Here is a 371766-nt window from a genome sequence, read left to right as displayed (position 1 = left end):
CAACAAGGACGAGGAGGCGCCGATCTTCCAGGTCGCCGACTACGGCCTCGTCGCCGATCTGTTCGAAGCCCTGCCGGAACTGGAAAAGGCGCTCTAATGCAGGTCGCGCAAAGACCGAAAGCGCGAGAAGCGAATCCGAAAGATCACGACGCGCTTCAAACGCCTCAAATGCTTTTCTTTCGCACTTGCGAATGACTGGAAAATTATCTTTTATCGGGCTACTACTGCTGCCGGGCGATCCTTCGTCCGGCAGCATTGCTAAAAAATGCGGCAGCGCGGGGGCAGATGCCGTGCGGGGGTTTGGAGATGAATGCGGTGTTGAAGAATATTGGTATTATCGGTGCCGGCCAGATGGGCTGCGGCATCGCGCATGTTTCGGCCGCCGCAGGTTACAGGGTTCACATCTACGATCTCTCACAGGATCGCATCGAGTCTGGCCTTGCCACCATCAACGGCAACCTGGCTCGTCTGGTGACGAACAGCAAGATGACCGAAGAGGAGCGCAAGTCGACCCTGTCGCTCATCACGGGCTCGTCCGATGTCAATGATCTCGCACCCTCCGATCTCGTCATCGAGGCCGCCACCGAGGATGAAACGGTCAAGCGCAAGATCTATGCGCAGGTTTGTCCAGTCCTGAAGCCGGAAGCGCTGCTTGCCACCAACACCTCTTCCCTTTCAATCACCCGGCTTGCTGCCGCCACCGACCGCCCCGAACGCTTCATGGGCATTCATTTCATGAACCCGGTGCCGGTGATGAAGCTGGTCGAACTGGTGCGCGGCATCGCCACCGATGAGAAGACCTTCTCGGCCGCCAAGGAATTCGTCGGCACGCTGGAAAAGACCATCACTGTCGCCGAGGATTTCCCGGCCTTCATCGTCAACCGCATCCTGCTGCCGATGATCAACGAGGCGATCTACACGCTCTATGAAGGCGTCGGCACGGTCGACGCCATCGACACGGCGATGAAACTCGGCGCCAACCATCCGATGGGACCGCTGCAGCTTGCCGATTTCATCGGCCTCGACACCTGCCTTTCGATTATGCAGGTGCTGCATGACGGCCTGGCGGACTCGAAATACCGCCCCTGCCCGCTACTGGTGAAATATGTCGAGGCCGGCTGGCTCGGGCGCAAGTCCGGCCGCGGCTTCTACGACTATCGCGGCGAAGTGCCGGTCCCGACACGGTAAGTAAGCAGGCATTATCAGAACGGGCGAATAGACCGGACGCCCGTGAAATGCTTTCCTTGCCGTGAATGGGAGGAAACGCCATGTCGACCGAAACACCGATGTTCCTGCTGCAATGCTGCGTCCTTATCGGAATTGCCGGCGTTTTCCTGATCAGAGGCGATGGCGACTCCTGACTGATATCCTTACGATCCGATCGCACCCTTGATGAGAGTCTTGGCGTCCTCGCTGTCCCAGGCGGCGGGTCCGTTCATGGCGGAGATCAGGCAGCCCTTGTCGTCGATCAGCAGCGTCACCGGCAGCCCCATGGCGAGCCCCTCTTTCTTCAGGCTGTTGAACACCGCAATCGTTTTGTCGCGATAGAGCTGCAGCGCATCGACGCCGGTCTCGGCCAGGAAGGTCTTCGGCTTGTCGTCGTCGCCGCTGTCGATATTGACGGGCACGACCTGGAACTTGTCGCTGCCCATCTCCTTTTCGAGCGCGTTCAGCGCCGGCATCTCCTCGCGGCAGGGAACGCACCATGTCGCCCAGAGATTGAGGAGCACGGTCTTGCCGGCAAAATGATCGAGCGTCAGCGGCTTGCCGTCCGGCCCGTTGAAGGAGACCGCCGTCAGCTTGCGCGGCTCATAGGCGGCGACCATGGCGGCCACCTGCCCCTTCATCAGCGGTGTAACGCTGGCGATGCGATCCCGGGCCAGCTTGCATTCGACAGACGCCGTCTCACCGCCGCCATTGCCAATCCCCGTCTCCTTCACGTATACCGCAGCCGCACCGGCAACGACGCCCGCGACGGCGGCTATCGCGATCCATTTCACGGATGGCAGCCCGAGGGATTTCTTTGTCGTCATTTCATTCTCCAGGACATGCATTCAAGGCGGGCACCTTCATGGCCGACACCACGGATACCAAATCTTCAAACCAGATGTGGGGCGGGCGTTTCGCCTCCGGCCCGGACGCGATCATGGAGGAGATAAATGCCTCGATCGGTTTCGACAAGAAGCTTTTCGCGCAGGACATCCGCGGTTCGATCGCCCACGCGACCATGCTCGCCCATCAGGGGATCATATCGGCCGAGGATAAGGACAAGATCGTTCACGGGCTAAACACGATCCTGTCAGAAATCGAGAGCGGCAATTTCGAATTTTCGCGCCGGCTCGAAGACATCCATATGAATATCGAAGCGCGTCTGGCGACGCTGATCGGACCGCCAGCCGGCCGGCTGCATACCGCCCGCTCGCGCAACGACCAGGTCGCGCTCGACTTCCGCCTCTGGGTGAAGGAAGAACTCGAGAAGACCGAGAAGATGCTGACCGGCCTGATCGCCGCCTTTCTCGACCGCGCCGAAGAGCATGCCGAAAGCGTCATGCCGGGCTTCACCCATCTGCAGGCCGCCCAGCCCGTGACCTTCGGCCATCACTGCATGGCCTACGTCGAAATGTTCGGCCGCGACCGCTCACGCGTGCGCCACGCCATCGAGCATCTGGACGAAAGCCCGATCGGCGCGGCGGCCCTTGCAGGCACCGGTTATCCGATCGACCGCCATATGACTGCCAAGGCGCTGGGCTTCCGCGAGCCGACCCGCAACTCCATCGATACGGTCTCCGACCGCGACTTCGCCATCGAGTTCCTGTCGATCGCCGCGATATCCGGCATGCACCTGTCGCGTCTCGCCGAAGAGATCGTCATCTGGTCGACCCCGCAATTCGGTTTCGTGCGCCTCTCCGATGCCTTCTCGACTGGCTCCTCGATCATGCCGCAGAAGAAGAACCCGGATGCGGCTGAGCTGGTGCGCGCCAAGACCGGCCGCATCAACGGTTCGCTGGTGGCGCTGCTGACGATCATGAAGGGCCTGCCGCTCGCCTATTCCAAGGACATGCAGGAAGACAAGGAACAGGTCTTCGACGCGGCCGAGAGCTTGGAACTGGCGATCGCCGCCATGACCGGTATGGTGCGCGACATGACCGTCAACACCGCGCGCATGAAGGCTGCGGCCGGCTCAGGCTTCTCGACGGCAACCGACCTTGCCGACTGGCTGGTGCGCGAAGCGGGCCTACCCTTCCGCGATGCCCATCACGTCACCGGCCGGGCCGTGGCGCTTGCCGAAAGCAAGGGCTGCGATCTTGCCGAACTGCCGCTCGCCGACCTGCAGGCGATCCATTCCGCGATCACCGACAAGGTCTACGACGTGCTGACTGTCGAAGCCTCGGTCGCCAGCCGCAAGAGCTTCGGCGGTACCGCACCCTCTGAGGTGCGCAAGCAGATCGCTTTCTGGCGCGCCCGCAACTGAGGAATATCACGCGGCGCAAGCCGCCGCGGCCTTGGCGCACAGGCGGAAAGACCGTCCAACAATCAGGGTGCACAAGGCGGATAAACTTCGCTATGACAATGTCCATCAGAATGCCGCCGAAGAGGATATCCATGCAGAAGAGCTTGCCGCATCTCATCCGCCTGACGGCGGTTCTCGCCGTCATCGGCCTTGCCGTTGCCGGATGCGGGCGCAAGGGCGATCTCGATCCGCCGAGTGCTGCGGCAACCAAGGAAGGTGACGTTTCCAAGCCGACAAAACAGCCGGGAACCGTCGATAAGCCCTTCCTTCTCGATCCCCTTCTTTAAGGCATAAGCCCGTGAACCATTTCGAGTACCGCGACGGCGTCCTGCATGCCGAAAACGTCCCCGTTCCCGAGATCGCCAAGGCGGTCGGCACGCCCTTCTACGTCTATTCCACCGCGACGCTGGAGCGCCATTACCGGGTCTTCTCCGAGGCCTTCGCCGATATGGACTCCATGGTCTGTTACGCGATGAAGGCGAATTCGAACCAGGCCGTGCTGAAGACACTTGGCCGCCTCGGCGCCGGCATCGACGTCGTCTCCGAAGGCGAGCTGCGCCGCGCGCTCGCCGCCGGCATCTCGGCCAGCCGCATCATGTTTTCAGGTGTCGGCAAGACGCCGCAGGAAATGGATTTCGCTCTCGAGGCAGGCATCTACTGCTTCAATGTCGAATCCGAGCCTGAGCTCGAAATCCTCAACCAGCGTGCCGTCAGCGCGGGCAAGAAAGCGCCGGTCTCCTTCCGCATCAATCCCGATGTCGATGCAAAAACACATTCGAAGATCTCGACCGGCAAGAAGGAAAACAAGTTCGGCATCTCCTGGGAGCGTGCCCGCGCCATCTATGCCCATGCCGCCAAGCTGCCGGGCATCGAGGTCACCGGCATCGACATGCATATCGGCAGCCAGATCACCGAGCTGCAGCCCTTCGACGACGCCTTCAAGCTGCTGCACGACCTTGTCGCGACGCTGCGCGCCGACGGCCACACGATCGACCATGTCGATATCGGCGGCGGCCTCGGAATTCCCTATAAGGACGACAACAATCCGCCGCCGCTGCCGGACGCTTATGCGGCGATCGTCAAGAACCAGCTGCGCGGCCTCAACTGCAAGATCATCACCGAGCCCGGCCGCCTGATCGTCGGCAATGCCGGCATCCTGGTGACCGAAGTCCTCTATGTGAAGGATGGCGGCGAGAAGACCTTCGTCATCGTCGACGGCGCGATGAACGATCTGATCCGCCCGACCCTCTACGAGGCCTATCATGAGATCCGCCCGGTGACGATTTCGGCGGCGAACGCCCCGCGCATCCGCGCCGACGTGGTCGGCCCCGTCTGCGAGACCGGCGATTACCTGGCACTCGACCGCGAGATGGCGACGCCGAAGCCCGGCGACCTGATCGCCGTCAGCACGGCCGGCGCCTATGGCGCGGTGCAGGCCGGCACCTATAACAGCCGGCTGCTGGTGCCCGAGGTTCTGGTCAAAGGCAGCGATTTCCATACGATTCGCCCGCGCAGAACCTATGCCGAACTGATCGGCCTCGACTCCGTTCCTGCCTGGCTCGACTGAAGCAGCCATCACTTTTTGGCGAATAAACGTGAAAAGCCGGTATTGCCGGCCGCTCGCCCTCGCCTTCGCCACAAAGAGTGTTATCCTTGTCAGTCATGAGCGTATTGCCCTGCAATCGCCGGAAGCGCCCTCTGTTCCAGAACGCCAGATCGCGGAGACCGGACCGATGACAAGCCCCTCAAGGCAGAGGAAAGGTGCGTTTGCGCTCCGCCCCTCGCTTGCCCGGCTGGTGACGACAAAACGCCTGCTGGCGCGCGTGGTGCTGTTTTTCGAGCAGTTGCTTCCGCCCTTGATGTCGGTCCTGGCAGTCATCGCCTTTTACCTCGCAGCCTCTTGGTTCGGCCTCTTCCGCAGTGTGCCGGACTGGCTGCGCATCCTGCTGCTGATCGCCTTTGCCGCTGCTTTTCTCGTCTCACTGCTGCCCTTGCGCAATCTGCGCTGGCCGGGGGTCGCCGAAGCCGACCGCATGCTGGAAGAGCGCAACGGCCTGCCGCACCAGCCGGTGACCGTCCAGGAAGACGAGCCGGCCTTCGATACGCCCTTCGCCCGCGCGCTCTGGCGCGAGCACCAGACCCGCATGGCCGAAAAGATCGCAGCCCTCGATGCTGGACTGCCGCGGCCGGATATCGCCGCGCATGACCGTTTTGCCCTGCGCGCCGTGCCTGCGCTGCTGCTGGTCACCGCTTTCGCCTATTCGCTGTCGATCAACGGCGGCTCGCTCGGCGACGCGTTTCAGGCCGCGCCCGAACAGGTGGTCGTCGATCCGGCGGTGCGCATCGACGCCTGGGTGACCCCGCCCTCCTATACCGGCCGCGCCCCGGTCTACTTGACCGCTGACGGCAGCGAGCAGGCGCCGATTGGCATTCCGCAGTTCTCAGGCCTCACCGTTCGTGTCAGCGGCGGAAAGACCACCGAAAAGGTCGTGTTCCGCAAGGCGAACGGCCAGGCGCAGGATATCGCCGTGCAGGCGGATACCAAGCCGCGGCAGGCGGCGGCAGGCAGCGAACCGCCGAAGACGACGCCGGCCGGTGAAGCGCCCACCAGCCAGGCACTGGTCGCTCAGACGCATGTGATGAAGCTGGAAGAAAATGGCGCCCTCGAAGTCAACGGCCGCCGCTGGAGCTTCGATGTCCTCCCCGACAAGGCGCCGGAGATCGCCTTCGACGGGCTGCCGAAGCCCAGCGTCAACGGCGCGCTTGAAATCGGCTTTACCGTCAAGGACGATTACGGCGTTCAGGAAGCGCATGCGGAGATCGTCCCGGTCGACACCGATCCGACTGCGACGCCGCTCTATCCTTTGCCGGAATACCGGCTGGATATTCCCCGCCGCAACGCCCGCGACGCCAAGGGCGTGACCAGCCGCAACCTGACCGAACATCCGCTCGCCGGCAAGCGCGTGCGCGTGACGCTCGTCGCCAAGGATGGCGCCGGTCAGACCGGCCGCAGCCCGCCGCATGAGATGGTCCTGCCGTCGCGGCCCTTCAACGAGCCGCTTGCTGCGGCCGTCGCCGAGGAGCGGCAGGTTTTCGCGCTCGACACCCGCAAGATGCCGCAGGCAATCGCGCTGAACGAGGCGCTGACCATCCGTCCCGAGGAGACCATCCCCAAGCTCACCAATTATCTGCTGCTGGAATCCGCCTTGACGCGCATGAAGCTTGCAAGGGGCGAGGAGGCGCTGAAGGATACGGCTCAGTATCTCTGGGAGATCGCTCTCGGCATGGAGGACGGCGATCTTTCGCTTGCCGAGCGCAAGCTGCGCGAGGCCCAACAGAAACTTGCCGACGCATTGGACCGCAACGCGCCGGACGAGGAAATCAAGAAGCTGATGGATGAGCTGCGCAAGGCAATGCAGGACTACATGACCGAGCTTGCCCAACGCATGCAGAACGCGCCGATGCAGCCGAACCAGAACGCCCAGAACATCCTGCGCCAGCAGGATCTGGAACGGATGATGGACCAGATCGAAAATCTCGCCCGCTCCGGCAATCGCGACGCAGCCCAGCAGATGCTGTCGGAATTGCAGCGCATGATGAACAATCTGCAGGCCGGCAGGCCGCAGCGCGGCCAGCCGAGCCAGGAAAACAGCGAAGCCCGCAAGCAGATCGACAAGCTCGGCGAGATCCTGCGCGACCAGCAGAAGCTGATGGAACAGACCTTCCGTCTCGATCAGCAGCTCCGGGACCGCATGCAGCGCGGCGAACCCGACATGGGCGAAAACGATCCGCTGCTCGATGAGATGAACCCTGGCGAGAACGGCGAGCCGCAGGATCAGCAACAGGGCCAGCAAGGCAAGGACGGCCAGCAGCCCTCCGACCAGATGACCGCCGAGCAGTTGCGTGAGGCGCTGAAACAGCTGCGCGCCCAGCAGGATGCGCTCGGCAAGCAGCTCGGCGAATTGCAGAAGAGCCTCGGCGAGTTGGGCATGAAGCCCGGCCCCGGTTTCGGCCAGGCGCAACGCGAGATGGAGGGTGCAGGCCGTGAGCTTGGCCAGGGCCGCGGCCAGCCGGCCATCGAGGGCCAGGGCCGCGCGCTCGAAGCGCTTCGCCAGGGCGCCCGCGACATGATGAACCAGATGATGCAGGCCCAGCAGGGCCAGCAGGGCCAAGGTCCGAACGGTCAGGTCGGTCAGGGGGATCAGAACGGCCGTGATCCGCTCGGCCGTCCGCGCCGCGTCCAGGGGCCGGATTTCGGCGACGACGTGAAGGTGCCAGACGAGATCGACGTTCAGCGAGCCCGGGAAATCCTCGACGCGATCCGCGAAAAGCTCGGCAACAATCCGCCGCAGGAAATGGAACGGCGGTATCTCGAACGGTTGCTGGATATTCAGTAGGCTTTGCGCCGCCGTATAATCGATCGGCGGCGTGTTAAACCTGTGCACGTAAAAAATATGCATGAACGTCGCCCGAAACCCAGTCAGGCGTTTCGGCAGTATGCTTCTCAGGCGACGAGCGCCCGGGCGACTGCTTTGCGAATATCGGGAAGTGCGAAAGGTTTCGCGACGACGTCGATGATCTTTTCGGCAAGATCGTCGGCCCGTTCGCGCTGCTCGGCATAGCCGGTCATCAACAGGATCTTCAGGCCGGGAAAGGCGTCTTTTGCCTGGTGGGCGAGTTCGATGCCGTCCATTACGGGCATGCGGATATCTGAAAGCAGCAGATCGTAGGCCCCGTCCCTCAGCTTCTCCAGTCCCTCGGCGCCATCAGCCGCTTCATCGGTCTCGTGACCGTCGAGCCTGAGCGCTCGGGCTACGAAAGACCGCAGGGAGTCCTCGTCTTCCGTAATCAGAATTCTTGCCATATGTGCATTGCTCCGTCTTCAGCCCACGACGGAAATCACCAGACTTTCCTTTTCGATCGGTAAAGATGTCGAAGCGATGGATGGAATGGTTAACAACCCGTCTCGACAGCGCCAGCTCAGGCGTCGCCGGTGACCACGCCGACGAAGGGCAGTTCGCGAAAGGCGTAAGCCACATCCATGCCGTAGCCGACGACGAAATAGTCGGGGCATTCGAAACCGACATAATCGGCCTCCAGCTTTTCCTTGCGCTTGACACGCTTGTCGAGCAGCACGGCAATGGTGACGTTGCGCGCACCGCGCTCGAACAGCAGTTCCTTGGCAAAAAGTAGGGTGCGGCCGGATTCGAGGATATCGTCGATCAGCAGGACGTCGCGGCCATGGACGTCGCTGTCGATATCCTTGACGATGCGCACGCCCTGCGAGACCGTGCCAATGCCATAGCTCGACAGGGTGATGAACTCGACCTCCGGGGCAAGCCCGCTATCATGCAGGGCGCGGATCAGGTCGGCGGCGAAGATGAACGAACCCTTGAGCACGGCGATGACGAGCAGGTCCTTGGTCGGCCCGTTGGCGATCTCCCGCGCCATCGAATGATTGCGCTCGGCGATCTGCTCGGCAGTGAAGAGCGGCTCGATATTTTTTCCGCGCACGACAGGCATAAGGGCTTGCTCCATGAAAGAAGGGTAAGCCGTTAGCACATATGCGAGCTTGAAACAGCCTCGTCAGCCATGAAATTAACGGTATTGGCGTGACTTGCGGGGGAAAGCCAGCCATTCCGTGTCAAGTCGCTCTCTACGGCAGGAACGACAGCCTGACTTCCGGCAGTTTTCCACCGGCATGCTGGACGCGTGCCGAGAAGCCCCGGCTCTGGCCGCCATAGATGACATCGGAGGGCGGATTGATGACAATGCTTGCGGTCAGTCGCTCGTCGGTCACAAGATCGGCGCGGATCGGATGCACCGTCTGCGTCGTGCCGCTGTCGTTTTCGATGATGCCGTTGATCACGAGCACCCGCATGCCGTTCGCGTCACGCGGCGCCACCGTCACATGGGTGAAGTGTAGCGGCGCTCCGGAATAGGCCGGCTCGGCGGAAAAGCCGGAGAAGCCGCCCGCAAGCCCGAAGACGAGTACGGCGAGCGCCAGCACCAAGCCTGCGAAGCTCCGAATCGACGCCCGCTGCAGGAAAACTTCCACGTCGCGCAGAACAGTTGCCATCGCCGGTGTCTGCGGCGGCTGTGCTGCCTGTGCTTGCGCCGCGCGCCGGCGGTTGTCGTTATAGGTCCTCGCAGTGAATTCCTTCGGGCGGACTTTGCCGAGCGTGACGAATTCCGCGTCGGAAATATCGGCGGGACGCGCGGCCCGGTACTTTCGGGCTGCAGGTTCCGGCGGCAGGAAATCATAGGCCTGGCCTGGCGCCCGGCGGCTGAAGGAGGATGCTTCCATGGTGGCTGCCTCGCAGATGTCCACATGGTTTCGCTGCCGGGGACAATCTTGGCATTGAAACGAATCCTGCTCAGTCGTAAATTTTAATGGTTAATGCTTCGCAAAGATCGCCATCAAACGGGCGTCTTTCCGGCAAAATTTACCGGCTGTTAACGGTGTTGGTTAACAAGTCACGCGGTGAAACCCACAACAGACTGAGCTGCCCGTTGATCCACTTCGAGAATGTCGGTTTGCGCTATGGCATGGGCCCGGAAATCCTCCGGGACCTGACCTTCGACATTCCGAAGAAATCCTTTCAGTTCCTGACGGGCCCATCGGGCGCCGGCAAGACGTCGCTGCTGCGGCTGCTCTTCATGTCGCTGCAGCCGACGCGCGGCCTGATCCGCATGTTCGGGCGCGACATTTCCGAAATCCCCCGCCCCGAACTGCCACTGCTGCGCCGCCGCGTCGGCATCGTCTTCCAGGATTTCCGTCTGCTCGATCATCTCACCACCTATGAGAATGTGGCTTTGCCCTTACGGGTGCGCGGCAAGGATGAGAGTTCCTACAAGACCGACGTCCTGGAACTGTTGAAATGGGTGGGCCTCGGCGAACGCATCAACGTGCTGCCGCCGGTGCTCTCCGGCGGCGAGAAACAGCGCGCCGCAATCGCCCGGGCGCTGATGGACCGGCCGGAAGTGCTGCTTGCCGACGAACCCACAGGCAATGTCGACCCGCCGATGGCCAAGCGCCTGCTCAATCTTTTCCTTGAGCTGAACCGCCTCGGCACAGCCGTTGTGATCGCCACGCATGACCTGGCGCTGATGGAACAGGTGGAAGCCCGCCGTATGATCCTCTCGGGGGGGCATCTCGATATCTATGACTGAGCCTCCATCCAGAAACCCGGACAAGGCGCCGGCCAAGACTGAGCAGAAGCGGCCGGAAATGCGCGTGCGCCCGACGGCGCCGATCCTGCCGCCGTCCAACATCCAGGGCAGCGCCTTGATGGTGGTGATATCGATCATGGCCTTTCTCGCCTGCCTGACGCTCGGCGGCGTCAGCATGGTCCGCTCGACGGCGGCGAGCTGGGAGAGCCAGATCTCCCGCGAGATCACCATCCAGATCAAGCCGGACGACAATCTCGACATGGAAAAGGCGCTGACTCAGGCGCGTGACCTGGCGCTGACCTTCGTCGGCACCAAGAGCGGCCAGATCGTCGACGAGGCGGCCACCGCCCGCCTGCTCGAACCCTGGCTCGGCCCCGGTCTCGATCTCAAGGACCTGCCCGTTCCCCGCCTCGTCATCATCACCATCGACGAGAGCAATCCGCCGGATTTCGATTCCATGCGGGCGCTGCTGAAAGACAGTATTCCGCAGGCCACCCTCGACGATCACCGCACCTGGGTCGACCGGCTGGTGTCCATGGCCCATACGACCGTGATGATCGGCACCGGCATCCTGCTCCTGGTCTTCTCGGCGATGGTGCTGACCGTCGTCTTCGCCACGCGCGGCGCGCTGTCGGGCAACCGCCACATCGTCGAAGTTCTGCACTTCGTCGGCGCCGAAAGCTCCTTCGTCGCCACCGAATTTCAGAAGCATTTCCTGAAGATCAGCCTCAAGGGCTCGGCGATCGGCAGCGCCCTTGCCGCTCTCTTCTTCGCCACCGCCGGCTTTTGGCAGAGCCGCACGCTGGCCACCCCGGAAACCGATCAGGCGACGGCACTGTTCGGCACCTTCTCCGTCGGCGTGCTCGGTTATGCCGGCATCTTCGCAACGATGATCGTCATTGCCCTTCTGACGACCTTCACCGCGCGCCTGACCGTCATGCGGACGATCTATGAAATCGATACATTGCGCTCGGACCCGACACGCACCGACGGCATTGCGAGTTGATCGTGACCATGCCGTTTTGTGATGAAAGCGTCTGTTCCGCGCCGCAATCAGCGTATAGTCACGATTCATGACGATGGGAGATACGACACCCAACCCGATTCATCAGGACCCGGGGCTTGACCGCCCGGTGGCGTTGCCGCCGCGGCGCGGGCTGATCCGGCGCCTGTTGCGCTGGGGCGGTTTTGCCTGCGTGCTGGCGATCGCGCTGGTGTTCGGCGGTTTCCTGCGTTTTGCCGATTCGGTCACGACGCTGAAGCCGCCGGCCGAGCCGAAGGCCGATGCGATCGTCGTGCTGACGGGCGGCTACCAGCGCATCGACCAGGCCGTGGAACTGCTGCAGAAAGGCGCCGGCAAGCGCTTGCTCATCTCCGGCGTCCACCCGACGACGACCCCGGCGCAAATCCGCAGGATGACGCAGGGTTCGGCCGATCTTTTCTCCTGCTGTGTCGATATCGGCTACGATGCGATCGACACGATTGGCAATGCCGAAGAAGCTTCGAACTGGATCCACGCCAAGGGATATCGCAGCGTTCTGATCGTCACCAACAACTACCACATGCCGCGCAGCCTTGCCGAACTCTCCTATGTCGACCCCGATATCGAGTTCATCGCTTACCCTGTGGTCAATTCGGATTTGAAGAGCCGAAACTGGTTCACCGACCCGAATGCAATGCGCGTTATGCTGGCCGAATATGCCAAAGTGCTGTTGACCGGCGCCCGCAACATCACCGGCTTCGGCCGCCACACCGGATTACGCTCGGCCAGCGCGTCGGGCGAGAATTGACGCGTTTGCTGGAGCATGATGCCGAAAAGCATGAGCGGTTTTCTCGTGACGTCATACTCTAACTCTTTAATCCAGAACAGGATTCAGATTTCAGGCCGGGCTTAAAATCTGAATCCTGATCTGCAGCATCATCAAACGCTTTTTATGACGGGCAATATCGTGTAGGCCGGTCGCGTGAGCATGCCTCGGGAAAGTTTCATGATCGCCCTGCGTTCCGTCCTCTTCAACACGATCTTCTACGCCAACCTCATCATCAGGATGATCGTGCTCTCGCCCTATTATTTCCTGGCGCCGCGCCTGACCGCCTATGCGATCCCGAAAAACTGGGCGCGCTCCAACCATTGGCTGATGCGGGTGATCGTCGGCACCACCTTCGAGATCGAAGGCTTGGAGAACCTGCCGGAAGGCAGCTATATCCTGGCGCCGAAGCACCAGTCCTTCTGGGATACCTATGCCCTGCTGCCCTGGCTCAAAGACCCGGTCTACATTCTCAAGCGCGAACTGATGTGGATTCCGCTGTTCGGCTGGTATGCCAAGAAGCAGCGGGTAATCCCGGTCGATCGCGGAGCCCGCGGCAAGGTGATGGTGGAGGTGCTGAAGCGCACGAAGGAAGAGCTTTCGACCGGCCGCCAGCTGATCATCTATCCCGAGGGCACCCGCCGTCCGCCGGGCGCCGAGCCGGTCTATAAATACGGCATCGCTCGCATGTATCGCGATCTCGCCATCCCCGTGGTGCCGATCGTCATGCATCCCGGTCTGTTCTGGCCGCGCCGGAGCATTCGTCGTTATCCCGGCCATTTCAAGGTGAGAATCCTGCCGCCGATCATGCCGGGAATGGATCCGGACGCGTTTTTCGCCCATCTGATCGAGGTATCGGAGCTGGCAAGCGACGAGCTTCTGCTCGAAACCGTCGAGGCTAACCCGCATGTGCCGCTGCCGCCGACTGCGGTCGAAAGGGTAGCGGAGCTTCGTAAGCTGAAGGCGGCGACCGCCTGAAGTCACACGGCGCGCAGCCGTTCCACTTCGCCGACGACCTGTTCAAGCCAATGGTCGCGAATGCCCATCTGCCGCAGATGCGCCAGCGTGTTGAAGACATAGGCGTCGTTGGGGCCTGACTGACCCTTGGCCTCGTTCACCACCCGCGCCGCCGCAAGCGCGTCGAGCGTGCCGGCATATTGCTCGTGGTCGCGATCAGCGATGTAAGTCACCGCCTCCATCCGGCGCCGGCCGGCAAGCTGCAGCTGCACCCGGCGCTCCAGGTAGACATTGGTCACCAGCTCGCGGGCGCGGAGATAATCGATCACCTCATCCCATTTTTCCGGGGAAATGCGGAACGCCATGCCGCGGCAGGCGCCGCCCCTGTCGAGGCCGAGAACCAAGCCCGGATTGTCGCGCGTGCCGCGATGGACGAAGGAGCGGACGCAGAGCGAGCGCCTGTAGCCGTAGATCAGAGCCTCTGCCCGCTCCATGAATTCGAAGCCCGGATTCCACATCAGCGAACCGTAGCCAAATACCCAAAATTCGTCCATATCGCACGCCAGACCGGAATCACATTTGCGATTCACCATTGGAGAACATCATGGCAGCGTCAAGCCAATCCGGTAGCAGCCAATCCGGCATCGGTAAGAAATTCTGGCTGCTGGGCGGCGGCATCCTCCTGGTGATCGCGCTTTATACCGGCGGCTGGTTCTATGCGGCCTCGGCGTTGAAGACCACTGTGCTGAAGGCGATCGCGCCGCGCGATCAGGCAGGCGTCAGCGGCGAATGCTCCGATATCGAATTCCGCGGCTATCCTTTCCGTATCGGGCTGTTCTGCTCGAAGATCGATGTCGACGACACTGCCAACGGCGTCTCCGCCACCTTTGGCGCGTTGCGTTCGGCAGCCCAGGTCTATGCGCCCGGCAATATCGTCTGGGAGCTCGATTCGCCGGCTGAAATCCGCACCAGCAACGGCCTTTCGATCTCGGCCCAATGGGCAAATCTGCAGGCGAGTCTGGCGACCAAACTGCAGGGCATCAATCGCAGCTCGACCGTGATCGAGGGCCTGAAGGCGACCGCGGTTTCCTCCTATACCGGCCAGACCATCAGCTTCGATGCGGCTCGCACCGAGATCCATCTGCGCCAGAACGGGGCCGATCTGGACGGCGCAATCTCCGTGCAGGATGCGAATACGGCGATGAAGGACTGGCCGCAGATCTTTCCGAAATTCTCTGCCAGCGTCGATCTGACCATCGCCGGCAAGGCCGGCCTGATCGACGGCAGCGACCCGAGCGGCCTCAATGGTGCCGCCGGCGAACTGCGCCGCATCGTCGCCGACATCGGCGACGGCAAGGTGATGACGCTTACCGGTCCCTTCTCCGTCGACGAGCACGGTCTCCTCTCGGGAAAATTCAAGCTGGAGATCGAACAGCTCGGCCCCTGGGGCGACAGCCTGAAACAGGCCTTCCCGGATATCGCCCCGACCGTCAAGACGGCGACGAAGCTACTGCAGTCGCTGGCCGGCGGCAAGGACAAGGTCTCCGTCGATCTCGTTGTCGATCGCGGCAACGCCACCGTCAGCGGCTTCATCCCGCTCGGCCGGATTCCGCCGATCTAATGCATGTCGCCCGGAAGCGTGCAGCGGTTCCGGGACAACGACATGCAATACAAAGGGCTAAAGCGCATCGCATGAATCAAATTTGATGCGACGCGCTTTAGTCAAGTTTCTTGAGGAAGAAGATTTCCGGCACCGTCTGGATGCCGGGCAGCTCGATCGATCCGGTTTCGAAAAACCGTTGCGGCGATGCCAGTCCTGTGGACGGCTTTCGTCGCATTCACTCGATGTCATCAGCAGACGCGCGCCGCTCTCACGCATCTCACCTTCCCAGGCGCGATAAAGCGCCGTACCGACACCGGACCGGCGATGGCCTTCCTGCACACGGATCATTTCCAGATAGGGAATCCTGCCCCAGAAGCGGGAAAACCGCAGGAAGCCGACAATCTCACCTTGTTCGCGGGCGACGAAGTATTCGCCGAGATCGATACAGCGCAAGACCCACTGTTTGCCCACATGATTGTCCTCGCGAAACAGCCAGTCCTTGTCGGTCAGGCCGGGCTTCGCGATTTCCACCATCGCTATTTCTTTTCCAGTGGATGCGGCCGGCCGAAATCGGGTGCATCCACATCCTGGCCTGCCTGAACGATCGAGCGACGGATGGCGCGGGTACGGGTGAAGAGTTCGAAAATCTTGTCGCCTTCGCCCCAGCGGATCGCGCGCTGCAAATAGGCGAGATCTTCCGAGAAACGCGCCAGCATTTCCAGGATCGCATCGCGATTGTGCAGGCAGACATCGCGCCACATGGTCGGGTCGGAGGCCGCAAGGCGGGTGAAATCGCGAAATCCGGACGCAGAATACTTGATGACTTCCGATTCCGTCACGGTCTCCAGATCGTCGGCCGTGCCGACGATATTGTAGGCTATCAGATGCGGCAGATGAGAGACGATCGCCAGCACCTTGTCGTGATGCTGCGCATCCATTTCATCGACTTTGGAGCCGAGCGTCTCCCAGAAGCCACGCAGCCGTTTCAGTGCTGTTTCATCGGTGCCTGCGACCGGCGTGAAGATGCACCAGCGGCTTTCGAAAAGACCGGGAAAGCCGGCATCCGGGCCGGATTTTTCGGTGCCGGCCAGTGGATGGCCGGGAATGAAATGCACACCGGCCGGAATATGCGGCTGCATCTGCGCGATGACCGAGGCCTTGGTGGAGCCGACATCGGTGACGATCGCTCCGGGCTTCAAGCTTGCCGCGATCTCTTTCGCCACACTTTCCGAAGCGCCGACCGGCACCGAGACAATCACCAGATCGGCACCCTCGACCGCATCCGCCGAAGAGGTCGTGTAGCGGTCACCGAGGCCAAGCTCTTCGGCACGCTTCAGCGTTTCGGGGCTGCGAGTGGCGACGACGATCTCTCTGGCGAGGCCGAGCCGCCGGATATCGTGGGCGAGCGAAGAGCCGATCAGGCCGATGCCGATCAGCGCGATACGATCGAACTGCACGTTCATGCCTTGTGTCCCATGAATTCGGTGAGTGCGGCGATGACGCCGCGGTTGGCCTCTTCGGGGCCGATGCTCATGCGCAGCGCATTGGAAAAGCCGTAGCTGCGCACGGCGCGCAGAATGTAACCGCGGCTAGTCAGCAGATCGTCGGCATCGGCGGCGCGCTTGCCTTCGATCTCGGGGAAATGAATGAGGACGAAATTGGCGACCGACGGCGTCACCTTCAGACCCATCTTTTCGAGTGCCTGGGTAAGCGTTTCCACCCACATCTGGTTGAAAGAGATGGCCTGCTGGACGAAGGCCTGGTCGCGGATGGCCGCGGCCCCGGCGGCGATTGCCGGCGCGTTCAGATTGAAGGGCCCGCGCACGCGGTTCACCGCGTCGACGATCTCGGCCGGCGCATACATCCAGCCGACGCGCAACGCCGCCAGTCCGTAGACCTTCGAGAAGGTGCGGGTCATCACCACGTTGGCATTGGAAGACACGACCTCGATGCCGGCTTCATAATCGTTGCGGCGCACATATTCGGCGTAAGCCGCATCGAGCACCAGGACGACATGTTTCGGCAGCCCGGCCTGCAGGCGGCGGATCTCGCTGACCGGAACATAGGTGCCTGTCGGATTGCCGGGATTGGCGATGAAGACGATCTTCGTCTTCCCCGTCACCGCGGCAAGGATCGCATCGACATCGACGGTGTGATCCTTTTCCCTGACGACGACAGGCGTGGCCCCGGCGCCCTGGATCTGGATCTTGTAGACGAGGAAACCGTGCTCGGTAATGATGCCCTCGTCGCCAGCGCCGAGATAGACATGGCAGAGCAGGCCGAGCAGCTCGTCGGAACCGTTGCCGCAGAGGATGTTTGCCGGGTTGAGACCGTGCACAGCGGCGATCGCCTCGCGCAATTCCACCGCCTGCCCGTCGGGATAACGCCCCAGATGGTTGGCAGCCGCCTTGCAGGCTTCGATCGCCTTCGGGCTGGCGCCGAGCGGCGTTTCGTTGGACGAAAGCTTGTAGACCCGGGCAACTCCCGGCGCATGTTCCTTGCCCGGCACATAGGATGCGATATCGAGAATACCGGGACGCGGAACGGGCTTGTTCATCTCAACGCTCATGGGTCGACCTTGGAATTGCCGGAAATGACCACGTGGCATTAAAGCGGAATGCCGTTCTTGTCGAGAGCCGGGAGGGCGTCAGCGGTTGCGCGTGGTCGGCACGCCATGGGGCGCCAAAACCGGCACGAAGACGCGGCGGGAGGCGCGTGCGGCGACCGGCAGCCCCTGATAGAGCCGCTTCTGCGCCTCGACGATGATGACGCCTGAAAAAGCTGGCCAGAGCGTTCGGCCGATGCGCTCGAAGGCGCGGCGAAGCCGCAGGATGGTCCTGAGCTTCGAGGGCGGGAAGAACAGCGCTTCGGCCGTCGCGCCGGGGGTGAAATTCGTCTCGCGCAGCAGAGCCGTCAGCTGCCCGCGGGAATAGGGCCGGCCCGAGCCGAACGGCGTATGTTCCATCCGCGCCCAGACGCCGCGCCGGTTCGGCACGACGATGACAAGCCGTCCGCCTGGCGCCAGCACCCGCCAGAGTTCCTTCAGCGTCTCGCGCGGGCTTTCGGCAAATTCCAGCGAATGCACCATCAGCACCCGGTCGATCGAGGAATCCGGCAGCGGCAATTCCTCGTCGAAGACCAGTGTTGTCGACGAGAGCGAGCCCATCGGCCAGTTTACCGCGCCCTGCCCGGCCGGCATGAAGGCGAAGGTCCGCTCGGTGTCGGCCTGGAAGCGGTCGAGGAAGGGCACGGCGTAGCCGAGGCCGACCAGCCGCTCCTGCGGCAGCCGCACCCAGAGCGACGACAACGCCATGGCGATCGACTGCTCGGCAAGACGCCCGAGCTCGGAGTGGTAGAACTGGCGTAGGTCGACGATATCGGCGTGCATTGCGACAAATGTTATCAGCGGGCGGTTGGACTTCAAGGCCGGACCCTCTACATTTCCGCGAGACTCGCATGACAAGGGACTATTGCACGATGAAACCTTTGGAATTGGACGTTTTTCTCTGCCGCACCGACAATTTCGGCGTTCTCGTCCACGACCCGGAAACAGGATTTACCGCAGCGATCGACGCGCCGGAGGAGGCGCCGATCCTGGAAGCGGCGACACGCCGCGGCTGGAAGATTACCCATATCTTCACCACCCACCACCACACCGACCATGTCGCCGCCAATCTGGCGCTGAAGGAGCAGTTCGGCTGCGAGATCATTGGCCCGATCAACGAGGCCGTTGCCATTCCGGGCCTCGATCGGACGATGGCCGATGGCGACAGCTTCCTTTTCGGGGATCACACGATCAACGTCATCGAGACACCTGGCCACACCGCCGGCCACATCTGCTATCACTTCGTCGACGACAAACTGCTCTTTGCCGCCGACACGCTGTTTGCCCTCGGCTGCGGCCGGCTGTTCGAACGTCCGGCCGCCGACATGTGGCACTCGCTGCAGAAGCTTGCCGTGCTGCCCGATGAGACCGCCATCTATTTCGGTCACGAATATACGCTCTCCAACGCCCGTTTCGCACTGACGGTCGATCCCGGCAACGAACGGCTGAAGGGCCGTGCCGCCGAGATCGAGGCCTTGCGCGCCGACGGCAAATTCACCATTCCGACGACGCTGGGGTTGGAAAAGGAAACCAACCCGTTCCTGCGCGCCGCCGATCCGGCGATCCGCCGCAATCTGCTGATGGAAGGCAAGACCAATGAGGAAGTCTTTGCCGAAATTCGCAAGCGCAAGGACAATTTCTGATGTCGCCTGACGACATCATCCGCGAACTCGGCATGCAGCCGCATCCGGAAGGCGGCTGGTACGCTGAGACCTTCCGCGATACGGCGGGCGGAGAACGCGGCCATTCGACGGCGATCTATTACCTCCTGACCGAAGGGCAGCGCTCGCACTGGCATCGCGTCCACGACGCGGTGGAGGTCTGGCATTATTACGCCGGCGCGCCGCTCTCGCTGCACCGCTCTGCAGACGGAACGACAAGCGAGACCCTGACGCTCGGAACCGACCTGGCGGCCGGCGAACGGCCGCAGGCGATCGTTCCCGCTAATTGGTGGCAAGCGGCCGAAAGCCTCGGCGATTTTACCCTGGTGGGATGCACCGTCTCACCCGGCTTCGAATTTTCGAGCTTCGAGATGGCGCCAGCAGGCTGGACGCCCGGCGGCTGAGCTCATTCCGCCGCAACGGGCGGCTGGATCCTGCGGCGGAACATGTCGCGAGCAGCCAGCGCCGCGCCGCCGGTGACGAGCAGGCAGGCAAGCGCGATGCGCCAGCTCGGCTCGGCAAAGCCGAACAGCGTCAGGACCAGCGTCGACAGAAGCGGTGCGGCATAACTGGCCGCGCCGAGGATCTGGATATCGCCGTTCTTGACGCCGTGGTCCCAGGCGTAGAAGGCGGCACCGACCGGTAGGAGCCCGAGCCCGGCGACGGCGAGCCATTCAAAAGGCGTGGCCGGCCAGACGGTCGTCTCCAGGCCGAGATGGCAGATGAGCGACAGGATCGAGGTTGCCAGGCAGAAGCCGGTGACGACATCGGTGGAGACGGCGTCGAAGCGCCGGGTCAGCAGCGAATAACCGGACCAGGTGAAGGCGCAGAGGAAAGCGGCGGCGTAACCGACGAAATAGGCGCCGTTGAAATCGATGCCGTTGCGGCCGACGATCAGGAAGGTGCCGCAAAGTCCGGCAAGGGCGCCGGCTACATGATACCAGCGCAGCCGCTCGCCCGGCAGCAGCGCCGAGCCGACGACGATCAGCAGCGGCCAGAGATAGGCGATCAGCCCCGCCTCCACCGCCGGTGCGTTCCTGAGCGCGGTAAAATAGAGGAAATGATAGCCGAACAACCCTGAGATGCCGACGATCCAGACCTTGGCCGGCTGCTTCAGCAGTGCCAGCCGCGCCGGGTTGGCGACAAGCACGGCGAGGCCGGGAAGGCTGCCGATCGCAAAGCAGACGGCCGAAAGCTGGAACGGCGGCATCTTACCGGAAGCGGCCGTAAACAGCGCCAGGAACGACCACATCAGGATCGCGGTAAAACCGATCAATGTCGCGCGAAGTTTCACCCGTCCCCCTTTGACGGAGGCATGAACTCCGTCAGCTGCTGCCGTATTTGACGGCCGTGATCGTCACCATCCCATATTCGGTGGGAATGCGCACATAGACGGGAGCGTATACATTTGCCGCGTCCGACTTGGCAAACCAGATTTCCATCCGGTCGCTCTTGCTGAGATAGACGATGTCCTTGCGGCCTTTCTTGTAGCCCGAGCGCGGCACGAAGCGTACGCCGCAGACGACCGCCTTGCCCTTGAAGCCGTTGGTCGAAAAGTCCTCGTCGCCCTTCGGCGACAGCACCAGATCCATGCGCGTCTCGCCGTCGAAGATCGGCAGCGTCTGCGAGCAGACCTTGGTGTCGCCGGTGAAGACCAGGCCGGAGATCGGATCGAGCACCGAGCGCATATCGCGCGGCGTCACGTCGATCCAGTTCTTCGGACGCTTCGGCGGCGGTGTCGTCGTCGCCGAGACGATGTTGCCGTCGCGGTAGCTGACCTCGTAGACGCGGGCTTTTTTACCGCTCTTGTAGTAGAGCGAATAATTTTGCGCCTGCAGCCTGTCGTTGCGCACGACGCCGGTGACGCTGGTTTTGGCCGAAATCGTCGTTACCAGATCGGCAAGACCGGCCGAGTTGATGCTGCCGGCGATGTTATAGCTGTGATCGTCCTCGATCTTCGTCAGAAACGCGGCGCGCGCGATCGGCAGGCCGGCAAGCGTCACCCGGTATTCCGTCCGATGCTGGATTTCGGCCGCCGATGCCGGTATGGCAAGCAGCGCTGCGATGGCCGAAATGAAAATCCGTCTGCCCGAATGAGCCATGAGTGAAGCCTTGTCTTGCCGCGCGCCAGCAGCCTTTGCCAGAGCGCTCTATACTCCTGCCTTGATGGGAAGAAAACAGCAGCTTTTTGACAGAATTGCGGGAAAGCCCAAGGTTTGGCTTGACGCGGCCAGCCTGTCTGACTATAGAACCGCAACTTTCCAATCATGCCCGTTGGATTGCGCGCCTGGTTTTGCCGGGAATGGCAATTCGATGGCCCGAGAAAAACAAGAATAGGTGTTCCATGTCCCGCGTGTGCGAATTGACCGGCAAGGCCGTCCTGACTGGTAACAATGTCAGCCATGCCAACAACAAGACCAAGCGCCGGTTCCTGCCGAACCTGTGCCAGGTCACGCTGATTTCCGACGCTCTCAACCAGCGTTACCGTCTTCGCGTTTCGGCTGCTGCCCTTCGTTCGGTCGAGCATCGTGGCGGCCTCGATGCCTTCCTGCTGAAGGCCAGCGAAACCGAGCTGTCGATGCGCGCACGCCTGCTGCGCCGCCAGATCGTCAAGAAGACCGCCGAAGCGGCTGTTGCTGCCTAAGCTTCCGCCTTCTTTCATACGGCTTCGAAAGGCTTGCACGGATGACCTCCGCTCAAGCCTTTTGTTTTGCTGGTCCATCTCTCCAACTGGTGGCATCACCCAGGATAAAAAAATGCTGAAGACCCGCTATACCATCGCCTATGTCGCGCTGATGACGCTCGTCGTCGTCGCCTCCAACTTCCTCGTCCAGTTTCCGCTGAACGCCGAAGTCGCCGGCATCAACCTTGCCGATATCCTGACCTGGGGCGCCTTTTCCTATCCGGTCGCCTTCCTGATCACCGATCTGACCAACCGCCAGTTCGGCCCGCAAGCAGCCCGCAAGGTCGTCTTTGCCGGCTTCGTCGTCGGCGTGACGCTGTCCTTCTTCACCTCGGCGCCGCGTATCGCCATTGCCTCCGGTTCGGCCTATCTCGCCGGCCAGCTACTCGATATCGCCGTCTTCAACCGCCTCCGCCGCCAAGCCTGGTGGCGCGCGCCGCTCGTCGGCTCGCTGATCGGTTCGGCGCTCGATACGGTGATGTTCTTCTCGCTGTCCTTCGCCGCGTTTTTCGTCTTCCTCGGCCCGAACGAGCCCTTCGCGCTTGAGGCAGCTCCCGTCCTCGGCGTCTTCGCCACCGAAGCGCCGCGCTGGATCTCCTGGGCGATCGGCGATTTCGCCGTCAAGATGATCGTCGGCCTCGTCATGCTCCTGCCCTATGGCGCGCTGATGAACGTGCTGCGGCCGATGCAGGCTGCCCGCGCCAGCTGATTCAACTCACGAACGCCGCCGGACCGCTCCGGCGGCGATGGCCGGATGCAGAAGAACCTGCGCAGCCAGGTTGTCGACCTCATGCGATGAATCGAGCCGCAGCACCGGCGCCGTCTGCGTTTCCAGCCATTGCTCATGCGCGCAAAGACTGCGGCGTTCGGGCCCGGCCGTGTCGTAACTTGCCGCCCATTCGAGGAATTGCCCGCTTTTTACCTCCATGTCGCCGCCCGGCCCGATTCTGTCTCCGTACCGGGCGACCTCCCGGGCGCGAATCCGCGCCATCCGAAGCTCCGGCGCGATCCTGAGGAAGACGATCAGATCGTAGAGCGGCTCGAGCGGCACGCCCCATTTCAGCGCCGATCCGGAAAGCACCCAGCCACCCGGCCGGCCCGTCTCCTCAAGCAGCAGCCGGATGCGCTGGTCGGCATCCCTCGGCGTCGTGAACGGCGGATCGGTCGGCAGCCAGAAGAAATCGTCGGTGTCGAGATGGGCGATATCGAGCCTCTCGGCGAGCACAAGGCCGAGCGATGTCGTGCCGGAACCGGACGCGCCCATGACGTGAATATGCACCATGATTTCCTCCGCAAGCCAGCTCCGATGCCGCGGGCGGAATAGCCGAGACCTGTGACATCAGTTTGACGCTTTGTGTTCGGCCGGTTCGGAAAGCCGGAACTCCAGCATCAGATTGCGCTGCAGGATCGAATGATTGTCGTCCGACACCAGGATGATATGGGTCGTGCCGTCGGCGGCCTGGAAGGCGTCGAGCCCTTCCATATTGTCGATCTGCGAGTTGAAATTGCCTTCGAGCAAAAGTTCGCCGTCGACGACGGCCCCGGGCTTGATATCGGCGCCCTTGACGCGTCGAAGGCGCATGCCGATGCCTTCGGCCATGTTGAAGCGGCGCTCCAGCAGCAACAGGTCGCCGTTCGGCAGGAAGACACCATCGGTGACGTCGAAGCTGCCGTCGCGCGCGACCGCAAACCGCCCCTTCAGCGGCCCGCTCAGAATGGCCGCCAGCCGGTTGCCGTCGCTGTCGAGACCACGTTCGGAGACGATGACCACGCCGCCCTTGAGCGGGCTCGATGCCGGCGCTACCGTGATGGTCTCGATACCGCGGTTGTCGCTCAGCATCTTGCGCGGAATGAGAATCGGCAAAGTGGCGATTGCGCCGGATTGGGCAAAACCCGGATCGGGATAGACATCGACGCGGTGATCCTGTTCGAAGGAGACCAGGACCCTGCCGCCATCAAAGGCCAGGCCCTCGGCATCCATATGTCCCTTGCCCTCGAAGCTGCGCCCGGCGCTGTTTTTCATCGCGGTGATCTCGACATCGGCAAGGCCGGAAAGCCTGCCCTTGATGTCGCGCTCGATGCTGCCCGTCAGCCATTGGCCGGTATCGAGGACCACGACGAAATGTTTCTGGTCCGGCCGGAAGCGGATGGAGGAGAGCGAGCCGAACAGCGCTTTGCTGGACACCATCTCCAGCCCGCCGAGAAATTCCAGCGGACCGAAGCGCGTCTCCGAAGAGCCGATCCTGAAATCGGAGATTTGCCGGCTAATGACCGGCACGTCACCCGCCCATGCGGGGTAAGCGCCTGCGGCGGCGATGCTGAGGACGATCGCCGCCAGGCGGCCGAGGCGCCTGGCGGTCATTCCGGGCGATTCCTTCCAGCGGCGTCAGCCGGCACGACGGAGCCGGCCGCCACGCGGCTGGGTGGATTGATCTTCGAACAGCGAGGCGAGCTGTTCGGTCATCGCGCCGGCAAGTTCGTCGGCATCGACGATCGTCACGGCGCGGCGATAGTAGCGCGTCACGTCGTGACCGATGCCGATGGCCAGCAATTCTACCGGCGAGCGTGTCTCGATCTGTTCGATGACGGCGCGCAGGTGCCGCTCAAGATAATTGCCCGGATTGACCGACAGCGTCGAATCGTCGACCGGCGCCCCGTCCGAGATCATCATCAGGATGCGGCGCTGTTCGCGGCGTGCGAGCAGGCGGTTATGCGCCCAGATCAACGCTTCACCGTCGATATTTTCCTTGAGCAGCCCCTCGCGCATCATCAGCCCGAGATTGGCGCGTGCCCGCCGCCACGGCGCATCGGCCGATTTGTAGATGATGTGGCGCAGGTCGTTGAGACGGCCTGGCGTCTGGGGTTTGCCGCCGGCAAGCCAGCTTTCCCGCGCCTGCCCGCCCTTCCAGGCCTTGGTGGTGAAGCCGAGGATCTCGACCTTGACGCCGCAGCGCTCCAGCGTGCGGGCGAGAATGTCGGCGCAGGTGGCGGCAACCGTGATCGGCCGGCCGCGCATCGAGCCGGAATTGTCGATCAGCAGGGTGACGACCGTGTCACGGAACTGGGTGTCGCGCTCCATCTTGAAGGACAGCGCCTGCATCGGATCGATGATGATGCGCTGCAGCCGGGCCGGATCGAGATAACCCTCTTCCAGGTCGAAATCCCAGGAGCGGTTCTGCTGCGCCATCAGGCGGCGCTGCAGCCGGTTGGCGAGACGGCCGACCGCGCCTTGCAGATGCGCCAGTTGCTTGTCGAGGAAGGCGCGCAGGCGCTCGAGTTCGGCGGCGTCGCAGAGTTCCTCGGCGGTGATGATCTCGTCGAACTCTTCGGTAAAGACGTGATAATCGACCTTCTCGTTGAAATCGGCAAAGGGCGTGTTCGGACGGCGGGTCTCGCCCGGCGTTTCCGAATCGTCCTCGCCCTCTTCCATCATGTCGTCGTCGGAGATTTCGGCGCCTTCGGTCTCGCCGTCTTCCATCTGCTCGTCGGCGACTTCGCTGTCTTCGACCGGGGCGGCATCGGTGCCGGCATCCTCGTCGACCTCGTCCTGATCCTGCTCGTCGCCGCTCGGCTGGTCTTCCTGATCCGACTGGTCGTCATTGTCGGCGTCTTTGTCATCGTCGCCGTATTCCTCGGCCATTTCCATGGCCGACAGCATGTTGCGGATGACCTTGGCGAAGGCCTGCTGGTCATTGATCGCGCCCGACAGATTGTCGAGTTCGGCCCCCGCCTTTTCCTCGATGAAGCCGCGCCAGAGGTCGAGCACCTTGCCGGCGGAGGCCGGCGGACGCTGGCCGGTCAGCTTCTCGCGCACCATCATCGCAACAGCTTCGCCGACCGGTGCGTCTTCCTGACGCTCGATGCCGGTGAAGTTCGCCTTGGAATATTTCTCTTCGGTCATGGAGCGCAGGTTGGTCGCCATGCCCTCCATGCGCAGCGCGCCGATCGATTCGACGCGCGCCTGCTCGACGACATCGAAGATCGCCCGGGCATCCGAGCCCTGCGGCGCCATCGTCGCATGCATCTTCTCGTCATGGCAGGCAAGGCGGAGCGCCATGGAATCGCCGAGCCCGCGGGTGACCGCCAGCTCATGCGCCGTCGGCCGCTTGGAAAGCTCCGGCAGCCGGATGCGCTCGCCGGTCATTCCAGGCCGTTCGTTGGCGAAGGTCACCTCGACATCGCCGTCGCCGGCGACCGAGCGCACGCAGCCGGATATCGCCCGGCGCAATGGCTCGACGTCGACGGGCGCGCCGGGCTTTGCTTTCGAATTGTCACCGCGAGCTGCCATGATCGGTCGGTCTCAGGCTCCGAGAACGATATTGGCGGCACTTTCCTTCAGCTCGACGCCGAAGGCCCGCTGATAGTGCTCGGCGACCAGAGGGCGCTCCAATTCGTCGCACTTGTTGAGGAAGGTGACGCGGAAGGCGAAGGCGAGATCGCCGAAGATCTCGGCATTCTCGGCCCAGGTGATGACGGTACGCGGGCTCATGACGGTGGAGAGATCACCGTTCATGAAGGCAGCGCGCGTCAGATCGGCGACACGAACCATCTTCGAAACGGTGTCGCGGCCTTCCCTGTCCTTGCCGAAGCTCTTCACCTTGGCGGCGACGATATTCACTTCGTGATCATGCGGCAGATAGTTCAGCGTCGTCACGATCGACCAGCGGTCCATCTGCGCCTGGTTGATCTGCTGCGTGCCGTGATAGAGGCCCGTGGTGTCGCCGAGACCGATCGTATTGGCGGTCGCAAACAGGCGGAAGGCCGGGTGCGGCCGGATGACGCGGCTCTGGTCGAGCAATGTCAGGCGGCCGGAGGATTCCAGCACGCGCTGGATAACGAACATCACATCGGGGCGGCCGGCATCATATTCGTCGAAGACCAGCGCCACATTGTGCTGATAGGCCCAAGGCAGGATGCCGTCCTTGAATTCGGTGACCTGCAGCCCATCCTTGACGACGATGGCATCCTTGCCGACGAGATCGATACGGCTGACATGGCTATCGAGGTTGATGCGCACGCAGGGCCAGTTGAGCCGCGCCGCGACCTGCTCGATATGCGAGGACTTGCCGGTGCCGTGATAGCCGGAGATCATCACGCGGCGGTTATGGGCGAAGCCTGCAAGAATGGCGAGCGTCGTGTCGCGGTCGAAGAGGTAATCGGTGTCGAGGTCCGGCACATAGGCGTCGCCCTTGCTGTAGGCGGGAACGCGGATGTCGGAATCGATGCCGAAGGCCTCGCGGACCGAAACGGTGGTATCGGGCAGTTCAGATATATCGAGGTCGATCTTGCTCATCATGTCTCCAAGGCGGGTGATGCCACCCGGCCATACTGTCTCAGGCCATGTCGCAACCGTGACGCCGCGATTTTATTCCGCGCCCGTCCAGGTCGGAACGTCGGCGATGCTTCTCCGGGACTGAAACGAAACCTCGGCGGGATAATGACCGCGTGCGAGCATTCTTGAAAGAGTCCCGGACAAGAAACGCCGCGTCCGGAAGGTCGGCGGAGGCGATGTCGGGAAAACGCACAAATATGAGCCGCGTTTGCCTGCGGCCTCAGCCGATTTGGACCATACCCGATTGAAGCCCAAGAGCAAGGACGGGAACTAACAAAAACCGTTCTGCTTCAACAATTGATAGGCCTGGATGACGGCGCGGAAACGCTCCTCCGAGCCGCGGTCGCCGCCATTGGCGTCAGGATGGTGCTTCTTGACCAGCTCCTTGTAGCGGCTCTTGATCTCCGCCGAGGTCGCATTGCCATCGAGACCCATCGTATCGAAGGCCTTGGTTTCCAGCGATTTCAGCTTGCGCGCCTGGGGAAACCGCGGCCCGCTGCCCTTGCCGCCTTCCTTGACGAAGCCGAAGGGATCGCGAACGCGGCTATAGGCGCCGGAGCGGACCTCCGAATGCAGCGGACTGTCCTTCGCCGACTTGTTGACGCCGACGGTCCAGGTCGGCCGGTGGCCGGTGATCGCTTCTTTCTGGTAGCGGGCGATCTCGCCGTCCGACAGACCGGAGAAATAATTGTAGCCCTTGTTGTAGTCCTTGACGTGCTCGAAGCAGAACAAAAAGAACTGGCCTTCCGCATTGCGTCCGACAGGAGCGCGATGCGAGCCTTTTTTGTCGCAGCCATCCCATTGACAGGTAGGCGGCGCCTGCTCTGTCTCCTGCTCGCGTTTGCGGCGTGTCCGGATGCGATCGAAATATTTGGAATCAAGTCTCATGGTGGTGCTAATTATGAGGCTGTCGCGAGGCGACAACAAGAATTGACAAACGGGTTTGTTGCTGGCTTGGTGGGAACCTTTTTCGCGAAGCAAGACCGGACGATGACCCTGCGAACCCGCATCGAAGAAAAACTAGTCGAAGCCTTCGCGCCGGAGCGCCTGAGCGTCGTCGACGAAAGCCATCTGCATGCCGGCCATCAGCCCGACATCACCGGCACCGGCGAAACCCATATGCGGGTGAGGATCGTCTCTGCCAAATTCGCCGGCATGTCGCGACTGGCGCGTCACCGGGCGATCACCGACCTCTTGAAACCGGAACTCGATGCCGGCCTGCATGCGCTGGCCGTCGAACCGGCAGCACCGAATGAGCCGACCCGCTGGTAACAAAGCCTATATGGAGACTGATCGCCGATAGTCCAAGCCGGGTCAGACCGGTTTTGCGCCGTCTTCCCCGGCGGGGCGGATGCGCAGCTTGGTGATGCGGTTCTTCTCACGCTTCATGACGATGAAACGCTTGCCGTAAAAGGTGAAGGCCTGGCGCTCTTCCGGAATGGTCATCGATTCATGGATGACCAGGCCGGCAATCGTCGTCGCCTCCTCGTCGGGCAGGTTCCAGTCGAGCGCGCGGTTCAAGTCGCGGATCGGCACGCCGCCGTCGACGACGACCGAACCGTCGGCCTCCTGGCGCACACCCTGGATCTCGATATCGTGCTCGTCGGAAATGTCACCGACGATTTCCTCGAGAATATCCTCGAGCGTGACGATGCCCTGCACCTCGCCATATTCGTCGACGACGACGGCGAAATGCTGCTTGCGGCGCAGGAAAGCGTTGAGCTGGTCTTCGAGGTTGGTGCTGTCGGGCACGAACCATGGCTTCTGCGCGATCTTCACGATATCGAGGTTCTGCGGTTCCATGTTCGGTTCGGCCAGCGCCCGCAGCAGATCCTTGGCATGAACGACGCCGATGATGTTGTCGATCGTGCCCCGCCACAAAGGCATGCGCGTATAGGGACTTTCGAGAATGGCGCGCACCACCGCCTCAGGCGGATCGTCGGCGTTGATCGCCCGCATCGCCGTGCGGTGGACCATGATGTCGGAGAGTTCGAGCTCGCCGAGATCGAGCACGCCGCCCAGCCGGTCGCGGTCGGCCTTCACCACCGATCCCTCGCGGTGCAGGAGGTCGACGGCACCGCGCAGCTCCTCATGCGCCGTCAGCATCGATACCTCCCGCGAGAGGTTGATGCCGAACAGCGCCAGGATCCGCCGGACGATCGCATTGACGAAGGAAGAGATCGGACCGACGACGAGAACGAAGAGCCTGGCCGGTACGGCGATGGCAAGCGCGAAACGGTCGGGTGTCGAAATCGCCCAGCTCTTCGGCAGCACTTCGGCGAAGATGACCAGGATGACGGTCATGGCGAGCGTCGCCAGCGCCACGCCGGAACTGCCGAACAGCCCGAGGAACAGGCTGGTGGCAATCGAGGAGGAGAGGATATTGGCGAGATTGTTGCCGATCAGCAGCGCGCCGATCAGCCGGTCGCGCCGCTCGATCAGCTGCCGGACGATGCCGGCGCGTTCGTCGCCGTTGACTTCAAGCGTATGGATACGGCTGCGCGAAACCGCGGTCAGCGCGGTTTCCGAGCCGGAAAAGAAGGCGGACATCAGCACGAGCGCCGTGATCGAAAGGATCTCCGGCCAATATGTCGCAAGAAATGCCAGAGCGCCTTCGACGGTCATTAGGGGTGTTTTTCCCTGAGAAAGCTGATCACCTCGGAGGCGGGAACGTCGTCGGCAACGAAGGATTGGCCGATGCCGCGCGTCAGGATGAAGGTGAGCCTGCCGCTCTTGACCTTCTTGTCCTGGGCGATTGCATCCATCAGCGTTTCAGCCGGCGGCAGCGCGCCCGGAATGTCGGACATCCGGGTCGGAAGGCCGACCTCTTGCAGATGCCGCTCGACGCGACGCGCATCGTCGGGGCTTGCAAGGTTCATCCGCGCGGAGAATTCATGCGCCAGCACCATGCCGATCGAGACGCCCTCGCCATGCACGAGACGGGAGCTGTCATAGGCGGTCGCCGCCTCCAGCGCATGGCCGAACGTATGGCCGAGATTGAGCAGCGCCCGCTGGCCGTTCTCGCGCTCGTCGGCAACGACGACATCGGCCTTCGCCTGGCAGCTGGCGGCAATCGCCTCGATGCGGGCGGAGCCGCCTGCAAAAACCGCCTTCCAGTTGGCTTCCAGCCAGGCGAAGAAATCCGGCTTGTCGATCAGCCCGTATTTGGCAACCTCGGCGTAACCGGCGCGGAATTCGCGCTCGCTCAGCGTATTCAGCACATCGGTATCGGCCAGAACCAGATCCGGCTGATGGAAGACGCCGATCAGGTTCTTGCCGTGGCGGGAATTGATGCCGGTCTTGCCGCCGACGGAGGAATCGACCTGCGCCAGAAGCGAGGTCGGCAGCTGCACGAAGCGCACGCCGCGCCGCACGATGCCGGCCGCAAATCCCGAGAGATCGCCGATGACGCCGCCACCGAGCGCGATGACGCAATCGTTACGCTCGACGCGGGCTTCGAGCACCTTGTCGCAGGCGGTCATCAAATGCTCGAAGCTTTTGGTCTTCTCGCCGGCCGGCAGGACGACCGCAGCCGAGGCGATGCCCGCTTCATCGAGACTGGCGACGAGCGCCTTGAGATAGAGCGGTGCGACATTTTCGTCGGTGACGACAGCCGCCTTGCGGCCCTTGAGGCGAGAGGCGATCTCGGCGCCGGCCCGCGCGATCAGCCCCGGCCCGATCAGGATGTCGTAGGCGCGCTCGCCGAGCGGCACGTGCACCGTCTGGATGGCGGAGGCGGAGGGTATCGCATTCATGACGCTGCATTTTCCTTTTGAGCTTCGATCATCGCCTTCAGCACCTCGTCGGCCATGATTTCCTTGCGCACGTCGCGCGAGAGCACGGTGAGGTCGGCCTGCGCATAGATCGGGTAGCGCGCATTCATCAGGCCTTCGAGCGTCTGCTTGGGGTTTTCGGTCTTGAGCAGGGGACGGTTGTCGCGTTTATTGACCCGCTCCCAGAGCACGTCGAGATCGGCCTTCAGCCAGACGGAGACGCCACCTTTCATGATATGCCTGCGCGTCCGCTCGTTGATGAAGGCGCCGCCGCCGGTGGAGACGACCCGCGGCCCGCCCTTTAACAGCCGCTTCATCACCCGCGTTTCCAGCGCCCGGAATTCATCCTCGCCATAGGCTGCGAAAAGTTCGGGGATCGTCATGCGCGACACGCGCTCTATTTCGTGGTCGCTGTCGATGAAGGGAATGCCGAGCTGGCTGGCGACGATGCGGCCGACGGCGGATTTCCCCGCACCCATCAGCCCGACGAGGATCAGATTGCGTGAACCGAGCGCGGCGCGAGCTCTGCCTTTCAAGCTGTCAGCAACGGTCAGCAGTGGTTCACTCATCGGTCCATTCACACTTTGTTTGCAAACCGTATCGACAAATGCAGCTGGAGCGTCAAGTCGCGGACAAGGGAATCATGGCTTGAATAGCGCTTCTTGCACTTGCAGATACGCTTCTTATAACAGAAGCAGAGCATGAAGGAGTTGCCGGATGCCGACCCTGTTCCGTTTTCTGTTCGTCTGCGCGATCCTCGCCGGGACGGTCTACGGAGCGATGTGGGCGCTTGTGACCTTTGTCGAGCCCGAGCCGCGCGACGTGACCATCCGTATTCCGTCCGAGCGGGTCAATCCGCCAGCGACGGGCACGATCAACACGACCAGGAAGTGACCGGCATATGGTGGATCTGAGCCGCGTCCATGTGGAATCCTTCCTGGAGATGATGAGCGCCGAGCGCGGTGCGGCCGTCAACACGCTGCAATCCTATGAGCGCGACCTCGACGACGTCCACGCCTTCTTGAACGGCCGCAGCGTGCGGCTGACCGAAGCCGCTTCCGCCGATCTGGCCGCCTATCTCGCCTCGCTCGCCCGAAAGGGCTTCAAAGCCTCTTCCCAGGCGCGCCGGCTTGCCGCCATGCGGCAGTTCTACAAGTTCCTTTATGCCGAGGGGCTGAGGACCGACGACCCCACCGGCATTCTCGACGCGCCGAAGAAAGGCCGTCCGCTGCCGAAGACGATGGGTGTCGAGGAGGTCGGCAAGCTGCTTTCCCAAGCCGAGGCCGAGGCAGGCGATGCAGCGCCTGGCCAGTTGCAGCGGCTGCGCATGCTGGCGCTGCTGGAGCTGCTCTATGCCACCGGCATGCGCGTCAGCGAACTGGTTTCGCTTCCCGCCCGCGTGCTCGATCAGGAAGGGCGTTTCCTGATGATCCGCGGCAAGGGCAACAAGGAACGGCTGGTGCCGCTGTCGCAATCGGCGATATCGGCGCTGAAATCCTACGGCCGCCTGCTGGCGGCGGAAAATGCCGCGGCCAAGGATCCGCAGGAAAGCCCCTGGCTGTTTCCCGCCGCCTCGAAGGAGGGTTTTCTGCCCCGCCAGGTTTTCGCCCGCGACCTGAAAAACCTGGCGATCCGCGCCGGGCTGACACCGTCGATGATCTCGCCGCATGTGATGCGCCACGCCTTTGCCAGCCACCTGCTTGCCAACGGCGCCGACCTGCGCGTCGTGCAGGAACTCCTCGGCCATTCGGACATTTCGACCACACAGATTTACACGCATGTCCTCGAAGAGAGGCTGCAGCAGCTCGTCCAGACGCATCACCCCCTTGCCAAACAGGCGAAAAAGCACGAATAGGACCGGCGACAAGGGGCGGAGCCAGGAAAACGCCCCGGGCACAAGGAACGGAAACGCACCTCATGCACAATTATCTCGACTTCGAAAAGCCGATCTCCGACCTCGAAGGCAAGATCATCGAGCTGAAGAAGCTCGCAACGGAAGACGAGAGCATCGACACCACCGATGAAATCGGCAGGCTGGAGGTTCGCGTCCGCGAGGCGATCGTCGAAATCTATTCCAAGCTCAATCCCTGGCAGAAGACCCAGGTCGCCCGCCATCCGCAACGCCCGCATTTCGTCGACTACGCCAAGACGCTGTTCCAGGAATTCACGCCGCTCGCCGGGGACCGCAAATTTTCCGAGGATGCCGCGATCCAGGCGGGTCTTGCCCGCTTCCGCGGCCAGCCGGTCGCCGTCGTCGGCCAGGAAAAGGGCAACGACACCAAGACCCGCCTGAAGCATAATTTCGGCAGCCCGCGGCCGGAAGGCTACCGCAAGGCGATCCGCATCCTCGAAATGGCCGATCGTTTCGGCCTGCCGGTGATTTCGCTGGTGGATACGGCAGGCGCCTATCCCGGCGTCGGCGCCGAAGAGCGCGGCCAGGCCGAGGCGATCGCCCGCTCGACGGAAATGTGTCTCGGCGTCAAGGTTCCGCTCGTTTCCGTCGTCATCGGCGAAGGCGGCTCGGGCGGCGCCATCGCGATTGCCACCGGCAACAAGGTCTATATGCTAGAGCATTCGATCTACAGCGTCATCTCGCCGGAAGGCGCCGCCTCCATCCTCTGGCGCGATTCCACCCGCGCCCGGGAAGCGGCAACCAATATGAAGATTACCGCCGAAGACCTGAAATCGCTCGGCGTCATCGACGGCATCATTTCCGAGCCGCTCGGCGGCGCGCATCGCGATCCCGACAGCGTCATCGCCGCAACCGGCGACATGATCGCCAATGCGCTCGGCGAAATGGCGTCCCGTTCCGGCGAACAGCTGCGCAACGAGCGCCGCCAGAAATTCCTCAATATCGGCCGCAATCTCTAAAGCCTGTCGCGCAAAAGTGTGCAGCGGTTTTGCGGCAACGACATGCGCAAAAACAAAGAGCTAAAGCGCGGGGAGCGAATCTGAAAGATCGCGACGCGCTTTCGGAAATCGCTGAGACTTTTCGGCATCATGTCCGAGACAAGTTTTGTTTTCACCGATTGGGGCCAAATCTTGGCCACATTGATATTATCTGTAGCAATCGCGCTTGCGGGGATGTTCAGGGCACGTCATAGGCTGGTAAGGATTTGTAAAGTATAAGCCGCCTATGATTCCGTCTGATGCCCGAACTCCATAGGCGGACCGGGTCGCATTATCTTTATGGGCTAGTTTGGATGCGCATACGTTATTTTGCCTATGTTTCCCTCATGGCGCTGGCTCTGACCGGCTGCAATGACGCGTTGGAAACCGCGCAGGTCGATCTCTCCAAGGTCAAGAACAAGGTCGAGCAGCCGCTTCCGCCACATATCCTTGCCGCCATGTCGGCCAAGGGCATGGACCGCAATTCGCCGATCATGATTCGCATCTTCAAGGAAGAAGGTGCCATGGAGATCTGGAAGGCGAAGACCGACAACCGTTTCGACAAGATCGCCGACTACAAGATCTGCGCCTGGTCGGGCCGTCTCGGCCCGAAGGTAAAGACCGGCGACCGGCAGGCGCCGGAAGGTTTTTACGATCTGACGCGCGCCAACCTGAACCCCAACTCGAAATATTATCTGGCGATCAACACCGGCTTCCCGAACCGCTACGACGCGGCGAACGGCCGCACCGGCTCCGATCTGATGATCCATGGCGCCTGCTCGTCCTCCGGCTGCTATTCGATGACCGACCAGCAGGTGCTGGAAATTTACGCCTTTGCCCGCGACGCCTTCAAGGGCGGCCAGGCGACCGTACAACTGCAGGCCTTCCCCTTCCGCATGACGGCGGAAAACATGGTCAAGCATCGCCTCGACCCAAGCTACGACTTCTGGAAGATGCTGAAGGTCGGCTACGACAATTTCGAAGTGACGAAGCGCCCGCCCGAGGTGGCCGTCTGCGAGAAGAAATATGTCTTCAACCAGCAGGCAACCGATGGCGGCGCCTTCAATGCCTCAGGCAAATGCCCTGCCATGTCGACGCCGCCGGCCTTGACGGCCGCCCTTGCCTCCTACGGCAAGACCTATGATGCCGATTATGCCAAGGCGATGAGCAAATTCGACGGCATGGCCTGGTACGACCCCTCCGAAGCCGAGCGCAAAGCCGTGGTCGCCAAGACACGCAAAGGCCGCGAACTCGCTTATGCCCCGACCGGCACCTCGCTGGAAGCCGGCCGCATGGTCAAGGTCGCCGAACTCGAAGACATGATGGCCAAGCGCACCGCGCAGGGCATTGCTGCCAAGACCGCGACAGGCGCTACGCCAGTTGCAGCCCCTGCTCAGCCGCAGCCGATGGCCGTCGCTGCCGCGACACCGGCGGTCGTGCCGGTGCCGACGCAGAACCCGCTGGCCTTTGCGGCGCCCGAGCCGCAGGAAACGGCTGAGGCCGCGGCAAAGAAGCCGTTCTGGAAATTCTGGGCGCGGAACTGAACGGCTTGAACCCCGTTCTCTACGATCTCCGCGGCCTGAAATGCCCCTTCCCCGTGATCAAGACACGCAAGAAGCTTGCCGCCATGGCAAGCGGCACGCTCATCCGCGTCGACACCACCGATCCGCTGGCGGTGATCGACATGCCGCATTTCTGCAATGAGGACGGCCACGAGCTGGTCGAGACCGAAAAGACCGAAACCGGCCACCGCTTCCTGATCCGAAAGGGCTAGATTCGCATGCCGGGAATGGCGAGCGGATTGTCGGACAGCGCCGCCCGATCCGGCATGTCGATGCGCGGCTTGCCGAGGAAGGCGTCGAACAGATCCTTGACGAAGGCCTCGGGCAGATCCTTGGTGATCAGAACCATGCGCGTGCGCCGGTCGCCGGGATCCGGCCAGGCGGCAAGCCGCACCGGCGGATGGAAGATGCTCTGCACGCCGTGCAGCACCAATGGCCGTCCCGGCCGGTCGGAGACGGAAACGATCGCCTTCATTCTGAGCAGCTTCTCGCCATGGGCCGAGCGCAGCAGATCGATGAACATGTCGAGCGCCATCGGATCGATCGGCTTTTCCTCGATGATCGAGAAAGAGCGGATCGAAGCATCGTGACGGTTGACGTCATGCGGGTCCTGATGCGCGTGATCGCCATCATGATCATGATGGTGGTGGCCGTGATGATCCGCATGATGATGATCGTGAGCGTGATTGTGGTGCGCCTCGTGCGCATCCTCGTCCTGCAGCCAGCGGCCGACATCGGCGATCTTCGTCGCCGGATCGTAGAGCCCGTTGACGAGCACTGCGGCGCTGCCGGCCTCAGTGCTGTCGGCATCCATCATCGCGGCGCGCGGATTGAGCGCGCGCAGGCGCTGTTCCAGCTCGTCCGTTGCCTCAGCCATCGCCTTCTTCGAGACGATCAGCCGGTCGGCGACCGCCGCCTGCTTGCGTGCTTCCTCGTGATTGTCGAGCGTCTGCAGCCCGTTCACTGCATCCACCACGGTCACGACGCCGTCGAGTTCGAAATTTTGGGCGATGACCGGATTGCCCATGATCGCCTGCATGACCGGAGCGGGATCGGCAAGGCCCGTCGTCTCGATGACGACACGCTTCACCGGCTTGACCCGGCCCGTCTGCACGGCATCCATCAAGTTTGCCAGCGTGTCGACCAACTCGCCGCGCACGGTGCAGCAGAGGCAGCCGTCTGACAGTTCGATGATCGAATCGCCGGAGCTTTCGACCAGGAGATGATCGATCCCGACATCGCCGAATTCATTGATGATGACGGCCGCATCCTTCATCGCGGGATCTTTGAGGATGCGGTTGAGCAGCGTCGATTTGCCGGCACCGAGAAAGCCGGTCAGGATGGTGACCGGAATCCTGTCGTTGAGCGCGCTCATGTCGTTTGACCCTAGAAGCTGATCTTAGAAAGATGTCGGGCGCGGCATCGGCACCGGCACGTTGGCGATGCCGCCAGCCGTATCGCCGGTCGCAACCTTTTCCGGCTGTGCCGCCGGCTGCGGGTCCTGACCGGGAATGAGGCCGGCAAAGACGAAGCGCGGATCGTGGTCCATTTCCAGGATATAGGGTGACTGCACCCGCATGCGGCCGACCTCGTCGCGCGTTTCGCTGCGTATCTTGGCGCCCTTGGCGCTGCAGATATCGGCGGAGATATCGGTCACCTGGTCCTGTCCCTGCCCGTAGGGCCGCAGCGAACCGAGCGTTTCATTGCCGGGAAACTGCGCGGTGAAGCCCTTCTGCAGAAGGTTCGCCGTCGCATCGGCGCGCGCCGCCAGGCTGTCGGTGCCGAGCACGACCGAGACGATGGTGCGGCCGTTGCGGGTCGCCGAACCGATCTGGTTGAAGCCTGAGGCGCAGATGAAGCCGGTCTTCATGCCGTCGGCGCCGGCGAAGCGGCCGATCAGCATGTTGAGGCTCGGCACGTTCTGCTGGCCGTTGGTGAAACCTTCCAGCGCAAAATAAGAGGCATATTGCGGAAAATCGCGGCGCAGCGCCACGGTCAGCACCGCAAGATCGCGCGCCGTCGTATATTGCCCCTTACCCGGCAGGCCGTTCGGATTGACGAAATGCGAATCCGTCATGCCGAGCTTCAGCGCCTCGCCGTTCATCCGCGTCACGAAGCCTTCCTGCGTGCCGCCGATGGCTTCGGCGACCGCAACGGCGATGTCGTTGGCCGATTTCACCATCAGGATCTTCAGCGCGCTGTCGAGCGTCAGCTTCTGGCCCGGCTTGAAATACATCTTGGCGGCCGGTTGCGCGGCGGCGCGCTTGCTCATGACGACAGGCGTATCGAGGCTGATCTGCCCGGCCCGGATCGCATCGAACACGGTATAGACGGTCATCAGCTTGGTGAGCGAGGCCGGATACCATTTGCGGAAAGCTTCTTCATGCTCGAGCACGCGGCCGGTCTGCACATCGACGAGAATATGCGGATTGGCCGCAGCGAGCGGAACGGAGGCAAGAAAACCAGCCGTCGCGGCGACCGCGAAACTCAGCGGCCGCAAGGCGGCAAACAAACGGAAGTGGCTCGTCGACACGCTTTGTCCTTCGGATATCAGGAAAATCTCGAAACCTTCCCCTATTTAGCCTATATGGCTATGACATGGCAAAGGTCATTGACTAAGTAATTTCCACAGGCTCACGCCTCAGCCGCCTCACGCCCCCCGCCTCACGTCCTTGTGATGCGATGAACGATTGCCGGGATTTCATAACAGGAACGCCAACATGCCGATTTTGAACAGAGCCGCCGAATTGCAGGACGAGGTCGCCGAATGGCGCCGTCATATTCACGCCCGGCCCGAGCTGCTCTTCGCGGTTGAGAATACGGCCGCCTTCGTCGCTGAAAAGCTCAAGGAATTCGGCGTCGACGAGATTGTCACCGGCATCGGCCGCACCGGCGTCGTCGGCCTGATCAAGGGCAAGGGCGAGGGCCGGCGCACCGTTGGCCTGCGCGCCGACATGGACGCCCTGCCGCTGACCGAAATATCAGGCAAGCCCTGGGCCTCGAAGACGCCGGGCAAGATGCATGCCTGCGGCCATGACGGCCACACCGCCATGCTGCTCGGCGCTGCGAAATACCTGGCCGAAACCCGCAATTTCAACGGCAACATCGCCGTCATCTTCCAGCCCGCCGAAGAAGGCGGCGGCGGCGGCAATTTGATGGTCAAGGACGGCATGATGGAGCGCTTCGGCATCGAAGAGGTCTACGGCATGCACAATCTGCCGGGCCTGCCGGTGGGACAGTTCGCCACCCGCAAGGGCGCGATCATGGCGGCGACCGACGAATTCACCGTCACCATCAAGGGCCGCGGCGGCCACGCCGCCCAGCCGCACCGGACGATCGACCCGATCGCCATCGGCGCCCAGATCGTCGCCAACCTGCAGATGATCGCCTCGCGCACCGCCGATCCGATCAGCTCGGTCGTCGTCTCGGTGACCAAGTTCAATGCCGGTTTCGCCCATAACGTCATTCCGAACGACGCGACCTTCGCCGGCACGGTGCGCACCCTCGACCCCGAGGTGCGCACGCTGGCCGAGACGCGGTTCCGCCAGATCGTCGAGGGCATCTCCGCCGCCCATGGCGCCGAGGCCGAGATCGGCTTCAACCGCAATTACCCGGTCACCATCAACCATCCAGATGAAACCGAGCATGCGGTCGCCACCGCCAGCGCCATTGCCGGTGAGGGCAATGTCAATGCCGAGATCGACCCGATGATGGGTGGCGAGGATTTCTCCTACATGCTGAACGCCCGCCCCGGCGCCTTCATCTTCATCGGCAACGGCGACAGCGCCGGCCTGCACAACCCGGCCTACGACTTCAACGACGACGCCATCGCCCACGGCATCTCCTACTGGGTCCGCCTCGCCGAAGAACGCTTGGGCGCCTGACAACAATTAAGGCTTGGCTTCGCGCCAAGCCTTTTGTATGCATGGCTTCAAGTGGTCCCGTAGCTCAGCAGGATAGAGCACCAGATTCCTAATCTGGGGGTCACGCGTTCGAATCGCGTCGGGATCACCATTTAGAGCTTGTCTGCGCTGTTTCCGTGTTGCGGACGTGTTGCATTCAGCTTCTTTGATTTCCAACCATTTCAACCCGGTATCCGCTAATCCATGCAACATGGGCGCGACATAGAGTGAGTCGAGCAGCTTTTCATCAAGCCGAGATCGAGCGAATTTTGCGGGCTGCGCGTAAAACGAACTGCACCGTGCAAATCGACTTGAAAACAATCGTCGTAACGATCACCCCGCAGGCCGCCACCTCGCGAGATCCCGCGCCGGGAATTTATGCTCCCGATGGAAAAGAAATTTGGGATGACTGAGGAAAAGACCTCCAGGCAAAAGCGCGCCGAGATCCTGCCGTACAATCTTCCGCCTCGCGGGCTGGATCGCCTGCGGGCATCAGCCTAAATCGGCGTGTCCGCCAGCCTCTTTGACAGCATTGTGAAAGATGGCCGGATGCCTAAGCCAAAGAGGATCAATGTCCGCACTATCTGGGATCGTCACGCGGTCGATCGCGCGTTCGACAAGCTGCCTGGCGGCTCGGACGATGATGGTGACGAGTGGGAAACGCCCGTTTGAGATAAGACGACAAAATAGAGTCGCCAAGTTGGCGACTCTATTTTCCAGCAAAACGACAACTTGTCGCTTTGTGCGTGTCGCCAAGTCGGCGAAACGGGGATTTCAGCAAAGGGCACCTTGTCGCTTGCTTTAGGCTTCGCCAGTTGGCGCAGCCTTATCGAACGCCACGCGATTCGCACACCATCGCGCATTTTTCGAATCGTTTCGACACTAAAGACCGTTCGCAAACGTCAAGTCGAAGCTGGAAACATACAGAAAAGCTGATCAGCAGCGCGAAGCTCACAGGAAAAATATAGTATTAACAAGCTGTTACCAGATTCACTGTAACAGACTGATTCAAAATGGAATTCTCGTGCAGGATATCCATAAAAAACAGCTGGTTAGCGCAATTTGAAACTCAATTTGTTCCGGGTTGCGTTTCCGTATCCATTGACGTTTTTGGAAGTTTACATTCTTATTTTCGTCGTGCCTGTTGCCGCAGGCCGATAAGAGAAAGGCCGGGGTTGCCGCCCCGGCCTCGTATTGAATGCACCGAATGCCTCGATCGGCAAAACGGATCACCCCTTAACAACCCCAAGGATACTTGGGGAGGCTGGTCTGTCAAGACGATCGAGGTTCCCTAACCAACAAGGAACCTCAAAAATGAAACATTCAAACTACCGTCTCACCCTCGACGATGCCGTGCAGGTCTGGCTCCACAGCTGGAACGGCGAGTATCAGCACGAGATCGCCTTCCGCTTCGGCGTCAACCAAGGACGCGTCAATGAAGTGCTGAAGGGCAAGCGCCACGCCGGCAGCGAGCAGCTCGCTCGGGAAACGCGCGATCTGCACTGAGTGTGAAAACTGAGATGCGGGCGAGGTCCCAGGCCTCGCCCAATTTCCATGGGGTGCGCTCTTTTTACGATCGTAAAATTTGGCTTGTTTTTACGATTGTAAAATGAGAGGCTTCGAGTCGCTGGCAGCAAAACAAGTAAGACCAGCATCAACGAAAGGCACCATCATCATGATTAACTTCAAAGAGGTGAAAGGCCGTCAGTCCGTGAAGCTGACGACCGGAGGATGTCACCTTGATCAACCAGGGATGACTACTGAAACCAGGCATGCGCTCGAAGTGAATGTTGAGCGCTCTATGAACGCAATGCTCAATCTGTTGACGCCCGCGATCCACAGCGACGAGCACGATATTGCGATGATACAGCTCGGCGCATCTGCGGCCGTTTTCGTCGAGCCGCTTACCAAACACGAGGTGCAGACCCTAGCCTGCGCTTTGTACATGGAGAATGAGAGCCAGACGCTCTCGTACTACGATGTGCTGCGATTGACCGAAAAATTTTCGGGCAAGGCTATGAATATCACCATGGTCTATAAGACTATCGAACGTCTGATCGATCGTGGGTTCCTCGTTCAGATCGACGACGAGACCGAGCGCAGCCGGCGATACCAAATTCACGGGCAAGGTCGAGAGGCATTCAGGATGGCCGTCCTGAACTCGCAGTTCCTTGCCACTACGCCCAGTCCGGCCGCCGCCTGAAGCGGCGTTCAGACACTTCGCATCCATCAAACCGGAGATGAGAAATGATGGCCCTGAACATCATAGCAACCCGGCGGAGTTCGCCGGCAATAGGAAAGGACCCCCCTTTGTCTAACGTACCGAAAGACCTTCGCGCACTTATCCGGATGGCGATCCCCGATCCCCAGAAGGCCCTGGATTTCCATGTCGCCCTTGATCGTCACCTCGGCGATTTGGTGAGGCAGGGCAAGATCCCGGAGTGCGAGGAGCACATCGCTGAGACGCGTTCGCATCTAGCCGAGATGGTCGCCGAGCAGCAAAAGCAAAAAAGCCGGGCGCGATTTTCGGTGGTGGCCACCTATATCGCCCCGGCTTTTGTTACGATTGTGGCACGTATCATCACTGATCACCTGCCGTTCGGATAAGATTTCGACCTCAGATCCGAACCAGGCGGCGGCTTTCGAGCCGTCGCTTTTTTTACGCCATTCTCGTAAACATAATCCTAAGATTAAGTTCCCGACAGACGTACCACGTCCACCTTATCTCAAACATGTGCGTCAAATTCAAGACATTCAATAGGCGTAGCCTGCGGAAAGTCGCACCGGCCCTTAGGCGGCGGCGGGGGCTTCTGACATCAGCATATCAAAGGCGAGGTTATCGCCCAGGCTGATACCGGCGCCAATCAAGCCCGTTGCGACCATGCCTGCACTCGTGCCGGCAAGAGCCCGGGGATCAGCATCGCGGGGTTCCCTACGATTCCCGATGATTCCCTGAGTTGCCCGCGAATCCGTGCGACACGCCACGCGACATGTTGCGACTCACTCTACGCTCTGGCAGCTTGCGACTCCGACGCGCACCACTTGGGGGAGACAACGCTATGTCGATTGATGGATACCATCGAGAAAAATTCGCTTCCGCCGTCAGCAATCTTGTCGGACTTGGAGAAATACGTGATCGTGTCGAGAGAGCCTTCGTTTCCCTCATAACCGTCAACCCGGAAAAGATGACCGGCGAGGCAGGACGAAAATACCAAGCTCTCCACGCAAAGGTGACATCCCAGGAGGAAGTAACCGAAGGAGAAGGGAAAATCCGTTCGACCCTACGCCAGATGAGTGACGAAGACGTGAGCGATGTCGCTGAAGAACTCCTTGAGATACACAACCAACTGCTTCGGGACTTCTCAGCTGAATAGCTCCTATGAGGAATCGGAATGGCGGACGCCGTGCATGAAACCATCTGGGAGCAGAAACGGAGTTGGAAATTCGTCAGAGAGAAGGCTCCTAGCGACTGGCCGGACGGAGTGAAGCCCATATCCATGCAGGGCATTAGCCTGCTCGGCATTGACGCGGACAACAATCTCTATTGGGACGGTCGACGACTGCAGCACATCACGAGGCTTGGCAGGACGCGTCCCAATTCTCGTCTGTCACTTCAGCATCCGCCAGACGATGGAAATCCTTGATGCCCGCTACATGCTCTCGGATCGTTTCGAGCAGCGCATCTTCCTGACGTATCTAAAGCAGGCCGGCCTATCTGACGGACGCTGGGATGGGCCGTTTAGCATTCAGCATTTTGGTTTCTATCACGATACGATCACGGGCTCGCTGGCGCACGGGGTCCTTCGAGACGGCCGGCAGTAACGAGAATAACCGTTATCGCTACCTAAGGCATGACCCTCATGGCCATCCGCTGACAGCCAAAAGCGCCGTCCGCTCCAGGAAAGCTAGGGACTGTTCCTTGTCAAGGCGAAATCCAAAATTTGACAGCTTGTACCGTTGAGGATCGCCGGCCGTGGAATGCCCTCTCCGGCTACCTACTCTGCAATCGTCAACGCTCCGGCTTACGGCACCTGACGATAGGCTCGTCGCCTGCCGACAACGCGCCGCGTTCCCAATCCCAGCAACGTAGCCACGACCCAGCCACCGACAAACCCAATCACACCCCAGACAAGACCCGCAAAACTGACGGGCACACCCGGCACAAAATCGCGCCAGGTATTGGCGAACACGACATCATCCGGCTCCCCCATCAACACGAATGGCTTGGTGACCGGGGCGGCGGTGGCGAGTTTCAGCTGCTGCGACTGCAGCGTTTCATAGCGCGTGATCGTGCTTTGCATGGAGACGCCGCGGTCGCGCAGGAAATCGTCGGAGGATTGCGCATAGGTGTTCAGCGCCTGCTGGCGATCGAGGTGGTGGTCGGCTGCCTGCCTGTTGAAATCCTCGACAATGACCCGCAATTCGTCGATCGCGCCGCCGATCCGCTGGCGGTATTGCTGGGCAAATTCCGGCGCCTGTGAAAAGACCGTGCCGCCAGCGAGCCCGGCGACGATGGCGATGATCCTTGCAATCGGTCCCATTCTCGATGCCTCCGGCGCTCTCTAGCAGTAACGATCCGCGGCCGCAAAGGTTGCGGATGACACAATCGGTAACGCTATGTGATTGAACCGACAGCGCTTCCGGCGAGTTGCTCCCCTGACCAATGAGTTGCTCCTACGAGCAACTGAGAAAGAGAGGCTTGTCATGAAACAGATTATCCTTGCCTGCACACTCGCTGCCGCATCCATCTTTTCCGCAATGCCGTCGCAGGCGGCCAGTGTGACGATCACCACGGGTGATGAGCGCCCCTACTACCGTGATTCGGAACGTCCCTATTACCGCCATCACAGCCCCTATTACCGCCACGACATGCGTCGGCGTTACGTTTCCCGCGACTGCTTTACCAAGACGGAAAAAATCCGCCGCCATGGCCATACGGTCATCAAGGAAACCAGGGTCTGCCGATAGGCGATCCACGCACGAAGCCCGGCTGATCGGCCGGGCTTTTCATCCGATTTCGTCACGCGGAACTTCGCCATATCGGCCGCGTTATTCGCGAAAGGAGTAAGCGTCATGCGTATCAAGATGACTCTTCTGGCAATCGCTTATGTCGCCGTCAGCGCCGTGCTGCTTGCCATCGCCTATCAGCCGCACGGGCCGGTGGCCCTGCAGAAGACGGATCGCATGGCCGGTTCGTCCTTCCTCGTCGAGCGCTTCGCCGGTTGATCGGCTGAGCGCTGAGTGAGAGACGACGACGCATCAATGCCGCTCATTGATCGGAGGCCCGCCGAGCAGGATCCGGTTCTGCACCGCATGCACGCCTTCGACGGCCCTGGCAACCGCGGTCGCCCGTTCGATCTCGCCGACGGTGCCGACCGTACCGGTCAGCACGATGTGCTCGTTTTCCATCGTCACTTCGACATCTGATGCATCGATGCCGCCGGCAATCGCCAGCGCGTTGGCGACGGCGGCTTCGACCGATGCGCGATTGGCAATTTCCGCTTCCATCTCGGGCTCGAGCCCGTGGAATGTCTGCTCCTTGAAAACCATGATCCGTTTCTCCTCAATATCCGAGCGTCAAACCTGCGGAGGAAACGCCCGTCGGCCGGTTTTGGTTGCAGGGCGGCTACCAGTTGAGGCGATAGCGCAGATTGACGCTGCCGGCCTCATCTGCCGAAAACGGATTGCTGACCGATGCATCGAGATTGAGGTTGGGCAGGATTGCCTGGTTGACGGCAACCGAACTCGAAAAATCGCCGCTGGCATTGCTGATGCCGGCGCCTGCCGAAAGGGAAGTGCCTGTCCAGGGATGGATCAGCTTCAGCGCCTGCGACGCCGTCACCGAGGCCTGTTTGATATCGACCGCGTCGTATTGGACGCTGATGGACCGGCTCGACTGCATATCGAGCGAATCCGACAGGATCCAGCTGCGGGAGCGGCTGAGCGTCAGCGCGCCGCTGCCGCGCAGCGTATCGACACTGATCCTTGCGCCCCGCTGCGATTGGCCTGATGGCGTGACGTTTGTCCTGACGATCCTGCCCCAGAGCATTGCCTGCTCGGAATCGGGCAGCGGCGCCCCGCCTTTGGTCGAGGCGAGCGCGATATCGGCGCCGGCGCTGGTTTCCCATTCCGCCGGCAGGCGGAAACCCATCGTCGCCTTGTAGGACCGGTCGGAGAGTTTGGCCGGCGCCCAGATCAGCAGGTCATCGGCCCTCGCCACCGAGGCGAGCGAGAAGAGGATGGCGAAGAGAAGGCAGGCTGTTTTGAATATCGTCATGAAATCCAACATTTCCACGGACACAGGGCTGCAGCGCACATGAATGCGCCCGCAGCGACGCGATGAGGGATTGCGGCCAAGCCGCCCATCCCGGTTCATCCTCGATTTGTTTGCCGGAAAGCTAACGGCACTTCAGTGCCCGTTTCCGAAGGACGCCGCGGCGTCCTGAATTGCCATGCGACCGTGAACGGCGCGACGAATTTCGAATCCGCCAGCAACGGTGCAAGGATCACATCCAACCGTCGCACTGTAAACCCCTTCAAGGTCGAAATCTGCTGCACCGCACACTTGCCGCCCCCTGCAAAGCCTAGTAGAGCCTGAGCCTACGAGAGAAATTTTCGCGAAATTGCAGATAATGACCGGCAAAACCGCGCCGCGGCGCCTCAGCATCTTCGGCTCGACCGGCTCGATCGGCCAGAACACCCTCAATGTCGTCGATCATCTGGGCGGACGGGAGAATTTCGAAATCTCCGTGCTGACCGGCAACGGCAATGTCGAATTGCTGGCCCGGCAGGCGAAAGCCTCAGGCGCTGGGATGGCGGTGACGGCAAGCGACCGGCATTACGAAGCGCTGAAAAGCGCGCTTTCCGGCAGCGGCATCGAAGTCGCATCCGGAAAATCCGGCCTGATGGAAGCGGCCGACCGCGAGGCCGACTGGGTGATGGCGGCAATCGTCGGCACCGCCGGCCTGGCGCCGACGCTGGCCGCAGCAAAGCGCGGCGCCGATATCGCCCTTGCCAACAAGGAATGCCTGGTCTCGGCCGGCGATCTGTTCATCGGCGCCATCCGCAAGGGCGGCGGCAGGCTGCTTCCCGTCGACAGCGAGCACAATGCGATTTTCCAGGTGCTTGAGGAAAACCAGCGCCATGCCATCGAACGGGTCGTGCTGACGGCTTCGGGCGGCCCCTTCCGCACCGCCTCGCTGAAGGAGATGGCCGGTGTGACGGCGGAAACCGCACGCGCCCACCCGAACTGGTCGATGGGCCTGAAGATCTCGATCGACAGCGCCTCGATGTTCAACAAGGCGCTTGAAATGATCGAAGCCCGCCATCTGTTCGGCCTGACGCCCGAACAGATCGAGGTCATCATCCATCCGCAATCGATCATCCATTCGATGGTCGGCTATACCGACGGTTCGGTGCTGGCCCAGCTCGGCGCCCCCGATATGCGCACCGCCATCGGTTATGCGCTGTCTTTTCCGCTCCGGCCGAACCTGCCGATCGAGCGGCTGGATTTCGCCAAACTCGCCCGGCTGGATTTCGAGGCGCCGGACGAGCTGCGGTTTCCAGCCTTGCGGCTGGCGCGCCTGGCGATGACGCGCGGCGGTGTGCAGGGCGCGGTGCTGAACGGCGCCAAGGAAGTGGCGCTCGAAGCCTTCATCGAAGGGCGGCTGCCCTTCCTCGCCATGGCCGAGATCACCGAGAGGGTCATGGACGATCTGGCCGGCCTGCCGCCAGCCGCCGAGATGGACGATGTCTTCGCCGCCGACCGGCAGGCCCGGCAGAGGGCTGCAGACCTTATGAAACTGGAGATCGCCGGCTGAAAGTTACCGCAGCCGGTTGCCTGCCTCGTCGAACAAGCGGCAATCCGACGGTTCGAACAGCAGGCCGACCTGCTCGCCTGCCGCGATGCTGATCGGTGAGCGGTGCTCGACGGTCAGCGACTGGCCGTCGGCAAGCTGGCAGTAGAGATATTGCGTTCCCCCGAGATATTCCGAGAAATCGACGGTGGCCGTCAGCTTGCCCGACCGATCGGGCGCCACCTTCAAATGCTCCGGCCGCAGACCGAGCGTCACCGCGCCTCCGGCCGGCCGGCCCGTGCCGACCAAGGCGGTTTCGATGCGGGAGCCGGCGACTTCGACCAGTCCCGCCTCGCCCCAGCGGGCAATCAAGAGGTTCATCCTCGGCGAGCCGATAAAGCCCGCCACGAAGGTATTGGCGGGGTCTTCGTAGATCTGCCTTGGCGTTCCGGCCTGCTCGACACGGCCGTCGCGCAGCACGACGATCTTGTCGGCGAGCGTCATCGCCTCGGTCTGGTCGTGGGTGACGTAGATCATCGTGTTGCCGAGTTCGCGGTGCAGGCGGGCGATCTCGATGCGCATCGACACCCTGAGTTCCGCATCGAGATTGGACAGCGGCTCGTCGAACAGGAAGACATCGGGCTTGCGCACGATCGCCCGGCCGATCGCCACACGCTGGCGCTGGCCGCCCGAAAGCTGCCCCGGCCGCCGGTCGAGAAGATGATCGATCTTCAGGATGGCGGAGGCGGCCTTCACCCGCGTCTCGATCTCGGCGGCATGGGTGCGCGCCATCTTCAGCCCGAAGGCCAGATTGTCACGCACGCTCATATGCGGATAGAGCGCATAGGACTGGAAGACCATGGCGATGCCGCGCTCGGAGGGATCGAGATCGGTGACCATGCGTCCCTTAATCTCGACCTCGCCGTCGGTCACATCCTCGAGGCCGGCGATCATGCGAAGCAGCGTCGACTTTCCGCAGCCGGACGGGCCGACGAAGACGACGAATTCACCCTCTTCGATCGTCAGGTCGATCCCGTGGACCACCTGCAGATTGCCATAGCTTTTGCGCACGTCCTGGAGCACGACGCTCTTGTTAGCCATACCGTTCGTCATCCCCAAACGACCTACTTGTCCGACTGGACCCAGACGAGCATCTCTCCGGGCGCGCGGTTGTCCCAGAGATGATAGGGCACGAAACGCGCGGTGGCGACCTGCCTTTCGGCCGGCGCATTGCGGTAGAGCGGTGTTCCCCAGTTCGACGTCTCCTCGCGCTCGACCTTGAGATCGAGGGCGACGGCATCGTTGAGATCCTTCAGCACGACGGTTTCGGCGGCCGGAAGTTTACGGGGCAGGACGATGGCGTTGAGATCCTCGCCATTGTCGGTCGTCTCGACGCAATAGACCAGCGGGCCGCGCATCAGTGCGACACGGCCGGCATCCTGGCGCACCTTCGGATTGGCATATTGCGGGCGCAGCGAAAGCGGCAGGGAAAGGGCGACACGATCGCCGTCGGCCCATTGGCGATCGATCCTGGCATATCCGTCGCGGATATTGGCAGCGAGATCGAGCATTTCCCCATTGACGCTGAGGGTGGCGCCCTCGGCCCAATCGGGAATGCGCAGCGACAGCGCGAATTTGGCCGGCGTCTTGAGCCTGGTGGTAAAGGCGACCGCGCCATCCCACGGGTAGTTGGTGGTCTGCTCGAGTTCGACTTCGGCGCCGTTGGCGAGCTTCAGCCGGGCGGTGCTTTCGCCGTAGAGATGCACGGCGATCTCATCGTCGGCAACGGCATACATATAGGAGCCGATCGAGGTCACCAGCCGGGCGATGTTGGGCGGACAGCAGGGGCAATGATGCCATTTCCAGCGATGATGCTTGCCCGCACTTTCGAGCGGATTGTCGTAGAAGAAGGTCTTGCCGTCGGTGGAAAGGCCGGGCAGCGCGCCGTTATAAAGCGCCTGCTCCATGATGTCGGCATAACGCCGGTCCGGGCCGCGCCCGAGCATGCGGCTTGCCCAGAAGACCAGGCCGACCGACGCGCAGGTCTCGGCGTAGGCCGTGGCATTGGGCAGGTCGTAATAATCGGTGAAGCCCTCGTTGGAGGCGGCCGGGCCGATGCCGCCGGTGATGTACATCTGCTTGGTGGTCAGATCGTCCCATAGCGTTTCCAGCGCCGCCGTCAGGCTGTCGTCCTTATATTCGGTAGCGATATCGGCCATGCCGGAATAGAGATACATGGCGCGCACGGCATGGCCGACGACCTTGGTCTGCTCGCGCACCGGCTGGTGGGCCTGGCCATACTCATAGGTCTTCTGATGGAAGTCAGCGGCGCTCCGGCCGTCGCGAGCGGCTTCCGCCGTGAAGAAGTGCGGCTCGGTGCCGCGCTCGTCGATGAAGAATTTCGACAGTTCGAGATATTTCTTTTCGCCGGTGACGCGGGCGAGCTTGACCAGCGCCAGCTCGACCTCCTCATGACCGCAATAGCCCGGAAGCTGGCCCTCGCCATGGCCGAACATGGTGATCATGTAATCGGCAAAGCGGCACATGATATCGAGCAACTTGCGCTTGCCGGTCGCCTGGTAATAGGCGACGGCGGCTTCCATCAGATGGCCGGCGCAATAGAGCTCGTGATGGTCGCGCAGGTTGGTCCAGCGGCGGGCGGGCTCGACGCGCTGGAACCAGGCGTTGAGATAGCCGTCCTTATCCTGCAGTCTCTCATACATGTCGATGATTTCATCGGCGCGCGCCTCCAGCTTCGGGTTCGGCCGGCGATAGAGCGAATAGGCGATGGTCTCGATCGATTTGCCGAGATCGGAATCCCAGAACATCTGCGTCGTCCCGCCCCATGGCTGAATGGGAATGACGACGCCGGGGCTCGGCTGGGAAACATCGATCGCCTTCAGCATGCCGGCCTCGACGCAGCGGTCGAGCAGGGTCTCGGCGGTGGAATTGCAGACGGCGTCCTGCCATTTGCCCCAGAAGCCGCCGAGCTCCACATCGGGAACGGCGACGGGACGAAACTGGCGGTCGTTGCTTGATTTGGTCATGGGTTCGACTTCCCTGTGGTTATTTCACCGCGCCGGCCATCAGCCCGCGCATGTAGTAGCGTTGCAGGAGCAGGAAGACGATCAGGCAAGGGATCGTCATGACGACAACACCGGCCTGCACCGCTCCCCAGTTGATGGCGCCGAGCCGACCGGCGCGAACCGCCGTCATCAGCACCGGCAGAGTGTATTTCTCATTGCTGGAGAGCAGTACCAGGGCGGCGAGAAACTCGTTCCAGGCATTGAGGAAGGCAAAGATCGCGACCGTCGCCACGCCCGGCAGCACCAGCGGCAGCAGAACGCGGGCGAGAAGCCTGAGATCGCGGGCGCCGTCGATGCGAGCGGCCTCCTCGATTTCCTTCGGCACCGCATCGAAGGCGTTGCGCATCATGAAGACGGAGAAGGGCAGCTGCAGCGTCACATAGACGAGCGTCAGCCCGATGAGCGAATTGTTGAGGCCGAGCTTTGCCAGGATGATGAAGAGCGGCGTCAGGATCGACTGGAACGGGATCATCAGCGTGGCGATAATCAGCACGAAGAGCGCATTCTTCATCGGGAAGCGATAGCGCGAGAAGCCGTAGCCGGCGAGCAGGCTGACGCCGACGGTCAGCACCACGGTGGCGACCGAGACGAACAGCGAATTGATCATGTGCCGCCAGATGCCGGCGCCGAACGTATCGAGCAGCGCATAGGCATCGAAGCTGACGCCCGATGTCGGCCATGGCGGCAGCGGCGGCAGGCTGGCTTCGGTCCCCTGGCGGAAGGAGGCGAGCAGCGTGATTGCAAACGGCGCCAGGAAGAAGATCGAGATGGCGATGCCGGTGAGATGACAGGCCGATTTCACGCGGAAGGCCTTGCGGGCACGGCGTTCCCTCGAGGTGCTCATGGACGCTCCTCCCCGACCCGCAGCAGCCAGAGCTGCACGATGCTGATCGCCACCAGGATGGCGAGCAGCACGATCGACAGTGCCGCGCCATAACCGAGATTAAACGACACGAAGGACTGGTTGAAGATGTAGTAGACCACCGAGATCATCTTGTTCTGCGGCCCGCCCGAGGTCATGATGTAGAACTGGTCGAAGGCAAGGATCGAGCCGGTGACGGAGACGATCAGTGCCAGCGCGATCGTCTTGCGCATCAGCGGCAGCGTCAGATGCCGGAAACGCTGCCAGCGGCCGGCGCCATCGATGCGGGCCGCCTCCGTCAGTTCGGAGGGAATGGCCTGCAGGCCGGTGAGAAGAATGATCATGGTGAAACCGGCGATCTTCCAGACGACCATCACCACAACAGTCAGGAAGGCGGTGTCGAAAGTCGCCAGCAGATTGGGGCTCTTTTCGACAAGACCGAGCGCCTTCAGGGCCGGGCCGATGAAGCCGCTATCGACATTGGCAAGCCAGACCCAGAGCAGCGAGGCGGTGGCGAGGCCGACGACGACGGGCAGAAAGATGACGGTGCGATAGGCGCTGACGAACTGCCGTTCCTTCTCGACGAAGATGGCGAGCGGAAAGGCGACGGCGAAGATCGCGATGGTGACGATCACCGTGTAATAGGCGGTGAAATTCAGCGCCGTCACGAAGCGCGTGTCGTTGACCATGCGGTAATAATTGTTGAAGCCGATCCAGCGCGACGCCCCCATCAGCGGCCAGTTGTGCAGGCTCATCCATCCGGTGAACAGAACCGGCATGATGAAGAAGACGATGACCAGCGCCATGGCCGGCGCGATATAGGCAAGGCCGCGCCAGTTCGATTGGCGCCGTCGCCTGCGCCGAGGCAATAGGGTCTCTGAGCCGGAACCGGTCATCGAAACGCTCCGCATCTGTCGGTTGGGATTGGCCGGGAAGCTGCCACCGCTCCCCGGCCGCGGCCGGGGGAGAGTTACTGGCCGCTATCGATGATCGATTGCATTTCCGACTGGGCGCTCGAAAACGCGCCGTCGACATCGTCGCCGAAGATCGCAGCGTTGGTGAAGCTTGCCCACGGGCCGTTGGCGCTGTTGATCAGGTCGTTGAACTGCAGCGTATAGGGCGTCTTGGCGACACTGATCGCCTTGAGGCCGACCTGCATGCGCGGATCGAGACCTTCGAGCACCTTGTCGGCAATATCGCCGCGCGTCGGCAGGCTGCCGTATTTCGCCATGATCTTCTGGCCGTCTTCCGAATAGACATATTCGAGGAAGCCCTTCACCGCGTCGATCTTCTTCGTGCCCTTGGTGATGACAAAATTATCGCCGCCGGCAAAGGACGACGGCTTGCCGTCGACGCCCGGAATGAGGGTCACGCCGAAATTGATGTCGGGATGCTCGGTCACCAGCGTGCCGATGGCAAAGGCGCCGAGGCTCTGCTGGCCGATCTTGCCATTGGTGAAGGTCAGGAAGTTGGCGCCGGTATCGCTGGCCGCACCCGCCGGCACCAGGTCCTTCTTGACCATGTTGCGGTAGATGTCGACGGCCTTGCGCATCTCAGGCGTATCGAGCGTCGCCTTTTTGCTGTCGGCCGACAGGATATCGGCGCCGGCACCCCAGGTGAGCGGCGTGAAGGTGAAGATCATGCAGCCGCCACAGCCGCCGCCGGAGAAATAAAAGCCGTAGGTATCGTCACCCAGCGCCCGGATCTTCTCGGCATTGGCAGTAATTTCGTCCCAATTCGCCGGTGCCTTTTCCGGGTCGAGCCCGGCCTTCTTGTAGAGATCCTTGTTCCAGGCGAAGACCGATGTCTCCACCGACAGCGGCAGGCCGTAAATCTTGTCCTGATAGGTGCCGAGACGGACATGCGAAGGCGACAGCGAGTTGAAATAGGGCAGCGATTTCGCCCAGTCCGTCAGATCCTCAAGCTGGCCGGCCGCGGCAAAGGCGGGGTTATAGATCAGATCCATCGACAAGGCGTCGGGCGCCTGTCCGCCGGCGATCGCCGTTGCATATTTCTGCACCAGCTCGGAGAACGGCACCTCGGTCATCACGACCTTGTTCTCATGGCCGGCATTATAGGCTTCGACGACCTTCTTGAAGGCGTCGCCGATGCCCGAGCGAACCCACATTTCGACATTTTCAGCCGCCGACGCAGCCGAAAACAGGCATAAGGTAGCGATGCTGGTGGCCGCCAAAAGACGCTTGATCATGACACTCCTCCCGATATGGCGCATCTCCCTGCGCCTTTGCTCATTCCCTAGATCTCATTCCCTTGATCATCCGAGGTTCTGCCCCCGCATGACTGCCGGACGATCAGCCGGCACGGCAATTTCCTCACTCCCGGCTCGACGGGCCGTCCTTCCGCAAGCGCCAGCACCGTCAATCCGGCCTGCCGCCCGAGCTCCTTCAACTCCATATCCACCGTCGTCAGCGGCGGCCGCGTCTGGGCCGCGACAATCTCCCAATTATCGAAGCCAATCAGCGAGACATCCTGCGGCACCTTGACGCCGCGCTCGCGCAAGGCATCCGCGGCACCGCGGGCGATCTGGTCGTTGCCGCAGAACAGCGCGTCGGGCTTTTCTCCCGGCCTCTTCCAAAGCTTCTCGACCGCCTCATGGCCCCAGCTTTCCGACCAGACGCCGTAAAGCACCGGCTCGCGATGACCTGCCACCTCGTGATAGGCGCCGGCGCGTTCCCGCACCGAGAAGAAATCCTCCGGCCCGGTGATATGGGCAATCCGCCGCCGTCCGATCTTGGCGAGCCACTCCACCGCCAGCCTCGCACCCTGCTCGTCGTCCGAACGGAAGGTAACGCTGTTCTGCGTCCCCTCGGTGAAGGCGTAGACGACAGGCACATGCAAATTCGACAGATCGACGGGCAGGCGCCGGTCCAGCCGCTTTCCCGTGGCGATGATGCCGTCGACCTGCTTGTCGAGCATCGCATCGACATGGATCTGGGCGAGCGCCGGATCGTCTTCGATGGCGCAGAGGAAGACCGAAACCCCATGGTCGACCAGCGCGTCCGAGATACCCGCCATCACCGGCAGGGTGAAACGGCCGTAAGTGTCGTTGGTCAAGAGCCCGATGGTGAAGCTGCGCTTGCTGAGAAGACCTCTCGCCAGCGCATTCGGCCGATATCCGATTTCGCCGGCGATGCGCTTCACCCGCTCGCGCGTTTCCGCGCCCATCCGGCCGGTGTCGTTGAGCGCCTTCGACGCGGTCGATATGCTCACCGCGGCAGCCGCCGCCACCTCATGGATGGTGATCCTGCCTCTTTTTCCTCCCGATATGTTCAGACTGTCCTCCTTCTGAAGTGGCTTGAGAAAAGCTTTTACCAACCGCTGTGTCAAGTGAGAAAAGGTTTTCTCATGTAGTTCAGGCGTTGTCAGCGGGAGGACGGTCGGCGGCAAGGCGTAAATGCAGCGGAAGGAGCCACGCGCATCGGCGGCATCGAGGCGGCGCCGAGCGGATGATCGGAGTCAGGGCAAAGAAGATTGGCCGGCGGCAGAGGCGCACGGCTGATCACCGCCAGGACCTCCGATGGAGGTCCTGAATGGCGCGGTCATCGAAAAATCAGGCGACGTGCCTGGCCAGCGCGCAGCGCGACCAGAGCGAATGGAGCGCCTCGACCAGATGGGCGATATCGGCATCGGAATGCAGCGGCGTCGGCGTGATGCGCAGCCGCTCGGTCTTCTTCGGCACGGTGGGATAGTTGATCGGCTGGACATAGACGCCGCAATTGTCGAGCAGCAGATCGGAGATCCACTTGCATTTGGCGGCATCGCCGACCAGCACCGGCACGATATGGCTTGGATTGGGCACATGCGGAATGCCGCTCTGATCGAGCAGCATCCGGAGCTTGCGCACCCGGTCCTGATGGCGGGCGCGCTCGAACTGGCTGACCTTCAGGTGCTGGATCGAGGCGACGGCGCCGGCGGCAAGCGCCGGCGGCAGCGCCGTGGTGAAGATGAAGCCGGAGGCGAAGGAACGGATGAAATCGCAAAGCGCTGCCGAAGCGGCGATATAGCCGCCCATCACCCCGAAGGCCTTGCCGAGCGTGCCTTCGATGACGGTCAGCCGGTCCATCAGCCCTTCGCGCTCGGCAATGCCGCCGCCGCGCGGGCCGTACATGCCCACCGCATGCACTTCGTCGAGATAGGTCATCGCGCCGTATTTGTCGGCGAGGTCGCAGATTTCCTTGATCGGGGCGATATCGCCGTCCATCGAATAGACGCTCTCGAAGGCGATCAGCTTCGGCGCCTTCGGATCGGCGGCTTTGAGCTTGGCTTCGAGATCGGCGACGTCATTGTGCTTCCAGATCACCTTGTCGCACTTGGCATGACGGATGCCTTCGATCATCGAGGCATGGTTCAGCGCGTCGGAGAAGATGACCAGGCCTGGGATCCTGGCGCCGAGCGTGCCGAGGGCTGCCCAGTTGGAGACATAGCCCGAGGTGAAGATCAGCGCTGATTCCTTGGCGTGCAGATCGGCAAGCTCACGCTCGAGCATGACGTGGTAGTGGTTGGTGCCAGAAATATTCCGGGTGCCTCCCGCACCCGCGCCACAGTGGTCGATGGCGTTTTTCATCGCCTCGATCACCTTCGGGTTCTGGCCCATGCCGAGATAGTCGTTGGAGCACCAGACCGTGACTTCCTTTTCGCCATCGGCGGTATGGCGCGTTGCGCGCGGAAAATTGCCGCGGTGACGCTCGAGATCGGCAAAAACGCGGTAACGGCCCTCGGCATGAAGCCCGTCCAACTCGTTTTTGAAAAACGCTTCGAAATCCATCATCTGCTCCAGTATCGCGCGGCCGTTCTTGCCGACCGGACGTCCGCGCGTCAATACTTACCCTTTGCTTTAACATCAACTGCGGCAAAAGGCCCAGTTTTTTGAATGATTCCAGATAAAAAATCCGCACGCCGCGATCAATGAAATTGATGCCGCGAAACGCAGCCTGGTTTGCGATCCCTGCATAGGACGACGACAGCCGACTAGCAAAAAAATCAACGCAACGGTGGACAACCCTTTCTTCCGACATAGTTTTCGCTCTAGTCTGACGAAAAATAAAAAGGGACGGCCTTCGCCCGCTGGGCAACAACCTCGGAGAGAAAAGATGAAAAAAGCTGTCATACTCGCATTGATCGGCCTGTCGATCGCAAGCTGTACGCCGACTCAACAGGGCGCCGGCATCGGCGCTGCATCAGGTGCGGTCATCGGCGGCGCAGTCACCGGCAACGTCCGCGGCGCAGCCGTTGGCGCCGCGATCGGCGGTGTGTCCGGCGCCCTCATCGGCAGCGTCGCCGAACAGCCCGGCCAGTGCTACTATCGCGACCGCTACGGCCGCCGCTATATCGATACCTGCCCGCGATGATACCGCTGGCAAACCGGTACACTCAGGAAATCCCGGACACACCTCCGGGATTTTTTGTGCTAAATTAGCGCGCTGGCAATTTAAAATGGTACACCCCGCGCGATTTTGCCGCTAAGCTGTTCACGGCTGGGCAACGAAGCTTCATTGAAGACCTAACCAAAAGCAGCGTATGCGGACTAGAGGGACAGGCCCGAAAACAGGTACTGCGTATCGGCGAACAGGCACCATGATGGTGGTCGCAGCAGCAGCTGCGTTCTCACCGGTCCTGATCGGCGACGCTTACGCCTTCAAGCTTTTCGGCATCACCATTTTCGGCAAGGACGATGACGAAGCTCAGCAGGTGCCCGATCCGGTGCGCTATAACGTCGATCTCAAAGCCGACACTGCCGATCCCGACCTGAAAGAAGCGCTGCAAAACAGCTCCCGCCTCCTCAGTGACCAGAAGCTGCCGGTTTCCGGCGATCTCGGCGTCGTCGTCAAGGCGCGCGACGACCGTGAGCGGTTGATCGCAGCTCTCTATGAAAAGGCCCGTTACGGCGGCGTGGTGACGATCACCATCGACGGCAAGAATATCGACGACCTGCCGCCCAATCCGACATTCGATCGGTCCGGGCCGGTCCCGGTCACCGTCGACATAACGCCCGGCCCGATCTTCAAGGTCAGGGAAGTCCAGTTCGGCGGCGATGCCGCAAACCACAATCCCGCCGATTACGATCTGGCGCCGGGCGCCCAGGCCGGCTCGCTTGCCATCATCAAGGCCGGCGACAAGATCGTCGAGCAGTTGAAGAGCGAGGGACGGCCCTTCGCCAAGCTGACCGAACGCAAGGTCGTCGCCGACCATAGGAGCGACACCGTCGATATCGTCCTTGCGGCCGAAGGCGGCCCGGTCGCCCCGATCGGCGATGTCGGCGTCACCGGCGAAAAAACCGTCAAGCCGGGGTTCATCCAGCGTTATTCCCGGCTCGACAAGGGCGAAGCCTATTCCCCGGAGGCGCTGAAAAAGGCCGGCGAGCGGCTTCGCGCCCTCGGCGTCTTCTCAAGCGTCACCATCCACGAAGGCGATGCGCTGGCGCCGGACGGTACGCTGCCGATGACGATCGAGGTTTCCGAAGGCAAGCAGCGCTATTTTGGCGTCGGCGCCCAATATTCCACCACCGACGGCTTCGGCGTCCAAGGCTATTGGGGCCACCGCAACCTGTTCGGCGAAGCCGAAACGCTGCGCATCGAGGGATCGGTGTCGCGGCTCGGTGAAACCACCGATGTCGGCAGCCTCGACTATTCCGCCGGTATTTTGTTTACCAAGCCCGGCGCCTTCTTCCCCGCCGCCACGCTGAAGGCCGGCATCGTCGCCAAGACCGAAAATCCGGATGCCTATAATGCGACGCTCGTCACCGCCTCGCTCGGCCTCTCCTACGAGCTGACCGACCGGGACACCGTCTCGGCAAGCGGCGAGGTCAGCTGGGAGCGCGACGACGATGCCTTCGGCACCAACGACTATCTAACCTTCACCCTGCCGCTGCAATATGACCGCGATGCCCGCGACGACAAGTTCAACCCGACGGAAGGCTATCGCGCGACATTTTCGGCAAAGCCCGGTTACGAGATCTTCAACGCCACGCCCTATGCGGCATTCCAGGGCTCGATCTCCGGCTATCTGCCCTTCGGCGCCGAGGATGGCGTGGTGCTGGCCGGCAAGGTCGCCGCCGGCGTCTTGATTGGCGGCGGCGGCATCGAGAATATTCCCGCCACGCAGCGCTTCTTTGCCGGCGGCGGCGGCTCCGTGCGCGGATACAGCTACCAGGAAATCTCGCCCTATAACGACAATGGCGACCCCACCGGCGGCCGCTCCTATGTCACCGGTTCGCTGGAAGCCCGCATCGCGATCACCGATACGATCGGCATCGTGCCCTTCATCGATGTCGGCACCGTATCGGACAGCACCTTTCCTGGTTTTTCCGATATCCGCGCCGGCGCCGGCGCCGGAATACGATATGCCACACCTTTCGGCCCGCTGCGGCTTGATTTTGCCATGCCGCTGAACAAGTACGAAGGTGGCACAGATTATGGAATCTACGCCGGCATCGGCCAATCCTTCTAGAAGGGCCGATATCGATTTGTGAACCATCGTGAAAACGGGGTAGTGTCCGCGCCAATGCAAATGCTGGCAAAAATCGTCAACTGGTTCCTGCGGCTCACCGCCTACGGCGTGGGCGCCATCTTGATTCTTGCCGTCCTGGCACTGGCGATCTTCGGCTTCACCGCCTTTGGCGCCCGCATCGTTACCGAAAAGATCGCCTCGACGCTGTCCAACCGCGACATGACGATTACGGTGCGTGAGCCGCAAGGTCTTTTGACCGGCGGGCTTCGCGCCGCCGAGATCACCGTCTCCGATACCAGGGGCGTCTTTGCGGAAATTCACGGCATCGCCATCGACTGGAACCCGCTGGCACTTCTGACCGGAACCTTCCATGCCAAACGCTTCGAGATCGAAGCGATCGACGTGCTGCGCAAGCCGGTGCGCACCCTGCCCTCGCGGCCCGCAGCGGAAAATGCCGGCGGTTTCAGCCTTCCGATCAAGGTTGATATAGACCGCGTCGCGCTGCCCGATATCAAACTGGCCGAACCGTTTGCGGGACGCGCCTTCGCGCTCGCTGCCGAAGGCAGCCTGTCGGCAAACCGCGATGGCGGCGAGGCGATTGTCAATGTCCGCCGTCATGCCGTCCTGGATGCACGGCTGGTCGCCGATATCGCCTATGCGCCAGCGGAAAACCGGCTGCGGCTGAAAGCGCAGCTTGCCGAACCGAAGGGTGGACTGCTGGCAGGTTTTCTCGGCCTGCCCGACAATCCCGCGGTCAACATCGATCTCGACGGCCAGGGACCGATATCCGACTGGAGGGGTAAAGTGCAGGCCGCTCTCGACGGACAGCAGCGCGCCGCGATCGAGGCTCGGCATCAGATCAGTGCGGACGGACTGCACCACCTCGACCTCAAGGGCGGCGGCGACCTGAGCTCGCTGCTTCCAGCTGCGTTCCGGCCGCTTTTCGCCGGCCAGACCAATATCGATCTTGCCACCACCTTCAACGACCACGGCAAGATCGATATCCAGACCGGCAATATCGCCACCGGCAGCGTCGTCATCGCTGCCTCGGGCACGCTCGATCCGGCCGGCAACAACAGCCTGAATGCCAATCTGCTCGGCACATCGGGGCCGGTCGATTTCCGCTGGCCGCTCGCCGAAGGCGAAGCACGCTTCCTGATCTCAGGCCTCAACCTGGCCCTGACGGGCGATGCGCAGGCGGCCCGACTGAATGTCAGCGGCTCGCTCGATACCGCGACCCTGCCGCAAGCCGTTATCGGCAATGTCAAGCTGACGGCAAAGAGCGACTCCTTCAATCTCGCCGCCCGATCCGGCAGCGTCCAGCTGCGTCTCGTTGCCGGCGACATGACCTTTGCGGAGCCGAACCTCAATCGTGCCGTCCAGGGCCCGGTCACGATCGCCTCGCCCCTGCAGATAACGCCCGGCAGCATCGGCTTCAACGGCACCACCCTCGAAAGCGCCAACATCATCGGCGGCCTCAACGGCTCGTACCGGTTGGCAGACCAGGCGCTGACCGGCAACGTCAAGCTTACCATCGCCCCGGCAGCCTTGCCGGCTGCGGTCTCGGGCAGGTTCGACGGGCCGATCTCGCTGGAAAGCCAAGTGACCGGCACCATCCCGTCGAAATTCGCGCTGTCCAACCTCGTCGTGACCTCCGGCACGCTTGAGGCCGCCGGCAATGTCGCGCTCGACGGCTCGAAGGTGAATGCCGATCTTTCCGGCCGGCTGCCCGACATCGGCAAACTCATCACCGGCGCCAACGGCGGGGCCGGATATGCGGTAAGAGTGGGCGGCGAGCTGCCAGCCATCTCGGTGACGGCCAATCTCAAGTCCCCCAGCCTTGAAATGGCCGACCGGACGCTGGGCAACCTCAATATCGACCTGTCGGGTCTTGCCGATCCCAAGGCGCCGCAGGGCAAAATTGCCGCCACCGGCACGATCGACGGCCAGCCGATCGCCATCAACGGCGACATCAGCTCCGCGGACGGCCGGATGCGTATTCCGGCACTGACCGCCGATATTGGCGGCAACCGGCTGACCGCCAATCTAGAATTCTCGCCCGCCCTGCAGCCGACCGGCGCCCTGACCTTCGACTTCCCCAATATCGGCCTGCTCGCGGCACTCGGCGGGCAGAAGGCCGAAGGCGATCTCAAGGGATCGCTCGGCGTCGCCAGCGACAATGGCAAGATCGCGCTGAAGCTGCGTGCAACAGGCGCCTCGATCCGCCGTGATACGCTTGCGATCGTCAAGCCGGATATCGATGTCACGGTCAGCGATCTCTCCACTTTTGCGGCAAACGGCACGGTCAAGGCCGAGGAACTGAATGCTGGAGCAAACAGGCTTGCCGGCCTTGCGCTCGGTTTTACCAGGCAGCAGAACCAGACCGTTTTCGATCTCAATGCCGCCTATGACGGCAACCCAGTGCTGGCCGCCGGCAATATCGAGATGGCCGATGGGGCGATCGACCTTAACCTTGACCGCTTTTCGGCAAGCCCCCGCAATATCCCGGTCGAACTTGCGGCACCGACGCAGGTCGCAATCACCGGCGGCACCGCCAGCCTGACCGGCCTGACGCTGAAAACAGGCACCGGCTCGGTAAGCGTCACCGGTTCGGCAGGCGAGACGCTGAAGCTCGATGCCGATATTCACGACCTGCCGGCCGCTCTCGCCAACGGTTTCGTACCGAACCTTTCGGCCGGCGGCACGATCTCCGGAAAGATTGCCGTGACCGGAACGCCGGCCGCACCCGTCGCCGACTTCAAGCTCGACTGGAAGGATGCGACGACTGGCCAGACCAAGGGAGCCGGGCTGGCGCCGCTCGGCATCACCGCCGGCGGCAAATTCGCCGACAATAAGCTCGATTTCGACACGACGATCGGCAGCGGTGACGGCTTGTCGCTTAAGGCCGCCGGCAATGTTGCACTCGCCGACCCGAAGGCGCCGGTGCTTAATATCGACGCCGATATTCTCAACCTGCCCGCCCGCATCGCCAATGGTTTCGTTCCTGATCTTGCCGCAGCAGGCGTGATCACCGGGAAGGTCTCGGCGACCGGACCGCTGTCCGCGCCGACCGCCAATTTCGATCTCGATTGGAAAGATGCTGCGACCAGCCACACCAAGCGCGCCGGTCTTGGCGACCTCGCGGTGAAGGCATCCGGTAAATTCGCCGACAACAAGCTTGATTTCGACACAGCGATTGCGGGCGCCGACAGCCTCTCGCTGAAGTCAAACGGCAATGTCGCCGTCACAGGCACGACGATCGGCAACGTCGAGGTCGATGCAACGCTCAAAAATATCCCGGCGGGCATCGCAAACAGCTTCGTCGCCGATCTTGCCGCCAAAGGCGCGATCTCCGGAACGGTTTCGGCGGCAGGCTCGCTTGCTGCTCCCACCGCCAATTTCGACCTTAGCTGGAAAGATGCTGGGACGAGCCACACCAAGCGTGCCGGTCTTGGCGACCTCGCGGTGAAGGCATCCGGTAAATTCGCCGACAACAAGCTTGATTTCGACACAGCGATAGCGGGCGCCGACAGCCTCTCGCTGAAGTCAAACGGCAATGTCGCCGTCACAGGCACGACGATCGGCAACGTCGAGGTCGATGCAACGCTCAAAAATATCCCGGCGGGCATCGCAAACAGCTTCGTCGCCGATCTTGCCGCCAAAGGCGCGATCTCCGGAACGGTTTCGGCGGCAGGCTCGCTTGCTGCTCCCACCGCCAATTTCGACCTTAGCTGGAAAGATGCTGGGACGAGCCACACCAAGCGTGCCGGCCTTGCGGACCTCGCGGTGAAGGCATCCGGTAAATTCGCCGACAACAAGCTTGATTTCGACACAGCGATAGCGGGCGCCGACAGCGTCTCGCTGACGGCGAACGGCAATGTCGCCGTCACAGGCACGATGATCGACAACATCAAGGTCGATGCAACGCTTAAAAATATCCCGGCGGGCATCGCAAACAGCTTCGTCGCCGACCTCGCCGCCGAAGGCGCGATCTCCGGAACGGTTTCGGCCGCAGGCTCGCTTGCCGCTCCCACTGCCAATTTCGACCTTGATTGGAAAGATGCCGCGACCAGCCACACGAAGCGTGCCGGCCTTGCCGCTCTCGGCCTGACCGCAGCGGGAAAATTCGCCGATAACAAGCTTGATTTCAACGCCGCGGCCAGTGGCGCCGAAGGCCTCTCGCTGAAGAGCACCGGTAATGTCGCCCTCGTCGGCACGACGGTCGAAAACATCAAGGTCGATGCCGAGATCGCCAAGATTCCGGCCAGTCTCGCAAATGCCTTCGTTCCGGACCTGGCGGCCGGCGGCACGATATCGGGCACCCTGTCCGCCGCCGGGACCCCCGCCGCACCGAATGCCGACTTCAAGCTCGCCTGGACCGATGCCGCGACCAGCCACACCAGAAGCGCTCATCTATCGGGACTGGCGCTTGCCGCCTCCGGCCATTTCGCCGACAACCGGCTCGATTTCGATGCCGATCTCGGCGGCAAGGACGGCCTCTCGCTAAAAGCCAAGGGCAATGTTGCAACGGCAGGCACCTCGGTCCGCAATCTTGACGTCAAGGCCGATCTCGCCAATCTGCCGGCAGCGCTCGCCAACGGCTTCATCCCCGGTCTTGCCGCCGAGGGCACGGTGTCGGGAACCGCATCCGTCTCCGGCGCTCTGCCCAAACCCGCCGTCGATTTCAAGCTCGACTGGAAGAACGCCGCAACCGCTCAGACCAAAAACAGCGGCCTTTCCGGCCTGAGCGCGGCGGCATCCGGAAAATACGCCGATGACAGGGTCGACTTCGATGCCAACCTTGCCGGCAAGGACGGGGTGCTGGCCAAGGCCACCGGCGGCGTCACCATCGCCGGAACGGCCATCCGCGATCTTTCGATCAATGCCGATATTCCCGCACTTCCGGCCAATATCGCCAATGCCTTCGTTCCCGGCCTCGGTGCCGAAGGCACACTTTCGGCTAACGCCGTCACGTCGGGAACGCCTGAAAATCCGATCGTCGATTTCAAGCTCGACTGGAAGGATGCGGCCACCAGCCACACCAAGGCTGCCGGCCTCTCCCGCCTGGCGCTGGCGGCGACGGGAAAATACGCCGGTGACCGGCTCGATTTCGATGCCAATCTCAGCGGCAGCGGCGGCGTTGCGCTGAAAGCCGCCGGTAATCTTTCGCTCGCCGGCACCTCTATCCGCGCGGTCGATGCCACCGTGAATGCCTCCAATGTTCCGGCTGCGATCGCCAACAGCTTTGTTCCGGGCCTTGGAGCCGAAGGCGCGGTCTCGGCAACCGCAAAGGCCACCGGCGCGCTATCGGCGCCCTCGGTCGATTTCAAGGTCGACTGGAAGAACGCCGCAACCAGCCAGACAAAAGGCGCCGGCCTTTCGCCGTTCACCATCGGCGCATCAGGCAAACTTGCCGGAAACAGGCTGACGGTCGACACCAGTCTTGTCGGTGATGCCGGCATGTCGCTGAAGGGCGGCGGCAGCGTCGTGATCACCGGCAATCGCGCCCTCGATATGCGCTTCAACGGCAATCTTCCCTTCGCCGTGCTTGGCGCGCCACTCGCGCAACAGGGCCTCGTCGCCGACGGCGTCGCCACCCTCAACTTGCAGGTTGGCGGAACCGCGGCGGCACCTGTCATCAACGGCACCGTCTCGACCAATGGCGCCAAGCTCGTCGATGTCCGGCGCAATCTCGCCGTCAACAATCTCGCGGCGACGGTCACCTTCAACGGCAGCCAGGCAGTGATATCGCGCCTCAGCGGCAGCCTCGGCGGCGGCGGCACGATTTCGGCAAGCGGCACCATCGGCATCCAGCCGGCCGGCGGCTTTCCCGCCGATATTTCGATCAAACTCGACCAAGCGGTCTATGTCGATGGAACGCTTGTTGTCTCCACGGTCAACGGCACGCTCGGCCTGCGCGGGCCGATCATGAATTCGACGTTGAGCGGCAAGCTTCGGCTGGACAAGACCTCGATCACCGTCCCGGAAAAATTGCCGACCTCGCTCAGGGAAATCGACATCCGCCACAAGAATGCGCCGCGAGCGGTGCTTGCCCAGTTGCGCGACGATGGCGAACGGAAACCCACCGAGAAATCCTCCACGATCACCCTCGATCTCGAAATCGACGCGCCTTCGCATATCTTCGCACGTGGCCGCGGCATCGATGCCGAGCTCGGCGGCAAGGTGACGATCCGCGGAACGGCGGCAGCGCCGATCGTAACCGGCGGATTCACCATGCGCCGCGGCCGCATGACCATTCTCAACCGCCGTCTGGATTTCACCGACAAAAGCAGGATCACATTCGCCGGCGACCTGACGCCGGCGCTCGATATGGAAGCGACCTCGACCTCCGGCTCGACGACGCTGACCGTCGACGTCGCCGGACTTGCCACCGACCCGGCAATCACCTTTTCCTCCTCGCCGCAGCTGCCGCAGGACGAGGTGCTGGCGCAGCTGATCTTCGGCCAGTCGATGTCCAAACTCTCGCCGGTGCAGATCGCCCAGCTCGCCGACGCCGTCAGCCAGCTGGCCGGCAACCGCTCGACCTCGCTTTTTGAAGGCCTGCGCAATCAGCTCGGCGTCGACGATCTCGATATCAGCACCGATTCCAAGGGCCAGACGAGCGTCAGCGTCGGCCGTTATCTCAACGACCGCACCTATTTCGAATTGCAGCAGGGCGGCGCAGCCGGCGCCAAGGCAATCATCAACCTCGACGTCGGCCGCGGCGTCAAGCTGCGGGGTGCCGCCGGCGGTAATGGTGCCGGCGAAGCGGGTGTCGTCTACGAACGGGAATATTGAGCCGGCTTAGCGTCTGCGGCTGCCCCTCACCCTAACCCTCTCCCCGTAAACGGGGCGAGGGGACGTGCCCTGCGCGAGAGGTGGGAGAGGAACGGAGAGGTCGCGGCATATCGCCTTCGCCCCGCGGGTGGGGAGAAGGTGCCGGCAGGCGGATGAGGGGCTGGTTCGCCGATTCCTCAGCCGGCGTCTCGCACGACAATGTCCTAAAACCCCGTCTTGCTCGTCTTCAGTAGAATATTGCTCTCGGTCGAGTTGATGCCGTTGATCAGCCGAATACGGCGTAGCGTCTCATCGAAAGAGGCAAGGTCGCGATCCTCGAGTTCGGCGACGAAATCCCATTTGCCATTGGTGCTGTGCAGGGCGCGGACCTGCGGCAGGCCGCGCAGCTGATCGGCCACCCTGTCGGCGAGTTTGCCGAGCACCTCGATCATGACGATGGCACGCACCCCGGCGGACCGCGTCTCATGACCGGTGCGGATGGTGAAGCCGACGATGGTGCCGCCGGCGACCAACCGGTCGATTCGGGCGGCAACCGTTGCCCGCGAAGCGCCCGTCATCGCCGCAAGCGAGGAGACGGAAATCCGGGCATTGTGGCGAAGCGCACTCAGGAGCTCGGTATCGAGATCGTCCACGCTGATCACTTTGTCAAAATAGGTTTATCATATTGCGCAATCATAATCCATTTCTGACACTTTTCCATCTTTTTGCCGTCAGCCCTTTATCCCACTATCGGCCAAAACGGCCTCACCACGGAGCCCTCGAATGAATGCCCAACCGCAATCTGTCACACTTATCGGCGCGCCGCTGGAAGAAGGTTCCGGCCGCAGGGGCGCCGCCATGGGCCCGGCGGCCCTGCGCATCGCCGGCGTCGATCAGACGCTGATCGAGCTTGGCCACGACGTCGCCGATCTCGGCGATCTCAGGATCGTACCGGCGATGGATCTGCCGAATCATCCGAAGGCCCATAATCTGAGAATCGTCGGCGCCTTCACGCGGGCGCTCGAAAGCAGCGTCCATGATGTCGCCGCCTCGGGTCGCTTTCCGCTGATCCTCGGCGGCGACCACAGCCTCTCCATGGGCAGCGTCTCCGGCATGGCGCGTTACGCCGCCGGCAAAGGCCGCCCGCTTTTCGTGCTCTGGCTCGATGCACATGCCGATTTCAACTCTCCCGCCACCTCGCCATCCGGCAACATTCACGGCATGCCCGTCGCCTTCTTCTGTGGCGAGGCGGAGTTCGCCGAGATCCTGCCGAGGGATCGTGCCTTCGTCGACCCGAAGAATGTCTTCCAGGTCGGCATCCGTTCGGTCGATGCGCGTGAGCGCGAGGAAATCCACGAACACGGCGTTAACGTCTTCGATATGCGCGCGATCGACGAGCAGGGCATCGGCGCCATCATGCGTGAGATCCTCGATGTGGTCGCCAAGGCGAACGGCCTGCTGCATGTCAGCCTCGACCTCGATTTCCTTGATCCCGAAATTGCCCCCGGCGTCGGCACGACGGTGCCCGGCGGCGCGACCTTCCGCGAAGCGCATCTGGTGATGGAAATGCTGTCCGACAGCGGCCTCGTCTCGTCGCTCGATCTCGTCGAACTCAATCCGTTTCTCGACGATCGCGGCAAGAGCGCCCGCGTCCTAGTGGAGCTGACGGCAAGCCTCTTCGGCCGCCGCATCTTCGATCGCCCAACCCGTGCCGCGTAGAAGGCACGCGCCGCCTGGAACTCACTTATCGGCATCATGATCTAGAGGGGAAAGAACCATGAACACTTCGGAAAAACTGATCGCCACCGAACAACGTCTCGGCGCCCACAACTACAAGCCGCTCGACGTGGTGCTGACGCGCGGCGAAGGTGTTCATGTCTGGGATACCGACGGCAATCGTTATCTCGATTGCCTCTCGGCCTATTCCGCCGTCAACCAGGGCCATTGTCACCCGAAAATCCTTGCCGCCATGGTCGAGCAGGCGGGCAGATTGACGCTCACCTCCCGCGCCTTCCGCAACGATCAGCTCGCCTATCTCTATGAAGAGCTCGCCGCGCTCACCGGATCGCACAAGATCCTGCCGATGAATTCCGGCGCCGAAGCGGTGGAGACCGCCATCAAGGCGGTGCGCAAATGGGGATACGAGGTCAAGGGTGTACCGGAAGGCCAGGCCGAGATCATCGTCTGCGCCGATAATTTCCATGGCCGGACGCTGAGCATCATCAGTTTCTCCACCGATCCCGACGCCCGCACCGGTTTCGGCCCCTACACCTCGGGATTCCGCACCATTCCCTTCGGCGATGCCGAAGCCTTCGAGGCCGCCATCAACAGCAATACGGTCGCCGCCCTGATCGAGCCGATCCAGGGGGAAGCAGGAGTCATCATCCCGCCGGCAGGATATTTCACCCGCATCCGCGAGCTCTGCACGGATAACAACGTCACCCTCATACTCGACGAAATCCAGACCGGCCTCGGCCGCACCGGCAAGCTGCTGGCGGAGGAACATGAAGGCATCGAGGCCGATGTGACGCTGATCGGCAAGGCGCTGTCCGGCGGCTTCTATCCCGTCTCTGCGGTGCTTTCCAATTCCGCGGTACTGGGGGTGCTGAAGCCCGGCCAGCATGGCTCCACTTTCGGCGGCAACCCGCTCGCCTGCGCGGTGGCGCGCGCGGCGCTGAAGGTGCTGACGGAAGAGGGTATGATCGAGAACGCCGCTGATATGGGCGACTATTTCCTCGAAGGCCTCAGGTCGATCCGCTCGAACATCGTCCGGGAGGTGCGCGGCCGCGGCCTGATGATGGCTGTCGAACTGGAACCCGAAGCCGGCGGCGCGCGGCAATATTGTCATGCGCTGAAGGAACGCGGCCTGCTCGCCAAGGACACGCACGACCATACGATTCGCCTCGCTCCGCCGCTGGTTATCACGAGGGAGCAGGTCGATTGGGCGGTCTCGCAGATCGAAAAGACCATAAGCTGAGGTGAATCGAGCACGAAACCTCCGCAAATCCGGTTCCCGATTTAGATTTGGGCAACACTCTTCCGCTAATGTCGTCGATAACCGTAACGATGCTTGGCCGAGCGCAAAGCCATCGCGTGGTGTGAAGGCAAAGCTCGTCCGCGCCAATGGTGGCGCGCCCGCTTCTGCCCTGGCTTACGACAGTTGGGAAGAATTCTATGACCACGATCAATTCCACTAGCTTCAGCGGCGATACGCTCGAAATCATTGCCTTCCGCCTGCATGATCAGGAATTCTGCGTCAAGACCACGACCATTCGCGAAATTCGCGGCTGGGCGCCGTCGACGCCGATCCCGCATGCGCCGGCCGATGTCATCGGCGTCATGAACCTGCGCGGCTCGGTCATCCCGATTATCGATCTTGCCTATAAGCTCGGCATGAAGAGCACCGTCGCCAACGAACGCAGCGCCATTGTCGTCGCCGAAGTTCACAGCATGGTCATCGGCATGCTCGTCGACCGCGTCTCGGATATTCTCACCATCTCCTCCAGCCAGGTCCAACCGGTGCCCGAAGTGACAGCCTCCTTCGACCGCGCCTATTGCGAAGGCATCATCGCCTCGGAAAATGGCATGATCTGCTTCCTGAACCTTGCCAAGATGTTCAAGGAAAACGAGACGGATGAACTAGCGGCCTGATCGCCATCAAGCAATTCGAAGAGTTGAAAACCGCCCGTCCCGGGCGGTTTTTTGCGCGTCTGAGGTAAATCGCCGCGTTCATCCGTATCACATCATATTATTAGCAATAGCTTTTATACGCTAAATTAACCACGCTCCCTCAGTATGGTCGTGAAGCATACGGATGATAAGTCTCCGGTATAGAGGAGTGATAACCGGAGACCGGTTGTCCCCTGCACCGGCATACCTCGCCAGCCCCTTCGCTTCTCCAGCCGAACAGCGCAAGCTGTGCATCTCAAAGGGACAAGAATGTTTGGTCTAGCCTCCGATTCGAAATACATTCTTGACGCCATCTCCAAGTCGCAGGCGATCATCGAATTCGATCTCAACGGCAATATTCTCACGGCGAACGAGAATTTCTGCAAAGCGCTTGGTTATCGCCTCAACGAGATCGTCGGCAAGCACCACAGCATGTTCTGCGAGCCGGCCTATGCGGCGACGCCCGAATATCGCGCCTTCTGGGCGCGGCTCGGACGCGGCGAATATGACGCCGGCGCCTATAAGCGCTTCGCCAAAGGCAATAGGGAAATATGGATCCAGGCGTCCTATAATCCCGTTTCCAAAGGCGGAAAGCCGTTCAAGGTGGTGAAATTCGCCGCCGATATCACAGCCGCGAAGAAGCAGGCGGTCGAGGATTCCGGTAAGCTTGAGGCGATCTCGCGCTCGCAGGCGGTAATCGAATTTACCCCAAAGGGCGAGATCCTGACCGCGAACGAGAATTTCTGCCAGGCCATGGGATATTCGCTGGCCGAAATCGCCGGCAAACATCACAGCATGTTCTGCGACCCGGCCCACACCCGCACGGAGGAATACAGCAGCTTCTGGCAGCGTCTTGGCAATGGCGAATTCATTGCCAACGAATTCGTCCGCTTCGGCAAAGGCGGCCGCGAAATCTGGATCCAGGCAGCTTATAACCCGATCGTCGATGCCAACGGCAAAGTCTACAAAGTCGTGAAGTTCGCAACCGACGTCACCCAGCGAATGAGCGCGATCTCCCTGCTCGGCGGCGCGCTGCGCCAGCTTTCCGAAGGTGATCTGACGAAGACGGTGGATACGCCCTTCGTCCCCTCGATGGAGCAGTTGCGGCACGACTTCAACACCGCGGTCAAAGGTCTTGCCGATACGATGAAGACCATCGGCGAGAATGCCATTGCGATCGCCGCCGGGTCGAGCGAGATCGGTACATCGGCGGACTCCTTTTCCAAGCGTACGGAACAGCAAGCCGCGTCGATCGAAGAGACCGCTGCCGCGCTGGAGGAGATCACCACCACCGTTAACGATTCCAGCCGCCGCGCCGATGAGGCGGGCCGCCTTGTCGCTGTGACAAAGCAGGGCGCCGAGCAGTCGGGCGTCGTGGTCCGCAACGCCGTCGCCGCCATGGACCAGATCGAGCAGTCCTCGCGCGAAATCACCAATATCATCGGTGTCATCGACGATATTGCCTTCCAGACCAATCTCCTGGCGCTGAATGCCGGCGTCGAAGCCGCCCGCGCCGGCGAAGCCGGCAAGGGTTTTGCAGTGGTGGCCCAGGAAGTCCGCGAGCTCGCCCAGCGCTCCGCCAAGGCCGCCAAGGAGATCAAGGCGCTGATCAATACGTCGAGCGACCTCGTCAAGAACGGCGTCGGCCTCGTCGGCCAGACAGGTAAGGCGCTCGAGGAGATCGTCACCCAGGTCGGCGATATCAACGGCAATGTCGTCGCCATCGTCGAAGCCTCACGGGAACAGGCAACCGGTCTCAAGGAAATCAACCAGGCGGTCAATTCGCTCGACCAGGCAACCCAGCAGAATGCCGCCATGGTCGAGGAGAGCACCGCCGCCAGCCACAGCCTGGCAACGGAAGCCGAAACGCTGCGGGTCCTGCTGGCACGATTCCGACTGCCCGGTCAGACCCGCACCCAGGCCGGGCCTCAAACCGCCGGCAGGCTGGAAGCGAGACAGGCAGGCTCGCCGGCGCTGCATCTCGTTTCGCGTGTCGGCAAGGCGCACGGCGCTGCCGCTGCAACCGCGCGGAGCTGGGAAGAGTTCTGAGCCACACCCCATAGCTCGCGATTATTTCTGCGTAGCGAGGAAGAAGCGCGCCGCATGAGGCCCATGCGGCGCGCTTTGATATCTTTACCCGAACAGCGCGAAGGTCGCCTTCAGCGTTACCCAGACACCCCAGAGCAGCGGAATGCCGACGACGGCCCAGGCAAGCATCGCCTTGGCGTCCAGCCCACCCGTGCCGATGCCGAAGGAGCCGGTCGGCCCGGCATTGACGGCCGCCGACTTCGCCTGCAGCGCAGCGACCTCACCATCGGACATGAACCATTTGTCCGAAAGCGGCCTGATCAGTGAATTGGCAACAAGGCCGAGGGCCAGCATGCCGGCGAGGATGTACATCGTGCCGGTATAGAGGCTCGGACCGGGAGCAACGCCGGCGGCGATCTGCGCTTCGCGGATATAGTTGACGACGACGGGACCGACGATGCCAGCCGTTGCCCAGGCCGTCAGTAGCCGCCCGTGGATGGCGCCGACGAATTGCGTGCCGAAAATATCGGCGAGATAGGCCGGGATGGTCGAAAAACCACCGCCATACATCGACAGAATGACGCCGAAGGCGAGAACGAACAGCGCCTTGTTGCCCATACCGGCGAGGCTAGGCGCCAGCGCATAAAGCGCGATGCCGATGATGAAGAAGCAGTAATAGGTGTTCTTGCGGCCGATCTTGTCGGAGAGCGACGCCCAGAAGAACCGCCCGCCGATATTGAAGAGCGACAGCAGGCCGGCAAAACCCGCGGCGATCGTGGCGATCGACGCCTTCTGGCCGGCGTCGAGCTGCGCGAAACCGACATCCGGCAGGCCGATCAGCGAGCCGGCGAAGATTTCCTGCAGCATCGGCGACGCCATGCCGAGAACCCCGATGCCGGCCGAAACGTTGAGGCAGAGCACCGCCCAGATCAGCCAGAACTGCTTTGTCTTGTGAGCATCGCGCAGATGCACATGTCTGGTCGTGATCATCGTGCTCTTGGCCGCGGGCGGCGTCCAGCCTTCCGGCCGCCAGCCGGCCGGCGGAATGCGATAGCCGAAGGCGCCGCCCATCATGAAGACGAAATAGATGACCGCCATGACGATGAAGGTCTGCCAGACCCCGACCGAGGTATCGGTCTTGAAGGCATTCATCAGCAAGTTGGCAAGCGGAGCGCCGATCATCGCGCCGCCGCCGAAGCCCATGATCGCCATGCCGGTCGCCATGCCGCGCCGGTCGGGAAACCATTTGATCAGCGTCGAGACCGGCGAGATGTAGCCGAGCCCGAGACCGATGCCGCCGATGACACCGGCGCCGAGCCACATGAGCCAGAGCTGATGGGTGATGACACCGACAGCGGCAAGCACGATGCCGCCGCACCAGCAGCAGGCGGAAACGACGCCCGCCTTGCGCGGACCGGCCCGCTCCAGCCAGCCGCCCCAGATGGCGGCCGACGAGCCCAGCAGAACGAAGAACAGCGTATAGATCCAGCCGAGGTCGGCAACGCGCCAGTCGCAGGTGGTGGTAAACAGCGCCGAGGCGAGTGTCAGATCGGGGCAAGCGGTCGGGGCGGTCATCCCGAGCGACTTCGACAGCGGCAACCAGAAGACGCTGAAACCATAAGCCATGCCGATGCAGAGATGGATGGCGAGCGCGGCCGGCGGCACCAGCCACCTGTTAAAACCGGGTTTCGAGACGATCCTTTCACGATCGAGCAGGCCCGAGCCTGCCACCGCTCCGTCCGTACGTGTTTCCGCTGCAGTCATGAACAACTCCTCCTTGTTTCAGACCTTGCTGTGATTGGAGCGCTGCCGTCTTTTCAGGAGCGCAAAGGACGCTGTACCACTTTAAATTCCATTTTTTCTATTTTAAATCGATTTAAATTCTATCGCTGGCATAGCCGTAGGCAGCAAGCTGCTGCCCTTTCCGGCATGCGCCAACTTCGGATTACCGGATCTGTTGTGCTTCCGGCTCAGGTTTGCGGATCAAGGGAGCGGCCTGCAGCACGAGGGCATCCAGGCCGTTTTCCTCCTTGTTGAGAATTTCGAACAATTGCCGCCGCATACGCGGCTCCCAGAATTTGTTGATATGATTGGCGACCCCTTCCACGGCCTCGCTTGCCGGCTGGCTCTTGAAGAAGGTGGCAATCTGGTTTGCCATATAGACAAGCTTGGTCTTGGTATCATGCGACATCGGCGATGCTTCCAGGCGAGATGCGGTGCGGGTGGGTGAAAATCTCGAAATCCTCGCCGCGCACCAGGGCGACGAGCGTCATGCCGGCCTCTTCGGCCGTTCGGATGGCAAGAGCCGTCGGCGCTGAAATGGCGATGAGCACGGGTGAACCGAGGATCGCCGCCTTCTGCACCATCTCGACCGAGAGCCGGCTGGTCACGGCGACGGCGCCGTTCCGGCCGTTTTCGCCAGCGTCGATGACGGCGCCGCAGAGCTTGTCGAGCGCATTGTGCCGTCCGACATCTTCGCGCACGGCAAGCAATCCCTTGGCCGGAAGATAGAAGCCGGCGCCGTGCACCGCTCGCGTCTCGCGATGCAGCGGCTGCGCTTCGTTCAGCAGCGAAACGGCGCGTACGATATCGGCATGCGACAGCGTCAGCGGCGATGCCGAGACATCCGGCACCGGCCGCACCGCCTGCTCGATCGATTCGATGCCGCAGAGCCCGCAGCCGACCGGCCCCGCCATGCTGCGGCGTCGTGCCCGCAGCCGATCAGCGACGTCGTCGACAAGGCTCACCTGCACATCGATCCCCTGCTCGCCTTCGACGATCTCGATGGCCGCTATCTCGGTGCGTTCGGTGATAATCCCTTCGGTCAGGCTGAAACCGACGGCGAAATCCTCGAGATCATCGGGCGTCGCCATCATCACCGCATGCGAGCTGCCGCCATAGGAAAAGGCGATCGGCACTTCTTCCGGCACGATGCGCGAGCCGGAATGCATGAGGCCGTTGTGGCGGGCGGTTTCGGGAGCACGGGCGGTAGTCTGGAAGGTCATGATGCAAATCCCTTCTTGCCAAACCACCCCCGCATTTTCACTCCGCTGCCTCGAGCTTGCCGGCGATGCGGCGCGATTGCCGTGCCTGCTCGTCATATTCCATCTGCCAGTTGCTCGGCCCGTTGGAGGGCGAAACCTGCACCGCCGTCACCTTATACTCAGGGCAATTCGTCGCCCAGTCGGAAAAGTCGGTGGTGATGACGTTCGCCTGCGTATTAGGATGATGGAAGGTCGTATAGACGACGCCCGGTGCAACACGATCGGTAATCAGCGATCTCAGCGTGGTGTCGCCGGAGCGGCTGACGAGCTTCACCCAGTCGCCATCGCGAATGCCGCGCTGCTCGGCATCATGCGGATGGATTTCCAGCCTGTCTTCCGCATGCCAGACGACATTCTCGGTCCGCCGCGTCTGCGCCCCGACATTGTACTGGCTGAGGATGCGGCCGGTGGTGAGCAGCAGTGGGAAGCGCGGCCCGGTACGCTCGTCGGTCGCCACATATTCGGTGCGGATGAACTTGCCCTTGCCGCGCACGAAGCCGTTGACATGCATGATCGGCGAGCCGAGCGGGTTCTTCTCGTTGCATGGCCACTGCACCGAGCCCATCTTCTCGAGGTAATCGTAGGACACCAGGGCGAAACTCGGCGTCGTTGCGGCAATTTCGTCCATGATTTCAGACGGATGGGCGTAATTCCAGTCGAGCCCCATGGCCTGAGCAAGCTTCTGGGTCACCTCCCAGTCGCCATAGCCGTTGCGCGGCGTCATCACCTTGCGCACCCGGTTGATGCGGCGCTCGGCATTGGTGAAGGTGCCGTCCTTCTCGAGAAAGGTCGAGCCTGGCAGGAAGACATGAGCGTAATTGGCGGTCTCGTTGAGGAACAGATCCTGCACGACGACGCATTCCATCGCCGCAAGGCCGGCCGCGACATGCTTCGTATCGGGATCGGATTGGAGAATATCCTCGCCCTGGACGTAGAGGCCCTTGAAGGAGCCGTCGACCGCCGCGTCCAGCATGTTCGGAATGCGCAGGCCGGGCTCGTTATTGATCTTCACGCCCCAGAGCTTTTCGAAGATATCCCGTGTCGCATCGTCGGAAATGTGCCGGTAGCCCGGCAGTTCGTGCGGGAAGGAACCCATGTCGCAGGAGCCCTGCACGTTGTTCTGGCCGCGCAGCGGATTCACGCCGACGCCGGGACGGCCGATATTGCCGGTCGCCATCGCCAGATTGGCGATGGCGATAACCGTGGTCGAACCCTGGCTGTGTTCGGTAACGCCGAGACCGTAATAGATCGCGCCGTTGCCGCCCTTGGCATAGAGCCTTGCCGCGCCGCGCAGATCCGCTGCCGGCACGCCGGTGAAGATCTCGGTCTGCTCGGGGCTGTGCGCCGGTTCGGCGACGAAGGCGGCCCAGTCCTCGAATTCCGACCAGTCGCAGCGCTCGCGGATGAAGGTCTCGTCATAGAGCCCTTCGGTGACGATCACATGCGCCAGTGCGGTCATGACGGCGACATTGGTGCCGGGCTTCAGCGGCAGATGGTAGGACGCCTCGACATGCGGCGACCGGACGATATCAGTGCGGCGCGGATCGATGACGATGAGCTTGGCCCCCTGGCGCAGCCGCTTCTTCAACCGCGAGGCGAATACCGGATGGCCGTCGGTCGGGTTGGCGCCGATGATGACGACGACATCGGACTGTTCGACGCTGTCGAAATTCTGGGTGCCCGCCGAGGTGCCGAAAGCCTGGCCTAGGCCATAGCCGGTCGGCGAGTGGCAGACGCGGGCGCAGGTATCGACATTGTTGTTGCCGAAACCGGCCCGCACCAGCTTCTGCACCAGATAGGTTTCCTCGTTGGTGCAGCGCGAGGAAGTGATGCCGCCGATCGCGTCGCGACCGTATTGATACTGGATGCGGCGGAACTCCGACGCCACATGCGCGAAGGCCTCGTCCCAGCTTACCTCCCGCCAGGGATCGCCGACCTTTTCGCGGATCATCGGGTTGAGGATCCGGTCCTTGTGGGTGGAATAGCCGTAAGCGAAACGGCCCTTGACGCAGGAATGGCCGCGATTGGCCTGGCCGTCCTTCCACGGCACCATGCGCACCAGTTCCTCGCCGCGCATTTCCGCCTTGAAGGAACAGCCGACGCCACAATAGGCGCAGGTGGTGATGGCCGAATGTTCGGGCTGGCCGATCTCGATCACCGACTTTTCCGTCAGCGTCGCCGTCGGGCAGGCCTGTACGCAGGCCCCGCAGGAGACGCATTCGGAATCGATGAAGGCTTCATGCGCACCCGAGGAAACCTTGGAGCCGAAACCACGCCCCTCGATCGTCAGCGCGAAGGTGCCCTGCACCTCTTCGCAGGCGCGCACGCAGCGCGAACAGACGATGCATTTGGAGGGGTCAAAGGTGAAATAGGGATTGGTTTCGTCCTTCGGCGTCCATTTCAGATTGATCTCGCCATGGTTGCGCGCCCTGACGTGGTTGTCGCCGTCATAGCCATAGCGCACGTCGCGCAGCCCGACGGCGCCCGCCATATCCTGCAATTCGCAATCACCGTTGGCTGCACAGGTCAGACAGTCGAGCGGATGGTCGGAGATATAGAGTTCCATCACGCCACGGCGGATATCCTTCAGCCGTCCTGTCTGCGTGTGCACCACCATATTGGCCGCCACCGGCGTCGTGCAGGAGGCCGGCGTACCGTTGCGGCCCTCGATCTCGACGAGACAGAGCCGGCAGGAACCGAAGGCATCGATCATGTCGGTGGCGCAGAGCTTCGGCACCTCGATGCCGGCCTCCATCGAAGCGCGCATGATCGAGGTGCCCTCCGGCACGCTGATCTGCTGCCCATCGATGGTGAGCGTCACCATCACCTCGGATGTCGAAGCGGGAGTGCCGTAGTCGATTTCATGGATGAGAGACATGGTCGGCCTCCTGTACGGAAATGGAATTGAGCAGGTCACGGCATGGGGCTTGGAAGATCATCACTCAGCTGCCTCCACCATGGGCGCCGGCGAAAAATCCTCCGGGAAATGCGTCATGGCGCTCATGACGGGATAGGGGGTGAAGCCGCCGAGCGCACAGAGCGAGCCGAATTTCATCGTGTTGCAGAGATCGGCGAGCAGCGCCCGGTTTTTCTCCGGCTCGATACCATGGGCGATCTTGTCGGCCGTCTCGACGCCGCGCGTCGAGCCGATGCGGCAGGGCGTGCACTTGCCGCAGCTTTCGACGGCGCAGAATTCCATGGCGAAGCGCGCCTGCTTCAGCATATCGGCGCTGTCGTCGAAGACGACGAGGCCGGCATGGCCGATCAGCCCGTCCTTGGCGGCGAAAGCTTCGTAGTCGAACGGCGTGTCGAACAATGCCCGCGGGAAATAGGCCCCAAGCGGTCCGCCGACCTGCACGGCCTTGATCGGCCGCCCCGTCGCGGTGCCACCGCCGATTCGGTCGACGATGTCTCCGAGCGAAAGACCGAAGGCCGTTTCGTAAAGACCGGCATATCTGACATTGCCGGCGATCTGCAGCGGAATGGTGCCACGCGAGCGGCCCATGCCGAAATCGCGATAGAAGGCGGCGCCCTTCTCCAGGATCACCGGCACGGAGGCGAGCGAGATCACATTGTTGATGACGGTCGGACAGTTGAACAGCCCCTGATGCGCCGGCAGCGGCGGCTTGGCGCGCACGACGCCGCGCTTGCCTTCGAGGCTGTTCAAAAGGGCCGTCTCCTCGCCGCAGACATAGGCACCGGCGCCGGTGCGCACCTCGATATCGAAGGCGTGACCCGAGCCGAGCACCGACGGGCCGAGTATCCCGGCCTGACGCGCGATGCCGACGGCTTCGGTCATCACGGCGATGGCATGCGGATATTCAGAACGGGTGTAGACGTAGCCTTTGGTCGCTCCGGTGGCGAGGCCGGCTATCGCCATGCCCTCGATCAGCACGAAGGGATCACCCTCCATGATCATCCGGTCGGCAAAGGTGCCGCTGTCACCCTCATCGGCATTGCAGACGATATATTTGCGGTCCCCCGGGGCATCGAGAACAGTCTTCCACTTGATCCCAGTGGGAAAGCCGGCGCCGCCGCGTCCGCGCAGGCCGGAATCGGTGACTTCCTTGACGACTTCGGCGGATGTCATCGAAACGGCCCGGCGAAGGCCGGCCAGGCCGCCATGCGATTCGTAGTCGGCCAGCGACAGTGGATCGGTGATGCCGCAGCGGGCGAAGGTCAGGCGGGTCTGTTCTTTCAGGAACGGGAGGTCTTCAACCTCCCCGAGACAGAGCGGGTGATCGCCGCCGGTCATCATCCCGGCGTCGAACAATGCAGGCACATCCTTTGCTTTCACCGGTCCGTAACCGATGCGTTTGCCGGCGACCTCGACCTCGACAAGCGGTTCCAGCCAGAACATTCCGCGCGAGCCGTTGCGCACGATCTCGGCATCGAGGCCGCGGGCGGCGATCTCCTGGGCAATCGCCTTTGCCACCTTTTCGGCCCCGAGCGCCAGCGCGGCGGCATCTCGCGGAACATAAATCTTGAAGCTCATCGGCGTGCCTCCGCAACGAGTTCCGCCGCCAGCTGATCGTCAACCCGGCCATAGACCTCGCCATCGAGCATCGCCGATGGCGCGCAGGCGCAGAGCCCGAGACAGTAGACCGGCTCCAGCGTCACGCTGCCGTCGAGCATCGTTTGATGAAAATCGATGCCAAGCAGCGTCTTGACGCGCTCGGCCAGCGCATCGCCGCCCATCGACTGACAGGCCTCGGCGCGACAGAGCTTCAGCACATGCCGGCCGGCGGGGTGGTCGCGGTAATCATGATAGAAAGTCACGACGCCATGCACCTCGGCACGGGAGAGGTTCAGTTCCTCCGCGATCACGGGCACGGCTTCCTGCGGGATATAACCGAATTCGTCCTGAACTTCGTGTAGAATGGGAAGCAGCGGCCCTTCGAGGAAGCGAAGATCGGCAATGATCGCACGAGTGCGCGCGGCAATATCGCCTTCGGCGATATAAATGGTCATAAGGCAGCCCTCCCGACGGCTTGCTCGTTGCGGAATGGCGGCCCCTCCAGCCGAGCACCATCCGCCGCAAGCATCTCAGGGAAGCCGCCAGGGATCAATAAAGCTATCCTGTGGAACGATAGTTTTTTTCTATCAGAGTTCTTCATCTCGCACGAGCACCCGCGCTTCATGCAGCAAGGCAGAGACCAGCGGCGTGAAGGGCTCGCGATAGGGCGCGACAAGGCCGACGAGATGATGGGCCTCCGGCTCGACGATCGGAATCATCCGGATTTCCACCGGAAAACCAAAAGACTTGGCGACATTGCGCGGCATGATGCTCGCCCAGCGGCCGGTTCGAACATGCGAGAACAGCACGATCATCGAGTTGGATTCGAGCGTCGGATGCACCGTGGCACCGGCTTCCGTCAGATGCCGATTGATGATTCGGCGGTTCTGCATGTCGGCGGTCAATAGACAAAGCCGAAGATCGCCGACCTCTTTCCATGTCACATTGTCGCGATCGGAGAGCGGGCTGCCCGCAGCCGTGATCAGGTGATAGCGCTCGGCATAGAGCGGAACGCTGGTGACACGGCCGAGCGGCTCGTTTTCGAGATAGGTGATGCCCGCATCGATTTCGAGGTTTTCGAGCATGCTCAGCACCTGCAGAGAATTGCGCGAGACGATCGAGAAGGTGACGCCGGGATGCCGTTCCTGAAAAGGCGTGGTAATGCGCGAAAGCATGGCGAGCGCCGTCGGAATGGCGGCAAGGCGAATATGGCCGGAAAGGCCGCGGCGGGCGGCGCGCATTTCCTCGCGCATGGTGCGGGCGTCGCCGACGATGCGCCGGGCCCATTCCAGCACGCGCTGCCCCTCCGGCGTCAGCCCTTGAAAACGCGAACCGCGCTGCACCAGCATGACCCCGAGCTGATCCTCGAGCTGCCGGATCGCGGCCGATAGCGTCGGCTGCGAAATCCCGCACTCCTCCGCAGCGCGGCCGAAATGCTTTTCATTGGCTAGGGCGATGAAGAATTCCAGCTTGTCGATCATCCGGGCTCCCGCGACATTTCGCGTCTGGCCTCATCTTCGACACAGCAACCGTGCTCCGCAAGGGAATGAATCAAGTTAAGGCGACGCGCCTTAACAGTTTTCCGCAGCGGGAAAAAGATCGAACAGAGATTCGAGGAAGGCAAGCACGCTGACATTGCCGATACTGTAATAAACCAGCCTGCCTTGGCGGCGCGTATTGACTAGGCCTTCGAGCCTCAAACGCGCAAGCTGCTGCGAAACCATCGCCTGCTGAATGCCGAGAATATTCTCGATTTCACCGACCGTCCGCTCCTCTTTTGCCAGGATGCAGAGGATCAGCAATCGGGTGTGATGCGCCAAAGCCTTCAGCAGATCGCTCGCTTCATGGGCTTTTCCGGCGAGTATGTGCAAGTCCTGGCCGGTCATCCCCGGCTCCGGTTTAGGCAACGGCATTCGATATCTCGGAAGGGAGGCGATTTGGTAGATCAGAACAATAGCATATTCGTACAAACGAATTGGTCAATAGTGATGAAATGCCAAAAAAGGTCCAAGTAAATCAGCAGATAAGCTGTCCGCCGTTGATCTCGATCACCTGGCCGGTAATGTATCCCGAGAGTAAGGGAGCCGCCAGGAACAGATAGGCGGGAGCGCAATCCTCTGCCGTGCCAAGCCGCTGCAGGGGGATGGATTTCCGGGTCTGCTCCAGCTTTTCTCTGGAGGAATAGCGCTCGTGGAAATCCGTCTCGATCGTTCCCGGCGAGACGCAGTTGACGCGGATGCCATCCGGGGCAAGCTCGCGGGCAAGCGCCTTGGAATAGGTCGCAACGAAGGCTTTCGAGGCCGAATAGATCGACGAGCCGGGGCTGCCACCGGTGAGCGCCGAGATCGAAACGGTGTTGACGACGGCAGCACCCTCGGCCGCCTTCAATGCCGGCAGCAATGCGCGCGTCAGCGCCACTACCGAGGTCTGGTTCAGCCGTATGACCGCTTCATATTCGGCATCGGTCAGCGTCGCAGCGGGAAAACGGCCGAGCATGGTGCCGGCATTGTTGACGAGCACATGCACCCTGTCGAAGAAAGCCAGAACATCGTCGGCAAATTGCACCGCACCGCCGGCGGCAGAGAAATCGGCATGCAGCAGCAGCGCCCGTCTTTCCGATTCAGCCGTCAGCAGGAAATCCGGCAGGTCCCGCCCCGGCTTGCGCCCGGTATGGACGATCACTTTCGCGCCGCAATCCAGAAACTGCCGAGCGACTTCGAGGCCGATGCCGCGGCCGGCGCCGGTGACGACGACATTACGATTTTCAAACAGTCTGGGATGAAACACGAAGCCGTCCTCCTCGGATGCGTCACCTGCCCTTAACATATGAGCACACCGACCGAAAGAAAGGCAGGCATCGATCTTTCCGGGGAGATCCAGGACTAAACAACGAGCTCGTTTTCGGTCTCCAGAAGCCGCGCACCCGGCCCTTCCCTGCCGAGCCGGTCACAGGGATTGCGCAACGGACAGCTTTCGATCGACAGGCAGCCGCAGCCGATGCAGCCGGTCAGGCGGTCGCGCAGCAGACTGAGCCGATTGATTCGTGCGTCGAGATCGTCCTTCCATCGCGCCGACAGCGTCTGCCAATCGGCGACGGTCGGCGTGCGCCCCTGCGGCAGGGACTGGAACGCCGCCTGGATTTCCGAAAGCGGAATGCCGACACGCTGTGCCACCTTGATGATGCCGAGGCGGCGAAGCACATCGCGCCCGTAGCGGCGCTGATTGCCGCGGGAGCGGATGCTCGAGATCAAACCCTTGGTCTCGTAAAAATGCAGCGCCGAGACGGCAAGGCCGCTGCGTTCCGCCACTTCGCCGACAGTCAGGAGCTTTCCGAGCGGCGCTGCCGAAATACCATCCATCGCCTCTTGACCTCAATATTGGTTGAGGTCTTATACCCTTTGCTTCTGCGATCGTAAAGCCCGATCGGGCGCTCCCGCTCTTACTCCGATAAGGGCGCTGGCACCCCTTACGCCGATATTGCCGCCAGAGGCAGCAAGCTGCGGTCCCGTTCCCGGCAGGTACGGGCCCACCGAGGAACACCCGAGCGGGATCCCGCTCGGGTGTTTCCCTCACAACAGAGCTTTTCCGACCGTGCGGACGGGTTCCCAAATTTGCGGTTGCGGGAAGAAAACACGGGTGATAGTTTCCGACGAAATAACAGGGGAGCTCCGTATTGCCGGGGCTGAGATATGAGGCGCTAGCCTCTGGACCCTTTAAAGCTGATCTGGGTAATGCCAGCGGAGCGAGGTTCAGATGTTCTCAGGCGCAGAAGTGTCACTTTATCCGATGTCCGGCAATGTCGTCGGCATCATTCGCGATGCCGTCAAGACGCTCGATCCCTATCGCGGCCGGCTAGGCATCGAGACCGAAATCAAACGCTGATGACATCGCCGCAACCATCGGATTCGCACCTTTCCGCGCTCCGCGCCGCTCTCTATCGGGGGTTCCCCGCCTTGCTCGCGGGCTGCGCCTTTTTGGCGGCATGGGAACTCTATGTCGATCTTTCCGGCATCAAGCCTTCCATTCTGCCGGCGCCTTCGCGCATCGTTATCCAGGGCTGGCTGAACCGTGAGGCGCTGATATCAAACACCTGGCCGACGCTTGGTGCGACGCTCGGCGGTTTCGCGCTGTCGCTTGCCTTCACCTTCACCTCTTCGATCCTCATGGATTTCATGCCATTCATGCGCCGGGCATTGCTGCCGATCTTCATCGCCAGCCAGACCCTGCCGCTGGTGGCGATTGCGCCGCTCGTCGTCTTATGGTTCGGTTTCGGCCTTTTGCCGAAGATCCTGCTGGTGGCGCTCGTCACCTTCTTTCCGCTGCTCGTCGCCCTGCTGCAAGGCTATGAATCGACCGACCGCGACATCGCCGAATTGCTGCATTCGATGAAGGCGAGCCGCTGGCGCGTTTTCCGCCTGGCACGGCTTCCCTCGGCGCTGCCCTATTTCTTCGCCGGCCTGAGGATCTCGATCACCTATGCCGTCGTCGGCGCGATCTTTGCCGAATATGCCGGCGCCGCAAGCGGCCTCGGCATCTATATCCTCAACGCCAAGAACAATTTCCGTCCCGATCTCGTGCTCGCCGCCGTCGTCGTCAGCGCCGTGCTGACCCTTTGCCTGTTCGGCCTAACACTCTTGATAGAGCGCCTCCTTATGCCCTGGCAGCCATCCGGGGAGCGGCGCCGATGAGCGACAAAATGGTCGAACTGCGCAATATCGCGAAATCTTTCGACGGCATGCAGGTACTGGGCGATATTTCGCTCGGCGTCGGGAACGGCGAGTTCGTTTCGATCGTCGGCCCGTCCGGCTCCGGAAAATCGACGGTGCTGCGATTGCTGACGCAGTCGCTTCGACCCGATTCCGGCTCGGTGCTTTTCAATGGCGCGCCGCTTGAGGAAGCGCCGCATTCCTTCGCCTTCATGCCGCAGCGTGATGCGCTGATGCCCTGGCGCCGGATCATCGACAATGCGGCCCTCGGCCTCGAGGTAAAAGGCAAGAGCCGCCGCGCGGCCCGCGCCGCTGTGGCGCCTTTGTTCCAGCGCTTCGGCCTTGCCGGCTTCGAACACCATTATCCGTCCGAACTATCGGGCGGCATGCGCCAGCGCGCCGCTCTGCTGCGCACCGTCGTCCAGACCCAGGACATGCTGCTGCTCGACGAGCCTTTCGGCGCGCTCGACGCGCTGACGCGCACGCAGATCCAGGAGTGGCTGCAGGGCATGTGGACCGAACACCGCTGGACGGCGCTGCTGATCACCCATGATGTCCGCGAGGCGGTGTTCCTCTCCGACCGCATCTATGTGCTTTCGGCCCGCCCGGCGCGCATCATTCGAGAATTCCGCGTTCCCCTGCCCCGCCCCAGAAGCCTTGCCGATCTCGGCTCGCCGGCGGCCCAGGCGATCGAAACCGAAATCCTGCAGACCCTGCTTCATCCGCTGGAACAGGATGATCTTAGGCCGGTCGGCCTAAAATCTGCATCCTGTTCTGAACTAAAGAGTTAGATCATGACGCCGAAAACCGCGCACACTTTCGGCACCATGCTCTAGAGACCTGAGGAGGTCATCATGCTGCTTCTCACCCGTCGCCAGACGATTTTCGCCGCCATCGCGGCAGGCCTTGTCGGCCGCCCGGCCTTCGCCCAGTCGGCGCCCGCAAAGGCTCGCATCGCACTCGACTGGACGCCCAACACCAACCATATCGGCATCTATGTCGCCAAGGCGAAGGGTTTTTATGCCGCCGCGGGCCTCGATGTCGACATTCTACCCTATGCCGATACGAGTGCCGGAACGCTGGTATCGAACGGCGTCGCCGACTTCGGGATCAGCAGCGAGATCGAGGCCATCACGCAGCGCGCCGCCGGCGGTGACGTGAAGATGGTCTACGGCGTCGTCCAGACTGAAACAGCACGCCTGATCTTCAAGGGCGGACGCGACGACATCAAGAGCCCAAGGGATCTCGACGGCAAGACCTATGGCGGATTCGGCGGCACCTGGGAGAGCGCGCTGATCTCCGCGATGATCCGCAACGATGGCGGCAAAGGCGAGGTCAAGACCGTCACGCTCGGCACCTCCGCCTATGAAGCGCTGGACAATGGCTCGATCGATTTCACCCTGGAGATCTATACCTGGGAAGGCGTCGCCGCCGAACTGGAAAACCGGAAGATCGCCCGCTTCCACTATTCCGACTACGGCATTCCCGACGAGCAAACCACGGTCATCGTCTCCAGCGACACCTATCTTTCGGCCAATCGGGAAAATGCCCGCGCTTTCATTCAGGCGACGCGAAAGGGTTATGCCTATTCCGTTGATCATCCCGACGAAGCCTGCGCGCTGCTGATAGCGGAGAGCAACGGCGCGCTGATGAACGCCGAATTGGTGAAAGCTTCGCAAAAGGCATTGATCGAAGGACACTTCCTGAAATCCCAGGCCGGTGTGATCGGCACCCTCGATCCGGCCAAGGCCGATGCTATCGGCGGCTTCATGGTCGAGAACGGCATTCTGGTCGATGCGAATGGCGCCGCACTCAAGGAGAAGCCGGACTTTTCCACCTATTATACCAACGACCTGCTGGCCTGAGTCCAGCCCTGGCCTTGCCCGCCGCGGCGTTCCGCGGCAAAGTCTTGAGCTATAAGGCGAGGGACAGATGCGACAACAGGAGAGATTGGCCGGAGCGGACTTTCTGCGCGCGACGGCTTGTCTGCTGGTGCTTGCCCACCATCTCGCGCTCCGGCTGGATATGCGCAGAATTCCCGACGAACTGGCAACGACTGCGCAGATCCTCCGCTTCGGCAATTTCGGCGTTGCCATCTTCTTCGTGCTCAGCGGCTTTCTTCTTGCTCATCCCTTCTGGCGCGCGCTCGACGGCGGCGGCGAGATGCCGAGCCTCCGCCATTACACGATCCGCAGGGCGGCGCGTATCGCGCCGGGCTTCTGGGTGGCAGCAACCGTCAGCTTCGTCCTCAGCCTGACACTGCTTGCCCTGCCGCTGACGCCGGAACTCACGCTTCGCTACGTCTCCGGGCTGCTGTTCATGAGCCAGTGGCATTGGCGCACGTTTTTTCCGGTCGAAGCCGACGGCCCGCTCTGGTCCATTCCCTTCGAGGTCACCAGCTATGTGCTCCTGCCGGTCTGCTTTCTCCTGCTGTTTCGTTTGCCTCTCCTCAGGCAGCGTCCGCTGCTTGCCCGCTTGGCCTGGCTTTGCGTCGTCGCAGGCGTCGTCCTCGCCCATCTGCTGATCCTCACCATCTTTCCGCTCGACGACATCGGACGCGGCTGGCAGTACGGCCTGCAGGGTGGGGCGAAAGAGTGGATGCCGAGATATAATCCGATCGGCTTCTTCGCCGTCTTCGCCCTCGGCGCGCTGGCCGCCGGCATCGAGATCATGCTGAGAAGGCGGTCCTCCTTCTGGTTCGATGCCGCAGCGCTGCTCACCCTCGCCGTTGCCGGCTACCGCCTCGTCATATCGCCGGGCGGCACCCCTGAAGCTTACGGCTGGCTCGATATCCCCTATGGCTTCCCGGTCTTTCCGCTGGCAATCGCAACGGCGCTCGTTTCGCTCTGCCATTCGCAACGTCTGGGCAGGCTACTCGACAATGCGCCCGTCCGCTACATCGCAAAGATCTCCTTCGGCATCTATGTCTGGCAGGAGATCATCCTGATATCGATCCAAAGGCTCGACCCTGGTTCGTTCGGCGTCTCCTCGGAAAATGTCGTCACGGGCTGGCTGCAGTCCTGCGGACTGGCGGCAGCGCTCGTCCTTCTCGTCGCCAGCCTCAGCTACCACCTGCTGGAGAAACCGGCGATCGACCTCGGCAACCGACTGACATCATGCCCATCCGATCGGGCTACTCCTTTCAAAGTATAAGCTTTCATTCAACGCAACTACAGGCGTTAAGGTTAACGCGAAATACTCCCATTTTTGGCTTCTTTAGGGTTACGAAATTCTTTTTTATACCGATGACAAACGTTACGTGACGATGTATCTGTCTCCCGGTAGTTCAGTATCGCATCTAAACTTGTGGACCTTGCGTAATGAATGCTTTTACTTCGAAGACGAATTCACGCTTCGATCCGTCTCAGCGTCAGGACAAAACCAAGACCCTGGTTATCGCGAACTCCAACATTCGCCAGCCGGATAGCTTTTCGCCTGTCGAAAGAAAGATGGCTGTACGGCTGGGCGTGAAGCGGCTGTTCGACATTGTCGCCTCAGGCAGCGCCCTCATCGTGCTCGCGCCGTTTTTTCTGGCGATTGCTCTCTTCATCAAACTCGACGATGGCGGCCCGATATTCTTCCGGCAGATCCGCTGGGGACTGAACGGACGGAAGATCACGGTCTTCAAATTCCGCTCGATGCGCACCGACGATTGTGATCCGAGCGGCATTCAGCAGACCGTCAAGGGCGATAGCCGGATGACCGGCATTGGCGCGGTCCTCAGACGGACGAATATCGACGAGCTGCCGCAGCTTTTCAATGTCCTCATGGGCGATATGTCGCTGGTCGGTCCGCGATGCCATGCGATCAACATGCGCGCAGCCGGCAGGCTCTACGAAGAGCTGGTGCCGCACTACCACCAGCGCCACATCATGCGCCCCGGCATCACCGGCCTAGCGCAGACACGCGGCTGGCGGGGCCCGACGGCGCGACCGTTGCAAGCTCGCGCCCGCATTGCCTGCGATATCTATTATGTCAAGAATTTCAGTCTGTTGCTCGACCTGAAGATTCTGCTGAAGACGCTCGTCATCGAGCTGCGTGGCGGCACCGGCTTCTGAGACGATCCGGCGTGGCGGCGAAGGCCGCTTGTTCGTTTGAACCCGCCGTCAGACATTGTCCGCCGGATCCCTGGAGACGAGCAGACACAAAAAAGGCGGCTGTTGAGCCGCCTTTTCACTATCGAAAAATCGATTGCGATCAATCCTGCTGGACGACGCCATTCAGATGCGTCAGTTCCATGATGAAGTGCTCGAGTTTCGACTTGCGTTCGTGCAGCTCGGTATCTTCGAGCTCCTTGCGAGCGGCCTCGATGCGGCGGGTCAGTTCGTCTTTGTGGAGTTCCTCGACCGGAACCGCTGATTCGGCAAGCAATGTGCAGCCGGTCGGCAGGATATCGGCAAAACCGCCGAACACGACATAGTCCTGCTTCTTGCCGGAGGCCGAACGCACGCTCACGACACCCGGCTTGATCGTCGTCATCGTCGGCGCATGGTGCGCCATGACGGTCATTTCGCCTTCAGTCGCAGGAATGACGACTTCAGTCACCATCTCCGACAGCAGCAGACGCTCCGGCGAAACGAGCTCAAAGTTGAAATTGTCAGCCATCAGTGACTTACCTTCTCGGCTATGGCTTTCGCATCTTGCAATTGGGTCCCGCAGAACGGGCAGTGCATTATCGCCCGATCGAGATAGCCGAGGCCTTCCTCGCTCTGAACCAGACCGACCACCATCATCAGCACGCCGTTATCGGCGCGATAGATGGTCGGCGCGGCTGGTTCCGGAAGATCCGCCACGACCCCCTTCAGAGGATCGCAGCAGAATATCTCGTCCAGCGCGTCGCTCATCAAGCAGCTGCGAGCTTCTTGGCCTTTTCGACCGCTTCTTCCATCGAGCCGACCATGTAGAAGGCAGCCTCCGGCAGGTGATCGTATTCGCCGTTGACGAGGCCCTTGAAGCCCTTGATCGTGTCTTCCAGAGCAACCAGCTTGCCCGGCGAGCCGGTGAAGACTTCGGCGACGAAGAACGGCTGCGACAGGAAACGCTCGATCTTGCGGGCGCGGGCAACGGCAATCTTATCCTCTTCGGACAGTTCGTCCATGCCCAGAATGGCGATGATATCCTGCAGGGCCTTGTAGCGCTGCAGCGTCGACTGGACCTTACGGGCGACCTCGTAATGCTCTTCGCCGACGACCATCGGGTCGAGCATGCGCGAGGTGGAGTCGAGCGGATCGACGGCGGGGTAGATGCCCTTTTCGGCGATCGAGCGCGACAGAACCGTCGTCGCGTCAAGATGCGCGAACGAGGTTGCCGGCGCCGGGTCGGTCAAGTCGTCGGCCGGAACGTAAATGGCCTGGACCGAGGTGATCGAGCCGGTCGTCGTCGTGGTGATGCGTTCCTGCATCTGGCCCATGTCGGTTGCGAGCGTGGGCTGATAACCGACGGCCGACGGGATGCGGCCGAGCAGAGCCGACACTTCGGAACCTGCCTGGGTGAAGCGGAAGATGTTGTCGACGAAGAACAGAACGTCCTGACCCTGGTCGCGGAAATGTTCGGCAACCGTCAGGCCGGTCAGAGCGACGCGGGCGCGGGCGCCCGGCGGTTCGTTCATCTGGCCGTAAACCAGCGCGGCCTTCGAGCCTTCGCCGCCGCCATGCTTGTTGACGTTGGATTCGATCATTTCATGGTAGAGGTCGTTGCCTTCACGGGTACGTTCACCGACGCCCGCGAAAACCGAGTAACCACCATGCGCCTTGGCGACGTTGTTGATCAGTTCCATGATCAGGACGGTCTTGCCGACGCCGGCGCCGCCGAACAGACCGATCTTGCCGCCGCGCGCATAGGGCGCCAGAAGGTCGACGACCTTGATGCCGGTGACGAGGATCTGCGCTTCCGTCGACTGCTCGACATAGGACGGCGCATCCTGGTGGATGGCGCGCTTGTGCGCAGTGACGAGCGGGCCAGCTTCGTCGACCGGCTCGCCGATGACGTTCATGATACGGCCGAGCGTCTCGTTGCCGACCGGAACCATGATAGGAGCGCCGGTATCGCTGACTTCCTGGCCGCGCACGAGACCTTCGCTCGAGTCCATCGCAATCGTACGGACTTCATTCTCGCCAAGGTGCTGTGCAACTTCGAGAACCAGACGGACGCCATTGTTGGTGGTTTCCAGCGCGTTCAGGATCTTCGGCAGTTCGCCTTCGAAAGCAACGTCAACGACGGCGCCGATAACCTGTGTGACCCTGCCGACAGAGCCGATCTTGGGGGTAGCTGCCTCAGCCATTTTCTGACCCTCTTTTCCTAGCCTCAGAGCGCTTCCGCGCCCGAAATGATTTCAATGAGTTCCTTGGTGATCTGCGCCTGACGCTGGCGGTTGTAGCTCAGCGTCAGTTTGTTGATCATCTCACCGGCATTACGCGTCGCATTGTCCATGGCGCTCATCTTCGCGCCCATTTCGCCGGCGACGTTCTCAAGGAGCGCGCGGAAGATCTGGACGGAGATGTTGCGCGGGATCAGGTCTTCGAGGATCGAAGCCGGATCCGGCTCATATTCGTAGACCGCGCCGGCATGCGCCGCATCTTCGGCCTGCACTGCGCCCGTCGAAGCCGGGATGAGCTGCTGCGCCGTCGGAATCTGGCTGATCACCGACTTGAACTCGGAATAGAACAGCGTGCAGACGTCAAATTCGCCAGCCTCGTACATCTCGATGATGCGCTTGCCGATCTGGTCCGCATTCTCGAAGCCGATCTTCTTGACGTCGCGCAATTCCTTGCGCTCGATGATCAGCGAAGCATATTCGCGGCGAAGGATGTCGTAACCTTTCTTGCCGACGGTGAAGATCTTCACTGTCTTGCCCTCGGCAACCAGCTTGCGCACATGCTCGCGGGCGAATCGGGCGATCTGCGAGTTGAAGCCGCCGCAAAGACCGCGTTCGGCCGTGCAGACCACCAGCAGATGAACCTGGTCCTTGCCGGTCCCGGTCATCAGTGTCGGCGCGCCGTCCGCATCGGTAACGGCCTTGGCGATGTTCGCCAGCACCGCACCCATGCGCTGCGAATAAGGCCGGGCGGCCTCGGCCGCCTCCTGCGCACGCCGAAGCTTCGCCGCGGCGACCATTTTCATCGCCTTGGTGATCTTCTGCGTCGCCTTGACGGAGGCGATCCGGTTTTTCAGATCCTTAAGTGAAGGCATCCGTGATCCGTCCTAACTTAGGGCCTGATTACGCGAAAGACTTTGCGAAGCTATCGAGAGCAGCAGTGAGCTTGCCCCTGGTATCATCGCTGATTGCCTTTTCCGTGCGGATCGCGTCGAGGATGGCGGAGCCCTCCGAACGCAGATAAGAGAGGAAGCCCTGTTCGAACTTGCCGACCGAAGCAACCGGCAGCTTGTCGAGAAAGCCGTTGACGCCAGCGAAGATCACCGCGACCTGCTCTTCCGTCTTCAGCGGCGAGAACTGCGGCTGCTTGAGAAGTTCGGTCAGGCGTGCACCGCGGTTCAACAGGCGTTGTGTCGCAGCATCGAGGTCCGAACCGAACTGGGCGAAGGCGGCCATTTCGCGATACTGGGCGAGCTCGCCCTTGATCGAACCGGCAACCTGCTTCATCGCCTTGATCTGCGCCGACGAACCGACGCGGGAAACCGACAGACCGACGTTCACGGCCGGGCGGATACCCTGGTAGAACAGGTCGGTTTCAAGGAAGATCTGGCCGTCGGTGATCGAGATGACGTTGGTCGGAATGAAGGCCGACACGTCGTTGCCCTGCGTTTCGATGACCGGAAGAGCGGTCAGCGAACCGGCGCCCTGGTCGTCGTTCATTTTCGCAGCGCGCTCGAGCAGCCGCGAGTGGAGGTAGAAAACGTCGCCCGGATAGGCTTCGCGGCCCGGCGGGCGGCGCAGCAGCAGTGACATCTGGCGGTAGGAAACGGCCTGCTTCGACAGGTCGTCGTAACCGATCAGCGCATGCATGCCGTTGTCGCGGAAATATTCGCCCATCGCGCAGCCGGCAAACGGAGCCAGATACTGCATCGGCGCCGGATCGGAAGCGGTCGCCGCGACAATGATCGAATACTTCAGCGCGCCGCGCTCTTCGAGCACCTTGACGAACTGGGCAACGGTCGAGCGCTTCTGGCCGATGGCGACGTAGACGCAGTAAAGCTTCTCGCCTTCCGGGCCGTTGTCGTGAATGGCCTTCTGGTTGAGGAAGGCATCGAGAAGAATAGCGGTCTTGCCGGTCTGGCGGTCGCCGATGACCAGCTCGCGCTGGCCGCGGCCGACCGGGATCAGCGCGTCAATGGCCTTGAGGCCGGTCGACATCGGCTCATGAACCGACTTGCGCGGAATAATGCCGGGAGCCTTGACGTCGACGCGCGAACGGCGCGTCGCGTTGATCGGGCCCTTGCCGTCGATCGGGTTGCCGAGCGCGTCGACGACGCGGCCGAGCAGTTCCGGACCGACCGGGACGTCGACGATGGCGCCGGTCCGCTTGACGGTGTCGCCTTCCTTGATGTCGCGGTCGGAGCCGAAGATGACGACGCCGACATTATCGGATTCGAGATTCAGCGCCATGCCGCGGATGCCGCCCGGGAACTCGACCATTTCACCGGCCTGGACATTGTCCAGACCGTAGACGCGGGCGATACCGTCACCGACGGAGAGAACCTGGCCGACTTCCGAGACCTCTGCCTCTTTGCCGAAATTTTTGATCTGGTCTTTGAGAATTGCGGAAATTTCCGCGGCGCGGATATCCATCAGCCAACCTCTTTCAATGCGAGCTTAAGAGTGGAGAGTTTGGTACGAAGAGACGTATCAATCTGGCGGGACCCGACCTTTACGATCAGACCACCAAGAATTGACGGATCAACCGTGACGGCAATCGTCACGTCTTTGCCGGTAACGCTCTTGAGTGCCACCTTCAATTCGGTTTCCTGCGCTTGCGAAAGCGCATGCGCCGAGGTGACCTCGGCGGAGATTTCACCGCGATGGTTCGCGGCGATGATGCGGAAGGCCTTGATCATGCCCGGCAGGGCGAACAGGCGGCGGTTGCGCGCCACGACCTTCAGGAAATTGGCGAAGAAGCCGCTGATTCCGGCCTTCTCGCTGATGGCGACGATCGCCTTCAGCTGGTCCTCGGCGGAAAAAACCGGGCTTGCGACGAAGCGCTTCAGGTCAGCGCTCTCATCCAGCATTGCCTGGAAACGGTCAAGATCGGCGGTTACGCTGTCGACGGCGCCCTGCTCGAGCGCCAGTTCGAAAAGCGACGAGGCATAGCGCTCGGCAACACCAGATGTAAGCTGGGACGTGTCTGCCACTGGCACAAATTTCCCTGATTTCAACCCAAAATCCGGCTCTCGGCGGACGCCGAACCTATGATCTTGAATTCGTTTTGATTTCCCCCAGAAACCACAAGAGAAGCCTCTTGCTTCTTCCGAAATTCGGGGTCCGTCTAACATAGGATGTTCGGACTCGCAACACGCGTAATGCCCGAATACGCCTTTCACATGAATTTCTGTTCGCAAAATTGCGCAACGGCCTGGAAGCCGGCCGGGGAAGCCGTTAGCCGGTCGCGAGAGTCATGTCTGGGTGAAGCCGAATACATAAAGCAGCGGCAGCGCCGCCAAGGCAATTTGCACAACCAGGAGTAAATAGTTGACGAGACTACTCCCCTTATCGGACAGGATCGAGATAATACGGGCAAAGGCCGCCATCGCAAAGGAGGCGCCGAGCGCCATGTAAATCCAGTCCTGGGCGAGCATGATCGCCGACAAGCCAAAGCCGAGATAGAAACCGCCCATCGAGCGCCCCTCCCCATACCCCTCCGGCCGCCCCTCCTGCGCCTGCAGACCGAGAAGACGGAAGCTATGGCCCGGTGCAAACATCATGATGAAGCCGGCAAGCGCCGTGAAGGCGGCGGAGCAAAAGGCGAGTTGCTCGCCGAGCTCGGTCGGAAAATAAAACTCCATGCATTAGCCCCAAATCACCCGGAAGAATCAGTGTTTTATGACATGGGCCGGAAAGGGAGGAAATGGCGGCGTGGCGTTTTAGAGAAAACTCTGCGGATCGATATCGAGCTGCACCTGCACAGACCCGCGCTCCTTCGGCGATTGCGACAGCATTGCCCGCAAAAAGCCCTGCATGTCGGAGTTGCGCCGGCCGTGCACCAAAAGGCGGAAGCGGTGGCGCCCGCGCACCAGCGCCAGCGGGGCTTCCGCCGGACCGAGCACCGAGATGCCGGATACCTGCGGCGCTGCATTGCGCATGCCACGCGCATGGTTTTCCGCGTCATGGCGGGTTTCGGCCGAAACGATGATCGAGGCGAGCCTGCCGAAGGGCGGCAATATAGCGCGTTCGCGTTCGCTGATCTCGCGCTCGTAAAAGGCATCGGAATCGCCTGAGACAATCGCCTGCATGACGGGATGCTGCGGCTGGTAAGTCTGCAGCAGCCCATGGCTCTTGAGGCCGGTGCGCCCGGCCCGGCCCGTCACCTGCGACAGGAGCTGAAAGGTGCGCTCGGCCGCGCGCGGATCGCCATTGGCAAGGCCGAGGTCGGCGTCGACGATGCCGACCAGCGTCATCAGCGGAAAATTATGTCCCTTGGCGACGAGCTGGGTGCCGATAACGATATCGGCCTCGCCCTTGGCGATCGCCTCCAGCTCCAGCCGCAGCCGCTTCACCCCGCCCATGATATCGGAGGAGAGAACGATCGTCCGCGCCTCCGGAAAATGCCGCTCTACCTCCTCGGCGATACGCTCGACGCCCGGCCCGCAGGCAACGAGGTGGTCGAGCGTGCCGCATTCCGGGCATGCCTCCGGCGTGCGCTCGGCATGGCCGCATTGATGGCATTGCAGCTGCTTGCGGAAGCGATGCTCGACCAGCCAGCTCGAACATTGCGGGCATTGGAAGCGATGGCCGCAGACCCGGCAGAGCGTCAGCGGCGCATAACCGCGGCGGTTGAGAAAGAGCAGCGCCTGTTCGCGTTTCTCCACCGTCTTGCCGATCGCCCGGATCAAGACCGGCGACAGGAAGCCGCCGCGCTCAGGTGCGTGGCGGCGCATATCGATGAGGTGCAAGTCCGGCAGCGCCGCGTCGCCGAAACGCGTCGGCAGGTGGACGGTGCTGTAGCGCCCACTCTGTCCGTTGACCTGGCTTTCGACCGACGGCGTCGCCGACACCAGGACAACGGGAAAATCGCCGATCCGGCCGCGCACCACGGCCATGTCGCGGGCATTGTAGAAGACGCGGTCCTCCTGCTTGTAGGCGGGATCGTGCTCCTCGTCGACGATGATCAAGCCGAGTTCCTCGAAGGGCAGGAAGAGCGCCGAGCGGGCGCCGGCCACGACGCGGACCTCGCCGGTCACCGCCTGGCGCCAGACCTTTTCGCGCATGCGCGGTGCCAGATCGGAATGCCATTCGGCCGGCTTTGCCCCGAAGCGATCCTGGAAGCGCTCCATGAAACTGGCCGTCAGCGCGATCTCCGGCAGCAGGATCAGCACCTGCTTACCGCGTTTCAGCGTCTCGGCGATCGCCTCGAAATAGACCTCGGTCTTGCCCGATCCGGTCACTCCGTCGATCAGCGACACCGAAAATTCGCCCTTGCGGACATCGGAAACGATCTCCGCGGCCGCCTCTTTTTGCGGCCCTTCGAGGCGGGCGGCGGCAAATTCGGGATCCGGTATCGCCACGACCGGCGGCGGCGGCAGGAATATCGTCTCAAAAATGCCGAGCGTGATCAGCCCGTCGACGACGCTGGTCGAGACCCCCGCCGCATGCGCCAGGCCGCTGCGCGTCCAGGACAAACCGTCGGAAGCCGTGTCAAGCACGCGGGCGCGCGCCGGCGTCGTCCGCTCCGGTTCGCCGCCGACGAATTTCAGCCCCTCCACCATCGGCTCCGGCTCGAAGGCGTTGGGGGCTCTCAGCGCCATACGGGCGACGAGGCCGGGCGGCGAGAGCGTGTAGGCCGCAACCCAATCGATGAAATCGCGCATCTCCCGGGTAAGCGGCGGGCAGTCGAAGACATGGCTGATCGGCCGGAGCTTCTTCGGGTCCACTCCATCCTCGCCGCCGTCCCAGACGACGCCGATCACCTGCCGCGGCCCGAGCGGCACCTGCACGACCGAGCCGGGCTCGACCGCCATGCCCTCAGGCACCGAATAGGAATAGGGTTTGGGCGCCGGCATCGGCACCAGCACGGGAACCGTTCGGTTCGCGAGCGGTGCGTCAAAAAGCGCGCCAAAGAGGTCGGACGAATCTGTGCTCATCGGGCGAGACCATGCCCGCAAATCGATGCAATTGGAACCGCAAAGACACGGCTGAGCGTCGGCAAGGAGTGTGGCGTCGGAGATCGCCGGCACCCTTACGAAAAGCTTGCCGGGCGAGCGATTGGCCGCATAGATTGCCGGAAGGATTGTTCGAAATGCCGGGGCCTTTGTTCTTCGGCCGCTTGAATTGGAGAGCCTCGATGGCCAGACTGACCGAAGATGCCAAGGGCGTCTATGTGATCGCCGTAACCCCGTTCACCGATGACGGCGCGCTCGATCTCGGCAGCATCGACAGCATGGTCGATTTCTACGAGGGCGCCGGCGTCACTGGCCTGACGGTGCTTGGCCAGCTCGGCGAGGCCCCGAAGCTGACCGCCGAGGAATCGCGCACGGTGGTCGAGCGTGTGCTGAAGCGCCTCGACGGGCGGCTGCCCGTCGTTGTCGGCGTGTCGGCGCCGGGACTAGCTCCGATGCGCGAACTTGCCGAAGCCGTCATGGGCGAAGGTGCGGCCGGCGTCATGGTCGCGCCGCCCTGGACCGTCAAGACCGACGACCAGGCTTTCGCCTTTTACCAGTCGGTCGGCGAGGCCCTCGGCGAGACACCCTTCGTGCTCCAGGATTATCCGCTCACCACCAATGTGACGATTGCGCCCAAGGTGATCGAGCGCATCGTCAACGAGGTGCAAAATTGCGTCATGCTCAAGCACGAGGACTGGCCGGGCCTTTCAAAAATCACCGCGCTCCGCGCCGCCAGCGATAGCGGCGCCATGCGGCGCATCTCCATCCTCTGCGGCAATGGCGGGCTTTTTCTGCCTGAAGAGATGGGCCGGGGCGCCGATGGCGCCATGACCGGCTTCTGTTATCCTGAGATGATGGTCGGCGTCGTCGCGGCCTATGCAGCCGGAAATCCGGATCGCGCCCACGAGATCTTCGACGCCTATCTGCCGCTCGCCCGCTATGAGCAGCAGCAGGGCATCGGGCTTGCCTCCCGCAAATATGTGCTTGCCAAGCGCGGCGTCATCAAATCCGCCACTCTGCGCAAGCCGGGCGCCAAGCTCTCGGCACCCGATATTGCTGATGTCGAGCGGCTGCTGGCCCGTCAGGCCATTCGTCTCAAAGAGATCGGGGCCTGAAGCTTAAAACATGAAGAACGAGCCTGAAACATCCCGACCGGAGGGGATGCGGGCAATTTCGACATAAAGCATATCGCCATCAGGCGCGTGAGGTCGGAACCCGAGAGCCTCCCAGAATTTGGTTGCGCCGGGATTGCCCGGATGAACGGTGACAACACTGCAGAAATCCCGCGCATGATTGAGCAGCGCCAAGGCCAGCAGCCGGCCGATGCCGTGGCCGCGCATTTCGGGGCTGACGTAGAAACGCCGCATCCGCAACGCTTGCGATAGGGCGGGTTCGACGGTCACACCCCCGACGCCGGCAAGCGCCTCCCCGACATAGGCGCCAAGCAGCCTCTCGCCGCCACGCTCGAACCTGATGTCGCCGGCCGACCATTCGTCGATAAGGCGGGCGATATGGAGATGACCCTCCCGCCGGGCCTCGCTTTCGAGGTCGGCGATCTCCCGCGGCAATCGATCGCGGATCACGCGGATATCGACCGACATGGCAAAACCTATTAGACTGCGGGAACGGCAAGCTCGCGAGGCGTTGCCGCAGCCGGGAGGCTGACAGGCACGAAGGTCGCGTCGCCATCCGCCGCCATATCGTGCACCGTATGTTTCTCCAGCGCCTTGGTCACATCGTTGAGATCACCGTCCAGATGTTCGGCGGGAATAAGGTTGCCGATCACGAAATCGAAACGGTCGCCGCGCTTGTTCAACAGCTCGTGAAAGACCGTCATGTCGCGAAGCTCGGTCGACCACTTCGCCAGCCAGTAGAACAGGCCGGAATTGCGCGCGGTCATGTGGACGGGAAGGATCGGCAGATTGTATTTGCGCGCCAGCCCGACGGCCGAGGTTTTCCACGGGCGTTCGTTCAGCCGGCCGTTGGCCCAATAGGCGATGCGGCCTGATGGGAAGAGCACCGTCGCCTTGCCTTCCCTGACCGCGTGGTTGGTCAATTGCAGCGTCTCGCGCGCCTTGAGCTTGCTCTTGTGCTCCTCGCGCCATTCGACGGGAATGATCATCTCGGCAAACCGCGGATTGACGCGGATCGCATCGCGATTGGCGAAGAACATCATATCCCGCCGGCGCGTCTTCAGGAGATCGAACACGGCGACACCGTCGGCGATGCCGGTGGGGTGGTTACTGACGAGAATGAAGCCGCCGGCATCGGGAATGCGTTCGCCGTTGGTGACGCCGATATCGAGTTTCAGCACGTCGCTCAGATATTCGAACGACTGGAAACCCGGCATCTTGGCGACGGCATTGGCGAATTCGATCGCCTTGTTGTAGCGCAGCAGCGTGTAGAGGAACGGCCGCATGACCGGCCAGAGCGGATGTTTTACGATCCTCTGGCCACGTTCGGCAATCAGCGTATCGACGATATGACCGGGCTTTCCCTGTGAAACGAGAGCGATCGCTTCCGCGAGCTGTCCGAAAGCCGTCATGGAGTCGCGCCGTGCCATGAAAGATCCTGTCTATGGGCTATAAGCTATCGCAGTGGAATATGATCTAAGGATGACAAAGGCTTGGCGGGCATTAGCAATTCCATAACCGTTCCTGTTTCAAATTGGCGGACTTGAAGGCAAATTCAAGGCCAGCGACGTGAACGAACTACTTGTTATCGCCGATCCGCGCCTGATGGCGGAACGGGCCGCATGGCTCGAAAATCTCGCCCGCGAGCGTCGTCTTTCCGAGCATACACTCGATGCCTATGAGCGCGACACCCGCCAGTTCCTGACCTTCCTGACCGGCCATCTCGCCGGCCCGGCGACGCTTGGCGATATCAGGGAGCTGCGTCCCGCCGATTTCCGCGCCTTCCTGGCCGCACGGCGCAAGCAAGGCTCCGGCGCCCGCTCGCTCGGCCGCAATCTCGCCGGCCTTCGTTCGCTGCTGCGCCATTTGGAAAAAATGGGCTTGGTCAATGCCGCCGGCGCCGGCGCGATCCGTTCGCCGAAACAGCCGAAATCGCTGCCGAAACCGCTGTCGGACACGCAGGCGATCACCGTCGTCAGCAACGAAGCCCAGCTTCATGACGAACCCTGGATCGCCGCCCGCGATGCGGCTGTCATGACGCTGCTCTACGGCTGCGGCCTGCGCATCTCCGAAGCGCTCGATCTCATTCCCTCAGACCTGCAAAAGGGCGCCACAACGCTGCGCATCACCGGCAAGGGCAACAAGACGCGGCTGGTGCCGCTGCTGTCCGTGGTCTTCGACGCGGTCGAGAAATACCGCACGCTCTGCCCCTATCATCTCGAGCCCGGCGAGCCGCTGTTTCGCGGTGCCCGCGGCGGCAAGCTGCAGGCGGCGATCATCCAGCGCGCCATGCAGAAGCTGCGCAGCGCCTTCGGCTTGCCGGAGACGGCGACGCCCCATGCGCTGCGCCATTCCTTCGCCACCCACCTGCTTGCCGGCGGCGGCGATCTGCGCACCATCCAGGAACTGCTCGGCCATGCCAGCCTGTCGACGACACAGGTCTATACCGGCGTCGATGCATCGCGGCTGCTTGAGGTGTATGATCGCGCTCATCCGCGCGCGTAGAGCCTTTTCTGGTCGGATCGAAACATCCTGCCGGAGCAAGGAAGACTCTAAGCTTTCGTTAACGCATTCTCTTAAAGGATTATGCGCAAGCCGGGCGTAGAGCTTGAAACCACAAGGCATGTGACCGGAACATCATTATGACGACATCCATCGGCCGCCGGACTTTTCTCGCAGCATCCGGCAATCTGCTGCTCTGGCTGATTGCGGCCTTTCATATGCTGCTTCTTGCGGCCCTGTTTTTGGCCTTCCTGGCGGCAAGGCCGGCGGCGGCCGAAGACGCGGCCTGCACCGGCCGCAACCTGATGGTCGAGCTGCAGCAGAACGATCCCGCCCGCTACGCCGAGGCGCTGAAGGAAGCCGACGCGACGCCAAACGGCAAGGGCATCTTCTGGAAGATCGAAAAGGCAGGACTTCAGCCTTCATGGCTGCTTGGCAGCATGCATGTCACCGATCCGCGCGTGCTGGCCCTGCCGCCGCGAGCCCAGGCCGCCCACGACGCGGCCAATACGATCATCATCGAATCCGACGAGATCCTCGATGAGCGGAAGGCGACCGCCGCCCTGCTTGCAAAGCCGGAACTGACGATGTTCACCGACGGCACGACGATCGACAAGCTGCTCTCCCCCGAGGACTACAAGCGCCTCGAAGCCGGCCTGAAGCAGCGCGGCATTCCGCTCGGTGCCGTCTCCCGCATGCGGCCCTGGATGATCTCGAGCGCCGTCGCCCTGCCGGCCTGCGAAATCGCCCGAAAGGCCAAAGGCGTGCAGTTCCTCGACCAGAAAATCGCCGCTGATGCGGCTGCCGAGGGAAAACAGGTCAAGGGGCTGGAGACCCTTGCCGAGCAGATCCAGGCCATGGCCGACCTGCCGATCGAATTCCATCTGAAGTCGCTGATCGAGACGCTGGAGCTCGGCGACAAGATGAGCGACGTCGTCGAGACGATGACCGACCTCTATCTCTCCGGCGATATCGGCCTGACCATGCCGATGCTGAAGACCGTGACGCCGGAGACGGAAGGCGAAGACAGCAACTACGCCGCCTTCGAACAGCGCGTCATCCTCGACCGCAACAAGGTGATGGCCGAGCGCGCCGCCCCCATTCTCGACGGCGGCAACGTCTTCATGGCGGTCGGCGCCCTGCACCTGCCCGGCAAGGCCGGCGTCATCGAACTGCTGCGCCAGCAGGGGTTTACCGTGACTGCGGTGAACTAAAGCGCGCCGCGATCTTTCAGATCCGCTCCTTGCGCTTCGGCCTGGAAACGCCGGTCGAACAGCTTGAAGCCATGTCGGATGTCCCAGATAATCTCATGCTTCAAAACCTGAGGGAATTTCTGGCGCTTCCCAATGGTGTGGATGACATATCCGAGACGATGATCGACTTATACGATCACGGCGACGTCGGAATGATCTACTCATTGATGGAGTTCGTTTCGACAGATCAGACTGCTGCAAAAGCATTCGAAAACCGTGTGATAACGGATCGAAACAAGGTCATGGCTGAACGGGCAAAGCCCTATCTCGACAAAGGGCGCACCATGATCGCCGTCGGAGCGGCGCATCTGCCCGGCGACGACGGTTTGGTTGAACTGCTGCGCCGGCAGGGCTTCACCGTCACCGCCGTGAACTGAACCGACCAGGCGCTCAGCCGAGCGTCATCCGGCGCAACACATTGGTTTTCCAATAAAACTGATGGACAAGCGCGCCCGCGACATGGGCCGCGATCAGCGCCCAGAGAATGATCTTCAGAACGTCCGCGTGGAACGACCCGGCGGGATTGATGCCGAAATAGTAGGCGGCGATGCCCGTAAGCGGCATGGCGAAGATCAGGATATACAGACCAATATGGGTAAGCTTCGCCGCAAGGCGGAAGATCGCCGGCTCCTCCACCACCTCGGCCGGCGCGCCTCTGGTAAATCGCAGTCCGAGCCGTATGATCGCAAGCAGCAGGATGGCGATGCCGACATAGGCATGGATATTCGCCGACGCAACCTGCTCGGGTGTCGGCACCTCGCCCCTGCGCATCAGCCGATGCCAGACATTCATGCCGTCGGGAAACAGCAGATTGAAGAAGATCAAAAGCGCGATCGCCCAATGCAGGAAGCGTTGATTGAGACTGTAAGCCATGGTGGACGGCTGCTGCATTTTCTCGACCTTCGTCAAATGTTTACTCTGAGATTCAGAACACCAGACTAAGGGTAATTCATGGCTAAGTTGTTCCCAAGCGGTTTGTTTTGCGCCACTTCTCGTACTCTTCGCGGGCGTCGTCATGCAGCGGATAGTAGCGCTGCAACGACCCGCCTCCCATCAATTTCACTCGCGAGAACTCCTCCCAATCGTGATGCTTTTGCGATTCTTCGATAACCTTCGGCGCCATCGCGACTGGAAGCATCACCACCCCGTCATCGTCGGCGACAATGATGTCCCCGGGGATGACCGTCACACCGCCGCAGGCAATCGGAACGTTGACGGCGTTGGGATAGATGCCGGTCTGCACATGATAGTTGGGCGTCCAGCCGCGCAGCCATAGAGGAAGATCCAGCTTTTCGACATTCGGCCGATCCCGCATGCACCCATCGATCACGATGCCGGCACCGCCTCTGCCTTTGAAATAGGTCGACATCATATCGCCGAAGACGCCCGAGCTCATGTCGCCGCGCGCGTCGACCACGACCACATCGCCCTCCTGCACCTGATAAAGCACATGGCGGTGCAACTGCGTCTCCGGATCTGCATATTCTCCCTCGGTGAAGAGGTCCGGCCGCTGCGGCATGAATTGAAGGGTCAGGGCCGGCCCGACGATCGACTTCCCGCGATTCTGCGGCACGGGACCGACCATGTGCGGATTGCGGAAGCCCATGTGGCCGAGCGTGCCGGAGACCGTCGCGGCGCCGATTTCCTTCAGTGCGTCGATCAGCTCTCTGGGCGGTCGCGGAATGTCGTGCTTATGCGTCATCTTGGGCTCCGGTGGGTGAAACTACCAGTTTGTGACAGAACCATCGCGGCGCTTCAGATGCGGCGCTTCCCAGAACCGAAAGCTCTCCGCCCTGATCGCCTCTTCGTTGACCTCGACGCCGAGCCCCGGCAGATCGCTGACCGGATAGTCGGGACCGTCGAGCCGTGGCTGCACGGGGAAGAAGTCGGAATTATCGAAGCCGAGCTTTGCTTCGGGCGCCCTTGTCTCGAGCCATGCGAAATTCGGCACCGCGGCGGCGAGATGGATGGTTGCGGCCGTGCAGACCGGGCCGAGCGGATTGTGCGGCATCAGGTCCACATAGTGCGCCTCGCTCCAGCCTGCGACCTTCATCGCTTCGGTGAGCCCGCCGACATTGCAGACATCGAGCCGATTGAACTGATGGATGCCACGCTCGATGTAAGGCAGGAATTGCCACTTGCTGGCAAATTCTTCGCCGATGGCGAACGGGATGTCGGTCATCGTGCGCAGGGATTCGTAGGCCTCGGGTGCCTCGTCTCGTATCGGCTCCTCGAGGAAATCAAGCACGCCACGACCGAGCTTGTTACAGAAGCTCGCCGCCTCTGCCACCGACAGCCGATGATGATAATCGATGCCGAGGACGACGTCGTCGCCCAGCGCCTCCCGCGCCTTGTTCAGCATTGCTGCGGTCGCGCCGATCGACTCCCGCGGCTCGAAAATGTCCTTGCTGTTTTGCCCGATGGGGAAGAAACGGATCGCCTGCCACCCTTGTGCGCGTAGTTCGCGGGCTCGTTCGATGGCTACCTCGCCCTCGGCCTCGTCACCGGTCGAGGCGAAGGTAGGAATGCGGTCGCGCTGCTTGCCGCCCAGCAGTTCGTAGGCCGGCACCCCAAGCGCTTTGCCCTTGATGTCGTGAAGGGCAATGTCGATGGCTGAAATCGCTGCCTGCAGGACACGCCCGCCTTCGAAGTATTGGCTGCGATAAACCTCTTGCCAGATCCGACCGATCTGCATCGGATCGCGGCCGATGAGAAACTCGCGATAATGCTCGACGGCGCCGGTCACGGCCTTCTCGCGACCGCTCAAGCCGCTCTCGCCCCAGCCGAAGATGCCGCTGTCGGTCTCGACCTTGACCAGCATCTGGTTGCGCGTTCCGACCCATACCGGATAGGGCTTGATCGCCGTGATCTTAAGCTTCGTCGTCATCTACGCTCTCGTTTTTCACACGCATCCGCTGGGCCTCAGTTGGCCTTGAGGGCCATTTCTGTTTCGCCGTCGAACAGATGCATTCGCTCCTGATCGAACTCGAGCCAAATCTGTTCGTCGGGCGCGACGGCAACGGTTGGCGGCACGCTGACATTGACGATGGCGCCGGATAGGAACGCCTGTACGAAGGTGACGTCTCCGGTCGGCTCCACGGTGTAGGCTTTGGCGGGGATGCTTCCAGGCATCGCACTCTTGTGCAGTTTGATCGTCGAGTGACGTGCGCCGAGCACGACTTTCCTGGTTGTTGCCCTTTCGACCTTCCGGGCATTGGTTGGCGAGAGCTCGAGGCGCCAGCCCTCCGCGCTGGTCAACACGGTGTTGCCGCCTGCAGTCGATGCCTCGAGCGGAACAAGGCTCATCGCCGGGCTGCCGACGAAGCTGGCGACGAACATGTTCACCGGATGGGCAAAGACCTGCGCCGGCGAATCGTACTGCTGCAGGTAGCCGCCGTTCATCACCGCCATCCGGTCGGCCATGGTGACCGCTTCGAGCTGGTCGTGCGTCACGTAGATGATTGTCGCCTGGAGATCCTGGTGGAAACGCTTGATCTCCGACCGCATCTGCACGCGCAGCTTTGCATCGAGGTTGGAGAGTGGTTCATCCATCAGGAATACCGCCGGATCGCGAACGAGGGCCCGGCCGAGCGCCACACGCTGCTGTTGCCCGCCCGAAAGTTCGCGCGGCTTGCGCTCGAGCAGCTGCGTCATGTCGAGCACGCGTGCTGCTTCCTTGACCTTCTTGTCGATCTCGTCCCTTGGCAGTTTGCGCATCTGCAGCGGGAACGCCAGATTTTTGTAGACCGATTTCTGCGGATAGAGCGCGTAGTTCTGGAACACCATTGCGATGTCGCGGTCCTTGGGGTCGAGGTCGTTGACCACGCGGTCGCCGATGACGATGTCGCCGGATGTGATGGGGATCAGCCCGGCCACGAGATTGAGTGTGGTGGTCTTGCCGCAGCCTGAAGGGCCGACGAGCGCGACGAATTCGCCGTCGTTGACCGTCAGCGAAACATTGTTGACAGCTTTGAAGCTGCCATAGGTCTTGACCAGATCTTGAAGGACCACGTGGGCCACCGGCAACTCCCCTAGTGTTTGACAGCGCCTTCCGTAAGCGCCCGTACGAAATATCGTTGCAGGACGAGGAACAGGACCACCACGGGCACGCTCATCAAGAAGCTGGCCGCCATCAGGCCCGGAAAGTCCGTTGTATTTTCCGAGAAGAAGCGCTGGATGCCGACCGGCAGCGTCAACTGCTCGTTCTTGGAGAGGAAGGTGTAGGCGTAGATGTACTCGTTCCACGCGCCAATGAAGGAATAGATCGCCGTGGCGATGATTCCTGGCGCCGAGAGCGGCATGACGATCAGAAAAAACGCCTGGAACCGCGTTGCCCCGTCGATGCGTGCCGCCTGCTCGAGCTGCACCGGGATATTGTCGTAGAAGCCTTTGAGGAGCCAGATTGCCAGCGGCAGGCCGAATGTGAGGTAGGTGAGGACGAGCGACCCATGCGTGTTTACCAGCCCGATTGCGCGCATCAGGATGAAGAGCGGCACGAGAAAGATTACTGCCGGAAACATGTTGCGGAGCAAGACGGCGAAGAACAGAAAGTTCCGGCCAGGGAAGGTGAAACGAGAAAACGCGTAGGCCGCTGGAACCGCCACGATCACCGAAAGGATAGTCGTAGCTGTGGAGACGAAAAGGCTGTTCCAGAAGAAGCGCAGGAAGTCCTGGCCGACGCTGTTCTGCGGATCGAGCAGCTTCTGGTAGCTGGCGAGGGTGGGTTGGTCCGGCCACCACTGCGGCGGGAACTGCATGGCCGCGAAGCCGGATTTGATCGAGGTGATCAGCATCCAGATCATCGGCAATGCAGTGTAAAGCAGCATGAACACAAGGAAGATGCGTCCGCTCCACCGCCATCCATCGATGCGCATACCGCGACGCGTGTGGCCTCGATGAGCAGTCTCGACAATCGCGCTCATTCGCTTCCGCCCTTCTGCTCATTGCCGCTCAGCGCACGAACGTAGAAGTAGCCGAGCGACATCAGGATCAGGAACAGCAGCACCGAATAGGCCGATGCCACCCCCCAGCGCTGGCGGCCGAAGGCTAGTTCATAAATGTGGGTGATCCAGATATGCGATGCGTTCGACGGCCCGCCGCCGGTCATGATCCAGGGAATGATGAAAGAATTGAAGTTGGCCACTGCCAGCAGAAGGATCGTCACCGTCGAGACGTTTCTCAAGTGCGGAAAGGTGACATGCCAGAACCGCTGCCATGCATTGGCTCCGTCGACTTTCGCGGCGCGCAACAACTGGTCGGGAACCGTCTGCAGGCCAGCCATCATCATGATCATGGCAAACGGAAACTCTCGCCAGATATTGACGACGATCAGCGAGGGCAGCACCGTTCTTACGCTGTCGATGAAATTCGGCGGCCGGTCGGCCCATCCAAGACCGACCAGCACCGCGCCAATGATCCCGAAGTCAGAATGGTAGATCCACTTCCAGATATAGGACGCGGCGACCGCGCTGATGACCCAGGGAATGATCAGGACGGCGCGCAGAATGCCACGGCCGACAAAGTCACGATGGAGCGCCAGGGCGCAGCCAAACCCCAGGACAAATGAGATGAACGTCGATCCCACTGTCCAGATAAGCGTGTTCGAGGTGACCTTCCAGAACACCGGACTTGTGAGGATGGAAACGTAGTTGTCGAAGCCGATGAAAATCTTGTCCCGCAGCTGCAGGCCAGGCGGTGTGTTAAAGAACGACAGCTCGATCGTGTAATAGATAGGGTAGGCTATGACGATGAGCATCACCGCGATCGCAGGAAGCACATAGGCGTAGTCGGCCCGATGCTCCCAAATCTTTCGCAGCACGCCGGACCTATCGGGTTGCGGTCTTCGGAGAGCCTCGGCCTTGCCAGTCAAGATCGTCACTATGCCGCGCCCTTGTTCTTTGGAACAGACCGGCTGCGGTCGGCAGCCGGTCAGATCGCCTGGCTTCGACTAGAGTCCGCCGTCCATCAGGTCTTTTACCTTCTTGGCTGCGTCGTCGGCTGCTTGGTCGACGGTCATGGCCCCGGTCAGGGCATTCTGCAGCATATCCGGGACGATGATGTTCATGATCTCGGGGGACTGTGGCAGCGCCGGGAACGGAATGCCGTATGGCAGCATCGAGGTCGTGACATCGAGGAACTTGATATTATCCAGACGTTCCTTCATCCATTTGGTCTTGAAGCCGTTGAGGTTTCCCGGGTTCGAGCCGGCATAGGCCATCTTCAGCGACCATTCCGGGCTCGTCCACATGCAGATGATCGCCTTTGCAGCCGGCTCGTCTACCTTGCCGCCCTCGACATATTCGGGCTTCAGGATGTGAATGTTGGAGCCGCCGAACACGACCGCACGCTTGCCGTCGGGGCCAGTCGGAATCAGGCCGTAGCGCATATTGTCGATTACCGTCTGCGCCTTGTCCTTGTCGGTATCCGTCGCCTTTTTCTGCAGGTCGAGCATGACGTTGTAGTCGGACGGGTGCGAGATCATCATCCCGAGTTGGCCGGCGAGGAAAAGAGGCTGGTTGTCGGCCTGCTGGTTGGTGAGCGCCGAAACCGGAACCGACTTGTCGCGAACATACATATCGTAGGAGGCTTGCAATGCCGCCTTGCTCTGCGGACTGTTGAGCTCGACCTCCTTATAGGTCGGGTTGGCGGTCGCTTCGTCGAAGACGCCACCGCCATAGGCCCACAGCTGCGGCATAAAGCGGTACGGCGTATTGCCGGCATTCTTGCGAGCCACGAGGCCGTAACCGGCAATGCCGAGCTTGTCGTGGATCTGCTTGGAATCCTTGACGACGTCGTCCCAAGTTGCCGGAGCCTTGTCCGGATCGAGGCCTGCACGCTTGAAGATGTCGGCATTCCAAATGAACGCCATCGTCTCGTTATTGGTCGGGATGCCGTAGGTTACCCCATCCCAGGTTACAGCCTTCATTGCGCCGGGCCAGAAATCCTCGGTCGAATAGCCTACGTCCTCGGGTTTGAGCGGCTGCAAATAGCCCTTCGAGGCGAACTCGGTGCCACCCAGGATCTGCAGGCGGACCGCCATGGGCGCTGCATTGCCAAGGAGCGCGGTCCGGAACTTATCCAGCAGGTCGTTATAAGTGAGGGCTTGCTCCTCAAGCTGGATGTTCGGATAGGTTTTGCGGAAGGTCTCGAAGAACTCCTTGTAATACTGGCGCAGGAGATCGGGATCGCCCTCGAACACGCCCTGATACCAGAAAGTCAGTCGCCCCTTATAGTCGAGCGGGGTGACCTTGCCGCAATCGGCCGCCGTGTCAAAATCCTGCGTGCCGGCAATGGAGCGCACATATTCCGGCGACCACTTGCTCAGGTCGACCGGCGCTCCCAGCGCCGACGCGGACAGCAACGATACCATCAAAGCAGTGGAAACAGTGCCGCGCAGGATGGCACCACCGAGTGAAATCCTCGTCATAGGTATCCTCCAGGTTCTCCCCGTGCCGCTCTGCGTCGAGGCGAGCGGTCTTTGCTCATTGGCTGCGGGACGTTTTCGGCCAATGTATCTCTTTGGACAGATCATACGTTTTCAGATGATAGATTGCCTGTCAACTGGAGAAATCGTACATTGTTTGCATAAACCTTGCGTGATATCGAAGGAATACATGTATTGATTGGGGACAGCTTTGGCCGAAACAAGTGAATTTAGAGCGCAGCCACCCGAAGGGATCGACGCGATCGGGGCCTCCAGCGAAGGTGCCTCGCTCTATCAGCTGATCAGGGACGACATCATCGAAGGGCGGCTTGCTGCCAACGAACGGCTTGTGGTTACCGATCTCGCCCGGCGCCACGGCACCTCGACCAACCCCGTGCGCGAGGCGCTGCAACTGTTGCGCGGGGAGGGCTTTGTCACCTTCGTCCCCAACCGCGGAGCCCGCGTCCGGCCCATAGATCAGGATTTTGTTCGGGACATCTACGAGATAGGAGTCTTGATCGAGCCGGCACTGACGCGATGGTTCGTGAATATGGCCACCGTCGAGGACATTGCTGAACTCGAACGCATCCAAGACTTGATTGAAGAGAACGACTTCGCCGACACGTTCAGGCATAGCGAGCTGGACACCGCCTTTCACACCGTCATGTACCAAAGGCACTACAACCGCCATGCCGCCGAGCTCTGGTGGAAGCATCGCGAAGTGCTTCGAGCCGTGAGCCGGCGTTTCAACTTCACGCTCGCCCGTCGTGCCGCGATCCTGAGCGAGCATCGCGAGCTCATCGCGCATGTCAAAGCGGGAAATGCGAACGAGGCAGGCGAACTCATTGCACGCCATGTCGAAGGCTCCGGCCGGCACATCCTCGAACACATGCGTGCGCGGAACGCCGCTCGGGCAGGATAAAAAGATCGCCCGGAATATCGTTATCCCGACCACTTCAGACAAAGGCAGTTGAGATGAAAATCACCAACGTTCGGCCGTGGCTGATCAAGTCCGATGCTTCTTATTGGGGAGAGTTTCTGTTCGTCGAAGTGACGACCGATGAGGGGGTGAGCGGCTGGGGAGAAATCACCACCACGACTAGGCTCGCCAATCGCGCCCTCTGCACGATCCTGCGGCAGATCGGTGCTGCTGTGACAGGCGAGGATCCGGCGCGTATCGAGTATCTGTGGCACAAGATATTCCGCAGTTTCACCTACATGGGCAGTCGCGGCGCCGCGGTCGAATGCGTGAGCGCCATCGACATAGCCCTCTGGGACATCCGGGGCAAAGTCCTGGGTAAACCGATTTACGAGCTGTTGGGCGGGCCGGTACGCGATGAGATTACGCTCTACACCCACCCCAACCAGGCCAAATTTACCAGCAATGAGGCGGTGATCCGCGAAATTCGAGACATCGTCGAATCCGGCCACACGGCGCTCAAGTTCGATCCTTTCCCCCACCAAGGCCGCACTGCCGATGGACAGGCTCGCGAACAGCGGGACGGCTACCTCGATGGCAGCATGACCCGCAAGGATGAGCGCGAAGCCGCCGAACTGACGGCCCTCATCCGCGAAACGGCGGGGCCCGATGTCGACATCCTCATCGATGCGCATGGCCGGTTCGACGTTCCCACCGCCATTCGCCTTTGCCGGAGCCTAGAGGAAGCTGGTCAGATCGACTGGTTCGAAGAGCCTTGTCCACCGGAGAGCCTCAACGCTCTGAGGCAGGTTCGTGAGAAGGTCAGCGCCGCTATCTCGTGGGGCGAGCGCGGCCACACGAAGTGGGATTTCGTGCCGGTGCTCGAAAACAAGCTCGCTGACTACATCATGCCGGATGTCACCTGGACCGGTGGCATTACTGAGTTGAAGAAGATTTCCGCCCTATGCGAAGCCTACTACATCCCGGTCTCGCCGCATGACGCCGCAGGGCCGATCAACGTGGTTGCGGGAGCGCAGGTGATGATGACCGTTCCTAACTTCTACAAACTCGAAACGTCGGATTGGAACTTGGGCAAATACGATCACCTCATCGACAGACCGCTCGATGTTTCGAACGGCAGCCTCAAGCTTACGCCCAAGCCTGGTCTCGGCGTCGAAATGAACCGCGACTACCTTCAAAACCACGAGATAGAGCTGGACTAGCAACGCTATCCGCCGCCCAACTCGCGCGGCAGCGAGCCCGCCCGACCAAAACGAGGATAAATCATGCCAGAGGCAGATGGAGCCGACGAGGCGCTCAATCGGGTGAACACGCATTCCAAACCGTCCGACCTTCGCATCACCGACATGCGGGTCGCCGAAATCGTCGGCGCGCCGTTCACCTCGGTGCTGCTGAAGATTTACACCAACCAAGGCATCGTCGGGCTTGGCGAGGTGCGCGACGGCGCCAGCGCCACCTACGCGCTGATGCTGAAGAGCCGGTTGCTTGGCGAGAACCCATGCAACATCGACCGACTGTTTCGCCGGATCAAGCAGTTCGGCGGGCACGGCCGGCAAGGCGGCGGCGTATCGGCGATTGAAATCGCGTTGTGGGATCTTGCCGGCAAGGCATATGGCGTCCCGATCTATCAGATGCTCGGCGGCCGTTTTCGGGAGAAAGTGCGCGTCTACTGCGATACCGACGCCGCCGTACCGAGCGGCACCGAGACTGGTAAGCGCCTCAAGCAGCGCATGGAGCTCGGCTTCACCTTTCTCAAGATGGATTTGGGATTGATGCAGATCGCGGATGTGCCCGGGGCGGTCGTGTTTCCTGCCGGCTCATTGGAAGGATACCGCGATCCTCCCAATCGCGGGCCGCTGAAAACTATTGAAGAGCGGCGCGTCCGCAATGCTGCCTACGATTTGCATAACGTCCAGCACCCGTTTACCGGCCTTCACTTTTCCGACAAGGGCCTCGACCTGCTGGAACAATACATCGCCGAGGTTCGCGAGGTCATCGGCATGGATGTGCCGCTCGCGATCGACCATATCGGCCATATCTCGATGCAGAACGGCATTCGCCTTGCCAGGCGAATTGAAAAATACGTGCCGGCCTGGCTCGAGGATGTGATCCCATGGCAGTATACCGAGCAATACCGACAACTGCAGGACGCCACCACGGTGCCGATCTGCACCGGCGAGGACATCTACCTCAAGGAGGGCTTCGAGCCTCTTCTCAAGAGCGGCGGCGTCTCCGTTATCCACCCGGACCTGCTCACCAGCGGGGGGATCCTCGAGACCAAGAAAATCGGCGATATGGCGCAGGACCGCGGCGTCGCCATGGCCATCCATATGGCGGAAAGTCCGATCGCGGCAATGGCCGCGGCACATGTCGCGACCGCGACCGAAAATTTCATGGCGCTCGAATACCATTCCGCCGATGTCGACTGGTGGGACGATATCGTCACCGGCCTTCCGAAGCCGATGGTGCAAAACGGCTTCATCACAGTTCCGGACAAACCGGGCCTCGGGATTGACGACGTCGTCGACGAGGTGATCTCGCAGCATCTGCAGCCGGGTGTCGCCGCCATATGGCAGCCTACCGACCACTGGGACGATGAGTATTCCTGGGACCGCACCTGGAGCTGAGGCGAAAAGGAACCGAAGATGAAGATCACCGATCTCCGCTGTGCCGTCATCGGCAAACACCCGATCGTCCGCATCGTCACGGACGAGGGCCTCTACGGCTTGGGCGAAGTCGAATTCACCAAGTCCTATCTGAAGCCCTGGGTGCTGCATTTTCGCGACGCGCTGATCGGCGAGGACCCGACCGACGTCGAGCGAGTCATGCTGAAGATCCGCCAACGCGGCTCTTTCAAGCCCTATGGCGCGGCGGTGAGCGCGATTGAGCATGCGCTGTGGGATATTGCCGGCAAGGCCGCCGGTGTGCCCGTCTACAAACTGCTCGGCGGCAAGGTGCGGGACAAGGTGCGCGTCTATAACGGCTCTGTTCGCAGGAAACGCACGGGCGACCGGCCGGAGGATTACGCCGCCGACGTCAAGTGGATGATGGAGCAGCCGCAGAACTTCTTCATGATCAAGCAAGGAATCTCGTTCCACTCCAACATGAAGGACACCATCGAAGATTTCCACTACGGCGTAACGCAGAAGAAGGCCGGCTATCACGGCGCCATGGATCATGGCGTGATCAGCGAGCGCGGTTTCAATCACATGCTCGATTGCGTGATCGCCATGAAGGAAGTGCTCGGCGACAAAGTCAGCCTGGCGCTCGACTGCGGTCCCGGCTGGATGCTGCCCGACGCGATCAAATTCGCCCGCGCGGTCGAAAAGTACAATTTGATGTGGCTCGAGGACATGCTGACTGGCGACTACGTGCCGTGGGTCAATCCGCAGGCCTATCGGGAACTGACAACCTCCACCTCGACGCCCATCCACACTGGTGAGCAGATCTATCTGCGACACAATTTCAAGGAACTGATCGAGACGCAGGCGGTACGCGTCATCGGCCCCGATCCAGCCGATATTGGTGGCATTGCCGAGCTCAAATGGGTCGCCGAGCACGCCTATATGCACTCGATCCTGATGGCACCGCACGGCACTGCCAACGGCCTGCTGGGCCTCGGCGCGCTGATCAATGTCTGCGCCACGTTGCCGGCAAATTACGTCGCGTTCGAGTACCCGAGCGCCTCCGACCCCTGGTGGGAGGATCTGGTAATCGGATTGCCGCCGCAAATCGTGAAGGACAGCATGGTGGACCTCCTGGAAGCGCCAGGGCTGGGCCTCGACATCGACGCTGAAGGGGCCAGGAAATATCTGAGCGAAGAGGATGCGGGCTTTTTCGACTGAACCTCCCTGCGCCTGTCGCGGCCAGCTTGTCGGGCGGCAGGCAATAGAACCAAAACAGCCGCCTGCCTCGCGGCAAGCGGCTGTATGCTTTGTTACGATTATCTAATGCATGTCGCCCGGAAGCAGCGGTTGCGGGATAACGACATGCATCAAAACAAAGAGCTAAAGCGCGTCGCATGAATCAAGTTTGATGCGACGCGCTTTAAGATTACATATGGATCGGCTTGAAGAAGGTCGCGAGTGCGGCTTCCTTCACCGCTTCCGACATCGTCGGATGCGCATGGCAGGTGCGGCCGAGATCTTCCGAAGAGCCGCCGAACTCCATCAGCACGGTGATCTCGTGGATCATCTCGCCGGCACCGAAGCCGACGATATGGCCGCCGAGCACCCGGTCGGTTTCCTTATCGGCGAGGATCTTGACGAAACCGTCGGTCGCCAGCATCGCGCGCGCACGGCCGTTCGCGGTGAACGGGAACTTGCCGACCTTATAGGCGATACCCGCCGCTTTCAGCTCTTCCTCGGTCTTGCCGACCGAGGCGATCTCCGGCTGGGTGTAAACGACGCTCGGAATGACGTCATAATTGACGTGGCCATGCTGGCCGGCGAGGATTTCGGCCAGCGCCACCCCTTCGTCTTCCGCCTTGTGCGCCAGCATCGGGCCCTTGACCACGTCGCCGATCGCATAGATGCCGGCGACGTTGGTCTTGAAGTGGCCGTCGATCTCGACGCGGCCGCGATTGTCGAGCGCAACACCAGCCTCCTCAAGACCGAGCCCCGCCGTATAGGGCTTGCGGCCGGTGGCGATCAGCACGACTTCGGCATCGAGCGTCACCTTGTCGCCGCCTTTGACCGGCTCGAACGTGACCTTGGCGCCCTTGTCACCCTTTTCGACGCCGGTGACCTTGGCGCCGAGGTGGAAATCGATGCCCTGCTTGGCGAGCATGCGCTGGAACTGCTTGGAGACTTCGCCGTCCATGCCGCCGAGGATGGTGTCGAGAAATTCGACGACCGTGACCTTGGCGCCGAGGCGCGACCAGACCGAGCCGAGCTCGAGCCCGATGACGCCGCCGCCGACGACGATCAGCGTTTCCGGCACCTTCTCCAGCGCAATGCCGCCGGTGGAGGAGATGATGGTCTTTTCATCGATCTCGACCTGCACGCCGGGGATGCCGGCGACGTCGGAGCCCGTGGCGATGACGATGTTCTTGCCTTCGATCTCCTGCATCGTGCCGTCTTCGGCGGTGATGGCGACCTTGCCGGCCGAGACGATCTTGCCGCTGCCCTGGAAAGCATCGATCTTGTTCTTCTTGAAGAGGAAGGCGACGCCGTCGACATTCGACTTCACCGTGGCGTCCTTGTGAGCCATCATATTGCCGAGATTGAGCGTCGGCGCCGCAATGTCGATGCCGAGCGCGCTCATGCCGTGGCCGGCCTGATGGAACATTTCGGAGGCATGCAGCAGCGCCTTCGACGGAATGCAGCCGACGTTCAGGCAGGTGCCGCCATAGGTCGCGCGCTTTTCGACGACGGCGACCTTGAGGCCGAGCTGGGCTGCCTTGACGGCGCAGACATAGCCGCCCGGGCCGGTTCCGATAATGATCACATCGTAAGACATTGCTTCTTTCCCTTTGGATTTTTCAATTAGTCGGCCGCGCGCGACAGCGCGAGGCGGAAGCCGAAGCCGACGAGCGCCGCTCCGGTAACGCGGTTGAACCATTTGCCGCTGGCGATGAAGCGGTCACGGATCGCCTTGACCGTGAAGAAATAGGAGACACCGGCAAACCAGGCGACCAGCGCCGTCGCCATGCCGATGCCGTAGGAGAACTGGATCAGCGCCGGCGTGTCGTGATGCACCAGCGTCGAAAACAGCGACAGGAAGAACAGCACCGGCTTCGGGTTCAGTGCATTGGTGATGAAACCCATGCCGAGGCATTTCAGCATCGAGACCGGCTTGCGGTCCTCGGCCGTCACTTCGATCTCCTGCACCTTGAAGCCCGGCTCGCGGAACGACTTGATGCCGAGATAGACCAGATAGGCGACACCCGCCCATTTGATCATCGCAAACAGCATCAGCGATTTCGACACGATCAGGCCGAGGCCGAGGATGGTGTAGCTGATATGGAAGAGCAGCGAGAAGCCCATGCCGAGCCCGGTCATAACAGCGGCGCGGCGCCCATGCACGATGCTCTGGCGCAGGATGACGGCGAAATCGGCCCCCGGCACGACGATGAAGATCGAGAAAACCGCCATCAGGCCGAGAAATTCGAGAATATACTGCATGCTGTTTTATGCCCTGTCTTCTAGCGGCCGCCGCTCACATTGAGGATCGCGCCGGTTATATAGGAAGCCGAAGGGGAAAGAAGATAGAGGATCGCATCCGCCACCTCCTCGGCCGTGCCGGCCCGCTGCATCGGGACCGACGGCGCCATCTCGCGCGCCCGGTCCGGCAGCCCGCCCGAAGCATGGAGGTCGGTTTCGATGATGCCGGGCCTGACCGCATTCACGCGAATGCCCTCGGCAGCGAGCTCGCGCGAAAGCCCGACGGTGAACGTGTCGATCGCCGCCTTCGAGGCGGCATAATCGACATATTGCGTCGCCGCGCCGAGGATCGCCGCCATCGACGAGACGTTGACGATCGCCCCGCCCCGTCCGCCGTGCCGGCTCGACATCCGGCGTATGGCCGCTGCGGCGCAGAGCATCGAGCCGGTCACATTGACGCGCAGCATGCGCTCGATCCGCTCTGCCGACATCTCATCGATCCGCTGAGGATAGTCGACGATGCCGGCATTGTTGACGAGACCGTCCAGCCGGCCGAAATGGCCGTCGACCGCCGCAAACATCGCAGCGATATCCGCAGCCTTGCCGACATCGCCCTCGATCGCCACCGCCTCGCCGCCATTCTCGACGATCGACGCCACGACCACATCTGCGGCCTTGCGGTTGGACGCGTAATTCACCGCGACACGCCAGCCCTGGCGCGCAGCGAGACGGCAGACAGCGGCGCCAATGCCCCGGCTCCCACCGGTCACCAGAACAACAGGGGTATCGCTCATGTCGCACACTCCTTGAATGTCAGCACATCCCAGGGCGCCACCGACGCCTTGCCCTCGCCCCAGGCGCTGGATTCCCGGATGGCAGGGCCAAGGCCGGGCAGCACCAGCCTTTCGGCCGCCGCGGCCCCTTCCGGCTGCAGATTGTCCATCTCCCCCTTGGCATCCACGCCATAGACGGCGCCCTGCCAGACCGTGCAGGCATCGAGATCGGCGCCGGTCGCATCACCCTCGGGGCAATTGAACATCAGAATGCCGATGGCGCGCACCGGATCTTCGGATGGCATGACATAGCCTTCCATCACGACCGGCGTCTTGAGGGCATGGACTTTGAACTGGTTGCTGGCGGCAGCCGAGGCGGAATTCAGCGGTGCAAAGCGCAATTCATAGGCGCCATCGCGATCGACATAAACGGCCCGCTCCTGCTTGCATTCCGCCCCGAGCAAGGACACCGGAACGGCGCAAAACGCAGCGGCGGCGACTGTAGCCACGCCTTTCCGCCTCGCCGTGATCCCGACACTCCCGCTCATTGCAGCTTCGGTTCCTTCCGCCCGTCGGCATTCTCGACCACGTTGAAATCCGTCAGCAGCACCAGCGCCCGGCCATCCCGGTCGAGCCCCCAGAAAACCGGATAGAAACCGTCGCCCCAGCCGCTCCAGAACACCGCGACACTGCCCTTCTTGCCGGTAATCGGCCGGTGCAACGCATAACGGCCCTTGTTGGCATCAAGGTCCGCAGCCAGCACATCGTCGTAATAATTGACATCGGCGTCAGGTTTTTGCGCCTGCGCCTGCGCTTCACGCTCTCCGATCAGCTCAAGCGTATCGGCATCCATGTAACAGCCGAGGCCGGCATCGACCGGGTAGCCGAAAATCTCGCCGTCCTTCAGCGTCGCGACGTCCTGGCCGGGCAGGACGGCAAGCTCCCAATGATCAGGCTTGCCCTCGGCAAACCGCATGCTGGCGGCAGCGATGCGCCCGAAGGCCTGGTAGAGCGTCACCGGATATTCGCCCGGCGCAACCGTTCTTGCGAGCGCCGGACGATCGGGCTGGGCGAGCGGATCGGCCGCGACGATGCGCCCGGAGGTCAGCTCGACATTGCCCATATGGATCACGCCTATCGACCGTCCGGAAAGTTCGGCGTCGCTGAGCGCCACCAGCTCGAAATTGCTGCTTGCCTTGCCGATATCCAAGCCGGCCGCCGCCGCGGAGACCGGGACATGCGCGGCGGCAGCGCAGAGAAGAAGGCGCGCCGCTCGCATGATCCGGTTCCGCATCGAAAGCGCTCCCTTAGAGATCGAGAACCAGACGTTCCGGATCTTCCAGGCTCTCCTTGACGCGCACGAGGAAGGTGACCGCTTCCTTGCCGTCAACGATGCGGTGATCGTAGGACAGCGCCAGATACATCATCGGACGGATGACCACCTGGCCGCCGATCGCCACCGGCCGCTCCTGGATCTTGTGCATGCCGAGAATGCCGGACTGCGGCGCGTTGAGGATCGGCGACGACATCAGCGAGCCGTAAACGCCGCCATTGGTAATGGTGAAGGTGCCGCCCTGCATGTCGGCCATCGAGAGCGAGCCGTCACGGGCTGCCTTGGCAAGACGGCCGAGTTCCTTCTCGACTTCGGCGATCGACATCTGGTCGGCATCGCGGATGACGGGAACGACGAGACCCTTGTCGGTGCCGACGGCCATGCCGACATGGCAGTAGTTCTTGTAGATGACGTCGGTGCCGTCGATCTCGGCATTAACCGCCGGCAGTTCCTTCAGCGCATGCGTGACGGCCTTGGTGAAGAAGCCCATGAAGCCGAGCTTGACCCCGTGCTTCTTCTCGAAAATGTCCTTGTACTTGTTGCGCAGATCCATGACCGCCTTCATGTCCACCTCGTTATAGGTGGTGAGCATGGCGGCGGTGTTCTGCGCGTCCTTCAGGCGCTTGGCGATCGTCTGGCGCAGGCGCGTCATCTTCACGCGCTCTTCACGCGAGGCATCCTCGACCGTCGACGGGCCGCGTGCAGCGGCAGGAGCGGCGGCGGGTGCTGCAGCCGGAGCGGAAATGCCCTTGGCGACGGCAGCGATAACATCACCCTTCAGCACCTGGCCGCGCTTGCCGCTGCCGTCGACCTGATCGGCCGAAAGGTTGCTTTCGGCAAGCATCTTCGAAGCCGCCGGTGCCGGCGGCATGGTGGAGACGGAGGCGCTCGACGCCGATGCGGCAGCAGCGGCAACCGGCGCCGGCTGAGCGGGAGCAGCAGCGGCCGGCTGGGCAGGCGCGGCGGCCGGTGCAGCAGCAGCCGGTGCGGCCGCAGCGACCGCACCTTCGGCGATCTGGCCGAGCAGTGCGCCGAGGCCGACGGTCTCGCCGGCGGCGACAACGATTTCCGAAAGCGTGCCGGAAGCGGGTGCCGGAACTTCGATGGTCACCTTGTCGGTTTCAAGCTCGAGAATCGGCTCGTCGGCCTTGATGGCGTCGCCGACCTTCTTGAACCAGGTGCCGACGGTTGCCTCGCTGACGGATTCACCGAGAGTTGGAACGCGGATTTCTGTGGCCATTGTTCAGATCCTGATTTCGTGTGTGTTCGTTTTAAGCGTTTCAGACGGCGGGCGGCCGCAAGATGATCGAGGGCATCGGCAGGATATCGAAACGGAAACCGAAACCGGAAGCAATGACCGGGTCGCCGTCGGCAAGAGCCTGCGCCGCCGCCTGATCCTCGACTTCGACGATTGCCATGCCGAAGGCGCCTTCACCCTCGAAGACGGGGCCGACGACGATCGCCGATCCCGCAAGCGCGTGCCGGTGCCAGTATTCGACATGGCGCTTCATCGCCGCGATTTCCTCTCCGGTCCCGTCATGCGGGAAAGTGGGGCGCGGCGGCAGCAGTCTCAGAAAGAAATAAGCCATTTGCGCCCCCTTGTATTAGCCGCCCAATGCATCCTCGAGGAATGCGGCGAGCTGCGACAGATGCTTGGACATCAGGCCTGTCGCCGGCGAGGCGGCGGCCGGACGGCCGGTGTAGCGGACGCGCTGGTACTTTGCGTCGATGTGGGCGAGCACCCATTCGAGGAAGGGATCGATGAACGACCATGCGCCCATGTTCTTCGGCTCTTCCTGGCACCAGACCATCTCCGCATTGCGGAAGCGCGACAGCTCGTTGATCAGCGCCTTTGCCGGGAACGGATAGAGCTGCTCGACACGCAGGAGATAGATGTCGTCGATGCCGCGCTTTTCACGCTCTTCGAGAAGGTCGTAATAGACCTTGCCGGAGCACATGACGACACGGCGGATCTTGTTGTCCTTCTGCAGCTTGATCGGGCCGTCCTTGATCACCTCGGCATCGTCCCAGAGCAAGCGATGGAAGGCGGATTCACCGGCCATTTCGGCAAGCGTCGAGACCGCCCGCTTGTGGCGCAGCAGCGACTTCGGCGTCATCAGGATCAGCGGCTTGCGGAAGTCGCGCTTCAGCTGGCGGCGCAGGATGTGGAAGTAGTTCGCCGGCGTCGTGACGTTGGCGACCTGCATGTTGTCCTCAGCGCAAAGCTGCAGGAAACGCTCGAGGCGGGCCGAAGAGTGTTCCGGACCCTGGCCCTCATAGCCATGCGGCAGCAGGCAGACGAGGCCCGACATGCGCAGCCACTTGCGCTCGCCCGACGAGATGAACTGGTCGAAGACGACCTGCGCGCCGTTGGCGAAATCGCCGAACTGCGCTTCCCAGAGCGTCAGCGCATTCGGGCGGGCCAGCGAATAGCCATATTCGAAACCGAGCACGGCCTCTTCCGAAAGCATCGAATTGATGACTTCGTAGCGACCCTGCGTCGGCGAAAGATTGGCGAGCGGAATGTAGCGTTCCTCGGTTTCCTGATCGTAGAGAACCGAGTGGCGCTGCGAGAAGGTGCCGCGTTCGCAATCCTGGCCGGACAGGCGGATCTTGCTGCCTTCGACGCAGAGCGCGCCGAAGGAGAGCGCTTCGGCCATCGCCCAGTCGATGCCCTCGCCGGTGGCGATCATATTGGCGCGGTTTTCCATGAAGCGCTGGATCGTGCGGTGCGCATTGAAGCCCGCCGGGATCTCGGACAGCTTGCGGCCGATTTCCTTCAGCGTCTTCATCGGCACGGCGGTCTTGCCGCGGCGCTGCTCGTCGGCATTGTCAGCGGCGCGCAGGCCCGACCACTCACCATCAAGCCAGTCGGCCTTATTGGGCTTATAGTGCTGGCCGGCCTCGAACTCCTGTTCGAGATGAGCGCGCCAGTCGGCCTTCATCTTCTCGACTTCGCCTTCGGTCAGCAGGCCCTCGGCGACGAGGCGCGCCGCATAGAGCTGCAGCACGGTCTTGTGGCCGCGGATCACCTTGTACATCTTCGGCTGCGTGAAAGACGGCTCATCGCCTTCATTGTGGCCGTAGCGGCGGTAGCAGAACAGGTCGACCACGACGGGCTTATGGAACTTCATGCGGAATTCGGTCGCGACCTTGGCCGCATAGACCACCGCTTCCGGATCGTCGCCGTTGACGTGGAAGATCGGCGCCTCGATCATCTTGGCGACGTCGGACGGATAGGGCGACGAACGCGAGAAGGCCGGGTTCGTGGTGAAGCCTATCTGGTTGTTGATGATGACGTGCATGGTGCCGGCGACGCGGTGGCCGCGCAGGCCGGACAGGCCGAGGATTTCGGCAATGACACCCTGGCCGGCAAAAGCTGCGTCGCCATGGATCAGCAGCGGCAGAACCTTGGCGCGTTCGGAAAGCGGGATGATGTCGCCGTCCCAGACGGTAGCGCTCATATCCTGCTTGGCGCGAACCTTGCCCATGACGACCGGATCGACGATTTCCAGATGCGAGGGGTTTGCCGTCAGCGAGACATGCACCTTGTTGCCGTCGAATTCGCGGTCGGAAGAGGCGCCGAGATGGTACTTGACGTCGCCCGAACCTTCGACTTCGTCGGGTGCGTAGGAGCCGCCCTTGAACTCGTGGAAGATCGCCCGGTGCGGCTTGCCCATGACCTGGGACAACACGTTGAGGCGGCCGCGATGGGCCATGCCGAACACGGCTTCCTTGAGGCCGAGGTGGCCGCCGCGCTTGAGGATCTGCTCCAAAGCCGGGATCAGCGACTCGCCGCCGTCGAGGCCGAAGCGCTTGGTACCCTTGAACTTGACGTCGAGGAACTGTTCGTAGCCTTCAGCTTCGACCAGCTTGGCGAGGATCGCCTTCTTGCCTTCGGCCGAGAAGGCAACACCCTTGTCCGGGCCTTCGATGCGCTCCTGGATCCAGGCCTTCTCTTCCGGATTGGAGATGTGCATGAATTCGACGCCGAGCGTCGAGCAATAGGTGCGCTCGAGGATATCGATCATCTCGCGGATGGTCGCGTATTCCAGGCCGAGCACGTTGTCGATGAAGATCCTGCGGTCGTAATCGGCTGAGGTGAAGCCGTAATTCTCCGGCGACAGCTCGCGATAGTCGTCGACCGAAGCGGCGATGCCGAGAGGGTCGAGCTTGGCATGCAGGTGGCCGCGCATGCGGTAAGCGCGGATCATCATGATGGCGCGGACGGAATCGCGCGTCGCCTGCAGAACGTCGGCGCCGTCGGCGGGCTTGCCCTGCGCTTCGGCCTTGGCCTTCACCTTGGTTTCGATGACCTTCTCGACGATGCCCCAATCGCCATCGAGAGCCGACACCAGGTCGCCGCCAGCCTGAAGCGGCCAGTTCTTCTTGCGCCAGGAAGCGCCCTTGGCCGCCCTCTTCACATCGCTGGGATCTTCCTCCAGCGCCTTGAAGAAGGTGCGCCACTGATCGTCGACCGATGCCGGGTCCTCTTCGTACCGCGCATGAAGCTGCTCGATATAGGCAGCGTTGGCGCCATCCAGAAACGAGGTGATCTGAAACTGCTCGTTGGCTTCTTGCCGTGCCATGGTGATATGCGGACGCTTCCGTCCGCCTCCTGACTTTGATGAATTTGCCGGCTCGATCGCCGGCTGCCGCATTCCGATCGCCGCCTGTCCGCGGCGCATCTGCATGTCTCGTGCCGTCAAGACCGGGCGGAAGCGCAGATGCCGTCCTCCGCCCGGGTATTAAGTTGGTTTAGCCCTTGAGGACTTCAACCAGCGTCTTGCCGAGGCGGGCCGGAGACGGCGACACCTTGATGCCTGCCGATTCCATCGCCGCGATCTTCGATTCCGCGTCGCCCTTGCCGCCGGAGACCACAGCACCGGCATGGCCCATGGTGCGGCCCTTCGGTGCGGTGCGGCCGGCGATGAAGCCGGCCATCGGCTTCTTGCGGCCCTTCTTGGCCTCGTCCTTGAGGAACTGCGCGGCGTCTTCTTCTGCGGAGCCGCCGATTTCGCCGATCATGATGATGGAGGTCGTGGCTTCGTCGGCCAGGAACATTTCCAGCACGTCGATAAACTCGGTGCCCTTGACCGGGTCGCCGCCGATGCCGACGGCCGTCGTCTGGCCGAGGCCTTCGTTGGAGGTCTGGAAGACGGCTTCATAGGTCAGCGTGCCCGAGCGGGACACGATGCCGACCGAACCCTTGCGGAAGATCGAGCCCGGCATGATGCCGATTTTGCATTCTTCCGGCGTCAGGATGCCCGGGCAATTGGGGCCGAGCAGCCGCGACTTGGAGCGGTCGAGGCGAGCCTTGACGCGCACCATGTCCATGACCGGGATGCCTTCGGTGATGCAGGTGATGAACGGGATCTCGGCATCGATAGCCTCGATGATCGCGTCGGCGGCACCGGCCGGCGGAACATAGATGACGGTCGCGTCGGCGCCGGTCTTTTCCTTGCCCTCGGCAACGGTCGCGAAGATCGGCAGGCTTTCGCCCTTTGCGCCGGACCAGGTTTCGCCGCCCTTCTTCGGGTGGATACCGCCGACCATCTGCGTGCCGTAGTAGGCGAGCGCCTGTTCGGTGTGAAACGTGCCGGTCTTGCCGGTCAGACCCTGCACGAGGATCTTGGTGTCTTTATTGACGAGAATAGACATGCGAGGCCTTTGTCTAGGAGAGGTTGGAAGACGTGGGGGACGAACGACGATAGATGCCGCTGACGACCTCCTGCCAAGTATCGCTGCCTGCAGGCGAAAAGCTGACGCCCATCCGGTAGCAGTCTTCATTTTCAAATGCGAATACGGTGCGCTGTCTGCCGCGCGGCGAAGTCTTCATCAGCACGAGTTCATTGCCGGGCCACTCTCCGGAAGCCGGCGAAGGCGGCGCAAAACCCGCGGTGTCGAATTGGTAGAGCTTGTAGGCCTGGTCTGAGACATCGAAGCCGAAAACATTTCGGGCCTCGAACGAAACAGCACCATCGCGCGTCTGGCGGTAGCGCTGCTCGATGAAGAATCCACCGAACAGCGTCTCGCCGGAAAGCTCGGCGCTGGCCCTGCCTTCGCTCGTCCACGCCGACGCCGCGACATGCTCTTCCCCTTCCCAGGTGCCGGCGAAGGCATTGAGGCGGAGATGAGCAGCAGATGGCGTCGACTGGAAGGCCATGATCGCTCTCAGCCGTTGATCGCCGCGACGATCTTCTTGGCCGCATCGTCCAAGTCGTCAGCCGCCGTGATCGCCAGACCCGACTCGTTCAGGATCTTCTTGCCGAGCTCGACATTGGTGCCTTCAAGGCGCACGACCAGCGGAACCTTGAGGCCGACTTCCTTGACCGCGGCAATGACGCCCTCGGCGATGACATCGCACTTCATGATGCCGCCGAAGATGTTGACGAGAATGCCTTCGACCTTGGGGTCTGCAGTGATGATCTTGAAAGCCGCAGCAACCTTCTCCTTGCCGGCGCCGCCGCCGACGTCGCAGAAGTTGGCCGGCTCCTTGCCGTAAAGCTTGATGATATCCATCGTCGCCATGGCAAGGCCCGCGCCGTTGACCATGCAGCCGATATTGCCGTCGAGCGCGACATAAGCGAGGTCCCACTTCGAGGCCTCGATTTCCTTGGCGTCTTCTTCGGTTTCGTCGCGCAGCGTCTTGACGTCGTCGTGACGGAAGAGCGCATTGCCGTCGAAGGACATCTTCGCGTCGAGAACCCGCAGATGACCATCCTTCATGACGATCAGCGGATTGACCTCGAGCAGCGCCATGTCTTTCTCGTTGAAGGCCTTGTAGAGCGCCGGGAAGAGCGACTTCGCATCTTCGGCGGCCGCACCGTCGAGCTGCAGAGCCTTGGAAATCGCAGTAACGTCGGCAGCCGTCACGCCAGCTTCCGGATCGATGGCAATCGTCTGGATCTTCTCCGGCGTGTCATGGGCGACAGCCTCGATGTCCATGCCGCCCTCGGTGGAAACCACGAAAGCCACGCGGCCGACCGAACGGTCGACCAGCAGCGAGCAATAGAGCTCGCGAGCGATGTCGGCGCCGTCTTCGATATAGAGGCGGTTGACCTGCTTGCCGGCGTCGCCGGTCTGCGCCGTCACCAGCGTATGCCCGAACATTTCCTTGGCATGGGCAACCACTTCGTCGATCGACTTGGCGAGACGCACGCCACCCTTGGCCTCCGGCGACAGTTCCTTGAACTTGCCCTTGCCGCGGCCGCCGGCGTGGATCTGGCTCTTGACCACGTAAAGCGGGCCGGGAAGCGACTTGGCGGCAGCCTCAGCCTCTTCGACCTTAAGAATAGCCACACCCTCGGCGACTGGCGCGCCATAGCCCTTCAGCAGAGCCTTGGCTTGATATTCATGAATGTTCATGGGTCTATCCCTGTTTGGATTACGTCAGCGCCAATTACTTGAGGGCAGGCGCGATATTGATGCAGGCTTCGCAGAGACCGGCGACGGCGCCGACGGACTTGTCGAAGGCTTCCTTCTCGGTCTTGTTGAGATCGATCTCGATGATGCGCTCGACGCCGCCGGCGCCGATGACGGTGGGAACGCCGACATACATGTCCTTGACGCCGTACTGGCCGCTCAGGTGAGCCGCGCAGGGCAGAACGCGCTTCTTGTCCTTGAGGTAGGATTCGGCCATCTCGATCGCCGAGGCGGCCGGCGCGTAATAGGCCGAGCCGGTCTTCAGCAGGCCGACGATTTCGGCGCCGCCGTCACGGGTGCGCTGGATGATCTCTTCGAGGCGTTCCTTGGTGACCCAGCCCATCGTGACGAGGTCGGTGAGCGGAATGCCGCCGACCGTCGAGTAGCGGGCGAGCGGCACCATCGTGTCGCCGTGGCCGCCGAGCACGAAGGCGGTGACGTCCTGGACGGAGACGTTGAATTCCTTGGCGAGGAACAGACGGAAGCGCGAGGAGTCGAGAACGCCGGCCATGCCGACGACTTTGTTGGCCGGAAGGCCGGAAAACTTCTGCAGCGCCCAGACCATGGCGTCGAGCGGGTTGGTGATGCAGATTACGAAAGCGTTCGGGGCGTATTTTTTGATGCCGGCGCCGACCTGCTCCATGACCTTGAGATTGATGCCGAGAAGATCGTCGCGGCTCATGCCCGGCTTGCGGGCAACGCCGGCGGTGACGATGCAGACGTCAGCGCCTTCGATCGCGGAATAGTCGCTGGCGCCCGTCAGATTGACGTCGAAGCCTTCGACCGGCGAGGACTGAGAGATATCGAGACCCTTACCCTGAGGAATGCCGTCCGCAATGTCGAAGAGGACAATGTCGCCCAGTTCCTTCAGGCCGGCGAGGTGCGCCAGCGTGCCACCAATCATGCCAGAACCAATGAGTGCGATCTTGTTACGCGCCATTTCGCTGTTTCCTTTGCCATCAAATTCGGTGAACGACGCGTCAAGGCACCGCCCAATGACGCAATCGCATAGACCGAAAGCCCAAAAATGGCAATCCATTAATTTTGATGCAGCAATTTCAATCGTTTAGATACAAAAATTCTTACGTAAACGTAAGATATTATGTCACCAAATTGTTATTCGGCGGCGCGCTTCTCGTGGTGCAGCGCAAGATATTCGGCACTGCGCATCTCAAATAGCCGTGATGCCGTGCGGTCGAATTCAAACCCCTCCGTGCCCCGACGGTGCAGCAATAGTTCCTCCGGCATGGCCGCCGCGGAAATGTAGAGCCGCACGGCATGGTCGTAGAACGTATCGACCATAATGATGAAGCGTTTGATCTGGTTCCGTTTTTCCGGCCCCAGCAAGGGAACGTGATCGAGGAAGACCGTGTCGAAGCGCTCGGCGATCGCCAGAAAGTCGACCGCCCCGAGCGGCCTGTCGCACAGATCGATGAAGGAAAACCGCGCCATGCGCTCGGCGGCGAGCGGCACGTGGATGTGGCGCCCCTTCATCGGAATATCCAGCGGCTGCGCCTTGCGCCCGTGCAGCGCCTGCGTCCAGGACGCATCCATCGCCATGTCGTTATGATCGTTGATCGGCACCAGATAGACCGGCTGGCTGCTCAGCTTCTCCATCCGGTAATCGGTCGGCGAATCCAGGGTGACGACGTCGACGTGCTGCTTGAGAAGGGCGACGAAGGGCAGGAAGAGGCCGCGGTTGAGGCCATCCGGGTACAGATTGTCGGGCTCGACATTCGAGGTCGCGACCAGCACGCATCCGCGCGCGAAAAGCTCGGAGAACAGCCGCGACAGGATCATCGCATCGGCGATATCGGTGACCGTGAATTCGTCGAAGCAGAGCAGCTCCGCTTCCTCGTAGAGGGCGGCGGCAACCGGCGGCATCGGGTCGGCCTGCTTCGTCTCGCCGTTCTTGAGCTTCAGCCGGTGCGTTGCGATGCGGTTATGCACATCTGCCATGAATTCGTGGAAATGCGCCCGCCGCTTCTTTTTGCAGAGCGCCATCGAGAAGAACATGTCCATCAGCATGGTCTTGCCGCGTCCGACGCTGCCGTGGATATACAGTCCCTTGATGCCGGCGGCGGATTTCTTCTTGGCGGCAAACAGCCAGCCAAGCGCGCTCGATTTTGCCGCTGGCCGTTGCTGCTTCAGCCCGGCAAGCACCCGATCCAGGCTTTTGGCCACATCCATCTGGGCGGCATCGACCTGCAGCGCACCGGAAAGTGTCAGCGATTTAAGCTGTTCGCAGACGCTGAGCGCATAATCTGGCATTGGCTGCATGAGGGCATATCCGCCTGTCAGTCATCGGCGGGGCCGCCGGATCGTTACCGCGCCGGTATTTGTTACCGCGCCGGTATTTGTTACCGGCTGAGGCTGATCTGCTGGCCCGTGCTGGTCTGGCCCTCGAAGCGGTTGTCGGCCGTCTTGTAGACGCTGCCGAGCTGGTTGCCCGAACGGTCCTTGAGCAGCACCTGCTTGCCGGCAACCTCCCAGGAGCCCATCGCCGTCAGCTCGCCGACACAGCCGCGCGTGCCGCCGCGCGAACCACTGCCGAGATTGGTGAGCGTCAGGAACATGTCGCAGCTGCCATTGACACGCCAGCTTCCGACCATCGATTCCTTGGTGACATCGAGCGCATTCGCAGCCATTGCGCCGGACTGCGCGCCCGGCATCGGTGCCGTCGATGCCGGCGCCGCCGGGAATTGCGAATTGTTGACCGGCGGAAGCTGCCCACCCTGAACCGAGGGAACCGGCTGCGCCGTCAACGGCGCCGGCCCGGCATTCGGGCTGGAGTTGTAATCATATGCCGTACGCTGACAACCGGCTAGAGCGAGAGCCACCACCAGACCTGTCATCGCATATCGCAACTGCATCATCATACTCCTGATTTCGGCTAGCGCCGCAGAGAAACGGGCGTGAGACAAGTCCGATTATCGTAACTCGCTTTGGTTAATCAAGTCGGACGGCATAAATTGCCCGTGACAACAACTAACCGAAAAACGATACAGTTCAACTGTCCCGCTGCAAAACTTCCTGCACATAGAATTTGTCAGCAAGGTGTTGCGCGTGCTGATCTCTATCCGGATCCCGGTCGAACTCCCGCAATATCTCGGAATAACGCTCGAACGAGCTCTTCAGAAAGGATTGCACCAGCATCGGCGGCAGCCCCTCCCCCATTTCGCGCGTCTGTTTCTTGACATGCACGAGATCGAGTATCGCCGTTCGAAGGTCAGGAGCGATCGAGATCGCCTCGAGACATTCCAGCATATTCATCGGTGGCAGCACGCGAAACGAACGCTGGCGCATCCATTCGAGCGCGATGGCCGGACGCACGGCATAAAGAAACTTCTTCAGCTTGATCGCCCCCTCGCCCTGGCTCTGAAAATGCTGCCGCATGAGCCCGACATAATGAGCAGCGACCTTTTCCGGCACCATGATGAGATCGAGCAGCGCGGCGAGACGCGAGCGAAAACCCGATTCCTCTTCATAAGCGCTCGGCGATTTCAGCCATTCGACCACCACCGCGTTTCCCTTGAGCGCAAGCAGCAGCGCCTTTCGCAGATCCCAGCCGCCGGTATCGATATCGCCGATGATCGGAAATTCGATGACATCGCGCACGGAAGCAAGGGCGAGGTGGTGCTCGACGGGACGGATATAGACGAAGCGGCAGTCATAATCGCTGTCGGGCGACGGAAATCCCCAGGCGCGGCTGCCGCTTTCGATCGCAAAACCGATACGGATACCCTGCTCGCGCACCGAGGCGAGCCGTGACCTGATCTCTCTGACGGCTTCGGGATCGAAGCCGTCTATTCCGCCATTGGCATGCATACGTTGATCAGACCCGGCGCTCGACCATCATCTTCTTGATTTCGGCGATCGCCTTGGCCGGGTTGAGACCCTTCGGGCAGGTCTGCGCGCAATTCATGATCGTGTGGCAGCGATACAGGCGGAACGGATCCTCGAGGTTGTCGAGACGTTCGCCGGTCGCCTCGTCTCTGGAGTCGATCAGCCAGCGATAGGCCTGCAGCAGAACGGCCGGACCGAGATAGCGGTCGCCGTTCCACCAATAGCTCGGACAGGAGGTCGAGCAGCAGGCGCAGAGGATGCATTCATAAAGACCGTCGAGCTTCTGCCGGTCCTCATGGCTCTGCTTCCATTCCTTGGCGGGCGCCGGCGACACCGTCTTCAGCCAGGGCTCGATCGAACGATGCTGGGCGTAGAAGTTGGTGAGGTCAGGCACCAGATCCTTGACGACAGGCAAATGCGGCAGCGGATAGATCTTCACCGCGCCGGTGATATCGTCGAGGCCCTTGGTGCAGGCAAGCGTGTTCGTACCGTCGATATTCATCGCGCAGGAGCCGCAGATGCCCTCGCGACAGGACCGGCGCAGCGTCAGCGTCGGATCGATCTTGTTCTTGATGTACAGCAGGCCGTCGAGCACCATCGGGCCACAATCGTCGACATCGATGTAGAAGGTATCGATCGACGGGTTCTGCCCGTCATCCGGGCTCCAGCGGTAGACGCGGAATTCGCGGGTGTTCGTCGCACCCGCCGGCTTCGGCCAGACCTTGCCTTCGCGCATCTGAGAATTCTTGGGGAGAGCGAGTTCAACCATATCCGGTTCCTCTTGAGATCAGTACACGCGAGCCTTCGGCTCGATCTTGTACGGATCGATGCCTTCGGCGATCAGCTGGGTGTGAACCGGGCGGTAGTCGAGCTTGACGTCGCCTGCTTCGCCGACCCAGGCGAGCGTGTGCTTGCGCCAATTGACGTCGTCGCGGCCGGCAAATGCACCCTCGGTATAATCCTCGCGGGCATGCGAACCGCGGCTCTCCTTGCGGGCCTCGGCGCCGTAGATCGTCGTGATGGCGTTGGCCATGAGGTTCTGCAGCTCCAGCGTCTCCACAAGATCCGAGTTCCAGATCATCGAGCGGTCGGTAACCTTGATATCACGCATTTCCTGCCAGATCGCCGAGATGCGCCGGCAGCCGGATTCCAGCGATTCCTGGGTGCGGAAGACGGCCGCGTCTTCCTGCATGGCGCGCTGCATTTTCTCGCGCAGTTCCGCCGTTGGCGTGGCGCCGCTGGCGTGGCGCAGCCCGTCGAAACGGTCCATGATCTTGTCGCAGGCTGCGACATTGAGATGTGGGATCGGCGCGGCGCGGTCGATCACCTCGCCGGCGCGGATCGCCGCGGCGCGGCCGAAGACCACGAGGTCGATCAGCGAGTTGGAGCCGAGGCGGTTGGCGCCGTGCACTGAGGCGCAGCCGGCTTCACCGACGGCCATCAGCCCGGGGATGATCCGTTCCGGATTGGCGCCGTCGGCGTTCAGCACCTCGCCCCAATAATTGGTGGGAATGCCGCCCATATTGTAATGAACCGTCGGCAGGACCGGGATCGGCTCGCGGGTGACGTCGACGCCGGCAAAGATCTTGGCGCTCTCGGAGATCCCCGGCAGCCGCTCGTGCAGCACGGCCGGATCGAGATGGTCGAGATGCAGGAAGATGTGGTCCTTGTTCTTGCCGACGCCGCGGCCTTCGCGGATCTCCAGCGTCATGCAGCGCGAAACGACGTCACGCGAGGCAAGGTCCTTGGCCGACGGCGCGTAGCGCTCCATGAAGCGTTCGCCCTCGGAGTTGACCAGATAACCGCCTTCGCCGCGTGCGCCTTCGGTGATCAGACAGCCCGAACCGTAGATGCCGGTCGGGTGGAACTGCACGAATTCCATGTCCTGCAACGGCAGGCCCGCGCGCGCCACCATGCCGCCGCCGTCGCCGGTGCAGGTATGGGCTGAGGTCGCCGAGAAATAGGCGCGGCCGTAGCCGCCGGTCGCCAGCACCACCATCTTGGCAGCGAAGCGATGGATCGTGCCATCATCGAGGCACCAGGCGACAACGCCGGTGCAGCGGCTGCCGTCTTCCGACATGATCAGGTCGAGCGCGAAATACTCGATGAAGAATTCGGCGTTGTGGCGCAGCGACTGGCCGTAGAGCGTGTGCAGGATGGCGTGGCCGGTGCGGTCGGCAACGGCGCAGGTGCGCTGCACCGGCGGGCCTTCGCCGTAATTCTGCATATGGCCGCCAAACGGGCGCTGGTAGATCTTGCCTTCCTCGTTGCGCGAGAACGGCACGCCGTAATGCTCGAGCTCATAGACCGCCTTCGGCGCTTCCATGGTCAGATACTGCATGGCGTCGACGTCGCCGAGCCAGTCGGACCCCTTGACGGTGTCGTAGAGATGCCACTGCCAGCTGTCGGGCGTCATGTTGCGCAGCGAGGCGGCAATCCCGCCCTGCGCCGCGACCGTGTGCGAGCGGGTCGGGAACACCTTGGTGATGCAGGCCGTGCGGAAACCCTGCTCGGCCATCCCCAGCGTGGCGCGCAAGCCGGCGCCGCCGGCGCCGACGACGATCACGTCGTAGGAGTGATCGACATATTTGTAGGCCTTGCCGTTCTGGGCGGGTGAAGTCGGTGCCATATCGAGCTTATCCTACGAATGCGATTTTCAGAATGGCGAAGAGACAGAGGCCGGCGATCAGGATCGCAAAGAAGGTGTTCAGCATCAGAAGAGCGATCTTGCCGAACTCGCCGTGCACGTAATCCTCGATGATCACCTGCATGCCGAGCTTCATGTGGATGACGCCTGAAATCACCATAAGTCCCATGACGACCGCGACGAAGGGGTTCGACAAGGCGCGAACCACATCCGCATACGGCGCGCCGGCATAGGCGATCATGAAGAAGAGGAAGAAAAGGATGAGTGGAACATTGGCGACGGCCGTCAGACGCTGGCGCCAGAAATGGTCCGTGCCGTCCTTGGCGGAGCCGAGCCCGCGAACCTTGCCGAGGGGGGTGCGCATATCCATGAGAGGACCTTTAGAAGCGAATGAGGAAGCCGATCACCCAGACCAGCACGGTCAGACAGAGCGACCCGATGATGTTGGCAATGGCGAGCTTGGTCGAGAATTCCTTCCCGAAGCCGTAGCCGAGATCCCACATGAAGTGGCGGAAGCCGCCGAGCATGTGGTGCAGCAGCGCCCAGGTATAGCCGAGCAGCACGAGCTTGCCGAGAAGGCTGCCGAGCACCCAGTTGGCCCAGTCGTAGGAGCCCTGGCCGCTTGCCGCTGCGATCAGCCACCAGGCGACGAGCAGCGTCCCGACATACAGCGCGCCACCGGTAATGCGGTGGACGATGGACATGACCATGGTGGGAATAGGTTTGTAGATTTGCAAATGCGGCGACAGGGGCCGGTTATTTGTCACGTTCGCCATCAGAACCTCGCGGCGGCTTCTCTGCGCTCCCGGATTTCGGAGCATGCTCAGTCAACCACACGATGACGTATTCTCTGTGTGCGTTGCATCAATTGCGACGTTTAATCACCGGAAACGCCGACGACAAGCACAATCGCTGTCTTGCCTTAATTTAATCGATTGGGGTTACCACGAAATTTGCAGGCTAACGAAACTGGTGTTTCCGGCTCAATAATTGGGCCGTTCTCCCGAGCTGCATGGACAAGCTGCCGCTTTTGGCGCAATCTGGCGTTAACGATTTGTTAACGATCGGAATTCCGGAGGCCGGCGTCCATGTTTCGCAGTCTATGCGCAGTCACCCTGCTTGCACTCGCCGCGCTTGCCGCACTGCCCGCCGCTGCCGGCGAGCGCCGTGTTGATCATCGCTTCACCGACCGTCGCTTTCCCGATCAACGCTTCCTTGCCCATCGCCACGCCCTTCACAACGGATTGTTTCTCGGCGAACGGGCAAGCTGGCGCGATCGCGGCATCCGTTTCGACAACAGCTATGGCCGCCGGCACGGCAGAGAGCGGATGCCGTTCTTGAAGCAGTTTTCGTCGGCGGCAACAGATCGGGTGACCCGCGGCAGCCTCGTCGTCGTCTTGCCTCAGGCACGGGGTGAGGACGGCGGCGATAACTATGCCGGCTCTTCTTATGTCTATCAGGTCGATGGCGGAACCTATGTCGGCGGCGCCGGCTACGGTTTCTATCCCGCGCCGCGGCCCGAGCCGCTGGTCCCGAAGGCAAAGGTCATCGACGTCGCCGTCCAGGACGACCCTTGCACCTACGAGGCCAATGTCTGCGTCATCCGGCCTTAGAACAGGATGATTTTAGGCCCTGTCGGCTTAAAATCTGAATCCCGTTCAAAATCAAATGGTTAGAGCATGATATCGCCCGAAAACCGCTCACACTTTTCGGCATTATGCTCTGGATTCGGCTGAGCTGGGACCGAACCGCCACACCGTCGTCTTCTTGATTTCGCTGTCTTCGAGCGCCCGCGTCACCGGCACCTCGTAAACCGCGCAGAATTCCAGCCGATCCCGAGGCAGGTAGCTGCGGCCGGGATCGCCGACCAGAACCAGCTTGCCCTCCGCCAGCCGCGACAGCCAGGGAATGAGCGCATCGGCAAACGCGCGGTCGTAGAAGACGTCGCCGGCAAGCACGATATCCGCATCGACGGGTTTGCCGATCAGATCGGTGCCGTTAAACCCCAGCGCAACGCCATTGGTCTCGGCATTCAACCGGATCGCGCTCTCCGTCCAGGGATCGATATCGGCGGCCGTTACCTCCAGGGCACCGGCCATCGCAGCCGCAATGCCGACGAGGCCGGAACCGCTGGCGAAATCCAGCACGCGCTTGTCGCGCACCATCTCCGGATGATCGAGGACGTAGCGCGCCAGTCCCTGGCCGCCCGCCCAGGCAAAAGCCCAGAAGGGCGGCGGCAGCCCGATCTCCTCCAGCTCCTCCTCCGTTTTCAGCCAGAGCTCATGCGCTTCGCTGGCCAGATGCAGCGAGATCTCCGGCACATGCGGCGGCGCCATCACGCTGGTATTGGCGCGGATGAAGGCTTCCGGATCGGTCTTCAACGCGGCGGATTGTCCAGCCCGCCCATGCGGCAGACTTCGGCCCATTCGTCATCCGTCACCGGCTGCACGGAAAGCCGCATGGAGGTGACGAGCGACATCTTGGCAAGCTTCTCGCTCGCCTTGACGTCCTTCAGCGTTACCGGCTTCGGCATGTCCATGACGGCGCGAATGTGGACACAATCCCACTTCGGATCGCCCTTGGCGGTGGAATCGGGCTGCGACAGGGCTGAGACTTCGACGATCCCGACAATCTCCAGCCCGTCATTGGAGTGGTAGAAGAAGCCCTTGTCGCCGATCTGCATCGCCCGCATGTTGTTGCGCGCCAGATAGTTGCGAACGCCGGTCCATTCCGTGCCCTTTTCGCCGGCTGCCTTCTGCTGCTCCCAGGACCAGGAGGCAGGTTCTGATTTATAGAGCCAGTGCGCCATGCCTCACGCCTCCGGCTTGTTGAAGACCCAGTTGTAGGCCTTCACCTCGACGCTTTCGAACAAGCCGGCCTTGGCATAAGGGTCGGCATCGGCAAGCGCCCGCGCCGCCTCCTTTGTCTCAGCTTCGACGATAATCAGGCTGCCGCAGGCTTTACCCTCATCATCGAGAAACGGGCCGGCGATCTTCAGCGTGCCCTCGGCGTTCAGCCCGTTCAGATAGTCAAGATGAGGCGGCCGTGTTTCCATGCGCACATTCAGATGGCCCGGCTTGTCCTTGCAGAGAAGGGCGAAAAGCATGTCTGTCTCCTATTCGGTGGTAATGGGGCGCGTCATCAGCTGCTCGATCGCTTCTGCTATGTCGAGCCTGCCGTCGATGATGGCGGAAACGGCGTCGGTGATCGGCATGCTGACTGCAAGCTCCGCGGCAAGCCGCGAGGCGACGGAGGCGGCAAGCGCGCCTTCCACCAGCGCGCCCTGTAGCGGATCGACCTTTTCGCCGCGCCCGAGCGCGATGCCGAAGCGCAGGTTTCGCGATTGATGGCTGGTTGCCGTCAGCACCAGATCGCCGAGACCGGAAAGCCCGCGCACCGTATCGGCCTGCCCGCCCTTGGCGACGACGAAGCGCGACATTTCCGCAAGCCCACGCGCAATCAGCGCCGCACGGGCGGAATCGCCGATGCCGCCGCCTTCGACGATGCCGCAGGCGATCGCCAGCACATTCTTCAATGCGCCGCCGAGCTGCACGCCGATGCGGTCGCTGGAGGCATAAAGCCGGAAGGTCCGGCCTGATATCGCCTGGGCGAGCCGCTCGGCGATCTGCATATCCTCAGCCGCAATCGCCATCGCGGTCGGCAGGCCCTTGGCGATATCGGCGGCAAAACCCGGGCCGGAAAGCACGGCGACGGCATGGTCCGGCAGTTCCCGTTCCAGCATGTCGGTCAAAAGATTACCGGTCGCCCGCTCGATGCCCTTGGCGCAGGTGACGACGATGGCATCCTTGGCGAGATAGGGGCCGTATTGCCGGGCCGCATCGGCCTGCGCCTGCGACGGCATGGCAAAAAGCACGATGGAGGCGCCGGCGATCGCCTCCGGCTCGGCGGCAAATTCCAGCGTATCGGGAAGAGATATGCCGGGCAGCACCGCGTCATGCAGCCGTTCGGCCTTCAGATCTGAAATCAGCGACGGATTGCGCCCGACAAGCGTCACCGCGCTGCGGCCGGCAAGGGCGATGACGGCGGCGAGCGCCGTTCCGAAAGCTCCCGATCCGACGACGGCGATATTTTCGCTCATGCCTTGGCCCCTCTCTTGCCGAAACCGATCAGCGTTTCCGCATTGGAATCGAGCGGCCAGCGCGAACGCGGCTGGACGTCGAGCGAATCCGGCGCAACGCCCGTCGCCATGCGCTCCAGTCCCGCCCAGGCGATCATCACCGCATTGTCGGTGCAGAGGTGCAGCGGCGGCGCAATGAAGCGGAAGCCATTTTTATCACAGAGCGCCTGCAGCGTGCCGCGCAGTTCGAGATTGGCGGCGACACCGCCGGCAACGACGAGAGCGGGCTTCTCATCGATCGCAGCAAATTCCGTTTTGAACCGCTGCAGGCCGCGGCCGATGCGGTCCTTCAGCGTCCGCGAAATCGCTTTCTGGAACGAGGCGCAGATATCGGCCACATCCTGATCGCTGAGCGGCGCGATATCGTGTGCCGCCTGGCGCACCGCCGTCTTCAGTCCGGAGAAGGAGAAATCCAGCCGCGCCTCGCCGACCAGCGGCCGCGGAAAGGCGAAGCGGTCGGGATTGCCGTCCCGCGCCATCCGTTCCACCGCCGGACCGCCGGGATAGGGCAGACCGAGCAGCTTTGCCGTCTTGTCGAAGGCCTCGCCGAGCGCATCGTCGATCGTCGTGCCCCAGCGCTGATACTCGCCGACGCCGCGCACCAGGATAAGCTGGGTATGGCCGCCGGAGACGAGCAGCATCAGATAGGGAAAGGAAAGCCCGTCCGTCAGCCGCGCCGTCAGCGCATGGCCTTCGAGATGGTTGACCGCATAGAGCGGCTTGCCGGCGGCCCTCGCGATCGCCTTGCCGGTCATCAATCCGACCAGCAGCCCGCCGATCAGCCCCGGCCCGGACGTCGCCGCGATGGCGTCGATTTCATCAAGCGACACATTGGCGCGGTCCAGCGCCTCCTCGATCAGCTCGTCCAGCGCCTCGACATGGGCGCGCGCCGCAATCTCGGGCACAACGCCGCCATAAGCGCTATGCTCGTCGAGCTGGGACAGCACCACGTCGGAGAGCACGTTGGCATTTCCCTCCGCATCGCGCTCGACGACCGCCGCCGCGGTCTCGTCGCAGCTCGTTTCGATGCCAAGGATGCGCAGAAAGGGAACCATGAGGCCTGTTCGTTGATTGCGATGGAATGGAAACCCGTTTACGAGAACTCCGGTAACAACGGAACTGAGCGGATGCAAACAAAACCTTTCCGGATCGGCACGCGGGGCAGCCCGCTGGCGCTTGCCCAGGCGCATGAGGCCCGCGACAGGCTGATGGCGGCGCATCATCTGCCCGAGGAGATGTTCGAGATCGTCGTGCTGACGACCAAGGGCGACCGCATCACCGACCGGTCGCTGGCCGAGATCGGCGGCAAGGGCCTTTTCACCGAGGAGCTCGAACAGCAGCTTGTATCCGGCGAGCTGGATTTCGCCGTGCACTCCGCCAAGGACATGCCGACGACGCTGCCCGAAGGCCTCTATCTCTCTGCCTATCTGCCGCGCGAAGATATCCGCGACGCCGTCATCGGCCGCACCGCGCCCAAACTGATCGACCTGCCGCATGGCGCTACCGTCGGCTCGTCGTCGCTACGCCGCCAGGCGCTGATCCGCCGCATGCGGCCGGATATCAATGTCGTGACCTTCCGCGGCCTGGTGGAAACACGCCTGCGCAAGCTCGAAGAGGGCCAGGTCGACGCGACCTTGCTGGCGCTTGCTGGCCTGAAACGCCTGGGCAAGGTCGAGGTTCTCACAGATATTCTCGACCCCGACACCTTCCCGCCGGCGCCGGCGCAGGGGGCGATCTGCCTCGAAAGCCGTATCGGCGACACTCAGATCGACGATCTGTTGGCGCCGGTCAACGATGCCGCGACCTTCGACACCGTCTCCTGCGAACGCGCCTTCCTCGCCGCGCTCGACGGCTCCTGCCGCACGCCGATCGGCGGTTATGCCGTCTGCGAAGGCGATCTGATCCGCTTCTCCGGCCTCATCATCACCCCCGACGGCCGCAGCCAGCATGCGGTGACGACCGACGGCCACCGCCGCGATGCGGCAGCCCTCGGCACCCGCGCCGGCCAGGACGTGCGCGCAAGGGCCGGCAGCGCCTTTTTCGACGACTGGCACTGACGCGGCCATGCGCGTGCTCGTCACCCGCCCCGCGCATTCGGCTGAGAAAACCGCACAACGTCTGCGCGACATGGGCCACGAGCCGCTGCTGCTGCCAATACGCCAGCCGGCGCACGACAGCGCCGCAGCCGCAGCCGCGCTTGCAAGAACCAGCGGCGCGATCGCCGTGACCAGCGCCGAAGCCGTCAGGGTCATCTCCGTTCTCGGCGAACAACTCCGTCCGCATCTTGCCCGCCCGCTTTTCGCGGTTGGAAAGACAACGGCCAAGGCAGCGCGCGGCCTCGGCTTCCGATCGGTCGCGTCCTCTAGCGGCAACGGCCGCAATCTCGCTGAGCTCGTCGCCGCGCAGGCGGCAGACGGCCTGCTCTACCTTGCCGGCACGCCGCGTGCGGAAACGTTCGAAGCCGGATTGCGCCAGCTCGGCATCGGCTTTTCCGTCGCCGAATGTTACCGCATGCAGCCTGTCGCCCCTGGCCCGGCCGAGATCGAGGCTATCTTCGCAGGCACGCCGCCGCAGGCCGTTCTCTTCTATTCCCGGCAGACAGCTGACGATTTTTTTGGCGTGGCGGAACTTCGCTCGGCCCTGTCGGTAGGAAGCGGAATCCGCCTTCTCTGCCTCAGCGAGGCCGTCGCGCAGGCTGTCCCGGCGGCGCTGAAAAAAAATGCGGCGATTGCGCCGATGCCGGATGAGAAAAGTCTTTTGTCGCTGCTTTGAATGCTTTAGCCGCCCAAATTTGATCTAACCTCTTCCCTTAATTGGCATCACTGTCTAGTTTCGTTGCAATGCAGGATAAAGAGGACCTCATGGTATCGGGAAACCCGCCACGCCATTCGAAGAGCGCCGACGAGCCGGTCACGATCGACCTCGAAGCACAGGATTTCGCCTCTGCAGCCGATACCGAAAAGCCGGTTGAGAATGATGTCGGCAACGCCGACAACAGCTCCGCCGATGCCGGCGTGACGCCCGAAACCGAGGCTGCGCCGCAGTTCGAACAGGGACGGGCCGAGCAGGAGCAACCCGAACACGAACAAGCCGAACAAGAGGACCAGCCTGCAACGGACGTTCCGGAGGAGGAACCGGCAGCCCCGGAGCCTGCCTTCGCGCCTCCTCCCGAGCAGCCGCGCCGCGCCGCCACCTCCGGCCTGATCGCCGCCGGCATCTTCGGCGGCCTGGTGGCGCTGCTTGGCGCCGGCGCCATTCAATATGCCGGCTATCTCCCGGGTTCCTCCGAGCCGCAGGCGACATCGCCTGACATCGCCGATCTTTCCGGGGAGATCGATGGCTTGAAGCAGACGCTCGCGAATCTTGCCGCCAATCCAGCGAGTACAGATGACGGCGCGCTTGAAAAGCGCATCGCCGCGCTGGAAACGACTGCCAAGGCGCCCGCAGCCGCCGCACCGGCCGATTCGGCAAATGTCGAGGCACTCAACCAGAAGATTGCCGAGCTGACCGGCCAGGTCGACCAGCTGCGCGCCACGCTCGCCCAGTCTTCCGAGCAACAGACGACGAGCGGCGCCGATATCGCCAAGCGTCTCGACGAGGCTGAGAAGAAACTGAACGAGCCGCGCGAGGATGTTGCCGTCGCCCGGGCAATCGCGGCGGCCGCCCTCAAGGCGGCGATCGATCGCGGCGGGCCGTTCCTGGCCGAACTCGATACTTTCGCCGGCGTCGCCCCTGACGATCCCGCCGTTGCCGACCTCCGAGCCTTTGCCGAGACCGGCATTCCCTCGCGCGCGGAACTCATGCGTCAAGTTCCAGATGTTGCCACGGCGATCATAGAAGCCGTCAACCAGCCGGATCCGAACGAGAGCTGGTCGGACCGGTTGATGTCGAGCGCCAAGTCGCTGGTATCAGTCCGTCCCGTCGGCAATATCGAGGGCGACAGCGTCGAAGCCATCGCCGCCCGCATGGAGGACAAAGTGAAGAGCGGCGATCTGCCGGCTGCTTCCGCCGAATGGAACAATCTGCCGGCTCCCGGCAAGCAGGCGTCCGCCGCCTTCAAGCAATCGCTCGAGGCGCGTATCCGCGTCGAGGAACTGGTCGGCGGGGCGCTGTCGAAAGCCGTTTCTGGCACCGGCAAGGAGGGATGAGACCATGCTGATCCGCCTTGTCCTCTTTGCCCTCTTCGTGCTGCTTCTCGCCTATGGCTTCTCCTGGTTCGCCGATCGTCCAGGCGACCTCTCGCTGATCTGGGAGGGTCAGATCTACCAGACCAAGCTAATCGTCGCGGTTAGCGCGATCATCGCTCTTATCGCCGCCGTGATGATCGTCTGGTGGTTCATCCGCCTGGTCTGGACCTCGCCGCATTCGGTGACGCGGTATTTCCGTGCCCGCAAGCGCGACCGCGGTTATCAGGCGTTGTCGACCGGCCTGATCGCCGCCGGCGCCGGCAATGCGCTGCTCGCCCGCAAGATGGCCGCCCGCTCGCGCGGCCTTATCCGCGCCGATCAGGAGCCGCTGATCAACCTGCTCGAGGCCCAGGCGGCCCTGATCGAAGGCCGCCATGACGAGGCGCGCGCCAAATTCGAGGCGATGGCCAACGATCCCGAGACACGCGAACTCGGTCTGCGCGGCCTTTATCTGGAGGCCCGCCGCCTCGGCGCCAACGAGGCCGCCCGTCAATATGCCGAGAAGGCTGCAGACAATGCGCCTTATCTGCCCTGGGCCGCACAGGCGACGCTCGAATATCGCAGCCAGGCCGGCCGATGGGACGATGCGATCCGGCTGCTCGAACAGCAAAAGGCCGCCCGTGTCGTCGAAAAGGGCGACGCCAACCGTCTGCACGCGGTCCTCTTGACGGCGCGCGCCGGCGAAAAGCTGGAAGGCAACCCGACGGGTGCCCGCGACGACGCGCAACAGGCGCTGAAGCTCGCCGCCGATTTCATTCCGGCAGCCCTCATTGCCGCGAAGGCGTTGTTTCGCGAAGGCGGGGTGCGCAGGGCCGCCTCAATCCTCGAACAGGCATGGAAATCGACACCGCATCCCGAAATCGGCCAGGCCTATGTCAGGGCCCGCAGCGGCGATTCCACGCTCGACCGGCTGAAGCGCGCCGAACGGCTGGAGGCGCTGCGCCCGAACAACGTCGAATCCCTTCTCGTCGTCGCCCAGGCCGCACTCGACGCACAGGAATTCGCCAAGGCCCGCGCCAAGGCGGAAGCGGCAGCCCGCATGCAGCCGCGCGAAGCCGCCTTCCTGCTTTTGGCCGACATCGAAGAGGCCGAAACCGGAGACCAGGGCCGCGTGCGCCACTGGCTGGCCCAGGCACTCAAGGCACCGCGCGATCCGGCCTGGGTCGCTGATGGTTTCGTGTCGGACAAATGGCTGCCGGTATCGCCGGTGACCGGCCGCCTCGACGCCTTCGAATGGAAGGCGCCCTTCGGCCAGATCGAGGGACCGCTCGAAGACGGTTCGACGCCTGCCTCGATCGAAACCGCCCTGAAGACCTTGCCGCCGCTGCGCGACGTCAGGCCGGAAAGCCCGGTCAACGACCATCGGATCATCGAACTGGAACGCGCCGCGACGATCGCCGAGGCTGCGCGCCCGACGCCGGCACCGGCACCGGCGCCGGCAAAACCGAAGCCCGTCGAACCCGCCAGCGGCAAAGCGCCCGCACCGGGCGAAGCGAAACCTTTCTTTGGCGGCCTGCCGGATGATCCCGGCGTTCGCGACCCCAGGGTGGACCCGGAACCCAAGACACGGCTCCGCCTTTTCTGAAATGGAACGAAAACCGCATGTTCGAACGCTTTCAGGCCTTCTTCCAGAAGCTCACAGCCGACCATCCAAAGAAAGGTTTTGCCCCTGACGATCCGCGCATCGCAGTGGCCGCCCTCTGTATGCAGGTCATGGAAGCCGACGGTCAGATCAAAGCCAGCGAGAAGAAGCGGCTGCGCAAGCTGTTGAAGGAGCAATATGCGCTCGACGGCAAGCAGCTGGATGCCCTGATGGCGGCCGGCCTCGAGGCCGAAAGCACCGCCGTCGATTATTATCGCTTCACCGCCGACCTGAAACGCCACCTCAATACCGAGCAACGGCTGGAGCTGATCGGCATTCTCTGGGACATCGTCTATGCCGATGGCGAACGCAGCGAAATGGAGGACCATGTGATCTGGCGTATCGCCGATCTGCTCGGCGTCTCCTCCCGCGAGCGCATCCAGAAGCGGCAGGAAGCGGCCGCCAGGGTGACGGATGTCCGGGTAGCGCAAGATGATAGCGACTGAGCAAAAATCGGACCGCGACGGGCGTCCGATCCTCATCGTCCTGCATCAGGAGCGGTCGAGCCCCGGCCGTGTCGGCCAATTGCTCGTCGAAAAGGGCTATCGTCTCGATATCCGCCGCCCGGTTCTCGGCGAACCGCTGCCGACGACGCTTCAAGACCATGCCGGCGCCGTCGTCTTCGGCGGGCCGATGAGCGCCAATGATCCTGACGACTTCGTCAAGAAGGAGATCGGCTGGATCGACATTCCCTTGCGGGAAAAACGTCCCTATCTCGGTATCTGTCTCGGCGCGCAGATGCTGGTGCGTCATCTCGGCGGCAAGGTCCAGTCGAATGCCGACGGCTCGACGGAGATCGGCTGGTATCCGCTGCGCCCGACCGAGAAGGGCCGCCTGCTGATGCATTGGCCGAAGATGGTCTATCATTTCCACCGCGAAGGCTTCGAGCTGCCGCACGGCGCCGATCTTCTGGCTGAAGGCGACACCTATCCGAACCAGGCCTTCCGCTATGACGGCAACGCCTGGGGCCTGCAGTTCCACGCCGAACTGACTCGGGTGATGATGCATCGCTGGGTGGTGCACGGCGCGCACCGCTTCATCCTGCCGAACGCCCAGCAGGGCCGCGAACACCTCGAAGGCCGCATGCTGTTCGACGCGCCGCTGAAAGCCTGGTTGACCGAATTCCTCGATATCGTCTTCGAAGGCAAACCGGCAAAGGCCGCCTCTTCGATCACACTTCCCGCATAGAGGACTGCGTATCCGCCCTATCTCACGTGCTGGGGGCGTCGAGCGTATCGATCCGGCGCAATTTGGGGAAACTCGAAGCCCAGATCGCCGCCACCGCCAAAGTTCCGATTCCGCCGATAACGACCGCCGGCACCGCGCCGAAGATCGATGCCATCGTGCCCGCCCTGAATTCGCCGAGTTCGTTCGAACCGCCGACGAAGACCATGTTGACCGCATTGACGCGGCCGCGCAGCTGATCGGGCGTCCAGAGCGCAATCAGGCTCTCGCGCACATAGACCGATACCATGTCGGCCGCCCCCATCAGCGCCAGCGCCGCGATCGAGACTTCGGTGTTAGTCGAGATGCCGAAGACGATGGTTCCCAAACCGAACAGGGCAACACCGATGAACATGTAGATACCGGCGCGGTGTTTGAGCGGATAGGCGGCGAGGAAGATCGCCATGACGATGGCGCCGAGCCCCGGTGCCGCGCGCAGCAGGCCGAGCCCCCAGGGGCCGAGCGTCAGGATATCGCGGGCGAAGATCGGCATCAGTGCCGTCGCGCCGCCAAGCAGAACGGCGAAGAGATCGAGCGAGATCGCCCCGAGCACGACCTTTTCGGCACGGATGAAACTGAAACCGCCGAGGATCATCGCCCAGCTCTTGGCCTCGCCCGTCGTCTTCTGTTCAGGCTTCGGGATCATGTAGAGGAGAGCCGCCCCGAGGATGGAAAAGACCACCGCCACCGTATAGGCGGTCGTCGCGCTGACGCCGTAGAGCAGACCGCCGATCACCGGCCCGGTGATTGCCGCGAGCTGCCAGGACGACGAATTCCAGGCGATCGCATTGGAAAGGTCCTGCTCCGGCACCAGATTTGGAGCCAGCGACTGCACCGCCGGCGACATGAAGGCGCGTTCGATGCCGAAGATCAGAAGCACCGCGAAAACCGGCAGCGGCGTGAAAGTCCCCATTACAGTCATGATCAGCAGCGCCAGCGTGCAGAGCGCACTCACCAGCGAGCAGAGGGCGGCGATTGCCCGGCGATTGTACCGGTCGGCCACCGAGCCGGTGACGAGCATGAGCAGCAGCGACGGCAGGAATTGCACGAGACCGATCAGGCCGAGATAGATCGCCTTGCCCGTCTGGTCGTACATCTGCCAGCCGACGGCGACGCTGACGATCTGCTGTGAGAAGGACAGCAGGAAGCGCGCTAGGAAGAACCGCGTGTAGGACGAATGCCGGAACGCGGCAAAACGGTCTCCGGTGGGCGAAAACGACATGGATGTTTTCCGAGGAGACGGGCGCGGGAATAGCTGAAAGGCCGCCCGTTAAACATGATTCACCGCGCGTTCCCACACGGCACTTGCTCGTTTAGTCGCCAATGTCTACATGTCTGTCAACAACGAATTGGAGAAGACGATGTTTGCGCTGTTTCAAACCATTGATTTGGCTTTGAATATTTACACCTGGATCCTGATTGCCAGTGCCATTTTTTCCTGGCTCTATGCCTTTAACGTCATCAACTCCAGCAATCAGTTCGTCAATTCGGTCGGCACATTCCTGTATAACGTCACCGAACCGGTGCTGAAGCCGATCCGCAGCCGGTTGCCGAACCTTGGCGGCATCGACATTTCGCCGATCATCCTGCTGCTGATCATTTTCTTCCTGCGCACCTTGCTTTGGACAACGCTGTATCCGCTGGTCGCTTGAGTCGTCCCTGGAGCCTTTTCGATGATCATGTCCGCCTCGCCGTCCGGCTTACGCCGAATGGCGGGCGTGACGCGATCGATGGCATCGAGGCGGATGGCGAGGGCGAAACGCACCTGAAGGCGCGCGTCACATCCGTCCCGGAAAAGGGCAAGGCCAACAAGGCCCTGATCCTTCTGGTCGCCCAATCGTTGCGCATCCCCAAATCCAGCATCAGCCTCGTCTCCGGCGACACCGCGCGCAAAAAAATCCTCCGGATCGACGGCGACCCGGAGGATTTGGCAAAAAAGCTTGAAACGCTTTTAGGCTGAACAATCAGCCCTTCGTCTTCTTGGCGCGCTCGACGGCTTCGAGGATAAGCTGGCCGGCTTCCTTGGAATCGCCCCAGCCGAAGATCTTCACCCACTTGCCGGGTTCCAGATCCTTGTAGTGCTCGAAGAAGTGCTCGATCTGCTTCAGCGTGATCTCGGGAAGGTCGGTGTAGTCCTTGACCTTCTCATAGCGCAGCGTCAGCTTCGGCGACGGCACGGCGATGATCTTTTCGTCCTTGCCGGAATTGTCTTCCATCTTCAGGACGCCGATCGGGCGCACATTGATGACGCAGCCCGGAACCAGCGGACGGGTGCTGGCGATCAGCACGTCGATCGGGTCGCCGTCTTCAGACAGCGTGTGCGGCACGAAACCATAATTGCCCGGATAGGTCATCGGCGTATAGAGGAAACGATCGACGACCAGCGTGCCGGCTTCCTTGTCCATTTCATACTTGATGGGATGGCCGCCGACCGGAACCTCGACGATAACGTTGACGTCCTCAGGTGGATTATTACCGATGGAAATGGCGTCGATGCGCATAGGAACTCCCGCGGGGTTGAATTTCTCGCAGCCAGATAATCAGTTTCATCTCGCAACGCAACATTTGAGATCACCAATGCGTGATGGCATCGGCGCAAAGAACTCGAAACTTTCGCGAGGGGCAGGCGATTACCGACCTAGCCGGTCAGTTCCAGATGAAGCCGATCTTCTTCAGCTGCTTGTGGTCGAAATTTTCCATGCCTTCGCAGAAATCGACACCGCCGTGATGGCGGTAGAACCGGCCGGCGGTCTCGTTTTCCTCGAGGCACCAGACGACCAGCCCGTTGCAGCCGAGCGACTTCAGCAGCCGGCGCGCCTCGCCGAACAGCATTCGGCCGAGGCCGATGCCCTGATACTCCGGCCGAAGATAGAGCTCGTAGATTTCGCCTTCCTGCGGCAAAGCGCGGGCGCGGTTGAGACCGAGCGTCGCGTAGCCGGCAACCGTTCCGGCGACATCGAGAACCAGGAGCGTCGCCGGTCCACGCGTCGCCTTGCGCCACCAGTTTTCACCGCGGCGTTCAATCATCTGCGTCAGCGCCCGATGCGGGATAATGCCTGCGTATGTGTGCTGCCAGGCAAGCCTGTGCGTTTCCGATATGGCTCGGGCATCGTGTGGTTCGGCCCGCCGAACATCGATCGACAACGTCTTCATAACGTTTACTCTGGTCCCGCCGAAGGCAATTAACCATATGCAGCCAGCGCATCGTGATCGATTGCCCACAGACTTGATATGTGGACGACAGATAAAATTTAACGCTTTTTTAACGATTGTCACAAGTCGGAATCAGCGCGGCGCACAATAAAAAACCCCGGCACGAAGGCCGGGGTTTCAAAGGGTGCTTTGAAGCTCTCAGAGAGCCGCTTTCGACTTCTCGAAACGCTTGCGATCGTTTGCGTCGAGATACATCTTGCGCAGGCGAATATTCTTCGGCGTCACTTCCATCAGCTCATCTTCCTGGATCCAGGAAAGCGCACGATCGAGCGTCATGCGGATCGGCGGCGTCAGCTTGACGGCTTCGTCCTTGCCGGCGGCGCGGATATTGGTCAGCTGCTTGCCCTTCAGGACATTCACTTCAAGGTCGTTGTCGCGCGTATGGATGCCGATGATCATGCCGGCATAGACCTTTTCACCCGGCTCGATGATCATCGGGCCGCGGTCTTCCAGGTTGAACATCGCATAGGCGACGGCTTCGCCGGGAGCATTGGCGAGCAGCACGCCGTTGACGCGGCCACCGATCACGCCCTTGTAGGGCTGGTAGTCGTGGAACAGGCGGTTCATGATCGCCGTGCCGCGCGTATCCGTCAGCAGTTCCGACTGGTAGCCGATCAGGCCGCGGGTCGGTGCGTAGAAACGCAGGCGGAGGCGATTGCCGCCCGACGGACGCAGCTCGACCATTTCGGCCTTGCGCTCGGACATCTTCTGGACGACGACACCGGAATGTTCTTCATCGACGTCGACGACGACTTCTTCGATCGGCTCCAGAAGCTGTCCGCTTTCATCCTTGTGCATGACGACGCGCGGGCGCGACACGGCAAGCTCGAAGCCTTCGCGACGCATGGTTTCGATGAGAACGGCGAGCTGAAGTTCGCCGCGGCCGGACACGTAGAACGAATCCTTGCCTTCGGCTTCTTCGATCTTCAGGGCGACGTTGCCTTCGGCTTCCTTGAAGAGACGGTCGCGGATGACGCGTGAGGTCACCTTGTCGCCTTCGGTGCCCGCCAGCGGGCTGTCGTTGACGATGAAGGACATGGTGACCGTCGGTGGGTCGATCGGCTGGGCCTTCATGGCTTCCGAGACGGCCGGGTCGCAGAAAGTATCGGCGACAGTACCCTTGGAGAGGCCGGCGATCGCGACGATGTCGCCCGCATGGGCTTCGTCGATTGCCGTGCGCTCGATGCCGCGGAAGGCGAGGATCTTGGAGATGCGGCCGGTTTCGATCAGCTTGCCGTCCTGGCCGAGAACCTTGACGGCTTGGTTCGGCTTGATCGAGCCCGATGCGATGCGGCCGGTGATGATACGGCCGAGGAAGGGGTTGGCTTCGAGGATCGTGCCGATCATCCGGAACGGGCCTTCTTCGACCGTCGGCTCCGGAACATGCTTGAGCACCAGGTCGAGAAGCGGTGCAAGGCCCTCATCCTTCGGCCCTTCCGGATTGACGTTCATCCAGCCGTCGCGGCCCGAACCGTAGAGGATCGGAAAGTCGAGCTGCTCGTCGGTCGCGTCGAGATTGGCGAAAAGATCGAAGACTTCGTTGATGACTTCTTCGTGGCGGCCGTCCGGACGGTCGATCTTGTTGATCGCGACGATCGGGCGAAGGCCGACCTTCAGCGCCTTGCCGACGACGAACTTGGTCTGCGGCATCGGGCCTTCGGACGCATCGACGAGAACGATCGCGCCGTCCACCATCGAGAGAATGCGCTCGACCTCACCGCCGAAGTCGGCGTGGCCGGGCGTATCGACGATGTTGATACGCACACCTTTCCACTCGACCGAGGTTGCCTTGGCGAGAATGGTGATGCCGCGTTCTTTTTCGAGATCGTTCGAGTCCATCACGCGTTCAGCGACACGCTGATTTTCGCGGAACGAGCCGGACTGCTTGAGAAGCTCATCCACCAGGGTCGTCTTGCCATGGTCAACGTGCGCGATGATCGCGATATTGCGAAGTGCCATATGTGAAATCTCTGAGGCTGCGGCGCACGCTCTTGAGGACGCGCCTATTGGTTTGGGGCGTCCATACAGTTTTTTTTGCGTTTGCGAAAGAGGGGAACGCGCAAAAGCTGCGGCATGGCTGCCGCCATGCCGCATCGAAGCGTGTCATCAAATTGTCTTAGGCGTCGCTGCCTGTCAATTCCTCGAAGGTCGAAAGTCCCTTTTTGACCAGCATCGCATCCGGGCTCGGCAGCTTGCCGCGGAAAGCCTTGTAGGCGTCCTCCGGATCGACCGAGCCGCCCACGGAATAGATGTTTTCCTTGAGCTTGCGCGCCATCTCGCCGTTGAAGGCGTCGCCCGTCTCCTCGAAGGCGGCAAAGGCGTCGGCGTCGAGCACCTCCGACCACATGTAGGAGTAATAGCCGGCCGAATAACCGCCGGAGAAGATATGCTGGAAGTGCGGCGTCGCGTGGCGCATGACGATCGACTTCGGCATGCCGATCTCGGCCAGCACCTCGGCCTGCACCGCCATCGGGTCGGCGACCGCCTCTCGCGTGTGAAAGGCCATATCAACAAGCGCCGACGAGGTGAACTCGACGGTGTTGAAGCCGGCATTGAAAGTGCGCGCGGCCAACACCTTGTCGAGCAGCGCCTGCGGCATCGGCTCGCCGGTTTCGACATGCACGGCATAACGCTTCAAAATAGCGGGCACGGTCAGCCAGTGCTCGTAGAGCTGTGAGGGAAGCTCGACGAAATCGCGCGAAACGCCGGTGCCGGAGACCGAGGGGTAGGTGACATTCGACAGCATGCCGTGCAGCGCGTGGCCGAATTCGTGGAACAGCGTGCGCGCATCGTCGAGCGACAGCAGCGCCGGTTTGCCCTCGGCCGGCTTGGCGAAGTTGCAGACATTGTAGATGATTGGCAGCTCGCCGTGGCGGCCATTCTTCAGTTCGAGCCTGTGCTGCGATTGCAGCGAGCTCATCCAAGCGCCCGATCGTTTCGAGCCGCGGGCGAAATAATCGCCGAGGAAGAGGGCGACCAGCCGGTCTTCGCGGTCCCGGATCTCAAACACCCTGACATCCGGGTGATAGGCGGCCACGCCCTTCTTCTCGACGGCGCGGATACCGAACAGCCGTTGGGCCACGTCGAAGCAGGCCTCGATGATCTTCTCGAGTTGCAGATAGGGCTTGAGCTCGGCTTCGGAAAAATCGAATTTCCGCGCCCTGATCTTTTCGGCGTAATGGCGCCAGTCCCAGGGCATCACCTCGTGGTTACGCCCCTCCTCGGCGATCAGCGCCGCGATATCGGCCTCCTCCTCGCCGGCACGTTTCACCGCCCGCGCCCAGACGGCTTTGAGCAGGTCGTTCACCGCCTCCGCCGTCTTTGCCATCGTGTTGTCGAGCTTCAGCTCGGCGAAATTGCCGTAACCGAGCAGGCTCGCCACCCGATGGCGCAGCGCCAGCGTTTCCTTGATGACGCCGCGATTGTCCGTTTCGCCGTCATTTTCGCCGCGCGCCACCCAAGCCTTGAAAGCCTGCTCGCGCAGATCGCGGCGCTCCGAAAAGGTGAGGAACGGCTCGATGATCGAGCGCGACAGCGTCACCGCATATTTGCCCTCGTCGCCGCGTTCGCGCGCCGCCGCGGCCATCGCGTCGCGCAGAAATGCCGGCAGCCCGTCGAGTTCGGCCCCATCGGAAAGCACCAAGGCCCAGGCCTTCTCATCGGCAAGCACGTTCTGGCCGAATTGCGTGCCGAGACCGGCAAGCTGTTCATTCATCTCGGCGAGTTTCTCCTGCTCGGCCTTCTCGAGCTTGGCGCCCGATTTGACGAAGCCTTTCCAGTGGCGCTCCAGCACGCGTGTCTGTTCGAGCGTCAGGCCGAGGCTTTCGCGTTTTTCCCAGAGCGTGTCGATGCGGGCAAAGAGCGCGGCATTCATGCCGATCTTCGAATAGTGGCGCGACATCTTCGGCGAGATCTCCCGCTCCAGCGCCTGGATCACATCATTGGTATGCGCGCCCGCCTTGTTCCAGAACAGCGCCGAAACGCGCGACAGTGCATCGCCGGCGATCTCCAGCGCCGTGACCGTATTGTCGAATGTCGGCGCCTCGGCATTTTCGGCGATCTCGTCGATCTCCCGTTCATGGGCGGCAAGCGCCGCTTCGAAGGCGGCGGCGAAATCGCCGTCATCGACAGCATCGAAACGCGGCAGGCCGTGAAGGCCGTCCCAAGTCACCAGCGCCGGATTGAAATCATGGGGAGAAGGCATCGGAGAATTCCTTTTTGGCATGCACGGGTTCGTCAATATAGGAGAGCTGTCGTAGAATTGGTATGCGGCAAGGACCTTTTGCCTCGCCTGCAAAATCTGGTGGACAAAAATTGACGCGCGAAAATTAACCATTCTTTAACGATTGACGCGAATCACGGGCGGGCGCTAGTTTTCCCATGTTTCTTCCTGCACGGGGACATGCGCCATGGAAATTTTTTCTGTGCGGTCTTCTCAGAGTTTGCTATTTAAAAACAACCCTAATAACGCAAAAAGTTCGAAGACCTCTGATATTGAATTCGAGACCCGAGCTCCCGCCCCGGTCTCGTTCCAGATCGACGACAATAGTGATGAAAGTCCGGATTTCACTGCGGTCAGCCCTGGTGAACTGCGCAATTACGCGCGTCAGAGTTTCGACAGCGGCGTGATCGATCAGAACACCTACGCTGCGATCTCCGAGCCTCTGCCGATGCACGCGATCGATCCGCTCGGCAACGTCATCGATCTCTCCAGCGTCACCGACGGCACGAGCTTCAACTTTCTCGATTATTACAAAAGTCAGTTGCAGATCGCCACATCGATCGGCGATCCCGATGAAGTCCAGACGCTGAAATCGATCGTCGATTTCCTGGATAGTTGAATCAGGCCTTGCGCCAGCCGATGAGGCCGGGCGTTGCGTGCCAGAGTGCCTGTGCGGCAAACCCCATGAAGAGGACGCCGGAGCAGCGCACGATCAGCCGCTCATGGGCGCGATAGAAGCGGCGAACCGCGCCGGCGCCGATGATGCCGATCAGGATGATGTCGGCCGTCACGAAACCGACGAAGGACACGCAGAGAAGCATCGGCAAGGCCTCGAAATCAAGCGCCCCGGCAGAGCCCGCGACCAGTGCGGTGAAGGTGGCGAGCGCCACGGGATAGCCCTTTGGATTGGTGACGCCGAAGATCAGCCCGCGGCGAAACGGCCGCTCGACCACCACCAGAGCCTGTCCCTCGGCTTTCGGCTTGGCATTGACGGCGCTCCAGCCGATCCAGGCAAGGTAGAAGCCGCAGGCAAGGCCGAGCAGGTCGAAGACAAAGGTTCCGATCGTCTTGGCGCCGACGATCGCGATCAGCGCCAGTGACGACCAGATGAGATCCCCGACCAGATGCCCCATCATGAAAAAAGCGCCGGCCTTGCGGCCCTGCCCGGCACCGATGCCGAGCAGCTGCAGGAAGGCGGGTCCCGGAATGAGCACGTAGAAGAGCGCCGCCAGGAAGGCGCCGAAGACCAGGGACTGAGTCATGGAGATGCTCCGGAGGATGACCGCGGCAGAGTAAGCCATCCCGGGTATCCGTCAAGGGCGGTTAAATGGCGATGTAAAGCGGCATGGATGAGCATCGAGAGGGTGGTTCTCATTTTCGCTGGGTACCGGCCTGGGCTTTCGGCAAGTAAATTTCGCCCATTCGATCAAGGCTTTCCCTTGATTGCCAACCGACTGCCGGCATCACCGAGGTCGAAGGTTAAAGTGACGCAACTTCAAGAGGGTGAACATGATGGACAGACTCTTCTATATCGGCGTCTCAGCCGCTCTGTTTGCGGCCTTTGCCTTTTCGCTCAACTTTGTTGTGCCCTTCATCATCGGTGATTATTCCACCTTTGATTTCGCCCTCATCCGTCATGTTGTCTCGGGTCTGGTCGGGATATACATTCTGTTTTCGGAAAAGCGCGTCGTGCGCCATCTCACACTTCGGAACTGTTTACAGGCCATCTGGCTCGCCTTCATCGGATATGTCGGTTACTTCCTGACGGTGACGGGAGCAGCCGTCTTTGCCGGCCCCGTGATCGCTCCGGCCTTTCTCGGTCTGGTGCCGATCGTGTTGATGGTCATTGGCAATCAACGTCAGGGATCATTGCCGTGGCGATCCCTCATGGCGCCTTTGGCGCTTGTGCTGGCCGGCCTTATCCTCGTCAACGGCACGGCATTCACGGCTCAGGGATTGAACTCCGTCGAATCCTTGTGGGTTGGCGTGCCGCTGGCGCTCGCTGCCGTGGGACTTTGGGTCTGGTTCGCTCTCACCAATCAGGCTGCACTCGCCGCTCGCCCGGAAATGCCCTCCGGTGTGTGGTCGGCCCTGATATTGGTCGGAGGTGGCGTCTTGATGCTGGCCTTCTATCCCGTCGGTGCCGCAATGGACCTCTTCCAGCTTCCAGCACTGGGATTCGGCTGGAATGCCGCTGGCAACTTGTATGTTTGGGGTGCGTCTTTCGCGCTGCTGGCAACCGCAGGCGGCGTCTGGGCCTGGAACATTGCCTCACGCAGCCTGCCCGTTGCCCTGGCTGCGCAGCTGATCGTTTCGGAAACAGCCTTCGGTGTCATCGGCGGACTTATCGTGCACGCTCGTTGGCCAACACCGATCGAAGTCGCTGGGGTGGTAGTCCTGATCGCTGGCGTTGTTCTGTCAGTACGAATTTTCTATGCTCGCCAATTTGCCCCGGTAAGGACATTGCTTGCGCAGGAGTGATCTCTGGACGCTGGCCACTCAAATTCTTCGATCGAACACAGCGACCGGCGTCTTCAGCCTATAGAGCGTCGTCGGTCGCCGGGCCCGCTCGGTCTGTCGTTTTTCGCCCTCGACCACTTCGAGCAGATCAAGATCGTTGACCTTGCGGCGAAAGGCGCTTTGGTCCAACCGCTCGCCCATCACCGTCTCATAGATTGCCTGCAGTTCCGACATCGTGAAGACCTCGGGAAGCAGCCTTGCCGGAATGGTCGAGTAGGCGCCCTTGCCGCGCAGCCGCGCCAGCGCGGCGATGACGATCTCCTGATGGTCGAAGGGCAGTTCGCCTGCGGTCTCGACCGGCCGCAATTCCAGGGGGCTGGCGGCACCCTCCAACGCTCCCTGCGGGACCAGCGCAAAATAGGCGATCGATACCGACCAGTCGCGAGGATCTCGCCGCGCCGAAGCGAAGGTCGCCAGCTGTTCGAAGAAAATGCCCTCAAGCCCTGCCTTGGCCTTGAGGATGCGCCGCACCGCCGACTCCGCATCGGCATCCTCGTCAACGTGCAGATAGCCGCCGATCAGCGCCGGAACGCCGGCAAAGGGCTCGGCGGGCCGCGGCAGCAAGGCCACGCATAATCGTCCTTGGTGCAGCGTCAGCAAGACGATGTCGACCGTCACGATCGGCCGCGCGAATTCAGCTTCTGCCATTGGCATCTTTCTGGTGAGCGTTCCGGGCTTTCATAACGGCCAATCATAAAAATAACAATTTGCAAATAGCAACTTGCAAAATGCAATTTGCAAGTCTATATGATTGCTAACGAGGGCAGCGGGCAGAACCTGCAAGCCTGATCGCCAAGGCAACAGCAAAGGAGTGATGCCATGGGTATGGGACGTTTCAGCACAGCCGACTGGGCGGCCTACAACGCACGCCATGTGGATGGCCGCAGCCGATCCGAAGTATTCGGCGCCACCGGCATCGACCCCCGGTTCGATCCGGCGCGCTTTGCCACCCGCGAGAGCCGCGACAGCGGCTACAATCCGCAGTCGACTCCGATTATTCTCGCCTCGGATGTGACCGGCTCGATGGGCATGATCGCCCACGAGCTCATGCGCGGCGGGCTCATCACACTGACATCGGAGATCTATGACCGCCGGCCGGTATCCGATCCGCATATCATGGTGGCGGCGATCGGAGATGCGTATACCGATACCGCACCGCTGCAGGCCACCCAGTTCGAGGCCGACATCTCGCTTGCCAGCCAGATCCGCGCCCTGTGGCTCGAAGGCAATGGCGGCGGCAATGACGGCGAGAGCTACAGCGCCGCCCACCTTCTGGCAGCCCTCAAAACCTCGACCGATGCCTTCGAGAGGCGCGGCCGCAAAGGCTATCTTTTCACCATTGGCGACGAGCCGGTTCACAATGGCCTGACTGCCGACCAGATCGCTCGCATCTTCGGCATCGAACCGCCGCGCGGTCTGAGCGCCCGAGAATGCCTGGCGATGGCGCAGAGAGCCTATGAGGTCTTCCACATCGTCATCCGCGAGGGTTACGCAGCCGCGCGGCTCGATCGGGTGCTGGCGAGCTGGCAGCCCTTGCTGCCAGGCCGGACCTTCGTGCTCGATGACCACAGGCGCATCGCCGAACTGGTGGTGTCGATCATCGAGATCACCGAGGGCCGGGATGCCGGCGAGGTGGCCGCCAGCTGGCCGGGTGCGGCTGCCGCAGTCGTCGCCAAGGCCATCGGCGAACGCCCGAAGCGGCGCCTATTGCCGTTCTTCTAAGCCGGGAAAGTGCGAGACGCTTTCCGGGGGATTTAAAAACAAAAGGTTGGAGCGGTTCTGAGCACCCATAAAAAGCTGAACCGCTCTGGCCCCAAATCGTAGAGAAAAAAAGCCCGGCGCGCTCCGGGAACCATTTTGAGGAGCAGAAGATGAGCACTCGAGCACAGGCCGTGATCGGCGCGCTTTATGGCGACGAAGGCAAGGGGCTGATGGTCGATCGCCTTGCCGCGGCCACGCCGAGGGCCGTGGTAGTTCGCAGCAATGGCGGCGCTCAGGCCGGCCACACCGTGGTCGATCCCGCTGGCCGCCGCCATGTCTTCCATCACATCGGCTCGGGCAGCTTTGCCGGGGCCGCCACGCATTTCAGCCGCTTTTTCGTCGCCCATCCGATGCTGCTGCTCGGCGAGCTGGCGGATCTCAGCCAGCTCGGGGCGAGGCCTGAGATCAGCAGCGACCCGCGGGCACCGATCACCACGCCCTTCGACGTCATCATCAACCAGGCCTTGGAGCTGGCGCGCGGCACTGCCCGTCACGGCAGCTGCGGCCTCGGCTTCGGCGAGACCATCGAGCGCAATCTGCACCCGGATTTCGCCCTCTCGACCAAGGATCTGTTCCGCCCCGATCTGCACGCCCGCCTTGTTTCGATCCGCGATGCCTGGGTGCCTATCCGGCTGGCCGCGCTCGGCATCACCGCCCTGCCCGCAGAACTGGCCGCCGCGCTGGCCGACGACACCACCATCGCCCGCTTCGAGGCCGATTGCGCCGCCTATCTCGACTGCGTCACGCTCTGGCCCGACCGACGGCTGTGCGAACGCGGTGCCGTCATTTTCGAGGCGGCGCAGGGCCTCGGGCTCGATCAGGATTGTGGCGCCTTCCCCCACGTCACCCGCTCGAATACCGGGCTCGCCAATATGCTCGCTATTGCAGCCGAAGCCGGCATCACCGAACTCGAAGCAACATATGCGACACGCTGCTACACCACCCGGCACGGCGCAGGCCCCCTCAAGGGGGAAACTCCGACACTTCCTGGCGTCAATGTCGTCGACCCCACCAACGCGCCGAACGAGTGGCAAGGGTGCCTGAGGCTCGCCCCGCTTGATCTCGGCCTGTTGCGTGAGGCCATAACCCGCGATCTAACGGTGGACCGCAACGGTACCACGGTTAGAGCCGGACTGGCGGTGACCTGCCTCGATCAGGCGGAGGACGGGTTTGCCGTGACGGATTGCGAAGAGCTGATACGGCTTGATCCTGCGAAAGCCGCGTCTGAGATAGCCGGTCTTGTCGGCCTGCCGCTCTGGGCCGAAAGCTGGGGACCGAGTCGCGGTGACGTCAGGCCGTGCGTGGATGCGGCTGCCGCGTGAATCACCGGCAATAAATAGAGCCCGCGCGGCAATGCCGGCGGGCTCCAACCCGTTCGAAAGCGAACCCGGGATTTACTTCGCGAGGTTGCGCTTCCCGAGCGTGCGCAGGCGCAACGCGTTGAGCTTGATGAAGCCGGCTGCGTCCTTCTGGTCGTAGGCGCCCTGATCGTCCTCGAAGGTGACGAGCTTGTCGGAATAGAGCGACTTTTCGCTTTCGCGGCCAATGACCATGACATTGCCTTTGTAGAGCTTCAGCGTCACTTCGCCTTCGACATGCTCCTGGCTCTTGTCGATCAGTGCCTGCAGCATCTCGCGCTCCGGCGAGAACCAGAAGCCGTAATAGATCAGCTCGGCGTAACGCGGCATGATCTCGTCCTTGAGATGCGCAGCCCCGCGATCGAGCGTGATCGATTCGATGGCGCGATGCGCCGAGAGCAGGATCGTGCCGCCGGGCGTTTCGTAAACGCCGCGCGACTTCATGCCGACGAAACGGTTCTCGACGAGGTCGAGACGGCCGATGCCGTTGTCGCGGCCGTAATTGTTGAGCGTTGCCAGCAGCGTCGCCGGCGACATCTCGACGCCGTTGATCGAGACGGCATCGCCCTTGCGGAAGCCGACCTTTATCACCGTCGCCTTGTCGGGCGCGGCCTCAGGCGAGATCGTGCGCATATGCACATATTCCGGCGCCTCCTGGGCGGGGTCCTCGAGAACCTTGCCCTCGGAAGAGGAATGCAGAAGGTTGGCGTCGACGGAGAATGGCGCCTCGCCCTTCTTGTCCTTGGCGACGGGGATCTGATGCTGTTCGGCGAAGGCGAGCAGGTCGGTGCGGCTCTTGAAGGACCAATCGCGCCACGGCGCGATGATCTTGATGTCGGGGTTCAGGGCATAGGCTGAGAGTTCGAAACGAACCTGGTCGTTGCCCTTGCCGGTGGCGCCGTGGGCGATCGCATCCGCACCCGTCTTGCGGGCGATATCGATCAGATGTTTGGAAATCAGCGGCCGGGCGATCGAGGTGCCGAGCAGGTAGACGCCTTCGTAAACGGCATTGGCGCGGAACATCGGGAAGACGAAATCGCGCACGAATTCCTCGCGCACATCCTCGATGTAGATCTCCTTGATGCCGAGCATCTCGGCTTTCTTGCGCGCCGGCTCCAGCTCTTCGCCCTGGCCGAGATCGGCGGTGAAGGTGACGACTTCGGCGCCGAGTTCCGTCTGCAGCCACTTCAGGATGATCGAGGTGTCGAGGCCGCCGGAATAGGCGAGAACGACTTTCTTCACGTCTTTGTATGATGCCATGATGATGAGGTCCGTTGCATAAAAGGCCGGCGAAAACCCGGTGTCGCGGCACTTTTAGCGAGATTGGCGCGTGACGCAAGGGCAAGTGCCAAGCCGCCGGCGCGATAGCGTTGACAGCGCCAAAGCGGAGCCCATATTCGCCAACGTCCGAGCAATGATCGAGGAGGGGCTCCCCGTGACCAATATTCAAGACATTTTCAAGAAATCCAATGTTGCCGTCGTCACCGGAGGCGCGTCCGGCATCGGCCTGGCGGCGGCGAAATATTTCGCCGGGCGCGGCATGAGCGTCGCCATCGCCGATCTCGGCGGCGATCGGCTGGCCGAGGCCGCCGACCAACTCAAGGCCATTGCCGGCGAGGAAAATGTGATGGCGGTCGAAACCGACGTCGCATCCAGGGAGTCGCTGGAGGCGCTCGAACGTGCCGTGCTCCAGCGTTTCGGCCGTGTACACGTGCTGATGAACAATGCCGGCATCGGCCCGGAAACCTCGATCTTCAGCCCACAGGCCAACTGGGACCATATCTTCGCCGTCAACCTGATGGGCGTCATCAACGGCACGCGCACCTTCGGCCCGAAGATGCTGTCGCACGGCGAGCCCGGCCTGATCATCAACACCGGTTCGAAACAGGGCATCACCACGCCGCCCGGCAATCCCGCCTACAATATCTCCAAATCGGGCGTGAAGGTCTTTACCGAAGCGCTGGAGCATGAGCTTCGCAACATCGACGGCGGCAAGATCTCCGCCCATCTTCTGATCCCCGGCTTCGTCTTCACCGGCCTCACCAAGGGCGACCGCGCGGAAAAACCGGCCGGCGCCTGGACACCGGAGCAGACCGTCGACTTCATGGTCGAAAGCCTCGAGCGCGGCGATTTCTATATCCTCTGCCCCGACAACGATGTGGCCCGGCCGGTCGACGAACGCCGAATGGCCTGGGCGGCCGGTGACATCATCGAGAATCGCCCGCCGCTGTCGCGCTGGCACAAGGACTATGCCGATAAGTTCAAGGCCTTCCTCGAACAGAAGTGATCGGCGGCACTGCATATCATCAGGACGTGTGCAGCGGTTCCGGGAGAACGATATGCACAAAACAAACAGCGAATGCGCGTCGCATGAATCAAGTTTCGTGCGACGCGCATGAGAAGGTTTGATTGGTAATTTTCCGAAAGCCGGATAAGAGATCGTCAGGTCTTTCCGGCTTTCGGAGTGTGCCATGGATTTCCTGCCCAGCCTGCCGACGCTGCTCGGCTTTGCCGCCGCGACGCTGCTGCTCGCGGCGACCCCCGGCCCCGACATGACGCTGTCGATCAGTCGCGCGCTCGCCCAGGGCAAGTATGCAGCACTCTTCGTCGTCGTCGGCACCAGTCTCGGCATCGTCGTTCACACCATGCTGGTCGCCTTCGGCATTTCGGCGCTGATCACTGCCTCGCCGAGCGCCTTCCTGATCCTGAAAACCGGCGGCGCCGGCTATCTGCTCTGGCTGGCGGTGCAGGCGATCCGCTTCGGCTCGAAGCTCACCGTCGCCAAGGTCGAGGAACAGAAGGGCACAGTGCTTTCGAACATCTCGTCTGGCTTCTGGGTCAATCTTCTGAACCCCAAGGTCATTATTTTCTTCATGACCTTCCTGCCGCAATTCGTCAGCGCCGGCGATCCCGCCGTCACGCAGAAGCTGCTGTTCCTCGGGCTTTGCTTCATTCTGATCGGCATGCCCGTCAATGCCAGCGTGATCTTCGCCGCCGACTGGCTGGCTTCCTGGCTGCAGAACAACAGAAAGGTGCTGCGCGGCATGGACTATACTTTCGCCGGCGTCTTCTCGATCTTCGCCGCGAAAATCCTGCTCACGCAGGCCAGATGATCAGCACCATGTCAGGCCAATTAGCCGATCAGCACGCTGTCAGCGCTAGCCGATCAGCAAAGCATCGTCGTCGAGCGTCTGGCCGCGCATCTTGCGGAACATCGCGATCAGATCCTCGACCTGCAGGTTCTTTCTGTTGTCGCCCGCGACATCGAGAACGATCTCGCCGCCATGCAGCATGATCGTGCGGTGGCCATAGTCCAGCGCCTGGCGCATCGAATGCGTCACCATCATCGTCGTCAGCTTGCGCTCGGCCACGATCTTCTGCGTCAGGTTCATCACGAATTCCGCCATCCCAGGGTCGAGTGCGGCCGTATGTTCGTCGAGCAGCAGCACTTCCGAGCCGGCAAGTGTGGCCATGACGAGCGAAACCGCCTGACGCTGCCCGCCGGATAGCAGATCCATGCGGTCCTTCAGCCGGTTTTCCAGCCCGAGATTGAGTTCGGCGATCCGCTCGCGGAAATAGTCGCGCCTGCTGCCCCCGAGCGCCGGCGCAAGTCCGCGCTTCTCGCCGCGGCGGGCGGCCAGAGCAAGATTTTCCTCGATCGACAGCGAACCGCAGCTTCCCGTCAGCGGATCTTGGAAGACCCGCGCGACGAGACCGGCGCGTGATGCCGTCGACTTGCGCGTCACCTCGTTCTTACCGATCAGCACCTGCCCCTCGCTCGGCAGGACATCGCCGGCGAGCACGCCGAGCAGCGTCGATTTGCCGGCGCCGTTGGAGCCGATGACGGTAACGAAGGAGCCCTGCTCGATGGTCAGGCTGACACCGTTCAGCGCCTGCTTCTGCAGCGGCGTACCGCGCCCGAAAACGACCTTGATGTCCTTGACGCTGATCATGATGGAGCACCTCCGCGAAGACGGGGAAGGATGAGCGCCACGGTGACCAGCACTGCCGTCACGAAATTGAGATCGGAGGCCTGCAGGCCGATGACGTCGCTGGACAGCGCCAGCTGGATCGCAATGCGATAGAGGATCGAGCCGAGCACGCAGCCGATCAACGCGATCAACAGGCCGCGGCGACCAAGCAGCGTCTCGCCGATGATGACGGCGGCCAGACCGACGACGATCGTGCCGACACCCGAGGTGACGTCGGCAAAGCCGTTGGTCTGGGCAAACAGCGCACCGCCGAACGCCACCAGCGCATTCGAGATCGCCATGCCGAGATAGATCTGCCGGCTGGTATCGACACCCTGCGCCCGGGCCATCCGCGCATTGGCGCCGGTCGCCCGCATGGCAAGTCCGGCATCGCTTTCCAGGAAGCGCCAGACCAGGACGAGGGCGACGATCACGAGAACGCCGACGAAGAGCGGCCGCACGTAGAAATCGCGCAGGCCATGGCCGAAGAACGGGCTGATCATCGTATCGGCGTTGATGAGGGCGACGTTGGGTTTGCCCATCACGCGCAGATTGACGGAAAACAGCGCGATCATCGTCAGGATCGAGGCGAGCAGATTGAGGATCTTGAAGCGCACGTTGAGCAGCGCCGTCACCATGCCCGCGGCCGCACCCGCCGCCATCGCGACCACAGCCGCAAGCCAGGCATTGACGCCGGCAATGATCAGCACCGCGGTCACCGCTGCACCAAGCGGAAACGAGCCGTCGACAGTCAGATCGGGAAAGTCGAGAATGCGGAAGGCGAGATAGACGCCGAGAGCGACGAAGGAATAGACCAGACCGAGCTCGACGGCCCCCCAAAATGCGATTTGGCTCAAGGCTTTCAGCCCCTTTTGTTACCGTTCCGCCCGTCGCGAAACCGCAGCTTTTTAATACTTCAGCCGCCCCCGCGCAAACGGGAGCGGCTGAATGTGAATGGTCGATCGAACGACGGCCGATTATTCGATGACCTTGTTGGCGCGGGAAAGCACGCTCTCGGGCAGAGTGACGCCCATCTTGGCCGCCGCCGCCTTGTTGACGACGAGGTCGCTGCCGGCAGCGGTCTTGACCGCGATATCGCCCGGGTTTTCGCCTTTCAGCACCCGCACGACGATCTCGCCCGTCTGCTTCCCGACATCGTAATAGTTGAAGCCGAGGGCGGCGACCGAACCGCGCGAAACCGAATCCGTATCGGCGGTGAAGAGCGGCAGCTTGCTTTCTTCGGCAACCGCGACGGCGCCTTCGAGTGCGGAGATGATCGTGTTGTCGGTCGGGATGTAGATCGCATCGGCGCGGCCGACGAGGGCGCGGGCCGCGCCCTGGACCTCGGCCGACTTGGTGGCGGCTGATTCCACAACCTTCAGGCCCGCCTTTTCGGCTTCGGCCTTCAGCACGGCAAGCAGCGAAACGGAATTGGCCTCACCGGAATTGTAGAGGTAGCCGATGGTTTTCACATCGGGCAGGATTTCCTTGATCAGCGCCAGATGCTCGGCGACCGGCGACATGTCGGAAAGGCCGGTGACGTTGCCGCCTGGTTTGTCCATGTTCTTGACGAGCTGAGCGCCGAGCGGGTCGGAGACCGCGGTGAAGACGACCGGAATGTCGCGCGTCGAGGAGACGACCGCCTGAGCAGAGGGCGTGGAGATCGGCACGATGACATTCGGCTCGTCGCCGGCGAACTGGCGGGCGATCTGAGCTGCCGTCGCCGGATTGCCCTGCGCCGACTCGAACACGAATTTCAGGTTCTCGCCCTCCTTATAGCCGGCGGCCGTCAGCGCATCGAGAACGCCCTTGCGGGCCGCATCCAGCGCCGGATGCTCGACGATTGCCGTCACGGCGACCGTGACGTTGTCAGCCTTTGCGGGCAGGGAAAGGGCCAAACTGGCGGCAAGAGCGAGCAGAATCGGGCGCATTTGTATCCTCCTGATTGATTTTGGCGGCACTATTAGGAAAAGCGCATGCTTAAATCAATGCAGGAGAATTGTAGCGAGGATCAAACTTGCTGATCAGTCGTCGGCGCCGTGATTGGCGATCATCATCGCCTCGAAGGCCAGGCGCTCGGTCTTGCGCATGCGTTCGGACTCCGATTTCAGCTGGCCGCAGGCGGCAAGAATGTCGCGCCCGCGCGGCGTGCGGATCGGCGAGGCGTAACCGGCCGAATTGATGAAATCGGCGAACTTCTCGATCTGCTCCCAGTCGGAACACTGATAATTGGTGCCGGGCCAGGGATTGAACGGAATGAGATTGATCTTCGCCGGCACGCCTTTCAGCAGCTTGATCAGCCCCTTGGCGTCTTCGAGGCTGTCGTTGACATCCTTCAGCATCACATATTCGAAGGTGATGCGCCGCGCATTGGAAAGGCCGGGATAGGCTTTGCACGCCTCGATCAGCTCCTTCAGCGGATACTTCTTGTTGATCGGCACGAGAATGTCGCGCAGGTCGTCGCGCACCGCATGCAGCGAGATCGCCAGCATGACGCCGATCTCCTCGCCGGTGCGGAAGATTTCCGGCACGACGCCGGAGGTTGAAAGCGTCACGCGACGCCTGGAGAGCGACAGGCCGTCGCCATCCGTGGCGATCAGCAATGCCTGCTTGACGGCGTCAAAATTATAGAGCGGCTCGCCCATGCCCATCATCACGATATTGCTGACCTTGCGGCCCTCGGCAGGCATGATCGTGCCTTGCGGCGCTTCGCGATCGGGGAAGTCGCCAAGCCGGTCGCGGGCAAGCAGCAGCTGCGACAGAATTTCCTCCGCCGTCAGGTTGCGCACCAGGCGTTGCGTCCCGGTGTGACAGAAGGAGCAGGTGAGCGTGCAGCCGACCTGGCTGGAGATGCAGAGCGTGCCGCGGCCCTCTTCCGGGATATAGACGGCTTCGATTTCGACCGGGCGGCCGGCGCCGCGCGGGGGAAAACGCAGCAGCCATTTGCGCGTGCCGTCGTTCGAGACTTGCTCTTCGACGATTTCGGGACGCGCGATGGTGAAATGCTGCTTCAGCATTTCACGCATGTCCTTGGCGACATTCGTCATATGGTCGAAATCGGAAACCCCGCGCACATAGATCCAGTTCCACAGCTGCGCGACGCGCATCTTGATCTGCTTCTCGGCCACGCCCCTTTCCCGGAGTGCCGCCCCCATCTCCTCGCGCGACAGCCCGATCAGGGACGGCTTTTCGACGCTGGCAGACGTGTACGCCTGCGGCTTGGTGACAACGATCGCATCCGTGACGGACATAGTCTTTAGATCCCGAATTCAAACACGTAACCGCCCCGCAAGCCCGCGGACTTCAGGAGCAAACCGGAAGAGGTGAGGCGCATGACGGCACATTGGCAGAAAATGAATGGCGGAACGGCGACTGATATCGCGATCTGTCCGCTGTTGGCGCGCCCTTTAGCATCATTTTGTCCGCGCGTCACTATAGATGGAAAACAGCAAAGGCCGGCGCAAGGCCGGCCTCTTGAAACTCTGCGGCTGGAGACCGCTTACTTGCAGCTTTCAATCTGCTTCAGCGCAGCCGAGATGCCAGAAAGCGAATAGCTGTAGGAGGTGCCGGTGCCTTTGCGCGACACGGCATTCACCGTCATCGAATGACCGGTCTTCATCGCGGCGACCAGGGCGGGCTCCTGCGCCGCATTCTCGACCCAGCCGGCCTTGTCCTTGGTGAACATCACGAAGGTCTTATTGTCGATGACGACATTGATCTTCGAATTTTCCTTCACCGTGTAACCCATCATCGCCTGCGGTTCGTAGGAGATGTTCTGGCCCGGACGCTGCGAGACGATGAAGAAGTTGTCGCCGTGGTCGACGCTTGCCGGCTGCTTTGCCGTCGGAACCGACAACACGTAGCAGACGGTGCTGGCGCCCGACTTGTAGGAGTAGGCGCCCCATGCCTGGAACTGCTGGATGCGGTTCGGCGCGGCCTGCTGCGCTGCCGCAACTCCGGCCATGGCAAGGGTGAGTGCGAGAGCGGATACGATACTTTTTACAAACATGGATTCCTGCCGGTTCTTGCGATTCAAGGCCCGAAGCGATCATAGCGGGCGCCGCATAATCACGATCTGCTTTATTTTGACTTAATTCAGGTTACCAAATGGTCAACAATAGCTGCGATTTGTATCTGCCTGTGTCATTTCAGCTCGGGTACCAATTTTCGCCCCTTTGACGGTATCGGCCGCGACACGGTGCCCCGATGGCACTGGCCGTCCGTTCGGCTGAATTTAAGACACAAAGATTCAGGCAAGAGTTTGACCTTTCCCAAATCCGTTGTACCTCAGTAAGACTTGGAAATCCGATACGAAATTATTGCCGCAGGGGGCTCGTGAGGGGACATGGATGCCGAGCAAAGACAGCGTTTCGCTGCCCTCGCGAAGGCCGTCGCCAGGGATCGCGACCAGCAGGCCTTTTCCATCCTGTTCGACTATTTCGCACCGCGGCTGAAAGCCTGGCTGATGCGCCAGAAGATGACATCAGCCGAGGCCGAGGAACTGGTCCAGGAGATCATGATCGTGCTTTGGCATAAGGCGGATCTCTACGATGCCACGCGATCTTCCCTTTCGACCTGGCTTTTCCGCATTGCTCGGAACCGCCGCATCGACGTGCAGCGCCGCACCAATACCCGCATCTTCGACGAGACCGATCCGGCCCTGCAGCCGTCGGCCGAGATCGGCGCAGATGAAATCATCGACAATGATGATCGCGACGCCAGGATCCGCGCCGCCGTCGGCCAATTGCCGGAGGAGCAGCGCGACATGCTGCGTGCCGCCTTCTTCCTTGGTCAATCGCATTCGGAGATCGCCGAAGCGACCGGGCTGCCGCTCGGCACGGTGAAATCGCGTATCCGGCTCGCCTTCGGCAAGCTCCGCAAGGTGCTGGAGCGCGAAAACGCTTAAATAGTTTTCATCGTTTCCTCAGTCCGGTCGGCCAGAACGCGGTCGGCTGCCTCGTAGTGACCTGGGCGGATATGGCCGCGCACCATGGCGAAGGCGGCCGAGAGCACGGCGATGTCGTCGGAGAAGCCGATGACGGCGAAAACATCCGGGATCATGTCGACGGGCATGACGAAATAGGCGAGTGCTGCGAGCAGCACGCCGCGCACTTTCGTCGGCGTCTGCGGATCGAGCGCGCAGTAAAACCCGGCAATGACATCGCGTGAGAACGGAATCTGCCGCACGGCGCGGCGGAAGGTCGGCCAGAATTTTTGCCTGACCGTCTTCTCCCGCCGGCTCTGGGTGTCCTCGTCGCCTGGCAACAGAATTTCCCCGAACTTGACCTCGTCCATCCCTTCCATCCTTTCGTCCCTGCGAACATATGGTGATGGCGCGAACTCTTTCAATCGGCCCCGCTTTTAGACGCCGCGTCGGGTCGCGGCCTTGTCCATCGCCTTGGCGAGCTTGAAATCCAGCTCCGTCAGTCCGCCGGCATCATGCGTATTCAGCGTGACATCCACCCTGGAATAGACGTTGAACCATTCGGGATGGTGGTTGAGTTTTTCGGCGGTGATCGCCGCCTCGGTCATAAAGCCGAATGCCTCGATGAAATTCGAAAACTTGAAGGTCTTCGATATTGATGAAGCCGCCTCATTGAGTACCCAGCCCGCAAGCCCGGCCAGTTGCGCCTCGACCGCGGTCCGTTCCAGTCTTTCCATTTTCATGCCATGGTCCTCTCATCTGCCGACAGGTTTACCGATGAAACGCATCAGCATCCTCTTCGTTTGCATGGGCAATATATGCCGTTCTCCGCTCGCGGAAGGAATTTTCAGCCATCTGGTCGCCGAGGCGGGCCTGACCGGCCGTTTCACGGTCGATTCCGCCGGCACCGGCGGCTGGCATGAAGGCGCACCGCCCGACCAGCGGTCGATTGCCACCGCCAAAAGCCACGGCATCGATATCTTGAGGCAACGCGCCCGCCGAATCCGCTCCAGCGATTTCAGGGATTTCGATCTGATCCTGGCGATGGACCGCGACAATGTGGCGGCGCTCGAAACGATCGCGCCGCCTGAGGCGATCATCGGCCTCTTCGGCGATATCGCGCTTGGAACGGGAGAGGATATTCCCGATCCCTATTATGGCGGCCCGGCAGGTTTCGAGCTGGTCTATACCAGACTCTTGACCGGCTGCAGCAGCCTGCTCGAAGCGCTGGGCACCGAGCGCGCCTCGTGTAGCGGGAACACTTCCTCGGTGAGGTAGGGCCCGCCGCCGACCGATTCGCGCGACGACAGCAGCACGAAACGCGGCGCCGTGAAGGTTGACGTGTGGAAATTGCCGCGTCCGGCCAGATATTGCACGACATCGTCGAGCCGCGAGGATTTGAGCCGTGCCAGCGTCACATGCGGAGTGAATTTGCGGGGATCTGGCGGCAGCCCGATGCGCTGGCAGATCCGCTCGATCTCGCCCTGCAGGGCATACATCTCCGGCGATTGAGAAACGCCGGCCCAGACCGAATGCGGTTTCTTCGAGCCGAAGGAACCAATGCCTTCGAGCCGGAACTGGAATTCCGGCCGATCGATCCGGTCGAGGCGTTCTACGATTTCATCGGCCGTGCGGCCGTCGACATCACCGATAAAGCGCAGGGTGATGTGGTAATTTTCCACATCGATCCATCGTGCTCCGGGGAGGCCACCGCGCAGCAATGAAAGGCTCATCGCCGCATTGCGCGGAATTTCGAGGGCGGTAAACAGTCTCGGCATAACGAGCACTCCCCGAATCTTTTGCAGTGCTTACACGGAATCATGCAATCAATGACCGCGCAAGCCCCTATTTCTTCACAGAAGAAATCGTCCCGACGAAATTTGTGACATCGGCTTCCATCTTCTGAACCATGACATCGACGCCCTTCGCATTCGGATGCATGCCGTCGTCGAGTTTAAGCCCCGCATCGAGCGCCACGCCGTCGAGAAAGAAGGCATAGAGCTTAACTCCGTGTTTCTCCGAAAGTTTCCGATAAATCGGATTGAAGCGTGCAGCATAATCCGCCCCCATATTGGGCGGCGCCATCATGCCGACCAGCAGCACGGCAATGCCGCGCTCCTTCAGCCGCGTTATCATCTGGTCGAGATTTTTCTCGCTTTCTTCTGGCGGGATGCCGCGCAGCGCATCGTTGGCGCCGAGTTCGAGGATGACGCCGTCGGTGCCGTCGGGTATCGACCAGTCGATCCGCGCAAGCCCCCCTGTCGTCGTGTCGCCGGAGACCCCGGCATTGGCAATAGTGACGTCTAGCCCCTTCGCCTTCAGGGCCGCCTGCAGCTTTTCCGGAAAGCCGTCGCCGGGCGGCAATTGGTAGCCCGCCATCAAACTGTCCCCAAAACCGACGAGATTGATCGTCCGGGCATTGGCTGCGGCGGCAAAGATCAGTGAGACGGCAATGACGGTGAATTGAAGCGCGGCAACTTTAAATCTCATTCTGGCTTCCCTAGATTGGCGAAGTGCCGTCATGCGGCTGTTTCGTTATAGATTTATATAGGGCGATTTCTGTTGGCAAAAACCATCATCGAGTTGAAGGGCGCCGATCTGACGCTTGGCAGTGCGGCCGCTTCGGTGCATGTGCTGAAGGGCATCGACCTCGATATCGCATCAGGCGAATCCGTCGGCATCGTCGGCCCGTCCGGATCCGGCAAGTCGACCCTGCTGATGGTGCTTGCCGGGCTGGAGAAGCTCGACAGCGGCGAAATCAATATCAACAATACGCCGATCCACGCGCTGAGCGAGGATCAGGTCGCCGATTTCCGCGGCCGCAACATCGGCATCGTCTTCCAGTCCTTCCACTTGATCGCCAACATGACGGCGCTGGAAAACGTCGCCGTGCCGCTCGAACTTGCCAATGTCGGCAACGCCTTCGAGATCGCCCATCGCGAGCTGAAGTCGGTCGGCCTCGGTGAACGGCTGAACCACTATCCCGGCCAGCTTTCCGGCGGCGAACAGCAGCGCGTGGCGATCGCCAGGGCGCTCGCCCCCTCGCCCGCCCTGCTGATCGCCGATGAGCCCACAGGCAATCTCGACACCGAGACCGGCCGTCAGATCGCCGACTTGCTGTTTTCCAAACAGGCCGAACGCGGCATGACTTTGCTTCTCGTCACCCACGACGTCTCGCTTGCGAACCGCTGCTCGCGCCAGATCCGCGTCCGATCCGGCCGGATCGAAGGCGACAGCGCCACCCGCCGTAGCGAGGCGGCAATCGCATGAGCATCATCACGCCGCGCGTTTCGCTCGCTTTTCGCCTGGCGCTCCGCGAGCTGCGCGGCGGCATTCGCGGCTTTTACATCTTCCTCGCCTGCATCGCGCTCGGCACCGGGGCGATTGCCGCCGTCAATTCGGTCTCACAGTCGATCACCGATACGATCGCCTCGCAGGGACAGGAGCTCTTGGCCGGCGACGTCCGTTTCGAACTCAACAACCGCGAAGCCACGCCTGAGGAAATGGCTTTCCTCGACGGCCTCGGTACCGTTTCGGTGTCGACCGGCCTGCGCTCGATGGCCCGCAAGCCTGACGGTTCCGATCAGGCGCTGGTGGAGGTCAAGGCGGTCGACGACGCCTACCCGCTCTACGGCAGCTTCAAAGCCGAGCCGGACTATCCGCTCGCAGCTCTGCTTTCGGGCCAGGGCGGCACCTATGGCGCCGTGGCAGCGCCCCTCCTTCTCGATCGGCTGGGGCTTCCGGTCGGGGATGAATTGCTGCTTGGCAACGTCAAGCTCAGCATCACCGGCACCGTCAAAACCGAGCCGGATGCGCTGTCGGAAGGTTTCGGTTTTGCGCCGCGTCTGCTGGTCAGCCGCCGGGCGCTCGAAGCCTCCGGGCTGATCCAGACGGGAAGCCTGGTCGAACATGCCTATAAGATCCGGCTGGAAGACAAGGGCGCAATGTCGGGCATCCAGGCGCGCGCCGCCAAGGAATTCCCTTCTGCCGGCTGGGCCGTTCGGACCAGCGACCGCGCCGCGCCCTCGCTCACCGAAAACATCAACCGCTTCTCGCAGTTCCTGACGCTGGTCGGCCTCACCGCGCTGATCGTCGGGGGCGTCGGCGTCGCCAATGCCGTCCGCGCCTTCCTCGATTCCAAGCGCACCACCATCGCAACCTTCAAATGCCTCGGTGCGCCGGCGCAGGTCGTCGTTCTGATCTATCTTTTCCAGATCGCCATCATCGCCCTTGGCGGCATCACGATCGGCCTTCTCATCGGCGCCCTGTCGCCGATCTTCGCCGCCCAGTTTCTGGCGCAGTTCCTGCCGGTCTCGACGGCGCCGACGCTTTATCCCGGCGCCTTGCTGCTGGCGACGCTCTTCGGCATCCTGACGACGCTCGCCTTCGCCATCCTGCCGCTCGGCCATGCCCGCGAAGTGCCGGCGACCGCGCTCTTCCGCGAGCAGGGCTTCGAGGCCCGCCGCCTTCCCTCCTGGCCCTACATCCTGCTGGCCGCGCTGTTCATGGTCGCCCTTGCCGGCCTTGCCATCCTCACCGCCTATGACCGCTTCATTGCCGTCGTCTTCGTCGGCGCGATCGTCTTCGCCTTCGTCGTGCTGCGCCTGGTCGCAGCAGCGATCGCCTGGCTTGCGCGTCGCAGCCCGCGGGTCAACTCGCCGGCATTGCGGCTTGCGATCGGCAACATCCACCGCCCCGGCGCATTGACGCCCTCGGTCGTGCTCTCGCTCGGCCTCGGCCTGGCATTGCTGGTGACGCTGACCCTTATCGACGGAAACCTGCGCCAGCAGCTGACCGGCCGCATGAATGAGGGCGCGCCGAACTTCTTCTTCGTCGATATCCAGAGCGCCGAGGTCGATGCTTTCCGTGCTCTCGTCCAGGCACAGGCGCCGAAGGGCAAGCTGATGGAAGTGCCGATGCTGCGCGGCCGGATCATCGCCTTCAACGGCGAGGACGTCAGCAAGATGAACGTCCCGGCCGCCGGCCGCTGGGTGCTGAACGGCGATCGCGGCATCACCTACGCCGACACCCTGCCGGAAAATGCCGCGCTGACCGAAGGCAGCTGGTGGGACAAGGATTACAGCGGCGAGCCGCTCGTCTCCTTCTCCTCGGAAGAAGCCCATGAACTCGGCCTGAAGATCGGCGACAAGGTCACTGTCAACGTGCTCGGCCGCAACATCACCGCGAAGATCGCCAATCTGCGCCGCGTCCAATGGGAATCGCTATCGATCAATTTCGTCATGGTCTTCTCGCCGAATACCTTTCGCGGCGCCCCGCATGCGTGGCTGGCGACGCTGACCGATCCCGCCTCGACGCCGGCAGAAGATGCGGCGATCCTGAAATCCGTCACCAACACCTATCCGACGATCACCAGTGTGCGCGTCAAGGACGCGATCGATATCGTCAACCAGCTGGTGGCGCAGCTTGCAACCGCAATCCGCGCCGCAGCCTCGGTCGCCCTCATCGCCTCGATCCTCGTCCTTGCCGGGGCCCTTGCCGCCGGAAACCGGGCGCGCACGCACGACGCGGTGGTGCTGAAGACGCTCGGCGCCACCCGCGCCATGCTCATTCGCGCCTTCAGCTACGAATATCTGATCCTGGGGCTGGCAACCGCGATCTTCGCGCTGATGGCCGGCAGCGTTGCCGCCTGGTTCATCGTCGCCCGCATCATGCACCTGCCCTCGACCTTCCTGCCCGATGTGGCGGGGCTGACACTCGTCACCGCCCTCGTCCTGACGGTCGGCATCGGCCTGATCGGCACCTGGCGCATCCTCGGCCAGAAGGCCGCACCCGTCCTGCGCGAGCTTTGACCGGGCAGCGGCAGCCAAACCCTTCACCTTACGGCGATTTAACCGGCCGGGCTGTTGCAACCCTCTTGTTTGCGATGAACGAAAGCCTCATATTGTCGGCAGGCATGCTGGAGCTCCGCAGCGGCGCCCGGGTCGAAAACCCGACACCGTATCTCCATCGGAGCTTTTAAGAGGAAACTATGGCTGACCTTCGTAACTATCAAAGCCGCGCTCAGACCGGCGAGATGATTGATCAAGGCCTGCGCGCTTATATGCTCAAGGTTTACAACCTGATGGCGCTGGGTCTGGCGATCACCGGCGTGGCGGCATATCTCGGATTCAACTTCGCTGTTCAGGACGGACAACTCACCCAGTTCGGCGTGCTGCTGTTCCAGTCGCCCTTGCGCTGGGTCGTGATCCTCGCGCCTCTCGCGGCTGTCTTCTTCCTGAGCTTCCGCATCAATAGCATGAGCGTGGCCGCCGCACAGACGACCTTCTGGGTCTATGCCGGCCTGGTCGGCCTGTCGCTCTCGTCGATCTTCCTGGTCTACACGGGCCAGAGCGTCGTTCAGACCTTCTTCGTCACCGCCGCCTCCTTCGGCGCGCTGTCGCTTTACGGCTACACGACGAAGCGTGATCTGTCAGCGATGGGTTCGTTCCTGGTCATGGGTCTTTTCGGCCTGATCATCGCTTCGATCGTCAACGTCTTCTTGGCCTCGTCGGCCATGCAGTTTGCGATCTCGGTGATCGGCGTTCTGATCTTCGCCGGCCTCACCGCCTACGACACGCAGCGGATCAAGGAACTGTACCTAGAAGCCGATGACGTCGCCGTGGCCGGCCGCAAGGCGATCATGGGCGCGCTGACGCTCTATCTCGACTTCATCAACCTCTTCATGTTCCTGCTGCAGTTCATGGGCAACCGCAAATAAGCAAGCGGACAGAGATCGAAAAGGCGGCTTCGGCCGCTTTTTTGTTGCGCTGATTTTCCTGGGATGGTTTTAAAGCGTGTCGCGCAAAAGTGTGCTGCGGTTTTGCGGCAACGACACGCGCAAAAACAAAGACCTAAAGCGCTAGGAGCGAATCTGAAAGATCGCGACGCGCTTTAGGAAGGCCTGCCTTCCTGATGGACCAGCCGCCAATGTCATTCCTCCTGCGCGACGCGTCGCAAGCCGATATTCCCGCCATCACCGGTATCTACCGGGAATCCGTTCTGAACGGCACGTCGAGCTACGAGATCACCCCGCCATCCGAGGCGGAGATGGCGCAGCGTTTTGCGGCGATCGTCGGCCAGCAATATCCCTATATCGCCGCAGCCGGTGCGGATGGCGGCATGCTCGGTTATGCCTATGCCTCGGCCTTTCGCGTCCGCCCGGCCTATCGCTGGATGGTCGAGGATTCGATCTATCTGGCGCCCGAAGCCCGCGGCCTCGGCATCGGCAAAGCATTGATGGCCGAACTGATCGACCGCTGCACCAATCTCGGTTTTCGTCAGATGATCGCCGTCATCGGCGGCGCCAGCCCCGCCTCGATCGCGCTTCATCTCAAGACGGGCTTCGTGGAGGTCGGCCTGATGCGGGGCGCCGGCTACAAACACGGCCGCTGGCTGGATACGATGCTCATGCAGCGCGTCCTCGGCGAGGGCATGACGACCGATCCGGATCCCTCCGCCTATCCCGGCACGCTGTTTGCCGGCTGATGCATGTGCCCGGAAGCGTGAAGCGGTTCCGGGATAACGACATGCAGAAAAAAGCGTCCTACTTGTCGACGAGCTTCAGCGCCTTGTCGAACACCTTCAGCACCTGGTTCAACTCGTGACCGCGCTTCAGGATGGTGCCGTGGACGTTGATCACGGAATAGGCGCCCTGTTTGGCGGCGAGCTTGGGATTTTTCTCGATGCGGAAGAGCGGCATTTCGCCGGAGCGCTTGAAGACGGAGAACACCGCTTTGTCCTTCAGGTGATCGATGGCGTAATCGCGCCATTCGCCGTCACCGACCATACGACCGTAGATCCAGAGGATCGCGTCCAGTTCGCGCCGATGAAAGGTCACCGGAAGCGGGTCCTTGCTCTGCTTGTATTCCCTGAGATCGACGACGACTGAGGAACTATTGTCGACGGAACGGCTTTCGCCGTGTCGCAAATCCGGCTGATCTGTCATTCAGTCTCCAAGGCCTCTGCATGTGACAGGAGGGTGACAGTGTGCCCGAGCCGCCGCAAATTGCAAGAGCGCCGGCCGTCACATTCGGCCGCACTACAGCGCCGCGCGCAGCCCGCATGAACGCTGTAGCACTTTGAATCGGCGCATCGTCCGATGCGCGTGACAGCGCTGTCGCTTTCTCGGCAGCGCCGCATTTCAGTCAAAACAGCGCCTCATTTGCAGGAGATTTATGAATCCCGGTTTGGCGCCAGCGCGCCAAAGGGCCCGGCGGAGCGTATCGACCTTAACCCCAGCCCCGAATACGCTCAGCCGGGCCGCCCGGTACTTCACCCGCAAGCGGATGAAATCTCAGATATTTTTGCCAGCCATTACCACGGTCGCGCCAAGGATCGCCGCCGGATCGCCGTTGTCGTCCGCCGATTGCAGCAGGATCGCGCAGCCCTCGAGCTGCGGCCGCTGCAGGACGCTGGCCGGCAGCGTCAGACTGGTCGCGTTGCCGTCCCACATGCCGACCGTTTCGACATTGGTGACGCTGTGCAGATAGGACAGCTTCTTTCCGCTGTTCTCGCCTTTTTCGACCTCGATCGTCTTTTCCTTGTCGAAATAGACCATCACCACATTGGCTTTGCCCTGCCCCGCGCCGATCTTGATTTCCAGCTCGTCGCCGCGCATTGCCGCGCTGATGGGAACGGTCAGCCCGTTGCCTTCGCCGCTATAGGTGTCGATCTTGCTGTTGATGCCGTTGAGATCGGCGCCGGCCAGGTGGCCGCGCCCGTTGACGATCGCCTGCGGCGTATAGACGTTGCTGCGGCCCATTGTCCTCGCATAGCCATACTGCCGCTCGGTGTTTTCCTTGGAGCTCAGCGTATCGGCCCAGCCGAGATAATTCCAGTAATCGACATGATAGGCGAGCGCGATGACATCGCCCTGGCTCACCAGCTTGCGGAAAGCGGCGTCAGCAGGAGGACAGGAAGAGCAGCCCTGCGCCGTGAAAAGTTCGACGACACCTTTCGGCGTGCCGTCTTCGGCCTGCAGCGGGCCTGAGAGAACAACACCGGCGATCAGCGGAATCAAAAAACGGGGGGACATTCACCTGCACCTCTTTTTCAGCGCCGACGGCGTGATTGAACCGGAAGCACTGACATATGAACGTACGAATAATCCTTCCGGGTCCAAACGAAAAGTCACGAACGGGTGAGACGCAGCGCGACCGGAACCCGCATAAAACAAATCATCGTGAGCCCCCGCAAATCCCGTGGCCGCAAAGAAAGGCCGCCGGAAACTGCTCTCCGGCGGCCATTATCATGCGAGGCTATTAACAATCAGGCAGCGAGGTCGCGCAGAACCGTCTGCAGGATGCCGCCATTGTTGAGGTAGACCACCTCATCGAGCGTATCGACGCGCGACAGCAGCGGAACTTCCTTCACGGTGCCGTCGCCATAGGTGATCTTGGCGATCTTCTTCTCACGCGGCTTAATCTTGTCGAGGCCTTCGATGGTGACCAGCTCGTCGCCCTTCAGGCCGAGGCTCTGCCAGGTCGTGCCCTCTTCGAAGACGAAGGGGATGACGCCCATGCCGACCAGGTTCGAGCGATGGATACGCTCGAAGGACTGAGCGACGACAGCCTTGACGCCGAGGAGGTTGGTGCCCTTGGCAGCCCAGTCGCGCGAAGAGCCGTTGCCGTATTCGACACCGGCGAAGATGACGAGCGGCACGCCTTCGGCCTTGTACTGCATGGCGGCGTCGTAGATCGATGTCTCCTCCTTCGACGGATAGTGGATGGTGTAACCACCTTCCTTGCCGTTCGGGCCGAGCATGTGGTTGCGGATGCGGATATTGGCAAACGTGCCGCGCATCATCACTTCATGGTTGCCGCGGCGCGTGCCGTATTGGTTGAAGTCGGCAACGGCGACCTCGTGGTCGATGAGGTAAGCGCCGGCCGGCGACGCCGCCTTGATCGAACCGGCCGGCGAAATGTGGTCGGTGGTGATCTTGTCGCCGAACAGGCCGAGGACGCGTGCGCCCTTGATGTCGGAGACGCCGGTGCCCTTCTTGCCCATGCCGACGAAGTAAGGCGGGTTCTGGACATAGGTCGAATTGTCATCCCAGGCATAGGTCTGGCCCGGCGGAACCTGAACGGCCTGCCAGTTGACGTCGCCCTTGAAGACGTCGGCATACTTGCTTTCGTAGAGCTCGCGGGTCACGTATTTCAGGATGAATTCCTGGACTTCCTTCGAGGTCGGCCAGATGTCCTTGAGATAGACCGGGTTGCCGTTCTGGTCTTCGCCGATCGGCTCCTTGGTCAGGTCCTTCTGCACCGTGCCGGCGAGCGCATAGGCGACGACGAGCGGCGGCGAAGCCAGATAATTCGCCTGCACATCGGGCGAAATGCGTCCTTCGAAGTTACGGTTGCCGGAGAGAACGCCCGATACGATCAGGCCCTTGTCGTTGATCGTCTTCGAGATCGGCGCCGGCAGCGGGCCGGAATTGCCGATGCAGGTGGTGCAGCCGAAGCCGACGAGGTTGAAGCCGAGCTTATCGAGATCGGCCTGCAGGCCCGACTTGGCGAGATATTCACCGACGACCTGCGATCCCGGCGCCAGCGAGGTCTTGACCCACGGCTTGGTCTTCAATCCCTTGGCAACGGCGTTGCGGGCGAGAAGGCCGGCGGCGATCAGCACCGACGGGTTGGAGGTGTTGGTGCAGGAGGTGATGGCGGCAATCGCCACGTCGCCATGACCGAGATCGAAATCCGTGCCTTCGACCGCGTAGCGGTTGTCGAGCTGGCCGGGCTTCTTGTAGTCGGCATCCATCGAGCCGGCAAAACCGGAGGCAATGTTTTCGAGCGCGATGCGGCCTTCCGGACGCTTCGGGCCGGCCATCGACGGCACGACGTCGCCGAGGTCGAGTTCCAGCGTGTCGGTGAAGACGAGATCCGAACCGTCGCCGTCACGCCACATGCCCTGGGCCTTCGAATAGGCTTCGACAAGCGCGATCCGGTCATGCGTGCGGCCGGACATGGTGAGGTAGTTGATCGTTTCGCCGTCGACCGGGAAGAAGCCGCAGGTGGCGCCGTATTCCGGCCCCATGTTGCCGATCGTTGCGCGGTCGGCGAGCGGCATATTGTCCATGCCGGGACCGAAAAATTCGACGAACTTCGAAACGACGCCCTTCTTGCGCAGCATCTGCACGACGGTCAGAACGAGGTCGGTCGCGGTCACGCCTTCCTTGAGCTTGCCGGTCAGCTTGAAGCCGATGACTTCGGGAAGCAGCATCGAGACCGGCTGGCCGAGCATCGCCGCTTCAGCTTCGATACCGCCGACGCCCCAGCCGAGCACGCCGAGACCATTGATCATCGTCGTATGGCTGTCGGTGCCGACGCAGGTATCGGGATAGGCGACCGTCTCGCCGTCTTCTTCCTTGGTCCAGACGGTCTGGCCGAGATATTCGAGATTGACCTGGTGACAGATGCCGGTACCGGGGGGAACAACGCGGAAATTCTTGAAGGCCTGCTGCCCCCACTTCAGGAAGCGGTAGCGCTCGCCGTTGCGCTGGTATTCCAGCTCGACGTTACGGGCGAAGGCCTGCGGCGTACCGAACTCGTCGACGATGACCGAGTGGTCAATGACGAGATCGACGGGAACCAGCGGGTTGATCTTCTCGGGATCGCCGCCGAGGGACACCATCGCGTCGCGCATCGCGGCAAGATCGACAACGGCCGGAACGCCGGTAAAGTCCTGCATCAGCACGCGCGCCGGGCGATAGGCGATCTCGTTTTCGACTGCACCCTTATTGTTCAGCCATTCGGCAACGGCCAGGATGTGCTCCTTGGTGACCGACTGGCCGTCTTCGAAACGCAGCAGGTTTTCCAGCAACACCTTCATCGAATAGGGAAGCTTCGAGACGCCGGGCAGACCGTTTGCCTCAGCCTTGGGCAGGCTGTAATAGACATAGTCCTTTCCACCAACGGAAAGCGTGGAACGACAATTGAAACTGTCAAGAGATTTAGACACGAGAGACCCCGTTTCTGATAGCCAACACAGTCGTGCGAACGCCTATGCACTTAATGCACATCAGGATGCGGGTACGGCCATTTCCGCTGTCCGCACGTGGAACGGATGCTCCAAGTTCGGCGCAAGGATGAAATTCACGCCGACCGCTGGCGTGGTTGCCGGTCTTATAGATAATTTCCTAAAAACTTGCCATACCCGAGCAAGGTCAAAATCGGAGATTTTTTGACCACTCCGGAAGCCGAAACCAAGAAAGAGCCGACGCATGCATCTCACTGCCGAAAATCTGGCTGCAAAGCGCGGTGAGGACCTGATTTTCGTTAACATTTCCTTTCACTTGGCCGCCGGCGGGGCGCTCGTCCTGTCGGGCAGAAATGGATCGGGAAAGTCCACTTTACTGCGCGTCGTCGCCGGCCTCCTGAGGCCGGACAAGGGCACTGTCATCTTCCGCGACGGAGAGGTCCGGGAAGACAGGCATCCGGGCGAGGCCAGCCACTACCTCGGCCATCGGAATGCAATGAAGAATGAACTTACGGTTGCAGAAAATCTCGACTTCTGGCGCAGCTTTCTCGGAAGTACCGGCTCCTCCGTCGAGGATGCGGCTAGCGCCGTCGGCCTGTCGGGGATAACCCATCTTCCCTTCGGTTACCTCTCCGCCGGCCAGCAGCGCCGGATAGCTTTCGCCAAACTGCTCGTCGCCCACCGCCCCGTCTGGATCCTCGACGAACCCACGGCGGCCCTCGATGCCAGCGCCGACCGGCTGTTGGCCGGGTTGATCGAAGCGCATCTGGCAGAAGGCGGCATCGTGCTGGCAGCGACACATCAGCCGCTGGGATTGAAGAATACGCAGGAATTAAAGATGACGGGTTTTTCAGGTGTGGATGCGGGGGTATGGGGATGATGGTTTGCCGTGTCGCTACCCCCCTCTGCCCTGCCGGGCATCTCCCCCACAAGGGGGGAGATCGGCCAGGGGCACCCTCTTGCCCCAATGAAACGCCGCAGATAGCCGCGGCCGCTCGGCGCACGATTAAGGTTTCGCGAAGCCGGTGCATCTTGCCAATCTCCCCCCTTGTGGGGGAGATGCCCGGCAGGGCAGAGGGGGGTGCCGCCCCATCAACCGCACAGAGCCGCCCCGCATGACCGCCCTCTTCCTCCGCGATCTCAAACTCTCGATCCGCGCCGGCGGCGGCGCGCTGGTCGGGGTGCTGTTCTTTCTGACGGTCGTCGCCGTCATCCCCTTCGGCGTCGGTCCCGATCTCAAGCTGCTGTCGCGCATCGGCCCCGCCATCGTCTGGATCGGCGCGCTGCTGGCCGCACTTCTCGGCCTCGACCGGCTGTTCCAGGCCGAGCGCGACGACGGCTCGCTCGACCTGATGCTGATGCAGGATACGCCGCTCGTTCTCACCGTACTCGTCAAATGCTTCGCCCACTGGACGGCGACCAGCCTGCCGCTGGTCATCGCCTCGCCGCTGCTCGGCCTGTTCATGAACATGGACGAGGCGGCGATCGGCGCGACCGCGCTGACGCTTCTTGTCGGCTCGCCCGCCATCACCTTCATCGGCGCCGTCGGCGCCGCCGTCGCCGTGGCGCTGCCGCGCGGCGGCCTGCTGGTCTCGATCCTTGTGTTGCCGCTGACCATCCCGGTGCTGATCTTCGGCGTCAGCGCCGCCTATGCCGCGGTCGAGGATCCCGCCCCGTTCCTGCCGCCTTTCCTCATCCTCATCGCGCTGACGCTGTTCTTTGCCGTCATCGGCCCGGCTGCCGCCGCGCTGGCGCTGCGAAACACGGCGGATTGACCAGCCATTCGATTGCGGGAAAAGCCGGATCAAGGTAAGGAAGCGGACATGAGCCAAACGAGCCTTGCCATCAGCAAATTCAGCGATCTCGCCAACCCGACGCGGTTTCTGGCGCTGGCAGCACGCGTCATTCCGTGGCTGGCCGGAATCACCGCCCTCTGTTTTCTGATCGGCCTCTATCTCAGCTTCTCCACAGAGGGCGATTACCAGCAGGGCGAGACCGTGCGCATCATGTATGTCCACGTACCCGCGGCCTGGCTGTCGATGATGTGCTACACGATCATGAGCGTCTCGGCGATCGGCACGCTGGTCTGGCGCCATCCGCTCGCCGACGTATCCGCCAGGGCCGCAGCCCCGCTCGGCGCCGCCTTCACCCTGCTCGCCCTCGTCACCGGCTCGCTCTGGGGCAAGCCGATGTGGGGTACCTGGTGGGTCTGGGATGCGCGGCTGACCTCCGTTTTCGTTCTCTTCCTGATGTATCTCGGCCTGATTGCGCTCGGCCGCGCCATCGACGATCCGTCGAGGGCCGCGCGCGTTTCCGCCGTCCTCATCCTCGTCGGTTTCATCAACATCCCGATCATCAAATTCTCGGTCGAGTGGTGGAACACGCTGCATCAGTCGGCAAGCGTGATGCGCCTCGACGGCCCGGCGATCGATCCGGAATTCCTGCGGCCGCTCTTCGTCATGGCGATTGCCTTCACCCTGCTCTTCTTCACGCTGCATATCATGGCGATGCGCAACGAGATCTGGCGCCGCCGCATCGCCGCCCAGCGCCGTCTTGCCGCCCGCATGGCGAGCCGGGAGGAGTAGCTGGTGACGCATGCCTTCTACGTCTACGCCTCCTACGGCTTTGCAGCATTCATGACGGCCGCCGTCACGCTCTGGACCTGGGCCGACGGTCGGGCGCGCCGCCGGGAACTCGCAGCGCTTGAAGCCGCCGGCATCCGCCGCCGCTCGGCCCACAAAAGGGACAGCGAATGAGCGAGACGCCCGAAACCGGAATCACCAAGCCGCACGGCCTTGGCCGTTATGCGCTGGCGCTTCTGCCGCTGATCGTTTTCGGCGGCATTGCGGCAACGGCCGCAAAGATGCTCTACGACCAGGATTTCCACGGCAAGAACATCGCCGAAATCCCCTCCGCCCTGATCGGCACCAAGGCACCGACACTGGACCTGCCGCCGCTCGAGGGCACCAATCTGCCGGCGCTGACCGATACGGCCATCAAGGGCAAGCTGACCCTCGTCAACGTCTTCGCCTCCTGGTGCGTCCCCTGCCGCGACGAACATCCCGTGTTGAAAGAACTGGCGAAAGACGGCCGGCTGAACATCGTCGCCATCAACTACAAGGACCAGAACGACAACGCCCTGCGTTTCCTCGGCGAACTCGGCAATCCCTATCAGGCGATCGGCATCGACTCGAACGGCAAGGCGGCGATCGACTGGGGCGTCTACGGTATCCCGGAAAGCTATCTGGTCGCCCCGGACGGCACGATCCTCTACAAACGCGTCGGCCCCTTCGACGATATCAGCCTGAAGGAAGGGCTGTTTCCGGCGATGGAAAAAGCGTTGGGGAAGCCAGGTTCGTAAGAGCTTCTCCCAAGAAAACCCCTACCCAACCCCTCCTCACAAGGGGGAGGGACTACCTTGGCGCACTTATGGTGCCAAAGTAACCTCTGCGGATGAAACGGTGAAGTGGAAAACGTCGGGCGCGGCACTCAGGCCCCTCCCCCTTATGAAGAGGGTTGCGGAGGGGTCATAATCAAACGCGGTTTATTACCCGCCCTGCCAGACCTTGATCGCCTCCACCGGCCAGATCAGCATCACCACGTTCAACGTCAGATTATCGCGGATTACATAGCCGGTGAAAACTTCGAAGAAGATCGCGATCGCCACCGTCAGCGCCACCGGCGCCCGCGATGCGAAGAAGAAGCCGATGCACATGAAGACGGTGTCCATTGCCGAATTCAGGATGCTGTCGCCGTAATAGTCGAGTGCGATCGTCGCCGTGCGATAGCGGTCGATGATCAGCGGCGAATTTTCGAGCAGTTCCCAGCCGGATTCGATGACGAGCGCCAGCAACAGCTTTGCCGCCAGCGGCTTGCGGCGCAGGACGAGATGGCCGAGCCCGTAGAACAGGAAGCCGTGGATGATATGCGACGGCGTGTACCAATCCGACAGATGCTGCGAATTGCCGCTGGTATTGACCCCGCCCTCCCACAGCTTGACATAACCGCAGGAGCAGATCGGCACGCGGCCCATCAGATATTCGGCGACGATCTGAGCGACCAGCACCGCAAGGCAGGCGACGAACCAGAAACTCTGGTATCTCACACGATATTCGGCCTCTGTAGCGCTCATTTTTCGCCGTCCGTTTCCGGGTTGAGGCTATGCTTGAGCACCAGCGGCATCTGCGCCAGGGTGAAGATGATGGTGATCGGCATCGTGCCCCAGACCTTGAAGGCCACCCAGGTATCGTCCGAAAAATTGCGCCAGACGACTTCGTTCAGCACGGCAAGGAACAGAAAGAAGATGCCCCAGCGGATGGTGAGCTTGCGCCAGCCTTCGGCATCGAGCTGGAAGGCGGCGTTGAAGACATAGCCGAGCAGCGATCGGCCGAAAGCAAGCCCGCCGAGCAGCGCCACCCCGAAGAGCGCGTTGACGATGGTCGGCTTCATCTTGATGAAGGTCTCGTTCTGCAGCCAGATCGACAACGAGCCGAAGATGACGACGACGATGCCGGAGACGAAGGGCATGATCGGCAGATGGCCGAGCACGATCTTCGAGACGACAAGTGAAAGGATCGTCGCCGCCATGAAAAGCCCGGTTGCGACGAACAGCGGTCCACCAAGCTCGGAAAGAGCAGGAAATTTCTCCACCAGCCACGGACCGCGCAGATTGGCAAAGAAGAAGATCAACAGCGGCCCGAGTTCGAGCGCCAGCTTCAGCAGCGGGTGATGCCGGTCGGCCGCGGTCGGGGTGATATCGCTTTCGGTGCTCATGCGTTCGTCAAACCTGCTATTCCTGACAATCTGGTTGCCGGCCGTGCCTTGCAGGCTCTCGGCGGCATATCTGTGGCATCATTGCGGAAGTCCGGCAATGGCATGGGCGAAATCCTCGGCCTCGAACGGTTCCAGATCGTCGACGCCCTCGCCGATACCGATGAAGTAGACCGGCAGCTTGTGCTTGGCCGAAATGGCGACGAGGATGCCGCCGCGCGCCGTGCCGTCGAGCTTGGTCATGATCAGCCCGTTGACGCCGGCGACGTTGCGGAAGATCTCGACCTGGCTGAGCGCGTTCTGCCCCGTCGTGGCATCGAGCGTCTGCAGCACGGTGTGCGGCGCATCGGGATCGAGTTTGCCGAGCACGCGCACGACCTTCTCGAGTTCGGCCATCAGCTCGGCCTTGTTCTGCAGGCGGCCGGCGGTATCGACGATCAGCACATCGCATTTTTTCGCCTTCGCCTGTTCGAAGGCATCATAGGCAAGGCCGGCGGCATCTGCGCCAAGCTTGGTGCCGATGAATTCGGAGTTCGTCCGCTCGGCCCAGATCTTCAACTGCTCGATCGCGGCCGCACGGAACGTATCGCCGGCCGCCAGCATCACCTTCAGCCCGGCGCCGGAAAGTTTTGCTGCAAGCTTGCCGATCGTCGTCGTTTTGCCGGTGCCGTTGACGCCGACGACGAGGATGACATGCGGCTTGTGCGAGAGGTCGAGCTGCAGCGGCTTGGCGACCGGCTTCAGGACCTTGGCGATTTCAGACGCCATGATCCGGCTGACATCCTCGCCGGTGACATCCTTGCCGTAGCGCTCGGACGCCAGCGTGTCGGTGACGCGCAGCGCCGTCTCGACGCCGAGATCGGCCTGGATCAGCAGGTCTTCGAGATCCTGCAGCGTCTCGTCATCGAGCTTGCGCTTCGTGAAGAGCGCGGTGATCTGGCCGGTCAGCTGCGAGGAGGTGCGCGCAAGACCGTTGCGCAGACGCTGGAACCAGCTGAGCTTCGGCTGCAACATAACCGGCTCCGGCTCGACGACCTTCGGGCCGGTGGCGAAGCCTTTGGGGAGGATGGGAGAGCCAATCTCCGGTTCTGCCGGGGGGCTGCCCCCCTCTACCCTGCCGGGCATCTCCTCCACAGGTGGGGAGATTGGCTGGGAGGGCGAATCCAGTCCTGCATCATCCTGAGTCGGAATGTCTTCCGGTTCAGTTGGAATCTCTTCCGGAAGCTTTTCGACGATCTCTTCGAGGTCGGCCGGCTGTTCTAGTGCTCCGGTCTCCACATGATCTCCCGCCTGGTGGGCGAGATGTCCCAGAGGGACGGAAACGGGTATTTCCGCAAGGGTTTCGGCGACCGCCTGGATTTCAGTCTCCGCCTCCGCTGCTGCCTCGGCTTCCAGCAATGAAAGCGGCACGACACCCATGTCGCGCAATTGGTCGGCGGCGGGCAGGATTGCGGATTCGACATCATCTTCAGCAACCGACGTCTCGACCCCGCCCTCGTCAATATCTGAAGCGGGCCCGCCGGCGGTATCCATTTCCTCGGCCAGCACTGGATCGTCAGCAACCGGCAGATCTTCGACGCGCGAACGCGGCTCCAACTCCTTTTCCACGGCCGCAGGCACAGGTTCTTCAGCCGGCTTGCCGAAGGTGAAGACCTTTTTGATGAAACTGAGCGCCATGGGGATTCCGTGAAAGTCAGGCCGCGGCTGCGGCCGTCAATTGCATGTCGAGATGCTTGCCATTGTGGCCGGTGATCGTGACCGGCACAAGTTCGCCGGGACGAAGGCCGGGCGCGGCAACCAGCGTGAAATTCTCCGTATGCGCCAGGCCGTTGTTTTCAACAAGCAGCCATTGCCGGGTTCCGATCATCCCATCGAGATGGGATTGATGCAGCCTATGTCCAGTGGCGCGCAGCCTTGCGGCGCGATCCTTGACCAGCGACCGGTCGAGTTGCGGCATGCGCGCTGCCGGCGTGCCGGGACGCGGACTGTAGGGGAAGACATGCAGATGGGCGATACCAACCTCTTCGGCCAGCCGCACGGCATTGTCGAACATGTCTTCGGTTTCTGTGGGAAAGCCGGCGATCATATCGGCGCCGAAGCTCATCTCGGGGCGAAGGCGACGCGCATCCTCGATGAAACGCAGCGCATCGGCGCGCAAATGCCGGCGCTTCATGCGCTTCAGCATCATGTCGTCGCCGTGCTGCAGCGAGAGATGCAGATGCGGCATGAAGCGTGGCTCGTCGGCGATGAGATCCATCAGGTGGGCATCGGCTTCGATGCTGTCGATCGAGGAAAGCCGCAGGCGGCGGATATCGGGGATCTGCTTCAGAAGGGTCTTCGCCAAAAGCCCGAGCGTCGGGGCGCCCGGCAGATCGCCGCCGTAACTGGTGGCATCGACGCCGGTCAGTACGATTTCGCGGTAACCGCCGTCGACGAGATTGCGGGCCTGGTCGACGACAGCTCCCATCGGCACGGAGCGGGAATTGCCGCGGCCATAGGGAATGATGCAGAAGGTGCAGCGATGGTCGCAGCCATTCTGCACCTGGATGAAGGCGCGCACATGGCCGTCGATATGCCTGACCATCTGCGGAGCCGTCGCCTTGACGCTCATGATGTCGTTGACGCGAAGTTTCTCTTCGGCCGAAACGCCGAAATCCGGCAGGCTGCGATAGGAGGCGCTCGTCAGCTTCTCCTCGTTGCCGAGCACGGCATCGACCTCCGCCATCGCGGCGAAGGTCTGCTTTTCCGTCTGCGCGGCACAGCCGGTGACGATGATGCGGGCATGCGGATTGTCACGCCGGGCCCGGCGGATCGCCTGGCGGGCCTGGCGCACCGCTTCGCCGGTTACGGCGCAGGTATTGACCAGGACAGCATTGTTGAGCCCGGCCTTTTCAGCCTGCGCCTTCATCACTTCGGATTCATATGTGTTGAGGCGGCAGCCGAAGGTAATGACCTCGATGCCGCTCACTGCGCCTCCGCCTCTCGGGTACCATCGCGCGACCAGAGACCGGTCGAAGGATCGACCCTGCCCGACCATTCCCATTCGGCCGGGCCGGTCATGATCACATGATCGTCGCGCTCGCGCCATTCGATACAAAGCGTGGCCGGCGGCTTGGCGCTGGCCACATTGATCGTCACCTTGCGGCCGGTACGGCCGGTGCGCGCAGCACTGACGGCAGCAGAACAGGCAGCCGAGCCGCAGGCAAGCGTCAGCCCCGCGCCGCGCTCCCAGGTGCGCGTCGTCATCGATGTCGGCGACGTCACTTGCGCCAGCGTGATATTGGCGCGCTCGGGAAACATCGGATGGTTTTCGAGCAGCGGTCCGAAGCGCGCGAGATCATAGGACATCACGTCCCTGTCCACCCAGAAGATCGCATGCGGATTGCCCATCGACATGACGGACGGCGAATGCAGCACCGGCTTGTCGATCGGACCGATCTGCAGTTCGATGCGGCTGGTGTCGTGGAATTCTTCCGCCAGCGGGATCCTGTCCCAATCGAAGACCGGCCGGCCCATATCGACCGAAATCGTCCCGTCCTCGTGCTCGACGGCGTTGAGGATGCCGGCGACCGTCTGGAAGGTAAAGACCTTCCTGCCGGTCTCGGCGGCAAGTGCCTGCACGACGCAGCGTGTGCCGTTGCCGCAGGCCTGCGCCTTCGAGCCATCGGAATTCAGGATATCGATGAAGGCATCGGTGCCTTCGGCCTTCGGATCATGGATCGCCATGATCTGATCGAACTCAGTCTGCGGATCGGCATTGAGCGCGACCGCCGCCGCAGGCGTCACCTTGTCCGGCCGGCCGCGCATGTCGACGACCAGGATCTTGTTGCCAAGCCCGTTCATCCTCGCGAATTCGACCGTTGCGCTCATGATATCTTCCGTCCGTGTTTCCGCTGTATATGGCGGAAATGCGAAGGAATTACCAGTGGGCGAGTGCGGCGCAGCTATTGCCGCCGGTCGCCCTTTCGAGGCCGTCCGGTTTTACGGCTCAACACCGTCGGAAGCAAAAGACGCCGCATGCGCTTCGACGATGGCGGCGGTAATGACCTTTCTCAGCTCGTAGACCAGCGAGCGGGACCGTTTGCGATCCAGATCCTGTGCCGCTTTGGCAAGACTAAGGCCTTCGTTCAGAACAATATGATGGGCCCGTGCCAGTGCCCAGCTTTCAATATCAGGATTGATCATTCGTATCTCCGCCGGATCATCCGGCATCAAGGATATTCACGAATCATTTTTACAGGATGCACTTAAGTAGAAAGTAGAATCATAAGCAGAATATTTTGCAACTGGCCTCTATGGCGTTTGGACTGTCCGCGGGAAATTAAACCGGTCGTGCCCGGACCACGGAGGCTCTGGGAACGCCCGTTATGCGGTCTTCGGTCCGCATTCGCTTGACTTTCCCGCCGCTTTCCTGTTTATCGCGCCCAATCCGCGACGAGCCGCATGACTCCGAGCCGCCGACCGGGACCTGAGATCCCGGAGGTCAACACCCGACAGCGCGATGCGCCCTCGGGTGCTTTTTGGCTTTGCGTCTTGTTTTCGTCAAGGAAAAGCACGACGTTTCCGGGCAGATCGAACCCGCCCGAAACGTATCAAGGAAGAGCCGATGTTTGAAAACCTCCAGGACCGTCTTGGATCCATTCTGAATGGACTGACAGGCCGTGGCGCGCTTTCGGAAGCCGATGTTTCCGCAGCGCTGCGAGAGGTTCGCCGTGCGCTGCTCGAGGCCGACGTCGCGCTCGACGTCGTGCGTTCCTTCACCGACCGCGTGCGTGAAAAGGCCGTCGGCGCCGAGATTCTGAAGTCGATCAAACCCGGCCAGATGGTCGTCAAGATCGTGCATGACGAGCTGATCGAGATGCTGGGCGGCGAAGGGGTCGGCATCGACCTGCATGCGCCCGCCCCCGTCGTCGTCATGATGGTCGGCCTGCAGGGTTCCGGCAAGACGACGACGTCGGCGAAAATTGCCCATCGCCTGTCGACACGCGAGAAGAAGAAGGTGCTGATGGCGTCGCTCGACACGCGCCGTCCGGCAGCCCAGGAGCAGCTTCGCCAGCTTGGCGCGCAGGCCAATATCGACACGCTGCCCATCATATCAGGCCAGTCGCCGACGGATATCGCCGCCCGCGCCGTGCAGGCGGCAAGGCTCGGCGGCCACGACGTCGTCATCCTCGACACCGCCGGCCGCACCCATGTCGACGAGCCCTTGATGGTCGAGATGGCCGACATCAAGAAGCGCTCGAACCCGCATGAAATCCTGCTGGTCGCCGACTCACTCACCGGTCAGGACGCCGTCAACCTCGCCCGCAGTTTCGACGAACGCGTCGGCATCACCGGTCTGGTGCTGACCCGCATGGACGGCGATGGCCGCGGCGGTGCCGCCCTTTCCATGCGCGCCGTCACCGGCAAGCCGATCAAGCTGATCGGCGTCGGCGAGAAGATGAGCGAGCTCGAGGAGTTCCATCCCCGCCGTATCGCCGACCGCATCCTCGGCATGGGCGACATCGTCTCGCTCGTGGAGCGCGCGGCGGAGAACATCGACGCCGAGAAGGCGGCCGCCATGGCCGCCAAGATGGCCAAGGGCAAGTTCGACCTCGACGATCTCGCCGACCAGCTGCGCCAGATGCAGAAGATGGGCGGCATGGGCGGCATCATGGGGATGATGCCCGGCATGGCCGGTATGAAGGACAAGATGGCCGCAGCCGGCCTCGACGACAGACTTTTCGGTCGCCAGATCGCCATCATCCAGTCGATGACCAAGGCCGAGCGCGCCAATCCCGATCTGCTCAAGCATTCGCGCAAGAAGCGCATCGCCGCCGGCTCCGGCACCGATGCCGCCGCCATCAACAAGCTTCTGAAGATGCACCGCCAGATGGCCGACATGATGAAGATGATGGGCGGCAAGGGCAAAGGCGGCATGATGAAGCAGATGATGGGCGGCCTTGCCGGCAAGATGGGGCTTGGCGGCGGCCTGGGCGGTATGGGCGGTGGCATGCCCGATCTCTCGAATATCGATCCTCGGCAGCTCGAGGCCCTGCAGAAGCAGGCCGAAGCAGCGGGACTTGGAAAGCCGGGTGGGGGTATGCCCGGTCTCGGCGGTCTGCCGGGTGGTTTGCCTGGCCTCGGCGCCAAGCTGCCGGGCCTTGGCGGTGGTTTCCCGGGATTGCCCGGATTGCCGAAGAAGAAGTGAAAGGATCGCTTGCCCCATGATTGATCCAGACGTCAAAGCCCAGCTCGCGAGCTATCGTCAGTCGATCGACAATATCGATGCCGCTCTCGTGCATATGCTGGCCGAACGCTTCCGCTGCACCAAAGAGGTCGGCGTGCTGAAGGCCAAATACAATCTGCCGCCGGCCGATCCGGCGCGCGAGGAATACCAGATCGAACGCCTTCGCCAGCTGGCGAAAGCCGCCAATCTGGACCCGGATTTCGCCGAGAAGTTCCTGAACTTCGTCATCAAGGAAGTCATCCGGCATCATGAGCAGATCGCTGCGGATCACGCTGAACAAAGCGCCGCAGCCCGATAACCCGCCTGATCAGGCGATCAAGAAAAGCCTAAGGAGTAAAGAACATGGCACTGAAAATTCGTCTCGCCCGCGGTGGCTCCAAGAAGCGCCCGTATTACCACGTCGTTCTCGCCGACGCGCGCAGCCCGCGTGACGGCCGCTTCCTGGAAAACCTCGGTTCCTGGAACCCGATGCTCGCCAAGGACGACGAGAAGCGCGTTCAGCTGAACGCCGAGCGCATCAAGCACTGGATCGAAAACGGCGCCCAGCCGACCGACCGCGTTCTGCGCTTCCTCAATGAGGCCGGCGTTGCCAAGCGCGAAGCCAAGAACAACCCGGTCAAGGCAAAGCCGGGCAAGCGCGCCCAGGAACGCGCCGCCGAAAAGGCTCAGAAGGTGGCTGACGCCGCCGCTGCTGCTGCCGACGCCGCAGAATAATCGGGACAATCCCTTGTCTAACGGGCGGCATGGCGACATGCCGCCCGTTTTCGTTTCCAATTACCCGCACTTCGTTTATGAGAAACCTGTCTTTCGGCTTCACATGAAGGAACCCATGACAAAGCTTGAAAACCCCGTTCTGATGGCGACGATCGGCGGCGCGCAAGGCCTCCGGGGAGAGGTACGCGCCAAGGCCTACACGGCCGATCCGAGCGCCCTTGGCGACTACGGCCACCTGCACAGCATGGACGGCCGCAGCTTCGAAGTCCTCGAAATCCGCGAGACGAAGAATGTCGTCGTCGTCCGTTTCCGCGGCGTCAACGACCGCAATGCCGCCGAGGCGCTGAACGGCCTCGAGCTCTATATCGAGCGCGACAACCTGCCGGACGAGGAGCTTGAAGATGACGAGTTCTACTATGCTGATCTCGAAGGTCTCGAAGCACGCGACGACAAGGGTGCCAGCTATGGCACCGTCACCGGCGTCTTCGATTTCGGCGCCGGCGATTTGCTGGAGCTCAAAGGTCCGGGCAAGCGCCCGGTGCTGATCCCCTTCTCCGAAGCCTCGGTGCTGGAGATCGACCTCGAGGCCGGCACATTGCTGATCGACCCGCTGGCGGCAGGCTTGGTCGACGACCCCCAAGAGCTTTCGAAATTCACCGCGGACAAGCCGAAAAAGAAGAAGTGATGGCTTTCCGAGTGAGCGTGCTGACACTCTATCCGGAAATGTTTCCGGGGCATCTGGGCTTCTCGCTCGCCGGCAAGGCGATGGAGCGCGGGCAATGGTCGCTGGATGCGGTGCAGATCCGCGATTTCGCCACCGACAAGCACCGCACCGTCGACGACACCCCGGCCGGCGGCGGCGCCGGCATGGTGCTGAAACCCGACGTTCTCGCCCGCGCGATCGACAGCACCGCGGAAAACGACACCCGCCCGCGCCTGCTGATGAGCCCGCGCGGCCAGCCGCTGACACAGAAGCGCGTACGCGAGCTTGCGGCTGGCGACGGCGTCATCATCGTCTGCGGCCGCTTCGAGGGCGTCGATCAGCGAGTGATCGAGGCGCGCGGCCTGGAAGAGGTTTCGATCGGCGACTACGTGCTGTCGGGCGGCGAGCCGGCGGCGCTGATCGTGCTCGACGCGATCATCCGCATCCTGCCCGGTGTCATGGGCAACGATCTTTCCGGTCTGCACGAAAGCTTCGAAGGCGGCTTGCTGGAACATCCCCATTATACCAGGCCGCAGGCGTGGGAAGGCCGGGACATTCCCGCGATCCTGACGTCTGGCAATCACGGTGCCATCGAGAAATGGCGGCACCAGGAGGCGGTGCGGCTGACGCGGGAGCGGCGGCCAGATCTCTTGGAAAAGGCTGAACCTAAGAAAAACGGCTGATTCCAGCCTCCCCTTCACAAAAATGTCGTGCGAGGGATGACAAGCCCCGGCCTTTCGTGTATTGGCGCACGCGGAAATGGGGTTATCCCCGTCTGCCAGCAAACAAAGAATGGCGAACCCGCTCCCGTCCTGAAGGGCAAAGTCCTGAGGCCAGTTCCAAAGGATCAGTGTCGAGCGCTCTGGCTGTTTCAGAAGAACCAAAGGTTAAGACGATGAACATCATTCAGCAGCTTGAGGCCGAACAGGCCGCCAAGATCGAAGCCAAGCGCACGCTTCCCGAATTTTCCCCGGGCGACACTGTCCGCGTCAACGTGAAGGTCACGGAAGGCAACCGTACCCGCGTTCAGGCCTATGAAGGCGTCTGCATCGCCCGCTCCGGCGGCGGCCTGCAGGAAAACTTCACGGTCCGCAAGATCTCCTACGGCGAAGGCGTCGAGCGCGTATTCCCGGTCTACTCGCCGATGATCGAAAGCGTCGACGTCGTGCGCCGCGGTAAGGTCCGTCGCGCCAAGCTCTATTACCTCCGTGATCGTCGCGGCAAGTCTGCCCGTATCGTTGAAGACACCGGCGTCCGCGCCCGCAAGCTCAACGACGCCGAGCGCGCCGCCATTGCCGAGGAAAAGGCACGCATCGAAGCTGAAAAGGTTGCAGCCGCTCAGGCGCTCGCCGCCGAGAAGGCAGCAGCCGAAGCTGCCGAAGCCAAGGCAGCGGCCGAAAAGGCCGCCGCGGAAGCAGCAGCCGCAGCAGCGGAACCGGCTGCAGAATAAGATCTGCGTCAGGCAAAATTCTTCGCTTGAAAAGGCGGCCTTCGGGTCGCCTTTTCTATTTTTTGCTTGGGCACGCAGCCGGTGGCCTTGCCTTCGGTACGTTTTCCGTGACAATTTTCGCCGTTCACTCCCGGAGAGCCGTTCAATGTTGTTCCGTCGTACTGTCCTTGCGAGCTTCGCTGCCCTTGCTCTCGCACCCCTGGCCGCATCGGCAGCCGAGCTGCCCGATCTCGGCGGCAAGAGCGTCGTCGTCGTCACCGAGAATGCCTATCCGCCGCTGCAGTTCGTCGACCCGAAATCCGGCAAGGCGATCGGCTGGGAATATGATGCGATGAACGAGATCGCCAAACGGCTGAACTTCAAGGTCGAATATCAAAACACCAGCTGGGATGCGATGATCCAGGCGGTTTCCGACGGCCAGTACAACATCGGCATGACCGGCATCACCATCAAGGAAGACCGCAAGCAGAAGGTGGATTTCTCCGACCCTTACATGCGCTCACAGCAGTTCATGCTGGTGCGCGGCGACGAGAAGCGTTTCACCGACGCCAAGTCCTTCGGCGCGTTCAAGGATGGTCTGGTCGGCGCCCAGCCCGGCACCACGCCCTTCTATACCGCTGTCTATGAAGTGCTCGACGGCAACGAGCAGAACCCGCGCATCAAGCTCTTCGAAACCTTCGGCGCCACCGTCCAGGCTTTGAAGGCAGGCGACGTCGACGTCGTCCTGACCGACGGCACCGCCGGCAAGGGTTATGTCGACGCCTCGAATGGCGCGCTGAAGCTGATCGGCGAGCCGCTCGGCACCGAGGATTTCGGCTTCATCTTCCCGAAGAGCTCCGATCTCGTCGCGCCCGTCAACGCTGCCATTTCAGCCCTCAAGGCCGACGGCACGCTGGATGCGCTGAACAAGAAGTGGTTCCTCGACTACAAGATGGGCGAATGACGCCGAGCCATTGCTGATGGCTTTACGACCCTCTCCCGACAGACACGTCAAGGACGACTATCCCTGGTGGCTGGTCGCGCTCGTCGCGATCGGCGTCATCCTTGCCGCCGTCATCGTCACCAACGATATCTACGCCCAGGTTTTCCGCACCGTCGTCAACGGTGTCGGCATCACCGTCTTCGTCACGCTGGTCGCCTTCGTGCTCGCCACCGTGCTCGGCCTCGGCATTTGCCTGCTCGGCATGGCCGACAGCCAGATCGCGCGGCAGATCGCGCGTTTCTACATCGAGATTATCCGCGGCATCCCGATCCTCGTGCTCCTGTTCTACGTCGCCTTCGTCGGCGCCCCGGCCCTGGTTGCCGGTTATAATTTTCTGATTTCGCCGCTGGTAAACGCAGGCATGGCCGAACCCATCCTGGTGCGCGATCTCTCGCTGATGTGGCGGGCGATCATCGCGCTGACGATCGGTTACTCCTCCTTCATCGCCGAAATCTTCCGGGCCGGCTTCCAGTCGGTCGATCTCGGCCAGATCGAGGCTGCCAAGGCGCTCGGCCTTTCCCGCTACCGGCGCTTCCGCTCCGTCGTCTTCCCGCAGGCGATCCGGGTGATCTTCCCGCCGCTTTCCAACGATTTCGTTTCGATGGTAAAGGATTCATCGCTCGTCTCCGTGCTCGGCGTCGCCGACATCACCCAGATGGGCAAGGTCTATGCCGCCGGCTCCTTTCGCTTCTTCGAGACCTACTCGATCGTCACCTACATCTACCTGATCCTGACGATCGGCCTGTCGCTGGCGCTGCGGCGGACGGAGAAATGGATGAAATCACGCTAAAGCCGTCACAATGAGGAGGCCCCAGACGGGCTGTTGATGATTCAAATTGAAGCCGCCGCGAAAAATCGTTATATGCAGGCGATGGAATCCAAGTTCAGATGCACAGGCGCGCATATTTTCGTGCTGCAGGACCATTATCGCCTGCCGGCGCGGTTCTTTGCATGCGTATCCGGTGCGCTCAACAGCCGACTTCGTTGATCGAATGACGGCCGGCGGAGCTTGATCCGCTTTTTACTCGATTTCCCAAAAGCATCCAAAAACGGACTTAACGCCATGAGCGCACCGCGTACCCTCTACGACAAGATCTGGGACGATCATCTGGTCGACGAACAGGCAGACGGCACCTGTCTTCTCTACATCGACCGGCACCTGGTCCATGAAGTCACCTCGCCGCAGGCGTTCGAAGGCCTGCGGATGACCGGCCGCAAAGTTCGCGCCCCGGAAAAGACGCTCGCCGTCGTCGACCATAACGTTCCGACCTCGCCTGATCGCCATCTCGGCATCAAGAACGAGGAAAGCCGCATTCAGGTGGAAGCGCTGGCGACCAACGCCGCCGAATTCGGCGTCGAATATTATTCCGCAAGCGACAAGCGCCAGGGCATCGTTCACATCGTCGGTCCTGAACAGGGCTTCACCCTTCCTGGCATGACCATCGTCTGCGGCGACAGCCACACCTCGACGCACGGCGCCTTCGGCGCGCTGGCGCACGGCATCGGCACCTCTGAGGTCGAGCATGTGCTGGCGACCCAGACGCTGATCCAGAAGAAGGCGAAGAACATGCTGGTGCGGGTCGACGGCCTGCTGCCGCCGCACGTCACCGCCAAGGACATCATCCTCGCCATCATCGGCGAAATCGGCACTGCCGGCGGCACCGGCCATGTCATCGAATTTGCCGGCGAAGCGATCCGCTCGCTATCGATGGAAGGCCGCATGACCATCTGCAACATGACCATCGAAGGCGGCGCCCGCGCCGGCCTGATCGCCCCTGACGAAAAGACCTTCGAATACATAAAGGGCAAGCCGCGCGCGCCGAAGGGCGAGGCGCTGGAGCAGGCGATCGCCTACTGGAAGACGCTGCAGACCGACGAGGGCGCGCATTACGACCGCGTCGTCGTGCTCGATGCCGCCAGCCTGCCGCCGATCGTCTCCTGGGGCTCCTCGCCCGAGGACGTCATCTCCGTCCAGGGCATCGTCCCCAACCCCGACGATATCCAGGACGAGACCAAGCGCACCTCCAAATGGCGCGCCCTCGACTATATGGGCCTGAAGCCCGGCACCAAGATGACCGACATTACGCTCGACCGCGTCTTCATCGGCTCCTGCACCAACGGCCGCATCGAGGACCTGCGCGAAGTCGCCAAGGTGGTCGAAGGCAAGACGGTTGCTTCAACCGTCGATGCGATGATCGTCCCGGGCTCCGGCCTCGTCAAGGAACAGGCGGAAGCCGAAGGCCTCGACAAGATCTTCAAGGCCGCCGGTTTCGATTGGCGCGAGCCGGGCTGCTCCATGTGCCTTGCCATGAACGACGACCGCCTGAAGCCGGGCGAGCGCTGCGCGTCCACCTCGAACCGCAACTTCGAGGGCCGTCAGGGCTTCAAGGGTCGCACGCACCTCGTCTCGCCGGCAATGGCCGCGGCCGCAGCGATCGCCGGTCATTTCGTCGACATCCGCGAGTGGAACTGATCCGTCGTCCCACGGCAGAGAATGAAAACCGCCCGATGCGCTCTCATCGCATCGGGCGGTTTTGCTTTTCATGGCGGCTGTGCTTCCCTATCACGCTGTAATTCGGGTAAGCCCGATTGCGCATCGGCCGTCTTCCCAATTTCATCCGTTCGGGCAATCGACATCCAGGAGCGCCTGTGGCCTCATCGATATGGGGCGCGATACGCGACAGATACCGTTCCGGCTTCGGCAAACACGCGCCATCGAGGGAATGGCCATGAGGCAGAAAATCGTACGGAGTTTACTGCAAGCCAGCCTGATCGTCTTTGCATCTCTGACTTCGGTCGACGCCGCCGGCGCCGGGACGATCCATCCGGGGATGCCGGCCATGACCGCGTCCGGCCTGCTGCAGCAGGTCGCGCAAAACAAGATCCCATCGCTCAACGGCTATCGCGGCTATGGCAGCGCCCGGCCCGGCTATAGCAAGAGCTCGAACGGCTATTGGTATCCCGCGCGGGCTTTCAACGCTTCGGACGAATATACCGGCTCGATCGGACGGCCGCAGCGCATGCGCAATAGCTGCGACTTCGGCTTTGCCCCGACGAACGGATCGTCGAACTGCAATTACTGATCGAGGCTGCATTCACCGTCATGCGGCGGTCGCCCCGGGTAATTTACCCGGAAGACCGCCGCTGCGATTGCTTTAAGGCATGTCGCGCAAAAGTGTGCCGCGGTTTTGCGGCAACGACATGCGTGAAAACAAAGAGCTAAAGCGCGTCGCATGAATCAAGTTTGACGCGACGCGCTTTAGCCTGATCGCAACGGCGATCAGAAAGTTGCCGTCATCGGATCCGGTCCCATGCGGCCGCCGGCGCTGTCGAGCCTGGCGATCGCCGCCATATCGTCGGCATCGAGCTTGAAGTCGAACACCTGGAAATTTTCCTCGATGCGCGACGGCGTCACCGACTTCGGGATGACGACGAGGCCGGTATCCAGGTGCCAGCGGATGATGACCTGGGCCGGCGTCTTCCGATATTTCCCAGCGATCTCACCGATAACAGGGTTCGAGACGAATTTGCCCTGGCCGAGCGGGCTCCAGGATTCGGTAACGATACCAAGTTTCCTGTGCGCCTCCTGCGCCGCTTTCTGCTGAAAGTCGGGATGCAGCTCGATCTGGTTGATGACGGGAACGACACCGGTCTCGCCGATGATGCGCTCCAGATGTTCGGGGCAGAAATTCGACACGCCGATCGAGCGGGCGCGGCCCTCTTCGCGGATGCGCACGAAAGCCTTCCAGGTCTCGGTATAGAGGCCGCGATGCGGCGACGGCCAGTGAACGAGATAGAGGTCGACATAATCGGAACCGAGCTTCTTCAGGCTGCCGTCGAAGGCGCTGAGCGTATTGTCGTATCCCTGATCGGTGTTTCTGAGCTTGGTGGTGACGAAGATGTCCTTGCGGTCCAGACCGGAGGAGCGGATGCCTTCGCCGACACCCTCTTCATTGTCGTAGCCGGACGCCGTATCGATATGGCGATAGCCGGCGGCAATCGCCGCGCGCACCGTCGGAGCGGCAATTTCCTGCGGCGTCTGCCAGACGCCGAGCCCGACCTGGGGAATGGAATGTCCGTCATGGAAAGTGATGATGGGTTGAGCGATCACACTATATCTCCGGGAGTTTGAAAGAATGGGACGAGGCATGAATTGCGCCCACACTCTGGGGCGTCCCGGAGCGCATTTCAGCCTGAGCGCTCGGTCACCGGAAACATATAGGCGGCCGGATCCGGAAGACAATCAGAGGACCCGAACAATCGTGCCCTTCCGAAGATGCGGCAGAAGCCGGCGCATGTCGGCCAGGCTCACCGCCACGCAACCGGCCGTCGGCTCGTAGCCCGGTCGAATGAGATGGAAGAAGATCGCCGAGCCGCGATTGCGCGCCCGCGAGGAGATGTTCCAATCCATGACCAGGCAGACATCGTAGAGCCCGTCGCTACGCCGCATCTCCTCATGGCTTGCGCCGAACGGCGCCCGGACGAGGCGGTTGTAGCTGGCGTTGCCGGGCTGATCGCACCAGAGCATGTCAGCGCGGATCCGGCGGATGGGAAGCGGAGTGGCAAGCCGGCCGTTCCGCTCACCGCGCCGGAAGCCTGATATCAGCCGCATCGAGGCGATCGGTGTGGCGCCGTCGCCCTCGCGCTTGATCACGGTGCGGCCGGAGCGGCCGATCGCGGCGGGGACGGTGATCGCACCGAGCCGGATGATCGCCCGGCTTTTGCGCCCCGGCGCCGGCCGCACCACGATCGTCGACGGCTTCACCCATGGCTCCCGCCTTGTTTTTTCCATTTTTCTCGCATGTCTTGCATTGTCTGGGGCTCCGATTGAAATCATATCAAAACCTGCGCTGCAACGGCCCGCCGCGCGATCCTTGCCAAATGAGGAATTTGGCGTAGGACTAGGGGACTTAACATGAGGAAAGCAAGGGCATGACCGCACGCACCATTCTTCTGGTGGATGACGACGATGACCTTCGTCAGACGCTGACGGAGCAATTGTCGCTGTATGAGGAATTTTCGGTTCTGCAGGAAGCCAACGCCGGCAAGGGTGTCGCAACCGCCCGCTCGACACCGGTCGATCTGTTGATCATGGATGTCGGCCTGCCCGATATGGACGGCCGCGAAGCGGTGAAGCTGCTGCGCAAGGGCGGCTTCAAGGCGCCGATCATTATGCTGACCGGCCACGATACAGATTCGGATACGATCCTCGGCCTCGAAGCCGGCGCCAACGACTATGTCACCAAGCCTTTCCGCTTCGCCGTGCTGCTCGCGCGCATTCGCGTGCAGCTGCGCCAGCACGAGCAGAGCGAGGACGCCACCTTCACCGTCGGCCCTTACCTCTTCAAGCCGAGCCAGAAGCTGCTGACCACCGACAACGGCCAGAAGATCCGCCTGACGGAAAAGGAAGCGGCGATCATCCGCTACCTTTACCGCGCCGAACAGAAGGTCGTCACTCGCGACGTGCTCCTCGAAGAGGTCTGGGGCTATAACTCAGGCGTGACGACGCATACGCTGGAAACCCATGTCTACCGTCTGCGCCAGAAGATCGAACGCGATCCCTCCAATGCCGAAATCCTGGTTACGGAAAACGGCGGCTATAAGATCATACCCTAGAGCATTTCCGTTTTCTCAGAGTACGAAAATGCTCTATCTCTCTGTTTTCACGCAATTCCGGATGCAAGACCGCGACGCAGTTTTGCCGGGATTGCTCTAAGGCGAAAAGCCCGCATGGCGCTGACCGACGACATCCGCATGCTCGCGCAGCTTCCTCTGTTCAAGGACATGAACGAGGATCAGCTCCGGCTGATTGCCTTCGGCGCCGACCGGCGCATGATCGCCGCCGGCCAGATGCTGTTTCGCCAGGGCTCGCCCGCCGAGAGCGCCTATGTCGTCCTCAGCGGCAGCCTGGAGCTGAGCGCGACGAGCAGTGACGGCATACAGAGGACGGAGGGGGTCGTCGGCCCGGGAACGCTGGTTTCCGAGCTGGCGCTGGTCACGCTGGTGGAGCGCAAATTCACCGCGGTCGCGCGCGAGGACACCAGCATCATTCGCATCACCCGCGCCCTTTTCCACCGGCTGATCGAAGAATATCCGGACGCAGCCCGGCTGATCGAGAACCGCATCCGCGACAATCTCGCCGAACTTGCGGCAAAGGCCGCAAGCCAGTTCTACCGCTTCAGCTGACCGCCGTTGGAGCGGTTCTGCGCATCCGCAAAATACTAGAAATCGAAATGCGCCGTGACCGGCACATGGTCCGAGGGCCGGTCCCAGCCGCGCGCCTCTTTCAGGATCTCGATGCGCTTGAGATGCGGTCCGAGATCCGATGACGACCAGATATGGTCGAGACGGCGGCCGCGGTCGGCCGCCTCCCAGTCCTTGGCGCGGTAGCTCCACCAGGTATAGAGCTTCTCGCTTTCCGGCACATGCTGGCGCATGAGGTCGAGCCAGTTGCCGCGCTTCATCACCTCGAGCAGCCCGTCGGTTTCGACGGGCGTATGGCTGACGATCTTCAGCAGCTGCTTGTGCGACCAGACATCGTGCTCCAGCGGCGCGATGTTGAGGTCGCCGACCAGAATGGCCGAGGTGTTGGCTTCGCCGTTGGCTTTCAGGAGCTTCATCTCTTCGATGAAATCGAGCTTGTGACCGAATTTCGGATTGATCGTGCGATCCGGCTCGTCGCCGCCAGCCGGGACGTAGAAATTGTGCAGCCGGATACGGCGGTTGCCGTGCTCGAAGATCGCCGAGATGTGGCGGGCATCGCCGACTCCGCAATAATCCTGCCGGTGATCCTCCGTCAGCGGAATGCGCGAGGCGATCGCCACGCCGTGATAGCCTTTCTGGCCGTGGATGATGATGTGGTCGTAGCCCATCGCCCGCAGCGGTGCCGCCGGAAAGAGCTCGTTCGTCACCTTGGTTTCCTGAAGGCAGAGAATATCCGGCCGATGTTTGAGAACCAGTTGCTCGACGATTGGCATGCGCAGCCGCACCGAGTTGATGTTCCAGGTGGTGATCGAAAAGCCCATGCCCACGCCCTTTCCCGCACGCCGGGCGTTGAGACGGCGTGCTTTCATGAAAGGGCTTTAGAACAAAGGCGCACAGGAGGGAACCGGCCGCGTGCAAAAGGCTCGGGCGATCAACCGAAAACCCTTAGTCGCGTGAGGCTGCCGTGCCCGGAATGCTCTCGTAAGGCACGCGGAACACCCGATCGTCGAACTGCACGCCTGTTTTGACATTGAAGATCATCACCGACGTGTCCTTGCCCTGGTTGTCGGTGATCGTCCACTGGCGCAGGTCGTAGGTCTTCGGGTCGAACATCATGGTGATCGTCGAATTGCCGAACACGGTATTGTTGCCGAGCGCGATCGTCGTCAGATCAGACTCTTCCTTCACGCGCTTCACCATGCCGGCCGACAGGTCGATATGCTGCGCCAGCAGCAGGCTGAGCGGCGTCTTGGAGAGCGGATAGAGATCCCAGGTTTTCAGCTTGGTATTGCCGATGGCGACGTTCTTGCCGTCGGCGATCACCCGCATCGGCGACGGGTCGTCATAATTGAAGCGCAGTTTGCCGGGGCGCTGAATGAAGAACTTGCCGCCGGTCTGCTCGCCGCGCGGGCCGAACTGCACGAATTCGCCCTGCATCGTGGTGACGCCGGAGAAATGGTCGGCGATCGCCTGCGCCGTGCCGGAGGCGGGAGCCGCCGCCTGCGCATGCGCGCCGAAGGGAATGGCGCTTGCCATCGCAGCGACGGCAAAGGCGCCGAGAAGATCGCGGCGCGTTACCGTCAGGCCGGAGAGGAAGGTGTCGGAGTTACTCATCTAAATCTCCTTTATGCGATCTGCATGCTGCCGAAAGGCGGCGTCTTCAAGGCGTTGCGATCGGGCCCGCGTGAGGTAACGGCTTGGCTGCCGTCAGGTTTCCGCAAAAGCGGCCCCCATCGGAAATATATGCCGATTATTTCAGCGGTCGAGGATGTCGCCTTCTGTGGGAACGAGAATTTCGCGTTTGCCCGCATGGTTGGCTGGACCGATGATGCCTTCCTTCTCCATCCGCTCGATGAGAGAGGCGGCCCGGTTGTAGCCGATGCCCAGCCGGCGCTGGACGTAGGAGGTCGAGGCCTTGCCATCCCGCAGCACGATGGCGACGGCCTGATCGTAAGGATCTTCCGAATCCGAAAGGTTCGACGTACCGGCAGGGCCGCCGCCACCGCCGCCGTAATCGCCATCCTCGTCGTCATCGGCGGTGATCGCGTCGAGATATTGCGGCGAGCCTTGGGTCTTCAGGTAGGAGACGATCTCTTCCACCTCGACATCGGAGACGAACGGGCCATGCACACGCTGAATGCGTCCGCCGCCCGCCATGTAGAGCATGTCGCCCATGCCGAGCAGCTGCTCGGCGCCCTGTTCGCCGAGAATGGTGCGGCTGTCGATCTTCGAGGTGACCTGGAAGGAGATGCGGGTCGGGAAGTTCGCCTTGATCGTACCGGTGATGACGTCGACCGACGGGCGCTGCGTCGCCATGATCACGTGGATGCCGGCCGCGCGCGCCATCTGCGCCAGGCGCTGGACAGCGCCTTCGATATCCTTACCGGCGACCATCATCAGGTCGGCCATTTCGTCGATGATGACGACGATATAGGGCATCGGCTTGAGGTCGAATTCTTCGGTCTCGTACATTGCCTCGCCGGTGTGGCGGTCGAAGCCGGTCTGCACCGTGCGCGAGATCGCCTCGCCCTTCGACAAGGCCTGCTCGACGCGGGTGTTGAAGCCGTCGATGTTGCGGACACCGATCTTCGACATCTTCTTGTAGCGCTCTTCCATCTCGCGCACGGTCCATTTGAGCGCGACGACGGCCTTCTTCGGATCGGTGACCACGGGCGAAAGCAGATGCGGGATGCCGTCATAGACGGAAAGTTCGAGCATTTTCGGGTCGATCATGATCAGCCGGCACTGTTCCGGCGTCATGCGGTAGAGCAGCGACAGGATCATCGTGTTGATGGCGACCGACTTGCCCGAGCCGGTGGTGCCGGCGACGAGCAGATGCGGCATCTTGGCGAGGTCGGCTATGACGGCCTCGCCGCCGATCGTCTTGCCGAGCGCCATGGCGAGCTTGGCCTTGCTGCCGTCGAAATCGCGGGAAGCGATAAGTTCGCGCAGATAAACGGTCTCGCGCGTCTGGTTCGGCAATTCGATGCCGATCGCGTTGCGGCCGGGCACGACGGCGACGCGGGCGGCGATGGCGCTCATCGAGCGGGCGATATCGTCGGCAAGACCGATGACCCGCGACGACTTGATGCCGGGCGCCGGCTCCAGTTCATAGAGCGTGACGACCGGACCGGGGCGGACATGAATGATCTCGCCCTTGACGCCGAAATCTTCGAGCACGCCTTCGAGCATGCGGGCATTCTGCTCCAGCGCATCGGCAGAAAGCGTCGAATCGCGCACGACATTCTTCGGTTCGGCAAGCAGATGCATCGAAGGAAGCTGGAAACCTTCAGGACGAATGAACGAGCCCTGCGCCTCCCGCTCGACGCGGGCGCCGGGCTTCGGACGCGTAACGGCGGGAACGACGCGCGGCTCCGGCTTGCCGACGGCTTTCGCCGGCGCGCGGATCATCCAGTCGTCATCATCGTCGTCAGGCAGGATATCGGCCGGGCGCGGCGGCATGTCGGGGTCGAAAGGCAGGTCGTCGTCGTCATCCTCGTCATCGATGGAAAGCGACGGTGCCGCGACAATGCGGCGCGGCGAAGCCGCCCTTGCTCCCATCGATGGCTCCATCGACGGTTCCATCCGCTCGCCGCGCGCAGCCGGCGCCTTGGCGCGAACCGGTTCGTTCAGCGTGCCAAACTCATCATCGTTGAAATCATAGGGCGATTCGAAATCGCCCTGGCGGCGCTTGCGCGGTCCCATGCCGAGGAGGCGGCGCAGCCGTCCCTGGCTCATGTACCAGGCATGGGTCATCGCGCCGCTGAAAGCGACCCAGCGCGACTCGTCCTCCTCGTCCTCGTCGCCGACGACCCGCGCCTTGCTAGTCGTCTCGACGTAATCGTCCTCTATTTCGTCGTCCGCGTCGCTGCGGCCGACGAGGCCCGAGGCAAACAGCATCATCCAGGCGGTCGGCACCGCAAAGATGCAGCCGACAACCATGGCGAAGGTGCCGGTCGGATAGGCGCCGACGAAGAGCGCGGGAAAACGCAGGATCATATCACCGACGACGCCACCGATGCCGTTCGGGATCGGCCAGGTGAGCGGCGGCGGAAAGCAGCCGATCACGGCGCAGGACAGCACGGTACCGGCAAGCCAGGCGCCGGCACGGGCAGGAATGCGGCTGAAGCGGCGGCCCGAGATCAGCGTCAGCGCCCAGGCGACGATCGGCAGCATCGAAACGACGCTGGCAAGGCCGAGGAACTGCATGACGATATCAGCGAAGGCGGCGCCGCTGTAACCGAGGATATTCGTCGGCAGATTGGCCGTGGCATAGGAATAGCTCGGATCCGCGACGTTCCATGTCGCCAGCGCCGCGACGCAGAGCGCCAGCAGTAGAAAGATCGCAAAGCCGATGAGCGCCTGGATCTGCCGCAGCATGAATGCCGAGAAGGAGAACCGATCCGGACGGCCATCCATCGCCGGCGACGTGCTTCTTGCCATGTGTCTAACCCGTCCAATGCCTGAGGGCATGCGAATCACCGAAGCTTCGCCATGCCAAAATGCGTCCGCTCCACCTAATCAGAGCCGGGTTAAAGCGATGTTAACCATGCATGCCTGGACGGGCATTCCGGGCATGGAAATCAAAAAAAGCCCGAACCTGGAAAGGTTCGGGCCAAATGCGGTCTATGACAGCTTTTCCGGGTCTAAACCGGAAAAGCTCTAGATAGGCCGCGACGGGCCGTGAAGCGGCGCCCTTGTGCCGGGCGCCGCAAACGCTGCGATCAAGAGGCGTGGTAGGCGGCTTCGCCGTGGGTCGAAAGGTCGAGGCCTTCGCGCTCGGCTTCGACGCTCACGCGCAGGCCGATGACGACGTCGACGATCTTGTAGAGGATCGCCGAACCGATGCCCGACCACAGAAGCGTCGTCAGAACGCCCTTGGCCTGGGCCAAGACCTGGGTTGCCGTGCCGGCGTAGGAGGCAGCAAAATCGGCGGTGGAATAATCGACGATGCCTGCACCGCCGAGCGCCGGATTGACGAGGATACCGGTGCCGAGTGCGCCGATGATGCCGCCGACGCAATGCACGCCGAAGACGTCAAGGCTGTCATCGTAATTGAACTTGTTCTTCACGACGTCGACGAAGAAGTAGCAGACCGGTGAGACGATCAGGCCGAGAACGATCGAGCCCATCGGGCCGGCAAAACCGGCAGCCGGGGTGATGGCGACGAGACCGGCAACCGCACCGGAGGCGCCGCCGAGCATTGAAGCCTTGCCGCGGGTCAGGCTTTCGATGATGCACCAGGAGACGGCGGCAGCAGCCGTCGCGACGAAGGTGTTGATAAAGGCAAGCGAGGCGTAGCCATTGGCTTCGAGATTGGAGCCGGCATTGAAGCCGAACCAGCCAACCCAGAGCAGCGATGCGCCGACCATGGTCAGGGTCATCGAATGCGGAGCCATGATTTCCTTCTTATAGCCGGTGCGCTTGCCGAGCATGATGGCGCCGACGAGGCCGGCGATACCGGCATTGATGTGGACGACCGTGCCGCCGGCAAAGTCGATTGCGCCGTAGGAGAAGATCAGGCCGGCCGGCGAGGTGTAGGAGCTCGGACCGCCCCAGAACCAGACCATGTGCGCCATCGGGAAGTAGATGAAGGTGACCCAGAGCACGACGAAGAGCATCACGGCCGAGAACTTGATGCGCTCGGCGAATGCGCCGACGATCAGGCCGGGCGTGATGCAGGCGAAGGTCATCTGGAAGACGATGAAGGTGTATTCCGGAATGGCGACGCCCTTCGAGAAGGTTTCGGCGAGTGACGAGGTGTTGACGCCGGCGAGGAACGCCTTGGAGAAGCCGCCGACGAAGCTGTTCAGCGAGCCGCCGTCGGTGAAGGCGAGCGAATAGCCATAGGTGACCCAGAGCAGCGCCACGACGGCGGTGATCATGAACACCTGCATCAGTACGGAGAGCATGTTCTTGGCGCGCACGAGACCGCCGTAGAACAGCGCAAGGCCGGGGATGGTCATCAGCAGGACGAGTGCCGAGGAGATGAGCATCCAGGCATTGTCACCCTTGTCCATGGTGAAGGCAGGAGCGGCAGCAGCGGTGGTGGCAGCGGCGGGCGCAGCTTCCTGCGCGAAAGCGACAACCGGCGCCAGAAGCGCGGCCGACGTTGCGCAGATCAGCGCAAAGGGGGAAGAAAACTTCGAAATCGACATTGAAAAAAGCTCCTTGATCTGCCGCTTACAGCGCTTCTGAATCGGTTTCGCCCGTACGGATGCGCACGGCATGGTCGATCGAATAGACGAAAATCTTGCCGTCGCCGATCTGACCGGTCTTGGCCGACGCCGCGATGGCTTCTACCGCCCTGTCGACGAGTTCGGATGCAACGGCGATTTCGATCTTGAGCTTCGGCAGGAAGCTGACTGCATATTCGGTGCCGCGATAGATTTCGGTGTGCCCCTTCTGGCGCCCGTAGCCCTTCACCTCGGTCACGGTCAGCCCCTGAATGCCGATCGCCGTAAGAGCTTCGCGGACCTCATCGAGCTTGAACGGCTTGATAATAGCCATCACAATTTTCATCTGGTTTCCCATCCTTCGTTATCCTCGGCACGGAGCCGACTCTCCTTGCCGCTGACGTTCCTGAACAGCGACCGGCGATATACATTCAAAGGACGTGCCAGATTCGAAGCGAGATATAACTTATTGAAAAACAACAACTATAATATATGGCGCCAATAAACAGGCAAATGACCGGCAAATGACCGCCCAACAAGCGCACAAATAATGCGCAATTTTTCAAAGATGCATATTATTTATTCATTTGCCTTTTTCCGAATCAGACCTTCCTGTGCAACGGAAGCGATCAACTCACCCGATCGGGTAAAGAGGCTGCCCCGGGTCAGCCCTCTGGCGCCCGAAGCCGACGGGCTGTCCTGCGTATAGAGCAGCCAGTCGTCGAGCTTGCACGGTCTGTGGAACCACATGGAATGATCGAGGCTCGCCACCTGCAGGCTCTGGTCGAAGATGGACGTGCCGTGGGCATAGAGCGAGGTATCTAGCAGCGTCATGTCCGAAAGATAGGCAAGAACCGCCGCCTGATAGAGCCGGTCGTCGGGAACCGGGCCGGTGGCGCGCACCCAGACATCCTGTTTGGGGGCGAGCTTCTTGTCGGAAAAATAATGTGTCAGCGAGACGGGGCGGATCTCGATCGGCCGCTCGCGCTGCCAGTATTTTCGGATCGCCTCCGGCGCATGCGTCAGGTACTGGTCCTTGATCTGCTGTTCGCCGAGCAGCGCTTCCGGCATTTCGACCTCGGGCATGGCGATCTGGTGGTCGAAGCCCGGCTCCTCCACCTGGAAGGAAGCTGACAGCGTGAAGATCGCCTTGCCGTGCTGGATGGCGACGACGCGCCGGGTATTGAAACTTGATCCGTCGCGGATCCGCTCCGCCTGGTAGATGATCGGCACCGAGGGATCGCCGGGACGCATGAAATAAGCATGCAGCGAATGGACGAAACGCTCGCCCTCGATGGTGCGTTGCGCCGCCATCAACGCCTGGCCGATGACCTGGCCGCCGAAGACCCGCTGCCAACCGGCCTGCGGGCTGAGCCCGCGGAAGATATCGACCTCGATCGGCTCCAAGTCGAGCGTCGAAAGCAGCGTCTCCATCGCCGAAGGCCCTGATGTTTCGCGCATCATTTTGTATGCCTCCCGGCGGTAGGAAGTGAAGTTGCGATGATCTATATAGGTCACATCTGGGGCACAAGGTACGGGAGCGGCGCGATGCTTGATATGCTGGTTGTGGGCGGGGGTTATGTCGGCCTTTCCGCGGCCGTCGCGGTCAAGCAGGCGGCACCTCATCTGAACGTCGCGGTCGTCGAGGCGGCCCCCGAGCATGTCTGGAAAAACGACACGCGCGCTTCGGCCGTCATTGCGGCGGCAGCGAAGATGCTGGAAATCTTCGGTATCTGGAACGAGATCGAGCCGGCAGCGCAGCCGATCACCAAGATGATCGTCACCGATTCCAAAACCTCAGATCCGGTCCGCCCGGTTTTTCTCACCTTCGACGGCGAAGTGGCCGAGGGCCGGCCTTTCGCCCACATGATCCCGAATGTGACGATGGTCGCAGCCCTGCGCGGCCTCTGCGAGCGCCTCGGTATCGACATCCGCCATGGGCTCGGCGCCACCGAGCTGAAGACCGAAGACAGTCATGTCACCGTCACGCTTGCGGACGGCAGCACGTTGGAGAGCCGGCTGCTGGTGGCCTGCGACGGCGTGCGCTCGAAACTGCGCGACCTCGCCGGCATCAAGACCGTCACCTGGGACTACGGCCAGTCCGGCATCGTTGCGACGGTCGAACATGAGCGGCCGCATGAAGGCTGCGCCGAGGAGCATTTCCTGCCGGCCGGCCCCTTCGCCATCCTGCCGCTCCGCAACAACCGCTCCTCGCTGGTCTGGACTGAGCGGACGCATGACGCCGACCGATTGGTTGCCGCCGACGATCTCGTCTTCGAGGAGGAGCTCGAACGCCGCTTCGGCCACAAGCTCGGAGCGCTGAAGGTCATCGGCGACAAACGCGCCTTTCCGCTTGGCCTGACGCTCGCACGCGCCTTCGTCGCGCCGCGTTTTGCGCTGGCCGGCGACGCCGCCCACGGCATTCACCCGATTTCGGGACAGGGCCTGAACCTCGGCTTCAAGGATGTGGCGGCCCTTGCCGAAACGATCGTCGAGGCCGATCGCCTCGGCCTCGATATCGGCTCGATCAACATTCTCGAACGCTACCAGACCTGGCGGCGCTTCGACACCTTCCGCATGGGCATGACGACAGACGTGCTGAATCGGCTGTTCTCCAACGATGCAACACCGATCCGCATCGCCCGCGACATCGGCCTCGGCCTCGTCGACCGGCTGCCGCGCCTCAAATCCTTCTTCATCGGTCAGGCGGCTGGAACGACGGCAAAGGACAATCCGCGGCTGCTGGCCGGCCAAGCAATTTAAAGCCGATTTCCCGGGACGTTATTCGTCAAGGCGGCGAGCTTCGGAGACCAGCATGATCGGGATGCCGTCGCGGATCGGATAGGCAAGTCGTGCCTTTTCCGAGACAAGCTCATGGTGCTCGCGATCATAGGAAAGCCGGCCCTTGGAGAGCGGGCAGACCAGGAGATCGAGCAGCTTTGGATCGACGCGGCTGAGTTTTTCGTCCATGGCTGAAGTCTACTGCAGAACCGTGTCGGAGTCACCGAAGACGCGCGCCAGCACGATTTCGGTAATGGCGATCAGCGTTTCGGCCCGCGTCTTGAGATCGGGCGCCTCCAGGAGCGCCTGCTTTTCCGCCGGCCCGAACGGCGACATCATCGCCAGCGAATTGACGAGCGTCAGATTGCTCGCCCGCTCGACGCTCTCCCAGTCGGCTTCCAGCTTGTTGGCATCGAGATAGGCCTTGAAGGCGGTCAGAAGCGCCGCGCGGTCGACCGCCTCCTCCTCGTTCGCGGCCGAGAGATCGGCGATGAACGGAGCGATACGGAAGGTGCGGAAGGGATCGCTGGTGGTTTTCTCCTCCAGCAGCCGGAAACGGCAGACGCCGGTCAGCGAGACGATATAGCGCCCATCGCCGGTCTCGGCGAAGGAGGTGATGCGGCCGAGGCAACCCACAGCGGCAAGGTTGGGATCGCCGCCCTTGTCCTCGTGTTCGCCGAGCGCCGGCTGGACCATGCCGATCAGCCGGTTTCCCGTCAGTGCGGCATCCAGCATCGCCAGATAACGCGGCTCGAAAATGTTGAGCGGAAGCTGCCCGGCCGGCAGAAGAAGGGCACCGGTCAGGGGGAAGACGGCGATCGTATCAGGCAGATCGCCCGGCTTCAGGTATCTGGCATTCCCGACTTGCATGAAACCGTCCCGCATTCTTTTAACGGGCATGCCCGTCCTGACGAGAATGTGGTGCCCGCGCCCAAAAACGCAAGGGCAGATGCGCGAAACTTAGCGCATAACCCCGAAAATCGGAATCGACTTTCAACAGGATCGGACGCGGCTTCAAAGCGGTACAGCGCCTTGCCGCGCCCTATGGACGCCGCAGTTGCCCTAGGAGAACAGCATCGCCGAAAGCTTGCGCCGAGCCGAAACCGTCGCCGGATCCTTGAAACCCCAGACCTCGAAGAACTGAAGCAGCTGGCGGCGGGCGCCGTCATCGTCAAAGGCGCGATCCTTGCGCATGATCAGCAGCAGGTGCTCGGCCGCTTCGTCGCGCCGGCCTTCGACATTGAGGATCTTGGCAAGCTTCAGCCGCGCCTCGTGGTCGTCGGGATTGACGGCAAGATCACGTTCGAGCGCAACGGGATCGCCGAGCTTGCGGGCTTCCTCGATCTGTTCGAGCTTTTTCAGCACCGCCTGGATGCCGGGGTCTTTCGCCAGCTCTTCCGGCAGATCCGTCAGAGTTTGGCGCGCCCGCTCATGCTGGTTTGCGGCGATCATGCATTCGGCCATTCCGGCAACCGCCTTGGCATTTTCCGGATCGGCCTGCATCACCGCGGCGTAGAGCTGGGCTGCCTCATTGATATTGCCGGCGGCCAGCAATTCTGCGGCTTCGGTGAGCACGGCCTCGATCTCGGCCGCCTCGTCGGCGCCGGCCGGACCGGCGATACGGTCGATGAACTGCTGAATCTGGCTTTCCGGCACCGCGCCCATGAAGCCGTCGGCGGGGCGGCCGTTGACGAAGGCGATGACGGCGGGGATAGACTGGATGCCGAGCTGTCCGGCGATCGAGGGATGGTCGTCGATGTTCATCTTGACCAGCCGGACGCGGCCCTTGGCTTCGTTGACCACCTTCTCCAAAACAGGCGTCAGCTGTTTGCACGGCCCGCACCAGGGCGCCCAGAAATCGACCAGCACCGGCTGATTGCGCGATTCCTCGATGACGTCCTTACCGAAATTCGCGGTCGTCGTGTCGGTGATGTAGCCGCCTGCCGCAGCCGCGGTTGCCGGCTGAGCGCCGAAGCTTGTCGTCGCCGTCATCTGATTTCCGAAGGAACCGTTATAGGGGTTGTCACTGCCGCTCATAGGTATCTCCCGCCGCGCCGATCCAGCCGGCATCATTGTAGCGCTAAAATCGTATGTCAGGACGTCACTTTCAAGACAAGCGGCTTATGCCCGGTCGCTTCCATGAATCGGATAAGATCGCCGCTCGCAATCGATGTCGTCGCATCGTTGGAGAGCGGATGGCAGTTGACGATTTCCTCGCGCATCAGATCCGCATCGAGCACGAAAGTGACATTGCCCGCGGTATCGTTGATCGCCCCGAATGCCGTGACCGCGCCGGGGATGACGCCGAGATAGTCCATCAGCTTCTCCGCCCTGCCGAAGGAAACCCGGCCGGACCCGCCGATAAGAGTGTGAACCTGCTTCAGGTCGACCTCGGCATTTTCCTCCACGGTCAGCAGAAAATACCTGTCCTTCTTGTCTTTGATGAAAAGATTCTTGGTGTGGCCGCCGGGGATCTCGTCGCGCAGCGCAACCGATTCGGCCACGGTGAAAACCGGCGCGTGATCGACCGTCTTATGAGCAATGCCGAGCCCGTCGAGGAAAGCGAACAATTCTTCTCTGGTCCTGGGGGTATTTTCGGGCATCGGGCAATCCATTGCGCAGGAGGGACAAAGTCGAGGCATCTTGATTAAGTCCGTCCCCAGCATTTGGCAATCTTCGCCACCGACGCTCACCCCCCGCATTTGCGGCCTTTCCGCCGGCCTGATGCGACCTTGCGAATTTTTCTTCGCCCCTTCGTCATTTCCCTGTTGCATTTGAAAAGCCGTTAGGCCATATAGCGCCCGTCGCCACGAGGCGGCGCCCACGGTCCAACAACTACCCCGGACCGATGCGGATTGAGCGGGTGTAGCTCAGGGGTAGAGCACAACCTTGCCAAGGTTGGGGTCGAGGGTTCGAATCCCTTCGCCCGCTCCAGTATTCTCTCTTGTTCATACCGATGCCATGGGTACGGGAAGCAGCCGAGACAGGGTGACGGCGTCGTGTGCGCTGCCGCGGGCTTAGCTATCGTTTTGCAATCCCCGAGCAAATAAAATAGCCGACGGATTTACCGGTTGAAGCAATGTTCGCGATGCCATTGCAGAAAATGCACATGCGGTCGTTCGAATGCGCGCCGGGGCATTATCGCGCGGCCGGTGTTATTGCTCAGGCCCCGTAGCGCGTCGGGATCATTAACGTCTCGTGAGATGAGAATCTCCATATCATCAGCCAGACCGATCAATCCTCGATCGAACATCCAATGGGCCGTGCCGGATAGGGCAATTCCGTTGCTGACGATATCGGGACCGCTCGCCTCGACCGGTCGGATATGCGCTGCATCGATTGTAATTTATTTTGGTTGATTGCTTCGTCTGTAAACTTATTGTCGAGGCAAAGTGAACACGTCTTCGGATCGAGACCCTCATGTTCAGTTCAGCCCCTTCTGCCGCCGCCGCCCCCCAACCTGACGCATCGGCGCCGACATCACCTATAAAATCCGCTCCCAACATTATCTGAGGTTCTTCATGCGAATCGCCGTCGGTGGCATTCATATCGAGTGCAGCACATACAATCCCGTCCTGAACGAAGAGAAGGATTTTCGCGTTTTGCGCGGGGCAGGACTGCTGGAATCCTCTTACTTCGGCTTACTTAAGGATTACGACGCTGAATTCCTGCCGACGATCCATGCCCGCGCCATTGCCGGCGGTCCGGTATCGCGCGCCGCCTACGAGGCCTTCAAGAGCGAATTCCTCGAGCGACTCAAACCGCTGCTGCCGCTCGACGGTCTCTACCTCGCCATGCACGGCGCCATGTATGTCGAGGGCATGGAGGATGCCGAAGGCGACTGGATCGGTGCTGCCCGCGCGCTGGTCGGCGAAGATTGCACCGTTGCGACAAGCTACGACCTGCACGGCAACGTCACCCAGCGCATCATCGATGCGCTCGACATCTATTCCACCTACCGCACCGCGCCGCATATCGATGTCGAGGAGACGATGCGCCGTTCGGTCGCCATGCTGGTGAAGAGCCTGAAAACAGGCGTGAGGCCGGTCGTTCTCTGGGCGCCGATCCCGGTCGTGCTGCCCGGCGAGCGCACCAGCACAGTCGATGAGCCGGCTAAAAGCCTCTACGACATGCTGCCCGGGATCGACGCGATCGACGGCGTCTGGGACGCATCCTTGATGGTCGGCTATGTCTGGGCCGACGAACCGCGCGCCACGGCCGCCGCCATCATGACCGGCACCGATCGGGCCGTGCTGGAGCGTGAAGCCAGACGCCTCGCGAAGGCTTATTGGGAGGCACGAGGAGATTTCGTCTTCGGCTGCGAGACCGGCTCGGTCGAGGAATGTGTTGCGAAAGCCATCGCAAGCCCGACCGCTCCTGTCGTGCTCGCCGAATCCGGCGACAACCCCACAGGCGGTGGCGTCGGTGACCGGGCCGACGTGCTGGCCGAGCTGATCGCCAAGGGTGCGACGGGCGTTGTTTTCGCCGGCATTGCCGACAGGGCGGCGACCGAGGACTGTTATGCCGGCGGCATCGGCGCGGCGCTCGATCTCAGCGTCGGCGCCTCGCTCGACACCAAGGGCAGCCAGCCGGTCACGGCCCGCTTCACCGTGAAATTCCTGCACGAAACATCGGACCCGGCCGACCGCCAGGCAGTGGTTTCGATCGATGGCGTCGATCTTGTGCTCTCCGCAAAACGCCGGCCCTATCACAATATCGTCGATTTCACCCGGCTCGGACTTGATCCGCACGGCGCCAGGATAATCGTCGTCAAATCGGGATATCTCTCGCCCGAGCTGGCGCCGATCGCCAATCCGAACCTGATGGCGCTGTCGACAGGTGTCGTCGACCAGTTCGTCGAGCGCCTGCCACGGCTGCGCAAACAGCATCCGACCTACCCCTTCGATAAGGATTTTGTCTTCGAGCCGCAGGTCTTTCTCTCCGCGCGCTCGGCGCGCGCCTGAGCTTCGAACCATCCGACTTCCCAGGAAAGACATTCGGCCAGAAAAGACATCCGGCCAGAAGGGCGTCCCAAATGACCGAATTCACGACCCGTCCCGAAATCCTCGGCACCTTCGGTGTCGTTACCTCGACCCACTGGATCGGCTCGGCGGTCGGCATGAGCATTCTCGAAAAGGGCGGCAATGCCTTCGATGCCGCGGTGGCGACCGGATTCGTGCTGCAGATCGTCGAGCCGCATCTCTGCGGCCCGGGCGGCGACCTGCCCGCGGTGATTTATTCCAAGAAGAAGGACAAGGTCGAGGTCATCTCGGCCCAGGGGCCGGCACCCGCCGGCGCGACGATCGAGCATTATACCAGCGAAGGCCTGACGCTGATCCCCGGCGACGGCCTGCTTGCGACAGTCATCCCCGGCGCCTTCGACGGCTGGATGCTGATGCTGCGTGACTACGGCACGATGAGCGTGCGCGACGTTCTGGAACCGGCGATCTATTACGCCGAGCACGGCCATCCCCTGCTGTCGCGCGTCTCCGCGACCATCAAGGGGCTTGCGGCCTTCTTCGAAAAGGAATGGCCGACCTCCTACGCGATCTGGCTGCCCGGCGGCAGCGTCCCCGCAGCACAGGCGAATTTCAGGAATCCGGTGCTTGCCGAAACCTGGAAGCGCGTCATTGCCGAAGCCGAGGCAAAGAGCGGCCGGGAGGCACAGGTGGAGGCGGCACGCGACGCCTTCTACCGCGGCTTCATCGCCGAAAAGATCGATACCTATCTGAAGACCGCCGAAGTGATGGATGCGAGCGGCAGCCGCCACAAAGGCGTGCTGACCGCCAACGACATGGCGACCTGGTCGGCAACGATCGAGGAGCCGCTGACATATGACTATTACGGCTGGACGATCGCCAAGACCGGTCCCTGGGGCCAGGGTCCGGTCTTCCTGCAGGCCCTGTCGATCCTCAAAGGTTTCGATCTCACCGCGATGGACCCTGATGGCGCCGATTTCGTCCATACCGTTACCGAAGCGATGAAACTCGCCTTCGCCGATCGCGAGGTCTATTATGGCGATCCCGATTTTTCCGAGGTTCCCGTCACCCATCTGCTGTCGGATGCCTATGCGAGCGAGCGCCGCAAGCTGATCGGCGCGGACGCCTCCCTTGATCTTCGCCCCGGCATCGTTCCGGGTTTCGAAACGCAGCATGATCTGACGATGACGATGCTCGGCGCTGCGTCCAAGACGGGCGCCGTCTACGAACCGACCATGGCGCATCTGGAAAAACGCGGCGACACCGTGCATATCGACGTGATCGACCGCGACGGCAACATGGTCTCCGTCACGCCATCCGGCGGTTGGCTGCAGTCTTCACCAACCGTTCCCGGCCTCGGCTTCTGCCTCAATTCCCGCGCCCAGATGTTCTGGCTGAAGCCGGAACTGCCGACCTCGCTGGCGCCGGGAAAGCGTCCGCGCACGACACTGACGCCCTCGCTCGGCCTTTACGAGGGCCGCCCGACACTGGCCTTCGGCACGCCGGGCGGCGACCAGCAGGAACAATGGCAGCTCTCCTTCTTCCTGCGCCATGTCAATCACAAGCTGAACCTGCAGGCGGCGATCGACCGGCCGCTGTTTCACACAGCCCATTTTCCGAGTTCCTTCTATCCGCGCACCCGCGAGCCGGGCAGCCTGATGGCGAATTTCGGCCCCGATGTGCTTGATGCGCTCGCCCGCAAGGGCCATAGGCTGACGGTTACCGATCCGTGGACCATCGGCCGGCTGACCGCAGCGCGGCGCGATGCCGACGGGCTGCTGCGCGCGGCGGCCACCCCGCGTCTCATGCAAGCCTATGCGGTCGGACGATAGCCTGAGCGCGCGTCGTCGGCCGCTTCCCCGGAGGGTGGAGGCAACAAGTATTACGGGAAAATAACCCGGGCCGGTGGCGCACGGCCCACCCTTTTTGCTGCGCTGCTTATATGACTTCTGCTAGATATTATTTCACCAATAATTATTAACGACCACTTCCGCCTATTTGTGTTCTCTTATCCCTGCGAATCAAAAAGGTTTGATTTGCCCGGGGACGGTCGCCATGTTCAAGCATGGGGCGATGCAACAGTTGGGTAGGAGCCTATGCTGCAACGGATTGAAGACATTGATTCAGCGCTCGTCGACAGGCTGCAGCATTCGGCGTTCAAGTACTTCCTGAAATATACCAATCCCGAAAACGGCCTGGTGGCCGATACTTCGATCGGCGGCGTGCCGGCGAGCATCGCAGCCGTCGGCTTTGCCCTTTCCTCCTATCCTGTCGGTGTCGAACGTTGCTGGATCACCCGCAGGGAAGCTGCCGAACGGACGGTCAATACGCTGCGTTTCTTTGCCGAGGCGCGTCAGGGCGAGGAACGTCACGCAACGGGCCACCGCGGCTTCTTCTACCATTTCCTGCACATGGATACCGGCAATCGCGCCTGGAACAGTGAACTCTCGACCATCGACACGGCACTGCTTATCGCCGGCATCCTAACGGCAGCGCAGTATTTCGATCGCGAAGACGACGAGACGGAAACGGAAATCCGCGCGCTCGCGACCTTCATCTACGAGCGCGTCGACTGGCGCTGGGCCCTGAACAAGGGCGATACGATTGCCATGGGCTGGAAGCCCTCTTCCGGCTTCCTGCGCTGGCGCTATCACGGCTTCGACGAGGCGATCATCCTCTATGCGCTGGCGCTCGCTTCGCCGACGCACCCGATCCCGCAATCGAGCTACGACGCCTTCACGTCAAGCTATTCCTGGATGCTGCATGGCGAGCAGTCCTACCTCTATGCCGGGCCACTCTTCATCCACCTATTCTCGCATGCCTGGATCGATTTCCGCACCATTCAGGACAAGCCGATGGCGGAGCGGAACTGGGACTATTTCCGCAACACGCAGGTGATGATCAACGTCCAGCGTGACTATGCCGAACGCAATCCCGGCCAGTTCGTCGGCTACAACAGGAATATCTGGGGTTTCTCCGCCTGCGACGGTCCGCCGCCGACACGGCGCATGCGCGGCGGCCGCCAGCCGAAGGTTCTGGGTTACGCCGCCCGTGGCGCGCCACTCGGCCCGGACGACGGCACGATCGCGCCCTGGGCCGCGCTTGCCTGCCTGCCCTACGACCGGCAGGCGGCTCTCGACGGCACCAAGGCGCTGCTGACCAGCTATCCGAACCTGCTTCTGGAAGGCGGCTTTCCTGGTGGCTTCAACCCGACCGTCAAGACCAAGCGGCCGGAAGGCTGGGTCGATGACCGCACCGTCGGCATCGACCAGGGTCTCGTCGTCATGACCATCGAGAACGAGCGCTCCGACTTCATCTGGAAACTGATGCGGCAATCGCCGGCCATCCGCCTCGGGCTCGAGCGCGCCGGCTTTACCGGCGGCTGGCTCGAAGGCATCGAACCGGAAGAAGTGGTGCGCAAGTTCGGCTGAATTTAGTTTTCGAAGATATGCGCCTTGCCCGCGATATCCAAGCGAACGAGATCGCCTCGTGAGGGAAGCGCGACGCTTGAGGTCTTGATCAGGATCGGCGGCAGGGCGACACCGTCGAGCGAAACCGCAACGGTGCAGACCGCGCCGCCGAACTCCACCTCAACGACACGCCCGCCATAGCGGCGATCGCCTTCATCGGCAACGACGCGGATCTGCTCGGGCCGCAGCATGATCTCCGCCTTGCCCTGACGATTGCCTTCGACGGCGACGCGGCCGAGCGCACAGTCGGCGAGGCCGTTGCGGATGATGGCCGGAAGCAGCACGGCATCGCCGAGAAACAGCGCCGTCTCGCGATCCCGCGGATGCAGATACAATGATTGCGGCGACCCGGCCTGGATCAGCCGCCCCTCTCTCAGAACCGCAACCTGATCGGCAAAAGTCAGCGCCTCTTCCTGATCATGCGTGACGAGCACGGCGGTGATGCCGGCCGCCTGCAGCACGCGCGCCACTGCCTTGCGCATGTTCTCACGCAGGCCGGTATCGAGTGCCGAGAACGGTTCGTCGAGCAGCATCAGCCGCGGCTTGCGGCCGAGGGCACGCGCAAGCGCCACGCGCTGCTGCTGTCCGCCGGAAAGCTGGTGCGGACGCCGCACCAGCATGCCACGGTCGAGCTCGACCATATCGAGCAGCTCGACGATGCGCTTCTCGCGATCCGCTGCCCCCCGCTCGAAGCCGAAGCCGATATTTTCGGCGACGCTCAAGTGCGGAAACAGCGCGCCGTCTTGCGAAACGATGCCGATGCCACGCTTATGGGCCGGCACCGTCGCAGGCCCATCGGCAAGGACTTCGCCGTCGAGCGTTACCCTGCCGACATCGGGTTGCTCGAAGCCGGCAATAATGCGCAGCAGCGTCGTCTTGCCCGAACCGGACGGGCCGACGACGGCCGTGCGGCTGCCCGCCTGGACATCGAGCGAAATATCCTTCAGCGCCTGCACAGGCCCGTAGCGCTTGCTGATGTTTTCGATCGTAAGCAGCGTCATTGGCCGGCGGTCCGTTTCGATTGCGTATAGAGCATGAGGGTGAGCGGCAGCGACAGCACGACCATCATGAAGGCATAGGGTGCGGCCGAGACATAGTCGATCTCGCTGGTCAGCGACCAGAATTTGGTCGCCAGCGTATCGACGCCGTTGGGCGACAGCATCAGTGTCGCCGTCAGTTCGTTGGTGATGCCGAGCGCGGCTAGCGCCACGCTGGCGGCCGCGCCTGGTGCGGCAAGCCGCATGGTGATCTGCCGCACCGCTTGGCCCGGCGTGCGGCCCAGCCCCATCGCGGCGCGCTCCAGCTCCACCGGCGCCTGGGCGATGCTGGCGCGCAGCCCGACCATGGCGCGCGGCAGGAAAAGCATCACATAAGCGACGAGCAGCGTTGCGAAGGTCTGATAGAGTGGCAGCACGAGACGCACGGTGATCGTCACCAGCGCCAGCGCCACCACGACACCCGGCAGCGAGCCGACGTAATAGTGGCAGGCTTCGAGCAGGCGCTGGAAGCGGCCGGTCGCACGCACGGAAAGCCAGGCCATCGGGGCTGCGGCAATCGTCGCCAGCACGCCGCCGACAATGGCAAGCACGATCGTCTGCAGAAAGGCGCTGCCGACCTCGATGCGCCAGATCTCGGTACCGCCGAGATAGAGCCAGCGGCCAAGCGTCACCAGCGGCACGCCGAGCGTCAGCACCGCCAGGGCGATGGGCAGCAAGATGGCTGGCAGCATGAACCAGCCGAGCCGCCGGCGGTCCGTGGGACGCGGCGAGCCGGTGCCGACGCGGGCATAACGTTCGTTACCGCGCACCAGCACCTCGAAGCCGAGCAGAAAAAGACAGCAGGCGACGAGCACGCCGCCAAGCATGTTGGAGGCAGGGCTGTTGTAGGAAGACTGGAACTGGTCGACGATCGCCGTCGCGAACGTGTCGAAGCGGATCATCACGAACAGGCCGTATTCCGACAGCAGATGCAGCCCGATCAGCAGCGAGCCGCCGCAAATGGCGAGCCGGAGCTGCGGCAGAACCGCCCGGAAGAAGACCCGCCAGGGATTAAGGCCAAGCGAGGCCGCGGCATCCTCGATCGCCGGATCGAGGCGGCGCAGGGCTGCGGCGACCGGCAGGTAGAGGAAGGGATAATAGGCGATCACCGAGATGAAGACGCCGCTCTGCAGGCCGCGCATGCCGGGGAGGAGGCTGACCCAGGCATAGCTGTGCACAAAGGCGGGCACGGCGAGCGGGGCGATGGCAAGCCAGGCCCAGAGCCTGGCGAAAGGAATGTCGGTCCGCTCGGTCAGCCAGGCAAGCGTCACGGCAAGCGCGATCGACAGCGGAATGGTGATCGATTCCAGCAGGACCGTGTTGACGAGCAGTTCGCCGACGCGCGGCCGGAAAACCAGGGCCTTCACCGTTTCCCAGCCGACGTCGTAGGTGACCCAGCCGATGAAGCCGAGCGGCACCAGACTGAAGATCGCGACGATGGTGGCAAGCAGGAGCACGGAGGCGTGCGGCGCGCGCGCGCGCGGCAAACCCATACGCGTGGCCTTCGACGCGACCGGCGCCTTGTTGCCGGATGCGAGCAATCTGTTGTCCTGCAGCAAGGCCGATGCCTTCATACGCCGAAAAAGGAAGGCAACCGCTTTTGAGGAGCGGTTGCCGGATATCGTCATGCCCTAAGGTTTTCTTGAGCCAAAAGCAATAGTTTTGGCCATGGCAAGCCTGCGGCAGAAGCGTCAGATCAGCCCGGCAACCGTCATCAGCTCCACGACCTTCTTGCTGTCCAGCGTCGAAGCTTCGACTTTCGGCGCATTGAGATCGGCGAGCGGCGTCAGCTTGTCATTGGAAGCGGCATCCTTGCCGATGGCATATTCGTAGGACGTGCCGTCCTTCAGAACCGCCTGGCCGGCCTTGCTGGTGATGAACTTCAAGAAAGCCTGGGCGTCCTTCATATGCTGGGTCGACTTCAGGATGCCGCCGCCCGAAACACTGACGAAAGCGCCCGGATCCTGGTTCTTGAAGTAATGCAGGCCGACATTCTTGCTGTTTTCACCGGTTTTGGCCTGATCGCCGAACCAGTAATAGTGATAGATGATCGCGCCTTCGACTTCGCCTGCATTGACGGCCTTCATGGCGACGCTGTTGCCTTTGTAGGGTGTCGCGTTGTCCTTGAGGCCTTTCAGCCATGCCTTGGTGGCGTCTTCACCCTTGAGCTGCAGCAGCGAGGCGACGATGGCCTGGAAGTCTGCACCGGCAGGCGCTGCACCCCAGCGGCCCTTCCAGGCCGGATCGGCGAGGTCGAGCATCGACTTCGGCAGCTTGTCTTCGGTGAGCTTGGTCTTGTCATAGGCAAAAACGGTGGTGCGGGCGGCAATACCGGTCCACATGCCGTCGGCCGGGCGGTACTGATCCGGCACCTGGTCCAACGTGTCCTTTTCGATGGGGGCGAAGAGGCCTGCGCCGTCGACCAGCGTCATCGCCGGCGAATTCTCGGTGAGGAATACGTCAGCCGGTGAGGCATCGCCTTCCTGGATGATCTGGTTGGCGAATTGCATGTCGCTGCCCTGGCGCATGGTGACCTTGATGCCGGTCTCCTTGGTGAAGGCGTCGATCCATTCGCGGCCCAGGCTTTCATGCTGGGCATTGTAGACGACGAGACCTTCGTCCTGCGCATTGGCCCTGCCGGCGAGCGCAGTGGCGGAGAGAAACGAAGCGGCAAGCGCAAGCGCTTGGGAAAAACGGTTGAGAGCAAAGTTCATGATGGCCTCCGTGGCAATGCCGCCCGAGCTCCACAAGGGCGATGAGAGGCGTATATTTTTCCTGACTGCCTATTTCAAGTTTGGCCTGCAAGGAAAAGCCATCACAATATCTTGACTAAATATTTCATATTAAAAGGGAATAAATCTCGATCGGTCGAAAAAGCGGCATTCCGCGCATGTCGCCCGGAAGTGTGCAGCGGTTCCGGGACAACGACATGCGTCAAAAGAAGAGCTAAAGCGCGTCGCATGAATCGAATTGCGTGCGACGCGGTTTAGGGGGTGCAGCCCTCCTTTTTCGAGCCTTTCTGCAAGCCGGCTTATTCGACGTCGAACTTGACGCCTTGGGCGAGCGGCAGCGTTCTGCCGTAATTAATCGTATTCGTGGAGCGGCGCATATAGGCCTTCCAGGCATCCGAGCCGGATTCGCGGCCGCCGCCGGTTTCCTTCTCGCCACCGAAGGCGCCACCGATTTCGGCGCCCGACGGGCCGAGATTGACGTTGGCGATGCCGCAATCCGAGCCGCGGGCGGAGACGAAGGTTTCGGCCTCGCGCATGTCGTTGGTGAAGATCGACGACGACAGCCCCTGCGGCACCGCATTGTGCAGGGCCAGTACCGTATCGAAATCGCTGTATTTCATCACGTAGAGGATCGGCGCGAAGGTCTCGTGCTCGACCGGGCCGGTTTGCGCCGGCATTTCGACGAGCGCCGGGCGAACGTAGAAGGCATCGGTCAAACCGTTGCCGACGCGATCACCGCCGGTCACCTTGCCGCCGGCCGATGTCGCCTGGCTGAGTGCTGCCTGCATCTTCTCGAAAGCCTGGCCGTCGATCAGCGGTCCGACCAGCGTGCCTGTTTCGAGCGGATTGCCGATGGTGACGGAGCCATAGGCCTTCTGGAGCCGCGGCACCAGCTGGTCGTAGACGCTCTCATGCACGAAGAGACGGCGCAGCGTCGTGCAGCGCTGGCCGGCCGTGCCCATGGCGGAGAAGGCGACGCCGCGCAGCGTCAGGTCGAGATCGGCGCTCGGGCAGACGATCGCCGCATTGTTGCCGCCGAGTTCGAGAATGCCGCGGGCAAAACGCTGCGACAGGCGCGGACCGACGGCGCGGCCCATGGCCGTTGAACCGGTGGCGGAGACGAGCGGGATTTTCGGATGGTCGACGAGGACCTCGCCGACCTCACGGCCGCCGATGATCAAGGTCGACAGATTGGCCGGCGCCGTGCCGCCCTCGACGATGAAACGCTTCAGCGCCTTTTCGAACAGCGCCTGCACGGCAAGTGCGGTCAACGGCGTCTTTTCCGAGGGCTTCCAGACGGTGGAATTGCCGCAGACCATTGCAAGGGCTGCATTCCACGACCAGACGGCGACGGGGAAGTTGAAGGCGGAGATGATGCCGACCACGCCGAGCGGATGCCAGCTTTCCATCATCCGGTGCTCGGAGCGTTCGGTGGCGATCGTCAGGCCGTAGAGCTGGCGGGACAAGCCGACGGCGAAATCGCAGATATCGATCATCTCCTGCACTTCGCCGAGACCTTCCGAGGTGATCTTGCCGACCTCGATCGAGACGAGACGGCCGAGCGCCGTCTTTGCCGCACGCAGCTCCTCACCGAGCAGGCGGACCAGCTCGCCGCGCTTCGGCGCCGGGACGTCACGCCATTCGAGGAAGGCCTTGTGCGCCTCTTCGATCGCCGCCTTCGTCTCGGAGACGGTGTGCTCCCTGAGTTTGCCGATTTCCTTGCCCGTCACCGGCGAGGCGACGGAAAGCGTGCCGCCGTGATAGCGGCCGGCGTCAACGCCGAGTTCGGCAAGCAGCTTGGCGGTTTCGGTGGCGAGATCGAGGACGGCGATAGTCATTGTCGTGGTTCCAATCTTATTATTCTCAGAAGCGTTCATCGCTTCTCAGAAGCGAGCATCGGCGAAATGGGCGACCTGAGCGCCGGCTTCGTACCATAGTTCCTTGAGCGCACGGAAGCTCGGCTCGGTGGGTGATGTCAAAGGCAGCGGCAGAGCGTCTTCGGTCAGCCGGCCGAGAATATGCTCGGCCAGTGTCCGGCCGAACACCGTTCCGGGGGCAATGCCGCGGCCATTGTAACCCGAAAAGCCGATGACACCGGGCGCGAATTTATGAAAGCGCGGCAGCGCATTGTCGGTCATGCCGATCTGGCCGTACCATTCGCATTCGAATTCGACATCGCCGATAATCGGGAACAGCCGCTTCAAGGCGCGCTTAGCCCAGCCCTTGTGCACGGCTAGCCCGGTATTGCGCAGCGCCCCGACACTGCCGAAAACGAGACGCCCGGCCTGGTCCATGCGGAAGGAGGAGAGGATGTCCTTGGTGTCCCATGCGCCTTCCCGCCCCGGCAGGATCGACTGGCGCAGATTATGGCCGAGCGGCACGGTGGCGAAGTTGAAATAGGGCAGATAGACCTGCTCGTTGCGGACCTGCTCGAAGGGGCCGGTGCTGTAGGCATCGGTCGCGACGATGATCCAGTCGGCGCTGACCGCGCCGTTTGCCGTCTTCACGGTCCAGCGGCTGCCGTTGCGCTCCGTTGCGATGACGGGACTCGACGTGTGGATGGCAACGCCCGCCTTGACGGCGGCATGGGCAAGGCCGCGCGCATAGGCCAGCGGCTGCAGCGTGCCGGCGCGCATGTCGAGCAGCGAACCGGTATAGGCGTCGCTACCGATGCGTCTGGCTGTCTCCGCCGCATCGAGCAGCGTCACGGGCGCGCCGCGCGCGGACCATTGCGCCGCGCGCGCCTCGATCTCCTTCAGCCCGTCGGCGCCGACGGCGCAGTGCAGCGTGCCGTTGCGTTCGAGTTCGCAGGCGATCCGGTGCCTGTCGATCAGCTCCATGACGAGCTTCGGCGCATTGCCGAGCAGCTCGAGCAGGCGCTCGCCATGCACCGGGCCGAGCACACCGGGCAGATCGTCGGGCATCACCCACATGCCGGCATTGATCAGGCCGACATTGCGCCCCGCGCCGCCGAAACCGATTTCCTTCGCCTCCAAGAGCACCACCTTCGACCCAGCTTCGGCAAGATGCAGGGCGGAGGACAGACCGGTGTAGCCACCACCGACCACGACGACATCGGCAGACACCGCGCCTTCGAGAGGCAAGGTCGCCGGCGGCTCGGCTGCGGTCTTTTCCCAGAGGCCGTGGGAGCGCGGATCATTCAGCATGGTCTAGTCCGATCGGAACGAAATCGCGGTACTCTAACGCATATGATGAAGTGTTGAAGGCCATTTTACGCGACCGTCTTCAACTGCAGCGGCGCGAGCCCCAGCGCTTCCAGTGCCGCATCCAGCGAGGCGGCCTGGCGCTCGGCATAAAGCGCCAACTCGTCCTGAACGGTGGCGCCGAGCGCCGCCTCGAAGGCGTCGCGGTTCGAACGTGTCCCATAATTCTGCTGCTGATCGGTGCCGAGATTCGACTGGAAGATGCCGGCCGCGCTGACGGGCAGGAAATCTTCGTAGACGATCGGCGAGAAGGCAAGGTAACCCTTGGCGATCAGCGCTTCCGGATCGCCGGGGAGCGGGGCGCCTACGGCCGCAGCAATGCCCGCAGGCGTCGCGCAGTAACGGAAGAAGGCGAGACCTTGCCTGCGCAGCTCTTCCCAGCTGTCCGGCAGCGCCTTGAAACGCTCGGCAAGTTCCTGATCGTAGGCGCCGGCCTTGGCGCCGCCGGCGCCGACCTGCACTTCGCCGCGGACCGAGGCGAGCAGCCGGTCGTAGAGCGCCCGGCCCTTGGCCGTCAGTGCCACGCCGCGCTGTTCGATCTCGCCGAAACGGGCGGTATGCGTCCCTTGAACCGCTTCCACGTCACCGGCAAAGACGATCGTTTCTTCAAGCGCCTTGAAGCTCGTCTGCCGCAGCAGAATATCGCAATGGCGGCGCGGCGGTCCTTCGATGACGGCCTTCGGGGTGATGCCGCGTTCCGGCATGCGGGCCTGGACGGCATCGATATCGAGCGTGCGCGGCGTCAGGTGGTTGATATGCGGGCCCTTGAAGCTGACAACGTCGGCGATCAACCGGTGCGCATCATGCAGGCGCTTATAGGTTTCGGCGCTAACCGTCGCCTCGCCGTGCCAACGGAAGGTTTCAAGCGCCTCGGCGACGAACTCCGTCGCCTCCGCCTCCGTCAGGCCGCCATTCTGCTCGTGACGCTCGATCAGCGCGACGGCGCGCGGCGTATAGATGCACCGCTTTGCCAGAATGGCTTCGGCTTCGCTGCGCAGCCCTTCGTCCTCGATCAGCTCCAAGCGCAACAGCGAGGTGAAGACGCGGAACGGATTGATGTTGAGTGCGGCCTCGTCGATCGGCCGGAAGCAGGTAGAGTGAACAGGCACGCCGGCGACCGAGAGATCGTAATAGCCGACCGACTGCATGCCCATGACCGCAAACAGCCGGCGGATGGTGAAAAGCTCTTCCGCCGTGCCGAGCCGGATGGCGCCGTGGCGCTCGACATCAATGCGCTCCAGTTCGCCGGCGCCGGCCAGCCTTTCGCGCAGATCGGGATTGTTTTTGAGGCAGCCGGCATTCACATCCGCCACCAGTTCGATCAGCGTGCCATATTGCGGCACCTCGGCCCGATACATCTGCGACATCGCTTCGGTGAACAGCGAGCGGATACGGTCTGTGGAAACGAAGGCTTGCGGCATCTCGGAAACTCCGGCTCATTCCGTTTTTGCAGGATGAGCCTCTTTACAACGGCCATAAAGGCGGAAATATCGACATTTTGGAAATAGCTCATTCTGAAATGGAATGAACATGTTCGCTTCAAGACGTTTTCTGCCGTCGATTTCGCATCTCGCCGCTTTCGAAGCCGTTGCCCGCACCGGCAGCGTCACGGCCGCCGCCCGTGAACTCGATCTGACGCAGAGCGCCGTCAGCCGCCAGGTGAGCGCGCTGGAGGAGCAGCTTGGTGTCGAACTCTTCCTGCGCGAACGTCAGACCATGCGGCTGACGCCAGCCGGCGACAGTTATGCCCGCGAGATCCGCGAGGCGCTGCGGCGCATATCGAGCGCCTCGCTGAACCTGCGCGCCAATCCGCATGGCGGCACGCTCAACCTCGCCATCCTTCCGACCTTCGGCACGCGCTGGCTGGCGCCGCGCCTCGGGCGCTTCCTCGTTGCCAATCCCGGCGTGACGATCAATCTGGTGACCCGGCTTTCGCCTTTCGATTTCCGCCTCGATTCGATCGACGCCGCCATCCATTTCGGCCATCCGCACTGGCCGGGCGCCGAACTCGCCTTTCTGATGTCGGAGCGCACGGTGCCGGCCTGCAGCCCCGATTTTCTGAAGCGATACACGATCTCCGGGCCGCAGGATCTGCTGTCCGTTCCGCTGCTGCATCTGACGACCCGGCCCGACGCCTGGGAGCAATGGTTCGCCGGCAACGGCGTGTCTTTCGAAAGCGTGCACGGCATGCTCTTCGACCAGTTCGCCACCGCCGCGCAAGCGGCGATCGCCGGTCTCGGCATCGCTCTTTTGCCGAAATTTCTGATGCAGGAAGAGCTGCGGCGCGGCGATCTCGTCGCCGCCATCGACGGCGAAATGGAAAGCCGCGAGCGCTATTATCTCGCCTTTCCGCCCGAGCGTGCCCACTATGCGCCGCTTGCCGCCTTCCGCGACTGGATCGTCGCGGAAGCGGCCGCCGAGCCGGCAGCGTGACGAACGGCTTGCATCGGCATGGCGCTTTCGACCATTATATCAGCCAAACAACCCTTTTGCAGGAAATCCCCATGAAGCCGATCTTCGTCCAGCTCCAATGCGCCCCCGGCAAGACCTATGAGGTCGCCGACGCCATCTACCAGACCGAACTGGTCTCGGAGCTCTATTCCACAAGCGGCGACTACGACCTGCTGCTGAAGGTCTACATTGAGGAAGGCCAGGATATCGGCAAGTTCATCAACGACAACATCGCCAACATTCCCGGCATCGTCCGCTCGCTGACGACCCTGACTTTCAAGGCCTTCTAAAGCAATTCCAGCAAAAGTGTGCAGCGGTTTTGCCAGGCAAAGCGCGAAGCGCTTTTGCCGGGAATTGCGTAAAAACAAAAGACAGAGCATTTCCGTGATGCGAAGAAAAACGGAAATGCTCTGAACTCCGTCAGACGCGGTTAACCTTTTTACGAAGAATCGCCTCTCGGGATGCCGCTTAAACCACGGCTTAACGCCTGAGATATCTGGTCGTTGCTATAAGAGTCCCGTCTCGGCATGAGGCGGCGCGTGCAGCGATAGGTGGAAAATGGTGATCGTCGAGGCAGACAGGATGCGCGAGAGGCCGCAGCCGGAAACGGCGCCGCTGATCGTCCATGTCGTGCGCCAGTTCCTGCCCAACCGGGGCGGCCTGGAAGACGTTGTCGCCAATCTCGCCCGCCAGACCGTTCGCCGCGGTTATCGCGTCCGCGTCGTCACCCTCGATTCGCTGTTCACCGCACCTGATGACAAGCTGCCGCCGCGCGAAGATATCGACGGCATCGAGGTGGTGCGCATTCCCTGGTCCGGCAGCAGCCGTTATCCACTGGCGCCCAAAGTTTTCGGCCATCTCGCCGATGCCGATCTCGTCCACGTCCATGCCATCGATTTCTTCTTCGACGCGCTCGCCTGGGGCCGGCTGCTCCACCGCAAGCCGATGATCGTCACCACCCATGGAGGCTTCTTCCACACCAGGAAATACGCGGCGATCAAGAAGATCTGGTTCCGGACACTGACCCGCGCTTCGGCACTGGCCTATAGGCGCGTCGTCTGCTGCAGCGCCTCCGACCTCAAGCAGTTTTCCGAAATCGTGTCCGACAGCCTGCTGATCGAAAACGGCGCCGATATCGGCAAATTTGCCGACACTGCTTCGCGCCGGGCGCGGCGCCGCATCGTCACCATCGGCCGGTTCTCGGTCAACAAGCGGCTGGACCATTTGCTCGATGCGATGGCCGAACTGAAGACGCGCAATGCGGAATGGCATCTCGACATCGTCGGGGCCGAATCCGATCAGAACCGGGCCGACGTCGAAGCCGCGATCGAAGGCCGCGACCTGTCCGGCCGCGTCACCCTGCACGTCTCACCCGACAACGCCGCCATCCGGCGCATCATCGCCGACGCCTCGCTCTTCGCCTCCGCCTCGGAATATGAAGGTTTCGGCCTGGTGGCGCTGGAGGCGATGAGCGCCGGCCTGCTGCCGGTGCTGAACGCCAACGACGCCTTTACGACCCTTGCCCGCCGGCATCCCGTCATCACGCTTGCCGATTTCACCAATCCGGAGACCGCCGCGACCGGGATCGAAGCGGCCTATGAAACGCTCGCACGCCAACCGGACGCCGTTCGCGCCGGGCTTCTCGACGCCGCGCGCGGTTACTCCTGGGACATTGTTGCCGGGCGTTATATCGATCTCTATCGGTCGCTGAACGTCGCCACTGCAGACAGCATCTGAACTACCGGCCTGAAATTCCTCACGCCCTCGCCAGGCGGATGATCTCGTCGAGCACGAATTTGCGCGATTGCGGCGGCGTCAGATTATGGTCGGCATCCGGCAGCATCAGCAGCCGCACATTCGGATAGCGGGAAAGCTTGGCGCCGCGCGGTCCGAAATGGAAATAGACATGGTCGAGCCCGACATCGCCCTCGCTGTAAATCAGCGTCAGCGGCACCTTGCGCTTGCCGAACAGCGCGAAGGAATGCCGAACCTCGCGAGCAATATGGCGCCGGTCGGGAAGCAGTTCCAGCAGCGGCGCGATAAAGGGTGACAGACGCCGGCCGCCGGCGATGACGATATTCTGCAGCGCCGAAACCACGTCCACCTGACCGCTGAGCAGCCGCTTCAGCGTATCTACCCGCGCTAGGCGCTGACCATAGTCATCGAGGCTGCGCGGGACGGAAACGACATGCTCCCGGCGCACCGGCACCTCGGGATCCCAGTAATAGACGAAGGGATTGATCGAGACGACCGCCTTCAACCGCTCGTCGGCGACGCCGGCACGGAAGGCGACGTAGCCGCCGCTGCACCGGCCGGCCACCATGACCGGACCTGCAACGACGCGTTCGAGCAGATCGAGCGCGGCAACCGCATCCTCGGTCTGCGTGCTGGAATAAAGCACCTGTTCCGGCGCATCCGGCCGCGGCGGGCTGTCTCCGACATTGGCGGAATCGAAGCGCAGCGAAACGACGCCCTGACGTGCGAGCTCACGCGCCATATCCACCGTCGTCCGTCCCCAGCCGGCATGCCGGTCATAGGCCGTCGACAGGAAGAGAACCGCATTGCCCTTGATCTCGCCGAGCGGCCGGCTGACGACGCCGACCAGATGGTCGTGGCTGCCGAAACGCACCGGTGTTTCGACAAAACCCTCGCCGGCAAGCGGCGCATTTTCGATCGTCGCCGGCGAATGCGCGCCGGACGTCTCCGTCGTCATCCTCTCCAGCCACGTCTTCAGCAACTCGACGACCTCAGCCGGCGTCTTGGCAAACAGCGGATTGGTGGCGAGCTCGTCATAGCCTTCGAAAACCGTCTGTTCGACGTCGGCGCCGAGCGCCTTCAGCGCATCGGCAAAGCCGGTATCGTCGACCTTGGCGGGACGCTCGAGGATCAGATAACGCGACGCAGCAAGCCCCTGCGGCGCGGCGATGTTGAGCTTGCCGAGCTCGGCGGCGATCTCTTCGGGCATGACGAGCCCGGCGATCTGCACCTTCGCGGTCTGGACATGTTCCTTGCCGAGGCCGAGATCGGCATCGATGATCTTGGACCACATGTTGAGTTCGCGCAGATAGGCCCGGCCGCTCAGCACCGGCGCCAGCATGACGAGGCTGTCGACGCCGTCGATCGAGGCGCCGATGCGATGAGCAAGCGTTGCGCCGAGCCCCTGTCCGATGAGGATGATACGGTCGCAGCCGCTCAGCGATTTGAGCTTGGCGGCCGCCGCGCGGATCGAATTTTCCCAGGTTTCCAGCCTTGCCGGCAGCGCGCCGAAATCGAGCGCGTCGCCAGTGCCGCGATAGTCGAAACGCAGGCTCGCCACGCCGATATCCGAGAAATGCTCGGCGGCCACACGGAAGAATTTGCGGCTGCACATCTCCTCGAAACCCCAGGGGCTGACGAAGAGCACGGCGGCTGAACGCTTCTTCGCCAGAGGGTTTTCAGGCATGAACAGCCCGATCGTGCCGTCGAAGACGACAGGCAGGGCGGCGTTGCGCCCGGCACCCTCGGCCGGTTCGAGCGAAAATTCCCCGGGCGCGACCTTGGCGCGGTCGGGGTCGCCCGGAAGCCGCGGCGCAATGAAATTGATCGCGTAGCCTACAGGGCGCTGCAGCACCTGCGGCATCTTGGCGAGAATGGAGCGCATGACCTCGACATCTTCGGCCGGCATGACGCGCAGCAGGCGGAGTGCCACGAGATAGCAGAATGTGCCGGCAAGGATCGCGGCGACGAGACCGACCGGCCCCTGGATGAATTCCAGCACCGAGAGCGCCCCGCAAGCACAAAGCACGGCGGCAAGGGTCACCTTCGTCAGGCTTGTGTAGAGGCCTGAAAGCTGGGATCCGAATCCTGTCTGTCTGATCATCATCACCGACATCGCAACGAAGACGAGGATGCGCACGAGTGCGGCACCCTCGGCTGCAAGCCTAGGTATGATCAGTAAACAACCGACTACCATCAGAAGGCCACCTATCACACTGATGTTCAGGCGAGAGCGAACCCTGTCCATCGACAAGAGGTAGAGACTGAGGATCTGCATGAAGGTATAGGCGGGCGCGACCAGCGCAAGCAGCGCTACCACCGTTCCGCTGCGGCGGAACGCTTCGCCGAACACCACGAGCACCAATTCACTGGAGATCGCCGCCAGCCCGAGGCTCATCGGCAATACGATATAGGCCATGCTGCGGGTGACGGCGGCGAAGACCTCGACCGGCAAGGTCGAATCGTCGCTGTTGTGCCGCCGCTCGGAATAATAGGGCAGCAGGCTGCCGGTCATCTGGATCGGCAGCTGCAGCGCGATATTGGCGATCGACAGGCCGACGGCGTAGTAGCCGACCATCTCCACCGACCAGAACTGCTGCAGGAAGAGCAGCTCGAGCCGATTAAGGAAGATCGAATCGATAATAAACTGGATCGACAGGATGACCGAGGAGGAGGCGAGCGCTTTGAGAGAGACCCCGCACCAGTCGCGCCGCGCAAGAAGGATCGGCAGTGTGGCGAAGAAAAGCACGAGCTGGCCGAGCGCATAACCGACGAGCACGCCTTCCACCCCATAGAGCACAGCGCCGACGGCAACGCCGGCAAGCTGTACGATCGAGACGGCAACCGTCAGCCGGAAGAAGGCGCCCAGTTTCTTTTCGCCGATCAGGTAGAATTTGACGAAGGATCCAATTGCCTGGACGAAGAACAGCACGCCGGTGACAAGCGCGACGGACAGCGCGGTATCGGCCCAGTGCATCTCCTCCGACGTCAGGAAGAACAGCGCGTAGAGCGCCAGCAGCACGACGGTCGAAAACATCATGAAGCTGACGAGGATGGCGGCAAAACCCCGCCGACGGCGCATATCGTAACCTTCCGCCGAAAGCTGCGGCAGGGTCTTCAACAGCGTGATGCTGGAACCGAGTTCGGCGATCGAGGCGCCCGTGACCACCAGCCACAGCGAGAAGGCGACGATGCCGTTGGCCTCCGGCCCGAGCAGCCGCGCGGTTATGATCGACGAAACGAAACCCGTCAGCAGCAGCAGCATGCCTGCCGCCGCATTCATCACCGAATTTGCGATAATACCCTTCGACATCTGTCCATCCGCCGGCATCGGCCTAAAGCGCGCTGCGATCTTTCAGATTCGCTCCTCGCGCTTTAGCTCTCGTTTTTAAGCATGCCGTTATCGCAAAACCGCCGCACACTTTTGCGCGCCATGCTCTAAAGCCGCATACCCGTCATCTCTAATGCGAAAATGTTAAAATAAAGCGGAGTGACGACCTCACCTTAGCTGGATTGCATCGCCGCCAGCGTCTGGAGCGCCCTCTCATAGCTGTTGTCTGCGAGATGGTGCCGTAGGAACTCCCGCGCTTTCTCGGCCTTTCCTCGCGCGAGCTCGGGCGCGCGGAAGATGTCGCTCAAATGGGCGGCGGCGGCTTCGGGAGAGGGATCCGCCCAGACCGCACCCTCAAGCCCGGCAAATTCGGGATGGGTATCGACGACGGGGATCAGAGGAGAGGGGACCAGCCAGCTATTGCGGGGGTCGCAGAAATCCGCTGTGCCGGACCAGGCCGTGGAGACGACGGGCGTGCCCTGCATGATCGCCTCGGCGACCGTCAGCCCGAAACCCTCTGAACGATGCAGCGAAAGATAGGCGTCGGAAGAGCGGATGAGGCCGTTGATATCGGCGTTCGACAGCCTGTCGGTGACGATCCTGATCCGGGCGTCGCCCGCGACCGAAGCGACCAGCGCGCTGAGGGCTTCATCCTTGTTCACATCGCCGCTGGCCTTCATCAACAGGAAGGCGCTTGGGGCTTCGGCGGCAAATATCCTGAAAGCCTCGATGACGGCCTGCGGATTTTTCCGGTTGATCGACGAGCCGGCGCTGAAGATGAAGCTGACGAGAAAGGCGTCCTTCTCGATGCCGAACCTCTCCCGCATGCCTTCGGTCGCCGGCGCCTCGATCACCGGATGGGGAACGACGAGGACCGGTGCCTTGGTGAGCGGCGCAATCGCCCGCCGGGTGAATTCCGACGGCACGAAGACCGCGTTCATGTAGTGCATGGCATTGCGCCATTCCGCCGGCACCACTTCGAGCTCCCAGGCGAAGTAGCCGATATTGAAGGTGCGGGTGAAATTGCCGACACCCTTCATCAGGATGGCGCGCGGCAGCATCGGCGGATTGAGGTGCCAGATACGGCTTCCTGGCGGCTCGGTGGAAAGACGCGACGACGTCCATCCGGGGAAGGACTTCTCGTCGGGATGCGTGCTGACGTCGGAGAGCGAAATTGCCCTTCCGGCTTCGGAGAGCGCACCGGCGCAGAGCCTTGCCGATTCGCCGACGCCGACAGCCATCGAGAGATAGCCGACGATTTCCACCGGCCGGCGCGGATTGAAGGCAAGGCGCGACCGCGGGATCAGCCGCTGCAGGACATGGGCACGCAAAAAGCGGTATGTCGTTCTCAAATCAAGGTCTTTCCCAATGGATCGGCGTCATCCTTCGCAGGGGCGTCAGCCCTCGATTGCGACACGATGCGAACTGCCTAGACTTCTGATTTCACCCGCAGGCGGAGTATCGCTTTCCACGCCGGACAGCGCGTTGAGCTTCACGCGCCGCATCGCGCCGGGGGCAAGGTGGAACCAGTCGTCGTCGGCCCGATAGCCTTCGACGTCGATATGCACCGATTGCGCCAGCCGGTCGGTCTTGAGGTCAACGAACCAGTCGTCGCCGTCTCTGGTGAATGATGCTTCGATAGCTGCTTCATGCAACGCCTTCCCCCGTCCGCACGGGAAGTGGAAGCTCTCGGCGAGAATGGCGCCGTCCGCCAGCGAGCGCAGGCGCGCCACACTGGCATCATGCGCCGGCGGTCCGAAGCGGAAGGCATAGGTCGTATCGAAAAAGGCACCGAACAGCGCGGTCGCGGCAAGACGTTCCGTGTCCCTTGCCGCCAGTTTGAAGGCCCGGCTGCCGCTGACGACCTGCTGCTTTCCATCGCGCAGGCAGACGACTTCGAGCTCGACGTCGAGGTCTGCGTCCGTCTCGTTGACGACATGCACGTCGAGGCCGTTGGTTCCCTCGTCGGTGAACACCGTCTGCACCGGCCGAAAGGCGCGGCGCATCGCATACCAGACCGGCTTCGGCTCGCCGGTGGAATCGATCACCCCCCAGCCGGGACCGGGCAACAGGTCCTGCAGCGTCCAGACGAGCGCGCCGTTGCAAGCCGAACCCTTGCGCCGCCATTCGGCAAACGTCTCCTCAATCACCTCGCCAGTGACGGCGCGGGAGAAATCGAGATAAAGTTCCGGATCCTCGCGCCGCAGGCGGGCCGGATCGAAACCATAGAGAAGCTCCAGATAGAAATCGCGAACGTCCTCGAAATCCCAGGATGCGCTGCGGTCGCGCGGCACGCGGGCCTTCCAGAGCGGGCTGTGGACGGCCGGCACGTCGAGATGACGATGCAGCGTCCTTAGCTGCGGCACATGCGCAAACGCAAGGCTTTCTGAGGCAAAACGCACATCGGCGCGGCGCGCATCGGCAATCGGCCGCATATAGGCGCCGACGCCGTAATAATGGGCGATACCGGCATTCGGCGAAAACGGCATCGCCCCGCCATAAGGCGAATTCGGAACGTAGGGCACGTCGGGACGCATGCGCGTAACGATGGCCGGGATGATTTCATCGGTAACCGGTCCGCTCCAGAATTCCACGGGCAGACCGAGCATCGCCGCCTGCTGATGGATTTCGCTGCCGCCGCAGAGCACCGCCAACGATGGCGACGCCTGGACGCCGTGCAGGAATTCCTCGACCTCCGCATGCACGTGGCCGAGAAAAGCCTTGTCGTTGCGCGGATAATCGAAGTTGGCGAACATGAAATCCTGCCAGACCAGCAGGCCGAGTTCGTCGCAAAGCCCGAAGAAATCCGGTGTCTCGTAGGCCATGGTGCCGCCGATGCGGATCATGTTCATGCCGGCTTGCGCGGCAAGCCGCAGGAACGGCTCATAATCCGCCCGCGTGCCCGGCAGACGCGCGATATCGGCTGTCGTCCACACCGCGCCGCGGCAGAAGATGCGTTCGCCGTTAATAAGGAGCGCGAAGTCGTCGCCATCGGCGCCGCGCTCGACGTCGATCCGCCGGAAGCCGGTCGTGCCGAGCGGATAATCCACGCCGTCGGAAACGAGCGTCAGCTCATAGAGACGCGGAGCGCCGTGCGTATGCGGCCACCAGGGCTCGATGTCGGCAAGCTTGAGGATAGAAGAGTAATGACTGTCGCCGATCTTCTCGAAAGGCTGCTCCATGCCGCCGCAGCGCAGCAGCATTGCCGGATTCTCGGCATTGCTGTGCAGGGAAACGCTGAGACGGCCGACGCCGTTCTCGTCTAACACGGCGCGGACGGAGACATTGTCGATCGAGACGGGGTTGCGCCGCACCAGCGAGATCGGCCGCCATGGCCCGACCGCATGGATATCGGGGCACCAGCCCGGCATATGGCCGAGCAGCGTCGTGCGGAAATTTTTGAGACCCGCCGGCGTGATCATCTGCGGCCGCCAGCGCGCACGCGGGCCGGGCTCCGACAGGCGGGGGCCGAGCGCCCGGAAACACAGCGCCAGCTCGTCGCCACCCACCAGCGTCACCGGGATTTCATGGGCCGTGAACATGCTCTCGGAAAAAAGGATTTCCTGGCCGTTGAGGAAGACATGGCAAAGCGTGGCAAGTCCCGCGAAACGCAGGATCGCTTCACCCGGCTCGGCATCGAACAGCCGGCAGAGATACCAGGCATCCCGCGTGTTCAACGGCTCTGGATTTTCCCGGTCGAACAGTCCGGCCTTTTCGAGTGCTGCGGCAACGGTCCCGGGAACGGGGGCGGGAGTGAACTGCGCGGAGAGCGGAATATCATGCGGCACGGCGCAGGCGCCCGGCTCCGTCAGGATCAGGTTCCAGCCTTCGGAAAGCAGGCTTTCCTCGGCACCGATGCTTGCCAAACGCCCGCGCATGGTCAGATCTCCGGCCTCAGATTCGCTCCGCAAGCGATGTCATCATGGAATCCCATGCATCGGCGGCCGGATCAAGGGCTGCCTGCAGCGGCTCGAACTTCCGGCGGGCAATGGCGCGCGCAAGCTGGAACTGCACCGATTTCGCCACGTCCGAAATGCGCCGGGCATGCTCGGCGGCGGCGGCGAATTCATCTGCGGAAAGCCAGGCCAGATAATCGGCCGCCAGCTCGAAATTGGCGCCGACCTGGCGAAGCGTGTTGAAGGCATATTTGTGGAAGAATCCGAACGGCCGCTCGGCAACCGCTTCGACCTGCTGCGGAAAGACGGCTGCAAAGGCGCGGATCGGATTTTCGCTCGGGCGCCTGCTGAAATGAACGCCGGCAAGCCGCCGGGCAGTGGCGCTGAGATGCGCTTCGTCAGCGGGCTTTTCCGGGAACCGTGCAAATTCCGTATAGGGCAGGAACGGCGGCTCGTTCTCCGTCAGCTGCAGCTGGAACAGCCCATCGAAATCCTCGCCTTCGAGGCGGAAATAGCCGGCATTGTGGAAATAATCGACGCGCTTGGCCGCAACGTCCAGCCGGTTGATCGCAACCGTCGTCTTGCCGTGCTCCTGCCGGTAGGCGGTGCCGCGCGTATCCGGCATGTAGAAGGAATCCATCTCGATCAGGCAGAGACGGCCCCGCGCGATCTGGACTTCGACATGGCGTTCGACACGGTCGTAGATGGCAAGCTCGGTTGCGCGAATGCCATAGAGCGCGTCGAGATCCTCGAGCGGCACCTTAAAGAAGGTGAACTGATCGCCCTCGAAATCCTGCGTCAGGGTGAAACCGAGCATCGCCTCGGGCGCCACCCCCGAGGTCGCCAGCACTTCGATCCAGAGATCGACGTAGCAATTGGTTTCCGGCCAAGCGCGTTCGCTGGAATGCAGCGCGTGCTGACGGTAGGTTTCCGGGTCGATTCCCGAAAATACCGATGTCATCGACCGGCTCAGCCCCACAGCGCTTTCCGTACATTGGCCGGCCATTCCTTCACCTCGAGCCCGTGATGGTGGAAGAGGGCAAGCGCGATGCGCTCCAGCCCGAAGCCGACGCAGGCCGTATGCGCGACACTGCCGTCTTCGAGGTTCAGGCCCCACTTCGAGCCGAAGGCATCCTGATGATAGTTGAAGCTCATGCAGGCGGTCGGATTGGCGGCCGAGGTGATCGGGATCAGCAGTTCGAACTTCAGGTTCTGGTCGCGCTGATTGTTGGCGAGCATCTTGCCGGCGCGGCCGAAGAACGGATCGTTGGCGATATCGATCGTTACATCGAGGCCGACGGCGTTCATCATCTCGACGCCGCGATCCATCCAGCGTTGGCGGAAATCGGTGACATGCTCTTCGGTGCCCATGCAGACATATTCGCGCATGCGGAACAACTGCTGGCGGGCCGGATCTTTCGACGGCTCGTGGCGGAAGCAATAGGATTGCAGATCGAACAGGCCGCCCGTCTTCGGCAGATTGCCGCGCTTGGCAACCGTCGGATAGAGCGGATAGCAGGCAGCCGGGGTCAGCACGATATCGGTCGCCTCCTGACCCTTGGTCCAGTCCTCGCCGACTTCCATGCATTGCAGCAGGCTGACATGATCGAGTTCGCTGCCGCAGAAACTATGCACCGTTCCGGCAAGCTGCGGGAAGCTCTTCATATAGCCGCTCTTTTCGAAGAAGGCGCGATTCATGCCGGGCGGAAAGCGCATGGCCTCCGCACCGTCGCCGCCGCCAACCTTGTCGATGAGACGCTCGAAGGCAGCGATCACCTCCTCGAATTGGCCGCTGCGGCCATAGAGCCCATCGATGCCCGTATCGATCAGCAGGCCGGCTTCGAAAAGCCGGTCGAGAAACGAGGTCTGCATATCCATGACTGTCACCCCAGTAGGCTAGTGTCCTGCTTATGGACAAGAAGCATGCTCGACGTATTGCCGAGGATGCGGTCGTTCGAAATCATGAGCTGAGCCGAATGCGCGTCGCGCAGATGGCGTCCGAGACTGAAGGGCGTGCCGTTCTTGTAGCCCATGATGCCGCAGATCAGCATGGCATGGTTGACGATCTCCAGGATCGTCTCGGAAGAGGCGATCTTGACGTTGTTCATCGCCACGGCAAAGCCCATCGAGGACAGCCTGTCGACATCGGCCTTTGCATCCTCATAGGCCTTGAGTCCGGCAACCACGTTGGATTTGACCATCTGCAGCAGGTTCGAAACTTCGGCGAGGCGCAAGGCGCCCGGCGGCTGAGTATCCGGCGCCTTGCGCGCGGCAGCGCGCACGAAGGCCTGGGCGCGTGCGACGGCGTCGACCGCGATGCCGTACCAGACGCCGCTCCATAACAGGTGCGACGAAGCGAGCATGGATTGCGCCGCGATCTCGGCGAAAGGCTTCGGCAGGATCTGATGCGCCGGCGCTTCGCCTTTGAAGAGGAAGCCATCGGAGCAGGTGCCACGCATGCCGAGCGTATTCCAGGCGTGCGTCTTCTCGAGCGTGTACTGGTCCCTGAGAAAGGCCGTCAGCACCTGGTCTGAGGAAGCCGCCTGCGCATGGGCACGCGAGGTGATGAGGATGGCGTCGGCATGCGAACCGTAGGAAATGACGGTCGCATCCTTTTCGAGACGGCAGGTATCGCCGTCGACTTCGACAGCGCAGATACTGTTGCGCAGGTTTCCGCCGATACCGCCCTCGGTGGTGGCCGATGCGATCAGCAGCTGCTCGGCGGCAATGCGGCGCATGAAGTCGCCATGCCATTCGCTGTCGGCGCCATGTTCGACAAGGCTCGACAGCTTGATGTGATGCATGGCGAAGACCATGGCGCTTGCAGCGCAGGCCTGACCGAGCATCGAGCACAATTCGGCGATCTCAGTGATTGAGGCGGATTCGCCGCCGAATTGGCGCGGCACCTGGATGCCGAGCAGTCTTTCGGCCTTCATTGCATCCACGGCTTCCCTCGGGAAGCGGGCTTCGACATCGACGGCATCGGCGTGTTTCGCCGCGATTTCGGCGACTCGGGCGACCCGCGCGACAAGACCGTCCTGTATGATCTTGACGGGGAAATTCATCAGGCGACCTTCCGGCTGTCCCGAATGAGATCGACCGTCCTGGCGATCGCCGAGATGCTCGCGAAGGATTTACGGTTCAGGAGATTGTCGGGAAATTCGATGTCGAAGGCTTCTTCGATGCCAAGCATCAGCTGCACCGAAGCAAAGGACGTCAGACCTGCCGCATAAAGATCGGCATCGTCGGCGACCTGGTCGATCGACGCCGGAAGTTTGCCGAATTTGGCTACAAGGTCGCGGATTGTCTTATTCATCCCATCACTCCAAGATTCTCATGATCCCGAACCGGCGTTCATCGCCTTGTCATGAGCGTTCTTTTAGTGCGGAAAACAGAAAATTCCGCTAATTTATAGCGTTAAATATGACTAAGGCTCACAGTTAGAATTTTAGCGGTCGCCGTGGCGGGAGTTCCAATATCGATTTAAAATCAACGCATTACGTCTATTTCGTCGACGGCGCTCGACGCAATTTTCGCCGCGGCGAGTACAGAAATGACACGGAAAAGCCGTTTCACGTCATTCAGCGGGTGGGTAGGAATGCTCGTCACCGCGATAATCCGAGACGGAATAACATCCATCGCCCCTGGCCTGCACGGTGCTGCCGCTGACGACGGTTTTGCCGTAACCGCCCGGGATATCGAGGATGTAGGTCGGCTGGCAGAGCCCGGAAACCCGTCCGCGCAACGCCGAGACGATCCTTTGTCCCTCCTCGATCGTCAATCTGAAGTGGCCGGTGCCGGGCGCCAGATCCGGGTGATGCAGGTAATAAGGTTTGACGCGGATTTCGACGAAGGCCTTCATCAGCGCCGCAAGCACGTCGGGATCGTCGTTGACGCCTTTGAGCAGCACCGACTGGCTGACCATGGCAATGCCGGCATCGACCAGACGGGCGCAGGCGGCACGCGCTTCCGCCGTCAGTTCCCTGACGTGATTGGCGTGCAGCGCCACATAGACCGTCTTGCCGCTCGCCCTCAGCGCGGCGATCAGTGCGTCGTCGATCTTGTCGGGATCGACGACAGGAACACGCGTGTGGAAACGCACGATCTTCACATGCGCAATGTCCGCCAGCGCCTCCATGATCTCGCGAAGGCGGCGCGGGGACAGCACCAGCGGATCGCCACCTGTGAGGATGACCTCCCAGATCTCCTCGTGACCTCTGATATAGTCAAAGGCTGCCTGCATCGCCGCCGCATCGAGCGTGCCGAGACCCTGCGGCCCGACCATTTCGCGCCGGAAGCAGAAGCGGCAATAGACCGGGCAGACATGCACGGCCTTCAGCAGCACGCGATCGGGATAGCGGTGGACGATGCCTTCGACCGGGCTATGGGCGTGATCGCCGATCGGATCGGCGCGTTCTTCGGGCAAGACCGTGAGTTCGGCGGCATCGGGCACGAACTGCCGCGCGATCGGATCAGCGGGATCGGCGCGATCGATCAGCCTGGTCATAACAGGCGTCAAGGCAATTGCGTAACGCACGGCAACCTCCTCGAGCGCTCTGCGATCGGCGGAAGAGACCAGCCCCGCCATCACCAGATCGTCGACGCTCTTGACCGGTTTGACGGCATTCATCGTCCATACTCCGCGACCGGCGCCCAAAGCACCTGATCAATGCGCGACGCTCCCGTCGCCAGCATCACCAGCCGGTCAAAGCCGAGCGCGATGCCGCTTGCCTCGGGCATCAGCGACAGTGCGGCGAGGAAATCCTCGTCGAGCGGATAGGTCTCGCCATAAACACGCGCCTTCTCGGCCATCTCGATCTCGAACCGCCGCCGCTGCTCGGCAGCACTAGTGAGTTCGCCGAAGCCGTTGGCAAGTTCGACTCCGCAGGCATAGAGCTCGAAACGCTCGGCAACGCGTGGATCGCGGGCCGAAGGGCGCGCGAGCGCTGCTTCCGAGACCGGATATTCGTCGAGGATGGTGATGCGGCCGAAGCCGAGATGCGGCTCGATTTTTTCCACAAGCACCCGGCTGAACAGATCGGCCCAGCCGTCGTCATCGGCAACACGCATGCCGACACGCTTCATCTCGGCGGCCAGATGATCGCGATCGGTCGAACCGTCGGCGGCGACCGAGGCGAGAAGATCGATGCCGGCATGGCGCTCGAAGGCTTCGGCAACGCTGATCCGCTCCGGACCGGCGAAAGGATCGCTCTCGCCGCCGCGATAGGCAAGCTTTTCGGTGTTTGCCGTCTCGGTCGCAAGCGCCAGAATCCGCACGCAATCCATCATCAGGCTCTCATAGCTTTCGCCGGCCCGGTACCATTCGAGCATGGTGAATTCGGGATGGTGCAGCGGCCCGCGCTCGCGGTTGCGATAGACATGGGCAAAACACGAGATACGTTCCTCACCCGCCGCAAGCAGCTTCTTGCAAGCGAATTCCGGCGAGGTGTGCAGATAGAATGGCGCCTTTTGCCCGTCCGTCGTCAGCGCTTCCGTGGCGAAGGCATGCAGATGCGCCTCGTTGCCCGGCGAGATTTGCAGCACCGCCGTATCCACCTCGATGAAATCCTCGCGCGCAAAAAAGCCGCGCAGCGCCGCCTGGATCGCATTGCGCCCGATCAGGAACGGACGGCGATCGGCATGCACGGACGGGGTCCACCAGGGGGACGCTTTCGCCGAAGAGTTCATTCCAAGCTTTCTTCGCCGGAGAAGCCGGTATGGGGATGGCTATTTCCCGGATTTTAGGTTAGTTGCGCCCCAAAGAAAAATATTTGCGTCTCCGAGGCGTCTCGACAGTCATCTACGACGCCGAAAGCCGAGTTACAAGGAAGTCTTATGGTCAAGGTCATCGCCTCTTCGGTCCGCAAGGGCAACGTTCTCGATGTCGACGGCAAGCTCTACGTCGTTCTCACCGCTCAGAACTTTCACCCGGGCAAGGGCACGCCGGTCACCCAGGTCGACATGCGCCGCATCGTCGACGGCGTGAAGGTCTCCGAGCGCTGGCGCACCACCGAGCAGGTCGAGCGCGCCTTCGTCGAGGACGTCTCCTTCCAGTATCTCTATGAAGACGGCGAAGGCTTCCACTTCATGAACCCCGGCAACTACGATCAGGTCGTGGTCGATGTCGAAACCATGGGCGATCAGAAGGCCTATCTGCAGGAAGGCATGTCCTGCGTCCTGTCGATCCATGAAGGCATTCCGCTGGCGCTCGAACTGCCGCGCCACGTGACGCTCGAAATCACCGAGACCGAGCCGGTCGTCAAGGGTCAGACGGCATCGTCTTCCTACAAGCCGGCGATGCTGTCGAACGGCGTGCGCACCATGGTGCCGCCGCACATCAATGCCGGCACCCGCGTCGTCATCGCAACGGAAGACAATTCCTACGTCGAACGCGCCAAGGACTGATCCTGGTCATCATCGCATGCAAAAGGCCGGTTTCGACCGGCTTTTTTGTGTCCGCCGCCAACAGGGAATTTCCGGTCAATGCATGTCATCAGGAAGTGTGCAGCGGTTCCGGGATAACGACATGCATAAATTGCATGAATCAAATTCGATGCGATGCGCTTTAGAGATGCGGGTTGCGCGGCCGGTATTTCCGCACGAGCTTCTGATTGATCTCGGCGGCACCCGGCATATTGGCGCTGAGATAAACCGGCGCATCGCCGGATTTCGAAAGCTCCGAGGCGACTTCGGCGAAGATCGCATTGATGACCGTCACTCCGACCGCCGTCGAGACCGGCCCAACCCGAAGGCCCGTGCCTTCCAGATCGAGAACGGCGTCACCCGGCGGCAGCCCGTTGTCGAGCACCACATCGGCCGCGTCGGCAAGCCGCCGGCGGCCATTGGCGATCGCTGAGGAATAGGCGATCGACGTGATGGCGATCACCTTTGCGCCGATTTCGCGCGCATAGTCGGCAGCCTCGATCGGCGCGGCGTTCACGCCCGAATTGGAGGCGATGATGATGACATCGCCCGGCTGCATGCCGTATCGCTCCAACATCGGCCGCACCAGGCCCTGCGTGCGCTCATAGACCGAACTGATGACCGCACCCTCATGCAGCATGGCCGAGCCGACGAGCACCGGCACGGTGAAGGCGAGCCCGCCGGCCCGATAATGCACCTCTTCGGCCAGCATATGCGAATGGCCGGTGCCGAAGACATAGACGCGCTTGTCGCCGCGGGCAGCATCGAGAATGACGGCCGCCGCCTGCGCCATCGGCTCGGCAAGCGTCTGCTTCAATTCTTCCAGCCGGCCGATCAGGTTGGAGAAATAGGCATCGGTGATATCGGTCATCCCACGTCTCCTTGAGGTCACGCCGTTTCGCCGGCAAGCCAGGTGGCGATGACGGTAAGCGCATCGGTGAGATGCACGAGGTCGGCGCGCGCGCCCGGCGAGAGATGGCCGCGATCGGCAAGCCTGAGGAAACGGGCGGGGTAAAGCGTCGCCATGCGCAAGGCTTCGGCGAGCGTCAGGTCGAGATAGGTGACGCCGTAGCGGATCGTTGAGATCATGTCGACGTCGGAACCGGCCAGCGTGCCGTCGGACAGCACAAGCTTCGAGCAGAAGCCTCCCCTTTCGCGCCGGACGGTGCGCCCGTTCAACGTGAACGAGTCCTTCTCAGACCCGACGAGCGACATCGCGTCGGTGACGAAGAACAGCTTGCCTTCACCGCGCTTGGCGCGCAGCGCCGTGCGCAAGGCCTTCGGATCGACGTGATGACCGTCGGCGATGATGCCGCACCAGGTCGAGGGATGATCGATCGCCGCGCCGACGAGGCCGGGCGCTCGGTGCCCCAGCTGGCTCATGGCGTTGAAGAGATGCGTGACGCCGCGCGCCCCCGCGTCGAAACGTTCCGCCGCTGCCTCGCTCGAACAATCGGAGTGGCCGATGCTGACGGTCACGCCGGCTTCCGCAAGTTCGCGCACCTGGGCAACCGTCACCTGCTCGGCGGCCATGGTGACGAGCAGCGTGCCGATCGCCTCGCGCGCCTGGATGAACGCCTTGACGTCGCGGCCCTCGACCGGCCGCATCAGTTCGGCCAGATGCGCGCCCTTGCGTGCCGGTGCCAGATGCGGGCCTTCGAGATGCAGACCGGCGACGCCGCGGTTCGCCTTGACCGCTTCTGTCGCCGCCTCGATCGCGGCAATGGACGCTTCAGCCGTATCGGTGATCAGCGTCGGCAGCAGCGATGTCGTGCCATAGGGGCGGTGCCCGCCGGCGATGATCTCCATCGAGGCAACCGAAGGTTCGTCGTTCAGCATCCGTCCGGCGCCGCCATTGACTTGCGCATCGATGAAGCCGGCCGATAGCACGCCGCCGGAAAGCGTCACCGTCTCGCCATCCGGCAGATCGTTTCCAGCAGCAATCGCTTCGACCCGGCCATCGGCAACGATGAGCGCCTTGTCGTCATGGAAGCGCTCGCCATCGAAGATGCGCGCGCCGACAAAGATCTTGCGGGCCATCAGACCGTCTCCGTCACCTTGAGCAGGTTTGCCGGCCTGTCGGGATCGAAGCCCTTGCGCCGCGTCACCGACTCGATCAGCCGATAATAGACGAGCAGCGACACCAGCGGATCGACCAGGCCGTTGCCCGTCGTCGGCACGCGCAGATTGATGCCGGAAAGCGGCTGGGTGGAAAAACCGACAGTGGTGGCGCCGAGCTTCTGCAGACGCTCCAGCGCTAGGCCGTTATTGGCGAAGGCCGCATCGTCGGGCGCAAAGGCGACGATCGGAAAGCCCGGCTGCACCAGGCGCATCGGACCGTGCATCAGTTCCGCCAGCGAGAAGGCTTCGGCATGCAGGCCGGACGTTTCCTTGGCCTTCAGCGCCGCTTCGAGCGCGATCGCGAAGGCCGGGCCGCGGCCGGCCGTATAGAGCGAGGTCGCGTTGAAGAGCACCTCTTCGGCTGCCGCCGTGTCGATCCCGGCGGTGGCCGAAAGCGCCTCCGGCAGTTTGCCGAGTGCAGCCTGCAGCTCGGACGCGCCGCCGATCGCAGCCGTCACCCCGGAAAGGGCAGCGACCGAGGCGATGAAGGATTTCGTCGCCGCGACGCTCTTTTCCGCTCCGGCATTGAGGCCGAGAACGATATCGGCCTGTTTCGCCAGCGGGCTGTCGATGACGTTGACGACGGCGATCGTCGTCGCCCCGCCCTTCTTGGCCGCCTCCTGCAGCGCGACGATATCGGGGCTGGCGCCCGACTGCGAGACGGTGAAATGAACGCCACCCTTCAGATGGAGGGCAGCGCCGTAGACCGAAGCGATCGACGGGCCGACCGATGCGACCGGGACGCCGCAGGTGATCTCGAAAAGATATTTGAAGAAGGTGGCGGCATGGTCCGAGGAGCCGCGCGCCGCCGTCGTCACCACGCTCGGGCGGGCTGAGGAAAACAGCCGGGCGATCTCGGCAAAGACCGGTTTTTCCTTTTCGAGAAGCGTGGCCACCACCTCCGGCGATTGGCCCGCTTCTTGAAGCATCAGCGACTGGTTCTCACTCATAGGTCATCTCCGATTCTCAATTCGGCAACGAAATCATAGGCATCGCCGCGATAATGCGAGCGGGTGTATTCAACGACGCGCTGGTCTTCCAGGCGCGAGACGCGTTCGATCAGCAGCGCTGGCGCGCCGGCATCGACATTCAGGATCGCCGCAGAGGACGGGTCAAGCGTCACCGCGGTCAGCCGCTGCAGCGCCCGCACCGGCCTGTGGCCGTTGGCGGTCAGCGCATCATAGAGCGATCCCTCGCCGCCGGCATCGTCGCCTAAAAATTTGATCGGCACCACGGCACGTTCGATCGCCAGCGGCAGGCCGTCGGCGAGACGCAATCGGTCGAGCCTGAGCACCGGCTCGTCACCGCCAAGCCCGAGCAGGAAGGATTCGTCCGGCGACGGCGTATTGACCGTCCGTGACAATATCTTTGCGGCCGGTTGACGCCCGCGCGAGCGCATGTCGGCGGAGAAGGAGGACAGCCGCCAGAGCGACTGCTCCATGCGCTCGACCTTGCTCGATACGAAAGTACCGCTTCCGTGGCGCGATTCCAATGCGCCGGATGCCATCAGATCGCGATAGGCGGTGCGCACGGTGACGCGGCCGAGCTTCAAGGCCTCGGCAAGATCGCGCTCCCCCGGCAGCGCCGTGCCGGGTTTCAGCAATCCTTCCTGAATAAGGCCGGTCAGCGTCTGCGCCAGCCGCTTGTAGAGCGGCCCGGTCAGCGCCGCGTCACGCAGGCCGCGACTCTTTAGCTCCGCTATCAGACTGGTCCTATCCATGGGCAAGCAATAGAACCTATTTAGAACCAATCGGCAAGATATAATTACCGGCAAGCGAGAAAAAACCTCCCCGGCGCGGGCCGGAGAGGTTTTCATAGCGATAAAATTTGACAGCCGTACGTCCCGGCGCCGCGTCTCAAAAAGACGCTCAGTTCTTGGTGAAGATGTAATCCGTCTCCTGGCGCAGCACTTCGCCGGGGCGCAGCACCGCATTCGGGAAACCCTGGTGATTGATGGCATCCGGCCAGACCTGCGTCTCCAGGCAGAAGCCAGCGAAGGGGCCGTATTTGCGTCCGCCGAGGCCGGGAGCACCGGTATTGAGCTTGAAACCGGCATAGAACTGCACGCCCGGCTCGGTGCTGCGCACTTCAAGCGACACGCCGGAATAGAGACTGCGGGCGAGCGCGACGCTGCGCTTGGCGGTGCGTTCGCCGGACAGGCAGAAATTATGGTCGTACAGCACCTGCTCGCTGCCGGCGAAACGCTTCATCGGCGCCATCTCGCGGAAATCGAATTCCGTGCCGGCGACGGAACGGATCTCGCCGGTCGGCACCTGTTTCTCGTCGGTCGGCAGGTAGTGGTCGGCAGCGATCATGATGTCGTGGCCAAGCGCGTCCTCGCGACCGTCGAGATTGAAATAGGCATGCTGGCAGACATTGGCGAGCGTCGGCTGGTCGCTTGTGGATTCGTAGGTCACCGACAGTTCGCCGTTGCCGTGCACCCAGAAGGTTGCCTGGATGGTGCAATTGCCGGGATAGCCGGCGCGGCCATCGGGATCGACGATCTTCAGCACCACGCGGTCGACATCATGCTCGACGACCGTCCAGTTGCGTTTGGCAATATTGTCGCTGCCGCCATGCAGATGCGTCACGCCGTTTTCGTTCAGCTCGAGCTGGTGATCCTTGCCGTCGAGCATGAAGGCACCGCCGCCGACACGGTTGGCGCAGCGGCCGGGCGTCGCGCCGAAATAGGCTGAATGGAGCGGGTAGCTGTCGAATTCCTCAAAGCCGAGCTGCAGCGGCGCGTCATGCCCTTCCAGGCGCAGATCCTGGATGACCGCGCCCCAGCTGATGATCTTGGCGGTCAGCCCGCCGCCGCTGATGACGACGCGATAGACGGTCTCGCCCGCCTTCGTCTGCCCGAAAACTTCCCGCTCCAACTTATCCGACATGATCGACCGTCCATTTGATATCTAGCATTCCGACCGGAACCTGCCCGCATTTGTTCCAAACCGCAACCGGCCACGATGAGAAAGGGGTACGGCTCACAGATCCGTGCCGATCTCCTCCACATCGAACGGCGTCGTCTGGTAGATCTCGTTGATCCAGTTGCCGAACAAAAGATGCGCATGGCTGCGCCAGCGGTTCTGCGGCGCAAGCGCCGGATCATTATGCGGGAAATAGTTGTGCGGCATCTTGATCGGCACGCCAGCATTGACGTCGCGGAAATATTCGTCGGACAGCGAGGTGGAATCATATTCGACGTGGTTGAACATATAGAGCCGCCGGCCTCGCCTCTCGTGCACGAGGCAGACGCCCATCTCGCTGGATTCCATCAGGATCTCCAGCTTGTCCGATTTCTCGATATCGTCGCGGCGCACTTCGGTCCAGCGCGACACCGGCACCTCGAAATTGTCGGAAAAGCCGTTGAGATAGATCGACGCAGGCTTCAGGTTGCGGTGACGGTAGACGCCGAAGGCCTTCTCCTTCAGCTCGTATTTCGGAACGCCGTGGAAATGATAGATCGCCGCCATCGCGCCCCAGCAGACGTTCATCGTCGAATGCACATTCGTTTCCGTCCAGTCGAGAATCTCCTGCATCTCCGGCCAATAGGTAACGTCCTCATAGGGCAAAAGCTCGATCGGCGCCCCGGTGATGATGAAGCCGTCGAATTTGCGGTGCTTCACCTCCTCCCAGGTCTGGTAGAAGGCAAGCAGGTGATCTTCGGAGGTGTTCTTCGCCTTGTGGCCGCCGATGCGGATCAGCGACAGCTCGACCTGCAGCGGCGAGGCGCCGACAAGGCGGGCCATCTGCAATTCGGTCTTGATCTTGTTCGGCATCAAGTTGAGCAGCCCGATCTGCAGCGGACGAATATCCTGACGGATCGCCAGCGTCTCGGTCATCACCCGTACACCCTCTTGAACGAGGGTTTCAAAGGCGGGCAGCGTGTCGGGGATCTTGATGGGCATTGCGGTCACTCGATCAAAAAACAAAAAACCGGCGGCGAAAAAAATCGCTACCGGTCCGCACGCGGCCCTTTAGCGAATTTTTTAACGTGGCTGCAAGCCGGCCGGCCAAATCACCACGGAACGCTTAAATAGACCCAGTCGAGCCACGAATCAACTGTCGAATGCATGCGGGAGCGACTCATGCAAGCATCATCACAGTTTAATGACTGATAGAATCTGTTGATAGACCGGTAACGCCACCATGTTAATAATGGTAAGCATGGGCGATGTTGGAAAAGCGTGATGGCAGATAAGACCGAGGGGAGGCCGGGCATCCGAAGGCAGGATAGGGTAGGCTATGATCTCAGCCTGACTGACCGCCTCGGGGTGATGTTCTCAGCATTCTGGAATTCGCAAGTGCGTGGCAAGGTGCTGTTTCTGGCGACCGTGCTGATCCTCGTCATCCTGGCGACGTCCTACGGCCAGGTCATCCTCAACAAGTGGAATGCACCCTTCTACGATTCGCTGGAGCGCCGCGACCTCGGTGAATTCTTCCACCAGCTCGAAATCTTCGCGATGATCGCCGGCACGCTGCTCCTGCTCAACGTGCTGCAGGCATGGCTGAATCAGATGACCGCGCTCTATATGCGCGAGGGCCTGTCGCGCGACCTCGTCGACCAGTGGTTGAAGCGCAAGCGGGCGTTGCGGCTCGCCTCCAGCGGCCTGATCGGCGTCAATCCGGACCAGCGGCTGCACGAGGATTCCCGCAACCTCGCCGAGAGCACGACAGGGCTCGTTCTCGGCCTGCTGCAGTCGACCATTCTTCTCGTAAGCTTCATCGGCGTACTCTGGGAGCTTTCCAGCGGCTTCATCTTCCACATCAGCGGCCACAGCTTCTCCATTCCCGGCTATATGGTCTGGGCGGCGATTTTCTACGCCGCTTCCGCCTCGGTGCTGAGCCAGGTCGTCGGCCGCAAGCTGGTAAAGCTCAATGCCGACCGCTTCTCGAAGGAGGCCGAGCTTCGCTTCACGCTGATGCATGCCAACGAGAACATGCCGGCGATCACGGTTGCCCGCGGCGAGGAGAACGAACGCCGGCGCATCAACACCGACATCAGCTCGGTGCTAAGGGTGGTCAAGCGGCTCGCCATGGCCAATACCAACCTCACCTGGGTTTCGGCCGGCTACGGCTGGCTGGTCATCGTCATTCCGATCATCGTCGCCGCACCGGCCTATTTCTCCGGCGGCCTCACCCTCGGTCAGCTGATGATGTCGGTCGGCGCCTTCAACCAAGTCAACACGGCGCTGCGCTGGTATGTCGCGAATTTCGGTCCGATCGCCGAATGGCGCGCCACACTGATGCGCGTCACCGATTTCCGCCAGGCGCTGCTCGACATGGAAGAGGAATTCGCCCTGAAAGACGGCATCGCCTATGAAAACACCGCGCCCGACACGCTGACATTGAAGGACGTGGTGATCGTCGCCAAGATCGGTGAAGACATCGACGAATGCGGCGGCTTCCGCCTGCGCGAAACCGATGTCGTGATCAAGGTAGGCGAAAAGATCATGATCAACGGCGATCACAGCGTCAACCGCAAGCTGCTGTTCCAGGCGATGGCCGGCCTCTGGCCGTGCGGCAGCGGCACGATGGGCCTGCCGCCGGTCGACGACATGCTGTTCGTCCCGCAGATCGCCTATATTCCCGGCGGCACGCTGCGTGAGGCGCTGGCCTTCCCCGAAAGCCCCGATGCCTATGACAAAGCCGCCGTCGAGGCAGCCCTCGACAAGGCCGGCCTGCATTCGCTGATATCAAGGCTCGATACCCGCGCCCGCTGGGACAAACTGCTCGATAGCGACGAACAGAAGGCAATCGGCTTCGCCCGTCTGCTTCTCGCCCGTCCGCGCTGGATCATTTTCGACGAAGTGCTGGAGGGCATGGAGCCGGAATGGCAGGAAACGATGGCCGGGCTGCTCACTTCCATGCCAGAGAGCGGCATGATCTATATCGGCCGTTCCGAAGCCTATCTCGAGGCATTGAAGCCGCGCGTGCTGCATCTGCAGGCGCTGCCGGCAAAATCCGAGGAACAGCAGCAGCAACAGCAGCAAGTCACCCGTACCGGCGCCAGCGCCGCCACCGGTGCTGCCGCCATGCCCGCGCCGGCGCTGTAGAGCGCCGCGCCGACAGCCGCTACATACCTTTGAATTTCACGAATGGTCACATCGGCGGCGTGATACCGTTCAGGCCGACGGCCACCTGGCTGGCCGAAATGCTGCCGTCCGCCGCTTTCTCGCCGGTGACGATGACGCCGGCGCCGGCCTTCAGATCGTCCTTGTTCGCCGGCGCCAAGGTCACGATCGGTGTCGCATCGGCGATGGTGATCGTCTTTTCTTTGCCCTGATAGGTCAGCGTGATCGTATGGCCGTCGACGGATTTGACGGCATTGCTGACGGTCGCGTTGGTCATCTGGCTGTTCGGCTGCGCATCCCAGGGGCGGTTGCCCTCGCCGGTTCCCTTCATCGACGCCGGAAAGATCAGCACCTCGATCGCCCCATCCGGGCCGCTGCCTTTCGGGAGCGAGGCAACACCGACGAAATCGCCGGGCTTGATATCCTCGACCGACGCTTTTTTGATGCCACCGACTTTCCAACCGGCTTTCAGCGTGATCGTCTCATCGCCGCCTTCGCGCGTCTTGACGACGAGACTATCGCCGCTGAAGCTTTCAATGGCACCGCGAACGCGAATGCGGTTGCCATCCTGTGCCTGTGCGGCCTGCAAAGCGGCAAGCGCAGCGAGGCCGCCGGCCGCAAGTATCGTGAAAATTCTGGAATTAGGCTTGAGGGACATATGAGTTTTCCTTATCGCCATTGCGATCGGCATAGCCCAGCAGCGCCGCGCGTCTTTTCAACCGCACAGCAGACGCTGCAACACTTGGATTTTCTGCCGGACGGCACCTTATGCCGCGCAACGGCAGACTGGCCAATCAAGGAAAGGTGAGGCGGGTGGAGTTGGGAAGCCTCAGCCTTCCAGCTCTTCCCGCAGCATTTCGAGCTCCAGCCACTCCTCTTCCATCTTGGTGAGGCTGGCCCGCAGTTTCTCCATCTCGCTGGCAAGCCGGTTGAAGGCAGCGGCATCGCGCGTAAAGAGGTTGGGATCGGCCATCGCCTGTTCGCGTTTGGCGATCTCGGCTTCGGCTTTCGCCATCTCCTTCGGCAAATTGTCCAGCGCGAATTTCTGCTTGAAGGAGAGCTTGCTCTTCGAGCTTCCGCCGGAAGGTGCCGCCTCCTGGGGCTTCGGCTTCTCCGTCGCCTTCTCGGCCCGCTTGCGCTCGTCGATCGCGCCCTTGCGCTGCGCAAGCATGTCGGAATAGCCGCCGGCATATTCGATCCAGCGGCCATCAGGCGCATCCGGCACGGCGGGTGCAATCGTCGAGGTCACGGTGCGGTCGAGAAAATCGCGGTCGTGGCTGACGAGAATGACGGTGCCGGGAAAACCGGCGACGATCTCCTGCAGCAGATCGAGCGTTTCGATATCGAGATCGTTGGTCGGTTCGTCGAGGATCAACAGATTTGCAGGGCGCGAGAGAATACGCGCCAGCATCAGCCGGGCGCGCTCGCCGCCGGAGAGGCTTCTGATCGGCGTTCGCGCCTGCTCCGGCTGGAACAGGAACTCCTTCATATAGCCGGTGACATGGCGCTGTTCGCCGTTGACGAGCAGGTTTTCGCCGCGCCCATCCGTCAGGTAATTGGCGAGAGTATCCTCGGGATCGAGATCCTCGCGCTTCTGGTCGAGTGTCGCGATCTCCAGATTGGTGCCGAGCTTTATCGTGCCGCTATCCGGCGAAAGCTGCCCGGTCAGCATCTTCAACAGCGTCGTCTTGCCGGCGCCGTTCGGCCCGACCAGACCGATGCAATCGCCGCGATGCACGCGGATCGAGAAGGGCGTGACGATCGGCCGGTCGCCGAAGCTCTTGGTGATCTTGTCGGCCTCGATCACCAGCTTGCCGGATTCCTGCGCGTCCGAAGCCGTCGCCTGCACCGTTCCCTGCGGCCCCTTGTGGCCGCGATATTGCGAGCGCATCGTCTGCAACTCGCCGAGGCGGCGCATGTTGCGCTTGCGCCGCGCCGTGACGCCGTAACGCAGCCAGTGCTCCTCGCGCTCGATCGCCTTGCCGAGTTTATGCTGCTCCAGCTCTTCGGCTTCGAGCACCTGGTCGCGCCAGGCCTCGAAATGCGAAAATCCCCTGTCGAGCCGGCGCGAGGTGCCGCGGTCGAGCCAGACGGTTGCCGTCGAGACCTTTTCGAGGAAGCGCCGGTCGTGCGAGATCAGCACCAGGGCGCTGCGCGTCTTCTGCAGCTCGCCCTCCAGCCATTCGATTGTGGGAAGGTCGAGATGGTTGGTCGGCTCGTCGAGCAGGAGAATGTCGGGCTCCGGCGCCAGCACGCGGGCAAGTGCTGCGCGGCGCGATTCGCCGCCGGAAAGGGTGCTCGGATCTTCCTCGCCGGTCAGCCCGAGATGGGACAGCAGATAGGTGACGCGATATGGGTCGTCGCCCGGCCCGAGGCCGGCCTCGGCATAGGCCTGGACAGTGTTGAAACCAGCAAAATCGGGCGCCTGTTCGAGATAACGCACCGTCGAAGACGGATGACGGAAGACCTCGCCGGATTGCGCCTCGACCAGGCCGGCGGCGATCTTCAGAAGCGTCGATTTTCCCGAGCCGTTGCGCCCGACGAGACAGATTTTGTCGCCGGGCTCGATCTGCAGGCTGGCACCGGCCAGAAGCGGCGCGCCGCCGAAGCTCAGAAAGATATCGTCGAGTTTCAGAATGGGAGGGGCCAAAAATCAGACTCCGGAAAGATCATAGGGCCTGGCGAGCACAATCGCCCGGCCGCTGCGGAGCGAAAAGCAAACCTTGCCTTCCGCGACATTGGAAATGGTGCGCGACGAGCCGAAAGGCAGATGGAAATCGGCCAGCGGATAACGCGCATTGTCGATGCAAAGCCCGGTCAGCTCGCTGAACCCGAGCACGGAAAACAGGCTGGCCTTGGGAAGATGCAGCTCGATCGTTCCGGCAAGCAGCGGCACCGCCTCCTCCTTGCCCGAGGTCAGCAGCAGGTCGAAACCTTGTTCCGCCAGACTGACGGCCGACAGCAGATGCTGAAGCGCGTGGTCCGAGCGTTCGCCGCCAAGCGCACCGGCCAGGATCAGCCGCCGCGCACCCCGCGCGATTGCTTCCGACACGGCGATTTCGCCGTCCGTCGCCGCCTTTGCCGCGGGATAGGGCTGTTTCGGCACATCGGGAAAGGCGCCTTCGAGATCGGCCGGGGTCGAATCGAAATCGCCGACCCAGATCTCCGGCGTAATGCCAAGTGCCGCCGCATGCCGCATACCGCCATCGGCTGCGATGAAACGGCTGCCGCCGACGGCATGGCGCAGACGCTCCGTCAGGCTGAGTTCGCCGCCAAGGAGAATGGTAAAGGTGGATTGGCTCATGGGCATTGCCCTTAGCGCAAACGAGGGGTCGAGGGGAAGGGGCGCGGCTGGATCGGCCCCATTTGCCGTCTAGCGCCGCGCATCCAACAGGACGCGCCCGCGCTCATGTGAAAATGACGCTAGCCCGGCGTGTCCTTGTCGCGCGACTGGAAGACCGCCTCGTAGCCGCCGATGAAACGTTCGAACAATATGGCGAAGCGATCGACATCCTCCTCGGACCAGTCGGAGACGATCTCGGAGATGATCGCTAGTTTCTGCGCGACGATCTCGGCAAGCAGTTTCTGGCCGACCTCGGTCATGACGACGACAATCCGCCGGGCATCGGCCTGTGAAGCCTCGCGGCGCAGCACGTTACGCCCGACCATGTCGGCCACCACCCGGCTTGCCCGTGACGGATCGATGCGCAGCATCTCCGCGATCATGCCGACCGTGACTTCGCCGGCAGGCTGCGCCCTGCGCACAGCATCGAGCACATCGAGATGCGAAAGTTCGAGGCCCGGCGCGGCACTCTGGATCGCCAACCGGCCGATCAACCGCCGCCCGGTCATCAACCGCATGCGCCCCATGCTCCGGCCGATGCGTGGGACGTTTTTCTCATCCGGCGCAGCCGGTTCCGGGGAATTGGTTTTGGTCAGCACGTCATTCATAATCGGACCATATCAGAGCCGTTTCAGATTTTGAATATGCCGATGTCATTAATGTGCTATTGACAAATATATGCTGTCAGCACATAAAAGGCGGCCAACCCGGAACGACGCTCCCATGGACATGCAACTCGCGCCTCAGCCGCTCGTGACGGATCCTCGTCGCCGGCTTATCCTCTTCTTCTTCCTGATGACGGCCATGTTCATGGCGACGCTCGACAATCAGATCGTTTCGACGGCGCTGCCGACGATCGTCGGCGAATTCGGCCATCTCGAGCGTTTCGGCTGGATCGGCTCGGCCTATCTCCTGGCGCTCAGCGCCGTCATGCCGCTCTATGGCAAGCTCGGCGATCTCTTCGGCCGCAAATATGTGATGATGACGGCGATCATGATTTTCACCGTCGGCTCGGCGGTCTGCGGCCTCGCGGTCTCGATGAACACGCTAATCGCCGCCCGCGTGCTGCAGGGTCTCGGCGGCGGCGGCATCATGGTGTCGATCTTCGCGGTCAATGCCGATTTGTTCGAGCCGCGCGAGCGGGCGCGTTACCAGAGCTATTCCAGCCTCGTGCTGATGGCGTCCGGCGCGATCGGTCCGGTGCTCGGCGGCACGATGAGCGACCTTTTCGGCTGGCGTTCGATTTTCCTCGTCAACGTGCCGATCGGCCTGATCGCGCTCGCCGGACTTGCCATGATGTTACCCTATCGCAAGCCGCATCGCCGCCCGAGGATCGATTATGCCGGTGCGCTGCTGCTCGCCCTGACGACAACCAGTATCGTGCTTGCCACTGACAGCAGCGAACTGTTCGGCGCATTGGTCTCGCCGCAGAGTATCGCCATCGTCGCCTTCGGCGTCGTCTGCGCCGTCACTTGGGTATTCGTCGAACGCCGCGCGCCGGAGCCGATCGTGCCGCTGGAGCTCTTTCGTAATTCGACCTTCAACCTGCTCCTGGTGATCTCGATTATGGGCGGCGCCATCGCCATCGGCATGGTCAATTACCTCGCGCTCTTTCTCCAGACCACCACCGGCCTTTCGCCCTCTGCCGCCGGCCTTCTCTTCATCCTTCTGACGGGCGGCCTCGTCTGCGGATCGCTGTCCGCAGGCCGCATCATCTCAAAGACGGGGCGCTACAAGCCCTTCGCCATTGCAAGCCTGACCTGCAGCGCCATCGCCTTCGCACTGATGTCGCAGATCCATGCGGGAACGCCGATCGCTTTCATCGGCGCGATCATGATGCTGCATGGTATCGGCATCGGCCTTGCCCAGCAGGTTCCCGTCATCGGCGTGCAGAATGCAGCGCCCGCCCGCGACGTCGGCGCCGCCACCGGTTCGGTGACGCTGTCGCGCATGGGAGGTGCGTCGATCGCTATCTCCATCTATGGCGCCATCATCGCCTCTCAGCTTAACAAGGTCGGCGTGTCCATTCCCGGTGTCGCTGATATCGAGCAGCTGACGCCGAAGATGATGGCTTCCCTTCCCGAAGCAAGCCGCCAGTCTGTCGCCGACCTCTATGCCGCCGCCTTCTCGCCGCTCTTCCTGACGGCCTGCGCCTTTGCGGTGATCGGCCTTGTGGCCGCTCTCATGCTGAAGCCTGTGCAACTGCCCCGCGCCGGCGAGACGATAAGACCACAACCGACGACGGCCGAAGCCGCGGAATAACGAATCGGGGCGGATACCTCATCGGAAGGCGTTCTTCTGGGACAGGACCATCAAGGATTGTAATTTTCCCGGCTGACTGCCCCCATCAACTCGATTGCTTCAATCGGGCCGTTCTTTTTCCGCGCAGTCGACGAATCTCCGCTTTCTGACGGAACTTTCGCCATAATTTCATCCGAGCGAAGGGAGGCCTCAACGCCCGAGGCTTGCCAAAATGCAACGCCGCCACATTTAAGCAGAGTCTCGCTATGCAACCGATGCGTAAATCAGCTACAGCAAGGACTTGTATCGGCCGATTGTGCAGCGCGAGATCAGGGGTGGGCACCTGTTGAATTCCCCTTGCCACGGTCGGTGCCAATCTGCGGCGAACCGGCAAAATAGCGACATGATGCGGAGAACCAGACTGGAAAGCTTGACGACGTGGAAATCGCCCGCGCTTTCCAGTGATGCCATCATCTTCGCGCCCCGGCGCTTCGCGCGTCGCCTGATGCTGCTTTCGACCATCGCAATGGCGCTGAATGGCTGTCAAACGCTGATCGAGCAATCCTATCAGCCGAGCGTGTCGCCTTCTTCCAATCCGCAGATCGTCGACGAGGTGCAGAAGAACGACCCGCGCGCGGCAATGGGCGCCCGCGAACATCCGCGCATCGTCGCAAGCTACGGCGGCGAATACAAGGACGCCAAGACCGAGCGCCTCGTCGCCCGCATCGCCGGCGCGCTGACGGCGGTGTCGGAAAATCCGAGCCAGTCCTACCGCATCACCATCCTGAATTCACCGGCGATCAACGCCTTTGCGCTGCCGGGCGGCTATCTCTACGTCACCCGCGGCCTGCTCGCCCTTGCCAACGACGCCTCCGAGGTCGCCGCCGTGCTGTCGCACGAGATGGGCCATGTGACGGCGAACCACGGCATCGAGCGGCAGAAGCGCGAAGAGGCTGAGGTCATCGCCAGCCGCGTCGTCGCCGAGGTCCTTTCCAGCGATATCGCCGGCAAGCAGGCGCTAGCCCGCGGCAAACTGCGGCTCGCCGCCTTCTCCCGCCAGCAGGAATTGCAGGCCGATGTCATCGGCGTGCGCATGCTCGGCGAAGCCGGCTACGACCCCTATTCCGCTGCCCGCTTCCTCGATTCCATGGCGGCGTACAGCCGCTTCATGTCGGTCGATCCCGAAGCCGATCAAAGCCTCGACTTCCTGTCGAGCCATCCGAATTCCGCCCAGCGCATCGAGCTTGCCCGCACCCATGCGCGGGCCTTCGGCCAGGAAGGGTCGGTCGGCGACAAGGGCCGCGACTATTATCTCGACGGCATAGACGGCCTGCTCTACGGCGACAGCCCGGAGGAAGGCTATGTGCGCGGCCAGACCTTCCTGCATGGAGGCCTCGGCATCCGCTTTGACGTGCCACCGGATTTTCACATTGACAACAAGGTCGAAGCCGTGATGGCCACCGGCCCGAACGACATCGCTGTCCGCTTCGACGGCGTCGCCGACAATCAGAACCAGAGCCTCACCAACTATATCTCCAGCGGCTGGGTGACCGGCCTCGACCCGTCGACCATCCAGCCAGTCACCATCAACGGCATGGAAGCAGCCACAGCGCGTGCAAGCGCGGATCGCTGGGATTTCGACGTTACCGTGATCCGCAACAATTCGCAGATCTTCCGTTTCCTGACCGCCGTGCCGAAAGGCAGCGACGCCCTTGAGCCGACCGCCAATGTCCTGCGCGCAAGTTTCCGGCGCATGACGCCGGCGGAGGCAGCCTCGCTGAAGCCGCTGCGCATCCGTGTCGTCACCGTCCGACCGGGTGAAAACATCTCGACGCTCGCCGCCCGCATGATGGGCACCGATCGCAAACTCGATCTCTTCAAACTCATCAATGCCCTGCCCACGGGTGCAGCCGTTTCACCCGGCGATCGCGTCAAGATCATCGCCGAATAAAAAAACCCGGCTTACGCCGGGCGAGTCAGTGCTGCTGGAGGGGAACGAAGTTACGGCGCCGGGCGTCTTTCGACGCCCTCGGGACGCAGCAGAACTTTAAATCTAAGCATAGGCCGCCATGTGCGGATCGGCGTTGACCAGCGCGCTGCGGAGCTTCTCCATCGCCCGGCTTTCGATCTGCCGCACACGTTCCTTGGAAATACCGAGATCGGCGCCGAGTTCTTCGAGCGTGGCGCCGTCTTCCGCCAGACGCCGGGCGCTGATGATTTTCATCTCGCGTTCGTTGAGATGTTTCAGCGCCGAGGCGAGCCAGACGCGGCGGCGCTCGCCGTCGATCATGTTGGAAACCTGCTCATCCGGCAGGGGATCGTCGCTGACGAGGAAGTCCATCTTCTCTGCACTCTCGGCATCGCCGGAGACCGAAGGCGCCTGCAGCGAGGCGTCGTTGCCGGAAAGCCTGGCATCCATCGTCTGCACATCGGCGAGGCTGACGCCAAGCGCCGCGGCGATTTCCTGGTGAATGGATTGCAGCGTCAGCTGGGTGTCGCCCTTGGCGAGCTTGGCGCGCAGACGACGCAGATTGAAGAACAGCGCCTTCTGGGCCGAGCTCGTGCCGCCGCGCACGATCGACCAGTTGCGCAGGATATAATCCTGAATCGAAGCCCTGATCCACCAGCTTGCATAGGTCGAAAAACGCACATCGCGTTCCGGCTCGAAGCGGGCGGCCGCCTCGAGCAGGCCGACATAGCCCTCCTGCACAAGATCGCTCATTGGCAGGCCGAAATTGCGGAACTTGCCCGCCATCGATATGACGAGCCGCATATGGGCCATGGCGATCTGGTTGCGCGCGCCGCGGTCGTCGTGATCCTTCCAGCGGATGGCAAGATCGTGCTCTTCCTGACGGGCGAGGTAGGGGGCGGCCATCGCGATCTTGATCATGCGCCGGTCTGCAGACATGTTCTTCATTTCGATCTCCTGAAACAGGCCTCTCGCCCTAAATGAACAATAAAACGCACCTTCCGGAACATCGCGGTCCGGACTGAATGGGGGATCTGAATGCATAAAGGCCTCGCCCCTGGACTTTTCAGGGGGAGGCCCTATTTCTCATCATGGGCCGTTAAGACGGCCGGGCTGGACCTGTTTCTTCACCTTGCCGGATGGGCAATATTGAAAAGGCATGATCCGCTCCTCATCGAACATTGACGGAATAGCAGTTCGCCCGTCGAGGCACATTGCCCGGCGAGCAGTCCGCAATTACGTGTGTTAAACGCGGCAGCCGTGAAAAAGTTCCAATAAAAAACCCGGCTTGCGCCGGGTTTTTTGACAAAGAAAAACAGGGTCGCCTTAAGCGGCTTCGTCCTGCGAATCGTCTTCTTCGATCGCCTTGCCGCGCTTCGGACCCTTGTTGAGATTGGTCTCGACGAGGCGGACGGCTTCGGTTTCCGACATCTTGTTGACGGCGGCGATTTCGCGTGCCATGCGGTCGAGTGCAGCCTCATAAAGCTGGCGCTCGGAATAGGACTGTTCAGGTTGGTTTTCGGCACGATAGAGATCGCGCACGACTTCAGCGATGGAAATCAGGTCGCCGGAATTGATCTTGGCATCATATTCCTGGGCGCGGCGGGACCACATAGTGCGCTTGACGCGGGCCTTGCCCTGCACGACCTTCAATGCACGCTCGACGAAATCCGTTTCCGAAAGCTTGCGCATGCCGATGCTCATCGCCTTCGCGACCGGAACCTTCAGGCGCATCTTGTCCTTTTCGAAATCGATAACGAAAAGTTCGAGCTTCATGCCGGCAACTTCTTGCTCTTCAATAGCGGTGATGGTACCGACGCCGTGAGCGGGGTAGACGATCGATTCACCGGTCTTGAAGCCATGGCGTGCTGTGGAAGGCTTTTTCTGCTGAGTCGTCATTCTATTCAAAAACTCCCTGTTACGCTTCCGGCGGCGGCCGGAGCCGGGTCAGTCAGGCCCGGGTGAGACGGTAGAATCCGTCGGGTGACTTCACTCTGGTCCCATCGGGCAAAAGCAAAGAACTTCTTGCGCACGATCTTGGGACCCGGCGCTCAAAGCGTTGATATGTCACGGAAACCGCGTACGGATTTGGTTTTGCTTTCGTGATGGTTTTGGGCATGCGTCATGCCACAAATGGAACAGTAGACGAAACCTATCATAAAAATATGAGGAAATCAATAATTTGCTTCGCTTGAGTCATGCGGGCAACACATGTCACCCATATTCCTCACGCAGCTTTTAAAACGTTTTACCCCACAGCCGCCTCAATCCGGCGGCCTATTATGGCCGCCGTCTCAATCGCCGGAACCGGGTTTTTCCGAGAAATACTTCTCGAACTTTCCGGTCTCGCCATCCATCTCCTTGGCCTCCGGCAACGGCTCCTTCTTGACCGTGATATTCGGCCAGATGGTGGCATATTCGGTGTTGATCTTCAGCCATTTGTCGAGGCCCGGCTCGGTATCCGGCTTGATCGCCTCGGCGGGACATTCAGGTTCGCAGACGCCGCAATCGATGCATTCGTCGGGGTGGATGACGAGGAAATTCTCGCCCTCGTAGAAGCAGTCGACGGGGCAGACTTCCACGCAATCGGTGTATTTGCACTTGATGCAATTGTCGGTCACGACGTAGGTCATGAAGAACTCCAGGATTCCATGCTGATGGGGCCGGGCAACCTGGAACGTCGCGCCTATCCCCGTGCCGGAGGAAAAGCGTGGGCAGGCTTGGGAGGCAAGCACGCTTCCGGCAGGTTGTCAGTGACGTATCGGCTTTAACGCCGGATTTCAAGGATAAACGATCTGCAAAAGCCGCCACCGCGGGCAGAGTTTTCTAATCCTCGTCCGACATCAGCCTGTCGATTGCGCGTCGTTCCTTTTTGGTCGGCCGGCCGGTGCCGGTCGCCCGGATCGCCTGCTCGTAGGGGCTGAGGCGTTTTGCCTCATCCGGCGGCGGCGACAGGTCCTCGTAGAGCAGGCGGGCCTCCTCGTAAGGCCCCCGCCGCTCGCCGGCGAGTCGCATGACGAGAACGACGTCGCGCCGCTCCAGCGTCAGCTCGATACGGTCGCCCGGCTTGACCATCTGGCTCGGATGATTGCAGCGCTCGCCGTTGATACGCACATGGCCCGACTGGATATGGCTCTGCGCCAGCGAGCGCGACTTCACCATACGCGCGAAGAACAGCCACTTGTCGATGCGCTGGCGCGAACCGCTTGTCGGCTGTGTCTCCCCGCTCATGATTACTTCTTCATCTGCTCCTTGAGAGCCGCGAGCTTGGCGAAAGGCGAATCCGGATCGATCGGCTTCTCCTTGCGCGGCGGCTTGGCTTCGAAGCGCAGCGGCTGCGAACCGCCGCGGTTGTTGTTGCGATCGTTGCGGTCATTTCGCTCGCCGCGATCCTTGCGGTCCTGCCGGTCACCGCGTGGCTGGTCGCCCCGTGGCTGGTTGTTGCGGTCGCCTCTAGGCTGCTGCGGCCGGCCGCCATCGCGGTTGCCGCCGTCCTTGCCGCGGTTGTGACGATTATTGTCGCGGCCTTCGCCGCCGCGATTGCCATCGCCGCCTTCACCACCACCCGGCCGGCGATTGCGGTCGCCGCGTTCCTGGTTCTGGCCCCGCTCCTGGCCCTGGCCGCCACGGCGTTCGCCATGCCCGCCGCGCGCCTGGCGCTGATTGTCGTTGCGGCCGCCGAGACGCCACAGAAGAACCGGCTTCGGTTCCACCGGCTCGCCGGTTTCCTCGGAAGCGGACACCGCTTCCTCAGGCGCGGAAGCTTCATCAGGAGCAGATGTCTCGACCGCTTCATCAGGAGCCGCGGTTTTCACCGTTTCCGCCACCGGCGTGTCGACATCAGCAGAAGCTGCCTCGGCCACAGATGGCTCGGCGGCAGTTTCTTCCGTCGCGCCGTCGGCATCGTCGTGATCGGCCTTTTCAGCTGTATCGTCGGCAGGCGTTTCCGCGGCCGTTGCCGGCACTGAGGCCGCATCCTGCGTCGCAAGATGTGCCGATGCCTCTTCCGCCTTCACCGCATCGGCGCGATAGCCGAGACCCTTGAGGATTTCTTCCATGTCCTCGAGCGTCGCCCCGAGGATCGACAGCATCGCCGTCGTCGTCGTGAAGCGGCGGCCGTCATAGGCGCCCTCCGGCCGGTTGCTCTGACCGGGCTTCCACTGCAGCAGCGGCCGGATGATATCGGCAAGCCGCTCGAGGATGTCGATGCGCACGGCACGCTTGCCGAGGAAGCGGAAGCCGGCGAGCTTATAGAACATCCGCTCGAAACTTGGGTCGGTGACGACCGAGGTGCGGCCGGCGGCAAGCACCGGAATGAGATCGCCGTAGCCCGGCTTGTCCAAACCGTCGTTCTTCAGCGCCCAGAGCAGCGTGATGAGCTCGGCCGGCGCCGGCTTCAGAAGTGCCGGAACGAAAATATGGTAAGCGCCGAAACGCACGCCGTAGCGGCGCATCGAGGCGCGGGCCTCCTGATCGAGCGACTTGACCTCCTCGGTCACGTCACGGCGGAACAGCACGCCGAGGTTTTCGACGAGCTGGAACGCGAGCCCCTTTGCCAGACCCTGCAGGTCCTCGGCGCGCGACAGATCATCGAGCGGCTTCAGCACCGTGCTGATATGATGATTGACGAAGCGTTCGACACGGGCGGCGACATGATCGCGGGCATTGCCCGTCAACTGCTCGTCGGCCAGCAGAAGCACCCGCGGACGCATGATGTGATCGCTGCCCGAAAGCCGCGCCACCGGGTCGCCGATCCAACGGATCAGGCCATCCGAACCGATCGCCAGGTCACTGTTGCCAGCGGCATGGATTCGAGCCGCACGGGCCTCGAATTCGAGCGCGAGCGCTTTCTGCGACGCAGCCTGAACCGCCTTGGCATCCGGTCCGTCCGTTCCCGCCACCGGCGTGAAGCGGAATCCGCTCAATTGCCCTACATGATGTCCTTCAACGAAGACATCGCCATTCACACTGATTTCAGCTTCCAGCATCGCATTCTCTCTCAGGCGCTTCATGAGCACAGATGTCCTGCGATCAACAAAGCGTTTCGTCAACCTTTCATGTAACGCGTCGGACAATCGATCTTCGATTTCCCGCGTCTTTTCCTGCCAGTGTGTCGGATCGGCAAGCCAACCAGGCCGATTCGAAACATAGGTCCAGGTTCTTATCTGCGCGATTCGCGCCGAAAGCGTGTCAATTTCCCCATCTGTCCGATCGGAACGATGAACCTGTTCCGCGAGAAACTGCTCGTTCACCGTGCCATAGCGCACGAGATCGGAAAAGAGGGTCGAGATAAGATCGGCATGTTGTGCCGGGGTGATACGCCGATAGTCGGGAAGCGCGCAAGCCTCCCAGAGTTTTTCGACCCGGGCCGGCCTGTCGGCAAGGTTGATCACCTCGGGATAACGTGAAAGCTGTTCCAGCGCCTGCTGGTCGACCGCAGGCAGCGCCCGCGTCAACCCCGCTACGCGCGGTCCCGCCTCGAGGCTGGCGCGCAGCGCTTGGATCGAGGAGAAGTCCATCTCGGTGGTGCGCCACTGCAAAACCTTGACATTGTCGAATTCATGCCCTTCGATGCGCTGTACCAGCTCCTCGTCCAGGGGCGAAACCTGTCCGGTGACGCCGAAGGTACCGTCGCGAACGTGCCGCCCGGCGCGTCCGGCGATCTGGCCGAGTTCGCCCGGATTGAGATTGCGAAACTGGTAGCCGTCGAACTTCCGGTCCTGGGCGAAGGCGACGTGATCGACATCGAGGTTGAGGCCCATGCCGATCGCATCGGTCGCCACCAGATATTCGACATCGCCCGCCTGATAAAGCGCCACCTGCGCATTGCGGGTGCGCGGGCTGAGCGCGCCGAGCACGACAGCCGCGCCGCCGCGCTGCCGGCGGATGAGTTCGGCGATCGCATAGACCTCGTCGGCCGAGAAGGCGACGATGGCCGAGCGCTGCGGCAGCCGGGTGATCTTCTTCTGCCCGGCATAGAAAAGATGCGAAAGCCGCGGCCGCTCGACGATCGTGATGCCGGGCAGGAGCTGCTGCAGGATCGGCTGCATCGTTGCCGCGCCGAGCAGCAGCGTTTCCTCGCGGCCGCGAAGATGCAGGATGCGGTCGGTGAAGATATGGCCGCGCTCGAGATCGCCGGCGAGCTGCACCTCGTCGATTGCGACGAAGGCGGCCTTGGTCTCACGCGGCATCGCCTCGACGGTGCAGACCGAAAAGCGCGCATTGGGCGGCGAAATCTTTTCCTCGCCGGTGACCAGCGCCACATTCTGCGCGCCGACCTTCTCAACCACCCGCGTATAGACCTCACGCGCCAGCAGCCTGAGCGGCAGGCCGATCACGCCGGTCCCGTGAGCGACCATGCGCTCGATGGCATAATGGGTCTTACCGGTATTGGTCGGCCCAAGCACCGCGGTCACACCGCGCCCGCTCAGAATCATCGGCTGCGAAGTCAGAGTCATGGTCCATGCAAATGAGGCGGGCAGCCCCCAGGAAAACAGTGCTTCCGCGACGGAAGCCAGAGAACACATGGACAGCCGCCGCCGCAAACGCAAGGGCAGATTTTAAAATGCTGCCGGGATTACGACCTACGCGAGTCACGCGGACCGCCGGTATTTGCGATTCGGAACAGCGTGAGAACGAATCAGCGACGAATCGCTGACTCCCGATGATTCAGCTTTTGTTCACGGCTAAGTATTGATTTTGAATCACTTTTTCCCACTAGATGCTGAATCGTCTGACTCCCTCCGCTTGGCATTTTCGTCGCCGCAATCGGCGAATCCGGCCAGTGGCGAACAATCAAAAATTGCGCCTGAAATTAACCTCTCGACCAAAGCCGGAACGAATCGGCGACGAATCGCTGACCGCATCGTTTTCGCCTTTCGTTCACGGCCACATCTGGTGGCGAAACTCGGTCCATGCGCTATATGCGTATCGCCGATCGGCGTCCCCGTTCCGCCTTGTCCATCGGCATTAATCTTTCGGAAGCCGGATTCATATCCCGTTAAGCCGCGATGGTCGCCGGCGGCGCGCCGATCAAATACGGAACGAATCGCTGACGAATCGGCGACATCGGGACCTTCTCGCTTTGTTCACCGCAACATGTTGTATTTAAACGCCTTTTTAACCATGCTGGCAGGTTTTCGATAGGGCGGGGGTCCGAGCGCGTCACATTTCCTGGCTTAACCGGGAACAAAAATCGCCAATGCGTGTTTCTGGTCCATTCAAATTGCGGATGAAATGAAGGAAACACACCATGCTTGGCACAATACTTCTTGTTATCCTCATTCTGCTCTTGATCGGAGCCTTGCCGAATTGGGGTTATAGCCGTGGCTGGGGCTATGGACCTTCTGGCGGTTTGGGGCTAGTTCTCGTGATTATCATTATCCTTGTACTCATGGGCCGCATCTAAAGGCCAACAAACCTGGGGAGTTACGACATGATGAAGAAGATTGTTCTTATTGGTGCGCTCGTCGGCGCCCTGGCATCCTGCACAGCGACCGAGCAGGGAACGGCGATCGGCGCCGGCACCGGCGCGGTCATCGGCGGTGCCGTGACCAACAGCTGGGGTGGTGCCGCCGTCGGCGCCGTTGCCGGCGGTCTGACCGGCGCTCTCATCGGCCAGTCGGTCGAACGCCGCGGCTACTGCGTCTATCGCGACCGCTACGGCCGCCGCTACGAGGCCCGTTGCCGCTACTGATCGGCAAAAGCATATCGGACTTCCCAACGGGCGCTTCGGCGCCCGTTTTTCTTTGATGGCCGCCTCCGTCAACGCGGCGTTGACGATCGGTCGCCAAAGCCAAACCTACCGACCTCCATCAGGCAGGCGCACATTTCCTTCATGAGCGCAGTGGGCAGGCGAATCCGCCCGGCGCATCTGAAAGGAACGCTTCCATGGGTCAGATTTTCCTGAATTCCGCTGTCGCCATTCTCATCGCCTTGGCTTTCCTCACAAGCGCGATTTCAGCTCTTCGCGGCCAGGATCGCTCGCCGCAGCGCGTGCCGGTCAAGATTCCGCCACGGCGTCACCAAAACACCGGCGGCCGTTCCTGATGTCCGCACGGCGGGCATCCATACAAAGAGCGATAGCGCGTCCGGCAAGACGCGCTATCGCTTTCAAGTCGATTCCGATTTCCGGGGCCGGTTAGACGAAGAACTGCCCGCCATTGGCGGTCAGCGTCGAGCCGGTGATGAAGCCGGCATCGTCGGAGGCGAGGAAGGTAACGCAGCGCGCAATTTCCTCAGGCTCGCCGAGACGCCCGACGGGAATCTGCGGAATGATACGTTCGTTCAGCACCTTCTCCGGCACGGCGAGCACCATCTCGGTTCCGATGTAACCGGGGCAGATGGCATTGACGGTGATGTTCTTGGCCGCCCCTTCCTGGGCCAGCGCCTTGGTGAAGCCGAGATCGCCGGCTTTGGCCGCCGAATAGTTCGCCTGACCCATCTGCCCCTTCTGGCCGTTGATCGACGAAATATTGACGATGCGGCCGAAGCTGCGGTCACGCATGCCGGTCCAGACCTGATGCGTCATGTTGAACAGGCCGGTGAGGTTGGTATTGATCACCTCGTGCCACTGCTGCGGCGTCATCTTGTGGAACATCGCGTCGCGGGTGATGCCGGCATTGTTGACGAGCACTTCCACCGGCCCGATCTCGCTTTCGATCCGGGCGATCCCCTCGCCGCAGGCGGCGTAATCCGAAACATCCCATTTGAACACCGGCACGCCGGTGGCGTCGTGGAAGGCTTTGGCCTTCTCGTCGTTGCCGGCATAATTGGCGGCAACCCTGTATCCGGCGTTTTTCAGCGCCACGGATATGGCCGCACCAATGCCGCGCGTACCCCCGGTGACCACAGCCACTCTGCTCATGTTCCGCTCCCCTTTTGTTTTCGCCCCGCTCTGGCGGGATTTTTCAATCAATGACGGATCGTATGCTGTTTAAAGTGCTTCGAAGCACATGGCGACACCCATGCCGCCACCGATGCAAAGCGTGGCCAGCCCCTTCTTGGCGCCGCGGCGCTTCATTTCGAACAACAGCGTATTGAGAACGCGCGCGCCGGAAGCGCCGATCGGATGGCCGATCGCGATCGCCCCGCCGTTGACGTTGACGATCGCAGGATCCCATCCGAGATCCTTGGTGACGGCGCAGGCCTGCGCCGCGAAAGCCTCGTTGGCTTCGACGAGATCGAGATCGCCGACCGACCAGCCGGCCTTTTCGAGCGCCTTGCGCGACGCCGGGATCGGGCCGGTGCCCATGATCGAAGGATCGACGCCGGCGGTCGCCCAAGAGACGATGCGGGCGAGCGGCTGGATACCGCGACGGACCGCCTCCGCTTCGCTCATCAGCACCGCGGCAGCGGCGCCGTCGTTGAGGCCGGAAGCATTCGCTGCCGTCACCGTGCCCTCCTTGTCGAAGGCCGGGCGCAGCTTACCCATCGCCTCCAGCGTGGCGCCATGGCGGATATATTCGTCGGCATCGACCGTAACGTCGCCCTTACGCGTCTGAATGATGTAGGGGATGATCTCGTCGGCAAAGCGGCCGGCCTTCTGCGCCGCCTCCGCCTTGTTCTGCGAGGCGACGGCGAACTGATCCTGCTCGTCACGCGAAAGCTGCCACTGACGCGCGATATTCTCGGCGGTGATGCCCATGTGGTAGCCGTGGAACGCATCGGTCAGGCCGTCCTTGATCATGGTGTCGACCATCTTGGCGTCGCCCATCTTGACGCCGCCGCGCAAGTGCATGGCATGCGGTGCCATCGACATGGATTCCTGGCCGCCGGCAACGATGATCTTGGCGTCGCCGGTGGCGATCTGCTGCATGCCGAGCGCGACGGCGCGCAGACCCGAACCGCAGAGCTGGTTGACGCCCCAGGCTGTCGCCTCCTTCGGAATGCCGGCTTTGATCGCCGCCTGGCGCGCCGGGTTCTGGCCCTCGCCTGCAGCGAGCACCTGACCGAGGATCACCTCATCCACTTCGCCGGCATCGACGCCGGCGCGCGCGAGCGCACCCTTGATGACGGCCGCGCCGAGCTCATGCGCCGGAACCGTTGCGAAAGCGCCGTTGAACGAGCCGACGGCCGTTCGACCTGCACTGGCGATGACGATGGATGAATTGCTCATGGGGACGCTCCTCGTTTTCGTCTCACTTACATAAGAGGAAACTGGCAAAGCTTGGAGCGCAAGTCAAACGCGAAGACCGGCCGGGGTCATTTTTCGGCACGAACGCGAAAGCCCGAATTCATCTGCTCTGTGAAAGGTTTGCCGCATCGCACAAAGAGATTGTCACCGGCCTTCTTTTGCGTTTACAGTCTGAAGTGGAGGAATATCCATAATTCAGACGGGGGTCCAGGAGACTGATATGGCGAAGCATGAGGGTCAGATAGTCATCAAGAAATACGCCAATCGCCGCCTATACAATACAGGCACCAGCACCTACGTCACGCTGGAAGACCTGGCGGAGATGGTGAAGAAGGGCGAAGAATTTACCGTCCAGGATGCAAAAAGCGGAGATGACATCACTCATTCGGTGCTGACCCAGATCATCTTCGAGCAGGAATCGAAGACCGGCAACACGCTTCTCCCGATCTCCTTCCTGCGCCAGCTCATCACCTATTACGGAGACCAGATGCAGATGGTCGTGCCGAGCTTTCTCGAACATTCGATGCGCGCCTTCAGCGAACAGCAATCCCAGATGCGCGAGCAGGTAAACCGGGCCTTCGGTGAAACGCCGCTCGGCAAGAACCTGCAACTGCCGATGCAGATGGTCGAGGACCAGGTTCGCCGCAACACCGAGCTGTTTCAGCAGGCGATGCAGATGTTCTCGCCCTTCATGACGCCGCCGGCCAAGGAAAGCCGCAAGGCCGAGGCCAAGGATATCGATGAGCTGAAGGAACAGCTCCGCGCCCTTCAGAACAAACTCGACAACCTATAATCCGATCGAGACATCCCGTCCGGCGCTCCGGATCGACACGGCAAACCCGCCAATCACATCGATCAGAGCGATCGTCATCAAAATGAAGAAGACCTGCGTTGCAGCATCTCGGACGAGCAGAAACTCGACCAGGAAGGCGATGAAAACCAGCATCGACAATATGTGGTTGATGAGGTTGCCGGGACCCGTTCTGGTCGCTTTCAGGATTTCGAAGAACAGCACGACGAGCGCGATGACGATGAAAAGATCGCCGAGCGCCATGCTCCAGATCGCGCCTGATATCATCGACAACACGATGACGTCATGCTGCAGCGCCGGAATACCGCCCTCGCCCATCAGGCCGAGCATCGCCAGGTTGTAGAGAACGAACGGGATAATCATCAGCGGCATTGCAGCTATCATCGGCAATCTCCTTGGCGGCTGGAAGAATACTGCCGCAAAGCATTGCCCCACCGCAAGTCATTGCAAATATTATATCGCCGAATATGAAAAGGCCGGCGTGACGCCGGCCTTTAAGCGTTCGATTGGACGAGCCGAATCGGAAATTATGCGCTTTCCTTCGGCGTCAGAACCTGGCGGCCGCGATACATGCCGGTCTTCAGGTCGATGTGATGCGGACGGCGAAGTTCGCCGGAGTTCTTGTCTTCGACATAGGTCGGAGCCTTCAGCGCATCAGCCGAACGGCGCATACCGCGCTTGGACGGGCTTGTTTTTCTCTTCGGTACAGCCATTTCTCTTACTCCACTTGCGGGCAAAACATTCCCACGGCCAGACTGGCGGCCGAAACGGACATGTCGCGATTTCGGAATTTTGCGCGCTTATACATGCAAGGCGCGGCCTTGACCAGTCCCCATGCATATTTTTTGACACGCCGATGATTCCTACCTCAGACCTCGTCTTCCGGCACAACCCAAGGCTCGGCGCGCGCCGCCTCTTCCCATTTGCGCCAAGCCGGATGCGCCTTCATGGTCTGCATGTAGGCAAGTGTATCGCTTCGGTCGACCAGATCATAGATCTCGAACCGGTTGACGACGGGCGCAAACATCGCATCTACGCCCCCGAACGCGCCGAAGAGAAACGGCCCGCCGGATTGCTGCAAGAGATCCCGCCAGATCGTCTCGATTCGGCTGATATCGGTATCGACACCATCCGGCAGCGCGATCCTCGCCTTCGGCCGGCGGATATTCATCGGGCAGGCGCTGCGCAGAGCCCGGAAGCTCGAGAGCATCTCCATCGAAACCGACCGGGCGAGCGCCCGCTGGGCGCGATCGGCAGGCAGAAGACCGGCGTCCGGATACAGCTCGGCGGCATATTCGATGATCGCCAGCGATTCCCAGATCTTCAACGCGCCATGCTGCAGAAGCGGCACCCGCCCGGTCGGAGACACGGCCTTGATATTGGGATTGCCGGCTGCGTCGTCGAAGGGGATCAGGACCTCCTCGAAGTCGATACCGAGGCCCGTCAGTGCCATCCACGGCCGGAAAGACCAGGAGGAATAGTTCTTGTTGGCGATATAGAGCGTCGGTCTATCCATGGGCTTCTCCCGTTCAGGCGTCGAAATCGAAAATCAGCAATTCGTGGAAATGGTTCATGTCCTCGAAAACGCAGAATGCCGGTAGCGTCAGCTCGAAAACAGGGGCCTTGCGGCGGATGTCCTCGGCAACGTCATCGAGCATCGCCTGCCAGCGCGGCAAGGCTTCGTCCTCCAGCCGTTCGATCGCATAGGCGAAGGTCATGTGAAACTTGTAGTCTTCATGGTTCGGCTGGCGATAGCCGAGGAGATCGGCAAACGCGTGGCGCCAGGCGCGCATGACCTTGCGGTCGTTCTCCGTCGCTCCGTCGAGGAGCAGGCCCGACGGGCGCGCTTCGACCACGGCGACATTGAAGGGGTCGGCCATCGAAAAACCTTCGAGCCGCGCCGCCATCAGTTCGGTCATGTTGTCGATCGGCGTCTCGAGCGGAAGATCGCCCGGCCAGAAATCCTGCCGGCGCCTGGTCTCGATGACGCCTTCGAAAAGCGTCATGTGAAGGCTCGATATCGGCGTGAAGAGGAACTGCTGGGCCTCCGGCATCGCCAGATATTTCTCCCGCGCCTCGATTAGCACCGTCTGCGTCCGCGAGCCTTTCTCGGCATGGCAGACGATGGTGTTCCCGGCTTCAGGCAAAAAGCCGCCGACCTTGCGATAACGGCTGCCGAGATGGGCGGGCGGGTTCGGATTGTGCGTCTTCGAATAGAGGAGAAGCTCGGGAGAAAACATCGTAGCGGTCATGGGCGACTCGAAGGTTCTGTTTGGACTGCACCGCCCATATGGCAGAACCAAGAATGTCAGATGACGCTCGAGGCTACCAATGACAAGTTCTGCTCTCACTCATAGATGCATTTGATGTAATCGCCGGAACCCTGTGCGCGTCTCTCGATCACGCCGGCAAGCCGGCGAAGGCCGCGGCCTGGTTTGCCGGCATTGCGGTCGATCGGGTTCGGCAGCGAGACCGCAAGCAGCGATGCCTGGCGCCGTGTCAGCTTCGAGGCCGGCACCTTGAAATGATGCTGAGCCGCCGCCTCGATGCCGTAAATGCCCGGACCCCATTCGGCGATGTTGAGATAGATTTCCATCAGCCGCCGTTTCGACAGGACGAAATCCGTGGAGACGGCCAGCGGAAGCTCCATCGCCTTGCGCACGAAGGAGCGGCTGTTCCAGAGAAAGAGGTTCTTCGCCGTCTGCATCGGGATGGTGCTGCCGCCGCGCGTTGCCTGGCCCTTCAGCGTATCTTCGACCAGCATGCGCATTTCCGCCCAGTCGACACCGCCGTGAAAGCAATATTGCCCGTCTTCGGACATCATCACCGACTGCACCACAACCGGGGCGATCTCATCAAGCGACACCCATCTGCGGTCATAGCCGCGCAGCAGTACGAGATCGCGCAGCATCAGCGTCGAGACGGGGTGAATGAACGGCAGCACGTAGAAAAAGATCAGCGCGTAAGGAAGGATCACCAGCGCCAGTACGGCAAGCACGATGCGTTTCAACACGCGCCGGTCTCCGAACCATTGCCGGCGAGCCGGCATGTCGGCGATGTCCTCTCTCTCCGGCGCTATATCCAATGTCCCCAACCCGATTTCGCTCCTGTCGTTCTCATAACGCCTGTAGGCCGCTTATGCCAGAGTGCGTGGCGAATCTTGCCGCGCCATCGACAATTCCGTTGCAAGCCCGGGGGCGCTCATGCCAAACAGCGCCCATGGATGCGAACCGGGACACTTTCGAGACGAGGCTGAAGAACAACGCCCGCGAGATCGAGGCGCTGCTCGATGCATTGCTTTTACCGAACGCCCTTTCCGACGAAATCGCCAGGCCCGAGACGCTGCGCAGCGCCATGCACTATGCCGTGCTGAACGGCGGCAAGCGGCTGCGCCCGTTCCTGGTGGTCGAAAGCGCCGCCCTTCTTGGCGGTGATGCCGAGGCCGCACGCCGCGTCGGCGCCGCACTCGAATGCGTCCACTGTTATTCGCTGGTGCATGACGATCTGCCCGCCATGGACGATGATGATCTCCGCCGCGGCAAACCGACTGTTCATATTAAGTTCGATGAAGCCACCGCGATCCTCGCAGGCGACAGCCTGCTGACCTACGCCTTCGATATCATCGCCGCGCCGGAAACTACGCTTGCCGATACGAGCAAGGCCTCGCTGGTGCTGGCGCTTGCCCGCGCCGCCGGTCTCGGCGGCATGGCCGGCGGCCAGGCGCTCGATCTCGCGGCGGAAAAACAAGCCCCTGACGAGGCCGGCATCATCCGCCTGCAGGCGATGAAAACCGGCGCGCTGATCCGCTTCGCCTGCGAAGCCGGCGCCCTCATCGCGGCGAGTCCGCCGGAAGATCGTCGCCGCCTGCGTGCTTTCGGCGAAAAGATCGGCCTTGCCTTTCAGCTCGCCGACGACATTCTCGACCTGACCTCTGATGCCGCGACCATGGGCAAGGCGACCGGCAAGGATGCGGCCCGCGGCAAGGGAACGCTCGTGGCGCTGCATGGCATCGAATGGGCCGAGGAGCAGCTCCGCCAGCATGTCCGCGATGCCGAGGCGCTGCTTGCCCCCTACGGCGCCCGCGCCTCGACGCTGATCGCCGCGGCACATTTCATCGCCGACCGGAAGAGCTGAAGCGTCACTCAGGCTGCCAGTATTTCCTTGAGGGCGGAAACCAGACGCGCGCATTCCTCGTCCGTGCCGATGCTGATGCGCAGGAAATCCGAAATGCGCGGCTTGGCGAAATGCCGGACGAGAACGCCACGCTCCCGCAGAGCCGCTTGAAGCGCAGCACCCGACCGGCTTTCATGCCTTGCGAAAACGAAATTCGCCTGAGACGGCAGCACTTCGAATTCCAACGCTTCGAGGTCCCGGACGAGACCGTTCCGGCTGGCGATCAGCTTCCTCCGACATGTCTCGAACCACGCCTCGTCCTTGATCGCTGCCGTTGCGGCAACCTGCGCCAGGCGATCGAGCGGATAGGAATTGAAGCTGTCCTTGACGCGCACCAGCGCCTCGATCAGGTCCCGCTGTCCGAGCGCGAAGCCGACTCGCAGGCCCGCAAACGAGCGGGATTTCGACAGGGTCTGAACGACAAGCAGGTTGGGATATTTGGAAATGAGCGGAATGGCGCTGTCACCGCCGAAATCGACATAAGCCTCGTCGATCACCACGACCGCATCCGGATGGGCGGCGACAAGCGCCTCTATGTCGGCAAGCGGCAGGCCGATGCCGGTCGGCGCATTCGGATTGGGTATGATGATCGCACCGCACGGCCTGTCGTAATCCGCAAGCCGGACCTGGAACTTGTCATCGACCGGCACTTCGATCGCTTCGATGTCGTATAGCAGGCTATAAGTCGGATAGAAGCTGTAGCTCACATCGGGATAGAGAAGCGGCAGCTCATGTTTCAGCAGCGCCTGAAACGTATGCGCAAGGACCTCGTCGGAGCCGTTGCCGACGAAGACCTCATCCGCCGTCAGGCCGTGACGGGCAGCGATCGTCTCGCGCAATTCCGTCGCCGCCGGATCGGGATAGAGCCGCAAACGATCATCCGCCGCTTGGCCGATCGCTTCGATCGCCTTCGGGGACGGCCCGTAGGGGTTCTCGTTGGTGTTGAGCTTGACCAGACCGGGAATGCGGGGCTGCTCCCCGGCGACGTAGGGTCGGAGCGTGCTGACGATGGGCGACCAGTAGCGGCTCATGCGAATTCGCCGACCTTCATTCCGCCGCCGTCCGCTGGCCGAAACGCTTCTCGATATAGTCGACGACGAGCGCCTCGAAGTCGGCGGCGATATTGGGACCGCGCAACGTCAGCGCCTTCCGGCCGTCGATAAAGACGGGGGCTGCCGGAGTCTCGCCGGTGCCGGGAAGCGAAATGCCGATATCGGCATGTTTGCTTTCGCCCGGTCCGTTGACGATGCAGCCCATGACGGCAACGTTCAGCGCCTCGACGCCCGGATATTTCTCGCGCCAGACCGGCATGTTCTTGCGGATGTCGTTCTGGATGTTCTGAGCAAGCTCCTGGAACACCGTCGACGTCGTGCGTCCGCAGCCGGGACAGGCGGCAACGACGGGCACGAACTGGCGGAAGCCCATGACCTGCAGGATTTCCTGCGCCACCTGAACTTCGCGCGTGCGGTCGCCGTTCGGCTCCGGTGTCAGCGACACGCGGATCGTATCGCCGGTGCCCTGCTGCAGCACGAAGCCCATCGCCGCCGACGAAGCGACGATGCCCTTGGTGCCCATGCCGGCTTCGGTCAGGCCGAGATGCAGCGCGTGATTGGAACGCTCGGCGAGCATGGAATTGACGGCGATCAGGTCCTGGACCTGGCTGACCTTGGCCGACAGGATGATGCGGTTGCGCGGCAAGCCGATCTCTTCGGCAAGGGCCGCCGAAAGCAGCGCCGATTGCACGATCGCCTCGCGCGTCACCTGCCGGGCCGAAAACGGCGAGCCGGCTGCGGCATTCTCATCCATCAGCGCCGTCAGGAGATCCTGATCGAGCGAACCCCAGTTGACGCCGATGCGCACCGGCTTGTCATAGCGGATCGCCATCTCGATGATCTCGGCGAACTGCTTGTCCTTCTTGTCCTTGAAGCCGACATTGCCGGGGTTGATGCGGTATTTCGCCAGCGCTGCGGCACAATCAGGATGATCGGCAAGCAGTTTATGGCCGATATAGTGGAAGTCGCCGATCAATGGCACGTCCATGCCGAGCCGCAACAGCCGCTCGCGGATCTTCGGCACGGCGGCCGCACTTTCGTCTCGGTCGACGGTGATGCGCACCAGCTCCGAGCCAGCCCGGTGGAGTGCGGCGACCTGCGCGACGGTCGAATCGATATCGGCCGTATCGGTGTTCGTCATCGATTGCACGACGACCGGCGCCCCGCCGCCAACGATGACGCCGCCGACATCGACGGCAACGGATGCGCGGCGCGGTTTCGGATCAAAATCGGCAATTGGAGACATTAAGAGTTCCTGGACCCCTGAAAACAGTGCCTTTCAGGTGGATCATGACTGCTTTCTTGTCAACCGCTCCTGATATCACTTTTGTTGGGAGGCGGCTTAATGGCCGCCGCCGGAGACTCCGTCGGCATAACGGGCTAGTTTGGAGAACAGCAGAACGACGAGCAGGAGTACCGGCAGCGCCATGAAGACCGCCGCAAAGCCGACATGCTCGGCGACGAAGCCGATCAAGGACGGCGCAACCAGCATGCCGGAATAGCCCATGGTCGTGACGACCGAGATGCCGATGCCGGGCTTGAGGCCGGGAATGTTGCCCGCCGCCGAGAAGGCGATCGGCACCATGTTGGAGATGCCGATGCCGCAAAAGGCAAAGCCCAGAATGGCAATCTCCGCATTCGGCGCCAGACCTGCAAGCAGCATGCCGACGATGGCAAACACGGTGCAGATCCGCAGCGTTTTGACGCCGCCCAGACGGTCGCGCACCAGGTCGCCGGCAAAGCGCATGATTGCCATCGTCGCCGAAAAGGCTGCAAAACCAAGGCCGGAGAGCGCCACGGAGGCATCCATTTCCTGGCGGAGATAGAGCGCGCCCCAGTCCAGAACCGCGCCTTCCGGCACCATGGAGAACAAGGCCATCAATCCGAGCAGCCACGGCAGCGGCACCATCGGCAGCCTGGTCTTTTCCTTCTTGGCATCGGGATGCGGCGGATCGGCCAGGATCATTGGCCAGGCGATCGCGAGAAAGATCGCCGCCAGCACCGTCGCCAGTTCGGCATGGCCGAGAATGCCCATCTTGGAGATCACGATGCCGCCGAGACCCGAGCCGATCAGCCCGCCGAGGCTCCAGAAAGCGTGGCAGGACGACATGATGGAGCGACGCATGGATTTTTCGACCGACACGGCATTGGCATTCATCGCCACATCCATGGCGCCGATAAAACCGCCGAACAGGAAGAGCGAGATTGCCCCGGTGATCACATTCGGCGCGAGCGTCAATGCCAGGAGCAGCGGCAGCACGCAGACAGCCAGCAGCTGAACGACGATACGCGAGCCGTGTTTGGCAATCTGCGCCCCGGCGATCGGCATCATCACCAGCGAGCCGACGCCGAAGACAAGGATCATCAGCCCGAGTTCGAACTTGGAGAGCGCCAACCGCTCGGCAAAATCCGGGATCTTCGGCGCCCAGCAGCCGACGACGAAGCCGTTCATGAGAAAGAGCAGGGAAACCGCCGCCCTGCTTCTGGTGATGAAGCCGCTTCGAGCTGCCGGCGGCGCATTCACATGACTGTCCATTTCTCGGTCTTTCCTCATTGCCGGGCTTGCACGCCCGGTTTCCCTAAACTCGATGACGAGGGTCTCAGTTCGTTTTCTCGGCGACGACGGTCCTGCATCCGCGCGCGCGGTAATCGGCGAGAATGGCCGGATCGGCATCGTGCTCGACCACCAGGCATTCGCAATGGGCAACTGGCAGAATGCTATGGGGGGCGGCAGTGCCGAATTTCTCCGAGGTTGCCGCCACCAATACCTTTCTGCTTCGCGACGCCGCATAGCGCTTGAACTCGGCATCTTCGAAACCGAACACGGTGATGCCGGCCTCAAGATCGACGCCGCAGGCGCCGAGAATGCAGAGATCGGGCGAAATCTGCTCCATATCCCGCAAGGCTTTGGCACCGAGCGAACCGCCCGTCTGCCGGTCCACCATTCCGCCGATCAGAATGACGTTGACGGCAGGCTTGTCGATCAGCGCCGCGGCGATCGCCGGCGCATTCGTTGCAGCCGTCAGCGCAAGTTCAGCCGGCAGTGCGTTGGCAATCGCCAGATTGGTGCTGCCGGCATCGAAGAATACCGTCGAACCGGCGGCAATCTGCTGTGTCGCAGCGCGCGCCAGCGCCCGTTTCCGGTCAACGGCAAAACCGATCCGCTGTGTCAGACTTCCATGCGCCGGCGAGATCGGCAATGCGCCGCCATAGACCCGCTCGCAAAGCCCTGCCGCGGCCATTTCGCGCAGATCGCGCCGCACCGTATCTTCGGAGACGCCGAATTCGAGCGCAAGTTCCGTCGCCAGCACGCGGCCGTTCAGCCGCAGCCTCTCGGAAATCACGCCCTGGCGCTCGCGCAACAAAAAATCCTGCATGTTTTTACCGGATTGAAATCTGTGAAACTAGAAACGTGCATAAACGCTTATGATCCGGCACACAATATGCACAAACACACATTTCCTGACGTTGTGAAACAAAGCTCCACCATGCGAAAGATCGCCTATTGACCGGTCAAGAGGCCGGGAATATCGATCGACCGTTCCCCACTTCCCCGCCGGCATTCTGCCATCTGGTGCGCTCCCGTGAAAAACTCCGTCAGCCTGGGCATCCTGCTCACGAGCCTCGCCTATATGGCGTTCACATTCCATGATGCGATTATCAAGATCCTGACCTCAAGCATTCCGGTCTGGCAGATCCTGTTTTTCCGCAGTCTCACCATCCTTACCGGCTGTCTCGCCTTTGGCCGCGGCAAGCTCGTCCGCCAGACGATGCGATCGCCGATCATCAAGCCGATGATCGCCCGCAGCATCCTTCTTCTCTGTGCCTGGCTTTCCTATTATTCCGCGGCAAGCCGCCTGCAGCTGGCCGAAGTGACGACGCTCTATTACGCAGCACCCATCGTCGGCACCGTGCTTGTATGGCTCATCTTGAAAGAAGAGGTCACGCCTGCGCGCTGGCTTGCCGTCGGCGTCGGTTTCGTCGGCGTGCTAATTGCCTGCAACCCCATCGGTCTCACCATTTCCTGGCCGGTTTACCTGGCACTGCAGGCAGCCGTTCTCTGGGCCTCGGCCATGGTGCTGCTGCGCAAGACTTCGCTGCACGAGAAAACCATCGTCCAGCTTATCGTTTCCAACGTCTTTTTCCTTGTGATGACCGGTGTTGCCGTTCTCTGCACATGGAAGACCCCCGACATGGCACAGCTGCCGCTTCTCATTGCCACCGGCGTCGTCGCCGGATCCGCGCAGTTCGCTCTCTTCGAGGGCATGCGGCAGGCGCCGGTCTCCGTGCTCGCGCCGTTCGAATATACTTCCCTCGTCTGTGCCTTTCTATTGGGTCATCTGATATGGGCCGATATCCCCACGCCCAATGTCGTATTCGGCGCGGCCATGATCCTCGCCGCCGGACTGATTATCATCGTCAGCGAAAAGCTGCGCCGCCGCATCGCGGCGTGATGCCCGTTTCTGCAGGATTCACAGCTCAGACGGCCGCTTGAGAAAAATATTTGCAGTTGCTGCTTTTATTCGCAGTTTTTTACGCTTCCGGCGCCCTAAATTTCTGCGAACTATCCCTCATCCGATGACAACCTCCCAAGGATGGATAAAACAATGAACTGGTTGAAAACCGTCGCCGTAGCCGCCCTCATTCAGGCCGCCGCCCTCCTGCCCGCCCATGCCGGCGAAAACCTCGCCGCCATCAAATCGGCCGGCGTCTTCAAGATCGGTACCGAGGGCACCTATGCGCCCTTCACCTATCATGACGAAAGCGGCAAGCTCGTCGGCTTCGACGTCGAGATCGGCGAAGCGATCGCTGCCAAGCTCGGCGTCAAGGCCGAGTTCGTCGAAGGCAAGTGGGATGGCCTGATCGCCGGCCTCGATGCCAAGCGCTACGACACCGTCATCAACCAAGTCGGCATCACCGAAGCCCGCAAGCAGAAATATGATTTCTCCGAGCCCTATATCGCCTCCAAGGCCGTGCTGATCGTCCGCGACGGCGACGACAGCATCAAGACCTTCGCCGACCTGAAGGGCAAGAAATCCGCCCAGTCGCTGACCAGCAACTTCGGCAAGATCGCAACCGAAGCCGGCGCCGAACTCGTCGGCACCGATGGTTTCGACCAGTCGATCCAGCTCGTGCTGACCAAGCGCGCCGACGCGACGATCAACGACAGCCTCTCCTTCCTCGATTTCAAGAAGCACAAGCCGGACGCGCCGGTGAAGATCGCCGCCGAGCAGGAAAATGCCGATTATTCCGGCGTCATCATCCGCAAGAATGAGCCGGAGCTTCTGGCCGAAATCAACAAGGCGCTCGCCGACATCAAGGCCGACGGCACTTATAAGAAGATCGCCGACAAGTATTTCGGCCAGGACGTTTCGAAGTAAGTCCATTCAAGAAAGTCCCCTCCCCAACCCCTCCCCAAAAGGGAGGGATTTCGAAGGCGGACCGCCTCATCTCAAAATAACCGTTTCGGCCCGCAGTTCGGCTGCTATTTCGCGCGGCGAGAGACTTGGTAAGTCCCTCCCCCTTGTGGGGAGGGGTTGGGGAGGGGTACAGCTCGAACGCACCAATCCACGAGAGGGAGCACCCCTTTGCCCCACTGGCTTCAACTGATGGCGGAATCGCTCCCCTCGCTCCTCTGGGCGGGATTGATCTTTACCATTCCCCTCACGCTGCTGTCCTTCGTCTTCGGCCTGATCCTCGGCCTGATCACCGCGATTGCCCGGCTTTTCGGCCCGGGACCTGTCGCGGCCATCGCCCGTTTTTATGTCTGGGTCATCCGCGGCACGCCGCTGCTCGTGCAGCTCTTCGTGATTTTCTACGGCCTGCCGAGCATCGGCATTCTGCTCGATGCCTTTCCCGCCGCCCTGATCGGCTTTACCCTGAATATCGGCGCCTACAGCTCCGAGATCATTCGCGCCGTCATCTCCTCGGTGCCCAAGGGCCAGTGGGAGGCCGCCTATTCGATCGGCATGAGCTGGCGGCAGGCAATGAGCCGCACCATCCTGCCGCAGGCCGCCCGCGTCGCCGTGCCGCCGCTGTCGAACACCTTCATCTCGCTGGTCAAGGATACTTCGCTGGCCGCCGCCATCACCGTGCCGGAGCTTTTCCAGGCGGCGCAGCGCATCGTTGCCACCACTTATGAGCCGCTGATCCTCTATATCGAGGCGGCGCTGCTCTATCTCGTGCTGAGCTCCGTCCTTTCGCAGCTGCAGGTACGGCTGGAACGCCGCTTCGCACGGTATGGCGGCATGCTGGAGGCCAATGCATGATCGAGCTTTCCAACATCGAAAAGCGCTTCGGCGACGCCGTCATCCTCAAGGATATCAGCATCCGTATTCCCGAAGGCAGCGTCACCGCGCTGGTCGGCCCCTCAGGCGGCGGCAAAAGCACGCTGCTGCGCTGCATCAACCTGCTCGAAATCCCGACATCAGGCGCGATCCGACTCGGCGTAGAAACGCTGTCCTTTGCCCCGGGCAAACGAACGAGCTGGCAGGCGATCCAGAAGATCCGCCGCCAGACCGGCATGGTCTTCCAGAATTTTCAGCTTTTCCCGCATCAGACCGCGATCGAGAATGTCATGGAGGGCTTGGTGACAGTGCTGAAATGGCCGCGGGAAAAGGCGCGTGAACGCGCTATGGAGCTGTTGACCAAGGTCGGCATGACCCACAAGGCCGACGCCTGGCCGTCGACGCTCTCAGGCGGTCAGCAGCAGCGTGTGGCGATCGCACGCGCCTTGGCGCCGTCGCCGCGCGTACTTCTCTGCGACGAGCCGACCTCGGCGCTCGATCCGGAACTCTCGGCCGAAGTGGTCGACGTACTGGGTCAGCTTGCCCGCGAGGGCACGACGATGGTGATGGCGACCCACGATCTCCGGCTCGCCTCGAAGATCGCCAATGACGTCGTCTTCTTGGAAGCGGGCAGCGTCGTCGAGACGGGCAGCGCCAGGGCGATCTTTACTGCGCCGGAACGCGAACGCACCAAGCGCTTCATCTCGACGATCAACGCCGCCGCCCATACCTACGATATCTGAGGCAATGCCGGGATGCTGCCATCCCGGCATTGCCGGAATACCGGTCAGGAGGCCGTGACGACGGCGCGCGCGGCCTTCAGCGCATTGCCCCACCAGGTGATCTGGTCAAGCAGGTTCTTGGCGGCTTCGTTGAGATGCGGGTAGTCGCCAAGGCCCTTGCCCTCCTTGAGAACGGCAAGGTATTCGCTGAATGCGATGTGGACCCCGGTCTTGACGGAAGCAGCGCTCATTTCCACGAAGATCAGCCGCAGCTGCTCGACCGCCCGTGCGCCGCCGACGCCGCCGTAACCAACGAAACCGACCGGCTTCTGGATGAATTCGCCGAGATCGATCGCGTTTTTCAGAACCGCCGTCGGAGCATGGTTGTACTCGGCGACGGTGAAGATGAAGCCGTCGAATTCGCGCAGCTTCTTTTTCCAGCGCTCGGCGGATTCGCTTTCCGCCGTGGTGGCGCGCTCTTCGCCGAAGAAATGCATCGGATAGTCGAGAAGATCAAGAACCTCGACGTCCAGATCGGAACGCTGGCCGGTGAGGTCAGCGATCCACTTGGCCGGGTGCTGGGCGAAACGGCCGATACGCGTGCTGCCGACAATGACGGCAATCTTCAGCTTGCTCATGGGGATCTTTCCTGTTGAATGACGGGTTTGCTGGAACGTTACGGCCGATAGGACGCGCTACGAACGCTCCTCGCTTTCAATGGCGTATAATCCTTTAGGGTTATGCGCCCGCCATTTCTAGGAAATAAGCCCCATGCCCGGCAAGCCGGGGGCTGCAGGAAACGGTCAAAAGTTCCGCATTCCCGTCGGCCGAACGCACACAATCGGGTGATTGATCACGAATGATGCGCTGCCGGAGCGACGTCGAGCGCTCCGGCAGGCCGAATTGCTTAGCCGCCGTAGACGACGAGCAGGTCCTTGGCGTCGATCTGATCGCCCGCCTTGACCAGCACCTCGGCGATCGTGCCGTCCTTCTCGGCATGCAGCGCCGTTTCCATCTTCATCGCCTCGATCGAGACGAGCACGTCACCGGCGCTGACGGCCTGGCCTGAGGAGACGAAGACGCGCGAGATGACGCCCGGCATCGGCGCACCGACATGGACGGCATTGCCGGGTTCGGCCTTGCGGCGGACCGCTGCTCCCGTCGCCCCATGGGCGCGGTCCGGCACCTTGATGCGGCGCGGCTGGCCGTTGAGCTCGAAGAAGATGGTGACCATGCCCTGGCTGTCGGTGGCGCTCATCGCCTGGTTGACGATGACAAGAGTTTTGCCGCGTTCGATATCGGCAAACAGCTCCTCGCCATCACCGAGGCCGTAGAAGTAGGCAGGCGTCGGCAGCACCGAGACCGGGCCGTAGGTATCGGAAGCGAGCGCGAAATCGGTGAAGACCTTCGGATACATCAGATAGGAAGCGAATTCGAAGTCGCTGACCTCCCGCTCCAGCTTCGTCTCGATGACCTTACGCTCGGCATCGAGATCGGCCTCCTTCAGCAACGAGCCGGGACGCACTGTATAGGGTTTGTCGCCCTTCAGCGCCTTCTTCTGCAGCGCCTCCGGCCATCCCGACGGCGGCTGGCCGAGATCGCCTTTCAGCATCGAGACGACCGATTCCGGGAAGGAGACCTCGCGTTCGGGGCTGACGACGTCGGCAACCGTCAGGTCCTGGGACACCATCATCAGCGCCATGTCGCCGACCACCTTGGAAGACGGCGTCACCTTGACGATATCGCCGAACATCTGGTTGGCGTCGGCATAGGCCTGCGCCACCCGGTGCCAGCGGGTCTCCAGACCGAGCGAGCGGGCCTGCTCCTTGAGGTTGGTGAACTGGCCGCCCGGCATTTCATGCAGATAGACTTCCGAGGCCGGCCCCTTCAGATCGCTTTCGAAGGCGGCATACTGGTTGCGAACGGCCTCCCAATAGAAGGAGATGCGGCGGATCCATTCCGGATCGAGGCCCGGATCGCGCTCCGACCCGCGCAGCGCCTCGACGATCGAACCGAGACAGGGCTGCGAGGTATTGCCGGAGAGCGCATCCATCGCCGCATCGACGGCATCGACGCCGGCTTCGATCGCGGCAAGCACGGTTGCCGCCGCAATGCCCGACGTATCATGCGTATGGAAATGGATCGGCAAGCCGGTCGCCTCGCGCAGCGCCTTGAACAGCACCTTCGCCGCCGCGGGCTTGAGCAGGCCGGCCATGTCCTTGAGCGCGATGATATGGGCGCCGGCCTTTTCCAGCTCGACGGCAAGGTCGGTATAATATTTCAGATCGTATTTCGGGCGCGCGGAATTGAGAATATCGCCGGTATAGCAGATCGCCGCCTCGCAGAGCTTGTTCTCCTCGGCGATGGCATCCATCGACACCCGCATGTTCTCGACCCAGTTCAGGCAGTCGAAGACGCGGAAGAGATCGATGCCGCCGCGGGCCGCCTGGCGGACGAAGTATTTGACGACATTGTCTGGATAATTGGTGTAGCCGACGCCGTTGGCGCCGCGCAGCAGCATCTGCAAGAGCAGGTTCGGCGCGCCCTCGCGGATCAGCGCCAGCCGTTCCCACGGATCTTCGGTCAGGAAGCGCATCGAGACGTCGAAGGTGGCGCCGCCCCAGCATTCAAGCGAGAGTAGGTTCGGCAGCGCATGCGCATAGGTGCCGGCGATGCGGGCGATGTCATAGGTGCGCATGCGGGTGGCGAGCAGCGACTGGTGGCCGTCGCGCATCGTCGTGTCGGTCAGGAGCACGCGCTTCTCATTGCGCATCCATTCGCCGAACTTCTTCGGGCCGAGCGTGTCGAGCAGCTGCTTGGTGCCGTCCTTGACGCCATTGCCGTTGGCATAGGGAACGACCGGCTGGGCAGCATTTTCCAGCGGCCGCGGTCGGTCCTTGGCTTCGGGATGTCCGTTGACGGTGACGTCGGCGAGATAGGTGAGAAGCTTCGTTGCGCGGTCCTGGCGCTTGACCTGCTGGAAGAGCTCCGGCGTCGTGTCGATGAAGCGGGTGGTGTAGCTGTTGTCGCGGAATTTCGGATGGCCGATGATCGCTTCGAGGAAGGTCAGGTTGGTGGCCACGCCGCGAATACGGAATTCGCGCAGCGCCCGGTCCATGCGGGAAATCGCTTCGGAGGGGTTCGGCGCCCAGGCCGTGACCTTGACGAGCAGCGGATCGTAATAGCGGGTGATGATGGCGCCCGAATAGGAGGTGCCGCCATCAAGGCGGATACCGAAGCCGGAGGCCGAGCGATAGGCGGTGATGCGGCCATAATCCGGAATGAAGTTGTGCTCCGGATCTTCGGTGGTGATACGGCACTGCAGCGCATGGCCGTTGAGACGGATGTCGGCCTGAGCGGGAACGCCGGATTCCGGCGTACCGATCGCGGCGCCGTCAAGGATGTGGATCTGCGCCTTGACGATGTCGATGCCGGTGACGACTTCGGTCACCGTATGTTCGACCTGGATGCGCGGATTGACCTCGATGAAGTAGAATTTGCCGGTATCGGCATCCATCAGATATTCGACGGTACCGGCACCGACATAATTGGTCGCCGCGGCGATCTTCAGCGAATAGGCGGCAAGTTCCTGGCGCTGCGCCTCGGATAGATAAGGGGCCGGCGCCCGCTCGACGACCTTCTGGTTGCGGCGCTGGATGGAGCAGTCGCGCTCGAACAGATGCACGACATTGCCGTGCGTATCGCCGAGAACCTGGCTTTCGACATGGCGGGCGCGCTCGACGAGCTTTTCCAGATAGACCTCGTCCTTGCCGAAGGCGGCCATCGCCTCGCGCTTGGCCTCGGTCACCTCGCGGGCAAGATCCTTCGGGTCGCGGATGGCGCGCATGCCACGCCCGCCGCCGCCCCAAGAGGCCTTCAGCATCACGGGATAACCGATCTCTTTCGCCATCTTCGCCACCACGGCCATATCGTCGGGCAACGGCTCGGTCGCCGGCACGACAGGCACACCGACCGAGATCGCCAGATTGCGGGCGGCAACCTTGTTGCCGAGCTGGCGCATCGTATCGGCCCTCGGGCCGATGAAGATGATACCGGCCTTGTTGCAGGCATCGACGAATTCGGGGCTTTCCGACAGCAGGCCGTAACCCGGGTGAATGGCGTCGGCGCCCGAGAGCTTGGCGACGCGGATCACCTCGTCGATCGACAGATAGCTCTCGATCGGTCCTAGATCACGCGCCAGATGCGGGCCGCGGCCGACCTGATAGCTTTCGTCCGCTTTGAAGCGATGAAGCGCCAGCTTGTCCTCCTCAGCCCAGATCGCCACGGTTTTTATTCCAAGCTCGTTGGCCGCGCGGAACACGCGAATGGCAATTTCGGAGCGATTGGCAACGAGAATCTTGGAAATGGGCAAAACGGTCTCCTCAGACGTTCAGACGCGGGCATGCTGCACCCGCGAAGGAAATTCTTAACTTCTTGTCACAGGAAGTTCAATTTCTCTTGCGACTGCGAAATGCAATTTCTCGCCATTCTGGATGCGGATGCAGCCTCGCCGGATCGGCCCAGATCCGAATCCTGATCGAAATCAAAGAGGTAGTATGAAAATCGCTTATATTGTCAGCAGGCTGCTTTAGCTTATCAGCCGGTGACGAAAGGCAAGCGCCACCGCCTGTTGCCGGTTTTTCGCCTTCAGCTTGTTCTGCAAGCCGTTCATATACCAGTCCACGGTGTGGTTTGAGATCTTCAGCACCTTGCCGATTTCCATCGAGGTCATGCCTTCGGCGAGATAATGCAGGATCTCCATTTCACGTCGCGTCAGCGGCGTGTCGGCCGGCAGCACGGATTCCAGCGCCTGCGCCTCGTCCTTCAGTTCGAGCAATCGCCAGAAGCTCTTGCGCGCCACCGCTTCAAACAAGGCGATCTCCACCGGCGACAGCTCGACAGGTTTGCCGGCGAGACTGAGGCTGCCGAGAATGCCGTTCCGTCCGTGGACCGGAAAGATATAACCGTCTTCCAGTCCGTGACCGAAAGCATCGACCATCATCTGCTCCATGCGGCGCCGCTGCGCATCCTTGCCGAAGGCTGCCAAACTTTCCCGCCAGCGGAAAGGCCGCTGGGCATGGGCGAGATAGCGCACCATCGGATCGATCATGACATATTTTTTCGCGGAATAGATTTGCGGCCATTGTTCCGGCCAGCGATCGGCAAGCGCCGCCGCCCGAGGTTCCGGATTCCGCTGCACAGGATTTTGCGGCAAATAGCGCAGCAGGCCGTAATATTCGAAGCCGCTATCGTCGATCACCCGTTCGAGATCGGTCACCACAGCCCGAGAGTTCGGCGATTCTTCCAGAACTATAAGCAATTGAATTAACAAATTAATATTCACAAAATGCCCCTTGCCCGGACGTGACGCCCGCATCCGAGGCCGTCGGCGGCTTTCAAATGGGTCGCGAAACGGTCGTCTCAAAAAATGCAGTCTCTAATTTAATGCTGCGCTAAAAATTTATTAAAATGCAAGCGCAAATTGTTGCAGGGATATAGCCGAGTAACAATTTCAGCGCCATAGCCTATCTCGTCGCATCCTGCGATAGTACGATCGGGTGAATCGTCGCCTGGATTGAACCCTGAATACTCCGTTAATCGCCGGTTCAGGTAGCCTTTTGTAGCATGGCATCATCCCGTTTTCGCAGATGCACAAGAGGTTCGACGTGACGCTATTCAAGGTCTATGCAAGAGCTCTGCGCTATCTTGGCGCCTACAAGCTGCGCGTATCCCTGGTCGTGGTGGCAAACATCGTTCTGGCAACGATTACCATCGCGGAGCCGATCCTGTTCGGTCGCATTATCGATGCGATTTCCGGCAAGGGTGAGGTCAAGCCCATCCTTTTCATGTGGGCGACTTTCGCCGTCTTCAACACCGTCGCCTTTGTCCTGGTCGCCCGCGAGGCCGACCGGCTGGCCCATGGCCGGCGGGCGACGCTGCTGACGGAAGCCTTCGGCCGGATCATTTCCATGCCGCTCGGCTGGCACCATCAGCGCGGTACCTCCAACGCGCTGCATACATTGCTGCGCGCCTGCGAGACGCTGTTCGGCCTCTGGCTGGAATTCATGCGCAACCACCTGTCGACGGTCATCGCGCTTGCCCTTCTGATCCCGACCGCAATGTCGATGGACCTGCGCCTTTCCGCGGTGCTCATGGTGCTCGCCGTCGCCTACTGGCTGATCGGCCGCGTCGTCATGAGCCGCACCAAGGACGGTCAGGCTTCGGTCGAAAACCACTATCACACGGTCTTCTCGCATGTCAGCGACTCGATCAGCAACGTTTCGGTCCTGCACAGCTACAACCGCATCGAGGCTGAAACCCGGGCGCTGAAATCCTTTGCCGACCGCCTGCTCGAAGCCCAGTATCCGGTGCTCGACTGGTGGGCGATCGCCAGCGCGCTGAACCGCATGGCCTCGACCATTGCGATGATGGTGGTCCTGATCATCGGCACCATGCTCGTCCAGGCCGGCCAGCTGCGCGTCGGCGACGTCATTGCCTTCATCGGCTTTGCCAACTTGCTGATCGGCCGCCTCGACCTGATGCGCCAGTTCGCCACGCAGATTTTCGAAGCCCGTTCCAAGCTCGAGGAATTCTATGTGCTCGAAGACTCGGTGCGTGAACGCGAAGAACCGGCCGGCAATGGCGAGATCAAGGACGTCAAGGGCGCGATCGAATTCCGCGACGTCTCCTTCGGCTTCGGCAATAGCTCGCAGGGCCTGCACAATGTCTCCTTCTCGGTGAAGGCAGGCCAGACGGTTGCGATCGTCGGCCCGACCGGCGCCGGCAAGACGACGCTCGTCAATCTGCTGCAGCGCGTCTACGACGCCCAGGGCGGCCAGATCCTCGTCGACGGCACCGATATCACCAAGGTGACTCGCAAGTCGCTGCGTCGCCACATCGCTACCGTTTTCCAGGACGCAGGCCTGCTGAACCGCTCGATCAGCGAGAATATCCGCCTCGGCCGCGAAGGTGCGAGCGAAGAGGAAATGCGCCGTGCGGCCGAAGCCGCCGCCGCCGCCGACTTTATCGAGACCCGTGAGGATCGCTACGATACGCATGTCGGTGAACGCGGCAACAAGCTCTCCGGCGGCGAGCGCCAACGCATCGCGATTGCCCGCGCCATCCTCAAGGACGCGCCGATCCTGGTGCTCGACGAGGCGACCTCGGCGCTCGACGTCGAGACCGAAAACCGCGTCAAGGTCGCGATCGACAATCTGCGTGAGAATCGCACCACCTTCATCATCGCCCACCGCCTGTCGACGGTCCGCGAAGCCGATATGGTGCTCTTCCTGGATGACGGCCGCGTCGTCGAACAGGGCAGCTTCGATGAACTAAGCCACAGCAACGGCCGCTTCGCCGCCCTGCTGCGCGCCAGCGGCATCCTGACGGACGAAGAAGTCCGCAAGGCCCACGCAACCGAAGCCGCCTGATCGGTTCGGGGTTCAAGACAAAGGCCGGAAGGGTAGCTCCCTTCCGGCCTTTTTTGTTGGGCTGGGTTAGGCGCGCCTTCATATGCCACGCTTTAGGACTTTGCTTTCTCCCACTGCTGATATGGACGATAATGCATTGGCAGTTTGCCGTGTGGCTACCCCTCTGCCCTGCCGGGCATCTCCCCACAAGGCGGGAGATTGGCCAGTGGTTGACCCTCAATCCCTCTCTACTGCGGTGCGGAACATCACTTGGTCATTGCTTGGGGAAACCATCGCGCCCAGCCGATCTCCCTCCTTGTGGGGGAGATGCCCGGCAGGGCAGAGGGGGCCTACACTCCGCCGCGTCGCCATTCTAAGCCAAACCCCGATTGACCACCCTGCCGATCTTCCTACCTTCCGCCTTGTCAGCAAGCATCGGAAGGAAAGCCCATGAAGGTCTTGCGCATCGTCGCTAATATCCAGACACCCGACATCACGCCGGCCCGGCGCTTCTATCAGGATATCCTCGGTCTTGACGTCGTCATGGATCACGGCTGGATCACGACCTTCGGCGCCGCGAGACCGATGAACGTTCAGCTGAGCATCGCTACCGAGGGCGGTTCCGGAACGCCGGTGCCCGATCTATCGATCGAAGTTGATGAGCTCGATGCCGTGTTCGAGGCGATGTCGGCTGCCGGTTTTGCGATCGAGTATGGGCCGGCCGACGAACCTTGGGGCGTCAGGCGCTTTTATGTACGCGATCCCTTGGGCAAGCTGGTGAACATTCTCGTCCATAAAAATTGAGCCGGCGGCCATCGGCCACCGGCCCCTTCATCTGGCAGCCGCATCCGAGACCTATTTCCGTTCGTTGCGGCGATAGGCGTTGGCCGTTCCGCCGATACGGACGGGCACCGGGATGCTGGCGGGCTCGGTGACGAGTTTCCCCTTGACCTTGCCCTGCTGGCGCTTGCGTTCGAGATAATAGGCATAGGCGAATTGCGTCGCGACGCCCGCGATCACGAACAGCGGGCCGACCAGCGGGTCCTTGTTGGTGATATAGAGCACCACCTGACCGATCATGGCAAGGATCGTGCCGGCGACGAAAATGTTGAGCGAATGGCGGCCGAGGATGGTCAGCGGATGATCCGCAGGGCGGCGCAGAATGCGTGAGAACGCCGGAATGCTGATGACGAGATAGGTCAGCGCCAGCACATGCAGCAGCCGCGGCAGCGACAGGAAGGTCTTGTCGAAACCGGTGATGACAGGCGGCAGGCCAAGGGCTGCCAGCGAATTGCCGAAGGCCCAGAGATGGCCGGTCACCCAGACGAAGGATAGGGCGACGTAGCCGGCAGCGGCCGCAAACAGCAGCGGATGCCGCGGGATCGTGCCGCCCCGCTTGATATGCAGCATCGAAACGATGCCGATCGTAAACAGGAACTGCCAGGAAAGCGGATTGAGGAACCAATAGCTCTCGATCAGCATGTTGTGCGGCGCCACCTGATAAATGCCCGCAAGCAGCCAGACCGTGCCGGAAACGCCGAGCGCCAGCAACGGGCTGCGCGCATTCAAGAGCAGGATGATCGGCACCATCAGCATCAAGGCGCCGTACATCGGCAGGATATTGTTGTAGCCGATCTGATGGCCGAGCAGCAGCAGCGCCGGAATACCCTCCTTCAGGTTCATCAGCACCGCCAGAATGTTGATTTCGACCAGCAGGCCCGGCCGGTGAAACAGCCATGCGCCGCAGATGAACAGCGCCAGTGTCATGAAGGTGGTAATCATATGCGCGAGATAGAGCGTAAAGGCACGTTTTGCCGCCTTGACCGCCATCTTCAGCCGGTTGCCCGGCCGGAACCCGGAACCATAGGCAAGGCCGACGGCAATGCCCGAGATCAGCACGAAGGCCTCGGCAGCATCCGAGAAGCCGAAATTCTTCGTCGTCACATATTCGAAGATCTGTCCGGGAACATGATTGATGAAGATCATGATCAGCGCCACGCCGCGCAAGACGTCGAGCCTGGTGTCACGCATCGGCGCAGTTGCGGATAGGGAACTGCGCCCGGTGACAATGGCTTCGGTCGGCGTGCTAGCCATGGGTCTCTCCTTATTATCCGATTTGCAAACGCGACGACGGCCAAAAGGGTTCCGTTTTGGCCGTCGCGAATCGCCGTGTTTTTCAGCGTGGAGAACGCTGTTATCCGAGCGGATATCCCTCTTCGGGATCGGTGACTTCGCAGCCGTTGATAGACAGAGTGTAGCCGCTGTCATTGGACGCTTTTGAGACCGAAATGCGGTATTTGTCGCCGCCCTGTTCCACCTCTGCCGCAAAACCGTCCCATTCCGACGGGAGCGACGGCCGCACGTAGAGCCGGTCGCCCTTCAGCCGGATGCCGAGGATGCCCTCGACGGCGGCGCGGTAGAGCCAGCCGGCAGAGCCGGTATACCAGGTCCAGCCGCCGCGCGATGTATAGGGCTCATGACCATAAACGTCGGCCGCCACGACATAGGGTTCGACGCGGTATTGCTCCGCCGAAGCCTTGTCGAGCGCATGGGTGATCGGGTTGAGGATCTGGAAGCAGCGCAACGCGTCGTCGCCCCGCTTCAGTTCCGCCAGCGCCATCACCACCCAGGTAGCGGCATGGGTATATTGCCCGCCATTTTCGCGCACACCCGGCGGGTAGGCCTTGATATAGCCGGGATCCCTGGCGGAGTTGACGAAAGGCGGCGTGAACAGCCGGATGATGCGGGCATCCTCGTCGACCAGCTGATCGAGCACGGCATCCATCGCCTTTACGGCGCGGGCCGGATCCCCCTCTCCCGACAGCACGCTCCATGACTGCGCAATCGAATCGATCCGGCATTCCGGGCTTTCCCTGGAGCCGAGCAGCGCGCCGTCGTCGAACGTGCCGCGGCGATAGTAGCCGCCGTCCCAGGCCGCAGTTTCGAGCGCCTTCTTCAGCTCGGTCAGATGCGCCGACCAGCGCTCTGTGCGGGCCGTGTCGCCGCGTTCTTCGGCATAGGGAATGAAGGAGCGCAAGGCGCCTGCCAGGAACCAGCCGAGCCAGACGCTGGTGCCGCGCCCGCCGATGCCGACGCGGTTCATGCCGTCGTTCCAGTCGCCGCCAAGGAACAGCGGCAGGCCGTTTGCTCCCTTGCGGGCGATGGCGAGATCGAGCGCCAGCGCCGCGTGCTCGTAGACGCTCGCCTTATCCTCGGAAATCTCCGGCCGGTAGAAGGAGTCGTGCTGGCCTTCGAGCAGAGCCGGTCCCTCCAGGAAGGCGATCTCCTCGTCGAGCACGCTCTTATCGCCGGTAACGGTGCAATAATGATGGATCGCGTAAGCGAGCCAGACGACATCGTCCGAAATCAATGTGCGCACGCCGGCACCCGTTCCCGGCAGCCACCAATGCTGCACGTCGCCTTCGCGGAATTGGCGCGAAGCGGCATTCAGGATCTGCCCGCGGGCAAGCGAGGGTTCGTGCAGCACGAAGGCCAGCGTGTCCTGCAGCTGATCGCGGAAGCCGAAGGCGCCGCTTGCCTGGTAGAAGGCGGTGCGGGCCATGATCCGGCAGCCGAGGCTCTGATAGGGCAGCCAGGTGTTGACGAGATTGTTCATCCCGCGATCCGGCGTCGATATCTGCAGCCTGCCGGTAAAATCCCGCCAGAAGGCCCGGTTCGTCTCGACGGCATCGTCGAACGAAACTTTGCGGATATCGGCGATGATGCTGCGCGCTTCGTCCTCCGTCGGGGTATCGCCAAGGAAGAAAGTAAAGTCGCGCTCCTCGCCGGCGGCAAGCTGGACGTCGATCGCAAGGGCTGCGGCCGGATCGCCGTCGAGGTCGGCCGTGCCGGAAAGCGAGGCGGCAGAGATCACGGCCTGCGGCGCTTGGATCGTTCCCGCCTTGCCGACGAATTCGCGACGGCTTGCCGAGAAGCTCGAAAGCGCCTCGCTCGCCGCGAAGAAGGCGGTGCGGTTGGAATAATCGATGCTGTAGGGATTGCTGGCAAACAGCGCCCCCGTCTCCTCGTCGTGTTTCGACAGGATGAAGGGCGCGGTGCGTGCCGCATTGCTGCCGAGGATCCACTCGACGTAACCGTAGAGACGCAGCCTGCGGCTGGTCGAACCGGTGTTGCGCAGGCGCAGGCGCTGCAGTTTCACCGGCCTTTCGCGGTCGATCGTCTGCGTCAGCTCCAGCGCGATATCGTGCTGAACGCTGGAGAAAACGGAATAGCCGAGCCCGTGGCGGGCTTCGAAACGGATGTCCGGCCGGCGGGAAAGCGCTGCGAACGGTGTCATGACCGCACCGCTGTCGAGATCGGCGAGATAGAACGCCTCGCCCGACCGGTTGATCACCGCATCGTTCGACCAGGAGGTCAGCTGATAGTCGCGCGAATTGGCGCTCCAGGTGAAGCCCGCGCCCTCGGCCGAGACGTGGAAGCCGAACCTGTCATTGGAGATAACATTGATCCAGGGCTGCGGCGTCGCGTGGCCTCCGGGCAGACGAACGATATATTCGCGTCCGTCACGGGCAAAGCCGCCGATGCCGTTCCAGAAGTCGAGATCGCCCTCTTCCTCGATGACGACGGCGGGCACGGCGGGTGGCGGCACCGGCGCGACGCGCTTGACCGGGACCTTGTTGCGCTCGGCCCGTTCCATCTCCTGCAGTTCCTCCTTGGAGGGGGCAAACAGGGCGACGGCGCGGTTGATCTGGTCGACCACCTTGCCGTTCTTCGTATGCAGCGTGACGCGGGAAGCCGCGATCAGCGCGTGATAGGTGCTCTCCTCCATCAGGTCCTTGCGAACCGCAAAGATATGTTGGCGCAAGCCGTCGGCTTGGCCCATTCGGCGCACGTTTTCGCACATGGCGTCGAGCGCATGCTGCATGTCCTGCGCATAGGAAGAGGCGCGTTCGTTCATGATGACGAGATCGGCGGTGACGCCGCGCGAGCGCAGATATTCCTGCGCCAGCAGCGCCTCGCGGGCGATTTCGAGATCCATGTCGTCGTTGATGCGCAGCGTGAAGATCGGGAAGTCGCCGGAGATCGCCAGCGGCCACAGCGCCGATTGCGACTGCAGGCCGGCCTCGACGGTCGCTTCATCCTTGCGCAGCTGCATGTCGGGATAGACGAGGTAGCGGCCGAGATGCTGGAAGGCCGCCGCCTGCTGCGAGGTGACGCCGACGTGACGCATCTGCACCTGCGTGCGCGTCCAGGCCTGGACCAGTTCGTGGGTGAAGGCGTCGGGATGACGGTAGCGATTGACCGCCTTGTCCACTTCGTCGCGGCTCGGCGCTGCGATCGTCCAGAAGATGACACTGACTTTCTTGCCGGCCGGCACGCGGACGGTGCGGCGCAGCGACATCACCGCATCGAGCATGAAGCCGTCGCTGCCGGAAAGCGTCGCCCCCGGATCGAAGGCCGCCGCATTGGCAAGACTGCGGCCGCGGCCGATAAACTTGCGGCGGTCGGTCTCGAATTCCGTATGGCGGGTGTCGCCGGCATTGTCGACGATCAGATGGGCGATGCTGATGTTCGGCTCGTTCGGATCGCGCTTGTTGCGTTCGGCGCGGATGACGTCGCCGCGCTTGCCGATCTCGGTCTTGACGAACATGCGGGCGAACGCCGGATGCGCATTGTCGGTATCGTCGGAGGTGATCACCGGTTCGAGATAGGAGGTGACTTCGATGAAACGGTCTTCCGTACCCATGTTGAGCAGGGTGACGCGGCGGGCCTCGGCATCATGCTCGGTCGCGATGATGCATTCCACCTCGCTCGTCAGGTCGCCGACCGTCTTGGTGAACTGCGCCTTCTCGTCGGCGAATTCGACCTTGATCGCTTCGCCTTCGACACCCTTCGGCTCCGATGTCGTCGACCACCATTCGTTCGTGGCGGTATCGCGCAGGAAGATGAAGCTGCCCCAGCGGTCTTCGGTCGGATCGGCTTTCCAACGGGAAACGGAAAGGCCGTTCCAGCGGGAATAACCGGCGCCTGTCGCCGTCAACATCAGCGAATAATGGCCGTTCGACAGGAATACGAGTTCGCGGTCGCGTGACGCCGGATCGCTGATCTTCCTGATCTCCGGCCGCAGCAGATCCTCCTGGATGCTGGCCGGTGTGTCGGATTCATGCTTGCCGCTCATCACCGGAATGTCGCGCGGCGCCTTTTCCTGCAGCAGAAGCTCCGCCGCCTCGATGACCGGATCGGCGTGGAAGAGTTCGCGCAGATGGCCGTTGAAGGCGACGTTGGCGACGGCTGCGATCGACATGCCGTGATGGTGGGCATAATAATTATAGACCACGGCGCATTTCTTGCCTTCCGGCACGCGCGTCGGCGTAAAGTCGACGGCATCGTGGAAGCCGAATTTGCCGAGCGCACCGACCTTGCGCAGCCTCTGCAGATTTTCGAGCGCGCCCGGCGGGTCGTACTGGCTGGCGAGCAGCGAGGCGTAGGGCGCTATGACGGCATTGTGGCCGAGGCCACGCTTCAGGCCGAGTGTCGGGACGCCGAAATTCGTGTACTGATAGTTGAGGTTATGGTCGCGGGCATTGAAGGCCGCTTCCGAAATGCCCCACGGAATGCCGAGCTTGCGGGCGTAATTCATCTGTTCGACGACGACCAGATTGTTGGTCTGGTTGAGAATGCCTCCGCCGCGCTCCTGCATGACGAGCGGCGGCATCAGATATTCGAACATCGAGCCGGACCAGGAGACCAGCGCGCCGCGCGACCCCACAGGCACGACCTGGCGGCCGAGACGGTACCAGTGCTCCGTCGGCAGATCGCCCTTGGCGATGCCGAACAGGCTGGTCAGGCGGCATTCCGAGGCGAGAAGGTCGTAGCAAGCCTGGTCGAGTTCACCGCTTTCGACGCGGTAGCCGATCGACAACAGGCGCCGCTCCGGCCGGAACAGGAAGCCGAAATCCATTGAGAAAGCCAGATCGCGGGCCTTGTCGCGCAACGCCACCAAGCGCGGCCTCAACGCATCGACCTTGGAAAGGTCGAAAGTGCTGTCTGAAATATGCGCCTCGCAGACCTTCACCAGGGATGCCGCCCATTGGGTGACCTCTTCGCTCTGTTTCGACTTGACCTCATGGTCGAGATTGGCGGCGAGCTTCTCGATATCGCGGGCAAGAACGGCGAGGTTGATGATGCGGATCGAGGCGAATTCATGCTCGCGCTTGACGGCGGCAAGCGCGTTCTGGAAACCGACGATGCGCTCTTCCAGGCGCCGGCGCAGCGGCCGCACGGTCTTGCGGTCATCCGGCAGGTCCGCCAGCACTTCGCCGAGAATGCCGGCCGTGTCGCCGACGCCGTCGAGATTGCCCTGCATATGGGCGGAGGGCGCCTCGGCCCAGTTGCGGCAGGCCGACGAAATGGCGATCAGATGACCGGCGAGATTGCCGCTGTCGACGGCCGAGACATAACGCGGCCCGAGCGTCTGCAGCGTATCGGTGTGATACCAGTTGAACAGATGGCCGCGGAATTTCTCCATTCTGTCGATCGTCGAAATCGTCTGCTCCAGCCGATCGAGCGTCTCCTCGAAGGAGAACCAACCGAATTGCCGGCCGGAGACGACGGAGAGCAAATAGACGCCGATATTGGTTGGCGAGGTGCGCGCCGCGACGATCACATGCGGCGTTTCCTGGATATTGTCAGGCGGCAGATAGTTCTGCTCGGCGGTGGTGAAGGTCTCGAAATAACGCCAGGTGCGCCGGGCGATCTTGCGCAGTTCGCTCGACACCGAATCGGCGACCTCGAGCCGGTCCTCGGTCTCCGCCGACTGGCTGACATACCAGGCGACAACAGGCGACAGGATCCACAACAGCGCGAAGGGTATGCCGACGACGAAGGCGTTGTCGCCGGGCAGGGCGGCAAAACCAAGGGCCAGCAGCGCCAGCACCGGCGCATGCCACATCGCCTTGTAGTAGGAAATCAGTGTCCCCTGGCCGCCGGCCTGAACGCTGGCGGCGGTCCGCCATTGCAGCATCAGCTTGCGGCTGACGAACAGACGGTAGAGCGACCGGCCGATCGCATCGGCCATCATGGCGGCGGAATCGGCGATGAAGACGATCCGCAGAGCAACCTGGGCATTGGCGGCCGTGATATCGGACCAGACGGTATAGAGATGGGCGCGGGCGACGATATCGCTGGTGCGCGGAATGATACCGTTGATCAGCGACAGCGTCGGCGCGACGAAGAGGCAGAAGATCAGCAGAATCTGCCAGATAAGCGCGCCGAGCGGGCCCATAAAATACCAGCCGAGCACGGAGGCGAAGAACCAGGCGATCGGCGTCAGCGAGCGGCGCAGATTGTCGAACATCTTCCAGCGGCCGAGTGCTGTGACGCCGTATTTCGGATTGAACATATAAGGCAGCAGCTGCCAGTCGCCGCGCGCCCAGCGATGCTGGCGCGAGGTTTCGACCTCGTATCGGATCGGGAAATCCTCCACCAGTTCGAGATCGGTGACCAGCGCGCAGCGCGCCATCGAGCCTTCGAGAAGATCGTGGCTGAGCACGGAGTTTTCGTCGATCCGGCCCTTCAGCGAGGCTTCGAAGGCATCGACATGATAGAGGCCCTTGCCGGTGAAGGTGCCTTCGCCGGCGAGATCCTGATAGACGTCGGACACGGTGAAGACGTAAGGGTCGAGGCCGCGATTGATCGAAAAGACGCGCTGGAAGACCGACGCGTCCTTGCCCGTCGTCAGCGACGGGGTCACGCGCGGCTGCAGCACGCCGTAGCCGCTTTCGACACGGCCGGTTTTCGGGTTGATGACCGGGCGGTTGATCGGATGATAGAGCTTGCCGACGAGCTTGGTGACGGCATCGCGCATCAGGCGCGTATCGGCATCGAGCGTCATGACATATTGCACATTGGCCGGCACGGTGTTGGCGCCCGGCAGATAGGTCGTGTCGCGGTCGCCGCGCAGCAGCATGTTCAGCTCGTGCAGCTTGCCGCGTTTACGTTCCCAGCCCATCCACACACCTTCGGACGGATTGTACAGGCGGCGGCGATGCAGCAGATAGAAACGCGTCTTGCCATCATAGGCATAACGGGCGGAAAGATTGGCGATCTCGCGCCTGGCATAATCGAGAACCTCGAGATCGGCGGGCGTTTCCTCAGCCTCGCTGTCCGGCCAATCGCTGAGCAGCGCGAAATAGAGTTCGCCGCGCGGATTGGCGAGATAATGCACTTCGAGATTGCGCACGTGATCGTCAACGCTGTCGCGGTTCGAGATCAGGCAGGGAACGACGAGCAGTGTGCGGGCATCCTCCGGAATGCCTTCCTTGAACTCGTAGCCGACAAGGCGCGCGGGCGTCACGAAGAAGGAAAGCACGGTGTTGAAGAGGCCCGTCGCCCCCTCCGACGCGGGCAGTGAGAACATGATCAGCAGCAGGGCGATTTCGATCGGCCCCATGCCGGCATTGGCCATGAATCGGCCGACGACCGCCATGGCGATGATCGTCAAAAGCATGACGGGCACGGCAATTGCCAGCCAGTTGAACCGGCGCACCGCGCGCACGAAATGTTGGGTGACTGTCGGGCGATAGTTCGCCCGCGCCTCGAGCTTCGGCCGCTGGGCGCCGGACAGGAATCCGCCGACATTCGGTTCATGCGGCTGCGGCTCGTCGGAGGCCTTGGCGGCATCCGTCATGTCGAGCGCCAGCTGGGCAATTTCCATTTCCGTCAGCGGCGAGCGTTTGGCCAGCTTTTCGATCTGCTTGCGGTATTTATTGCGCGAGCCGGAATCGAGAATGCCGTAATCAGAATGCTCCCAGAGCAACTTGTCGACATGGCTGACCTGCTCGACCCAGACCGACCATTCGGCATCGTCGATCTCGCGAAGGCTGCGGATGATGTTGCCCATCGTCACGTTGCCGGAAGAGAGACGGCTGTGTTCGGCCGTCGTCGCCTCTTCGGTGTTGCGGCCAAGCTCTTCCAGCCGCTCGTCGAGCCAGGTGATCGCAAGGCTCGACGTCTGCGAGCCGTCACGCATGCGATAGAGGAACTGCGTCGAGAAGGTATTGTCCTCGGCAAGCGGTTCCAGCGTCTTCAGATAGGCGGCCGCCGCGGCCGGATCGGTCAGGCGCACCAATTCGTCGGCCGCCTCGTTGGCGCGGCGGCGCAGGCGGCGGCTGGCTTCGACACGGCTGGAAATGCGGCGAAGATTTTCCACGAGCACGTAACGCACAAGCGAAGGCAACGCCCACAGTTCGCCGATCCTCAGCGTCTCGCTGGCCTGAAAACCGTCGACCAGCGCCGTCAGGCTTTCCTGCGAGATCGTGCTGTGGGTGTGAGCGACATAGAGCCAGGCCAGCACGAGGGTGCGCGGCACCTCGACACCGCCGACCACCATAGTCGGCAATTCGCGATAGAAGCGGCGGGGGAAGTCGCGCCGCACCTCCTGGATCGCCTCTTCGACGATATAATGATTGTCCAGCAGCCATTCCGCCGCAGGTGTGATCGTCTCTCCTGCCTCTACGTCGGTCGCCGTGGTCCGGTAGACGCGCAGAATTTCCTTCTCGTTTTCCTTGTGACGCGCGAAGAAGTCGAAGGGAGCGAAAGCCGGCAGCCGGTCGACGCCGCCGCGGGCGACCGTATTGCCGATCGCCTTGATGTCCTCGATGGCAAGATAGGTCGAGCGGATCGAATCATTGTGATCGATCTGCTTCGTCTCGGGTTCGCGCGGAAGGCTCGGAGAAAGATTTGAAATAGACATGGGTTCGGTTCTGGATCCAAACGAAGTTATGGCTGTTTTGCTCAGCCTTTTGCACTGCTTATCATGACTGCTACATGAACGGAGCCCGTTTCTTCGAAGATCGATGAAGCCGGGATAAATGACGCTTGGGCCAAGCGATGCGAACGGGTTAAGCCCCGGTCCAGGGCGCGGCCCGACGGGTGATCAAGACCATCGATACCCTCTCCGCGAAAGCCATGTCGAAAATTGGACACTATCGGGATAATTCAAGTCAAGAGGCATGAGCGGCGCGCCCGGCGCGCTTGAGACGTGCATGAACGACACAATGCCCGCCCCGGTTCCGGCAATGCAAAAGCTCTTCGATTTTGGGAGAAGACGCGCGATCTCGGGTGGCATCATCGGTTCGAAAACGCCGACATGCAGACAAAAGATCAGAAATGCGTCCCACGAGTAAGTTCGATGCGGCCGCTCGTGATGAAATGAAGACCTACAGAAGAAAAAAGGGGATCGGATACCGATCAACCAGGCGAAAACCGCCGCAACGCCGGCATTCGCCGGCGTCTAACATTCGCCGATCAGCCGACGACGCCGCAAACCATGGCCACGACGAACAGGAATGCCGCGGTGAAGATGGCTCCATGGAGCATCGTTTGAAGCCTGTGGCGTGTGGTCAGCGGCTTCTTGGTCTCTACGGAACCGTATTGGTTCACGTGAGCATGCGAAATACCCAGATCTGCCATATGTCGCCTCCGTTGTTTTTAAGCGGCCGGTTGTGCGGCTCGCGTTGATATTCTTATATTCTCTATCAAGTAGGTAGAGATAAATTTCCGTCCAGAGCGAACGAAAGAGAAAATTCAACCAGCCCTTTCAGCAGCCTGTCTTTTTAGCAGTCCGCATTTTAGCAGACTGTGCGCCATGCCCAGATCCACGAACGCTCGACGCTGTCCTCGGTCTGAGACGGGTTGGCGGGGATCTCGATCAGCCGACGATCCTTTTCCGCAGGAATGGAGGCCGAAACCTGTTCCCGGCGATCGGCTTTCACGGGAGGATCGAGGTAGCCCATGGTCATCCCACCGAGAAAGAACATGCCTCAACCTCCATCGATCACGAAAGCTAACAATCGTTAACAGGATCATGACAGAAGCGGGGCAGCTGTCAATAGTCTAGTTGAATGGTCGTCTTTTAGGGAAATCTTATCCTTAACGCCGCCGCTGGTCTTTTCTTTTCAACGCGCTGAAAAGATTGGCTTTCAGGCTTTGACGAACCCCTTGCTGGCGATCATCAAATTTCTCGTGTAGTCCTCATGAACCGCACCCTCCGCCAGTTCCCGGGAGCTCAGCCGCTCGACGACGGCGCCGTTGCGCATCACCGCCAGCCTTTCGCACATATGGGTGACGACGCCGAGATCATGGCTCACCATCACGAAGGTGAGCTTGCGGTCGCGCCGGATCTGCTCCAGCAGGTTCAGCACCTCGGCCTGCACCGAGGCGTCGAGCGCCGAGGTCGGCTCGTCGAGCAGCAGGATCGACGGCTCGACGATCAATGCCCGGGCGATCGCCACGCGCTGCCGCTGGCCACCCGAGAGCTGGTGCGGATAGCGGAAACGGAAACCATTGCCGAGGCCGACCTCGTCGAGGGCGCGTTCGATGCGCCTCTCGCTGTCGTCAATATCATGGATTGCCAGCGGCTCGAGCAGAAGCCGGTCGATGGTCTGGCGCGGATGCAGCGAACCATAGGGATCCTGAAAGACCATCTGCACGCGGCGATAGAAGGTTTTACTGCGCTTCGAACCCCTCAGCGCTTCGCCATCGATGCGGATCGCCCCGCTGCTGATCGGTGCAAGGCCGGCGACAGCGCGCAGCAAGGTCGATTTTCCCGAACCGGATTCACCGACGAGGCCAAAGGATTCGCCGCGTTCGACCGCAAGGCTGACATCCTTCAGCGCATGAAATTCATCGTAGACGACGCTGAGATTGTCGATCTCCAGAGCTGCGATCATGCCGCCCACTCCGGCCTGCGGTCGAGCACCGACAGCGGATGACGGTTCGAGCCGATCTCGGGCATGCAGTTCAGCAGTCCTTGCGTATAGGGATGCTGCGCATGTTTGAGATCGGCGGCCGCGAGCTCCTCGACGATTTTTCCGGCATACATGACGATCACCCGGTCGCAGAAGGAGGAAACCAGCCTGAGATCATGGGAAACAAAGATCAGCCCCATGCCGCGCTCCGCCACCAGCCTGTCCATGATTCTGAGCACATCGAGCTGCACCGTCACGTCGAGCGCCGAGGTCGGCTCGTCGGCAATCAGCAGTTCGGGCCCGGCAATCAGCATCATGGCGATCATCGCCCGCTGCCCCATGCCGCCCGAAACCTCGTGCGGATGCAGGTCGAAGACCCGTTTCGGGTCGCGGATCTGCACCGCTTCCAGCATGGCGAGCGCCCGCTCGCGCGCCTCCGCCTTGCCGACTTTTTCATGCGTGCGCAAGGTTTCGCAGATCTGCCGCCCGATCGACATGACCGGGTCGAGCGAATATTTCGGATCCTGCAGGATCATGGCGATGCGCTTGCCGCGCAGCCTGCGCCTTTCGCCGGTGGAGGCTTTGATGAGGTCGATGCCGTTGAAGTCTAGCCTGTCGGCGGTGACAACGCCGTGTTTCGGCGTCAGGCCCATGATCGCCCGGCCGGTCTGCGACTTGCCGGAGCCGGATTCGCCGACGATGCCGAGCCTTTCCTTGCCGAGCGTGAAGGAGACGCCGCGCACGGCCTCGATCACCCCGGTGCGCGTGGGATAGCTGACCTTGAGATTGTCGACCGTCAGAAGTGTCGTCACTGGCCGGCCTCCTTCGGATCGAGCGCGTCGCGCAGGCCGTCGCCGAGCAGATTGAAACCGAGGCTGACGATGAGGATGGCGATGCCGGGCATGGCTGCGACCCACCATTGATCGAGAATGAAACGCCGTCCCGAGGCGATCATCGCCCCCCATTCCGGCAGCGGCGGCTGCGCCCCGAGGCCAAGGAAGCCGAGACCGGCCGCCGTCAGGATGATGCCCGCCATGTCGAGCGTCACGCGCACGATCAGCGAGGAAATGCAGAGCGGCATGACATGGCGCAGGATGATGCGGAACGGCGAGGCGCCCATCAGCTTCACCGCCGAGATATAGTCGGAGCGCCGGACTGTCAGCGTCTCGGCGCGGGCAATGCGGGCATAGGGCGGCCAGGATGTGATGGCGATGGCGATGATCGCGTTCTGAATGCCAGGGCCGAGCGCGGCGACGAAGGCGAGCGCCAGCACCAGCTTCGGAAAGGCGAGAAAAATATCGGTGATGCGCATCAGCGTCGCATCGACCCAGCCTCCGGCATATCCGGAAACCGTGCCGACGATCAGGCCGATCGGCGCCGAGATAACGGCGACGAGCACGATGACGAGCAGCGTCAAACGCGATCCGTAGATCAGCCTCGAAAAGATATCGCGGCCCTGGTCGTCGGTGCCGAGCAGGTATTCAGCCGTTCCCGGCGGCAGCAGCCGTGCATTGCGCAGATCGCCGACGACGGGATCATGCGTGGCGATGAGATTGGCGAAGGCGGCGACGAAAAGCAGCGCGACGATGATCAGCAGGCCGACGACGGCAAGCCGGTTGGCCGTGAACTGCCGCCAGGTGACGTAGGCGCGGCCAAGACGCGCCTGCAGACGCGATTGCGGCCGGTCGGACAACAACCATTCGCGGCGGCTCATCGCAGGAGATGGGCTGGCGGGAGCGGTCATCGGTTTCGCGTCCTCGGGTCGAGCGTCCGGTAGAGAAGATCGGACAGAAGGTTGATGCCGATGAAAACAGTGCCGATGACGATGGTGCCGCCGAGCACGGCGTTCATATCGGCGTTCTGCAGTGAATTGGTGATGTAAAGCCCGATGCCGGGCCAGGAGAAGACGGTCTCGGTCAGCACCGATCCTTCGAGCAGGCCGGCATAGGAAAGCGCGATGACGGTGACCAGCGGCACGGCGGCATTGCGCAGCGCGTGGCCCCAGATCACCCGCGTTTCCGAAAGCCCTTTGGCGCGCGCGGCGACGATATATTCCTGGGAAAGCTCGTTCAGCATGAAGCTGCGCGTCATGCGGCTGATATAGGCGAGCGAGAAATAGCCGAGCAGCGATGCAGGCAGGATGATGTGGCGAAAGACGTCGTAGAAGACGTCCCATTGACCCTGCCAGGCACTATCTAGCAGATACAGGCCCGTGATCGGCGTGAACGTATATTCGAAAACGATGTCGATGCGGCCGGGAAATGCCACCCAGCGCAGCTGCGCATAGAAGATGACGAGCGAAATCAGCGCCAGCCAGAAGATCGGCACCGAATAACCGACGAGGCCGACGACGCGCACCACCTGGTCGGCGATGCTGCCGCGGCGCACGGCGGCGAGAACGCCGAGCGGCACGCCGACGAAAGCGCCGATCAGCGTTCCGAGCGTCGCAAGCTCGATGGTTGCCGGCAGGACGCGGCGGATATCGACCATGACGGGATTGGTCGTCAGCACCGAATTGCCGAAATCACCGGACAGGATACCTTTGATATAGATGAAGAACTGCTGATAGAGCGGCAGGTTGAAGCCCATTTCCTGGCGCACCCGCTCGACGACGTGGCTGGGCGCGCGGTCACCGAGAATGGCGAGCACGGGATCGATCGGCACGACGCGGCCGATGAAGAAGGTGACGGCCAGGAGGCCGAGATAGGTGGTGACGGCGGCAAACAGGAACCGCCCGGCAGCCTTTGTAAAGGCCCCTGCACGGCCCTTGCGGGGCCGCGCCTCCTGTGTTGTTTCGACGGTGCTCAAGCGATCGATCCTGCCGGACTATTCCTTGGCGATCGGACCGACGAAATTGGTGTCGAAGCTCGGACCCAGCTTGAAGTCCTTCAGGTTCTTGCGGTAGCCGGCCACTTCGGTCTGCTGGAAGATGAAGACGAAGGGGCTATTGGCCAGATATTTCTTCTGGATATCCTGATATATGGCGGCGCGCTTGGCGGCATCGCGTTCCAGCAGTGCGGCCTTCGCCTGTTTGTCGAGCTCCGGCGCTTCCCAGGCATTGCGCCATGCGAGCGTCTTCACCGTGCCGGCGTCGGAATTGTCGGGATTGCCGGTAAAGGTATCGGCATTGGAATTCGGGTCGAAATAATCCGAGCCCCACTGGCCGATATACATGTCGTGGGTGCGGGCGCGGTACTTGGTCAGCGTCTGCTTGCCGTCACCCGGGATGATTTCCATCTTCACGCCGGCCTGCGCCAGCGTCTGCTGCATGGATTCGGCGATCCCGGTCACCGGCTGCGTGTTGCGCACATCCATGGTGATCGAGAAACCATCGGGCACGCCGGCCTTGGCGAGCAGTTCCTTGGCCTTGGCGACATCGAGCTTGTAGGGATTTTCGTCGAGCGCGCCGAGCTGGCCCTTCGGCAGGAAGGTCTGGTGGATTTCGCCGATCCCCTTGATCAGCGTCGCGCCGATCGCATCATAGTCGACCAGGTATTTGAAGGCTTCCTGGACCTCGGGCTTCTTCAGGTTCTCGTTCTTGTTGTTGAGGCTGACATAATAGATCGTGCCCTTCGGCGCGCTCGTCGTCGCGAGATCGGCATTTTTGGAAACGGCGTCGATGTCGCCAGGCTCGAGGTTGCGGGCGATATCGATATCGCCGGCTTCGAGCGCCAAGCGCTGGGCAGCGCTTTCCTTCATATAGCGGTAGATGACGCGGTTGAGCTTCGCCTTGTCGTCGTAATAATTGTCGTTGCGTTCCAGAACGACCACTTCGTTGGCGCGCCATTCGCGCAGCTTGTAGGCACCGGAGCCGGCATAGCCTGTTTTCAGCCATTCATTGCCGAAATCATTGTCGTATTTGTGCTCGGCATCGGGTGTCACCGCCTTCACATGCTCCATCACCAGCTTCTTGTCGACGACGGAGGCAACCGTTGCCGTCAAGCAGTTGAGCACGAAGCTCGGCGCATAGGCCTTGTCGACGGTGAAGACGAAGGTGCCGGCATCGGCCGCCTTGGCCTTTTCGGTGACGTTGTCGCCGGTCAGGCCGAACTGGGTGAGGATGAAGGCCGGGCTCTTGTCGAGCTTGACGGCGCGCTCGAACGACCACGCGACGTCCTCGGCGGTGATCGGGTTGCCGGAAGCGAATTTCATGCCGGATTTAAGCTTGAACGTATAGGTCAGACCGTCATCGGAAACGCTCCAGCTCTCGGCCAGATCACCCTTCACCTTGGACGTGTCCTCCATGTCGAGACGGACGAGCAGGCTGTAGCTGTTGCTGGTGACTTCGGCGGTCGAAAGCTCGAACGCCTCGCCCGGATCCATCGTGATGATGTCGTCGATGGCAAAGCCCTCGACCAGCGTATCCTTGGGTGTCTCGGCGAAGGCGGCGGGTGCTGTCATCATCAGCAGCGAAAGAGCAGCCCCCGTGGAAAGCATGCGGAAATTGCGGCTGAGCTTGGTCATCATCATGGTCAGTTCCCCCTGTTTTGATTGATTACGAAGCGTTTTGTCGGTCCTGCCTCATTAAAACTATTGCCCATTCCTGGCACGTCCAGAGGTGCGCAACGCTTTAGGCGTCGTCCTCCCGCCAGGCTTGTGCGAGGATGCGAAGCCAATTTTCACGGGCAAGTTTCGTGAGATCGGCCTCACCATAACCAACCTCCCTGAGAGCGGCAATCAGCTTCTGATTGCCGCTGGCATCGCCGATTTCCTCAGGAATTGTGGCCCCGTCGAAGTCCGATCCGAGGCCCACGCAATCGATGCCGATGCGGTTCACCAGATAGTCGATATGGCGGATCATGTCGGCAAGCGGTGTATCGCTATCCGAGCGGCCGTCGGGACGCAGCATGGCGGTGGCATAATTGATGCCGACGAGCCCGCGGCTTTCGCGGATCGCATCGAGCTGCCTGTCGGTCAGATTGCGCGCGACCGGCGTCAATGCGTGGGCATTGGAATGGCTGGAGACCAGCGGCTGGTCGGTCGTCTTCGCCACGTCCCAAAAGCCCTTTTCGGTGATATGGGCCAGGTCGACCACGATGCCGAGACGATTGCATTCCCTGACCAGCGCGAAGCCGGCATCGGTAAGACCGGGCGCCGTGTCCGGCGACATGGGGAAGGCGAAGGGCACGCCGTAACCGAAGACATTGTGCCGGCTCCAGACCGGCCCGAGCGACCGCAGCCCGGCTGCGTAGAACACCTCGAGCGCCGCAAGATCGGCGCCGATAGCCTCGCAGCCTTCCATATGCAGGACGGCGGCAAAAATATTGTCGGCCATGGCGCCGCAGATATCTTTTACCGTCCGGCAGAGCCGCCAGGCGCCGGCCTGGTCGAGCCGCAGCGCGATCGCGGCCATTTCAGTGGCAATGGCAAGGGAAGGGAGCGGATCGAGAGGGGCCGCCATCGGCGTGATATAACGGCCTTCGGCATCCGGATCGGCAAAGACCAGATCGCCGGAGGGAATATAGATGGCGCAAAGACCGCCTGAAAGGCCACCCTCCCTGGCCCGGCGCGCATCGATATGCCCGACCGTCGTGCCGTCTGCAAATTCCGCGATCGGATCGCTGCCGTCTTTTGAATGTGTCCAGAGTCGAAGGAGAACGTCGTTGTGGCCGTCAAATACGAATTGCATCTGTCTTCCTGCGCTGCCCGAGCGGGAAGACCAGAATAGAAAAGCTGACGGAATTCGCCACCTCTTTTTTATAAATCCGTTCTCGCGCTCTAAAAACGGAACGGGGGCCGAAGCCCCCGCGAAAACAATTCGGATCGCACTATCTGAGATCAGTGCTTGCGGCGCTTCTTTTGGCGGTAGACGTCGATGACCACAGCCGCGACGATGATCAGACCTTTGACGATCTCCTGGTAATAGGCGTCGATCCTAAGGAAGGTGAAACCTGATGTCATGACCCCGAGGATGATGGTGCCGATGACGGTGCCGGTGATGCGCCCGACGCCGCCGGTGAGCGAAGTGCCGCCGATGACGGTCGCGGCGATCGCATCGAGTTCATATCCGACGCCCATGCTGGCCTGCGCGGTTTCGGCGCGTGCCGCCGTGACGATGCCGGCCAAGCCGGCCAGCAATCCGGCGATCACATAGACCTTGACGAGATGCGCCTCGATGTTGATGCCGGAAACGCGTGCCGCCTGCGGGTTGGCGCCGATGGCATAGGTGAACTTGCCGTAACGGGTGTAGCGCAGCGCGATGTGAAAGATCAGCGCAACGACCAGGAAGACGACGACCGGCCACGCCTTGGTGCCGATGAAGTGAAACTGCTCGGTGATCCCGGAAACCGGCTGTCCCTTCGTATACCACTTCGCGACACCGCGGGCCGAAACGAACATGCCGAGCGTTGCAATGAACGGCGGGATTTTCGTGTAGGCGATGAGCGCGCCGTTGGCGAGACCGGCGGCCGCCCCGATCAGCAGCCCGATCATGATCGGCACGAAAGCCGGCAGGTCGGTCAGTGACGGAAAGACCGCCCGTCCCCAGGTCGACGATTGGGCGAAGCTCGTGGCGATCATCGCCGTCATGCCGACGACCGAGCCGGATGACAGGTCGATACCGCCGGTGATGATGACCTGGGTGACGCCGACGGCGATGATGCCGATGACGGAGACCTGCAGGATCATGATCGTCAGGCGCTGCGAATTCATCAGGAAGCTTTGGCCGATGAACATCCAGCCGAGCGCTTCATAGATGAGCGCGATGCCGACAAGCACGAGGAAAATGCTGAGCTCGGTCGGCAAACGCCGCCGCCGTTGCCGGGTTGCGAGCGGAGCCGCGCCCTCTGCTGCCTTGGTACTCATGTCAAACCTCCCTTGGGCGATGACGGACGGCGCATCACTGCGCAGCCAGCTCCATCACCTTGATCTGCGTTGCTTCATCGCGATTGAGGAAACCGGTCACGCGTCCCTCATGCATGACCATGATGCGGTCGCTCATCCCGAGAACCTCGGGCATCTCGGATGAGATCATGATAACCGCCACGCCGTTTCGCGCCATTTCGGTCACCAGCCGGTGGATTTCCGCCTTGGCGCCGACATCGATGCCGCGCGTCGGCTCGTCGAGGATGAGGATCCGCGGATTGGTGAGCAGCCAGCGCCCGATCAGCACCTTCTGCTGATTGCCGCCCGAAAGATTCTCCACCCGCTCGTAGAGATTGGGGGTTTTCACCCGCAGCTTTTTTGCCATGTCTTCGCAGGTCGCCTCGATGGCACCCTGCTGCACGAAGCCGCCCTTGACGTATCTGTCCTGCAGCACGGCGATCTGCATGTTCTCGAGAATATCGAGGATCAGCAGACAGCCGGTATCCTTGCGGTCCTCGGTCAGGAACGCCATCTGGTGGCGGATGGCCTCGGTCGGCGAAGAAATCGTCACCGGCTTGCCGTAGAGCTCGATCGAGCCGGAGCTTGCCGGCGTCACGCCAAACAGCGTTTCGGCGACATTCGACCGCCCAGAACCGACCAGGCCGGCCACGCCGAGGATCTCGCCCGCCCGCACCTCGAAGGAGACGTTCTTGAAGACACCGTTGAGGCAAAGATCCTTGACCGAGAGCATGACCTCGCCGATCGGCACCTCTTCCTTGGGGAACATCTGGGTGATCTCGCGCCCGACCATCATGCGGATGATGTCGTCGCGGGTCACATCGGTGGAGGCATGCGTGCCGATATAACGGCCGTCACGAAAGACGGAGAACTCGTCGGCGATCTCGAAAAGCTCGTTCATCTTGTGGGTGATGTAGACGATGCCGATGCCCTGCGCCCTGAGGTCGCGGATAATGCGAAAGAGGTGCTCGACCTCGCGCTCGGTCAGCGCCGAAGTCGGCTCGTCCATGATCAGCACGTCGGAATTATAGGAAACCGCCTTGGCGATCTCGACCATCTGCCGGTTGGCGACCGACAGGTACCGGACCTCGATATCGGGATCGATGTCGATATTCAGCCGGGCAAACAGCTCTTCGGTCATGCGATGCATGACGCCGTGATCGACGAAGCCGAAGCGGTTCTTCGGTTCGCGGCGGATCCAGATATTTTCGGCGACCGTCATGAACGGCATCAAGTTCAGTTCCTGATGAATCATGGCAATGCCGTTCTCCAGCGCGTCGAGCGGAGATTTCAGCTGGATCTCTATGCCTTTCAGGCGGATATCGCCTTTATCGGGTATGTAGATGCCGGCGAGGATCTTCATCAGCGTCGATTTGCCGGCGCCGTTTTCGCCCATCAGCGCATGCACGGAGGCGCGCTTCAGCCGGAACTGCACGTCGTCGAGGGCGACGACACCGGGAAATTCCTTGCGAACGCCCTCGGCGCTCAACAGATATTCCGCATTCGGGACTGCGCCGCTCGCGCGCACGGCGGCCATGGTTGTCGGGCTGACGGCCATATCATCTCCTCCGGACAGGCGAAAAGGATGCGGGCAAAGCCCGCATCCGGTTTGGCGTTCGCCTCAGTTCTTGGTGACGAAGTCCTTGACGTTTTCAGGCGTGACGAGCTGGAAGGGAATATAAACCTTCTTCTCGGTCTTTTCGCCCTTGGCGAGCTTGAGCGCCGTGTCGAGCGAACCCTTGCCCTGGCCGGCGGCATCCTGGAACACCGTGACGTCGAGATCGCCTGCCTGCATGGCGGCAAGCGCGTCCTGCGTGGCGTCGACACCACCGACGACGACCTTGGTCATGTCCTTGCCGGCTGCCTTCAGCGCCTGGATGGCGCCGATCGCCATTTCGTCGTTGTTGGAGATGACGGCGTCGAATTCGATGCCGCTGGAGAGCCAGTTGGTCATCAGGTCGGCGCCTTGGGTACGATCCCAGTTGGCCGTCTGCTCTTCGACGATCTCTAGGCCCTTGCATTCATCGGTCTTGATGACGTCATGGACGTCCTGGGTGCGCATGCGCGCAGCCTGGTTGGAAAGCTCGCCCATGATGACGACGGCCTTGCCCTTGCCGCCGAGAATGCGGCAGATTTCCTTGGTTTCCAGCGTGCCGGATTCCTGCTCGTTGGAGGCGACGAAGGCCTGTTTGTCCGGCAACGTGTCGACATTGACCGGCTGGCGGTTGACGTAAACCAGCGGAATGCCGGCATCGGCGGCGAGCTTCGACATTGCCGTGGTCGCGTCGGTATCGACCGGGTTGACGATGATGGCATCGACCTTGGAGGCGATGAAATTCTGGATCTGGCTCTGCTGCTTGGAAACGTCGTTCTGCGCGTCTTCGACCTGCAGGGTTACGCCGCTCAGCGTCTTGGCATAATCGGTCATGCCGTTTCGCAGCACGGTCAGAAAGTTGTCGTCGAATTTCGCCATCGAAACGCCGACGGTTTCTGCGTGAGCGGCCGTCGACATGACGAGCGCCATCGCAGTGCCCAGGATAAACTTTTTCATTTTACTTCCTCCACAAACGGTGCCCGGCTGCACCCTCCTCACGCCGGAGCCCCAGGCATTTGCCCTGGAGCCGCAATTTCCTGCCGCCTCTCCTGCGGCGCTCCGTGCAAAACGGAACAAACAAACCGTAAAATTTGCTCTTCGGAATATTCATTCCATTTTCTGGGAACGGCGTCAAGCCTCTTTCGCGGCGACGAGATCGGGAAGAAGACGCAAGGCCGCGCACGTCGCGATCACCGCCTGCATTGCCTCTGTTGTGAAAGACCAAGACCGCCTCCATCTATGGAGATCGAAGGCGGGACCGCGGCCGCAGGCGTCTTCGATTTCTCGACGCGGCCAGTCATTTAATGATTTTGGAGACAGGACAAATGTCCATTTCGATCTATCGCCTCACCGTTCCGATGTTCCAGCGCGGCCTCGCCAGCCTGAAAACCTATCTCGACAAGGCGGAAGCCTATGCGAAGGAAAAGAACATCGATCCCGCCGTCTTGGTCGCCGCGCGTCTCGCGCCCGACATGCTGCCGCTCTCCGGCCAGTATCAGCGCGCCAGCGACAGCGCCAAATTCACCCTCTCTAGGCTGACCGCCACCGACGCCCCGAAATTCGAGGACAATGAGAGGACGTTCGACGAACTGCGCGAGCGTCTGGCCAAGACCGAAGCCTATCTCGCCGGCTTCTCTGAGGAAGCGCTGGAGGGCACGGAAGCGCGGGAAATCACCCTGCCGGGCAAGAGCGGCATCGTGCTTCCGGGCGTCGACTATGTCACCGCCTTCGCCCTACCGAACTTCTATTTCCACGTCACTACCGCCCACGCCATCCTGCGCAACCAGGGTGCGCCGATCGGCAAGCGCGATTATCTCGGGTAAAAGGCATCAGGGCCGGCGCGTCACCGGCCCTTTTTCCGTCAGCTCGGTATAGGCGAGCGTCTGATCGAGGTGCCGCGCCCTCAGCGACAGCAGCTTTTCGGCATACTCGAGCCGGATCGCCGCATAGGCGGGATCGGCCGCGACATTCTTAAGCTCCATCGGATCGTCGCCGAGATTGAAGAGCAACGGCGGCAAGGCGGAAAAATGCACATATTTGAACCGCGCGTCGCGGATCACCGCGAGATTGCACTCGTTCGACCTGAGCCCGAAATACCGCTCCGTCTCGCCGCCGGCGATATCGCGGAAATCGAATTCCCAGAATGCCGCATCCCGCCAGCCGTCCACGCTACCGCCCTCGACGAAAGGCATGAGCGATCGGCCGTCGAGCCCGTTCTGCGCCTCGATGCCTAGCCTTTGACAGAGGGTCGGAAAAACATCCGCAGCGCTGGTGAAATCGTCGACGACCCCGGCCGCCGCCCCGCTTGCGGGATCGCGAATGACAAGCGGAATATGGTAGCTGCCGTCGAAGAAGCCGCCCTTCCCCAGCGTCCAGTGATCGCCCGCCATCTCGGCGTGATCCGAGGTGAAGACGATAAGCGTATCGTCCCAAGCGCCGGCATCCTGCAGCGCCTGCCAGATCCGGCCGAGCTGCGCATCGACCTCTGCTATCATGCCGTAATAGATCGCCCGGATCGCCGCGAAATCCTCGCCGTTCCAATCGCTGAGCGGCCCCGTCGCGCCGTGGATGAAACTGCCCTTGCCGGTGCGCGGCATCGCATAGGCGAGATAGGGATGACGCGCCTCTTCCGCTTGGGCGTTTGCCGCTCGCGCAAAAGCCGGCCCCTCGCCCGGCGTGAACATCCGGTTGAATGGCTCCGGCACCGAAAAGGGCGGATGCGGGCGCAGGAAAGAGACATGCGCAAACCACGGCCTGTCCTGCTCACCCAGCCAGCGGATGAACTCGCCGGCGAGGAACGCCGTCTGGGTCTCGTCGCTGGAATAGGCCGGCGCCGCATCGGAAATGTCGCCGGCTGCAGCGCCGACGGGAATATGGATGTCGCGGCTGACGGCGTCCCGATGACCGCGGGATCGGAGCCAGGAGAGCCACTGCCTTTCATGCTCCGGCAGAAGCTGGCGTGAAGTAAAGCCTGGCAACACGCCTTCATAACTCGTCAGATGCGCATCATTGGCATCCATGCCACGCGGATCGGGCGCCGTGTCCGTATAGCCGAACAGCGTCGGGTCGTATCCCGCCCGCCGGGCGGCCAGCGCCAGATTGTCGAAGCGGGCATCAAGCGGCGAACCATTGCGGCAGACGCGATGGTTCATCTGGTAGAGGCCGGAATAGAGTGTGGCCCGCGCCGGCGAGCAGGGCGCCGCCCCGGCATAGTGCCGCCGGAACAGCGTGCCCTGGCGCGCCAGCGCATCGACATTGGGCGTTTTCACGCAAGGATGACCGACGACCGACAGGCAATCGCCACGCCACTGGTCCGCCGTGATCAGCAGGATGTTCGGCCTAGCGCCCTTCTCAATTCCGGGCTCAATGCTGGTTGGTTTTGGCATGCCAGTTCCAGGCGGAACGGATGATCTGATTGAGATCATACTGCGGCACCCAGCCGAGCACGTCGCGCGCCTTGTCGTTATTGGCGACCAGCGTATGCGAATCGCCTTCGCGTCGGCCGATATATTCGACCGGGAAAGGCCGGTTCGACACATCCTCGATCGCGCCGAGCAATTCCCTGACCGTGGTGCCGGTGCCGGTGCCGAGGTTGAGCGCGACGGACTCTCCGCCCTTCAGCAGATATTCGACGGCGCGCACATGCGCATCGGCAAGATCCAGCACATGGATATAGTCGCGCACGCAGGTGCCGTCGCGCGTCTCATAATCGCTGCCGAACACCTTGAAGCCTTGGCGGCGGCCGAGTGCCGCGTCGATCGCCAGCGGGATCGCATGCGTCTCCGGCTGGTGCCATTCGCCGATCCGGCCTTCGAAATCAGCGCCGGCGGCATTGAAATAGCGCAGCACCACCGAGCGCAGGCTCTTGTACTGGTCGTAATCGGCAAGCGCCTGTTCGACGATATATTTCGTCCGCCCGTAGGGATTGATCGGCACCTGCCGATGCGTCTCGTCGAGCGGCACGCTCTGCGGCAGGCCGTAGGTGGCGCAGGTGGAGGAGAAGACGAAGGCATTGATGCCGGCCGCCTGCGCCGCCGAAAGCAGCGTCAACGTGCCGATCACATTGTTCTCGTAGAAGGAAACCGGATCCTTGACCGATTCGCCGACCTCGATCAGTGCTGCAAAATGCAGGATCGCTGCCGGCTTGTGCTTGGCGAGCACCTCGTCCAGCCGGGGGCGATCGCGAATATCGCCTTCCTCGGCCGGCCCCCATTTGACGAACTCGCGATGGCCGTTGGAAAAATTATCGAAGACGACAGGCTTGTAGCCCTTGTTCGCCAAGTCGAGACACGTATGCGAGCCGATATAACCGGCGCCGCCGACGACAAGAACCGTTTCACCTGCCATGCACCACCCTTATTATTAGCGAGAGATGAAAGAAACCTAGACGAGATACACGTCAATAAAAAGAAGGAATTACGATCGGCGTGAACGGACAATACGTCAAATGCCGAACTGCCCCGGCCCTATATGATTTGGCCCGAACCGCCAACCTTCGCGAATTATTCGCGTGATTTGCATAGCCGCCCGCTCTAAGGGGCGTTCACCACCATGATGCAACGGACCGCGGCAATCGGACAGGGGAGCGCGCGAATGAGGAAGGCATTGGTCGTTTGGGGCGGCTGGCAGGGCCATGAGCCGGAGCAATGCGCTCATATCGTCGCCGATCTCTTGCGCGAGGACGATTTTACGGTCGAGGTCACCGGCGATCTCGGCATATTCGGATCGCCGACGCTTGCCAAAGCCGATTTGCTGGTGCCGATCATCACCGGCGAAACGCTGGAAAAACCCCACGCTAGCGCCTTGGTCGGAGCCGTTCGCGGCGGGCTGGGGCTTGCCGGCCATCACGGCGCGCTCGCCACCTCCTTCAAGGAAAGCGCGCCTTTCCGCTATGTCTCCGGCGTCACCTGGGTCGCTCATCCCGGCAACATCATCGACTTCCGCGTCGCCGTCACCCGCCAGGACGATCCGGTCATGGACGGCATTCCCGATTTCGACTACCGGTCGGAGCAATATTATCTGCATTATGATCCGACAGTCGAAATCCTGGCGACCACCACCTTCACCGGCGCCTATGATCCGGCAGCCCGCAATGTCGTGATGCCGGTCGCCTTCAAGCGCCATTTCGGTGCCGGCCGCATCTTCTATTCCGCCCTCGGCCATGTCGCAGCCGAATTCGACCATCCCTACATGCCCCTCATCCTGCGGCGTGGCCTGAGCTGGGCCGCACGCCAGTAGCGTCAGGGCGAGCCGCACGCCGGCGAACGCCGACCGGCGGCGACAGCCGGACGACGTCGGCCGCTAAAGAATAAGCATTTCAAGCTGGTGGGCCGCCGCGGCTGATCAGCCGGCACGGGCGACTGCTTGCCGATCACCTGCCCGCGCCATAATTTGCCCGGATGCAGGATCGCTTCTCTTTCTTCCCCGCAACCACCGACCGCCTGGCCGATATCGAAGCGGTCTTCGACGATTGCGCCGACGGCCGGAATTGTCGCTGCGCCTACTGGTATCGTCCGAATGCCGACTACAAGGCAGGATGGGGCGAGGGAAATCGCAACTGGTTCCGAAGCCTCGTCGCCGAACGGCGCCCGCCCGGTATTCTCGGTTATCACGAGAATGAACCGGCCGGATGGTGCGGTGTCGCGCCACGCGCCGTATTCGATCGGCCGCGCCGCTCAAAACCCTTTGCGCCGGTGGATGACAAGCCGGTCTGGTCGATCAATTGCTTCATCGCCCGCAAGCCGTTCCGGCGGCAGGGTCTGTCGCGATTGTTATTGAAACACGCCGTCGAATTCGCAAGCGCGAACGGCGCCGAATGTCTCGAAGCCTACCCTGTCGATCAGGCAGCCCGTGCTTCGAACGGAGCCGAGCTCTATCCGGGAACGCTGTCGATGTTTCTGGATGCCGGTTTCGTCGAGGTGGCAAGACGCCTGCCGGCAAGGCCGATCGTCCGCCTGGAATGCCGCTGAATATTTCGGCAACCCAGGGATTGAAAAATACGGCCTAGCGAGCCGCCTTGATCTGCCGGTCGTTCTCAACGGCGGGCGCCGCCTCGTCATAGATCCGCATCAGCCGCCCGGCTGCCTTCAGCTTCTCGATGAGATCGTTTCCATCAGGCGAGGCCTTCGTCAGCTCCAGTTGCTCGAACTCCCTCAGCGCCTGCGCCCAATGGCTTTCCCCACGCCCATCCGGCCTGCCTTCCGATTCCCATAGTGAATAAGCGCGCTGGCTGACCCAGGCGTCTCTATTATGACTCATAATCAACCTCAGCGAGAAATTGGAAGCAATATTCGACAGGCAACAAGGTGCCAAAACCGGCTTTAGGAGTCGTTACGAGGCAGCGTTAGTTTTTAGCTAATAGCGAGGCACAGAGGATTATCCCTGTGCACATTCCCGGACCTTGGCCTCGCACCGCCTGCAGGGTAGGGTCATCGCAGAAACGATAGCGATGACCGATGGCAGCCAAGACAACACTCAATGCGAAGAATCTTGAATCCCTTGGTGCGCATCGCCTTGCCGAGCTGCTGGTCGAGATCAGCATGGGCAGTGCTGCCCACAAGCGACGGCTTCGAATGGAGCTTGCCGGCAATCACGGCAGCGCCGAGGTCGCGCGTGAGGTACGAAAGCGGCTTGCCAGCATCGCCCGCGCTCGCACCCTCATCAACTGGCGCAAAGTGAAGGCGCTGAAGAGCGACCTGGAAACGCAGCGCAAGACGATCACAGAGACGGTTGCCGCCGATGATCCCCAGGAGGCCTTCGAACTGATATGGCAGTTCCTCGCCCTGGCGAATTCGATCTTTGAGAGATCCAACGAGAGCAGCGGTTCTGTCATCCAAAGTTTTCATCAGGCTTGCGAGGATGCTGCCGCAATCGCCGCGTCCGCCAAGATCGACTCCAATGTCCTGGCCGAGAAGGTGTTCAAAGCCGTGCAAGACGATGGTTACGGCCAGTACGACAACCTGATTGCGGCGATGGCGCCAGCTCTCGGCAAGGATGGTCTCGATTGCTTGAAGACCCTCTTCGTCCAATGGTCCAAGGAGCCGAAAGACAAGCCGGCGGAAGACGAGCGCGAGATCATCGGCTGGGGCAGCGCAGGCCCCCTTTACGAAGATGAGATCGGCGGCACGCAGCGAGATCTAACGGTGCGCATAGCCTTGCAGGAAATTGCCGACGCCCAGGGCGATGTTGATGCCTACATTGGCCAACACCCCGAGGACGCGCGCAAGGCGCCGATGATAGCTGCCGACATCGCCAATCGTCTGCTCTCGGCCGGTCGGGCGAAGGAAGCGCTTGAGACGTTGGATGAGGCCGACAGGAGAGGCTGGGCCGACATGCCATTCGAATGGCAGCGCGCGCGCGTTGAGACGCTCGAGGCCCTGGGGCGTGCAGCGGAGGCACAGACCTATAGATGGACATGTTTCGAGCAGTCGCTGCATAGCGAGCACCTCAAGGCTTTCCTCAGGCGGCTGCCTGATTTCGACGATCTTGAGGCCGAGGAGAAGGCATTTGTCCATGCCCGGGCTTTTCCTGACGTCCACCAGGCACTTGCGTTTTTTCTCAATTGGCCGACGCCTGCCGAGGCGGCAAAACTTGTAGTGAGCAGAAAGGCGGAACTGGATGGCAATCTCTATGAGCTGATGACGCTGGCGGCCGAAGCTCTGGCGGAGAAACATCCGCTCGCGGCAACCATTGTCTTGCGCTCCATTATCGATTTCGCGCTAGATAGCGGCCGGTCCGGCCGCTATAAGCATGCGGCGAGGCATCTGGCGGACTGTGCATCCTTTGCGCCTCATATCGATGATTTCGGCAACACCAGGTCCCATGACGTCTATGTCGCGGAACTCAAACGTCGGCACGGCAAGACGCATGGCTTCTGGAGCCTGGTGACCTAAGTTGCTCCGGATACTTTACCTCAGAGAGGAATTCCATGACGACCACTTCCTGGCACGCCGATCCGCTGACTTGGGGCACTGGATCCCGCATCTTCGAAGCCTTTCTGGAGCCGACTTGCCCTTACTCGGTCAGAGCGTTCAACAAGTTCGAAGAACTGCTGAGCCAGGCGGGCGAAGACAGGATCACCGTGAAGATCCGCCTGCAGTCGCAGCCCTGGCATATGTATTCGGGTGTCCTCGTCCGCTGCATCATCGCAGCCTCAACGTTGGAAGGTGGCAAGCAGACAGCAAAGAAGGTGATGGCCGCCATCGCGGCTCACCGGGAGGAATTCGAATTCGAGCGCCATGCCGGCGGCCCGAATATGGATGTGACGCCGAACCAGATCATCGAGCGCCTGGAACGCTACAGCGGCGTCAAGCTGAAAGAAGCCTTCGCAATCCCGGATCTCGACCGGGAGATCAAGTGGCACTGCAAATATGCCCGGCAAAACGGCATCCACGTCTCGCCGACCTTCATGATCGATGGGCTGGTGCAGGCAGATATGAGCAGCGGTGATGAGGTTGGCACCTGGGTGAAGAAGGTGCTGGGTACCTGACGAGATACCGCACCAAGAGCCACCCCGTATATTTGTCTCCTGCCTGTTTCGCTCAATGCATATCGGGCAGAATCAGCGCAAGCAAAGCGCGATGTTTGATTCGGGAGCGGCTCTCGTGCGGCCTTGGAATGCATGCGATTCTGAGCGCCGGTCACGGCAATCTCCCGGTAATCTCAAAACGTTAATAATCCCGGGACATTCATGGCGGAGAGGGTGGGATTTGAACCCACGATACCCTTGCAGGTATGCCGCATTTCGAGTGCGGTGCATTCGACCACTCTGCCACCTCTCCGCGGTCAGGTCGGCGCTTGTTCGGCGCGGGCGTTCTCATAACGAGCCTGTGACGGGTTGGCAAGCCGAAAAGTCGAAGCATTCCATCCTTTTGCCTTGACACTTTTTTGTCACTCGCGTATTTCGGCTGCGCAATAGGTTCGGAGTAATCCGTGCCTTGCCAGTCCCGCGCTCGCGTGGGGCGTTTCACCGGCAGGAAGAGCTCGAGGCCAGCCCTCTGAAATCCCTGCTTAACTTCGACTGATAAAAAGACGGCCACCCTGCTGATCGGCGGGGAGAGCTGGAACGAACATGAAAGGATAAAAAATGTTCGCAGTCATCAAGACCGGCGGTAAACAGTACCGTGTGGCAGCCAACGACGTGCTGACCATCGAAAAGCTGGAAGCCACCGCTGGCGACTCCATTGAATTCACCGAAGTGCTCGTGATCGGCGAAGGCGCCGACGCTGCGATCGGTGCGCCCTTCGTCACCGGCGCCTCTGTCAAGGCAGAAGTCGTCGAACAGAACCGCGGCAAGAAGGTCATTGCCTTCAAGAAGCGCCGCCGTCAGAATTCGAAGCGTTCGCGCGGCCATCGTCAGCATCACACGGTCGTCCGTATCACGGACATCGTGGCTGCCAAGTAAGATCAACGGGACAAGGTTTAAAGGAGAACTCCAATGGCACACAAAAAAGCTGGCGGTTCCTCGCGCAACGGTCGCGATTCCGAATCCAAGCGCCTTGGCGTGAAGAAGTTCGGCGGCGAAGCCGTCATCGCAGGCAACATCCTCGTGCGTCAGCGCGGGACGCAGTGGCATCCGGGTTCCAACGTCGGCCTCGGCAAGGATCACACGATTTTTGCGCTTACCGCCGGCAATGTGAACTACCGAACCAAGGCCAACGGTCGCGTCTACGTGTCTGTCATGCCGAAAGCGGAAGCAGCGGAATAAGCCGGTAGCGCTCTAAAACAGCCGGCGTCTCATCGACCCGGCTGGCCGTACCAGGTTCAGTCCAGAAAACAGGGGAGATGGGGCGCCATCTCCCCTTTTTCTTTGTCCAAACAGGAGGACTGAACATGCAAGGCGAATTGTTAAGGGTTGACCAATCTCGGTCGCCCCGGGAAGGCCAGGTGGCTTCCCAAGAACGGCTGAGGCCGGAGCGGTTAAGGACCGATTGCCCTGTCTTGTTATCGGAAAGGCTCGTCATGCGCGCGCCCCACGAAGAAGACATCGACGCCCTTGCCCATCTCGCCAATAACGCCAAAGTCGCCACCATGGTATCGCGTATGCCGCACCCTTATACCGCCGATGATGCTGCCGACTTCGTGCGTCGCACGAAAAATGGCGAGATTGGCAAGTGCGTCTATGCAATCACCAAAGCCGAAAACGGCGCCTTTATCGGCTGCTGCGGTGTCGAGCCGCATGCCGACGGCAGGACCGTCGAGATCGGCTACTGGCTGGGCGAGCCCTATTGGAACAAGGGTTATACCACCGAGGCCTGCCATGCCCTGGTCGATATGGTGTTCAGAACACGCCAGGATATCGACCAGATCGACGCCCGCTGCCGGGTGATGAACGTCGCCTCGCGCCGCGTCATCCAGAAGTGCGGCTTCCAGTTCCAGGGATCGGGGCTTGCCGCTTCGCTGGCGCTCGGCAGCAACGTGCCGGTGGAATGGTACAGGCTCGACCGCAAGACCTGGATGTCGCTCCGAAGCTGGGGGAACATCGCATGAGCACGACCGCGCTGCAAAGGCCGGAGACAAAGCCGATGATGCCAGGCCCCGCGCCTGTCATCTCGACCGCCCGGCTGACGCTCCGCCCCCACAGGCTGAGCGATGCGCCAGCGATTGCGGAATCGCTTTCCGATTTCGCCGTCACGCGCATGCTGTCCCGCGTGCCCGCGCCGTTCGACCGGCAGGATGCACTGGACTGGCTGGTTCCGGTCACCTCGGGCGCCTTGCCGGACTGGCCGTTGGCGATCACCGGCAAGGACGATGTCCATATCGGCAACGTCTCGATCGAGCTGCGCCACGGCCGCTGGCACCTCGGCTATTGGCTGAACCGCTATTACTGGCGGCGCGGCTATATGAGCGAGGCGGTGGCTGGGATTATCGAGCGCTTTTCGCGCCGCATGCCGGAGACGCCGATCCATTCCGGCGTCTTCGCCGACAACCCGGCTTCGCTGCGGCTGCAGGAGAAGCTCGGTTTCCGCATGACCGGTTGCGGCGAAATCTATTGTTTCGCCCGCAACACCATGGTCTCGCACATCGAAACCGTGCTGCAGCCGGGCATGCTGCAGCCGCGCAAGGTGGCGTAATCACAAAGGAGATGCCGCCGCCCGCGGCGGCGTCTCCGTCAATTGCCGATCTCGACCCATAGGGGAAAATGATCAGAGCCGACGGATTGCGTATCGATCCGGGCGGATTTCAACCGGCCCTCGAGGCCGCAACTGACGAAGCAATAATCGAGATGCATGCGTTCGCCGTGATCTTCGGGATTCATCCAGCTGTAGCTCTCCGGGCGGTAAGCTTTGAGCGCCGCAAAGGCGTCGACCGGCGTGCCGATCCTGGAGATACGGCCGTAATATCCGCCGCCGGCGCCGGCAAGTGCGCAATATTCCGGCGATTCCGGCTCCATGTTAAAATCGCCCATGACGACGTAATCCTCCGGCAGCGGCGGCTCCGGCAGATCGAATTCGCTACCCCCCGTCAGCGACCCGCCCTCCTGGACGAAAGCGTTGATATGCGCGTTCAGAAATTGCAGCTGGCGAATGCGCTCGTCGGGAGAGACATGGTCGAGATGAACGGAATAGGCGCGGATCGCCCCGCCCGGTACCGCGATCACCGCCTCGGTCGCGCCGCGCTGCAGGTTGATCTTGCCGATCGTGCGGCTGCGCGGCAAAAGCAGCGTCCGGGTCGAAAGGATCGGCCAGCGCGACAGCACCATATTGCCGAACTGGAAGCGGGTGCCCCGCACCGGCTGACGACCACCGCTATCCGCCTCGACATGGATGTCGCAGGCCGGCCCATACACCCAGAAATAGTCGGGAAAGCAGGCTGCAAAGTCGGCCGCCATGTCGGCAAAACCGTTGCGCGAGAAGCCGCGGGTCACCTCCTGCAGTGCGATAACATCGGCGCCCTCAAGGCTCCGGGCAATGCGCGCGAGATCGTATCTGCCGTCAAGACCGAAGCCGTACTGTATGTTATAGCTCGCAAAATTCACGATAATCTTTGACCTCCGTCGGAACCGCCTATATCGAATGGGCCAAGACGGGCCGTCCAACTGCCACCGGATACTGGAAGTAAAATGAAATTTCTCGACGAAGCAAAGGTCTATATCCGATCCGGAGACGGCGGCGGGGGCAGCGTTTCCTTCCGGCGCGAGAAATTCATCGAGTTCGGCGGCCCCGACGGCGGCGATGGCGGTCGTGGCGGCGATGTCTGGGTCGAGACCGTCAACGGCCTCAACACGCTGATCGATTTCCGTTTTCAGCAGCATTTCAAGGCGACGATCGGCACCCATGGCATGGGCAGGAACCGCACCGGCGCCAATGGCAGCGACGTGACGCTCAAGGTTCCCGTCGGAACCCAGATCTTCGAGGAAGACCGGGAAACGCTGATCTGCGATCTCACCGTCGAAGGTCAGCGTTACTGCCTCGCCCATGGCGGCAATGGCGGCTTCGGCAACGCTCATTTCAAGACCTCGACCAACCAAGCGCCGGATTGGGCCAATCCCGGCCTGCCCGGCGAGGAAAAGACCATCTGGCTGCGGCTGAAGCTGATTGCCGATGCCGGCCTCGTCGGCATGCCCAATGCCGGTAAGTCGACCTTCCTGGCATCAGTCACCCGCGCCCGGCCGAAGATCGCCAATTATCCCTTCACCACGCTGCACCCCAATCTCGGCGTCGCCACCATCGACGAGCGGGAATTCATCCTGGCCGACATTCCGGGCCTGATCGAAGGCGCCCATGAGGGCGTCGGCATCGGCGACCGTTTCCTCGGCCATGTCGAGCGCACCCGCGTGCTGCTCCATCTCGTCTCCGCCCAGGAGGAAAAGGTCGGCAAGGCCTATAAGACGGTGAAGCACGAGCTCGAAGCCTATGGCAACGATCTGACGGACAAGCCCGAGATCGTGGCGCTGTCGCAGATCGACGTGCTCGACGAAGCCGAACTGAAGAAAAAGACGAAGGAATTGGCCAAGGCCTGCGGCAAGACGCCGTTCCAGATTTCGGCCGTCACCGGCAAGGGCATGACCGAGGTGCTGCGTGCGCTGCGCGACATCATCGTCGAAGAAAATGCCGAGGAAAAGCCGGCCAAGGTGCCGAAGCTGCGCCATCGCGACATTGCTGTCGCCGATGAGGCTGAGGACCTTGGCGAGGATGGGGCCGATGACCAGCCGTAAGCCGCTCGGCCGCTACCGCCGCATCGTCATCAAGATCGGCTCGGCCCTGCTGGTCGATCGCAAGGCCGGGCTGAAAAAGGCCTGGCTTGACGCCATGTGCGCCGACATTGCGGGGCTGAAGGCCAAGGGCATCGACGTGCTCGTCGTATCCTCCGGCGCCATCGCGCTCGGCCGCTCGGTGCTCGACCTGCCGTCCGGCGCGCTGAAACTGGAGGAAAGCCAGGCGGCGGCGGCCGTCGGCCAGATCGCGCTGGCCCGCGCCTGGTCGGAAAGCCTGTCGCACGGCGAGATCGTCGCCGGCCAAATCCTGCTGACGCTCGGGGATACCGAGGAGCGCCGCCGTTATCTCAATGCGCGCGCCACCATCAATCAGCTTTTGAAAATCGGCGCCGTGCCGATCATCAACGAGAACGATACGGTCGCCACCAGCGAAATCCGCTATGGCGACAACGACCGCCTGGCTGCCCGCGTCGCGACGATGACCGGCGCCGACCTGCTCGTCCTTTTGTCCGATATCGACGGCCTCTACACCGCGCCGCCGCATCTCGATCCGAACGCGACGTTTCTGGAGACGATTTCCGAAATCACCCCGGAGATCGAGGCGATGGCCGGCGGCGCGGCTTCCGAGCTTTCGCGCGGCGGCATGCGCACCAAGATCGATGCCGGCAAGATCGCCACGACATCGGGCTGCGCCATGATCATCGCCTCCGGCAAGACTGAAAGCCCACTGTCGGCGATCGAAAACGGCGCCCGTTCTTCCTGGTTCGCGCCGTCGGGCACGCCGGTCACCGCCCGCAAGACCTGGATCGCCGGACAGTTGCAGCCGGCCGGCGAACTGCGTGTCGATGACGGCGCCGTCACCGCCCTCGGCGCCGGCAAGAGCCTGCTTCCGGCCGGTGTGCGCGGCGTTTCCGGCCTGTTCAGCCGCGGCGATACGGTGGCGATCGTCGGCCCTGAAGGTCGTGAGATCGCCCGCGGGCTTGTCAGCTACGATGCCGAGGATGCCCGCCGGATTGCCGGCCGCAAGTCGGCGGAGATCGAGGCCATTCTCGGTTATCCTGGCCGTGCCGCCATGGTCCATCGCGACGACATGGTGATGACCGCGCAGATCAGACAGAAATCGGAAAGGCAGAAGAAGGACGCGGCCCATGCTTGATACCGTTGCGCTAAGCCCTGACATTGACGCGCTGATGAACGACATCGGCCGCAAGGCAAAGGCTGCCGCGCGACCGCTGAGCTTTGCGTCCACCGAGGTCAAGAACAGGGCGCTGAACGCCATGGCCGATGCGATCTTCGCCAACAAGGCGGAGATCCTTGCCGAGAATGCCAAGGATTTGAAAGACACCGAAGGCAGCGAGATGCTCGCCTCCTTCGTCGACCGGCTGACGCTGAACGACAAACGCGTTGCCGAGATGGCCGAGGGAATCCGCGCCATTGCCGCCCTTGCCGACCCGGTCGGCGAAGTCATCGCCGCCTGGGACCGGCCGAACGGGTTGAAGATCGAGCGCGTCCGTACGCCGCTCGGCGTCATCGGCGTCATTTTCGAAAGCCGGCCGAACGTCACCGCCGATGCCGGCGCCCTCTGCCTCAAGGCGGGCAATGCCGTGATCCTGCGCTGCGGTTCGGATTCGCGCCGTTCATCGCAGGCGATCCATGCCTGCCTGGTCAAGGGTCTGAAGGCGGCGGGACTTCCAGAGCATGCTATTCAGCTCGTGCCCGTCACCGACCGCGCGGCCGTCGGCGCCATGCTGCGCGGCTTGGACGGAGCGATCGACGTCATCGTGCCGCGCGGCGGCAAGAGCCTTGTCGCCCGCGTGCAGAGCGAGGCCCGCGTGCCGGTTTTCGCCCATCTCGAGGGCCTCTGCCATATCTATGTCGATGGCTCGGCCGATATCGAGATGGCCAAGCAGATCGTCGTCAATGCCAAAATGCGCCGCACCGGTATCTGCGGCGCGGCTGAAACCCTGCTTGTCGATGGCGCCGCGATCGGCACGCATCTGACGCCGCTGCTCGAGGTGCTCACCGCGGCCGGCTGCGAGGTCCGCGCTTCGCCGACGGTGCTGAAGGTCGCCCCCGGCCTGAAGCCTGCGACCGAGGAGGACTGGTCGACCGAATATCTCGACGCGATCATCTCGGTCGCCGTCGTCGACGGCATATCCGGCGCGATCGCCCATATCCAGAACTACTCCTCGAATCATACCGAGGCTGTGATCGCCGAGGACCACGATGTCGTGGCGCGGTTCTTCACCGAAGTCGATTCGGCGATCCTGCTGCACAATGCCTCGACGCAATTTGCCGATGGCGGCGAGTTCGGCATGGGCGCGGAGATCGGCATTGCTACCGGCAAGATGCATGCCCGCGGCCCGGTCGGCGTCGAGCAGCTGACGTCGTTCAAATATCGGGTGCACGGCGCCGGACAGACGCGGACCTGACGTGACGACGGAGAGTCTGGACCGGCATTATCTCCGCATGCCGCACAGCGAGCGCGGCATGGTCGTCGGTCTGTTCGGCGGTTCGTTCAACCCGCCGCACCAGGGCCACGCGCTGGTCGCCGAGATTGCCATCAAGCGGCTCGGCCTCGACCAGCTCTGGTGGATGGTCACCCCCGGCAATCCGCTGAAGAGCCGCAACCACCTGGCACCGCTTGCCGAGCGCATTGCCGAAAGCGAGCGTGTCGCCGCCGATCCGCGCGTCAAGGTTACCGCCTTCGAACAGGCGCTGGGCGTCAGCTACACCGCCAATACGCTCGCCCGCGTCAAGGCTCGCAATCCGCATGCGCATTTCATCTGGATCATGGGCGCCGACGGCCTGCAGACCTTCCACAAATGGCAGAAATGGCAGGAAATCGTCCGAACCTTCCCGATCGCGGTGATCGACCGGCCGGGCGCCACGCTCTCCTATCTCTCCTCGAAAATGACGAGGACCTTCGATTTCGCCCGCGTCGACGAGGACGACGCGCGTATTCTCTGGAAGAAACCCGCGCCGGCCTGGACCTTCATCCACGGCCCGCGCTCCGGGCTGAGTTCGACAGCAATCCGCAACGGCGCGCTGCCGGGCAGTTCCGAATAGGCTGATTTTCAAGGAAATCCTAGAAACGAGAAAGCCCGACGGGGGAGGATCCGTCGGGCTTATAAACTCGATCGACAACTGGGAGGAGGAGTGTTGTCGACCCTATCGAACGGCTATGGGAGGAGGAGAAAGCCGTTTCGATGACTATGTTTTATCATATTCCGCAGGAAGGTGAATATCGATTTGTGCAATGCAGCAATGCGAGCGATGCAATCCTATCGAGGACGAACTGGGGAATGCTGCCGTTTTTATCGGCAGGCCAGACACCCTTTGCCCGGCTGGGCCCATAGCATCTCGTCTGGTATCCCCGTGCCAGTTACGCGCCCGCATATGGTTTTTCTCCGAAACCCCGGCGCTTCCTGATTCCGTGAATGGCGGGTGCCCAGCCGATACGGTTATATTTTGTTGGATATATCCCTGGCCAAGTCATGAGCATCGTTATATTCGTCGCAATATTTCGATCCCTGGGGAGTAAATCATGCAGAACCGCCGCCAATGGATGAAACTGGCAACCACCGCAATCACCGCTATCTGGCTTGGAGCAGCCGCGCTTCCGACGCCGGCCGCAGCCGCCGACAAGCTCACCGTCTTTGCGGCGGCGAGCCTCAAGGATGCGCTCGATGCCGCCAATGCCGCCTGGGCCAAGGAAAGCGGCAAGGAAGCCGTCACCTCCTATGCGGCAAGCGGGGCACTGGCCAAGCAGATCGAAAACGCGGCACCCGCCGATGTCTTCATCTCGGCCGACCTTGCCTGGATGGACTACCTCGCCGAGAAGAACCTCATCAAGGCCGATACCCGTTCGAATCTGCTTGGAAACCGGATGGTGCTCGTTGCCGAGAAGGCCAAGGCAAAACCGGTCGAGATCAAGCCGGGCTTCGATCTCGCAGCGCTTCTGGGTGATGGCAAACTGGCGATGGGTGAGCCGAAATCGGTCCCGGCCGGCAAATACGCCATGGCCGCCCTCGACAAACTCGGCGTCTGGAAATCCGTGGAAAGCAGGGTCGCCGGCGCCGAAAGCGTCCGCGCCGCCCTCGCCCTCGTCTCCCGCGGCGAAGCGCCCTACGGCATCGTCTATCAAACGGATGCCGCCGCGGATAAGGGTGTCGCCGTCGTCGGCACCTTCCCGGCCGATTCCCATCCGCCGATCATTTACCCGGTCGCCATTCTTGCCGAGAGCAAAAACCCGGATGCCGCAGCCTATCTCGACTTCCTGAAATCCGACAAAGCCGCCGCCTTCTTCACGGCGCAGGGTTTTACCATCCTTAGTGATTGAAGCGGCCAAATGATTGCGGAATCAACAGTGACAGCTTAGCGTGAAGGCTCACTTAGGCGAGCCTCCTGTCCGGTTCGAGCCAATGGCTGCCCCTCACCCTAACCCTCTCCCCGCTCGCGGGGAGAGGGGACGTGCCCTGCGAAAGGTTGGCGAGGGACGGAGAGGTCGCGGCATATCCCCTTCGCCCCGTTTGGGGAGAAGGTGGCGGCAGCCGGATGACGGGCAGACACCGAGTGATACCGAATTTCCGGGGGAGATAGCTGCATTTGGACATCTTCGGCCTGAGCAACGAGGAATGGACGGCGATCCTGCTCAGCCTGCGCGTCTCTTTTGTCGCCATGCTGGCGAGCCTGCCCTTCGGCATTCTCGTCGCTCTGCTGCTTGCCCGCGGCCGCTTCTGGGGCAAGTCGGTGCTGAACGGCATCGTGCACCTGCCGTTGATCCTGCCCCCCGTCGTCACCGGCTTCCTTCTTCTCATCCTGTTCGGTCGCCGCGGTCCGGTCGGCAGCCTGCTCGACCAGTATTTCGGCATTGTCCTTTCCTTCCGCTGGACGGGCGCGGCACTCGCCTGCGCCGTCATGGCCTTTCCGCTGATGGTGCGCAGCATCCGCCTGTCGATCGAGGCTGTTGACCGCAAGCTGGAAGAGGCGGCAGGAACCCTTGGCGCCGGTCCCGCCTGGGTGTTTTTGACGATCACCCTGCCGCTGACGCTGCCCGGCATCATCACCGGCATGATACTGTCCTTCGCCAAGGCGATGGGTGAATTCGGCGCGACGATCACCTTCGTCTCCAACATTCCCGGCGAAACCCAGACGCTGTCGGCAGCGATCTACACGTTTACCCAGGTGCCGGGCGGCGATGCCGGCGCACTGCGGCTGACAGCCGTCGCCATCGTCATTTCCATGGCCGCGCTGCTCGCCTCCGAATTCCTCGCCCGCCTCGCCGGCCAAAGGATCGATCCCGAATGACGCTGATCGTCGCGGCAAAACAGAGGCTCGGCGGCTTTTTGCTCGACGCCGCCTTCACCTCCGAGCGTGGCGTCACCGCACTATTCGGCCGCTCCGGCTCCGGCAAGACCTCGATGATCCGCATCATCGCCGGCCTCGCCCGCCCCGACGAAGGCCGCGTTATCCTTGACGGCGAGGCCTTGACCGAAACCGCAACCGGCACTTTCGTCCCAAAACATCGCCGCCGCTTCGGTTATGTCTTCCAGGAGGCGCGGCTTTTCCCGCATCTCAGCGTCCGCGCCAATCTTTCCTACGGCCGCTGGTTCACGGCGAAGACCGTAGGCGGGGAAGACTTCGATCGCATCGTCGACCTGCTCGGCATCGAGCCGCTGCTGGAGCGCAGCCCGGCAAAACTTTCCGGCGGCGAGAAGCAGCGTGTCGCCATCGGCCGCGCCCTTCTCTTTGCGCCCCGCCTGCTGCTGATGGACGAGCCGCTGGCGGCCCTCGACGAGGCGCGCAAGGCCGAGATCCTGCCCTATCTGGAGCGATTGCGCGATCAGACCGAAATTCCGATCATCTATGTCAGCCATTCGATCGCGGAGGTGGCGCGGCTGGCAAACCAGGTAATCGTCCTCAGCGACGGCAAGGTGGAAGCGACCGGCCCGGCCGTCGACATCTTGAGCCGTCCCTCTGCGGCGGCCGACCGGAAAGAGGCGGGCGCGCTGCTCGAAGGCATCGTCGAAAGCTTCGATGCCCATCACCGCCTGTCGACCGTCGCGCTGAAATCCTCGCAGCTGCATATTCCGGGCGCAGCGCTTGCGCCAGGCAGACCGGTGCGCATCCGAATTCCATCGCGCGACGTCATGCTGGCGACCGTCAGGCCCGAGGGCCTCAGCGCGTTGAACATTCTCGAAGGCAGGATCGAAGCCATATCTTCGGACGAGGACGGAACCGTCGAAATCCGGATCGACTGCGGCGGCAACGCCATTCTTTCGCGCATTACCGCATTGTCCTGCGAGCGCCTCGATCTTCGCCCCGGCAAGACCGTCTTCGCCGTCATCAAGACGGTTGCTTTGGAGGCCTGATCCGTTCTCTACAGACCGCGTTTTGCTTCGAGCCAGGCGAGATCTTCGGCGAGGCTCTCGCGCATCGTCTTTTCCATCCGGCGAAAACGCTCGAGCAATTCTTCCCCGAACGGCGTCAGCGCCGCGCCGCCGCCCTTCTGACCGCCGCGCTGCGGCTCCACCACCTGTTCAGAGAACATTCGGTTCATCTCGCTGACCAGCAGCCATGCGCGCCGATAGGACATGTCCATCGCCCGGCCCGCCGCCGAGATCGATCCGGTCGCGCGGATATGCTCCAGGAGCTCCATCTTGCCGTGGCCGAGCCGATCCTCATCCGGGAAGCTGATTCGCAGGACGGGCACGAGTGTTTTTGCGGCTGGATCGGTCATCGAATCGTGAAATCGTGAAATTTGGCGCACTTTACGCGGCGGTACGGAAACTGTACACCGCCTGCACCAGCAGCCCGCGCGGCAATATTCTTCAATTCGGACGCCAGATCGGATTTTCGGCCGTTCTGTATCTTAGCACGTCTTGAAACATTAATGGTTTGATGCCTATCTTAACCATGATCCGGTCTCGATCGGATCTCGTGTTGTGCATGGTTTGTCATTCCAGGAAAGGGAAAGCACTGACAACAGTACACGCCAAGGGAAAAACGTTCGCCGTTATCCCGAAGAGTGCGGAACGTGGCGCCGATGCCGCCGCCCGTGCCCTAGAAACCGTCCTCGCCAGCCTCGAGGACTCCAAAGCTGAAGATATCGTCACCATCGACATTGCCGGAAAATCGGCGCTGGGAGACTACATGATCGTCGTCTCCGGCCGATCGAACAGGCACGTCATGGCGATCTCGGATCACCTGCTCACCGACCTGAAGGACGACGGCCTCGGCACGGCCCGCGTCGAAGGCCAGGAAGGCGGCGATTGGGTGCTGATCGACACCGGTGACATTATCGTGCATGTGTTCCGTCCTGAAATCCGCGAGTTCTACAACATCGAAAAGATGTGGGCGGCTCCGGATATGGATGAAGAAACGCGGCACTGACAGGCAGGCCGGCATTCTGTCCGGCGCCTGAACGTAGCATTGGCTGGCCGGGCAATATGAAAACCGGCCGGCGGCGCCTTGTGCGCCCGATGTGCCGCATCAGCGGGAGCGGATGAATGCGAATTGGTCTTTTTGCGGTGGGACGGCTGAAATCCGGCCCCGAAAAGGATCTTGCGGCCCGTTATTTCGACCGTTTCGCCAAGGCCGGCCCTGCCGTCGGCCTCGAACTTGCCCGTGTTGCCGAAGTGGCCGAAAGCCGCGCCTCCAATGCGGAAACCCGCAAGCGCGAGGAAGCGGCACTGCTTCTGAAATCGCTTGCCGATGGCAGCATCCTCATTCTTCTCGACGAACGCGGCAAGGCGCTCGACAGCGAAGCCTTCGCGGGCCTGCTCGGCGCCTATCGCGACCAGGGCAAACGCGACCTGACGATCGCCATCGGCGGCGCTGACGGCCTCGATCCCTCCCTCTACGACCGTGCCGACGCCACCCTTTGTCTGGGCAGGATGACATGGCCGCATCAGCTCGTGCGCACGCTGATCGCCGAACAGCTCTATCGCGCCGTGACCATCCTGTCCGGCCACCCCTATCACCGCGTCTGATGCTCCAGCGCTCGGCAATTCGCATTGTCACGCAGCCGTGTTCCGCCTGCCGGCCGTTGGCCCTCAAACTTTCTGGCAAAGCGCGCCAAATCAGCTTAGTCTCCGCGCGATTTGAGAAAGTGCCCTAACACGCATGACGAGAGAAGCAACCAGGCGACACCGCATGATCCTGCCGGCTATCGCGGCCGGTGTCGGTGTGGCGGTGGTTGCCGTGTCGGCAAATCCCTTCATCGTCCGGGCGCAGGATGCCGCACCTGAAGCGGCGCAATCTGCGCCGCAGCCGGCAGCCGAGCCGCCGCCGCCCGACCCGGCCGCCGAGCTGGCCGCCAAACGGGACAAGACCCGTGCCGAACTGGAAATTCTGTCGAAAACGATCAGTCTTTCCAGCGACAAGGTGAGCGCGCTTCAACAGAGTATCGCCGATCTGGACAAGAGCACGCAAAGCATCCGCCAAGCGCTGATCGAGTCCGCCGCCCGCCGCAAGGCGCTCGACAAGCAGATCCTTGCAAGCGAGAAGAAGCTTGCCGATCTCGGCGTCAAGGAGGATGGCATCCGCCGGTCCCTGCACGAGCGCCGCGGCCTTCTGGCCGAGGTGCTGGCAGCGCTCCAGCGCATGGGCCGCAACCCGCCGCCCGCTTTGCTCGTCACCCCCGATGACGCGCTCGCCTCGGTGCGCAGCGCCATCCTGCTCGGCGCCGTCGTGCCCGGCATCCGCAAGGAGACCGACAAGCTTGCCGCAGACCTAGCAAGCCTTGCCGCCTTGCAGACAGCAAGCGCTGCCGAAAAGGCCGGCCTGACCGCGACGATGACCGATGGTATCGAGGAAGAGCGGCGCATGGACCTGCTGCTTGCCGAAAACGACAAGCTCAGCCGCAGCAATGCCGCCGAACTCGAGGCCGAGAAGAAACGCTCCGAGGAACTGGCGGGCAAGGCGACCAGCCTCGAAGGTCTTGTCGCCTCAATGGAATCCGAGATCGCTTCGGTGCGCGATGCGGCTGCGGCCGCCCGCCAGGCGGAGGAGAATCGCAAGCTGATGACCGACGAGCAGCGCGCCCAGGCCAAGGCATTGGCCGACAGCGGCGTGCCCGATAAAAACCGCATTGCGCCCGCATATCCCTTCGGAGAATTGAAGGCGAAATTGGAGGTGCCCGTTGCCGGCGATATCCTGCGCCAGTTCGGCGATGCCGACGGCACCGGACACGAGGCAATGGGAATGACGGTCGCCACCAATCCGGAGACGGTGGTGACGGCGCCTGCCGATGGCCTGGTGGTTTTCGCCGGCGCCTTCCGCAGTTACGGCCAGATGATCATCCTCGACACCGGCGATGGCTACCACTTGGTTCTCTCGGGAATGGAGACGATCAATACCCGTCAGGGAAAATTCGTTTTCGCCGGCGAGCCGCTCGCCGTGATGGGCGCGAAAAGAGTGGCAAGCGCAACTGCATTGGCGCTGGAAACGGACCGGCCAACGCTTTACATTGAATTTCGAAAGGACGGTAAACCGGTCGATTCCCGACCGTGGTGGACCGCCAAAGACATTGGAAAGGCACGCAATGATTCGTAGGGCTTCTCTTGTTCTGGTCGGCGCATTGATGGGTGCGACCGCCATGAGCGTCATTTACTCGGCGGGTGTGCCGGCAGAAGCGGCCGGATCGTCCACGTACAAGGAACTCTCGGTGTTCGGCGATGTCTTCGAGCGTGTGCGCGCCCAATACGTGACGCCGCCGGCCGAAGACAAGCTGATCGAGAACGCCATCAACGGCATGCTTTCCTCTTTGGATCCGCATTCGAGCTACATGAATGCGAAGGACGCCGAGGATATGCGCACCCAGACCAAGGGTGAGTTCGGCGGCCTTGGCATCGAAGTCACGATGGAAGACGAACTCGTCAAGGTCATCACCCCGATCGACGATACGCCCGCCGCCAAGGCCGGTGTTCTCGCCGGTGATTACATTTCCGAGATCGACGGCCAGTCCGTGCGCGGCCTGAAGCTCGAGGACGCGGTCGAGAAGATGCGCGGTGCCGTCAACACGCCGATCAAGCTGACGCTGATCCGCAAGGGCGCCGACAAGCCGATCGAGCTGACGATCGTCCGTGACGTCGTCGCCGTCCAGGCCGTCAAGTCGCGTGTCGAGGACGATGTCGGCTATCTCCGCATCATCTCCTTCACCGAGAAGACCTATCCCGACATGGAAAAGGCGATCAAGAAGATCAAGGACACGGTTCCGGCCGATAAGCTGAAGGGTTATGTCCTCGACCTGCGCCTCAATCCGGGCGGTCTGCTCGATCAGGCGATCAACGTCTCCGACGCCCTCTTGCAGCGCGGCGAAGTCGTCTCGACCCGCGGCCGCAATCCCGATGAAACCCGCCGTTTCAATGCCGGTCCTGGCGACCTGACCGATGGCAAGCCGGTTATCGTGCTGATCAACGGCGGTTCGGCTTCCGCATCGGAAATCGTCGCCGGCGCCCTTCAGGATCTGCGCCGCGCCACCGTTCTCGGCACGCGCTCCTTCGGCAAGGGCTCCGTCCAGACGATCATTCCGCTCGGCGAAAACGGCGCGCTGCGCCTGACCACGGCGCTCTACTACACGCCGTCGGGCCGCTCGATCCAAGGCACCGGCATCACCCCCGACATCAAGGTCGAAGAGCCGCTGCCCGAGGAACTGCAGGGCAAGATGGTGACCGAAGGCGAATCCAGCCTGCGCGGCCATATCAAGGGCCAGAGCGAGACCGACGAAGGTTCGGGCTCCGTTGCCTATGTGCCGCCGGATCCGAAGGACGACGTCCAGCTGAACTACGCGCTCGATCTGCTGCGTGGCAAGAAGACCGATCCGGCCTTCCCGCCGAACCCTGATAAGGCGGTCGTCGCCAAGTAATCATCACCTCAAGGCCGGGCACCGCCCGGCCTTGACCCTTTCTGCTGTTTCCCGGTTTTGGAGCGGGTGAAAAATTGGGAACGGACCTGCATGCGCCTTTGGGCCGCAACCGCAAAGCCGGCCGCCGGCGCCCGGGTGTTCTGCGCCTCGGCCGCATCGCCGCCAGTCTTTGTCTTTTCGCGATAGGCGGCTTTTCCCTCTATACGGCGTTTCGCGGCGATGGGCTCGAACGCACCAAACCACCGGCGGCCGGAGAGGCCGCAACGCCACCCTCCAATACCGCTCAGCCACCGGCGACGACCACCAACCAGGCGGCGGACGGCATGCCGCGCGCCGAACCGCGCTCGGGCGCCAATGTCGAACAGACGGTCACCGGCGACGGCTCCGTCGTCACCAAATACAGCCCCCGCCCGCGCGACGGCAGCGGGCCAGTGCTGGTGGATGCCATGCAGATCGGCCAGGATCCGCGCATGGCGGCCCAGCCGAATGAAGCACTGCTCGAAGACACCCCTTTCGGCAGGCTGCCGATCGTCGGTCCCGATGGCCGACGGCCGATGGACCAATATGCCCGTCCCTCGTCCGGCGCGCGTGGCGTCCGCATCGCCATCGTCGTCAGTGGCCTCGGGCTCAGCCAGACCGGGACGCAGCGCGCCATCGCCGAATTGCCTGAGGAAATCACCTTCGCCTTTGCCGCAAGCGGCAACAGCCTGCAGCGCTGGATGCAGGAAGCCCGCCGCGGCGGCCACGAGATTCTTCTGCAGGTGCCGCTCGAGCCCTTTGATTACCCGGCGAATGATCCCGGCCCGGAAACGCTGATGACCACGAAACCCGTGGCCCGCAATATCGAGAACCTGCACAAGGCGATGGGCGAGATCACGAATTACACCGGCGTCATGAATTATCTCGGCGGTCGTTTCCTGTCCGATTCCACCGCCATGGAACCTGTCATGCGTGATATCGGCAAACGCGGGCTGCTGTTCCTCGACGACGGCACCTCGGCGCAGTCGAAGACGGCTGATGTCGCCAAGGGAACGGAACTGCCCTATGCCTTCGCCGACCTGCAGCTCGACGGCCAGCTCGATATCAACGCCGTCCTGAAGAAGCTTGACGAGCTCGAGCGCATCGCGCGCAAGAATGGCCAGGCGATCGGCGTCGCCTCGGCTTTCGATGAAAGCGTCGACGCCATCGCCAAATGGAGCGAGGAGGCTGCGATGCGCGGCATCGAGATCGTCGGCGTCGCCGCCCTTTCCAACGACCCCCGGAACCCTTGAGATCAGTCTCTTAAGCGAATCCCTGAACGGAGAAGAAGATGAGCCAGGCGACCGTGAAAGCCGAGGACCTGCCCTACCGCCCCTGCGTCGGCGTGATGATCCTGAACCGCGACGGCCTCGTCTGGGCCGGGCGGCGCATTCCCGACGGCAATTCGGAATATGACGGCTCGCCGCAGCTCTGGCAGATGCCCCAGGGCGGCATCGACAAGGGCGAGGATCCGTTGGACGCCGCCTATCGCGAGCTCTACGAAGAGACCGGCATCAAGACGGTGACCCTGCTTGCCGAAGCGGGCGACTGGATCAACTATGATCTGCCGCCGGCATTGATCGGTATCGGATTGAAGGGAAAATTCCGCGGCCAGACGCAGCGCTGGTTCGCCTTCCGCTTCGACGGCGACGACAGCGAGATCGCCATTAATCCGCCGCCCGGCGGCCACGAGCCGGAATTCGATGCCTGGGAATGGAAGCCGATGCAGGAACTGCCCAGCCTGATCGTCGCTTTCAAGCGGGGCGTGTACGATCAGGTCATCGCCGAATTCCAGCATCTGGCGACACTGCAATCGGAAGACTGATCATGCCGGAGTGACGCCTCCGTTTGCGCTCGGCAAGCGGCAGGAGTTCCGGCCGCCCAAAGGCGGCCGGCATCTCGTGGTAGCTTATTCTGCCTCGTTGGCGGAATCCGCGTTCAGCTGGCCGTATTTGCTCTCGCCGATTTTCCCGAGTAGATCGAGCTGCGTTTCGAGGAAGTCGATATGGCCTTCCTCATCCATCAGCAGTTCTTCGAAGAGCTTCATGGAAACGTAGTCGCCAGCTTCGTGACAGATATCGCGCGACTTCTTGTAGGCTGCGCGGGCGTCGTATTCGCCGGCAAGATCGGCCTCCAGCACTTCCTTGACGTTCTGGCCGATGCGCAGAGGTGCAAGGGTCTGCAGATTAGGATGGCCTTCGAGGAAAATGATGCGCGCAACAAGCCGGTCGGCATGATGCATCTCTTCGATCGATTCGGCGCGCTCCTTCTTGGCGAGCTTGGTGTAACCCCAATCCTCAAGAAGACGATAATGAACCCAATATTGATTAACCGCCCCGAGCTCGAGGAACAACGCCTCATTAAGCCGCTCGATGACTTTTTTGTCGCCTTTCAATGTCCGCTCTCCTGTTTTCCTCATGGAATTGTTTCAAGCGGGACATGAAATCAAATATTTCCGTCTCCGTCGAGTGGCGACGGGCGTGATACTCCTCCGTCGTCTGGATAATGATGTCGACGACGTTGGGGAAACAGCCGCAGCAACGGCCGCGTTTTTCCATAGCGTGATATACCTTCGCCGGCACGATAAGCTGCCAACAGTCTTCATCGAGAAGGTTGGTGATAACCTCGCGGATTTCCTTGTCGGTTATATAATTGCAGCTGCAGACAAGCACGTCTTCATTCCAAACATGACACTGACTATCGTGTTTTCTGCTAAAGAAGATGGTGGCTGTCAAGAAAAAATTCGAGCCCCGCTTCATCGAACGCGGTGTCGGAATGACAAGCCAATGCATGTCGCCAGAGATTATGCAGTGCTTCCAGGGTGATGGCGCCATGAGGCAAGTGAAGGGGACCGACGACCCCGATCGGTGCTCACGCATTTTAATGGAAGTTGCGTCCGCGCGGCATCACCTCGGCGGTTTCCGCTGCGCCGGAATTGCGGCCTGTGGCCACCATCCGTTTTTCCAGCTCCGCTCTCTCCTGCGCCTGCGCAAGCTTTCTCTGCCGCTGATCGACACCTGGATTCAGCACTTCGTCTGCCCGCTCACAGACGCCGAAACGCCGAGCCTCGCGTTGCAGAATGCCGAGCGCCGGCGTCATGTCCTCGATATGCTCGACGACGGTATGGATCACGCCGCTCTGGCTTTGCAGCCTACCGCGGATTTTCACCAGCCGGGCGCCCATCACGACCGAGCGGTATGTGTCGAAGATTTTCGGCCAGACGATCGCATTGGCGACGCCGGTCTCATCCTCGAGCGTCATGAAGATCACGCCTTTGGCCGATCCCGGCCGCTGGCGCACCAGCACGAGGCCGGCGATAGTCACCCTTCTGCCGTTGGGGACCTTCAACAGATCGACATTGCGCGTCACATCCGCATGCCGCAATTCCTCGCGCAGGAAGGAGACCGGGTGCGCCTTCAGTGACAGCGAGAGATAACGATAGTCCTCGATGACCTGCTCTCCCGGCAGCATTTCCGGCAGCTTCGTTGCCGGTTCGGCCTGGAGATCGACATGACGGGCCTGTTCGAAAAGCGGCAGCTCCTCGGCCGCGCTCTTCACATCCAACGCCCGCACCGCCCAGAGCGCGTCGCGTCGTGATAGCCTCAGGGATTGGAACGCATCCGCATCCGCCAGTCGCTCGATGACGGATTTCGGCAGGCCGGACCGCAGCCAGAGATCCCGAACGGAACTGTAGCCTTTGCCTCGATTTTTGACGAGCAGCTCCATCTCTTTATCCGAGACACCCTTGATCTGCCGGAAGCCGAGCCGCACCGCGTGCCGGGCCCTGATGATCCCGCGCATCTCACGGTGGCGGAAATCGACGGCACTCGGATCGAAAGCGGCCTCTTCCAGACCGCAATCCCAGTCGGATTCGTTGATGTCGACCGGCAGGATTTTAACCCCGTGCTCGCGTGCATCCCGCACCAGCTGCGCCGGCGCATAAAACCCCATTGGCTGGGAATTCAGCATCGCCGCGCAGAAGACGTCGGGATAATAGGCCTTGAGCCATGAGGAGGCATAGACGAGCAGCGCAAAGGAGGCGGCATGGCTTTCCGGAAAACCATATTCACCAAAGCCTTTGATCTGGTTGAAACACTGCTGGGCGAATTCCTGAGCATAGCCCTTTGAGGTCATTCCCTCGATGAACCGCGTCTTGAAATTGCCGATCGTGCCGGTTCTCTTGAATGTCGCCATCGCTCTGCGAAGCTTGTCGGCCTCTGCCGGTTTGAAGCCTGCAGCAGTAATCGCGATCTGCATCGCCTGTTCCTGAAACAGCGGCACGCCGAGAGTTCTTTCGAGAACCGCTTCCAGCTCCTTGCTTGGATATTCGATCGGGATATTCTTGGCCCGCTGCTCTCGGCGCTTCAGATAGGGATGCACCATATCGCCCTGGATCGGTCCAGGCCGGACAATGGCCACCTCGATGACGAGGTCGTAGAACAGCTTCGGCTTGAGGCGCGGCAGCATGCTCATCTGCGCCCGGCTCTCGATCTGGAAGACGCCAAGCGTATCGGCCCGGCCCATCATCTCGTAAACCGGCCTGCCTTCGTCCCCATGTTCCCTGTTGCCGAGATCTGCCAGCGTCTTCTTCACACCGTAATGCCGTTCGAGCAGCGAAAAACCCTTCCGCAGGCAGGTCAGCATGCCGAGCGCCAGCACATCCACCTTGAGGATCTTGACGTTGTCGAGATCGTCCTTGTCCCATTCGATCATGTACCGATCCGGCATCGCCGTCTTCATGATCGGCACGACCTCGTCGAGCCGATCCCGCGTGATGACGAAACCGCCGACATGCTGGGTGAGATGGCGGGGGAAGCCGAGAAGCTCGGAGGCATATTTCAGCACGTTCCTGGTGACCGGATCCTTGATGTCGAGACCGGCCGCCTTTGCATCCCGCTCGGAAAGATTGTCCTCCGACCAGCCCCAGACGAGGCTGCTGATCGCCGACTGGACATCCTCCGACAAGCCGAAGGCCTTGGCGACTTCGCGGCCGGCCGAGCGGGTCCGGTAGGTGGTCACCCCAGCCGTCAGCCCGGCATGTTCTCTCTTGTAGGTTCTGTAGATGAACTGGATGACCTCTTCGCGCCGATCGTGCTCGAAATCGACATCGATATCCGGCGGTTCGTCACGATCCATCGAAATGAAACGGTCGAAGAGCAGCGTGCTCTTTTGAGGATCGACTTCCGTAATTTCGAGGCAATAGCAGATGACCGAATTTGCCGCCGATCCGCGCCCTTGGCACAGGACCTTGAGGTCATAACGGGCGTGATGGATGATCCTGTGAACCGTCAGGAAATAGGAGGCATAGTTCTTATCGCCGATGAGTTTTAGCTCATAATCGATCTGCTTCGCCACCTTGGCCGGGATACCCTCGGGATAGCGCCTTGCGGCTCCCGCCCGCGTCAGCCTCTCGAGCGTCTCCTGCGGCGTTTCGCCGGGATCGTTTTCAGGCGGATAATTATGCTCCAACTCCTTCAGCGAAAAGGTCAGTTTGCCGAAGAAGACCTGGGTATTTTCGATCGCACCAGGATAGTCCCGGAAGATCCGGACCATTTCACGTGAATCCTTGAGGTAGCGCTCGGCATTCGGCGCCAGCAGGTATCCGGCTTGCGCGATCTGCACATGCTCCCGGATCGCAATCACCACATCCGAAAGCGGCCGGCGTTCGGGATGGTGGTAAAGCGGCTGATTGGTCGCAATCAGCGGCACGCGATTGCGCGCCGCAAGCATGGCAAGCACCGCAAAGACCTGCCTGTCGCGGCCGTCATAGGCTGGCGCCAGCGCCATAAAGAAATCCTTGCGGAACCGTCTGCGAAACCGTTCCAGATAATCTTCCAGCGCCGACTGGCCCTCCTGATGATCGATAAGGGTGCGATCGGGAACCAGTGCGAGCATCATCTCGTCCCCCCATTCCATCAGCTCCGCTTCCGTCAGGATGCAGTTCCCCTTGACCGCTTCTTCCTTCAGATTGCCGGCGCTGAGAAGACGGCAGAGATTTGCCCAGCCCCGCCGATTGCGTGGGTAGGCGAGGATATCCGGCGTGTCATCTGAAAAGACCAGGCGGGCGCCCGGCTGAATCCGGATGGGCTCGAGAATCTCTTCCCGTTTCCCTTCCTTCTCCGCCTTGGCCAAGATCGCCTCTCTGTTCCTGTATCTCTCTTCGAGCTGCAGCGCCTGCGCATGCGCCCTGACCACGCCGGCAACCGAATTCCGATCCGCAATGCCGAGACCGCCGAGCCTGAGATGAGCGGCCTGCACGACCATCTCTTCCGGACCGGAGGCGCCTTCGAGAAACGAAAAATTCGTTCTCACGCCGATCTCGAAAAATGCGGACCCGCTCTTCATGCAAACACACCGTGCATGAACCAGCGAGGATCGAGTTCGCGGCCATAAAAACCGCGACGATAGATCCAGAAGCGATGTCCGGTCTCGTCCTCGATGCGAAAATAGTCGCGCGCCTCGGCGTCATCCCCATCGATCCACCATTCCATGGCGATCCGTTCCGGCCCTTCGCTTCTTGCCACCTGATGCTGCAAGCGCCGCCAGCGGAAAATCTGCGGCGGACCATCGGGCACTTCGGCAAGCATGATCTCGACCGGCTCCGGCGTGGCGAAGAGCCGCAGCGGGCGCTCTTGGCGGAAAGGAAGCTGGATATCCTGCGCCGCCATCCGCTTGGGAAGACGATCCATCACGGGAACGGTGATGACGGCGCGTTCCGGCACATGGCTCTCGCGGAGCTGGAAGCTTTGCAGGCAATCCGCACCCAGCCGGGCCGAGACCCGGTCGACGAAAACAGAAAGCGAGATCTCTCCCTGACGGTCGCCCTCGAAATCACCCTGCGCCTCATTGAAGGGATCATGCCGCAACACATTCAACCGCAGGATTTCGAAACCATAGCCGGCATCGAGATCGTCATAAACCGCCTGCAATCGCTCGGAAAAAAGCCCGGCAATGAATTTTGGTTCGCGAAGCGGCTGCGAAGCGCCGACGGCGATACGAAAAACCCTGCCGTCGACGCGGAACAGCATCAGTTCGAACACCCGCCCGCCAATCCCCCGCGTCTCCAGCGACGGCTGCAGCGATATGGCGACCTGCCGGGTGACGGCAAGGATCTGTTCTTCCGTGCCGATCGGCTCGATCAGGCGGCTTTCGGCCGAGAGGCTGGCGACCGGACGCCGCGGCGAGACCGGCTCCTCCTCGCGTCCCAGCGCCTGGTCGAGACGCAGAAGCAGTCCTGCGCCGAACCGGCGGGTCAGCGGCGCGCGCGGTGCATCGATGACGTCGCCGACATATTTCAGGCCAAGCTTCCTCAGCGCATCGACGGTTTGTCCTTCCAGCCGCAAGGCTGCAACCGGCAAGGACATCAGCACCTGCTCCGCCTCCTCGTCTTCGATCACGCTGCCTTGCCCGAAGCGCGACGCGGCCCAGGAAAGGCCTGGTGAGGATGAGATGGCGCCACGCGCATCGATCCCCATATGAAAAAGCCGCGACAGCACATCCTTGAGAAGCGCCTTTTCCCCGCCGAAGAGATGGGCGCAGCCGCTAATGTCGAGAAACAGACCGTCCTTGCCGTCGAACGCCACCAGCGGCGTATAACGGTCGCACCAGTCGGCAATGGCCTCCAGCAACCGGCGGTCGGCTGCCGGATCGTCTTCGGCGACCTCGAGCGTTGGGTACATGGCGCGCGCTTCGGCAACGCCCTGATCCTTTTTCAGCCCCAGCCGCTCTGCCAACTCGTCCAGCGCCGTCAGCCGCATGGCATTGTTGAGCTTGCCGGAACAGACGATAGGCGGTGCCTCAGGACGCCCTGTCGAACGCCAGGAGAGCCCCCATCGCCTGCGGGCGATGCGGTCCGTTGGCAGATGCGGAAAGCTGAGCGCCAGAATACGCTGACGGCTCGCCTGGAGGACGAACGTGGTTTGGCTCGGCGAGAGGGAGAAATTCGCGTTCATGGGGGTTCCACTCCAGAAAAAAGCAGAGCGGGGCCGGATTACGGCCCTTCTCCAGCGTGAGACGGAAAATCGGATTGCCGATGCTGCCGGAAAGCTTCGATTCCCCCGGCAACGGCCGCAGAGCGGATGGACCCGGTTCGACATGCAGACGGAAGGCCGCACTGCTTGCCTCCTCCGCCCCGGCCTGGCGGACAAGAAAGAGCGGACGGCGGGCAGCACGCGCCCGAAGACTGAGCCTGCGGCTTTCGGTCAGGCCGAAATGGGCGGGATTGCCGCGCACTTCGAAGATGACGGCCGAGAAGGCAGCGCTTTCCAACGCGGTTTCCACCAGCCAGAGCGCCTCGTCCAGCTTGCGCGGCGCCGCATGGAGAAACCGCTCCGGGCTCAGCCCGAAATCCCGCAGCCCGGGAGCATAGGGACGACCGGCCTCCAGCGTGCCGACGGCATCGCCGATCCAGAGCAGCGGCAGAAGCCTGCCGGCATCTGCTTCCTGCTTCTGCAGTCGCGCGGCGACAGCCATCGCCAGCCCGCTTGCCGCACCGGCATCACGCGACAGAGCGGAGCGGAATTCGGTGATCGCATCGAGGGGCAGGCCGCCTTCCAGCGCCTCGTCAAGACACTCCACCCCAAACGCCAGCGGCGGCAGACTGCATCTCCGAGCTGTCTTTCCCCCCTCTGCCAAGGCTTCCCGCTCCGCTGCCGCAAGCGCCGGCGCGGGCTTCCCCTCCAGTTTGGCGATGGTTTCGCGGAGCGCAAAAAGCCGCTCGCGCGCCAGGGCGTGCTGCGCCATGGCGTTCTCCAATCCGTCTTGTTCCTGTTATGTTCTTATAGATTCCAGAGAGCTAATGAAGAGTCAACGGCCATTTTCTATGAATTTATTCCTGCCTTTGATTCCGCACTCGAAAATCGGCGATAAAGGTTCTATATGGGCCCGCAAAGGAAGGAATATTCATGGCCCGCATAGACCAGAGCGATGATTGGCGGGACCGCCATGCGCCGACGATCAGCACCTTCGAGTCGCTGGCCATGGAGGCCTATAGCCATCTGCCGGATGAATTTCGCCAGCTGACGACCAACCTTACGATCGAGATCGAAGATTTCCCCGATGACGATGTTTTCGAGGACATGGCGCTGGAAACCCCTTTCGATCTTCTCGGTCTTTTCGAGGGCAGGGGTATTTCCGAACGTTTCACGCTGGAAACCGGCGAGATGCCGAACCGCATCCGCCTCTACCGGCGCCCCATTCTCGATTACTGGGCCGAGAACGACGAGACGCTCGGCGATATCATCACCCACGTCCTGATCCACGAGATCGGCCACCATTTCGGGCTGAGCGACGACGATATGGAGCGGATCGAGGCAAGCGCCGAGGAAGCCGCCGAGCGCTAGCGCATCGGCCCGAAAATCGGAATCGATTTTCGGATAGCACGATGCGTAGATTCAAACTGTTACAGCGTCCTTTGCGCGTCTGAAGACGCGCGGCGCTGTAATACATGTCGCCCGGAAAGTGTGCAGCAGTTCCGGGATAACGACGTGCACAAACAAAGAGCTGAAGCCGTGCTTCCGGCAGGACGCGTTATTGCTCGGAGAGCTTTATCTCGGGATGATAATCCTTGCCTTCGACCGTCTTGACGACGGCCTGGCCGCACTGCATCGCGCCGGTTGCGGCATTGAAGGCATAGGTCGGCGAGCCCTCCAGCGACCAGCCCTTGTTGAGGGCGGCGGTGACCTTGTGGCAGAAGGAAGCGTCGTCGGGACCGGTCAGGAAGCGGTAGAGTTTCATCAGGCGGGCTTTCTTGCAGAAATCAGGCGAGCTTTATGAACCAGAGCCTCGGCTTGGACAAGATGCAGCCGTTCGATCATCCGCCCGCCTGAATTGATGACATTCAGCCCCTGGGAAGCCGGATCGGCAAAGGCGGCGATGATCGCCTCCGCTTCCGCAATCGCTGCCGGATCCGGGCCGAAATGCCGATTGGCGGCCTCGATCTGGGTCGGATGGATCAGCATCTTGCCGGCAAAGCCCATGGCCCGGCCCTGCAGGCATTCGGCATCGAAACCCTGCTCGTCCCTGAAATCGTTGAAGACGCTGTCGATCGCATCGAGCCCGTAGGCGCTGACCGCCAGGACGACCTGCATCAGCCACGGCACGAGATAGGTTCGTCCCGGCTGCGGCAGGACGCCTGTTTCCTTGCGCAGATCATTGAGCCCGACGACGAGGCAATCGAGCCGCGACCCCGGCGTGCGGCCGGATTCGGCGATCGCTCCGGCATTCAGCACGCCGCGCGGCGTCTCGATCATCGCCCAGATGCGCAGTTCCTCCGGCGCATCTGAATCGGCGAGCAGATCGCCCATATCGGTGATATCCCGAGGTCCGTCGACCTTGGGAAGCAGAACGGCGTCGGGCAAAAGCGCCTTGACCAGATCCAGGTCCGCCGGCCCGAATTCGGATGACAAAGAATTGATGCGGATGATCCTCTCCTTGCCCTCAAGCGGCGGGCCGGCAAAAAAGGCGCGCAGATTTTCCCGCGCTTGCCCCTTCTTCTCGGGCGAGACGGAATCCTCCAGATCGAAAATAACCGTATCGCAATCAAGCGAATGGCTTTTTTCGAGCGCCCGGAGATTAATGGAGGGCACGCTCAGCACCGAGCGGCGCAGATTTAACGAACGGCGAGGGATGGTTTGGCTCATCGATCATTAGTGCCAAGCTTCGCAAAGCCCGGCAAGACAACAAAAAGCCATGCTTGCCTTGCAGAGAGGAAAAAGAAGGACCACATTCCTTTCCGAAGAAAGGTCTAAAACCCATGCAGAACATTCGCTCCATCTTCTTCATGCTTGCCGGCGCCACCGTTTTCGTGGCCATGCTGCTTTTCACCTTCTCGGTGACGCTTGCCGTCGGCGGTATCCTGACCGTGCTGATGGTCGGACGTGCGCTATCGATGAAGATGAAGCCCGCTCCGGTGCGCGCCAAGGCAAACAATGGCCAACGCGAAATGCGCATCTGGAACGACGGCCGCGGCACGATCATCGATCTCTGAATGGCTCACGCTTAAAAAACCTGACTGACACTGTCGCATCATGCTTCCATCATACGTCTTAGAAGCAGCCGAGCATTCTGCCGGCGCTTCAAAACGAATGGAGGAAGAGCATGGATGCGACGGAAAACAATCCGGTCAAGATGCCGCCGGTCAAGAATGGCCTGCTGCCCTATCTGACGGTCGGCGGCGCTGTGAAAGCCGCGGAATTCTACAAAAAAGCTTTCGGCGCCGAAGAAGCCTATATCGTACCGGTCGACGAGAGCGGCCGGACGATGCATGTGCATCTCTACATCAACGGCAGCTCCCTCATGCTGTCGGATGCCTATCCCGAATACGGCCATCCCTTCAAAGGCCATGAAGGCTTCGCAATCCAGCTGGTTATCGACGATATCGATTTCTGGTGGGATCGCGCCGTCGCTGCCGGCGCCGAAGTCGTCATGTCGGTCGAACTGATGTTCTGGGGCGACCGTTACGGCCAGCTTCGCGACCCGTTCGGTGTCCTCTGGGGCCTGAACGCACCGACCAAGTGACGGCACATATGCAGAGGGCAGGCCGCGCGAAACGTCGCGTGGCTGCCTTTTCCAAAGATTCTCCTTCATTTCGGCGGAAAACTGGACTAGATGCAAATTCAGGAAAGTAGATTGCTGAAATGGAGCATGGGTCATGGATAAATTCGTGAAGCTCACGGGCGTTGCTGCGCCGCTGCCGGTCGTCAACATCGATACCGACATGATCATTCCGAAGGATTATCTGAAGACCATCAAGCGCACTGGCCTCGGCACCGGACTTTTCGCCGAAGCCCGTTATAATGAAGACGGCTCCGAAAATCCGGATTTCGTGCTGAACAAGCCGGCCTATCGCGACGCCAAGATCCTGGTCGCCGGCGACAATTTCGGCTGCGGTTCCTCGCGCGAACACGCTCCCTGGGCATTGCTCGATTTCGGCATCCGCTGCGTGATCTCCACCAGCTTCGCCGATATTTTCTACAACAACTGTTTCAAGAACGGCATCCTGCCGATCAAGGTCAGCCAGGAAAATCTCGACAAGCTGATGGACGACGCCTCGCGCGGCTCCAACGCCATCCTGACCGTCGACCTTGAGAATCTCGAGATCACCGGTCCCGATGGCGGCTCGATCAAGTTCGATCTCGACGAGTTCAAGCGCCACTGCCTGCTGAACGGCCTCGACGACATCGGCCTGACGCTGGAAAAGGGCAAGGCGATCGACAGCTTCGAAAAGAAGAACGCCGCTTCGCACCCCTGGGCTGCTTAAGCCCTCCAACTGGTGATCGATCAAGCCGGGCCTTCGCCCGGCTTTTTCTTTGATATCAGGTCAGAGAAACTTCTCTTTCCAGAGCCGCAGCTTTTCGAGCGATACGCCGATGCCGCCGCAGACTTCGATCAGCGGATTGTCAAAGCGGGCAAACAGCTCGGCATGCACATCGGCAACGGCAAGTGCTGCACCGCAGGCCGGCTCGACCAGAATGCGCTGCGCATCGGCAAATTTCAGACAGGCGGCAACCGCATCGGCGTCGCTGACGAGAACACTTTCGATCGGATGCTGTTTCGGCAAGTCGAAGACATGCTGCGCCACCTGCCGCGCGCCGAGCGACGTGGCAATCGAGGTGATGGCGGGCAGGGTGATACGTTCATTCGCCTTGAGGCTGGCGTTCAGCGAGGCCGCCCCTTCGGTTTCGACGGCAATGACAGGCACATCGGCAAGCCCATTGCGCTTCAACCCCTCGACAATACCGGCAAGCAGCCCGCCGCCGCCGACGCTGGTGACGACGCAATCGAATTTTGCACCCTTCGCCACCACCTCGTCGATCAGCGTCGCATGACCATCCCACAGAAGCGGATGGTCGAAGGGATGCACATAACTCGCCTTGCGGCTCTCCGCGAGTTCGACGGCATGGGCATTGGCTTCGTCGAAAACCGACCCGTGGACGAGGACATTGGCGCCCGTTGCGGCGATCGTCTGCCGGACATCGGCCGCCGTCGTTTCCGGCACGACGATGGTGACCGGCACGCCGAGCGCCCGGCCGGCATAGGCCGCGGCAATACCGGCATTGCCGCCGGACGCACAGAAGATCTCGCGCGCGCCATTTTCCACTGCGTGCTGGCAAAGCCGGCCGACGCCGCGCAGCTTGAAGCTGCCGGAAGGCTGCAGCGCATCGAGCTTCAGCCAGAGCCGCTTGCCGCTGGCGCTGTAGTCAGGCGCTGTCTGAACCAAGGGCGTATCGAGATGGAGCGGTGCTAAAGGCATGGGAAACATCCGGGGACATGGAAGGTAAGATGCCGTTCTAGCCTGTTTGCAAGCGCAGGAGCAATCATCACGACCGAAACCGAAGCGTACCGATTCACTGCTTCTCTCGCTTGAAATGCCCATTTCCGGGGTCTAAGAAACCGCAACTTGTTTTTCCAGGAGGGTTTCATGACTGTGCGCAATCTTTTCCTGCTGCCGGGTGACGGCATCGGTCCCGAGGCGATGGGCGAGGTCCGCAAGATCATCGCCTATATGAACGAGGCGATGGGTGCCGGTTTCGTCATCGACGAAGGCCTTGTCGGCGGCTCCGCCTATGATGCGCATGGCGCGGCGATCTCCGAAGCCGATATGGTAAAGGCGCTTGCCGCCGATGCCGTTCTCTTCGGCGCCGTCGGCGGTCCGAAATGGGATAGCGTTCCTTACGAAGTGCGCCCGGAAGCCGGCCTGTTGCGGCTGCGCAAGGACCTTCAGCTGTTTGCCAACCTGCGTCCCGCCATCTGCTATCCGGCCCTTGCCTCGGCCTCATCTCTGAAGCCGGAACTGGTCGAAGGTCTCGACATCCTGATCATCCGCGAACTGACCGGCGGCGTCTATTTCGGCGAGCCGAAGGAGATCATCGATCTCGGCAACGGCCAGAAGCGCGGTATCGACACCCAAGTCTACGACACCTACGAGATCGAGCGCATTGCCGGCGTCGCCTTCGAAATGGCCCGCACCCGGCAGAACCGCGTCTGCTCTATGGAAAAGCGCAACGTCATGAAGTCGGGCGTGCTCTGGAACCAGGTGGTGACCGAGACGCACAAGGCGAAATATTCCGACGTCCAGCTCGAACATATGCTGGCCGATGCCGGCGGCATGCAGCTGGTGCGTCAGCCCAAGCAGTTCGACGTCATTGTCACCGACAATCTCTTCGGCGACATGCTCTCCGATGTCGCCGCCATGCTGACAGGCTCGCTCGGCATGCTGCCGTCGGCCTCGCTCGGCGCGCCTGACGGCAAGACCGGCAAGCGCAAGGCGCTCTACGAGCCGGTCCACGGCTCGGCCCCCGACATCGCCGGCAAGGGCATCGCCAACCCGATCGCCATGATCGCCTCCTTCGCCATGTGCCTGCGTTACTCCTTCAATCTGGTGAAGGAAGCCGACGACCTGGAAAAGGCGATCGCCAACGTGCTCGACAAGGGCATCCGCACCGGCGACATCATGGCCGATGGCGCAAGGCAGGTCGGCACCGTCGAGATGGGCGATGCGATCCTTGCCGAGTTCAAGACGCTGTCAGCCTGATATATTTCACGTGAAACATGGGCCCTCCGCATGACATGCGGAGGGCTGTTTATGCGGGGAGCGCGAGCCGCAACCCGCTCGGTCGATTTCTCCGAAACGGACTATTCTCGGCCGCAATCTCGTGTATTTTTGCGCCGGATTTCAGCGAGCGCCTATCCCGGTAATAAGCGCGCCCTCGACGCGTCTTTCGGGCGCGCGGCGCTCAAGGGCGAATTCGAACGGACGATGGCAATGCGGGCATTTTGGGCTTCCCTGGACAGGCGCTGGCGCCGGAGCGGCGTCGGCATGCCGCCATTGCGTTGGAAGGCCTGCCTCTTCATCACGCTCAATGCCGTGATCCTCTCCATGCTGCTCTTCGATGCACCGATCGGCGCCAGCGAAGTTCCCGCACCGGTGAAGCACCTCGGCGAGATGATGACCGGTTTCGGCGATTCCGCCTGGCTGATCTTTACCAGCATCCTGCTGTTCTTTCAGGGCAGGGCGGGCTACAAGCTGGTGAAGACGGCGCGCTCCAAGGCGCAGGCGCTCTATGTCAGCTGGATCGGCGCCTATCTCTTTGCCACCGTCGTCTTCTCCGGGCTTCTCGCCAATCTGCTGAAACGGGCGATCGGCAGGGCCCGTCCCGACCATTTTTACGACTACGGCATGTTTTCCTTCACGCCCTTTTCAGGCCATGCCGCTTTCGAAAGTTTCCCCTCCGGCCATTCCACCACGGTCGGGGCCTTCTTCGCCGCCTTTGCCCTGTTGTTTCCGCGCTACCGCGTTCTCTTCATCGCCGGCGCCATCTGGCTCGGCATGACGCGCGTCATGGTCGGCGCCCACTATCCGAGCGACGTCATTGCCGGCCTTGCCTTCGGCGGCTGGTTTTCGCTGCTGACGGCGATCGTCTTTGCCCGCTGCGGCTTGCTCTTCAAACTGGGGCCGGATGGCTGGCCGATTGCGAAACACTTCTTCCCCGACATGAAAAAGCCCGGCGCCTTGTAAGCGCCGGGCCATTTACCTCAAGCGCTGAAGCGCCGCTCAGTCCATAGCGTGGATATCTCTGTTCTTCGTTTCCGGCAGGAAGATCAGGCCGATCACCAGGGTGATCGACGCAAAGACGATCGGGTACCAGAGACCGTAATAGATATCGCCCGCGGCAGCGCTCATCGCGAAGGCCGTCGCCGGCAGCAGGCCGCCGAACCAGCCGTTGCCGATGTGATAGGGCAGCGACATGCCGGTATAGCGAATGCGGGTCGGGAAAAGCTCGACCAGCAGAGCGGCGATCGGGCCATAGACCATCGTTACATAGAGGACGAGCACGAACAGGATCGCAATCGTGCCGATCCAGTTGACGCGGGCGGGATCGGCGGTCATGGCGAAAGCGCCGCCATTGGCGACGTTATAGACCGCCATGTCGGTGACGCCATTGGCCTCATCCGCCGTCAGCAGCTTGGTCTCGACCAGCTTGGCCGCCGGCATGGTTTCCTTCTCGCCGGCACGCACGGTATCGGCATTCAGCGACAGTTCCGGATTGGCTGCGATGAAAGCATCGAGCTTGGCATCCGGCACCTTGGCGGCGCCGCGCTTCAGCGGATAGCCGGCATCGTGGAGCGCGATATTGACGCCCTTTTCGAAAGCCGCGGTCATGCCCTTGGCCTTGTCGCCGGCGGCAACGACGTCGAAGCTCGGGATCGTCTCGTTGCCGACCTTTACCGTTGCCGGCTGACCGGCGGGACCGGACACGACATCATAAGGCACCGAGTTCTTTGTCAGGAACGCCGTCGCCACGTCGCAGGAGCTGGTGAACTTCGACGTGCCGGTCGGATTGAACTGGAATTTGCAATCCGCCGGATCGGCCGTAACCGTTGCCCGGATCGAGGCCTGTGCTTCGGCAAGCGCCGGGTTGGCCGTCCAGGTCATCGCCTTGAACAGCGGATTATACGTTACCGCCGCGATGAGAAGGCCTGCCATGATGATCGGCTTGCGACCGATCTTATCGGAGAGACCGCCGAAGATGACGAAGAACGGCGTGGCGAGGAAGAGCGCGATGGCGACCATGATGTTGGCCGACTGCAGGTCTACCTTCAGCACGTTCTGCAGGAAGAACAATGCATAGAACTGGCCGCCGTACCAGACGACCGCCTGGCCCATGGTGGCGCCGAGAAGCGCGATGATCGCAATCTTGGCGTTTCTCCATGTCCCGAAGGCTTCGGTCAGCGGCGCCTTGGAGCCCTTGCCTTCCGCCTTCATGCGCTGGAACGCGGGTGATTCGTTCATCTTCAGGCGGATCCAGACGGAAATGCCGAGCAGGACGACCGAGACCAGGAACGGAATGCGCCAGCCCCAGGCAGCAAATTGAGCCGCACCCATCAGATATTGAACCAGAACGATGACGATCAGCGACAGGAACAGGCCGAGCGTCGCCGTCGTCTGGATCCATGAGGTGAAGTAGCCGCGGCGCCCGTTCGGCGCGTGTTCGGCGACATAGGTTGCCGCACCGCCATATTCACCGCCCAGCGCCAGACCCTGGAGCAGGCGCAGTGCGATCAGGATGATCGGGGCTGCGATGCCGATGGTGGCGGCACCCGGCAGGATGCCGACGAGGAAGGTCGACAGACCCATGATCATGATCGTCACCAGGAAGGTGTACTTCCGGCCGACCAGATCGCCGAGACGGCCGAATACCAGCGCGCCGAACGGGCGCACCAGGAAGCCGGCGGCAAAGGCAAGCAGCGTGAAGATGTTGCGCGTCGCCTCGGGATATTGGGTGAAATAGGTCGCGCCGATATAGGTGGCGAGCGAACCGTAGAGATAGAAATCATACCATTCGAAAACGGTGCCGAGCGAAGAAGCGAAGATCACCTTCTTCTCTTCGCCGGTCATCGGACCGGCCTTCGCGCCGTCGATGCTTGCGACATTTGCCATTGTCTGTCCTCCACAGAGTGATGAGCACGCGCGCGACCTACTCTCCTCAAAGCAGACCCCTGGCCGCGACACGCCTGACGAGAGTGTGCCAGAAACGGCAGATCAAAAAGAGAGATGCTTTGGGATTATGACTTTAGTCTAATGGCAACGCGCTTGGCAGGCAGCCGAGTCGTCAGCCGGCCTGGTTACGCTCTCAGCGCCTGCGCCGGCGATTGCCGGTAGGCGAGCACCGCCGGCAGCGCGGCCAAAATTGTCGCGAAGACGAGCAGCACCGCCGCAAGCCCGGCGTCTTCACGGGCGAAACCGACCGGCATGGCGATCCCGCTCGTCTGAGAGAACATGCCAGACAAGGTCAGCGCCGCAGCGTAACCGAACGTGAAACCGAGCCCGATGCCGACGGCCACCAGGAAGAAGAATTCCAGCCAGACGATGCCGAAAATCGCGCCGCGCGGGGCGCCGAAAGCCCGCAGCGCGCCGATCTGGCGCCGGCGTTGGCCGATATGGATGACCGTGACCAGCACCAGCGAGGCGGCGACGAGCGCTTGCGCGCCGGCGGCGACCGCAACAAGGATCTGTTTGGCGTCGCCGAGCGTGCCGTAGAGATTGGTCAGCACCTCGCCGGGGAAAACGGCGACGGTATTGCCGCTGCGATACTCCTGCCGCAGCTTATAGGCGTCGGCTATCGTCTTCGGCTTGACGAGGATGGCGGGAAGGCCGGGAGCATCCGCAGCCCACTTCTCGTCGATCACGGCATCCGGGTCGATTTCGCCGTGATGCTCATGTACATCGTGACCGGCGCCTTCATGCTCATGATCGTGTCCAGCCTCGCCTTCATGCTCTTCCGCCCCCAGACCATGGATATGCCAGACGGCCTGGATCGGAACCAGAATGGCCCGGTCCCAGGCCGTGCCGGTCGGCCGCAAGCGGCCGGCGACGTGATAGACGAGTTCGGTGTGGGTCTCGCCGCCTTCTTCCGCCACGCCATGCATCGGCTTGATCTCGGCCCCGAGCGGTAACTTGACCGCAGAGCCGATCACCGCTTCTCCCTCGCGGGCGAAAATCCTGCCCTCGGCAAAGCCGCCAGACAGGTTCTCCGCCAACGTCACCGTCGTGCCGACGATCGGATAGCCGGAGAAGGAATCACCGAAGCCGATCGGCGCCGCCCAGTCGACGCGGGGATCGGCGGCAAGCCTGGCCAGCACATCGCCCGGCATCAGCGGCAAAGGCGAGGGCTGCAGGAAAACGGAGGACAGCACGAGCTGCGTCTCGCTGCCGCCGGCGCCGATGACGAGATCGAACTTGTCGGCAGCGCGTGCGCTGCCGAGACGAAGCGCCCGCTCCTGCAGCACGACGCAAACGCCGAGCGCGGTCGCAAGCGCCACCAGCAGCACGACCACCAGCGACCCCGCCCAGAGGCGGCGAAGATCGGAAAAGATGAAACGGATCATATAGCCTCTCCCGCCGTTGCCGCGGAATCGTTGCTGACCCGGCCGGAACCGAAGGTGATACGCCGGTCGAGGCGGCCGGCAAGGCGCTGATCGTGTGAAACGACGATCAGCGTGCTGCCTTCGGCAAAGGCGAGATCGAGGATGAGATCGCCGACAGCCTCGCCGCTTTCGGCATCGAGGCTTGCCGTCGGTTCGTCGGCAATGATGACGCCGGGCTTGCGCAGCAGCGCCCGGCCGATCGCCACGCGCTGCATCTCGCCGCGCGACATGGTTTCGATCTTCTGGCCGGGGCGGGAAAGACCGACCGTGCTCAAAAGCGCATGCGCCCGCTCAATGACATCAGCCGTGGCGACACCCGCAAGCCGCGCCGGTAAAAGCACGTTCTCCAGCGCCGACAGGCCGGGAAAGAGATGAAATTCCTGCATGACCAGGCCGATATTGGCGGCACGGAACCGGTCGCGCCGGCTTTCGGAAAAACCAGCAATATCCTCGCCGTTCCAACGGATGCGGCCCTGGCGCGTCCGTTCCAGCCCGGCAACGATATTGACGAAAGTGCTCTTGCCGGATCCGGACGCGCCTGTAATGGCAACCCTGCTGCCGGCATCGATCGACAGGCTAGTGATTGCCAGCGCCGACGAGGACAGGCCTGGGAAGGTGACATCTAGGTTTTCGATATTGAGAGCGAGCATATCGGTTCAAACGGCGGAATATTCGGCCCGGCGGATCCGCAGCAGGCTGACGAAGCCGGTGTCCGGGTCCGTCCAGGAGCCATATTCCAGCATGCCGCGCACTTCGATCGTCTGGCGCGGCTGCACGAAGGTCTGTTTCTCCCCGAGATAGACGACGACGATATTATCCGGCCAGTCCGCATCCGAGGAGCAGAAGGGGCAGAGCGACATCGGCATCTCGGTGAGCACAAAGAACTGAGCCTCGGCCTTCAGGGGCGGCGCCATGAAACCTTTCATGCTGATTTCCTGCCCGGCAAGGCGCTTCACCTTGTCGGAAAATTCAAGGCCGAGCACGCCGAACTTGCCATAAAGCTCATCGAAACTGATCACGGAACCTGCTGCAAAACTCGGGCGAGCAACAGCGGCGAAAGCCAGCGTGCCGATGGCGCCGATCAGGCCGCGGCGGCTGAGATGCAGCGAAGGGAGCTTTTCCATGGCGATCTCCAAGAATTAAATCCCGGCCGCTGAACGGCCGGGACCATGATCGACGAAACAGGCAAAGCCGGCAAGCGACTGCCGGATCGGCCTCAGATCAATTCGTCTGCTTGGCGCCGAGAGCGAAGGTGTCGGCGAGCACGCGATAGACGTCGCTCTGTTCCATATAGCCATGGAACTCTTCAGAACCCGGACCGGCCGACTGCAGGACGACGTCGTCGACCGCATGGACGCCGCTGTCGCCGGTCTTCGGAATATTGCCCTGCACGAAGACCGCGCCGGGAACATCCTTGTACTGCTCGTTGGCGACATATTCCTTCTTTTCGTTCTGGACAGCCGGAACGAACGGACCATCGAGCTTCGGACGGAAGGTCTCGTAGTGGTCAGGGCCGTTGTTGGCGCTCAGGAACAGGCGACGGCTGACGTCGATCTTGTCAGGGTAACCGTCGCCGTTTTCGTCCTTGTAGTTCGGGAAGCCGGCTTCCGCATAGGTGCCGACCTTTTCGCGCATTTCGGTGCCGGGCTTGTCGTCATCGACGGTGCCGATGATCGATACACCGTGGGTGTGGTCGCCGGTGACGACGATCAGCGTGTCCGGATGGGCCTTCTGGAATTCGCGGGCAACGCCGATGGCCTGGTCGAATTCGATGGTTTCGAAGACGGCGCGATCCCAATCGAGCGGATGCGACATCTTGTCGATCGAGGAACCCTCGACCATCAGGAAGAAACCGTCCGGATTCTTGGAGAGGCGGTCGAGCGCAACCTTGGTCATGGCGACGAGACCCGGCTGGTTCGGAAACTTGTCGACGGTGCCCTTCTTCAGGAACTCGCGATCGAGCGTGACGTCCATATTGCCGGTGTGGAAGAGACCGAGGAGATTGCCTTCGCCCGATGCATTGGCGGCGAGCTCGTTCTTGTCGGTCGCAAGCTTGTAGCCGGCATCCTGGAACAGCTTAATGTAGTCCTGGTTGTCCTTGCGCTTGGAACCGGCGACCTCTTTGCCGAGGAAATAGGCCGAGCCGCCGCCGAGCAGGACTTCCGGCTTGACGTCGAGCAGCATGCCGACGACATCGGCCTTGTCGTTGCGGTTGCGGGTATGGGAAACGACGGCAGCCGGCGTCGCGTCTTCGACTTCGGCGGTTGCGACGATGCCGATCGACTTCTTCGTCGTGCGGCGAACAGCTTCCGCGAAGGTTTCGACGCGCGGGTCATCGAGCGAGGCCGGGGTGCGGTCCGCGTAGACGCCGAGCGCGTTGACGGCGGTCTTGTGGCCCGTCATGTAGGCCGACATGGTATTGGCCGAGTCCGTGGAGACGGCATTCGTCGAGGAGGTGCCGATGAAAGCCATGCGATCGAGATCGTCCATGTTCAGGCGGCCGTTCGCCTTGCCCTCGGTCATGCCCTTCGACATGATGCGGGCAGCGGTGCGATGCGCGACGGAAAGACCGTCGCCGAGCAGGAAGATGATGTTCTTGGCCTTCGGCTGGGCCGCGGTTTCGTAAACATTCCAGGTGACGGACGTCGTTTCGTCGCCGGCAGCAACCTCGACCTTGTAGGCGCCGGGAGCCGAGATCTTCAGGCCGCGCAGCAGCAGAGCGGAACCGAGAGCCTTATCCTCTTTGCCCTTTTCCAGTTCGACGAACTGCGCCTCGCCGCCGAGGACGGTCTTGTAGTCCTGGCCGTTGACCGTGATCTTCACGTCTGCGGGCTTGACCTGCTTGTTGAGTTCGACCTTGAAATCGAACGGCGAACCGGCAAGAATCGTGGCGCGATCGAGCGGATAGACCGTCGTCGCCTGAGCGGCGCCCGCAAGCATGGTGGTGGCCGCAAAGGCGGCAAGAAGCGTACGCATGGAAAACCCCCGTTTTCGTTGCAGTCATTAAATAACCGAGCCGGGATACCTCCCGGGGATGACAGCGGCATGACAAAACGCCGCAGCGTCGTGGCTGCCGCTTTCGCCTGCAGGCTCCGAGCGCAAAAACCTTGACTCCTGTGGAAAACCTTCTAAGAGCAACAGCGGAAAAGGAATCTCCATGGTTCGCGACGAACACGCCATTGCTGACCGCAATGACCGGGCACGGGTTGCCGGGGTGGATATTGCCGTTCCGGTTTCTGCCAAAACCAAGGCCAAAACGACGACGAAAACCGTCTGACGTCTCTGGCCTGCCGCTCTCTCCCCGGCTCGGCTGGGGACAGGAAGACGCGATCCGTCGCGCCTTTCCCCTCACCGGACAAGAGGAGAGAAGAGAAAGAGAGCTTGAGAAATGGGTTTCAAAGTAGCAATTGCGGGAGCAACCGGAAATGTCGGCCGGGAGATGCTCAACATTCTCTCCGAACGCGGCTTCCCCGCCGATGAGGTCGTGGCGCTCGCCTCCGCGCGTTCGCAGGGCACCGAGGTTTCCTATGGTGACCGGACGCTGAAGGTTTCCAATCTGGAGAATTACGATTTCTCCGACACCGATATCTGCCTGATGTCGGCCGGCGGCGAAATCTCCAAGAAGTTTTCGCCGAAGATCGGTCAGCAGGGCTGCATCGTCATCGACAATTCCTCGGCCTGGCGTTACGACGCCGACGTGCCGCTGATCGTGCCGGAAGTGAACCCGGACGCCATCAGCCAGTTCACCAAGCGCAACATCATCGCCAACCCGAATTGCTCGACCGCCCAGCTGGTGGTTGCGCTGAAGCCGCTGCATGACTTCGCCAAGATCAAGCGTGTCGTCATCTCGACCTACCAATCGGTCTCCGGCGCCGGCAAGGACGGCATGGACGAGCTCTTCAATCAGACGCGCGCCGTCTTCGTCGCCGATCCGATCGAGAACAAGAAGTTCACCAAGCGTATCGCCTTCAACGTCATCCCGCACATCGACGTCTTCATGGAAGACGGCTACACCAAGGAAGAGTGGAAGGTGCTGGCCGAGACTAAGAAGATGCTCGACCCGAAGATCAAGGTGACCTGCACGGCAGTGCGCGTGCCTGTCTTCATCGGCCATTCGGAATCCGTCAACATCGAGTTCGAAAACGAGATCACCGCCGACCAGGCCCGCGATATCCTGCGCGATGCACCAGGCTGCCTCGTCATCGACAAGCGTGAGGACGGCGGCTACATCACGCCTTATGAATCCGCCGGCGAGGACGCGACCTACATCTCGCGCATCCGCGAGGACGCGACGGTCGAAAACGGCCTCAACATCTGGGTGGTCTCCGACAACCTGCGCAAGGGCGCCGCATTGAACGCCATTCAGATCGCCGAGCTGCTGGTCAATCGCGGCCTCGTCAAGCCGCGCAAGCAGGCCGCCTGATACGATTTGTAAACCATAAGATGTTAAAGCCCTGCTCGGTGAGCGGGGCTTTTCCGGGGCAAATCAACTGTATAAGCGCTCGCTAAAAGGTGATCGTGACAAAATCGTGAGTGGCTGGCATTCTCTTGCCCGCCTAAAAACTATGCAGATCGAGAGCGGGGTTTCTCAATGCGCATGAAAAAGTTGTTTCTGGCGGCCGCTGCAGCAATGGGCGTCCTCCATGCGGTACCGGCGTTCGCGCAAGGACCGCAATGCGGCAATACCAGCGCCGGCTTCGAGGCCTGGGTTGCCGATTTCAAGCAGACGGCAGCAGCCAATGGCGTCAGCCAGGCGGTTCTGAGCCGCGCCTTTGCCAACGTCAATTACAACAAACCGACGATCGCCGCCGACCGCGGCCAGAAGAGCTTCAAACTCTCCTTCGACGCCTTCATGCAGAAGCGCGGCGGTGCCGCCGTCATCTCCCGCGGCCGCAGCATGAAAGCCGCCAACCAGGCGCTTTTTGCCTCGATCGAGCGCCGTTTCGGCGTTCCGGCCGGCCCGCTAATCGCCATCTGGGGCATGGAGACCGGTTTTGGCAGCTATATGGGCAACCAGCACACGCTGTCGGCCGTTTCGACGCTCGCCTATGACTGCCGCCGTTCGGACTATTTCACCGACCAGCTCTATGCCGCGCTCCAGCTCGTCTCCGAGGGTTATCTGAGCCCGCAGGCCAAGGGTGCTGCCCACGGTGAAATCGGCCAGACGCAGTTTCTGCCGCGCAATGTCGTGCGCTTCGGCGCCGACGGCGATGGCGATGGCCGAGTTGACATGGTCGGTTCGCGTGCCGATGCACTGGCCTCGACGGCGAATTTCCTCAAGGGCCATGGCTGGCGCGCCGGCGCCGGCTATCAGCCCGGAGAGCCGAATTTCGTCGCCATCCAGGGCTGGAACGCCGCCAGCGTCTATCAGCAGGCAATCGCTTATATCGGCCAGCAGATCGACGGCAAATAGGTCTTCTTCGACAACGATACCCGAAAACGCCGCTGGGACATGCGGCGTTTTTTATATGCGGGAATCAAAGCCGCCGCCGGAGGCCGTCTTGCGGCGCTCCTCCTGCGCCGGGACGATTGGCCCCGAAACGACACAATTGCGGCCGGAGGCCTTGGCGGCGTAGAGCGAGAGATCGGCGCGTTTGACCAGATCCTCGAAGTTCCGGTTGGCGGCTTCATTTGCCCGGCCGGCACATCCGAAACTTGCCGTCACCCTGAGAACCTCGCCACTCTCCAAGGGGATTTCCGCCGCCTCGATCGCCAGCCGCACGCGCTCGGCAACGATTGCCGCATCGTCGGGCGTCGAATCCGGCAGGAGCGCCAGGAACTCCTCGCCGCCATGACGGACCAGCAGATCGAAGGAACGGAAATTCGCGCGCGCGACGCCCGCGACATGCCGGAGCACGGCATCGCCAGCGTCATGGCCGTTGATATCGTTGATCTTCTTGAAATGATCGAGGTCGAAGAGCACGACGGAAATCCAGCGTGATCCGTGCTCGGCCTGCGTGAGAAGCGCCGATGCGGCAAACTCGAAGCCGCGCCTGTTGTAAAGGCCGGTCAGGAGATCGGTCTGGGCCGCGTTGCGCAACTCGCCGACCAGCGTCTCCCGGTCCCGCGTCAGCCGATCGATCAGGCGCAGACCCCTTGCCGCCAGCATCATCACCAAGGTCGCGAGGATGAGCAAGCCGGCGCACAGCGCCAGGATCCGCGTCAGGTGTATATGCGAACGCGTCGAAAAGTTTTCGCCGGTCTCGTGAATATCTCTCGCCGCCTCGATCATTTTCTGTTGCAGGAAAGTCATGCGTTCGCTCTGCGCAGCCGCCCAGACGTCGCGCACCGCAGGCGTCGGCCGCGATCCGGCGAGAATGGCGTCGGTGATCGCATTCGCCTTCACCTGGTCGCGGCGACCGAGATAGGCAACAATGTCGCGTACGATCGGCGCCGCCGAATGGAAGACCATGTGATCCATGCCCTCGCCGATCATGACCTTGCCCTGCACGAACAGCTCCACCGGAAATCTGGCGGACACGCCCTGGTCAAGGTAACGGCTGCCAATGCCGGTGATCAGCCTCTCCCCATAATAGGTCAGCATGATGCCCATCAGCTGGTTGGATTTCTCCAGCAGCACCGGGTCGCTGATCAAGGGTGAAAGCGCATCGACGACGGCAAGCTGCTTGAGAGCTGCGTACCAGTAGATCGACCCGGGATCGCTGCCGACATAACGGCCCTGGTCGACGGCGCCGCGCGCGGCGACGATGCGGCTATAGGCAAGGCTGAGAATCGACAATTCTTCCGCAAGCCCTTCATCGAGCGTATCGCGGGAAGGCAGGCTGGCATAGAAGGCAAGGCGCTCGTCATCGAGCGTTGCCCGGCTTTTCTGCATATCAGCGGCAGTTTTGCTGCTCGGATGCGCGAGATAAATGCGAGTGGCACCGATTTCGCTCAGGATCTCCGTGGCGGCGATCGACCCGCCACGGGCAAGAACGTCGGCGAACTGTCGGTCTTTCTCGAGATCGCTGTATTGGTTGACTGAAGCCCGTATGACGACGACGCCTTCAATGAGCATGAAGACGAAGGGCAGCATGATGGCGGCCAGGATAACCCTTTTGATGGTCTCGAACTTCATCGCCAATCGCCACGGTACTCAAAACGTCGGTCGTGCGCGACCAATTGACGCCAATCTTAGCAGCAATTCTTAATAAACTGATAAAGCGGCAGATCCCTAGATTTGGGGACGAATGAAGTCACGTGTCTCGGCGTCCATCACCCAGAGTTCGCCGGTCGAAATATCGAACCACGCGCCATGGAGATGCATTTTTCCCGCTTCCTCAAGTGCCTTGATGTCGGGAAAGCTTCTGAGATTTTCGATCGAATTGCGGATCGAGACACGCTCCAGCGCCGTCTGCCGCTCTGCGGCCGTCATCACGTCATTGCTCTGGATCTGCTCGGCAGCGGGCTTGACCAGCGACATCCAGCGGCCGATAAAATCGCCCGGCGACAGCGGCTCGGCATTGGGATCGAGCGCGGCGCGGATGCCGCCGCAGCGGCCGTGGCCCATCACGACGATATCCGAGACCTTCAGCGCCTGCACCGCAAATTCGAGCGCGGCCGACGTCGAATGGAAATGGCCGTCCGGCTCGTAGGGCGGCACCATGTTGGCGACGTTGCGGATGACGAAGAGCTCACCCGGGCCGGCATCGAAGATCAGCTCCGGTGCGGCACGTGAATCCGAACAGGCAATGACCAGCGTGCTCGGACTCTGACCGTTTTCGGCAAGCAGCCGATACCTGTCGCGGGCATCGGCATAACGCCCGTTCATGAAGTTGCGATAACCGTCCAGAAGGGAATTTGGAAAACGCTGCATGCTTCTGGATTAGCGCGCGCGGAAGACAAGATCAACTGCTGCACTGCAAAATGAGCACATTGACGGATGCATCATTTTTTCCGCCGCTGCGCCGGGTGCACGAGCCGGCGCATCTGCACCATGGCCATCGGCGTCGAGAGGCTGGACGCATCGCTCGCCAGCATCAACTCGTTGCTGCCGCGCTTGACGGCGCGCGCCAGCACCTCGAAGACGCTTGCTGTGGCAAGCTGAAGCGCCTTTTCGTCCTCGAGACCAGAAAGCAGGCGCGACAGGAAGACGGCAGCCAGCAGGTCGCCGAGACCGTTCGGCGGGTTTTCGACGACGCGGTGCTCGGCAAGAAGCGCGTGACGGCCGGAAAGATAGAGATTGCCGGTACCCCCTGCCATCATCGGCACGGCCGAGGTGACGAGCATGCGCGACGGCCCGAGCGCCAGCGCCGCCTCCATGATCGCGCTGTTGTCGTCAAGCGCTGCCCCGGACAGCCATGCAAGTTCGTAGCGGTTCGGCGTCGCCAGCGATGCGAGCGGGATCAGATGGTCGCGAATGGCCTCGGCGGTCGCCTCCGGCACGTAGAGACCGCCGAGATCACCCATGACCGGGTCGCAGACATAGAGAAGCTCGGGATTATCTTGCCTCAGCGCGGCGATCAGCCGAGCCACGGAGCGCGCCTGGGCGGCATTGCCGAAATAGCCCGAAAGCACAGCCTTGACTTCGCCGATCCAGGGCGCCCGGATCAGATTGTCGATCGCCGCGTCGAAATCCGCTTCCGCAAATGTAAGCCGCGTCGAGCGGCCGTGGCCGGGGTGCCAGGGCAGCACGATGGTCGGCAGCGCCCAGACCGGATGACCAAGCGTCTCCAGGGCAAAGACGGCCGCCCGGTTTCCGACCGAGCCGCGCACCACATGGCTGGAGATGACGATGACTGCGCCCGCTGCATTTTCCGACATGAGACAAGATCCGAATGATGACCGCGTTTGATGATCTTTTTGACGCCGCGCTGTCAACCGTTCTTCACGTGAACATGGAAATGTGCCGCGGAACGAAAAACAAAAAGAGGATCCTCCCGTTCGTTTTGGCCATGAAATCGGAAAAATCTCTGACAATTTCCCATTTTCAGCGTCAAAAAAGCATCAATACGATCCCTCAAGGCCGCATTTTAGAGATTTTTTCGCGAAATCTTCTGCTAGCTTGCAGAAAACCAGTCCATTGCGGGAGGCGATTCATGGCTGCCAGAAACAATCCGAAACGGGAAAAGCAGATCGAAAGCGCGCGCAAGATCGCCAAGGCGACGGGCGAAGCGCATCTCGATCCGGAAATTCTCTTCGGACGGGCCAGCAATGACGATCTCGAACTCTATACGCCTGAGATGCTGGCGCTCTCCGCCTTGCATTCGGCAAAGGAACTCGCCGCCTGGAACGGCAAGGCGCCCCGCGTCGGCATCGACACCATCGCCGATGTGACGCCCGGTGGCATTGCCGTTTCGGTGCTTTCGGTCACTGATCGGAACATGCCTTTCCTGTTTGAATCGGTCATGGGTGAAGTGACGAGCACCTATCGCGATCTGTTCATGGCCGTGCACCCCATCCTGGTCATGGAGAAAGGTAAGGCGCCTGGGCTCTATTCCGCCGATCACCCGAGCGACCCGGCCAACCGCGTCAGCCATATCCAGCTCCATATTGCGCCGCTCAACTCCGACCAAGCCTCTGATCTCGTCAAACGCATCGAAACCGTGCTCGAGCAGGTCCGCCTGTCGGTGTCCGACTGGAAGCCGATGCTCTCCAAGATCGATGGGGTGATCGCCGAGCTTTCAGCCAATGGCGCCAGCCGGAAGAAGGCTGATCGCGATGAAGCCGTCGCCTTCCTGACATGGCTTCGCGACGAGAATTTCACGTTCCTCGGGATGCGCGAATATGTCTATTCCGGCAAGGGTTCCGATGCCAGGGTCGAACGCGACAAGGGTACCGGCCTCGGCATTCTCTCCAATCCCGATGTGCTCGTGCTGCGCACCGGCAAGGATGCCGTGACGACGACGCCTGAGATCCTTGCTTTCCTCGACGGTCCCGACTTCCTGATCGTCACGAAGGCGAATGTGAAATCCATCGTCCATCGCCGGGCCTATATGGATTATGTCGGCGTCAAACGCTTCGACGCCGACGGCAACGTCACCGGCGAGCTGCGCATCGTCGGGCTTTTCACCTCGACGGCCTATACGTCGCTCGCCTCGGAAATCCCGCTGCTGCGTTCCAAGATCGAGAAGGTGAAGGAACATTTCGGCTTCGACCCGATGAGCCATTCCGGCCGCATGCTCGACAACACGCTGGAATCCTATCCGCGCGACGACCTTTTCCAGATCGACACCACGCTGCTTTCCAGTTTTGCCGAACAGATCAACGACCTCGCCGACCGGCCGCGCGTGCGCGTCCTGCCGCGCATCGACCATTTCGACCGCTTCGTCTCGGTGATCGTCTACGTGCCGCGCGAGGAATATGACTCGATCGTCCGCGAAAGGATCGGCACCTATCTGAAGACCGTCTATGACGGTCGTGTCTCCGCCTATTACCCGGCTTTCCCGGAAGGCGGCGTGGCGCGCGTGCATTTCATCATCGGCCGCTCCGGCGGCAAAACACCGCGCATTCCGCAGTCAAAGCTCGAGCAGGTGATCCGCGAGATCACCGCCCGCTGGGATGACCGTTTCGAGGCGCTGGCCGGACCCAAGGCACCGAAGATATCAGTCGACCAGGCCTTTCAGGATTCCTTCACGCCTGAAGAAACCGTGGCCGATCTCGCCGATATCGTTGCCTGCGCCGCCGGCGAGCCACTTCGCATCGAATTCTACCATCGTCAGGAAGAGCAGAGCCGCACCCTCTCGCTGAAGATTTTCCACGCCAGCGGCCAGCTGGCGCTGTCGCGCCGCGTGCCGCTGCTTGAGAATCTCGGCTTCAATGTCGTCAGCGAACGCACCTTCGACATCGATGTACCGGCGACAGACGGAGAAACGAAACTCGTCGTGCTGCACGATATGGAACTCGAGGCCCGCAACGGCGGCCACATCGATCTGCAGCGTTACGGCGCCGCCCTCGAGGAAGCTTTTGTCGCCGCCTTCGCCGGCACGATCGACAATGACAGCTTCAACCGGCTGATCCTCTCGGCCGGGCTCTCGGCGCGCGAGACGAACGTGCTGCGCGCCTATGCGCGTTATCTCCGCCAGGCGGGCATCGCCTATTCGCAGGATTATATCGCCACCACGCTCGACAAATATCCCGGTGTCGCCGCCGCCATCTTCCGGCTCTTCCACGACACGCTCGATACCCGGCTTTCCGAAAAGGCCCGTGTCAAGAAGCTTGCCGACCTGCATCAGGCGATCGAAGTCGAGCTTGCCGCCGTGCCGAGCCTTGACGACGACCGTATCCTGCGCCGCTACGTCAATATCGTCGATGCGACGCTTCGCACCAATTATTTCCAAAAGAATGCCGATGGATCGCCGAAGCCGATGCTGGCCTTCAAGCTTGATCCGCACTTGGTCGACGGGCTGCCGCAGCCCAAACCCTTCCGCGAGATGTTCGTCTACGGCGTCGAAGTCGAAGGCGTGCACCTGCGCTTCGGCAAGGTGGCACGCGGTGGCCTGCGCTGGTCGGACCGCGCCGAGGATTACCGCACCGAAGTGCTCGGTCTCGTCAAGGCCCAGCAGGTGAAGAACGCGGTCATTGTGCCGGTCGGCGCCAAGGGCGGTTTCTATCCGAAGAAGCTCCCCGTCGGCGGCAGCCGCGACGAGATCTTCAACGCCGGCCGCGAGGCTTACAAGACCTATATCCGCACGCTGCTGTCGATCACCGACAATATATCGGGCGCCGAGATCGTGCCGCCGAAGGATACGGTCAGGCTCGACGGCGACGACCCCTATTTCGTGGTCGCCGCCGACAAGGGCACCGCGACCTTCTCAGACACCGCCAATGCGCTGGCGCAGGAAGCCGGCTTCTGGCTGGACGATGCCTTCGCCTCCGGCGGCTCGGCCGGTTACGACCACAAGAAGATGGGCATCACCGCGCGCGGCGCCTGGGAAACCGTCAAACGCCATTTCCGTGAAATGGACATCGACATCCAGACGACGCCCTTCACGGTCGCCGGCGTCGGCGACATGTCGGGCGACGTTTTCGGCAACGGCATGCTGCTCTCTCCGAAGATCCGGCTGATAGCCGCCTTCGACCACCGCGATATCGTCATCGATCCTGATCCCGATATGGAAAAGACCCTCGCCGAACGCCAGCGGCTCTTCGACCTGCCGCGGTCAAGCTGGCAGGATTTCAACAAAAGCGTGCTCTCCAAGGGTGCGATGATCATCTCCCGCGCGACGAAATCGGTCACGCTGACACCGGAAGCGGTGGCCGCCATCGGCATCGACAAGGCCGTGGCCACGCCCTTCGAAATCATCACGGCGATCCTGAAGAGCCCGGTAGACCTGCTCTGGTTCGGCGGCATCGGCACCTATGTGAAAGCCCCGTCCGAAACCGATGCCGAAGTCGGCGACCGCGCCAACGACCCGATCCGCGTCACCGCGGTTGAGGTGCGCGCCAAGGTGATCGGCGAGGGCGCAAACCTCGGCGTCACCCAGAAGGGCCGCATCGCCTACGGTCTCAAGGGCGGACGCTGCAACTCCGACGCCATCGACAATTCGGCCGGCGTCAACACCTCGGACGTTGAGGTCAACATTAAGATCGCACTGGCGGCCGCCATGCATGACGGGCGCCTGACTCGGGCAAAACGCGACCAGCTTCTGTCTTCGATGACCAGCGAAGTGGCGAGCCTGGTGCTGCGCAACAACTACCTGCAATCGCTGGCAATTTCATTGACGGAACGCAAGGGCACGGCAAACGGCCTGGAGCTTGGCCGTTTCATGAGCGTGCTCGAGGCGGCCGGCCAGTTGAACCGGAAGGTCGAGACGCTGCCGGACGAACAGACGCTGGCCGAACGCTATACCGCCGGCAAGCCGCTGACGCGACCGGAAATCGGCGTGCTGGTATCCTATGCCAAGATCGTGCTCTTCGATGCGCTGGCCGCCAGCGATCTGCCGGATGACCCCTATTTTACCGCGACGCTTTTGAATTATTTCCCCGTCAAGATGCAGAAGTCGAACGCCGGCGATATCGCCGGTCATCGCCTGAAGCGCGAAATTGTCGCGACGGTGCTTGCCAACGAAGCGATCAACCGCGGCGGGCCGAGCTTCACCGTTGCCATGATGGATGCGACGGCGGCTTCGGCACCGGAAGTGGTGCGCGCGGCAATCGTTGCGCGCGATGGTTTCGACCTGACCCGGCTCTGGGCCGAAACGGATGCGCTCGACGGCCGGATATCCGGCGAAATGCAGAACCGCATCTACGAGGAAATCAGCCATAGCTTTACCGTATTGACGCGCCTGCTGTTGAAGACCGCGATGACCAAGTCGGATATGGCCGAAGTGATTAGCCGGCTGCAGGCCGCTCTGAAGAAACTGAAGCCCGCCTTTGCCGAACAATCGGCCGGCGATGCCGCAGCGCGCCAAGCCGAATATACCCAGGCGGGCGTGCCCGAAAAGCTCGCAGCCGAGATCGCCAACCTCCAGACCTTCGCGCTCGTGCCTGAGATCATGCAGATCGCCGAGCGCACCGGCGAGCCCCTGGTGCGCGCCGCTGAAAACTACTTCGCAGTATCCCAGACCTTCCGGATTGCCCGGCTGCTGGCGGCGGGTGGGCGGATCCTCACCTCCGACCATTACGAGAACCTGGCGCTTGCTCGCAGCATCGACCAGATCGCCAGCGCAAGACGCGACATCGTCATCTCGGCGCTGTCCGATCACGGCAAGGAAAAGCTCCCGGTTCAGGCCTGGCATGCCCAGGATCGCATCCGCATCAACCGGATCGTCGAAGAGCTATCGAGCCTCAGCGACGGCGGCGATCCCAATCTTGCGCGTATTACCGTTGCTGCAGGTATCCTGACCGATCTTGCGCGCGACCGGGCGAGGTGAGACAGTCCGCGGAAAAGGAGCGGATGTTGAATCGCATCGACTGGACAGGAACGCAGCCGCCGAAAGCCACGGAGAAGGGCATCTGGGGGTGGATGTTCTTCGATTGGGCAGCCCAGCCCTTCTTTACCGTGGTCACCACCTTCATCTTCGGTCCCTATTTCGTCTCCCGTCTGACCGATGACCCGGTTTCCGCGCAGACGACGTGGAGCAACATGGCGACGATCTCCTCGGTGATCATCGCCCTGCTCTCGCCCATCCTCGGCTCGATCGCCGACCAGTCCGGCGCACGCAAGCCCTGGATCGGCTTTTTCGCGGTCATCAAGATCGCGAGCCTTTTCTGCCTGTGGTTCGCAGCCCCCGGCTCGCCTGTTCTTTATCCGGTCATTTTCATGATCCTCGCCTCGATTTCGGCTGAGTTTTCGATCGTCTTCAACGATTCGATGATGCCGCGCCTGGTCGCCAAACACGAGGTCGGCAAGCTCTCCAACACAGCCTGGGGGCTCGGTTATCTTGGCGGCATCATCGTGCTCATTGCCGTCGTCACGCTTCTGGCGGCGAGCCCGGAGAGCGGCAAGACCATCCTCGGCCTCGAGCCGCTCTTCGGTCTCGATCCTCGGACCGGAGAGGATGCACGCATCACCGGGCCGATTTCGGCCGTCTGGTATCTGATCTTCATCCTGCCGATGTTCTTCTTCACGCCGGATGTCAGCAGAGGTCTTCCGTTCGGCACCGCCGTCCGCGCCGGCCTGCGGGAAGTGAAAAACACGCTTGGCGAACTCAAGGAACGCCGCGGCATACTGACATTTCTCATCGCCCGGATGATCTATCAGGACGGGGTCAACGGCCTGCTGATCCTCGGCGGTATCTTCGCCGCCGGCATGTTCGGCTGGGCAACGATCGAGATCGGCATCTACGGCATCATCCTCAATGTCGTCGCGATCTTCGGTTGCCTGATCGCCGGCCGCATCGACAAGGGTGTCGGTTCGAAGGTGACGGTCGTCATCAGCCTGACCATGCTGCTTCTCGCCACGATCGGCATCATTTCGACAGGACCGGGTTACACCCTGTTTGGCCTGCTGCCGCTGCCGACGGCGGATTCCGGCGGCCTCTTCGGCACTGCGGCGGAAAAAGCCTATATCCTCTACGGCCTGCTGATCGGGTTCGCCTTCGGGCCGGTGCAGGCCTCGTCGCGCTCCTATCTCGCCCGCAGCGTCAGCCCTGAAGAGGCCGGCCGCTACTTTGGCATCTACGCGCTTTCGGGGCGCGCCACGAGTTTCATGGCGACGCTGCTCTTCTCGCTGGTGACCTATATGAGCGGATCACCGCGGCTTGGAATGGCCACGCTGATCCTGTTTCTCGCCGGCGGACTAGTGCTCCTGATCCGCACGCCCTATCCGGCCGACCGCGCATAGACGCCCAATTAGTGCCGGAAGTGGCGCATACCGGTGAAGACCATGGCGATGCCATGTTCATTGGCGGCATCGATGACCTCCTGGTCGCGCATCGAACCGCCCGGCTGGATCACCGCGGTCGCGCCTGCGGCGATCATCGACAGGAGACCGTCGGCAAACGGCAGGAAGGCTTCGGAGGCGACTGCCGAGCCATGCGTCATCGGCACTGCCAGGCCAAGCGCCTTCGCGGCTTCTTCCGCCTTCAGCGCGGCGATGCGGGCGGAATCGACGCGGCTCATCTGGCCGGCGCCGATGCCGGCCGTCTGGCCGTCCTTGGCATAGACCACGGCGTTCGATTTCACGTGCTTGCCGATCTTGAAGGCGAACTTCATATCGTCAAGCTCCTGCGCGGTGGGCGCGCGCTTGGTGACGACCTTGAGCTCCAGATCCTCGACCATGCCGTTATCGCGGCTCTGGACCAGCAGGCCGCCGGAAACGGTCTTCGCTGTCAGGCCCGCAGCACGCGGGTCTGGCAGGCCGCCGGCCGACAGCAGCCGCAGGTTCGGCTTGCGGGCGATGATCGCCTTCGCTTCCTCGGTCACATCAGGCGCGATAATCACTTCGGTGAAGAGCTTGACGATCTCTTCGGCCGTTTCGGCATCCAGCGTCCGATTGAGCGCGATGATGCCGCCGAAGGCGGAAACGCTGTCGCAGGCAAGCGCCCGCCGATAGGCCTCGACCAGGCTCGACCCGGTGGCGACGCCGCAGGGATTGGCATGCTTGATGATGGCGCAGGCCGGCGCCTTCTCGGGCAGGAACTCGGCGACCAGCTCGTAGGCGGCATCCGTATCGTTGATATTGTTGTAGGAGAGCTGCTTGCCCTGGAGGAGGGCAGCCGTGGAAACACCCGGGCGCTTCTCGCCGGTCACATAGAAGGCAGCCTTCTGGTGTGGGTTTTCGCCGTAACGCATCTCTTCCTTCAGTGCACCGCCGATAACGCGGTGGCGCGGCGTGTCGATCGACAGCGCTTCTGCGAACCAGTTGGAAATCACGGCGTCATAGGCCGCGGTGCGGGCATAGGCCTTGGCGGCCATACGCTGGCGGAAGGCATAGGCCGTCTTGCCGGCATCGGCGGAAAGCTGCTCCTTGAACTCGGCATAATCGTTGGGGTCGGTCAGAATGGTCACATAGGCATGGTTCTTGGCCGATGCGCGGATCATCGCCGGGCCGCCGATATCGATATTCTCGACGGTGGTGGGATAATCGCCGCCGGCCGCGCGCACTTCCTCGAAGGGATAGAGGTTGATGACGGCGAGGTCGATGGCCTCGATGCCGTGGGTCTTCATCGCCTCCTGATGTTCGCTATCGTCCCGGATCGCCAGCAGGCCACCATGCACCGTCGGATGCAGCGTCTTGACCCTCCCGTCCATGATCTCGGGAAAGCCGGTGATCTCGGAGACATCGGTAACGGCAAGGCCGGCGGCGGCGATCGCCTTGTAGGTGCCGCCGGTCGACAGCAGCCGTACGCCTCGTTCCGACAGTGCCTGGGCGAGTTCGACGATCCCGGTCTTGTCGAAGACGGAGAGGAGGGCGGTCTTGATTTCGACCTTGTCGGGGGCGGGGATCTTCTTGGAAATGACGGCCATGAAACCTTCTCCGTTCGGGCTTCGGGAGACATCCGCTTGGTTTAGAGCAGGATTCGGATTTCAGGCCGGCTCGGGCCTAAGATCATCCTGCTCCAGGACGCTCGCATTCTGAGGCCGCGTTAGCACAGCTTCGCCGCCGCGCAAACAGGTGCTATCCCTTGCGGGACAAAAACCAGCGGATTTCCGTCTTCTCGGCAAGATCGAAGTCGATTTCGATCTGGTCCGAGCCGCAAATGCCGGAGCTGTCGGCAAAGAATATGTCCTCGGTGATCAGCACTTCATTGCCGGGCGCCGAAAACAGCCAGCTTTCGCCGTCCGGCGCCGTCAGCAGCACGGACTCCCCGTCGCTCTGCTGCAGGACGATGGAGGGATGGATATGAAAACGGGCGACGGCCTTCAGGGGCTTGTCATGCTCAGATCCTTCCCGGACGACGAGCCGGTCGCGCCCGGTCACGATCGAGCCTGCGCCATTGAGTGTCAGCTCACGCTCGTGCAACACCCCAAACACCCTGAGATAACCGTCATGGCTGAGTTTGATGCCGTCGCGTCCGTCCTCCGTTTCGGCGCGCTCGACGGTGACTGTTCTCACCGGTTCGGTAATCGCGTGATTGAGGAAGGGCGAGGGCGAAAAGCGGCTGGACGAAGTGTCGTTCAAAATAACAGTCGAATGCGCCGCCGTCGTGCGCGCCATCTGGACATAGCGGTGCCCGGCAAATTTCGGCGAGCCCGAATTGATGATGAAGCGGTGGCGGCCGGACGACATTTCGAAGGAGAGGCTTCCGGCATGCACGGTCCGCAACGCGCCTCCTGAAGGCGGCGTGCCGGCATCGGCAATGATGACTGTTTTTCCGCCGGAAAGCCGCTGATAGCGCGACTGCGGCAAAGCCTTGAACGGCTGGCCGGCGGTCTCGTCATATCTGAGCACCGAGATCAGCTCGTTTGCCAACGTTGATGTCGCCCCGTTGAACAGCGCCAGATCCCCGTCCTGATGGCGAAAGAACCGCAGCGCCGGATAGATGCGGTCTATGCCGGAGATCAGCTTCTGCGGCAGGTCATGGCCGAGATTGACATAGGTTTGTCTCAACGGCAGCAGATCGAGCAGCAATTCCAGGCCGACGCGCGGATTGCGCGAGATATGGCCGCCATCCGGCAGAATCTGGCTATCGAATTCGCGGTCGAGCGCCTGTGCTGCCTTTCTGAGCGTCGATGCGCGGGCAGGCATGGCGACGGAGGCCATGGCGAGCGCGATACGCAGCCGAAACAGCTCCAGGCCGCCAAGCGTATAGGGCGCCATGCGGTGCAGGAACCTCACCTGGAAGGCCAGCGACTTCATGAAGCGGCGATAAAAGCCACGGTCGGCATTCTGCAGCACCACCGGCGAATGCGAGAGCCAGGCTATGACGCGTTGCGCGGTGACGTCGATCTCCCATGCAATCCCCTCCATGCGGCCGGCATGGATGGAAAGCCAGCTGTCGACGATCGCGCGGGCAGCGGCCGAACTGCGCTCCGTCTTGTTCGCTCGGATATGCCGCAGCCAACCGAAGCTGTGAAGGCGGATCGCGAAGGGGCGCGAAGGCAGGGTAAAGGTGAAGGGTGACTTTCCACTCGTTTCCAGCATCCGCCCGGCCAGCAGAAATCGTCCGTTGAGGATCTCGTCGGCCACATGCGAATCGATGCTGCGGAGATCGGTCGGCGCGACGATCAGACGCTCGGGCACGTTGATCGAATGGCGGAAGAGCTTTAGGCGCAGCAATGCGACGCGGCGCAAGGCGCGCCGCCAAGCCTCCCGAACATACATGCTCGCAAAACGCCGACCGGACTGCATATTCTATTGTCTATTGACCCTCGTGGTTAAGAATAGGTAAAAAGCGGCCGATTTCATCGCCCGCAATGAATTAATTCGTAACAATGTTCGAATATACGCAAATTAACGTGTTTCACCCGCGGTCACGCGCGGATGTAAAGCGTCTGGCGTGGGCAGACGTGGCACGACGCGCGTGAGCCCGCAGTCAGGCCACGCGCCGCAGCATGGCGGCATAAAAGCCGTCGAGACCGGAGGCGATGCCATCAGGCATTTTCAGCATGGTCGGAAGCGTGCGGAATTCGCCGAGCGGCGTGATCGCCGCTTCAAGGCCGGGCCAGTCGCCGGCATCGATGCGAACGCGCTCGATCTCATCCGTGTCGGCAAGAACGCGGGCAACGACCTCCTCGCCTTCGGCGGGATCCAGCGAACAATTCGAAAAAACCAGAGTGCCACCCGGCTTAAGCAATGTCAGCGCATGACGCAGCAGCCGCTCCTGCAGCGCTGCCAGCCTGCCGATATCCTCGGGTCCCTTGGTCCACAACACATCGGGGTGCCGGCGTGTTGTGCCGGTGGAAGAGCAGGGCGCATCGAGCAGGATTGCATCGAAACGCTCGGCCGGTTCGAATGTCGTCAGGTCCGCCGCGATCGTCTCGGCTTTAAGGCTGAGCCGGTCGAGATTCGACCGCAGCCGTCTCAGCCGGCTTTCCGACTGGTCAAGCGCAGTGACCGCACCGCCGGCAAGAATGAGCTGCGCCGTCTTGCCGCCGGGCGCGGCGCAGAGATCGGCGGCGCGCTTGCCCGAGAGATCGCCGAACAGCCTGGCCGGAATGCTTGCGGCCGCATCCTGCACCCACCACGCGCCCTCATCGAAGCCTTCAAGCGACGGGATGCCGCCATCGAAAGCCGCGAGCCGCACACCGCCGGTCGGCAGTGCAACGCCGTTCAGCCGCTTTGCCCAGCCTTCGGCATCCGACTTGACGGTCAGGTCGATTGCGGCCGGTTGGAGCTGGGATTCCGAAATCGCCAGCGCCGCGTCCCGGCCATAGGCTTTTTCCAGCCTGGCGATGAACCAGGCCGGCATCGGCGCGACCTTGCCGATCTCGGCGAGCACCTCATCTTTCTCGCGGCCGAGCCGGCGAAGAACGGCATTGACCAGCTTGGCGAAACGCCGGTTGCGCGGATCCTGATTGGCCTGCTCGACGGCAAGATCGACGGCCGAATGGTCGGGCACATCGAGATAGAGGATCTGTGCGGCGCCGATCGAAAGCACATGCTGCAGCGCCCGTGCCCCCTCCGGCAGCGGCGATTCCAGCAGCGAACCTATGGCGGCATCGATACGCGGCAGATGGCGCAGCGTCGTGTTCAAGATGGCGCGGACAAGCGCCCGGTCGCTTTCGCCAAGCGCCCGATAGGCCGGATTGCCGTGTTCATGATCGAGGGCACCGTCGAGCGGCAGTTTGCGATCGACGACGGCGCCGAGAATTTTTGCCGCCGCGGCCCGTGCCTGCAGGCCAGGTTTTACAGGCGCGGATCGCTCGGCGGAGGGCCTATGCTTGCGGAATGGTTTCTTCGTGCCGTCTGAATTCAAGACCATGGACCTTTTGGCGGTTGCGAACCACCGCGACCAAGACCCGTATCCGGAACAGAGCGCGATTTGCGCGACGGATTAGCAGCCCGAACCGGCGGCGTCGAGACGTTCATGCCGCCCTGCGCCATGTCCTGCAGCGCAGCGATGCGGTTTTCCGTGTTCGGATGCGTGGAAAACAGATTGTCCATGCGCTCGCCGGAGAGCGGATTGATGATGAACATATGCGCGGTCGCCGGGTTGCGTTCGGCATCCGCGTTCGGCACATGGGCAGCGCCGCGGGCAATCTTGCCGAGTGCCGAGGCCAGCCAGAGCGGATTGCCGCAGATTTCGGCGCCGCGGCGGTCGGCCGAATATTCGCGCGTCCGGCTGATTGCCATCTGCACCAGCATGGCCGCAAGCGGCGCCACGATCATCGCGACGAGGACGCCGACGAATCCGAGGGGATTGTTGTTGTTTTCCCGGTTGCCGCCAAAGAAGAAGGCGAAGTTGCCGAGCATCGAGATTGCCCCGGCAAGCGTTGCCGTGATCGTCATCGTCAGCGTGTCGCGGTTCTGAATATGGGCGAGCTCATGCGCCATCACACCGGCGACCTCCTCTGGAGACAATGCTTGGAGCAGGCCGGTCGAGGCGGCGACGGCGGCGTTCTCGGGATTGCGGCCGGTGGCAAAGGCATTCGGCTGCGGGCTGTCATAGAGATAGACCTTCGGCATCGGCAGGCCGGCATTGCGGGCGAGATTGCGCACGATCGCAAAGAACTCCGGTGCGTTGCGCTCATCGACTTGCTGGGCGCGATAGGCCGAAAGCACCATGCGGTCGGAATTCCAATAGGAGAAGAAATTCATGCCGGCGGCAATGACGAAAGCAATCATCATGCCGGCGCGACCGCCGATCAGAAAGCCGACAAACACGAAAAGCGCCGTCATGAAGGCAAGCAACATGGCAGTGCGGACGAGGTTCATTGCGGATCTCCATCTCCGATTTCGCCGGCGCAAGCTTTCAATCGCGGCACCGGCACATTATGATTTGGTTATTCACCAGCCATTTTCAATATTTTCGGGCAGGAGATGCCATGCAGGACGCCGATAACGACAATAGCCAAACGCCGACTGCCGAGGCATCGCAGCCGCGCAAGATGCTGTCCCCGGCTGCCAAACGTGCGCTTGCCGAAGCCGAGGAGCGGCGAAAGAACCAGAAGCCGCTGGAGCTGCCACCGGAAACCGGCGGCCGCGGCGGCGCCGAGCCGGCCCGCTTCGGCGATTACGAGATCAATGGCCGGGCGATCGATTTTTAGGTTTTCTCGTCTCGGTCGGGAACTGACACGCGAGGTGCTGGACGGAATGGTCGATCGTTGCCAAACAATCCGGCTAACGGCACCTCGCGGGCAATCTTCTCTTACAGCAATATGAGGAGCCGCCGGCCACGCCTCCAAATGTAGGAAGTGAGCCGCCCCAGAACCCGGTAGGCCGGAGCGGCTCGCTATATCAGGCCGTCGCCTTGTTTTGCCGGTTGGCGATCAGATCGTCGACGACGGCCGGATCGGCGAGCGTCGAGGTATCGCCAAGCGCGCCGAAATCGTCTTCGGCGATC

347 protein-coding genes, 3 tRNA genes, 4 pseudogenes and 2 riboswitches are annotated in these 371766 nt (G+C 61.8%); of the genes and pseudogenes, 149 read left to right on the top strand and 205 right to left on the bottom strand.

Features of this window, described 5'->3' with window-relative positions; all coding sequences use genetic code 11:
• Both FHX03_RS23445 and FHX03_RS23440 read left to right on the top strand, forming a co-directional pair.
• Positions 1 to 97, top strand: a pseudogene (locus FHX03_RS23445) (electron transfer flavoprotein subunit alpha/FixB family protein); the annotation flags it as partial.
• A 209-nt stretch (positions 98 to 306) separates the two neighbouring features.
• Positions 307 to 1188 (top strand): 3-hydroxybutyryl-CoA dehydrogenase, encoded by an 882-nt coding sequence (locus FHX03_RS23440; RefSeq protein ID WP_003589968.1) that lies wholly within the window; start codon positions 307 to 309, stop codon positions 1186 to 1188.
• Positions 1189 to 1370: 182 nt separating this feature from the next.
• Here the strand turns inward: FHX03_RS23440 and tlpA are convergent, their stop codons facing one another.
• Entirely contained in the window at positions 1371 to 2033 is a 663-nt protein-coding gene (gene tlpA, locus FHX03_RS23435) for a thiol:disulfide interchange protein TlpA (RefSeq protein WP_097629652.1), read from the bottom strand.
• 38 nt (positions 2034 to 2071) lie between these two features.
• Here tlpA and argH point away from each other — a divergent pair, with 38 nt between their 5' ends.
• From argH to FHX03_RS23415, 4 genes are all read left to right on the top strand, one after another.
• Complete coding sequence (argH, locus tag FHX03_RS23430; RefSeq protein ID WP_097629651.1) at positions 2072 to 3472, top strand: argininosuccinate lyase; 1401 nt, start codon at positions 2072 to 2074, stop codon at positions 3470 to 3472.
• Positions 3473 to 3603: 131 nt separating this feature from the next.
• Positions 3604 to 3798 carry an LPS translocon maturation chaperone LptM gene (gene lptM / locus FHX03_RS23425; RefSeq protein ID WP_003582619.1) on the top strand — a complete coding sequence of 65 codons (195 nt, stop codon included), beginning with the start codon at positions 3604 to 3606 and terminating at the stop codon, positions 3796 to 3798.
• An 11-nt stretch (positions 3799 to 3809) separates the two neighbouring features.
• Entirely contained in the window at positions 3810 to 5078 is a 1269-nt protein-coding gene (gene lysA / locus FHX03_RS23420) for a diaminopimelate decarboxylase (RefSeq protein ID WP_097629650.1), read from the top strand.
• A 166-nt stretch (positions 5079 to 5244) separates the two neighbouring features.
• Positions 5245 to 7908, top strand: coding sequence for a TIGR02302 family protein (locus tag FHX03_RS23415; protein ID WP_183855656.1), 2664 nt, complete (start codon positions 5245 to 5247; stop codon positions 7906 to 7908).
• A gap of 107 nt (positions 7909 to 8015) precedes the next feature.
• On the opposite strand, the gene FHX03_RS23410 is transcribed toward FHX03_RS23415, so the two are convergent.
• From FHX03_RS23410 to FHX03_RS23400, 3 genes are all read right to left on the bottom strand, one after another.
• Positions 8016 to 8375: a response regulator gene (locus FHX03_RS23410; RefSeq protein WP_003567048.1), complete on the bottom strand. Its 360-nt coding sequence runs from the start codon at positions 8373 to 8375 to the stop codon at positions 8016 to 8018.
• A gap of 116 nt (positions 8376 to 8491) precedes the next feature.
• Positions 8492 to 9034: a hypoxanthine phosphoribosyltransferase gene (gene hpt, locus FHX03_RS23405; RefSeq protein ID WP_003567049.1), complete on the bottom strand. Its 543-nt coding sequence runs from the start codon at positions 9032 to 9034 to the stop codon at positions 8492 to 8494.
• 133 nt (positions 9035 to 9167) lie between these two features.
• Positions 9168 to 9818 (bottom strand): hypothetical protein, encoded by a 651-nt coding sequence (locus FHX03_RS23400; RefSeq protein WP_131711806.1) that lies wholly within the window; start codon positions 9816 to 9818, stop codon positions 9168 to 9170.
• Between the two features lie 206 nt (positions 9819 to 10024).
• Between FHX03_RS23400 and ftsE the strand changes: the two genes are divergently transcribed.
• The 4 genes from ftsE (at position 10025) to FHX03_RS23380 (ending at position 13470) form a co-directional block, all read left to right on the top strand.
• Positions 10025 to 10684: a cell division ATP-binding protein FtsE gene (gene ftsE, locus FHX03_RS23395; protein WP_003567051.1), complete on the top strand. Its 660-nt coding sequence runs from the start codon at positions 10025 to 10027 to the stop codon at positions 10682 to 10684.
• Positions 10677 to 11690 carry a cell division protein FtsX gene (locus tag FHX03_RS23390; RefSeq protein WP_097629648.1) on the top strand — a complete coding sequence of 338 codons (1014 nt, stop codon included), beginning with the start codon at positions 10677 to 10679 and terminating at the stop codon, positions 11688 to 11690. Before ftsE ends, FHX03_RS23390 begins: the two co-directional genes overlap by 8 nt.
• 67 nt (positions 11691 to 11757) lie before the next feature.
• Positions 11758 to 12474, top strand: coding sequence for a YdcF family protein (locus FHX03_RS23385; RefSeq protein WP_183855654.1), 717 nt, complete (start codon positions 11758 to 11760; stop codon positions 12472 to 12474).
• 198 nt (positions 12475 to 12672) lie between these two features.
• A complete protein-coding gene (locus FHX03_RS23380) occupies positions 12673 to 13470 on the top strand; it encodes a lysophospholipid acyltransferase family protein (protein ID WP_183855652.1) in 798 nt (265 codons plus the stop codon).
• Between the two features lie 2 nt (positions 13471 to 13472).
• Here the strand turns inward: FHX03_RS23380 and FHX03_RS23375 are convergent, their stop codons facing one another.
• Positions 13473 to 14003: a gamma-glutamylcyclotransferase gene (locus FHX03_RS23375; protein WP_183855650.1), complete on the bottom strand. Its 531-nt coding sequence runs from the start codon at positions 14001 to 14003 to the stop codon at positions 13473 to 13475.
• A gap of 50 nt (positions 14004 to 14053) precedes the next feature.
• On the opposite strand from FHX03_RS23375, the gene FHX03_RS23370 reads away from it, so the two are divergent.
• Positions 14054 to 15070, top strand: a complete 1017-nt coding sequence (locus FHX03_RS23370; RefSeq protein WP_183855648.1) for a DUF2125 domain-containing protein — start codon at positions 14054 to 14056, stop codon at positions 15068 to 15070.
• Between the two features lie 97 nt (positions 15071 to 15167).
• On the opposite strand, the pseudogene FHX03_RS23365 reads toward FHX03_RS23370, so the two are convergent.
• The 4 genes and pseudogenes from FHX03_RS23365 to FHX03_RS23350 form a co-directional block, all read right to left on the bottom strand.
• A pseudogene (locus tag FHX03_RS23365) lies at positions 15168 to 15586 on the bottom strand (GNAT family N-acetyltransferase).
• A 2-nt stretch (positions 15587 to 15588) separates the two neighbouring features.
• Positions 15589 to 16515 carry a prephenate/arogenate dehydrogenase family protein gene (locus FHX03_RS23360; protein ID WP_097629642.1) on the bottom strand — a complete coding sequence of 309 codons (927 nt, stop codon included), beginning with the start codon at positions 16513 to 16515 and terminating at the stop codon, positions 15589 to 15591.
• Complete coding sequence (gene hisC, locus FHX03_RS23355; protein WP_183855645.1) at positions 16512 to 17609, bottom strand: histidinol-phosphate transaminase; 1098 nt, start codon at positions 17607 to 17609, stop codon at positions 16512 to 16514. The genes FHX03_RS23360 and hisC (FHX03_RS23355) overlap by 4 nt, the downstream gene beginning before the upstream one ends.
• A 90-nt stretch (positions 17610 to 17699) precedes the next feature.
• A complete protein-coding gene (locus FHX03_RS23350) occupies positions 17700 to 18476 on the bottom strand; it encodes a class I SAM-dependent methyltransferase (RefSeq protein ID WP_003589943.1) in 777 nt (258 codons plus the stop codon).
• 53 nt (positions 18477 to 18529) lie between these two features.
• Between FHX03_RS23350 and gloB the strand changes: the two genes are divergently transcribed.
• Together gloB and FHX03_RS23340 are read left to right on the top strand one after the other, a co-directional pair.
• Positions 18530 to 19300, top strand: a complete 771-nt coding sequence (gene gloB, locus FHX03_RS23345) for a hydroxyacylglutathione hydrolase (protein WP_183855667.1) — start codon at positions 18530 to 18532, stop codon at positions 19298 to 19300.
• Positions 19300 to 19722, top strand: coding sequence for a cupin domain-containing protein (locus FHX03_RS23340; protein WP_183855643.1), 423 nt, complete (start codon positions 19300 to 19302; stop codon positions 19720 to 19722). The genes gloB and FHX03_RS23340 overlap by 1 nt, the downstream gene beginning before the upstream one ends.
• Positions 19723 to 19724: 2 nt before the next feature.
• Here the strand turns inward: FHX03_RS23340 and FHX03_RS23335 are convergent, their stop codons facing one another.
• Both FHX03_RS23335 and FHX03_RS23330 read right to left on the bottom strand, forming a co-directional pair.
• A complete protein-coding gene (locus FHX03_RS23335; RefSeq protein ID WP_183855642.1) occupies positions 19725 to 20612 on the bottom strand; it encodes a DMT family transporter in 888 nt (295 codons plus the stop codon).
• Between the two features lie 31 nt (positions 20613 to 20643).
• Positions 20644 to 21420, bottom strand: a complete 777-nt coding sequence (locus FHX03_RS23330; RefSeq protein WP_097629638.1) for a DUF3108 domain-containing protein — start codon at positions 21418 to 21420, stop codon at positions 20644 to 20646.
• On the opposite strand from FHX03_RS23330, the gene FHX03_RS23325 reads away from it, so the two are divergent.
• From FHX03_RS23325 to FHX03_RS23315, 3 genes are all read left to right on the top strand, one after another.
• Positions 21419 to 21655: a hypothetical protein gene (locus FHX03_RS23325; RefSeq protein ID WP_131711804.1), complete on the top strand. Its 237-nt coding sequence runs from the start codon at positions 21419 to 21421 to the stop codon at positions 21653 to 21655. The genes FHX03_RS23330 and FHX03_RS23325 overlap by 2 nt on opposite strands.
• Positions 21656 to 21662: 7 nt before the next feature.
• Entirely contained in the window at positions 21663 to 21962 is a 300-nt protein-coding gene (gene rpmB, locus FHX03_RS23320) for a 50S ribosomal protein L28 (protein ID WP_003589938.1), read from the top strand.
• A gap of 112 nt (positions 21963 to 22074) precedes the next feature.
• A complete protein-coding gene (locus FHX03_RS23315) occupies positions 22075 to 22710 on the top strand; it encodes a VUT family protein (RefSeq protein WP_012559138.1) in 636 nt (211 codons plus the stop codon).
• A 6-nt stretch (positions 22711 to 22716) separates the two neighbouring features.
• On the opposite strand, the gene FHX03_RS23310 is transcribed toward FHX03_RS23315, so the two are convergent.
• The 5 genes from FHX03_RS23310 to FHX03_RS23290 form a co-directional block, all read right to left on the bottom strand.
• Positions 22717 to 23283, bottom strand: coding sequence for an AAA family ATPase (locus FHX03_RS23310; RefSeq protein WP_097629637.1), 567 nt, complete (start codon positions 23281 to 23283; stop codon positions 22717 to 22719).
• 57 nt (positions 23284 to 23340) lie between these two features.
• Positions 23341 to 24363 (bottom strand): esterase-like activity of phytase family protein, encoded by a 1023-nt coding sequence (locus FHX03_RS23305; protein ID WP_183778330.1) that lies wholly within the window; start codon positions 24361 to 24363, stop codon positions 23341 to 23343.
• A gap of 24 nt (positions 24364 to 24387) precedes the next feature.
• Positions 24388 to 26289, bottom strand: coding sequence for a cobaltochelatase subunit CobT (cobT, locus tag FHX03_RS23300; protein WP_183778337.1), 1902 nt, complete (start codon positions 26287 to 26289; stop codon positions 24388 to 24390).
• Positions 26290 to 26301: 12 nt separating this feature from the next.
• On the bottom strand, positions 26302 to 27294 hold the full coding sequence (gene cobS, locus FHX03_RS23295; RefSeq protein ID WP_003589933.1) for a cobaltochelatase subunit CobS: 993 nt from the start codon (positions 27292 to 27294) through the stop codon (positions 26302 to 26304).
• 309 nt (positions 27295 to 27603) lie between these two features.
• A complete protein-coding gene (locus tag FHX03_RS23290; protein ID WP_097629634.1) occupies positions 27604 to 28221 on the bottom strand; it encodes a J domain-containing protein in 618 nt (205 codons plus the stop codon).
• 102 nt (positions 28222 to 28323) lie between these two features.
• Between FHX03_RS23290 and FHX03_RS23285 the strand changes: the two genes are divergently transcribed.
• Positions 28324 to 28605: a BolA family protein gene (locus tag FHX03_RS23285; protein WP_097629633.1), complete on the top strand. Its 282-nt coding sequence runs from the start codon at positions 28324 to 28326 to the stop codon at positions 28603 to 28605.
• A 42-nt stretch (positions 28606 to 28647) separates the two neighbouring features.
• Here the strand turns inward: FHX03_RS23285 and FHX03_RS23280 are convergent, their stop codons facing one another.
• Genes FHX03_RS23280 through FHX03_RS23270 form a run of 3 tightly spaced genes read right to left on the bottom strand, consistent with a single transcriptional unit; the run spans position 28648 to position 31675 of the window.
• Positions 28648 to 29958 carry an HlyC/CorC family transporter gene (locus FHX03_RS23280; protein ID WP_097629632.1) on the bottom strand — a complete coding sequence of 437 codons (1311 nt, stop codon included), beginning with the start codon at positions 29956 to 29958 and terminating at the stop codon, positions 28648 to 28650.
• Positions 29958 to 31088: a 3-dehydroquinate synthase gene (gene aroB / locus FHX03_RS23275; RefSeq protein WP_183778339.1), complete on the bottom strand. Its 1131-nt coding sequence runs from the start codon at positions 31086 to 31088 to the stop codon at positions 29958 to 29960. The genes FHX03_RS23280 and aroB overlap by 1 nt, the downstream gene beginning before the upstream one ends.
• Positions 31085 to 31675 (bottom strand): shikimate kinase, encoded by a 591-nt coding sequence (locus FHX03_RS23270; RefSeq protein ID WP_097629630.1) that lies wholly within the window; start codon positions 31673 to 31675, stop codon positions 31085 to 31087. Before FHX03_RS23270 ends, aroB begins: the two co-directional genes overlap by 4 nt.
• Positions 31676 to 31823: 148 nt before the next feature.
• Here FHX03_RS23270 and FHX03_RS23265 point away from each other — a divergent pair, with 148 nt between their 5' ends.
• From FHX03_RS23265 to FHX03_RS23245, 5 genes are all read left to right on the top strand, one after another.
• Positions 31824 to 32000, top strand: a complete 177-nt coding sequence (locus FHX03_RS23265) for a hypothetical protein (RefSeq protein ID WP_003589926.1) — start codon at positions 31824 to 31826, stop codon at positions 31998 to 32000.
• A 7-nt stretch (positions 32001 to 32007) separates the two neighbouring features.
• Positions 32008 to 32961, top strand: coding sequence for a site-specific tyrosine recombinase XerD (xerD, locus tag FHX03_RS23260; RefSeq protein ID WP_183855640.1), 954 nt, complete (start codon positions 32008 to 32010; stop codon positions 32959 to 32961).
• A 62-nt stretch (positions 32962 to 33023) separates the two neighbouring features.
• The gene (locus FHX03_RS23255; RefSeq protein ID WP_097629628.1) at positions 33024 to 33977 is read left to right on the top strand and encodes an acetyl-CoA carboxylase carboxyltransferase subunit alpha; all 954 of its coding nucleotides are present in this window, start codon (positions 33024 to 33026) and stop codon (positions 33975 to 33977) included.
• Positions 33978 to 34309: 332 nt separating this feature from the next.
• The gene (locus FHX03_RS23250) at positions 34310 to 35539 is read left to right on the top strand and encodes a murein L,D-transpeptidase family protein (protein ID WP_183855638.1); all 1230 of its coding nucleotides are present in this window, start codon (positions 34310 to 34312) and stop codon (positions 35537 to 35539) included.
• Positions 35540 to 35544: 5 nt separating this feature from the next.
• The gene (locus FHX03_RS23245) at positions 35545 to 35769 is read left to right on the top strand and encodes a sulfurtransferase TusA family protein (protein WP_003589912.1); all 225 of its coding nucleotides are present in this window, start codon (positions 35545 to 35547) and stop codon (positions 35767 to 35769) included.
• Here FHX03_RS23245 and FHX03_RS23240 read toward each other — a convergent pair.
• Together FHX03_RS23240 and FHX03_RS23235 are read right to left on the bottom strand one after the other, a co-directional pair.
• Positions 35766 to 36932, bottom strand: coding sequence for a CobW family GTP-binding protein (locus FHX03_RS23240; RefSeq protein WP_183855636.1), 1167 nt, complete (start codon positions 36930 to 36932; stop codon positions 35766 to 35768). The two genes, FHX03_RS23245 and FHX03_RS23240, sit on opposite strands and share 4 nt — an antisense overlap.
• A gap of 24 nt (positions 36933 to 36956) precedes the next feature.
• Positions 36957 to 38090, bottom strand: coding sequence for a D-alanyl-D-alanine carboxypeptidase family protein (locus FHX03_RS23235; protein ID WP_183855634.1), 1134 nt, complete (start codon positions 38088 to 38090; stop codon positions 36957 to 36959).
• 187 nt (positions 38091 to 38277) lie between these two features.
• Between FHX03_RS23235 and FHX03_RS23230 the strand changes: the two genes are divergently transcribed.
• The 7 genes from FHX03_RS23230 to FHX03_RS23200 all read left to right on the top strand — a co-directional run bounded on the left by FHX03_RS23230 (position 38278) and on the right by FHX03_RS23200 (position 43281).
• Positions 38278 to 39441, top strand: coding sequence for a M20 aminoacylase family protein (locus tag FHX03_RS23230; RefSeq protein ID WP_183855633.1), 1164 nt, complete (start codon positions 38278 to 38280; stop codon positions 39439 to 39441).
• A 53-nt stretch (positions 39442 to 39494) separates the two neighbouring features.
• A tRNA-Arg gene (locus FHX03_RS23225) sits at positions 39495 to 39571 on the top strand.
• Between the two features lie 1202 nt (positions 39572 to 40773).
• Complete coding sequence (locus tag FHX03_RS23220; RefSeq protein ID WP_183855631.1) at positions 40774 to 40965, top strand: hypothetical protein; 192 nt, start codon at positions 40774 to 40776, stop codon at positions 40963 to 40965.
• 103 nt (positions 40966 to 41068) lie between these two features.
• A complete protein-coding gene (locus FHX03_RS23215; RefSeq protein ID WP_183855629.1) occupies positions 41069 to 41662 on the top strand; it encodes a hypothetical protein in 594 nt (197 codons plus the stop codon).
• Between the two features lie 44 nt (positions 41663 to 41706).
• The gene (locus FHX03_RS23210) at positions 41707 to 42066 is read left to right on the top strand and encodes a hypothetical protein (RefSeq protein ID WP_183855627.1); all 360 of its coding nucleotides are present in this window, start codon (positions 41707 to 41709) and stop codon (positions 42064 to 42066) included.
• A gap of 452 nt (positions 42067 to 42518) precedes the next feature.
• Positions 42519 to 42833, top strand: coding sequence for a hypothetical protein (locus FHX03_RS23205; RefSeq protein ID WP_183855625.1), 315 nt, complete (start codon positions 42519 to 42521; stop codon positions 42831 to 42833).
• A 256-nt stretch (positions 42834 to 43089) separates the two neighbouring features.
• On the top strand, positions 43090 to 43281 hold the full coding sequence (locus FHX03_RS23200; protein WP_183855623.1) for a hypothetical protein: 192 nt from the start codon (positions 43090 to 43092) through the stop codon (positions 43279 to 43281).
• A gap of 200 nt (positions 43282 to 43481) precedes the next feature.
• Here the strand turns inward: FHX03_RS23200 and FHX03_RS23195 are convergent, their stop codons facing one another.
• Positions 43482 to 44000 carry a DUF2937 family protein gene (locus FHX03_RS23195; RefSeq protein ID WP_183855621.1) on the bottom strand — a complete coding sequence of 173 codons (519 nt, stop codon included), beginning with the start codon at positions 43998 to 44000 and terminating at the stop codon, positions 43482 to 43484.
• 163 nt (positions 44001 to 44163) lie between these two features.
• Between FHX03_RS23195 and FHX03_RS23190 the strand changes: the two genes are divergently transcribed.
• Positions 44164 to 44427 (top strand): hypothetical protein, encoded by a 264-nt coding sequence (locus FHX03_RS23190; RefSeq protein WP_064840928.1) that lies wholly within the window; start codon positions 44164 to 44166, stop codon positions 44425 to 44427.
• 105 nt (positions 44428 to 44532) lie between these two features.
• Positions 44533 to 44685: a hypothetical protein gene (locus FHX03_RS23185; RefSeq protein ID WP_165503973.1), complete on the top strand. Its 153-nt coding sequence runs from the start codon at positions 44533 to 44535 to the stop codon at positions 44683 to 44685.
• 33 nt (positions 44686 to 44718) lie between these two features.
• Here FHX03_RS23185 and FHX03_RS23180 read toward each other — a convergent pair whose 3' ends face one another.
• On the bottom strand, positions 44719 to 45009 hold the full coding sequence (locus tag FHX03_RS23180) for a BON domain-containing protein (protein WP_097629617.1): 291 nt from the start codon (positions 45007 to 45009) through the stop codon (positions 44719 to 44721).
• Positions 45010 to 45085: 76 nt separating this feature from the next.
• Positions 45086 to 45736, bottom strand: coding sequence for a hypothetical protein (locus FHX03_RS23175; RefSeq protein WP_183855619.1), 651 nt, complete (start codon positions 45734 to 45736; stop codon positions 45086 to 45088).
• Positions 45737 to 46088: 352 nt separating this feature from the next.
• Between FHX03_RS23175 and dxr the strand changes: the two genes are divergently transcribed.
• A complete protein-coding gene (gene dxr / locus FHX03_RS23170; protein ID WP_183855665.1) occupies positions 46089 to 47279 on the top strand; it encodes a 1-deoxy-D-xylulose-5-phosphate reductoisomerase in 1191 nt (396 codons plus the stop codon).
• A 3-nt stretch (positions 47280 to 47282) separates the two neighbouring features.
• Here dxr and FHX03_RS23165 read toward each other — a convergent pair whose 3' ends face one another.
• The 7 genes from FHX03_RS23165 to hemA all read right to left on the bottom strand — a co-directional run bounded on the left by FHX03_RS23165 (position 47283) and on the right by hemA (position 55989).
• Positions 47283 to 48368, bottom strand: a complete 1086-nt coding sequence (locus FHX03_RS23165) for an ABC transporter ATP-binding protein (protein WP_183855617.1) — start codon at positions 48366 to 48368, stop codon at positions 47283 to 47285.
• A gap of 11 nt (positions 48369 to 48379) precedes the next feature.
• Entirely contained in the window at positions 48380 to 50302 is a 1923-nt protein-coding gene (locus tag FHX03_RS23160) for a glycoside hydrolase family 127 protein (RefSeq protein ID WP_183855615.1), read from the bottom strand.
• 19 nt (positions 50303 to 50321) lie between these two features.
• Positions 50322 to 51185, bottom strand: a complete 864-nt coding sequence (locus FHX03_RS23155; protein ID WP_183855613.1) for a carbohydrate ABC transporter permease — start codon at positions 51183 to 51185, stop codon at positions 50322 to 50324.
• On the bottom strand, positions 51182 to 52099 hold the full coding sequence (locus FHX03_RS23150) for a carbohydrate ABC transporter permease (RefSeq protein WP_071093237.1): 918 nt from the start codon (positions 52097 to 52099) through the stop codon (positions 51182 to 51184). Before FHX03_RS23150 ends, FHX03_RS23155 begins: the two co-directional genes overlap by 4 nt.
• Before the next feature lie 74 nt (positions 52100 to 52173).
• The gene (locus tag FHX03_RS23145) at positions 52174 to 53412 is read right to left on the bottom strand and encodes an ABC transporter substrate-binding protein (RefSeq protein WP_097629612.1); all 1239 of its coding nucleotides are present in this window, start codon (positions 53410 to 53412) and stop codon (positions 52174 to 52176) included.
• 47 nt (positions 53413 to 53459) lie between these two features.
• On the bottom strand, positions 53460 to 54452 hold the full coding sequence (locus tag FHX03_RS23140) for a LacI family DNA-binding transcriptional regulator (RefSeq protein WP_097629611.1): 993 nt from the start codon (positions 54450 to 54452) through the stop codon (positions 53460 to 53462).
• Positions 54453 to 54774: 322 nt separating this feature from the next.
• Entirely contained in the window at positions 54775 to 55989 is a 1215-nt protein-coding gene (gene hemA / locus FHX03_RS23135) for a 5-aminolevulinate synthase (protein WP_183855663.1), read from the bottom strand.
• A gap of 325 nt (positions 55990 to 56314) precedes the next feature.
• On the opposite strand from hemA, the gene FHX03_RS23130 reads away from it, so the two are divergent.
• The 3 genes from FHX03_RS23130 (at position 56315) to FHX03_RS23120 (ending at position 65468) form a co-directional block, all read left to right on the top strand.
• Positions 56315 to 56572 (top strand): YMGG-like glycine zipper-containing protein, encoded by a 258-nt coding sequence (locus FHX03_RS23130; RefSeq protein ID WP_003582726.1) that lies wholly within the window; start codon positions 56315 to 56317, stop codon positions 56570 to 56572.
• 169 nt (positions 56573 to 56741) lie between these two features.
• Positions 56742 to 58670 carry an autotransporter assembly complex protein TamA gene (locus FHX03_RS23125; RefSeq protein WP_183855611.1) on the top strand — a complete coding sequence of 643 codons (1929 nt, stop codon included), beginning with the start codon at positions 56742 to 56744 and terminating at the stop codon, positions 58668 to 58670.
• A gap of 324 nt (positions 58671 to 58994) precedes the next feature.
• Complete coding sequence (locus tag FHX03_RS23120) at positions 58995 to 65468, top strand: translocation/assembly module TamB domain-containing protein (protein ID WP_409565147.1); 6474 nt, start codon at positions 58995 to 58997, stop codon at positions 65466 to 65468.
• Between the two features lie 203 nt (positions 65469 to 65671).
• Here the strand turns inward: FHX03_RS23120 and FHX03_RS23115 are convergent, their stop codons facing one another.
• Positions 65672 to 66109 carry an Lrp/AsnC family transcriptional regulator gene (locus tag FHX03_RS23115; RefSeq protein WP_012559170.1) on the bottom strand — a complete coding sequence of 146 codons (438 nt, stop codon included), beginning with the start codon at positions 66107 to 66109 and terminating at the stop codon, positions 65672 to 65674.
• A gap of 121 nt (positions 66110 to 66230) precedes the next feature.
• On the opposite strand from FHX03_RS23115, the gene rocF reads away from it, so the two are divergent.
• From rocF to FHX03_RS23095, 4 genes are all read left to right on the top strand, one after another.
• A complete protein-coding gene (gene rocF / locus FHX03_RS23110; protein WP_183855609.1) occupies positions 66231 to 67166 on the top strand; it encodes an arginase in 936 nt (311 codons plus the stop codon).
• Between the two features lie 58 nt (positions 67167 to 67224).
• Complete coding sequence (rocD, locus tag FHX03_RS23105; RefSeq protein ID WP_097624867.1) at positions 67225 to 68424, top strand: ornithine--oxo-acid transaminase; 1200 nt, start codon at positions 67225 to 67227, stop codon at positions 68422 to 68424.
• A gap of 197 nt (positions 68425 to 68621) precedes the next feature.
• The gene (locus FHX03_RS23100; protein ID WP_003567163.1) at positions 68622 to 69098 is read left to right on the top strand and encodes a chemotaxis protein CheW; all 477 of its coding nucleotides are present in this window, start codon (positions 68622 to 68624) and stop codon (positions 69096 to 69098) included.
• A 288-nt stretch (positions 69099 to 69386) separates the two neighbouring features.
• Positions 69387 to 71165 (top strand): methyl-accepting chemotaxis protein, encoded by a 1779-nt coding sequence (locus FHX03_RS23095; RefSeq protein WP_097624868.1) that lies wholly within the window; start codon positions 69387 to 69389, stop codon positions 71163 to 71165.
• 84 nt (positions 71166 to 71249) lie between these two features.
• Here the strand turns inward: FHX03_RS23095 and FHX03_RS23090 are convergent, their stop codons facing one another.
• The 10 genes from FHX03_RS23090 to soxR all read right to left on the bottom strand — a co-directional run bounded on the left by FHX03_RS23090 (position 71250) and on the right by soxR (position 82063).
• Positions 71250 to 72908 carry an OFA family MFS transporter gene (locus FHX03_RS23090; protein WP_183855607.1) on the bottom strand — a complete coding sequence of 553 codons (1659 nt, stop codon included), beginning with the start codon at positions 72906 to 72908 and terminating at the stop codon, positions 71250 to 71252.
• A 181-nt stretch (positions 72909 to 73089) separates the two neighbouring features.
• Positions 73090 to 73335, bottom strand: a complete 246-nt coding sequence (locus FHX03_RS23085; protein ID WP_097624870.1) for a formate dehydrogenase subunit delta — start codon at positions 73333 to 73335, stop codon at positions 73090 to 73092.
• Complete coding sequence (fdhD, locus tag FHX03_RS23080) at positions 73325 to 74149, bottom strand: formate dehydrogenase accessory sulfurtransferase FdhD (RefSeq protein ID WP_097624871.1); 825 nt, start codon at positions 74147 to 74149, stop codon at positions 73325 to 73327. Before fdhD ends, FHX03_RS23085 begins: the two co-directional genes overlap by 11 nt.
• Positions 74150 to 74186: 37 nt before the next feature.
• Positions 74187 to 77066 carry a formate dehydrogenase subunit alpha gene (gene fdhF, locus FHX03_RS23075; RefSeq protein ID WP_183855605.1) on the bottom strand — a complete coding sequence of 960 codons (2880 nt, stop codon included), beginning with the start codon at positions 77064 to 77066 and terminating at the stop codon, positions 74187 to 74189.
• A gap of 60 nt (positions 77067 to 77126) precedes the next feature.
• The gene (locus FHX03_RS23070) at positions 77127 to 78683 is read right to left on the bottom strand and encodes a formate dehydrogenase beta subunit (RefSeq protein ID WP_183855603.1); all 1557 of its coding nucleotides are present in this window, start codon (positions 78681 to 78683) and stop codon (positions 77127 to 77129) included.
• A complete protein-coding gene (locus tag FHX03_RS23065) occupies positions 78680 to 79159 on the bottom strand; it encodes a formate dehydrogenase subunit gamma (RefSeq protein WP_183855601.1) in 480 nt (159 codons plus the stop codon). Before FHX03_RS23065 ends, FHX03_RS23070 begins: the two co-directional genes overlap by 4 nt.
• 132 nt (positions 79160 to 79291) lie before the next feature.
• Positions 79292 to 80185: a LysR family transcriptional regulator gene (locus FHX03_RS23060; RefSeq protein ID WP_003582744.1), complete on the bottom strand. Its 894-nt coding sequence runs from the start codon at positions 80183 to 80185 to the stop codon at positions 79292 to 79294.
• 90 nt (positions 80186 to 80275) lie between these two features.
• Positions 80276 to 80617: an ArsR/SmtB family transcription factor gene (locus FHX03_RS23055; protein ID WP_131711719.1), complete on the bottom strand. Its 342-nt coding sequence runs from the start codon at positions 80615 to 80617 to the stop codon at positions 80276 to 80278.
• Between the two features lie 103 nt (positions 80618 to 80720).
• Positions 80721 to 81491 (bottom strand): SDR family NAD(P)-dependent oxidoreductase, encoded by a 771-nt coding sequence (locus tag FHX03_RS23050; protein ID WP_097624876.1) that lies wholly within the window; start codon positions 81489 to 81491, stop codon positions 80721 to 80723.
• A 95-nt stretch (positions 81492 to 81586) separates the two neighbouring features.
• Positions 81587 to 82063, bottom strand: coding sequence for a redox-sensitive transcriptional activator SoxR (gene soxR / locus FHX03_RS23045; RefSeq protein WP_097624877.1), 477 nt, complete (start codon positions 82061 to 82063; stop codon positions 81587 to 81589).
• 290 nt (positions 82064 to 82353) lie between these two features.
• A riboswitch (TPP riboswitch) is annotated at positions 82354 to 82467 on the top strand.
• Here soxR and FHX03_RS34940 point away from each other — a divergent pair.
• The 6 genes and pseudogenes from FHX03_RS34940 to FHX03_RS23015 all read left to right on the top strand — a co-directional run.
• Positions 82458 to 82574, top strand: a pseudogene (locus tag FHX03_RS34940) (HMP/thiamine-binding protein); the annotation flags it as partial. Its footprint overlaps the riboswitch before it by 10 nt.
• An 11-nt stretch (positions 82575 to 82585) precedes the next feature.
• Positions 82586 to 83392, top strand: coding sequence for an ABC transporter permease (locus FHX03_RS23035; protein ID WP_183855599.1), 807 nt, complete (start codon positions 82586 to 82588; stop codon positions 83390 to 83392).
• The gene (locus FHX03_RS23030) at positions 83389 to 84201 is read left to right on the top strand and encodes an ABC transporter ATP-binding protein (RefSeq protein ID WP_183855597.1); all 813 of its coding nucleotides are present in this window, start codon (positions 83389 to 83391) and stop codon (positions 84199 to 84201) included. Before FHX03_RS23035 ends, FHX03_RS23030 begins: the two co-directional genes overlap by 4 nt.
• Positions 84202 to 84264: 63 nt before the next feature.
• Positions 84265 to 85275 carry an ABC transporter substrate-binding protein gene (locus FHX03_RS23025; RefSeq protein ID WP_183855595.1) on the top strand — a complete coding sequence of 337 codons (1011 nt, stop codon included), beginning with the start codon at positions 84265 to 84267 and terminating at the stop codon, positions 85273 to 85275.
• 67 nt (positions 85276 to 85342) lie between these two features.
• Positions 85343 to 86563, top strand: coding sequence for an acyltransferase family protein (locus tag FHX03_RS23020; RefSeq protein ID WP_183855593.1), 1221 nt, complete (start codon positions 85343 to 85345; stop codon positions 86561 to 86563).
• A gap of 167 nt (positions 86564 to 86730) precedes the next feature.
• A complete protein-coding gene (locus tag FHX03_RS23015; RefSeq protein ID WP_097624882.1) occupies positions 86731 to 87468 on the top strand; it encodes a sugar transferase in 738 nt (245 codons plus the stop codon).
• Positions 87469 to 87607: 139 nt separating this feature from the next.
• Here FHX03_RS23015 and FHX03_RS23010 read toward each other — a convergent pair whose 3' ends face one another.
• The 8 genes from FHX03_RS23010 to FHX03_RS22975 form a co-directional block, all read right to left on the bottom strand.
• A complete protein-coding gene (locus FHX03_RS23010; protein WP_097624883.1) occupies positions 87608 to 88015 on the bottom strand; it encodes a F0F1 ATP synthase subunit epsilon in 408 nt (135 codons plus the stop codon).
• Positions 88015 to 88254, bottom strand: a complete 240-nt coding sequence (locus FHX03_RS23005) for a hypothetical protein (RefSeq protein ID WP_183855591.1) — start codon at positions 88252 to 88254, stop codon at positions 88015 to 88017. The genes FHX03_RS23010 and FHX03_RS23005 overlap by 1 nt, the downstream gene beginning before the upstream one ends.
• Positions 88254 to 89690: a F0F1 ATP synthase subunit beta gene (atpD, locus tag FHX03_RS23000; RefSeq protein ID WP_097624884.1), complete on the bottom strand. Its 1437-nt coding sequence runs from the start codon at positions 89688 to 89690 to the stop codon at positions 88254 to 88256. Before atpD ends, FHX03_RS23005 begins: the two co-directional genes overlap by 1 nt.
• A 23-nt stretch (positions 89691 to 89713) precedes the next feature.
• Positions 89714 to 90598 carry a F0F1 ATP synthase subunit gamma gene (locus tag FHX03_RS22995; RefSeq protein ID WP_097624885.1) on the bottom strand — a complete coding sequence of 295 codons (885 nt, stop codon included), beginning with the start codon at positions 90596 to 90598 and terminating at the stop codon, positions 89714 to 89716.
• Between the two features lie 28 nt (positions 90599 to 90626).
• Positions 90627 to 92156, bottom strand: coding sequence for a F0F1 ATP synthase subunit alpha (atpA, locus tag FHX03_RS22990; RefSeq protein ID WP_097624886.1), 1530 nt, complete (start codon positions 92154 to 92156; stop codon positions 90627 to 90629).
• Positions 92156 to 92722: a F0F1 ATP synthase subunit delta gene (locus FHX03_RS22985; protein ID WP_017966273.1), complete on the bottom strand. Its 567-nt coding sequence runs from the start codon at positions 92720 to 92722 to the stop codon at positions 92156 to 92158. The genes atpA and FHX03_RS22985 overlap by 1 nt, the downstream gene beginning before the upstream one ends.
• Before the next feature lie 255 nt (positions 92723 to 92977).
• Positions 92978 to 93367, bottom strand: a complete 390-nt coding sequence (locus tag FHX03_RS22980; protein ID WP_097624887.1) for a DUF4345 family protein — start codon at positions 93365 to 93367, stop codon at positions 92978 to 92980.
• A gap of 78 nt (positions 93368 to 93445) precedes the next feature.
• Positions 93446 to 95662, bottom strand: coding sequence for a primosomal protein N' (locus FHX03_RS22975; RefSeq protein WP_183855589.1), 2217 nt, complete (start codon positions 95660 to 95662; stop codon positions 93446 to 93448).
• A 200-nt stretch (positions 95663 to 95862) separates the two neighbouring features.
• On the opposite strand from FHX03_RS22975, the gene FHX03_RS22970 reads away from it, so the two are divergent.
• Positions 95863 to 96795 (top strand): dihydrodipicolinate synthase family protein, encoded by a 933-nt coding sequence (locus tag FHX03_RS22970; protein ID WP_183855587.1) that lies wholly within the window; start codon positions 95863 to 95865, stop codon positions 96793 to 96795.
• A gap of 3 nt (positions 96796 to 96798) precedes the next feature.
• On the opposite strand, the gene FHX03_RS22965 is transcribed toward FHX03_RS22970, so the two are convergent.
• Positions 96799 to 97281, bottom strand: coding sequence for a GNAT family N-acetyltransferase (locus FHX03_RS22965; RefSeq protein ID WP_183855585.1), 483 nt, complete (start codon positions 97279 to 97281; stop codon positions 96799 to 96801).
• An 11-nt stretch (positions 97282 to 97292) separates the two neighbouring features.
• Positions 97293 to 98243 carry a GNAT family N-acetyltransferase gene (locus FHX03_RS22960; RefSeq protein WP_097624891.1) on the bottom strand — a complete coding sequence of 317 codons (951 nt, stop codon included), beginning with the start codon at positions 98241 to 98243 and terminating at the stop codon, positions 97293 to 97295.
• A 139-nt stretch (positions 98244 to 98382) separates the two neighbouring features.
• Here FHX03_RS22960 and FHX03_RS22955 point away from each other — a divergent pair, with 139 nt between their 5' ends.
• The 3 genes from FHX03_RS22955 to FHX03_RS22945 all read left to right on the top strand — a co-directional run bounded on the left by FHX03_RS22955 (position 98383) and on the right by FHX03_RS22945 (position 100945).
• Positions 98383 to 99318, top strand: coding sequence for a tyrosine recombinase XerC (locus tag FHX03_RS22955; RefSeq protein ID WP_097624892.1), 936 nt, complete (start codon positions 98383 to 98385; stop codon positions 99316 to 99318).
• Between the two features lie 137 nt (positions 99319 to 99455).
• Positions 99456 to 100529, top strand: coding sequence for a TraB/GumN family protein (locus FHX03_RS22950; protein WP_183855583.1), 1074 nt, complete (start codon positions 99456 to 99458; stop codon positions 100527 to 100529).
• Between the two features lie 29 nt (positions 100530 to 100558).
• Entirely contained in the window at positions 100559 to 100945 is a 387-nt protein-coding gene (locus FHX03_RS22945) for a TraB/GumN family protein (protein ID WP_239620012.1), read from the top strand.
• A gap of 13 nt (positions 100946 to 100958) precedes the next feature.
• Here the strand turns inward: FHX03_RS22945 and FHX03_RS22940 are convergent, their stop codons facing one another.
• The 7 genes from FHX03_RS22940 to FHX03_RS22910 form a co-directional block, all read right to left on the bottom strand.
• Positions 100959 to 101459, bottom strand: a complete 501-nt coding sequence (locus FHX03_RS22940) for a cytochrome b (RefSeq protein WP_097624894.1) — start codon at positions 101457 to 101459, stop codon at positions 100959 to 100961.
• Between the two features lie 64 nt (positions 101460 to 101523).
• The gene (locus tag FHX03_RS22935; protein WP_097624895.1) at positions 101524 to 102270 is read right to left on the bottom strand and encodes a ribonuclease activity regulator RraA; all 747 of its coding nucleotides are present in this window, start codon (positions 102268 to 102270) and stop codon (positions 101524 to 101526) included.
• Positions 102271 to 102291: 21 nt separating this feature from the next.
• Positions 102292 to 103455, bottom strand: a complete 1164-nt coding sequence (locus FHX03_RS22930; protein WP_097624896.1) for a mandelate racemase/muconate lactonizing enzyme family protein — start codon at positions 103453 to 103455, stop codon at positions 102292 to 102294.
• 35 nt (positions 103456 to 103490) lie between these two features.
• A complete protein-coding gene (locus FHX03_RS22925; RefSeq protein WP_097625139.1) occupies positions 103491 to 104588 on the bottom strand; it encodes an ABC transporter ATP-binding protein in 1098 nt (365 codons plus the stop codon).
• An 11-nt stretch (positions 104589 to 104599) separates the two neighbouring features.
• Positions 104600 to 105490 (bottom strand): carbohydrate ABC transporter permease, encoded by an 891-nt coding sequence (locus tag FHX03_RS22920; RefSeq protein ID WP_183855581.1) that lies wholly within the window; start codon positions 105488 to 105490, stop codon positions 104600 to 104602.
• On the bottom strand, positions 105487 to 106446 hold the full coding sequence (locus tag FHX03_RS22915) for a carbohydrate ABC transporter permease (RefSeq protein ID WP_097624898.1): 960 nt from the start codon (positions 106444 to 106446) through the stop codon (positions 105487 to 105489). Before FHX03_RS22915 ends, FHX03_RS22920 begins: the two co-directional genes overlap by 4 nt.
• 69 nt (positions 106447 to 106515) lie before the next feature.
• Positions 106516 to 107994, bottom strand: a complete 1479-nt coding sequence (locus tag FHX03_RS22910; RefSeq protein ID WP_183778369.1) for an ABC transporter substrate-binding protein — start codon at positions 107992 to 107994, stop codon at positions 106516 to 106518.
• Positions 107995 to 108202: 208 nt separating this feature from the next.
• Between FHX03_RS22910 and FHX03_RS22905 the strand changes: the two genes are divergently transcribed.
• The 4 genes from FHX03_RS22905 to FHX03_RS22890 all read left to right on the top strand — a co-directional run bounded on the left by FHX03_RS22905 (position 108203) and on the right by FHX03_RS22890 (position 112776).
• Entirely contained in the window at positions 108203 to 108913 is a 711-nt protein-coding gene (locus tag FHX03_RS22905) for a GntR family transcriptional regulator (protein ID WP_183855579.1), read from the top strand.
• Positions 108914 to 108966: 53 nt separating this feature from the next.
• Positions 108967 to 110133 (top strand): mandelate racemase/muconate lactonizing enzyme family protein, encoded by a 1167-nt coding sequence (locus FHX03_RS22900; protein WP_183855577.1) that lies wholly within the window; start codon positions 108967 to 108969, stop codon positions 110131 to 110133.
• A gap of 63 nt (positions 110134 to 110196) precedes the next feature.
• Positions 110197 to 111558, top strand: coding sequence for a mandelate racemase/muconate lactonizing enzyme family protein (locus tag FHX03_RS22895; protein WP_183855576.1), 1362 nt, complete (start codon positions 110197 to 110199; stop codon positions 111556 to 111558).
• A gap of 18 nt (positions 111559 to 111576) precedes the next feature.
• Complete coding sequence (locus FHX03_RS22890) at positions 111577 to 112776, top strand: mandelate racemase/muconate lactonizing enzyme family protein (protein ID WP_183855574.1); 1200 nt, start codon at positions 111577 to 111579, stop codon at positions 112774 to 112776.
• 208 nt (positions 112777 to 112984) lie between these two features.
• On the opposite strand, the gene lpdA is transcribed toward FHX03_RS22890, so the two are convergent.
• From lpdA to sdhC, 19 genes are all read right to left on the bottom strand, one after another.
• Positions 112985 to 114391, bottom strand: coding sequence for a dihydrolipoyl dehydrogenase (gene lpdA / locus FHX03_RS22885; protein ID WP_097624904.1), 1407 nt, complete (start codon positions 114389 to 114391; stop codon positions 112985 to 112987).
• Between the two features lie 26 nt (positions 114392 to 114417).
• Positions 114418 to 115056 carry a LysE family transporter gene (locus FHX03_RS22880; protein WP_097624905.1) on the bottom strand — a complete coding sequence of 213 codons (639 nt, stop codon included), beginning with the start codon at positions 115054 to 115056 and terminating at the stop codon, positions 114418 to 114420.
• Between the two features lie 20 nt (positions 115057 to 115076).
• Entirely contained in the window at positions 115077 to 115829 is a 753-nt protein-coding gene (locus tag FHX03_RS22875) for an SDR family oxidoreductase (protein WP_097624906.1), read from the bottom strand.
• A complete protein-coding gene (locus FHX03_RS22870; RefSeq protein WP_097624907.1) occupies positions 115826 to 116356 on the bottom strand; it encodes a hypothetical protein in 531 nt (176 codons plus the stop codon). The genes FHX03_RS22875 and FHX03_RS22870 overlap by 4 nt, the downstream gene beginning before the upstream one ends.
• Entirely contained in the window at positions 116353 to 117102 is a 750-nt protein-coding gene (locus tag FHX03_RS22865; RefSeq protein ID WP_183778379.1) for a DUF4241 domain-containing protein, read from the bottom strand. The genes FHX03_RS22870 and FHX03_RS22865 overlap by 4 nt, the downstream gene beginning before the upstream one ends.
• A gap of 13 nt (positions 117103 to 117115) precedes the next feature.
• On the bottom strand, positions 117116 to 118381 hold the full coding sequence (gene odhB / locus FHX03_RS22860) for a 2-oxoglutarate dehydrogenase complex dihydrolipoyllysine-residue succinyltransferase (protein ID WP_097624909.1): 1266 nt from the start codon (positions 118379 to 118381) through the stop codon (positions 117116 to 117118).
• A 40-nt stretch (positions 118382 to 118421) separates the two neighbouring features.
• A complete protein-coding gene (locus FHX03_RS22855; RefSeq protein ID WP_097624910.1) occupies positions 118422 to 118730 on the bottom strand; it encodes a YciI family protein in 309 nt (102 codons plus the stop codon).
• A 15-nt stretch (positions 118731 to 118745) separates the two neighbouring features.
• Positions 118746 to 121730, bottom strand: a complete 2985-nt coding sequence (locus tag FHX03_RS22850; protein WP_097625140.1) for a 2-oxoglutarate dehydrogenase E1 component — start codon at positions 121728 to 121730, stop codon at positions 118746 to 118748.
• A gap of 169 nt (positions 121731 to 121899) precedes the next feature.
• Positions 121900 to 122802: a succinate--CoA ligase subunit alpha gene (sucD, locus tag FHX03_RS22845; protein WP_012559209.1), complete on the bottom strand. Its 903-nt coding sequence runs from the start codon at positions 122800 to 122802 to the stop codon at positions 121900 to 121902.
• Positions 122803 to 122815: 13 nt separating this feature from the next.
• Positions 122816 to 123307, bottom strand: a complete 492-nt coding sequence (locus FHX03_RS22840) for a DUF1579 family protein (RefSeq protein ID WP_097624912.1) — start codon at positions 123305 to 123307, stop codon at positions 122816 to 122818.
• A gap of 8 nt (positions 123308 to 123315) precedes the next feature.
• On the bottom strand, positions 123316 to 124509 hold the full coding sequence (gene sucC / locus FHX03_RS22835) for an ADP-forming succinate--CoA ligase subunit beta (protein WP_183855572.1): 1194 nt from the start codon (positions 124507 to 124509) through the stop codon (positions 123316 to 123318).
• Between the two features lie 34 nt (positions 124510 to 124543).
• Entirely contained in the window at positions 124544 to 125506 is a 963-nt protein-coding gene (gene mdh / locus FHX03_RS22830; RefSeq protein WP_003543522.1) for a malate dehydrogenase, read from the bottom strand.
• A gap of 176 nt (positions 125507 to 125682) precedes the next feature.
• On the bottom strand, positions 125683 to 126846 hold the full coding sequence (gene zapE, locus FHX03_RS22825; protein ID WP_183855570.1) for a cell division protein ZapE: 1164 nt from the start codon (positions 126844 to 126846) through the stop codon (positions 125683 to 125685).
• A gap of 80 nt (positions 126847 to 126926) precedes the next feature.
• Positions 126927 to 127439, bottom strand: coding sequence for a protease inhibitor Inh/omp19 family protein (locus FHX03_RS22820; protein WP_012559213.1), 513 nt, complete (start codon positions 127437 to 127439; stop codon positions 126927 to 126929).
• A 136-nt stretch (positions 127440 to 127575) separates the two neighbouring features.
• Positions 127576 to 128394 (bottom strand): DNA polymerase beta superfamily protein, encoded by an 819-nt coding sequence (locus tag FHX03_RS22815; protein ID WP_183855568.1) that lies wholly within the window; start codon positions 128392 to 128394, stop codon positions 127576 to 127578.
• 7 nt (positions 128395 to 128401) lie between these two features.
• Positions 128402 to 129181: a succinate dehydrogenase iron-sulfur subunit gene (locus FHX03_RS22810; protein WP_049733450.1), complete on the bottom strand. Its 780-nt coding sequence runs from the start codon at positions 129179 to 129181 to the stop codon at positions 128402 to 128404.
• Between the two features lie 18 nt (positions 129182 to 129199).
• On the bottom strand, positions 129200 to 131041 hold the full coding sequence (gene sdhA, locus FHX03_RS22805; RefSeq protein WP_097624916.1) for a succinate dehydrogenase flavoprotein subunit: 1842 nt from the start codon (positions 131039 to 131041) through the stop codon (positions 129200 to 129202).
• A gap of 7 nt (positions 131042 to 131048) precedes the next feature.
• A complete protein-coding gene (sdhD, locus tag FHX03_RS22800; protein ID WP_003567272.1) occupies positions 131049 to 131429 on the bottom strand; it encodes a succinate dehydrogenase, hydrophobic membrane anchor protein in 381 nt (126 codons plus the stop codon).
• Between the two features lie 10 nt (positions 131430 to 131439).
• The gene (sdhC, locus tag FHX03_RS22795) at positions 131440 to 131835 is read right to left on the bottom strand and encodes a succinate dehydrogenase, cytochrome b556 subunit (RefSeq protein WP_012559217.1); all 396 of its coding nucleotides are present in this window, start codon (positions 131833 to 131835) and stop codon (positions 131440 to 131442) included.
• Between the two features lie 312 nt (positions 131836 to 132147).
• Between sdhC and FHX03_RS22790 the strand changes: the two genes are divergently transcribed.
• Positions 132148 to 132672: a hypothetical protein gene (locus FHX03_RS22790; RefSeq protein WP_183855566.1), complete on the top strand. Its 525-nt coding sequence runs from the start codon at positions 132148 to 132150 to the stop codon at positions 132670 to 132672.
• A gap of 102 nt (positions 132673 to 132774) precedes the next feature.
• On the opposite strand, the gene FHX03_RS22785 is transcribed toward FHX03_RS22790, so the two are convergent.
• From FHX03_RS22785 to tsaD, 5 genes are read right to left on the bottom strand one after another with little or no spacing between them, the layout of a single operon-like run.
• The gene (locus tag FHX03_RS22785; protein WP_183855659.1) at positions 132775 to 133440 is read right to left on the bottom strand and encodes a class I SAM-dependent methyltransferase; all 666 of its coding nucleotides are present in this window, start codon (positions 133438 to 133440) and stop codon (positions 132775 to 132777) included.
• Complete coding sequence (locus FHX03_RS22780) at positions 133437 to 133868, bottom strand: EVE domain-containing protein (RefSeq protein ID WP_049733437.1); 432 nt, start codon at positions 133866 to 133868, stop codon at positions 133437 to 133439. The genes FHX03_RS22785 and FHX03_RS22780 overlap by 4 nt, the downstream gene beginning before the upstream one ends.
• Before the next feature lie 3 nt (positions 133869 to 133871).
• Positions 133872 to 134165, bottom strand: coding sequence for a YciI-like protein (locus tag FHX03_RS22775; protein ID WP_183855564.1), 294 nt, complete (start codon positions 134163 to 134165; stop codon positions 133872 to 133874).
• A 9-nt stretch (positions 134166 to 134174) separates the two neighbouring features.
• Positions 134175 to 135158 (bottom strand): NAD(P)H-dependent glycerol-3-phosphate dehydrogenase, encoded by a 984-nt coding sequence (locus FHX03_RS22770; RefSeq protein ID WP_097624920.1) that lies wholly within the window; start codon positions 135156 to 135158, stop codon positions 134175 to 134177.
• Positions 135155 to 136252: a tRNA (adenosine(37)-N6)-threonylcarbamoyltransferase complex transferase subunit TsaD gene (gene tsaD, locus FHX03_RS22765; protein WP_183855563.1), complete on the bottom strand. Its 1098-nt coding sequence runs from the start codon at positions 136250 to 136252 to the stop codon at positions 135155 to 135157. Before tsaD ends, FHX03_RS22770 begins: the two co-directional genes overlap by 4 nt.
• 72 nt (positions 136253 to 136324) lie before the next feature.
• On the opposite strand from tsaD, the gene hemC reads away from it, so the two are divergent.
• From hemC to FHX03_RS22735, 6 genes are all read left to right on the top strand, one after another.
• Positions 136325 to 137254 (top strand): hydroxymethylbilane synthase, encoded by a 930-nt coding sequence (gene hemC, locus FHX03_RS22760; protein WP_131710919.1) that lies wholly within the window; start codon positions 136325 to 136327, stop codon positions 137252 to 137254.
• A gap of 7 nt (positions 137255 to 137261) precedes the next feature.
• A complete protein-coding gene (locus FHX03_RS22755) occupies positions 137262 to 137969 on the top strand; it encodes a uroporphyrinogen-III synthase (RefSeq protein ID WP_183855561.1) in 708 nt (235 codons plus the stop codon).
• A 68-nt stretch (positions 137970 to 138037) separates the two neighbouring features.
• Positions 138038 to 139345: a COG4223 family protein gene (locus tag FHX03_RS22750; protein ID WP_183778395.1), complete on the top strand. Its 1308-nt coding sequence runs from the start codon at positions 138038 to 138040 to the stop codon at positions 139343 to 139345.
• Positions 139346 to 139349: 4 nt separating this feature from the next.
• Positions 139350 to 140969 (top strand): heme biosynthesis protein HemY, encoded by a 1620-nt coding sequence (locus FHX03_RS22745; protein WP_183855559.1) that lies wholly within the window; start codon positions 139350 to 139352, stop codon positions 140967 to 140969.
• 17 nt (positions 140970 to 140986) lie between these two features.
• The gene (locus FHX03_RS22740; RefSeq protein WP_003589787.1) at positions 140987 to 141472 is read left to right on the top strand and encodes a TerB family tellurite resistance protein; all 486 of its coding nucleotides are present in this window, start codon (positions 140987 to 140989) and stop codon (positions 141470 to 141472) included.
• Positions 141459 to 142214: a glutamine amidotransferase gene (locus FHX03_RS22735; protein WP_097624926.1), complete on the top strand. Its 756-nt coding sequence runs from the start codon at positions 141459 to 141461 to the stop codon at positions 142212 to 142214. The genes FHX03_RS22740 and FHX03_RS22735 overlap by 14 nt, the downstream gene beginning before the upstream one ends.
• Positions 142215 to 142236: 22 nt before the next feature.
• On the opposite strand, the gene FHX03_RS22730 is transcribed toward FHX03_RS22735, so the two are convergent.
• A complete protein-coding gene (locus FHX03_RS22730; protein WP_183855557.1) occupies positions 142237 to 143472 on the bottom strand; it encodes an MFS transporter in 1236 nt (411 codons plus the stop codon).
• Between the two features lie 139 nt (positions 143473 to 143611).
• On the opposite strand from FHX03_RS22730, the gene FHX03_RS22725 reads away from it, so the two are divergent.
• Both FHX03_RS22725 and FHX03_RS22720 read left to right on the top strand, forming a co-directional pair.
• Positions 143612 to 143902, top strand: a complete 291-nt coding sequence (locus FHX03_RS22725) for a YggT family protein (protein WP_003543619.1) — start codon at positions 143612 to 143614, stop codon at positions 143900 to 143902.
• Entirely contained in the window at positions 143899 to 144210 is a 312-nt protein-coding gene (locus tag FHX03_RS22720) for a DUF167 domain-containing protein (RefSeq protein WP_183778402.1), read from the top strand. Before FHX03_RS22725 ends, FHX03_RS22720 begins: the two co-directional genes overlap by 4 nt.
• 4 nt (positions 144211 to 144214) lie before the next feature.
• Here FHX03_RS22720 and ppa read toward each other — a convergent pair whose 3' ends face one another.
• The 4 genes from ppa to FHX03_RS22700 all read right to left on the bottom strand — a co-directional run bounded on the left by ppa (position 144215) and on the right by FHX03_RS22700 (position 149667).
• The gene (gene ppa / locus FHX03_RS22715) at positions 144215 to 144751 is read right to left on the bottom strand and encodes an inorganic diphosphatase (protein ID WP_012559229.1); all 537 of its coding nucleotides are present in this window, start codon (positions 144749 to 144751) and stop codon (positions 144215 to 144217) included.
• 145 nt (positions 144752 to 144896) lie between these two features.
• Entirely contained in the window at positions 144897 to 145403 is a 507-nt protein-coding gene (locus tag FHX03_RS22710; protein ID WP_003582861.1) for a GNAT family N-acetyltransferase, read from the bottom strand.
• A gap of 198 nt (positions 145404 to 145601) precedes the next feature.
• A complete protein-coding gene (gene typA, locus FHX03_RS22705) occupies positions 145602 to 147422 on the bottom strand; it encodes a translational GTPase TypA (protein WP_097624930.1) in 1821 nt (606 codons plus the stop codon).
• 157 nt (positions 147423 to 147579) lie between these two features.
• Entirely contained in the window at positions 147580 to 149667 is a 2088-nt protein-coding gene (locus tag FHX03_RS22700; protein WP_183855555.1) for a M3 family metallopeptidase, read from the bottom strand.
• Positions 149668 to 149872: 205 nt separating this feature from the next.
• Here FHX03_RS22700 and FHX03_RS22695 point away from each other — a divergent pair, with 205 nt between their 5' ends.
• On the top strand, positions 149873 to 150304 hold the full coding sequence (locus FHX03_RS22695; RefSeq protein ID WP_183855553.1) for a hypothetical protein: 432 nt from the start codon (positions 149873 to 149875) through the stop codon (positions 150302 to 150304).
• Between the two features lies 1 nt (position 150305).
• On the opposite strand, the gene FHX03_RS22690 is transcribed toward FHX03_RS22695, so the two are convergent.
• Positions 150306 to 150947 carry a LysE family translocator gene (locus tag FHX03_RS22690; protein ID WP_097624933.1) on the bottom strand — a complete coding sequence of 214 codons (642 nt, stop codon included), beginning with the start codon at positions 150945 to 150947 and terminating at the stop codon, positions 150306 to 150308.
• 250 nt (positions 150948 to 151197) lie between these two features.
• Between FHX03_RS22690 and FHX03_RS22685 the strand changes: the two genes are divergently transcribed.
• Positions 151198 to 152166 carry a DMT family transporter gene (locus FHX03_RS22685; protein WP_183855658.1) on the top strand — a complete coding sequence of 323 codons (969 nt, stop codon included), beginning with the start codon at positions 151198 to 151200 and terminating at the stop codon, positions 152164 to 152166.
• Between the two features lie 18 nt (positions 152167 to 152184).
• On the opposite strand, the gene FHX03_RS22680 is transcribed toward FHX03_RS22685, so the two are convergent.
• A complete protein-coding gene (locus FHX03_RS22680) occupies positions 152185 to 152853 on the bottom strand; it encodes an NUDIX hydrolase (RefSeq protein ID WP_097624934.1) in 669 nt (222 codons plus the stop codon).
• Between the two features lie 171 nt (positions 152854 to 153024).
• Here FHX03_RS22680 and FHX03_RS22675 point away from each other — a divergent pair, with 171 nt between their 5' ends.
• Both FHX03_RS22675 and FHX03_RS22670 read left to right on the top strand, forming a co-directional pair.
• On the top strand, positions 153025 to 153927 hold the full coding sequence (locus FHX03_RS22675) for a hypothetical protein (RefSeq protein WP_183778408.1): 903 nt from the start codon (positions 153025 to 153027) through the stop codon (positions 153925 to 153927).
• 149 nt (positions 153928 to 154076) lie between these two features.
• Positions 154077 to 155288 carry an adenylosuccinate synthetase gene (locus tag FHX03_RS22670; RefSeq protein ID WP_183855551.1) on the top strand — a complete coding sequence of 404 codons (1212 nt, stop codon included), beginning with the start codon at positions 154077 to 154079 and terminating at the stop codon, positions 155286 to 155288.
• A gap of 72 nt (positions 155289 to 155360) precedes the next feature.
• Here FHX03_RS22670 and FHX03_RS22665 read toward each other — a convergent pair whose 3' ends face one another.
• Positions 155361 to 156584 (bottom strand): argininosuccinate synthase, encoded by a 1224-nt coding sequence (locus tag FHX03_RS22665; RefSeq protein WP_097624937.1) that lies wholly within the window; start codon positions 156582 to 156584, stop codon positions 155361 to 155363.
• Between the two features lie 175 nt (positions 156585 to 156759).
• Here FHX03_RS22665 and FHX03_RS22660 point away from each other — a divergent pair, with 175 nt between their 5' ends.
• A complete protein-coding gene (locus tag FHX03_RS22660; RefSeq protein ID WP_183855550.1) occupies positions 156760 to 157611 on the top strand; it encodes an SDR family NAD(P)-dependent oxidoreductase in 852 nt (283 codons plus the stop codon).
• A 184-nt stretch (positions 157612 to 157795) separates the two neighbouring features.
• Positions 157796 to 158437, top strand: coding sequence for a LysE family translocator (locus FHX03_RS22655; protein WP_097624938.1), 642 nt, complete (start codon positions 157796 to 157798; stop codon positions 158435 to 158437).
• A gap of 45 nt (positions 158438 to 158482) precedes the next feature.
• Here the strand turns inward: FHX03_RS22655 and FHX03_RS22650 are convergent, their stop codons facing one another.
• From FHX03_RS22650 to FHX03_RS22630, 5 genes are all read right to left on the bottom strand, one after another.
• Positions 158483 to 159277 (bottom strand): ABC transporter ATP-binding protein, encoded by a 795-nt coding sequence (locus FHX03_RS22650; RefSeq protein WP_097624939.1) that lies wholly within the window; start codon positions 159275 to 159277, stop codon positions 158483 to 158485.
• Positions 159274 to 160152: an ABC transporter permease gene (locus tag FHX03_RS22645; protein ID WP_183855548.1), complete on the bottom strand. Its 879-nt coding sequence runs from the start codon at positions 160150 to 160152 to the stop codon at positions 159274 to 159276. The genes FHX03_RS22650 and FHX03_RS22645 overlap by 4 nt, the downstream gene beginning before the upstream one ends.
• 120 nt (positions 160153 to 160272) lie before the next feature.
• Positions 160273 to 161226: an ABC transporter substrate-binding protein gene (locus FHX03_RS22640; RefSeq protein ID WP_097624940.1), complete on the bottom strand. Its 954-nt coding sequence runs from the start codon at positions 161224 to 161226 to the stop codon at positions 160273 to 160275.
• Positions 161227 to 161319: 93 nt separating this feature from the next.
• A complete protein-coding gene (gene rlmN, locus FHX03_RS22635) occupies positions 161320 to 162546 on the bottom strand; it encodes a 23S rRNA (adenine(2503)-C(2))-methyltransferase RlmN (protein ID WP_183855546.1) in 1227 nt (408 codons plus the stop codon).
• Between the two features lie 248 nt (positions 162547 to 162794).
• Positions 162795 to 163304: an invasion associated locus B family protein gene (locus FHX03_RS22630; protein ID WP_003589764.1), complete on the bottom strand. Its 510-nt coding sequence runs from the start codon at positions 163302 to 163304 to the stop codon at positions 162795 to 162797.
• Between the two features lie 336 nt (positions 163305 to 163640).
• On the opposite strand from FHX03_RS22630, the gene FHX03_RS22625 reads away from it, so the two are divergent.
• The gene (locus tag FHX03_RS22625) at positions 163641 to 164201 is read left to right on the top strand and encodes a sigma-70 family RNA polymerase sigma factor (RefSeq protein ID WP_097624942.1); all 561 of its coding nucleotides are present in this window, start codon (positions 163641 to 163643) and stop codon (positions 164199 to 164201) included.
• Here FHX03_RS22625 and FHX03_RS22620 read toward each other — a convergent pair.
• Together FHX03_RS22620 and FHX03_RS22615 are read right to left on the bottom strand one after the other, a co-directional pair.
• Positions 164198 to 164590, bottom strand: coding sequence for a YkvA family protein (locus tag FHX03_RS22620; protein ID WP_097624943.1), 393 nt, complete (start codon positions 164588 to 164590; stop codon positions 164198 to 164200). The genes FHX03_RS22625 and FHX03_RS22620 overlap by 4 nt on opposite strands.
• Positions 164591 to 164656: 66 nt before the next feature.
• Complete coding sequence (locus FHX03_RS22615; RefSeq protein WP_097624944.1) at positions 164657 to 164962, bottom strand: 4a-hydroxytetrahydrobiopterin dehydratase; 306 nt, start codon at positions 164960 to 164962, stop codon at positions 164657 to 164659.
• Between the two features lie 34 nt (positions 164963 to 164996).
• Here FHX03_RS22615 and FHX03_RS22610 point away from each other — a divergent pair, with 34 nt between their 5' ends.
• On the top strand, positions 164997 to 165497 hold the full coding sequence (locus FHX03_RS22610; RefSeq protein ID WP_183778416.1) for a low molecular weight protein-tyrosine-phosphatase: 501 nt from the start codon (positions 164997 to 164999) through the stop codon (positions 165495 to 165497).
• Here the strand turns inward: FHX03_RS22610 and thpR are convergent.
• On the bottom strand, positions 165404 to 165997 hold the full coding sequence (thpR, locus tag FHX03_RS22605) for an RNA 2',3'-cyclic phosphodiesterase (protein ID WP_064841016.1): 594 nt from the start codon (positions 165995 to 165997) through the stop codon (positions 165404 to 165406). The two genes, FHX03_RS22610 and thpR, sit on opposite strands and share 94 nt — an antisense overlap.
• A gap of 67 nt (positions 165998 to 166064) precedes the next feature.
• Positions 166065 to 166709, bottom strand: a complete 645-nt coding sequence (locus tag FHX03_RS22600) for an arylesterase (RefSeq protein WP_097624946.1) — start codon at positions 166707 to 166709, stop codon at positions 166065 to 166067.
• Between the two features lie 72 nt (positions 166710 to 166781).
• Here FHX03_RS22600 and FHX03_RS22595 point away from each other — a divergent pair, with 72 nt between their 5' ends.
• From FHX03_RS22595 to FHX03_RS22580, 4 genes are all read left to right on the top strand, one after another.
• On the top strand, positions 166782 to 167489 hold the full coding sequence (locus tag FHX03_RS22595; protein ID WP_183855544.1) for an ABC transporter ATP-binding protein: 708 nt from the start codon (positions 166782 to 166784) through the stop codon (positions 167487 to 167489).
• A complete protein-coding gene (locus FHX03_RS22590) occupies positions 167486 to 170029 on the top strand; it encodes an ABC transporter permease (protein ID WP_183855542.1) in 2544 nt (847 codons plus the stop codon). Before FHX03_RS22595 ends, FHX03_RS22590 begins: the two co-directional genes overlap by 4 nt.
• 179 nt (positions 170030 to 170208) lie before the next feature.
• A complete protein-coding gene (locus FHX03_RS22585; protein ID WP_097624949.1) occupies positions 170209 to 170937 on the top strand; it encodes a Bax inhibitor-1/YccA family protein in 729 nt (242 codons plus the stop codon).
• A 209-nt stretch (positions 170938 to 171146) separates the two neighbouring features.
• Positions 171147 to 171704: a GNAT family N-acetyltransferase gene (locus FHX03_RS22580; protein ID WP_097625142.1), complete on the top strand. Its 558-nt coding sequence runs from the start codon at positions 171147 to 171149 to the stop codon at positions 171702 to 171704.
• A gap of 58 nt (positions 171705 to 171762) precedes the next feature.
• Here the strand turns inward: FHX03_RS22580 and FHX03_RS22575 are convergent, their stop codons facing one another.
• From FHX03_RS22575 to acnA, 3 genes are all read right to left on the bottom strand, one after another.
• Positions 171763 to 172164 carry a DUF2794 domain-containing protein gene (locus FHX03_RS22575; protein WP_097624950.1) on the bottom strand — a complete coding sequence of 134 codons (402 nt, stop codon included), beginning with the start codon at positions 172162 to 172164 and terminating at the stop codon, positions 171763 to 171765.
• Between the two features lie 348 nt (positions 172165 to 172512).
• Positions 172513 to 173253, bottom strand: coding sequence for a DUF1223 domain-containing protein (locus FHX03_RS22570; protein ID WP_097624951.1), 741 nt, complete (start codon positions 173251 to 173253; stop codon positions 172513 to 172515).
• Positions 173254 to 173486: 233 nt separating this feature from the next.
• A complete protein-coding gene (gene acnA, locus FHX03_RS22565) occupies positions 173487 to 176177 on the bottom strand; it encodes an aconitate hydratase AcnA (protein ID WP_183855540.1) in 2691 nt (896 codons plus the stop codon).
• A gap of 262 nt (positions 176178 to 176439) precedes the next feature.
• Here acnA and ccmA point away from each other — a divergent pair, with 262 nt between their 5' ends.
• From ccmA to FHX03_RS22540, 5 genes are all read left to right on the top strand, one after another.
• The gene (gene ccmA / locus FHX03_RS22560) at positions 176440 to 177075 is read left to right on the top strand and encodes a heme ABC exporter ATP-binding protein CcmA (RefSeq protein WP_183778426.1); all 636 of its coding nucleotides are present in this window, start codon (positions 176440 to 176442) and stop codon (positions 177073 to 177075) included.
• A gap of 235 nt (positions 177076 to 177310) precedes the next feature.
• Positions 177311 to 177970 carry a heme exporter protein CcmB gene (gene ccmB, locus FHX03_RS22555; protein ID WP_183855538.1) on the top strand — a complete coding sequence of 220 codons (660 nt, stop codon included), beginning with the start codon at positions 177311 to 177313 and terminating at the stop codon, positions 177968 to 177970.
• A gap of 48 nt (positions 177971 to 178018) precedes the next feature.
• Positions 178019 to 178780, top strand: coding sequence for a heme ABC transporter permease (locus FHX03_RS22550; RefSeq protein WP_183855536.1), 762 nt, complete (start codon positions 178019 to 178021; stop codon positions 178778 to 178780).
• Between the two features lie 3 nt (positions 178781 to 178783).
• Entirely contained in the window at positions 178784 to 178951 is a 168-nt protein-coding gene (ccmD, locus tag FHX03_RS22545; protein ID WP_183855534.1) for a heme exporter protein CcmD, read from the top strand.
• The gene (locus tag FHX03_RS22540) at positions 178948 to 179556 is read left to right on the top strand and encodes a DsbE family thiol:disulfide interchange protein (protein WP_183855532.1); all 609 of its coding nucleotides are present in this window, start codon (positions 178948 to 178950) and stop codon (positions 179554 to 179556) included. The genes ccmD and FHX03_RS22540 overlap by 4 nt, the downstream gene beginning before the upstream one ends.
• A gap of 186 nt (positions 179557 to 179742) precedes the next feature.
• On the opposite strand, the gene FHX03_RS22535 is transcribed toward FHX03_RS22540, so the two are convergent.
• From FHX03_RS22535 to FHX03_RS22510, 6 genes are all read right to left on the bottom strand, one after another.
• Positions 179743 to 180327: a DUF2585 domain-containing protein gene (locus FHX03_RS22535; RefSeq protein ID WP_183855531.1), complete on the bottom strand. Its 585-nt coding sequence runs from the start codon at positions 180325 to 180327 to the stop codon at positions 179743 to 179745.
• Positions 180324 to 180968, bottom strand: coding sequence for a septation protein A (locus tag FHX03_RS22530; protein ID WP_097624959.1), 645 nt, complete (start codon positions 180966 to 180968; stop codon positions 180324 to 180326). Before FHX03_RS22530 ends, FHX03_RS22535 begins: the two co-directional genes overlap by 4 nt.
• 78 nt (positions 180969 to 181046) lie before the next feature.
• Entirely contained in the window at positions 181047 to 182642 is a 1596-nt protein-coding gene (gene ftsY, locus FHX03_RS22525) for a signal recognition particle-docking protein FtsY (RefSeq protein WP_183855529.1), read from the bottom strand.
• Positions 182643 to 182658: 16 nt separating this feature from the next.
• Positions 182659 to 183933, bottom strand: coding sequence for a tRNA (N(6)-L-threonylcarbamoyladenosine(37)-C(2))-methylthiotransferase MtaB (gene mtaB, locus FHX03_RS22520; protein ID WP_097624961.1), 1275 nt, complete (start codon positions 183931 to 183933; stop codon positions 182659 to 182661).
• Entirely contained in the window at positions 183930 to 184835 is a 906-nt protein-coding gene (gene dapF / locus FHX03_RS22515) for a diaminopimelate epimerase (protein ID WP_183855527.1), read from the bottom strand. Before dapF ends, mtaB begins: the two co-directional genes overlap by 4 nt.
• A 111-nt stretch (positions 184836 to 184946) precedes the next feature.
• Entirely contained in the window at positions 184947 to 185150 is a 204-nt protein-coding gene (locus FHX03_RS22510; protein WP_097624963.1) for a hypothetical protein, read from the bottom strand.
• A 421-nt stretch (positions 185151 to 185571) separates the two neighbouring features.
• Between FHX03_RS22510 and ffh the strand changes: the two genes are divergently transcribed.
• The 11 genes from ffh to FHX03_RS22455 all read left to right on the top strand — a co-directional run bounded on the left by ffh (position 185572) and on the right by FHX03_RS22455 (position 194126).
• On the top strand, positions 185572 to 187155 hold the full coding sequence (gene ffh, locus FHX03_RS22505) for a signal recognition particle protein (RefSeq protein WP_183855525.1): 1584 nt from the start codon (positions 185572 to 185574) through the stop codon (positions 187153 to 187155).
• 16 nt (positions 187156 to 187171) lie between these two features.
• On the top strand, positions 187172 to 187492 hold the full coding sequence (locus tag FHX03_RS22500) for a chorismate mutase (RefSeq protein WP_011427149.1): 321 nt from the start codon (positions 187172 to 187174) through the stop codon (positions 187490 to 187492).
• A gap of 44 nt (positions 187493 to 187536) precedes the next feature.
• Complete coding sequence (rpsP, locus tag FHX03_RS22495) at positions 187537 to 187908, top strand: 30S ribosomal protein S16 (RefSeq protein WP_097624965.1); 372 nt, start codon at positions 187537 to 187539, stop codon at positions 187906 to 187908.
• 115 nt (positions 187909 to 188023) lie between these two features.
• Complete coding sequence (rimM, locus tag FHX03_RS22490) at positions 188024 to 188593, top strand: ribosome maturation factor RimM (protein ID WP_097625143.1); 570 nt, start codon at positions 188024 to 188026, stop codon at positions 188591 to 188593.
• Positions 188593 to 189294 carry a tRNA (guanosine(37)-N1)-methyltransferase TrmD gene (gene trmD / locus FHX03_RS22485; RefSeq protein WP_097624966.1) on the top strand — a complete coding sequence of 234 codons (702 nt, stop codon included), beginning with the start codon at positions 188593 to 188595 and terminating at the stop codon, positions 189292 to 189294. Before rimM ends, trmD begins: the two co-directional genes overlap by 1 nt.
• A gap of 212 nt (positions 189295 to 189506) precedes the next feature.
• The gene (gene rplS, locus FHX03_RS22480) at positions 189507 to 190061 is read left to right on the top strand and encodes a 50S ribosomal protein L19 (RefSeq protein WP_028758031.1); all 555 of its coding nucleotides are present in this window, start codon (positions 189507 to 189509) and stop codon (positions 190059 to 190061) included.
• A 145-nt stretch (positions 190062 to 190206) separates the two neighbouring features.
• Positions 190207 to 191004, top strand: a complete 798-nt coding sequence (locus FHX03_RS22475; RefSeq protein WP_097624967.1) for a transporter substrate-binding domain-containing protein — start codon at positions 190207 to 190209, stop codon at positions 191002 to 191004.
• A 16-nt stretch (positions 191005 to 191020) separates the two neighbouring features.
• Complete coding sequence (locus FHX03_RS22470; protein WP_097624968.1) at positions 191021 to 191833, top strand: amino acid ABC transporter permease; 813 nt, start codon at positions 191021 to 191023, stop codon at positions 191831 to 191833.
• Positions 191834 to 191866: 33 nt separating this feature from the next.
• Positions 191867 to 192031, top strand: a complete 165-nt coding sequence (locus FHX03_RS22465; protein ID WP_164918664.1) for a hypothetical protein — start codon at positions 191867 to 191869, stop codon at positions 192029 to 192031.
• A 75-nt stretch (positions 192032 to 192106) separates the two neighbouring features.
• Positions 192107 to 193516: a 3-isopropylmalate dehydratase large subunit gene (gene leuC, locus FHX03_RS22460; protein WP_097624969.1), complete on the top strand. Its 1410-nt coding sequence runs from the start codon at positions 192107 to 192109 to the stop codon at positions 193514 to 193516.
• 256 nt (positions 193517 to 193772) lie between these two features.
• Complete coding sequence (locus FHX03_RS22455; protein ID WP_183778433.1) at positions 193773 to 194126, top strand: cell surface protein; 354 nt, start codon at positions 193773 to 193775, stop codon at positions 194124 to 194126.
• A gap of 197 nt (positions 194127 to 194323) precedes the next feature.
• Here the strand turns inward: FHX03_RS22455 and FHX03_RS22450 are convergent, their stop codons facing one another.
• Positions 194324 to 195154 carry an aldo/keto reductase gene (locus FHX03_RS22450; protein ID WP_183855523.1) on the bottom strand — a complete coding sequence of 277 codons (831 nt, stop codon included), beginning with the start codon at positions 195152 to 195154 and terminating at the stop codon, positions 194324 to 194326.
• A 132-nt stretch (positions 195155 to 195286) separates the two neighbouring features.
• Positions 195287 to 195808: a L,D-transpeptidase gene (locus tag FHX03_RS22445; RefSeq protein WP_097624971.1), complete on the bottom strand. Its 522-nt coding sequence runs from the start codon at positions 195806 to 195808 to the stop codon at positions 195287 to 195289.
• Between the two features lie 167 nt (positions 195809 to 195975).
• Between FHX03_RS22445 and FHX03_RS22440 the strand changes: the two genes are divergently transcribed.
• Positions 195976 to 196659: a response regulator transcription factor gene (locus FHX03_RS22440; RefSeq protein ID WP_003582964.1), complete on the top strand. Its 684-nt coding sequence runs from the start codon at positions 195976 to 195978 to the stop codon at positions 196657 to 196659.
• A 114-nt stretch (positions 196660 to 196773) separates the two neighbouring features.
• Complete coding sequence (locus tag FHX03_RS22435) at positions 196774 to 197229, top strand: cyclic nucleotide-binding domain-containing protein (RefSeq protein WP_097624972.1); 456 nt, start codon at positions 196774 to 196776, stop codon at positions 197227 to 197229.
• A 35-nt stretch (positions 197230 to 197264) separates the two neighbouring features.
• On the opposite strand, the gene FHX03_RS22430 is transcribed toward FHX03_RS22435, so the two are convergent.
• From FHX03_RS22430 to tesB, 6 genes are all read right to left on the bottom strand, one after another.
• Positions 197265 to 198068, bottom strand: coding sequence for an exodeoxyribonuclease III (locus FHX03_RS22430; RefSeq protein ID WP_012559275.1), 804 nt, complete (start codon positions 198066 to 198068; stop codon positions 197265 to 197267).
• 124 nt (positions 198069 to 198192) lie between these two features.
• Positions 198193 to 198861 carry an outer membrane lipoprotein carrier protein LolA gene (locus FHX03_RS22425; RefSeq protein WP_183855521.1) on the bottom strand — a complete coding sequence of 223 codons (669 nt, stop codon included), beginning with the start codon at positions 198859 to 198861 and terminating at the stop codon, positions 198193 to 198195.
• 141 nt (positions 198862 to 199002) lie between these two features.
• Positions 199003 to 201690 carry an FtsK/SpoIIIE family DNA translocase gene (locus FHX03_RS22420; protein WP_183855520.1) on the bottom strand — a complete coding sequence of 896 codons (2688 nt, stop codon included), beginning with the start codon at positions 201688 to 201690 and terminating at the stop codon, positions 199003 to 199005.
• A gap of 281 nt (positions 201691 to 201971) precedes the next feature.
• Entirely contained in the window at positions 201972 to 203405 is a 1434-nt protein-coding gene (locus tag FHX03_RS22415; RefSeq protein ID WP_097624975.1) for an ammonium transporter, read from the bottom strand.
• Positions 203406 to 203430: 25 nt separating this feature from the next.
• Positions 203431 to 203781 carry a P-II family nitrogen regulator gene (locus tag FHX03_RS22410; protein WP_003543684.1) on the bottom strand — a complete coding sequence of 117 codons (351 nt, stop codon included), beginning with the start codon at positions 203779 to 203781 and terminating at the stop codon, positions 203431 to 203433.
• Positions 203782 to 204002: 221 nt separating this feature from the next.
• Entirely contained in the window at positions 204003 to 204887 is an 885-nt protein-coding gene (tesB, locus tag FHX03_RS22405; protein ID WP_183855518.1) for an acyl-CoA thioesterase II, read from the bottom strand.
• A gap of 84 nt (positions 204888 to 204971) precedes the next feature.
• On the opposite strand from tesB, the gene FHX03_RS22400 reads away from it, so the two are divergent.
• Positions 204972 to 206186 carry a ubiquinone biosynthesis hydroxylase gene (locus FHX03_RS22400; protein ID WP_183855515.1) on the top strand — a complete coding sequence of 405 codons (1215 nt, stop codon included), beginning with the start codon at positions 204972 to 204974 and terminating at the stop codon, positions 206184 to 206186.
• Between the two features lie 18 nt (positions 206187 to 206204).
• Here FHX03_RS22400 and FHX03_RS22395 read toward each other — a convergent pair whose 3' ends face one another.
• The 4 genes from FHX03_RS22395 to FHX03_RS22380 all read right to left on the bottom strand — a co-directional run bounded on the left by FHX03_RS22395 (position 206205) and on the right by FHX03_RS22380 (position 208807).
• Positions 206205 to 206393: a Trm112 family protein gene (locus FHX03_RS22395; RefSeq protein WP_183855514.1), complete on the bottom strand. Its 189-nt coding sequence runs from the start codon at positions 206391 to 206393 to the stop codon at positions 206205 to 206207.
• Positions 206394 to 206402: 9 nt separating this feature from the next.
• Positions 206403 to 207089 carry an LON peptidase substrate-binding domain-containing protein gene (locus FHX03_RS22390; protein WP_172643304.1) on the bottom strand — a complete coding sequence of 229 codons (687 nt, stop codon included), beginning with the start codon at positions 207087 to 207089 and terminating at the stop codon, positions 206403 to 206405.
• 177 nt (positions 207090 to 207266) lie between these two features.
• Positions 207267 to 208241, bottom strand: coding sequence for a thioredoxin (gene trxA / locus FHX03_RS22385; protein WP_097624978.1), 975 nt, complete (start codon positions 208239 to 208241; stop codon positions 207267 to 207269).
• A 56-nt stretch (positions 208242 to 208297) separates the two neighbouring features.
• Positions 208298 to 208807, bottom strand: a complete 510-nt coding sequence (locus tag FHX03_RS22380) for a prolyl-tRNA synthetase associated domain-containing protein (RefSeq protein WP_183855512.1) — start codon at positions 208805 to 208807, stop codon at positions 208298 to 208300.
• 256 nt (positions 208808 to 209063) lie between these two features.
• On the opposite strand from FHX03_RS22380, the gene FHX03_RS22375 reads away from it, so the two are divergent.
• Positions 209064 to 209138 (top strand) — tRNA-Gly (locus FHX03_RS22375).
• A gap of 130 nt (positions 209139 to 209268) precedes the next feature.
• Here FHX03_RS22375 and FHX03_RS22370 read toward each other — a convergent pair.
• Positions 209269 to 209544, bottom strand: a pseudogene (locus FHX03_RS22370) (HNH endonuclease); the annotation flags it as partial.
• A 181-nt stretch (positions 209545 to 209725) separates the two neighbouring features.
• Here FHX03_RS22370 and FHX03_RS22365 point away from each other — a divergent pair.
• The 3 genes from FHX03_RS22365 to FHX03_RS22355 all read left to right on the top strand — a co-directional run bounded on the left by FHX03_RS22365 (position 209726) and on the right by FHX03_RS22355 (position 214614).
• A complete protein-coding gene (locus FHX03_RS22365) occupies positions 209726 to 211168 on the top strand; it encodes a M81 family metallopeptidase (RefSeq protein ID WP_183855510.1) in 1443 nt (480 codons plus the stop codon).
• Positions 211169 to 211239: 71 nt separating this feature from the next.
• On the top strand, positions 211240 to 213015 hold the full coding sequence (locus FHX03_RS22360) for a gamma-glutamyltransferase family protein (protein ID WP_183855508.1): 1776 nt from the start codon (positions 211240 to 211242) through the stop codon (positions 213013 to 213015).
• A gap of 264 nt (positions 213016 to 213279) precedes the next feature.
• Positions 213280 to 214614 (top strand): glucoamylase family protein, encoded by a 1335-nt coding sequence (locus FHX03_RS22355; protein WP_183855506.1) that lies wholly within the window; start codon positions 213280 to 213282, stop codon positions 214612 to 214614.
• Between the two features lie 2 nt (positions 214615 to 214616).
• On the opposite strand, the gene FHX03_RS22350 is transcribed toward FHX03_RS22355, so the two are convergent.
• From FHX03_RS22350 to FHX03_RS22325, 6 genes are all read right to left on the bottom strand, one after another.
• Positions 214617 to 215654 carry an ABC transporter ATP-binding protein gene (locus tag FHX03_RS22350; protein ID WP_097624983.1) on the bottom strand — a complete coding sequence of 346 codons (1038 nt, stop codon included), beginning with the start codon at positions 215652 to 215654 and terminating at the stop codon, positions 214617 to 214619.
• Entirely contained in the window at positions 215651 to 217318 is a 1668-nt protein-coding gene (locus FHX03_RS22345; protein WP_183855504.1) for an ABC transporter permease, read from the bottom strand. Before FHX03_RS22345 ends, FHX03_RS22350 begins: the two co-directional genes overlap by 4 nt.
• Positions 217319 to 217381: 63 nt before the next feature.
• A complete protein-coding gene (locus FHX03_RS22340; RefSeq protein ID WP_183855502.1) occupies positions 217382 to 218404 on the bottom strand; it encodes an iron ABC transporter substrate-binding protein in 1023 nt (340 codons plus the stop codon).
• A 317-nt stretch (positions 218405 to 218721) separates the two neighbouring features.
• Positions 218722 to 220260 carry an aldehyde dehydrogenase family protein gene (locus FHX03_RS22335; RefSeq protein WP_183855500.1) on the bottom strand — a complete coding sequence of 513 codons (1539 nt, stop codon included), beginning with the start codon at positions 220258 to 220260 and terminating at the stop codon, positions 218722 to 218724.
• Positions 220261 to 220305: 45 nt separating this feature from the next.
• Positions 220306 to 221589 carry an NAD(P)/FAD-dependent oxidoreductase gene (locus FHX03_RS22330; protein ID WP_183855498.1) on the bottom strand — a complete coding sequence of 428 codons (1284 nt, stop codon included), beginning with the start codon at positions 221587 to 221589 and terminating at the stop codon, positions 220306 to 220308.
• 65 nt (positions 221590 to 221654) lie between these two features.
• Positions 221655 to 223067, bottom strand: coding sequence for a VOC family protein (locus FHX03_RS22325; RefSeq protein ID WP_183855497.1), 1413 nt, complete (start codon positions 223065 to 223067; stop codon positions 221655 to 221657).
• A 103-nt stretch (positions 223068 to 223170) separates the two neighbouring features.
• On the opposite strand from FHX03_RS22325, the gene FHX03_RS22320 reads away from it, so the two are divergent.
• The 3 genes from FHX03_RS22320 (at position 223171) to FHX03_RS22310 (ending at position 225834) form a co-directional block, all read left to right on the top strand.
• Positions 223171 to 224079 carry a LysR family transcriptional regulator gene (locus tag FHX03_RS22320; protein WP_097624989.1) on the top strand — a complete coding sequence of 303 codons (909 nt, stop codon included), beginning with the start codon at positions 223171 to 223173 and terminating at the stop codon, positions 224077 to 224079.
• Between the two features lie 71 nt (positions 224080 to 224150).
• Positions 224151 to 224387 (top strand): Lrp/AsnC ligand binding domain-containing protein, encoded by a 237-nt coding sequence (locus FHX03_RS22315; RefSeq protein WP_003567502.1) that lies wholly within the window; start codon positions 224151 to 224153, stop codon positions 224385 to 224387.
• A 268-nt stretch (positions 224388 to 224655) separates the two neighbouring features.
• Complete coding sequence (locus FHX03_RS22310) at positions 224656 to 225834, top strand: glycosyltransferase family 4 protein (RefSeq protein ID WP_183855495.1); 1179 nt, start codon at positions 224656 to 224658, stop codon at positions 225832 to 225834.
• Positions 225835 to 225853: 19 nt separating this feature from the next.
• Here FHX03_RS22310 and FHX03_RS22305 read toward each other — a convergent pair whose 3' ends face one another.
• From FHX03_RS22305 to epmA, 9 genes are all read right to left on the bottom strand, one after another.
• The gene (locus FHX03_RS22305; protein ID WP_183855492.1) at positions 225854 to 229165 is read right to left on the bottom strand and encodes an oligosaccharide flippase family protein; all 3312 of its coding nucleotides are present in this window, start codon (positions 229163 to 229165) and stop codon (positions 225854 to 225856) included.
• A gap of 191 nt (positions 229166 to 229356) precedes the next feature.
• Entirely contained in the window at positions 229357 to 230535 is a 1179-nt protein-coding gene (locus tag FHX03_RS22300) for a glycosyltransferase family 4 protein (RefSeq protein WP_183855490.1), read from the bottom strand.
• A 45-nt stretch (positions 230536 to 230580) separates the two neighbouring features.
• Positions 230581 to 233061 (bottom strand): glycoside hydrolase family 2 protein, encoded by a 2481-nt coding sequence (locus FHX03_RS22295; RefSeq protein ID WP_183855488.1) that lies wholly within the window; start codon positions 233059 to 233061, stop codon positions 230581 to 230583.
• A gap of 16 nt (positions 233062 to 233077) precedes the next feature.
• A complete protein-coding gene (locus FHX03_RS22290) occupies positions 233078 to 234058 on the bottom strand; it encodes a DUF1839 family protein (RefSeq protein WP_183855486.1) in 981 nt (326 codons plus the stop codon).
• Positions 234049 to 234957 carry an amino acid--[acyl-carrier-protein] ligase gene (locus tag FHX03_RS22285; protein WP_183855484.1) on the bottom strand — a complete coding sequence of 303 codons (909 nt, stop codon included), beginning with the start codon at positions 234955 to 234957 and terminating at the stop codon, positions 234049 to 234051. The genes FHX03_RS22290 and FHX03_RS22285 overlap by 10 nt, the downstream gene beginning before the upstream one ends.
• Before the next feature lie 5 nt (positions 234958 to 234962).
• The gene (locus tag FHX03_RS22280) at positions 234963 to 236144 is read right to left on the bottom strand and encodes an acyl-CoA dehydrogenase family protein (protein ID WP_183855482.1); all 1182 of its coding nucleotides are present in this window, start codon (positions 236142 to 236144) and stop codon (positions 234963 to 234965) included.
• Entirely contained in the window at positions 236144 to 236395 is a 252-nt protein-coding gene (locus tag FHX03_RS22275) for an acyl carrier protein (protein WP_012559298.1), read from the bottom strand. The genes FHX03_RS22280 and FHX03_RS22275 overlap by 1 nt, the downstream gene beginning before the upstream one ends.
• Before the next feature lie 261 nt (positions 236396 to 236656).
• Positions 236657 to 237709 (bottom strand): lysine-2,3-aminomutase-like protein, encoded by a 1053-nt coding sequence (locus FHX03_RS22270; RefSeq protein ID WP_183855480.1) that lies wholly within the window; start codon positions 237707 to 237709, stop codon positions 236657 to 236659.
• Entirely contained in the window at positions 237706 to 238767 is a 1062-nt protein-coding gene (gene epmA / locus FHX03_RS22265) for an EF-P lysine aminoacylase EpmA (RefSeq protein WP_183778458.1), read from the bottom strand. The genes FHX03_RS22270 and epmA overlap by 4 nt, the downstream gene beginning before the upstream one ends.
• Positions 238768 to 238914: 147 nt before the next feature.
• Between epmA and efp the strand changes: the two genes are divergently transcribed.
• Positions 238915 to 239484, top strand: coding sequence for an elongation factor P (gene efp / locus FHX03_RS22260; protein ID WP_097624997.1), 570 nt, complete (start codon positions 238915 to 238917; stop codon positions 239482 to 239484).
• A 160-nt stretch (positions 239485 to 239644) separates the two neighbouring features.
• Here the strand turns inward: efp and FHX03_RS22255 are convergent, their stop codons facing one another.
• From FHX03_RS22255 to metA, 6 genes are all read right to left on the bottom strand, one after another.
• Positions 239645 to 240373 (bottom strand): SIS domain-containing protein, encoded by a 729-nt coding sequence (locus FHX03_RS22255; protein WP_097624998.1) that lies wholly within the window; start codon positions 240371 to 240373, stop codon positions 239645 to 239647.
• Between the two features lie 17 nt (positions 240374 to 240390).
• Complete coding sequence (nagA, locus tag FHX03_RS22250; protein WP_097624999.1) at positions 240391 to 241542, bottom strand: N-acetylglucosamine-6-phosphate deacetylase; 1152 nt, start codon at positions 241540 to 241542, stop codon at positions 240391 to 240393.
• Positions 241542 to 242573, bottom strand: a complete 1032-nt coding sequence (locus FHX03_RS22245; RefSeq protein WP_097625000.1) for an SIS domain-containing protein — start codon at positions 242571 to 242573, stop codon at positions 241542 to 241544. Before FHX03_RS22245 ends, nagA begins: the two co-directional genes overlap by 1 nt.
• Complete coding sequence (locus tag FHX03_RS22240) at positions 242570 to 243343, bottom strand: GntR family transcriptional regulator (RefSeq protein WP_097625001.1); 774 nt, start codon at positions 243341 to 243343, stop codon at positions 242570 to 242572. Before FHX03_RS22240 ends, FHX03_RS22245 begins: the two co-directional genes overlap by 4 nt.
• Before the next feature lie 148 nt (positions 243344 to 243491).
• The gene (locus tag FHX03_RS22235) at positions 243492 to 244514 is read right to left on the bottom strand and encodes an aldose epimerase family protein (RefSeq protein WP_097625002.1); all 1023 of its coding nucleotides are present in this window, start codon (positions 244512 to 244514) and stop codon (positions 243492 to 243494) included.
• A 93-nt stretch (positions 244515 to 244607) separates the two neighbouring features.
• Complete coding sequence (metA, locus tag FHX03_RS22230; protein WP_097625003.1) at positions 244608 to 245531, bottom strand: homoserine O-succinyltransferase; 924 nt, start codon at positions 245529 to 245531, stop codon at positions 244608 to 244610.
• A 49-nt stretch (positions 245532 to 245580) separates the two neighbouring features.
• A riboswitch (SAM riboswitch) is annotated at positions 245581 to 245658 on the bottom strand.
• Positions 245659 to 245813: 155 nt separating this feature from the next.
• Between metA and FHX03_RS22225 the strand changes: the two genes are divergently transcribed.
• Positions 245814 to 247679 (top strand): ABC transporter ATP-binding protein/permease, encoded by a 1866-nt coding sequence (locus tag FHX03_RS22225; protein WP_097625004.1) that lies wholly within the window; start codon positions 245814 to 245816, stop codon positions 247677 to 247679.
• A gap of 46 nt (positions 247680 to 247725) precedes the next feature.
• On the opposite strand, the gene FHX03_RS22220 is transcribed toward FHX03_RS22225, so the two are convergent.
• The 4 genes from FHX03_RS22220 to FHX03_RS22205 all read right to left on the bottom strand — a co-directional run bounded on the left by FHX03_RS22220 (position 247726) and on the right by FHX03_RS22205 (position 251648).
• Positions 247726 to 248355, bottom strand: coding sequence for a DUF5666 domain-containing protein (locus FHX03_RS22220; protein WP_246699283.1), 630 nt, complete (start codon positions 248353 to 248355; stop codon positions 247726 to 247728).
• A gap of 171 nt (positions 248356 to 248526) precedes the next feature.
• A complete protein-coding gene (locus tag FHX03_RS22215) occupies positions 248527 to 250347 on the bottom strand; it encodes an ABC-F family ATP-binding cassette domain-containing protein (protein ID WP_183855476.1) in 1821 nt (606 codons plus the stop codon).
• Between the two features lie 3 nt (positions 250348 to 250350).
• Positions 250351 to 251007 (bottom strand): thiamine diphosphokinase, encoded by a 657-nt coding sequence (locus tag FHX03_RS22210; RefSeq protein WP_179867093.1) that lies wholly within the window; start codon positions 251005 to 251007, stop codon positions 250351 to 250353.
• Positions 251008 to 251120: 113 nt separating this feature from the next.
• Positions 251121 to 251648: a MarR family winged helix-turn-helix transcriptional regulator gene (locus FHX03_RS22205; RefSeq protein WP_097625008.1), complete on the bottom strand. Its 528-nt coding sequence runs from the start codon at positions 251646 to 251648 to the stop codon at positions 251121 to 251123.
• A 115-nt stretch (positions 251649 to 251763) separates the two neighbouring features.
• On the opposite strand from FHX03_RS22205, the gene FHX03_RS22200 reads away from it, so the two are divergent.
• Positions 251764 to 253302, top strand: a complete 1539-nt coding sequence (locus tag FHX03_RS22200; RefSeq protein ID WP_183778461.1) for an MDR family MFS transporter — start codon at positions 251764 to 251766, stop codon at positions 253300 to 253302.
• Between the two features lie 382 nt (positions 253303 to 253684).
• Positions 253685 to 255232 carry a M48 family metalloprotease gene (locus FHX03_RS22195; protein ID WP_183778462.1) on the top strand — a complete coding sequence of 516 codons (1548 nt, stop codon included), beginning with the start codon at positions 253685 to 253687 and terminating at the stop codon, positions 255230 to 255232.
• Positions 255233 to 255334: 102 nt separating this feature from the next.
• Here the strand turns inward: FHX03_RS22195 and FHX03_RS22190 are convergent, their stop codons facing one another.
• From FHX03_RS22190 to FHX03_RS22170, 5 genes are all read right to left on the bottom strand, one after another.
• Positions 255335 to 256198 carry an RNA polymerase factor sigma-32 gene (locus tag FHX03_RS22190; protein WP_097625011.1) on the bottom strand — a complete coding sequence of 288 codons (864 nt, stop codon included), beginning with the start codon at positions 256196 to 256198 and terminating at the stop codon, positions 255335 to 255337.
• A gap of 378 nt (positions 256199 to 256576) precedes the next feature.
• Complete coding sequence (locus tag FHX03_RS22185; RefSeq protein ID WP_003543775.1) at positions 256577 to 257149, bottom strand: CarD family transcriptional regulator; 573 nt, start codon at positions 257147 to 257149, stop codon at positions 256577 to 256579.
• 395 nt (positions 257150 to 257544) lie between these two features.
• Positions 257545 to 257883, bottom strand: a complete 339-nt coding sequence (gene fdxA / locus FHX03_RS22180) for a ferredoxin FdxA (protein WP_007632346.1) — start codon at positions 257881 to 257883, stop codon at positions 257545 to 257547.
• A 193-nt stretch (positions 257884 to 258076) separates the two neighbouring features.
• The gene (locus FHX03_RS22175) at positions 258077 to 258481 is read right to left on the bottom strand and encodes an RNA-binding S4 domain-containing protein (protein WP_097625012.1); all 405 of its coding nucleotides are present in this window, start codon (positions 258479 to 258481) and stop codon (positions 258077 to 258079) included.
• 2 nt (positions 258482 to 258483) lie between these two features.
• A complete protein-coding gene (locus FHX03_RS22170; protein ID WP_183855474.1) occupies positions 258484 to 261708 on the bottom strand; it encodes a helicase-related protein in 3225 nt (1074 codons plus the stop codon).
• Positions 261709 to 262502: 794 nt separating this feature from the next.
• On the opposite strand from FHX03_RS22170, the gene FHX03_RS22165 reads away from it, so the two are divergent.
• From FHX03_RS22165 to FHX03_RS22155, 3 genes are all read left to right on the top strand, one after another.
• Positions 262503 to 262658 carry a DUF3309 family protein gene (locus tag FHX03_RS22165; RefSeq protein ID WP_003543790.1) on the top strand — a complete coding sequence of 52 codons (156 nt, stop codon included), beginning with the start codon at positions 262503 to 262505 and terminating at the stop codon, positions 262656 to 262658.
• A gap of 27 nt (positions 262659 to 262685) precedes the next feature.
• The gene (locus tag FHX03_RS22160) at positions 262686 to 262946 is read left to right on the top strand and encodes a YMGG-like glycine zipper-containing protein (RefSeq protein ID WP_003543792.1); all 261 of its coding nucleotides are present in this window, start codon (positions 262686 to 262688) and stop codon (positions 262944 to 262946) included.
• Positions 262947 to 263140: 194 nt separating this feature from the next.
• Positions 263141 to 263299 carry a hypothetical protein gene (locus FHX03_RS22155; protein ID WP_165503890.1) on the top strand — a complete coding sequence of 53 codons (159 nt, stop codon included), beginning with the start codon at positions 263141 to 263143 and terminating at the stop codon, positions 263297 to 263299.
• A 91-nt stretch (positions 263300 to 263390) separates the two neighbouring features.
• Here the strand turns inward: FHX03_RS22155 and FHX03_RS22150 are convergent, their stop codons facing one another.
• Together FHX03_RS22150 and FHX03_RS22145 are read right to left on the bottom strand one after the other, a co-directional pair.
• On the bottom strand, positions 263391 to 264116 hold the full coding sequence (locus tag FHX03_RS22150; protein ID WP_012559314.1) for a beta-ketoacyl-ACP reductase: 726 nt from the start codon (positions 264114 to 264116) through the stop codon (positions 263391 to 263393).
• Between the two features lie 69 nt (positions 264117 to 264185).
• Positions 264186 to 265367 carry an acetyl-CoA C-acetyltransferase gene (locus tag FHX03_RS22145; RefSeq protein WP_097625013.1) on the bottom strand — a complete coding sequence of 394 codons (1182 nt, stop codon included), beginning with the start codon at positions 265365 to 265367 and terminating at the stop codon, positions 264186 to 264188.
• A gap of 238 nt (positions 265368 to 265605) precedes the next feature.
• Here FHX03_RS22145 and phaR point away from each other — a divergent pair, with 238 nt between their 5' ends.
• Entirely contained in the window at positions 265606 to 266178 is a 573-nt protein-coding gene (gene phaR, locus FHX03_RS22140; RefSeq protein ID WP_003583046.1) for a polyhydroxyalkanoate synthesis repressor PhaR, read from the top strand.
• On the opposite strand, the gene FHX03_RS22135 is transcribed toward phaR, so the two are convergent.
• The 5 genes from FHX03_RS22135 to mtgA form a co-directional block, all read right to left on the bottom strand.
• Positions 266173 to 266580: a hypothetical protein gene (locus FHX03_RS22135; RefSeq protein ID WP_003589652.1), complete on the bottom strand. Its 408-nt coding sequence runs from the start codon at positions 266578 to 266580 to the stop codon at positions 266173 to 266175. The genes phaR and FHX03_RS22135 overlap by 6 nt on opposite strands.
• A 143-nt stretch (positions 266581 to 266723) precedes the next feature.
• A complete protein-coding gene (gene rpmF, locus FHX03_RS22130) occupies positions 266724 to 266909 on the bottom strand; it encodes a 50S ribosomal protein L32 (protein WP_003543812.1) in 186 nt (61 codons plus the stop codon).
• A 155-nt stretch (positions 266910 to 267064) separates the two neighbouring features.
• Entirely contained in the window at positions 267065 to 267712 is a 648-nt protein-coding gene (locus FHX03_RS22125) for a glutathione S-transferase family protein (protein ID WP_183855472.1), read from the bottom strand.
• A gap of 13 nt (positions 267713 to 267725) precedes the next feature.
• Positions 267726 to 268448: a DUF1868 domain-containing protein gene (locus FHX03_RS22120; RefSeq protein ID WP_183778466.1), complete on the bottom strand. Its 723-nt coding sequence runs from the start codon at positions 268446 to 268448 to the stop codon at positions 267726 to 267728.
• A 95-nt stretch (positions 268449 to 268543) separates the two neighbouring features.
• Positions 268544 to 269281 carry a monofunctional biosynthetic peptidoglycan transglycosylase gene (gene mtgA / locus FHX03_RS22115; RefSeq protein ID WP_183778468.1) on the bottom strand — a complete coding sequence of 246 codons (738 nt, stop codon included), beginning with the start codon at positions 269279 to 269281 and terminating at the stop codon, positions 268544 to 268546.
• A gap of 134 nt (positions 269282 to 269415) precedes the next feature.
• On the opposite strand from mtgA, the gene FHX03_RS22110 reads away from it, so the two are divergent.
• Positions 269416 to 270330 (top strand): polyprenyl synthetase family protein, encoded by a 915-nt coding sequence (locus FHX03_RS22110; RefSeq protein WP_097625017.1) that lies wholly within the window; start codon positions 269416 to 269418, stop codon positions 270328 to 270330.
• A gap of 8 nt (positions 270331 to 270338) precedes the next feature.
• Here FHX03_RS22110 and hisC (FHX03_RS22105) read toward each other — a convergent pair whose 3' ends face one another.
• The 4 genes from hisC (FHX03_RS22105) to FHX03_RS22090 form a co-directional block, all read right to left on the bottom strand.
• Positions 270339 to 271400 carry a histidinol-phosphate transaminase gene (gene hisC, locus FHX03_RS22105; protein ID WP_183855470.1) on the bottom strand — a complete coding sequence of 354 codons (1062 nt, stop codon included), beginning with the start codon at positions 271398 to 271400 and terminating at the stop codon, positions 270339 to 270341.
• Between the two features lie 16 nt (positions 271401 to 271416).
• Positions 271417 to 272667 (bottom strand): flavodoxin-dependent (E)-4-hydroxy-3-methylbut-2-enyl-diphosphate synthase, encoded by a 1251-nt coding sequence (gene ispG, locus FHX03_RS22100; RefSeq protein WP_183855468.1) that lies wholly within the window; start codon positions 272665 to 272667, stop codon positions 271417 to 271419.
• Positions 272668 to 272763: 96 nt separating this feature from the next.
• Positions 272764 to 273957: an MFS transporter gene (locus tag FHX03_RS22095; RefSeq protein WP_183855464.1), complete on the bottom strand. Its 1194-nt coding sequence runs from the start codon at positions 273955 to 273957 to the stop codon at positions 272764 to 272766.
• A 64-nt stretch (positions 273958 to 274021) separates the two neighbouring features.
• Entirely contained in the window at positions 274022 to 274798 is a 777-nt protein-coding gene (locus FHX03_RS22090) for a DeoR/GlpR family DNA-binding transcription regulator (RefSeq protein ID WP_097625021.1), read from the bottom strand.
• Positions 274799 to 275005: 207 nt separating this feature from the next.
• Here FHX03_RS22090 and FHX03_RS22085 point away from each other — a divergent pair, with 207 nt between their 5' ends.
• From FHX03_RS22085 to FHX03_RS22070, 4 genes are all read left to right on the top strand, one after another.
• On the top strand, positions 275006 to 275875 hold the full coding sequence (locus FHX03_RS22085) for a DMT family transporter (RefSeq protein ID WP_183855463.1): 870 nt from the start codon (positions 275006 to 275008) through the stop codon (positions 275873 to 275875).
• A gap of 153 nt (positions 275876 to 276028) precedes the next feature.
• Positions 276029 to 276802, top strand: coding sequence for an amino acid ABC transporter substrate-binding protein (locus FHX03_RS22080; RefSeq protein WP_097625023.1), 774 nt, complete (start codon positions 276029 to 276031; stop codon positions 276800 to 276802).
• A 207-nt stretch (positions 276803 to 277009) separates the two neighbouring features.
• Positions 277010 to 277690 carry an amino acid ABC transporter permease gene (locus FHX03_RS22075; RefSeq protein ID WP_064841116.1) on the top strand — a complete coding sequence of 227 codons (681 nt, stop codon included), beginning with the start codon at positions 277010 to 277012 and terminating at the stop codon, positions 277688 to 277690.
• Positions 277687 to 278451, top strand: a complete 765-nt coding sequence (locus tag FHX03_RS22070) for an amino acid ABC transporter ATP-binding protein (RefSeq protein WP_183855462.1) — start codon at positions 277687 to 277689, stop codon at positions 278449 to 278451. The genes FHX03_RS22075 and FHX03_RS22070 overlap by 4 nt, the downstream gene beginning before the upstream one ends.
• Before the next feature lie 44 nt (positions 278452 to 278495).
• Here FHX03_RS22070 and FHX03_RS22065 read toward each other — a convergent pair whose 3' ends face one another.
• The 3 genes from FHX03_RS22065 to FHX03_RS22055 all read right to left on the bottom strand — a co-directional run bounded on the left by FHX03_RS22065 (position 278496) and on the right by FHX03_RS22055 (position 283774).
• Positions 278496 to 279068: an NADPH-dependent FMN reductase gene (locus tag FHX03_RS22065; protein WP_183855460.1), complete on the bottom strand. Its 573-nt coding sequence runs from the start codon at positions 279066 to 279068 to the stop codon at positions 278496 to 278498.
• Between the two features lie 269 nt (positions 279069 to 279337).
• Entirely contained in the window at positions 279338 to 282802 is a 3465-nt protein-coding gene (gene pyc / locus FHX03_RS22060; RefSeq protein ID WP_183855458.1) for a pyruvate carboxylase, read from the bottom strand.
• A gap of 216 nt (positions 282803 to 283018) precedes the next feature.
• The gene (locus FHX03_RS22055; RefSeq protein ID WP_183855456.1) at positions 283019 to 283774 is read right to left on the bottom strand and encodes a LuxR family transcriptional regulator; all 756 of its coding nucleotides are present in this window, start codon (positions 283772 to 283774) and stop codon (positions 283019 to 283021) included.
• Between the two features lie 322 nt (positions 283775 to 284096).
• Here FHX03_RS22055 and FHX03_RS22050 point away from each other — a divergent pair, with 322 nt between their 5' ends.
• Together FHX03_RS22050 and FHX03_RS22045 are read left to right on the top strand one after the other, a co-directional pair.
• Positions 284097 to 285860 carry a glucan ABC transporter ATP-binding protein/ permease gene (locus tag FHX03_RS22050; protein ID WP_097625149.1) on the top strand — a complete coding sequence of 588 codons (1764 nt, stop codon included), beginning with the start codon at positions 284097 to 284099 and terminating at the stop codon, positions 285858 to 285860.
• Between the two features lie 429 nt (positions 285861 to 286289).
• A complete protein-coding gene (locus FHX03_RS22045; protein ID WP_097625027.1) occupies positions 286290 to 286643 on the top strand; it encodes a VOC family protein in 354 nt (117 codons plus the stop codon).
• Between the two features lie 51 nt (positions 286644 to 286694).
• On the opposite strand, the gene FHX03_RS22040 is transcribed toward FHX03_RS22045, so the two are convergent.
• The 13 genes from FHX03_RS22040 to FHX03_RS21980 form a co-directional block, all read right to left on the bottom strand.
• On the bottom strand, positions 286695 to 287933 hold the full coding sequence (locus tag FHX03_RS22040; RefSeq protein ID WP_183855454.1) for an OpgC family protein: 1239 nt from the start codon (positions 287931 to 287933) through the stop codon (positions 286695 to 286697).
• Between the two features lie 100 nt (positions 287934 to 288033).
• Entirely contained in the window at positions 288034 to 296553 is an 8520-nt protein-coding gene (locus FHX03_RS22035; protein WP_183855452.1) for a GH36-type glycosyl hydrolase domain-containing protein, read from the bottom strand.
• A 554-nt stretch (positions 296554 to 297107) separates the two neighbouring features.
• Complete coding sequence (locus FHX03_RS22030; protein ID WP_165503891.1) at positions 297108 to 297272, bottom strand: hypothetical protein; 165 nt, start codon at positions 297270 to 297272, stop codon at positions 297108 to 297110.
• A 158-nt stretch (positions 297273 to 297430) separates the two neighbouring features.
• On the bottom strand, positions 297431 to 297619 hold the full coding sequence (locus FHX03_RS22025; protein WP_183855450.1) for a hypothetical protein: 189 nt from the start codon (positions 297617 to 297619) through the stop codon (positions 297431 to 297433).
• A gap of 162 nt (positions 297620 to 297781) precedes the next feature.
• The gene (locus tag FHX03_RS22020; RefSeq protein ID WP_097625150.1) at positions 297782 to 298531 is read right to left on the bottom strand and encodes an ABC transporter ATP-binding protein; all 750 of its coding nucleotides are present in this window, start codon (positions 298529 to 298531) and stop codon (positions 297782 to 297784) included.
• Complete coding sequence (locus FHX03_RS22015) at positions 298528 to 299361, bottom strand: ABC transporter ATP-binding protein (RefSeq protein WP_183855448.1); 834 nt, start codon at positions 299359 to 299361, stop codon at positions 298528 to 298530. Before FHX03_RS22015 ends, FHX03_RS22020 begins: the two co-directional genes overlap by 4 nt.
• Complete coding sequence (gene nikC, locus FHX03_RS22010) at positions 299358 to 300293, bottom strand: nickel transporter permease (protein WP_097625032.1); 936 nt, start codon at positions 300291 to 300293, stop codon at positions 299358 to 299360. Before nikC ends, FHX03_RS22015 begins: the two co-directional genes overlap by 4 nt.
• A complete protein-coding gene (locus FHX03_RS22005) occupies positions 300290 to 301357 on the bottom strand; it encodes an ABC transporter permease (RefSeq protein WP_097625033.1) in 1068 nt (355 codons plus the stop codon). The genes nikC and FHX03_RS22005 overlap by 4 nt, the downstream gene beginning before the upstream one ends.
• 18 nt (positions 301358 to 301375) lie before the next feature.
• The gene (locus tag FHX03_RS22000) at positions 301376 to 303019 is read right to left on the bottom strand and encodes an ABC transporter substrate-binding protein (RefSeq protein WP_183855446.1); all 1644 of its coding nucleotides are present in this window, start codon (positions 303017 to 303019) and stop codon (positions 301376 to 301378) included.
• Positions 303020 to 303119: 100 nt separating this feature from the next.
• A complete protein-coding gene (locus FHX03_RS21995; protein ID WP_183855444.1) occupies positions 303120 to 304178 on the bottom strand; it encodes a dipeptidase in 1059 nt (352 codons plus the stop codon).
• Positions 304179 to 304327: 149 nt separating this feature from the next.
• Positions 304328 to 305353, bottom strand: coding sequence for an ABC transporter permease (locus tag FHX03_RS21990; protein WP_049733299.1), 1026 nt, complete (start codon positions 305351 to 305353; stop codon positions 304328 to 304330).
• Positions 305354 to 305387: 34 nt separating this feature from the next.
• On the bottom strand, positions 305388 to 306929 hold the full coding sequence (locus FHX03_RS21985; RefSeq protein WP_085743472.1) for a sugar ABC transporter ATP-binding protein: 1542 nt from the start codon (positions 306927 to 306929) through the stop codon (positions 305388 to 305390).
• A 63-nt stretch (positions 306930 to 306992) separates the two neighbouring features.
• Positions 306993 to 307922, bottom strand: coding sequence for a sugar ABC transporter substrate-binding protein (locus FHX03_RS21980; RefSeq protein WP_088936927.1), 930 nt, complete (start codon positions 307920 to 307922; stop codon positions 306993 to 306995).
• A gap of 368 nt (positions 307923 to 308290) precedes the next feature.
• Here FHX03_RS21980 and FHX03_RS21975 point away from each other — a divergent pair, with 368 nt between their 5' ends.
• Positions 308291 to 308788: a DUF1993 family protein gene (locus FHX03_RS21975; protein ID WP_183855442.1), complete on the top strand. Its 498-nt coding sequence runs from the start codon at positions 308291 to 308293 to the stop codon at positions 308786 to 308788.
• Positions 308789 to 308794: 6 nt separating this feature from the next.
• Here FHX03_RS21975 and FHX03_RS21970 read toward each other — a convergent pair whose 3' ends face one another.
• Complete coding sequence (locus FHX03_RS21970; RefSeq protein ID WP_183855441.1) at positions 308795 to 310351, bottom strand: alkaline phosphatase family protein; 1557 nt, start codon at positions 310349 to 310351, stop codon at positions 308795 to 308797.
• Complete coding sequence (galE, locus tag FHX03_RS21965; RefSeq protein WP_097625038.1) at positions 310329 to 311312, bottom strand: UDP-glucose 4-epimerase GalE; 984 nt, start codon at positions 311310 to 311312, stop codon at positions 310329 to 310331. Before galE ends, FHX03_RS21970 begins: the two co-directional genes overlap by 23 nt.
• 246 nt (positions 311313 to 311558) lie before the next feature.
• On the opposite strand from galE, the gene FHX03_RS21960 reads away from it, so the two are divergent.
• Complete coding sequence (locus tag FHX03_RS21960) at positions 311559 to 312203, top strand: ThuA domain-containing protein (protein ID WP_183855439.1); 645 nt, start codon at positions 311559 to 311561, stop codon at positions 312201 to 312203.
• 161 nt (positions 312204 to 312364) lie between these two features.
• Positions 312365 to 312934: a GNAT family N-acetyltransferase gene (locus FHX03_RS21955; protein ID WP_183855437.1), complete on the top strand. Its 570-nt coding sequence runs from the start codon at positions 312365 to 312367 to the stop codon at positions 312932 to 312934.
• Between the two features lie 34 nt (positions 312935 to 312968).
• On the opposite strand, the gene FHX03_RS21950 is transcribed toward FHX03_RS21955, so the two are convergent.
• Positions 312969 to 313223, bottom strand: coding sequence for a DUF2934 domain-containing protein (locus tag FHX03_RS21950; RefSeq protein ID WP_183855435.1), 255 nt, complete (start codon positions 313221 to 313223; stop codon positions 312969 to 312971).
• Between the two features lie 197 nt (positions 313224 to 313420).
• Here FHX03_RS21950 and FHX03_RS21945 point away from each other — a divergent pair, with 197 nt between their 5' ends.
• Positions 313421 to 314857, top strand: coding sequence for a DUF6880 family protein (locus FHX03_RS21945; protein ID WP_183855433.1), 1437 nt, complete (start codon positions 313421 to 313423; stop codon positions 314855 to 314857).
• 35 nt (positions 314858 to 314892) lie between these two features.
• Complete coding sequence (locus FHX03_RS21940) at positions 314893 to 315453, top strand: DsbA family protein (RefSeq protein WP_097625043.1); 561 nt, start codon at positions 314893 to 314895, stop codon at positions 315451 to 315453.
• A gap of 202 nt (positions 315454 to 315655) precedes the next feature.
• Here the strand turns inward: FHX03_RS21940 and FHX03_RS21935 are convergent.
• A tRNA-Ser gene (locus FHX03_RS21935) sits at positions 315656 to 315745 on the bottom strand.
• Between the two features lie 305 nt (positions 315746 to 316050).
• On the opposite strand from FHX03_RS21935, the gene rplU reads away from it, so the two are divergent.
• From rplU to FHX03_RS21915, 4 genes are all read left to right on the top strand, one after another.
• Entirely contained in the window at positions 316051 to 316368 is a 318-nt protein-coding gene (rplU, locus tag FHX03_RS21930; protein ID WP_003543907.1) for a 50S ribosomal protein L21, read from the top strand.
• Positions 316369 to 316401: 33 nt separating this feature from the next.
• On the top strand, positions 316402 to 316671 hold the full coding sequence (gene rpmA, locus FHX03_RS21925) for a 50S ribosomal protein L27 (RefSeq protein WP_003567620.1): 270 nt from the start codon (positions 316402 to 316404) through the stop codon (positions 316669 to 316671).
• Between the two features lie 125 nt (positions 316672 to 316796).
• Positions 316797 to 317453: a GNAT family N-acetyltransferase gene (locus tag FHX03_RS21920; protein ID WP_097625044.1), complete on the top strand. Its 657-nt coding sequence runs from the start codon at positions 316797 to 316799 to the stop codon at positions 317451 to 317453.
• Positions 317450 to 318037, top strand: coding sequence for a GNAT family N-acetyltransferase (locus FHX03_RS21915; RefSeq protein ID WP_097625045.1), 588 nt, complete (start codon positions 317450 to 317452; stop codon positions 318035 to 318037). Before FHX03_RS21920 ends, FHX03_RS21915 begins: the two co-directional genes overlap by 4 nt.
• 38 nt (positions 318038 to 318075) lie before the next feature.
• Here FHX03_RS21915 and FHX03_RS21910 read toward each other — a convergent pair whose 3' ends face one another.
• The gene (locus FHX03_RS21910) at positions 318076 to 318942 is read right to left on the bottom strand and encodes an endonuclease/exonuclease/phosphatase family protein (protein ID WP_183855431.1); all 867 of its coding nucleotides are present in this window, start codon (positions 318940 to 318942) and stop codon (positions 318076 to 318078) included.
• A gap of 84 nt (positions 318943 to 319026) precedes the next feature.
• On the opposite strand from FHX03_RS21910, the gene obgE reads away from it, so the two are divergent.
• From obgE to modC, 7 genes are all read left to right on the top strand, one after another.
• The gene (obgE, locus tag FHX03_RS21905; protein WP_183778493.1) at positions 319027 to 320121 is read left to right on the top strand and encodes a GTPase ObgE; all 1095 of its coding nucleotides are present in this window, start codon (positions 319027 to 319029) and stop codon (positions 320119 to 320121) included.
• The gene (gene proB, locus FHX03_RS21900) at positions 320108 to 321277 is read left to right on the top strand and encodes a glutamate 5-kinase (protein ID WP_097625151.1); all 1170 of its coding nucleotides are present in this window, start codon (positions 320108 to 320110) and stop codon (positions 321275 to 321277) included. The genes obgE and proB overlap by 14 nt, the downstream gene beginning before the upstream one ends.
• Entirely contained in the window at positions 321270 to 322553 is a 1284-nt protein-coding gene (locus FHX03_RS21895) for a glutamate-5-semialdehyde dehydrogenase (protein WP_183855429.1), read from the top strand. Before proB ends, FHX03_RS21895 begins: the two co-directional genes overlap by 8 nt.
• A 37-nt stretch (positions 322554 to 322590) precedes the next feature.
• Complete coding sequence (locus tag FHX03_RS21890; RefSeq protein WP_246699286.1) at positions 322591 to 323190, top strand: nicotinate-nucleotide adenylyltransferase; 600 nt, start codon at positions 322591 to 322593, stop codon at positions 323188 to 323190.
• Positions 323191 to 323668: 478 nt separating this feature from the next.
• Complete coding sequence (gene modA, locus FHX03_RS21885) at positions 323669 to 324463, top strand: molybdate ABC transporter substrate-binding protein (protein WP_097625050.1); 795 nt, start codon at positions 323669 to 323671, stop codon at positions 324461 to 324463.
• Between the two features lie 266 nt (positions 324464 to 324729).
• On the top strand, positions 324730 to 325431 hold the full coding sequence (gene modB / locus FHX03_RS21880) for a molybdate ABC transporter permease subunit (RefSeq protein ID WP_097625051.1): 702 nt from the start codon (positions 324730 to 324732) through the stop codon (positions 325429 to 325431).
• Positions 325428 to 326495 (top strand): molybdenum ABC transporter ATP-binding protein, encoded by a 1068-nt coding sequence (gene modC, locus FHX03_RS21875; protein ID WP_183855425.1) that lies wholly within the window; start codon positions 325428 to 325430, stop codon positions 326493 to 326495. Before modB ends, modC begins: the two co-directional genes overlap by 4 nt.
• An 8-nt stretch (positions 326496 to 326503) precedes the next feature.
• Here modC and FHX03_RS21870 read toward each other — a convergent pair whose 3' ends face one another.
• On the bottom strand, positions 326504 to 326863 hold the full coding sequence (locus tag FHX03_RS21870) for a winged helix-turn-helix domain-containing protein (RefSeq protein ID WP_183855423.1): 360 nt from the start codon (positions 326861 to 326863) through the stop codon (positions 326504 to 326506).
• 209 nt (positions 326864 to 327072) lie between these two features.
• Here FHX03_RS21870 and rsfS point away from each other — a divergent pair, with 209 nt between their 5' ends.
• The 6 genes from rsfS to FHX03_RS21840 all read left to right on the top strand — a co-directional run bounded on the left by rsfS (position 327073) and on the right by FHX03_RS21840 (position 332834).
• Positions 327073 to 327516 (top strand): ribosome silencing factor, encoded by a 444-nt coding sequence (rsfS, locus tag FHX03_RS21865; RefSeq protein ID WP_003589592.1) that lies wholly within the window; start codon positions 327073 to 327075, stop codon positions 327514 to 327516.
• Between the two features lie 116 nt (positions 327517 to 327632).
• A complete protein-coding gene (gene rlmH / locus FHX03_RS21860; protein WP_183855421.1) occupies positions 327633 to 328115 on the top strand; it encodes a 23S rRNA (pseudouridine(1915)-N(3))-methyltransferase RlmH in 483 nt (160 codons plus the stop codon).
• A gap of 163 nt (positions 328116 to 328278) precedes the next feature.
• On the top strand, positions 328279 to 329679 hold the full coding sequence (locus FHX03_RS21855) for a murein hydrolase activator EnvC family protein (RefSeq protein ID WP_183855419.1): 1401 nt from the start codon (positions 328279 to 328281) through the stop codon (positions 329677 to 329679).
• Positions 329669 to 330991, top strand: a complete 1323-nt coding sequence (locus tag FHX03_RS21850) for a S41 family peptidase (protein WP_003543943.1) — start codon at positions 329669 to 329671, stop codon at positions 330989 to 330991. Before FHX03_RS21855 ends, FHX03_RS21850 begins: the two co-directional genes overlap by 11 nt.
• 74 nt (positions 330992 to 331065) lie before the next feature.
• Positions 331066 to 332262: a divergent polysaccharide deacetylase family protein gene (locus tag FHX03_RS21845; protein WP_183855418.1), complete on the top strand. Its 1197-nt coding sequence runs from the start codon at positions 331066 to 331068 to the stop codon at positions 332260 to 332262.
• A 38-nt stretch (positions 332263 to 332300) separates the two neighbouring features.
• Positions 332301 to 332834, top strand: coding sequence for an RNA pyrophosphohydrolase (locus FHX03_RS21840; protein WP_097625057.1), 534 nt, complete (start codon positions 332301 to 332303; stop codon positions 332832 to 332834).
• Between the two features lie 84 nt (positions 332835 to 332918).
• Here FHX03_RS21840 and bfr read toward each other — a convergent pair whose 3' ends face one another.
• The 5 genes from bfr to FHX03_RS34565 all read right to left on the bottom strand — a co-directional run bounded on the left by bfr (position 332919) and on the right by FHX03_RS34565 (position 339751).
• On the bottom strand, positions 332919 to 333404 hold the full coding sequence (gene bfr / locus FHX03_RS21835; protein ID WP_003589587.1) for a bacterioferritin: 486 nt from the start codon (positions 333402 to 333404) through the stop codon (positions 332919 to 332921).
• On the bottom strand, positions 333370 to 333768 hold the full coding sequence (locus FHX03_RS34570) for a (2Fe-2S)-binding protein (protein ID WP_082366254.1): 399 nt from the start codon (positions 333766 to 333768) through the stop codon (positions 333370 to 333372). Before FHX03_RS34570 ends, bfr begins: the two co-directional genes overlap by 35 nt.
• A 121-nt stretch (positions 333769 to 333889) precedes the next feature.
• Positions 333890 to 337354 carry an error-prone DNA polymerase gene (locus tag FHX03_RS21825; protein WP_183855414.1) on the bottom strand — a complete coding sequence of 1155 codons (3465 nt, stop codon included), beginning with the start codon at positions 337352 to 337354 and terminating at the stop codon, positions 333890 to 333892.
• Positions 337351 to 338796, bottom strand: a complete 1446-nt coding sequence (locus FHX03_RS21820) for a DNA polymerase Y family protein (protein WP_312865343.1) — start codon at positions 338794 to 338796, stop codon at positions 337351 to 337353. The genes FHX03_RS21825 and FHX03_RS21820 overlap by 4 nt, the downstream gene beginning before the upstream one ends.
• Positions 338797 to 338806: 10 nt before the next feature.
• Positions 338807 to 339751 carry an ImuA family protein gene (locus FHX03_RS34565; protein ID WP_246699282.1) on the bottom strand — a complete coding sequence of 315 codons (945 nt, stop codon included), beginning with the start codon at positions 339749 to 339751 and terminating at the stop codon, positions 338807 to 338809.
• Positions 339752 to 339912: 161 nt separating this feature from the next.
• Here FHX03_RS34565 and FHX03_RS21815 point away from each other — a divergent pair, with 161 nt between their 5' ends.
• Positions 339913 to 340350 (top strand): metallopeptidase family protein, encoded by a 438-nt coding sequence (locus FHX03_RS21815; protein WP_003589582.1) that lies wholly within the window; start codon positions 339913 to 339915, stop codon positions 340348 to 340350.
• A 187-nt stretch (positions 340351 to 340537) separates the two neighbouring features.
• Here the strand turns inward: FHX03_RS21815 and FHX03_RS21810 are convergent, their stop codons facing one another.
• Positions 340538 to 340744, bottom strand: coding sequence for a DUF1737 domain-containing protein (locus FHX03_RS21810; protein ID WP_003589581.1), 207 nt, complete (start codon positions 340742 to 340744; stop codon positions 340538 to 340540).
• Positions 340744 to 341649, bottom strand: a complete 906-nt coding sequence (locus FHX03_RS21805) for an HpcH/HpaI aldolase/citrate lyase family protein (RefSeq protein WP_183778499.1) — start codon at positions 341647 to 341649, stop codon at positions 340744 to 340746. The genes FHX03_RS21810 and FHX03_RS21805 overlap by 1 nt, the downstream gene beginning before the upstream one ends.
• Before the next feature lie 113 nt (positions 341650 to 341762).
• On the opposite strand from FHX03_RS21805, the gene FHX03_RS21800 reads away from it, so the two are divergent.
• From FHX03_RS21800 to leuD, 3 genes are all read left to right on the top strand, one after another.
• Entirely contained in the window at positions 341763 to 341996 is a 234-nt protein-coding gene (locus FHX03_RS21800; protein ID WP_003589579.1) for a hypothetical protein, read from the top strand.
• Positions 341997 to 342106: 110 nt separating this feature from the next.
• Positions 342107 to 342526: a VOC family protein gene (locus tag FHX03_RS21795; protein WP_183855410.1), complete on the top strand. Its 420-nt coding sequence runs from the start codon at positions 342107 to 342109 to the stop codon at positions 342524 to 342526.
• Between the two features lie 133 nt (positions 342527 to 342659).
• Positions 342660 to 343268: a 3-isopropylmalate dehydratase small subunit gene (gene leuD / locus FHX03_RS21790; protein ID WP_064841181.1), complete on the top strand. Its 609-nt coding sequence runs from the start codon at positions 342660 to 342662 to the stop codon at positions 343266 to 343268.
• Between the two features lie 60 nt (positions 343269 to 343328).
• Here leuD and FHX03_RS21785 read toward each other — a convergent pair whose 3' ends face one another.
• The gene (locus tag FHX03_RS21785) at positions 343329 to 344261 is read right to left on the bottom strand and encodes a pyridoxal-phosphate dependent enzyme (protein ID WP_097625062.1); all 933 of its coding nucleotides are present in this window, start codon (positions 344259 to 344261) and stop codon (positions 343329 to 343331) included.
• A 168-nt stretch (positions 344262 to 344429) separates the two neighbouring features.
• Between FHX03_RS21785 and leuB the strand changes: the two genes are divergently transcribed.
• Both leuB and lpxE read left to right on the top strand, forming a co-directional pair.
• Complete coding sequence (gene leuB, locus FHX03_RS21780) at positions 344430 to 345542, top strand: 3-isopropylmalate dehydrogenase (protein ID WP_183855408.1); 1113 nt, start codon at positions 344430 to 344432, stop codon at positions 345540 to 345542.
• Positions 345543 to 345773: 231 nt separating this feature from the next.
• On the top strand, positions 345774 to 346526 hold the full coding sequence (gene lpxE, locus FHX03_RS21775) for a lipid A 1-phosphatase LpxE (RefSeq protein WP_179867095.1): 753 nt from the start codon (positions 345774 to 345776) through the stop codon (positions 346524 to 346526).
• Between the two features lie 36 nt (positions 346527 to 346562).
• Here the strand turns inward: lpxE and FHX03_RS21770 are convergent, their stop codons facing one another.
• The 5 genes from FHX03_RS21770 to FHX03_RS21750 form a co-directional block, all read right to left on the bottom strand.
• Positions 346563 to 348449: an MFS transporter gene (locus tag FHX03_RS21770; protein ID WP_097625063.1), complete on the bottom strand. Its 1887-nt coding sequence runs from the start codon at positions 348447 to 348449 to the stop codon at positions 346563 to 346565.
• 185 nt (positions 348450 to 348634) lie between these two features.
• On the bottom strand, positions 348635 to 349897 hold the full coding sequence (locus FHX03_RS21765) for an ABC transporter permease (protein WP_097625064.1): 1263 nt from the start codon (positions 349895 to 349897) through the stop codon (positions 348635 to 348637).
• Positions 349894 to 350586, bottom strand: a complete 693-nt coding sequence (locus FHX03_RS21760) for an ABC transporter ATP-binding protein (protein ID WP_097625065.1) — start codon at positions 350584 to 350586, stop codon at positions 349894 to 349896. The genes FHX03_RS21765 and FHX03_RS21760 overlap by 4 nt, the downstream gene beginning before the upstream one ends.
• 6 nt (positions 350587 to 350592) lie before the next feature.
• On the bottom strand, positions 350593 to 351060 hold the full coding sequence (locus tag FHX03_RS21755; RefSeq protein WP_097625066.1) for a hypothetical protein: 468 nt from the start codon (positions 351058 to 351060) through the stop codon (positions 350593 to 350595).
• A gap of 97 nt (positions 351061 to 351157) precedes the next feature.
• The gene (locus FHX03_RS21750; RefSeq protein WP_183855406.1) at positions 351158 to 352912 is read right to left on the bottom strand and encodes an alkaline phosphatase; all 1755 of its coding nucleotides are present in this window, start codon (positions 352910 to 352912) and stop codon (positions 351158 to 351160) included.
• Positions 352913 to 353006: 94 nt separating this feature from the next.
• Here FHX03_RS21750 and FHX03_RS35010 point away from each other — a divergent pair, with 94 nt between their 5' ends.
• The 3 genes from FHX03_RS35010 to FHX03_RS21735 all read left to right on the top strand — a co-directional run bounded on the left by FHX03_RS35010 (position 353007) and on the right by FHX03_RS21735 (position 355349).
• Entirely contained in the window at positions 353007 to 353213 is a 207-nt protein-coding gene (locus tag FHX03_RS35010; RefSeq protein ID WP_097625068.1) for a hypothetical protein, read from the top strand.
• Between the two features lie 111 nt (positions 353214 to 353324).
• Positions 353325 to 354359, top strand: coding sequence for an aspartate-semialdehyde dehydrogenase (locus tag FHX03_RS21740; RefSeq protein WP_003589565.1), 1035 nt, complete (start codon positions 353325 to 353327; stop codon positions 354357 to 354359).
• 168 nt (positions 354360 to 354527) lie between these two features.
• Entirely contained in the window at positions 354528 to 355349 is an 822-nt protein-coding gene (locus FHX03_RS21735) for a lytic transglycosylase domain-containing protein (RefSeq protein ID WP_097625069.1), read from the top strand.
• Positions 355350 to 355400: 51 nt separating this feature from the next.
• On the opposite strand, the gene FHX03_RS21730 is transcribed toward FHX03_RS21735, so the two are convergent.
• The 3 genes from FHX03_RS21730 to pdxY all read right to left on the bottom strand — a co-directional run bounded on the left by FHX03_RS21730 (position 355401) and on the right by pdxY (position 358699).
• The gene (locus FHX03_RS21730) at positions 355401 to 357014 is read right to left on the bottom strand and encodes a GGDEF domain-containing protein (protein ID WP_183855404.1); all 1614 of its coding nucleotides are present in this window, start codon (positions 357012 to 357014) and stop codon (positions 355401 to 355403) included.
• A 96-nt stretch (positions 357015 to 357110) separates the two neighbouring features.
• Positions 357111 to 357752: a carbonic anhydrase gene (locus FHX03_RS21725; RefSeq protein WP_097625071.1), complete on the bottom strand. Its 642-nt coding sequence runs from the start codon at positions 357750 to 357752 to the stop codon at positions 357111 to 357113.
• A gap of 71 nt (positions 357753 to 357823) precedes the next feature.
• Positions 357824 to 358699 carry a pyridoxal kinase PdxY gene (pdxY, locus tag FHX03_RS21720; protein ID WP_183855402.1) on the bottom strand — a complete coding sequence of 292 codons (876 nt, stop codon included), beginning with the start codon at positions 358697 to 358699 and terminating at the stop codon, positions 357824 to 357826.
• Between the two features lie 275 nt (positions 358700 to 358974).
• Between pdxY and FHX03_RS21715 the strand changes: the two genes are divergently transcribed.
• Both FHX03_RS21715 and FHX03_RS21710 read left to right on the top strand, forming a co-directional pair.
• A complete protein-coding gene (locus FHX03_RS21715) occupies positions 358975 to 363750 on the top strand; it encodes an NAD-glutamate dehydrogenase (RefSeq protein WP_183855400.1) in 4776 nt (1591 codons plus the stop codon).
• Between the two features lie 23 nt (positions 363751 to 363773).
• Positions 363774 to 365162 (top strand): MFS transporter, encoded by a 1389-nt coding sequence (locus FHX03_RS21710; RefSeq protein WP_183855398.1) that lies wholly within the window; start codon positions 363774 to 363776, stop codon positions 365160 to 365162.
• An 8-nt stretch (positions 365163 to 365170) separates the two neighbouring features.
• Here the strand turns inward: FHX03_RS21710 and purH are convergent, their stop codons facing one another.
• The 4 genes from purH to htpX all read right to left on the bottom strand — a co-directional run bounded on the left by purH (position 365171) and on the right by htpX (position 371138).
• On the bottom strand, positions 365171 to 366787 hold the full coding sequence (gene purH / locus FHX03_RS21705) for a bifunctional phosphoribosylaminoimidazolecarboxamide formyltransferase/IMP cyclohydrolase (protein ID WP_097625075.1): 1617 nt from the start codon (positions 366785 to 366787) through the stop codon (positions 365171 to 365173).
• 151 nt (positions 366788 to 366938) lie between these two features.
• Positions 366939 to 368612, bottom strand: a complete 1674-nt coding sequence (locus FHX03_RS21700) for a heparinase II/III family protein (protein ID WP_183855396.1) — start codon at positions 368610 to 368612, stop codon at positions 366939 to 366941.
• A gap of 184 nt (positions 368613 to 368796) precedes the next feature.
• Complete coding sequence (locus FHX03_RS21695) at positions 368797 to 370185, bottom strand: RsmB/NOP family class I SAM-dependent RNA methyltransferase (RefSeq protein ID WP_183855394.1); 1389 nt, start codon at positions 370183 to 370185, stop codon at positions 368797 to 368799.
• Positions 370176 to 371138 (bottom strand): zinc metalloprotease HtpX, encoded by a 963-nt coding sequence (htpX, locus tag FHX03_RS21690; RefSeq protein WP_183855392.1) that lies wholly within the window; start codon positions 371136 to 371138, stop codon positions 370176 to 370178. The genes FHX03_RS21695 and htpX overlap by 10 nt, the downstream gene beginning before the upstream one ends.
• Before the next feature lie 110 nt (positions 371139 to 371248).
• Between htpX and FHX03_RS21685 the strand changes: the two genes are divergently transcribed.
• The gene (locus FHX03_RS21685) at positions 371249 to 371470 is read left to right on the top strand and encodes a DUF1674 domain-containing protein (RefSeq protein ID WP_097625079.1); all 222 of its coding nucleotides are present in this window, start codon (positions 371249 to 371251) and stop codon (positions 371468 to 371470) included.
• Positions 371471 to 371766 lie beyond the last annotated feature (296 nt).

This window comes from Rhizobium sp. BK456 (assembly GCF_014194045.1).
GTDB classification, from domain to species: Bacteria; Pseudomonadota; Alphaproteobacteria; order Rhizobiales; family Rhizobiaceae; genus Rhizobium; species Rhizobium redzepovicii.
Note: the sequence above shows the minus strand (reverse complement) of the source record. Positions and strands in the feature narration are given on the sequence as shown.

What these genes read in the sequence shown, in the direction of transcription:
- FHX03_RS23440 (WP_003589968.1), top strand. Translation starts at nt 307, where the DNA reads ATGAATGCGGTGTTGAAGAATATTGGTATTATCGGTGCCGGCCAGATG.
- tlpA (WP_097629652.1), bottom strand. Translation starts at nt 2,033, where the DNA reads ATGACGACAAAGAAATCCCTCGGGCTGCCATCCGTGAAATGGATCGCG.
- argH (WP_097629651.1), top strand. Translation starts at nt 2,072, where the DNA reads ATGGCCGACACCACGGATACCAAATCTTCAAACCAGATGTGGGGCGGG.
- lptM (WP_003582619.1), top strand. Translation starts at nt 3,604, where the DNA reads ATGCAGAAGAGCTTGCCGCATCTCATCCGCCTGACGGCGGTTCTCGCC.
- FHX03_RS23415 (WP_183855656.1), top strand. Translation starts at nt 5,245, where the DNA reads ATGACAAGCCCCTCAAGGCAGAGGAAAGGTGCGTTTGCGCTCCGCCCC.
- FHX03_RS23410 (WP_003567048.1), bottom strand. Translation starts at nt 8,375, where the DNA reads ATGGCAAGAATTCTGATTACGGAAGACGAGGACTCCCTGCGGTCTTTC.
- hpt (WP_003567049.1), bottom strand. Translation starts at nt 9,034, where the DNA reads ATGCCTGTCGTGCGCGGAAAAAATATCGAGCCGCTCTTCACTGCCGAG.
- FHX03_RS23400 (WP_131711806.1), bottom strand. Translation starts at nt 9,818, where the DNA reads ATGGAAGCATCCTCCTTCAGCCGCCGGGCGCCAGGCCAGGCCTATGAT.
- FHX03_RS23390 (WP_097629648.1), top strand. Translation starts at nt 10,677, where the DNA reads ATGACTGAGCCTCCATCCAGAAACCCGGACAAGGCGCCGGCCAAGACT.
- FHX03_RS23385 (WP_183855654.1), top strand. Translation starts at nt 11,758, where the DNA reads ATGACGATGGGAGATACGACACCCAACCCGATTCATCAGGACCCGGGG.
- FHX03_RS23380 (WP_183855652.1), top strand. Translation starts at nt 12,673, where the DNA reads ATGATCGCCCTGCGTTCCGTCCTCTTCAACACGATCTTCTACGCCAAC.
- FHX03_RS23375 (WP_183855650.1), bottom strand. Translation starts at nt 14,003, where the DNA reads ATGGACGAATTTTGGGTATTTGGCTACGGTTCGCTGATGTGGAATCCG.
- FHX03_RS23370 (WP_183855648.1), top strand. Translation starts at nt 14,054, where the DNA reads ATGGCAGCGTCAAGCCAATCCGGTAGCAGCCAATCCGGCATCGGTAAG.
- FHX03_RS23360 (WP_097629642.1), bottom strand. Translation starts at nt 16,515, where the DNA reads ATGAACGTGCAGTTCGATCGTATCGCGCTGATCGGCATCGGCCTGATC.
- hisC (WP_183855645.1), bottom strand. Translation starts at nt 17,609, where the DNA reads ATGAACAAGCCCGTTCCGCGTCCCGGTATTCTCGATATCGCATCCTAT.
- gloB (WP_183855667.1), top strand. Translation starts at nt 18,530, where the DNA reads ATGAAACCTTTGGAATTGGACGTTTTTCTCTGCCGCACCGACAATTTC.
- FHX03_RS23340 (WP_183855643.1), top strand. Translation starts at nt 19,300, where the DNA reads ATGTCGCCTGACGACATCATCCGCGAACTCGGCATGCAGCCGCATCCG.
- FHX03_RS23325 (WP_131711804.1), top strand. Translation starts at nt 21,419, where the DNA reads ATGAGTGAAGCCTTGTCTTGCCGCGCGCCAGCAGCCTTTGCCAGAGCG.
- FHX03_RS23330 (WP_097629638.1), bottom strand. Translation starts at nt 21,420, where the DNA reads ATGGCTCATTCGGGCAGACGGATTTTCATTTCGGCCATCGCAGCGCTG.
- rpmB (WP_003589938.1), top strand. Translation starts at nt 21,663, where the DNA reads ATGTCCCGCGTGTGCGAATTGACCGGCAAGGCCGTCCTGACTGGTAAC.
- FHX03_RS23315 (WP_012559138.1), top strand. Translation starts at nt 22,075, where the DNA reads ATGCTGAAGACCCGCTATACCATCGCCTATGTCGCGCTGATGACGCTC.
- FHX03_RS23310 (WP_097629637.1), bottom strand. Translation starts at nt 23,283, where the DNA reads ATGGTGCATATTCACGTCATGGGCGCGTCCGGTTCCGGCACGACATCG.
- FHX03_RS23305 (WP_183778330.1), bottom strand. Translation starts at nt 24,363, where the DNA reads ATGACCGCCAGGCGCCTCGGCCGCCTGGCGGCGATCGTCCTCAGCATC.
- cobT (WP_183778337.1), bottom strand. Translation starts at nt 26,289, where the DNA reads ATGGCAGCTCGCGGTGACAATTCGAAAGCAAAGCCCGGCGCGCCCGTC.
- cobS (WP_003589933.1), bottom strand. Translation starts at nt 27,294, where the DNA reads ATGAGCAAGATCGACCTCGATATATCTGAACTGCCCGATACCACCGTT.
- FHX03_RS23290 (WP_097629634.1), bottom strand. Translation starts at nt 28,221, where the DNA reads ATGAGACTTGATTCCAAATATTTCGATCGCATCCGGACACGCCGCAAA.
- FHX03_RS23285 (WP_097629633.1), top strand. Translation starts at nt 28,324, where the DNA reads ATGACCCTGCGAACCCGCATCGAAGAAAAACTAGTCGAAGCCTTCGCG.
- FHX03_RS23280 (WP_097629632.1), bottom strand. Translation starts at nt 29,958, where the DNA reads ATGACCGTCGAAGGCGCTCTGGCATTTCTTGCGACATATTGGCCGGAG.
- aroB (WP_183778339.1), bottom strand. Translation starts at nt 31,088, where the DNA reads ATGAATGCGATACCCTCCGCCTCCGCCATCCAGACGGTGCACGTGCCG.
- FHX03_RS23270 (WP_097629630.1), bottom strand. Translation starts at nt 31,675, where the DNA reads ATGAGTGAACCACTGCTGACCGTTGCTGACAGCTTGAAAGGCAGAGCT.
- FHX03_RS23265 (WP_003589926.1), top strand. Translation starts at nt 31,824, where the DNA reads ATGCCGACCCTGTTCCGTTTTCTGTTCGTCTGCGCGATCCTCGCCGGG.
- xerD (WP_183855640.1), top strand. Translation starts at nt 32,008, where the DNA reads ATGGTGGATCTGAGCCGCGTCCATGTGGAATCCTTCCTGGAGATGATG.
- FHX03_RS23255 (WP_097629628.1), top strand. Translation starts at nt 33,024, where the DNA reads ATGCACAATTATCTCGACTTCGAAAAGCCGATCTCCGACCTCGAAGGC.
- FHX03_RS23250 (WP_183855638.1), top strand. Translation starts at nt 34,310, where the DNA reads ATGCGCATACGTTATTTTGCCTATGTTTCCCTCATGGCGCTGGCTCTG.
- FHX03_RS23240 (WP_183855636.1), bottom strand. Translation starts at nt 36,932, where the DNA reads ATGAGCGCGCTCAACGACAGGATTCCGGTCACCATCCTGACCGGCTTT.
- FHX03_RS23230 (WP_183855633.1), top strand. Translation starts at nt 38,278, where the DNA reads ATGCCGATTTTGAACAGAGCCGCCGAATTGCAGGACGAGGTCGCCGAA.
- FHX03_RS23220 (WP_183855631.1), top strand. Translation starts at nt 40,774, where the DNA reads ATGAAACATTCAAACTACCGTCTCACCCTCGACGATGCCGTGCAGGTC.
- FHX03_RS23215 (WP_183855629.1), top strand. Translation starts at nt 41,069, where the DNA reads ATGAGAGGCTTCGAGTCGCTGGCAGCAAAACAAGTAAGACCAGCATCA.
- FHX03_RS23210 (WP_183855627.1), top strand. Translation starts at nt 41,707, where the DNA reads ATGATGGCCCTGAACATCATAGCAACCCGGCGGAGTTCGCCGGCAATA.
- FHX03_RS23205 (WP_183855625.1), top strand. Translation starts at nt 42,519, where the DNA reads ATGTCGATTGATGGATACCATCGAGAAAAATTCGCTTCCGCCGTCAGC.
- FHX03_RS23200 (WP_183855623.1), top strand. Translation starts at nt 43,090, where the DNA reads ATGGAAATCCTTGATGCCCGCTACATGCTCTCGGATCGTTTCGAGCAG.
- FHX03_RS23195 (WP_183855621.1), bottom strand. Translation starts at nt 44,000, where the DNA reads ATGGGACCGATTGCAAGGATCATCGCCATCGTCGCCGGGCTCGCTGGC.
- FHX03_RS23190 (WP_064840928.1), top strand. Translation starts at nt 44,164, where the DNA reads ATGAAACAGATTATCCTTGCCTGCACACTCGCTGCCGCATCCATCTTT.
- FHX03_RS23185 (WP_165503973.1), top strand. Translation starts at nt 44,533, where the DNA reads ATGCGTATCAAGATGACTCTTCTGGCAATCGCTTATGTCGCCGTCAGC.
- FHX03_RS23180 (WP_097629617.1), bottom strand. Translation starts at nt 45,009, where the DNA reads ATGGTTTTCAAGGAGCAGACATTCCACGGGCTCGAGCCCGAGATGGAA.
- FHX03_RS23175 (WP_183855619.1), bottom strand. Translation starts at nt 45,736, where the DNA reads ATGACGATATTCAAAACAGCCTGCCTTCTCTTCGCCATCCTCTTCTCG.
- FHX03_RS23165 (WP_183855617.1), bottom strand. Translation starts at nt 48,368, where the DNA reads ATGACGAACGGTATGGCTAACAAGAGCGTCGTGCTCCAGGACGTGCGC.
- FHX03_RS23160 (WP_183855615.1), bottom strand. Translation starts at nt 50,302, where the DNA reads ATGACCAAATCAAGCAACGACCGCCAGTTTCGTCCCGTCGCCGTTCCC.
- FHX03_RS23155 (WP_183855613.1), bottom strand. Translation starts at nt 51,185, where the DNA reads ATGAGCACCTCGAGGGAACGCCGTGCCCGCAAGGCCTTCCGCGTGAAA.
- FHX03_RS23150 (WP_071093237.1), bottom strand. Translation starts at nt 52,099, where the DNA reads ATGACCGGTTCCGGCTCAGAGACCCTATTGCCTCGGCGCAGGCGACGG.
- FHX03_RS23145 (WP_097629612.1), bottom strand. Translation starts at nt 53,412, where the DNA reads ATGATCAAGCGTCTTTTGGCGGCCACCAGCATCGCTACCTTATGCCTG.
- hemA (WP_183855663.1), bottom strand. Translation starts at nt 55,989, where the DNA reads ATGGATTTCGAAGCGTTTTTCAAAAACGAGTTGGACGGGCTTCATGCC.
- FHX03_RS23130 (WP_003582726.1), top strand. Translation starts at nt 56,315, where the DNA reads ATGAAAAAAGCTGTCATACTCGCATTGATCGGCCTGTCGATCGCAAGC.
- FHX03_RS23125 (WP_183855611.1), top strand. Translation starts at nt 56,742, where the DNA reads ATGCGGACTAGAGGGACAGGCCCGAAAACAGGTACTGCGTATCGGCGA.
- rocF (WP_183855609.1), top strand. Translation starts at nt 66,231, where the DNA reads ATGAATGCCCAACCGCAATCTGTCACACTTATCGGCGCGCCGCTGGAA.
- rocD (WP_097624867.1), top strand. Translation starts at nt 67,225, where the DNA reads ATGAACACTTCGGAAAAACTGATCGCCACCGAACAACGTCTCGGCGCC.
- FHX03_RS23100 (WP_003567163.1), top strand. Translation starts at nt 68,622, where the DNA reads ATGACCACGATCAATTCCACTAGCTTCAGCGGCGATACGCTCGAAATC.
- FHX03_RS23095 (WP_097624868.1), top strand. Translation starts at nt 69,387, where the DNA reads ATGTTTGGTCTAGCCTCCGATTCGAAATACATTCTTGACGCCATCTCC.
- FHX03_RS23090 (WP_183855607.1), bottom strand. Translation starts at nt 72,908, where the DNA reads ATGACTGCAGCGGAAACACGTACGGACGGAGCGGTGGCAGGCTCGGGC.
- FHX03_RS23085 (WP_097624870.1), bottom strand. Translation starts at nt 73,335, where the DNA reads ATGTCGCATGATACCAAGACCAAGCTTGTCTATATGGCAAACCAGATT.
- fdhD (WP_097624871.1), bottom strand. Translation starts at nt 74,149, where the DNA reads ATGACCTTCCAGACTACCGCCCGTGCTCCCGAAACCGCCCGCCACAAC.
- fdhF (WP_183855605.1), bottom strand. Translation starts at nt 77,066, where the DNA reads ATGTCTCTCATCCATGAAATCGACTACGGCACTCCCGCTTCGACATCC.
- FHX03_RS23070 (WP_183855603.1), bottom strand. Translation starts at nt 78,683, where the DNA reads ATGAGCTTCAAGATTTATGTTCCGCGAGATGCCGCCGCGCTGGCGCTC.
- FHX03_RS23065 (WP_183855601.1), bottom strand. Translation starts at nt 79,159, where the DNA reads ATGACCATTTATATCGCCGAAGGCGATATTGCCGCGCGCACTCGTGCG.
- FHX03_RS23060 (WP_003582744.1), bottom strand. Translation starts at nt 80,185, where the DNA reads ATGATCGACAAGCTGGAATTCTTCATCGCCCTAGCCAATGAAAAGCAT.
- FHX03_RS23055 (WP_131711719.1), bottom strand. Translation starts at nt 80,617, where the DNA reads ATGCCGTTGCCTAAACCGGAGCCGGGGATGACCGGCCAGGACTTGCAC.
- soxR (WP_097624877.1), bottom strand. Translation starts at nt 82,063, where the DNA reads ATGGATGGTATTTCGGCAGCGCCGCTCGGAAAGCTCCTGACTGTCGGC.
- FHX03_RS23035 (WP_183855599.1), top strand. Translation starts at nt 82,586, where the DNA reads ATGACATCGCCGCAACCATCGGATTCGCACCTTTCCGCGCTCCGCGCC.
- FHX03_RS23030 (WP_183855597.1), top strand. Translation starts at nt 83,389, where the DNA reads ATGAGCGACAAAATGGTCGAACTGCGCAATATCGCGAAATCTTTCGAC.
- FHX03_RS23025 (WP_183855595.1), top strand. Translation starts at nt 84,265, where the DNA reads ATGCTGCTTCTCACCCGTCGCCAGACGATTTTCGCCGCCATCGCGGCA.
- FHX03_RS23020 (WP_183855593.1), top strand. Translation starts at nt 85,343, where the DNA reads ATGCGACAACAGGAGAGATTGGCCGGAGCGGACTTTCTGCGCGCGACG.
- FHX03_RS23015 (WP_097624882.1), top strand. Translation starts at nt 86,731, where the DNA reads ATGAATGCTTTTACTTCGAAGACGAATTCACGCTTCGATCCGTCTCAG.
- FHX03_RS23010 (WP_097624883.1), bottom strand. Translation starts at nt 88,015, where the DNA reads ATGGCTGACAATTTCAACTTTGAGCTCGTTTCGCCGGAGCGTCTGCTG.
- FHX03_RS23005 (WP_183855591.1), bottom strand. Translation starts at nt 88,254, where the DNA reads ATGAGCGACGCGCTGGACGAGATATTCTGCTGCGATCCTCTGAAGGGG.
- atpD (WP_097624884.1), bottom strand. Translation starts at nt 89,690, where the DNA reads ATGGCTGAGGCAGCTACCCCCAAGATCGGCTCTGTCGGCAGGGTCACA.
- FHX03_RS22995 (WP_097624885.1), bottom strand. Translation starts at nt 90,598, where the DNA reads ATGCCTTCACTTAAGGATCTGAAAAACCGGATCGCCTCCGTCAAGGCG.
- atpA (WP_097624886.1), bottom strand. Translation starts at nt 92,156, where the DNA reads ATGGATATCCGCGCCGCGGAAATTTCCGCAATTCTCAAAGACCAGATC.
- FHX03_RS22980 (WP_097624887.1), bottom strand. Translation starts at nt 93,367, where the DNA reads ATGGAGTTTTATTTTCCGACCGAGCTCGGCGAGCAACTCGCCTTTTGC.
- FHX03_RS22975 (WP_183855589.1), bottom strand. Translation starts at nt 95,662, where the DNA reads ATGAGCACAGATTCGTCCGACCTCTTTGGCGCGCTTTTTGACGCACCG.
- FHX03_RS22970 (WP_183855587.1), top strand. Translation starts at nt 95,863, where the DNA reads ATGGCCAGACTGACCGAAGATGCCAAGGGCGTCTATGTGATCGCCGTA.
- FHX03_RS22965 (WP_183855585.1), bottom strand. Translation starts at nt 97,281, where the DNA reads ATGTCGGTCGATATCCGCGTGATCCGCGATCGATTGCCGCGGGAGATC.
- FHX03_RS22960 (WP_097624891.1), bottom strand. Translation starts at nt 98,243, where the DNA reads ATGGCACGGCGCGACTCCATGACGGCTTTCGGACAGCTCGCGGAAGCG.
- FHX03_RS22950 (WP_183855583.1), top strand. Translation starts at nt 99,456, where the DNA reads ATGACGACATCCATCGGCCGCCGGACTTTTCTCGCAGCATCCGGCAAT.
- FHX03_RS22940 (WP_097624894.1), bottom strand. Translation starts at nt 101,459, where the DNA reads ATGCAGCAGCCGTCCACCATGGCTTACAGTCTCAATCAACGCTTCCTG.
- FHX03_RS22935 (WP_097624895.1), bottom strand. Translation starts at nt 102,270, where the DNA reads ATGACGCATAAGCACGACATTCCGCGACCGCCCAGAGAGCTGATCGAC.
- FHX03_RS22930 (WP_097624896.1), bottom strand. Translation starts at nt 103,455, where the DNA reads ATGACGACGAAGCTTAAGATCACGGCGATCAAGCCCTATCCGGTATGG.
- FHX03_RS22920 (WP_183855581.1), bottom strand. Translation starts at nt 105,490, where the DNA reads ATGAGCGCGATTGTCGAGACTGCTCATCGAGGCCACACGCGTCGCGGT.
- FHX03_RS22910 (WP_183778369.1), bottom strand. Translation starts at nt 107,994, where the DNA reads ATGACGAGGATTTCACTCGGTGGTGCCATCCTGCGCGGCACTGTTTCC.
- FHX03_RS22900 (WP_183855577.1), top strand. Translation starts at nt 108,967, where the DNA reads ATGAAAATCACCAACGTTCGGCCGTGGCTGATCAAGTCCGATGCTTCT.
- FHX03_RS22895 (WP_183855576.1), top strand. Translation starts at nt 110,197, where the DNA reads ATGCCAGAGGCAGATGGAGCCGACGAGGCGCTCAATCGGGTGAACACG.
- FHX03_RS22890 (WP_183855574.1), top strand. Translation starts at nt 111,577, where the DNA reads ATGAAGATCACCGATCTCCGCTGTGCCGTCATCGGCAAACACCCGATC.
- lpdA (WP_097624904.1), bottom strand. Translation starts at nt 114,391, where the DNA reads ATGTCTTACGATGTGATCATTATCGGAACCGGCCCGGGCGGCTATGTC.
- FHX03_RS22880 (WP_097624905.1), bottom strand. Translation starts at nt 115,056, where the DNA reads ATGCAGTATATTCTCGAATTTCTCGGCCTGATGGCGGTTTTCTCGATC.
- FHX03_RS22875 (WP_097624906.1), bottom strand. Translation starts at nt 115,829, where the DNA reads ATGAGCGATACCCCTGTTGTTCTGGTGACCGGTGGGAGCCGGGGCATT.
- FHX03_RS22870 (WP_097624907.1), bottom strand. Translation starts at nt 116,356, where the DNA reads ATGAGCGGGAGTGTCGGGATCACGGCGAGGCGGAAAGGCGTGGCTACA.
- FHX03_RS22865 (WP_183778379.1), bottom strand. Translation starts at nt 117,102, where the DNA reads ATGCGGAACCGGATCATGCGAGCGGCGCGCCTTCTTCTCTGCGCTGCC.
- odhB (WP_097624909.1), bottom strand. Translation starts at nt 118,381, where the DNA reads ATGGCCACAGAAATCCGCGTTCCAACTCTCGGTGAATCCGTCAGCGAG.
- FHX03_RS22855 (WP_097624910.1), bottom strand. Translation starts at nt 118,730, where the DNA reads ATGGCTTATTTCTTTCTGAGACTGCTGCCGCCGCGCCCCACTTTCCCG.
- FHX03_RS22850 (WP_097625140.1), bottom strand. Translation starts at nt 121,730, where the DNA reads ATGGCACGGCAAGAAGCCAACGAGCAGTTTCAGATCACCTCGTTTCTG.
- sucD (WP_012559209.1), bottom strand. Translation starts at nt 122,802, where the DNA reads ATGTCTATTCTCGTCAATAAAGACACCAAGATCCTCGTGCAGGGTCTG.
- FHX03_RS22840 (WP_097624912.1), bottom strand. Translation starts at nt 123,307, where the DNA reads ATGGCCTTCCAGTCGACGCCATCTGCTGCTCATCTCCGCCTCAATGCC.
- sucC (WP_183855572.1), bottom strand. Translation starts at nt 124,509, where the DNA reads ATGAACATTCATGAATATCAAGCCAAGGCTCTGCTGAAGGGCTATGGC.
- mdh (WP_003543522.1), bottom strand. Translation starts at nt 125,506, where the DNA reads ATGGCGCGTAACAAGATCGCACTCATTGGTTCTGGCATGATTGGTGGC.
- zapE (WP_183855570.1), bottom strand. Translation starts at nt 126,846, where the DNA reads ATGCAGCCAATGCCAGATTATGCGCTCAGCGTCTGCGAACAGCTTAAA.
- FHX03_RS22820 (WP_012559213.1), bottom strand. Translation starts at nt 127,439, where the DNA reads ATGCAGTTGCGATATGCGATGACAGGTCTGGTGGTGGCTCTCGCTCTA.
- FHX03_RS22815 (WP_183855568.1), bottom strand. Translation starts at nt 128,394, where the DNA reads ATGCATGCCAATGGCGGAATAGACGGCTTCGATCCCGAAGCCGTCAGA.
- FHX03_RS22810 (WP_049733450.1), bottom strand. Translation starts at nt 129,181, where the DNA reads ATGGTTGAACTCGCTCTCCCCAAGAATTCTCAGATGCGCGAAGGCAAG.
- sdhA (WP_097624916.1), bottom strand. Translation starts at nt 131,041, where the DNA reads ATGGCACCGACTTCACCCGCCCAGAACGGCAAGGCCTACAAATATGTC.
- sdhD (WP_003567272.1), bottom strand. Translation starts at nt 131,429, where the DNA reads ATGGATATGCGCACCCCCCTCGGCAAGGTTCGCGGGCTCGGCTCCGCC.
- sdhC (WP_012559217.1), bottom strand. Translation starts at nt 131,835, where the DNA reads ATGGCGAACGTGACAAATAACCGGCCCCTGTCGCCGCATTTGCAAATC.
- FHX03_RS22790 (WP_183855566.1), top strand. Translation starts at nt 132,148, where the DNA reads ATGTTTCGCAGTCTATGCGCAGTCACCCTGCTTGCACTCGCCGCGCTT.
- FHX03_RS22780 (WP_049733437.1), bottom strand. Translation starts at nt 133,868, where the DNA reads ATGGCGCACTGGCTCTATAAATCAGAACCTGCCTCCTGGTCCTGGGAG.
- FHX03_RS22775 (WP_183855564.1), bottom strand. Translation starts at nt 134,165, where the DNA reads ATGCTTTTCGCCCTTCTCTGCAAGGACAAGCCGGGCCATCTGAATGTG.
- FHX03_RS22770 (WP_097624920.1), bottom strand. Translation starts at nt 135,158, where the DNA reads ATGAGCGAAAATATCGCCGTCGTCGGATCGGGAGCTTTCGGAACGGCG.
- tsaD (WP_183855563.1), bottom strand. Translation starts at nt 136,252, where the DNA reads ATGGTTCCCTTTCTGCGCATCCTTGGCATCGAAACGAGCTGCGACGAG.
- hemC (WP_131710919.1), top strand. Translation starts at nt 136,325, where the DNA reads ATGCAAACAAAACCTTTCCGGATCGGCACGCGGGGCAGCCCGCTGGCG.
- FHX03_RS22755 (WP_183855561.1), top strand. Translation starts at nt 137,262, where the DNA reads ATGCGCGTGCTCGTCACCCGCCCCGCGCATTCGGCTGAGAAAACCGCA.
- FHX03_RS22750 (WP_183778395.1), top strand. Translation starts at nt 138,038, where the DNA reads ATGCAGGATAAAGAGGACCTCATGGTATCGGGAAACCCGCCACGCCAT.
- FHX03_RS22745 (WP_183855559.1), top strand. Translation starts at nt 139,350, where the DNA reads ATGCTGATCCGCCTTGTCCTCTTTGCCCTCTTCGTGCTGCTTCTCGCC.
- FHX03_RS22740 (WP_003589787.1), top strand. Translation starts at nt 140,987, where the DNA reads ATGTTCGAACGCTTTCAGGCCTTCTTCCAGAAGCTCACAGCCGACCAT.
- FHX03_RS22735 (WP_097624926.1), top strand. Translation starts at nt 141,459, where the DNA reads ATGATAGCGACTGAGCAAAAATCGGACCGCGACGGGCGTCCGATCCTC.
- FHX03_RS22730 (WP_183855557.1), bottom strand. Translation starts at nt 143,472, where the DNA reads ATGTCGTTTTCGCCCACCGGAGACCGTTTTGCCGCGTTCCGGCATTCG.
- FHX03_RS22725 (WP_003543619.1), top strand. Translation starts at nt 143,612, where the DNA reads ATGTTTGCGCTGTTTCAAACCATTGATTTGGCTTTGAATATTTACACC.
- ppa (WP_012559229.1), bottom strand. Translation starts at nt 144,751, where the DNA reads ATGCGCATCGACGCCATTTCCATCGGTAATAATCCACCTGAGGACGTC.
- FHX03_RS22710 (WP_003582861.1), bottom strand. Translation starts at nt 145,403, where the DNA reads ATGAAGACGTTGTCGATCGATGTTCGGCGGGCCGAACCACACGATGCC.
- typA (WP_097624930.1), bottom strand. Translation starts at nt 147,422, where the DNA reads ATGGCACTTCGCAATATCGCGATCATCGCGCACGTTGACCATGGCAAG.
- FHX03_RS22700 (WP_183855555.1), bottom strand. Translation starts at nt 149,667, where the DNA reads ATGCCTTCTCCCCATGATTTCAATCCGGCGCTGGTGACTTGGGACGGC.
- FHX03_RS22695 (WP_183855553.1), top strand. Translation starts at nt 149,873, where the DNA reads ATGGAAATTTTTTCTGTGCGGTCTTCTCAGAGTTTGCTATTTAAAAAC.
- FHX03_RS22690 (WP_097624933.1), bottom strand. Translation starts at nt 150,947, where the DNA reads ATGACTCAGTCCCTGGTCTTCGGCGCCTTCCTGGCGGCGCTCTTCTAC.
- FHX03_RS22685 (WP_183855658.1), top strand. Translation starts at nt 151,198, where the DNA reads ATGGACAGACTCTTCTATATCGGCGTCTCAGCCGCTCTGTTTGCGGCC.
- FHX03_RS22680 (WP_097624934.1), bottom strand. Translation starts at nt 152,853, where the DNA reads ATGGCAGAAGCTGAATTCGCGCGGCCGATCGTGACGGTCGACATCGTC.
- FHX03_RS22675 (WP_183778408.1), top strand. Translation starts at nt 153,025, where the DNA reads ATGGGTATGGGACGTTTCAGCACAGCCGACTGGGCGGCCTACAACGCA.
- FHX03_RS22670 (WP_183855551.1), top strand. Translation starts at nt 154,077, where the DNA reads ATGAGCACTCGAGCACAGGCCGTGATCGGCGCGCTTTATGGCGACGAA.
- FHX03_RS22665 (WP_097624937.1), bottom strand. Translation starts at nt 156,584, where the DNA reads ATGGCATCATACAAAGACGTGAAGAAAGTCGTTCTCGCCTATTCCGGC.
- FHX03_RS22655 (WP_097624938.1), top strand. Translation starts at nt 157,796, where the DNA reads ATGGATTTCCTGCCCAGCCTGCCGACGCTGCTCGGCTTTGCCGCCGCG.
- FHX03_RS22650 (WP_097624939.1), bottom strand. Translation starts at nt 159,277, where the DNA reads ATGATCAGCGTCAAGGACATCAAGGTCGTTTTCGGGCGCGGTACGCCG.
- FHX03_RS22640 (WP_097624940.1), bottom strand. Translation starts at nt 161,226, where the DNA reads ATGCGCCCGATTCTGCTCGCTCTTGCCGCCAGTTTGGCCCTTTCCCTG.
- rlmN (WP_183855546.1), bottom strand. Translation starts at nt 162,546, where the DNA reads ATGTCCGTCACGGATGCGATCGTTGTCACCAAGCCGCAGGCGTACACG.
- FHX03_RS22630 (WP_003589764.1), bottom strand. Translation starts at nt 163,304, where the DNA reads ATGTTTGTAAAAAGTATCGTATCCGCTCTCGCACTCACCCTTGCCATG.
- FHX03_RS22625 (WP_097624942.1), top strand. Translation starts at nt 163,641, where the DNA reads ATGGATGCCGAGCAAAGACAGCGTTTCGCTGCCCTCGCGAAGGCCGTC.
- FHX03_RS22620 (WP_097624943.1), bottom strand. Translation starts at nt 164,590, where the DNA reads ATGGACGAGGTCAAGTTCGGGGAAATTCTGTTGCCAGGCGACGAGGAC.
- FHX03_RS22615 (WP_097624944.1), bottom strand. Translation starts at nt 164,962, where the DNA reads ATGAAAATGGAAAGACTGGAACGGACCGCGGTCGAGGCGCAACTGGCC.
- FHX03_RS22610 (WP_183778416.1), top strand. Translation starts at nt 164,997, where the DNA reads ATGAAACGCATCAGCATCCTCTTCGTTTGCATGGGCAATATATGCCGT.
- thpR (WP_064841016.1), bottom strand. Translation starts at nt 165,997, where the DNA reads ATGCCGAGACTGTTTACCGCCCTCGAAATTCCGCGCAATGCGGCGATG.
- FHX03_RS22600 (WP_097624946.1), bottom strand. Translation starts at nt 166,709, where the DNA reads ATGAGATTTAAAGTTGCCGCGCTTCAATTCACCGTCATTGCCGTCTCA.
- FHX03_RS22590 (WP_183855542.1), top strand. Translation starts at nt 167,486, where the DNA reads ATGAGCATCATCACGCCGCGCGTTTCGCTCGCTTTTCGCCTGGCGCTC.
- FHX03_RS22585 (WP_097624949.1), top strand. Translation starts at nt 170,209, where the DNA reads ATGGCTGACCTTCGTAACTATCAAAGCCGCGCTCAGACCGGCGAGATG.
- FHX03_RS22580 (WP_097625142.1), top strand. Translation starts at nt 171,147, where the DNA reads ATGTCATTCCTCCTGCGCGACGCGTCGCAAGCCGATATTCCCGCCATC.
- FHX03_RS22575 (WP_097624950.1), bottom strand. Translation starts at nt 172,164, where the DNA reads ATGACAGATCAGCCGGATTTGCGACACGGCGAAAGCCGTTCCGTCGAC.
- FHX03_RS22570 (WP_097624951.1), bottom strand. Translation starts at nt 173,253, where the DNA reads ATGTCCCCCCGTTTTTTGATTCCGCTGATCGCCGGTGTTGTTCTCTCA.
- ccmA (WP_183778426.1), top strand. Translation starts at nt 176,440, where the DNA reads ATGCATCTCACTGCCGAAAATCTGGCTGCAAAGCGCGGTGAGGACCTG.
- ccmB (WP_183855538.1), top strand. Translation starts at nt 177,311, where the DNA reads ATGACCGCCCTCTTCCTCCGCGATCTCAAACTCTCGATCCGCGCCGGC.
- FHX03_RS22550 (WP_183855536.1), top strand. Translation starts at nt 178,019, where the DNA reads ATGAGCCAAACGAGCCTTGCCATCAGCAAATTCAGCGATCTCGCCAAC.
- FHX03_RS22540 (WP_183855532.1), top strand. Translation starts at nt 178,948, where the DNA reads ATGAGCGAGACGCCCGAAACCGGAATCACCAAGCCGCACGGCCTTGGC.
- FHX03_RS22535 (WP_183855531.1), bottom strand. Translation starts at nt 180,327, where the DNA reads ATGAGCGCTACAGAGGCCGAATATCGTGTGAGATACCAGAGTTTCTGG.
- FHX03_RS22530 (WP_097624959.1), bottom strand. Translation starts at nt 180,968, where the DNA reads ATGAGCACCGAAAGCGATATCACCCCGACCGCGGCCGACCGGCATCAC.
- ftsY (WP_183855529.1), bottom strand. Translation starts at nt 182,642, where the DNA reads ATGGCGCTCAGTTTCATCAAAAAGGTCTTCACCTTCGGCAAGCCGGCT.
- dapF (WP_183855527.1), bottom strand. Translation starts at nt 184,835, where the DNA reads ATGAGCGCAACGGTCGAATTCGCGAGGATGAACGGGCTTGGCAACAAG.
- FHX03_RS22510 (WP_097624963.1), bottom strand. Translation starts at nt 185,150, where the DNA reads ATGATCAATCCTGATATTGAAAGCTGGGCACTGGCACGGGCCCATCAT.
- ffh (WP_183855525.1), top strand. Translation starts at nt 185,572, where the DNA reads ATGTTTGAAAACCTCCAGGACCGTCTTGGATCCATTCTGAATGGACTG.
- FHX03_RS22500 (WP_011427149.1), top strand. Translation starts at nt 187,172, where the DNA reads ATGATTGATCCAGACGTCAAAGCCCAGCTCGCGAGCTATCGTCAGTCG.
- rpsP (WP_097624965.1), top strand. Translation starts at nt 187,537, where the DNA reads ATGGCACTGAAAATTCGTCTCGCCCGCGGTGGCTCCAAGAAGCGCCCG.
- rimM (WP_097625143.1), top strand. Translation starts at nt 188,024, where the DNA reads ATGACAAAGCTTGAAAACCCCGTTCTGATGGCGACGATCGGCGGCGCG.
- trmD (WP_097624966.1), top strand. Translation starts at nt 188,593, where the DNA reads ATGGCTTTCCGAGTGAGCGTGCTGACACTCTATCCGGAAATGTTTCCG.
- rplS (WP_028758031.1), top strand. Translation starts at nt 189,507, where the DNA reads ATGAACATCATTCAGCAGCTTGAGGCCGAACAGGCCGCCAAGATCGAA.
- FHX03_RS22475 (WP_097624967.1), top strand. Translation starts at nt 190,207, where the DNA reads ATGTTGTTCCGTCGTACTGTCCTTGCGAGCTTCGCTGCCCTTGCTCTC.
- FHX03_RS22470 (WP_097624968.1), top strand. Translation starts at nt 191,021, where the DNA reads ATGGCTTTACGACCCTCTCCCGACAGACACGTCAAGGACGACTATCCC.
- leuC (WP_097624969.1), top strand. Translation starts at nt 192,107, where the DNA reads ATGAGCGCACCGCGTACCCTCTACGACAAGATCTGGGACGATCATCTG.
- FHX03_RS22455 (WP_183778433.1), top strand. Translation starts at nt 193,773, where the DNA reads ATGAGGCAGAAAATCGTACGGAGTTTACTGCAAGCCAGCCTGATCGTC.
- FHX03_RS22440 (WP_003582964.1), top strand. Translation starts at nt 195,976, where the DNA reads ATGACCGCACGCACCATTCTTCTGGTGGATGACGACGATGACCTTCGT.
- FHX03_RS22435 (WP_097624972.1), top strand. Translation starts at nt 196,774, where the DNA reads ATGGCGCTGACCGACGACATCCGCATGCTCGCGCAGCTTCCTCTGTTC.
- FHX03_RS22430 (WP_012559275.1), bottom strand. Translation starts at nt 198,068, where the DNA reads ATGGGCTTTTCGATCACCACCTGGAACATCAACTCGGTGCGGCTGCGC.
- FHX03_RS22425 (WP_183855521.1), bottom strand. Translation starts at nt 198,861, where the DNA reads ATGAGTAACTCCGACACCTTCCTCTCCGGCCTGACGGTAACGCGCCGC.
- FHX03_RS22420 (WP_183855520.1), bottom strand. Translation starts at nt 201,690, where the DNA reads ATGGCAAGAAGCACGTCGCCGGCGATGGATGGCCGTCCGGATCGGTTC.
- FHX03_RS22415 (WP_097624975.1), bottom strand. Translation starts at nt 203,405, where the DNA reads ATGTCGATTTCGAAGTTTTCTTCCCCCTTTGCGCTGATCTGCGCAACG.
- FHX03_RS22410 (WP_003543684.1), bottom strand. Translation starts at nt 203,781, where the DNA reads ATGGGAAACCAGATGAAAATTGTGATGGCTATTATCAAGCCGTTCAAG.
- tesB (WP_183855518.1), bottom strand. Translation starts at nt 204,887, where the DNA reads ATGATGCGCGAAACATCAGGGCCTTCGGCGATGGAGACGCTGCTTTCG.
- FHX03_RS22400 (WP_183855515.1), top strand. Translation starts at nt 204,972, where the DNA reads ATGCTTGATATGCTGGTTGTGGGCGGGGGTTATGTCGGCCTTTCCGCG.
- FHX03_RS22395 (WP_183855514.1), bottom strand. Translation starts at nt 206,393, where the DNA reads ATGGACGAAAAACTCAGCCGCGTCGATCCAAAGCTGCTCGATCTCCTG.
- FHX03_RS22390 (WP_172643304.1), bottom strand. Translation starts at nt 207,089, where the DNA reads ATGCGGGACGGTTTCATGCAAGTCGGGAATGCCAGATACCTGAAGCCG.
- trxA (WP_097624978.1), bottom strand. Translation starts at nt 208,241, where the DNA reads ATGAGCGGCAGTGACAACCCCTATAACGGTTCCTTCGGAAATCAGATG.
- FHX03_RS22380 (WP_183855512.1), bottom strand. Translation starts at nt 208,807, where the DNA reads ATGCCCGAAAATACCCCCAGGACCAGAGAAGAATTGTTCGCTTTCCTC.
- FHX03_RS22365 (WP_183855510.1), top strand. Translation starts at nt 209,726, where the DNA reads ATGCGAATCGCCGTCGGTGGCATTCATATCGAGTGCAGCACATACAAT.
- FHX03_RS22360 (WP_183855508.1), top strand. Translation starts at nt 211,240, where the DNA reads ATGACCGAATTCACGACCCGTCCCGAAATCCTCGGCACCTTCGGTGTC.
- FHX03_RS22355 (WP_183855506.1), top strand. Translation starts at nt 213,280, where the DNA reads ATGCTGCAACGGATTGAAGACATTGATTCAGCGCTCGTCGACAGGCTG.
- FHX03_RS22350 (WP_097624983.1), bottom strand. Translation starts at nt 215,654, where the DNA reads ATGACGCTGCTTACGATCGAAAACATCAGCAAGCGCTACGGGCCTGTG.
- FHX03_RS22345 (WP_183855504.1), bottom strand. Translation starts at nt 217,318, where the DNA reads ATGACGATATCCGGCAACCGCTCCTCAAAAGCGGTTGCCTTCCTTTTT.
- FHX03_RS22340 (WP_183855502.1), bottom strand. Translation starts at nt 218,404, where the DNA reads ATGAACTTTGCTCTCAACCGTTTTTCCCAAGCGCTTGCGCTTGCCGCT.
- FHX03_RS22335 (WP_183855500.1), bottom strand. Translation starts at nt 220,260, where the DNA reads ATGACTATCGCCGTCCTCGATCTCGCCACCGAAACCGCCAAGCTGCTT.
- FHX03_RS22330 (WP_183855498.1), bottom strand. Translation starts at nt 221,589, where the DNA reads ATGCTGAATGATCCGCGCTCCCACGGCCTCTGGGAAAAGACCGCAGCC.
- FHX03_RS22325 (WP_183855497.1), bottom strand. Translation starts at nt 223,067, where the DNA reads ATGCCGCAAGCCTTCGTTTCCACAGACCGTATCCGCTCGCTGTTCACC.
- FHX03_RS22320 (WP_097624989.1), top strand. Translation starts at nt 223,171, where the DNA reads ATGAACATGTTCGCTTCAAGACGTTTTCTGCCGTCGATTTCGCATCTC.
- FHX03_RS22315 (WP_003567502.1), top strand. Translation starts at nt 224,151, where the DNA reads ATGAAGCCGATCTTCGTCCAGCTCCAATGCGCCCCCGGCAAGACCTAT.
- FHX03_RS22310 (WP_183855495.1), top strand. Translation starts at nt 224,656, where the DNA reads ATGGTGATCGTCGAGGCAGACAGGATGCGCGAGAGGCCGCAGCCGGAA.
- FHX03_RS22305 (WP_183855492.1), bottom strand. Translation starts at nt 229,165, where the DNA reads ATGTCGAAGGGTATTATCGCAAATTCGGTGATGAATGCGGCGGCAGGC.
- FHX03_RS22295 (WP_183855488.1), bottom strand. Translation starts at nt 233,061, where the DNA reads ATGCGCGGGCGTTTGGCAAGCATCGGTGCCGAGGAAAGCCTGCTTTCC.
- FHX03_RS22285 (WP_183855484.1), bottom strand. Translation starts at nt 234,957, where the DNA reads ATGGATATGCAGACCTCGTTTCTCGACCGGCTTTTCGAAGCCGGCCTG.
- FHX03_RS22280 (WP_183855482.1), bottom strand. Translation starts at nt 236,144, where the DNA reads ATGAATTTCCCCGTCAAGATCATACAGGACGGTCTTGTCGCGCGGGTC.
- FHX03_RS22275 (WP_012559298.1), bottom strand. Translation starts at nt 236,395, where the DNA reads ATGAATAAGACAATCCGCGACCTTGTAGCCAAATTCGGCAAACTTCCG.
- FHX03_RS22270 (WP_183855480.1), bottom strand. Translation starts at nt 237,709, where the DNA reads ATGAATGCCGTCAAACCGGTCAAGAGCGTCGACGATCTGGTGATGGCG.
- epmA (WP_183778458.1), bottom strand. Translation starts at nt 238,767, where the DNA reads ATGAACTCTTCGGCGAAAGCGTCCCCCTGGTGGACCCCGTCCGTGCAT.
- efp (WP_097624997.1), top strand. Translation starts at nt 238,915, where the DNA reads ATGGTCAAGGTCATCGCCTCTTCGGTCCGCAAGGGCAACGTTCTCGAT.
- FHX03_RS22255 (WP_097624998.1), bottom strand. Translation starts at nt 240,373, where the DNA reads ATGACCGATATCACCGATGCCTATTTCTCCAACCTGATCGGCCGGCTG.
- nagA (WP_097624999.1), bottom strand. Translation starts at nt 241,542, where the DNA reads ATGGCCCGCAAGATCTTTGTCGGCGCGCGCATCTTCGATGGCGAGCGC.
- FHX03_RS22245 (WP_097625000.1), bottom strand. Translation starts at nt 242,573, where the DNA reads ATGAGTGAGAACCAGTCGCTGATGCTTCAAGAAGCGGGCCAATCGCCG.
- FHX03_RS22240 (WP_097625001.1), bottom strand. Translation starts at nt 243,343, where the DNA reads ATGGATAGGACCAGTCTGATAGCGGAGCTAAAGAGTCGCGGCCTGCGT.
- FHX03_RS22235 (WP_097625002.1), bottom strand. Translation starts at nt 244,514, where the DNA reads ATGTCGGATAAGTTGGAGCGGGAAGTTTTCGGGCAGACGAAGGCGGGC.
- metA (WP_097625003.1), bottom strand. Translation starts at nt 245,531, where the DNA reads ATGCCCATCAAGATCCCCGACACGCTGCCCGCCTTTGAAACCCTCGTT.
- FHX03_RS22225 (WP_097625004.1), top strand. Translation starts at nt 245,814, where the DNA reads ATGGCAGATAAGACCGAGGGGAGGCCGGGCATCCGAAGGCAGGATAGG.
- FHX03_RS22220 (WP_246699283.1), bottom strand. Translation starts at nt 248,355, where the DNA reads ATGTCCCTCAAGCCTAATTCCAGAATTTTCACGATACTTGCGGCCGGC.
- FHX03_RS22210 (WP_179867093.1), bottom strand. Translation starts at nt 251,007, where the DNA reads ATGCCCATGAGCCAATCCACCTTTACCATTCTCCTTGGCGGCGAACTC.
- FHX03_RS22205 (WP_097625008.1), bottom strand. Translation starts at nt 251,648, where the DNA reads ATGAATGACGTGCTGACCAAAACCAATTCCCCGGAACCGGCTGCGCCG.
- FHX03_RS22200 (WP_183778461.1), top strand. Translation starts at nt 251,764, where the DNA reads ATGGACATGCAACTCGCGCCTCAGCCGCTCGTGACGGATCCTCGTCGC.
- FHX03_RS22195 (WP_183778462.1), top strand. Translation starts at nt 253,685, where the DNA reads ATGATGCGGAGAACCAGACTGGAAAGCTTGACGACGTGGAAATCGCCC.
- FHX03_RS22190 (WP_097625011.1), bottom strand. Translation starts at nt 256,198, where the DNA reads ATGAAGAACATGTCTGCAGACCGGCGCATGATCAAGATCGCGATGGCC.
- FHX03_RS22185 (WP_003543775.1), bottom strand. Translation starts at nt 257,149, where the DNA reads ATGACGACTCAGCAGAAAAAGCCTTCCACAGCACGCCATGGCTTCAAG.
- fdxA (WP_007632346.1), bottom strand. Translation starts at nt 257,883, where the DNA reads ATGACCTACGTCGTGACCGACAATTGCATCAAGTGCAAATACACCGAT.
- FHX03_RS22175 (WP_097625012.1), bottom strand. Translation starts at nt 258,481, where the DNA reads ATGAGCGGGGAGACACAGCCGACAAGCGGTTCGCGCCAGCGCATCGAC.
- FHX03_RS22170 (WP_183855474.1), bottom strand. Translation starts at nt 261,708, where the DNA reads ATGACTCTGACTTCGCAGCCGATGATTCTGAGCGGGCGCGGTGTGACC.
- FHX03_RS22165 (WP_003543790.1), top strand. Translation starts at nt 262,503, where the DNA reads ATGCTTGGCACAATACTTCTTGTTATCCTCATTCTGCTCTTGATCGGA.
- FHX03_RS22160 (WP_003543792.1), top strand. Translation starts at nt 262,686, where the DNA reads ATGATGAAGAAGATTGTTCTTATTGGTGCGCTCGTCGGCGCCCTGGCA.
- FHX03_RS22155 (WP_165503890.1), top strand. Translation starts at nt 263,141, where the DNA reads ATGGGTCAGATTTTCCTGAATTCCGCTGTCGCCATTCTCATCGCCTTG.
- FHX03_RS22150 (WP_012559314.1), bottom strand. Translation starts at nt 264,116, where the DNA reads ATGAGCAGAGTGGCTGTGGTCACCGGGGGTACGCGCGGCATTGGTGCG.
- FHX03_RS22145 (WP_097625013.1), bottom strand. Translation starts at nt 265,367, where the DNA reads ATGAGCAATTCATCCATCGTCATCGCCAGTGCAGGTCGAACGGCCGTC.
- phaR (WP_003583046.1), top strand. Translation starts at nt 265,606, where the DNA reads ATGGCGAAGCATGAGGGTCAGATAGTCATCAAGAAATACGCCAATCGC.
- FHX03_RS22135 (WP_003589652.1), bottom strand. Translation starts at nt 266,580, where the DNA reads ATGATAGCTGCAATGCCGCTGATGATTATCCCGTTCGTTCTCTACAAC.
- rpmF (WP_003543812.1), bottom strand. Translation starts at nt 266,909, where the DNA reads ATGGCTGTACCGAAGAGAAAAACAAGCCCGTCCAAGCGCGGTATGCGC.
- FHX03_RS22125 (WP_183855472.1), bottom strand. Translation starts at nt 267,712, where the DNA reads ATGGATAGACCGACGCTCTATATCGCCAACAAGAACTATTCCTCCTGG.
- FHX03_RS22120 (WP_183778466.1), bottom strand. Translation starts at nt 268,448, where the DNA reads ATGACCGCTACGATGTTTTCTCCCGAGCTTCTCCTCTATTCGAAGACG.
- FHX03_RS22110 (WP_097625017.1), top strand. Translation starts at nt 269,416, where the DNA reads ATGGATGCGAACCGGGACACTTTCGAGACGAGGCTGAAGAACAACGCC.
- hisC (WP_183855470.1), bottom strand. Translation starts at nt 271,400, where the DNA reads ATGAGCCGCTACTGGTCGCCCATCGTCAGCACGCTCCGACCCTACGTC.
- ispG (WP_183855468.1), bottom strand. Translation starts at nt 272,667, where the DNA reads ATGTCTCCAATTGCCGATTTTGATCCGAAACCGCGCCGCGCATCCGTT.
- FHX03_RS22095 (WP_183855464.1), bottom strand. Translation starts at nt 273,957, where the DNA reads ATGGACAGTCATGTGAATGCGCCGCCGGCAGCTCGAAGCGGCTTCATC.
- FHX03_RS22090 (WP_097625021.1), bottom strand. Translation starts at nt 274,798, where the DNA reads ATGCAGGATTTTTTGTTGCGCGAGCGCCAGGGCGTGATTTCCGAGAGG.
- FHX03_RS22080 (WP_097625023.1), top strand. Translation starts at nt 276,029, where the DNA reads ATGAACTGGTTGAAAACCGTCGCCGTAGCCGCCCTCATTCAGGCCGCC.
- FHX03_RS22070 (WP_183855462.1), top strand. Translation starts at nt 277,687, where the DNA reads ATGATCGAGCTTTCCAACATCGAAAAGCGCTTCGGCGACGCCGTCATC.
- FHX03_RS22065 (WP_183855460.1), bottom strand. Translation starts at nt 279,068, where the DNA reads ATGAGCAAGCTGAAGATTGCCGTCATTGTCGGCAGCACGCGTATCGGC.
- FHX03_RS22045 (WP_097625027.1), top strand. Translation starts at nt 286,290, where the DNA reads ATGAAGGTCTTGCGCATCGTCGCTAATATCCAGACACCCGACATCACG.
- FHX03_RS22040 (WP_183855454.1), bottom strand. Translation starts at nt 287,933, where the DNA reads ATGGCTAGCACGCCGACCGAAGCCATTGTCACCGGGCGCAGTTCCCTA.
- FHX03_RS22035 (WP_183855452.1), bottom strand. Translation starts at nt 296,553, where the DNA reads ATGTCTATTTCAAATCTTTCTCCGAGCCTTCCGCGCGAACCCGAGACG.
- FHX03_RS22030 (WP_165503891.1), bottom strand. Translation starts at nt 297,272, where the DNA reads ATGGCAGATCTGGGTATTTCGCATGCTCACGTGAACCAATACGGTTCC.
- FHX03_RS22025 (WP_183855450.1), bottom strand. Translation starts at nt 297,619, where the DNA reads ATGTTCTTTCTCGGTGGGATGACCATGGGCTACCTCGATCCTCCCGTG.
- FHX03_RS22020 (WP_097625150.1), bottom strand. Translation starts at nt 298,531, where the DNA reads ATGATCGCAGCTCTGGAGATCGACAATCTCAGCGTCGTCTACGATGAA.
- nikC (WP_097625032.1), bottom strand. Translation starts at nt 300,293, where the DNA reads ATGACCGCTCCCGCCAGCCCATCTCCTGCGATGAGCCGCCGCGAATGG.
- FHX03_RS22000 (WP_183855446.1), bottom strand. Translation starts at nt 303,019, where the DNA reads ATGATGATGACCAAGCTCAGCCGCAATTTCCGCATGCTTTCCACGGGG.
- FHX03_RS21995 (WP_183855444.1), bottom strand. Translation starts at nt 304,178, where the DNA reads ATGCAATTCGTATTTGACGGCCACAACGACGTTCTCCTTCGACTCTGG.
- FHX03_RS21990 (WP_049733299.1), bottom strand. Translation starts at nt 305,353, where the DNA reads ATGAGTACCAAGGCAGCAGAGGGCGCGGCTCCGCTCGCAACCCGGCAA.
- FHX03_RS21985 (WP_085743472.1), bottom strand. Translation starts at nt 306,929, where the DNA reads ATGGCCGTCAGCCCGACAACCATGGCCGCCGTGCGCGCGAGCGGCGCA.
- FHX03_RS21980 (WP_088936927.1), bottom strand. Translation starts at nt 307,922, where the DNA reads ATGAAAAAGTTTATCCTGGGCACTGCGATGGCGCTCGTCATGTCGACG.
- FHX03_RS21975 (WP_183855442.1), top strand. Translation starts at nt 308,291, where the DNA reads ATGTCCATTTCGATCTATCGCCTCACCGTTCCGATGTTCCAGCGCGGC.
- FHX03_RS21970 (WP_183855441.1), bottom strand. Translation starts at nt 310,351, where the DNA reads ATGCCAAAACCAACCAGCATTGAGCCCGGAATTGAGAAGGGCGCTAGG.
- galE (WP_097625038.1), bottom strand. Translation starts at nt 311,312, where the DNA reads ATGGCAGGTGAAACGGTTCTTGTCGTCGGCGGCGCCGGTTATATCGGC.
- FHX03_RS21960 (WP_183855439.1), top strand. Translation starts at nt 311,559, where the DNA reads ATGAGGAAGGCATTGGTCGTTTGGGGCGGCTGGCAGGGCCATGAGCCG.
- FHX03_RS21955 (WP_183855437.1), top strand. Translation starts at nt 312,365, where the DNA reads ATGCAGGATCGCTTCTCTTTCTTCCCCGCAACCACCGACCGCCTGGCC.
- FHX03_RS21950 (WP_183855435.1), bottom strand. Translation starts at nt 313,223, where the DNA reads ATGAGTCATAATAGAGACGCCTGGGTCAGCCAGCGCGCTTATTCACTA.
- FHX03_RS21945 (WP_183855433.1), top strand. Translation starts at nt 313,421, where the DNA reads ATGGCAGCCAAGACAACACTCAATGCGAAGAATCTTGAATCCCTTGGT.
- FHX03_RS21940 (WP_097625043.1), top strand. Translation starts at nt 314,893, where the DNA reads ATGACGACCACTTCCTGGCACGCCGATCCGCTGACTTGGGGCACTGGA.
- rplU (WP_003543907.1), top strand. Translation starts at nt 316,051, where the DNA reads ATGTTCGCAGTCATCAAGACCGGCGGTAAACAGTACCGTGTGGCAGCC.
- rpmA (WP_003567620.1), top strand. Translation starts at nt 316,402, where the DNA reads ATGGCACACAAAAAAGCTGGCGGTTCCTCGCGCAACGGTCGCGATTCC.
- FHX03_RS21920 (WP_097625044.1), top strand. Translation starts at nt 316,797, where the DNA reads ATGCAAGGCGAATTGTTAAGGGTTGACCAATCTCGGTCGCCCCGGGAA.
- FHX03_RS21915 (WP_097625045.1), top strand. Translation starts at nt 317,450, where the DNA reads ATGAGCACGACCGCGCTGCAAAGGCCGGAGACAAAGCCGATGATGCCA.
- obgE (WP_183778493.1), top strand. Translation starts at nt 319,027, where the DNA reads ATGAAATTTCTCGACGAAGCAAAGGTCTATATCCGATCCGGAGACGGC.
- proB (WP_097625151.1), top strand. Translation starts at nt 320,108, where the DNA reads ATGACCAGCCGTAAGCCGCTCGGCCGCTACCGCCGCATCGTCATCAAG.
- FHX03_RS21895 (WP_183855429.1), top strand. Translation starts at nt 321,270, where the DNA reads ATGCTTGATACCGTTGCGCTAAGCCCTGACATTGACGCGCTGATGAAC.
- FHX03_RS21890 (WP_246699286.1), top strand. Translation starts at nt 322,591, where the DNA reads ATGCCGCACAGCGAGCGCGGCATGGTCGTCGGTCTGTTCGGCGGTTCG.
- modA (WP_097625050.1), top strand. Translation starts at nt 323,669, where the DNA reads ATGCAGAACCGCCGCCAATGGATGAAACTGGCAACCACCGCAATCACC.
- modC (WP_183855425.1), top strand. Translation starts at nt 325,428, where the DNA reads ATGACGCTGATCGTCGCGGCAAAACAGAGGCTCGGCGGCTTTTTGCTC.
- FHX03_RS21870 (WP_183855423.1), bottom strand. Translation starts at nt 326,863, where the DNA reads ATGACCGATCCAGCCGCAAAAACACTCGTGCCCGTCCTGCGAATCAGC.
- rsfS (WP_003589592.1), top strand. Translation starts at nt 327,073, where the DNA reads ATGGTTTGTCATTCCAGGAAAGGGAAAGCACTGACAACAGTACACGCC.
- rlmH (WP_183855421.1), top strand. Translation starts at nt 327,633, where the DNA reads ATGCGAATTGGTCTTTTTGCGGTGGGACGGCTGAAATCCGGCCCCGAA.
- FHX03_RS21855 (WP_183855419.1), top strand. Translation starts at nt 328,279, where the DNA reads ATGATCCTGCCGGCTATCGCGGCCGGTGTCGGTGTGGCGGTGGTTGCC.
- FHX03_RS21850 (WP_003543943.1), top strand. Translation starts at nt 329,669, where the DNA reads ATGATTCGTAGGGCTTCTCTTGTTCTGGTCGGCGCATTGATGGGTGCG.
- FHX03_RS21840 (WP_097625057.1), top strand. Translation starts at nt 332,301, where the DNA reads ATGAGCCAGGCGACCGTGAAAGCCGAGGACCTGCCCTACCGCCCCTGC.
- FHX03_RS34570 (WP_082366254.1), bottom strand. Translation starts at nt 333,768, where the DNA reads ATGAAGCGGGGCTCGAATTTTTTCTTGACAGCCACCATCTTCTTTAGC.
- FHX03_RS21825 (WP_183855414.1), bottom strand. Translation starts at nt 337,354, where the DNA reads ATGAAGAGCGGGTCCGCATTTTTCGAGATCGGCGTGAGAACGAATTTT.
- FHX03_RS34565 (WP_246699282.1), bottom strand. Translation starts at nt 339,751, where the DNA reads ATGGCGCAGCACGCCCTGGCGCGCGAGCGGCTTTTTGCGCTCCGCGAA.
- FHX03_RS21815 (WP_003589582.1), top strand. Translation starts at nt 339,913, where the DNA reads ATGGCCCGCATAGACCAGAGCGATGATTGGCGGGACCGCCATGCGCCG.
- FHX03_RS21810 (WP_003589581.1), bottom strand. Translation starts at nt 340,744, where the DNA reads ATGAAACTCTACCGCTTCCTGACCGGTCCCGACGACGCTTCCTTCTGC.
- FHX03_RS21805 (WP_183778499.1), bottom strand. Translation starts at nt 341,649, where the DNA reads ATGAGCCAAACCATCCCTCGCCGTTCGTTAAATCTGCGCCGCTCGGTG.
- FHX03_RS21800 (WP_003589579.1), top strand. Translation starts at nt 341,763, where the DNA reads ATGCAGAACATTCGCTCCATCTTCTTCATGCTTGCCGGCGCCACCGTT.
- FHX03_RS21795 (WP_183855410.1), top strand. Translation starts at nt 342,107, where the DNA reads ATGGATGCGACGGAAAACAATCCGGTCAAGATGCCGCCGGTCAAGAAT.
- leuD (WP_064841181.1), top strand. Translation starts at nt 342,660, where the DNA reads ATGGATAAATTCGTGAAGCTCACGGGCGTTGCTGCGCCGCTGCCGGTC.
- FHX03_RS21785 (WP_097625062.1), bottom strand. Translation starts at nt 344,261, where the DNA reads ATGCCTTTAGCACCGCTCCATCTCGATACGCCCTTGGTTCAGACAGCG.
- leuB (WP_183855408.1), top strand. Translation starts at nt 344,430, where the DNA reads ATGACTGTGCGCAATCTTTTCCTGCTGCCGGGTGACGGCATCGGTCCC.
- lpxE (WP_179867095.1), top strand. Translation starts at nt 345,774, where the DNA reads ATGCGGGCATTTTGGGCTTCCCTGGACAGGCGCTGGCGCCGGAGCGGC.
- FHX03_RS21770 (WP_097625063.1), bottom strand. Translation starts at nt 348,449, where the DNA reads ATGGCAAATGTCGCAAGCATCGACGGCGCGAAGGCCGGTCCGATGACC.
- FHX03_RS21765 (WP_097625064.1), bottom strand. Translation starts at nt 349,897, where the DNA reads ATGATCCGTTTCATCTTTTCCGATCTTCGCCGCCTCTGGGCGGGGTCG.
- FHX03_RS21760 (WP_097625065.1), bottom strand. Translation starts at nt 350,586, where the DNA reads ATGCTCGCTCTCAATATCGAAAACCTAGATGTCACCTTCCCAGGCCTG.
- FHX03_RS21755 (WP_097625066.1), bottom strand. Translation starts at nt 351,060, where the DNA reads ATGGAAAAGCTCCCTTCGCTGCATCTCAGCCGCCGCGGCCTGATCGGC.
- FHX03_RS21750 (WP_183855406.1), bottom strand. Translation starts at nt 352,912, where the DNA reads ATGCGTACGCTTCTTGCCGCCTTTGCGGCCACCACCATGCTTGCGGGC.
- FHX03_RS21740 (WP_003589565.1), top strand. Translation starts at nt 353,325, where the DNA reads ATGGGTTTCAAAGTAGCAATTGCGGGAGCAACCGGAAATGTCGGCCGG.
- FHX03_RS21735 (WP_097625069.1), top strand. Translation starts at nt 354,528, where the DNA reads ATGCGCATGAAAAAGTTGTTTCTGGCGGCCGCTGCAGCAATGGGCGTC.
- FHX03_RS21730 (WP_183855404.1), bottom strand. Translation starts at nt 357,014, where the DNA reads ATGAAGTTCGAGACCATCAAAAGGGTTATCCTGGCCGCCATCATGCTG.
- FHX03_RS21725 (WP_097625071.1), bottom strand. Translation starts at nt 357,752, where the DNA reads ATGCAGCGTTTTCCAAATTCCCTTCTGGACGGTTATCGCAACTTCATG.
- pdxY (WP_183855402.1), bottom strand. Translation starts at nt 358,699, where the DNA reads ATGTCGGAAAATGCAGCGGGCGCAGTCATCGTCATCTCCAGCCATGTG.
- FHX03_RS21715 (WP_183855400.1), top strand. Translation starts at nt 358,975, where the DNA reads ATGGCTGCCAGAAACAATCCGAAACGGGAAAAGCAGATCGAAAGCGCG.
- FHX03_RS21710 (WP_183855398.1), top strand. Translation starts at nt 363,774, where the DNA reads ATGTTGAATCGCATCGACTGGACAGGAACGCAGCCGCCGAAAGCCACG.
- purH (WP_097625075.1), bottom strand. Translation starts at nt 366,787, where the DNA reads ATGGCCGTCATTTCCAAGAAGATCCCCGCCCCCGACAAGGTCGAAATC.
- FHX03_RS21700 (WP_183855396.1), bottom strand. Translation starts at nt 368,612, where the DNA reads ATGCAGTCCGGTCGGCGTTTTGCGAGCATGTATGTTCGGGAGGCTTGG.
- FHX03_RS21695 (WP_183855394.1), bottom strand. Translation starts at nt 370,185, where the DNA reads ATGGTCTTGAATTCAGACGGCACGAAGAAACCATTCCGCAAGCATAGG.
- htpX (WP_183855392.1), bottom strand. Translation starts at nt 371,138, where the DNA reads ATGAACCTCGTCCGCACTGCCATGTTGCTTGCCTTCATGACGGCGCTT.
- FHX03_RS21685 (WP_097625079.1), top strand. Translation starts at nt 371,249, where the DNA reads ATGCAGGACGCCGATAACGACAATAGCCAAACGCCGACTGCCGAGGCA.